This is a genomic window from Pasteuria penetrans (assembly GCF_900538055.1).
In the GTDB taxonomy this organism is placed as follows: Bacteria; Bacillota; Bacilli; order Thermoactinomycetales; family Thermoactinomycetaceae; genus Pasteuria; species Pasteuria penetrans.
This window is the reverse complement of the sequence record NZ_UZAC03000001.1, coordinates 1787808-2186542: the sequence shown is the minus strand read 5'-3', so window position 1 is coordinate 2186542 and position 398735 is coordinate 1787808. Positions and strand designations below refer to the sequence as shown.

Genomic DNA, 398735 nt, shown 5'->3' with positions numbered 1-398735 from the left:
GGTGCTGGTGCTGGAATTAAAAGTCAGTTGATTTGGTTTTTTCCGATATTAATTATATTTCAAAATGATATATATTGATTGCTAACAGTTAATGAATTACTTCTGTATAATATGTATGGATAATTTGTAATGTAAATAAAAAATTGAATAGTATGAATGTTTTGGTCTAGATATGTGTGAAACGTAACGATTATGGTTGGATTTCTACTATAACCATGGAAACTCGGTTTTTGAACCCATGAGCGCGGAAATGAATGCCTTATTCCGCACATCTTGGCACGCCAAATAGACCGGCCTATAGTTCCAATTATTTTATGAATTTTTTAAATTATTAGATATGCTCATCACGATATGGCTTCTCTCCTTATTATTCTTATAAATTTTACTATATATTCGGAGACTTGAGATGTGTTATACGCTACACACTTTGCGAACATTGTCAACCTAGCTCTTCGTTCACCACGCACCTTAAGTCGGCGAGCTCCGTAAGCATTTTTTAGTGCGGAGCAAACGCCCTCAATGGCCGCACGACTGTTCCCTGCTTCCCTATATTTTGTCTCCTCCAATTGATCTCTTTGCTCCGCCGCCGAGTACGTTCGGTCGGTTAATCTTATGGTTCTTCCCCCTGTTTTGTTGAGTTTGCCAATGCACTGATCCGCAAAGGGGCACTTCTTGCAATCCTCCCTGTTGAAATAAGTCACACTGGTCCCGCTCCCTGGTTTTCTCCCTGGTTTGTACTGGCTGTTCTCGGGTTCCTTGTTTGCCACGCATCGTGTAATTTCCTTTGTTCTTTTGTCTCGCACAAACGTGCTTGCCCTCAATTTATCGGGGTTCTCCCTTCGGCCCGTCATATTGGTGAAGCATAGCGAAATACCCTTTGATTGGGCAAGTTCGCTTATCTCATGGCTGTAGTACCCCCCCATCGGCACACAACCGCATTCCATCATGGGGAACCCATGTTTCTATGTACTCCTTCGCAAAGGCCGTATCTGGATGAAGGGAACCTTTCATATCAAAGAAGGAAATTAGGCTTACTCCCTTCTCTCCATCACGATCCTCTACGATTTGTCCGGAATATCCCCCTGTTTGTTCTTCTTCCTGTACTGAGCATCAGGATCATAAGGGCTTTGTAGACTACCAGAACGCACCTTGGAGAGCATCCTGAGATTTCCTTGTTCATCCTCCTCAGTTTGTTCCCAGATCACCCTTTCCAGCAATGCATACTCCTTGGTTGATCTGATGTTGTCATAGTGGGAGACCTGTTCCCTTACAGCCAGCAAACCCCAATTAGCTCTGCAGTCCTATGATCCCTTGTTGTTGCCCCTTTTTTGGGGGGAAGGGGAGGCTTGATAGCCCAATGATTGCCGACTATCGATGTCTGTTAGTTTACACCCTTCTCCAGAAAAACCCCCCACTCCGCGGGGAGGGGAATCAGGAGTTCAGCCGAGATACAAACCACATTTTCGCCACCAGATAGATCACGTCATACGGGTCCAATTTCCCTTATGTTGCTGTTGGATTAGCGGTGCTATCCATTCTACGGCAGGTGGATGTCATACCTACTATTGACTTTTGGAAGGTGGTAAAGTGCTGAAAGGAGTCCCGTGTAACATTGCATTTTGTTTTCCTCCTCGTATGCCAACAACCGTTTTCTGCCCTTCGTATAATGTTCTCCTACCTATAAGGGGCTTTCCTTTTTTGCCCCCCAGAGCTTCAAAGAACACTCCTTCCCGTGGAATACGTTCGATCAATTCCCTGTCTGTCCACCCAAAGGTTTCTTTAATGGACTCCAGGATTATGGTAAAAAGGATATCCTTGCAGGGTTGACCGATAGTATTATGATAATCGGCATATGTTTCCTTGTACCATGAAGCATGTTTCTCATAATACTCGCAAAGGGTTGCAAGTTTAATTTCTTCCTTGGTGGAACACCAGCGCCACTTATCCGCGAAGCATTCAATCCATTCCTCTACCCCTTCCAAGTTCGACTGTTCTATGGTACAATACCCTGAGACCATCTGTTATCAACCTCCCTTTATAGTGGGTATAAAGAGGATTGTATAGGAATAACAGATGGTCTTCAAGTTTCTTTGGGGGGTATTTTTCAGGCAGTACATATAAAGTTGTTTCGAATATACGTGAGGAAGATAGGTTCATGTCCTATTTTGTCTATATATTCTGAATATTATTATAATATCGGTAGTCCAACCATAATTATGAAACCGAGCTTCTATAGATAGTATGATTTCATAAAAGTTTATGTAGTTATTTTTTATGAATCCACAAAGGCCCACTTTCTATTTTTATTCGAACCTCAGGAAACAATTGTGAACATTTTTAACAGCACTAGCACCATAGATAAAAAATTATTTTCTTGCCCCTCCCGCGATAACACGGCAGCATATTATTGTGGGTGTGAACCTCTGAACAAGGTTTTTAGAGGGTATTTTCCTCACTGCCTCAGAATTATTAGTCAGGTATTTAGGCTGCTCATATGACACAAGGTCCCTTGGTTCCTCCATTGACAATCGTTATGGGAAGTTTGGTTTATTACATATCCAGTATCCATGAATGCCAATTCTGGCCTCCTTCCGCCGCATCCTCGGCCGATATCCAACAAGAGGAAAGCGGATAGCTGTTTTTTCTGAACGGGCTCTCCAAGATATTGAAAAATTGCAGGAGCAGGTGTGTTTGTCCTAGTTATGGATGGGGGCAGTTTTTCATTAAAGGGAGTTGATTATGGGGAAACCCTGGATTCTAATCGGTTTGGTGTGGCCCGCGGGAGCGGATTGTGTACAATCTATGACCGTCCAAATCATTCCGGGTCGTGAACAGGGGATCCGTATCTTTTCAGCCCAGGGAATATGAGAGAATTGCGGCTCTTTTGAGAGGCGAGGGGGACATTGATTACCAAATTTCAAGGTTTTGATAAGGGGAAACAGAAGCCATTCTGTAGGGATATGATGTCAAGGCGGGGCTGTGCTTATAAGTTAGGCTTTCGGGCTCAGAAAACTATGGAAGCGGCTGTATGAAGGTGTTGGGACGGGTAAGGTGGAATCACAGGTGTTTGATTTTCTTATGCGAACTGATTTCTCTCGCATTTTTGGGGTAGTCCAAGAAGAAGCCACAGTGACTATGTTGTTGCTAAGGGGGGACACGCCCCCACCCAGTCCCTGGGGTGGTAGGTAAACGCGTCGGGATCCGGAATGCGTACGAGGAGGTATTTACATAATTGATAGAATGTGCTATACTTACATAGAAGTATGGTTCTTATGAATTTATGTATATATATTTACTATAACTTCTAAGGTGTGTGCTATTTTACTATGAAAATAAGAGTAAAGTACATTTGTAGGTCGTTATTGTTACCGTTGGGGGGACTTTTTTCTGTAATGTCCCTGCTTTCTCCCGTTCAGGCGTCGCACTATATTGGGGAAAGTGTATTTCGTGACACCTACTGGGTGTTATTACCATTCTGGTAGATGGATTCATCCTGATGGCGACATAGTTGATTTATCGAGGAGACATTGTAGTGGGAATTGGGTGGGATACGCCTGGCCGGAGGGTCCCCGTACAAAGTGGAATTCATACCCATCCTGGCAGTATAATCAGTACCCATCCTGGCGGTATAATCAGTACCCATCCTGGCAGTATAATCAGTACCCATCCTGGCAGTATAATCAGTACCCATCCTGGCAGTATAATCAGTACCCATCCTGGCAGTATAATCAGTACCCATCCTGGTAGTATAATTAGTACCCATCCTGGCTGATATAGTCATACTTGGAACGGGTATACAATGTCCATATACTATCTTTCCAGCAGCATTCGAACGGGTAATGTACATTCCCCCCGAAGGAATTTTTGGCCCTCCGGGGGAATATTCCCCCACCCTGATTAGGAATCCGGATAGGCCCCTGCGGATTCGGGGGCCCCGCTAGGGGCTTTTTTGACCCGACACCCTATGAGAGGGTTGGCTGAGATGCCATCCCTACTCGACGTGAGAGACTTGGCTGAAATGCCGGGTCTACTCGACAAGGTAAGATCCCTTATATTCTTGATGATGTGAAAGCAAACAAACAAACAAGCGCGTTGGGGAATCCCGATAGAGCAAACTTAGTATAGGTAGGGGCTCGGTCCATGACAATAACTGCTGGATCAAATTCCTATAGGTGGTGATTTTACCTCTGGTAGTCCGTAAGTTCCTCATATTTTCGGCCCTTTGTCACAGCCAATACGGACCCAAGTTTTGTATCATAGGTATAGCTTGCGTGGTTCTTACCTTTCCTTGTCGATGTATCATCTATACCGATGGTCAAACAACGTCCCTGTTCCCTGGCCTGCCTAATGGCCTTTTCCTCAAGTTCTTTTCTCTTTCTAGGAAGAAATTCATCAAAAAATAGGGTATAACCTGTTCTCACCGGTATTCCATGTAATCTTGCTGCTTTCGCTGCTGAAGATAGTATTTGCCGTTGACGAAAGCATTTCCTTACAAAAGTCTGCATATTTTTTCCCTTTCCCAACAAATACATACACATGGTTGAATTTGTCTTCGCAGTAGTACATTTCCATCGTTGGGGGTTCATAACAGATTCAATTTCCCATAAGCCAAGGATGCCGTGTTTTATTTTTCGTTTCTTATCGAATCCCGCTCTCACCAATTTTTATCCCAAGTTTCCCGAATCTTCACAGGAATACCTGATTCCCGGGGATGGACGGTTGGCAATGGACTTCAGGATATAACGAATTATCATTTTATCTGATCTTGTGGGTCCTAATTTCTCTATTTTCATGATTTTCACCTCGTTCGAAAAGAGGGGCCTTGGGAAATCCGGTTTTCATCCCGATAACCCCTTATTTCCTGATAGAGGGTGGGTTGCCTATGATTATAACATATAAAACTTAAATTTTATAAAAATAACGTATATGTCCTACTGTGTTCCCGCAAGAATACCTTGGAATACAGTGGGAGGGAATCCAGATCTAAGCAGATATAAACACAGAAACCTACCACGATGCATTCGATCTATCGAACCATGGTTCAACCCTCACTCCTGCTGGGATCGAACCCCCAGGTCCGATGATATACGGCCAAGATCCAAAGTGTTTTACATAAAAGGAAACTCAGCGAATGGGACCTGAAAAATTTGCTCAGGAATTCATATCCACAACAGGATGTTGCCCAGAATACGTGTGAGACTCTGTTTACATAACTGATAAAATATGTTATATTGAGAGAGTAGCTTGGTTCTTAATGAATTCATGTTTATTAATTAAGTAGGGGGTACTATTTTTACTATGAAAATAAGAGTAAAATTCAATTATAGATCGTTATTGTTACCGTTAGGAGGATTGTTTTCCGTAATGTCCCTGCTTCCCCCCGCCCATGCGATGACCCATATCGAGAAGGATACACCTCGTGATACATCTGGGTGTTATTACCACGATGGCAAATGGAACCATCCTGACAACGATATGGTTGGTTCACCGAAGAAACCTTGTAGTGGAAACAGGGTGGGTGCTTCTGTTCAGGCGTTGCACGACATCCGGGAAGATAGTAGTACATCTCCTGGTGTTACAATGGGTAAGGATCATGAAGGGGATACCTCTTCAAAGTCCCTACTAGATTCCATTTGGGGAGATAACCTACTAGGGTCCTTACGAAAGTCCCTTTCTGAATCAAACCAGAAACCAGAGGATAAGAATCATGGGGAAGATAATTTTTGGGGGTTCCTACTAGGATCAGGTTCGAATTCTGAATCAGGTTCGAAATCAGAGAGTGGGAATCATACTCAGCAGCTACAACCTCAGCAGTTACACCCTAACTTCCCACCAATACAGCAGCAAGCACACCCTAACAATACAGCAGCAAGCACACCCTAAGAAGGTACTCCTGCGGATCAACAACATGCTATACTGAAGTAAGTAATCTAAGTGAAATCGGTTCAATCCCCGGTTTTTTGGCTTTCACCACGGTCTGATATTTCATGATTCCCCTTATGGGGATACAAGGGAAAGCATCCAAACGGGTGGGTGCATTCCCCCTGTATTTTTAATTATAATTTTTTATTATCTTTATAGACAGAAAATTCCTTCTATTTTTCGTTCTCTCTTATCGAAATTTTAAATAAAATTATGTTCCTTCCCTATCCCGGTGTTTTCCACGCTAAATACCAAAGTAACGGTCGAGTTATATTTGTAATCCTGTCGTCCTGTCAGGGTTCTTGTGAAGAGGAGAAGAAGGAGTTGGGTATGATCACCCATATAGAACACCCAAGGGGCCTTTCATTCCGATAAGGGTTTGAGATTCGATTCTATATCCAACCATGCACCGGTTAGAGTATAATATTCCAGAAAAAAGTAATTTTTAACTACAAATTACCTATATTGATAATGCTTACATATATTTTTTCATTATTACTAAATATTATAATAATTTTTATATTTTTTGAAGAAGCACCGAAGGAGAACAATGCGTACAATTTAAAAATAAATTGATTTATTATAATTTGGGAATCATGCTAGAGGCTTTGGACCCTATGTCCCTGTACAAGATGAATCATAGGGCTATTTTTCCATGGCAAGGTAAAAACAAAAGGTTTGCCCTGATCCCATTACCCCAACATGTGTTACAATAGGCGGGGAAGGTATGTTTGATTATGCCTTAAGCTCAAAGTGGACATGAAAAATATTCAGAAAGGGCAGACGAAAATGTTGAAACTAGAAAACGATAAAAATTATAAGGTTATCCTATATTATCATTACACAAAAATAAGGAATCCAGAGGATTTTGCTGCAATCCAACGCGAATTCTGTATGGCCCACAACCTACGTGGTCGTATTTGGGTCGCCGAGGAGGGAATCAATGGAACCGTATCGGGAACGACCGAAGCAATTATGGAGTATGAGGTTTTTTTGAAGCGGCAACCGGGAATGGGAAGCATTCACGTAAAGAGCGATCACTGCGCGGGGCACGTGTTTCCGAAGTTGAAGGTGCGGGTAAGGAAGGAAATCGTTTGCTGGCGGTTGGATCGAGATCTCAATCCGTCCGAAAAGACGGGGAACTATGTAACTGCCCAACAATTCAAAAAGGCCATGCAAGAAAGAGACACTATCATCCTTGACGGACGAAATGGCTATGAGTATGATCTCGGCCATTTCAGGGGTGCTATCCGTGCTGACATAAGAACCACACGTGAATTTCCCGGTTGGTTGCGGAAGCACTTTCGCTTTCCCCCCCATCAGCGTGTTGTCACCTATTGTACGGGGGGCATACGATGCGAAAAATTAACCGCCTGGTTACGGGAAGAGGGATACACCAACGTAGCACAACTGCAGGGGGGCATCATTACCTACAGCCAAGATGAGGATACACAGGGAGAAAATTTTATGGGCCTCTGTTATACCTTTGATGAACGAAAGGCTATCCCCGTCAACCGGAAGGAACCCCATGTCATTGTGGGGCGTTGTTGGCATTGCAAAGCACCTGCTGAGACGTACATTGATTGCGCCTATGACTTTTGTCATCTTCAGCATATCGTCTGTCCCACCTGTTGGAAGGAAAAACAGGGATTTTGTACCCCAACGTGCGCGCAAAAACAGGGAACTTCCCTCCCTCGTCCATCATGAAAATCCACGATACAAAAAGGAGGGTCTTTCCCACTATAGATAAGCGCATCGCCTCTTTTCCCGAGGGTGTGCAAGCCTACATTGGGGCCATGCAGGACGCGGACCGATCTCCCCAAACGATCAATGGTTATGTGTACGATTTTTCCCTGTTTTTTTCTTTCTTGGCACGTGAACAGCTCGTACTGGAGGAGGTTACTGAAAATGTTCTCCACAAATTTTTTCAGGAAATGGGGGGGGGATACCAACGAATCCTAGACGTTCCTGTAACCAAACGAAATGCCCAATTGATCAACCAAGTTACCGAAGATGTGCAAAAAACGTACCAGCGTGCAAACGCGCGAAGTGGCAAACAACGGAAACAGTCCTCGTTGCGCTCTCTGTTTTGTTATCTGGTGCGTACAAAGAGACTACCCAACAATCCTATGGAGGCCTATGATCGAACAGCTCTGCAGACCAAGAGAAAAAAAACGCTGCCCACCTTTCTCAGCCGAGAAGAGGCTGTTAGATTGGTAGCTGCCGTAGATTCCTTTCAAACCCCACAAACGAAGGGTTGGCACAGGATGCGCAATCGGGCCATCTTGATGATGCTGTTGGGAACCGGAATACGGGTATCAGAACTAGTCCAATTACGTTTTTTGCATATACACAAGGTGGAAGAGGAGGGGGTTTACAAACTCCTCATTATTGGGAAAGGTGAGGGGGAACGTTGGCTGACCCTACATAAGCGGGCAAGCGAGGCCCTAGACCATTATCTTGTCGTTCGACCTATCGCCAATCCCCTTCTTCCCCCTTCTCAGGCAGACATAATTTTTCTCAACAAAAATAAAGGGCCCATGAGTCGCCGTAGCATTGGGAGCATAGTGAAGAAATATGCGCTGGAGGCAAACTTGCCTGTAAGGGCTTCCGAACTCACACCCCATAAACTGCGACATACACTAGCTACATTTCTACTCTCCCAGGGGGAGAATTTGCGGATCGTTCAGGAGATACTGGGTCACTCCTGCGTGAAGACAACGCAAATTTATACTCATGTGGTGGATTCAGAAAAGGAAGAAGCCCTGAGGAAGTTGGATAAGATTTGGTGAAATACCCCCCATGATTTCCACTATTGGGTAATTTTCATGAAATATTTAACTATTTTACGGTTAGGTTTTATATTCCCTATTCTATGTCTATTCTTACGTTTATTCTGTGTCCAGAGGAAGGGGATTGGTTCTGAATTATGGATCGTGGGTTGTCTCCGAAGGAACTAGCAGTACTAGGCTACATACACAAGACTGTACAAACAAGGGGCTATCCCCCTTCTGTCCGTGAAATCGGAAAAGCTGTTGGATTGAGTTCCAGTTCCACTGTGCATACCTATCTTTTACGCCTTGAAAAACATGGCTGCATACACCGTGATCCCTCCAAACCACGGGCGATTGAGGTACTATGGACCCCCACACCCATTCATGGGGGGAGAGATATCAGGGAGGTGCCCCTCGTAGGGAAAGTTACGGCAGGGACACCTATTACAGCTGTTGGGGATTCCGTCATGGACTTTTATCCCCTGCCGGGGGAATGGGTTGGCCCGGGTCCGTGCTTCATGTTGACTGTTGAGGGCAACAGTATGATCAATGCGGGCATTCATCACGGAGACAAGGTCATCGTGCGTGAGCAAAAAACCGCTAGAGACGGTGATATTGTTGTAGCGATGACTTCAGACCATGAAGCCACCATCAAACGATTTTTTTATGAGGGTTCAATGAAAAGGTTCCGCCTTCAGCCCGAAAACGATCATTTCGAACCCATATACCTGAAGAAGGTGCAAATCCTGGGTTTAATCATCGGCTTAATTCGTATCCCCTTGTCCCCACAGTAGGAAATGTCACTAGATTTTCGGGGAGCAAGGAATGGGAAGGAACTAGTATTTAAATATTTTTTCATGTAATTTTTTTTAATTATGTGTGTATGTGTCATATAATCTGACCTTTGTCCCCATTGTAGATGCATTCCATATTTTAAAAATTAAATATTTTATTTTAATAAAAGATGATGTATCCTTCTTAAGAACATGAAACTAATACTATTCGCCTTTATTTTATGAGGATATTCATGAAAACTATTTTCAGAGGGAGTATCCCTCCATTTGCGTTTGGTTTTAGGTATTACGATTCTCAATTTTTTTATCGTTATTTATATATAAAAAACACAATATCTTGTTGTGATGAACATTATAATCTACAATCGGAATACTCTTATGGAAAAAATATCCAGATAAAATGGTGTTTTAAGGAACGATCCGACAGTTTCCGTTCAGAACATCTGTTCTCAGAATTGTGTTCTTTCTTTGTTCTCACATAAAATTCAATAAATATAGTAAGTTCATTGGATAATGCTTTCCTCACCCGGATAAGAAACACAGCAGAGGAAGGTACGAAGAACATGACACTAGACTGGGGGTTCTGAATGGTCAAAATCCTATGGGACCATGGGAGTCACATAATGCGAGAGTGGTACGTGTGGTTCGTCCGAGAGGGCTGGTTGAGATGCCAGGCCCTACTCGATGTGAGGGACTCGGCTGAAATACCGGGTCTACTCGACATTATATGGAGAAACAATCCATATGAATAAAAATGGAATCGGGACCCTCTCTAATTCCGTAACCATAAAGTTCAAGGATTTGGACAGGTGACTCAAAGTGTGGCTGCACAGTTGTCGTGTTTGAATGCGGAATCAGTGTGATTTCCTTTTTTTACCTGTTCATCGGAACTATATTTTTATATTTTTGAATATTTATTTAATTATTTTTCCGACAGATCTGGATCAGAATATTTTCCCCGTGGATAATTGGTGATGATATATCGACGGGGAGACTATCCATAATGAGGGGGTCCGCCTCGCTGATATCTCGCCGGTTGTTGATAGGGTACTGATCCTCCTCCACCCTGTGGGGGATACCCTTGCTGATGTGTGTGTCTACCCTGGTGATGACGCAGCGGTCGGGAACCACGTTGACGCACGTTGCCCCCCAACGGTCTCTGTTGCTGCTGTGGGGCGGGATGATGAGAAACGGGTGGTGGCGGTTGGACCGGTGTTTGTCCCGACATACGTGGCGGCGGCGGTTGTGGGGGGGGTGACAACTGTTGCTGTGTAAAGGGGGGGGAAGGGGCAAATTGTTGTATTTGCCTCACGGTATTTTGTAAAGAGGAGTGGGCCTGATCGATTTGGTGCCGGAGTTGGTAATTTTCCTCTCGGAGCCGTTGTAGATCTTGGAAAATTCTGTCCAAAAATTGCATAATGTTTTCATTGGGGGAACCCTCCTGTTGATCTGGTTCTTGCTGTTTATTTCTTTCAAAGTCAATATAATCCTTTATTATAACGTCAAGAAAATCATTGACTTCATTAATGTTGTAGCCACGCAATCCAACCTTGAATTCCTTATTGTGGATGTCCTGGGCTGTAAGTCGAACCATCCTCCCATCCCCCCCGCATCCGTATAACCCCCTGAGGAACGGTTCCCGGGGCCGACGCTCGTAGATAAGGCTTGTTTTATAATATTTTTTCTCTATTTATATACTAATTCTTCATTACTCAATTGAATGTACTAATTCCTCTTTTTATACGGGGTCTCCAGGAAATGGATGGGGATCTGATCTTGAAACGGATGGTTGTGGAAAACAATGTAGGGAAAGTGGATACTGTTGCTACCGTATTATAATGTACATATAAACTTGACACGTGATGGACATGTGTATTCATATAAATAAATATACATTTTGAGAATGTTTTCAAAAAATCCCATTGTTACTGGGCTCTCGTTGTGGCATCGCATTTGCATTGTGAACGCGGTATACTTTAAGTTGGGAAAGGGATTAGCAGGGATTGAATTACAGAGGAAAGAGGGGCCCAGTAGTGACCACAACAACGCCCAGTATGGAGGATTATCTAGAATATATCTGTAAATTGATTGATACAAAAGGATACGCCCGTGTTTCCGACATTGCGGCTGTTCTCAATGTGCATCCTTCCTCTGTGACGAAGATGGTTCAGAAACTGGCCCAAAATCAATATCTTGTTTACGAAAGGTATCGGGGGCTCATTCTTACACCACAGGGGGAAAAGATTGCCAAGCATTTGGTGTGGAGACATGCTCTGCTGGAACGTTTCCTATTGCAGATTGGTGTTCCAAAGGCTATTGTTCATCGTGAGGTGGAGGGAGTAGAACACCATCTTAGTTGTGAAACATTGCAACGCATTGAGGTTCTGATGGGGTATCTGGCGGGGAAAGAGGATTGGCTACTGTTGTGTAACGAAAAAGGTGATGGATCTAAATTCCGGTCGGACGAGTAGCAGTGGTATTGTTAGGCTCTCCTGCGGGTCAGGATTCATTCATGCTTAGAGTCCATTTTTGCGGAGTTCGGTAAATATCATAGGGGAGAGGGGGGGTTATTCGTGAAAGCAGATGCAATCTTTGAGGGTGGAGGTATCAAAGTTGTTGGTTTGGTAGGGGCGTTTTCGGTAGCGGAGAAGCGCGGTTACCGTTTTCACTCCCTAGCAGGTACTTCTGCGGGTGCGCTTTTAGCATCCTTACTTGCGGCAGGTTATACAGCGGATGAGCTCCGTGATATTGTTATGGGTAAAGATTTTTCCACCTTTCTAGCCTCTTCCTGGTATGATCGCATCCCCTACGTGGGTTCCCATACATTTCGCTTCATCCGTATGTGTTGCCGGAAGGGGTTTTATTCGGGTAATCGATTCGAGAAATGGTTACAGGATTTATTGGCAGCGAAGAAAATTTATACCTTTTCCGATCTACCCCCCGATATTTCCCTATCTATTGTTGCTTCCGACATAACACGGGGTAGATTGTTGTTGTTGCCCGAGGGGGTAAAAGAATATGGTGGTTTCCCCGAGAAAATGAGCGTTGCTCGCGCGGTTCGAATGAGTTGTAGTATCCCGTTCCTATTCGATCCGGTGCGTTTGACTCATTATCCCACTTCAACAACGAGCTATGTAGTAGACGGCGGTATTTTGAGTAATTTTCCGGTCTGGATTTTTGATCGTAATCCACCCCGTTGGCCGACATTTGGTTTCCGTTTTGTTTCGGGACAACGGAGATCGGTACAGGTGGTGCGTGGACCCTTAGCTTTGTTGCGTTCTGTGGTCTACACCATGATCAATGCACACGATGATCGTTGTGTAGATGAACAGGAACTCTTACGTACTATTGAGGTTCCTAGTATGGACATTAAGGTGACCGATTTTAGTCTATCCCCATCGCGTAAACATGATCTCTATCAGGCGGGTGTGGAGGCTGCAGAAAATTTTTTCAAAAACTGGAGCTTTGTGAATTACATAACGGTTATGCGTAGAAGGACATCCCTAAGGGGATGTATTCGTGGGAAAAATTATCAAGGAGTGATGAAGAAATGGATCTAGGAGTATAGGTCCTGTTCATTTGAATGAATTTTATATTATATTTTGGTACAACATGTTTTTTCTATTAAAATTGGTTGTTTATGTATATATAAAATATGAATTTGTATTGGTCTCCATGTTCATTATTATAAAATATATACAATATAAAATAAATATAAAATTTGTATTATTATCCTATGCATACGTATGCATAGGATGGTTCCCTTCTTAAGCATACAGCGGGTCTAGATGGATATATACCAATATCATATTTATTTAGTAATTTATGGTAATTATTTAATATATGATGATTATATGACTTTATAGAGTTATTCAGAATAATAATAGAACGAACACAAGCATGGACCTAGGCTAGGAGGTTTTATCAGCGTATTCTCTAGAGGGGCTTCCTAATACAATAATCTAAAATTTTAAAAAAACATGAAATTTTTTTATTCCGTCTGCACTATTATGGTACCATTTTATGCAATCGAGGAAGAAAAATAGGGCTATTTTGCCATGATGGGACAAAAATAAGGGATGGATCCGCGGGCAACATGGGGTGTACAGACAGGAAGAATCTAATCTAGGCACTTATAAGGAACCTGAGAGAGGTCGCGCTCCAAGCTAGGTGCAGGGGAGATGAAGATATGCCCTTGGGAATCGGTCGATAACGCATCGAAACGAGCCATTCATGTCGAAACCAAGGGGTAAAGATTCTCTACCCCGGGACCAAGTTGGGGAAGAAAATCTATCCACTGTCTTAATGGCATGCGGTGTACAGGTGGGATGAACTCAACATAGATTTTACCGTGCAACTCAGGAACCTATCATGCGGATGCCCAGCGGCTGATCGTCGCTAGGCCGTAAAAGCCAATAGATATCGAGGAGGCGGCTCTGTACACAGGGGCGGGTTGATTTGTGCAGGATGGGGAGGGACGGATCATGCAGGAGTGTGTTGGATTCGGTCCTATGAGAGGATCGGTTGAAATACCGGTTCTACTCGATGGTGCACAGACGTATGACCGTTGCCGAGCGTAATAAGAGCTAAAGATAATGGGGGCTTCCGTACAACTTTCTTAGAATGGAGCCATGCACAATCTGGAATGAAGAAATGATCGTGAGTGGGACCGGACCACATCGGATCGAAATCGGAACCGGACATGGAAGAGAGAGGTATGGAGAACATGACATCAGATTGGTGCTGAATGGGCAAAATCCTATGGAACCCTAAGAGCCGCATAATGCGAGTGTAGTATGTGATGAATGATGCATACACCCGTTCGGATTCTGCCCCGCAAATTCTTGGGGGTTTGCTTGAGGCTAGGAATTCGCCTGGATGAGAATGGGGACGGGGGATGTGGGATGGATCCGGGTATCATAGCTGCGTTGTTGGTGTGGTCGACGTTGATTTTATGGTGGACAGGCTGGTTTACCCATTTGGGTTCCGTTCTCCCGATCCGGTCGTGTAATTTAGGAATCCTCTGGGGCGCGCTATCCTTCTCTTATCTTTATCCAGCTATACCCATCACGACCCATTGGCTCCTTCACCCTTCCTATATTGTTTATTTCATACTCACTGTTATTTTACTAAGAAAATCTATAGTAGGACGGAGATTCTATCTGGCAAACGGGGTTCTCCTGCTAGGAACAATCCCCCTAGGGGAGTTGTTCCTATTGGGGGAACGGGTAGGTATAGGGGACGAATGGGTTCATTTCGTGGTTTCCGGCAGTATGTTGTTGGGGGGGATTCTAATGAGTAGAAACCCCGGGGGACAGATGTTTCTACTATTGGGTAGCTGGTTGATTTGGAATCTTTGGCGTTGGTTCTGGATGCAGGATCGTTGGATACCCGTTACCCTGGGGGATGGACAGTTTCGTTTAGGAGCCGTTTTGATTCTCATCCTGAGTTGCCTATGGTTTTTCTGGACACAGCGATCTTCGCGGAGGTCCTCCTCTATATGGGAGTGAAGGGTATGGACAGTGGAGGTATATTAGAATCCATCCATTGGTCGGTATCTACATGGGCCGTGGTAATAGGGATCATTACTGGTTTTTTTGTTAGAATATGTATTTTAAAAATTGATTTTAGACAATATCCTAGCTATCCCTATGGATGCATTGTACATCTCTCCCTAGGTCTCATCGCCTCAGCATTGGGGGCTGTTGCCGTACCGGCCCTACTCGCACGCAACTATATCGCTGTCACTTTTCTAGCCCTGGCTGCGCAACAATTCCGGGAGGTTCGTAGAATGGAGCGGGAAACACTAACCCGCCTAGATATAACAGAGTTGGTTCCACGTGGCACCAACTATATAGAGGGTATGGCTATGGTATTTGAGGGAAGGAATTATGTAGTAATTGCGGCCTCCCTCCTGAGTTCTTCCCTTGTTATGTTTACTGGGGATATACACTGGGGCCTCCTAGGGGGTCTTCTCCTGGTTTTAGGAAGCCGATTTTTGCTCAAAAATTGCCGGGTGGGGGATATTGCTGAGGTAAGCGAGGCAGAAATTACCTTTTACGGTGCCAATGTTTATGTGGATCATAGTTATCTCACCAACATGGGGATCGATCGGAATAGAAAAGTCGTTCGTGAAAAGGGAAAAGGATTTGTTATTCAACCGAGGCATGTTAAATATGAAGTTGCATTGAGTAATTTGGGACAACGACAGGCTATTCTCCATGATGCATCCTCGATTCTGGGTGTGTATCGCGATAGGAATAGGCCATCCCTCGTTCCTATGGCTAAGAGAGATCTAACTCGGGGACGACTAGTGGTTCTATTGCTACCTCTCTTTGAAGACCCATATGCCGTTCCTCCAAGAACGGGGAGGGAGGTAATCCAGGGAACCCTTGTGTTGGAAAATTCCGTTCGTTCTCCCCTTGGATTGGCTCGACTTCGTTGGCTGCTGGGGAGGAGGTGAACATCGTCGCAATGAATGGGGGGAATAGGGGTCCCAACCTGGTTGCCGTGGTGACCACGCAACCGGAACTCGTCAGGGGTAATAGTGTTGTCTTTGTAGTTGAAGATGAAACCATGCTCCATCATTGTGCTGCCCAATTGGAGATCTTTCTAGGCGCGCGTTCCTATGCCCTCTATTCAACAACGATCCTTATGGTTCAACAACAATCCGGTTGATCCCAAACAGCCCTGTTCATCAGTACAACCATCGGAATGGTTGTTTCGTTGCTTTACTCCCAATTTTTATGCAGTTTCTATGATAAAATGGAGAACGGTATTGGGTATCTATCGTGTGATGCATTGGTAGAAGGAAGGGAGTTCCATTAACGAATGTTCCCCTGCTTGTAGCTATCCCCCGGGGGGATTCTTACGGAAGAAAAACGTAACACCAGCGGGACCGTAAGGGTTGCATAATGTGGGAACAGTGCGTGTAGTTCCGTGGGGGAGGGTTGGCTGCTGAGATACCGGCCCTACTCGACGAGTGCGCACACCCTCGGCCTTTGGGAACAAGCCGGATGTTCTTATTGCTCCTTGGCTAAGGGAATAGAAGTCCCAGCAACCTGACTTCACCATCACTGTGCTCGCCCCATCGAGGCTATGGGTCCTTTTGTCCTAACAGCAGTACCTATGATTCAACAAAAGTTTTGATGATGATCCCAAACGGACCCGTTCATCGGCAGGATTTCCGTGGTGGTTGCTTGGTTCCTTTGCTTGGTTCCCAATTTCTACGATAGAATGAAAACAGTGCTGGGTATTCATCGTGTGGTACACTGATGGGGGGAACGGGGAGGTTGTACACTATGGAAGTACCTATGGTTGCCGTTGTTGGGCGACCCAATGTCGGTAAGTCAACATTATTCAATCGATTGCTTGGTCGTGTGTTAGCCATTGTCGAAGATCGGCCTGGTGTGACGAGGGATCGTTTGATGGCACCTTGTACTTGGAACGGACACACCTTTCAGCTCGTGGATACCGGTGGCCTTCTAGGTGACCGGACCGATCCGTTTCTAGCATCCGTCACACAACAAGCGGAGGCTGCTATTGCTGCCGCTGATGTTATACTTTTCCTGTTGGATGTCAAACAGGGTGTCACGTCCCCCGATGAGGAAGTAACTGCAAAGTTACGACGGGTAAAAAAACCTGTGGTTCTGGTGGTTAATAAGGTGGACAATCAAAAACAGCGGATGATGGCCTATGATGCCTATCGGTTGGGGTTGACCCATGTACATATGATTTCCGCCCTTCATGGCATAGGGACTGGTGACTTGCTCGATCAATTGGTTGAACTACTTCCTAGGGGGGAGGAATCCCCTGCAGAAAAACCAGAAACCCCCGATCAAGAGGGAAAGGGGAGGGTTGTGCGGATTGCAATCGTAGGGCGTCCCAACGTAGGGAAATCCTCCCTGTACAATGCTCTCCTGGGGGAGGAGCGCGTCATTGTAGATGAAACGGCGGGCACTACCCGGGATGCTATTGATACGTCGCTATCCTATCAGGGAAAGGACTATATTCTTATTGATACCGCAGGAATGCGGCGGCGTAGCCGTATCGATGAACGTACCGAGTACGTCAGCGTTCTCTATGCTATCCGTGCCCTAGAACGAGCCGATGTGGTTTGCATGGTCTGGGATGCTAGCCAAGAAGTCTCAGCGCAGGACCTACGCATTGCCGATTTGGTGCAACAAACAGGCAAGCCCTTGCTTTGTGTGGTCAATAAATGGGATATTGTGCGTTCTGGTGGAAGCATGGGTGCCTGGAAAAAAGCCCTCATCCAGCGCATCCCCGCCTGGGACCACGTTCCCGTGCGTTTCGTATCAGCTCTTACAGGTTGGCATATCGGGGAACTGTTGCCTTATATGCGTCATTTGGATGAATTACAGAGGCAAAATTTCCCTACTCCCATGCTGAACTCACTATTGCAAGCAGCCCAACAGCGGACACCCCCTCCTCCACGACGAGGTAAAGTTTTTCGGATTTACTATGCTACCCAGACAGGAACTTGCCCCCCCCGTATCCTGCTCTTCGTAAATGAACCGGGTCGGGCCCACTGGAGCTACCTTCGCCATCTCGAAAATTGTTTGCGCACAGCACTTCCCCTAGAAGGTATTCCCTTGCGTATGCATTTGCGTAAGCGGGAGCAAGGTACCGCTAAAAATAACGAAGGATTACAAAGAAAATAATGTCAATTATTATATTCTGCTGTTTTATTGCCTACCTACTTGGTACTTTTAATCCTGCCTATGGTTTAACACGTGTTTGCAAGGGATACGATATCCGCGAAATGGGGAGTGGAAACGCAGGTGCTACCAATGCATCGCGGATGTTGGGAAAAAGTTTGGGTTTCGTTGTTCTCTTCCTTGATATGGGTAAGGGCATGATTGCTGCCTTGTTGCCCTCCTGGTGGGGGTATGGGCACCAACCCCTCCTTTCTGTACTTGTAGGTAGTTGTGCAGTATTGGGGCATATGTTTCCCATATTTCTTTCGTTTCGCGGAGGCAAGGGTATTGCGACGATTTTAGGGGTAGCTTTCGTTACGGATCCCCTTATCGGTTTATGGATGTCGGCAATAGGACTGGGCATCATTATCATCACCCGGTATGTATCCCTGGGTTGTCTTGTTATGTTGCTCTTCTTTCCCTTTTTGTTATGGGTACGTAATTATCATTCATGGGTGATTATATTCGCTTCCTTCATTGTTTTTCTCAGTTGGTTACGTCATCGTCGCAACATTGCCAATCTGCTCCATGGGAAGGAGCGTCGTTTTCTATGGAAGTCGTGAAGGGGACAAGGGAAATTCGCAAGATAGCTGTTCTGGGTGCAGGCAGTTGGGGAACTGCCTTAGCGTCTGTACTCTCTCGCCCACCCGTTAGGGATACGCCCTTCCTTTCCCCTATGCGGGTTGTTCTATGGGCACGTCGCAAATCCTGTGCGGACGAGATTGCAAAACAACATATGAACTCACAGTATCTTGGTCGCGTTCAGCTTCCAAACTCGTTGTGGGCTACCAGTGACCTACAGGCGGCTGTGCAAGATGCGGATGTTCTTCTATTCGCTGTGCCTGCGGTTGCCATGCGTATGGTAGCAAAAATGGCTCTACCGTGGATTTGCCCGGATGTTTGTGTGGTTCACGCGGCCAAGGGTTTTGAACCAGGGACTCGCAAACGGATGTCAGAGGTGTTGAAGGAAACATTGCCTGTTTGTCATCGCCTGGATCCCGTGGCATTAGCGGGGCCCAGCCATGCGGAAGAAGTGGTCCGCAGTTTGCCAGTGGCCACTGTAGCGGCGTCCCCCTCACTAACCCATGCGCAAATTCTACAGGCATTGCTTTCCCGTCCCCATTTCCGAGTTTATACCAACACAGATATCATTGGTGTGGAAATAGCAGGGGCTCTAAAAAACATTGTTGCCTTAGCCTCCGGTTTGGCCGACGGTCTCCAATTGGGGGATAATGCCAAGGCTGCTCTATTGACCCGTGGTTTGGCGGAGATCTGTCGTTTTGGACAGTTGCAGGGTGCACGTATGGATACCTTCCTTGGCTTGGCCGGTGTGGGTGATTTGGTGGTCACCTGCAATAGTCAGCATAGTCGTAATTTACGTGCGGGTAGGCTCTTCAGCCAAGGCATGGATCTGGAACATGTTCTCCGGGAATTGGGGATGGTGGTAGAGGGTATAGAAACCACCCGTTCCGTACATAGAATGGCACAACAACTAGGGGTCACCATGCCTATTACGGCTGCCCTTTATGAGGTTCTGTTTTCCCAGGGGGATCCTCGACAAATAGTACAACAGTTGATGCAAAGGCAGTATGGACGGGAATATTCCCCAGGTACAATGAAAAATTCTCGTTGATTCATGGGATACAGAGGCGTTTATGATGACACCTCTGGGGGATATTTTCGTAGAATGGAGACATGCCTGGTTGGGGGCATACTAGCCAGAAGTAAAAAATACTCGAGGAAAATGATGAGGAAATTAGGTTCGCCAGGGATGGGTAGAAATGCCCCCAACACTAGGATAAAGAGGAAGAGAAAAGGTAATGACCGTTGTTAGGTCATTACCTTTTTCCCTTGGAAAGCCATTGCGAAATCCATTTCTGCACTATGGGGGACTGAAGCATTCCCATGATTGTTTTAGGATCGGGAAGTGAACCCCCTTCGTTGTTATCGCTATTGTCGCCTGGTGGATAGCCGTTACGGGCGGATTGTTGGGTTCCTGGATTTCTCCCCATACCCTGGTGGTTCCCCATGCCTTGATTCCCCATACCTGATGGACCCGAAGGGGGGTCCAAATCAAGGTTGGGGGATAGTAGTCCCCCTGGATGGCCAGGGTTTTGTTGGGATTCAAAATTGGGTTCATGGGAAAAAGGAGGGTCATTTCCTTTGGGTTTTAGGGGTAATTTTGGGAATAAATTCCCCCCCGCCCCCTTTTTGCCCCATATATTTCCTGCCATACCTAGAAGTTGATGGGCTGAGTCCATCATTTTTTCTATCCTCTGTAAGGATTGATTGAGGGTCTTGACGGAGGTTCGAATGGTTAGGAATCCGTTCCATATCTTAGGCCATTGGGCTGATGTGATCAACTGGGATAGAGTTTCTAGACCCCCCTTTCCTTTTCCCCCCATCGAATTAGGTTTAGCCACGATGGGAAAACCGGATGGGGGGCCAGGTGGGGTGGTGGGCGGTGGATTCGTAAACAGGCGTTGGCGTTGGATGAGGGACCTCCTGCGGCGGTTTCTCCTGTTTCTTCCTCTCATTTGGACAACCTTCTTTTTTATGAATCAATTTCAGAGATGGCGTGACTCCACAGGGACGTTCCTTTCCACGGCATATCCTCCTCATTCTATGAAGATGGGGAATGACTTGGACGGGTGTTTGCCTTTTTTTCCCCATTTCCCTGCCACAGGCCCATTGCTCCCCCGGTTCCTCTATGGTGTGTTCCAATCAGCAAAAACCATGGTACGGAGGGGTATGGAGGTTCCTGGGCAGGCATAGAGTAGGTAGTGTCGTGAGGATAGCCAAGCGGGGAATTTTTATGCTTTGCAACCGCAAACCATCCGGGAGTGTATGGGGATGGGGAGACGCCGACGAGGAGGCTGGTTTGGGTATGGAGAAGGTGGATGTCCTTAAGGACATTGCGGAACAAACAGGTGGGGATATCTATCTGGGTGTAGTGGGCGCAGTACGAACGGGAAAATCAACCTTCATCAAGCGCTTCATGGAGCAAGTAGTCATTCCTAACATTTGTGAGGAATCCGATCGCGCTCGCGCTACCGACGAACTCCCCCACAGTGGTGCTGGAAAAACCATTACAACTATTGAACCAAAGTTTGTCCCTAATCAGGCGATATCCATTCATGTAGGGGAAGGTTTGGATGTCAATATTCGACTTGTGGATTGTGTGGGATATGCCATTCCGGGTGCGAAGGGTTATGAGGATGACCAAGGACCACGTATGATCAATACTCCGTGGTTTGATGATCCCATCCCCTTTCAGGAAGCAGCTGAAGTAGGTACAAGAAAGGTAATTCAGGATCATTCTACGTTGGGGATTGTATTGACGACAGATGGCTCAATCGCCGATATACCCCGTATGTCCTACGAAGCTGTAGAGGAACGGGTGGTTAGCGAGCTTAAGGAAGTGGGTAAACCCTTCATTCTGTTACTAAATACAGCCAATCCTCATAGTGAGACCACAGAGCAGCTTAGGCATCATTTATCGGAAAAGTATGATATACCTGTCATTGCTTTGAGTGTTGTTTCTATGAGTGAGGACGATATCCTACGGGTTATGCGTGAGGTTCTATATGAATTTCCTGTTCATGAGGTGAATGTCAATTTGCCCAGTTGGGTAATGGTTTTAGATGAGGAGCACTGGTTGCGAAAAGAGTTCGAGCAGGCAGTCCGGGATACAGTACAGGACATACGAAGGTTGCGTGACGTAGACCGAGTGGTGGGCCACTTTACGCAATTCAGTTGCATTGAACGGGCTACTCTGTCAGGCTTGCACATGGGGCGTGGCAGTGCTGGTATTGATTTATATGCCCCTGATGAATTATACTCCGAGATCCTAACGGATGTGGTGGGTGTTACGATCCAAGGTCGTGATCACCTTTTGGAGCTCATGCAAGAATTTACAACGGCGAAGGCAGAATATGATAAGGTGGCAGAGGCTCTTAAGGAGGTTCATGCGACGGGTTACGGCGTAGCGGCACCTTCTAAAGCGGAGATGGCTCTGGAACCGCCCGAATTGATTCGACAAGGAACGCGTTTCGGAGTACGATTGAGGGCAATGGCCCCCTCGATTCATATGATTCGCGTTAACGTGGAATCGGAATTTGCACCGATCATTGGGTCGGAAAAGCAGAGTCAAGAATTAGTGAATTATCTTATGAGTCACTTTGAGTCAGACCCACTCAAGATTTGGGAATCCGATATCTTTGGACGTTCCCTGAATCAAGTTGTACGGGAGAGTATTCAGGCCAAATTGTCTATGATGCCGGAAAACGCCCGTTATAAGCTACAGGAAACCCTGGAGAGAATTATCAATGAGGGCTCCGGGGGACTCATTGCAATTATCCTGTGAGAAAATGGGGGCGACGGGGGGATGAGTTGCTCACATATAGGTTACTGTAGAGGGGCATCGTAAGTTCTAATCACAAAATCGATGGGCACGAATATGGGGTGCTTGTCCTAGCGCGGGAGGTCCACTAGAAAATATCTTGTGCTTTTCAGGAAACATGGTAGACTGAACCCAGGAGGTGAAACCTGCTGTCCACACCTACCCTTATTTGGCTGGCCTGGTACTTCTCTGGAATCCACCCTGGGTGGATTTTTGGTATCAGGAATTTGCTTAGGTTTTGGGCCGAGCAGGTAAAGGAACTATGAATAAGACAGAATTGATCGATCAGGTAGCCAAAGTCACAGACCTGAAAAAAAAAGAAGTCACGCAAGTTGTTGATGTACTCCTCGCCACAATCAAGGAGGCTTTGCGTGCCCAAGAAAAGGTACAGTTGGTTGGCTTTGGGAACTTTGAGGTGCGTAGCCGACCGGCCCGTAAGGGTCGTAATCCCCAGACCGGGGAAACCATCCAGATAGCTGCTTCCCTTGTACCCTCGTTCCGTGCTGGGAAGCAGCTCAAGGAAGAGGTAAACCAGGCAGCTATGGCGAACACGGAAATGGCTGCGTCCGATCAAGACCCAGCACCGGAGGAGGACTAGAAGGGTCCAGACGGACAACCCGTCGTTTCGCTATTAGGGGTGCAGTGGGTGGGTTACATAAGGGCTTCAGTTCCTAACAACGAAAAGGGTATTTTGTTAGGTGCGGCATGAATCGCCTTTTTGTGTCCCAGGGATTCCCCCGGGCATTCATCGTAAAAAGAGGGGGAGTACCGTTTTCCCGTTTTCGCGGATAGAAAAGGGGTTGCCTACATTGGATGTTGATCAGGCGAAGGTGCATACCATAGTATCCATGTTGTGCTGGAGGGCAATTGGGGGAGAAAAAATCTCCAATGGGGGGATTGCGGAGAACTCCAGCACATGTAGAATGCACGTATAGTGATTTTGAAGTGGGATTTTTAGTGGTTTGGACAAGCGATCCTATTGCCATTTCAACGCAATATTTACAGTTTTTCCCGTTCGTGTACGGACACTGCTATGGTGGTTATGATGGGGACGGGGTATTTTTTTATGTATCCGTGCGAACGTTTGCGAACCGGGTACAATAACGGTTTGCGGTGGTTTTATTCCGAAAGAAATGGGACAGATAGGGAGGGATCGTACGATTGCTGGCAGTAATATTCTGAGGTAGATGGAGGGTTCCGGAGTGTTGGTCCCCCCAGGGAACTCACCTTTGTTTGCCTTGGGGGCAAGGTTCTTCGGTTACTCTGAATTCTTGTTACCCATAATACATATTTAGGAATACGTACGAGGTGTACGAGTGATGGTTCACAATGGACAGGTCCATGTTGTTTTGTTGGGGGGTGTAAGAGATAAGGGGCCTCTACCTAGTAGTATGGGGATAAAAGAGGGTGTGCTGGGATGGCTAGGGGAGGGATGTATCCCTAACCGGACTCCCCCCCCCCCTGGGGCTGTGGTCCCGTTTTTTTTGTGTTGGGAAATCTTGTGGGCACCCTCTCAGTCAGGAACATTGAGATTTATCTCTTCTCAGGGGCAGGTTCTAACTAACGTTGCAGGGGGGTCCTCCTCTGATATGGAATCACGGGACCGTGCAATTTCTTGTGGGGAATGCCTTATCTATGAATCTAGTCTCACCTTTTCGTAAAGCAATTGAGTAACATAATAACATTTTGTCATGAAACTGTTCCTGTTTTTGTATCCCCGGTGATTTGCCTTATTTAATATATTTTTATAAAATTTTTACTGTCGAGTAGGGTTGGCATCTCAGCTAACCCTCTCACAGGGTGTCGGGTCAAAAGTATGGATGGCACTGATTGGCCATTTAGGCACTCCATGCCTTACTTTTCGTTTTTGCTTCTGTGTCATCGTAACATTCTATTTATTAATAAATTAATGCTATATGTAAGACTTTGTTCAATCTTTCTTTTGATTTATTTTCAAAGTCTTACCATTCAAATATAATTGCGCTCGGGTAGGGGCCATCTCTATCGTTCCCAATCTAAATCCTGTATGAATAGTATTATATGAACCTGTCCTCACCACAGGGACCGTGCAATTTCTTGTGGGGAATGCCCTATCTATGAATCTAGCCTCACCTTTTCGTAAAGCAATTGAGTAACATAATAACATTTTGTTATGACACTGTTCCTGTTTTTGTATCCCAGGGGTATTTATCTTATATTTATAAGGTGTTTCCTTTAATCGATAATTTATTGTAAATTCAGAAAATAATGGGCTGGACAGGCCGTTGCGAGATTTAGGGGTATAATGGATATTGAGATGGGCGGCGGATACCCAGTCTGATGCTGGAAGGAAGGAATATGGTACCTCCGTTCCGTGGAAGAACTCGTCGGATGGAGGGAGTTTCCCGGGGAAAAACCGTCGTGGCGCCTTAGACGGTTTTTCCCCAAAAGGTGCTAGCTAGAAATCAAGGGTATGGACATCGTCCATACAACCCCGCTCTTATTCCGTGCATAAGAGGGGATGAAAGTCATAAGCCATGCCATATGGTGGGGAGGGGTTCCCCGTTCAAAATTTCGGACTCGTAGTCAGCGGGGATCGAAAGAAGATCCTCGACAGGCAATGGGTTGGGGTTTTCTTTTTGTTTCCCCACCCAATAGAAAGTGGTAAGCATCAATTCGGGGACGGTCAGATCTTTCTGTACGGAACCTCCATACGTCAAAAAAACCGCTCCAGTAAGGAGAAGGGTTTTATTTGTTTAAAAATGTTAATCGGGAATCCAACCCGAATCCTTGTATCTATCTTTCTCTATACCTTTCAGGCCTCATTGGGTATGATTTAATATATATTCATAAATGCATTTATATTGTTATTTTTATTTGATAATTATGAATATGATACAAGGATTGCCCCTATCGTGTCAGATTCAGATGATGATGATCCCCATAATGTGTACTTGTGAGGCCTGTAAAACCTTGTTGGGGGGTTCCCAAAGGCCCGGTAACACTTGCACACTTGCATTGCAGTGTTAGGAATTCCGTCCCTTCCATTAGACCCAGGGGATTGGGAAGTTCCACTGGCACCCATATCATACCCCGGTGGTGTATCAGACCTTGTGGAACCTAGGGAGAGACCAGCGGGAAATCGCTAACAGCTGCGGTATCCGGATCAGGACTGGGCCTAAATTGTACAGACCCTTGCGCGGGGAATCCGAAACCCAGGGAGGCAGTGGCACCTGTTTTCGGAGATCCTTGTATACTCATGGGACCTTGATAAACCGGGGGACCAACAGGGGTACCCACAGTGACGCCCCCGGAATCTAATCGAACCTACATTCAGGAATTCCGTACATCACCTACGGGATCCCCTAGATTCTTCCCCCGAGGGGATCAGGAATGTGGGCTAAGAGGACACCGGGGAATCTGGTACGGTGGTAAGCCGGATACCACCAGGACGTATCAAACCATTGTAGCCATTTTCTATAACAAAAGCTGATTATGCCGTATCCATAATATCCCATTGCAACATTCAATAGTTTGTTTTGCCAACGAGGCAAGGATGTTCCCCAATTCTTGGCAATCTCCTTTCCATCCCTTTATACATATCTCCATAAGACTCCGACAGTTTTTCTCGACACGCCCTATTCTAAACTCAAAACATTTTTCCTTATCAGAAATTTCTTCATCAAGGATTAGATCCCCTTCCTTGGACAAAGCGATCTGATCAACAAATAGGGCACGATCGCACGATCTGCAGTGAAAAAGAATGAAGCGTTATTATGTAAAAAGGGGATGACTCATGCCCCCTACCTCTGATAGAATATTGATCACCAACAAACAATAAACTCAGAGGAGGGAAAACATGAGCGTCCACACCTATAATACAACATTATCAGGAAAAATCAATATCCAAAAAGAAGAGTCATGGATAGCTAGAAATTCGATGAAGATAGGCGACCGGTCCATTGACTCCCCGTATTGTGGAAAAACACTGAAAAGTACGTGTCCCTTCTGTCATAGCCATAATGTCTTAATAGATGAGAAACTGATTCTAACCGATAGGACCATAATGGCAATGGCAAACGAGAAGCTGGCCCTAGCCAACGAGACAATGGCAATGGCAAACGAGAAAGCTGGCCCTAGCCAACAAGGCAACGGCAATGGCAGCAGGGAATAAGGACACAAAATGGTCTGCGGTAGCCGGTGAGATTGGAAAATTACATAGTACGAATCCGTCCCCTGCCCCCCAAGAAACGGAACCCAATCCACTGATCGAGGATTCTCCATCCATAACTTTGCGTGACGGAAAAGATAAAGGTCCGGGAAATGCACGATCCGAAGGGGATGGATATCATCAATTGCACGATCCAAAAACTCGGGATCGATTCTTACGTGCTCAACGTTTTTTCGATGATCTCAAGGAGGGAATTACCTCATGGGGTCCCAAGGAGTGGGAGGAATCTAGGCATCTGATTGAGAAACTGCTATTATTGTGTTGCCCATCGAATCACAAGGAAAAAACGAAGGATTCCCTTCTCCTGAATGACGTTACTAGCCTTATGTTCCATCACGACGGTGGTAGTATTTTGGTGCGGGCGCTGATTGGATTGTTGAAAAACGCATGGATCCCAGAGATAGACCCTCTAACCGACCCAAAGACTTGGAAACCCGTTGTCGAGGACCTATGTAACTTACGCATGCGTGTAGATCGAACCCTCCATTGTCTGAAATATCCCCAGGATGAGGGGAAATGGGGTCTATCATCGCGGATACAGCACACTGTTTGGGGAACTAGATCTAGAGGTTCCTAGGACAAGATGGGAATTTTCACCGTACTTGTTACCACGTTATCAGAGTGCAAAGAATACCCTCAAAGATTTCATTTATGGTGCTGGTGCTGGAATTAAAAGTCAGTTGATTTGGTTTTTTCCGATATTAATTATATTTCAAAATGATATATATTGATTGCTATTAGTTAATGAATTACTTCTGTATAATATGTATGGATAATTTGTAATGTAAATAAAAAAATGAATAGTATGAATGTTTTGGTCTAGATATGTGTGAAACGTAACGATTATGGTTGTATTTCTACTATAACCATGGAAACTCGGTTTTTGAACCCATGAGCGCGGAAATGAATGCCTTATTCCGCACATCTTGGCACGCCAAATAGACCGGCCTATAGTTCCAATTATTTTATGAATTTTTTAAATTATTAGATATGCTCATCACGATATGGCTTCTCTCCTTATTATTCTTATAAATTTTACTATATATTCGGAGACTTGAGATGTGTTATACGCTACACACTTTGCGAACATTGTCAACCTAGCTCTTCGTTCACCACGCACCTTAAGTCGGCGAGCTCCGTAAGCATTTTTTAGTGCGGAGCAAACGCCCTCAATGGCCGCACGACTGTTCCCTGCTTCCCTATATTTTGTCTCCTCCAATTGATCTCTTTGCTCCGCCGCAGAGTACGTTCGGTCGGTTAATCTTATGGTTCTTCCCCCTGTTTTGTTGAGTTTGCCAATGCACTGATCCGCAAAGGGGCACTTCTTGCAATCCTCCCCGTTGAAATAAGCCACACTGGTCCCGCTCCCTGGTTTTCTCCCTGGTTTGTACTGGCTGTTCTCGGGTTCCTTGTTTGCCACGCACCGTGTAATTTCCTTTGTTCTTTTGTCTCGCACAAACGTGCTTGCCCTCAATTTATCGGGGTTCTCCCTTCGGCCCGTCATATTGGTGAAGCATAGCGAAATACCCTTTGATTGGGCAAGTTCGCTTATCTCATGGCTGTAGTACCCCCCATCGGCACACAACCGCATTCCATCATGGGGAACCCATGTTTCTATGTACTCCTTCGCAAAGGCCGTATCTGGATGAAGGGAACCTTTCATATCAAAGAAGGAAATTAGGCTTACTCCCTTCTCTCCATCACGATCCTCTACGATTTGTCCGGAATATCCCCCTGTTTGTTCTTCTTCCTGTACTGAGCATCAGGATCATAAGGGCTTTGTAGACTACCAGAACGCACCTTGGAGAGCATCCTGAGATTTCCTTGTTCATCCTCCTCAGTTTGTTCCCAGATCACCCTTTCCAGCAATGCATACTCCTTGGTTGATCTGATGTTGTCATATTCGGAGGTGTAGTTCCTTATAGCCAAGCAAACTCCAACTAGCTCCGCAGTCCTATGATCCCTTGCTGTTACTCCTTTTTGGGGGAGGAGAGGAGGCTGATGGCCCAATGATTGCTGACAATCGATGTCTGTTTGTTTGCATCCCTTTTCCAAAAAGACCCCCCACCCCGCGGGGAGGGGAATTTGAAGTTCAGCCGAGATACAAACCACATTTTTTGCCACCAGATCGATCACTTCATTACGGGTTAATTTCCTTATGTTACTGTTGATTAGTGTGCTATCCATTCTACGGCAGGTGGATATCATACCTACTATTGACTTTTGGAAGGTGGTGAAGTGCTGAAAGGAACCCTGTGTAACATTGCATCTTACTTTCTCCTCGTATGCCAACAACCGTTTCCTACCGTCATATAATGTCCTTCTACCTATAAGGGGCTTTCCTTTTTTCCCCCCCAGAGCTTCAAAAAATAGTCCCTCCCGTGGGAGACGTTCGATCAATTCCCTGTCGGTCCACCCGAAGGTCTCTTTAACGAACTCCATGGTTAGGGTAAAAAGGATATCCTTACACGGTTGACCAATCGTATTATGATAATCGGCATATGTTTGCCTGTACCATGAAGCATGTTGCCTGTAATACTCGCAAAGGATTGCAAGTTTAATTTCTTCTTTGGTGGAACACCAGTGCCACTGATTCGCAAAGCATTCCATCCATTCCTCTACCTCTTTCAAATTCGACTGTTCCATGGTACAACGCCCTGGAATCATCTGTTATCAACCTCCTTTTTTATAGTATAAAGAGGATTGTATAGAAATAACAGATGGTTCTCAAGTTTCTTTGGCAGTAATTTTCAGGTGAAACATAAAAGTTGTTTCGAATGTACATGGGAGAAAGGGGTCACATCTTGTTTTGTGTATATATTTCAGAATATTATTATAAATATCGATGGCCCGGCCGTAATTTAGAAACCGAACTGCTATGGATAATATGATTTCTTAAAAGTATATATAATTATTTTTATGAATCCGCAAAGGATCATTCTCCATTTTTATTGGAACCTCAAGAAACAATTGTGAACCTTGTTAACCGCGCCAGCACCAAAAATAAAAAGACATATTTTGTTTATCGTTAATCTATATTTTTAACATAATAAAGACGTTATATAATGAAATTATTATTTATTTAACTCGTTCTCGCCATTATTTCCCCCCTCTATTCATTATCTCCCCACATACTAACGGCTTCGGGTGGTATCAACTTGTTGATAACCACGCGAGGCAGTTGACTGCGTCTGAGAATGGATGGTAGAGATGGTGGGATGCACGGTAAAGAAGACACAGGGACGAAACAATCCCTTGAACCGTTCTCCGGTATTCCTAAATGGGTTTTCCCATGGGTATTGTTGTAGCCGCCTACACCCCGCGGGCGCGGGGGGAGATTGTGACATCGGTTGATGAATTGGGAGGCAGTGGGAAAGGGATGATCACGGGCCTAAGGGGACGAACAAGTTATGAATGATAAATAAGGAGTTACTATATAAAAAATGGGGATTGATCCTGCTCCGTACCCCCACAGGGAAGATGTTGAACTATTGGACCGTGGTGGATCCAAAACCGGGGGTTGAACCGGTTGATTGTTTGGGATATGTAGTAATAAACTGGTGCATTCGAACAGCCATGTCGTTATCCCCTAAACAAATTTTAGCGGCTTTTGCCAGGTGGGAAGCTATCTCACGTTCCTCCTTAGACACTGTTATGTCGTCTGATCCGTAGATTGCATCTGTAGATAATATCCTTAAGAGCTTTTGGTCTCTCTTCCAGATTACCGCTGCTCTCTCCCCCTGGGCTTTGGATCCCCCCTTCTTAGCGTTGTTTTCCTCCTTTTGTTCTTTCAATGACTCATTGTTGGGCTTTGGACACCATTTTTCAGCAATAGGGTCCTCCCCCTCTTTCGACTGTTGCTGTTCAAAATCCTGTTTACGATCATTGGGCCGGGAGGGGGGTGCTCCCTCACGTTCGAATTCCTCTGACAACGCGCAGAGGGATTCTCTTACTTTCCTAACCCTATCCCTTTGTTCAACAGGAGTAAGCGGGGAATTCTCTATTTCTCTTGCCTCTTCAACAATATATTTCAATTGCGTTGGATCCCCGCTGGCTATGAAGTCCCCATAGCTGTACTGCAGAGGTGAAACATGAAAAAGGGGCTGGCTTGACGGGTTGTCTTTTCGGGAAATTGTGGTACAATGACGTGGAGTGCTCATTTCTTCCTCCCCTTTCGAAAGTATGTTTAGACTTTGGTGGGTTTGAATATCTTAGACAATAGGGTGTGAAGTATTTGGGCACTCTTTTGTGTGCGGTTTCTTGCGAACCATGTTTTTTCCCATTCCCTTTACCATCATTTCGGTAATAATAGCGAGCATTTGCTACAATATACACTGTAAGATTATATTTTGCAAGACGTATTTCTATATGAATTTGGCCTCACGGATAATTGCAAAGATCTACCTTGACAAGGGTTGAATATTATGGTTTTCGTAATTCGATGTTATTTATACAAAAAAAATTCTGAACTTTTACAACAAACAATATCATCGTTTAATATAGATATAAAATTACTATAAACAGGTCCTGAATAGATAGATACAGGATTCGGGTTGGATTTCCAATTAACATTTTTAAACAAATAAAACCCTGCTCCTTACTGGGAGCAGGGTTTTTGACGTATAGAGGTTCCGTACAGAAAGATCTGACCGTCCCCAAAAGCAGAATCTCTGCCCCCAGAATCGGATTGAGGTGGCAGAGTGCTGGATGGAGAAAGGGTATTCACAGAATAAAACCCTAGACATTGTTTGCGTGTCGAAGTCTGTTTACTGGAGACAGAGGAGGAATCAGGGAGCCGCCACTCCGCAGGATAAGGGAATTTTTAGGGACCACAGACTACCCGCTCTTGAATCTTATTATTATTTACATTAAAAATTATCTATACATATTATACAGAATCAATTAATTTACTATTAGCAATCAATACATACTATTTTTAAATACAATTAATATCATAAAAAACCAAATCATCTGATTTTTAATTCGTGCACCAGCACCATATATAAATTTGTAAAGGAAACCCCGGAGATAGGATAGGAAATTCCATATAAAAACATCGTTCAGGAATTCACACCCTCAACGTGATGCTGTCTGGAATGATATGGTTCCCACTTATTAAATTTGGAGTCGTAGTACCAACTGGGATGATATGGTTCCCACTTATTAAATTTGGAGTCGTAGTACCAAGAATTCATTAGGTCTAGCTTACCGTCCCTGAGATGAATGTCAGCTAAGTCTCCATTCGATAACTTATAACGCTCTATTACATAATGTTTGTCTTTCATATCAGTTTGGTTTCTCGGTGATCCCCAACTGAATGGTTCCCACCTATGGGATTCAGAATTATAGTACAATGAATCTGAATTTAATACCTTATTTTCATCCCCCTTACCCTCCAAATATTTTGTTGTATTTGTGCTATTATTTGTATGATTTGGGAGAAGGTATTGGGATCCCTTGTTTTCTATTGATTTCTCTGTTGATTTATTTAGGTCCTGTTCTATTTCTATTTTATCTTCTATTTTCGGGATCATAAAATCCAATAATTTTTTAAGATTTTCGTACTTCTCTAAAACGTCCTTAGGATTGGATGAATCTGTCTCATCGACCCCATTCTCTCTTAGCTTCAGTATCGCTGTGTCTACCCAAGAGGACTTCTTGCGAAGAAATTTCAATTTATTCTGCACATGCTGCAGCTGGGTATCTTCGGTACCGATTTCCCTCTGATTCATGAATATTATCATTGATAGGGATTTTTTAACACGTTCCACCTCCGCAGCTATTATATTATATTTGGAATCGTATTGTATCACTTCGTCCGGGGTCAAGGCCCGTAAGGACACGCCCTGTATCAGTCCTGTCGATAGGATAGCATATACGCCGACCGTTATAATTTTTGCTCTTATCCCCTTACGACCCACCGAGAACATCCTGTATACCCCCTGACACTTTATTTTTTATAATTAATTTAATAATGTATTACAACCTTATTTTAATATATAATTTTTTATTTTTCAACTTACATCGCATAGTAATAATTTTCAGTTGCGGAAGATAGGAAAAAACTATCTGAGGTACCTCGAACTGATCAATAGATGGGAAGGAAGTGGTTAGCATAATGCATTCTAGGAAGATAAAAGAAAGGGGAAAATTTCCAGGATATGCCCTGGATAAGCAGGGGAGAAAGATAAGTGATGAAAAAATCATGGATATTGTGTTAGCACAAATAACGGAAAATAAATTTGATGCTTGTGGTTATCGAAAAACCGCATACAAACTTAGGAAAAAAGAGGGTATAATCGACTCTGTAAGGAGTCAGGAATCCTTCGCTTTTTATTATATTTTATAATGTTAGTATACGGTGTCTTTAATTGCGTTTAAAAATCCCGATTTCAGGCCAATTTCATCTATTTTTTATAATTTACCTACTTAATTTTAGGTAATAAATGTTAATGAGATTTGTTTTATTATTTACGATTTGTTTTTTACAACAGATAATAAATGGGGTCATTGGTTTCGATCAAAAATTAGTGGTTGAATGAGGGACCGTGCAATTTCTTGTGGGGAATGCCCTATCTATGAATCTAGTCTCACCTTTTCGTAAAGCAATTGAGTAACATAATAACATTTTGTTATGACACTGTTCCTGTTTTGATATCCACGGCGGATTTATCTTATTTCATATGAATTTTTATAAAATTTTTACTAGGTCCTTGCGCGGAAGACGAACATTGTGTTGTAGTAAGATCCATCCTGTTTATGGTACGTACAAAAACAACAAAAAATCCGTAATGTTGTCAACATTACGGATAAGATGGAACAAGGTTCCATTACCATGGACAAAGCGATCTGATCAACAAATAGGGCACGATCGCACGATCTGCAGTGAAAAAGAATGAAGCGTTATTATGTAAAAAGGGGATGACTCATGCCCCCTACCTCTGATAGAATATTGATCATCAACAAACAATAAACTCAGAGGAGGGAAAACATGAGCATCCACACCCATAATACAACATTATCAGGAAAAATCAATATCCAAAAAGAAGAGTCATGGATAGCTAGAAATTCGATGAAGATAGGCGACCGGTCCATGGACTCCCCGTATTGTGGAAAAACACTGAAAAGTACGTGTCCCTTCTGTCATAGCCATAATGTCTTAATAGATGAGAAACTGATTCTAACCGATAGGACCATAATGGCAATAGCAAACGAAAAGCTGGCCCTAGCCAACGAGACAATGGCAATGGCAAACGAGAAGCTGGCCCTAGCCAACGAGACAATGGCAATGGCAAACGAGAAGCTGGCCCTAGCCAACAAGGCAACGGCAATGGCAGCAGGGAATAAGGACACAAAATGGTCTGCGGTAGCCGGTGAGATTGGGAAATTACATAGTATGAATCCGTCCCCTGCCCCCCAAGAAACGGAACACAACCCACTGATCGAGGATTCTCCATCCATAACTTTGCGTGACGGAAAAGATAAAGGTCCGGGGAATGCACGATCCGAAGGGGATGGATATCATCAATTGCACGATCCAAAAACTCGGGATCGATTCTTACGTGCTCAACGTTTTTTCGATGATCTCAAGGAGGGAATTACCTCATGGGGTCCCAAGGAGTGGGAGGAATCTAGGCATCTGATTGAGAAACTGCTATTATTGTGTTGTCCATCGAACCACAAGGAAAAGACGAAGGATTCCCTTCCCCTGGACGATATTACTAGCCTCATGTTCCATCACGACGGTGGTAGTATTTTGGTGCGGGCGCTGATTGGATTGTTAAAAAACGCATGGATCCCAGAGATAGACCCTCTAACCGACCCAAAGAATTGGAAACCCGTTGTCGAGGACCTATGTAACTTACGCATGCGTGTAGATCGAACCCTCCATTGTCTGAAATATCCCCAGGATGAGGGGAATGGGGTCTATCATCGCGGATATAGCACACTGTTTGGGGAACTAGATCTAGAGGTTCCTAGGACAAGATGGGAATTTTCACCGTACTCGTTACCACGTTATCAGAGTGCAAAGAATACCCTCAAAGATTTCGTTTATCGTCTTTATCTTCCGGGCCTCTCCTTGCGAAAAATTAGTAAACTATTGGAGGAAGGATTCAACCTTCGGACGCCCCCGGAAACGCTTTCGCAGTGGTTGCAACCTTATTACAACGATGCTATACAATATTTCGAAAGGGATCTGAGCACGACAGTATATACAGCCATAGGTATGGATACCCTCTTTGTTCCCATTCGGGAGGAGGGTCGTTATGTTTCGAAGGCGATCGCAGTCAGCACGGGTATCACGGCGGAGGGGAGGCGGGATATAATAGGGATCACCCCCTCGCCTGATGAGAATGTTGAATCCTATGATCAGCATATAGGGAAACTAAAGGAACGGGGCCTGAATGTCAACGATATACGTATCGTTACCACAGATGGGCATAGGGCTTTTCCCTTAGTTGTACGCAAGCATTTTCCTCACCATACGGTTCACCAACGATGTTACGTTCACGCGATTCGTAACATCATGAATGCAGCTCCTAAAAGTATGAAGAAGGAAATGGCTAAGGACGCTTCTTACGTCTTACGGTCTGGGGATATGGGACAGGCACTAGAACGGTGGTCCGAGTGTGCAGGGAAGTATCGGTTTGGAAATAAGGCGACATGCGAAGCATGGGAAAGGCTCAGTCCTAAAAAAATCTCCTTGAGTTTGCAAGCGGCATCCATAACCCAAAACCCCATACTTCTGCCCTATATACTGTCCACGAACTACACGGAATCGCTGAATGCTTTGTTTCGTGAGAGAACGAATAGCAAAAAAGGTGGATTCGTTGGTCTTGAGGTAGCGATGAAGGAATTGATGCTTACCGCTTTCTATTGGGTGGGGAAACAAAAAGAAAACCCCAACCCATTGCCTGTCGAGGATCTTCTTTCGATCCCTGCTGACTACGAGTCCGAAATTTCGAACGGAGAACCTCTTCCCACCACGGCTTATGACTTTCATCCCCTCTTATGCACGGAACAAGGGCAGGGTTGTATGGACGATGTCCATACCCTTGATTTCTAGCTAGCACCTTTCGGGGAAAATCCGTCTAAGGCGCCACGACGGTTTTTCCCCGGGAAACTCCCTCCATCCGACGAGTTCTTCCACGGAACGGAGGTACCATATTCCTTCTCAAGAATCCCACCGCCTAGTTCTGGGGGTAACCTATGTGGTACAATCCTTCCAGCATCAGACTGGGTATCCGCCGCCCATCTCAATATCCATTATACCCCTAAATCTCGCAACGGTCTGTCCAGCCCATTATTTTCTGAATTTACAATAAATTAGTGATTAAAGGAAACACCTTATAAATATAAGATAAATCCGCCGTGGATATCAAAACAGGAACAGTGTCATAACAAAATGTTATTATGTTACTCAATTGCTTTACGAAAAGGTGAGACTAGATTCATAGATAGGGCATTCCCCACAAGAAATTGCACGGTCCCGAATGATAATCCATAAATACAAGTCTGTTTCGTTCCGAAATAGGCTGCTTTTCCCAGCGGGGCCGAGGGATGTCCGTTAGGGCATCCCAGGTGAAGGCCCCCCGGGCTTACCTAGCACCTACCCTTTGGATCGCTTTTTTCGGTTTTGGGTGTATCGAAAAGTTGGCTCGGGATGCACTATAAATTACATTTTGCCCACGGTTTCGGGGGCAATTTCCTACTTTGGATTACTTTCAGAAAACCGGACCTGATGAGAACGAATGGAGCTAGAGTCGGGGGTTATTATGAAGCAATATCATAAAAAGGGTTTATAAATTCGGGAATCATTACGAAGAAAATGGGGCATCGGCTTGCTTTGTGTCGCACAAGACGGATGGTAGGGCTATTTTGCCATGGTGGGTTGAAAATAGGGGGTTGACCCGGCCAATTTGTTCCTGCACTATGCCCTAGATCGATGGTTACAGGAACATCATCCAGATATTGAGTTTGAAAGATATGTGGATGACGTGATTCTTCATTGTGAAAATCAAGCCCAAGCTGAAAATCTTCTGGGAGAATTGCAACAGAGAATGGCTCAGTGTGGTCTGGAACTACATCCGAGGAAAACCAAAATCTTCTACTGCAAGGACGGCTGGAAGACGGGGAAGCACAAAGGAACATCCTTTGACTTCCTGGGGTTCACGTTTTGCCCGCGTCAGGCCGTAACCCGCGTGGGGAGAAGAAGGTTTCTGGGATACAATCCAGCCATCAGCCGAAAATCGAGGAAGAAGATAGCGAAACGGGGGAAGGAAATAAGAAAACACGTGAGGCCAGACATGGAATTGCATGAGGTGGCGGAAATGTCCAATCCCATATTGAGGGGCTGGGTGAACTACTATGGCGCCTTTTATCCCTCACATCTGAGGAAAGCTTTAGTACGGAGCTTCGATAACAACGTTTTGGCCTGGTGGGCCGTGTGTCAAGAAGTCGTTCAAGAGATGAAGGTTGCTCGGCCCTTCGTAACCGGCTGATAGGTAGCAGGTTACAAACCGCCTAGTGCTGCTGGTGTGGAAACACCCCGGTGGTGAGCGATCTAGGAAAAGGCAGGGCATGACCCTGTCAGGTGGGAATCGGGGAGATCAGCGAAAGCGAACCGTTCGAAGACGCATCGAAAAGGCTAGTTCATGTCAAAACCGATGTGGGGTTCTAACGTCGGGATGAACCGTGGGGGATGACCTATCTACTGCCCAGGTGGCATGCGGTGTATAGGCGGGATGTGTGTCAAGAAGTCGTTCAAGAGATGAAGGTTGCTCGGCCCTTCGTAACCGGCTGATAGGTAGCAGGTTACAAACCGCCTAGTGCTGCTGGTGTGGAAACACCCCGGTGGTGAGCGATCTAGGAAAAGGCAGGGCATGACCCTGTCAGGTGGGAATCGGGGAGATCAGCGAAAGCGAACCAGCCGAAGACGCATCGAAAGGTATAGTCCATGTCAAAACCGATGTGGGTCCCGAACGTCGGGATGAACCGTGGGGGATGACCTATCTACTGCCCCGGTGGCATGCGGTGTTCAGGCGGGATGAACCCGATGTAGGCTCTTGATCGGAACTTGAGAGATCGTCGTACGGCGTCTGGCTGTCGCCAGATGTATAAAGACCGAGGACAAACCGAGGTTCCGTGCACGAAGTCGGATCAGCTCATAGTAGTGAGGAAGCTTCTGTAATGGAAGTGGAGCGAAGGGGATGACTCATCCTGCGGAGGACAGTTAGATGAGAACTTTAGCGGGAGATCCGCTGGAGGAGATCAAACGACAACTTTAGTGGAGATCCACTATAGGAGGTCACTGGAACCTCGGAGCAACATCCCCATAATCGAAGTAGGACCTAAAGGGTCTGAAGATTGGGATGGGATGAGAAGAGCCGGATGATGCGAGAGTATCATGTCCGGATCTGTGAGGGACTCGGCTGAAATGCCGGGTCTACTCGACACTTATTGGAACTTCTTAAGTGAAGAAGATCGCAAGGTTATGTTGTCAGAAATAGAGGAAGAATATCTTTTTTGGATCAAGTTATTATGCCGATAAGCAGACGGGCACAAGGTACTACCGCCGAGCAGGGCTGATATTTCGGCCTTGCTCGGATTTATTTTACATATCCCCTATTAGTATGCTATTATGCATATTGCTGTCTTGTATAGCATATATGGGTTGCTTAGAAATTCCCCCCTGAAATTCTATCTGGTGAAGACCACCTCAACCCAGTGGGTATCTGCTAAAATTAATTATTGTATGGAGGCTCAAGGAATTGATAAAGAAGATGATACAGTCCACTCGATGGTTTACCCCTATCATTTTTACCGTAGCGGTTGTTCCCGTATCAGCAGAGAATGTTCAGGAGAATGGGACCAATCTTGTTCGCGAGATGGAGGATAATAACAGTGCCAATTCGGATAAAGGGGGTTTCTCCCCTTATCGTCCAAATCGTCCAATCGATAGGGAGAAATGGATTTACAATACCCTATACGACGAGGTGGATACCCTCCGTAATGAAAATAACGAGGTGAAGTGGACCCCGGAGGAAAAGCAAAAGAATATAGAGGCAATGGGTATTATGGTGGGAGATTTAGATAGGGAAATCAGTCAATACAGGGAGGAAAGAGAGGGGAAGCGAAAACCACCTGAAAAACCCTCTGAATGGAGGGACATGGCCGAGTATTATGTGGATAGGCCTGAGGGTTACAAGATACTTAGGGAGAATATGTTGAAAACTGGGACCTCAACATATGTTAAAATTAATGCTTCCTGTGGTCTACGCTCTGAATTGATTACCCCGGAAGATGGGAAGAGCGAAGTCTACAGTATGCTACGGCGGTTGGTGCATTTTGAAGTGAAACACTGTGGAAGTAAGGGATTAACGTACGATCAACACGATAGACTTAGGAATTTAGAGCCCGCCTCCGGATCCCTTAATCTAAAAATGTTGTACCAACAAACTAAAAGAGGGTGGCTAACGAAAGGGATATACATTTTTATTTAAATAAAGTTTATATAGTATTTTATTATATCATTCTATTTTTATTCATATTGATTGTTTCTTTATATATGCAATATGAATTTATATGTCAAGAATGTTGCTCTCTCCGGCCCCACAGTTGGCGTAAACGAATTGGGGGCCTTTTTCCCATGAAACTAAATAGTACTAATTTTCAGTTATGGAAAATGCAAAAAATCCCTCTTGAGGTATCTCCCCGAGCGGATCGCTGTGTCCATTATTGTAAAATATATGTAATATAATAAATTTTTACTTATTACCCTATACATACGATTACTCTTTTGTTATAATTTGAAAAAATATATCTATGAAAATAAGGGAGTAGATATAGATGTCCTATCCCATAGACGATATAAGTAATTTTCCAGATCTTCATGGGAAATTAGAAAGCAAAAAGAGAAGAGAACAGGTGAGGAAAAAGAAACCCAATCTTTCAGAACAGCCTTGGGAAGATCATGAGGGCATAGGGGCAGAAGAAAAAAGCCGACTGCTTATGCTGCAGACATTAGCTACCACGGTCTACGGTTTCCCGAATGAGGAGAAGTCAAGCCGTACCCGTGTGATCGATCACCATGTGTCGATATTGTGCTGTTTCGTTATGGCTATTTGGAATTTACAAAGTGAAAGGGAATTAATAAATATTATAAATGGAAATAAAATGATAAGAGATATTATAGGGATTACGAAAGGGTTTAGTCGATCATTATATGATAAAAACATTAAAAAATGTATTGCAAGAAACGGAGAAACAATAATTTTTAACCTATTAGAACTTCTTAGTGAAGAAGATCAGAAGGTTATATTGTCGGAAATAAAGGAAAAATATCTTTTCTTGGATCAAGTGATTGTGTCGACAAGCAGACGGGCGAAAGATACGGCCACCCTTCGGAACTATAAGGGCTTTCACAGGGGAATAGGAGTAACCGTGGTGGCAACCATGGACGGCAGAATACCGTTGGTATTGGCCATGGGCCCCGCAAATTTAGGCGAGGTTGAAGCGTCCTGTTTACTGATCCCCGAGATATCAACCTTAGGATGTAGGGGCCTAGTAGCAGACAGTGCTTACGACGTACATGATCTGTTCGAATTATGTAAACAACACGGTTTGAAATTACTGGCTGGATATAATAAGAGAAGAGCCAAAACACCGAACTCCATCACCAGTCCACTGCGAAAGGAGAATTTTTATCGACTACAAACAAAGGGATGTAAGGAGTTAATGAAAAAACGTTCATCAGGAGAGCATTGTTTCACAATACTAAAGCATACAATGGGGCTAGATAAACATAGACCAACGTCATATAATCAGGCATTCATGCTAATTGTCTCATATATGATGACTATATGTTTTGATAGTATGATTCAGAAAAAGAATAACATAAACATAAGAAAGTCCCCGGGTAGACGTTTTTACCAGCAGATTTCCTGAAGGGGGCACCGATCTAATAATTTAAAATTTTCAAAAAACTATCAGAACATCCCGGTACGCACTATGATGGTAATATTTTACATAATAAGGAAGAAAAACCCTGGGATGAACTGGATAATTCCAATGAGCAGCAATTTCCAATTACATTGACGGTTGTACCAAGAAGGTACCTTGATTTTAGATTGTTATGTTCATCTTAATAAACTATATGTATATTTTATTTCTATAAATATTATTACAAAATATCGATATCAATAAACATTTTTTTGGGTAGTAATACTTATAGACGTAAATAGGAGGGGGCTGTTCGCACCCCTCTAAAAGAGAAAGCTATGGATCTGGGGAGTAATAGCGCCCCATGGCTTCCCTTTATGGGTGGGTAGTGTCCGAACGATTGTATACATTCCTCCAGGGGGGATTTTTAGTTCCGCCCCTGGGACCCCCTTGGGGGAACATCAATTTAGAAGCAATTCTCAATCAACCAGGGAACCTTGGCTGCAAATACATACATATTCTCTCGGGGATTCAACGGGGGACAGGGTCCTTCCCGTTTCCATTCTATACGGGTGCTTTAGGTCCCTTATTCTTTTTGCATTCTTCCACAAATATAGAGAAGAGTTTCCGATCCGATTCCCCTTCCCCTGGGAATGTCCATTCAGGGTGCCACTGTACACCAACCATGAAATGGGAGGAATCTTTTCCCTCTACGGCTTCTACCACCCCGTCTTGGGCGGTGGCGGTTACCACAAGTGGTTCGGCGAGCTTTCGAATGGCTTGGTGATGATCAGAATTGACGGATTGCCTGGGTGGTTGATAACAACGTGACAATAGGGTTCCCGTTTTTATTGTTATATGGTGCCACAGATATCTAGGAGAAGAGGTTTGGCGATGTTGCAAAGCACCCTCATACTGCCTCGGGATGTCCTGATAGATGTCACCACCTAATGCTATATTTAGCATTTGACAGCCACGGCACAACGCTAGAATCGGTTTCTTTTTTTCTACAAAAGCCCGTATTAGGAGAATTTCAGTTTCATCCCTCTCAGGGACCACGTCTGATATGGGGTAACGTGGTTCCTCGTTCCAACAAGCAGGGGATGGATCACCGCCACCCGTCAACATGAGACCATCGCAATATTCCACAATCGTATGCAGGTGGGACTCATTGTTCTGGAGATAGGGGAGCAACCAGGGGAGGGCCCCTTGGGCCATCAAAGCTCTAGAATAATTTTGTCGCAGGGAAAGGGTGGCCCTCCTTTCCTCGCCTGTTGAATTCATGGTACAACCAATGATAACCATTACCATCGCCCCCCTTGGCCTAACGCTTATTCTGTGTGGAAAGGGACTTATTGGGGAACGAATCGTTCCTTGTTCAAGATCCCTGTCCCTATATTCCCTATCAAACGTTAAAAATAAGCAGAACCCCCTTATTGTGACTGTACCATGAGAAGGAAATATTCCGCAAGTGGATAGAATATACAGGTAATTTCATAATATATTTTAAAAAAATAATAATTTTAAACTTCCACTGTTTTTACTATGATCTGGATTGATAACGTGCAAAAACCCATGGGAAATGGATCTGGGATTCGTGGTGTGGACAGGTTCATCCTTGGAAATCGATCGTCTTTCAACCGTCTTGTGGATTCTCCCTAAAAACCAGGACCAAAACATAACCCTTCCATGGAACGACGGGTTGAGGAATTCAGGGGGGGTGATTCCTGAATGGAAAACTGAAACAGATTGAGGGTACTTTGTCTTGCTATCAAAAAATGGAGATTCTTGGGTTTTATTTCCATGTGCCAGAAAAGGAGAGCCCCCTCTTGAATCCAAAATTTCTAACCCAAATAGTTATTTTAAAAAAATTTTTTAATGAGTTTTTAATGAGTATTAGGGAATAAAAAATGACGTGATGGAGATGGTAATTGCTGACTTCACCGTCATTTTTTTTCGTAAAACACCATACCCTATTTTCTGACCTATTTTCTTATTTCCACAACCGCAGTCACCGATGGATTTCCAGGAGGGATTTCGATGTTCCAAGGATTCAACCTAAGATGAATGGTTTTCCAACGGATGAAATTTCCCCCATTCTACCCTTTTGTCCTAGCACATCCTTGACATCGATTTGTCCTTTTGTTTAAAATGTAGGGACAGTTCCGGGCTATGGCGCAGCTTGGTAGCGCGCTTGCATGGGGTGCAAGAGGTCGTCAGTTCGAATCTGGCTAGCCCGATTGGTTGTAGAAGATGAACCCCTGGTTCCCCGCATAGGCGGGGCTAGCCTGGGGTTTTCTGTGTTTTTTTGTCTCTCTCAAAAATTGCATTCCTTGGCATGGTAAGGCTACAATATAAGCATGATGTGGCCAGACGCAGGGAATGCCTGGCTCATAATGAATGGAATATATTTCATAAGGGGTGCGGATTGTGATGACATGGGAGAGGGTAGCCGAGGATGTGCAGGCTTCCCTACGATATCCTGTTTTGATGTCGATAGTGGCCAAGCTACCCGTACCCGTCTCTTTCTTGCGGTGTTTGTGGCTCATTCTCCGGGAGCAAAATTGGCCCTCGGCGGAAGGTCGAGTCATTGCTCGGGCGGCCACCCTTTTGCAAATGGGACTCGACATTCATGATCGTGTGAAGGAATTGCCGGTATCACAGCGGTCTGCCTGGGTTTTGACAGGGGATTATTGTAGTGCACTCTTTTATCGAATTCTTGTGCAGTATGATGCCCTGGATGCCCTTTCCCTACTGTCGGAAGCCGTGTGCCAGGTCAATGAAGCAAAGGCCCTGCATAAGTCCCGTCTGATCGATTCGAAAGCCTCCGTGATTCAAATCCAAGCGGGTTTGTTGTGCCCCCTCTTATCGCATCTGTGCAGTTCTGCTTCCCGTCGAGTGGTTTGGAGAGAAGTCACGGAACAAACCATGCTTGGGTTGTATCTCCGGTCTGCTGATGCACGTCAAGCTGCCCTTGCGGCGGCTCGTTCGTTACCCGAGTGGGTACAGCAGGAGTTGCGTTCTGTGCTTTCGCAGCCCCCTACATCGCTGGAGTGGGTGGCCACGCCGGGATGATGAATAGGGGGATATAATGGTATGGAACAACGTGATACCGGTAGGATTTGTGATCTTTTTGATAGGATCGCGCCCTATTATGATTCCATGAACGACGCGTTGAGCCTCGGAATGCATCGTCATTGGAGGCGTGAGGCTACGCGTAGGCTGGAAATTCACCCACAGCATCGCATACTGGATCTTTGTTGTGGGACGGGAATGTGGACCCTTGCCTCTGCTCAACTGGCGACGCAAGGTCATGTTGTGGGGATGGATATCAGCCCACGGATGTTGGAACGGGGCAGATTGAGATTGCAGAAGTCGGGAGTAGCGGAGCGAACACGGTTGATGTTGGGCGACGTACATCGGTTGCCTTTTCTCGATCGTACCTTTCATCGTGTCACCGTAGGTTTTGGATTGCGGAATGTGAAGGACCCCATCCAGGTAGTTCGCGAGATGATACGCGTTGCCTGCCCCGGGGGGAGGATAGCTATATTGGAGTTGCATAATATAGCCACCACCGTGGGATGGCGGTGGCTTTGTGACCCCTACCTCCGCTTGATTCCATCCCTGGGGGGGAGACTGATTGGACAGTCATCCCCCTACACATGGCTCTCACGTTCCATGCAATCCTTTCCCTCGGCTCATCAATTTGCAAAGAGATTGACCCGCGATACCTGCTTAGTAGGTCTGCAAACACGAATCTGGTTGGGAGGAGTTGCTGCCCTCTTTATCGGAAGAAGACCCGGGGGGACACATTCACATGAATGTACGGAACAGGGCAATTCTACGGACTGTGGCCTGGACGAAGTTGCGAGTCGTACTACGTATGATCCGGTTTAGTCACACCGTGTTTGCCTTGCCCTTCGCTTATTTGGGAACCATACTGGGTTGTTATACAGCAACAGGACAGCTGCCCTCGTGGTCGATCCTCGCCTGGGTCACCCTGGCGATGGTGGGAGCGAGGAGTGGATCTATGGCCGTGAACCGGCTGGTGGATCGTTCAATCGACGCAACGAATCCGCGCACGCAAAATCGTGAGTTGCCAACTGGGAAGGTGAGTGTCCGGTTTGTGCGCACGTTTTCCATCCTGATGCTCGTACTCTTTGTACTTGCAACGTTGGCGCTCCCTTCCTTGGCAGCTTTCCTGTGTCCCTTAGCCATCTTGTTTCTAGTTGGTTATGCCTACACGAAGCGCTTCACCTGGTGGTGTCACTTCTTCCTCGGGATTACATTGGGCATGGCCCCCTTGGGTGGATGGATAGCCTCTACAGGAACCCTTAGCTGGACAGCCTATGGATTGGCCCTCCTAGTCATGTTGTGGGTGGCCGGGTTCGATATCCTATATGCCTGCACGGACGCAGAGTTTGATCGGTCGGCCTGCTTGCATGCTCTACCGGCCCGTTTTGGTATCCCCAATGCAGTGGTAACCGCTGGGGTATTGCATGTAGGGGTATTTTTGGGTTGGTTGGTTCTGAGTTGGTGGTCGGGTTTTCTACGTCCCATATTTTTGTCCGGAATGGTAATCATCCTGTTCTTAATGGGTTGGATGTATCGTTGGATACGGCGTGGGCCATTGACAGCATGGCCTACGGTCATTTTTCCCTGCAACGGTGGGGTGAGTATTGTGTTGTTTCTGAGCATCTCCCTGGATATCATTTTAGGAACATCCTTGTGGGGACCTATGTCCCTACCCCACGGTGTCGGACAGCAATCCTACTAAGGATGGTTGTCATGGTACGCCATATGGTTTCCTTGATCTGATGGAACGGTTTTCTGTTTTTAACATTCTTGCTTGGGAATGATGATCATTTTGTTTTTTATGTACAAGGTATCTAATTTGATATGGTGTGGGTTGGTGTCGGACAGGGTTGTTCCCACGGGTATTGAATCGGGCCTATCATGGTAAAACATCATTTCGTCCTTGGACTCACAGGTGCTAGTGGAATGCCCTACGCCTGGCGGGTGTTGGAATTTCTTTTGCGGCAGGCTCATCATACGGTACATATTATTGTCACCGATCCAGGATGGGCCGTGCTGCGTTGGGAACACGACTGGGTAGTAACGGATCGTGCCGGAGTGTGGCAAAATCGGTATGGACATTGTCCTGGTGAGGTGGTCTACCATCCTATTCGTTCCATCGGTGCTAGTATAGCCTCAGGTTCCTTCGTTTGCGCAGGGATGGCCGTTGTACCCTGCTCCATGGGAACCCTGGCGAGGATTGCACATGGGCTATCCACGAATCTCATAGATCGTGTAGCTGATGTTATGTTGAAGGAAAAACGTAGGCTGGTGATTGTCCCTCGTGAAACACCATTACATTCTATTCATCTAGAAAACCTACTCAAATTATCACAATTGGGGGTTGTTGTAGTGCCGGCCATACCTGCCTTTTACCAGAAACCACGAAATATAGACGATATGGTGAATTTTGTGGCTGGGAAGGTATTGGAATCTATGGGCTTAGAACATGATTTATATCCACAATGGAAAGGGACGTGATGGGCAAGATTCGTTGCGGAGCCATGGCATTTGCCAACTCCTTACCGCTCCTAGATCGCCTCCCTCATGATCCTGTTTGCCGTGATTTGGAATGGGAGTGGTCGATAAAAACCCCTGCCCAGCTCAATGCGTGTTTGGCGGCTGGGAATCTCGACGTTAGTATGATTTCCTCCTGGGCCTATGCAGAACAATTTTCCTCCCTCTATTTGATCCCCCAGGTAGCCATCGCCTCCCGTGGTTTTGTGGGTTCCGTGGGTTTTTTTCTTTCTGTGGATTATCGTTCGCTTGTGGACTTGCCAACCCGACCCCGTGTGATGTTGTCGGAGATGTCCTCTACCTCTGCGGTCCTGACAAGGATTGCCTTAGAGGTCTTCTATGATCGATCCCCTACCTACAGGGTAGAGGAAAATCCTATCCGGTCCGTGGCAAACGGAGAGGCGGATGTGGCAATGATGATTGGTGATAGGGCCCTCATCGTTCGTAAACGTAGGATGCTGTTTTCCTATGTAGATTTGGGGGAACTATGGCAACAACGGATAGGGTTGCCGATGGTGTATGGATTGGTGGCAATGCGGCGTAATTTCTTTGAGCGGGACCCCCGAATAGCGCAGCAGGTAGCAGGGTGTTGGCAGCGGGCTGTTCCGCCGCCTGGTGATCCAGAGGAGGGCATAATCGAAAGCGTGATACGGACGGGGGATTTCGGAATGAGTCGCTCTGAGTGGATGGACTATTATAGGGGATTGCATTTTGGATGGTCTATCGATACCCTGGATGGGTTGTTAGCCTTTTATCGTTTAGCACAATCTATTGGTTATGGGGAAAAGATACCACCATGGTGGTTTGTACCTGTGGGAGAAAATTTGTGAAACAGTGGAAAAGTATACAGCATCCCGTTGCGGATGCTATACAGATAGTGGAGCGGGAGCTGATGGAGGTTGTGGCCTCTGCACCTGCCCTGGGCCCCCCTTTGCGGCGTTTGGTCCCCGGTGGAAAACGGTTGCGCCCCTCGCTTGTTTTGCTGTCCGCTTCTTTTGCCTCTGAAGAAGGAGAGTTGTGGCGTGTGTGCCGGTTGGCAACCGTTATGGAGTTGATCCATATTGCTACCCTGGCCCATGATGATATCGTAGATGGTTCCGTTACAAGAAGAGGTCGATGGAGTGTGCAAGCCGTTTTCGGTCCTGATACGGCTCTGCAGTCGGGGGATTTTTTGTTTGGCAAAGCTATAGCGTTGCTTCGCACCCTCGATTGTCCCTATGTAGAGAGAATGGTATCAAAGACAAGCCAACAGATGTGCGAGGGGGAGTTGGTGCAGTGGGCCACGCGGTTTTCCCTACCCGTGGGTCTGCGTTCTTATTTGGCGCAGATACGAAGAAAAACTGCGCTTCTGTTGGCATGTAGTTGTTGGTCGGGAGCCAGGATTGTGCAGTCATCGGAGGAGCAAATCCGGGTCCTTGGTCGCTATGGGCGTTTGTTGGGTATGGCTTTTCAGTTAGCGGATGATGCCCTCGATTGGCGAGGTAACGAGGTTGAGTTGGGAAAACCTGCCCTGCAGGATTTACAACGGGGGTATGTCACTATGCCCGTTCTGTGTGCTTGGCAGGCAGCCGATACAAAAATGAGGGAATCGATTGAAAAATACTTGCAGAGTGGGGGACCCCTCCCCCCTATGGAGCAACTGTTGGATATCATTCATCAGAAAGATGGGGTGGGGCATACGATAGCTTTGGCCCATCGGTATGCGCATAGGGCCTGTCAAGCATTGAGTCCCTTGCCCCGTGTGCCCGCATATGATGCACTCCGAGCGCTCGCACAGCAAGTTGTGTTGAGAACCTGTTGAGACTGTAATCAAAAAGGGAGGGATGAACGATTATGAAAGAACGTACTTTTGTGATGGTCAAGCCAGATGGGGTGAAGCGTCAACTCGTGGGGGAGATCATCCGCAGATTAGAGCAACGCGGTTTTATTCTGTTGGATATCAGGATGTTTGTGCCTACGGAGTCACTGGCAAGACAACATTATAGGGTTCATTGTGAGAAACACTTTTTTCCCAATCTCATTCGTTTCATTACCTCTGGGCCCGTCGTCGCCATGGCCTGGGAGGGATCCGAAATAGTGGCTGCCGTTCGTAGGATGTTGGGACCCACCAATCCTGTAGAGGCGCCCCCAGGGACCCTTCGTGGTGACTTTGCGACCCATATGGACCATAACATTGCCCATGCTTCAGATTCAGTAGGGACAGCGCAGGAGGAATTAGCATTATGGTTTTCGTGTTCCTCACCCTCTGGTTGAATGTGGGGTGAGAAATTGCGTTATTTGACAGCAGGGGAATCGCATGGCCCGCAACTGATGGTCATCGTAGATGGTGTCCCCAGTCACCTGGCCTTGTCGACGGCCATGATCAATGCACAGTTGCAACGTAGACAGGCTGGATATGGTCGTAGTCGACGTATGCAGATTGAAAAGGACCAGGTACAATTTTTAGGGGGCGTACAGGACGGTTTTACGACGGGAGCCCCCGTTGGTATGACGATTGCCAATCGTGATTACTGGCGGAAGATATGGAATGTTGATCAGGGTAGTGAGCCAATAGGGGGGGGGAGTTTTCCGGCGCCATTTCCCCCGCAACCTGGGCACGAGGAAGGAAACGGATATCCCCAATCCAGACATGGGATAAAGCGAAAGGTCTCCTGCCCCAGACCTGGACATGCGGATTTAGTGGGGGGAATGAAATATAACCACCGCAATCTACGCCATGTTCTAGAGCGGTCCAGTGCTCGTGAAACAGCAGTACGGGTGGCTGCGGGGGCGATCGCCCGTGTGTTATTGGCGTACTGCGGAATCGAATCTGTTGGTCATGTAGTACAAATTGGGACCGTTGTTGCCCCTGTGTGCAAGTTGGATTCCTCAGAGATTTTTTCCCGATCGGAAGCCTCGCCTGTCCGGTGTGTTGATGATGTTACGAGTGATCGAATGATGGAGGCCATTGACACAGCAAGGTGTTCTCGCGATACGTTGGGGGGGGTACTTGAAATTCGTGTGGATGGAATTCCCGTGGGGTTAGGGAGTTGTATGCAATGGGATCGTAAATTGGAGGGCAGGCTTGCGCAGGCTGTTCTCAGTGTGCAAGCCATTAAGGGAGTCGAATTCGGCTTGGGTTTTGCCCTAGGGGGTTTGTCTGGTTCCGTTGTGCATGATGAGATTCTTTGGTCCGCGGGGCAAGGGTTTCATCGTGTTGGTAACCATGCTGGTGGGTTAGAAGGGGGAATGACGACGGGGGAACCCCTCGTTTTGCGTGCGGTTATGAAACCCTTGCCTACACTATACCAGCCGCTACGGAGTGTGAACGTGGAGACAAAAAAATCCACCCGAGCTACTTTGGAACGAAGCGATATTTGTGCCGTGCCTGCGGCCTGTGTAGTTGTGGAGCACGTGGTTCTTTGGGAGGTAGCGTGTGCCCTACTGAATAAATTCCCTGCTGATACCATGTATGAGTTAAGGGATCAGGTAGAGCGTTATCGTTCAAGGACTCGTGTGTGGTGAAGAAGTGGTGAAGAATATGAGGACAGGGGAGATAGTCAAAGGGGTGGGGGATGTGAACCGGTTAGAATGGGATGGTTATTGTGGTGCTTCGCGTGTTTTGTTGGGACAAGGAATACGAGAAAATTTGCATCGCTATATGGTGGAGACGGGATGCTCTTCCTCGCGTCGTTGTCTGGCCATTATTGACCCAGCGGTGGCCAATATCTGGCGGACACGTGTCGCATCCTGGTTGGATGGATGGGAGATAGAGATATGGATAATGCCTTGCGGGGAGGAGGGAAAGAATCTTGAGAATCTAACTGTTGCTGCACAGGTGGCCGCGGGTATACCGTTGGATCCCACCTGTTGTATTGTTGCTGTTGGTGGGGGAAGGGTGAGTGATTTTGCTGGTTTTCTAGCATCCATTTATTTACGAGGTATTCCCTGGGTGTGCGTACCGACCACCTTGTTAGCCCATGATAGTTGTTTGGGCGGGAAGGTGGCAGTCAATCATGAAAATAACAAAAACATGCTTGGTGCGTTTCACAGCCCCAAGTTAGTGGTCTTCGATACGGTTTGGTTAGCAACGCTACCGCGACCGGTTTTCTGTTCCGGTTATGCCGAGATGATCAAGCATGCCTTATTGGTAGAACCGACCTTTCTCAATTGGTTGTGGGCCCACAGGCTCTCCCTCCTCGATCCCCAGGATGATCTGGTTCCTAAAGCAATTGTGCGAAGTATGCAAATTAAGCGACGTTATATCGAGAGGGATGTTCAGGAAACCCGAGGGCAACGGGTTCTTCTACATCTAGGGCATACTTTTTCCCATGCGTTGGAAGTAACCTCTGGGTATCGTTATATGCATGGCGATGCTTTATCCCTAGGTCTGCAAATGGAACTTGTTCTTAGTCAGCGGGTGTTGAATATGTCTGCGGCTGAGGTACAACGTGTTAAGGAAATATTGATCGGGTTTGAGTTGCCTGTTTCCCTGCTCTATCCCGTCGATGAAGAGGCTATGCTAGCTGCCCTTCGTCGTGATCGTAAGACTCGCGATGGATCCTATACTTTTGTAGGTTTGCAAAGTTTGAATTCCCCCGCCATGCTGGTGAAGAATGTGCCAGAGGAAGATGTTCGGATTGCTTTCGCATCCGTACCCGGGGTTGATCATGAGAGGAAAGATGAAATTATAGAAAAACTGGGAGGAGAAGGAAAGGGATCCTCCGTGAATCGGGAGCATGGTTCGTCGATTGTGCTACCCATAACCGCTGCTATAGGGGATGATGGGTTGTGAGGATGGGTTCCGTTTTTTATTTATAATTTTTATTAATAATTTTAATATTTTTTATTTCTAGTATAATATGATTAGTGGATTGTCTTGTATACTTCACCATTTTGGATGTTGCGGTATCCTCAGGGAAGAGGGTGATTTCTTCGATTCCCGCAGTGATGGTATGAGGTCCTCCGACAACGCTTCGGATTGTACGTCGGCTGGTCCCCAGGTAGACCATTCAACCCCTTCGCTCCACCCCCATTACAAGGGTTTCTTCACTACTATGAGTTGATCCGACTCCGTTCACGGAAGCCCTTTCTTGATCGGTATACTCTTAGCCCTTTACACCTGGCCCTAAGCCAGGTGTAAAGGGCTAAGAGTCTCTCGTGGTTCTCCATGAGGGCCTACATCAGATTTATTCCATCTGTGCACCGGATGTCGCCAGGACAGTAGGGGTAGGTGGTTCGTCCTCCATGACTTCGTTCTAAGGATAGGATCCGGACGCACAATTGCGATAAGGAGATGATCACAAGTTGGACCAGGCAACATGGGATCGAAACCCGTATAGAACGCAGCAGAGGAAGGTACGAAGAACGTGACACCAGAATGGTGTTTTTTAAATGGGGAAAATCCTATGGGATCATCATAAGAGCCACATAATGCGAGAGTAGTACGTGTGGTTCTGTGAGAGGGTTGGCTGAGATGCCAGCCCTATGATTTTCTAGGTTACACATTGTTTCAGACAATGGAATTAGCAGCACGGGGGAATTAGCAGCACGGGTTGTTTTCCATTTAAAATAAGGATATAATTGGCGGGTAGATATATCAATTAAGGATATAAAGGGTCAATCAATCCTTCATCACACACGCTGCCGAACACAGAGTGCTCTGTCTCCCTTTCATATTTGAACTTTTATATTTAGATAGATTTTAAAATATGGAGGCAATAAATGAATAAAATAAATAAGAGATATGCGTTCGCAATATTTTTTATCGTTCCTACCTTATGGGGCCCTTACCATAAATCTGCAGCTTCCCCGCCAGAGAAGCTAGCCGGGCCCGATATCCAGAATCTGTCATCCCCGTATTCGTTGCCTCCACATGGGAATAGTACGGATGTGGAACAACCTTCCCCAACATCCTCTGTCCCCCAGCAGCAACATAAGGAAAACGATCTTGAACATGGTAGACTTAGGGAAAAAAGGTCTCCTATGAAAAGGAAAGGTGGATCAACAAATACGATAAATACCAATGATAATATCAATACCATTATAGATGGTGTAGGGGGTAGTTCAGGGAGGGAAAAGACCGCACGTACTGGATCTGGATATAGTAGATATAGTGAGGAACATAAAAAAGAATTTTTAAAAAATTTTTCTGAGAAACGAAAAAATGGCGAAGCGACCAATGTGCGTCAGTTTGCTAACGAAAGTAACACAGATCCTGATATAGCCGCTGGGTGGGTTCAGGAAGACCAAGAGCAAAAACTACTAAGTAAATACTCTGATGACCTAGAAAATGGCAAAGATATCCCTCCTATGGATCTTCTTAACTTTGCTGTCGAAAGTGGCATAACTACTAGTACGGCCCATCAGTGGTTGCAGAAACAAAAAGAGCAAAGACAAAAAGAGCAAAAGTCACCACCCACTGATCAACCATCTACATCGGGTATACAACAGGCCTTGCAAAAAGCCGATTTTTTAAAAAATCTACCAAAAGAGTTATCTGAAAGTGGGGGAAAGATCGATCTGAATGATCTTGCTAGAAAAAAGGGCATAGGTGTTGAGTTGGCCAAGGGGTGGTGGCAGGAATACCTAGACAAATCGGGGTTACTACCACCCACCGCAACAACAACGTCGGGTATACAACAACAAAACCAGAACAACTTGAACCCCCCGAGCCCCATAAGTTGGCCCAAGTGGATAGATGATGGTATACAACAACAAAACCAGAACAGCTTGAACCCCCCGAGCCCCATAAGTTGGCCCAAGTGGATAGATGATGGGCAACAACAACCCACCCCGGATATACAACAGGGGAATAGTTCGGCTTCGAAGCCATCCACATCGGATACATCACAACCAACGTCGGATACATCACAACCATCAACTTCGTCGAAGCAGCCACAGAATGCATCAACACGTAAGAAAGAGAAGGAAGAACGTACCAAAGAGAGGGAAGAATTTTTAGAAAAATTATTAGAAAAATTACATGATGCCCAAAAAAATAACAAAGAGTCCTTCTCTGTGCATGAGTTTGCTCGCGAAAAGGGCAAAGATCCTTCTAAGGCCTCTACGTGGTGGTCGCGGCGGAATACAGAACAAGTAAAAAAAGTGAAGGGACAAATAGAACAACTGCGAGAACAACTGCAGAAACCACTGAAGGAACAAATAAAAACACTGGAGGACCAGATGAAACAGCAGTATACAGAACTGGGGGAACAGCAGTACCAAGAGCAGAAAGAAAAGCAGAAAGAGCTGGGGGTAGTACCACTGCCGAAACAGCAGAAGGAACGCCTGGAGCAATCGTGGAAACAGCAGAAGGAACACCTGGGGCAACAGCAGCAACACCTGCAGCAACAGAAGCAAGAACTGCAGCAAAAACTGCAGCAACTGCAGCAACAACTGAGGGAACACCCAGAGTTGCAACAACTGCAGCAACAACTGGAACAACTGGAGAAATTAAGAAAATTAACTAAGGCAGCAACATAGTTTTGATAGTACTTGCTCTTTTGCATCCCAGATGCATCCCAAATTGCATCCCAAATTCGGTGTCGGGGCCCCGTAGTAGGGGTCCTTTTTTTGTCCTCGTTGCAATGCAACAAAGGTAACAAAATTTCCGTTTTGTTACCTTACGGTACTACCAGGCAAACCCTTCACCTCTTGCGGCAAGTCAATTTTTTCTAATAATTACGTAGGTAGCAGGTTACAAACCGCGGTTACGGTGACCTTCCTCCGGGCGATGATAACGGTGACCTTGACCTCGGGGAATCGCTAGCGATTCCCCCCCTTGCGGTTGTTGAAGCATTCCAGTTTGTTTTTTCTCACTCCACACCCAATCGTTGAAAGTATTACGCTTGATACCCTTTTGAGCAGCAAAACCTCTCTGGCTGATCTTGTTGCCATTTTTGTTGGCATCAAGGAACTCATTTACAAGTGCTTTTCTCTCTTCCTCAGTATATCCAGCAGGTTTTATTAGAGGCATTCCAGCTTGTTCTTTCTCACTCCGCACCCAATTTTTGACAGTATTATGATTGATGCCCTTTTGAGCAGCAAAACCTCTCTGGCTGATCTTGTTGCCATTTTTGTTGGCATCAAGGAACTCATTTACAAGTTCTTTTCTCCATTCCTCAGTAATACGTCCAGCAGGTTTTATTAGAGGCATTCCAGTTTGTTTTTTCTCACTCCACACCCAACCGTTGAAAGTACCAGGCTTGATACCCTTTTGAGCAGCAAAATCTCTCCGGCTGATCTTGTTGCCATTTTTGTTGGCATCATGGTACTCATTTATAAGTGCTTTTCTCTCTTCCTTAGTAATACGTCCAGCAGGTTTTAGCTGATGTTGTAGCTGCTGTGGGTAATTATAGGTTGGTGGCTGCTGATGTTGTAGCTGCTGTGGATAATTAGAAGTTGATGGCTGCTGATGTTGTAGCTGCTGTGGGTAATTATAGGTTGGTGGCTGCTGATGTTGTAGCTGCTGTGGGTAATTATAGGTTGGTGGCTGCTGATGTTGTAGCTGCTGTGGATAATTAGAAGTTGATGGCTGCTGATATTGTAGCTGCTGTTGTGGATAATTATAGTTTGGTGGTTGTTGCTGTGTATAGCTAGGAGCTGATGGCTGCTGATCTAAAAGATAGGTTCTCATAAATTCATCATTATTTAAGTCCCACTGCTGTTGTTGATGATTATTAGGATTATCCATCGCCGTTGCCACGTCAGTGATGAACATACCAGTTAATAAAAATGATGATATTATAAATATTGATATTCTTTTGTGGTTACCGTTCACTACATACAAACCTCCCTAAATTGTCTATCACTTATTACTGTTACAAATTCATTATAACAGATACATGAATAAGATAATAATATATTTTAATGAAAACAGCATGAAAAATATAGTGACTTCATTCGGCATAACTGTGGAGACTAGGGATCACAATATTTACAAAATGAAAGATTAAATAGAGGACAACCACAAGCACGGTATCTCCAGCGATAGACCTACTCCTTGGGGGGATCCCCAACAGTACCATTTTTAATCAAATGCTATTTTAAACTCAACAACCCATTAGAATAGAATAGAATCCTGTCCTAGTACCCGGATCTCCGGTACCAGATCTCTCCCAAATTTCTCAGCCACAACCCCTTGAACATGATCCACCAACGCTAGCATATCAGCGGCAGTGGCCGAACCACGATTGAGAAAAAAATTACCATGCAGGGGGGAAACCTGTGCATCACCAATCTGGTGTCCCTTCAACCCAGCAGCCTCGATCAACCTACCTGCGTAGTCGCCCGGCGGATTACGGAACACGCTACCACTACAGGGATCAGAGATAGGTTGTGTCCGCAGCCGATATTCCTTATAGGCAGCAATACGAGCCAAACAATGCCCAGCCTCGGCGGGCTGCAACTGAAAATCAGCACTCACCACTATATACTGCTGAACGCCCTCCTGTAAACAGGAGAAACGGTAGCGAAAAGTAAGTTGTTCTCTAGTAAATGCCATCATTTCACCCTGGGGATTTACGACCCTTGCATGGATCAAAACATCAGCAATCTCACTACCGTGTGCCCCTGCATTCATAAAAACAGCACCACCCACATTTCCCGGAATTCCCGCCGCGAATTCCAGGCCCGTCCAACCTTGTCGGGCCGTGGTCAAAGCCAAACGAACGAGGGAACAGCCAGCACCTACCCTTATATGGGATCCGTCCACGGAAATTTTAGCGAGGTGGGCACCCAACTGGATTACAACACCACGCCACCCACCATCACGTATGAGTACATTAGAACCGCGGCCCAAAACGAACCACGGTATTCCATACTGAGTAAGGGTAGGTACTATTTCCATCAACTGCTCCTCAGACTCGACGACAATCAGAGCATCAGCCGGCCCACCGATTTTCCATGATGTATAGGAAGCCAAGGGTTCCTGGTAAAGAATCTTGAGACCCCACTTCCTATGAAAAGCCTCACAACAACCCTTTAGATCATATTCATGGGCGGCCATTAGTACCCTCTTTTCTGTTCTTCAACAACGTTTCTAGGAGGTCCATAACGGCAATAGCCGCATAGGGATGCCCCAAAGCCTTAGATGCCTGACGCATAGCCTTTTGACGTGCCGGTTCCCCTAAAACCTCTTCCATCAGTGTCCATAAACGATCTGCTGTACATTCGGCGTCAGGTACTACAAGGGCAGCACCCCCTCTTTCCAACAGACGAGCGTTTGTCATCTGATGATCGTTGGCTGCTATCGGGGAGGGAATTAGAATAGAGGGCAAACCCAGGGAGGTTACCTCTGCCAGTGTCGTGGCTCCAGCCCTCGCAACTACGAGGGAGGTCGCCGCCAGGAGGTCAGGCATATGGTGCACATAAGGAACAACCGCTATATTGGATGGACTACCCACCTCCTCCCAACATCGTTTGGCTTTCTCATGGTAACGGTCCCCTGTAATGTAAACAAAATTAACCCCAAAACGCTCCTTGCAACGCGGTAAAAGGGACTGCACAGACTGATTGATCCGTAGCGATCCCTGGCTTCCCCCCACAAAAACCACCAAAGGAGATGCGGAACCAGGCAAACGCAACTTTCGCCGCCCTTCCGCTGCATTAGCATCGATTACCTCGGTAGCCCTTGGGTTACCTGTCAATACTACTTTCCGAACCCTAGGAAAAAAACGCCTTGTCTCCTCCCAACTGATTGCCACTGCCTGGGCGTAGCGGGAGAGAAGACGAATCGTCAAACCTGGATGGGTATTCTGCTCATGCAACAGAACAGGAATCTGCAATGCATGGGCGGCATAAATTGCTGGTGCACTTACATAACCTCCTGTTCCAATGAGCACCTCGGGCTCCCAGGCCGCTAAATGCTTCTTAGCAACCTGGGTGGCCAGAACAAACTTCCAAATGGCCAGCACATTGTGACCAATACTAGGAATGATCCTCCCCATACCTCTGGGGCGACTCAACCCGCAGATTTCTAAGGTGCGCAACTCGAGCGGCAAGTCAATTTTTTCTAATAATTTTGTCTCCAAACCCCTTTGTGCACCAAGATACAAAACCTGTACGTCGGAATATCGTTGATACAATGAACGTGCCAAAGCCAAGGCGGGATAAATATGTCCCCCTGTGCCGCCCCCAGTCAAAGCAATACGACGCATCGTCGTTCTCTTCCTTTCCACCCTTTAGGGTCCGTCGGAAACGTCTCTCCCCTTGTAGAACCGCATGCCCATCTTTCGTACCCATCGTAACGAACCAGCGGGGTTGACAGGAGAGGCTGAGCAAAATACCCACCGCCAACAATGTCAACGTCAATGAGGAACCGCCATAACTCAAAAAAGAAAGTGTGACCCCTGTAACCGGAAACATACCTGTCACTACACCGATATTGAGCAGTGACTGTAGTAGAATCATGATTGTAATTCCTGCAGCTAATAAACTACCGAACAATGTATTTTGTCGCAGGGCAATCCTCAATCCACGCCAAACGAAGAGGCCTAGGAGTATCAGGATAACAGAACCCCCCACGAAACCTGTTTCTTCTGCCAATATGGAAAATATAAAATCCGTATGTGGTTCGGGCAAATAAAGATGCTTTTGCCGACTCATACCCAGACCTAAACCCAACAATCCACCAGGACCAATGGCAAAGAGGGATTGGATCAGATGATATCCGGCCCCTAGGGGATCCTGCCATGGATCTAAAAAGGCAGCAATGCGCTGAATTCGATAAGGTGCTGCCAGAACAAGCCCTATAAAACCCATAAGACCCAACAGAATACAACTCCCTAGATGCATCCACCGCGCCCCTGCGGCCAACAAAAGTACAAAACCTGTACCTGCCAGGACGGTGCCCGTTCCCAAGTCAGGTTGCAACATAATCAAACCAAAAATAAACGAAATCAATCCTAGCGAGGGGAGAAAGCCGCGCCAGAAGGAGTAAAGACGGCCCCTATCTACTGATACATAGTGGGCCAAAAAATTGATCAGGGCCAATTTAGCAAACTCCGCCGGCTGGATGCTAAATGATCCCACACCGAGCCAACTGCGTGCACCATTGCGAAAGATCCCCACCCCAGGAATCCAAACCACCGATAGGAGTACTACACAGCCCAATAAGATGGGCCAGGCAAGGCGATAAAAATACTGAGGATGTAGATTAGCCACGCAAAACATCCCGATGACACCGATGAATGCAAAGAGGGCTTGCCGTTTGGCAAAATAGAAGGCATCTCCATATTTATGCAAACCCAACGCAGCACTGGCACTGTACACCATCACTACACCAATCAGTAACAATGCAATGATAACGCCTACCAACAACATGTCAAAACCCGTACGTCCGCGCACCTGCAAAGACATTCACCCCGGGATCCGCACCACAAGAACCTTCCTGCCCTTCATTCCCACAAAGGGCAATAGCGCGACAAGCTACCAGAATGTATGTGTCAACGAGACAATCGATGCACAGCTTGCTGGAAAACCCTGCCACGTTCCTCAAAGGAGGTATAACGGTCCCAACTTGCACAGCCTGGGGAAAGCAAAACAACATCACCATCCTGTGCCAAACTATGAGCCCGAACCACTGCCTCCTGGACATCTATTACAGCATAGGCCGTGCAACCGATCTTTTCCGCTCGTCTTAACAAAACAGATTGGGCCTGACCATAGGCCAGCATACAACGCAATCGTCTGTTCAACAGCGAACCGAGAGATGCAAAATCCTCCCCTCGGTCCACGCCACCTGCAATCCAAAGAATGGGACCCTGAAGAGCCCGTATAGCGTTCCGTACTGCTGTCACATTGGTAGCCTTGGAATCATCATAGTAGCGGACGCCCTGAATCGTTGCAACATGCATCAACCGGTGGGGAACACCCTTGAAGGTGGCCAGGGATTTCATAATCGCCCCTGTAGAACAACCTGCTGCATGAGCGATTACAGTAGCCGCTTGGGCGTTATAGATATTGAAATCACCTTGCAAACGAATTTTCTCTCGCTCGATCAGCCGCTCCTCTTTGCCCGACTGATGTCGTAACCATAGGGTACCCGCACGCGTAAAGGCACCTGGACCCTCCACATCCGCACCAAACCAAGCAACCTTAGCAGGAACCCGGGCTGCCAAATCAGGAAGTAACTCACAGAGTTGCGGCAATGCAGGCAAAACAGCTGTATCCTCTTTCGTTTGGTTCATGAAGATGCTTTCCTTGCTTTTGCTGTAATCAGCCATTGTACCATGGTAATCAAGATGGGCAGGAAAAACATTCAGCAGAGCCGCCACCTTGGGATGAAAACCCCGTGTTCCCTTGAGCTGAAAACTACTCACTTCCAATACGACAGCATCCGGAACATCCTTCCCTTCGGAAAAAACCCGATGGACCACATCTACCAAAGGACATCCTACATTACCAGCTACTACAATATCCCAACTCTCATTTTCCAGCATATGATGAACCCATGTGGCCGTGGTGGTCTTTCCATTACTCCCCGTTACCGCCAGAAGGGGAACCTGCAGGAGTGAAGATGCCACCTCGATCTCGGTGAGCATGGGTAAACCACGTCGCAAAATCTCTCGTACGAGGGGTAATCGATAGGGGACACCCGGATTTTTAATCACAACGTCCATACCTTCTAGAACGGAAAGCGGATGTCCACCACAGAGAATTTCGACATCGCATGATGCCTGCAGGGATCTTGCCTCTGGACAAGCCAATAGGGGACGCTGCTCCGTCACTCGCACTTGGGCACCCAGGAAAGTTAGCAATCTAGCACTAGCCGTACCACTTTGGGATAGACCAATAACCAGCGCTCGACGGTTCTTCCATAGCTCTATAGCCCGGGCTAACATTGCAGTAACTTCTTTCCCAGCGTGATCGCGGTCCTCTCCATGTTTCACGTTGATTCCACCTTCACTAAAACACCTTAACTAGGACACCCAATACAGCTAGTAAAAAGGAAATGATCCAAAATGTAACCACTACACGCCACTCACTCCAACCAACCAACTCAAAATGGTGATGAAGGGGTGCCATACGAAAAACCCGTTTTCCACGGAAGCGAAAGGAGACTACCTGAACCAACACGGATAAGGCCTCGGCTATGAATACGCCACCGATAATAAGCAGGGATGACAACTCTGTACGTGTAATCACGGCCAATGCAGCAATTCCAGCACCCACAGCCATTGAGCCTGTATCCCCCATAAAGATCTTGGCGGGGTGGGTATTGAATACTAAAAACCCCAGTAGGGCACCCACCATTGCTAATGATAGAATCACGACCGTAGGATTGTGGTCTATTGCACCAATCACAGCATAGGCACCATAGGAGCAGGCAGCCGTGCCCGATAACAAACCGTCTAGCCCATCCGTTAGGTTGGTAGCATTGGCCGTACCAATTATGGCGGGTAAAAGAAGAATAAGATAGGAAAAATTCAAATCCACTGGTTCGGAAAGAATAGGAGGAATCGCTGGCAAACGATAAATGGGTTGACCAGACCCCCCCGAACGAACCTCTAATAACACAATGAAAAGAATCAACCCTATGAACAATTGGCCAATAATTTTTTGCAGTACAGTAAGACCCAGGTTGCGATGCCTAGCTATCTTAATATAATCATCCGCAAGACCCAACAGGCCATAACTCAGGATGGCAAACATCAAAAAGGATAAATCCCCCATGGCCAATACCTGACCACGGTAAAACCACAAATAACCGCTAAAAAAAAGCACGGTAATTATGAATACCAATATGATAAGCACACCACCCATAGTCGGCGTGCCCGCTTTCTGATGATGCCTCTGAGGCCCCTCCTGCAAAATATTTTGCCCCACCCGCAGCCGACGGAGAATAGGAATGAATAGGGGCCCCAACAAAACAAGCAGCGAAAATGCAACTACCAAAGGTATCCAGGATATCTTGATATCAAAACCGCCCATCATCACCTATCCTTCCCTCCGGATGCCGGATTGGCACGCAAGGATGAAACCACCCGTTCTAAACCCACACAACGTGACCCCTTAATAAGAACAACTACCTTGGTTTGTAAACGTGTGGAAATCTCCTCCCCTGCTTCCCCCGCTTCAGCGAAGGCAAAACCCTCCCCTCCCACTGGCGCCATCCTTCGATAGGCACAAATCGTGGTCTGAGCATGTTGACCCACCGCAAAGAGACGTACGACTCCCAGCTGAGCGGCATATTGTCCCAACGCGGCATGGGAAGCCGAAACATCCCCCGCTAACTCAGCCATATCGCCCAGGACAGCCCAAGCGATGGCAGGGGGCTGACAGAATGAACATAGGGTATCCAATGCCGCACGCATGGAAATAGGACTCGCATTGTAGGAGTCGTCTAGGATTAAGGATTTCTGTTTTCCAGCTATGGGAAAGAGACGCCCAGGTGTGTGGGAAACTGTGGCCAACCTTTTTCGCATAACCGCCGTGGAGATACCCAACCATCGACCCACCCCAAGCGCAAAGAGTGCATTCTTCATATTGTGCCTACCCAGCAAGGGAGAATGGAACCATGCACCCGTCTGCGCGGTTTGGAAATCCATGCCCTGCTGTTGAAGACTGCGCCAAGCCAGAATATAATCGTCTCCCTCTTCCAACCCCACCGATTGTTTCTTCCAGGCGGACGAGCGTAGGGCCTTCTCGAGGGGTGGATATTCGGCATCGTACAATAGGTAGCCATTGGGATCCAGACCCCGGGTAATTTCCAATTTAGCTTCTAGAATATGCCTTCTATCCCCCAGCCTCCCCCCATGCGCATCCCCGATGGAAGTAATCACTGCTACAGTGGGACGTGCTAGAGAAGAGAGGGGGGCAATTTCGCCACGCCGTCGCATACCCATTTCTACCACGGCGATTTGGAAATTCTCTGGCCAAGAAAGGAGGGTAAGGGGTACCCCTAATTCATTGTTATGGTTGGCCACCGTTTTATGTACCTTTTGGATGCCCCCCAATACCGCAGCCAGTAGTTCCTTACAGGTGGTCTTGCCATGACTACCCGTAACGGCAATGACCTGGCCACCGTGCTCCTGTCGGTACGCCTTCGCCATGTCCCAAAGGGCGCATCGTGTGTCAGGTACGACGATCAAAGCACCCGGGAGAGGCAAAGGGGGCAGAGGATGGTCGGATTGCCAAAGAAGGGAGGCACCCCGTGCAATAGCTTGGTCCGCAAAATCATGGCCATCCCGCCGGGCTATCAAGGGGACAAAAAGTTGATCTGTGTGCAGTGTCCTTGTGTCTATGCTCACACCCCCCCGGAGGAGACGGGGCGCTCCATAATGCTTACCCCCTGTGATGTTGGCTACCCAGGTACTACTGCGTTGCATACGGCCACCCCTTCTTTTCCAGAGCAGCCAATTGCTGTTGCGCAACCACCCGATCCGAGAAAGGCAATCGCTCACCAGCGATCTCCTGATACTCCTCGTGGCCTTTACCAGCCAGTACCACACCATCCCCGGGTCGTGCCGCCTGTAACACCCAATGAATTGCTTCACGCCGATCAGCAATCCACTCGCAACGATCCGCATAGCCCCCATCGATACCCATCCGCATGTCTTCGAGTATGGACAGGGGATTCTCGAAACGCGGGTTATCACTAGTAAATACCACATGATCACTTTCCTGCACGGCGGCCTGTGCCATGGCAGCTCTCTTACCCCTGTCTCGATCACCACCGCAACCCACCATGCAGAAAAGACGACCCGAAAGCTGGGACCGCAACGTTTGCAGCACCTGTATCAAACCATCGGGCGTATGGGCGTAATCCAGCCAAACGGGAAAGGGATCCTGTGATCGATCCACCCTCTCCAAACGTCCTTGTACTGCTCGTAGGTCGGGGAGAATGGTGGTTAGGAGCGAGAAGGGAACACCAAGGACCAGGGCCGTAGTTACTGCTGCAAGGATATTTTCAATATAGAAACGCCCTACACCGGGTACCTGCACTTCGGCCTCCTCGGCCCAGGTACGCAAACGGAAACGGGTAATACCACGATTACAGTCGCTCTGAAGATCTAGAGCTTGCACATCTGCAGAACTATCCACCGCATAGGTAAGTACGGCAGCGGCCGTGGCCTCCACGAAGGAGGAGGAGGCAATAGCGGTGGCGTTGATCACAGCAACAGGACGTTGGACGGGAGACCTCGCATAGGCACTACCCAACTGGGAAAATAAGGACTGCTTTGCCGCTATGTAACGTTCCATGGTTTGGTGATAATCCAAGTGATCCCGACTGATATTCGTCAACACTGCTACACAAAACCGGCAACCCCATGTCCGGCCCATGGCCAAGCCAATGGAAGAAACTTCAACTGCGGCGTGTGTGCAACCTTCATCCCGCAATTGAGCTAGAAATTTCTGCATCTGCAGGGCACCCGGGGTAGTGTTAGGAAGAGCCACTGTTTGGGAACCATATTGTAATCCTAAGGTACCTATCGTTCCCGTAACCTTACCCGCCGCGACGAGAATTTGCCGCAAAAATTGTACCGTGGATGTCTTACCATTAGTACCTGTGACACCAATCACTGAAAGGGACTCGGAAGGATAATCGTAAAAACAAGCAGACAACTGAGCAAGAACCCGTCGTGTATCCCTTACGTAAAAAACGGGTACCTCTAGTTGTTCGATCACCTCTTGCTCTGTGGACTCTTCGTCGACGACTACTGCCACTGCACCCCGCGTTACTGCAGCCTGGAGGAAACAGTGTCCATCCACACGCGTACCACACTGTGCTACGAAGAGGTCCCCTGGTTTTACCGCAGAGGAATGAATTTGAATACTGCGCACGGTCCCTGTCAGCTGTCCCTTCTGCCGATAAGCGGGCAGGGATGTCATCAACTTGGCGACCGATATGCCCCTTTCACTTCCTTGCGACAACATCAACTCTTAACCTCCCTTTCGCCATTGTAGCCTTCCTTATCCCAGGTCGCAACGCATATTTCACCCTGGAACCCGGGAAAAAGTTACACGAGGTTCCCCCTCGTACCTCACAACCTTTGTCCATCTGGTAAAAAATATCCTTGAACCACCTGAATGAATACGTCGGAGATAGTTCTAGAATATGTTCCATTCGATTGAACTCAGGCCCTCATTATTACCGCTAGAAAACAGCAACGTACCTCAACAACTCCATCGTTCTACATAGTGGATCTGCGGTCAATTTATGCCTATGGGGGCTTGGCTATGCCTAATAGAAAAAGGACAATTCCCATGTTCCATCGAATCCCCCTGCACACGGTGCTACTATGGATAGTACCGGCTGATTGCCTGGATATGTCCACCCTATTTTTTATATCTGCTATCATAGTAATTATGGGTATTATTAGTTGTTAAATATATTTTATTTAATAACTAGGATAAACCCCCAAAGATTTTGAAAGTCCTTCTGGCTACTTTGAACGTTTGTTCTTTACCCAAAACCTAGTTTCTAGTTTAAGGTTGTTCGGAAAGATTAGTCTTCTCCCCTATCTGTTCTCCACCATTGATTTTACTATTAGGAACAAACAACGAAGAAAACACTGGGATGAACAATATAAACTAAATCACCATGATCTGTAGTACAAAACGCAGAAGAAACGGTACCCATAGCAAATTTCCATGGTTCCTTCATGAACTGTTTTTCGGTTAGGGGCCCTTCAAACTTTCCCCAGGATTCTCTCTGAGGAAAAGTTTCGTTCCGTTACAGAGGGGTATGATTCCGCTCTGGGATCGCCTTCTGTAAGTTTCAGGTCCAATGGCTAAGCAAATAAAGGTACCAAGGTGAAATCATGAATAAAAATCTGAAATGGGCCATCAGAAGGGATTTGGGATGCACAACCCAGTATTGGGGATGCAACCCAGTTCCAGTGGTCCCCCTGACCACTCCCCCATTCTGACGGGAATGTAGCTCCATCCTTTTCAAGAATCGTTGCTCACTACCCCCCTAACACATGTACAAAAAAAGGACGATCCCCAATCGTATGTTGGATCCAATTTCTCCAATGAGGATTTCATCCCCTACTCCGGGGATGAGGAATCATCAGACGATTGGGAATCCCTAGGAAAGGGTGGAGAATCAGAACCCAAGTAAATTCGTATAGTCGAATCCTCTTTTACCCGCGTACCTGCCTTGGGGGCTTGTTTGATCACCCGATCCCCTTTTCCCGTCATGTAAATCTTGAGGTTTATCGCGTGCAAGTTCGATCGCATTTGTTCCAAGGTCAATCCCAGTAGATCAGGTACCTCCTCATAGGGTTTGGAGGGTGCAGAATCCTCGGGAGGAATTTGTTGTGTGCGATAGGGGATACGGAGATAATGTAGTGTTTCCGATAGAATCCTCCCAGCAAGGGGGGCAGCAACAACGCCACCAAATTGAATTCCTTTTGGATTGTCCACAGCCACGTATACAATCAACTGTGGATGATCCGCAGGCGCCAAGCCGAGGAAGGAAACAATGTGGTTGTTTTGTAGGTAGTGTCCCCCTGGTCCCACTTTCTGTGCTGTTCCCGTTTTCCCACCGACTCGATAACCATCAACAAAGGCACGTCTCCCCGTACCGCGGGCTACCACACTTTCTAGCGCTAAACAAACCTGTTGGGAGGTATTCTTAGACACCACTCGTTCTGGCGGATCCATTCGTGTAGGAAAAATCCGATAGGCACCCGTTTTAGAGTTCTGCCATCCCAAAGCCAGGTGAGGTGTCACTTTCCAACCACCGTTGACAATACCGGCCACAGCCGCCACCTGTTGCAGAGGGGTAACCGCCACCCCTTGACCAAACGCGGTAGTTGCTAATTCCACAGGCCCTACACGTGATAAAGGGAAGAGAATTCCACCCGCCTCACCAGGCAAATCGATTCCCGTTTTTTTCCCAAATCCTAACTTATAAAGATAATGAAATAATTTTTCCTTTCCCAATCGTTGTCCCAATTCTACAAAGCCCGGGTTACAAGAATTCTCAACAACCTCGCGAAATGTTTGCTTACCATGACCACCTGCTTTCCAACAACGCAACCGTGATTTACCGACATACACTGCACCCGGATCGAAGAAACTCTCTGTCAGTTCTACCTTCTCTTCCTCCAGGGCGGCCGCCAACGTCGCTATCTTAAAGGTAGAACCGGGTTCATAGGTCTTCCAAATGGGCAGGTTACGAAACAGGACATCCCCATCTGCTTCCCGATACCGATAGGGATCAAAGGTAGGACGATTCCCCATAGCTAAAACGTCCCCATTGCGGGGATCCATAACCATAGCCCAAACCGCATCGGGTTGATATTGTACCATGGCCTGATTGAGAATTCTCTCGAGGATTCTCTGAATCGTGAGATCAAGTGTTGTCACCAAATCTTCTCCATCACGGGGGGGATAGAATCGATCCCCCCCGCTGCCAGGTAGGGTTTCCCCCCGCGCATTGGCGGCAAACTGGATGGAACCTGATTCACCCCGCAAATTCTGTTCGTAGGTACGTTCCAAACCAGCCAAGCCCTGGTTGTCATTTCCTGTAAATCCGAGTACATGGGCAGCTAGAGTTTTATGGGGATAGATGCGTTTAGTATCGTCCATGAGGGAAATCCCTGGCAACCGAAGTTCGCGCAATCTTTGTTCTTGCTCAGGGCTAATACGACGTCCCCAAGGATTCAATTTGACAAGAAACTGTCGCTTGGTAAGTTGCTGTTCAATTTTTTGCACGGGTGCATTCAGAATATCCGCCAGTGCGCGTGCTGTGACTCCCGGGTGATCTACTTGGACAGGTACGGCCACAACGCTAGGAGAACTCACATTATCCACCAGGGTTCTTCCCAATCGATCTAGGATACGACCCCGTTTGGCAGCGAAGGGAATTTCGCGGTTCCAAAGTTCTTGAGCGTCTTTGGATAGGGAATCACCCTGTAAAATTTGCACAAAAAATAGACGACCCAATAAAATCAATAAGAGAATCATGAAGGAAAATAATAGAGTGAGTATACGTCGCCTTACCAGTCGTGTCAGTCGTTGCAAAAGGATACCCCCCGCTTAGCCTGAGGCCGGGTCCATCCCCCCTTGGATTGGAGGAGGGTAGTTCAGTCTGCAACCAGCCTATGCCTACGGGGGCTTGACTATGTCTTTGCCAAAAATGGGGAACCCACTGTGCAGACGCTTAGCAGTTAATCGTTGGCCAGGCCGTGAAAGAAAGAAATATCGAGGGGCCCCCACGCACAAGACATGTGGGGTAGGAAGAGCCGGATCATACGAGAGTGTTGGGTTCGGTTGGGTTCTGAAGAGCCGGATCATATGAGAGTGTTGGGTTCTGTAGTGAACCCGGTTGAAATACCGGGTTTTGTATTCTATAAACAAGTAAAAAACCTGTCCCCCCAGGGACAAGTCTTTGGGGGGTTATCCGTAAAAATAGGGGATGTTTTTGCTGCTATATGGATCCAGATGAATGAATCCTAAGACCTACTACTCCCTATAGGGACAGATTTTTTCTTATGAACATAAACCTATGAAGGGGACAGATTGGTTTTGGGGGCTACCCCACGTAATGGTAAGATTTGACGAACCATCTCGGCCGTAGTGGAGGCTGCTTCTTTTTCAATTTCCGGTTCATCAAAAGCAACGAGAATGGCAATATCGGGTTGTTTTGCCGGCGCCCAACCCGTGAAGGTAACCAAGGATTTTCCCTGCATATAACCACCATGCACGGGATCCGCCTTTTGCCCCGTTCCTGTTTTTCCAGCAATTTCATACTCCGGGATGTTGGCTTTTTGCCCTGTTCCGTTCTTTACCACCCCTTCGAGAAGGGAACGAATCTGCATAGCAGTACTCTCTGGAATTACCCTTCTACCCTCCGTGGTATACGTATGGGTAACAGGACATACTTTGGGCCATGAACACTGTTGGGCATCGCGAACTTCCTTGAGCAGATGGGGTTTGTAGAGTATTCCTCCCTGGGCAATCGCTGCAACTGCACTTGCTTGCTGCAAAAGTGTAATGGCTATACTCTGACCAAAAGAGGTTGTAGCTAGATGACCGCTGGTAAGCGGTACTGGGGGCATCAGTGCAGCGACTTCACCCAGTAAATCTATTCCTGTTCGAAAACCCTGTCCCGTTAACAAATCCCCGATACCAAAATTTCGCACATAAACAGCATAGCGATCCGCCGTCATTTGTAAAATTTTACGGACGAAAAAGGTATTACTGGATTGCTCTATAGCCTTACGATTGGTAATCGTTCCAAATCCCCCTCTATTCCATTCGTGGATCGTTTGATTACCAATCGTAACGGGTTGGGACAAAAAGGAACCATCAGGATCAAGGCCTAGTTCTTCGATAATCGCCGCCAGTGAAATGGTTTTGAAAACAGAACCCGGCTCATAAATGGAATGAATCAAATGATTTCGCTGGTTTACTTCATCTAGCGTCGTCGCATAAGATTCGCTCGAGAAGGTAGGCATGCTGGCCAGTGCTAGGATCTCCCCGTTGTGGGGATCAATGACAACGGCTGCTCCCCCCTTGGCTCTTCTCTTTTCCATACCCTCCTTGAGGATCCGCTCAACCTCCCTCTGTATCGATACATCCAGTGTAAGGACGAGATGGGAACCGGGTACGGTGTTTTTCTCAGCCTGGGGTGCATCAGCAATCATTACACCCTGTCTCGTTTGGGTATAATGGCGCCAACCATCCTTACCCTGCAAAAATTTCTGATAATAAGCCTCCACACCACCACGCGGATCCCCATTTCCATCGATAAACCCCAGTACATGCGATGCATAAGGACCATAACGACGCCGTACACCCATAGTAATCGATAGCGCAGGCCACTGTTTTGCTTCCTTTTGTCGTAACAGAGGATCCACCACGTCGGCAGAAAAATAAGTACTTCCTGAACTTCGCAGTAGAATATGGCGGGATTTCTTTTGTAACTGTTCCCTAAGAATACCAGCATCCATGGACAGCCAGGGCGCCAAATGTTCAGCGAATGCGTCGACTTTCTCCCCCGTGGGAAGAAGATCCTTGTCAACGGTGAGCTGGTAGGCTTCCTCCCCATAGGCAAAACGGTGCTGCAGATGCCGATCGAAAATCGTTCCCCGTCTCGCGGGCAGCCATTGTTGTTGGATAGACATCTGTGCTACCTGTTCTGCTCTGGGTTGCCCAGTAAAACCTTGCCATAGCAAACGAAACCAAACGATCAAGAAGACTACGAGCAGAACCATACAAAACCAGAGGATGCGAAAACGATGTTGTCTGCCTACCTGCATCATCACAAAGATCCCTTCTAAGATTTTACAAAGTCCAGAGGTTTTACGAAGTTCATAGGGTTCTCGGATGGGAATCACGAATGAACCCTCTTCCGACCGCCTCCTTCTCCACGACACTCGGATCCTCCAATCCCTGCAATTTTGTTTCGAGAATCTGAACGTCACGTTGGGCCTGCTGGATGCGTTTTTCTAAATCATTCGATTTATGGCTCACTTCACTGAGCTGAACTGTCTGTAGAAGAGCAAACATAACAAGAAGGGTGGCCAATACCACACTACCTAGGTAGAGGATCTTCTCCGTCGTGGTTAGGGAGTAGGAACGGGGAGATGGTGAGGAACGGGGTGGCGATGAAGACCGTGTGGATAACGGTGGTTGCGGGGAATCCACTGGATGTTGAGGTAATATATGTGCAACCGATACATTGCCAAATTTTCCGCTCATGTCACGCAATACCTCCCTTGTTTGGGTGGGATAGCTCCTGATCACCCTTATAAGGGAATCCAGAACCTAAAGACGACTCGCGATTCGCAGCAAGGCGGAACGGGCACGGGGGTTAGCCCTTATCTCCGTATCCGGGGCCCGGAGGGGGCGAGGGGTGAGAATATGAACAGTAGGCTTATGATGGCAAGTACAAACAGGAAATTTTGGTGGGCAAATGCATCTGCGTGCTTCATTGGCAAAGAATTTTTTAACGATACGGTCCTCCAATGAGTGAAAGGCGAGGGATACCAAACGTCCCCCAAAACGGAGATGGCCTAGGGCAGCCCGTAGAGCACTGTGCACGGAGGACATCTCTTCATTGACGGCGATCCGCAACGCCTGGAAGGTTCGTCGAGCGGGGTGACCAGCCGAACGATAGGGGACTGCTTGACGTATCACCTCTGCCAGTTCCTCCGCCGTGTTCAGAGGACGGGCCTTGAGAATTGTACGCACGATACTTCGGGCCCAACGGTACTCCTCCCCATAGGAACGTAGGATATCCAACAACGAATCCGCTTCCCACGTGTTGACAATAGAGGCGGCTGTCAATGCCTGGGACGGATCCATGCGCATATCCAGTGGTTCCGCTCGTCGATAGGAAAAACCCCGCCCTGAATGTTCTAGTTGCCAACTAGATATACCCCAGTCAAAAGCACAACCATCGATTTGTGTCTGACCCAGGGTTGACAAGACGTTTGCAAGATTGGCAGCATTAGCCTGTACAAGAAAAACACGGCAAGCCACCCCCGCCAAACGCTCCCTTGCGATCTCAATCGCACAGGGATCGCGATCCAATCCGATGAACGTGCCTTGTTCATTCAAACGTGATGCGATAGCCAAGCTGTGTCCCCCCATGCCCACGGTACCATCTACATAAACACCGGGAGGCTGTATTTTCAAACCATCTACTAGCAAACGCTCACAAACCGGCGTATGCCACTTCCCTGGCTCCCTCATCTTGATCACCCCAGATTGCTTGAAAGAAAGAAAAATAGTAATTCGTAAAATATTCGAAATGAATGATTGAACAAAAATAACGAAATGTTCTCTCAATTCCATAGAAATCACCCGTCTGCCCCTCTTCGGGAACGATCCCCCCAGCTTGACGTGGCAAAAACTACAAACAATCCCGGGTAAAAGATGGTCCCTATTGCGTTCCAAGGGGTACAGGATAGAACCACGCGAGACCAAGCCACGTTTCTCGACCAAAACGCAATGCTCACATTATCCCTATGGGAAGCATTGTATCATTCCCTATTGGAACAGCATTCCCCCAGGAAACTGAATAAATCCTATCATGAAATCCACAGACAAGCAAATATTTCACCTGATAAATGATAAGTTGTATCCATATAAATATTCCCTTTGCATACCCGTTAATTCGTCCATCTCTACACCCAGGGTCTTCAGACATTGATAGGCCACTCGCCGATCTAAATCCTCCGGCATAGGCACCACCCGACACGATAAATGAGACCGATTTTCCAATAAGTGGAGCACACCCAAAACCAGCAGGGAATAGGTTACATCCATAGTTTCGGTGGGATGACCGTCCCCCCCTGCCAGATTAACCAGGCGACCCCTGGAAAGCAAATGAATGCGGCGTCCTGTGGTCAACGTGTACGTAGTAATCTGCGAACGAATCCTCTCCTCCCGCAACGCCATCCTCTTTAGAGCAACCTCGTCAATCTCAACATCGAAGTGCCCCGCATTAGCCAAAATAACACCATCGCGCATCCGTTCGAAATGTTCTGCACCAATGGTTGTATAGTTTCCTGTGACGCTGACAAAAACGTGCCCACAACTTGCTGCCTCCTGCATGGGTAATATAGTAAAACCTTCCATGTGGGCTTCCAGAGCGCGGATAGGATCCACTTCACAGACGACCACCCTGGCTCCCAAACCTTGCGCACGTCGTGCTACTCCCTTACCACACCAACCATAACCTACAATTACCACTGTTTTACCTGCAATGACAAGATTCGTAATTTGGTTGATATTGTCCCAAACAGCCTGTCCCGTACCATGTTGGTTATCAAATAGGTGCTTACTTTCCGCATCGTTAATGGAAATTGATGGAAAAAGAAGACCTTTCCCCTTTTCCAGAGCGCGTAAACGGGTTACACCTGTAGCTGTCTCTTCGCAACAACCTATCACTTGTCCTGCCAGGGATCGATGGGATCGGTGAAGGAGACTTGTTAGGGATGCACCATTGTCAATCAACAAATGGGGCCGTGTCTCGAGGATTTGAACACAATGTCGTTGATAAAGACCCTTGGATGAATTATGGTGGGCGTAAACGGTAATCCCACCCTCTGCCAATGCAGCACAGATATCATCCTGCGTGGAAAAGGGATTGCAGCCCACGATGTAGACCTCCGCCCCTGCTTCACGGAGCAATTCCGCCAAACAAGCCGTTTTGGCTTCGAGATGTAAACAACAACCGATACGGTACCCCATCAGGGGACGATTTTCCTGGCACTGTGCACGAAGCTGTGCTAGCACGGGCATATGCTCACGGGCCCATATCATTTTGCGACGCCCCCCCGGTGCCAACCGGGGATTTACGATGTCACCCTTTTCTATCACCCTCATAAGAGTTCACCTCGATCTCCCAATACATACTTCTCCTATGACTCCCCCATTATAAGGGACGATATTCCCGTGAGGAAAGCAAACGACTATAGTAATGGACATGGAGAAATTGCCACTCGTTACTGTCCTTCCTTTCCATTCCATTTTGTATAGGGTGTTCGAAGGACCTTGGCGATATTCCCTGTTGCAGGTATGAATTTCTGATTTCCAGAGAGGGTTTCCCCCGTCTTTAGGGGGATTCCTTCCATGCAAAGAAATGCCCCGGAGGGCCAGAAAGTAAAGCTGAAAATCCCCCCCGCTGTTCCCTTGTTGAGAACATCTCAAAATACGGTTTACAATGGAACCACTATAAGAATCGATAGGGGGCGATCTTATTGTTAGGAGATGGGGGAATCTCGCAATTATGGGTTGGCTTCATACTAGGCATTGTGGAGGGGCTTACGGAATTTATCCCTGTTTCCTCCACAGGGCATATGATTTTAGTATCCGAAAAAATCCTCCACTTTAAGGGGGAACAGGCTAAAACCTTCGAGGTTGTCATACAAATAGGGGCTGGTCTAGCGGTGGTCCTCGCCTATCGCAATCGATTTTTTCACTTAGCTAGATCGGTCTGGAAACAATCCATAAAAACAACGAAGGACCCCGTATCCAAGGGTGATCGCAATCTGAGCATTGGGCACCTAATCATTGCCTGCCTTCCAGCTGCTCTGATCGGACTCTTCCTTCATAGCCAAATCAAAGAGCTTTTCACCTCCCGAGTGGTAGCTGTGGGTGTCCTCCTTGGAGCCATCCTCATGTTAGGGGCGGAATTTCCGTTCCGCAAGCAAGCAACATCCACACAATCTCTAGATGCCATTACCTATTCGCAGGCCCTATGGGTGGGACTCTTTCAGTGTCTTTCTCTTTGGCCAGGGTTTTCGCGCTCCGGGTCTACAATTGCAGGTGGTCTGCTCACTGGCATGAATCACAAAACAGCGGCGTCCTTTTCATTCCTAGTTTCCGTGCCTATTCTGACTGGGGCTAGTATTCTAGACTTCTATAAAAGCTGGGATACCCTCCATTGGGACGATTGGCCCCTTTTTGCCGCTGGATTTATAACATCTTTTGTTGTAGCCATAGCGGTCATAAATTTTTTTCTGCGTCTATTGCCGAAAACAAAACTATGGCCCTTTGTCCTTTACCGCTTCGTATTGTTTGTTGTCATCCTCCTCTTCATGAGTTAGATAGGTAAATATCGGGAAAAGCCGGGGAAAAAAGGATCGCTTCCCCTCTTGGCTTTTCGCAATGCCATCGACATCCGAACGAGTGGGCATTGGGTCCAAGGTAGGGATCATTGTAAACCCTTGGGAAAGGTCCCCAGGTTTCCATGGATAGGTGGACTCAATCCCCTATGTTTTGGGGAAAGCCTAAGAAAAACCCCAGATTCGCCTACGCTAACCGTGGGGCTGGTGATCATAATATTCCTGATACATAGGTGCATATTGCTTGTATATAAAAACAATTAATATGCATAGGATTAACATGTATAAAAATATCAGACAAACTTCATTACAAAACTTCCATCACAATAAAAACGCATTCCCACGTCCTCAACTGCTCTCGTTCCCGGAATCATCCTTCCATGCAGGGTAGTAGCCCCTGCCTCAACGCGAAAAGGGATATTGATTAGGGGTTTGGGCATAGGAGGCAGACGGTTGTTGTGACGGGGATGGGGCGGCTTGCCTCTGTGGCGGTACCGCATAAGCTTGCACTTGCGAGGGTGGACCCTCTTGAGGAGGAGAATAACCTGCAGACTGAACTTGCTGCTGCACACCCACTGCCGTTTCCAATTCTTCCATACCAAACTCCTCGAAAATGCGTCGACAGAGCTTTAGTTCATAGCTAATCATATCGTCGTGATTTTCGGATTCCAGTAGTAATTTCTGATACTGCAACAGGGACTCTTCCACCAAATCCAATTCCGCCTTGGTCAGGTTGATCGTAATTTTCATGATATAACCCCTTGTCCCTTTTGACCATGACACTTCACTAGGCCTACCCCCCACATGGACGTACCACGATTTACTCCCACAGCAAATATGTAAAAATTGAGCGGCAAAGCACTCTTTTCCCCCCACGTGCTCTTCTACATGCTGTCTTCACTTTCCCATGGGGAAACATTTTCTTCATCCGTGGGAGGCTACACCCTATTCTAGCACCTTACAAAATATTGATACAAGGCTGTGGAAGAAGATTGTTGCGTGGAGACTGAATTCGAGAATGTTACAACGGGGAGATGTATACCCTTTCATCCCGATGGGGGAAATTGATCCCCCATCACAGAGAGTTGATTCATAATGGAACGAAATAGGAGAACAGCACGTGGATCATGGGCTGAGTAAGTGTATCGAACCAAAATAGCAACCGCATAACGCGGTTTTGATAAGGGACCGAAACCTATCATCCATTGGTGATATCGGGAATATTGGTCTGCAATGGCTGTACCCATCCTACCTGCTAAGGGCCAGGGGGACGAGATAAGCCAAGGGGCTTCCCTACCACGGACTACCGCATTACGCATCAACGATTGAACCGTCTGCACAGTCCTGGCGGATAATTTTTTTGAAGCCATCTTCTTCTGGGGAATCGAGGTAACAATACCCCCCTGCTGGTCCCATATGGCTTGCACAAGGCGAGGCCTAGGTGGTACCCCCCGATGATGCAAAGCCGTAACTAGCTGTACAGCCTGCAAAGGGGTTACAAGAATACTCTGACCAGGGGAATTCGACAACAAGGGGGGGGATTCCCGTTCATTGCCTAATTTTACAGAAACAACCCCCGCTTCTTCCTCCCCCACTTGGCAGGGAACCGTGTATCCAGCACCTGTGATCCCATAGGAGAGTAAGGTCTGCCCTAAACCCAATTGGTAACTATCGTTCACCAACTGTTCTTCTCCCATGCGTATAGCTAGATTTGAGAAAGTTGACTCACAAGAACGAAGATAAGCATCGGCGAATGTAGTCCTATCCCCATCCCATAAACCACCCTTCTTTTGCGGAACCTCAGTTGAACACTCCACAAGAGTGTCCGGAACCAACCATCCCCCTTGCAGAGCTGATAGGGTAAGAATCGTATGATAGAGGGAACCTAAAGGAGTTGCCATCAGGGATCGATGTCCCGGCTTTTCATAGGGGGCACGGCTGGCTACCGCCAACAGATCACCAGTCTCAATATCCTGTACCACTAGGGCGCCGTCCTCCACCTGCAGCGTCAATAAGGTTTGCTCAGCCATTCGCTGGATGGAACCATCCAAAGTTGTCAGAACATGATACCCGGGACCATAGGAAACCTTTTCCCTCACTCTCGTAGTTCCATTGAGGGGGCGTCCACGTACATCGGAAGTGTACTCCAACCAACGCTCATAACGACCCCGCAACAGGGAGTCAAAAGACCTCTCCAATCCTGATTCCCCACCTGCATGATTCTCCCCCCCCTTGTTCCAACGTTGGATATGCCCCAATAGGGTTTGATTGGGGGTAGATGGACGATCTTCAAACCACAACACACGTACACCGGGTATACCCAATTGTGTAATTTTGGACCGTAAGAGGGGCGGAACCTTCCATGTTGTCACACCATCATGGGTCTTCAATAGGGCAGGACGTGAAAGGGTTGACAAACGCCTACGTAAGTCAGTTGGTGATATACCCGTCCAAGCGGCCAACTGATCCAATTGTTTTGCATAGTGCTCAAGGTGGGCCGATGATTGTGGAAAAACCAAAACATGGGGCCATCTCTCACCCGACAACGTACGTCCCCTTCGATCCAGGATTTTTCCGCGATCGCTTTCAAGACGCACGAAATACTTTCTAGATAACCCATTACCAGTTAATGAATGAGAGAAAATTTCGATTTCATGAGGATAAAGCTGCAGGAAAAACAAACGGACTACCATGAAAACGAGAACAACCCCCATCATACAAGTCCATATCCGCACACGTGGAACTAATGATTGCAAACCCCCAGCCCCCTCCTCTCCTCCCCAGCTTGGACAGGGAAAAAGGGCTTTATACAGGGGTAGGGACTACCTTTTCCATAGAGGAATGATAACCGTTTGTGATGACAATGAGGAGGTCAAACGACATGGGAAGGGGGTGGGTAGTTCATCCAATGGAGCAGCTGTTCCCTATGTACATCCTTGTGCCTGATCTTTTAGCGACGACCTCTCTCGTAGTTGCAAGGACCGGGGCAACACAACATGGGCAGGGGTAACTCCCTGGGTTTGGCGCTCGTATCGCTTGCTTATGGGTCCTCCAGATTTAAATGGGTAAGGGGCGGGAAGGGCCTAATCTTTAAATATTTTTTATGTAATTTTTGTTATTTGATACGTATACATAACATAGTCTAACGCTTGCCTCACCCAAGGAACAATCCTACAATTACCGCCCAGGACATTAGTTTCCAAAATTTGGTTCCCTCCCCGACCCATAATAAAATTCAATAAATATAGTATTTGATGGTACCTACTCTTTCCTTCAATACCTCTTCAGGAAATAGATCAGCACGATATTTCATAATATAAACATACTTAGATTATTATGTATTAAACCAATTACAATTACATATTTTCTGTTAAAAATACAGTAAGGGCTAATGGAAAAGCCATCGATCCTTGTTGTATAATCCTCCTTATCAATCACAAAAAATATAAGGAGATGAGAGGACCGGTGGTTACCACAATACCATTGGAAGGCCATGCATACATATACTTATACTATTGATTTTCGACATAATCAGGGAGTTTTTACGATGTAGCGACCGTATACTGATCATTCAAATCTGGTTCCTGTTTATCGTTTGAAACCCATATTTTTCACTGGTGGTGGAGGACTGGGGCTATGAGGACGGATCTGCTGTTGCGTCCCACTTCTTGCAGATGACGACATTCCCGCCGCAGATGACGATATCCCCGGCATAAAGGATGAAGAAGGTGTTCCCTCCATGGATGAAGATGATGACGTAGAAGCGGGGGAGAATTGGATGGGGCGACGTTCTATGAGTTGGCGCCGGGCCTGTTCTATTTCCGCAGGCTCCTGTTCTATTATTGCAGTCCCGTTTGGGACCGTGCAATTTCTTGTGGGGAATACCCTATCTATGAATCTAGTCTCACCTTTTCGTAAAGCAATTGAGTAACATAATAACATTTTGTTATGACACTGTTCCTGTTTTGGTATCCCAGGGGTATTTATCTTATTTCATATGAATTTTTATAAAATTTTTACTAGGTCCTTGCGCGGAAGACGAACATTGTGTTGTAGTAAGATCCATCCTGTTTATGGTACGTACAAAAACAACAAAAAATCCGTAATGTTGTCAACATTACGGATAAGATGGAACAAAGTTCCATTACCATAGGAACGGGGCCTGAATGTCAACGATATACGTATCGTTACCACAGATGGGCATAGGGCTTTTCCCTTAGTTGTACGCAAGCATTTTCCTCACCATACGGTTCACCAACGATGTTACGTTCACGCGATTCGTAACATCATGAATGCAGCTCCTAAAAGTATGAAGAAGGAAATGGCTAAGGACGCTTCTTACGTCTTACGGTCTGGGGATATGGGACAGGCACTAGAACGGTGGTCTGAGTGTGCAGGGAAGTATCGGTTTGGAAATAAGGCGACGTGCGAAGCATGGGAAAGGCTCAGTCCTAAAAAAATCTCCCTGAGCTTACAAGCGGCATCCATAACCCAAAACCCCATACTTCTGCCCTATATACTGTCCACGAACTACACGGAATCGCTGAATGCTTTGTTTCGTGAGAGAACGAATAGCAAAAAAGGAGGATCTTCTTTCGATCCCTGCTGACTACGAGTCCGAAATTTCGAACGGAGAACCTCTCCCCACCACGGCTTATGACTTTCATCCCCTCTTATTGCACGGAACAAGGGCAGGGTTGTATGGACGATGTCCATACCCTTGATTTCTAGCTAGCACCTTTCGGGGAAAATCCGTCTAAGGCGCCACGACGGTTTTTCCCCGGGAAACTCCCTCCATCCGACGAGTTCTTCCACGGAACGGAGGTACCATATTCCTTCTCAAGAATCCCACCACCTAGTTCCGGGGGTAACTTATGTGGTACAATCCTTCCAGCATCAGACTGGGTATCCGCCGCCCATCTCAATATCCATTATACCCCTAAATCTCGCAACGGCCTGTCCAGCCCATTATTTTCTGAATTTACAATAAATTAGTGATTAAAGGAAACATCTTATAAATATAAGATAAATACCCCTGGGATACCAAAACAGGAACAGTGTCATAACAAAATGTTATTATGTTACTCAATTGCTTTACCAAAAGGTGAGACTAGATTCATAGATAGGGCATTCCCCACAAGAAATTGCACGGTCCCATTTTTTGTAAAATATTGGACTATTCTTCTCCCATGAAGTGAATGTCGAGTAGACCCGACATTTCAATCGATTCCCTCACGTTGAATAGGGTTGGCATCTCAGCTAACCTTCTCACAGAATATCAACATCCGCATATATAAAACGAATTACATTACCAATTGTTTACCCATTCCTTGATACTGTTCTTAATATTATTCTTGATAATATTAACTTTATCAATTCCACTATTCCATAGATACAATGGACCATTGTCCCATAGGTACGTAGGTCTGGACCTTATATAATTCCATGTTTCATCCTTACTGCGTCCCCAGGATCCTACAACAGATTTCAATGAAGGTTCTCCTTGAACCCCCTCTCCTACCCCGCTCTGGAAATTCTCCAAACTTGCGTTTACATGCATTGGCATAACAACTCTATCCTTCTGTTGTGATGAAAATTGACTTTCTGTCTGTTCACTTGCAAATACGATAGCCTCACTAGGTAGAAACATATGAGATGACAATGTTTGCAGAAGAACGAACCCACCAAGGAAAAATAGTAATTTTAGGGAACCCTTCCCTCGAGACCTTTCAACTTCTTTTCCTTCTCTGTACCATTCATATCCCATAATCTCTACTCCTTAAATTTAATTTATCTATTGTTTATAAATGAGGAATTGATTAGTTTAATTCCTCATTTATTTTCCTAATATGTATAATTAAAACATGAATCTCATTGTACGTCAATATGTTTATTATATGTTTAAATTATCAAGATTGGTTATAGTACAAGGTAAATAATCATGATTTTGAAATTTAAATAAAATAATATAAAATTTGTATTCCTTCGGGAAGATTTTTAACCCTAATTTTTGGCTCCTCCAGAAACCTTCCTTTGCATTTTTACATAATATTTTTTATCTTGTTCTTTCTCCTTCTTCTGTTGGGATTTCTCAAAACAGAAGAGTATCCCTGGCAGTATCCCGCAAATTTCCAATTGCTTGACACACCACTCCCATAAAAATCTTTTATTTAGGGTGGCGCCGAGAAAACAAAATAGAAACCAGCTACTATTTTGCACATTAACCGGGTATTACTAAAAAAACAGTTCAATTACTCACCAATGAATAACTTTTATATATTTAAATAAAGAGAGGAAAGAAAAGAATTGGCCAGGCGGCAATGGGAAAGGAATCATGGAACCAACCCCCCCAATTCCACATGGGGGGATCTTCTCTCGCTGATTCCCCTCATTTTTGCCTCTTTTGCACACCCAACATAAATCAACATAAAGTCGATTTATGTTTTCATTGATATTTTTTTTATATTAAACTCTGTTGCGAGTAGATCCGGCATTTTGGCCGAGTCCCTCATGTTGAGCGAGGCTAGCATCTCAGCCAACCCTCTCACAGAACCACACATACTACTTTCGCATTATGTGGCTCTTAGGGTTCCATAATGGTTCCATATAGGATTTTGCCCATTCAGAATCCCAGTCTGGTGTCACGTTCCTCGTACCTTCCTCTACTGTGTTCTATCCGGATTTCGATCCGATGTTGCCTGGTCCAACTGCGATCATCTCCTTGTCTCAGATTGTGCATCCAGTTAGACCCATCGGGTCTAACCCACGATCCTCTCCTTGCTGCAGACCATTCAACCTCTTCGCTCCACCCTCATTACAAGGGTTTCTCCACTACTATGAGTTGATCCGACTTCGTGCACGGAACCTTGGTTTGTCCTCGGTCTTTATACATCTGGCGACAGCCAGACGCCGTACGACGATCTCTCAAGTTCCGATCAAGAGCCTACATCGGGTTCGTCGAGTAGACCCGGCATTTCAGCCGAGTCCCTCACAGATCCGGACATGATACTCTCGCATCATCCGGCTCTTCTCATCCCATCCCAATCTTCAGACCCTTTAGGTCCTACTTCGATTATGGGGATGTTGCTCCGAGGTTCCAGTGACCTCCTATAGTGGATCTCCACTAAAGTTGTCGTTTGATCTCCTCCAGCGGATCTCCCGCTAAAGTTCTCATCTAACTGTCCTCCGCAGGATGAGTCAGCCCCTTCGCTCCACTTCCATTACAGAAGCTTCCTCACTACTATGAGCTGATCCGACTTCGTGCACGGAACCTCGGTTTGTCCTCGGTCTTTATACATCTGGCGACAGCCAGACGCCGTACGACGATCTCTCAAGTTCCGATCAAGAGCCTACATCGGGTTCGAGTAGACCCGGCATTTCAGCCGAGTCCCTCACAGATCCGGACATGATACTCTCGCATCATCCGGCTCTTCTCATCCCATCCCAATCTTCAGACCCTTTAGGTCCTACTTCGATTATGGGGATGTTGCTCCGAGGTTCCAGTGACCTCCTATAGTGGATCTCCACTAAAGTTGTCGTTTGATCTCCTCCAGCGGATCTCCCGCTAAAGTTCTCATCTAACTGTCCTCCGCAGGATGAGTCAGCCCCTTCGCTCCACTTCCATTACAGAAGCTTCCTCACTACTATGAGCTGATCCGACTTCGTGCACGGAACCTCGGTTTGTCCTCGGTCTTTATACATCTGGCGACAGCCAGACGCCGTACGACGATCTCTCAAGTTCCGATCAAGAGCCTAAATCGGGTTCATCCCGCCTGAACACCGCATGCCACCGGGGCAGTAGATAGGTCATCCCCCACGGTTCATCCCGACGTTCGGGACCCACATCGGTTTTGACATGGACTATACCTTTCGATGCGTCTTCGGCTGGTTCGCTTTCGCTGATCTCCCCGATTCCCACCTGACAGGGTCATGCCCTGCCTTTTCCTAGATCGCTCACCACCGGGGTGTTTCCACACCAGCAGCACTAGGCGGTTTGTAACCTGCTACCTATCAGCCGGTTACGAAGGGCCGAGCAACCTTCATCTCTTGAACGACTTCTTGACACACATCCCGCCTGAACACCGCATGCCACCGGGGCAGAAGAAATGAATTCCCCCCCTTCCATTTCTTCGAGGTGAACAGACAGATCTTCTACACAATAGCTCCTCCCTGATACGCCTTTGAGCATCTGGGCCTAAGCTCGACTTTGCGGCCTACTTACCAACCAGAACTGAATCCCCAGGTTCGATATTTGGCCCGATATCCTATCCCTTTTGTCCATTTCCAACCCAATCCCTCAACGAAAAGGAAAGATAGACACATCCCATCCCCCTCGCATCTATTCCAACGGTGGCAAGGGCAACGGAAGGGGAGGATCCCCTATAGGACGACGAATAAGATAATCATGATAAAGGCCCAGATCCCGACGAAAACGGGACATGTTCTGCCAACCCAAGCCTAATCCCTCTCTACGTTCCGAATGGATCATATGTTGACGCACGCGTTGGTCTACCCAATGGGCAATATAATGAAAACATCGACTGGAATTACCTGCCCGGAAATAGGAAACAAAATCCTGTAGAATAGGGTTGATCTGCCCGATGACCCTTGCAATAGGTTGATTGCGATGCTGACGGAACACTGTTCCTAATCGATCCAGCAAGCGGGAACGCGCTGCCTGAGAGGGGGTTCGATAGGAAATATAGGAATTTTTCTTCACCAAACAGCGCAACTGAGAATCAGCAAAGATACAACAGCTCCCTGGACATTCAAGATTACATTGCTGGATAGGGAAGGTGGATAGAGCCAATGGGGAATCTAGAATCCCCCATATCTTTTTCTGCACCTCGGCCATGAGGCCCCTCCAACGGGGATGACCATCCACAAGAACGGCTATCTCTGTACCGCAGCGGGCGTACTGTAAACGATTGTGGGGGTGTTCACATACTGAACACCGCATAGCTTCCAATGCAGCATCCAACGGGCTCAATAAAATATTGACCACAAAAGGAAAGAGATTACCCCTACCCGATATACCCTTCCCTTCCTGGAAATGTCTTTGCAACAATTGTTTTATTAGTCGTATAATTCTCACGTCATTGATCCGTTGTCGCAAACAGGCAAGGATATAGTCATGGGGTAAACAGTTCAACCAGGGGTGAACATCCAAAATCCATACCTTTGTTTTTCGCCTCGTAATTGCCCTAGCTAATATCTCCACCGCTTGCGGTGGCCAATAGCCGGGACGATCCTGATAAGAACCGGGGGGAAAGGTGGCTTCCCAAATAGGCTCCAGAATCAATCGAAGGGAAGTTTGCACCACTCGGTCACAGAAGGGTGGCATACGCCTAGGTTCCATCATTTGGGATAGCGTTCTCTCCCGTTTGGAAGAAGGGATATGATGAAAGGAATGGGGGCGGTAGCGGTCTGTCAACAAGCGACGCTGTAACTCTATAACTCTCTCTGTACCCCGCTGTTTCCATTGTCTGCCAGTTACTCCATCCGATCCTGGTAAGGAGCAATCCCTCTCCACCCATTGGAAAGCCGCCCAAAGAACCTCGCGATGGGCTACCATAGGTAAGAGATCTGATGCACGCCATTGGGGATCTCGCTTTGCCTGTCTGTATAACCAACTCCTCCATGTTGATAACGATGAAAGATCGTCCTTCTTGACGGTTTTACTCATCCTCATCTCCATTCCATAGACCAGGATAGTCTGAAAAAACCAACAATGACATAAATATATGATGATAAAAACACCAGGATAACCCTGAAAATCAGATTCCGATGGGTAGAGGATGGCTTAATCCTCGATATATATGCGATATGAATTTATACGTCAAAATGGTTCTCTCTCTGGTTCCGTAGTTGGCATAAGTGAATTGGGATCCTTTTCCACATAGAACTAAATAGTACTAATTTTCAGTTATGGAAAATGTGAAAAATCCCCCTCTAGGTATCCCCCTGAGCTGATCACTATGCTCATCATTGTAAAATATATGTAATATAATAAATTTTTCATTATTACCCTATACATACGTTGCTCCTCTGTTACAATCAAGAAAAACTATATATTATCGAAACTATATATTTTGATAGTATGATTTGGGAGAAGAATAACACAAACATAGGAAAAGCCCTGGATAGACGATTCCACCAGCGGATTTCCTTACACTGTTATGATATCCCTTAATGTGAATAGAAATAGTATTATTTATAAAAATATACAATGTGCAACAAATTTTTCAATTTATTTTTGGAAAAGAACAACAGAAGACACGTGCTCCCTGGGCAGGCTCCCCGGATCACACTACAAAATCAAACCAAAGAATACCCTTCTCATAGAGACAAAGGTCCTATGAGGAGGGTAAAATGCTATTAAAAACAGATCGATCCAAGCGAAGAATGATCTCCCTCAACAAGGCTACTGCTGCTTCTACATCAGAACGGTCAACGACGGAACCATGGGAATGAATATAACGACCTGCCACACCAAGCGTAGAGGCGGGAGAACCAACACCCACGCGATGTGCCATCCCCGCATCCGTAGCCCCGGACGAATAAAACACCTGGTGTGGAATACCCACTTCCTCCGCCGTTGTGAGCAAAAAGTCCCGTAGACGCGGTGGTGTAATGGTGGCCCGATCAAACAACCGGATGACAGCTCCCTTACCAAGCTCCCCCAATTTCTGACCACGATCTTGGGAAGACGGTGTGTCTCCAGCTGGTCCCACATCGATAGCAAGAACGAGATCCGGACGGACAAGCTGTGTCATCACATAGGCACCCCGCAAACCCACTTCCTCTTGTACTGTAGCACCTACATACAATTCATTAGGGTGGTGTCCATTGGGGAGGGAGGACGCCAACTCCAGAACCAAACCACAACCTAGACGATTATCCCATGCCTTGGCCACGAATCTTGATCCTTTACCCAATAAAGCACAGGAGGAATCAGGGACTGCAACATCACCTATTCCTATTCCCCAAACCGCCACCTCAGCGGCAGAAGCAGCACCCACGTCGAGGAACAAATCGGTTAGGAGAGGAACACTGGAACCTGTCGACAAATGGGGGGGCACTGATCCTATCACAGCCAACAACGGATCCCCACCCTTGCGAGGTTTTACCACAAAACGTTGCGCCTGCAAAACCGAAGAATCCCAACCACCCAGGGTTTGGAATTTCAAAAAACCCTCATGGGTAACACCTGTGATAAGGAGGGCTACTTCATCAAGATGACTGATCACTAGAATCCTAGGTCCTCTACTATATCCATCCTTTTTATTCCTTCCCGCCTTGAGTCCAACGATTCCACCCAGACGATCAGTCCACACCTGTTCTACATGAGGCTCCAAAGCCTCACGAAATCTCATACGTACATCCTCTTCAGAACCCGGCGCCCCTAACAACTCCGTCAGTGAAACAATCCTATTCCAATCCAGTACAATCCCACCTTTACACAAACAGATACCTTCCGGGGGAAGAGATTTTATCGACTGCGAATCTATAATCGTAGTCTACTAGAAAAAACACCCAAATCCTCTTCCCAATCAGGCTAGAAATCATATTCCGCTGTCAGCATCCGTTGACTGTTCAATATAGCATACTAGTTGGTGGCATGATTAGGAACCCTTAAAGCAGGGTGCCGTCAACAGGTTGACAATCTGGCTGGTCCATTATGATGCACGAGTAAGAAATAACCAATCCCATTCGCTACCACCACTAAACCAAATTTTCTCCGTAGGCATGTCTGTGTTCCCATTCCAAAGTACCAGGCCACGAAATACTAACAACTCTGTAGTCCATAAAATCCCCTTGTTTTTACAACAGGAGAAAGGATCAGGACAAAGATAGGGAACCCCAAATTTCGCCTAGATGCCCAACACCCCTCTTCTCCACCAAAAACGCAGCTTGTACCCAATGTTGTATACAGTTGTATACATAGTACCATTTTATGTAACACACACCTTCCAGCGCTACGTGCGACGGCCACATCAACCTGATGGGTCCCTGCAGAGGTTGTGTTCACATAAATTCGCGCCGGGCAAAATAGGGTTTTCTGACCTAGCCAAAGTTTATGATTACTGCTCACCATGTATACTGGCCTGGGACTGGGATCGGGCAAACACAGCATCCTCCTCGTCCGCCTTAGCACGGGAGATTCGTACCCAACGATAAAACAAATGACCCAAAGTAGTTATGTAAGCGGCTTCCTGGAAAATTTTCATGACCACCCCGCCCATACGTACATCATCCAGAGCAGAAAGATAAGGCCAAAGGGGCGGATCGTGGACATAGGTGGTGTACAACAGTTGATCGGTGAAAGCAATGAGGGAACAGACGGGAAGGAAACAAATACTGTAGGCCACTAAAAGACCCATGCGAAGGAAAACTGTAGCGGAACGACCATCCTCCTTCCAGGGAGACAACATGGTAAAGAAGGAACAAAAGGCCGTCAACAAAAGGAGAATATGGGACACATTGTGCCAGAAATGAGAGGTCATGATGCGGTCAAACACCACGGGTAAATGATAGATCGACATCAAACCGCTGAAGAGTAGAAGAGCGACCAAAGGATTTGCCAATCCCCGCCATACCCATAACAAGGGGACTATGGCTATCCTTCTTAACCAAGGAAAAACACGACTTCCCTTGAGAAGCACAAAAGGTCGACATTGTCGTGAGTCAACGTACCAGGGATGACGAAAGATCCCCAGCCATACCAGGGGGGGTACCACAAAGTAGTGCAGACTCATTTGCAACATATGAATGCTGAAAGACTGGTGAACCCAATCTGCCAAGGGACCCCAGGTGGAGAAAACGTAGACGAGGATCCCCAATACCAAATAGATGTGCCGGCGGTAGTACAACAGAGCCAAACCCAAAACAAGGACCCATGGGAGTACCTGAATCCAACCGATATCCATACCGGTACCATATAAATCAGCATTATGGTCATAAGCACCGGAGTCATGGGTATGAGAATGGGAATGCCAATTCGCTGCGTGTACCAACACAATCCCTCCCCCGCAATCCATTTCTTATTAACATAGAATAAAAATTAATAAAAATAAAAAATAAAATCCTAGGCCGAAAACTAGCTACCTCTCCCTCCATGCAGCATATGATGTACAACGTTTGCATGAAAGAGCATACAACCTTTGTCCTCCAAACCCACTCCTAATCTGCTGAACGGGGAGGATGGAAATACTGAGAAACCTCACATACCCCCAAATGTTACAAATCATATCAGGAAAATCCCTCCGAAAACCCAGCGCCTTCCACAGCCGGAACAAACTCAACTACGGACAGTCGAAAGTTCTATCCCGCCATCACACATACTTTATAGACAAGAGACGCTCTCTGGAAAAACAATTGGCCGACATTCGGCGTGTTCGTCCCCATACGATAATTATCCCTTCCGAATGGTCCCCCCGCCTTCTGTCCGCCCTTCCTTTCGATAGTGGTGTCATCGCCGTTCCCCACCCCTACCGAGCTTTTTTTCAGCTGGCAAAATGGAGTTACCAACACTATAATCCCTATGTATTTGGGATCTCAGGTAGTGCTGGAAAATCAACGACCACGGCCATGATCACAGGCATGTTAGCGAATAGGGCACCATTGATAAGAACAATCGACAATCTGAACACACTATACTATCTACCCTGGTATATCAGTAGGGTTGGTTCCCAACATCGCTACCTCGTACTCGAAATGGGCATGAAATCGAGGGGAAATATCCGGGCCCAGTGTAAAATTACGAAACCTCACGTAGCCGCCATTACTAATGTAGGCGAAGCACACGCGGGCGCATTGGGTGGTATACAACAAATCACACTTGCAAAACAGGAGCTGTTGGAGGGCATACGCAAAAACGGAATCATCTTTCTCAATGCGGACGATCCTGGTACAAGACGTTTATCCATCAAACAATGCCCAGGGAAAATCTACACCTTTGGCATTAAAAACCCCGCAACCATAAGGGCAAAGAATGTCCACTATACAACCACAGGAATGATTTTTTCAGTTATCTTTGAAGGACAAACCTATCCATTTCGTTTGTCCGTTTATGGCTTACACAATGTCTACAATGCCCTTGCTGCCATTGGAATGGGTTTTGTTGCCCACGTCAACGTGAAGAAAATGCAGCACACTCTAGCCAACTTCCGCTCCCCGCGCATGCGGCTACAATTTTTGTTGGGTCGACGGGGCGAGCTACTCATCAACGATGCATGGAATGCGAACCCCCCCGCCCTACTAGCAGGCCTAGATGTATTAGCCAATGTGGGGGGAAAACGTTTCAAAATTGCCGTCCTAGGCGATATGCTGGAATTGGGCACATTGACACAAATCGGACACGCACGGGCAGGGGCAAAGGTAGCTAAGTTGTCCATCGACTATCTAATTGCTGTAGGCCGCTACGGACCTATCATAGCACGAAGCGCTATACAAAATGGTTTTCCTATTTCGCGCGTTCTTGTAGTCCGCAACGGCCAAGCGATCGTGAATAAAATTCGGCAACTACCCTCCCACTCCATCATCTACTTCAAAGCGTCACGCGCCCTTCACTTCGAGAACATCGTTCGCCAACTCCGAAAGCCTTCATAGATCGTTCACCCCTTCCCCGTATCTACGGAGGATTGCAACCAATTGCATGCCGGTGATTCCCGTAACCCGGGGGCGGATATGGGCAGAGAATCAGAACCGGCAGAGGGAACACGTCGACGGCGATACCGCTCGGCAAATGACGCGGCCTCTTCAGGTGTCGCGATCTTTTGTTGTTTCCAAATGTAGAGGATTCGGTCTATATAACGTATGCTGAATACGTCACAAAAAATAGCCTCCCGTAGGGCTGCCACAACTAGTGCCTCAGAATGACCTTCCTCCATCCATCGTCCAACGGTTTCCAACTCCAGCGGCGACAGGGCCCTACCGAATCCTTCTTCTATCCTATGTAATAGGGTACTAGATGCTGTCCAGGTACAAGCAACTGTTTCCTCCATCTTGCCTACTAGCTTTCTCCACAGAGGGCGAAAGGTATAACATTCACCACGCGGTTGGCGTTCCCTCTGTACAAAACCATTCCTCAACAATTTTTTCAGTATAGATCTTACCTGCTCTAGGGGCAAACCTGCGTAGAAGGATACATCCTCTGCAGAGGGAAGGAGTTTACCCTCCTTTTCTTGTAAACATTGCAACTGCAACAGCACCAACAATTCCTGTGCCTGTAGACCTATCTCCCCATATTTTCGTAACAAGACCACAGGCACCGCGATACTGCCCATTTCCCAATGCAAACTCTCCCCCATTGTTAGTTTGTCTCTCTTCATAACTTTTTTACTCCCACCCCATCCTAATGACGGGAAGAATCGCTCGTGATAGAATTGCCATGCAGAGTCCTAGGAGGAGAATACGGATCCTTCGCTCACGGACATGAGCCACCCACATCGTAACGCAAAACCCATAACAAATGCAAAGACGTTCTGCCGTTTTCCCATGCCCTACGTACGTTTGAAAAATCTTCTGTCTCTACTGGGACCGTTATTTCGTATCATTGTTTATGATCAGCCTTTTTCGGGAGGGTTGTCGTGTCCATGAAGCGTAGCGCATTGATCCTAGGCCTATCCACCCTATGTGTGGGTTGTATGGGGGGACTCAGCGGTTGCGACAGTGTAAAAGAAAGCTTATGGCAGCAAGCACAGGAGGATGATGACGATGACGGTTTCAAAATAAAGAAAAAAAAGTGGAAAAAGATCAAATACCCCAACAGGAGAAGCAGCAAAAAAAGCAGCAGCGGGGGCCGAGGCCGCAGATAAAAAAAAGTAAGACCCACGGTGGTGGCGTGGTACAATAACCCCTGCCAACATAACCATGGGTCTTCTATTTCGTTGGGGTCTAAATATCAACGCGGGGGGATACGAAAGGGAACGGTATGTTCGGAGTGGAGAACGTACTGTTCATGTCGACCATCCCTCACATGGAGACAATGATCAAGCTGAATCCATCCAATCCAACTTTCATTGACTTCCGCTGATAGGGGCATCGCCTCAGTCACCAGGTGTTGATAAATACTCAGTTCCAGGGGATTTTCAATGGATTGATGGCGCAAATACTGTACAAAAAGTTGCGAAAAATCGACAGTGTGAAAGAGATCATGACTGGTTCTTAACAGGGCTGCCAATGTCGCATACAAGGGATTTTCCTTTGCCATCTCTTTTATACCCCTTGGGTTACTGATTTTAACAGGGTGAAATATTGTCTTGATCTCCTCAGACGTTCCCCAGAGACCCCTATGGGGAAGACATACAAAATTTATGTCATACCCTGTTCTTGTACGAAATCCCCTTCTCCCATGGATACCCTTGCTCATCATATGCAGAACGGAGAACCATGCCGATAGGCCAGTACCGTTTTTGGGGAAAAATAACATACATACCCTTGGGAGAAATCCCCCCTAGCGACTTCCAAATAAGAGAGGGGAGAACGCCGGGATCAGCCCCCGTGTTCCCCCCGTTCCTTCCCATACCAACCGTATCATTGCTATTTGGAAGAACCGCCTAGTAACGTATCGACAGAAGTACCAATCACCTCTAGCACTTCCCCAATTTTTTGGACTGCCGAATGACCGACTTTCGAAGACTCCCGCCCCCACGTACCCTTAGGGGAACCCCCCTTTTCCCCATCCGAGGTGTTCTGAGATCCCTGGACAGAGGGAGGGGTGTTCTGGGATCCCTGGACAGGAGGGTTCCTTTGAAACCCCGAGGAGGGAGGGGTGTTCTGAGATCCCTGGACAGGAGGGTTCCTTTGAAACCCCGAGGGGGGAATGGAACTCTGGACCTGAACCGGTGCCGATTTTGACTTCGTCCCATGGACAGAATTAGACGGCGCACTATAATACGGGAGGGTGCCTATATCGGCCTCTTTTCGGTCCTCCACCCTAGGTTCGAATCGGGAGGGATTCACCTGTCTCCCAGGGGACAACGAGGAAGCCCCATCTCCAGAACGGGGGTAATTCATCTCCGCATTGGGGGAGGCAGAGGAAACAGGACGAGAGAACCCCCCCGTCCCATTCGCGTTGGAGGGAAAAGCCATGGCCCCAGAGTAATCAGGGGAGGAAACCTGTGCATGGGAAGAGGGAATCCCCACTATCATTGAGAAAAAAAACAGACCAAGCGAGGGTATCATAGAAGATATCCCTCTACGATTACGCCCATGAACTTGTACATGCGAGCATCGTTTCGACATCATCAACTCCCTCACCTCTTGAGCGGAATTTGGAATTCCTAATAATTCATTTCTTAATTTTTTTATTCCTATATACAATAACTATAACATAAATATCATAGATCATGAATACATTTATTCTAGAAATACCTACGACGCAGGAACGTAACAGGCCGCGCGCCACACTCAAATATAGAACACTTCATAATAACATAATATCATATATTATCAACACTATACTATCTCTCTTTGATCGAATTGAATTCAAAAATCATTTACATCATCACATTTCACCCTATCCACCAACCACGCATACCTACATGCTACAGCAAGGTAAGTAATCATGACAAGCCGAAAAATGAACAAAAGCAGTGGCATTGTGGGACCTCGAATGGGAATTATTGCCCTAACTGGATACCCCCGCCCCTTGGTTCCATAATAACATGTGCCTATTTACCGATGATACAAAAACGGAATCGCCTCTCCCAACCCATTTCTTATTTAACATAAGTTTTTATTTTTAAACATTTTTTGATGGATACTAGGGAGTAGAAAAATGACATTGGGGAGGCAGTGACTGTTGTTGTCACTATTATTTATGTTCATAGTCCCTATTATACTAACATAACAATGTAATATAATTAAATATAATAATTCAATTGAATAGGTGTAGATTATGTTTTATATTTCAACTACATAGAGGGATAAAGGAAATTCGCATTCCATGTAAATAATTCCGGGAAAAATGGGAAAGTACCTAAAAATAATCACTGAGAACCTATACGGGATCCCCTACAACTTCCCTTTCAGAAAAACAGCTCGCCGCACCCTTCGGTGAATCGATGCAACAGGGGGTTTTTTTGTTTTCAAGCATCCTCTCTTTGTACGCAAACGACGCTTTACAACAGGGGGAGATCCTTTCTTCCTTTCTCGCATGGTGGATTTTACAGAAGAACTACCCCCCACCTCCGGGCGACCACAATCGCCCAGAGGTGGGGGGAAACCTATACAATCCCTACATTTACTATCACGGGTTCCAAAAGGACAAACGGGACAACCCATACAAAAGGGAGCTGAACAATTTGGATGCTTATCCAAAGAATCATCCTCCTCATGAAATAATAATAAGTTAAAAACATAAAAAAATATCAGTACCCTTCATTCTTTCTATAACATCACCAAGAGGCCATTCGTGCCACCAAGGACAACATATGATTATGGTCTATCCAACGAAACGGCTAAAACAAACAACCGCGATACAATACAGGATGTTTCTCGGGGGCCTACTTTTTCCTATACATCCTAATGCTTCCCCCCTAGCATATAGTTTAGAATACACTATAGCATCATAAATAATAGATGAATTTATTATGTAAGGAATTCTTTCCCGTCTCAATGAGGGAGGGCTGTTCGCATCTCCCATGTACGAACGCAAAAAACCATCAGACCCCAGAAAGGGATCCAATGGTCCTATCACTTCCGATGAGGATGGACTATACCTGCCGCACTTCCTTAATTTCAGGGATATCCTCTTTCAAAGCATTTTCAATGCCGGCCTTCAGAGTGATGGTCGAACTAGGACAACTCCCGCAAACCCCTAATAGGATTACTTCCACAATGCCCTCTTCCAAGCACACATTGACGAGCTTCACATCCCCCCCATGACTTTGGATATAGGGACGCAGCTTATCAATGCACTTCTCTACACGATCCTCAATCGTTTCTTCTCCTCCTGGCTCCACGTCACAGGTCCCCGTATTCATATTGCAGGTTTCCCTCTCGTTATCCCTGGTCACTTATAAATCCCTCCCGTAATGGTCCAACAGGGGACCTCTATCCCAACCATACGCCACAATTCTCCCTCCATTGTAGACCCTTTCCTGAAAAATCGCAACGGGCAGGAGCCTTTCCCCACTCAGGATGAAAGAACCAAATAGGGGCGAAATTGAAGAACATCACAGGACACCAACTTTAAATGAACATGACCCACCCTTCCCTCGATTGCTGTTTCGGCCGTTTTTCCATGCAAATGACCATAAACACAGGTATGTACATTATAATCCTGTAGGAGATCAAAAAAACCAGATGAGGAAACATGGGTCGTTAAGGGGGGATAATGGAGCATGGCAATGATAGGAAGCCCAGGATGATTCCTACTCGCCATCTGTAGGGCCAGACGCAAACGCCCCACCTGACGATCATAAATTCCTCGGTCCACTCCCTCCCGGAAATAAGGATCCCCTGGCAAATTCCAACCCCTTGTTGCTACAATAACCTGTCCTTCCACCAGTGTTCCATCAGCATCCAGCCATTTCATACAAAGAGGCATCGCTGCACGTATTTGTTTCTTGCTGCGATAATAGTAGCAATGATTTCCAGGAGACAAAATCTTACGCCCTGGTAACTGAGCAATCCAGTCCAAATCATGAACCGCCTCACATAGGCGCATAGCCCAACTAATGTCCCCAGGAATCAATACCGTATCCTCCGTGCGTACAGTAGCCAACCAATGGTCACGAATCTGTTCCTCGTGGTTATGCCAACCAAATGTGTCCATGGGCTTGGTACGATCACGTTGTGCATCCCAACCATCTAATGATACAGGATGGCGAAAGGAAAGATGCAGATCACTAATAGCATAAATACTCACTCTAACTCCAGCGATCCATAAGAACATCTCGTTCTACACCTATGCAATAAGGACGACTATAACCTTCCGTATACCAGAAACCCTGTACATTAGACTCAGCTGAAAGGTTATTATCCGTGGAAAGTCCCCTGTTTCGCACTACCACTACAGAGGCCATCCCGGTATGTACTACTACAGACTGGGTATTGTAATTTCCATGAACAACCACAGCCGGCACAGGGGTTTGTCTGGCCCCATTCCCCCGCCCTGGCGGGGTGATGATACCCATAAAAATTTTTTTCATCACTCTCAATCCTCCCCTTGCCATCATGATCTCCATTATTTTATAGTATGCATCCACCCCACATTATGGTGGAATAAAATCATACTCAATCTCGTATGAGGACCTGGAATGGATCCCCACTCACTACGGGAATAGAACCAGATCAACTGAAGAATCCCCCCAAGGTAGAGGATAGGGTACTGGGCCAAGATCTTCACCCAGTCACTGACCTCTCGGCCCCCATGGGATTATTGGTATAAAGAACTTTTAGGTCCAGTGCATCGCCAAGATTCACGATAACCAGAATAGGCCCAAGCGGGAGGATATCTACGCACAGTCCCTTTAGTATGAGTTTAAAAAGGTCCCTGAGAAATAACAGGTGTTCAAAGGAACGGTCGTATTCTGGGGTGAATGAATACCATAGGGTAATTGTAGTAAATTTAATTTTTATTGTATATTAATGTGAAATAATTTATCAAAAATAGACCCCGAAACGGGTCATCCGATAACACAGAAGGGACAAAAAAGGGGACCCTGTAAAGATGACACTAGCTTTGGCCATAATCCCATCCACCCGACCATTTTCGGGGAAATCATAAAAAATTGCATGGTTCCCGATTCATCAAGCACCCCATAGAGCAGTGGGGACTATTCACTCCCTGTGGAAAGAGAGTCAACCTCATTGTAAGGGACTACACAGATGAATTGATCAGCCTCACTCCAACAATGCATGCGCCGTAGAGGGTGGGAGAAGGATCGGTTGTAGGGGGCATCCATGATTACAGTTGGTATTTTATAATGAACCAGGTTTTGCAGATGAATTGGGTCATCCTCAAAAAATATTTCTATCCCTAGATCCTCGGACAGTTTCCCTTTTTCTATGGAGTTCATATACAGGTTTTTCCCCGTGAAAGGAAACAAGTACTTTCGCAACCAGGCCTCTGTTACCTCCCGTACTGGGAGCGTATCAGGGCGGGCCGTGATAAAATAGATCTCGTGTTCTTTTTGGAAATTCTGCAAAGTCGAAACCGCATGTTCAAAGGGATGACTATTCTTATAAATGTTATTCTCCCACTGATGCCATAATCGAGTGATTTCCTCTATCCCTACCCCATAGGCTAGATCAAGGCGAAGAGAATCAAAGTTGAAATCGTTCAGTGATAACTCCCGCTTAAACCATTGATTGAACATGGTCACGGCCGTTGCAAAAGTGTTTTTTACCGTCCCATCAAGATCAACACCAATACGCATCCAAAAACCACCCCCTATCCAAATATTCCTATCAGCGACTGTATAAAAAAAACGCTCCAACCCAGCGGATGGAACATTCATCGGGGTTCCCCTTACCACACCAAACACATCAACAAAGCATCCCTAAGGGGGGAGATCCATAAGGGTAGTAGTTTAAGGGAATGAGCGAGAACCTTGTCCACCTATATTCCTATTTCAATAAAAACATAACTCGGCAAAAATCTACCCTAAAGGAAGGGAAACACTGGGTATAAGCCCGATTGCCTCATCCCAGCAATGCATCCGTTGCTGCAGAGGACAGGAGAACGACCGATTATAGGGAGAATCTACTATTATTACATAAATTCCATGATCTGCTAAATTTTGGAGGTGAAGGGGATCATCTTCGAAAAACACTCCTATCCCCAGTTGCGCGGATAACTCACCCTTTTTTAAGGAATTCATATGTAAATTCTCTTCCGTAAAAGGAAATTGATGTCTCTTCAGCCATGCTCTTGTGGCTCCACGAACAACGGGAGTATCGGGGCGGGCTGTAATAAAGTGAATTTCATGATCGATGTGAATTTTTTGTAAAGCAGCCGCTGCATGTTCAAAGGGGCGACCGTTCTCATAAAAATAGGCCTGCCACTGGGTCCAGAGACGTTGGGCCTCCTCCTCCCCCATATCATAAACAGCACCAATGTGAATCCCACCCCCACCACAAAGCTCGAAATCAAAATCACTCGATGACATTGTGCGTCCAAACAATTGATTGTACACCCCTATAGCCATCGCAGACGTATCCTCCACCGTCCCATCAAGATCCACGCCGATACGCATAGCGGGATTACTACACCCCCATGTACCTAGTAAATCATGCCCCATACAAAGACAAATGAAGAGGGGGCCCGCCATGCCGTGAATCCCGGGCTCTAAACCTGCCCTCCACAGGTGGGTGCCCGCGGTCAACGATGTTGCGATTCCCCCATAGGGGGTTGCCACGCACGTTGAATCATGTAGGGCTCCCCAAAAACACGCATGTTAGGTTTCAAAACACAACGGGAATGCACGTACACAGCAGAACCTCCCCAGTCCCCATGGTATCAAAGTTTCTCTGTTCTTGCAATTGGTTTGTATATCAAAATAAAATCCACAATAAAATTATAAAATTGTGATGGTTTCGTTTCAATCTTCTTTGGGACCCACGGGAACACACACTCCCAACCGCACTCATCATCCTGCCCACGGATCCGTTTACGCCCCAACTTTAGGATATGTTTTGTCTCAATCCTAAAAGTAGCCTCATTTCTCTTTCCCCCTATCCCACTGCGGGGTAAGACAGCGTAGTGAGAGTACTTCCAACTGCTCTTTTGTCACAGGGGCAGGGGACCCCATCAACGGACACATGCCCGCCGCATTTTTAGGGAAAGCAATACAATCCCGCAAACTACCCTTCCCGGTGAGTAACAACAACAGACGATCGATCCCCAAACCAAATCCAAGATGGGGGGGGGCACCGTGGGATAAGGCATGCAGTAGAAAACCAAATTCCGTTTCTATTTCCTCCGCGGCCCAGCCCATTGCCTGCAGCACGCGTCGTTGGAGGGCAGGATCATGAATCCTACAGCCGCCACTTCCTATCTCATAGCCATTGACGACCAAATCAAAAGCCTTTGCACGAATTTGCTCAGGATTCGTGTCCCAATACACCATATCTTCCTCTACAGGATGGGTAAAGGGATGATGCAAGGGATCCAATTGGTCCTTTAGCACATTACGTTCCCAGAGCGGAAAGTCCACTATCCATACAGGAACATAGCCAGAAAACACGCACCCCATATCCCTAGCAACATGCAGACGTATCGCCCCCGCAATAGGCAAAACTTTCTCCGTATCGCCCGCTAACAGGAGAATTGCATCCCCCTCCGTCGCCCCTGTCAGGGTTCGAAGGGCTGTCAGCTCGTGTTCATGACAACGTTTTACCAAGGGTCCCTTGATATCTTCCTGATGGAGAAGGAACCACATCAGACCCCCCGCGCCAAGACTACGTGCCTTTTTTTCCCACTCCCCGAGCTTTTTTCTACTAATTCCAGAGGCTTCAGGTACACAAAGGGCTTGTACACTCCCCCCCTCCTGCAACACTTTTGCAATCACGTCCACCTCGGTAGCAGGAAAGGCAGGAGAAACGTCGGTGATAGGGGGTAGGTTGATCCGCAAATCTGGTTTATCTGTACCATACTTCGCCATAGCTTCTGCGTAGGTGATTTTGGGAAAAGACCCTTGCAACTGTTTTCCCGTTGCGACATGTATAGCAGTGAGCAATAGATTTTCCAACAGATGTTGCAACTCGCCCATGGTAGCAAAGGAAAGCTCTATATCCAACTGGGTAAACTCCGGCTGTCGATCCGCTCGCAGATCCTCATCACGGAAACAGCGAGCAAATTGGTAGTATCGTTCTGTACCTGCAACCATTAGCAATTGCTTGAAGAGTTGTGGTGACTGTGGCAAAGCATAAAACTCCCCCGGTCGAACACGGCTGGGAACAAGGTAATCCCGCGCTCCCTCAGGGGTACTCCTCGTGAGTAAGGGAGTCTCAACCTCACAAAAGTGTTGTTGATCCAATACCTGGCGCAGGGACTGACAAACCCGATGACGCAAACGTAAACGTTCCTGCCAGGAAGGGCGTCGTAGATCCAAATAACGATGGCGTAGACGGACCTGTTCATCCACATCCCCTTCCTCTACCACCGAAAAGGGCAAGGGCGTTGCCGCGTTCAGACAATGGAGTTCGCTAGCATAAATCTCGATGGTACCCGTGGGCAGGGTGGGATGGACCGTATCCTCCGAACGTTTTACCACCTCCCCACGAACAGCAATGACTGATTCAATCGGTATCTGCGCGGCAAGAGAACGCACTTGCTGCGCCCCTGCCGGACATAAAATCTGTACTACTCCGGACCGATCACGTAATTCCAAAAAAATGAGACCGCCTAAATCCCTCCGCCTTTGCAGCCAACCGTTGAGAACCACCTCTTGTCCTAGGTATTGAGGTGTTTCTTCTACCCAATGTTCCCGTTGCCATTCCATTTCCCTACCTCTTTTCAAAATCTCTCCTGTCCCATCCACTACCCTAAAAAAGGAGGAGGTATCATTCCTAAGAGTATAAATTATCGTAATTGGGTTGTTCTACCATTCATTCAAGCAAACATCGTTTGAGGATATCATTTTGATGATTGGATATTATGACAAAAAAACAACCAGTTGGGAAGAATCTGGTCCTTGATCCCCTTTAGGCCCCCCTACATATCCCTTTCCAGATGAGCTCGCAAATGGATCACTATTTCCTCCTCAGATACGGTGACTTGTTCCCCCGAAGACATGTTCTTAAGAAGTACCTGTCCCTTCGCGTATTCTTGTCCGCCCAATAGGAGAACAAATCTTGCCCCACGCCGGTGAGCCGTACGCAACTGCGACTTGAGACTACGAAGTCCATACAGACGGTCACAGTAAATCCCCGCTTGGCGAAGACGAGCCACGACACGGCTTGCCCTATGTAAAGCAATATCCTCCCAAACCAAAACGATCACATCCGGAACCCCCTCCCTCTGCGGCAGGGCACCGAGTGATCGCAAAACTAGCAACAACCGTTCCATACCGAAAGCAAAGCCTATGCCAGGAAGTTCTGGCCCCCCTAGTTGTCGGACCAACTGATCATATCGCCCCCCCCCCTCCCAATGTACCTGCTTGTGTATGGGAAGAAGGGGTCACCCATTCAAACACCGTATGGGTGTAGTAATCAAGACCACGAACAAGTCGTGGCTCAATATGGTACGATAGGTTCAAGGTGTTCAAGATGGCACACACATGGTTCCAATGTTGTTCAGCTATCGGCGTCAGACAATCAATCAACTTGGGCGCTTCCAACAACAGCTGCTGGGTGATTCCCTCCTTGCTATCCAAAACACGGAGGGGACTGGTTGACAAACGCTCTTGATCCACCATGGGTAACTCAGATTCATAGTTCCGTAAGTATTCCACTAGCTGTTGACGATAACGAGCACGTGTCTCCGTATCCCCCACTGTGTGAATGAGCAACGTTGTGTCCTCGATCCCCCATGCTCGTAGACAATCGAAACCCATAGCCATTACGTCCACGTCCAATGCGGGGTCCTGCTCTCCCCATGCCTCCACCCCTATCTGATGGAACTGGCGATACCGTCCTGCCTGGGGTTTTTCATAACGAAACATGGGACCCATATAGTACCAGCGAATAGGAAATGGTTGCTCCCCATAGGCCTTGCTTTGAATCAAAGCACGAACAGCACCCGCCGTCCCCTCTGGACGAAGGGCCAAGGGACGGCGACTACGATCCTCGAAGCAATACATTTCTTTGTTTACAATATCCGTTGCAGTACCTGCGCTCTCGCTGAAAAGCCCCGCCTCCTCAAAAATAGGCGTCCTTACCTCTTGAAAACCATACCGAGCCATCACAGAACGAGCACGTTCCTCCAGCCAATGCCACTGTTCCGCCCCTGGCGGTATGATATCTGCGGTACCACGTGGTGAACGATAGGGCATCCATCCACTACCCCCTCTCCCCCTAAAAATTCAGGAAACCCTCCATCTTCCCTTCCAATCTTGGGTCATTCTACCACGTGAGTCCTTATCACACAACCGGCAAGCCAGGCCCCTAAGGGAATCCATCCAACGGATTTGCACTTGATGAATCGTTGACAAAACCAACGCGACTGAACGTACTCAGTGGTTGAACAACCTTATGACCTTGCTCGGTTGGATCCGGAATTCTTACGACCCTCCGGAGCAAGCACCGGATCTAAACGCACCGGAGATTCAACAACATGGGGGGGAGGGTTGTTGAATCAATCCCAAGGGGGGAGCTTCATGACAAGACCAAAATCCATCTTCTTAAGTATAGGTGCCAGTCTGTTGGCGCTAGGCGTGGCATGCAGAGCCTTTGGTGCACATTTCCTGGGCCAGTACCTTTCTACCATCTCAATGCAATCATGGACGACCGCATCCTTTTATCAGATTATCCATGGTCTTGGCCTTCTCTTTATAGGGATTTTACTCGCAATGAAGAAGAGCCCACTGAACAGGGCCCTTTCCACAAGCGGTTGGTTACTCACAGCAGGAACTGTTATTTTCTCCGGTAGTTTGTATCTCTTGGCGCTCACGGATTACAAAATACTAGGTGCCGTCACGCCCATCGGAGGGGGATGTTTTATTCTCGGTTGGTTCTGGATAGCCATAGCCACCTGGAAAAATCCCTATCGCGAGGAAAATTACCGTCATGGGCAGGAATGAAAGATCACGTACCAACACAAGGTGTTCCACCCTGAGGACCTATCCCACCACAGTTTCCATCCCGTCCCCCCCTGTGGTAATGCCATAACCACCCGATGAGGGCAATAGCCAAAATAGCAACAACAATCCAACCCCAACTGTGATGATGATGAAACGATCCTGGATTTTCATGACAGTCTGGACCACAATACGAATCCACGGGGTTTTCCCCCCTTCCTGAAACTCGATACATTCAACGGTTTTGGCAGATGCCCACAGGGTTTTGCTTCTATACTATGCAATTTTGTACCAACGACCCGTGAAAAAAACCCATTTGTAACCGTAATGTCTTACAACCCATGTTATGCCCCTTCCCCTCCCCGACGGAGGGAAAGAAAAAGACAAAATAAAATCAACAAAAAAGATGTAAGCCCCAGAAAGGCCGCATTTTCTTGTGGTGATCGGTAGAGGTAGATAACAGAACTGCAAATTCCCATAGCAACTAGAGGAACACAGTACCTAATGACGGGACGATAATCGTCCAAAACAGCTTTTCCCAGAATGAAGACCAAGGGCACCATACAAATCCTTTGCAACCAATATACATTGGTAGTGTCCCCCGTGGGGAGGAATTCCAAAATTTCACTCTGGTAGAGACTGGCAAACATACTCACTAAGGAAAGGATCCAAGCTAAGTAGAAACCATACTCATATCCCCATTTTCGCCACGAACTTCCTATCTCATTACCCCCTTGTCTGAACCCCCCTACCCCCTGGTTCTATACCATCAGAGGGTGTGGGGGTCATGTCTACAAAAGATCATCAATTTCTTTTTTGACTGAGGGCCAATCCTGAAATTTTTTAATATCCTTTAAAGTATCATCCCCTTCTTTCCTAATCAATAATTTGGGGACTTGATCGATTTTTTGACTCCCTACCTGGTTCGTTCTTGTCTCCACTACCTTGCGGGCTTTCTCTATCAGAGACTGCTGTTGTGGATCATCAGATGGACTTACTATTCCATTTACTATTCCATTGATCTCCTTTGCTTTATCGGTTTGCGTACTCCCTTCCACCAACTTTTGCACAAGAGCTAAACGGCTCTTAATTCCATCAAATGCTGTTTTTTCGATCTTACTCTTTAATTCTGATAATTTACTTTGTTCTTCTTTGGTAAGCTCTTCCTCCTTCTTGTTCCCACTAATGGTTTTCATTTCCTCCATCATTTTCCTCAATGTTTCCTTTTCTTCCCTCGGAAAGATATCCTTATGATTTTGGAATACCAGTTCGCAGAATTTATCATAGCCCTCCGGATCGCGTTCCAGTAATAACTGACCTGCTATGTTCGGAACTGCGGAAAAGAAACCACTCTTATCTATGAAATTTACATTTATAAGATGAAATTTAAGTTTACCCTTATCAATGTATTCCTGCTTTATTTTAGGATAAACATTAAGAATAAAATCTCTGCAATGAACGCACTCGAAATCGAAAACCTCGAATGCTTCTAAAGGGGCTTCTTTTTTCCCTTGGTAGGGAAGATCTCGAAATGCGGCTGCCGAAATGGCCCCTGGATCTTTTCGTTCCTTGAATAGAACGAAAACGCCCACACCCAGAATGGACCCCAATAGAGTTGCCATGGCTAATGTTTTAAAACGTTGACGCCGTTTGATTTTGTTTTCCTCCAAATCAAAATTCACCCCAGATTCTCTTCTATGGTAAGAATTGCAGTTGTTTCATTCTAAAGCTGTGATCTCCGTAAAAATTTAAGTACTAAATTCTACAGTACCATTGCAGATTTACCATACTATTGTAGCACAACAGAATATACTCAACAATACCTACAGGGACATACCTAACACGGATCCCTAACTCAGTACCTAAAAAACCCCCCTTATTTGCTCCCCAATAACCTATATGCTTACGTCACTCCTCTGGATTGCGATAGATTCTACACTAAGAAACCCAATCAATCTACCCATGATGGGATTCTACGGTAGGAGGACCCCCATCCCCTGGCTGGATTCCTTATCTCAATGAGGAACGCGCCCCTCAAAAAGACCACCGCAGTACGTCGAGTAGGGCTGTGACGTCTCAACCAACCCTCTCACGTCGAATAGGGCTGTGGTATCTCAGAGGTACTCCTTACAACCTCCCCCTTATTAAGAGAGATCTCGGAATGCAGTTGCCGAAATGATCCGAATCCTTTCTACCCCTTGATAGTACATTGCGAGGAAGAACAACCACAGAGCTCCCCCGGCGCGGTCCCCCCCACCAAGACCCCAAAAAATGACTCGCGAATCATTCTCTAGTTTCTTGAGCAGTACATAGCGGAACAGTACGACGTAAGAGTGCACAACCAATCTGATCCACAGCACGAAGAACCCCCCGTATACGGATCCCAAGCTAACCAACGGGCATAGCAGTCCCCTTGCAAAATCCCCAACGAGGCTTCGCAGCATGACATCCAACACGGTCCCCAGCACGGGTCTAATAGCATGTTGCGCGGCACACTTCACAGCACACGACCCCTAATTAGGATTAGGGCTATTGCCGAAATGACGCCTGATCCTTTTGTCTCTTGGGCAGGACGACACATCGTACCGCAAACATTAAGGCTATCAGCGCAATCGCCGCCAGATGGATCCACATCTCATCCCCCCCAAGTGTGGACACCAGTACGGTATGCACTGAGAGCCCTAGCATACCCCCCAGTACGCCCCCCAGTACGCCCACTAACACGGCCCACACAAAGCCCCGAATCCTTCCATTTGGACGGGACAGTACATCGAGAAGAAGATAAATCACTAGGAACCCAAACACGAACCCCAGCTTACCCCCCAGCGCGAACCCCAGTAGAGCCGTTAGCATGAACTCCACTGAGATCCCCAAAATGACCCACGGATCATCCTCCCGTTCAAAAATGGGCCGCCGATCAAAAATGGGCCACCGATCATTCCCTACTTTTTTGAGCGGTGCATCGCAGAACGGTACGTCGTAAAAGCGCACAACCAGATTGATCCACAGTCCATAGTACGACATGAGTCCCGTTGCAAAGAGTGGGAACGGCACGGTTAACAATAGGGCCACCAACATGATGATCCAAGACACGGTGCTCCCCAGCATAGTCCACAGTGCCATCTCCCATAGGGTCGCCATGGCAAATGTTTTGAAACGTCGATTCTGTTTGATTTGGACCTCTTTCAAATCAAAGTTCACCTCCAGATTCCCTTCTATACTTTTATTTTAATAGAGGAATTATTTCAAATCAAATAAACCATTTTAACACAATAGTATATATTCAACAATACCTACATGGACAGATCCAACACAGACCTCTAATTTCAAGTACCTAAAAATCCCCCCCTATTCACTCCCAAAACAACCCATTCCCACTTTATAATTCTTTATTTCAGTAGGATTCTATACTAAGAAAAGATGATCAATCTACCCATGGTGGGTACCCATCCCCTGGGTATCTTTTGTAGCTTAATGGGGAATACCCCCACACGACTTCACATAATATTATTCTCTTCTCGATAACGTGGATGGGCTAACCCTAGGCATACCAGGAGGAAAACAAAACACAGGCATGTAAGCAGAGGTATACTCAACCACGGGATCCCAGACAATCGAATCAGTTTGTCTTCGACACAAGAAACCCCCACCTTACAACCCATCTCTTGTAGGGAGGGTACATGCAACTTGAGAACATGGAAAAAAGAAATACCAACCCCCGCCCCAGCGAGCAGCATTCCATACCCTACAAACTGGCGGTCGTTGGTTCCTGCTGCCCATCCTAGCAGGAAAGCAAGGGGAAACATAATAGATCTTTGGAACCAACAAAGATTACAAGGTTCCCAATGGGCCATTTCACTCATGTACAGACTGACCATCGATGCGAAAAAGGCAAGAACCCCGGCTGTCTGAAGTCCATACTTGTAACTCAGTCTTCGTAATCGATTCAGCATCGATCTCCCCCGTTCCCGTGTACTATATTGACCTAGGAGCCCAGACTACCATTTGACTTTAATTTTACCATTTTAGAAATAGCCCCATCCACCTCGGCCCATCGTAGTGGGTGCTTTACAGGTACCCCTTCTACATAGAGCATCGGTACCGAATTGAAATCCTGACGATCCCAGAAACCTTCAACATCCTCGATTTCCTTCGTAAGAGCTTGAAATACCTGTTGAATCTCCTCCGAACCGAACATTTCGACATGGGTATTAGAGGGATCCCCTTGGGCCTTCTTAGATGCTTTACCAATCATATCTAAGAGTCCATAGGCTTTTCGCAAAATATCTACATTCGTTGTACTCTGCTGGACAATATCCCACAGGATCCCGATTTCTTCCCTGGTATGGATTAAGCTTCGAGTGCTGATTTCATTCTCCAAAGTCTGTTTCCTTTGTGGGTTCGCTTCCCTCTTGCTCCTAAGTTGCAACTCCTCAATAGCTTCCACTTCTTCATCGGATCCCATCAGGGCATCCTGTTGTTGGTAGGCTAATTCACAATATTTGGCATAGGAAGCAGAATCATGATCGGCAAGCAACTTCCCTACCAACTGGACCCGGATAGAGGCATCCCCCAGGGCCCGGTAAGCCACAAAATAAAAACGTACCTTGCCGGTGTTTACGTACTTCCCCATAATCTGTGGCACAACCCGCTCGTTGTGGAATGTCTTACAAATGGGGCAAAAAAAATCCCCCACAGCCACCACCCGCACGGGGGCACCCGCCGAACCAATATAGGGCATGCTACCGTAGTCGATATCATAGACGGGGGATGCCTTCGTCCCCCCCATGGGGTGACGATAGAAAACGAAATCGCCCGCAATGAGAAGACACACGAGAGGAACAACAATAAGTAGAATTCTCCTTAGTGACCTATGACCGAATTCCCTCAAGAAAACGTCCCCCCAACCCGCCGCCTAGGCGTTTTCATGGACAAAAAGGGCTAGGAAAGCGCAACCCAGGGGAAAAAATACCCCATGGGAACACAGCAAAACAACTTTTGCCATCCTCGACCCTGTTTTGGGGTAGTGTACCCTTACACAGAAATATCCATGCTCTATTATTTAATATTGAATTGAAAATATATTTTTTTGTCTGTATAATGATTCCTAAACGAAGTCCCCTTTCTAAACGGGTTCCCCCGGAATATTTATCGTTTTTTATAAATTATGAAAATTTATAATGATGGGGGATAAAAACTATGACGAAAATGTAGGACCTTCGTATCCATTGCCTCACTATCGATCATTCCTATCCTTCACTGTACCATGGCCCCTGCCCAGACCATTGAGGATACATTCCTCCCACTTTGGAAAGATCAGCAGAAGATCAATCGACGGGAATCAAAATGTATATGATATAAAGAACAGGAATGTTGTTGGACTACGGGTACCGCTGATACATCCAACGGGGAAAGGCAGAACTACGAAGGCTATATCTATGATACAAAACTTGGGTTCATATGGGATGCTACAAAGAGACGAAAATACATTGTAGAAATATAGTGTCGATGCAAATAGGGGATGGCGACCACAGGTACCACCCGGTTGCATAACTGTTGGCCCTCCTGGTATCTACAATGAAAAGTATTTAAAAGATAAAACATTAATAAGTAAATATAGATAGGGATGATAGTTTTGTTTTTACGCCAACGTCGGTAAATACCTCTATCTGGGAACACAAAGGAGGGCAAGGGGAAATGGTATTCAAAATCATGAAAAATCCCAATAGCACACCATGGTTACTCATTAGAATTTTTATGGGAATTTCTATTACTGTTTTTTTATACTTCACTATAAAAGATACGGCTTTGTACAATAGGATGTACACCACCATTTCCAGTTTTATAACTGGGGAGCCCCCCTCTCCCTGTGCATTACCATCATATAAATTCGTCCGTGAATAGGGTCCAAACCTCGATTTCCATTTCCCAAACACCTATAGGAGGGTGGCTAACGACAGGGGGATACATCTTTATTTAAATAAAGTTTATACATTATTTTATACATTATTATATTTATAGTTATACTTTTTATATATACATGCAATATGAATTTGTATGTCAAGTTATATGTTAAGAGTGGCGCTTCCTCCAGCCTCGCGACTGGCATAAGCGGAATAGTGAAGGTGGTACCAGGAAAGTACCCTGATTTGGGATGGTTATGTTCATGTCTAATGAAACCTATGTATATTTTATTTCTATGAGTATAACTTCGCAATGTCAATATAAGTAAACAGATTTCGGGGTAGTAACAATTATGGATATAAATGGAAGGGGCTGTTTGGCTACCCCTCATATCAAAAACCACTCCTCAGAGGGGTAGTTTTCATCGACCAACCCAATCAACCCAATCGACCAAGTACCTGTCTCATCCATCCCCTTCTATGGCACGCATTCCCCCATCACTCCCGCGCCGCCTGAACAGCCAATTCCGCTCCCCTGTCTATAGAGGTAGCTATAGTAATAGGCAATTGGGTGGCTTGCAGAATCTTGAGACCCTCCCTAGCATAGGTCCCTTCTAAACGGACAACAAGGGGACAAGGGTGCACCATCTTAGACGTTGCCTGTATGAGACCCTCTGCTAATCGATCACAACGAACCATACCACCAAAGATATTGATGAATATCACCCGTACCTGCGGATCAAGCGCCAAAATTTTGAAGGCATCTGCAATGCGTTCTGTGGTCGCGTTACCCCCTATATCAAGGAAATTGGCGGGTCTTCCCCCCAATTGATGCAAGATATCAAGTGTTGCCATAGCCAAACCAGCTCCATTGACCATACAACCGATATCCCCCAGGAGAGCCACATAACTGAGCCCCCGTTCCCGCGCCTCGCGCTCGCGTCCGTCTTCTTGGCACGAGGATTGCATTTTCAACAAATCCGAGCGGGAAAGGAGAAGATCCTCATTCAGAACAACCCCATGGTATTGATCCAACACCTCCTGTAGCCTATGTGCCTCTCGGGACAGGGTTGAAATGCATTGCCCTGCCTCCCGCCAGCAACGTATCCGCTGTAAGGGATACGGAAAGGAACGATTGTACGGAGCGTCCTTGATGACGGTTGGGATGTTGTTACGGATGAGGTCTTGTATGTCCACGGGATTATCCTCAAAGAATAGATCTATTCCCAGCTGCTTGGATACCTCAACTTTTCTACCGCAGGTCATGTGCAGATTCCTACCCGTAAAAGGAAAGAGATGCTTCCTTAGCCACGTCTCCGTTACCTCCCGTAATGCTGGTAGATCCGTACAGGAGGTAATGAAATGGACCTCATGATCTTTCTGAAGTTCCTGTAAAACCCTGGATGCGTGATCAAAGGGATACCCACTCCGATAGAAATGGGCTCCCCACTGATTCCATAGATGGCGAGCCTTCCCGATATCAACCCCATCCCCCCCACTTGGCAAACTCGTGTAAAAGGGTTCGAAGGCAAAATAGCCTGATGCTCCTAGCGAATAATCTTTGGACCCCGTTCCTGGATTAAAAATTCTGTCATACACTGCCCCGGCGGACGGTGGGGTATCCTTCACCGTTCCGTGGAGATCGACACCAATTCGCACGTAGAATCACACTCTCCCCCGCACATCCAAGGCTGTGCAAAATCCTTCCTTCATGTCCAAATAGCCACTCAATAGGAAGTAAGCCCACGATACCAGAATCCTAAAGTTCCATCCATTCACAGACAGAGAAAATAGACAACTCACGATAGAAAATCATAATAAAATCAAACATGCATGAGCCAAAGATGACCATCCCCTGACCCAACAGGATATCACAGTTTTCCATTCTTTACAACCAATACATATTGGCTAAACTTCGAACTTAAGATATCAATCGGGTGTGTATCCAATAGGTTATGTAGATAGCAGGCCCCAAACCACACTCAGCCCTACTCGATGGATGCCCTTCTTCGGGGAATCCGCTGGTAAAAACGTCTACCCAGGGCCTTTTTTGTGTTTGTGGTATTCCTTTTCTGAATGATCTAATTCAAAACATATAGTATTCGATCCAAACATATTTTTAAAGTTTTATTTAAATAAAATATTTTATATATGAATCCAAGGAGAAAATCCTCCCATTGGGAGGAAATCCCCCTTGAAAACCTTGTTCAGAAATTCACATCCACAAGGGTATGCTGCTTCTCCTGATCTTGTAACCATTGGGGTTGGGGGGACCCAGCAAAAGCACCTGATCCTATTCCGAGCTCAAGGGTTGGCCAAGAGACCATTCCATCGGCACATAGACGACGTACTATAGGGGGATCCTACGTAACACAGATAAAATTGGACCCAAAAGTAAAGCTTCTAGATAATCAGACGAGGATGAGGTAAGCTAGGGGCATAGGAGAACCATTCCTATATGCCCAGAGATTACCGATTTCATCACATTCTATCGGAAAGGAATTGATGGATACAATGGAAAAAAACATGGACGAAAATGCCAAAAGGAAACTTCTGGAAGGCCTCCAAAAGGATTTACGTGCTGAGATGACAGCCATTCACTACTACCTCTATTGCTCCGTTGTCCTACATGGCCTGGCTCGCACCACCTTAAAACCCCTATTTCTCAAAGAGGCAAAGGATGAGTTGAATCATGCCGAATACCTAGCGGAAAAAATATGCTTCCTGGGTGGAGAGCCAGTCATGGACGTGGACCCCATCTCCCCAACCCGTGACCCTCGAGTTATGCTGGAAACAATGAAGAAGGCTGAAGAAAATACGATCCAATCCTATGTGGAACGCATCGAACAGGCAGAAAATCTAGGATTATGGGAGCTTAAAATCCAGTTGGAGGACATGATCAAGGAAGAAACCCAACACTTGGAAGAAACGTCCCGTTTGTTAGCGGACCCTAACCTATAAATCCCTGATCGATCCCTACCGGAAATGCTATCCTTAAACCCACATTCTATAGACTCATGAAAACCATGCACTAATCAACAAAAAGAGGATTCCGATCGGAATCCTTTTTTTGTAGTACTCTATATTCCCAACAGGTGAAAAGAAGGCGTCCATCAACACAATAACAATTGTAATTGTATGTAAATTTTTATAAATTTGAAATCATTCTTGCATCCTTGCAACCACCCATTTCTTTACACCTGCCCTACCCTAGAATGTCTTATATCCTCTAACTGTAACTGGTAAGTTCGTTTACCCCGCCAGAGGTTGACCACCCATTGCGCTAGCAAGTCCACCTCGGGGGCCCTCTGGGCCTGATCTAGCCAATCACTACAACGAAAAGCAATAGCTTGTTTGATGACATCCCTCTGTTGAAAAACCATCCGTGCGTGCTGTCCGTGATCACCGAGCACTTGACAATCGACAATTCTAGCTCCCTGTACTACAATCCGCGGAGGTGGATTCCCCTGACCACAGGGACCCAGAAATTGTAAATCTTGCCAGAAAACTTCATCTAATTCCCTAAGTTCTACCACAGCATCTACCAATATCTCCGGTTTTTTGGGGAGAGTAGGCAAAACCTCCAAAAAGGAGCATTGCAGTGATTGACGCAACTCGGGTATCCTTCTCATAGGCAACGTCATCCCAGCAGCCTGTGCATGTCCACCCCAGCGGGACAATAATTCATCCGCTTTTTTGAGCTCAGCATACAAATTGAAACCCTGTATACTACGTGCCGAACCTTTTGCTTCCCCCGTCTGTGGATCAACGGTCAGGACGATCGCTGGACAACCATATTTCTCCACCAGTTGGGACGCTACGATACCCACCACACCAATATGGAAGGCAGGGTTTTCCAGAACAATCCCGTATTGATATAACGACCGATTTTGTTCTATTTCCCGCACAGCCTCTTTCACCATGCCATCCACTGCCCACTGCCGTTGCTGATTCCACCTATCCAGTTCCTTCGCCAATGCTTTCGCTTGTCGATCCTCCTCCGCCAACAATAAATCGAGTGCAGGCTGGGCATGATCCAGACGACCCGCCGCGTTCAATCGAGGACCCAGGCTAAAGCCAACGTGCTCTGCGGTGACTGGATGATCTGCTGCTAGCTTAGCTACCCTCAAAAGGGCAGCTAGGCCAGGACGTTGACGAAAACAGCCTAGGCCATGTGCAACCAGAACACGATTCTCATCCTGCAGAGGAACAACGTCCGCCACCGTAGCCAAGGCCACTAGATCGAGGAGATCTGTGGGCAGATGTCCCAGCCAGGCTGTCACTAATTTGAAGGCGATCCCAGCACCACAAAGTTCCTTAAAGGGATAGGCGCAATCCGGACGCTTGGGATTGAGAACTGCATGGGCGATCGGCACAATGGCCGTGCAACAGTGATGGTCTGTGATAATCAAATCTAGCCCCATAGCGGCCGCCTCTGCGGCCACAGCGTGATTGGCAATCCCAGTGTCTACCGTGATTACAAGGGAGATACCACGTTGGGCAGCTTGTCGTAGGGGCTTGATATGCAACCCATACCCCTCCTTCGTGCGATGGGGTATGTACGTATCCACCTCCAATCCCTGTCGACGACAAGCGAGGACAAGGATCGCCACGCTAGCCACACCATCAACATCGTAATCGCCGTACACTAAAACTTTTTCACCTCGCTCCTTCGCCAACTGTAATCTCTGTACGGCCACTTCCATATCCTTCATGAGAAAAGGGTCGTGCAGATCCCTCAGAGTGGGCTGAAGAAAACGCCGGACCCCTTGTCCTACTAGTCCCCGTTGTGCTAGTACGCGTGCAGCACGAATCGATGTTTGTGTAGCTCCTGATAGCTGCACAATTTTCTCGTGCTCCACGGGTGCACGAAGAACCCACTGATGACGTGAATGCAACATCCTATGATTTCACCTCGTTCGTCGCTATCTGCGCTTTTTTCATGGAATGCCATTTCCAGCCCACCCAGACCTGACTTGCTAAAAAAATGGAAGTGAAGGTCCCGGTGGTGATCCCTATCAAAAGGGCCAGGGCAAAGTTTCCGATGCTCTCACCAGCAAAAATATAGAGAGAAACCCCGGCAAATAGGACGGTCAAAACGGTATTGATAGAACGAACCAGCGTCTGATGAATACTTGAATTAACCAAATGGAAGAGATCCGACCTCGTACGCGGGGGATTTCGATCCAAATTTTCGCGAATCCGATCAAAGATAACAATCGAATCATTCATATCATAACCAATGACTGTCAGAATCGCTACCACGAATAGGAGATCTACCTCAATCCCGAACCAAGAGAACACACCAGTGGTAAACAGGGCATTGTAAAAAAGTGACAGAATCGTTGCAATAGAAAACCGATATTCAAAGCGGAATGCAATGTAAATGATGATCGCTAACGAGGCAAATAGGAGCGCCTTCAGCGTGTTACGTACAATTTCCCTCCCCACGGTAGGACTAACGACAGAAGACTCCGACTTAATATTCTGTTGGAAAACTTTTTCAAAACGGACACGGATTGCTTCCACCTCGGTTGGGTTCAGATCCTGACCAAGGCGGACCGCGAGCCTCCCCCCCCCATTGGGATTTCCAGCGGTGGATTGTTGAACACTTGGCCGTTCATAACCCATATTTTCCAGCAACTGAGCTGCTTTATCGGTACCGATAGGTCCTGAGGTATAGAGTTCTACGCGTGTCCCGCTTTTGAAATCAATGCTCAGATTGAGCTGCTTGAAGGAGAGGGAGAGAACGGAAAGAACGGCTACTACAGCAAACAGGGCAAAATAGTAGCGACGCTTGTTGACAAAATCAAATCGATAACGCTCCAAACCTTACACCCCCCATCCGCCCCCTATCTATCCTTGCACCAATCCCTGGGAAAAACAGGGATTGGCCATCAAAGCGGTTGTATTTCATCACGTTGTACCCCCAACCATTTAGAGTTACGAAAAGCCCGGGAACGAACCAACAATGTCATCATAATGCGTGACATGGCCACAGCTGTTAGAAAACTCACTAAAATACCTGTGATGAGGGAAACTGCGAACCCCTTCACCATAGATTGCCCAACTGAGAAGAGAACCCCACCACAAATGAGAGTGGTAACGTGGGCATCAAAAATGGTCAAAAACGAGCGCTTAGAACCAGCCCGGACAGCTAAAGGAAGGGGTTTCCCCAAGCGAAGCTCTTCCTTGATCCTCTCACTCATGATGATATTCGCATCCACCGCGATACCAATGCCTAGAATATAGGCGGCGATACCGGGCATCGTAAGATGTACCCCCAACAGGTAGAAACACAGCAATACAAGATAGGAGTAGGCGATCAGGGTAACGACGGCAATAAAACCGGGCAGGCGATAATATCCCAACATAAACACGAAGATAGCCACGATCGCGTAAATACCCGCCATAACGCCCTTTTGGAGTACCGTAGAACCGAGGGTAGCATCCACCGTTTGACTCTGGATCTCCTTCAATGCGACAGGTAGAGCACCCCCATTGATAAGATCCCGTAGGTTTTTCGCTTCTTCCTTCGATTCCAACCCCGTGATCTCGACCTCCCCCCCCGAGATGGGTTCCCTGACCATAGGACTACTAGGGCAGGCTTCGTCCATACAAATAAACAAGGGCTGACCCACCATCTCCGTTGTCACCTTTTCAAACTTTTTGGGATCCTCCATATTCATATAGACCTTAGGATTACCTATCTCATCCCTACCCACCTTGGCGGATCCCGCTTTGACATCCGATCCCTGCAGGAGGATAGTCCCGTCCTGCTTCCGAAAAGTGAGATTGGCTGATGTACCTAAAAATTTACGTGCTTCCTCAGAATTTTTAACGCCTGCCAACTGCAGCCGAATACGGCGATCCTGACCCTCCCCCTCGGGATCCACCTTGGGTTCACTGACACCCAATTTATCGATCCGCCTCTCCAAAACCCTTACGGTTCCGTTTACGGTTTCATCATCGATTTTCTGTCCTGGTACAGGCTGCATCTGATAAAGAACCTCAAATCCTCCTCTCAAATCAAGCCCTAAACGGATGTTCCCGATTATGTATGGGGCAGTAGAACCCACGATACCGAGTGTCAACAAAACAATCAACCCAAAAAGAGCCAACTTTCCCTTATGCACAGATGGTATAGTCATCATGTCCCCCCCGAATCTAGGATTTCGTTGATCCCGATCCCCCGAACAGGTCGGAGGATACCGGACTCTTGCCCTTATAAACGGAGAGCATCAGCCAGTTCATGAATCGATTAGCCTTTAAGGACAAAATGTCGTTGACCAATCGATGAAGACGCGGCCGGCCATGCTTATAATCAGCCGAGACACAAGTCCATATCTGTCCAGCCGTTACGTCCTGATATCCGTAGCGATGAAACTCGGATACTTTGCTATAACACAGAGAAGCAATCACACGGCGCAATTCTCCCTCTGACATGCTCGATTCCTGATTTTCCCCCCATGTATACCGTTGTGGTACAACAAGTCTTTTCTTCCGCATTCGATTCATAGCAGCTTTCCCCCTTGATCGTGAATATCATCCGTCTGCGATCTTTTCCGGCAAGGAATGCAAAAAACGTACTTCCTAACTTTACCTGTTCTTTACCAGAGAATCTATCCCCCCCATGAATCAAGTTTCTCGTGAATCTTCTACAGTATGTGTGGAAGGGGTAAGAAATAAGTATCAATCCCCCCGCCATGGACCATAAGAATTTAGAGGTAATGGGTACAAGCCCCTTCCCTTATCAAAGTCCCTTATTCCGGAAAATGAAGGAGCAATTCCAATATGGCAACTAACAATCATTTCCTGCGGGGTGCAGTCCTACTTACATGGTCTGGACTCGCGGTGAAAACGCTCGGTTACATCCTTGTCTTCCTCATCATGCCCCGCCTCATAGGTATGGAAGGTGTTGGTCTATATCTAAAGGCCTCCCCGTTTTTCCTAACTGCAATTGCTATAGCAGGCGGGGGGATTCCCTTTGCCATTCCCCAACTTGTCGCTGCTGCACAGGCAAGAGGGAAAAGCAAGGATCCTAAGGCAATACCCTCCATCCTAATAGCGGCTAGGATTATGGGCCTGTTAGGCAGTCTGGGATTGGTACTACTGGGGATTTTCGTCTTACCCACCCTAACCCCCCTACTGTCGAAGGACGAACGCATTCTTCACGCCCTTTATGCCGTTCTCCCTGCCCTACCCATTATTTCTCTAGCTTATGTCTACCGTGGCTACTTTCAGGGCTGTCAGGATATGCGCACCCATGCTGTCGCACAAACAATCGAGCAATTGACTCGCGTTCTCTCAACCGTTTTCCTGACCCTCATCCTACTCCCCTATGGCCTTCCATGGGTCGTGGCGGGAGCTATGTTGGGTATAACCTGTGGTGAACTAGTAGGGCTATTATTCCTACATCGATCCTTCCGACATGCTCCTTCCAGGCCTCATTGGAAATGGAGGGATATCCCCGTTTCCGAGATCACGACCTCTTTCAAAAAATTGTGGAAAATAGCCTTCCCCATTACGATCCGAAACTCAACAAGAATGCTTTTTTATCTATTCGAAATGACCCTAATCAGTTTGATTCTGGTGGATTATATGGGAGTAGAAAAGGGTAATGCAACAGCATTATATGGAATCATGAGAACGACCACCCTATTACTAATGGCACTCTCCTTTATCACCACCGCGCTCTCCACCGCCTTACTCCCGGCTATTAGCGAGGCTGTTGCCAAAGGACACCACAGATCCATCGTTCATCGTTCCCGCCAAGCCATCCGACTTGCCTTATTGATTGGGATACCCTTTTTCATACTCCTGTTGGCCTTGGCTAAACCTATAGCACTCCTCCTCTATCCAAGGAGTGCGGAGATCATCGCCCACTTCCTCTGCATTCTAGCCCTACCCTTTGGGTTAGCCTACCATCTTCAAGTACCTTTAGACATCATTCTGCAAGCCCTAGGGGGTGCAAAACGAACACTGTATTGTACATTCGGGGGACTCACGTTGAAAACACTACTACTCCCCATTCTCATGATCTATGGAAACCTAGGCAACCAGGGAATGGATGGGGTGGTGCTTGCTATCTCTCTCGGCACCACGACTACACTTGTGTTATATTTTTGCAGTTTAATGAAAATTTTTCCCAATCTTATCCCTTCCTACCGACGCCTTCTCCCCCTCCTAGGGCTGACTCTGGCTACATACGGGTCCGCTGCCGGTTTATGGCATCTCTGGGCTCCTGAATCGACTTCGACCTGGGGGATACTCCCTCCCCTGCTTGGCAGTATAGTGGGGAGTCTATCCCTGTATGGAATCCTGGTTTGGAAGCTAAAACTGGTTCGTAGAAGAGACATTCGCATCCTATTCAATCGGTCCACTCCATTATCCCGTGCAACAAAATTTACCGCATAGAATCCCTACGAGGACCCCATAAATAAGATGACTGCTGTCCTCCGTTTGGCCCTCCTGTTTTCCAACCACGGACCCGCAATCCCCCTGCAAAATCTAAATCCGCACTGGCTATTTCATGAAATCCCCTGTATCCACAACGCTGAATGGCACGCTTCAACCAAAACCGATTCAACTCCAACCGCTGCAGATTTCGATCCTGTACTTTACCCGCAACAATGATTGGAATCGGGGTGTGGAGTGGGGGATGAGCCCACTCGGGAATCCTGATCGACCCCTCCCTCGTTAGAAGAGGAACGGGAATACCCCCCCTTTGCGATTCCCTCTGTCGAAACACAGGGGAGGAGGATTCCCATTCTTCCCTAGGGGTTGCCGGTAAGCAGCGACCCTCCGCCCGTAACTGTCGACACAGGCACCATCGTCCCATGAGGAAAAATACCCCTCCGACTCCGCACAAAAATGCAATAGCTATCCATGGCAACTGGTCCATGATCAATACCAATTCTATCAATAAAACAAGGGCGCATACAAAGAGTAAAACACACCCCGCAGTCATCCACCCTCCCATCTTCATAATTCCTCCCCCAGGTCTGCCGAACCCTTTTGGCTTCCCTAGTGTATAACAGATGCTATGGGGTTTATGCTCTGATCCTAGCCCCAAAAGTGGCATGTCTTACTACCCCAAAAAACCTAAGGGGGTGCTTTCCTAGTGTTGAATCGCCTCTTTGCACCTATATTTTCCCGACAGTTTCTTTTGAGTCGTTTACTCTCCCAAATTATGATATGGGCCATTTTTTTGTTAGGAACTTTGAGCATAGCTACCCTACTTCAACAAAATTACCTCTCTCCCCATCACATTACTCCAGCGTGCATTCTTCTCCAAGGTTTTGCCCTCCTATGCGGAGGATTTTCTGTGGGCTACCAACACGGAGGAGGAATGCCCTGGTATGGGATAGAACAGGGTTTACTTTATAATGGTATTCTTTTTCTTTTCGTCATGCCCTGGCTCATTCCTTCCTGGTCCTATCCTGTTCCCTCGTTCCTTCCCACTCTTATCGGTTCCATTTGTATAAGCAGCATGGGTAGTTTTCTAGGGGCCCGTTACCCCCGAAAGAATGGGAGGAACTAGGGACAAAATCCCGCAAATGCGAAGAGAAAAGGATATACAAAAAACACCGCCCCATTGGCGGTGTTTTAAACCCTATCCCGGGAAATCACTGTAGGAAATTCACTGACGCATTCGCACGCGGTGAGTGGGGAGCCTGTACAAAGGCATTCGTCATGCCCTGCATGGTCTGGGGACCCATTTGTGGAACCGCATATTGTCCTCGGTGGTTGAGATATAGGTACAATTCATAAGCCATTTCAATGTTGTTAGGCAAACTATCCGAGATCACCCTACGTATAACTGGGTGAATAATTTCACAAACGGCCGCCGCCTTCTGGGCCACCAAGCTTTTCAACATACCCAACGAGTAAATTGCAATATGGGGCCCAGATACAGCATTCTCGGAAGCAATCGGGCGACGGATTGCCATTCCCATCGGTTGCTGATGAAATGAGGTCTGATTGTTCACCCTCATCATGTAACGACCTGTACGATGCTCGGGGTCCTGTCCGGTGGAAAAACATTGTACCATCATATTATACTCGTCACAGAGGAATGCATATTGACGATCCAGCATGGCGGATAATTCCTGGCAACAGGAACGAGGACGGAGTAGTAGATACTGATCCAACACATTCAGCGTGGTATGCAACACCTCGTGCACAGCAAAAAGCTCGTGCGCACTGTGATTCTGACTCGCGGGTATACCACCGATTTGTCTCTCTGGTGGCTTGGGAACTCCTGTTTGTGGATCGACAAGAATTTGTTGGGGATTGCGAAGATTTATGGCATCATAGGGAGGATCAGCGTGAAACGACATTGCATCCCGGGAGAACTCATTCCCCCACGCCTGACTCTGCTGGGAGGGGGACCCCGGCTGGGATTGTGGGTGGGGTCCAGATTGCAATCCACCAGACTGCTGTTGTGAAAATGGGTGAGATTGTATATCCCCCCCGGGCCGCTGGGGGGACGATGGGCCGGGAGATGTAACCCCACCAGGCTGCGGGGGGGGTGATAGTGATGGGTTAGAAGATGCTGCCCCAGGCTGCGAAGGGGGTGATGAACTAGGCGATGCACTCCCAGATTGCGGGGAAAAGGACGCCCTCCCGGACTGCGGGGGGGATGACGAGCCAAGAGACCCCTCTCCAGATTGTGTAAATGAATTAGGGGAAGAACTCCATTCTCCGGGCTGTTGTGATGATGGGGAATTCGAAAACGCATTAGAACTAGATCCACCATGGGTTTTTTGTTGTGACGACGGGGATGATGCGCGGGGATGGGATCCAGTCGATGGCGACGTTCCCTTTTCCGAATGGCGTGGTGTTTCTGGACGCTCTTCCATTATCGGGGTTCCTCCTTCAATGACAAAAATTCACGAAGCTCAACTATTGATAGTAGCCCTACTTACTACAATTCCCGGTTTGACCCTGTTCCACTCCTGTTTTCCCCGGTAATCCCTCGTCATAGATGAAATTTTCTTTGGAATACCTAAGGACATACGCGGGTTATCCTATATTTTGTTCGCATTACATTATCTTTATTTGCGGAAAAGAGGAATGTATACATGGAAAAAGTTAGAATAGAAATACGTGACCATGGACCGCTAATTGTTCGTAATGGTGACAATGTCCAACTTGTTGATAGCCAGAATAATGAAATCCCACACAAATCCCTTTTCTCCCTCTGCCGCTGTGGGTTATCGGATAAGAAACCCTTCTGCGACGGTCAACATAGGGCAAAGGGATTTGAAAGTTGCGTTCGTGCTGATAACCTCTGATCCCTGCGGGAAACACATGGACCGCCGACATCCTTTGGAGTGTCGGTGGGGACCCCCTTCTCAACAAATTCCCTGCCTGTTGTCCACCCACCGTGAAGAACAAATAGTGGCAAAAGTGAAAATAAAAATTTCATGACTATCCCCCTTCCTATGTACGTAACTTGAAGATGAAACAAATCCCCCCATACCCCTAGGAAGTGATGAATTTTGCGATCTTGGAAGACAATTCTTTGGGGAATTACGGTCAGCAGCATAGCATTAGTGGTTACCATGATCCTACTCCCTCATCTGATACCCCTACCCGAGGTTCTCCCCCCTACGACAACCGCCACCATACCCTCCAATAGACTAGAACTGCAAAATCAACAAGGATGGGAGTTCGTTGGTAGAGAAATTGTCGCGGTTCAGGAGGATGATTGCGTTCTGGATTCCCTCCCCCAATGGGAGGTAGAACACTATCGGGCCTACTCCTATGCCTATGACGACCGGGGCCTATTGCATGTGAAACAACCCTTACCGGAGAAAATCCATCTCCGCTATTGGAGAGAGAATCCCCCCTAAGATAGGAAAAAGATAGGAAAACCCGATATAGGGGACGTATTCCACTTGTGAGTAAAACCACATTTCGACCTTATAAAGAAATTACGGACAAAAGTGGGACCCCAATTTGTTTCCGGCGGAACAGCAAGGAATGGGCAGATTACTGAAATACAGTTTAGTGTCTTAGTAGTTTATTTTTTGTAAGTACTACTGTTTCAAAACGGGATAATATTCCCTAGTATCAGACGTGGAGTCAAAAATGCGGGTGACTTTGATCACCCACCTGAACCTATATCATTCACCTGGATAGAAATGGGGGACAAAAACGAATTTATTGATACAAACTAACCAAAAAATATCCTTAAAAATACGAAGGAATGTTTCCCGAGGGGTCAGAAGCTATTAGGCCCCCTGATACAATTGACCCTGATCGGTACAATAGGGGTACTTTCCCGTGGGGGGAACCAGGGTTCGATAGATCGAATGCATCGTGGTAGGTTTCTGTGTTTATGCCTAAATTCAGATTCTCTCCCACTGTATTCCAAGGTATTCTTGTGGGAACACAGTAGTACACATACGTTATTTTTATAAAATTTAAGTTTTATATGTTACAATAATTGATAACTCACCTTCTATCAGGGAATAAGGGGTTGTCGAGATGAAAACAGAACTAGATTTCCCAAGGTCCCATCTTTTCGGACGAAGTGAAAATCGTGAAAATAGAGAAATTAGGACCCACAAGATCAGATAAAATGAGAATTCGTTATATCCTAAAGTCCATTGCCAACCGTCCATTCCCGGGAATCAGGTGTTCTTGTGAGGATTCGGAAAACTTGGGACAAAGGTTTGTGAAAGCAGGATTCGACAAGAAACGGAAAATAAAACACGGCATCCCTGGCCTATGGGAGTTATGAAACCCCAACGATGGAAATGTACCTACTGCGAGGACAAATTCAACCATGTGTATGTATTTGTTGGGAAAGGGAAAAAATATGCAGATTTTTGTAGGAAAATGCGTTCTTTATAACCGTCCTCCACCACATCTCTGAATAGCCGATCTATAGCCGCTGTAAATTTCCTTTTGCTCAAGGGCTTGTCGTAGGGGGGGATGAAGGGCGTGATCCCTTATATTTTGAATGATGGGGAAGCGATCGAAGACGGGGGTCGCCGTTCTAACATACCTTCTGCACGATATTTTTGTATGCCGGGGCGCGATCTGTGGACACCGCCTCTATCCTTGATGTCAATGCAAGCAACCTAGGATAATTCTCCTTTAGACCCTCTTCTACTTCTTTTTGACTCCTACTACCTTCGATAACAGCCAATACGACCCTTGAATCCTGATCGTAGATGATTGTGAAATACCTCTACCCCTTACGGGTTGATACATCATCCATACCAATACGTATAGGCCCGTTCCGTGATTCTGCATCCTCTAGGGCCCGATTCTCCAATCCCCTTTTCCTATCAGGAAAATGTATTTTAAAGTAATACCTGGTCCAAAGCACCGTCCCTTGGCACACAATAATGATCAGCAGCTTGAGCTGCTGTGAAAATTTCTGCCGTATATCCAAACTCATCTTCGAACTCCTTCGTGTGTTTTTTTCCTTCGTCCGATGATGGAATAAACGTGGGAGATTTTCCTTTCACGGTACTCACATTTCCACCGTTGCGGTTCTAGCTTTGACTCCTGAATCCATGGACCGCATCTTGGGTGAAGAAAAGGTCCGGGAGCTACCAAAATCTATGCTGACGAACTTTTGCCCTTGTTCGCGGAATTTTTCACAGGAACACCGGGTTTCGGATGAGGGTTTTTCGACCACTGATTTGAGTACAGATCGAATGGTTCTCATACCTCCATACTCGGATTTTATTTCCTCCAGGCTTATCAGTTCCACTTCATTGGTTAGAGGAGGGCGTGGTACATTCCTGGGTCCTCCTGATTCTGTAACCATTAGAGTTTGGAGACCCGATGTGTGGGATATTTTGTTTACGATTTGGGTACCATCCTGACTACAACGGCATGTAGCGGTATTTGTGTGGCCGTTATTGGCGGTGGCTGCCTATTATCAACGTCTGAATATATGCGCGACCCCTGATGTGACTGATTGGCTTCGGGTACCCCCTTTCCTTAGGGGCCAAGGATCTTCCCCGAGTACAGAAAAAATCGTTAACTGCCATAATGCCCCTCCATTGGCGGTGATAGCATAGGTACCTTATGCATTCGCATTGATCAAATTTTATATAAATAAAAAAATTGTTTGTGAGTGAATGTGTGAATGTGGAGGAATCAATGATAAAAAAGAGACATAGTAATCGATGAGTTGTCAAAGTTATTTAATAAAATTATGAAATTATTAAATAATTAAGCTTTTTGTGCGATAGTTAAGATTTAGCCTACTGGTTTTTGTACTCCAAACTATTTTATTATTTCACTCTAGACTCTATAGTTTGTCTATAGAGAGACCTGGATAAAGCTCCCTACAGACAGAAGTTTTTAAAGAAATATTTTTATTGATATTAGTATATTATTTTGTATTCTTTCTATTATTTTCTCTACTCTATGGATGGGAAGGTCTTAAATCCCATCTATGGTATGTAGGTAAACAGTTTTTACACTTACGCTCTCGCCAGCGTGGACTTATCCCCAACATTGTAGAGAGGTGAACAAATCAGTACAAGAGGAAGAGGTATCTCTGAACACGTGTTACGGACCGTTTTGCGCGCGTAGTAGCAGGAAAAATCTTATCATATAATTACATGTAATTAAATATATTTCGGGATGGAATATGTCTCTTTATACTAAATATAGAAAAGGAATTCTACATACCTGAGGAGTGATTCGTGGATCATGACATGATAAGAAGCCTAAAATTACCTTCTTGGAGTGTGATACCGTGTCTGGGACACAAACCCTCATACAAAAAATTTTCAATAAACTAAAAATATACAAGAAACCCCGTGGGAAACCACGGGGTTTCTTTGGTGTACTAATCAATACGTGATTGAACTTTCCAATTTTACGTTATAATCTTTTTTGTCCAAGTAGGAAAGTTGGGAATACACCTTTTATATAAAAACTGTATATTTTTGTCAAGAATATGGCAAATCTTTCTGCATATGTGGAGCCATTGACAGGGTCATGCATAAAGGAGACAAAATCGACGGTGACATTGGGATTTTGTTCCATGATTTTCATAGCAAGGGCAAGTTGTAGTCGTCTATCGTCGTACGACATATTATAAATTCTACCCGCACCCCTACCCAATTGGAAACGTTCTAGTGCGAATCCAGGATCCATATGCGAATAGAATGTAGGAATGGAATAGGGACGATAGGGAGAAGGAATTCTGTACGGGGAAATGTTTCCAGGTTGTGAAGTGGTATGGGGTGAATAGGGGTTATGCATGGAGGATTCCCTGTGATAGGGGTGATAAGATATCTCTGGATGATCACCAATGAAGGAATCTCGGGGCATAGAAAACAGGGAGCTAGCGCTAGCAACGCTGAGGGGTAGGAAGGAGCCCATGGTTGCCGCGGTTACCAAGCATATATTTTTAATATTATAATTTATTTTTATATTAATAATATTTTTCTCCCTAAAACTTATTCTATACCAATCGAATACCCAATCCCTAATCATCGGATCATCCAAATACAAGGGAACATGGGGGGCATGACCTGAATGGGGAAGGGAAAAGTAAAATGTTTCTCAACCTGACCTCCCTCCTAAGGGTATCTACCCGGAAGAAATCCCAGGCCCATACTATTATAACTTAGATTGATAGTATTCGACAACCCGAAATAGGATATAGAATGATTTGCTAATATGAATGTAAATAGGGAGTAAGTGTATAATAAATTGAATAATATAAAAGAAAAACCCCCTATTTGGGGATTCACTGGGACAATTCTCAGTAATAAATTTTCCATAACAGAATTCCCAAAAGTTATATACGGATACGAATATTTTCCAATTTTTCTGTTCTGTATAACTGAAGATAAAATAATAAGTTCACTGGTTTATAACATTCCTATAGAATTTAGGGTGTAGCCAGTTTCTAGACAGTTCCTCAATCATCATTCCTTGTGGACCCGATCACAATCTCCCCCTCACACACTTAGTGACAAATACTCCCATGTATGGGTTCTTTGGCATATGGGGAATATTTTACAGCCGCAGTATTTTTAGTTGGGTCCTTTGTAGCAGTATTTTTAGCTGAATACCTTGTGGCAGTATTTTTATCTGAATACCTTGTGGCAGTATTTTTATCTGAATACCTTGTAGCGGTATTTTGGGCTGGATCCTTTGCGGCATCATTCGTAGTATTTTTAGCCGGATCTTTTGTAGCATCATTCGTAGTATTTTTAGCCGGATCTTTTGTAGCATCATTCGTAGTATTTTTAGCCGAATCCTTTGCGGCATCATTCGTAGTATTTTTATCTGGATCCTTTGTGGCATCATTCGTAGTATTTTTAGCCGAATCCTTTGTAATATCCCCTGTGGATTTATTTTTTGGGTCTGTATCTCCTACACCCTTGAAAGACTCCCATTGATTGGACCCAGATGCCATCTTCATGGCTCGGTCCGCTTTCAACTGATTATCTTGGAAAGGTACGTTCACAGTTCCCCCGTCACTCAATTCCGTCCGGACATCCACGTACTTCCCGTCCTCGTTTACGTATGCTACTTTGAATTTTCCTCCTGAAAATTTCTCCGCTTCTTCTTTTATTTTTGAATCTATTTCCTGGGTCTGTTTCCAGGAACCTTGTCCTTGCTTATCTGCCGGTTTATCTGCTGATTTGTCTGCTGATTTATCTTCTGATTTGTCTGCTAATTTATCTGCTGGTTTATCTGCTGGTTTATCTGCTGGTTTATCTGCTGGTTTTAGTGGTTCTGTTTCTTTTGAATTATTTTTTTGCGGTTGATTTGATAATTGCGATTCTGAATTATTCTTCGAATTACTTTCCTCGGCTCCTGCCGGAGAAAAAGAGAAAAGAGAGAGCGAAAAGAGACTTGTTACAAGAGTAGAATAAAAGATTCTGTTATGATTTTTTTTCATAGCGGTGTTCCTCCTTTTATTTTTGTAATATTCTTAATTAAATATCAAGATATATATATCCTTCAACTTTGCCTGTCTTTATCTCCCCATAGATTGGAGCGGGGTGATATCTGATCTACATTTATTATATTATTATTTTTAAAATTTATAAACTATAAATTTATGGTTTTTGAAAGGATGATCCACGATAGGTCCTATTCCACTTCGCGTGTAGGGATTCAAAAGCAGACAGCATCCCGTTGTGGATGTGAATTCCTGAACAAGATTCCCAAAGATTTTCCCCCATCTTTGGAACCCCCCTCACAAGTTCATATGTAGAATATTTTTAAAATATTTTTATTGTAGTAAAAAAACGTATATTGGGGCTCCGATCCTATCTTCTTCTTTTTCCCAATTTACTAACTATTTTTCCTATCTTGATCCATTGAAAGTATGCGAGGTCGTTTACGCCCACCATGAAACAGGAGGAAGCAACATTCCCCATATATAAATTCATATTTAATGTATACAGAAACAATATATATAAATAAAAATAAACTATTTATAGTATTATATAAAATTTATTACAATGAAAACGTACCCCCTATTGTGAGCCACCTTCCAAGGATGACCAAGGCCTCGTGCACGAGGTTAGATCAACCCATAGTGGGCCAATGCAATCCTTGTAATAAAGACAAAACAAAGAAGCCGACTCATTTTGACGAGGACAGCAGAAGAAAAACTTTAATAGGAAACACTCACCACTTGGGGGGATTACTGAAATCCCAGAACGATACCCCCATAGTAGACGTATGAATTGGTAACACTATAGATATAAATGAGGAGGGGTTGTTTGCTCCCCCCCTCAGCACCCCAAAACACACGAATACGAAGTCTTATCCGCGTATACCAGTATGGCCAAACCCACCCGCCCCCCGCTTCGTTGGAGAAAGATTTTTTGTTTCCTCCCATTCGACCCTGGGAACGGACTGTATGACAAGCTGCGCAATCCTGTCCCCACGCTGAATCGTGTGGGGTTTTTCCCCGAAGTTGATCAATAGGACGGCGATCTCCCCCCGATAGTCTGCATCAATCGTTCCTGGTGTATTGAGGATCGTGATCCCGTAACGATACGCTAAGCCGCTACGTGGTCTAACCTGAGCCTCATAACCTGGAGGAATGGCTAGAGCAAAACCCGTAGCAATTCGTATTGATTTCTGTGGCTCCAGCGTATAGGGATGGGTTAAAGCCGCCGGTAAATCGAAACCACTAGCCTGTGCTGACATACGACATGGCATGGATAAATCCTCATTACCCTTCAGACGAATGATCTGTACCGTAATTTCCTCCAACGCTCATTCCTCCCTGCTCCCATTGTTAAGGGAAGCAACCCTGCTACATCCTCGCTCATTTTTCCAAGGGCGAATTGCTAGGAAAATATTGTATCAGGCAGCCCACCACCAGACTGCAGGCTGCAGAAAACAGGATTGCATCCCAAATGCAGCGTTACTCCCAAAAATTTTGATAATTTGTAGATTCTCTCCATTGCTTGCAATACTGTCCCCTGGGCATTTTCTGACTGATAATACTATTCACAACGAGACACCCAAGGGTATAATGGTCGGGATGATGATTTGATCAGGATGTTTTCTATTCATCGATCCCTGTTCTTTTCAATTCATAAATTTTCTATTTACTTTATGTTCCTCCAATCACATTCCAGCATACCTCGAACCAGGGAAATATAGGAATTACAGGCCCGTCTAGTAACCTCCACAACTTCAGTATGTTCTAGCGGTGGTGAACCGGGTTCCAACGCCGGATTACAAATACAGGAAATAGCGAATACACGCATTCCCACATGCCGAGCTGTAATCACCTCGGGTATGACCGACATACCAACGGCATCTGCCCCCATTATCCTGAACATTCGTACTTCCGCAGGTGTTTCATAATCAGGTCCTAAGCGTCCCGCATAAACCCCTTCCTCAAGATGGATCCCCCGTTCCTTGGCTACCTTACGCGCCAATTTTCTGATACTGGAATCATATGCAGCCGTCATATCCAGGAAACGCTCACCGAGCGAGGGGTCATGGGGCCCTACGAGGGGATTTTGCCCTATGAAATTGATATGGTCCGAAATCATCATCAATTGTCCGGCCCGAAATTTTTCATTTACCCCCCCCGTTGCATTGGTTACGAAGAGATACTGTGCTCCCAGTCTTTGTAGGGCTCGGATAGGTAGGGTAATGGTTGCCTGCGGATAGCCCTCATAGGTATGAAGACGACCTGCCAACACAGCCACATGTCGTCCTGCCAACTCTCCGAACAATAGGCGACCCGAATGACCTATAACCTGAGTGTTAGGGAAATGGGGTATGTCAGTATAGGGTATATCTACAACATTCTCTATGATTTGATCTAAGGAATTGAATCCGGAGCCCAAAATGAACACTACCTCTGGGGTAGAGCTAATTCTTTTCCGAATTGATTCTTCTATTTCCAATGTCTGTTGAGATATGCTCATAGGGAAAAACACCCTTTCTTTATCATCAGACACCCCTTCCATTCCCCACCAATGGTTGAAAGGGAGCGAGAGATGAATGGGTATAACAAAAAATATCGCAATTGAAGAATTCAAAGAAAATGAAAGACCCTATTGGGGCCAAACCAACCCAATCCTCGGAAACCATGATCCCCCAAAAGATTACGTAGGTTCCCGATTTTACCAAAACCTATCCCCAGGGTCAAGGAAGGTTAGTCACCAATTCAGGAATCTAAGAACAATCCCCGGTGGTTGCATCCCAAATTTGGTGTCCCCTGAAAAAGGTGATTTTAGGTTCCTTATCATTGCTCGCGCATCGCTCCCCTGGAGGTATTTTTTAACCAATAATATTTTTTTATGAATAATATAAATGGTAAAATACATGCTACAATAATACCCATGGGGAAACCTATTGGGAAATACCGAAGGACGGTTCAAGGGATTGTCTCGTCCCTATCTTCTCTTACCGTGCCCCCGACCCCATTCCGCATACCAAATCCGGGGGGATGGAAAAGATGAGATGGTGGCTTACTCCAATACGGAATATCTACCAGATGTCCAAGCTGCTGAACCTTTATTGCGCACCAGAGGGGGGCGCCCGGACTAAGCATTACTCTTAAAGGCCATTTTGGCCTGAAAGGAAAAAAGAACGGGAGAATCAGGTTATAGGAGATATAGAGTCCCGGGACAAACCTACACGTATTGGTCATGGATGATGTATGGTGCTGGTGCGCGAATTAAAAATCAGTTGATTTGGTTTTTTCTGGTATTAATTGTATTTAAAAATAGTATGTATTGATTGCTAATAGTAAATTAATTGATTCTGTATAATATGTATAGACGATTTTTAATGTAAATAATAAATTGAATAGTATGAATGATTTGGGCCGGATACAATGAAACGTAACGCTTATGGTTAGATTTCTACTATAACCATGGGAACTTGGTTTTTGAATCCATATTTGTGGAAAGGAATGCCCTATTGGGACCGTGCAATTTCTTGTGGGGAATGCCCTATCTATGAATCTAGTCTCACCTTTTCGTAAAGCAATTGAGTAACATAATAACATTTTGTTATGACACTGTTCCTGTTTTTGTATCCCAGGGGTATTTATCTTATTTCATATGAATTTTTATAAAATTTTTACTGTAGAGTAGGGCTGGCATCTCAGCCAACCCTCCCAAGGATAGGACCCGATACCCTTGTTTCGACATCGACTACGCCTTTCGATGCTTTCCTCCAATGGTTCGCTTTACTAATCTCCCTGATTCACACCTGACAGGATTCTTTCGTCCTGCCTTTTCCCAGAATGCTCACCACCATTGCTCTTTACAACAGCAGCACTGGGTGGTTTGAAACCTGCATACCACCTTGCCGGTTTCGGGGGGCCCCTCCCCCATCCCTCATAGAGCACGACACGACACACGGGTCCTTGCGCGGAAGACGAGCATTGTGTTGTAGTAAGATCCATCCTGTTTATGGTACGTACAAAAACAACAAAAAATCCGTAATGTTGACAACATTACGGATAAGACAGAACCTTGTTCCATTACCATGGACAAAGCGATCCGATCAACAAATAGGGCACGATCGCACACGATCTGCAGTGAAAAGGAATGAAGCATTATTATGTAAAAAGGGGATGACTCATGCCCCCTATCTCTGGTAGAATATTGATCACCCAAAGACAATAAACCCAGAGGAGGGAAAACATGGTGATATCCCTTTTTCGGTTGTAATCTCCCCCTGGTTGACTTTCTTGGGTTCCCCATCCTTCGGAAATCATATCATCGTAATGAATTATAACCATTGACATACATAATAAAAGTTAAAATTACACAATAATTTAAAAATTATGGTAAAACATAAAAAATTACTGTAAATGGCAACTATGTAAAAAAATGGAAGCCATACCCATACTCAGGGTAGTTTGGTTTTCCTGAAAATAAATGTAAGAATATTCTTTTTTTAGTGTGAAGATAGGGGATACATGGCAGGGATAGCGAATTCTCCCAGCCCCCATGCGGACACAGAGTGATTATCCATCCCACTAAGTTTCTTTGCCTGCTCTAAGTTGAAATTTTTATACACGGAATCAATCACCCTTTGGAATGAATCAAGGGTAGGATAACAGCTCACTCCATTCGTATAATGTCTGGCCTCTCTGTGATTTCTCTCTAAGGAACCCGTTGTACGATTCTGAACAGCATCCGCTAGGTCGTAATCGAGATACGTTGTCACATCATCAAAGGAAGCCCATAGACCTTCAACGAGCTTGGGCAACTTGGATTGATAGTCATCACTAAAGCGTATTAAGCCATGAAGGGCCTCTTTTTTGTCAAGAACATGAAAAATGTCTTGATAAATCCGGCTTCGGATGGGTTCCCACTTCACTTCTTTTTTTCTCGGTCTATCCTTTCTGAAGGCCTGGTAAAGATTCACCATTTTGTGGAATTGACACCCTTGAAAACCTGCTTCGGGATATACTTGGCTCAGCGGGCAGCATCCGGACGGGTGTGTGCATTTTTCGGAGGGGATTTTTAGTCCCACTTTTTTGCTTCCTTGGGTGACCTTTTCCTGTATTTTTTAAGAATAATTATATTATTAATTTGTATAGATAGAAAATTCGTTCCCGTCTTCCGACCTTCTTTGGGTCTCCGCTGTTCATAGCGGGTGGATGAACAGCGGAGACCCGCATTATGGTTGGGTGATTTATTAGGTATTCGTTCGTGATGGATTTCTTCCGCCCCAACGAAACCATAGAATTCATGACTAATGAATTGGGAACCATTATCTGTTCGTATTACAGGCTTGTTCTCCCCTTTTCCAACATATTTGTTTAGAGCCATCTGAACCCCTTTCACTACATTCCTTGATTTACAGGACAGATAGCTATCAGAGAAGACAATACTTCTGTCAAAAACATCTATGATGCTAAAAACTTGAACCATGGTATGATCCGCAAGTCGTTTATACTGAATATCCATCTCCCAAAGTTGGTTGGAAGCCGTTATTTTCCGTTCATAAGCTCTGTTGGCTGGTAGGGAGGATCGACGCTTTTTTCCCCGGTAGCGAAGGATTCCTGATTCCTTACAGAGTCGATGCATTTTCTTGTGATTGACAATTATACCCTCTTTTTTCCTAAGTTTGTATGCGGTTTTTCGATAACCACAAGCATCAAATTTATTTTCCGTTATTTGTGCTAACACAATATCCATGATTTTTTCATCACTTATCTTTCTCCCCTGCTTATCCAGGGCATATCCTGGAAATTTCCCCCTTTCTTTTATCTTCCTAGAATGCATTATACTAACCACTTCCTTCCCATTATCCTGCGGAGTGGCGGCTCTCTGATTCCTCCTCTGTCTCCAATAAACAGACTTCGACACGCAAACAATGTCTAGGGTTTTATTCTGTGAATACCCTTTCCCCATACAGCACTCTGCCACCTCAATCCGATTCTGGGGGCAGAGATTCTGCCTTTTTTACAAGGTCCTCCAGAATATTGATTCTGAGCTGATCCTCCTCCTTTTGTTTCTTCAACTGTTTCTTTAGCTGGTAGATCTGTTCCCTTAATTCGAGAACGGTTTTATGAGAAACATCCTGTTCACTCAGGGACACCTTCTTTGCATCATTCTCAGTTCTTTCCCAGAGATCCCCCTTCACCCCGTACTGCTTCACCCAACTCCTGACCGTTCTGGGGATGAGTCCGTGTTTACGGGCAATCTCGGACACGTTACCGTCATGTAAAGCTTCTCTAACTATTTTCTTCTTTAATTCCATGTTATAGCTATTTTTCTTCATTTTCCCCCCATCCTTTCCTTCAACCGACTGATTTCCAGTTCCTTACTACCTAAGAGTCTCTTTACATCATCAATCCCCTTCTGCAGAGACCGAAGGGATGGCGAATCCATCTGGCGGTGACCCCTCGGCGAAGAAAACGAACCAATCAACACGCCCTCTCTTTCCTCTTTAACTTTACCCCCATGGGGAACATGCCCCCGTTATGCCGCTCCAGGTCTATTATACCAGGGGGCCTAATAGGTTCCGGCAGTGGACGATAATATCATCCACATACCTCGCAAAACGTATATCGGGATGCTTTGCTTCTATCCATTGATCGAAAGCGTAGTGCAGGAACAGATTGGCCAGGAGGGGACTTATGACTCCACCTTGCGGCGTGCTCTTACTCCTTTTCTGGCTTGTCCCATCAGGTAATAGTACCGGTGCCTTGAGCCACCTCTTGCAATAGAGTAACGTTACTTTATCCGCCCCAACGTGCCAAGGGCCTTCAAAATGAGGTGATGCGGAATGTTGTCAAAGAAGAGCCCACTAGCCCACTATATCGAGGTCTATTTCCCAGTCGTACTCCCAACAGCGCTCCCGGGTTACGCGTGATGCCTGATGCGCTGATCTTTTGGGGCGCGACACCCATAGGAATCTCCATGAAAGTGGGGCTCTAGGAGAGGCTCAAGCCGATTCTTTATCACCGTCTGGGCTACCCGGTCTGCCACCACACCCTTGAAAACCTGCTTCGGGATATACTTGGCTCAGCGCCTTTCTGATTCCCTTATGACCATCAGCAATAAAAAGGGTATCAGGACCCATCCGTAAACCACGGTCGTAAACATTTTGGAAGGCTTCATACCAAGTTTCAGCTGTTTCGGGGGGACTTACCAAACTTGATAAAACCTCATCTGTTTTTACCCCTGATGTATTTTTCCTACTCGCTTTTATGACATAGACAGCTACTTTCCCGAATCCACGAACGGGTTTGTAGTAAGCATCCACCTTTACGGTCCTAATTTCATGCGGGTTTCTTATGGGTTCCTCATTGAATCCTCTATTCTCTTCCTTTAGATGTCCCATAAGTAATCTTGACACAGTGGAGCGTGAGATTTTTGATCGCAGAATGTCATTCGACAATTCGGATATTTTTTTTACGGACATACCAGCCTTACGCAAGGAGGAAAGAATATCTATACACGACTTCGTATATTTTTTGTAGGGTTTAGTAACCGCAGATCGGAAATGCCCTTTTCTTGGCTGGGGGTCATAGTAAACCACAATTCCTTTGCTGGTGCGTTTTTTACGTTTTTTATAACCATTTCGGGCTACTTCTGGGAAATCGGGACCCCTTTGGTGTTTCTCCCGGCCACCTAAAATTTGTTTTTTAAACTGATAATTGGCTATAAAAGTATAAGCCCTCCCCATGGAACAAGGATCCCATTCAGAATCTTCCTCGATCTCTTCCACTACATGGGGGATGGATTCCTGTAGCGATAATCCCTCCTGTTCGTAATGTTGTATACGTTCTTCCATCCTTTTTTCCATTCTGTCTATATCCAAGTCAATTGGAATCATAAAACCAACCTTTCCTATATTAAGTTTTTCATTTCAGAAACCAAACGGTTGTCCTCTATACATTTCCCCACTCTTGTCTTGTATTTCCCTTTTCTATCCCACCTAACCCCGTTGATCACCATGCATATCGGGGAGGATCCGGAAGGGATCATGGAACAGAGCTTTTGTCGAGTAGACCCGGCATCTCAGCCGAGTCCCTCACAGAACTACGTTTATAAATTTTCGTAATCACAAAAATATTCACACCTTTGATGAATAAAATATAAATCCTAGAATCATCAGAACTAAATATTATAATTAAAATTTTATATTATTTTCTATATGAGTACCATGCTTAAGACCATTTGCTTCCCCGTCTTAGACCTTTCTGACCCGTGATGGTTGGGGGGAAGGATTGTTGAGCGGGAGATCCTGGGAGGAGTCTTCTAATGACAGAAATTTTCTCCCAAAAGTTTTATACGCATTTTCTATGACCATAAAAGCCGAGGGATCTTCCCTTTCCACAAGAGTACGAAGGGCTGCCAATCCACTGGTTGGAACTACTGTGTAGAGGATGTCTTGTTTTTGATGGGTGTAGGATCCTTGCCCCTCTAGTAAGGTAGCGCTTATGGGGAGTTTACTGGCGTGTATCTTCTTTATGATGGAATGTGTTTGGGGTGAGATGATGGTTATAATGCGTGCAGAATCAAAATTCTCTAGAACCATTTTGATGACAAGGGTGTAAACGAACATGTAGGTGAGGGTATGGAGAAAATTCTTTATGCCTAGATAGTATAGGGTGCAAGAAAGAACAGAAGCGTCGAAAGCGAGGAGTGTCCAGTTCAGTGGGATACCTGTAAAGTGTTTTACAATTAGGGCTACGAGATCGGATCCCCCAGTATTGCCACCAATATGCAACACAATGCCTACACCGAGTCCCATTAGGGTGCCACCAAATAACACGGAAACCCATGGATCGTGAACATGCCATGCGGTGGCAAGTGTTAGGGGTTTCGTAAGGGCTAGTGCAAAGGAGAGGATACCGACACCAAGTGAGGTGTGGAAGATGAGTCGATACCCTAGAAAAGGAATCCCGATGATTACCAGTGGGATATTGAGCCAGATTACGACGTCATCCAGATTGATGTTGGACATGTATTTCAACAGAACCGCGATTCCCGTGAAGCCGCCGTCACCAAAATGGGAAGGTATGACGAAAAAATTGAGGGTTGCGGCTATAACCAAACATCCAAGAAAAACGATGGATACATGAGAGAGGATTTTCGGCCAGGTTTGTGGTTGGAGCAGCTGTTGGAGGTCGTTGTTGAGGATTTTCCATTCTTTGGTTATATACCGTTTTATGGTTGGTTCGGATGTATTTCCAGCCATGGATTCCCGACCTTCTTCCTCCGAATGTATGTTTGTATAGTAACGAGAGGGGGTAGGTCATTACAATAGGATGGTTACTTAATGTCTAGTATAAATGCTGGCGATTTTTATATCAATACTTATAATTAGTATCATTTTAAAAATAGCAAGTACGCATTCCTTGCATTGGATAGTAATATTTGTATACATGGTGCTGGTGCGCGAATTAAAAATCAGTTGATTTGGTTTTTTCTGATATTAATTGTATTTAAAAATAGTATGCATTGATTGCTAATAGTAAATTAATTGATTCTGTATAATATGTATAGATAATTTTTTAAGAATGGACGAGAGGAGGTCGGAAGACGGGAACGGATTTTCTATCTATACAAATTAATAAGATAATTATGCTTAAAAAAATACAGGAAAAGGTCACCCAAGGAGGCAAAAAAGTGGGACTAAAAATCCCCTCCGAAAAATGCACACACCCGTCCGGATGCTGCCCATGACCCCTGCCCAATAAGATCTCATTCAAGGAGTGCAAACAAACTCCCCACAATACCCCTGTACTAAAGGAATAAGACATTGGGGATCAAAAAAATGAATCCCAACAACAATAGGGGGACCCAAATCCCCTCAGGAATCCCCCATGGTTCCGACTGAACAGGGAATCAATCACAATGATTATTTTTATTTATTCAGAAAAAGCAATCACCCATACAAGAAAAAACCTACCCGCTTCTTACCTATTCACCCAAGGCCGTTCGTAGAAAACTGGTTCCGTAGGGAGCCTTCACCCCCAGGGTCTCTGCCACTGTTGCTCCTATATCGGCTAAGGTTGTACGCGTGCCCAAATCATATCCCTGTGGATGAGCAGGTAAGTAGCACAGGACGGGAGCATATTCCCGTGTATGATCCGTTCCCTTGTAGGTGGGATCATTTCCATGATCTGCTGTAATCAGCAACAAATCTTGTGACCCCAATTGCTCCAGTATATTGGGTAGAAAATGATCAAATTCTTCCAAAGCAGCACCGTAACCCTTGGGATTACGCCTGTGGCCATAACGGGAATCAAAGTCAACCAAATTGATGAACAGAAGTCCCCCAGGTTCTTCTCGTAACAAAGTCAGGAGTTTTTCCATCCCATCTTGATTAGAACTTGTATGACAAATCCGGTCCAGACCCCGATTGCCATAAATATCGCCAATCTTACCTATTCCCACCACACGTATACCCTCCGTGTGCAATACATCTAGTACCGTGGGATCTGGGGGCATCAGGGAGAAATCGTGTCGTCTAGACGTTCTCACAAAGGAACCCGGGGTACCCACAAAGGGGCGGGCAATTACCCTTGCCACTGCATGGGGGCCTGTACGCGTTAGTTCACGTGCTACTTTACAAACCGCATAGAGCTCCTCCGGAGGGATAATTTCCTCGTGAGCCGCAATTTGCATACTACTCACGGCGGAGGTATAAAGGATGAGCTTGCCCGTACGCATATGCTCCTCCCCAAGTTCCTTCAAAATCGTCGTACCTGAGGCAGGGCGATTGCTGGAACGCAAAATGTACTTACCGGTCCTCTTCTCCAGTAGTTGGAGCATCTCCTCCGGAAATCCCTGGGGGTAGGTGGGAAATACATTCCGTGTCACCACACCCATCATCTCCCAGTGCCCCACCATGGTATCTGTATCCTTAGACTGAGTCGCCAAACGGCCGTAGGAGGCCCGCGGATGAACTACCCCCCCCACACCCGGAAAGGATGCGATACAACCCAACCCTAACTCTTCCAATGTCGGCAGAACCAAACCCTTGCAATACTCCGCCGTATGTAAGAGAGTGTGCGAACCTGCACTGTTGTGTAAATGTGCATCAGGTAGCTCCCCTATCCCTACGCTGTCTAATACAATGACAACTACTCTTTTCCAACCCATAGGTGATCCTATCCTCTCCCAATACCATTTATTGTACTTATGGTTATGCATTCATTCTACCATAAAAACACACCTATTGATGGAGCCATGACCTATTGTATCCATATAAGTATTATTCGCTACAGATAGGAGAGGGAAACTCATTATGATTCATGTACGCGCATGGTGTATTCCATAGAGAATGGAAACATCCATATATCATACGGGCAGGGCTGGTTCATTGAGATCTCAGCGTATCCCAATTGCTTACATCACGAAATCCGTCTACAAAAATATACCAGAACCATAAAAATACAGGACCTACTATACCCACCATCCTAAGGGGTATTCCCCCCATTCCTACAACCCCCCCCTTCCCTCCGTGATGCTACGGTAATACGTGAAGAACCTCGGCCCCCCTTAGGTCCCACAATGGGTAAGGGAAGGAGGGTATTCCGTGACGGTGCAGCGGATTCTTCCAGAATACCCCCTGTGGATGACAAATCCCCGCGATCTGACTCTGTGATCCCCTTCCCCTGACACGTGCTGCAAAATCCATGGAATGTCAACTGATGATCTACAATTTTAAAAAAATATGACTTTTCTATGTACTCCTCCACTGGACCGAGGAGATCATCCATAATTTCATCGACGCATCCACACTGAAGGCAGAGAAGGTGATGATGATGGTGTTCCGCATTTTCATCTTGAAATTCGTAACGTGTTACACCATCACCAAAATTGATTTTGTGGAGGATTTTCAGATCACTGAGCAATTCCAACGTACGATAAACGGTAGCCAAACCAATCTCCGGAGTTTTCTTTTTGACGAGCAGGTACACATCTTCTGCACTCAGATGTTCCTGTTGATTTTCTAACAATACCTGAACTGTTGCCTCACGTTGTGTAGTTAATTTGTAACGGTGTGCAGCAAGCCGCTGCTGAATCTTTTCCATCTGCTGCCCCATGCGACCTCCCCCCTGTTCACGCCCTCATTATAGGCGAGCAGGAAAATGAAAGTCAAACAAAATACCGTCCACCGCAATATATGATTTCTTAGACTGTAAATAGAAGCGACAACATCCATTCTATCAAATAGGGTGATAGAAAAACTTCCAAAGCCGCTGAACCCACCAGGACAACACTAAGAGCGAGGACAAACAATACAAAAATCATAAATTGAGGATAGAGATGGTTCCTCCGTTGTGACCACCATCGATACCGGAGAAAGTGTAGAGAGAAGGTCATACCTGCCGCTGTAATTAGTAACCATACCGGTGTACTCAGTAGGTTATGCGGAATCACGGACACAAGAGTTAAACCCAATCCATGCCATCCCAGTTGGTGCATTAAAAAACTCATGGTAAATCCTAAAGCCAATCCTTGTAAAAAGAGTATACCCAATAGAAAAGGAACACCCATGATGGATAAGCTGAGTAAACCCATGAGTCCCAGTTGCTGCCACCGTTCCACAACCACATGCTGAAAGATCGCTCCAGAATCTTGTATAGAGTTTCGTTTTATATCAGTAAAGAAATTAGATAAATAAGAAAATAATGTTTCCTGTCGATCCTCCTCCAGGGCAGAAACCAATACAATCCCAAAAACCAATCCTGTAAAAAACAATATGGTTACAAAAGGGTACAGAGACGTTTGCTGACGAAATGACTCATGCAAACGTATCCGCCAACGATCCCAAGCCAACTTGGCCCTCACAGGAGGTTTGATTACCAGTCCGGACCGCCGTTTGTGATCTCTACGCCATGTCCTTACCGTAACGATAAACTTATCCCCCTTCTCCTTCTCCTATGGGTTTCCTAGAGAATCTTATGGGTTGTACATTCCCCCCTCCTGTCCTGTATATATTAAGATATGATATGACCATAATTTATATATATATGAGTATTGACCCTATGGAGTATATTGTCGCCGGGGAAAGGAAAATCAAAACTGAATCAGTTTCGAGGGACAGGGGACAGGTTGAAAAGAAGCCCCTGGGGGTAACGAATTGCACGATGGTGCCGGCGATACAAAGGTTATGCAAACCCATGAACAAATAGCCCCCACAACATGATGGGGACCGAGGAAGATGGAAATCCTAATCTAATATACGAGATATTGTATAAAGAAAATAAAATAGATCCCAAATAATCCAAACTTACCGGTTACATCCCAAATTTGATGTTCCCCCCAAAAAGACGCCCCCAACGCGACGAAGTGACAGACACACCCTCCCCTCGTAGCGCGCGGTTCTTCGGCGGTCCCCCCCCGGTTTTGGGTTCACCACGGTCCAATATTCCAACGTCTTCCCTGTGGAGGTGCAAAGCAAGATCAATCCCCATTTTTTATATAGTAACTCCCACATTTTTCGGTGATATCCCTTTTTCGGTTGTAATTTCCCCCTGGTTGATTTTCTTGGGTCCACATCCTTCGGAAATCATATCATCGTAGTGAATTACAACCACTGACATACATAATAAGTTAAAATTACACAATGATTTAAAAATTATAATAAAACATAAAAAATTACTGTAAATGGTAATCATATAAAAAAGTGGACTGTATGTATAAGGAACTCAAAAATGGGAAGTATCTGTGCAGGATGAAAGGGTTCGTAAAAGACGCCCTGAAGAAAAAACACAGAGGGTTACTTCCCGAATCCAAGAGGCTACTCCTGGAAAAAATATTTCATCTTGCAGATTGGCATAAACTTGGGGAAGCCTACGAGTTTATAAAGGATGTTGGAAAATGGTATGACACCGATGATCCCACTTTTACCGAGGCTTACAATAATCTGCACGCCCTCATCGGGGGAGGATTACAGCACGACCACAAGAACATTAGAAAAGGTGCAGAGAGCCTACAGATAGGGCAACAGTCCATTACAAATTACCATCGGGGAGACAAGGCTACCCATGCTCTTATAGAGGGAAAGAAATGCGCCACCAAGCTTGACTTTCGCCAACGTTTTGGGGTTCGGATTTGGGGGAACTATGAGAACCTTGCTATCGTATGTCGCAATAGCCACCTAGAAAACGATCAGGGGGTAAATTACCGGAATGTTTCATAATATTAATATAGTGTTTAATACACATAAAATAAAAATTCATTCAATTATTTTATATACATAATAGAAAAAAGCGCATACTTTTGTTTCTATTTGTTTTATAAATTAATAGAGACAAATGTTCTTTGGCATGGGCTCGTGTACAACAAACAAAATAAACAAACTAATTATGGGGAAAAGTGGGCCCCACCTAATTCATCCTTGCAATCCAGAATTAGGCAAAAACCGCCCAAGGATATTCCAGGTCCGAAGTTTGGCCAAGATCCGAGTTTAGAAAGAAGCGCCCCCTTCCAAAAGCAGGGGCGTTTCTTTCTTTCCTGGATCAGTTGGTATCTCCTTTTGAATGAACCTCTGGCAATTCTTTCTCAGTGCTGATGGCTTCTAGCAAATAGTATCATACTTTGTATAAACGAAAAAACAATGGCAATAGCGCGGTACTCCAACTCATCCAGGCGATTAGGAGATAAGGGGAACGTAACCACCGCTCGCGAGGCTCATAGTAAAACCGACAATTACCATAGCAATGGACCAAACAATGGACCACCTTCGCGTGAAAGGAACCCGCGAGAAAGGAAAATGAATACCATTAAAATGAAACAATGAAGACAAAAAACCATATGAAAAAAATAAAAACGAAGCCAATCTCCAAACTTCCTCAGCATCCCAATCCCAACCCCCCCATTCCAACAGATCCTTTTTTGCCCATATTATTATGCCTCCTGCTACTATAGCTCCTATCATGGCCCCTGTTGCCGAGCGCTTTCTCCTAGTATCCAACGAAAAAACACATCTTTTAAAAACACAAACGAAAGAAAACAAGAATATAGTCAGTGTTCAAACCGTCCAAACCACAGTATCATGCCCCCTGCTATTATACAGCGATCACCCAGCATAACTATGAAGACCAGGAATCACAAGATTCACAAACAGGAGATTGAACAAAACAATACTGAGACCGGCAATGGACAACCATGCCGAACGAGTACCGTGCCACCCTCGCGAGAGACGGAAATGAAGATAGACACTATAAAACCCAAACGTAACCGCTGCCCAAACTTCCTTAGCATCCCAGCCCCAGAATCTACCCCAGGCCTGTTCTGCCCATATGGATGCAAAAAAAAGCGCACCTAGAGCGAAAATAGGAAGACCCATAACAATAGCACGGTACTCCAACTCATCTAGGCGATCTGGGGACAAATATTGAACACGGGAACGCAACACCAAGGATAGGGGCTTGCGTGCTACGAAACGAAGGATACCATATAGCACACCCCCGACTAACAAAGCCCATACAAAAGTATTGGCTTGGGAAACCCTATCTGCACCCCAAAAGCTAGGAACCTCAATCCAGATCCCGTGCCAGAAATCAGCAGAGGCATCTGTCAGTCCCCCTGAAGGTCCTAATAAGGCAGGGAACCTATAGGTGATGTCCTGCGCCTGACCATCCTCAGCTATGTATTCAAAATGGGCCTGATAACCTAATACTTTACCCACATAGAACATAAGAACAGATCCTATCCATGACAGACAACTCCACCAAAAAACCTCTAGATACCTAACCTTACGGGAACTAGACTGGGCGGGATCCAATGTACGCAACAAATACAAAACCCCAGCCATTGATCCCACAATAAAAGCTGCTGAACCCACACAGGCACTAGGAACATGAATCCAACGCCAATAGCTTTGCAACGCGGGAGGAAGGGGCATAATATCACGGGGCAGGGTAACAACGGCATAAGCCATAAAAGCTGTTACCAAAGCCATGACAATAGACCCCAGGGAAGCAGCTGCGGCAGGATAAACGCGTAAAAGGAACAACAGCAATAGGGTGATAGTCAAGCATAAAAATGAGAAAAATTCAAAAAGATTACTAATAGGAAAAGTTTCATTGACAATCCATCGGATTACCCAACTAGATATGTGTAAAAGCAGTCCAATGGAAAGGGAAACCACAGCCCAACGTTGCCAGGGTCTACGTTCTTCGTTCTTGTTTCCATTCGGACGAGGAGTCGCTGCACTTGATGTCGCCGCCGCAAAAAACATAATGGAAGTTGCCAGATAGAAAAAAAAAGCCGCCAATAACAGATTATCCATCCATTGTTCCATAGGGAATTTTCCCCCCTAATTTTCCCCACAGTGGTCCCCTGGCCTACTGAAAAAACCACCGTCCCGAACCACTATGATCCTTACCCAAACTCTAACTAAAAGAACGAACACCAATTTCCGTGACAATCACCTGCTTGCCTACCTATATAGCCCTACTCTCCCCCTTTCTCCACTTTTTTCCTTGTGATAGACCCACCCACTTTTAGAGGCAAGGCATTCAACTCCCGCTCCAATCCTATACCAAACTTGTTGGTATAGGCACCAAGGTACAACGTATCCCCCTTCAGCCGCAACCAGACCCGACGATGTTGGCCATAGGATCCCACAAAGAGACCTATCACACAAATCAACCCGCCCCCAAAAATAACGGGTAAGGACCGATCTATGTGAGCCACTATCGTAGAATTTCCCCAGTACCATTCTATACCATCAAAACGTAACTCATAGTTCCTCGGGGCACCAGGAAACAAATGCTCATTCAATTGTTGTGTATTCAAATTGAAACGGTATGCCAAACGTTCCCCCTCCCCAGCCTTGTGACCGGGTGCTAGCACCTCCCCTACAATACCGTTCGAATCAAGGAGGGACTGCAGGATCCTGAAACGAAACCCATCGTTCATGGGGTATTCCACCCCTGCCTTCACCTCACCTCCCTGAGATAGAGGAAAGGTACCCAAAACTGATCCATCCGATCGATTCCTCACCTGTAGACGTAAATCAGGAACTTTTCCTTGGTTTGGTTGAAGGAATAGTTTCAATTCCTTATACCGAAAGGGCTCATTAACCTCTATGTTCCCTTCCTTCAACGGACGGGAATCCAGCTGTGATGTTTCCGGATGAAAGGAGTACAGTACGAGACTTGTACGTATTCTCTTCGGGTTTCTTCCATCCCCATGATACTCCACGCGGAAATTTCCACCACTACCGATTGCATAGCGGGTACCGGGAATAGGAATGATTTCCCTTCCCCCCCTCGTAGGAAGAGAGATTGACTCATCCAAATACCAACCTGGCAATACGTGTAGGGCTACACCAAAAAAAAAGAGAATCAGACCCACATGATTGATATAAGGACCCCACCGACTCCAACGTCCTTTTTCTGCTAATAAGGCCCCCCCTTCGCGGCGAACACGATACCGCAAACGTCGCAAAGCCTCCCCCAAGGTCGCCAATCTTGTTTCCCCATCGGTTACTACCTCACAATGGGTATACTTTTGCAACTGTAAAAATAGAACACTCTTGCTGACGCTCTGCTTATGTAGGGCCCGGTAAAGGGGTACCACCCTGTCCAGACTGCAAACGATCAACGACAAACAGATCAACGACAAAAGAACGAGAAACCACCACTGAACGTATACGTCCGTTAATCCTAACTTGTAAAACAAACGACCTATAAAACCATATTCACTGCTGTAGGCAGCGAACTTCATTTTCTCCCTCACTGCCTCAGAGGAGATAGGTATAGAAAAAGAATCCTCCCTCGGCAAGAAGGAACCCAGCCCCGCTGCTAACGCCGTAACCGAAATCAAAAGAATAGCCGTCCGTACAGAGGAAAGCCAGGACCAGATCCTATCCACCCAAGAGCAAGAAAAGGATTGGGAACGACGTGATACACCCTCGTAACGCATGGCGGCAGAAAATTTGTGCAATTCTTCGGTCTCGGCGCTCAGAGGATGACCACAGGACTCACACAAAAGGGTTCCCGGTGGGTTTGCGTGTCCACAACTACATTTAGCCCATTCTCGCAAAATAGTAACACCCCCACCACAATCACCCATCCCTCTCTTCCATTGTAGCATATCTATGAACTCAGTCCAGTAAACCCTTCAACCAACGGATTTCTAGGTCCGTCAATTCTCGATATCGACCCACACCCAAGCCTCTAGCCCGTAGAAAACCGATTTGAACCCGCATGAGTTTGAGTACAGGATGCCCAATGGCCGTACACATACGCCGAATCTGTCGTTTACGACCCTCATAGAGGGTTAGTCTGAGGCAAATCCCTGTAGAATCCACAGAGTGAACAAAAACATCAGCCGGTGCCGTTTTCCCGTCCTCCAGCCAAATTCCCTGGGCAAGACGACGCAGAGCAGCCCTCGCGGGCGGGTGGGATACGGTTACATGATAGACTTTGGGACAGCGATAACGGGGATGCAAAATTCGTTGTGTTAGCGCCCCATCGTTGCTCATCAACAAAAGACCTTCCGTGTCCACATCTAGACGTCCGACCGGGTACAATCGTTCCTGGAGGGAGGAAAAAAAATCAGCCACCGTTGGCCTACCCTGAGGATCGTGTAGGGTGGTAATGACTCCCTTGGGTTTATAAAATAGTAGGGTACGAAGACCCTGGGGCTCTATCCTCTTTCCCCGCACCGTAATCACGTCACGAAGGGAATCGGCACACATACCCTGTTGACAAACCACCCGTCCATTGACTTTCACACAACCTGTAGCAATCAAATGTTCACAAGTACGACGTGATCCGCAACCACATCGCGCCATGATCTTTTGTAGTCTCCCCTTCATGGAGAAATCCACCTTCGATCCCTATGAGTCTGGCAACCGTCACAGTATATCGTAAACGTTAGTGTAAAAACAAAACTACGCCTCCCATCCATATCTACTGGACTCATGTCTGTGGGAGTAAAAAATGACGTGGCTGGAACAGTGGCTTTGGCCGTCATCCTTACCCTGCACCAGCATCATCACAGAATAAAATAAAGGAAGACGTACCTTAGATTCCTTGATGTCCGAAATATCTAAATCCTAACAGGGTGGATAGCTCTATCCCGCCATCTGCAAACTAAAATGGGGGGTTTCTTTCCGTACACCATTCTCCTACATGATACACACCCAGTAGTCCTTCGAAAAGCCCTGATGCAAATTCCCACCCATCGAAAAATCCCCTTGCCCCTTTTCCACTACCACTGGGCTCATTGATTACCGTACTACGGTATACTGGAGTGGAGCAATCCTTACCATCCCAATGATCGCACACACCCAGACTGCTCCTCTCACAATCCTAATCCCGCCCGGGTATAGATAACATTGAGTAACCCTCTGGATCTACAAGCGGGAAATTAGAAGGAAGAAAGGAAACCCCATCCTTTCGAATCAACCTTGGGGGGAGAAAAAATCGGGCTGCTTACACTTTGGGAGGATCTACAACTCCATCATAGTATAGTAAATGACACAGTATATGTACATTCTATTTATACAAATATATTGTACAACATGTGAACTTCAACAAACCCATATTTTGTATAGCGACACCTATGGACGTAATGGACGTATAATGAGAAGGGGATGTTTGCACCCCTCGTCATATACATCCCCATTCATAGCACCATCGTTTGGGGGAAATGAGATATCGGATCATCGAAGGGTTGGGGAACTATGGAATCTAGATTCCTGTGCTCCTTCGTTTCTTCCCCCAAGGGGGTAAGGAGAAGATAAAATGGGGGAAACCCCATGGGGAGATTAGAAATGGATCGAGAAACTGGGAATTCTAGCCCTGCGGGAACAATGGGAATCTTTTCCCGAGTACCCCCCATCAGTCTTCTATGGTGGTATATCCCATAGGATAGGAAAGGGAAAATAGTAAGTTTCTCACCGTCATAACCCCAAATATTATAATATGAAAACTACGTCCAACGTTTCTTGGGAAATTCTGCACGGTAAATGGTAGATTGCCGGGGCGGATCAACCTGAGGGGATGACTGTGAGGGGGGTTCTTCATGAAAAGATGAACCCTTGGGAAAGGACTGTGAGGGCATAATAGGTTTTACAAAAGAGGTCATCATCTTCTTGGGAGTATCCTTTTGAGAAGTATTCCCTTCTCTTATGGCATCCTCCGATACCGTCGGGGACGGGGAAACGGATGAGGGTGTAGATGAGGAAGAGGACCCCGCTGGTGTTTTCATACTTTCCTTGAGTTCATTGACCTCATCTTGCAGATTCCGCATTTCCTGATTCAATCTCTCATAATCGTCCCGCAAAACCTTAACGGTTGCTACCATGGTATTGGAAATACCCCTACTATGGGGAGCGATTCGATTATGAAGAGTGGCTTCCTTTTTCCAACGATATAATAGCTGTACGGGTAGATTATTCTCACGGGCCACCTGTGCAACATTTCCTACACGCAATGTTTCCTTAATAATTCGCTGCTTGAGCTCTGTTGAATATTGTTTCCTTTTCAAGTAAGTATCCTCCATGAATTATAATTAGTGATACGTCTGTTGAAAAAAATTTATATTCCTAACTGGGTTAACAGTAACTTAATAGGAATAAAAACCCTCATATGATGATTTTAAACCTTATAAACAAAAACGTCTATACTTATAGTCACATTTTCGCATTTATATAATATTTTGAATTATTAACTAATTATTAAGCTAAATATTTTTACTTAGTTAAAAATATTTAATGAATTATCAAGTACAACCTGGTGCTAATCATGACTTGCATTGGGTTCTCTCTAGCAACAGGGTATACAAATAGAGTAGGATAGAATATCCTCGTCGATGCGAGGCGGTGGCAACATGGGTGGGATCAATTGACTGCTTCCACAGAGGAAGGACCACAAAGCCGGCCATCTTTTCCTGCCAACGGAAGAAAACATGAAACCAATGGGATAATTCCTCCCCCAAGGATACATTGGTACTCAATACCTGATGAGGAATAGGTACTCTATTCCGGGAAAAGGATAGAACCACACTTTGCAACCCTGTTTCCCATTCTCCCATATTTTGTACCCTACATATTCCATTGCAAGAGTGCCAAAACTGGGGGTGCTTCCCAGCATATTGCATCATCCGTTGTACAACAGGTTCCTCATGGGATCGTTGAACAATGAATTTTTGTCCACTGTTTTGTAGAAACATGCGATTTTCTTCGCTGCCTAACCTATGATTACCTACCCATATGCATTGTTTCAACCATGTCAATCCAGACCCATCCCCCCGACTTTCATAAAGATCCCTCCAGACCCTCTGGCCGCGAAGGGCAACATTCTTGATCCAGGTATTGGGTTGATCCACCGCTTCCTGCGTTTCACCGTACCACAATCCATCTTGATGGCAAATCCAGGTATGATATAGGGATATACCATCCCTACGTTTAGGCCGTACGGTAGCCCAGCGTACCTTTTCCCCTACACTCGTACGCTTTTTTCCTTTTTGGCCCCAACGCTTGGAAGAAGAATGTTGGGGGGGACGCCATGCATTCGATGTATTCCATTGTAACAACATATGTTGCTGATGAAGTACATAAAGAAAAGGTGATAAGGGAGGGGAGGACTTCAGGGCTAAACTGATACTGGCTATTTTCCTATATAATGAGGTATTATTGATATTCCCTATGTCCCTGATATAGGGGTGGGCATCGCTATACCAGTCCCCGCTCCTTTCTTGCATTATTTCTGTGAGGGAAACAAGGGAATCAATAGTAGAAAGAGGGTCGTCCCTGATACCATCCTCTCCTCCTATGGGGGAATCCTGAAAAAACAAATTCAACCAATAAGCAAGTGCTCCCCAGGATTGGGGGTGTTCCCTCTCGAAACACCTCAACAGCAGGCTGGAGAAAATTCCTGTCTTCCCTTGCACCCACAATCCCCTCCTTAATTTTCATGCCCCTGTTCAGAACGAATCAATCAGCGGGATTTTCCCCGACACGGGTTTCTGAATACCCCCCTTGCACACAGGAAATTGACTATTGGGATTCTTGTATAGGACAGGTAAAATAAAGGAAACGAGGATGACCAGAGTTGTCATCTGAAAATTTCATAAAGTGAGGAATTACTTCATGTTAGCGATAAACAGGATAGCTTCGGCTGCTACAGAGGCGACCCATGGTGCAACTGGGGTCCTCGGGGAACAGGGTTCCCCCTTTTTGATGGTCGGCGCTATTGTCATTTTTTTGGTTACTTACGCAGTAATGATCACGGAAAAATTTGATCGGGCCATGTTAGCCCTCGCAGGGGCCTCCTGTATGGTACTTACAGGCATTCTAGACTTCGATAAGGCCCTATCTCAATTCATTGACTGGAAAACCATTGTTCTCATTATTGGTATGATGATCCTCGTTCGTATCACACAAAAAAGCGGTGTATTCGAGTCCATTGCGTGGTCCCTGGCACGATATGCCAAGGGAGAACCGCGCTACTTATTGGTTTTATTAGGTTTTTTCACAGCCGTTGCTTCCGCCTTTTTGGATAATGTCACCACAGTTTTGCTCGTTGTACCCGTAACCCTTTCACTGACGAAAATGCTTCGTATTTCCCCCATACCCTTTCTTCTCACAGAAATCATCACCTCTAACATCGGGGGAACCGCTACCCTCATCGGGGATCCCCCTAATATTATGATTGGTCAGAATAATGCCCATCTCACTTTTAACTCCTTTCTTTTCCATCTGGGGCCCATTGCCCTACTCATATTGTGTGTGATCATGGGACTCCTCTATTTCCTTTACCGCAAAAAATTGCAGGTGGAACCAGAGAGACGGCAAGAGATCATGAAATTGCAACCTAAGGATGCCATCCGTAATTCTAAGTTGTTGTTCCGATCCCTAACCATACTGATACTAACCCTCTTAGGTTTCTTTTCCCACACCGTTACCCACATCGATCCTGCCGTATTTGCCATCACGGGTGCAACCATTTTAATGCTTTGGACCGTGGAACCCCACAGAAGAACGGAAAAGATTCTAGCAGATATCGAATGGGGTACTGTTTTCTTTTTTGTGGGTTTATTCTCACTTGTGGGCGGGTTACAAGAAATGGGAATTATCAAAGATCTAGCCAGATATGCTCTTGATTTCACGGGCGGGGATACAGCCCTCACAGCGTCCCTTTTACTGTGGATCTCGGGTATTACATCAGCCACCATTGATAATATCCCTTTCGTTAGCACCCTCATACCACTCATAAAGGAGATAGCCGGTCACCTCCATATTTCACCATCCGATCCAGTTTTTGATCGTGTCTGGTGGTCCCTCGCCCTGGGGGCCTGTTTAGGGGGAAATGGTTCCCTCATTGGGGCCTCCGCCAATGTCATTGTGGCCCAGATGGCGGAAAGAGAAGGTCATAAAGTCAGTTACATGAAGTTCCTATGGATAGGGCTACCCGTCACGGTGTTGTCACTCCTATTAGCACACATCTACCTATATCTACGATATATCCTATAAATTTTTCCATACGAAAACACACCTCCGTTTTCCTCTCCACGTTCCGGAATAACGAGGTGTGTTTTTGATTGTTGATTACGGAATCCCTGTATGGAATCCCTGTAATGAAGGAAAACTGGGACGTCATTGGCTCGCAGCGGCAGGGGGACAGGGTTGGTTCTGACGAACCAAACGATCATGTTCCGCTAATGTGGAGCCAAAGCTATGCAGACCCGAGGAATCACAACGCAATACATAGAACAGAAAATTGTGTTCCTCTGGTGATAGGGCACTCTGGACGGCCTGGATCTCAGGATTACCAATGGGCCCGGGAGGCAGACCCGCTCTTTTATAGGTGTTATAGGGATCGTCGGAATTTTTTTCGCGAGATCGCATAGCTGTGATGAATTCACCACGAACCCGAAAGGGATAAAGATTGGCGGCGTCAATGGATAGATATCTATATTTCCCAGCCTGTCGAAGCCGATTGAGGATAACCCCAGCAATCCTAGGATATTCAGCAATGATTTTACCCTCCCCTTGAACCAGGGAGGCAATGGTGATCAGTTCATTCAAATCAAAATTATTATTATTGGATGAGGAATATAGATATTCCTTAAGATGGAGACCTTCCCAGTATTCCACTTGGAACTTCTTCAACATATCGTCTACCAATTGTGTTTCCGAGGAGGGGGTCCTTGGGAAGGATAATGGATAGGTGGCGGGCACCAAAAACCCCTCGAGTTGGTATTTTTTTCCCTTTACATAGCCGATATAGGACTCGAATTCATAGAAAGGCCGACGATCCCGTAGGGCCCTCAGGAATTGTTTGGGATCATAGCCATGCCTCTCCAAACTCATAGCAATATCCATCACATTGGAACCCTCAGGAACAATAAGCTTGTGCACCGAAGTTCTCCCTTTTTCCAGCTTGTCCATAACATCCCACAATTGCTCATCCGGCCAAATAGCATAGGTACCAGCCTGGATAGAAACCCGTTTTCGGTCCACTATCTGATCGGGGAGCAGACGGAGAAAGGCAACGTAGGAATAGAAAGCAAACCTATCCCGTATCACACCGACGTCTTCTAATATCTCACCCACTTTTTTCGTTGACGTCTTAGGGAGAATTTGTAAGTATACGATCCGAGAACGCGTATCCGATCCTAATCCGTAATAGAAAAAAAAACTTCCCAACAGTAACCAACTCACGAGAAGGGCCATGATCCACCTAGTACGACGGGTAGTGTGTTTCCTCCTGTACATATTGCCCTACCTCACTCCTATGCATAATTCCCCCATTTCCCCCTTTTTGAAGGATCGTTCATGTGGTCTTTGGGTTACCGTAACAACTATCCTATGTATCTATCATCCTATAGAAGAAAAACTTTTTTGGCTTGTCCATGTTCTACCCCTTTTCCCTATCCAGATTCCCCGCCCCCCTGGACATATTCTGAGGGGTTAGGAGTGGTTCTGTTGCAAAAACAATTGAAACATTTCCTCAATAATATCCCACTCCTTGGTGTCTTCGATAAAAAAGAGCACCAAACGATCCCCTTCCTCACGATAACGAAAGGCATAGACATCTTGCTCGTCGGACTCCTTTTCTTCAGCAGTTGGTTCCAAAGGGGAAACCATCATATATCTGTTTCCCGTGTCTTCCTGCACAAAAGCAAATAGTACCTCAAATCCCTCCTCCTTACCTTCCCGATTAGGAATGAGCACATGATCACCTATCGCTTCCTCATCAACCCTATTGTTTTTCATCTCGCCCACCCCCACTGTTTTGATTTGCATGCCCCCTCTGGGCATCGAGATATCCTTGTAGAAACCACACGGCAGCTAAACGATCCGTAAGTCCACGGCGATCACGACGACTTACATTACCTTGAATTAAAACGCGTTCCACCGCCCGTGTCGAACATCGTTCATCCCACAAATCAACCGGACATTGATATCGGATTGCCAAACGCTGTGCTAGACGGCGGTAGGATCTTGCTCTGTCTCCCTCGGAGCCATCCAATTGAATAGGCAAGCCTACAATAATTTTTTCCACTTCCCCCTGATATGCCTGCATAATCTTGTCTAACTTCTCATACCATCCTGCTACCCGGGAAAGAGTGGTGATCGCCTGGGCTGTTAGACGGAGGGAATCACTCATGGCCACACCAATTCTCTGATCCCCCAGATCTAACCCCATAACGCGGGAGGTCTTTTCGATTTGCAAATGGTCACCCCTTGGTTGAATCGCTGCCATTTTCTGACTTCCTTGATGTAAGACCTGTACTGGTATTGACAATTCCCGGATAATACTGCAATAACTCCTCCAACAATTTATCCCGTTCTACTTTGCTAATCCAGGCGCGTGCATCATTCTTCCGAGGAATGTAGGCTAATTCACCGGTCAACAAATAACCCACCATTTGCGTCATGGCATCATAGTTGCTATCCTCTTCCAGCACCTGATACACATGGCGTAATACCTCCCCAGGACTCACTTCCCTCTCTCCGAAAAATCGAAAACGTTTGGTTTCATCCATGGTGCTCCTCCCTTCTCTATTGCTATGCCTTCCCTGCAAAAGGAATCACCCCCTATGAATCCTTTCTACTTTTTGTTCCCCCCTAACATAAAATGACAATACAGAGGGATAGAAGCTATTCCCTCCCCTCATTTCCACGGTACTTCTCCAACCAGAAAGCTACGTAATTCAAGGCATCCGGCAAACGATCAACACTCTTTCCACCACCACGTGCCATATGGGGTTTACCCCCTCCACGACCGTCACACCGTTGTGCTACATCCCGCAACAGGTGATCCGCACGAATACCCCTCTCAACCCATTCTTCGGACACAGAGGCCAGTAACTGTACACGATGACCCGTAACATTACCTAGCACGATCACACCCGAAACATGTTCGCGTAAACGGTCCAGGAGAAAGAGGAATTGTTCTTCATCTACCTGTTTTTCTAACTGCACGGCGAGTAGAGGTAAATCACCGAGGAAACGTGTTTTTTTCAATACACGGGGAATAACCTGATATTCTAGCTGCTCCTTTTTCATACGTCGGACCTGAATTTCCAATTGCCCCATGCGCTCTTTCCAGGCGAGCAGTTGTTGTTCCGCTCCCCCTGGACAGGTCTGCAAATGCTTCTCCAGAGAACGTAATTCCCGCCGGGCGCGGAACAGTTGCAGCCGGGCCTCGTGTCCCGTCACGGCCTCTATACGTCGTATGCCAGCACCAATTCCAGCCTCCCCCACCAGTAGGAAGGAACCTAAGGAAGCGGTTCTCCCCACATGTGTACCACCACAGAGTTCCAGATTATCCGTTCCGATCTGAACAACACGCACCTTTTTCCCATAGGTTTCGCCAAAGAGGGCCATTGCACCATGGCGTTTGGCTTCCTCTAGGGTGTCTGTAAAGGTTTGCACAGGTAAATCCGCATCAATCACTGCATTGATATGATCCTCAATCCGTTGCTGTTCTTCCCTGGTGAGCGGACCCGGATGGGGGAAATCAAATCGCAACCGATCAGGATTCACATCAGAACCAGCCTGTGTGGCATGGGGGCCTAAAATTTCCCGCAAGGCACGATGAAGAAGGTGGGTGGCTGTGTGGTTACGAGAAACGTCACGACGTCGTGTGGCATCCACTGTGGCCTGGACGGATCCCCCTTCCCGTAAACAACCCTTCTGCACTTGTACGTGGTGCTGATATTCCCCTTGTTCACCCTTTAGCACCCGCACCACACGTGCCTTACCCTTCGTTCCGATCAACCAACCCTGATCAAAGACTTGCCCTCCCCCCTGTGCATAAAGGGGCGTAGCGTCCAAAACAACCACACCCTCCTCCATAATGGAGAGTTGTGATACAGGTTCCCCCCCCTTCCAAAGGGCCAGGATCCGCGACGTGTAGTTCATACTAGTATAACCTACAAAACGACTAGCTGGTATACCCCCCTTAGGGTTAGAAATCTTCTGAACCTGGATACCTGATGGGGTTTGCCCCCGAGCCGTACGCGCTCGCTCCTGCTGTTTTGCCATGGCTTTGGAAAAACCCTCTTCATCCACACGCAAACCATGTTCTCGTAGGACATCAACAGTGACATCCAGTGGAAGGCCATAAGTGTCGTAGAGGCAGAAAGCATCCTCTCCCGATAACGTATGCTGACCACGCTTGCGCAGTGTCTCTATCAAAAGGGTAAGCCGCCCCAAACTTTCTCTCAATGTGTTGTGAAACCTTTCCTCTTCACCCGTAATGATATCACCAATCCAGGATTCCCTTTCCGTAAGCATGGGATAGGAAGTTCGTAAGGTAGCAATCACAACAGGAACCAAATCACGCAAAAAAGCACGCTCTACCCCTAGGGAACGACCGTAACGAACTGCGCGACGCAGCAAACGGCGGAGCACATAACCACGGCCTTCGGCAGAGGGTAGAACTCCATCGGCCATGGCCACAGTCAGGGTACGGATGTGGTCGGAAATGACGCGAATCGAACGGTTCACAGATTCCTCCTCACCGTACCGCACCCGTGCGATTGTAGCCATGGCCGTTATGATGGGGGTAAAACGGTCCGTTTCGTACGTTGTTTTCACCCCCTGTACTATGGCAGCCATACGCTCCAATCCCATTCCCGTATCAATATTCTTACGAGGCAATGGTATGTAACTACCATCCTGAAGGTGATTATATTGGGAAAACACCAAATTCCATACTTCAAGAAAACGATCGCCATCCGTATCTGGCCCCTCTTGATCCCCCCATTCAGGACCACGGTCATAGAAAATTTCTGTATTAGGACCACTTGGACCCACGCCTAAATCCCAAAAATTTTCCTTAACGCGATAAATCCTCTTACTGGCCACACCTACCCCTTTCCAAAATTCATAAGCCTCGTGATCCTCTGGATGAACAGTTACATGGAGTCTTTCCTTTGGTAAATCCAATCCATGCTGCGTTGATGTGAGAAAATCCCAAGCCCACTCGATTGCTTCCTTTTTGAAGTAATCCCCAATGGAAAAATTGCCCATCATTTCAAAAAAAGTATGATGTCGAGCAGTAAAACCCACATTTTCAATATCATTGGTACGGAGGGACTTCTGCACACCGACTATACGTGGATGGGGAGGCGTTTCCCTCCCATCAAAGTAAGGCTTCAAGGCGGCCACGCCACTGTTGATCCAGAGTAAACTGGCATCATCCTTCGGTACAAGGGATGCGCTGGGGTGTATTCGATGATCACGCTCTGAGAAAAACCTTAGAAAACGTCGACAAAGAACATCCGTTTGCAAAACCCGACCCCCCCATCTCTTGATTCCCCTACCGGCACTCTTCAGTGACTGCCACAGAGAAAACACACGGAAAAGGAGCTCCCTCAAACCAACATAGGGGAACCCACAAAAAACAACGCGGAGTGCCCATCCTAATCCACCCACCCCTACTATAAACACAGACCAAGTCCATCCTAGGCATTCATTATAAGCCGGATCTTTCCATCAATGCAATAATAAGACATCAGCCCTCGGAATCTATTATGCCTCAAAAGGGGGTGAGGTAGGCACACGCCTATTGCGGGCGCGATGGTGGATCAAATGGCCTACGATCACTTTACTCATGGCGGTAAAGGGGATAGCTAGGAGCAAACCCATAATCCCCGCGATCTCCCCGCCTAAGAGGAGAACGAAAATGACTGTGAGGGGGTGCAAATCTAGGGTTCGTCCTATGATATGGGGCGATAGGAGATTACCTTCCACAACCTGGATCAACAAATTAACGATGCAAACGGGAACCAACAATTGAGGAGCCAGCAACAGGGAAACAATGAGGGCAGGTAATGCCCCAATGAAGGGCCCAAAGTAGGGAATGACATTCGTAATGCCTACAAGGGCGGAAAGCAGGAGTGGGTAGGGAAGACCGATCAGAACGTAACCAAGATAGGTGGCAATGAAAACGAGCATACAAATGAGAAACTGGCCCCGTATGTACTGACCTAGCACACAATCAAGGTCTCGGAGAATCTGTAGGCCCGTCCTACGCCAATCTACAGGCAGGGCACGTAAAAAATACCGCTGGATCAAACGAGCATCTTTGAGCATGTAGAAGGAAAGAAAAGGGATAATGAGGACCATGAACAACTTATCCACTACATCGGTTATGCGATTGATCATACCCTCTACCCAGCGGGTGAGGGATGTCTGCATGTGACCATTGAAATTATTGATGCCATCCCAAACCACACGGGGAAGGATTTTTTTGCCATGGTTTTGAAAGGATTGTAAAAAATCCTGTAAACGGAGATTCCAATTGGGGAATTGTCGCAGAAGTTCCTCAAGTTGGAATTCCAGTGTAGGTAACGTGAGCATAAAAAGCACAACAAGAAAGCAAATCAGGCATGCATACACAGTTAGAATGGCCATTGTGTGGGGTATGCCCCACCCACGAAACCACGCGATAGCCGGATGCAAAAAATAAGCAACGAGGGCTGCAAGGAGAAAGGGTTTTAGCACGGTTCGACTGATCGACCAAATACCATAGAGATAAGGGGTCAGTTGGGACCAACAAATGATGAGTAGGGAGAATAAAAGGGCCCCTGCAGAGAGGCGAAACATTTTCGAATGGAGCCACTGCACCGTTATCACCCTTTCTTCACCATTCGGCCTTCCCCGGGTTGACGCACGAAGATTTGTACTTAGGGTACGAGGGGGGAATGGTTTTTATGCTCGTACACCCTGGTACGGGGAATAGGGGGGATAGTTGCAGAAAAGGGGATTCCAATATTCGGAAACATGAATCCATTGCAGCAGGAAGCTTGCCTTGGGATGGGAGTGAGGGGTATATGGATAACTACCACCTTCACGAGATGGACAGATGAGAAAATAATACAAAATGATCTTCAGATATGGGATTTGAAAAACCTGCGTACCCGGGTAATTGTCCCTAAATGGCAGAAAAGTAATTTCCTCACGGGTTCTCTGCAGGTAAATCTAATGCTATCATGGTCCTAGTATCTGTTAAAAATAATTATTTTATATATAATTAAAATGTATACTATAAAATTGCAATCAATCGAGTGTTGCGTCTGTTTTGCGGCTACTCATATTAAATTTTTATAATAAACAAAATTATAAGAGGTTCTGAAAATCTTGGTGGGTTACCTACCAAGGACCCCCGTTCGGAACCAAAATGAATTTCCTTAGCGATAAGGATCAGAATCAGGATCAACGGATCCAACATCCGACACCACTAGAATAGGAACGGCTGCATCTTAGATAGGAGAATGATAAAAATGGTAAAAGGCAGCGGGGAAGAACCGCTGCCTTTTAGGTATCCCAAGTTTTTGCCTTCCAACCCTCATTGATCTTCTCAATCGTCTTCAATATTTATAATTTTTTTATCGTATGAAACGGCATCTATCGTATGAAACGGCAAAGGTTTTTGGTAAAACCACAACCCCTGGATCCTCTATTACAGCATGCCCTGGCAAAATTAATCCACCACTGTTTAGATCCGAGATCATAACTCCCACCTTTACACCGCGACCAAATCATACGGGAAGCTATAATGGAAACCAGCCCACCTAAAACCCAGGTGAGCATATTTTTTCTTGTCCAACCCCCCATTGCACTATGGTTTGTGATCCCATTCGTTCTCCCGCTCGTCACACTGTTGGTCATGTTGTTCATTTTCCTCATCCCCCTGGTGATTCGAATGGGCCCAGAACGTTCATCTACTGTCATTTCCATAGAACAGCACCAACATGATGGGTTTCCCACCACTCTGCTGGGAATGTTTCGGTTTTGGACCGTGTTTTGGACCGTGTTTTGGTTTGAAATCGCAACCTTTACCCTTGTTACTCTTACCACATCGCGACCAGAGCATACGAACAGCCGCAACGGAAGCCAACCCGCCCAGAACCCAGGTGAACAAGTTTAATTTCCCCACGTTGCCCAGTGCATTGCCGTTGGCTATACCACTCAACATGTTGTTTGTCGTGATCTTCATTTTTCCATCCCCTTGAGGGTTCGGGTGGTCTGGAAGGATACTGTTTACAAAGATCCAGGGCACATAATTTTTGCAATACAAGGGACAACAACACGGGATCCAAAGGAATGAAATTCATCCACCCTAACCCATCACAAATGGGTAGAATCGCCTCCCACCGCACTCTCTGGGAATAGGTCATTGAGCAAACTAAGACTACCGTCTTCTTCCACTTGATAAACAGAGGAAATTCGATCATTTTCAGTAGTCATTTCGATAAAGCAGTGCCAACAGTACAACTGATTGGTTCCTACCTTGCCAAGATCGTGTGAATTACAATTAGGACAACGCAACACATTCCTTCCCTTCCTCCAGCGTGCACCATTGGAAGTGGAGCCTGAAACGGCGCAGGGGTATCCGTTCTTACCCCGACCCAGTTGTCCATTGAACCCCCAGGCCTGCCGATTATGAGATCCCGGGTACACGCATCGAAATATCCACCTCCCCGTCACCACTAGTATGGGGAAGCACGGATTGCACATACAAAAAACCTCTTACCACATGGATGCTATGATCTGCTGCGCTAATCGATCATAACGAATTACATTTTCTTGCCGATTTATTCCTGTCCTAAAGGCAGACAATTCTCCGCATATTACTAATGTATTCTTACTTCTTGTAATCCCCGTGTACAGAAGATTGCGTTGCAACATACAACCATGAAACGCCAGCACAGGAAGAATGACTACTGAGAATTCCGAACCCTGCGCTTTATGTACAGAGCAGGCGTAAGCCAGAGTCAACTGGTTCAACTCGTTTCGCAAGTAGGGAACCTGCAAACCATCCTCAAAGGTGATCTGCACAACCGGTTCGTCCCGCACGGCCTCCTCATCCACATAACTAACGAAACCCATTTCCCCGTTACAAACGGGATGTTTGTTATGATTGACAAGTTGCAGTACCTTGTCCTTTCGGCGTAACACCAAACCTTCGGATACCGTAATTTCGCCCTTATCAGCGTCCTTCGGGTTCAAAGCAGCCTGGAGATCACGGTTCAGATGATCAATTCCGGCGATCCCCTTGTACATAGGGGCCAATACTTGAACATCGTGTAGTGTGTGTCCTTTACGAATGGCACGGGTTACCACACGAACCACCAACTCGGCCACCTGATTGCCACTACAGGGGAAAAAATAACAATCACTTTGCCCCGTCAATGCATTGAGGTTGAGCTTGCCCTTTTGCATATCAGCAGCCAATTGAACAATGGAGGATCCCTCTTGCTGACGGAAAATGGTTTCCAAGGTCACTCGGGGAATGGTGGCAATTTGTATCAGCTGTTGCAATACATTTCCCGGACCCACAGGCGGTAATTGGTGGGAATCGCCTACCAGAAGCACCCTCATCCCCTCAGGGATACTGACAAAGAGACGATATGCAAGGCTAATATCCAACATGGAAACTTCATCAACGATGAGAAAGTCTCCCTCTAGTGGCTTCTCAGCACTATATTGGAAAGTTTGCCCGCCCCGCCAACCAAGTAAACTATGGATAGTTGTTGTCTTCATTCCAGTGGATTCCTGTAGACGCTTAGCAGCCCGTCCTGTGGGGGCTGCTAACAGAATGCGAACATCTTTGCTTCCCGTGTGTTTAGGTAGTATGGTGGTTAAAAGATGACAAACAGAACGCAGCACGGTGGTTTTTCCGGTCCCTGGTCCCCCTAACAGGAGGGATAAAGGTTCCACACAGGCCATCCGTAGGGACTCCCTCTGCGCAGGGGCATAGGAAATTCCACTTTCCCCCTCAGCCTCTTCCAGAAGGGAATTCCATAGTTCCTTGGGGGGAAGATCTTCTGATGGTTCGCGCGTCAGCATAACCTGGATACGGGTGGCTAATTCCAAGCTGGCACGATAGAGATGGGGCAAATGATATCGCTTCCCCTCCACAATCACGCGACGCTGACTCCATAGGCCGGACAGGAGCGAAAAACGAACATCCGGGGGAAAATATTGTCGAAAGGAAGAACTCCCTAGGATTTGTTGGACAGATACGAGTAAATCCTCCTCTGGTAAAAAAACGTGCCCTTGTTCCTGCGATTTTCTCTTTAAGGACCATAGAACGGCTGCTTCAAATCGAAAGGGTGAATGTGGCGGGATCCCGCATTGGGAGGCAATATCGTCCGCCTTTACAAAACCAATTCCCTCGACATCCTCTATGAGACGATAGGGATTATTTCGAATGAGATTTTCTGCTTCCTCCCCATATTTTTCAAATATCTTCGCAACAAAGAGCGAGCTAAGGCCAAGGCCATGTAAAAAAAGAAGTATGTTTTGTTGAGAGTGTTCCTTTTCCAATACTGTGACCAATTGTTCAGCCCGGATCCGTGGTAAGCTGGGTATCTTTTCTAGGACCTTGGGATCCTGTAGAATCAGTTCCAGGGCCTGGTTTCCCAACTCCTCCACAATACGCGATGCCGTTCGCAAACCAATTCCCGGGAAGCGTGGACTACATAAATACTCGATCACAGCCTGTTGCGTTTGAGGCAGGGAGCGTAAAATTTTATTAGCATGGTAACGAACACCATAACGCGGATGCTCCGTTAGCATACCATAGCAGATGTAAACTTGTTCACGTTCCGGTCGCACCAAACTACCCACGACCACAATACGATTTTGGTCGATGACAGGTTTTGCCTCTTCTACGAAGAGTTTAAATACACTATAGTGAGTCGCTTCGTCATGGTAAAGAACAGCAACCAGTGTACCACGGATGAAATCCTCTGATGTATTTCCATGGGTGGTTGATCTGGTCATTCCCCCCTCCCCCCCATTACTACTCCCACTGTAAAACAACCGTAGCCACGTATCCAGAATCCCTATGGGGATGCGGAATGATATACACGAACCACCTTTTGTGCCGCAACCGATACCTCCTGTAATGTCGTTGATGGGCCAAAGCTAAACCGAAGAGCAGAAGAAATACGTTCCGCGGGTAAATCCATCGCTGTGAGTACATGGGATGGTTTCCATGCCCCCGCTGAACAGGCGGATCCCGTCGAACAGGAAACTCCCTCCAAATCTAAACGGATGAAGAATGAAGGTGCAGATTGATTGGCCAGGCTGAGGTTGAGAATATGGGGAAGTGTAAGATCAGGGTCACCATTTTCTTGAAAGGACACCCCTCCCTCACGTAATAGAGCCAAAAATCTTTCCCTCAGGGCTATCAAATGCCTCCGATGGACCGTTCTACGGGTGACGGCGTATTGGAGGGCATGGGCGAGACCAACAATACCTGATGTGTTTTCTGTGCCTGCTCGTTTTCCCTGTTCCTGATGCCCACCAAGAAGCTGCGGGGAGGCCGTGAGGGTAGGGGGAAGAAGTAGGGCCCCTGTTCCAGCCGGTCCCCCTATCTTATGACCCGCTAGCGTAAAAATGGTATTGGGATAATGGGAGGCTACTATAGGGACCAATCCCACAGCCTGAACAGCGTCTGTATGCAACCCTATGTCCCTCTTCTGTAGGAGGTTAGCAATCTCCCTCAGCGGTTGCAGAACCCCCGTCTCGTTATTGACGTAATGGAGGGAAACAAAACCTGTAGTGGGCAACAGTGCCTCTTCCAGGACCTTCAGGGAAATCTCCCCCCGCGGGGATAACGACAATCGGGTGACAGAGAGTCCCTGAGTTTCTAGCTTCTCCATAAGTCTAAGAACGGAGACATGTTCTGCACGGGAAACGATACAATGGTTCCTCTCCATTTGCTTCGCCATAGTAGCCAGACTTAGCAGGGCAAGATGATTAGCCTCCGTACCGCTACTCACAAAAGTTACTGCCTCTGGCTGTGTCCCCATGGCCTTTGCCAGGGAGAAACGGGCTTGTTCCAGAGCATTACGCATCTTTCTCCCAAAATGATGTGGACTGGAAGGATTACCCCAGGTTGTTGTAAGATAGGGTAACATTGCCTCAAGGACCCCTGGTGCTAAGGATGTCCCCGCTGCATGATCCAAGTAAATGGGGTGATTCGTAAACGGTGGCCCTTTCTTCCCTGGACCCTGGGTAGTGATTTCTAAGTTCACTAGTACCTTCCCCTTATTGTAATTGGTTCGCCTTCTCCCACCACACCATCTCCCTGAATCACCCATCCTGGGGTCATTGTAATCATCCTGTCCCCAAAAGCGCAATGAAAAATTTGGATGTGGCCCGCGTTCACAAAAAAATCATAAATTATAAATATTGCAAATAAAAATAATATTTTGGTATTTTGACTATTGAATATGATTTTATATCATATTTTCAACATCGCGTACCAGAAATTACACTATTTTCTGTTTTTTTGACCCCACCTCGCGTCCATCCTTGCCCCGTAGGAACCGGTGGGGTTCAATGAATCCAGGTCTACGAAATTTCAACGGGTACAGAACCAGAAGACCCTAGAGGGGGTCCTATTTTTATGATTAATAATAATATACTTATCCTAATTATTAATGATAGTATCCCGTTGTAGGTACAAATTCTTTGGATAAGATTTTCAGATAAAGGATCTCCCCTGTCTCTAGGACTTCTATCGTGTATTGATATTTGAAATATTTTTATTTTATTAAAATAAAAATATATATTTGGGACCTGACCCTGTGTTCCCAGTGTTCCCATTTTTTACATAATTACTAAACTATGGATCCTAATCTCGATTGGGTCAAAAAGGGAATGAACCGGCTTCCAATATGGGACTCCTTCCTATTATAACTCTGGGTTGGGGGGCTTCTGTACGTTCTCTGTTGTTCTATGAAAGTCACTGTCCTTTGCATTCTCCGTTGCTCGCACATCATTATCGTTCGTATTGCCCCTCCCTGCCGGGGTTGGTGCATGCTCGTCGCCGTACGCACTATCTTCTACAGGTCCCTCTGTGCTTGCGTTAGATTGGCCAATGAGCTCTCTATTTCCGGTGGGGAGGGGGACGCCACCCGAACAACCCGCAACTGGACCCTCTAATAAACAATAGAAATAGGAGGGGTTCCCCAGCCATTCCAACAATCTCCATGATGGTGCCCAAGGGTTATTCCGACCAGACGTTAGATCTCCTGATACCCATCCGGGTGGTTGCGGTAATGCCCCATGTCCTGGGGAGCTGGTTCCCACGTTTGAAGGATGAACCGGACCAGATATCGTATTCCCTGGTATCCATCCGGGTAGTTGTGGTGATGCTCCATATCCTAGAGAACTCGTTCTCATATTTATCTGTTTCTCCCGTTCTGCAAATTGCTCCAAGAGATTCCTATTCTCCAAGAAATTCCTATTCTCTTCATCCATATGTTCTGGCTGCTGTTGCCCTCGTTGCTGATTCCCCTGTTGTGTTCCAGAAGTCGATGGATTGGGATCCAATTCCAGATGACCACTATGCCCTGCTGGTTGTTGTTGGGACCAGCTGTATGGTTGTATACCGGAGGTCGATGGATTGGGATCCAATCCCCGTTGAGCACCGTGCCCCCCCGGCTGTTGTTGTGGTCGTCCTTTCACACTATTCCATTGAAAAATATCCTCCATAAGACGCCCTATACCTCTATAATTATCCGGATCCCATACCCATGACCTTCTTAAGTCCCGTCCCACCAGTTCACCTAGCTGTCCCCGTTCCTCTGATGAAAGCAATCTTAAATACCCTTCCCGAATATCCTTAGATAGAAATTCCAAAAAATCATGCCGCGCGGAAACCGATAACCTAAGCAGAAACTCTCTCCTTTCCCCACGCGATAGTCCACTTGCAAACTCCTTTATCCAACGCGCATACTCCCTCAGTTTCTGCCCTTGCTGCTGCCCCCCTGATCCTGATGATTGTGATGTCCATCCATATCCTTGGGAACTCGTTCCTGCTTGGGTACTATGTAACCCATCACCTTGCTGCTGCCCCCCTGATCCTGATGATTGTGATGTCCATCCATGTCCCTGGGAACTCGTTCCTGCTTGGGTACTATGTAACCCATCACCTTGCTGCTCCCCTTGATAAGCCTCAGCCCTAGCAATTTGCTCTCTCTGAATGGCCTGAGCCATCTGATCCCGTTCATTGGCCTCTCCCTGCCTCTCTTGCTCATTGGAAGCAACAACCAAAGAAGATGCCATGAACAACAAACTCCCATACACCATGGGAATGCTGCAACCCATCCATAAGCGAAATAGGACCAATTTCCTAGCCATTCCCTTTTCTGTTCTAAACATGTTCATTCTGAAAATCTCCTTTCAAACCCTCTCCTGCAGAACCACATGGAATACTCTCGCATTATTAGGTCCCTATACCTTCCTTCTATATACCGGATATATACCGGATCCATCTGTAGTCCCTTTGCATGCCATTGATGGAGCTCCTTGTACTTCTTTTCAGCCCACCAAAACAAAACATCTGTATAAAGCTTTTCTCAGTTGCGAGGGATCAAAAAGGCGCTATAGTAATCCATCCAGCCTCTCCATATGAAATTGGACCTTTTTGTCACCTCGGACAGTTCCCTATCTGGACTCACGTGTCTCCCTATTTCCTTCCCCTACTTAGCAATCTTCTTCCTTTAGTACACACGCCCCCATGAGTTTTAATTTTTGTATTCTTCATGAGTATTGATTAGAAAATACCCCCGGGGAATGATTCACGGGCAGGAATAAAGAACCTACACTTGCCTATTTTGGGGATGATACCGCATGGGGAATGCAACCGTGGGCCCGTGTACCATCAACTGAATAAACAAACTAAATTATTTAGGAAGAAAAGTAGACTCAATTATCCCTGAAGCAAGGGCTACCCAACGACATTCCCAACCCGGAGTTGGGCTAAAAGCCAGCTTTTGCATAGAATTCATTTCCAAAAATATCATTCTAACATATCTCGCAAACCTATACGGGTAACCCAAATATTATCAATCAAACGTGTGTTACCTACCCATAGGGCCGCCAAACAAACTAAAGGACGTACAAATAAATCCCTGGGTATCTCCAATCCTGGATAAGTACGTAGAGCCACGTATTCCACAGTAAACGAGGGTAATTCCTTCAGACTAGAATTCATCAGCACGAACCGACAGAAATCCTCCACATCCTTCACAGTATGCGAATCAGAACGCGCTAGAAATCCCCCCTTATCGAAAACATTCACCATCGCCCATTTCAAAGAACGATAAAAACAGAAAACCAACCTCCTCTCTTCCGTGGTGAGATAACGGTTTCGTGAACTAAGAGCTAAACCGTCCTTCATTCGTACCGTCGGAATCCCCCTCACACGAAGAGGCAAATGAAGATCCTCCACCATTTGTTCTATCACAGCCATCTGCTGTGCATCCTTTCGTCCCAGATAAAGGGAATGGGGCTGAACCAGTTGACACAACATAAAAACCACAGTGGCCACCCCATCAAAATGACCGGGACGACTGTCACCACATAAACCCTCTGAAATGCGATCCACAACAACACGTGTGGCATGGGAATCCCTGTACAATTCCTCAGCTGAGGGGGCGAAGAAGAGATCCACATCCTCTGCACGAGCCTGTTCCTGATCCCTAACCAAATTCCGCGGATAACGATCAAAATCTTCATTCTCACCAAACTGCAAGGGATTGACAAACACAGATAAAACAACACGATCGTTTTCACGACGAGCTTGATTCAACAGAAACCGGTGACCTCGATGTAGCGCACCCATAGTAGGAACAAAACCCACCTTCACGCCCTTGGCCCAAGATCGTCTACATGTATGAAAATCAGAAACAGAAGTACACACTTTCACTAGGACAACCCTCCACAATAACATGGGTACACCTTCGGGAAAGGGACCACTGGAATCAAGCCGAACCCTTAGGGGAAGCAACCGTAGATCGATTCCCCTCCCCTATGTAAAGTTGAAACCCACCCCCATTTCATCCTGCCCCCTCACCATTTCCTAAGTTCCATCCTTGTCTGTGGCAGCAGAGGCCTCCCGGGTAACAGTAATAGGAAAGGTATGCTTCGCTGCAGGAAAACGGCCCGCCTTCACATCTTCCACATACAAACGAATACCTTCCTCCATAGCTTGACCGATATGGGCATAGGTCCTCACAAAGGAGGGGACACACCCCATTGTCATTCCTAACAAGTCATGCAAAACAAGGACTTGGCCATGACAATAGCGGCCCGAACCAATTCCTATCACTGGAATTGGGCTTTGCTCCGCAATCCGCTTTGCTAAGGATTCTGGAACACACTCAAGCACAAGAGCAAATACCCCGGCCTTCGCTAGGGAGGATGCCTCCTTCAACAAACGATCGGCGGAATCCTCCTCCCTCCCCACAACACAATAGCCCCCCAGGCAATGAACTGTTTGCGGTAACAGACCAATGTGCCCCATTGTAGGAATACCCGCCTTCACAATACACGAAATCTTATGAACAATCTCTGAACTCCCTCCCTCAATCTTAACAGCCACTGCACCAGCATCCTGCAATAGGGGACCTATACAGTCAAGAAGCCTGTCCAATGAAAAATGGGCGACCAAAAAGGGAACATCCGCCACTACCAAGGCCCGCCGGCTCCCACGTACAACCGCCCTCGTGTGGTGGAGAATCATTTCTATAGTTACGGGGACCGTTGTCTCATAACCCAATACGACAGACCCCACGCTATCCCCTACGAGGAGAATATCAACCCCTGCCCTCTCCGCCCAGTACGCTGTAGGCGCATCATAGGCAGTAACCATCGCTAACGGTTCCCGCCGTTCATACATACGTGTCAAAGTACGCACCGTTATCCTACCTGCTGAAACCTCAACCATAACTTTCCCCCCCCGCGAGGGAATACAGATCCCTCTCCAAATTGGACAGGAGTTGCAAGAAGAGTACCCGACGAGAACAACCTTTCCCGTTCATCTCGGACAAAGAGGTTGCCCGCGTGGACAAGGGCGAAGGAAAATCTTTCTCAGGTGTATTTACATTGATCCCAATCCCTACAATCGCCCACTGATCCCTGACTTCCACCAAGATGCCTGCCACCTTTTTTCCCGCTAGGGTAACATCATTGGGAAATACCACATCCGGGGATTTCCCTATACAGGTTCCAATCGTCGCAGAAACTATACGGGACACCCGATAGGGAAGGGGTTGTGCCCCGGTCGTCAGGCACCCCCGGGGTAAACAAAAGCTGAAGGAAAGGGAAGTTTGCGGAAACGTATGCCATATTCTACCATGTTGCCCCCTCCCAGAAATCTGGCGATCCGCTGTTACAACAAGCCCCTCCCCCTGTCCCCGTTTCGCCCGCCGGAAAACTTCATCTTGCGTGGAGGTAGTTACACTGTAATGGAAATAATTCCTACCCAACCAACGGGTTGAGAGACGGGACAAAACAGCGAACCCTGCAAGATCCCTATCCTCATCAGATGGAATGATCACGAGACAAACGCTCCCCTTTCCAAAATAGACGTTCCGGGTCATTAGGTAAATGTCCAAGGGCCACCTCTTCAAAGAGTTGTTGCAAAACGGATCGAACCCAGGGTCCCGGCTCCTTCCCGATTCTCTGAAGTAGCTCCCCCCCAGTCACACGGAGTTGGCGGATCGTATGAATATGAAGTTCATCCCACCAGAGGGGAACCCGACGCACATCCTCCCGTGTAAGTCTACCTAAATGATAAGCAAACAAGGCTACACGCTGTACCGACTCCAACCCCTCTTTGAGCAACCACATCTTCACATGAACGGGTTCCCAGGGCTGTACCCGTTCGGAGAGATGATAACAAGTACCAATTCGGGCACGCTTGATATTGGATAGTTTCAGTGCGCGTAAACGGGAAGCCACCTGCTCCGCCGTGGTACAAAAACAGGCCAACAAAATGCACCAGCGCACATCAACATCTTGCACCCTATCCAGCAGGGGAATGAGATCCACATCCGTCTCCGGCCAATGGGCAAAAGGAAGAAGGGCCGAGGTAAGACCACACCGAAAGAGGATTCTAACCCCCCCTGCCGGCCTGGTAGCTTTCCACATCTTTTCTATTTCGGCTACCGTACGCTCTACCGCCAGATGACGGCAAAGATTACGCAAAGCCAGCATCGCCTGTTCCGCCACAGGGTCCACTGTCACACCCAGCTGGGTCACGAATCGGGCTGCTCGGACCATCCGCAGGGCGTCTTCGCGGAAACGATCACTAGCTGGGCCCACGGTACGCAACCGCAAACGCCGCAAGTCCTCCTGTCCACCAAAATAATCATAGAGGTTACCGCGCCTGTCCATAGCCATAGCATTGATGGTAAAATCGCGCCGCGAGAGATCATCTGCGAGGGAGGTAACAAAAGTGACCTGACTGGGGCGTCGACGATCCAAATACTTTGCTTCCGTACGAAAGGTTGTCACTTCAATGAAGGTATCATCTACGCACACAGTTACTGTACCATGTTGGATACCTGTAGGGATACTGTGAGGGAAACAGGAGAGGACCTCATTCGGTAAAGCAGAGGTGGCAATGTCATAATCCAGTGGGACCTTATGACTCAGTATATCACGTACACATCCACCTACCAGATACGCCAAAAACGACCGTTTTTCCAGAACGGCCAGAACTTGAAAGGCAGCGGCCCGCCTTCTATCCATTGGCTCAACCACCCCGCCCCCTGTATCATTTTTTATATCCCCCTCCGTCCTATCTGCCCATAATTACGTACGATGAAACGTTGAAAATCAATTAGGTAAAATCCAATAGGTTTTCCAATCCGTAGACCATCCCCTGTATCCTCATCACCTTCAAAACAGCCAGGCGAATACCAGGCATGAAAGCCTCCCGGTTCCAACAGTCATGGCGAATGGTCATCATCTCCCCTGATCGGGCAAAAAGACATTTCTGATGAGCTACCAGGGATGGCAAACGAACACTATGTAAACGGAAATTTTGATAAGCTGCTCCACGCACGGATGCCCACTTCCCCCGTTGTTCCCCTCCCCCCTGTTGTGTGGAAATCTCAGGACGATGATGGAGAATCAATTCTGATGTTTTGATAGCCGTTCCAGAGGGCGCATCTCGTTTACGATCATGATGGGATTCGATGATTTCTATATGAGGCATATATTGTGCAATGTGGGCAGAAAAAATCATCATGAGAACAGCACCTATGGAAAAATTAGGTGCAACAATACAACCCACCCTATGAAGAAGACAAAGCTTTCGCAGCTCCGTCAGGACCTTTTGATCCAATCCTGTTGTCCCCACAACAGGTCTGACTCTGGCCCTGAGGGCCAGTTCGATATGCCTTTGGACAACCTGAGGAGAGGTAAAATCGATGAGAACATCACAAGCGGTTGCCTGTAAAGTCTTCTCTACGCTATCAAGAAAAATAAGACCAGAGGAAGGCCCCGCAACATCATCAATCACAGAGCCCAGGGTACAACCCGCCTTTGTACGGGATACAACGGCCACCAATTTCCACATAGGCTCACGATCTACCAAATGAACTACCTTGCGACCCATCTGACCACTAGCACCCGCTATGGCTATCCTTATAACGATTCCTATCACCCCCGCTATATCCCACACCTGCCCCGAAGAAACAAAGAAACCCGCCCGCTTGAAAATCCCCTTACGAGGATCATCGACGCGGACCATGAAATTCTGTTAGGGGGAGAACAATAATTTTTCTAACCCATACACCATGTTCTTCAAGTGAACCACTTTCTCCACTGCCAACTTAACACCAGGCATGAAAGCCTCACGATTCAACGCATCGTGACGAATGGTTAGCAATTGTCCTGCCCCTGAACAAAGAACCTCATGATGGCTGAAGAGACCGGGTAAACGCACGCTATGAATACGAAAACCATGTGTGGAACCACCACGGGCACCTGGAAGAATTTCCTTCTCCTCTGGATGGCCCTGCTCTAGAGCCGGTCGGCGGCTGGCGATCATTTCGGATGTCTTAATCGCTGTGCCTGAGGGAGCATCCAACTTTTGATCATGGTGTGCCTCAATGATTTCCACGTGGGGGAGATAACGGGAGGCCTGCGCAGCAAAATTCATCATCAGAACGGCACCAATCGCAAAATTGGGGGCGATGACACAACCTACTCGACGCTGCTCACAATAGTCAGCCCACCGGTCTGCAAGGGCTTCATTCAAACCGGATGTCCCAATCACCGGCCTTACACCGGCCTCAAGGGCCAGTTCGATATGCTTCTGCACCACCCCAGGATGGGTAAAATCAACCAGGACATCGGCAGAGGATAATGCATCCTGTACACTTGCGACGAAAACCATCGATGGGGGACCAGCACCTATCGTCCTATGAACCAATTGGCCTGCCTGCGAAGGGGATACCGCTGCGACTAACTCAAAATTGGGCTCGCGGTCGATGAGACGCACCACCTCACGCCCCATCCAACCATGGGCACCTGCCACGGCAATTCGGATTGTCATAACAATCACCACCCTGTTTCTATTGTGAAGAACGCTCTATTTTATGTGATTGTCAGCAAATTATTTTTTATAACTACAAAAATTGCGCCTAGGGTAGCTCACTGGTACGGCGTGTCCAACGCTGCGAGTCGCGAACACGGTATTTTGTCATGACCTCTCGATAAGCTTGTTCCAGGTCCACTCCCAGGACGTTAGCAAAACAAATCACAACGAAAAGAATATCTGCTAGCTCTTCGGCAGGGGATCCTACTGGCTCTTCAGGCTTTTTCTTTTTGGGACCAAACTGGTGATTGATCTCACGCGCAAATTCCCCTACTTCCTCGGTCAGCCGTGCTAGCAGAGCCAGGGGAGGGAAGTATCCCTCCTTATACTGCTGTAGAAACTGATCTACTTCCCTTTGGAAGGAAGATAATGTGGATGTTGATGAATCCTTCACAGTTGAATCCATATTTTCTCTCCTAGTTGAATCAAAATTGATAATCAGGGAACACCCCGAAAATTTTCCTCATCCCTTACGATAGATTCCCTCCATCGTAACGAATTCCTGCAAACAGAGCAAACGGGGACGGTCAGATCTTTCTGTACGGAACCTCCATACGTCAAAAAACCCGCTCCAGTAAGGAGAAGGGTTTTATTTGTTTAAAAATGTTAATTGGGAATCCAACCCGAACCCTTGTATCTATCTTTCTCTATACCTTTCAGGCCTCATTGGGTATGATTTAATATATATTCATAGATGCATTTATATTGTTATTTTTATTTGATAATTATGAATATGATACAAGGATTGCCCCTATCGTGTCAGATTCAGATGATGATGATCCCCATAATGTGTACTTGTGAGGCCTGTAAAATCTTGTTGGGGGTTCCCAAAGGCCTGGTAACACTTGCACACTTGCATTGCAGTGTTAGGGATTCCGTCCCTTCCATTAGACCCAGGGGATTGGGAAGTTCCACTGGCACCCATATCATACCCCGGTGGTGTGTATCAGACCTTGTGGAACCTAGGGAGAGACCAGCGGGAAATCGCTAACAGCTGCGGTATCCGGATCAGGACTGGGCCTAAATTGTACAGACCCTTGCGCGGGGAATCCGAAACCCAGGGAGGCAGTGGCACCTGTTTTCGGAGATCCTTGTATACTCATGGGACCTTGATAAACCGGGGGACCAACAGGGGTACCCACAGTGACGCCCCCAGAATCTAATCGAACCTACATTCAGGAATTCCGTACATCACCTACGGGATCCCCTAGATTCTTCCCCCGAGGGGATCAGGAATGTGGGCTAAGAGGACACCGGGGAATCTGGTACGGTGGTAAGCCGGATACCACCAGGACGTATCAAACCATTGTAGCCATTTTCTATAACAAAAGCTGATTATGCCGTATCCATAATAGCCCATTGCAACATTCAATAGTTTGTTTTGCCAACGAGGCAAGGATGTTCCCCAATTCTTGGCAATCTCCTTTCCATCCCTTTATACATATCTCCATAAGACTCCGACAGTTTTTCTCGACACGCCCTATTCTAAACTCAAAACATTTTTCCTTATCAGAAATTTCTTCATCAAGGATTAGATCCCCTTCCTTGAATGGGAAAATAAGGGGGGATTTTTCCATCCTCAGTCCAGCTATGTGGGCTGCTCTCTCTTGTTCCTCTGTGCTGCGAAATCCACCTTTCCAATCAGCCCAGCGGCTTATGAGCCTATTCATACTCTCAATCCTATTAGTATTCAATAAAACCCTAATAATTTCTGGATTACTAAAAAACTTGACAACATTCGTATGTGATTCTATATTTACACATAAGTATTCTATAGAGTCTTTCATTTCACCACCGTAGGTGGACTCGAGGGCGGACTTGAGAAGCCCAAATCTTTCCCAAACCTCTTCCTTGGTGGTGCCTTTTAAGACCCAGTAAGCTGCCTTCAAAAACACCGATCCCAATGGTCCTTTCAAACATTTCGGGATCTTTTTTCCTAGGTTACGAGTGAGGTGGACACCGCAGTAATGCAGCTCGGCTTGCGGAAATATCTTATCTCGTAAACCGGCGAACGACCGATGACGGTCGCTCAACATTAACTCCACATTCTTTGTAGAGAAACCCCGCTTCACCAGTTCCCCAACAAGCAGGGCATAATTGTCGGTAGATTCACTGTCCACGCTCTTACAACCCAAATATACCAGCTTGATGCCCTCGTCATCTATGAAGATCCCGAGGGCTGTAAGTACGGGTTTTCCCCGTTTACGCTTCTTTTTCCTCTTACCCTTATGGGTGATGATGTCAGTGTGATCATAGGAGGCATCCAACATGATGCCAAAACATTTGTAACCGCTCAAATCCTGGTTACCAAAAGAATCTAGCCTGTTATAAAGAGGTTGGATATGGGATTTTAGAGTGGATGGCGAGATCTCGATACCCCTTGCCTCATACAAGAGTTCGGATATACTCTGAAATGATATGCCTCTTATCCAAGAACCTTCCACTAATTTGAGATCACGATATCCCAAAATACCCGAATCGCCAATCATTTGAGTGGTAACGGCCTCACGCAATTGAGGAATGCGTATTTTCAACCCGTTTCGTTCACGAATGGTGAACCCATTACGAGAGTTTCCAGGTATCATTCCATGGTTATACCATTGCTCAAAGCACAAACCTAGCTCTATAGCGTGCTTTAAACCGTTTGTACAAAACTCCTCTTCAATATCATCCACCCTATGATTCGTTAGTGGGGTTCTGATGAACGTAGAGAGAAACATCCTTGTGGATTGTTTGGGATATGTAGTAATAAACTGGTGCATTCGAACAGCCATGTCGTTATCCCCTAAACAAATTTTAGCGGCTTTTGCCAGGTGGGAAGCTATCTCACGTTCCTCCTTAGACACTGTTATGTCGTCTGATCCGTAGATTGCATCTGTAGATAATATCCTTAAGAGCTTTTGGTCTCTCTTCCAGATTACCGCTGCTCTCTCCCCCTGGGCTTTGGATCCCCCCCTCTTAGCGTTGTTTTCCTCCTTTTGTTCTTTCAATGACTCATTGTTGGGCTTTGGACACCATTTTTCAGCAATAGGGTCCTCCCCCTCTTTCGACTGTTGCTGTTCAAAACCCTGTTTACGATCATTGGGCCGGGAGGGGGGTGCTTCCTCACGTTCGAATTCCTCTGACAACGCGCAGAGGGATTCTCTTACTTTCCTAACCCTATCCCTTTGTTCAACAGGAGTAAGCGGGGAATTCTCTATTTCTCTTGCCTCTTCAACAATATATTTCAATTGCGTTGGATCCCCGCTGGCTATGAAGTCCCCATAGCTGTACTGCAGAGGTGAAACATGAAAAAGGGGCTGGCTTGACGGGTTGTCTTTTCGGGAAATTGTGGTACAATGACGTGGAGTGCTCATTTCTTCCTCCCCTTTCGAAAGTATGTTTAGACTTTGGTGGGTTTGAATATCTTAGACAATAGGGTGTGAAGTATTTGGGCACTCTTTTGTGTGCGATTTCTTGCGAACCATGTTTTTTCCCATTCCCTTTACCATCATTTCGGTAATAACAGCGAACATTTGCTACAATATACACTGTGAGATTATATTTTGCAAGACGTATTTCTATATGAATTTGGCCTCACGGACAATTGCAAAGATCTACCTTGACAAGGGTTGAATATTATGGTTTTCGTAATTCGATGTTATTTGTACAAAAAAATTCTGAACTTTTACAACAAACAAACAATATCATCGTTTAATATAGATATAAAATTACTATAAACAGGTCCTGAATAGATAGATACAGGATTCGGGTTGGATTCCCAATTAACATTTTTAAACAAATAAAACCCTGCTCCTTGCTGGAGCAGGGTTTTTTACGTACAGAGGTTCCGTACAGAAAGATCTGACCGTCCCCCTTCTGCCCTATATACTGTCCACGAACTACAGAGAACGAATGGCAAAAAAGGTGGATTCGTTGGTCTTGAGGTAGCGATGAAGGAATTGATGCTTGCCGCTTTCTATTGGGTGGGGAAACAAAAAGAAAACCCCGACCCATTGCCTGTAGAGGATCTTCTTTCGATCCCTGCTGACTACGAGTCCGAAATTTCGAACGGAGAACCTCTCCCCACCACGGCTTATGACTTTCATCCCCTCTTATGCACGGAACAAGGGCAGGGTTGTATGGACGATGTCCATACCCTTGATTTCTAGTTAGCACCTTTCGGGGAAAATCCGTCTAAGGCGCCACGACGGTTTTTCCCCGGGAAACTCCCTCCATCCGACGAGTTCTTCCACGGAACGGAGGTACCATATTCCTTCTCAAGAATCCCACCGCCTAGTTCTGGGGGTAACCTATGTGGTACAATTCTTCCAGCATCAGACTGGGTATCCGCCGCCCATCTCAATATCCATTATACCCCTAAATCTCGCAACGGCCTATCCAGCCCATTATTTTCTGAATTTACAATAAATTAGCGATTAAAGGAAACACCTTATAAATATAAGATAAATCCGCCGTGGATACCAAAACAGGAACAGTGTCATAACAAAATGTTATTATGTTACTCAATTGCTTTACGAAAAGGTGAGACTAGATTCATAGATAGGGCATTCCCCACAAGAAACTGCACGGTCCCATACCTTCCAGAGGAGCGATTCATGAGCAAGGATAAGGAACCTGAAATCATCTTTTTGGGGGGTGACACCAAATTTGGGATGCAACCTTCTTAACATCAGCAGCGTTGGGGCAGTTTGAAATTCACCACCTACCGGTCGATTCCTAGGGGCCCGCCCTTATCTCTTATGCACCTAGCTTGGCGCACATATCTAAGATATATTGAAAATATTAAAAACATATTGAAAGTAATACTTAACTTCACTCACGACCTCTCTACCGATTTTCCCTGCCTTTATCCCCATCTCTTGAAAAAATTCAGAGGGACCTGATGCGACCATAGCACCGTCTGTACTCGCTTTCATTGGCCTGCCTCCGTTGCAAACAATGCCTGTCGTACCCATGCAAGAATTCAACACCCCATGGGTATTGACGGTCCCCGTTACTTGATAACCCCTTGCCCCCGTTAGACCACACCCATTATGAGTGGCTCGAACCGCGCAGGAATTAGGCACCTCTTGGGTACTAACGGTCCTCGTCCATTTCCTTACTGCTGAACTTGGTTTGGCATTTTCAATTATAGTATATTTTTTTTCAATATTATTACCTTTATCTATAATAATTCTAATAATTTTATCTTTTTCTGTAATTTCATCCCTCAGCCTAACCAAAATAGCTTCTTTTTTGAATATCTTATCCCTGATGATTTCAATCTCTATCATCAGATTTTTTATTTGTTCTGCTACATCATCTGAACCTACTCCATTATTTTTTTCCTTCAACTTCCTGAGTAATTTCATCTTATCTCGCAATTTATTCGTACTATCCTCCACTTCCTTTTCTTTATCGGATAATTTTTTTTGCATCTCATCCTTTATTTTCTCCAGCTCTACCCTCCTCGATTCCAACTCTTTTAACATATTTCTGGATGAATCCCCTGATAATTTTCCTTCATAAAAATGATCCCGAGCTTCCTCGGATTCTGGTTTTAATACCTTCATCCTATTCCGGGGAGCATCACCTTTGGATCCCCCTTCATCCACAGATACTGCTGCCGTATCACTTTGCACCCCTTCCACAGATGATGGTAGGGGAAATTCCTGAGGTATTTTTAATGAGGATGAATCACCCGACATGGATGAAAATGACTTCGATAGCGATGAATTTGATGATGCCCTAGACACATCCATCATTCCTGATAAAAATATGTTGAATGTAAAAATACTGCCAGTGAAAAGAACGAAATAGTGTTTGACAGTAAGCCTGTAAATACAGAAAATTACCTTCATAATTCAATGATCGGCCCTTCTGAATGTATGTTATAAATTATCATAATTTAAAAATTGATCATCGATGTACTCATTCCCATATATGGCTATGAATCTAAAAAAACCATTCTCACGGTTTCTTACTTTACTATTTTTAATTATATAACTTAATTTTTACTTATTATAATCACATGCATTTACTGTTTAATATGATCATATTAAATAGTAGGTGAAAGCATAAAAACGAGGTTCTGTCCTCAAGCCCATGGAAAAATGACGATAAAATTAGCCAAACAGGTATTCCGTCCGATGAGTATGAACCCCCTGTTTGGCTAATTGTTGGCATCATGTTCATGGCATTGACTATTTCCGCAGCAATCCTTATGCGCTAATACCCCCCCCCCCCCCCGGGGGGGGGGGGGGGGGGTATTCCGCGCTAAATCCCTTGTGGATAAACGACCCTGCGTTGTATTGCTGAAAATGCCGCAATTTGAATCAACGCCATCAACTTCCTGCTAAATTCCTGCGAGTATTTTGTCAGCTTCCGTTTTTGCATTTCTATCGAGTTCTGCCTTCCTTTGTGCACTTATTCCATGATGAAGGTTCCACTTACCAGGATCATTCTCATGGTTATTATGAATACCCCGTAAAAAATCATCCGCTTCACGATACATTTCACGATATTTATTCACTGCCTCTTCCTCCGATTTACCATTAATTTCTACTTTATTTCTTTTTATTTTATCAATGCTATCTTGGATATCATCCGCTGTTTCTTGAAGGATTTTATTAACTTGATCTCTGGTATAAATTTTTTCCTGTATTCTACTAATTTTGGTTATCAATTTTTTCACATTCGCGAGCTTAGCAAGATCTGGATTTTGTTCCTTTAATTCAGCCAATTCCTTTTTCAATTGTTTAATACTTTCTTTTTTCTCTTTCGTTGTTAGCTTCTTATCATTTAAAATCTTCAAAGATTTTTCATGTATTCCTTTCAACTTATTTTCAAAAACTTGGAAGCTATCAACTATTTGTTTTTTTGTAAGTGTTCCTTCAGGTGGTCTACTCGTATCTTCAGGTGGTCTACTCGTATCTTCAGGTGGTCTACTCGTATCTTCAGGTGGTCTACTCGTATCTTCAGGTGGTCTACTCGTATCTTCAGGTGGTCTACTCGTATCTTCAGGTGGTCTACTCGTATCTTCAGGTGGTCTACTCGTATCATCTGCACTTACAAACGACAATGGCAAAGAATAAGCTGCGAACATACTTCCGGCAGCGAGGAGGGCAGCCAGTTTAGCTATCGATTTTTTTGAATTTTTAGAAAAATTATTCACTATATATAACATCTCCTATTTTTATTGTATATATTGTGGGATGATCCTGAAATTAACTCCCACACCAAAATAATAACATGTTTATAAAGAATAAACAAGTGTTTTTAAACAAATACGGGACCGTGCAGTTTCTGGATCTTGGCCGCATATCGGACCTGGGGGTTCAGTCTCGGGAGTGGGGATAGGCAACTCACCCCCTATCAGGTAATAACTATTAGGCCCCCTGGTATAATAGACCTGAAGCGGCATAACGGGAGCATATTCCCGGGACCGTGCAGTTTCTTGTGGGGAATGCCCTATCTATGAATCTAGTCTCACCTTTTCGTAAAGCAATTGAGTAACATAATAACATTTTGTTATGACACTGTTCCTGTTTTGGTATCCCAGGGGTATTTATCTTATTTCATATGAATTTTTATAAAATTTTCACTGTAGAGTAGGGCTGGCATCTCAGCTAACCCTCTCACGTCGAGTAGGGCTGGCATCTCAGCCAACCCTCTCACAGAACCACACGTAATACTCTCGCATTATGCGGCTCTTATTGCCCCATCTTTGCTTCTAATACGTGCCAGTGGGCGAACAGGTCCCCGTACTTTCCTCGTATATACTGGATCCACCTTCGAGCTTTTCGCCTGCTACCGAGCTTCTTGTACTTCTTTCTGGCCCACCAGGCCAAAACGTTGTCATCGAAGCTCCGTACTAAAGCTTTCCTCAGATGTGAGGGATAAAAGGCACCATAGTAGTTCACCTAGCCCCTCAATATGGGATTGGACATTTCCGCCACCTCATGCAATTCCATGTCTGGCCTCACGTGTTTTCTTATTTCCTTCCCCCGTTTCGCTATCTTCTTCCTCGATTTTCGGCTGATGGCTGGATTGTATCCCAGAAACCTTCTTCTCCCCACGCGGGTTACGGCCTGACGCGGGCAAAACGTGAACCCCAGGAAGTCAAAGGATGTTCCTTTGTGCTTCCCCGTCTTCCAGCCGTCCTTGCAGTAGAAGATTTTGGTTTTTCTCGGATGCAGCTCCAAACCACACTGAGCCATTCTCTGTTGCAATTCTTTCAGAAGATTTTCAGCTTGGGCTTGATTTTCACAATGAAGGATCACGTCATCCACATATCTTTCAAACTCAATATCTGGATGATGTTCCTGCAACCATCGATCTAGGGCATAGTGCAGGAACAAATTGGCCAGTAGGGGACTTATTACACCCCCTTGTGGTGTGCCCTTAGTCCTTTCTTCGATAGTTCCATCGGGTAGTTGCACCGGGGCTTTTAGCCATCTCTCACAATAACGGAGCATTCTTTTATCAATGCCACAATGCTCCAATGCTCTGATGAGCAGGTCATGCGGTATATTGTCAAAGAATCCCTTTATGTCAAGATCAATCCCCCAGGCATATTTCCAGCAGCGTCTCCTATTCTTATCTACCGCCTCCAAGGCAGATTTCCCCGGGCGACATCCGTAAGAATCGGAAACAAAGCGTGGTTCCAGAAGGGGTTCGAGTCGGTTCCTAACTACCGTCTGGGCTATCCTATCTCCTATTGTGGGTATTCCGAGAGGTCTCTTCCCACCGTCTGGCTTCGGGATTTCCACCCTTCGGACCTTGGGCGGGAAATAAGACCCTGCATTCATTCGGTTCCATATCTTGTATAGGTTTTGCTTTATCTTGGTTTCAAATTTGGCAATAGATACCTTATCTATCCCATATGTTCCACCATTGTGCTTAACCTGGAACCATGCATCTAGTACCTCCTGCTTTTTGATATCGCCCCTGGACGGGTTACGATCTGATGTTGCCTGATCCAACTTCCGATCGGTTCAACCCCCGGTTTTGGGTCCACCACGGTCCAATAGTTCAACATCTTCCCTGTGGGGGTACGGAGCAGGATCAATCCCCATTTTTTATATAGTAACTCCTTAATTTATCATTCATAACTTGTTCGTCCCCTTAGGCCCGTGATCATCCCTTTCCCACTGCCTCCCAATTCATCAACCGATGTCACAATCTCCCCCCGCGCCCGCGGGGTGTAGGCGGCTACAACAATACCCATGGGAAAACCCATTTAGGAATACCGGAGAACGGTTCAAGGGATTGTTTCGTCCCTGTGTCTTCTTTACCGTGCATCCCACCATCTCTACCATCCTTTCTCAGACGCAGTCAACTGCCTCGCGTGGTTATCAACAAGTTGATACCACCCGAAGCCGTTAGTATGTGGGGGGATAATGAATAGAGGGGGGAAATAATGGCGAGAACGAGTTAAATAAATAATAATTTCATTATATAACGTCTTTATTATGTTAAACATATATGTTAATGATAAAAAAATATGTCTTTTTATTTTTATATTAAATAGAAAGTTTAATATTGTATTTAGATCACTTTTACAACTCTAGATCGTTCCCCAGATGGGACTTGTTTCATAATTTTTCTGTACTCGTGGGGTGTCAAATTTCCCAAACTCCCATGACAATATTCCTCATTGTAATGTTTTACGAATGCAGCATGTTCCTTATGAAACTCTTTGAAATCACAGAACTCAAACCTCTCAAAAAAATTGACCCTCACAAGGCTATGATAGGATTCGATGTGTGCATTGTGGTTGGGTGATTGAACAGGTATTCGTTCGTGATAGATTCCTTCTGCTTCGATAAATCCATGAAACTCATGACTGATGAATTGCGAACCATTGTCTGTCCGTAGTACGGGCTTATCCTCTCCATTTTCAGCATATTGATCCAGGGCCGTTTGAACTGCCTTCACTACATCCCTTGATTTACAGGATAGGTAGCTGTCAGAGAAGACAACAACCCTATCAAAAACATCGAGGATGCTCAGAACGAAAACTGGAGTACCATTGGGAAGTCGCTCATGCTGGATGTCCATCTCCCAAAGCTGGTTAGAAGCCGTTATGTGCCGTTCGTAGGCTCTGTGGGCAGGCGGGGAGGAACGACGCCTCCTCCCCCGATAACGGAGAAGTCCCTCCTCCTTACAGAGGCGATACGTGTGTCAAGAAGTCGGTCAAGAGATGAAGGTTGCTCGGCCCTTCGTAACCGGCTGATAGGTAGCAGGTTACAAACCGCCTAGTGCTGCTGGGGTTAAATGCCTTGGTTGTGAGCGATCTAGGAAAAGGCAGGGCATGACCCTGTCAGGTGGGAATCGGGGAGATCAGCGAAAGCGAACCGTTCGAAGACGCATCGAAAAATGTAGTCCATGTCAAAACCGAGGTGGGTATCGGACGTCGGGATGAACCGTGGGGGGCGACCTATCTTCTGCCCCGGTGGCATGCGGTGTATAGGCGGGATGAACCCGATTTAGGCTCTTGATCGGAACTTGAGAGATCGTCGTACGGCGTCTGGCTGTCGCCAGATGTAAAGACCGAGGGCTAACCGAGGTTCCGTGCACGAAGTCGGATCAACCCATAGTAGTGTAGAAGCTTCTGTATAGGACGTGGATGGAAGGGTATGGGGGAAATCTTTTATGTTGGATACGGGCCCCCAGAACATCCGGACGCCTAGGGGATCAGGTTTGGAGGAACCTTCCGCTTACAGGGTCGCAGAACCCTTTGATTCCTCCGATCGTGTTACCAACGCCCATCACGGCCCTAGGATGGCCATTCTCAATGAAGGACCGTATCCGGTGAATGGGATGGTCATCCTCCTATAGCCTGCTTCCTTAGGAATCTACGGGATGCCAACAGGGAAGAACCCCCTTCCCCCTGAAAATTGCTTTTGGGGGGATCGCACAGGAGGGTTCCAGGAACCCTCCGATCCGGAAACAACATAAGCGTTTGATATGGAGATCTGCGGGTAGGATATTTTCTATTACAAAGCGATTGCCCTGAAAACTATAAAAGACACTAAGGAGTACCATGCGAGAGTAGTACCATTCATCTTAGACACACCCCTCTTCCCTATCGGGAAGCCGGATCTATGTATTCACATGGGTTTGCCCCCATAAGCGGGATTGTCCGTTAGATTACGGCCCTTTTCTGTCTCCGTTATCACCAGAAGAAGTAAGGGAGAGTGGAACCGATGAACCCGTGTATAAAAAATATTATATAATAATTAAATATGTATATAATATTATTTTCCTTTAATTCTATATTTAGAATACTTTTACAGGAATCTTCATTATAACCCATTTTTTATTTAGATAATACTAGTAGTATGATGATTTATAATAAAAATTTAAATTACAATACAATTGAATAGAATGGGCATTCATTGGAGAATCACAATCCTTGACCTTCTTCAACCTTATGCAATAGAAGTGATGATTGCAAAAGAAAAGCAACCTATTTTTATAATACAAAAGGTGTATACATAATAATGATATGATTTCTTACATAAATCATGATTAATTTTGTAAATTATAACCTGTTGTATACTATTCTCGCCCATGTTTTAATAGGTTCATCGAATAAAACTTTATTAAATTTATTTAGGACATATCATAATAAAAAACTTCATACCCTCATGTAATATATAAACTTCTATATATGTACTACTACTTACTCATAATAAAAGGAGGCCTTCCTAATGTCCCAAACGAAAAAATCAGCCAACAAATGCCCTCTTCAAAAAATATCAGCGGGTGTAGCAATCGCATGTATGCTGGGTAGTAGTTTCCTCTGCTCCCCCACATCGCTTGCTCTCCCATTGGGTCATCCCGGCACAAGTAACCCCAATACAAGTAATCCCAACGTGGGTAACTACAGCATGGGTAATCCCAGCAATGGAGGGGCAATTGGGAACGGGAATGGTCCTAGCAATTCCCTTACTATGTCAACTACGATCCAAAATCCACCCGGGGGACCTAGTGGTATGGAACGACAAGAATTGATGAACCACGGGGATATCACCAATTATGGAGCAATGAACGGTAAAGGAGACGACAGGATTTCCAACAGCAGCATAGATAAAAAGGAAGTCATAAACAACATCAACAGATTGAACTCCCAAATCAACAACAATCATGCGGGGATCATGGACCACAACAACCCCACGAATCCCTCTGATGATAGGGATACCCACCCGGGAATTACCTCCTCTATCCAACAGGAGATCAACAACAAGGATAACCATAGCAACCACATCAACTCTACCGGTGTCAACAAGGTAGGTAACGTAGAAGGAAACCATAACAACTACAATGCCACGGATAACAGTATCAACATCACCAATCAAGGTGTCCTAAACAGGAATCATGGCATAATAAACAATATAAATAATTATAATAACTACAATGGTAACAATGGAATTTACAATTCCTATGGATCTCATGGACACGGAATCTATCCCTACGGATTTCATGGATATGGGGACAATTTCCATGGACCCTATGGATACTGGAATAACTCCTATGGAAATGGATACTGGGATCCCACCTATGGACCCTATGAATACTGGAATAACTCCTATGGAAATGGATACTGGAATAACTCCTATGGATCCTATGAATACGGGTATAACACGTACGATCTCCATGGAAACAGTTTTCTCCCCATAGCTACCTACGGACCCAATTTTATCAACACTATGGGGAACGGTAGTATACGTTTCAACCGTTTCGCCCTGGACAATATTGCCAACCTTCCCCTCAATATAGGAAACAGATACTATACCATTCTCCCCAATAGCACAGCATTCAACAGGATTCAAAATTGGGTAGAAAGCCGTGGTCTTTCCTTGCTGGGCCAAACGTACTACGGACCCGACCAGCGTTTCTGGGGGCGGCCTATCTGGTATGCCCTACAGAATTCGACCCTGCCCTTCCAGATTCCCTTTGGCCGCTCCTTTATCAATATAACCGGTACGACTGCTGTAGCTAGGCAGCAATGCTTTATGAAGGCCATACTTCGTCAACCTCTCTTCTCGGTAGCCCAATCCATCTATAATGGTCTCTACAGAGATAGTGTCCGGGTTTATAACAGGATCGACGAATTAGGACCCTCGGCCTATCGAAGAATCATCCACATGAATCAGCCCTGGGGGCCTGGAAGGGCCGTTGGGGGGGAAAGACCCGCAATAATGAACACAGGGGGAGGGGGGTACCCCCCTATGGGAAAACGTATACCCGCAGAAAATGTACCCATCATGGACAATCCCAAGGGGTTGGCTGATACGGCTACTGATTATCCACAAATCATTGGGCTAGCAACCGCAACAGCTCTCATAAGTGGAGCCGCCCTATTCTACCTCCGTAAACGTAGAACGGCCTCAAAGAAATAAGACTACCACTTTGGAAGGGACCGTTTCAACGGTCCCTTATTTCCTATATTTTCGCAGAAAATATCATGCAAACATTGAACCATACCCCAAAAGGAATATCTAAAAGAACTTATGCAAGCGATCGAACGCAACCCCAAAATTCACACCCACCAACAACGTAATGTTATCACTATTTTTTCACAGCAGCACTAAATACATCCTTTACATTACGGGACCGTGCAATTTCTTGTGGGGAATGCCCTATCTATGAATCTAGTCTCACCTTTTCGTAAAGCAATTGAGTAACATAATAACATTTTGTTATGACACTGTTCCTGTTTTGGTATCCACGGCGGATTTATCTTATATTTATAAGGTGTTTCCTTTAATCGCTAATTTATTGTAAATTCAGAAAATAATGGGCTGGATAGGCCGTTGCGAGATTTAGGGGTATAATGGATATTGAGATGGGCGGCGGATACCCAGTCTGATGCTGGAAGAATTGTACCACATAGGTTACCCCCAGAACTAGGCGGTGGGATTCTTGAGAAGGAATATGGTACTTCCGTTCCGTGGAAGAACTCGTCGGATGGAGGGAGTTTCCCGGGGAAAAACCGTCGTGGCGCCTTAGACGGATTTTCCCCGAAAGGTGCTAGCTAGAAATCAAGGGTATGGACATCGTCCATACAACCCTGCCCTTGTTCCGTGCATAAGAGGGGATGAAAGTCATAAGCCGTGGTGGGGAGAGGTTCTCCGTTCGAAATTTCGGACTCGTAGTCAGCAGGGATCGAAAGAAGATCCTCGACAGGCAATGGGTTGGGGTTTTCTTTTTGTTTCCCCACCCAATAGAAAGCGGTAAGCATCAATTCCTTCATCGCTACCTCAAGACCAACGAATCCACCTTTTTTGCTATTCGTTCTCTCACGAAACAAAGCATTCAGCGATTCCGTGTAGTTCGTGGACAGTATATAGGGCAGAAGTATGGGGTTTTGGGTTATGGATGCCGCTTGTAAGCTCAGGGAGATTTTTTTAGGACTGAGCCTTTCCCATGCTTCGCACGTCGCCTTATTTCCAAACCGATACTTCCCTGCACACTCAGACCACCGTTCTAGTGCCTGTCCCATATCCCCAGACCGTAAGACGTAAGAAGCGTCCTTAGCCATTTCCTTCTTCATACTCTTAGGAGCTGCATTCATGATGTTACGAATCGCGTGAACGTAACATCGTTGGTGAACCGTATGGTGAGGAAAATGCTTGCGTACAACTAAGGGAAAAACCCTATGCCCATCTGTGGTAACGATACGTATATCGTTGACATTCAGGCCCCGTTCCTTTAGTTTCCCTATATGAGGGGTGCGAACAGCCCCCTCCTATTTACGTCTATAAGTATTACTACCCAAAAAAATGTTTATTGATATCGATATTGTGTAATAATATTTATAGAAATAAAATATACATATAGTTTATTAAGATGAACATAACAATCTAAAATCAAGGTACCTTCTTGGTACAACCGTCAATGTAATTGGAAATTGCTGCTCATTGGAATTATCCAGTTCATCCCAGGGTTTTTCTTCCTTATTATGTAAAATATTACCATCATAGTGCGTACCGGGATGTTCTGATAGTTTTTTGAAAATTTTAAATTATTAGATCGGTGCCCCCTTCAGGAAATCTGCTGGTAAAAACGTCTACCCGGGGACTTTCTTATGTTTATGTTATTCTTTTTCTGAATCATACTATCAAAACATATAGTCATCATATATGAGACAATTAGCATGAATGCCTGATTATATGACGTTGGTCTATGTTTATCTAGCCCCATTGTATGCTTTAGTATTGTGAAACAATGCTCTCCTGATGAACGTTTTTTCATTAACTCCTTACATCCCTTTGTTTGTAGTCGATAAAAATTCTCCTTTCGCAGTGGACTGGTGATGGAGTTCGGTGTTTTGGCTCTTCTCTTATTATATCCAGCCAGTAATTTCAAACCGTGTTGTTTACATAATTCGAACAGATCATGTACGTCGTAAGCACTGTCTGCTACTAGGCCCCTACATCCTAAGGTTGATATCTCGGGGATCAGTAAACAGGACGCTTCAACCTCGCCTAAATTTGCGGGGCCCATGGCCAATACCAACGGTATTCTGCCGTCCATGGTTGCCACCACGGTTACTCCTATTCCCCTGTGAAAGCCCTTATAGTTCCGAAGGGTGGCCGTATCTTTCGCCCGTCTGCTTGTCGACACAATCACTTGATCCAAGAAAAGATATTTTTCCTTTATTTCCGACAATATAACCTTCTGATCTTCTTCACTAAGAAGTTCTAATAGGTTAAAAATTATTGTTTCTCCGTTTTTTGCAATACATTTTTTAATGTTTTTATCATATAATGATCGACTAAACCCTTTCGTAATCCCTATAATATCTCTTATCATTTTATTTCCATTTATAATATTTATTAATTCCCTTTCACTTTGTAAATTCCAGATAGCCATAACGAAACAGCACAATATCGACACATGGTGATCGATCACACGGGTACGGCTTGACTTCTCCTCATTCGGGAAACCGTAGACCGTGGTAGCTAATGTCTGCAGCATAAGCAGTCGGCTTTTTTCTTCTGCCCCTATGCCCTCATGATCTTCCCAAGGCTGTTCTGAAAGATTGGGTTTCTTTTTCCTCACCTGTTCTCTTCTCTTTTTTCTTTCTAATTTCCCATGAAGATCTGGAAAATTACTTGTCGAGTAGGGCTGGCATTTCAGCCAACCCTCTCACAGAACCGTACTTAATAGTCTCCCATTATACGGCTCTTATTGCCCCATTAGGATCTTGTCCTATTCAGATGCCAGTGTACAAACAGCCTTCGGTACTTTCCCCGTATATATCGAACCCATCTCAGGGCCTTTTTCCAATTGTTCAGCTTTTTGTATTTCTTCGTGGCCCATCGAGCCAGAACTTGGTCGATGTGGTCACGCAAGAAACTCCTAATGGCCGAAGGGTAGAAGGCGCCATAATAGGTAAGCCATCCCATGAGTTTGGCATGGAGAAGGTTTGCTATCTCCTCCAGATCTATGCCCACTCTACTTGGGATGCCCAGCTTCCCAACTTGCCTAGCTATCTTGCTTTTAGATTTTTGGCTTATGGCTGGTACGAAACCCACAAATCTCACCCCTGTACGACGACTTCTGACCTCACGGGCCTTGAATGCGTACCCTAGAAAATCAAAGGCAACAACATCATGATTCCCGTTCCGCCTATCATCTTCACAGTAGAAGATTTTGGTCTTCTCCGGATGCAGTTCCAGCCCGCACTCTGCCAATCTTTGCCGAATTTCTGAAAGAAGATGTTCAGCTTGCGCTTTGTTCCGGCAGTGGACGATAATATCATCTACATACCTCGCAAAACGTATATCGGGGTGCTCCGTTTCTATCCATTGATCAAAAGCGTAGTGCAGGAACAGATTGGCCAGGAGGGGACTTACGACTCCACCTTGCGGCGTGCCCTTAACCCTTTCCTCGCTCGTCCCATCAGGTAATAATACCGGTGCCTTAAGCCACCTCTTGCAATAGAGTAACGTTACTTTATCCGCCCCAACGTGCTCAAGGGCCCTCAAAATGAGGTGATGCGGAATGTTGTCAAAGAAGCCCACTATGTCGAGGTCGATTCCCCAGTCGTACTCCCAACAGCGCTCACGGGTTACACGTAACGCCTGATGCGCTGATCTCTTGGGGCGACATCCATAGGAATCTCCATGAAAGTGGGTCTCTAGGAGAGGCTCAAGCCGATTCTTTATTACCGTCTGGGCTACCCGGTCTGCTACCGTGGGTATGCCAAGTGGCCTTTTTCCACCGCATGACTTGGGAATCCACACACGCCTAACCTTGGAGGGGAAGTAGGATCCTGCGCAGAGTTGATTCCATATCACATACAAATTACTTCTCAGATCGTATGCGAATGCGGTAATCGTCTGCTGATCCACTCCAGGACCTCCATCGTTAGACATTACCTGATGCCACGCCTTCAGTACCTCTTTCTGCTGTATATTGTATCTGTCTGGATTTTGGTCCGATGTTGCTTGCTTCATACCAGTCTCCTCTTCCGGTAATTTCCATCCAAGTTGCTGTACTTCTCTGAAACATGCAGGCAATTCAACCCCTTCGCTCCACTTCCATTACAGAAGCTTCTACACTACTATGGGTTGATCCGACTTCGTGCACGGAACCTCGGTTAGCCCTCGGTCTTTACATCTGGCGACAGCCAGACGCCGTACGACGATCTCTCAAGTTCCGATCAAGAGCCTAAATCGGGTTCATCCCGCCTATACACCGCATGCCACCGGGGCAGAAGATAGGTCGCCCCCCACGGTTCATCCCGACGTCCGATACCCACATCGGTTTTGACATGGACTACATTTTTCGATGCGTCTTCGAACGGTTCGCTTTCGCTGATCTCCCCGATTCCCACCTGACAGGGTCATGCCCTGCCTTTTCCTAGATCGCTCACAACCAAGGCATTTAACCCCAGCAGCACTAGGCGGTTTGTAACCTGCTACCTATCAGCCGGTTACGAAGGGCCGAGCAACCTTCATCTCTTGACCGACTTCTTGACACACATATCGTCTATGGGATAGGACATCTATGTCTACTCCCTTATTTTCATAGATATATTTTTTCAAATTATAACAAAAGAGTAATCGTATGTATAGGGTAATAAGCAAAAATTTATTATATTACATATATTTTACAATAATGGACACAGCGATCCGCTCGGGGAGATACCTCAAGAGGGATTTTTTGCATTTTCCATAACTGAAAATTAGTACTATTTAGTTTCATGGGAAAAAGGCCCCCAATTCGTTTACGCCAACTGTGGGGCCGGAGAGAGCAACATTCTTGACATATAAATTCATATTGCATATATAAAGAAACAATCAATATGAATAAAAATAGAATGATATAATAAAATACTATATAAACTTTATTTAAATAAAAATGTATATCCCTTTCGTTAGCCACCCTCTATATGCTAATCATAGGATTCCACATTCTCATCAGGCGAGGGGGTGATCCCTATTATATCCCGCCTCCCCTCTGCCGTGATACCCGTGCTGACTGCGATCGCCTTCGAAACATAACGACCCTCCTCCCGAATGGGAACAAAGAGGGTATCCATACCTATGGCTGTATATACTGTCGTGCTAAGATCCCTTTCGAAATATTGTATAGCATCGTTGTAATAGGGTTGCAGCCACTGCGAAAGCGTTTCCGGGGGCGTCTGAAGGTTGAACCTTTCCTTCAGGAGTTTGCTACTATTTCGCAAGGAGAAGCCTGGAAGATAAAGACAATAAATGAAATCTTTGAGGGTATTCTTTGCACTCTGATAACGTGGTAACAAGTACGGTGAAAATTCCCATCTTGTCCTAGGAACCTCTAGATCTAGTTCCCCAAACAGTGTGCTGTATCCGCGATGATAGACCCCATTCCCCTCATCCTGGGGATATTTCAGACAATGGAGGGTTCGATCTACACGCATGCGTAAGTTACATAGGTCCTCGACAACGGGTTTCCAAGTCTTTGGGTCGGTTAGAGGGTCTATCTCTGGGATCCATGCGTTTTTCAACAATCCAATCAGCGCCCGCACCAAAATACTACCACCGTCGTGATGGAACATAAGGCTAGTAACGTCATTCAGGAGAAGGGAATCCTTCGTTTTTTCCTTGTGATTCGATGGGCAACACAATAATAGCAGTTTCTCAATCAGATGCCTAGATTCCTCCCACTCCTTGGGACCCCATGAGGTAATTCCCTCCTTGAGATCATCGAAAAAACGTTGAGCACGTAAGAATCGATCCCGAGTTTTTGGATCGTGCAATTGATGATATCCATCCCCTTCGGATCGTGCATTCCCCGGACCTTTATCTTTTCCGTCACGCAAAGTTATGGATGGAGAATCCTCGATCAGTGGATTGGGTTCCGTTTCTTGGGGGGCAGGGGACGGATTCGTACTATGTAATTTTCCAATCTCACCGGCTACCGCAGACCATTTTGTGTCCTTATTCCCTGCTGCCATTGCCGTTGCCTTGTTAGCTAGGGCCAGCTTCTCGTTTGCCATTGCCATTGTCTCGTTGGCTAGGGCCAGCTTTTCGTTTGCCATTGCCATTATGGTCCTATCGGTTAGAATCAGTTTCTCATCTATTAAGACATTATGGCTATGACAGAAGGGACACGTACTTTTCAGTGTTTTTCCACAATACGGGGAGTCAATGGACCGATCGCCTATCTTCATCGAATTTCTAGCTATCCATGACTCTTCTTTTTGGATATTGATTTTTCCTGATAATGTTGTATTATGGGTGTGGATGCTCATGTTTTCCCTCCTCTGAGTTTATTGTTTGTTGGTGATCAATATTCTATCAGAGATAGGGGGCATGAGTCATCCCCTTTTTACATAATAACGCTTCATTCTTTTTCACTGCAGATCGTGCGATCGTGCCCTATTTGTTGATCAGATTGCTTTGTCCATGGTAATGGAACCTTGTTCCATCTTATCCGTAATGTTGACAACATTACGGATTTTTTGTTGTTTTGTACGTACCATAAACAGGATGGATCTTACTACAACACAATGTTCGTCTTCCGCGCAAGGACCTGTGTGTCGTGTCGTGCTCTATGAGGGAGGGGGGAGGGGCCCCCCGAAACCGGCAGGTGGTAGGCAGATTTCAAACCGACCAGTGCTGCTGTTGTAAAGAGCAATGGTGGTGAGCGTTCTGGGAAAAGGCAGGACGAAAGAATCCTGTCAGGTGTGAATCAGGGAGATTAGTAAAGCAAACCATTGGAGGAAAGCATCGAAAGGCGTAGTCGATGTCGAAACAAGGGTATCGGGTCCTATCCTTGGAACGAAGCCATGGAGGGCGGAACCACCTACTGTCCTGGCAGCATCCGGTGCACAGATGGAATGAACCTGATTTAGGCCCTCATAGGGAACCACGAGAGACTGTCGCACGGACACCTGGCCTTAGCCAGGTGTAAAGGGCTAAGGGTATACCAAGGCCTCCGTGAACAGAGTCGGATCAACTCATAGTAGTGGAGAAACCCTTGTAATGAGGGTGGAGCGAAGGGGTTGAATGGTTTGCCTGGACCAGCCAACGTACAATCCGAAGCAAAGAGATGATCGTGGGTTAGACCCGATGGGTCTAACTGGACGCACAATCTGAGACAAGGAGATGATCGCAGTTGGACCAAGGCAACATCGGATCGAAATCCGGATAGAACACAGCAGAGGGAAGTACGGAGAACGTAACACCAGACTGGGATTCTGAATGGACAAAATCCTATGGGACCATAAGAGCCACATAATGCGAGAGTATTACGTGTGGTTCTGTGCGTCGTGTCGTGCTCTATGAGGGATGGGGGAGGGGCCCCCCGAAATCGGCTGGTGGTAGGCAGGTTTCAAACCACCCAGTGCTGCTGTTGTAAAGAGCAACGGTGGTGAGCGTTCTGGGAAAAGGCAGGACGAAAGAATCCTGTCAGGTGTGAATCAGGGAGATTAGTAAAGCGAACCATTGGGGGAAAGCACCGAAAGGCGCAGTCGATGTCGAAACAAGGGTATCGGAACCTATCCTTGGAACGAAGCCATGGAGGGCGAACCACCTACTGTCCTGGCGGCATCCGGTGCACAGATGGAATGAACCTGATTTAGGCCCTCATAGGGAACCACGAGAGACTGTCGCACGGACACCTGGCCTTAGCCAGGTGTAAAGGGCTAAGGATATACCAAGGCCTCCGTGAACAGAGTCGGATCAACTCATAGTAGTGAAGAAACCCTTGTAATGAGGGTGGAGCGAAGGGGTTGAATTGTCCAGCCTGAACCAGCCAACGCACAATCTGGAATAAGGAGATGATCGGAAGTTGGATCAGGCAACATCAGATCGTAACCCGTCCAGGGGCGATATCAAAAAGCAGGAGGTACTAGATGCATGGTTCCAGGTTAAGCACAATGGTGGAACATATGGGATAGATAAGGTATCTATTGCCAAATTTGAAACCAAGATAAAGCAAAACCTATACAAGATATGGAACCGAATGAATGCAGGGTCTTATTTCCCGCCCAAGGTCCGAAGGGTGGAAATCCCGAAGCCAGACGGTGGGAAGAGACCTCTCGGAATACCCACAATAGGAGATAGGATAGCCCAGACGGTAGTTAGGAACCGACTCGAACCCCTTCTGGAACCACGCTTTGTTTCCGATTCTTACGGATGTCGCCCGGGGAAATCTGCCTTGGAGGCGGTAGATAAGAATAGGAGACGCTGCTGGAAATATGCCTGGGGGATTGATCTTGACATAAAGGGATTCTTTGACAATATACCGCATGACCTGCTCATCAGAGCATTGGAGCATTGTGGCATTGATAAAAGAATGCTCCGTTATTGTGAGAGATGGCTAAAAGCCCCGGTGCAACTACCCGATGGAACTATCGAAGAAAGGACTAAGGGCACACCACAAGGGGGTGTAATAAGTCCCCTACTGGCCAATTTGTTCCTGCACTATGCCCTAGATCGATGGTTGCAGGAACATCATCCAGATATTGAGTTTGAAAGATATGTGGATGACGTGATCCTTCATTGTGAAAATCAAGCCCAAGCTGAAAATCTTCTGAAAGAATTGCAACAGAGAATGGCTCAGTGTGGTTTGGAGCTGCATCCGAGAAAAACCAAAATCTTCTACTGCAAGGACGGCTGGAAGACGGGGAAGCACAAAGGAACATCCTTTGACTTCCTGGGGTTCACGTTTTGCCCGCGTCAGGCCGTAACCCGCGTGGGGAGAAGAAGGTTTCTGGGATACAATCCAGCCATCAGCCGAAAATCGAGGAAGAAGATAGCGAAACGGGGGAAGGAAATAAGAAAACACGTGAGGCCAGACATGGAATTGCATGAGGTGGCGGAAATGTCCAATCCCATATTGAGGGGCTGGGTGAACTACTATGGTGCCTTTTATCCCTCACATCTGAGGAAAGCTTTAGTACGTAGCTTCGATGACAACGTTTTGGCCTGGTGGGCCAGAAAGAAGTACAAGAAGCTCGGTAGCAGGCGAAAGGCTCGAAGGTGGATCCAGTATATACGAGGAAAGTACGGGGACCTGTTCGCCCACTGGCACGTATTAGAAGCAAAGATGGGGCAATAAGAGCCGCATAATGCGAGAGTATTACGTGTGGTTCTGTGAGAGGGTTGGCTGAGATGCCAGCCCTACTCGACGTGAGAGGGTTAGCTGAGATGCCAGCCCTACTCCACAGTGAAAATTTTATAAAAATTCATATGAAATAAGATAAATACCCCTGGGATACCAAAACAGGAACAGTGTCATAACAAAATGTTATTATGTTACTCAATTGCTTTACGAAAAGGTGAGACTAGATTCATAGATAGGGCATTCCCCACAAGAAACTGCACGGTCCCCGTACAGAGGTTCCGTACAGAAAGATCTGACCGTCCCCAAAATCACCATACAGGGATATGGGTATATGATGGAGTCAGACTGTGAAATCGCAAGGAAAAAAACACTATGAAAAGAAAGCGGGGTACTGATCATGTGGCTTGATGGTCATATCGATGTGTTATGGCGTTTATGGCAAACCGAGAAGGAGAGCAAAGATCTCGTCGAGGCAGAGCGAAGCCTGGAAGCTTCACTGGCCAAACAACGTAGGGGGGGGGTCAAAGCCGCTGTTTATCCCCTCTTTTTTGATCCCCAAAAGGTACCGTTCTCGGAGAGACGATCGGTTCTACGCAACCAACTAAGATTGTTTCGGACGCAACTCACCGCCCAAGGGGTCATAAAATTACAAAAAGGATCGGATTTTCATACATTACTCCAATCCAGGGCCCCGGGGGGATTACTTGCTATCGAGGGCGTTGAGGGCCTCCAGGGTGACCTTAACTCTCTGGCATGGCTTCATGAGGCAGGTGTACGCCAAATTGGTCTGACTTGGAACCTTGAAAATGAAGCTGCTTGCGGTTGCCACGTTGCTAACGACACCGGTTTAAAACCATGGGGGAGAGAATTGTTAACCTCCATGGCAAACCACCAGGGCCCCTGGATTTTAGACCTAGCCCACGCAGGTCCCAAAACCTTCCGAGACGTCCTGAATTTCGCCGATCCTACCCTACCTATCCTTGTTTCCCACTCCGCAAGCAGGCATGTCTTTGATCACCCCCGCAACTTGACAGATGAACAACTACGACAACTTTTCAGGCGCAAAGGCCTATTCGGACTCGCGCTCTACCCACCTATATTGGGAAAAAACCCCAAAAAGAGTACCTATGATACGGTCCGAAAACACATTGAACATATTCTTGAACTGGGTGGTGAAGATTACCTTTTCTTTGGATCTGACTTTGACGGCATGGGATCCAATGAACCGAGAGTAAAGGGATTGAAGAATGCCGGGATGTACCCTGAATTTACAAAATTTTTAGAAAACAATTTTGGTTATATCCAGACAGAAAAATGGACCTGGAGTAACTCATTTAAGTTCTACAAAAAGTCTCTGGAAAAGTTGATGGTCCATGTTATGGCGCAGGCTAAATCCTCATAAACTCCCTTATTCCGAGTAAAAAATCAACGCCCACACACACATCCCCCACGTTCGACCTAGATCCCTCGGTAGCATCAATCCTTCCTAACTCCCCCCCTTCATCCTCCAATTGCCCTATACTAATGGGTGGGAATCAGTAACCGTCCCCCCATATAATCCCACATACACCACACGTATCAGGAACTGGTCCGTCAACCCTTCCGTCCTGTAGGAAGCGCATACCATAAATTCACCCCATCATCCCCTTTTCGAAAAATAGGGGTTCTGTTATTATAGAAAATAATTACTAAATGAACAAAAATCCTATCATCCTGATCCTAGTGAGTTTTTGGAAACACAACCGTTATGAAGCAATGGGATGAAATTGGAAGAAATAAGAAAATGTTAGTCTTTGAGGCATAAAAAAACCGTTTTTTTACCACGCCTCAACCAAAAAATAGTGAAAATACCGTAAAACCACCCCATCTTCCGATTGAGAATACTATACAAAGTCGTTATAATGGGGAAAAGGATACTTCGAATTCTGAACCCGCCCATAGAAAATGCTCCAGTTTTGAGATCCTATTCCGTCCGTAGTGGGCCATTCTAAATAGGAAATTAGCAGCCCGTGAAGCCATCCATCTACCACCATTGTGCCACCGTTGGTACCATGCATTTTCGGATTTTACTATCCTTAGGCCAACAGGACCAACGAGACAGTAGAAGCCATAAACATGAAAAAGGACGCAGTTGAGATGACGATTGTTTCCGTCACTGTAATTTGTGCCAATACCGTAAATTTCTAAAAATAAGGAATCAAGGCATTGGACCAATTCTTCACAAACGGGGTGGATAGATCAACAACTTCACAAAGTGGGTGGATATCAATGACTTCATCGGACATTGGTGCAGAAAAGATGCGTATGGGAAAAAGGCTATCGATTGAAATACATGGCCTGTGGGAAGATATTCTTCAATTTCGTAACCCAAAGGCTTGGATGGACCTGTTTCGTTATCTATTGATCCTCTTCTTATGTTGCACGCTCATGAGTTTCGCTGTATATTTGTTCTTCAAGCCTGCCACCTTAGGCACAAGTGGTTTCTCCGGTATAGCCCTCCTTCTCGATTATGTGTTCCACACCAATATCTCCGATGTCTATTTCTATATGAATGTTCCCTTCGTTATCTGGGGTTTTTTCCTTCTAGGAAGGAGGTTCGTCCTGCATTCAGCGGCTGGGATCTCTGTATTCTACCTCTGTCTAAAAATATTGGAACCCCTCCAAAATCTCCACCAATATCACGTCCAAAATGAGTGGATTTCCATTTTATTTGGCGGTTTCCTGTTCGGTCTAGGCGCCGGATTTGCTCTCAAAATGGGGGGAAATACCGGGGGTGTGGATCTCGTAGCACTCATCAACCGTTACTTTACCGGGATCAAGCTCAACTACACGATTTGGGCCTTCGATTCCTCTGTAATCCTATTCGCCTGGTATAAACTAGGCACTGGAACCGTTCTTTACACACTCGCCAACATCCTCGTTTACACCACCACCATGCGAATTGTCCTCGAAGGATTCCATCGTTCCCGCACCGTAGTGTAACCAGCATTTCTCAGCAAACCCTCTTCTATCCTCCGTTCCATCCACGGAGGAGGTGGGTCCTGATGACATTCACGATCGTACAAAAGAAAATCAATAGAATCCCCTCCCCCAGAACGATTTTCAGCAGACAACCCTAAATGGATATCCGCCACAATATAGTATGTTATATTCACAGAACCACGGACAAAAATGCCGTGTGATCATTCCGATCCTTTTCCTTGATCATAAACAAGGCTTTTGCATCATTCTAAAGTTTACTGCATACTCCTACCCAAACTAGAAAAACGACAGAAAAAAATCCTGAAGGATGGCCCAAACAAGGAGGACCCAACTGCATGGGTGGTATCTCAACCCCTGGGAATCATCACTAGATTGGATTTCCTGCGAACACGGGGGAACACCCAAAATATCTTCAGAATTTTCTTTCATAAATATAAATTACTATACATTTCATCCGCACATGCCTATACAAAGTATCACATATAGAATTATCCATTCTGGCCCTAATCCACGCAATCGGCTGTGAACCCCAACTTCCACCCTCGTCCTTGGCCCCTAGTGAGTGACAAATGATTCCGACTTTTATGGGAGGGGTTGACAAGCCGTACAAAAACGGTGTCTACTCCTATAACAAGATAAAACCCTCCATCCTACTTCCTCCCCCTCCTGGGACGGAATTCCGGAGGTCGAGATAGAAAGGATATGATGGTACAATGACTGCAAATGCAGAGAAAAAGCCCCTCCTGCCCATGCTAAAGGCGGAATGGCGAGGTTTGGTTGATGATGTCAAAAAACTATCTGAAGCCAGGACTTGGTTATACCTCATCCGCCACTTTACCATCCTCTCTTTCGCTCTCCTCCTGGTTGGTATCGCCGTCAACTTTTTCTTCAAGCCCGCCAAAATAGCCAGCGGTGGTTTTACCGGCATCGCTATGCTCGTCAACTACGTATGGCCCAATGGATTGAGCATCGCCAAAATTACCACCCTTCTTAACGTCCCCTTTCTCCTCATAGGATTACCGCTCCTGGGTCGTCGTTTTATTCTCCACTCTCTCACCGGTATCGCTGCATTGTATGCAGCAGTAGAATGGACCTCCTTCCTGAGAGACCTCCATCAATACCATGTCAGCGACCCGTGGCTTGCTGTTGTCTTTGGTGGGGGTTTCCTCGGTCTAGGGGTCGGAATCGCTTTTAAGATCGGTGGTAATACCGCCGGGGTCGATTTGGTGGCCCTCATCAACCGTTACTTCACAAACATGAAACTGGGGTACACACTCCTCTTTGTCGACTCCTCCGTTGTCCTCGCCTCTTTTTACATCCTCTACAAACAATATGGATCCCTGCATAATGGTTTCTACACCTTAGTTGAGATTTTCATTTACTCCACCGTGGCACGTTTGGTTCTAGAGGGCGTCAGCGTATCCCAAACAGTGACCATTATCTCCCGACAAGCCCACCTAATCACGACCCAGGTCCAAAAAGAAATGGGGCGTGGTGTAACTATACTGAATGGACGCGGGGCTTATACAGGCGACGAAAGGGAAGTTCTATACGTGGCCCTGTCCCCACGTGAGCTGCCACTGCTGCAAAAGATTGTCAACCAAGCAGACCCACAGGCCTTCATGGTAGTGCAAAATGTCCGCGATATCTCGGGCAAAGGGTTCACAATGGAAGAACCGAAGGCACCGGCACCGCCCTCTAAACCCCACAAACAGTCAGCATAGACTACTACAAATTCGATAGGACCAGAAGGCGGGGACAACATCTAAATCCCCGCCTTCCATTCCATTATGGAATAGGATTCACAACACGGGAATGTATCCAATCTATGGTGTGGGAATAAAATCCTACAATACACGACAGAGCGAGAGAACGGAGATGAGAGAGGCCCATGGCCAGAAGGATGCCCCAAACTACTATGAAACAATATATGGCCAGGGAGTGGGAGGTTTTTACCAAGGATCTCCGACAATTGCGGAAGCCACAAACGTGGCCAAACATTCTCCTCCATGTATCCACCGTTTTCTTGGGCTGCCTACTCATAGCCGCAACCGTCAATTTCTTCGTTGTACCCGCCCGTTTTGGTGACGGTGGTTTTACAGGGATTGCTATATTAATCAACTACATGAATGGAATAGACATAGAATATGTGGTTCCGTGGTTGAATATCCCCCTGGTGCTTTTCGGCATCCCCTTCCTCGGATATCGGCTCATTTTCCATACCGTGCTCGGTGTCACCCTTATCTCCCTTGCATTTCACCTCACTAGTCCCCTAAAATCTTTTACATCCTGGCATGTCCATGACCCCTGGATTACGGTTCTATTCGGTGGTGCTATGATGGGACTGGGTCTGGGCACGGTGTTGCGCGTTGGTGGTAATACCGGGGGAACCGACTTGGTAGCCCTCATGGTAAAGCGTTTTGCCGGTGTTCCATTGAATTGGACGCTTTTTGCCTGTGATGCCTCCGTACTTTCCTTCGCCCTGTACTACCTGGGCCTAAAGAAATTTCTCCATACCCTAGCCTATATGCTAGTTTATACCTTGGTCATTAAGGTGATCCTAGAAAATCTTGATTCCTCGCGCGCAGTAACCATCATCTCATCCCAGGCACGCGTGATCATACAAGAAATAAAAAACGGAAAACTCAATCATGGCGCCACCGTATTGAAAGGACAAGGCTCCTATACCCATCAGCAACGTGATATTATCTATACGGTAGTACCCACCCATGAGCTAAAAACCCTCCGTACTCTCGTGGGGGATACCGATCCCACAGCTCTTGTTATAGTGGGAAGCGTACGTAAGGTTTTGGGTATAAAATTTCCCCCACTGAAAAATCATAGCCCCCAGGAAACCCCTCCAGAAACCACGTCCACCCCAGACCCATCCGTACGCTCCACCCTTTCTTAGAAAATATGCAACTGTTTCCCAAAAGTTTGTTCCATAACAAAACAATGAAAGAAAACCCTCTTCACCCTTTCAGAGGAGGGTCAAAGATTCATGATAATTCTGCACAATGACTACCCATTGGATAAAAAGAGGAAAAAATATGCGACAAGCCATCCAGGTCACCTATATACGAGACTTGATCGTTATTATGATCGGAACCACGGCGATGGCGCTTGCTATACACGCTTTTTCTATTCCCTCCAACCTAGCAGAGGGAGGTTTTACAGGTTTAGGATTACTCATCCATTATCAAACCGGATGGCCCCTCGGTTACCTCCTCTTCTTCTTGAACATTCTCCCTTTGGGTTTAGGATACAAAATACTTGGAAAGAAATCCTTTCTCTACTCTGTATTCGGTATCATTTGCATGGCATCCTCCTTAGAAGTTATCTCCTATTTGGGAGATAACCCTTTCGGTTTACAAGATTCCCCTATCCTCTCAGCCCTCTATGCTGGTATTCTCATTGGTATAGGTTGTGGACTGGTCTTCCAAACCGGTGGTACCATCGGAGGCTGGGGTATCATAGCGCAAATCATACACCGACGGACACGCCTATCCCTCGGGACAGTCATCCTTCTATGGGATACTTTTATCCTCCTGATTTCCGCCTATACACTCACCCTCGAACGAGCCCTGTATACACTCATCGAAATAGTAATCATTGTCTGTGTCGTTGATTTTATCCTTAGGGGAGGACTGCAACCCTGTCGTACCGCTACCATCATTTCCCGTTCCGCTCCCCTCCTCCAACATGAGCTTATAAGGAAAATGAATCTGGGTGTCACAATCCTAAGCGGCAAGGGAGCTTACACGGGAAAGCCCCAGGAGGTTGTATATACTGTTCTTTTCGAACATGAATTGGCAAAACTTTATCATCTTGTGACATCCATAGATCCCGAGAGTCTGATCACCGTTCACCGTGCTCATATGGTAAAAGGGGGAAGATTCTCGAAGTATGTCAAAAAAATATCCTTTCCCAACCTGTTCGAGTGACTCTAATTTTGCATTACAATATTATTTTTATATATTTTCAATAAAAATAATATTGTAGAGATAGGATGATCCTGGAAAATTTCGATTCCCCACATATAGTAACCATCATCTCGTCCCAGACACGCGCAATCCCACAAAAAATAAAAAACGGAATGCTCCTATACCCGCCAACAACGTGATATCATTTATCATGATAGTGCCTACCCACGGTCTAAAAACCCCTCGTACCTTCGTGGGGGATACCGATCCCACAGCTCTTGTTACGGTGGGAAACGTACGTGAGGTCTTTTGTGTATGTCGTGTCCCTATTTATGAGGGATGGGGGGATGGGCCCCCCGAAATCGGTAGGGGGTAGGCAGGTTTCAAACCGCCCAGGGCTGCTGTTGTAAGGAACAAGGGTGGTGATCGTTCTAGGAAAGGGTAAGGACGAAAGATTCCTCCCCGATGTAAATCAGGGGGATTCGTAGGGCGAACCACGGAACGAAGCATGGGGGACGAACCAATCTACGGTTCCTGGGGGCATATCCGGTGCGCAGAAAGGAAGGGACCTTGATTTAGGGCCCCCCTCCTAAGGAACCACAAGAGACTATTGCACAGAGGACACCTGGACGCCCCTAGCCAGGTTGAAGGGTCCGGCCTGAACCAGCCAACGTACAATCCGAAACAAGGAAGTGATCGTAGGTTAGACACGATGAATCTAAACTAGACACACAATCTGAGATGAGGAGATGATCGTGGGTTGGACCAGGCAACATCAAATCAAAACCCGGATAGAACACAGCAGGGGACTGTGGTTCTGAATGAGCCAAACCCTATGGAACCATAGGAAGATGAGACCATAAAAGAGCTATATGATGCGAAAGTAGCACGTGTGGTTCTGTGGGAGGGTTGGCTGAGATACCGCCCCCCTACCCGACGACAGAAAATACCCCCACTATGTAGAGAACCATAATCCATGGGAAGAAACACCTACAGAAAACACGTCATTTATACCCGGGCCTCGTCGATGCACCCCACAACCCCTACTTAGAAAAATATATGCCCTGTTTTCGAAAAGTTTGTTCCATGCAAAACGATAAAAAAAAACCTCTTCACCCTTTCAAAATAGGGTCAAAAATTAACGGTAATTTTTTACAATCACTACCTATTGGATAAAAAGAGGAAAAAAAATGCGACAAGTCATCCAAATCACCTATGTACGGGACTTGATCGGTATTATGATCGGAACCATGGCAATGGCGCTTGGTATACACGCCTTTTCTATTCCCTCCAACCTGGCAGAGGGGGGCTTTGCAGGTTTGGGATTACTCATCCATTATCGAACCGGATGGCCCCTCAGCTACCTCCTCTTCCTCTTGAACATTCTCCCCCTAGGTTTAGGATACAAAATACTTGGGAAGAAATCCTTTCTCTACTCTGTATTCGGCATCATTTGCATGGCATTTTCATTAGAAATTATCTCCTACCTAGGGGATAACCCTTTCGGCCTACAGGATTCCCCTGTCCTCTCATCCCTCCATGCTGGTGTTCTCATCGGTATAGGTTGTGGGCTCGTTTTCCAAGCCGGTGGTACCACCGGGGGATGGGATATCATAGCACAAATTATACACCGTCGGACACGTCTATCACTTGGGAAAGTCATCCTCCTATGGGATATTCTTATCCTCTTGATTTCCGCCTATACACTCACCCTCGAACGCGCCATGTATACACTTATCGAAATGGTAATCGTTGCCCGTGTCATCGATTTTATTCTTGGGGGCGGACTGCAACCCTGTCGTACCGCTACCATCATTTCCCGTTCCGCTCCCCTCCTCCAACATGAGCTTATAGAGAAAATGAACCTGGGCGCCACAATCCTAAGCGGTAAAGGGGCTTACACAGGAAACCCCCAGGAGGTTCTATATACTGTTCTTTTTGAGCATGAACTGGCAAAACTTTATCGTCTTGTGACATCCTTAGACCCCGAGAGTTTGATCATCGTCCACCGTGCTCATATGGTAGAAGGGGGGGGGTCCTCGAAGTATCTCAAAAAAATATCCCTTCCCCATCTGTTCGAATGACCTCTGAATACTGGTGTATGATATTTTTGATAAAAATTAGTATACACAGATCATGAATGGGTGGATTTATTGTAAAAAATAACACCGCTAATAGATACTAAAAATAAAAATGGTGCGGTGGGAACGATAACCGCTGCTGTCACCATTATGGACACAAACACCATAATCAAGCAGGATTCAATTCATTCTACAAAACTATCCGTTGAAATAGTATAATATAAAAGGGGGGAATGTCTTCCCGAACTATACACGTTGTATGTCCTAAGCACATCTTCCTCTAAATCAACATGGAACAATATTTTCTGTACATTTATAAAATAAATATAACATATACAATTGAAATTACTATTGGGTAACGACTATACTAAAACAATAGGGTATAGGTGTGATGAAATCACAAAACTGAGTTTCTATTATAGAAAATCAGTTTCCCACCCCAAAATTACCTTAACCTGCGTATGAAGAAGCCCCCCTCCCCCCCAACAATGTTCCAAAAATAGGAGGTAGAGAGGACGATCGTGAATGACTAAAAGCATGGAAGAAAAAAACCTCCTGCTGATGTTAAAGGAGGAGGGAAAGGGTTTAGTTTGTGATATCAAGAAACTAGCGAAACTGAAGACTTGGTTGTATCTCATACGACATCTTAGCATCCTCTTCTTTGCCTCCCTATTGATCGGTGTTGCCGTTTACTTCTTTCTCAAACCTGCCAAATTCGCTGCCGGTGGTTTCACGGGCATTGCTATACTCATCAACTATGTTTGGCACAAATGGGACGAGGGCACCCTCGTTCTTCTTCTCAATATCCCTTTCCTACTCCTAGGGTTTCCGCTCCTAGGACGCCACTTTGTTCTCCATTCTATAACGGGTATCTTTATGTTGAAAATAGGCCTACGATGCACATCTATTCTACAAAATATGCACAATTATCACATCAAGGACCCATGGCTAACCGTTCTCTTTGGGGGTGCACTCCTTGGCTTAGGGCTAGGAATCACCTTTAAAACAGGTGGAAACACCGCCGGAGGCGATTTGATAGCCCTTATCAACCGCCACTTTACGAACATGAAATTAGGCCACACGCTCCTTATCCTCGATTTTATCGTAATTCTCTCTTCCTTCTATATCCTCTATAAGCAAAATGGATCCCTCCATAATGGTTTTTATACCCTGGCGGAGATCCCCGTTTATTCCACTGTAATACGGTGGATCCTAGAGGGTTTCAATAGTTCTCATACGATAACCATCGTATCCCGACGAGCTCCCTCTATGATCGCCCAGATCCAAAAAGAAATAGGACGCGGTGTAACCATATTGAATGGAAAGGGGGCCTACACAGGGGATAGAAAAAGAGTGCTGTATATCGCCCTATCCCCACGGGAATTGCCCTTGTTACAAAAAATCGTCAGCCGTGAGGATCCACAGGCCTTCATGGTGGTACAAAATGCTCGTGATGTCTCGGGTAGAGGATTTACATTAGAAACCCATGCTGTACCCCCAGGGTTACATCCATCCCAGGAAACTACCAATCCGGGTAAGTTCCCATCCACACGTTTCCGGTTCCGCAAGGATTACCACATAATCCACCAGAAATGCTTGTAAATCCATTGTGTTCCCTATTTCCGCATAGATTCCCCGAGATCCATCTGTACCCGATTCAGACGAAATTCTCGCGAGGGGCCCTCCACCCCCTCAACGGTAATGCTAGGGAAAAGTATACAAAAATGGACGCCCTCTGGGCGTTTTTTTATGAAGAAACAATTTATCATAATAATAAGGAAATACTCATCCTCATTCCTCTCCTCCGAGGGGAGGAATTTTTGTCCGGGGAATCGGAAGAAAAAATAAAAAAGATCCTTCCGGAGTCAAAACACCAAATTTTTGGAGTACAGTCCAATCCATTCTGATCCACTCGCATCATTTATTTCGTATCAATGAAAATAAAAAAATATCCTTGGGACCATTGTCAGGGTATCGATCCGCGTGGTACACTGCCGGTGGATATTGTCCGTTCCGATATCTGTTCCTCAACGTTATTTTGTGGACGGGGTCATAATTGCATTCCATCACGCATGTAAATTCTCTGAGGAAGTCTCACCATGTATTTTTAGGAGGTCCCGCCCTACCCCAAGGGCCCTCTTTGAATCTGAAGTACCAAGATATATTTGTGGTTCTCCTTCGGGAGATAATGTCAAACTTATTACAATATTTCGGTGGATTAAAATATATTATGAACAGGTAGATTTCCCACTAAAGTTATCGTTCTACTATCCTCGCCGGGATCATTAGCCCCTTCGCTCCACCTTCATTACAAGGGTTTCGTCAGCTACTATGGGCTCATCCGATCTTCATACACATGAAGCTCACCAAATGATAAGTGATAGGTTGGACAAAGCAAAATTATGTAAAATAGATGTAAAAAGAGGTAATATACATGATGGATTAAAGGAAGTATTAAGGGTCCCCCTTCCTGGATTTTTTGTTTCCTACCCAATACTACACAAGAAAACAGGTGAACATCTTGGGTACATTATGCGTCTTTGGGCCAAAAATGTACCCACCCCCACAATAGCTGTGACCTCAGAAAATAACAAAGAGTCTGTTTACTTTTTCAGCGAAAATAATGTGGAATCCACCCATCTCGATGAGAATAGGAATTTGTTAAATGACGAGGGTGAAATCATCCGAAAAAATTTCAACGAAGATTCCTTGAGATACGAGGTAAGGGGACATGATAGAAGCAAACGCTTTTTCCATTCGGGAGCATGTGCCATAATTGCACCGCAATAGTAGACGGTCTCTCCGATCTCTCTGGTTATGGATGTCTCTATGCATGTGGAAGATTAGGCTTTTTTTGGGGACGTGTACCCATAGGCATACTCCTTATAGCTTTGGGTTGTTGGGGAGCCTGTAAGTATGTTAGAACTTATGGAGCCAGTTATGCCCACCGTCATCTCTGTGGGGGAGTTTGTTGATTTTTTCTAGATCCATTACGTCCATTGTACCCCCGCATAAACAGCTTTCAAAGTACAATCTACCCAAAATTTAGACTGCATCTTCCGACGTTCCGCAAGGAAATTTCGTTGAACAGATACGTTATCCCGCATCACAGGAATTGTTATCCTTTGAATTCCTCAGTTTGTCCGCATAACCCCATACATACGGGAAGGGGGGACAAAAAGGGGTGCAATAGACACCCCCCTCAATTCGTCCCATAAAAGGTGATCCTTATGAGAAAATCATTTTTATTTATATTATATTTTGTTATTCATAAAATCCTATTCTGTTTACCTGTCATTATATGGATGGAATCAGATTCCTTTGTTCACGGTTATGATTTACCTGGTTATATCCCATCTCCCGGTATTTTCTCCTTCTATGTCGGATTATTCATACTTTCCATTTTTCTTCCCATTAGTAAAATAATAATACCCAATGATGATGTTGCATCCAAAAGAAGGGAAATTACCATAACATCAATAGGTATAATCTTAGGAATATGTATCATATTATTTAAAATAATGTTTAAAGAATACAATTTATTTTTCTTATTGATGTTTTCTCTTTTCACCACCATTTTAGCAATAGTATGGATATATTCGAGAATCTTAGGAAGAAAATATCGGGTGCTAGAACATTGCCTGTCTCAGTGGCACGAGGAATGGAAAAACAGCGAAATCCTTATAAATAAATATAATAATAAAAAAAATTATAAAAAATATCCATTGATTATTTCCATTACCCTCCTAACAGTATATTTTGTATCGATATCCTATATGTATATACATATGGGAAAGACATGGCAGGTAATAGCAGGTTTTCTATTGAGTTATGGTAGTTTGATAGCCTTAATACAGCGGTTGGGTTCTGGTTTGGGTCCTTCGCATCCATGGTATCCCCCATACTGGCGTAGTTCATTAGTGATAGGCACGGTCATTACCATAACCTTCGGGTACTGGTTCACCCATCAGACTCATTTGCCCTTCCTCCAAGAATATCTATGGAGGAATTTTCCTTATCTTTTCACGGACTGGCCCCCCATCCTGAGTCAAATATTCGCAGTTCCCATCATCCTGCCTCTTTCCTATGTTTGGCCTGGGTTTGCCCACGTTTTGACAAAAAAATCATAGCGAGATGAAAACTGAATTGGGAAACAAATAAAAGGGACCTCTGCCCAAACGGGGGGTCCCCTTTATCATGGGGAAAGAGGGATCCGTGCAATTTCCTATGGAGAATACTCCCCTATATAAATAAAAATTCGCTGTCATCCGACCTTGGGTGCTCTTCATCCAACGGCGGAATTTTGCGTCCTAAAACACAGCAGAAAGCAACGAGAAAAAACTACTCTCGCCGCCCAAAACATGGTTGCGTAGGGCTGGCATGTCACGGCCAACTCTTCCCACAAGACCACACATACTACTCCCGCATTATGAGGACCTCATGGCCGATAACCAATGAGCAAACTATGTTCCCGTACCTTCCTCCTATGTACTGGATCCACCTGCGGACCTTTCGCATGCTATTGGGCTTCCTGTACACCCCCCACCAACAAGTTAAAACATTGTGTCATTGAAGCTGCGTAGAGCTTTTCCCAGAGGGATCAAAGGCACCATAGTAGCTGACCTACTCCCTACACAAGCAACGCCTGACGTGGGTGAAACGTAAACCCCATAGGGAATCAAACCCCTTGTACTTTCCTTGTCCATAAAAAATTTTGGTTTTCCTAGGATGCAGTTCCAGACCACAATGGGCTATTCTCTGCTGCAATTCCTCCAGAAGATACTCAGCTCGGGCCTGATTCTCACAATGAGGGATTGCATTCTCTACATACCTCCCAAACCCAACATACCATACCTTATCCGTACTCTCGGATGACTGTTTACCCATGTTTATAAAGTTCCCCTTACTTTTTCAACCATATGAGGGATGCAAACATCATTACATATGTATACAAATATTACTATCCAATGCAAGGAATGCGTACCTACTATTTTTAAAATAATACTAATTATGAGTATTGATATAAAAATCACCAGCATTTATACTAGACATTAAGTAACCATCCTATTGTAATGACCTACCCCCTCTCGTTACTATACAAACATACATTCGGAGGAAGAAGGTCGGGAATCCATGGCTGGAAATACATCCGAACCAACCATAAAACGGTATATAACCAAAGAATGGAAAATCCTCAACAACGACCTCCAACAGCTGCTCCAACCACAAACCTGGCCGAAAATCCTCTCTCATGTATCCATCGTTTTTCTTGGATGTTTGGTTATAGCCGCAACCCTCAATTTTTTCGTCATACCTTCCCATTTTGGTGACGGCGGCTTCACGGGAATCGCGGTTCTGTTGAAATACATGTCCAACATCAATCTGGATGACGTCGTAATCTGGCTCAATATCCCACTGGTAATCATCGGGATTCCTTTTCTAGGGTATCGACTCATCTTCCACACCTCACTTGGTGTCGGTATCCTCTCCTTTGCACTAGCCCTCACGAAACCCCTAACACTTGCCACCGCATGGCACGTTCACGATCCATGGGTTTCCGTGTTATTTGGTGGCACCCTAATGGGACTCGGTGTAGGCATTGTGTTGCATATTGGTGGCAATACTGGGGGATCCGATCTCGTAGCCCTAATTGTAAAACACTTTACAGGTATCCCACTGAACTGGACACTCCTCGCTTTCGACGCTTCTGTTCTTTCTTGCACCCTATATTATCTAGGCATAAAGAATTTTCTCCATACCCTCACCTACATGTTCGTTTACACCCTTGTCATCAAAATGGTTCTAGAGAATTTTGATTCTGCACGCATTATAACCATCATCTCACCCCAAACACATTCCATCATAAAGAAGATACACGCCAGTAAACTCCCCATAAGCGCTACCTTACTAGAGGGGCAAGGATCCTACACCCATCAAAAACAAGACATCCTCTACACAGTAGTTCCAACCAGTGGATTGGCAGCCCTCCGTACTCTTGTGGAAAGGGAAGATCCCTCGGCTTTTATGGTCATAGAAAATGCGTATAAAACCTTTGGGAGAAAATTTCTGTCATTAGAAAACTCCTCCCAGGATCTCCCGTTCAACGATCCTTCTCCCCAACCATCACGGGTCAGAAAGGTCTAAGACGGGGAAGCAAATGGTCTTAAGCATGGTACTCATATAGAAAATAATATAAAATTTTAATTATAATATTTAGTTCTGATGATTCTAGGATTTATATTTTATTCATCAAAGGTGTGAATATTTTTGTGATTACGAAAATTTATAAACGTAGTTCTATTTCGATCATTCTTGCGGGTGTTTCTTTGCTTTTTATGACGGTATTTCCGCCCCTACTAGCCCAGAATTCCCATCTCCATGGATCGGTCCCCCACAGCGGCAAAATACCGGAGAAAGGGGAAGAGGTAGGGTCTAACGATTATTCTATGGGTAAGGACCATAGGGAAGATCAGGATCATAAGCAACCGGAGAAATGGACAAAGCTCCCCATTGAGTTGCTCGATCCGGTCTTCGAACATCATATTAAAAAGTGGGTATCCCAGGAGGAAGGCCATGGGTATTATAAAATTTCGGAATTATTTATAAACTATGCTGAAAATAGTTCTAAAGTTATGCTTGACGTTTATATTCAATTTCCGGATCAATCCTTTCGTCGATTTAGATTTTTGGAGAATGGGAAGTTAGTAGGGATTTGGAAGGGGAATCCTGACTATCGAGAGTGGACCCAGCTCCCGATAAGGGACAGCGAGAATGGAGAGAAAATCGACGATAAGATAAGTGATAAAATTTCTGGAAAAGAGGATGGAAAGAATCAACACGGCAGAGACGGAAGCATATCACACTCAACAGAACCGGATGCATTGCCAAAGAAGGCTCATCCACGGTCTATTCGTATTGCCGTGTATGCCGACCCTTCCTACCGTGTGGGACACCCAGAGTGGAGAGAAGACATACGCATGTTTATTCATGAAATGAATGATCGTTTCTATGGGGAACTAGGGATAGGAATAGAAATCGCCCATGTTCATAAGCTGTTTAAGACTTTATACCCTAACAGTGATAATTTATATGATTTTATGAGTACTCCCCTACCCACCCCTGCGCATTCTGCGCATATTAAGGTTCTTTTCACACAAAGTCATGATCCACGGGAACCCCACCACAGACTGGGAATAGCTGAAGTAGGGAAACTAGGGCGACTAGGGGGAGAATCAAGAAAACCCCTTGCTACGATTGTCAGGGCAGGTCACCCCTCAAGGATGAAAACGGGTAGGAGGTATACTAGTTGGAGTTACGATGTTCATATCCTACAACATGAACTTACTCATAACCTTGGGGAGAGGCACGTTGCTGAATCTGAATGCGGACCTGGTTCATACGCTAATTTGATGTGCCCCTACTTGAAGTGGAAGAAGCGCTACCTCCATTGGTCGTCAGATCAAATTCAACGAATGAAAGTGATGGCAGAGGAATGGCTGACTAAGCCACTAACCCTTACCCAAAATTCGGACTCGGAACAGGATCGGAGAAATGTAGAAATCAGCGAGCTGTCAACTAATTCCAGGTTCTATCGTGGAAAGTAACGATCCGACAACTCCCGCCTAGAACATCGTCGAGTAGGGCTGGAACATCTCGCCAACTCCCCCACGAAACCAAAACACGTACTACTTTCCCTCGACCCTAATACAGTAGTGCAGGAATCTATGGACCCGTAAGGAATCTTAGGGACATCCCCCCTCGCGGTGTGTGCCCTTGATCCTTTTCTCGATCATTCCATTGAGTCGTTGTACCAAGGCTTTTAGCCATTTCCCACAATAAAGAAACCTCCTTTGGTCCATACCACAATGACTTCAGTTTCTTTAAGAATCTGCGGGATGCCACCAGGGAAGACCCCGAAGATATCTTTTCAAAAGATTGCACAAGGAGGTTCTGAAATCCCCCGATCTGGAAACAGCCTACGCGACTGGCTCGGAAATCCGCAAAGATTATGAAATAATAGCCTCGGAAACTACAAAAATAATGCAGGGGGGTCTATGCAAGATCACCACCCATACGACCTTGCCCGTCGGAATTGGTGTTGAATACCCTGATAAAACAGGAATCTACTTCATTACCAATCTCCATATTATTTATACTAAAAATGGATGGCAGGAAGATGAAGGACAAAACAGAATTTTCTATATATACAAATTAAAAAATAATTTTAAAAATACATGGGAAAGTTTCCCTGGGCGGCCGGAAATTGGGACTAAAAATCCCCTCCGGAAGGATGTATATACCCATTTCAGATACTGTCGTAATGAACGATTCGTATCACCTTAATAAAACCGAGAATAAAACCAAGGGCGCTGATCCAAAGGATTGGCGTCTTTTTCCATTTTCCCAAACGGAAAATAATGAAAAGACCCTATTCATAAGATAAAAAACTACCATTTATGGCAATTTATACATGGTAAACCCGACGCTCCTTTCATTGTACAACCAACTTAATAAAATTATGAATGTAGAACCATTCAATGAATCAAACTAAATGTAGGAAAACCATATCAAAAGAAAGCACGCGGAGGTCATCATGCCATGTTTTTTCCCCACGTCCGCAATCTCATCCTCATCACTATAGGAACCTCACTCATATCCCTCGGATTGACCCTATTCCTCCTACCGGTTGGTCTAGCCGAAGGGGGTATGACAGGCCTCGGACTCCTCCTATATTACCAAACCCACTGGCCCCTAAGCTACATCCTCCTCATCCTGAATACCCTCCCTATCATCATATTTTATAGAATCCTTGGAAAAAAAAACCTATTCTACTCATTATTCGGAACCCTCTCCCTATGGATAGCCCTACAAATCATGACAAACATAAAAATACCCAATTTAGATATAACTAACGATCCCCTGTTAGCTGCCCTTTATGCAGGATTCACCATCGGAACGGGTTGCGGTATCATTTTCCGTACGGGTGGGGGAACAGGGGGACTAGATACCATCGCGCAAGTTCTGTACAAATACAGGGGCATTTCGATCGGCCATACCTTGTTCTGTTGGGATTCTCTCCTACTCATCTCCTCCATGTATATCATCACGCCCCGGAGAACCATGTACACCCTGATAGAAACCCTTATTGTGGCACGCGTGATCAACTTCATCATCGAAGGAAGCTTCCGGACCTGTCGAACTGTTACCATCATATCCAGTCACGCACCAGAACTGAAAAGGAAGCTCAATGAAAAAATAGGACGTGGTATCACCGTTTGGAAGGGTGAAGGGGCATACACAGGTGAACATAAAGAAATTCTCTACATTGTTGTTGCCAATCGTGAACTCCACAAACTAAAAAATAGGGTTAGGGACCTAGATCCCAAAGCTTTTATGATCATCCACAACGCACGTGATGTACTGGGGGAAGGATTTTCCTTCCATAAAAATCATCATGCACAAATAAAAAAATCACAGGGATTTGGAAAATCCCCGTGATTACATACGAACAACCAGACAGCCCATCCCTAAAACTATTTTTGCTTGGATAGAAAATCAACCAACCACAGCAGATCCAGGAGCAAACCGGACTCCCGCTCACTCAGTCCCAGTTCCTTTACTCCTTGTGCAAACTGATTCGGATCACCCAATCCTCGCTCTAGCAATTCCCGCTTCCTTCTCCCCCCTTTCAAATAACCACATCCGGGATGCTGGTTAGCAGGCATCCCTACACCAGGATTTTCCCTAGACAAATTTCTACCATTGCATATGGTGTACATAATCTCCCTTTTGGAAAGCCTTCTACCCACACTAGCTAGATTAGGCCCAGCGATACCCTTGAGATCAGAACCATGGCAACCGATGCACGTACCCCTTTTGAAAACCTTATAACCGGGGTGATCGGGATTCTGCACCTGAAAACTATCGGGTACGGGTGGCGGTACATCAGATCTCTTGTGTTCCACAAGAGCTGCCCACGTAAGAGACGCACTCAAACCCACCGCAAGCAACATAATGAGACTGGTGCCCGGCCTTTGAAAGGGACGACGCTCGGGACGACGATCTAGCCAGGGAACCAACAAAAGGGACCCGAAGGTAATACCGGGCAGTACAACCGAGGCAATGGGCTTATAAATCCCCGCCGCCCACGGATACTTTAGCAATTGGTACAAAAAAAGGAAATACCAATCCGGGAAAGGAATATAACCACGACTACTGGTAGGATCAGCCACCTCCCCCACCTCAACAGGTTTGTACATCACCAACAGCAAAAAAGCCACCAAAAAGACAACCGCAGTCATCCACTCCCTGAGCAAAAAATCAGGGAAAAAGGCCTCCGTTTTACCGGGAAAATCAGCATAACTGGGAGCAAAAGACTTCCGCTTCCGAACTCGCACCCGCGAATCACCCACATAGTGAACAGGCTCAGGGGATAAGGACGGGGACGAATGATCGGATCGTTGCGAACCACCTCCCATAACTGCACCCCACTTCCCTCTTCATAGGAATATCCCGAAAAAATATAGGCTAAAAATCAACAAAAAAACAACAAAAGAAAATTTTCATTCATCCACTCACAGGGGCCCCGAAATTCCCTGCCGCCGGATCAAAATGAAATGAGCAGCGATCAGACCTAGCAGAATCGCCGGCAAAAAGAACACATGCAGAGCATAGAAACGGGGCAAAGTCCCCGGATTGAGATTCATATCGGGAGAGGCACTCAGAAAACTGGCAACCTGATCACCGATAAGAGGTACCGATCGGGCAATTTCTATCCCAACCTCAGTAGCAAAGTAGGCCTTATCATCCCACGGCAACAAATAGCCCGTAAACCCAAGCCCCAACATAATAAAAAAGATAAGCACACCTACAACCCAGTTGAATTCACGCGGATGTTTGTACGAACCGGTAAAAAAGACTCGCAATGTATGCAAGAGCAACATTACAATCGAGACACTAGCCCCCCAATGGTGCATTCCGCGCACGATGGTACCCATGGCTATCTCACTCTGCAGATATTTCAAACTAGGCGCCGCATTGACAATATCAGGTACATAACTCATTGCCAAAAACATTCCTGATAAAATTTGGCAAACCACAACGAAAAACGTCAGTCCACCAAAACAATAGATGAACGCTGCAAAATGATGAGCAGGGTTCACATGCTCAGGAACCTCGTGGTCTGCCACATCACGCCACACCGGTGTAATATCAAGCCTCTCATCCACCCATCGATACATGGCGCGTAGCATTGTCGGTCGAATCCTCCCCTCCCCATATTCCCGAAGTCACCACATCAAGGGACCGTCCCTAACCGACAGGGGTAGCCGCCTTCTCATGGCGCTCCTTGCTCTTTGGTTTGACATGGAGCATGCCATTCACTGTTTTGTTGGGATATTCATCAAGGGGCCTGGTCGGAGGTGTACCCCTTATGTTAATGCCACTCGCTGTATACCGACCCATGTGACACGGGCAGAGAAACCCCCCTGTCGCGGAATCGGAATTCACCTGACAGCCTAAATGGGTGCATCGGGGGGAAAGACACAAAATCCTCCCCTGATAGAGCAGAACAAACATAGCCAGGGATGCACCTTCATTATAGTACCAAGCCTCCCGATGGGGATGACGAACCTGGATCTTCGTGGGCTTATCCGTGATTTCCGACACACGCATACCCGTATCAATATACTGATCGGCCCCCGATCCCTTCCTTACCATTGCATCCACAGCAAAACGGAGCATAGGGGCTATCATACCTGTACCCATAAAGGCACCCGCCGCTCCGAGCATATAGGTCAGAAAACGCCGACGCGAAATGTACTCTGTCCTTCGCCCAGATCCCCTTATCATCCGTATCCTCACCTCCGTACCCCACCATAGAATGCAACCATCGAACAACCTAATCGTATGTAGCAAATGAAAAACCTGACCCAGGAACATCTACAGGAACATTGTAACGAAAATACCAAATGAAATGCAATGGTCCATAGGACACCCAACCCCATCGAAACCTCCTGGAAAGCACGACCCCCCTATCACAATCCCTCTCATCCCCATGACCGCAGGATGTCAAAAAAACCAGGAAAGGAAACAGCTGCTGCTTCAATCCCCCGTATCGTAATCCCTCGCTGGGAAGAACAACCCGCCACGGCCCAAGCCATTGCCAAACGATGATCCCCCCAGCTCTCCGCACAACCGTATAAGGGTGTTGGTCCACAAATGACCCAACCATCACGCCTTTCCTCCACCTCAGCACCCAATGAACGAAGGGTCCTAGTGGTCGCTGCCAACCGGTCCGTCTCCTTGCCTCGCAACGCCCATGCCCCAGCAACCGATGTCACACCCTCCGCCTGGGTAGCTAGGACTGCTAGCAGGGGCAACTCATCGAGTAGAGTGGAAACCTGTGTAGCCTCAATGTCCACACCCACCAGGGAACTGGAGGAGATCGTTATACTCCCCCACGGTTCCCCTGCCTCTATTCCCTCCACAGTAACATGCAAACGAGCCCCCATACGCAGAAGAGCCCTGAGAAAGCCTGTCCGATAGGGATTGAGACCCACACGATTCACACGCAAATGCCCCCCCTTAGTGAGGAGTGCCGTCGCCAGCAAAAAAGCTGCACTCGAAATGTCACCAGGAACCCATAGGGTGGCTGGTGATAGAACTTGTCCACCCGGAACCACATACCAGTCCCCCTCGCGCCCACACAAACCACCAAAGGTGGGAAGCATGCGTTCCGTATGATCCCTCGTGGGCAAACCCTCTCGGAAACGAGTGACTCCTTCCGCATGCAAACCCGCTAATAACAAGCATCCCTTTGTTTGCGCACTCGCCTGTGGAATCGTAGTTGTAATCCCTTGCAAAGAACCACCACGAAGGGAAAGAGGTAAATACTCCCCTGCCCCTCTCCCCTCAATACGGGCTCCCATACGCCGTAGGGGTCGAACCACAGCCGCCAGGGAACGACGGACCAGCGATGCATCCCCTGTCCAAACAGTGGTAAAAGGCAATCGCGCTGAGGCACCCATTAACAATCGCACCGTGGTCCCTGAATTACCTGCATTCAACACTGTCAGGGGCTCACGCCAGGCAGACGGACTCGATCCATCCACCTCCCATTCGCCATTCCCCCCCGCAATCCCACGGACATAAACGGGAACACCTAACTGTCGTAAACACGTTATGGTGGAACACACGTCCTGCCCCATGGGCAGGTTTTGGATACGTGTTCTTGATCCTGCCAACGCACCCAAGAGGAGCGTACGATGAGCGATTGACTTATCCCCCGGGACCGTACATACTGCGCGAAAGGGCCGCAAACGAGATAAGGTGATTTTTTTCATGCGCAAATCCCCTCCGCTACCTACCATTGATCATAGCATGCGTGGGAATCATAAGCGAATTCGCCCACGGTACGCCCCTTTTTAGATCACAACGGATCGAATTGAATTATCTACCACAGCAACCCCCACGTCGTGTACCGTCCTGGTAGGAGAAACTAGGAGGATTGATGACCCGACCCCTGAAAGGACTCGTAACCGATGTCAATACAGGATTATCAAAAATCGGAGCCCCCATCGGTTTACGCCCATGTCGCGAAGGATGGTGAGTAGGGGGGCGAACAACCACACTATGAAGTTGACCTGCCGGTTTGGTCTTTTCCTTTTTCTGTGCTCCCTTACGGACGGGCTGGGAGTCGGGGTAGTTCATAAAAATTTCATCTCCCCATTCGATGCTTATAAGACGAATGTAGTCGACAAAAGGGCATCCCCCGCAGTGAACTTTGGCCTGTGGTGAACTTGGATGGCGATAAAGAAGGATGACCACTCAGTAAAGAATCCAGTAGGGAACGGAGGGCTTTACAGGAATTGCATCCCACTTCACCTCTGTCCATAAAATCCCCCCCACAACACCAGAACCCCTATCAACCGGTGGAAACCGCCACCGATAGACCATTTCCTTTCGAAAGAACTAGAAACCATGACAATAAAAACACACAGGACGAAGGGAGCAGGATAGGACGGATAAGGGAACCCAATCCCCCATCGGGCCCTCTGTGATTCCATCATCCCTATCACTCCCACCACGAAACAACCATCACATGTATGAAACTAAGATCAAGACCTACCCCCCGTATGGGCATCGCGAGAAAACCACCGTAAGATATTGCCCTTGGAGACCACAGAATCCTTATGATCGGGATATACCTTCGTATGAAGTACAGATGTATCATGATCCCTAATATAGGAAAAAGCATCCCCAGTGGGCCGTGGGGAACCCTGCCTCATTTTATAGAGTTCATGATAAGGCAAACTATGTGAGCGTAAATAAGGATTGTTCCTCTTCCTCTTGTTCACAGGCACCATAGCTATCCCCCGTTGTTGATGGTACTCCGGACTCTTGAACCTATCCGGACTCTTGAGCATACGACAGGAATTCAACATTCTATTAGAAAAATCCCTATGAATAGGTACTCGATGGGAGGGAGGAATTACGATTCTTTGTCCGAAGGATGGGCAAGAAGGGATAGAGGCGGACGGGGGGAGGGAATTCTTAGCGGAACCTACATCCATCCCCTTATTCTGTACTGAAACAGCAACCTCCCTTTCTCCACCCCCCCCTCCTAACCTATTCTGCCCTGGGGATGATACCCCTGCATCAGAAGCAACAACTTGGGGGGGATCAAGATCCCCCCCTGCCACGTCCGTAGACACCTTCGATGGAGATCGCTTCGCTGTTTCCCATCCCTCCCCCTTGGTATCCATATCCCCAGTATACGGGGAGGAACTTGTCAACCGCCGCCCGCTCACCCCTTTACCCTTCGGTATTAATGTCCCCCCCTTCTGCTTCATAACCCCGTGTGTACCGGGTCGGCGCAACATAACTTTTTCCCGCGGGGACGCTTCCTTTGCTCTTGTACCACACAAATCCTTAGGCGATTTCTGGGAGGGGGGGATCACGACTTTTTTCTGAAACGATGGCCCGGAATTCGATGCAGAAGAATCCGTTGAAACAGGAGGACTCCCTATGGGATTTACGGATTTCTCTGCTCCCTCCCCCTGCAACCGAACATCGGCCCCTTCCTTCCGCACCAACATGGCCTTCTGTTCATGAGACGATTCTTCGGAATCCGAAACAACGGATGGGAACGGATCCCTACACCCCCCAAGCACGGGGGCGGATGGTGTACTCGTCGTGAATGCATTTCCCATCTTGCATGCCGCTTCCTCCCCGACATCGATATCCTCGATACGGGCAGAAGAACCACAGAACCACCGGGCGATCGCTATCCTACTCCTAAATAATATTTCCTTCCATCTACAAAATCGTTCCCTTGATGGCCTCTGTTTCTGCATCGTCCTCTAACCCCCCCTTTTCTGTCACCATTCGATCATAATGACATACTAACAGAATAAATTCCATTATTTTCATTGTAAAATGATTCTGGAAAATAAACCATAGGACCAATGATAGCATTCATCTAGTCCCATGGGTAACGACCACGACCAGGAAATCGCGAACAAGGATCATTCCCAAATAATACAAAGAAAAGCGGGGAGTACAATATAAATACTATGAAAATTGTCGACAAGGACGTACCTCGAGATTCATACCCGGGACCGTTGCAGCCACAGCAAAAAGCGTGTTCATCGTATCACCAATCAAGAGAATATAAAGATCCCGCGTCACGGGGGATGGTATCGCTGGGCAGGCATTTTGTACGAGCAGGAGCACATAGGATGCTAAGGGTGCAGAACCTATAATAGGGGACAACGCACCGTGACCTTGCGCGGCTAGGGCAATAGATCCAGGATTGATCGTGAAACCTGGGATGGGGAAGAGTGCTGGGGGTAGTCCTAGGGAGGCAATGAAAGCATCGATTTCTGATATGGAGCTAAAACAACCTAATGCTTCCAACAACTGGGATTCGAATACAAAACTTTGCGCATTATTACACGAAGAATCGGCTGTGAAGCGGAAGAAAATATTTGTGGAAACAGGATTGCAATTGCTGCAGATCTCAGCGTTGATACAGGCCGATCCCGAACCCGTCGATTTATCCGGCAATTGAATATTGACACCCTCATCGGAAGAATTAACCGCACCCTGACAACTAGCATCCGGACGAGGAAAAATATCAGGACACTGTTTTGGGAATTCCATTTCGGGCAAACAGGAACAACGGGGTGTGAACTCAGGGATTATGGGTGGACGTGGATGGCAAAAACGACCCATGACCTCTAATTTGACATCCGCCTCAACCTGTATTTCCTTACAAAGTTGTACACTAAGCTCCACCAATCCGTCGAAAATGACACCGGAAGGGCAAATTGACAACTCTATAACACGACAACGGATATTGCTTTCATCCAATGGTTTTGGGAGGCAGAGTATTATATCATCATCCAATTGAGTGGATGCTTCAAAACGACAGATTTCCGCATCTGTGTCCTCCCTTGTCAAAACGATCGTCGCATTGACCACGAACAGGAACCGTACCAGGGCTACATCAATCGGCCTACCATTTACGGGACTAGCGATCTGAATATGGCGAATGGGGGGTATAACGGAACAACTTATATTGGCCTGCACCGCGGGGGGACCGCAGGAAATGGGGAACTTGGGAGGTATGGGAGGTTGAATGACATCAACACGAATGGGTACCCCCTCCACCAATAGACTCTCAATCTCCCCACGACAGGGATCAGGTATAAGTACTTTGTTGCGATCATCATTGGGAACAACGACCCAATCGTATACCTTAGGAACACAAATACATTCTTCCTGTACATCGTTACCACGCAAATGGATCACCGGTACAGGAGGGCACAAACAGTTGTCAACTTTACGATGATCCCGATGATCATGACGATCATGATGATCATCATGGTGTGGGGGGCAAGGAGGGCAAGGAAAACAATCTGGCGACGAGGACGAGTGTCGTTTCGACACACGAACAGACTTCATAATGCGGCCCCTTTCATTCCTTTGCATCCTGAGGTGACCTTTGTCCTCAGTTCTCGGTATTTTATGACATAGGGTCCCAATGAGTTCAACGTTTACAAGCCATGGAAACGCCCATTCTTCACAACAACCTATGTATGCTATTCATAAAAAAAATAATCATTTGTTAATAACCTATAAGTATACATAAAAAGAAGGGGGGCGTGGGTTGGCAAATCCGTACACCAACGAAAACATGAAGGTAAAATGGTAAGCGATGTTTTCCAATGGTATGTACGAATGATACCTTGCAACAACCTCAAGGAATGACATGCCCTATGCTGTATACCGTAACCAACGCCGTTGTGGTTTCGCACCAGTAAACCTCTTGCCCTTTCTGTTTCATTGGCTAAAACAAAGTGGTTTTGAACCGCGTTGGGATCCCGTACAACGTGCCTTGTACTTCAATACCCAAACCACCCTATTCATTCATCTTTGGCCCAGTTTCTGTAGAAAAGAAAAAATTTTCGAAAAATGCATCCGTTCCTTCCTGCAAGACTCCCCTTGCCAATTGCTCCTCTACCACGAAAATGCCCAGGAAAACACCTGCTCTGTTCGCTTGCACATTCAGGAAGATTCCTTCCTCTCGTCACCACAACTCATGCTCCGATACCGAGGCGATGGGTCCCGCTTGGCAGAATCACTGTTTCACACCTTCACAGAATCCGACCTTGCGATCCAAAAGGAAACCTGTGAAGAGGGAGCTATGTTGCAATTGTATGCAGTGGTCCCTAGTTTGCCCAATGCAATTTTAGAAACACCCATTTCATCTATTCCCCATGCAAAGGAAAACATCCCCCCCGTGGAAACCATTGCACTCCTGTTCTCCGTTGGTCTCCTCCGTTCCTTGCCCGCCCCATGTAATCCCTTGGCCCAGTGGTTTGAACTCCCCGTCCCTTTATGGCCCATCCCCTGTACCACCACACCCGGTCCCCGGGATCCACTCACGGAACCAGTGTCCGAATCCCTACGTCCCATTACACTCCAACCCAACCGTACACACCCACCCGCAACGGTGGGACAGGGAGGAAACCCCTTACCTGCTACAGAACAGGAACGCGTTGTCATCAAATCATCCCTACAGTCACTACCCGCCTCCCCAGATACAAAGGTGCAATATGTAGTGGGGCATATAGTAGTAAAAAATTTGACAAATCAAACCCTACTCCAATATAAATTAGGATTGTTCTGTCCATCAGCCCTCTCGATGCAGATTGCAGGCCCTTTCCTTTCCCGGGAACATCCCTCTTCTGCATTAAGAAATAAACAAGAAGGTGCCACCTGGGAAAAAATACCAAAGGAAGTCATTGATGATTCACTACCGGGACCGGGTATCTGGCTACAGTCACGTGTAGATACCTCGATTACACCAGGACAAAGTTGCGTCACCCCTTTGTTACAATTACGAATCACCCGAACGACATCCCGCGTACAAAATATAACGACACCAGGGGAAACCATGGAAAAGGAGGAGGGAAAACCTATGAGAGAAAAGAAACCGGACAAGAAAGAGAAAAGTCTGGATATTCATGTATATGCGAATTTTTCCAATCACCCCCCGAGGATGATTGTGGCCCAGTTAGCCCCCATCACGGGGGGGCTATAGTTCTATGCATTTGTTCTCTAACTGTATAAATTTTATAAATATTATAAATATATTCATATGGGTAGGCGCCACCTTCAGGCTTACACATTTGATTGTCTTCGACACAATCACAGAACCATTCCGAAATCTCTTCTTCAAGGTGATTACTGTAAAGGATCCAGATACAGGTCAATCCACATCGCGCATCGAGATCATCGGAAAAAATAGCATACGGCGTATGCTAGGGAAATTGCTCAGTTGTCACTGGTGTACAGGTTTCTGGGTTGCTAATGGGATCGTTCTGTCCTCCCTGTACTTCCCCCCTATACAACTATTATGGTTGATTTTTGCTGTGGCCGGTATAGCCGGGTGGATCGAGAATCGCCTTTACGGATGAGAGGGATGGCTAACGAAAAAACCCCCGCCATCCTTCGTCCGTACCTTTCCGTACCAGCGTCCGATCCACAAGGAACACGAACATACACTGGATATCGGAAAAAATCCCCCAATCTTCCTGCCATCGAAATTTCCAGGATGCCTATGAGACAAACAACATTCCAGGTCTGAAAAGGGATTACACCCATATGGAATTCATATGTGAGGAGTAATTTACCCAATTCGGCATACACCGATCGACATATTCGCCCACTCTCCTATAGGAGGACTGTCATACTGTGGATCCAAGATATCCAATTTCAAACCCTATCCATAACCCCCAAGACTCCAAATCGGGAAAAACGGATACGAGAAAACTCACCTGTAGTGTTAACGTTGCACAAAATCTAACGATACACAAAATTTTTATGGTTCTAAACAATAAGTCAACTGGACTCAAATTTCCCTGTTAGGATGGTGGGAAACTGGTTTCAGTAAAAGGTCGATCCCCGGAAAAACTATGCAAAAAAAATAAACACAACAGACCTCCATCATGAAAAACAGGAATAAATAGCGATTACCGCTATTTCCGACGCTGAATTAGTGCTAATGTCTATCCCAAACGACAGGATAACGCATATAATGATTCGGAAAACAGTTCGCAATGAACTGTTCCACAATGGATGTATATAAAAAAATTACAGTAAAAGCTCTTCACTATCAAAGAATATAATATGAATTGCAAACTTCACTTATGAATGAATCATAATAAGCCCATTTCATCAAGAGAGGACTGTAAAAAAAACCTATGTATCATAATGATTACCAGGGAAAAATGAGTGATTATTATAAAGAATACTATGATTTCTATTATGATTACTACAAAAATATAGAAAATAACGATTGTAAACACAGAGGGGATAAAAATTATTATAATTACCATCAGCAACAACCCCACCATGAGCAGCAATGTTGTCCGCCTCCTCAGGAGTGCTGCCCCATTGTAGGACCACCAGGACCACCAGGACCACCAGGACCACCAGGATCAAGGGGTTGCCCAGGACCACAGGGTTGCCCAGGACCACAGGGCTGCCCAGGAAAACAGGGACCGCCAGGACCACAGGGTTGCCCAGGACCACAGGGTTGCCCAGGAAAACAGGGACCACCAGGACCACAGGGCTGCCCAGGAAAACAGGGACCACCAGGACCACAGGGTTGCCCAGGACCACAGGGACCACCAGGACCACCAGGACCACCAGGACCACCAGCCCCACCATGCCCTCCACCATGCCCTCCACCTCCTCCACCATGCCCCCCACCATGTCCTCCACCTCCCCCACCATGTCCTCCGCCATGTCCTCCACCATGTCCTCCACCATGCCCTCCACCACCATATCCCCACAGGGAATACTAATTTTCTATTTAGATAGAATTTTGTGATATCAATACGAATAGAACCCGTTTTCAATTTATGAAAACGGGTTTTTAAATGAACCAGTCTCCCGTAGTACTCCCATACAATAGAGCCGGGTCCAAAGCATACATAGTACTACTGATACGTTCCTTAGATACATCCACCCCAGGTTTTTTGTTTGCTATTATGAAATCATAATATATTTAAAAATTATTTATTAATTTTCTTTTTAAATTGTTATTCATGCCATTATATACATAGATAGAGAAATGAATGAAAACGTCTTTACAGCTTCCCATTGGGGTCGAATGAATTTAGCATACACAGTTAGGTAGGTTCCCTCATAAAACTGGATGGATACCCTCTATAGGACTCAGCCACCACAACATCACGCAAATTCTCGATTCCAAAGAAGAAAAACGTGGAATACTGTGCCCATTACGATCCATTTTTCTAAATTCAGAAATATGATCCAATAGCTTTGGCCCCCACCAACCCAATGCCTCATTTTCAGGAGATTTCTCCTTGTCCTCCTCTGTCCGATTCGATGTGGGATTGAAAAAAAAAGTAAATTCATAAATATAGGTTAAAGATTACCCTAAATACAAATTAAGAAAAAATATATTAATGCAATGTTATTGTATTTTTAATCATTTTACCCAAAGGAAGGAATAGGTACATAGGGAGGGCACTGTGAGGGGGTGCAAATCTAGGGTTCGTCCTGTGATATGGGGCGATAGGAGATTACCTTCCACAACCTGAATCAACAAATTAACGATGCAAACAGGAACCAACAATTGAGGAGCCAGCAACAGGGAAACAATGAGGGCGGGTAATGCCCCAATGAAGGGCCCAAAGTAGGGAATGACATTCGTAATGCCTACAAGGGCGGAAAGCAGGAGTGGGTAGGGAAGACCGATCAGAACGTAACCAAGATAGGTGGCAATGAAAACAAGCATACAAATGAGAAACTGGCCCCGTATGTACTGACCTAGCACACAATCAAGGTCTCGGAGAATCTGTAGGCCCGTCCTACGCCAATCTACAGACAAGGCACGTAAAACCGCTGGATTAAACAAGCATCTTTGAGCATGCAGAAGGAAAGAAAAGGGATAATGAGGACCATAAACAACTTATCCACTACATCGGTTATGCGATTGATCATACCCTCTACCCAGCGGATGAGGGATGTCTGCATGTGACCATTGAAATTATTGATGCCATCTCAAACCACACGGGGAAGGATTTTTTACCATGGTTTTGAAAGGATTGTAAAAAATCCTGTAAACGGAGATTCCAATTGGGGAATTGTCGCAGAAGTTCCTTAAGTTGGAATTCCAGTGTAGGTAACGTGAGCATAAAAAGCACAACAAGAAAACAAATCAGGCATGCATACACAGTTAGAATGGCCATTGTGTGGGGTATGCCCCACACACAAAACCACGCGATAGCCGGATGCAAAAAATAAGCAACGAGGGCTGCAAGGAGAAAGGATTTTAGCACGGTTCGACTGATCGACCAAATACCATAGAGATAAGGGGTCAGTTGGGACCAACAAATGATGAGTAGGGAGAATAAAAGGGCCCCTGCAGAGAGGCGAAACATTTTCGAATGGAGGGCCACTGCACCGTTATCACCCTTTCTTCACCATTCAGCCTTCCCCGGGTTGACACGCGAAGATTTGTACTTAGGGTACGAGGGGGGAATGGTTTTTATGCTCGTACACCTTGGTACGGGGAATAGGGGGATAGTTGTAGAAAAGGGGATTCCAATATTCGGAAACGTGAATCCATTACAGCAGGAAGCTTGCTTTGGGATGGGAGTGAGGGGTATATGGATATGGCTAACTATCACCTTCACGGGATGGACAGATGGGAAAATAATACAAAATGATCTTCAGGTATGGGATTTAAAAAACTTGCGTACCCGGGTAATTGTCCCCAAATAGCAGAAAAGTAATTTCCTCACGGGTTCTCTGCAGATAAATCTAATGCTATAATGGTCCTATAAAATTGAAATAAATTGAGTGTTGCGTCTGTTTTGCATCTACTCATATTAAATTTTTATAATAAATAAAATTATTAATAAGTTCTGAAAATCCTGGTGGGTTACCTACTATTGCATTCCCTCAAGAAATTGCATAGTCCCTCCCAAACGAACGCGCCTGGTTTGTATACCCCGTGAGAATGAATCGGTCCTGGTGATGGGAATACATTCTTTTACAAAAATTTTGTATCCGTAGTTCATTGATCTGCGAATAGTAAAATGGTGGTTTTAAAATATAATTTTTTATAAATATCCTGTGAATCCATCAATTCCGTATGGGAGGTTCATAATGCAGGAAAACTTTTTACCCACTCTTATCATTATTTTTATGTCATTAGGATTAATACTATTGCTCGTATCTTACTTTACCACATGGGCCTTTGTTAAGTTTGACCATGCCTACTATCAACACACGGTTGTAATGGAGCACAGTCCACGTCAGAGATCGCTGCAGAACTGGGGCAAGACAGTCAATATGTTATTCGCATTGTTTTATTTCATCTTCACAGCGCTCCAATTCCTATACCCCCCCTCTCCCCATCCTTTCGACGGAGGAATTGTTGAAATTGCATGCAATTCATCCGCCCTACTCATCTATTTGTTTATAGGGATTTTCTTTTTACTACCTTCAGTAAGAGACCGGGTTATGATCACTCTGGGACTGAATACACAGCGCTATCTCCATAGAATTCTCATTGCATGGCTCGCACACCATATTGCCGTCTTGGTTACCATGTTCCCTAAAATCCCCCTACAAGGGTACGATTTCTGTGGATCCATCGTAGGAGGGATGATGGGGGCCGATAATGTCCAAATAGTACAAAAATACCTTTCCATCGGTATCCCATGCATCAACTCCCTCCTCTCCACCCTATGGGCCTCACTGGGCGCGGGATGGCCAACCACGCGCACCTTGAAAGAAACAACGGTCCGCTTGGGTCTCCACAAAAAACCAACAGGGAAGGCTTGGAGTATAGTTACCCTCCTTACCCTTAGTTCCCTAGGAATTTGGTTCCTAGGAGATACCCTCCTCTATTGGATGCAGGAGGCATTGAATATTCCCCCATCGGAGGCCGTCTTCCCTCTGCGAGTGGATTGGATCGGCGCCTTCCTATTGATTCTATTTTCCGCACTAGGGGAAGAACTGCTATACCGGGGTGCTATACAACCCCGATTGGGAATTGTATGGACCAGCGTAATCTCCACCATGGGGTCCACCATTTTACAAATGCAAATGATAGGAAACGGTGGCGGTAGCTGGCAGAGCTTATTCTGGATCTTTCTCGCCTCTTTAGGACTAGGTTGGCTAGCCGATCGCTACCACCTATGGGCTTCTATATGGGCCCACATCCTCCTAAAAACTTACATTGTTCTTTATATTATGGAATGGGCCTAGTACACAGATCTTGGCTGAATGACAAACAACCCCCTTCTATTTACATCCGTAAGCATTACCACCCAAATCAAACAGTACCCTGATAGCCACCCAGACGCGTGGAACCTCTGTTCCCTACAGAATCAGTCTTCCGCCCTTTAGGACGATGCTACCTATCGTAAGATCCGTGGGGGCAAAGGGAGAAAAATGGATCTTGGCCAAACTTCGGACCTGGAAGTTCAGTCCCGGGGATGGGGGCTGAACCACTGTTCGATAGATCGAGTCTCCGCTGTTCATAGCGGGTAGATGAACCGCGACTCCTTAGCATGAACTTTTTTATAGGAATCGGGTGGGCAAATGTGTTTATGGGGTGACGTATTAGAAAACGAATAGGATGCTTGCTAGAGAAAACCTATCTGATGACTGTAAAATTAAGGATCATAGTCCCATGATTTGATAGTTATCAAAAAAACGACAAAAAAATTAGGTCATTAGCCCCTATGGAAAAGCAGGTGTTAGAGCTAATGACCTAGCCTCACTTTACCACAAAGCCTCTTGGCAGTACAGACAGCGTAATAGCTTATGTTGAAGTTGGTTTATCGGACGTACCCAAACATTATGGACGCATTTTCCGGAGTAGGGTCCAGGATCTTTCCGAGGTTCTTCTGAACATAAACCCAAACCAAGATTTGAGACCTCGGGTCCGTCCTAAGAAGCATTCAGTTTTTGGCTGCCCACAAAAATCAATTACAACCCACCCATTGGGCCAAAGATTTTATAACCACGACGATGTTGCTTGAAGCGGTGATCGGGAAATTACGGAACCTTGGCTTCAGTGATATAGATATTTTTGGCTCTTGGCCAAACTTCGGACCTGGGGGTTCAGTCTCAGGAGTGAGGGCTGAACCATGGTTCGATAGATCAAATGCATCGTGGTAGGTTTCTGTGTTTATATCTGCCTAGATTCGGATTCCCTCCCCCTGTATTCCAAAGTATTCTTGTAGGAACACAGTAGGACATATACGTTGTTTTTATAAAATTTAAGTTTTATATGTTATGGTGCTGGTGCTGGAATTAAAAGTCAGTTGATTTGGTTTTTTTCGATATTAATTATATTTCAAAATGATATATATTGATTGCTATTAGTTAATGAATTACTTCTGTATAATATGTATGGATAATTTGTAATGTAAATAAAAAATTGAATAGTATGAATGTTTTGGTCTAGATATGTGTGAAACGTAACGATTATGGTTGTATTTCTACTATAACCATGGAAACTCGGTTTTTGAACCCATGATCGCGGAAATGAATGCCCTATTCCGCACACCTTGGCACGCCAAATAGACCGGCCTATAGTTCCGATTATTTTATGAATTTTTTAGATTATTAGATATGCTTATCACGATATGGCTTCTCTCCTTCTTATTCTTATAAATTTTACTATATATTCGGAGACTTGAGATGTGTTATACGCTACACACTTTGCGAACATTGTCAACCTAGCTCTTCGTTCACCACGCACCTTAAGTCGGCGAGCTCCGTAAGCATTTTTTAGTGCGGAGCAAACGCCCTCAATGGCCGCACGACTGTTCCCTGCTTTCCTATATTTTGTCTCCTCCAATTGATCTCTTTGCTCCGCCGCCGAGTACGTTCGGTCGGTTAATCTTATGGTTCTTCCCCCTGTTTTGTTGAGTTTGCCAATGCACTGATCCGCAAAGGGGCACTTCTTGCAATCCTCCCCGTTGAAATAAGCCACACTGGTCCCGCTCCCTGGTTTTCTCCCTGGTTTGTACTGGCTGTTCTCGGGTTCCTTGTTTGCCACGCACCGTGTAATTTCCTTTGTTCTTTTGTCTCGCACAAACGTGCTTGCCCTCAATTTATCGGGGTTCTCCCTTCGGCCCGTCATATTGGTGAAGCATAGCGAAATACCCTTTGATTGAGCAAGTTCGCTTATCTCATGGCTGTAGTACCCCCCATCGGCACACAACCGCATTCCATCATGGGGAACCCATGTTTCTATGTACTCCTTCGCAAAGGCCGTATCTGGATGCAGGGAACCTTTCAGACCAAAGAAGGAAATTAGGCTTACTCCCTTCTCTCCATCACGATCCTCTACGATTTGTCCGGAATATCCCCCTGTTTGTTCTTCTTCCTGTACTGAGCATCAGGATCATAAGGGCTTTGTAGACTACCAGAACGCACCTTGGAGAGCATCCTGAGATTTCCTTGTTCATCCTCCTCAGTTTGTTCCCAGATCACCCTTTCCAGCAATGCATACTCCTTGGTTGATCTGATGTTGTCATAGTGGGAGACCTGTTCCCTTACAGCCAAGCAAACCCCAATTAGCTCTGCAGTCCTATGATCCCTTGCTGTTGCCCCTTTTTTGGGGGGAAGGGGAGGCTGATAGCCCAATGATTGCCGACTATCGATGTCTGTTAGTTTACACCCCTTCTCCAGAAAAACCCCCCACTCCGCGGGGAGGGGAATCAGGAGTTCAGCCGAGATACAAACCACATTTTTCGCCACCAGATAGATCACGTCATTACGGGTCAATTTCCTTATGTTGCTGTTGATTAGCGTGCTATCCATTCTACGGCAGGTGGATGTCATACCTACTATTGACTTTTGGAAGGTGGTGAAGTGCTGAAAGGAGTCCCGTGTAACATTGCATTTTGTTTTCTCCTCGTATGCCAACAACCGTTTTCTGCCTTCGTATAATGTTCTCCTACCTATAAGGGGCTTTCCTTTTTTGCCCCCCAGAGCTTCAAAGAACACTCCTTCCCGTGGAATACGTTCGATCAATTCCCTGTCTGTCCACCCAAAGGTTTCTTTAATGGACTCCAGGATTATGGTAAAAAGGATATCCTTGCAGGGTTGACCGATAGTATTATGATAATCGGCATATGTTTCCTTGTACCATGAAGCATGTTTCTCATAATACTCGCAAAGGGTTGCAAGTTTAATTTCTTCCTTGGTGGAACACCAGCGCCACTTATCCGCGAAGCATTCAATCCATTCCTCTATCCCTTCCAAGTTCGACTGTTCTATGGTACAATACCCTGAGACCATCTGTTATCAACCTCCCTTTATAGTGGGTATAAAGAGGATTGTATAGGAATAACAGATGGTCTTCAAGTTTCTTTGAGGGTGTTTTTCAGGTAATACATATAAAGTTGTTTCGAATGTACGTAAGGAAGGTAGGGTCATATCCTATTTTGACTATATATTCGGAATATTATTATAATATCGGTAACCTAATCATAATTAGGGAACCGAGCTTCTATAGATAGTATGATTTCATAAAAGTTTATGTAGTTATTTTTATGAATCCGCAAAAGCCCACTTTCCATTTTTATTCGAACCTCAGGAAACAATTGTGAACCTTTTTAACGGCACCAGCACCATGTATGAAAAACTAAAATCGTGAAAAAGGACAGCTGTGCCTATCCTTAAGGAATGTAGGATGGAAATGCTAGCATATAATTAAAGGAGACTCTGGTGTGGATCATCTGGGTCCACTAGATTTCCAGACCCAGGATCCTTTTCTGTTTTTTTATTGTGAATGTGTGGAAGAAAATGTTGATCCACAACTGTTCAACAAAAAGCTCTTATATGCACACTGAAAAAGGTTGTGGTCTATCGTTATGCTGGGTAGAATACCCCTCAGAATGACTCCCCCCGCCTTTGTATTAGTCCTCTCTCTCACATTTCCTGTTGATATCCAGGCTGCGGCTGAACCCGATCACAAAAGATCGTCAGAGATAGTTATACCCCCCTCCGCGAATGAGGCTGGATCAGAAATGAATTGGCTGGATCGACTTCCTATATCCAAGGTTTGCAAGAAAGAGTTGTTACTAGGTACTGTATTTGGCGCCCTGGGGGGGGCTGTATTTTTCGGTCGTAGGAAGGGTAGTAGGGGGATCCTCGTGGGTGCTCCTGTGGGAGCCGCCACTGGTGCAGCTGTGATTACTGTGGTGAGATGCGTTATTTTTGATATATTGTGGCCGGATTTATTTCCTATATCCGCTGGTTGTAAGGATGGATTGTTATCAGGTATTATGGGTGGCTCTCTAGTGGGGGCTATTCTTAAGGTTAGCTTTAGCAGCAGGTGGCCTATCCTTAGTGCAGCCGTCGTTTACACATTTTCTGTGGGCATTGTTTGGCATTGCTTGGTTCGTGGTATATTGTTGCCGTATCTATTTCCTAATGTTTTTGATTAGTTTCCTGGTGGGGTCCCTGGTACCTAATGGCTATGGCCGGATCTCCAGAGGTCCGACAGGCCCAAAGTTCCTGTCAATCCCATTTCTATAGAGGGGTGCGGACATCATTTCTCAAGAGTGAGGGAAGAGGGTTCCCCAGTGAGTGTATGAGAGGAACCGAAATACCATCTTCCATAATTTTATGAAATCATGGAAAGGGGTTCTGCCCTCGGTCCCATAAACGTGTCCTGAATAGATAGATACAGGATTCGGGTTGGATTCCCAATTAACATTTTAAAACAAATAAAACCCTGTTCCTTGCTGGAGCAGGGTTTTTGACGTACGGAGGTCCCGTACAAAAAGATCTGACCGTTCCCCTTTCCTTGAAGGGGGTGTAGTGGGGATAGCCCGCTTCTTTGGCAACGGTATTCCTATACCGCTTTCCACATACCTCCCTTCTGCTAGGTTTCAGGATAGTCTCCCTATACCGTTCCGAATTCTATACTAATGCTAAGATAGGAAAAAAATTTTCTTCTGTGGTGATCTCTACTAGAATAACATATAAAATAAGGGTTAATATCCATTTTGTATAGGTCCCGGGAATTGAGCGAGATGGATAGGGGACAACGGATGGAAAATTCGTTTATCAACCCCCTGTTTCATTAAAAAAATATTTTAAAAAGTTATGAAAGGGTTTCCATACAGGAAAAATGAAATGACGTCAGAAGGATGTCCCTAGGAATTTTCATTAGTAAATAACTATATTCTCAGGAATACGTTATAGATCATCGTGGATTTGGGGGCCTCGCTAGGAACTTACTTTGGGCCCCGACGTACTACGGATCAGCAAAATCGCGTATGTAAGCTATAAGGTCGCCCAAAGGGGTCAAAAAGGTAGGACTAAAAATCTCCTCGGAACATGCACACATCCATTCGGATGCTACCGGTGTACCCCTTTCGTTAGCCACCCTTTCAGAAATTTATTGAATATTTTGCGATGATCCATAGTAAAAAGGTAAGCAAATAAGAAAGATAAAATCTCATTTCAGTTATTGTTTTATAGCAGGGTTTACTTCGATTTCATCATAAAATCCAAAATATACCTCCCATCTTTCCCTATTTATGGGTGGGTCTACCGTCGGAAGAAAATGAACCAGGGTGGACCGACCCAACAACCTACGGAGTAACGGGTCCAATAATAGACCGTAAATGAGCAGGAAACATAAAGTAATAAGGAACCATAGACAACGGAAGAAGTTATAGTACAAACCGATCCATGAATTTCGTTTACCCAAAAACACATGGAAGAGGGAGGGAAAGAAAAGTAGCCAACACCACAAATAGAAAAGGAATAGGAGACAATCCCGTACTTCCTCAGAGAGAAGATGTCCCCAAAGGTTGCTGTCCCCGTGTAGGAAAATGAGATAAGTGACAAGGGATAGTACCAGTTCCCTATCTTGGGGATCATGATCGTGAATTCTCGGCATCAACTCCCCACACCAAACCTTTTCCCCCTGTATTTGCCACCAAAGAGCAATGATCCAGCCGGTGAGTCCGATGGTCAACAAATATACAGAGGGTAGAGCCACTTCAAAGAGTACTATGGAAAATATAAACATTGTGAATCCTAGCCACAGGGGTATGTACCAGCGCCATCGGGAAATACCCTTCCGCTGGGCTAGTTGCAAATATTGTTTTCTCTGTGTGAGTAGTTCAGCGAACAAGGTACCTGTGTGATGCCAATGTGTTTTGAAATCTCTTGGCCCAAGGAGGAAGAATCGGAATATAAATATTAATAAAATAAATATTAAAATGTCTATTATAAACGTTCCCGGATAATTCAATGGCAATTTTATATACCATATCGACTTATTTAGGAAATTATTTACGTAATTTGAATGTATATAGTATAGACTAATGTGTAACGACATAACAAGGTGAAAGAGGAGGAGAAGAATCAATAACGTCGCAGCATGCACAGTGGCGGATGACTTTTTTTCTATGCATTTTTTTCGACAAATATTTTTTTATATAAAATATTTTTATACCCCCGTCTCTGTTAGGTGGGTGGGAATCGAAGAAATCAGCGGAAGTGAACTGTTTTGAGCTTCCACAAAAGGGAGGCATCACGATAGGGAACCACGTGGAACTGTTCCCTTATGGTGAGAAATGGCTAAAAGACCCGGTGCCATTACTCTTATCCATTGGAACGATCGAAGAAAGGCACCACAACGAGGCGATCATAAAATAAGCCCTCCACTGGACCATTGGTTTCTGGTCCGTATCCTAGATCGATGGTTGCAGGAATACCATCTGGATGTCAAGGTTGAAAAATATGTGGATGACGTAATCCTCCATTGTGGAAATCAGGCCCAAGCTGGGTATCCCTGGGAGGAATTAGAACAAAAAATGGCCCAGTGTGGTTTGGAACTGCAACCCAAAGACCAAAATCCCTACTATAGGAACAGTCGTAGGACGCAAGAAAGTACAAGGCAACCTCCCTTGGTCCCCCTTGGGTTTACGTTTCCCCGCGCCAATGGATGGAAATAAAGAAAAGGGTCCGCCTCATCGGTACTAGTAAGTGTACAAAAAAATCAAATGAAAACGAGGAATCACAATTCAGCAAACAAAATTGCATATAGGTCTAACCCCATACTTGCAACCAAAGAGCATCATTCCCGCACAAAGACTACCGCATCCAACAAGAGCCCCCGGGTGCCAGACCAAACGAAGGTAACGGGAACACCTAGACATACAACGCTTCCCTATCTCACCAATGGATAGAGGGATCCAAAAAAAATCAGGGTCCATATTGAGCAAAGGGCGTGTTCAGGGAAGGTTGTGGGTGAAGTAAACGCAACCTACCGTGACTGACTTTACCCCATGCGTAGGGGAACCCCATCGAGGTCAAAAGCCATAGGCCTGTGGGCTGAACCGTTTCTATCCAACCCTTCCTACCTATGTTGATCGTTTCTTCGGGAGAGAGAGCCAATGTGGGAAAGGAGGAAGGGCCCCGCCGGATCGATTGCACCCTGGCAAGGGCATGGGAAGGGACGAATGTACGTCCCTTTTGTTTACCTAAAAGCAAGCCTGGTCTCAGGTAGCGCAACCTCTCTACATAAGGAAAATCGGGGGGCATTGCATAGAGGGTACCCCCCTTTGCAACGGGGGTATAGTCATCGATCTGGGGCTGAATACCGACAGACCGGGACCAATCCGTCCAACATTTCCATAAAGTACTTGATGGTCGGGGCCAACGATGTCTACGGTGGCGTTGTGTAGTGGATGAGGGTTCCTCCTTCGTTAACAAGGCCAAGAAATGACCCTCTCCTCTCAAAAGATGGGGCCACAATCGCGCGCAGTGCTTAACCTCGGGGCACGGAGGGGTCGTCCATGTAGGTTCACCAGAGGAAAAATTAGCATGAAGGGAAATGGGAAGAAGAGTAACGTGTGGATGGGAGGATAAAATAGAAGCAACGACCGATTCATTCTCCATGGGGTTGAACGTACAGGTGGAGTAAAGCAAACGACCGCCCGGCCGAAGCATGGTAAGTGCGGAGGTGAGAAGTTGACGTTGCAGACCCGCACAACGTTTGGAGTGTGTCGGATTGCAATGAATTCCCCTTTCTCTGTACTTCCTAAACATACCCTCCCCTGAGCAGGGTGCATCGACTAGAATGGCATCAAAAGTGTTGGGCCAGTGGGCGGCTAGGCGCTCAGGGTGTTCCCCCATCACTATAGCGTGGGTCATACCCCAACGTTCCATATTGTCAAAAAGTGCTGTTCGTCGATCCGCATTGATCTCATTAAGGACAAGAAGACCCTTTCCCGACAATTTTGTGGCAATCTGCGTACCCTTACCCCCTGGTGAAGCACATAGATCCAATACCCAGTCCCCTGGACATGGTTGGAGTATTTCCACGGCAGAGAGGGCGCTAGGTTCTTGTATGTAATAAAGTCCCAGGGTATGTTCCAACCGATATCCAGGCTTTTCCTCCCTAGGTAAATAGATAGCCGAGGAACACCAAGGTACGGGATCGAAGGGGTAGGACAACTGTGATAACAAGTCGGGGAGGGGAATCTTTCCTGTATGAACCCGTAAACCCCGTTCCGCCCTTCCCTTCACCAAGGCATTTCGTAGGGCAGGCCAGGAAGATCCCATGTGAAAACGCATACGCTCAACGAATGGGGTCGGTAGCATGGTAAATGACATCATCCCTTCTCCCCCGGACTTGTAGTATGTAGTAAGAGGGATCGGATTCCATATTCATGCATGGACCATGGGAACAGGGCCTGTGATTCAGCAACAATCCCCAAAGTATTGCCCGCTAGGGAAGCAAATGGTATCCTGCAGGTGGGGGGCTGTGTTTTTGCCATATATTGCTCTAGGTTCCTACTATACATACCACCGCGCAAGATCGCATTCATATTGAGAGTGTGTTGGGTGGAATGTGTTCAGTGGACAAAATTGAGGTGTTATGGGCAGGAACAGTGTTTCTTGATATTCATTCGGGTAAAGAAAATACCTAGGCGTGGAATCATTATTCTGCAGGAAATCAACCTTTAAGTGAGGGATTGTTCAGTCCCATGATCAGGGGGGAGCGCGAGTATGGCAATTCGGGAGACTACGGATACAAAGTTTTCTAAAGAAGTGGAGAGTGCGGATGCAGGAACGGTGTTGGTGGATTTTTGGGCACCATGGTGTGGACCCTGCAAAAGGTTAAATCCCGTATTAGAAGAGGTGAATAAGGCAATAGGTAGTAAGGTTTCTATCATTAAGCTCAATGTGGATGAGAATCCCCAATCTGCAGAGAATCATGGTGTCATGGGGATCCCTGCACTCATTTTATTCCAAAATGGGAAAGTGAGAGCCAAATCCACAGGCTTACAGTCCAAAGAGCAGTTGGTAAATTGGATCAATGAAAATCTGTAGTTGAATCTTGTTATATGAGAATAAGAATGGAATCAGCCCCATCTGGTGGCTGGGATCATTCTTTTTTTCTGTGGCCAAACCCATTCTTGTCCTCCTGCAGGATGGACGAAAGGAAGTTGGCAGATGATTTCATTTCAAATAAGAGAAAAACTACCAACATTACCTACGCAACCCGGTTGCTACCTGATGACCAATGATCGAGGTGTGGTTATCTATGTGGGAAAGGCCACCAACCTTCGTCAACGTGTTCGTTCCTATTTTACAGGACAAGTGGAAGGAAAAACAATCCATCTCGTCCGCGAGATAGACGATTTAGAATATATTGTAACGGATACGGTTCAGGAGGCCCTATTATTGGAATGTGGTCTCATCAAACATCACCGACCACGTTATAATGTGTTATTGAAGGATGATAAAACTTATCCTTATATACGCCTGAGTAAAGAGAGACATCCGAGACTGTCCATCACCCGCCGTGTCCGGAAAGATGGTGCTCGTTATTTTGGTCCCTACCCCAATGCGCGGGCCGCCCAGCAAACCAAGAGGCTATTGGACCGTCTCTTTCCCCTGCGAAAATGCCGAAATATCCCTAAACAACCCTGCCTCTACTACCACATGAAACAATGCCTAGCCCCCTGTATCCAGAAGGTGGCATCCGAACAGTACCAAGAACTTACAAGGGAAATTGTATCCCTCTTGCAGGGTAAAAATGATACTAAAATAAAAGAATTACATATGGATATGGAAAAATTTGCCGAAAATCTGGAATTTGAAAAAGCACGGGAGGTACGGGATCTCCTGCGCGATGTAGCCGCTATTGTTGAGAAACAGAGTGTTGTGCTGCCCGATCTATTGGATAGGGATGTATTTGGATGGATAGAGGAAGATGGTTGGTTGGCTATTCAAGTATTCTTTGTCCGACAGGGGAAACTCATCGAACGGGATGGGCATGCAATGGAACACTACCACAGTCTGGAGGAAGATCTCTTATCTTATCTGGCACAATTCTATCGTCACAATCCGGCCATACCGTCGGAAATTCTATTGTACGGGGGGGAAATACAGGAAAGCCTACAGGCTATGATCCCGCAAAGCCAGATTTTGGTTCCTAAAAGGGGCGCCAAGCAACGGCTCGTTGCAATGGCAACCCGGAATGCGGGCCTGGTTCTCAAAGAACAAAAGGAAATCCTTGTGCATCATCGAAATCAGTACAGTTTAGCTTTACAGGAACTGGGTCGTTCCCTCCGAATCCCCTTTCCACACAGAATTGAAATGGTGGATCAAGCCCATTGGCAAGGGAAAGCCATGGTAGCGGCCGTTGTTGTTTTTATCGATGGTGTAGCAAATAAATCGGCCTATCGCCGTTTTAACATCAAAACAGCAGGGGATAAGGATGACTATGCTGCTCTGCGTGAGGTGGTTAGGCGTCGTTATACACGCCTGATAAGGGAAGGGGAGGACCTTCCTGATCTACTCCTAGTAGATGGCGGTAAGGGTCATGTCCGAGCAGCCATGGATGTTTTGGAAGGGGAATTGGGGGTATCCATTCCCATTGCAGGCCTACGAAAAGACAACCGTCATCAAACGGCGGGATTGGTATCCGGAGAACCGCCATTGGATCTGGAATTGACCGAGAAACCGCAACTGGCCCCCCTATTGCAGACCATACAGGCCGAGGTGCATAGGTTTGCTATTGTTCATCATCGAAAGTTGCGGCATAAGAATATGCATCGCTCCATTCTAGATGATATTCCAGGTGTAGGTCCCAAGAGAAGACAACAACTATTGCAATATTTTGGTTCCATTGCTGCTATCAAACAAGCCTCCCTACAGGATTACCGATCCGCAGGTATTCATGAAGCATTAGCTAAACGTATCCAGGAGACCCTACACGCAAAGGAAACAGAATCAGAATCATCGTCATTGTCATAGAGGAAGAAGACCACAACATACAATCCGTACAAATGAAGTAACCCCCTGTCTGATTGGCAACGTTGTATACCCATTGAGCCCTGAATCTACGAAGGGCGGCCCTAGAGCAGGATCATCTTCCTATCGCGGAATGGGGATCCCTCCCAGAAAGAATTCGCGGGGAGGCTTGGGAGGCTTCTAACTGGGAAATAACCCATAGGACGACCATAGGAAACCTACCATGAATACCGCTCTTCCGCACCTCTCTCGTACCATGAGGATGTTTCGAAAGAACCCAATACGATTTCCACCCCCGCCATGATGGGAATGATCGCATAACTCATCGTACCACCAACATCACGAAACGATGGAATAGGAAAATCAAGAGCATTTCACTAAAAAGGTTCGCTATCATCCCGACCTTGGGTGTTCTTCATCCAACGGTGGGTCTTTGCGTCCTAAAACCCAGCAGAAAGCAATGGAAGAAAACCATGCAAATAACAGGATGATTATATTTTATTAATAGTAATTATATATAATGTTTATACTATTGATTTTATATAATAATATTTTATCAAAAGAACCCAAAATCACCTATTTTTGAGGATGACACCATATTGGGAATGCAACCCAAAAAGGGCCCATATACACGAGGGGCCCTCTTCTCATACACACATTATATATACACACAGGTCCTATGAAGCATTCGATTTACTGCTACTATGCCCATCATCTCTCGAAAGACCCCCACGAGCCGCCCTGACCAGTTCTGCAAAGGCTTTCCCGTCGCGTACCGCGATGTCAGCCAGCATTTTCCTGTTCATAGTTACACCGGCCTTACGTAAGCCATGCATAAACTGCCCATAGGGGAGCCCCTGCTGACGAACAGCAGCGTTGATCCTCATAATCCACAATCTACGAAAGTCCCGCTTACGCCTCCTGCGATCCCGATAGGCATATACCAGGGACTTCATAACCTGCTGCTTGGCCGCCTTGAAAGAACGACTACGAGCCCCGTAGTATCCTTTAGCCAAACGTAAAATCTTCTTACGACGCTTGCGCGCCAAATTACCGATCTTCACGCGTGCCATGGAACAACACCCCTATTTTCATCCTTAACCCGGCAACATTTTTTTCAATCGACCCTCGTCAGACTTGGAAACCATTCCACCAGCCCGTAAATGCATCTTCTGTTTTGAAGTCTTGTGCCCCATCAGATGACTCGTGTTCGCACACGAACGCTTATAGCGACCCGACCCGGTCCTCTTGAAACGCTTGGCGGCCGACTTACGGGTCTTCAACTTTGCCACATCCACTCAGCCTTCCTTCTGCTGTTTTTCCACGATGGCCAATTGCTGCTGGGTCTTTGGTGACAGAATCATGATCATCTGTCGGCCTTCCAAACGTGGCGGGCGCTCCACCTCGGAAATATTTCGCACTTCCCCAGCCACACGCTCTAAAATACGGCGTCCTATATCCTGGTGCGCCATTTCCCTACCCCGAAAACGGATGGATAATTTCACCTTATCCCCTTGACCCAAGAAACGAATCACATTACGCAACTTCGTTCGAATATCGTGATCATCAATGGATGGACTAAGACGTACCTCCTTCATCCGCATTACCTGTTGATTCCGACGCGCCTCCTTCTCCCGCCTTCTTTGTTCATAACAAAACTTCCCGTAATCCATAATACGGCAAACAGGGGGCTTGGCTTGTGGAGCAACGTTCACCAGATCCATATTGGCTTCATGGGCTAACTGGAGCGCTTCACGAAAGGGGCGCACCCCGAGCTGCTCACCATCCTTTGCGATCAGACGCACCTCGCTTGCACGTATCGCCTCATTGAGCTGGTGCTGTTGTTCCTTGCTAATAACCTTCCACCTCCGAGAATAATTTCCCATGCGGGGCCTTAACCAACCATAAAACCCAGCTCTATTCTCCCAAATTCCACAAACATTATGATTTTCAGCACCTTCTTCTGGGTCCCAGGGTTGGCTAAAACCAGGTTCATACAACAAAAATGCACGGGCCCATCCTAACACAATAACCCCTTTTACAGAGGCTCCCCAAATCCTCGCCCGGGAACACCCACCACCGGGTCATTTTACCACGTTGACCCTGAATCTTCAACGCACCATCCCAATCCTTGATGCCTGGGAACAACCGCAAGAGCACACCATCCTCACTCAAAAAATTCCTTTGTCCATTTCAACACCCGATCCTCGGACAGAACACGGAAACCCTCCATCAAGTGCTCCAAAGAACAAGCCCACTGCTGACGGGACTGTCGTTGGCGAACATTCACGACTTTTCGAGCTACCTCATTCTCACCTACCACCAACAGGAAGGGAACCTTCTGCTGTTCACCCTCACGAATCTTGTAACCCAACTTCTCCTCACGTACATCGGCAACCACACGGAACCCAGCCGCTTGTAAATGATGGGTCACCTCACGTGCATAATCCATAAAGGGGGCCGCCACAGACAACACCTTTGCCTGCACGGGTGCCATCCAAAAAGGAAACTCACCCCCAAAGTGCTCAATGAGTATAGCGAGAAAACGATCCAGTGAACCGCAAATGGCACGGTGGATGACAACAGGGCGGTGTAACTTATTATCCTCACCTACGTACGCAAGATCAAACTGAATGGGCAACTGAAAATCCAACTGGATCGTGGCACATTGATGACGACGACGCAGAGCATCCCGAACATGAATATCGATTTTGGGGCCATAGAAAGCACCTTCGCCATCCCGTATCTGATAGGGAACCCCGCCCCTCTTCATTGACCGGAGGAGGGCACACTCCGCCCTTTCCCACAAAGAACTTTCACCCATAGAAGAATCTGGACGCGTGGAAAGTTCGATCTCATAGGAAAAACCGAACACCCCGTACACTTTGTCTACCAAGGAGAGAACGGCCCTTACCTCATCCTCGATCTGCTCTTCCCGGACAAAAATATGCGCATCATCCTGCGTAAAAGTACGAACACGGAGCAACCCCCCTAATGCCCCCGATAACTCGTTCCGATGTACCTGACCAAACTCAGAAATACGCAGAGGTAAATCTCTATAGGAACGCAACTGGTGTTTAAAAATCAGCATGTGTGCCGGGCAATTCATTGGCTTCAGGACATAAGGAACACCATCCGACTCTGTGAAATACATGTCGTCATGATAGTGCTTCATATGCCCCGATCTCTCCCACAGACTCTGATGCATCAATGTCGGTGTCCGTACCTCCTGGTACCCCATCCCAACCTGAAAACTACGAACCATCTGTTCCAGCTCTGCACGAATCGCTAGCCCCTTAGGCAAATAAATAGGCATACCAGGAGCCTCATGCACGAACAAAAACAACTGGAGAGAACGCCCTAATTTGCGATGATCACGCCGCTGGGCCTCTTCACGAAAATGTAAGTAATCTTCCAATTCCCTCTTCTTCGCAAAGGCAACCCCGTACACCCTTTGTAGCATAGGTCGACTGGTATCCCCACGCCAATACGCGCCCGCCACATGCAACAATTGGAAGGCGCGCAAACAACCCGTAGTCGGTAAATGAGGACCGCGACAAAGATCGGTAAACTCCCCCTGCGTGTAGAGGGACAGAACGGAATCAGCGGGCAAATCACGAATCAACTCTATCTTGAGGGGATCATCCGCAAAGAACTCCATAGCCTCTTCACGTGTTACCTCTCTTCGTACAATGGGAAAATCCTCACGAACAATATCATCCATGATCTCCTGCACCCGGGGTAGATCCTCCGACCGTAGAGAGTAGGACAAATCCACATCATAATAAAAACCATCCTCAATAACAGGCCCTATCCCCAACTTGACATCGGGGTAGAGACGCCGCAAAGCCTGGGCCAGAACATGGGCCGCCGTGTGCCGATATATATGCAAACCCTCGACGTCTGCTAATGTAACAACACGCACGGTAGAACCCTCCGACACACGCGATGCTAGATCCACTAACCGATCATCCACGGAACCGGCAAGCGCCTTCCGGGCCAACGATGGACTTATCGACTCGGCGACCTCCCTCACGGAAGGAGCCATCGGATATGTACGTATAGTGCCATTAGGTAGACGGATAGAAGTACCCATACACCCTCCTCTCCCTAAACCCTGCTCCACAATCCCCCAGTTCTAAGGAGCCCCCTTTATGAACCGTACGGTAGGAAAGGATAGCAACATTTCCTCAAGGATGAGCTTCATTGTAACGAATCATCCGGGGGAGCGTCAAGAACTTGTGCAGGCAGCACCACAAACAGACCCCATCTCCCCCAAAGAAAAATCCTTCTCTGGTTCCTCACCTACAGGGAAGCACCTTAGATCCTCATAGCGTGTGTTACGTTGGACGGGTAAAAATCCTGCCTCACGGATTAAGCGTACAGCATCCCGGGCATTCATTGGGTATGTCGTACCCGCAGCCGATACCACGTTCTCCTCCATCATGGTGCTACCAAAGTCATCGCAACCGTAGTACAACGACTGCTTACCAATCTCGGGTCCCATCGTAACCCAAGAGGACTGAAAATGGGGAATATTGTCAAGAACCAAACGGGCGACAGCAACCGCTTGCAAATAATCAGCATCGGAGAGCCTGGGGAGGGACAATTGGGAATTACCCGGTTGGAAGGTCCAAACAATGAAAGCCAAAAACCCCCTCGTAGAATCTTGCGCATCACGCAAACGCAAGAGATGTTGCACACGTTGTTCGGAATTCTCACCCAATCCGATGACCATGGTGGCTGTGGTGTGGAGACCCACGCGATGAGCAGCCTGCATGACGCGCATCCAACGACGCCAGGACCCCTTAACGGGACTCACCTTACGACGCACGCTGTCATCCAAAATTTCCGCACCCCCACCCGGTATGGAATCGAGACCCGCTTCCTTCAGTTGCCTGAGCACCTCCATAAGGGGCAATCCCGATACCTCCATCATCTTTTCAATTTCAATAGCCGTAAAAGCATGCATGTGTAGGGATGGTGCATGCTTCTTAAATATCCGCAGAAGCTCCTTGTAATAGGAAAAAGGCAAATCAGGATGAGTACCCCCTTGCAACAGAATTTCCGTACCACCCGCCGCCACGGTAGCCCGAATCTTCTCTACCAATTGTCCCTCCGAAAGTACATACCCCCCCTCTTTTCCAGGAGCACGGTAAAAGGCACAAAAACGACAGTAAGTATCGCAAACGTTGGTGTAATTAATATTACGACCCACCACAAAAGTAACCCGATCAGGGGAATTCTTTCGTAAACGAATCTGGTGAGCAATCCGTCCCAATTTCTCAATATCCTTGCATTCCCAGAGGAGCAAAGCATCTTCCTCATTGAGCCGTTGACCACACAACGCCTTTTCCAACACACGATCCACGTTCCTCACCATATCATGCATCCCCCTCCTAACAAAACCCCACATGCTTTTCATCTTTATCCTATCACAAGAGGACTGTAATAGGGGATTTTGGAATCCATAATTCATGGTGTTGGTGCAAATGGTAGGAACGGCAACAGTCACCATCCCAATCACGTCATTATTTTATTCTCTAAATATCCATGTAAACAAATTTTTAAAAATAAAATAATTTATTGAGTAGGCATGGTATGAATCGTGGGATTGCTTCTGCACGGACACCATCTATGTGGTCCATAAAAAACAATATTATATATATATTTAAATATTAAAAAATATGCTGTTTTCACAAAGGAAATCCATTCCCAATGCCACCCCCATACTCCATGATGATCCTGGGGGGACCGGTGGATCCCACACAACGAACCGGTTTGTCCCCCAAAAAGCCAGGACCCATTTTACTATATAAAAAAGTTATGATCTGAGTAGAGTAAATATTCAATCTCCCTGTACAATATGCACGATTATGGAACCATGATCCCGGTCCAACCCCTGGGGTTGGGTCCACTATGGTCCCATATTTCAATATCTGGTGCTGGTGCTGTTAACAAGGTTCACAATTGTTTCTTGAGGTTCCAATAAAAATGGGAAATGATCCTTTGTGGATTCATAAAAATAACTGCATATACTTTTACGAAATCATATTATCCATAGCAGTTCGGTTTCCAAATTACGGCCGGGCCATCGATATTTATAATAATATTCTGAAATATATACACAAAACAAGATGTGCCCCCTTCCTCCCATGTACATTCGAAACAACTTTTATGTTTCACCTGAAAATTACTGCCAAAGAAACTTAAGGACCATCCGTTATTTCTATACAATCCTATTTATACTATAAAAAAGGAGGTTGATAACAGATGATCCCATGGCGTTGTACCATGGAACAGTCGAATTTGAAAGAGGTAGAGGAATGGATGGAATGCTTTGCGGATCGCGGATATAGGAAATAAATCCGGCCACAATATATCAAAAATAACACATCTCACCACAATGATCACAGCTGCACCGGTGACGGCTCCCACAGAAGCACCCACGAGGATCCCCCTACTACCCTTCCTACGACCGAAAAATACAGCCCCCCCAAGGCGCCAAATATGGTACCTAGTAACAACTCTTTCTTGCAAACCTTGGATATAGGAAGTCGATCCAGCCAATTCATTTCTGATCCAGCCTCATCCGTAGGGGGGGGCATAACTATCTCTGACGATCTTTTGTGGTCGGGTTCAGCCGCAACCTGGATATCAATAGGAAATGTGAGAGAGAGGACCAATACAAAGGCGGGAAGAGTCATTCTGAGGAGTATTCTACCTAGCATAACAATAGACCACAACCTTTTTCAATGTGCATATAAGAGCCTTTTGTTGAACAGTTGTGGATCAACATTTTCCTCCACACATTCACAATAAAAAAACCGAAAAGGGTCCTGGGCCTGAAAATCTAATTGACCCAGATGATCCACACCAGAGTCTCCTTTAATTATATACTAGCATTTCCATCCTACATTCCTTAAGAACAGGCACAACTGTCCTTTTTCACGATTTTTTATCATACATACACACAGCAGCCTCCGCACCAATGAGTATGAGGGAATCCCCTGGGAAGAGCTTAGCAGCCATCTTAAGTGTTGCTTTTTTGGCGGCTTTTTTAGTAACCCTCTCGGTATGATAGTAAAGCGCCGAACTACCAGCGCCGCCAGTGCCCCCAGGAACAAGCGCTTCCAGTAAACAATCCCCCACATCTTCCCAGCTCACGCCTCTCTTAGCTCGGCTTGAGCATGTACCCGCTCCACCCTCGAAGGAAGGAGACATAACATAAAGGACGTCCATACCATTTTCGTTATGCTTTACGAAAGCTATTGGAGAAGAAAGTGGCCCGTCAATTGTGGAAACCAAGGCACCTACTTTTTGCCCACTTTCCTTGTCCACAATCGCATGCCCTATAACATAGGCAGACAGAGGGGAATCCTTCAAAGCATTCCTTATTTCTTCGGGAGTGTCCGTTGTTGGAACCAGTTTGGACAATCGGGCACTTTGAATATCCACTTTCATACCTTTTTCGTTCAATTTTTCTGATAATTTTTCCTTGAGTGGTTGTTTCATGTGTTTCCTTATAGGTTCGGACACATCACGGGGAAGTTCTTATTCCGTTACCTCAATCATCCTTACTCCTGATTCAGGGTCTATCCATCCATTCAGAGGATAGTATGTCATGCATTGCGTTTTCTGATAAGGTAAGTTGCTCCCCACCGAGGGATGCTTGAACTGAGTTGGCTGTTGAAATCAAGGGGGTAGTACTAAACAAGGAAACGACAGACACAATCGCAAGCTTTTTCATGGGATACTTTTTCAAAAAAACATCTCCAATCTATATGTTCAGTTATTTTCGATCATTCGAACAGATTCCCTCATCAACATCGCATTGACACCCACACAATATGGGGACCGTGCAATTTTTTGTGGGGAATGCCCTATCTATGAATCTAGTCTCATCTTTTGGTAAAGCAATTGAGTAACATAATAACATTTTTTTATGACACTGTTCCTGTTTTTGTATCCCCGTGGTATTTATCTTATTTCATATGAATTTTTATAAAATTTTTACTAGGTTCTTGCGCGGAAGACGAACATTGTGTTGTAGTAAGATCCATTCTGTTTATGGTACGTACAAAAACAACAAAAAATCCGGGCTCTTGGCCAAACTTCGGACCTCAGAATATCCTTGAGCGTTTTTTTCCTAATTCTGGATTGTAAGGATGAATTAGGTGGGTGCCCCAGGTTTCCCGAATTCTCGCGGGAACACCAGGAACCTTTATAAATATAAGGCAAATCCCCCGGGGATACAAAAACAGGAACAGTGTCATAAAAAAATGTTATTATGTTACTCAATTGCTTTACCAGGAGGTGAGACTAGATTCATAGATGGGGCATTCCCCACAAGAAATTACACGGGCAGATACTCCTCTCATAAAATTATATTCTCTGAAAATAAAAAGGCACAAAAAAAACAGCCCCACAACCCCAGATGGGGCCGCCCAGCTGCTTATAAGATCCGCTTACTTTAACCTGCGCAATTCAGGATACATGTCCCCGAGTGTCACATTGAGATTGGAGCGATTTCCGCTGTCCTGTTCATCAGGGAATTCATCACGATCCCCCGTACCACGTTTACCATGACCTCTGTCATGGTCATCACGAATAGTGCAAGAGGATGGTTCACCCCCGTCCTCGCAATAGGACAACGATGATCCCAAATCATTAGGTACACCCCGCATTGTGAGACTGATGCGACGATCCGCTACGTTAACACTCAGGATCTTAACATTAACATTCTGACCCTCAGTAAGCACAGCGGATGGGGATACCACGTGGGAATCGGACATTTCTGAGATATGCACAAGCCCTTCCACACCCGGACACACCTCCACAAAAGCACCAAAGGAAACAAGACGCTTGACACTACCCGAAACGACATCGCCCTCACGAAGCTTTCTCGAGGCTTCGTCCCAGGGACCCTCCTGTGTCTCCTTAATGCTAAGACTGATCCGCTCCCTCTCTGGATCAATTTTCAGGACTTTACATTTCACCTGATCGCCGACCTTGAGCACAGCAGACGGGTGCTCAACCCTAGACCAACAAATCTCGGAGATATGACAAAGCCCATCCACACAGTCCTCCAGGCAAATGAATGCACCGAAATCAACCAGACGCTGCACCGTACCTTCCACCACATCGCCTGCCTTGAGGGTCTCAAATACCTCCTTGCGTTTACGGGTAGCCTCTTCCTCCTGAACTGCTTTTGCGGACAAAATAAGCTTATTATTCTGTGGATCGATCTCAATGATCTTAAGGGTTAGCTCACGTCCCTTATAATCGGAAAAATCCTCCACAAAATGACGTTCTACTAGGGACGCAGGAATAAAGCCACGCACACCCAGATCGACCACCAAGCCGCCCTTTACAACCTCCGCAACCCTCACCTTGATGAATTCACCATTCTCATACTGAGCCATCAAACGATCCCAGGCCTCTTCCGCATCCAACATCCGCTTGGAGAGAATCAACTTTCCCTCTTCCTTGTCCCAACGCAGAACCTTGGCCTTGATCTCACTGCCCTCCGATAACACATCGCCCACTTCATCTACATGTAGACTCGACAATTCTGAAATAGGCAGAATGGCACCCACTTCGCATCCTTCCACATCAATCAACGCCTGATTCTTTTCAATTCTGGAAACCGTCCCCGTGACGATTTCCCCCTCCTCGATAGAAAAGGAGCATATATCTGACATACCTTCCTTCATTTCGTCCACCATACGATCCATCCTCCTCACCATATTAACATACCATTATACATGAAACCACAAGCCCATACCTTTTCCATTACAAATACTTTTACGATCCCAGGGAGCGCATACACCCCAACAATTCCTCCATCAACCGATGCTCTGCTTGCCGTTGCGAAATCCCCTCTACAGGAACAATGGGCCTGCCAAAGGAAACACGCAACGGACACCACAACCGGTAAGAACCCTGAATCTTGACGGGTACCACAGGAACCCGGGCACGCACGGCGAGAAATGCAATCCCCCGCCGCCAAGCGGAACCACCTGACTCGCTATCCCCCCCCCCCCGGCGTGTACCACCAGGAAAAAGGAGCACCACTTTGCTCTGCTGTAGAAGATGCAGGGAAAAACGAATCGCAGCCTTGTCGACTGCACCCCTCCGTATAGGGAAGGCTCCCCAGTGCCGCATCATAAACCGCAAGGGCTGCCTGCGAAACAATTCCGCCTTAGCCATGAAAAAAACTTTCCGGGGCAGAACGGCACCCAACAAAAAGGGGTCAAAATTGCTCTTATGATTAGAACATACCAAAACAGGACCCTCTCGCGGCATATGATGAACATCTACAATTTTAAACCCAAAAAATATCTTAAAGAGAAAAAAACTCAACCATTTGGAAAAAAGATAAAACAAAATCATCGAGACAACCAACGAACCGAGGAACAAAGTTCCACTATTTCATCCACCAGCGTCTCCACCGTCCGATCCGTCGTATCGAGTACCACAGCATCAGCGGCCGGGAAAAGCGGAGCAACCTCGCGCAAGGTATCCCGCTCATCGCGATTACGAATATCCTCCTGCAATTCCTCCTGCGAGGGAACAGAAACGCCCTGTTTTACCAACTCACGCCGGCGCCTACAGGCACGCTCCTCGAGCGAGGCGGTAAGAAAAACTTTCACCTGTGCGTTGGGAAGAACTACGGTACCAACGTCCCGCCCATCCATAACCAAACTCCGCTGCGCAGCCAAGGACTGCTGTACACCCACAAGGGCTTTCCTTACCATCGGGATACAAGCGATACGCGATGTCACATCCGATACCTCGAGTGTACGGATCGAAGGGTCGAGGGGAGCACCATTGAAAAGGAGAGTGGAACCCTCAAGAGAAAAATGAAAACCCCGCAATGCCTGCTTCACGGAACACTCTAAGGGGGCACCGGACTGCTTCAAACAAGCCCAAGCCACCGCCCGATACATCGCACCTGTATCAAGATATCCAATCGACAAACGCCGCGCTATCATTCTCGCAATCGTACTCTTCCCGGCCGCCGCCGGCCCATCCACCGCCACCCAAAAATATTTCACACCTTCCTCACCACCCACTCCGGACCTACATTATATGCCCACTTTACACCCCATGACCCCCAAAAATAGATCGAGCAGGTAGAAGATATCTCCCGCTCGATCTGGGTTCATCGTATTCGACTGGACCCCATCCACCATACCCTGCCCACCACGGTAAACACCTACCGGCCTCTGTAGGGGAAGGAAAAACACGCGGAAAATATGTACTCCTGCATCCCACTGCAACCCACACGCTTAGTCCATTTCCTCTCAACCGATTCTCCAATACCTAAAACCCTACCAGCACCATGGTACCATAATGATTCAACCGTTACAATGAAAAAAAACCTCCCCCGTACGCGAACCCAATCCGACACCCCTTCCGGGGAATCAGAAATTCTTGGAATGTTTGGATGCAGATCAAAAACAACGACACGCCCTATTCACAACTCACGGTACTTCTTTATATTCACCTGACCCCATTGCTACCACAATCCAAATGGAGAAAAAATAAAAATTCTTTGGGAATTGAATAGGTTGGAGCCAACAGAACAACCAACACATTGAACAAAAAAGGAACGGAAATAACCCCATCAAGGGAACAAATTCAACGGAATACACGATACCGGAGCAAAAACAAAATTACCCCCCGATTCATACATCCTCTTAACTAAATTATTTTATTTTCAAAAAACGTTTAAAAGTAAAAAATAACACGTCATTTTGTTAGGGCCAGGGTTCAGGGGAAATTCCCTTTATTCCTGACATAAAACAACGACCATACCCCCCACATACACAATACCCCTTCCGTTGAATCAGGAGGATCACAACCCAAAGTGGGCTTATTGGAGGTGAATCATCCCATATTTCCCTATAAATACACCCCGTCCCACAACCCCCCCCCATAGGTATTTCTATCCTTCCCCCAAGCCTCCTTTTTCCTCATAACCCAAGCAACAGGAAAAAAGCAAATTCATCGAAGCCTTGCCCTACCCTAAAACAGAAAAAATCACACACAAATGATGTTTTTCAGTATTTTTTACCATGAAAAGGGGAATTCAAATCCACATTTCCTATTCAGAATAAACAATATTTCCTATGTATACTAAAATTATAAACTAAGAACAATGATCCAAAACCCCCATCCGGGATACTGACCCATTACCGCCAAGAAGTCCACAACCGTCTACATTGATGAGGTCCACAATCGAAATATCCCGGGGGCATTGTGAACCCAACCAATTTCACCCCACACTAACTATAGTCCAACGGGGAGGGGACACCACCACGTAGCTCCAAAATCCTGACCATCGGGGAACCGGGGAGCAGGTTCCTACATGCGAAATGGGAAAAATTTCCAATCCACGAAGCACTCGTCCACCCCCCAGAAATAATGCCCATAAAGGAGACGAGGTTCTCAGACATATAAGAATACCGTAATAAAGGAAGTGGACTCCATTTCAGGTACCCCACCTACCGCTATGATATCTTTAGGGGGTTATCCAAGGAAGCATCCATCTCACACCCAGCCGCGGAAACGGGCCGCCTCGGCCATCTTACGAACGCCAACCATATAAGCAGCTAAACGCATATCTATATCCCTGGCTTTCGCCGTATCATAAACATTCGAAAAGCTCTTGACCATGATGGACTCCAATTTCTTTTCTATCACATCCTCTGTCCAGTAGTACCCTTGGTTATTCTGTACCCATTCGAAATAGGACACCGTTACCCCGCCAGCACTGGCTAAAACATCCGGAACCAATAAAACCCCACGGGATGTTAAAATCCTTGTAGCCTCCAACGTTGTAGGACCATTTGCTGCCTCTACCACAATTTTGGCCTGAATATTCCCCGCATTCTGGGCCGTAATCTGGTTTCCAATGGCGGCAGGAACGAGAATATCGCAAGGGAACTCCAATAATTCCCTGTTCGTCATTGTATTAGGAAACAACCGAGTAACCGTACCAAATGAATCCCTGCGATCTAACAGGTTATCGATATCCAGACCCTTCGAATCATACAATGCCCCATGGACATCCGAAATCCCAACAACCTTAGCACCCGCATCGTGCATGAACTTGGCCAAGAAGCTCCCCGCATTACCAAACCCCTGTACGGCAACCCGAGCCCCTTCCAAGGACAATCCACACTGCTTAACTGCCTCGCGGATCATGATAGTAACACCCCGCGCGGTCGCCGTCTCACGCCCGCGTGACCCGCCCAACACCAGGGGCTTTCCCGTGATGAAGCCCGGGGAATCAAACTCCCTTATCCGGCTATACTCATCCATCATCCAAGCCATGATCTGCGAATTGGTGAAAACGTCCGGGGCAGGTATATCCTTCGTCGGTCCTACCAACTGACTAATGGCACGCACATAACCACGCGAAAGACCCTCTAACTCGCGGAACGACATATGCCGCGGATCACAAATGATCCCCCCCTTACCGCCGCCGTAGGGGAGATCAACAATACCCGCCTTGAGACTCATCCAAATGGAGAGAGCCTTCACCTCCGCCTCTGTGACGTCAGGATGAAAACGCACCCCACCCTTGGTAGGACCTACGGCATCATTATGCTGCGCCCGAAAACCTGTAAAAACACTAATAGATCCATCATCCATACGAATGGGTATTCGAACCGTCAATACGCGCAACGGCTCCTTAAGAAGTTCATAGACCTGGGAGGGATACCCCAACTTATCCAGAGCCCGTTTGACTTCTGTTTGCGTAGAGGACAAAATGTCAAGCTCCTCCCACTCCGCTAAACCATCCCCAACTTCCCATTGTTCCATGCCCACCACCCCAAATGTCTCCTATGCAATCTGAAATTTTTAGACCCCCGCCCAGAAAAAAACAATGGTAAGGACCTATTGGGACATGGAAAAAACCAACCCCTGCGGGGATCATCACCGGGGGGCCACTCCCATCCTCCATCCTTACCACTCCCTTGCATCATCCAAAATGATGAACAATCTCAGAAATAGAGTCCTTGGACCAAACGGTCTTTCCATATTCGGAAAGAAAAGCCTTGGCTAATGTGGAGGCTTCCCCAAATTCCGAGAGAACCGCCACCACCGCATCGAGACGATCAGAAATAAGCTCACGGTTGAAAACAAGATAATAATTCCCATTGTACGCATACACTTGACCGCCCTGTTCGACATGAGGATGCAAACGAACCGCAGCCTGAACGAGGTACTCGAAGTCGGAAAAGCGAAACAAAACGTCCTCCGCCTCCTCCATCGTAACCTCTAACTCATACATATCCTCCGACCGATCGAAATCCTCATTTTCCGGAACAGTGGGACGCCCACGCGTTACCACAACCACCATGCCCTGTGTAGGTAAAGCGAATACTTCCACCGCAATCGGCCCCGCTACCTCAAAACCTAGCTCTTGGTAAGCGTGCTCCATCATGTCGTTGAAAAGCTCGTGTACCTTTGGGATATCCCGCCACATGTCCTCTCTTTCAATCCCACGATCCACCAAATCGTCCAAGGTCAAAAAGAAACGTATCTTATCACCCCCTAGACGTTCGACACGCATGGTTCACCCTCCCTCGTTGGAGACCTTCCATTCCACAGTGTATGACCCATAAACCCATCTCGTTACCTTGTCCCGTTCTTCCGTACCAACAGAAATTTAAGTACTGTGCAGGCACCCTATTTCGGACACCGACGACCCAATCGTACCATTCTTGTCACAACCAATCCGTAATAACACAGGGACGGGGAAAGCGTACAACCATAATACACGAACGAACTACAAAATGCATCCTGCAAACAAAAGGCTGCGTACTTGTGGTAACCTGATCATTGGGCCGTGGGTTACAGGGAAAACAGGACCAAGGAGCCCACAGATCGGAAATTTCCACACACCCACATGAAACGGAGGCATCCCACACGGTGTGTTCATAATCCGCAGGATCATGGCAAATGAGAGAAAAACCATCCACCCCTCTAGAACCATTCTTAGGGAGGAAACGCACCGTGAAAATTCAATTCGATACCCCTCATCAATACCTCTTCGTACACGAGGAACTTCATCACCTACTCGTATTGTGGCGCAAAGAACAAAAACGTTCCCTTTACCTGATAAGGGAAGAAAACGAAACCCTTCATCTCACCTATCCTGGACAAACTTATACCGACGCCGTACTCCAGCTACTGGAACCCATCTTCTTCCAGAGACTAGAAACCCCTCATCATAAAATCATCCCTGCCATTCTTGGGGCTACCTTTCCCCACGAAAACCACCTACACGTCATGTACTACCATCGTGAAAAGCCACGTACACACGCTTATTTCTTTCGACTAGAAGAAGAAAAGCTAGTTGAAATCCCCGACGCAATCTATGAAAAGGTGATAGATTCGTTCCGTAAAACTTGCCGAGAATATATACAAACCACAGAAGATTAGTCGTAATAAGTAGAAAACACACGAATATTGTGAAGCACCTGTACAAACTTACCTTATCATTTATACTATTTACAATCAATAGACTTATCCATGCTGCCCTACGAAATAAGGCACAAAACTACCCAATCATAACCCACTTTGCCATCACCACAAAGCAATACCATGAACCCGGACCATCTCCACCAGCCCACCCGTTCACTCCAGCAACGAACACCGCCTACCACCAGCCCTATTAGAGCCTTATGTACGATATTCCCAAAAGGTTCCAATAAAACAAACGACGTCAAATGAAATCACGGGAACCGGCCCCAAAAACCACAAGGGGCGAAAAATGGGCGAACGGATCTTAGTTTTCCCCCTGTCTCCACCAATAATCCCAGTTTAGACGAACTCCACCCAACTTTTTCCGTCCACGGCTGCTACGAACCCCCCGAACTTGCACCATGGGGCCCCCTGTAGGATGGTGGAACAAGGGATTCATAACGAGCACACAAAAAATACCCCGGACGGAAAAATATAAAATCAAAAGGAGACCCCAGGAAAAACCCATCTATAACGAGGGAACCACGCCACAATCCTCCACATGGTTCGAAATAAAGTCATCATCCTAGAACCCCACAAAAAAGTAGCAAGGTCCCTCATATCCCCCTCTAATCATCTATCCCAATTGGGGGGATCCCACCCACATTCATCAAAATCCCCACATCACCCATTACCATCGGTCCATAGAGGAACAAAAACTACTCATTCAAGAAAAATCATTTACTAGACCCGTAAATTCATCCTGCGATAGTTTTAGATCGTCCGCTGATTGGACTGCCAGGGGTTGTTTCCGGAAACCGGCCACGAGGTCCTCATAAGGCAACCGTTCCTTATCCTGATAAATGATCCCCGTTAGCCAACCTTGATTCTCAATCAAGCGCCGCAGCGCCAGCATCCGATCCGATGGATCATAGGACTCATCCCCATCCAGGGAGACTAAGGTCTTCTTGAACCACTGATACGTATTGATTTTATTGTACGTAACACAGGGGCTAAAGATATTAATGAAGGAAAAACCCTTGTGTTGCAAACCCGCTTCCAAAACGCGAATCACCTGCTTCAAGTCACTGGAAACAGCTTGGGCCACGAAGGTAGCCCCTACGGTCAGGGCCGTTTCCATAGGACTCAATGCAACTTCAACGGCACCATGCGGTGTGGACTTGGTTTTGAAACCCTCTCCACTACGGGGCGACGTTTGCCCCTTGGTCAAACCGTACACCTGATTGTCCATGACAATATACGTAAGATCGATATTTCTGCGGATCGCATGCACTGTATGCCCCATGCCAATAGCAAAGGCATCACCATCCCCCCCTGCTACCACCACCTTCAGGTCACGATTGGCTAACTTGATCCCTTGTGCTAGGGGAAGGGCACGGCCATGGGTACCATGAACACCAAATCCATGCAGGTATCCAGAAATACGCCCCGAGCAACCGATACCGCCAACAACGACCACCTCAGAAGGGTCATACTGTAGATTGGCAAAGGCCTTCTGCATGGCATTCAAAACAGAAAAATCCCCACAAGCCGGACACCAATTGGGCTTCAACTTACTACCAAAGTCTTTAAAGGTTACCATAGTCCAAAATCCCCTTTACACGTCGGTGCAACTCGACGGGGAGAAAAGGATTGCCGTCATATTGCGTAACCGAGATCATTTTGTTGGCAAATCCATCTACATGCGAACGTATATGTCGCAAAAGTTGCCCAGTGGCATTGTTTTCCACAACCATAATGCGCGCACATTTTTGGACCGCCGCCTCTACCAGGTTCGCGGGGAAAGGATGCAACAGCCGAACATGAAGACGATGCACCTTCCAACCATCCTCACGCAATCGTTCCGCAACCTCCTGGATGACACCATATGTGGAACTAAAACCGCACAACAACAGGTCCGCTTCCTCATGGGTCTCCTCCACCCGTATGGGATGAGGGAAGGAAGGAACACCCTTTGCCAGCTTCCTCATCCTTTTCTCCATCATGGTTTGACGATTCTTTGCTTGCTCTGAGGGACGCCCCCTGGGATCGTGCTCCACACCCGTCACATGGTGCAGACCACCCGGATTACCGGGCAAAGGACGCTGCGAAATACCGTCCTCCGTCAACGCATAACGCGGAAAAAGCTCCCCTGGTTCCAGTGGGGCCATAGCCTCGTTACAGGAAATCATCTTTCCACGATCGATGGCGACACAATCGTAATCGAGAGGCTCCACGGTCTGCTTCCCAAGGGAGAGAGCGAGATCGGACATGACAATAACAGGGCACTGGTATTGGTCCGCAAGATTGAAGGCCTCCACAATATCGTAAAAACATTCCTCCACGGTGCTCGGTGCCATTACAATCTTGGGAATTTCACCGTGGGTACTATAAAGCATGGAAAGCAAATCGCTCTGTTCCTGCTTTGTCGGCAAGCCCGTACTAGGACCCCCTCGTTGCGTATTGACAATCACAACGGGTGTTTCTGTCATGCCTGCCAAACCAATCGACTCTGTCATCAGGGAAAGGCCCGGGCCCGCTGAAGCAGTAAAAGCACGTACACCTGCATAGTTGGCACCTATGGCCATCATCACCGCAGAAATTTCATCCTCCGTCTGAACCACGGTCCCGCCAAAATCTGGTAATTTTCGGATGAGATACTCCATGATTTCAGATGAGGGCGTAATAGGATAAGCAGCCATAATCCGGACCCCAGCAGCCAGGGCACCCAAGGCAAGCGCCTCGTTACCAATCATATAGAGACGTCGTTTCCCATCCGACTCTGCTAAACGGAGATCGGGCAACGGACGATTTTCTTCTATGAACTCCTTCCCTCGCTGGATAGCCTGCATGTTACGATCAACGATATCGCTACCCTTACGACCAAAACGATCGTGCAACACACTGGAAAAAGCATCCAATGGTATCCCCATCAGGGCAGCACTTGCACCTACGGCTACCATGTTTTTCATCTGGGCCAAACCCACCGAAGTAGCGATTTCCGTCATCGGCACAGATATCAGCTGCGCCTTGATCCCCTCGGGAGCCTTGTTATCAAATTTACTATCCGCTAAAATCACACCGGTATCCTTCAACTCGTGTGCGTTGAAATCGATGGTCTCCTGATCGAAAGCAACTAATATATCAGCATGATCTGAAAGGGCGTGTACAGGCCGGACACCAATACGAAGCTTCGTATTCGAATGCCCACCCTTGATACGGGATGAAAAATGCCGATAAGCGTAGAGAAAATAACCACGCCGACTAAGCGCCGTAGAGAGAATCTCGCCAGCACTATCGATTCCTTCCCCCTGCTGCCCCCCCACTTTCCACGAAAGCTGATTGATTACCACGCGTTCATCTCCTTTGGCGCCGCGAGGCACTCGCAAGCAGCCGAGAATATTCATAAAAAATAAACCCCGTGCCGGCATTTCCGCACCCCATCCATCGGGAGGCGCTGGGGCCAATAACCACTCTTTCTGACGTTTTTCACAACAACGGCCCACCTCAATCGGGGGACGACCCCAAGGGGAATCCCCGGCCATAACCCCACAAAAAACCGGGATTACCCAACACTATGGCCACCATTCTAGTCCTCTTATTTAGCAAAAGCAAGTTTCTTCCCCCCATCAGGAAAAACACCCCAGAAAGCAACGAACGAGACAACGCGGACTCCGTCGATTTCTGGGTTCCATTGCGGATATTATACTACTTTATCATAATAAGACATCTGTAATAGATGAATATATATTTAAAATAAACAGGAAAAAATATTATAAAAATCCCAACATTTTTTGTACCGCCCCTTGACAAAATCCCGGTTCCCGTGGCAAAATCCGCTCTATGGTAGAAATCCCCCAAATCCCCTGGCAAAAAAGATGCCTACTCTCACAAAACATCCAAAACAGGCTGATGCATTCCCCTTACCCTTTGTGGTAAGCTGCTTCCTGCCCATCACCTGCAAAGGACAACCCTCCTTTCATGGCAACCACGAGTAAGCAAACTAACAAGAACATGGAAACAGGAGGATCCCAAAACCGCCGTGACCCATTGTTTCCCCACTCGCAAGCTTACACACCTCACGTCCCGTGGGCACTAAGGAAGAAAAAATACCGGATAGATGTACGGTTCCCCCGCATCCGTCATTCTTACCAAAGGTGGGGATTAGGAATATCCAAATCAAAAAGGTAATAGCCCTAGGGCCCGGTCCAGTCATAGGGGGTGGTCCCCCCGCGGCCACAAAATTACCAAATAATTGCAAAAATACCCATACCCATTCGAAAAAGCAAATCGAGCAAATCCGACAATCCCTGAAGAGATCGTGGAACACGACCACCCCTACTATTTCGGTCCTGCAGGGGACACCCGTAGGAGCATCCATAAAACAAATTCTAGCCTCCGAACCCCCTTCGCGATCATCATTCTCAACCCTATTCCGCGTGTAAGACCCCCTCGCGGGGAAACTTCCCCAAATCAGACAACGCACCTGCAGAGTAGAATCGGACCCCACCAACCCGACCTGTGGAGGATTCCTCAGCTGGAAGCAGGTTCTCATACCCCGACGCACTGTGTCCATTTTGATCAGATTCCCCCCCTAAAACGGGGGATCCTAGTAAAATTTAGAAAAAAACTCCTGAAGAATCCCCCTCGGGACGGGAGGAAGGATTGGAATATTTATGTATACAGAAGAGCTGAAAATCGTTACCCCTTATCGAGATCTTAAACATAAATCACAGCATCCGCCAAGGGGGAGCAGCCTATGATCCAGAAAATAGCACCAAATTTAGCAAAACAACCCTGGTTGACCATACCCGGTTTGAGTAGGAGGGAAAAGGAAAGGCTAACCACCCTGCAAACATGGAGCCGCCCCCTTCTGCCCATACGACCACTATCCCCCCTCCGGCGTGGACGCACAAGGATCCTCGATTTCCCTCTACTGTTGCGATTGGGACTCACAACGATCCTATGGGATCTAGCCACAATGAAACAGTTGATTGATTTTTTGCAAGGATGTCCATGGGTTTGTGAGATTCTTGGCATTCAGGGGGAACTCCCCTACGCCACACTCTACTTACGGGTACGGGAATACCAACAAAATTTACAGGTCATCTACCCACGAAAAAATGACAACAATCGGCCTATCCTCGTTTTTACCGCCCCCCCTACTTGGGTAAAGAAGATCTTGCCCCGCACACACATCCGCCAGTTCCTTCTCAGTAACCATACCATAAATGCTGCATTCCAACCACAGGAACATACAAAGACCACCGTGCTACGATCTTATCATTACAAATACCAGTTACACCTCCTAACCACCCTTGATGGAGGTGTAACCCTTGGATTCACCCTTTCCCTCACAACCAACAATAAGGACAACGCACCAATAAGTCGAAAGCTTGTTGCACTGGCCGCACAAACCAACTGTAGACGCCTATGGGGGGACGGTAAATTAGCAAAACTTACCCCCACAGCGCAAGAATTTGGCCTTACCATCGCACCCCTCCCCCCCATCCAACGGAGGATTCTACAGACACTACCTATTTCCAGTACATTCGCCCGCGCCTGCGACACGATGTGCATCCATGGAAATCATCGTCCCTAATAATCCGCAAAAATATACAAAAATAATCAATACATAAATTATAAAAAATACACAATAAAAAATAATCAGATACGTCGAAGTAGATACCATAGTAAATCATAGAGGGGGAAACAAACGATCGGAGAAGTCGTAATCCCCCATGGTATATAGATTGTATATCCTCCCCTATCCACACTAAACCCAACATTCGGAAACGACCATTAGGGGAACATCTGGATCATAATTCCTATTTTGAACAAGGGATTCCGTTATCTTTACCTTCGATTCTCATATATTATTCAATGATTTTAGAACCAAGACGAAATGAACCTCATGATGATTAGGAACGATCCCTCCTGAAAATAAAATAATAAAATTATACTTATTATTTATTACGATCACTCTAGACTATGGTAGAGTGATCAAGGGCGCTATCTCTGTAGATCTCGGGTATCCCTTTACCCAGCATCTATCCCAACATTATGTATGACAATGATAAAAATCACTTTAGTACAAACTATACCATCGTCGATATATCCTTAGTTATTCATACTAAAATAACCAAAAACACATATTTCTATAATAGTACAGTGTACTTCTGTCTATTATTTATCGTACCATATGATGATAAATAAAATATTTCAAATCGGTATATTCCCCCTTTTCAGTAAAAATTGCAAACACCTTTGGTATACCCAGGAGGGTACATTCCGCCAGCCCATAGTCTATCCCCGAGGGGGAAGAGACCCGGATGAAAAAATGAAGAATAGACGAACGATTACAGGGAATACCGGCAACATCCGGATGGGTATGTGCATTCCCCCCATATTTTTTTGATTTTTTTATCCATTTATATGTACCATTCCTATATACCGTTCTCTGATCCATTTCTCCCCACTGTTTTGGGTATGACCAAAGCAGAAAAAAACCGCTATTCGATAAGCAGCCTTATCATCAGGATCACAGCGGGCTTGGTCTGTACTGTGCTTCCCATTTCCTTTTGGGTTTTCCAGGACATTCGTACCCCGGTTCAACTTCCTATGGGCAAAGTCGGATGGACAGTACGATCGCGTAGTCCTTTTCGTACTATTTTCACCGTTTTCAGATCCATTGTTTCATAATCCTTGCAGATCCCTAAGCCAGTTGAATGGACTATCTTCGAGAAGTTCCCAACCCTTCCCTGTGCAATCTCTCAAAGGGCATCCCGCGGGTTCTTAAAGAAATGGGTCCCGTTTGCCCATCAGATGCGGGATCATAGATACGAATGGCCATCCTGAGACCAGAGGGGGCATCGATAACGATCAAGGAAGTCAATGCTGTAAGCGAAGGACTTTTGAAAACCTGGTCCTCAGGTGCCCAACAACATTGGGGAGAGATCCTCAATCCAACTATAGAGAACCTTCCAGATACCATCCCATCTGTGTCCTATCACTATGTAGAAGGTTACTTTTTCTTCTTTTCCGCTACGAATCCCCAGGCAACTAGGCATTGTCTTGAAGCGCGGAGTATCAACTCTGCGGGGGTATGCGTCCAAACAGGCCATCCCACTGGAACATAAGACGTTGGGAAAAGGGGGGATCCTCTTGCCGAGGTCCACTTCGTTTGCCTTGCAGGGTCCCCCCCACGATATATCGTGTCAGGAAGAGGTTCTAGTAGGAGTAAAAATCGAACAAAATTAGCATTCCATAACCGTGGAATCAGGAAGGTAACAGGGACCCTATGGGGTATCTAGGGTAGATTTCTATAGCCATTCCTTATGATTTTGCAGCCATCCTCCCCCATCGTTCCCCTTACTGCTTTCCCGCCGCGGATATTCATCTCTTTCCTAGCTGACCAATCACATCCAGACCCTTTCCGCATTAGAATTTCCCCAGCTTTTATCATACAGGATTTAGATACCTAGCGGTTGGAACAACCTGCTCGTAAGTAGCTAGTGGATATGTAAAGAAAGGGAAAACAAGATCAGGACCCAAACATACATTTTATGTTATAATTTAGTAAAAATATTTTACATCGAACACCTACACTTCAGCAGCCCTCTATTTGCCGTGTCTACCTCGTTGCACGGACCAAGTTCTTTTGCAAATGCCGACGGAATAAAACCACCATAAATTGGGCCCAACAAGGGACCCCTATAGGGAAAAACCCACAACCCTGGAGCTGGCACAAAGACAAAACCGCCTCTCCTATTTCCTATCTAGTTGACATGGTGCTCCTGTATTCAAATGGTTCGTTCCTTAGAACCCAAATACAGGGACCCAAAAACGATGTTTGGAAAGGGAGATAGGAAGGCAGAGAACCCATCCATATTGACGGTGATGGGTTCCCTACACTTGCCATATCAAACGACAGGGCGGGATATTGTTGAATCTAAAAAATCAGCACAAAAAACTAGCGAAAGAGGCGGAGATAGGGATCTGGTCTGTGACGATTCATTTCCAGGAGGGTATGTAACAGTTGCCGCATGGGTATGATTTTAGTGTCATCATACTCTTCAAACTCGAATTCGATCTGGTGGTGGGGGTCAATTTTGTCCATATGATCTTGTAATTGTTTCTTCCCCCGTCTGAGATCAACTCGTATCGATGTTCCAACGAGATCAAGCGAGGGATGTACAATTCTGAGAAGGGCCCCAATTCCAGTGGCATGGTGCACATCAATGGGTGTTACTGCTAGTCCCAGTGTCACACTGCCGCTCAAATCGGTTAGGAGGTGTAATTTGCATTGTACGTGGTAATTTTCATCACCCCGTGTTTTTCCCCGTTTATGACATTTTAGGCGGGTATCAATGTGGGTGCTATGGAAGCAAAGGTTTTCAGGAATCTCATGATGGTTGGACCCGAGGTGGATAGTATTTACAACGATAGTAGGTTGACTCTCCATACTCTTAGCTACATGTAAGTCATAGTCTTCAAAATCAGACTGCATAATAACAAAGGAGAAATCCCCTCCAACGCCGAGGATCTCGCGAGCCCACTGGTTTCCCTGCAGGAAGACGCATAATTCCCTTTTACCCGTGATGCCCCATAGGAGCATAACAAATACGAAACGTACCATAAGAGCAAACTCTGGCTCCTCAGATTCCTTTTTTCGCACCCTGATCCCATTATCAGAAAAAAAGGAACACCATCTCTGCAGCGTGGTCAGACGACTTTTTTCCCGATTACAGATTTGCGGTAAGGACAACCAGGGTTTTGATGTGATGTTAGGCGCGGTGTTAAGAAGAGTGGTTCGACTCATCATAGGGGCATATCCTCTCTTTAAAGATAGTTTTCTACCACTCATTGTAGGGGAAAAGAAACAAAATTTGCAATGTAGATGAGCAGATCATCGTAATAATTGATGATGGCATGGTAGGGTGGTGTAGGGTGGCAGTAAATAGCGAATTTCATAATACATACATGAAGAGCAAAACCGATATGGTAGCAAAGCCACTTCACTCTGAAATAGAATTGGGTATAGTTAGACAACCTTCCTACAGAATCACACGCAACACCCCACTACATTACATGGGACCTTCTTCACTGTCCCATCCATATCGCCCCTTCGCGGGTTACGATTCGATGTCATTCGGTCTAAACTTACGATCATCTCCTTATCTCAGATTGCACGTTTCCCTCTTCACAGAGGGGATAGAATAGAATATATGGGATAGATCGTCGGTAGTAACACCCCTTACCCACATTTTCCTACAGCTATATGGAACAGTATACAGCGGATTTGATAACCTGTCATTATCTTTTTTGATAATTTTTTATTTATATAAAAAATAAAAATAGTATGTAAAAAGGCAACATCCGAACAGATGTGTTCCCCTGAGGAGGGATCTTCAACCCCACTCTGAAGCCCCCCAGGGTGAACATTTCCACGCATTATTTTTAAAATACTTTTTTATAAATTTTATTAATTTTTATAGTATATATAAAAAATTTGCTCTTGTTCTCCATCCTTCCCCCATAAGTTTCCCATATCAATACAGTATGAGAATAGGGAAGAAGGGGATTTCTACTTGATCCCGGTACCCAACACCGTCGGGTAAGGACGGCATCCCGGCCAACCCTCCCCCATAGAACCCACACACGTACTACTCCCCGCATTATGCAGCCCCTATGGCCCCATTGTAGCGTCTGGTGGATACTAACGAGCGAGAAATGGGTCCCCCCCCGTACTCTCCATCGTATATACTGAATCCACCTACGGACTTTTCGCATGCTATTGGGCTTCTTGTATTTCTTTTTATCGAGTAGACCCGGCATTTCAGCCGAGTCCCTCACAGAACTGGACGTGATACTCTCGCATCATCCAACTCTTCTCATCCCATCCCAATCTTCAGACCCTTTAGGTCATACTTCGATTATAGGGATGTTGCTCCGAGGTTCCAGTGATCTCCTCTAGCGGATCTCCCACTAGAGTTTCATTTTACTGTCCTCCTCAGGATGAGTCAGCCCCTTCGCTCCACTTCCATTACAGAAGCTTCCTCACTACTATGAGCTGATCCGACTTCGTGCACGGAACCTCAGTTGTCCTCGGTCTTTCCATCTGGCGGCAGCCAGACGCCGTACGACGATCTCTCAAGTTCCGATCAAGAGCCTACATCGGGTTCGTCGAGTAGACCCGGCATTTCAGCCGAGTCCCTCACAGATCCGGACATGATACTCTCGCATCATCCGGCTCTTCTCATCCCATCCCAATCTTCAGACCCTTTAGGTCCTACTTCGATTATGGGGATGTTGCTCCGAGGTTCCAGTGACCTCCTATAGTGGATCTCCACTAAAGTTGTCGTTTGATCTCCTCCAGCGGATCTCCCGCTAAAGTTCTCATCTAACTGTCCTCCGCAGGATGAGTCAGCCCCTTCGCTCCACTTCCATTACAGAAGCTTCCTCACTACTATGAGCTGATCCGACTTCGTGCACGGGACCTCGGTTTGTCCTCGGTCTTTATACATCTGGCGACAGCCAGACGCCGTACGACGATCTCTCAAGTTCCGATCAAGAGCCTAAATCGGGTTCATCCCGCCTGAACACCGCATGCCACCGGGGCAGTAGATAGGTCATCCCCCACGGTTCATCCCGACGTTCGGGACCCACATCGGTTTTGACATGGACTATTCCTTTCGATGCGTCTTCGGCTGGTTCGCTTTCGCTGATCTCCCCGATTCCCACCTGACAGGGTCATGCCCTGCCTTTTCCTAGATCGCTCACCACCGGGGTGTTTCCACACCAGCAGCACTAGGCGGTTTGTAACCTGCTACCTATCAGCCGGTTACGAAGGGCCGAGCAACCTTCATCTCTTGAACGACTTCTTGACACACATCCCGCCTGAACACCGCATGCCACCGGGGCAGTAGATAGGTCATCCCCCACGGTTCATCCCGACGTTCGGGACCCACATCGGTTTTGACATGGACTATTCCTTTCGATGCGTCTTCGGCTGGTTCGCTTTCGCTGATCTCCCCGATTCCCACCTGACAGGGTCATGCCCTGCCTTTTCCTAGATCGCTCACCACCGGGGTGTTTCCACACCAGCAGCACTAGGCGGTTTGTAACCTGCTACCTATCAGCCGGTTACGAAGGGCCGAGCAACCTTCATCTCTTGAACGACTTCTTGACACACATCCCGCCTGAACACCGCATGCCACCGGGGCAGTAGATAGGTCATCCCCCACGGTTCATCCCGACGTTCGGGACCCACATCGGTTTTGACATGGACTATACCTTTCGATGCGTCTTCGAACGGTTCGCTTTCGCTGATCTCCCCGTTTCCCACCTGACAGGGTCATGCCCTGCCTTTTCCTAGATCGCTCACCACCGGGGTGTTTCCACACCAGCAGCACTAGGCGGTTTGTAACCTGCTACCTATCAGCCGGTTACGAAGGGCCGAGCAACCTTCATCTCTTGAACGACTTCTTGACACACGGCCCCCCAGGCCAAAACATTGTCGTCAAAGCTGCGTAAAGCTTTTCCCAGGTATGAGGGATCAAAAGCGCTATAGTAGTTCACCCAGTCCCTCCACCCTATAGGATTAGGATTGGACCCTTCCGCCACCTCGTGCAGTTCCATACCTGGCCTCACATGCCTCCTTATTTGCCCTTCCCCCGCTTAACTTCTTCTTCCCCAATTTCCGGCTGATGGCTTGGATTGTGACCCGGAAACCCTCCCTTCCCTACACGGGTTACGGCCTGGCACAGGCAAAACGTAAACCCCAGGAAGTCAAAGGATATTCCCTTGTGCTTTCCCGTCCTACGATCGTCCCTACAGTAGAAAATTTGATTCTTCTTAATAAAAAAATATTTATATGTATGTATTTGTTGTTAAATAGAATAAATATATATTCTGTAAGGAAACGTCCTTATTAACGATATCGTTAGGAACAGGTTGTATCCTAACTCTTTGATGGATTTCTTTCTAAAAGAGGAGGAATGTGAATAGATCTCTCCTATTTGCATCAACATATATTTTATTGGAATGAACATAACCATCCAAAACCGGGGTACTCCTTTAGTGCAATCTTCAACATTGGCTTACGCCAACCACGGAACCGGAAAAAGCAGCATTCCCAACATGTAAATTCATACTTGCATGCATACAGAAACAAGCAATATGAATAAAAATAGGACGATTTACAAAATATTATATAAAAACGTCTTTGGGTTCGGATGGGGGGAAACTAGGAAGACTTTACCCCTTGTATGTCGCAACAGCCACCTAGAAAAGAATCAGGAGGAAAACCATCATAATGTTTCATAAATGAATACAGTTATTATATACATAAAAATAAAATTAAAAAATAATACATAATAGGAAGAACGCACATGCTTTTTCTTTTATTCTGATCCATCCTTAAAATCCAGGATTTAGAAAAAAGCCACCCAATGTATTCCAAATCCAAGGTTAGGTCAGAAACCAAAAATATAAGCCTTGGTCCTACCCATCACCCCGCATATGTGAATTCCCCCCCAGGGAATGGTGAGCCCCAAAGGACCTCCATTGTATTCAAAACAACGCACAGACCGAGGGGCAAAATTTTCTTTATCCCATCACAAAAACTACACGTTGTAACTCTCTGACTAACTAACTGACGAACCGGTAAAAAAAGAAAAAACCTGCTCAGCAAAGCAACAGGTTTCCTCCCTTATGGAAAATAATACGAAAAATCTGCAATTTTGCAAAAATCACATCACTTTGTCACCAACCCCCTACCGGGGCTCAATGATCAATTTAATAGCCGTCCGTTCCTCCCCATCAATCGTTATATCCGTAAATGCCGGAATCGCGATCAGATCCATCCCAGTAGGAGCTACAAACCCTCGTGCAATAGCAACCGCCTTAATGGCCTGATTAATGGCTCCAGCCCCTATACATTGAATTTCTGCTTGACCACGCTCTCGTACCACACCTGCTACTGCGCCTGCTACACAATTAGCCTTAGATGTAGATGAAACCCTTAATGCCTCTCCATGCGTATGAGTTACCATGCAAGTACCTCCTCGACGGTTGGGGTGGATCTACTTTTAGTTATATTCGATAAACTCAGAAATATTCCTCTTCTTTTCCGGAACTTATGAAACAAAGGTCAGTCATAGAAGTAATCTAATTCTTTTCCATACTTATACAACAAGCCTACGGGAAAGTTTATTCAACAATCAAACAATTCTCTCTACAAACAAGCTCCCAACCAAACACCTCCCCAACGACCTAACCTGACCCCTCATCCTACCTATAACCAGCATCACCCCCCCCTCTTGACAAAAAAACTATATGTACCCTCTTCCATAAACCCCCCAATGCGAGAACGAACAAGGTAGGGAACGAAAACCCCCCTCTATACAAACCCCCTGGTCAGTTCCCCCACTGGAGGATCTTCAACGAGCATACTCCACAGCCCTCGTTTCGCGGACAACCGTTACCTTAATGGAACCTGGATAATCCAACTGATTCTTAATATGACGACTAATTTCCCTTGCCAAACGATAGGACTCCGCATCATCTACCTCTTCAGGCTTGACAATGATCCGGCACTCCCGCCCTGCCTGAATGGCATAGGACTTAGCAACCCCACTAAAGGACTCACATATCCCCTCCAATTTCTCCAAACGTTTGATGTAAGCCTCCAACGTCTCACGCCGTGCCCCTGGTCGTGCTGCCGAGAGTGTATCAGCGGCACGTACAAGAACAGCGATGACACTAGCAGCATCCACGTCACCATGGTGAGAGGCAATACTGTTGATAACTACCGGATGCTCGCCGTACTTCTTTGCAAGCTCCAATCCGATGTCTACATGAGAACCCTCGACTTCATGATCGATTGACTTCCCTATATCATGCAGGAGACCAGACCGCTTAGCCAAGCGGACATCCTCCCCCAACTCGGCCGCTAGTAAACCTGTCAAATGAGCAACCTCTAACGAATGGCGTAACACATTCTGACCATAACTCGTTCGAAAACGGAGACGTCCAATAATTTTAATGAGATCAGGGTGAAGACCATGCACACCCACCTCAAATACAGCTTGCTCCCCGTAATCCCGGATCTTCTCATCCACCAAGCGACGCGATTTCTCCACAATCTCCTCAATACGGGCAGGATGAATCCTCCCATCGGCCACGAGCCGCTCTAAAGCGATGCGGGCAATCTCGCGCCGAATCGGATCAAAACCAGACAAAATCACCGCTTCAGGGGTATCATCAATGATCAAATCAACACCTGTTAGAGTCTCAAGGGTCCGGATATTCCTCCCTTCACGACCAATGATTCGTCCCTTCATCTCGTCATTGGGCAACGTAACCACAGAGACCGTTGTCTCGGCCACATGGTCTGCCGCCAGACGTTGGATAGCCAAGGAAATGATCCGCCGGGCCTTCTTATTACTCTCCTCCAAAGCCCTCTGTTCTGCTGAACGCATCATCTGCGTAACCTCGCGCTGCATATCCTCTTCTGCCCTTTGCATCAACAGTTTCCTGGCTTCTTCCGCCGACATACCCGTCACACGTTCCACTTCGAGTAACTGTTCCTGGTAGAGACTTTCCGTTTTCTCCTTCTGAACAGCTAACTCCTTTTCCATTCCCGCCAAAGACACCTCACGCTCTGCACAAAGGTCCTGTTTCCTTTCCAGGGTTTCCTCTTTTTGTAGAAGGCGACGCTCCAACCGTTGCAACTCGGAACGCTGTTCTCGTATCTCCAACTCCGCCTCCATACGCATGGCATGCACAACCTCTTTGGCCTCCAGAAGCCTTTCCTTACTGGCGGCCTCCGCTTCCTGCCGGGCCACCGCAACCAAACGATCTGCCTCCTGTCGGGCACCATCCAGGCGGGCTTGTTCCAACAAACGCCGCGTACCAATATAACCCACTGCCAAACCCAGGAAGAGCAAAAAAACACCGCCGATGACATAAACGACAAAACTCTCCATCCCGCATCCACCCCCTTCGGCGCACGGGACCACCTTTTCCCTCGCACCCACCCGATGGCTTACATTCGCAAGATGGATACCTTATCCAACGGAGAGAAACCATAGGGTAACACGCACCCGTGGACGGGAATTACACAGGAACGCACGGGACACTCTACCCCGACTCACTCTCCCCACAACCTTTCTCTTATCACCCACAAGCCCCCTACTACCTACCGGAGGAAAAACCGCATCGACCATAAAAACAAGGGACCAAAGAGTCAGATATACAGCATCTACAACCCCAACGCCCCACCTAATTCTTAATAATCTTTTGCAGGGCCTGAAAATTCGACCCATCCGACGAACCTCAGCTATCAGCCAACTTCCACCTCTCTTCATTGTAGAGGGTGTGTGGAAAAGGTGTCAAGCTAGGAAATAGTAAAACATGACACCTTTTCGCCATACCCCCCTCATGACGGGGCAACGGACGACGTAGCATCCACATGGGAAACACCTGCATGTTGGCGAACGGCATAGGCGCGATCGGCGGCAACAATCAACTCCGGATTATGGGAAACAACGATAATCTGGCGCTCATACAAGGTGCTGACAGAAGTCAAAAAAGTCACCAGAGGAGCCACATACTCCACACTCATGTGTTTCCCAGGTTCGTCCAACAGTAGGGGTCCTACCGGACACGGACGCAATGTCTCTAACAAAGCAATTCGTAATGCCAACGAAAGGGCATCCACAATCCCCCCCCCACGTGCCTCATGGGGACGGTTACGAACTTCATGTTCCTTTCCCCCCGTTACACAATACACCTCCGCGGAGGGTTGTCCCCCCTTATCTGTCATCACAATCTCGCAACGGAAATCAGGACCAAAGATGTACCGCAATGCCTTCGTTGCCAAATCCTGCAGAAGCAAACAAGCCTGTTCTCGCGCCCGTTCGGATGCCAACTGCAACAGAACCTGGACACGATCCAACAAATCGGCCCGAGATTGACAAGCCCTTTGGGACTCTTGGGCTTCCCTTCGCCGCTCCTCCCACAGTTTATAGGCCACCTGACGCTCGCTCACCTGCTGTTGAATATCCGATAATTGGGCTCTCTGTCGGACGATCTCCCCTTCCCAGGATGCTAGGAGTTGCTCATTCATGAAGACTCCACCTGGGAATCAGCAGATGCCTCGCACAAACAAACCTGCGCCGTATCCAAGCAATCTCTAATTTGCTTCTGTAAATCTTGTAACTCCTTGTCCATTTCTTCGGGCGAAATTCCTAATGCACGCACCTCCTCCCACAACTCGGCCTCCTGCTGTTTTAAACTCTCCAGCCGTGCTTCCGCTCGGACCGCATCATTTTGTGCCTTCTCTAAACGTCGCCTTACCTCCTGCATTTCCGCTTCCAGATCCTTATCCTGCACATCCATCGATTGGGGAGCAGCAGCATAACGAGTAGAATTCTTCATCCGTACCCTCACCCTCTCCTCTTGCTATCCTTGCGCAATTGCATCAACGACTGCCCACAGGTAGGACACTCTGGAAAATGATGCAACAACTCTTGCCATTTTGCCTCTAGGGCACAAGTAGTATCACGACAGCGTGCCAAGAAAACAGCCCCCCGTTGTTGCCGTTCTCTTACATCATGTAAACGGTGTTGTAGACGCCGAAAAAGTACCAATTTTTCGGAAAATACATTCAACTGACCCAATACCCTCTGGATGGCCCCTAATCCCCGTACCCGACGTGATTCCAAACGCTTCCGCCGAAAATGAAGGGTCCATTGTCCATACAACCTAGATACCAACAGGTAACGGGCCCGATACCTCTGCCACTCTTTCCATTGGGTCTCAGCGGCCTCCAAATGAGGTTTCCGGCGGAGTATGGTTTCCTGCATCCTACACTCCCTTTCCACGAAGTGGAGACGCTGGTGTAAGCGCCGCAAAAGGGAGAACCTCTCCCAACCCAACTGCGCTGTCCGCCATGCCCTCTGCGCCGCCTCCACATGATGCATCCGCGCCAACTGGTGCTCAACAATCCGTTGCTGCTCCTGGATCACTTGCCATTTGACATGTAGGGGATGCAATCGTTGTGCCCTCTGAAACGCCCCCTGACTTCTCTGGCAGGCCTCCCGTGCTAATTCCAGCCGCTTCTCCTGCAAGGGCAAATCGGAAAAGGCGAGCAAAGCCTCCTCAGCACGTTCCCACTGCTGTGTCCAAGTTTTACCCTCCTGGAGTGCAGCCAACCTCTCCTGGCGTGCACGGCGCATGGCCCGATCAAAACCCTGTGTATTTCCAATTTTACCCAATACTTTAGCTTTGAAACGTTCTGACTCTACGAGCAGGAAGGGGGGATCCAACTGGCCGCTCCACTGCAAATGACATTCGCGCTGATCAACGGAAAAAGAACGCATACCGTGACAAGCAATGATCTCCTCCGGAACGTGACTACCGAAACCCTCAAAAACCTTCTCAGGCTGACCCGGCTGCTGAAGCAGGTATCTGTTGAGGGAGGGCGTGCGCAAACGGACAATCGATCTCCCATCGGCGAGGGTCAAGGTTACCGTACACGCCTGTGTACCCATACGAATGAAATCGTCCCCCCGTGGTATATTCCATAAAACCCAACGTAGAGCACGAAGAATGGCACTTTTACCACTATCCGAGGGACCAATCAATACGTTATACCCCGGGGAAAATTCGATCGTAGTATCCTCATGGGATTGAAAATTTTCTAACCGCAGTGAATGAAAGACCGTCATTCCCGATCGCCTTCCTCCATGGTCGCATCTTGCAAAAATTGCAGGGCCAACTCCTGCACCGAGGATTCAATCTGATGCGCAGCCGCGAGTTCAGCAATTAAGGCCATTGAATCAATGGTTTCCAACGCGGCGGCGGAACGGACTTGTTGCGCGAAGGAAGCGAGTTGCTCTTGACGATATGCACTGGCCATCAGGACACTTCGGTCCAACACCTCCGCACCCGGGGGTGCCGTTCGCAGAGGTAAAAATTCCACATCAATCTGGCCCGGTGAAGGAAAGGTCAACAAAACTACCTGGGGATGACGTTCCCATTCCGACTGCCTCCCCGACAGACGTGCAATGGCGCCCGGGTTGATCGCATATTTCCCCTCCCTGCAACGCACGGGGAAACCAGCATGGTCGTGCCCTGTCAATAACACATCAGCTCGTGTTACAGCCAATGCATCAGCCACGCGGGTTGAGGGAACCCCCTCCGGCATCGATCGCTCACACAACATACCATGAACCATATGAATACAGTGGGTAGCCCGCTCAGAGAGAACGGGAATATCATAGTCGACCTTGGCGGGTTGCCGGTCTAGTTCAGGATGAAAGGAACAACCTGTCAACTGAATGCATATATCATTTTTTTCCAGATAAATGGGCTCCTCATTGACCAGAACACGAACAACCCCGAGTATATCTAGCAATCCCAACATAGTACGCGGGAGCGTAGCAGGATTGTGGCCATACAGATCATGATTACCGGCCACAGCATAGATAGGCACACCCATGGTAGAAAAACAGCGCGCAAAGGCGCCTACGACCGCTGGTGACAAGGAGGGACGGTCAAACACATCCCCACCATGTAACAGGGCGTCCACGTGATACTGTTGAACGAATTGTTGCACTTCTTCCATTTTTTTCAACAACACGGAGGGAAAATCATCCCGGCGGGCCTGGGGCGTGGTACCACGGATGTGGGTATCCGTGAGGTAAAGTAAACGAAGCATAGATCTTTTCCTTCCGTTACCGCCTCGTCACCTATCTCAGGGACTCTTTTTAGCTACCGGTACGGTGGCGGACAATAGGTCGGGTCCTTTTTCCAACTTTTCCTTTCCTTTTCCCTTGGGTGCCTCCCCTATGGATGGTTTCCCCTCATCCTTAGGAACCTCTAACTGGGACAGATTATGGTGTTTTCGTACCCGATTCTCAATCATTAGAAAAACCTCTGGATGGTCTCGTAGGAATTGTTTGGCATTTTCACGACCCTGTCCCATTCGTTCACCCTCATAAGCGTACCAAACGCCACTTTTGGTAACAATATCCAATTCGACTGCCATGTCCAACATGCTACCCTCGCGGGAAATCCCCTGACCATAGAGCATGTCGAGTTCAATCTGCCGAAAAGGAGGGGCCATTTTGTTTTTCACAACCTTGACACGAACTCGGTTCCCGATGATCTCTGTCCCCTGTTTCAGATTCTCTGCACGACGGACCTCGAGGCGTACGCTGGCATAAAATTTGAGGGCCCGTCCACCGGGTGTAACCTCGGGGTTCCCAAACATAACACCGATCTTTTCACGGACCTGATTGATAAAAATAGCCACTGTACGGGATTTACTAATGGCACCCGACAACTTCCGCAGAGCCTGGGACATCAGGCGAGCTTGCAGACCAACATGGGAATCCCCCATTTCGCCCTCGATTTCCGCCCTAGGCACTAAAGCAGCCACGGAGTCGACAACCAAAATATCAATAGCTCCGCTTCGAACCAACGCCTCCGCAATTTCTAGCGCCTGTTCCCCCGTATCCGGTTGAGAGACAAGAAGATTGCTGATCTTTACACCGAGATTGCGCGCATAAATGGGATCAAGTGCATGCTCCGCGTCGACAAAGGCGGCCTCCCCACCCTGCCGCTGGGCTTCTGCAATGGCATGCAGAGCCACTGTTGTCTTTCCGGAGGATTCCGGTCCGTAGATTTCGATGATACGCCCACGCGGGAAACCACCTACCCCTAGTATTACATCTAATCCCACGGAGCCTGTGGAAATGGTAGATACAGGTACACATCCCCCCGCCCCTAACCGCATGACAGCCCCTTTGCCAAATTGTTTCTCAATTTGGCGCAGCGCCATATCCAACGCCTGCTGGCGGTCTGATGACATAGTTCCCCTCCTTCTCCCCTACCTCCCCAATAATACCGCACTTTATACAAGTCTGCCAATGGATTCAAGTATGTGGGGACCCCCTGAGGGGACATGAATCTTGGCTATGGATGATGCCAGTGCAGTGGACAAGATTCACAATGGTCTCTATATAAGATTACATGGAAACAAGTGGAGTTTCTTACATATGCAGCCCCATGGGTGCCGGGCTCAAAAATTATGGATAGTATTGGCTGGTTATCTAGGAACGACCACCCTAGTTTTCCTGTTTGCTATCACACAAGAAAAAATATAAAAAAATATATTTAATAATAAATACATGTGAATATACTTTATATATACATATTCATTATATTAAATTAAATATTTGCATGTATCCCACTGGGGTACCCTTGACCCAGAAGCACTCCCTTATTTGGCGTACAAATAAAAGGATAAGCCAAAAACTGGTTACCATGATCCTCCCGAATTGCATTCCCCGCGGAAGCTTCCCAATGAAAATACAGTTTCCCTTCCATGACCCCCTTCATCGCACCCTCTTGGTTGCTTTTTTGGGGTATGTCATGAATGAAAACACTCTCCGCCACTATGAACCACTTCCTGTGGATCCCTCTCCATCCATTCCCCTGATAGTACCGCTCCCCCCGTTTTTTTGAGGGGGGAGACTGCCTGCTCATCTGCAGCAAATTTAGCAAAATGCAGCCCCAGAAGTTCTTCTGTTTCTACGGCTCTTTCAACCTCCTATGACATAATATATATCCCTAGACTGTTACCATGATCATCCACTGTCAAGCGTCTAAAACACGGTTGCATCCCAGTAAACTGTTTTTATAATCATTTGAATGTAATTTTATAAAAATATTATAAATAAGGTTGATATCATTTTCCGTAATAGCATTACTACTTTCCTTACCAAAATATGGAAACGTTTCTATATAAAAATTTCATAATATATTTCCTTTTCCAACGAATATATACACATGGTTGAATTTGTTTCTGCAGTAGGTACATCTCTATCGTTGGGTTTTCACAACGAATTCAATTTCCCATAAGCCGGGAATGCCGTGTTTTATTTCTCGTTCCCTGTCTAATCCTGCTTTCACTAATTTTTGTTCCAGGTTTCGCGAATCCCCCGGGAACATCTGTTCCCGGGGATAGACAGTTGGTAACTCTAAGACATAATAAATTCCCGTTTCATCTGATTTTGTAGTTCCCAATTTCTCCATTTTCCACGATTTTCACTCCGTATGAAGAAGGAAGACTTGGGAAATTTAGTTCCGTTTTCATCTCAACAACCCCTTATTCCCTGGTAAGGAGCGATCCGCCAACTATTATAACATAAAACATAAATTTTATAAAATAATGTATTTTTACTAATATCCCACAGAACACCTGTAAAATACAGTGGAATATCATTCAAACCTAGGCAAATATAAACACAAAACCCTATCACGAAACACTCGATCTATCGAACAATGATTCAACCCCCAGGTACGATAGACGGCCAAGATCCTTCTTCTCCATGCGTCATCGAACGGTTCACTTTCGCTAGGCTCTCCCCCCAAACCCCACCTTTTCCTAAATCGCTCACTACTGGGGTATTCCCACACCAGCAGCGGTAGGTGGCTTGAAAAGCCCCCCACCTACCGGAATACGCGGCGCCAGGGAGCCTAGTTACAACCCCTATCGTTACAGCTTATTCGACACACCCCCGGGAGAATTTACGCACGCGATCGAACGCAATCCGTGGATCCTTCTGATTCCGTAACCATTAAGGTCTAGGAGCCTTCCCGTAGTGTTGGTAACATTACGGATTTTTTGCTATTTTTTATTTCCAAGAAACCGTATGAATACTATACAGTAGAACACAATGCCCATTTCCCTTTTAGTGATTATTAAAAATTTAATAAAAATTATATTATATAGGCAACAGACCCCCAAAGGCGCAAACCAGAAAAAGTTTCAAAAAGAAATGTTATTATCCTACCAATCACTTCACCGTCCGGAGGTGGTACTAAATTCATAGAACGGGCATTCCCCTTAGAAAATTACACGGTCCCCCATATTTTAGACTCGATACCCCAGAAATAAACTGAGGGAATCACAATCGAAAAAGCAATAGGACCCCAAAATAGGATAATATATTAACTATTAACATTTTTGGATTTAAAAAATAAAAAAACTATTATTTTAAATATAATTTCATTTAATTTCGTTTATAGTAAAACTAATAACTAAAAATATTACTTATATTCATACTTTTATATTCCACTTGCGTTGATTTAGAGAGAAACTGATAGGGACCTTCCCGGAAAAAAACGGGGGCTGGATTTCAACATAAAAACTATGAAAGGCAGAGGGCTTTTAATGAAAGCAAATTGTCAAATGAGAGTATTGCACGGTTCCAAATCCCCTAAGTCCGCTTTATAGGTTGGTTGTTAGGTTGGTTGTATTGAAATTTAATTTTTAATAAAAAATACTCTTTTGAAATGGATAACTATATATGAAATATACAAGAACAACCTTAATAGGAATAAAGCTATTTTTTACCATATGCCTATTGTTTTTGATCAATCAAGGAACAGGATTTGCAATGAAATATGGGACAAAAAGGGAATCTAACAACCTATCACAGGAACAAAAGGACCTCATAATAAAATACAACAACCTACCAAAGGAACAAAAGGACCTCATACAGGAACTGGCTCATCTAATACCCGATAGTGTAGAAATGGGTAGCATAAAGGACATGGAGGATCTTCGTGAGAAAATGGCCTTTAAAATGGCCTCTATGGGAAAACTACCTAAGGATAGAGCGATGATGAAGGTGGCAGCTACGGCCATAGGCCAATATAAAGACGATAATCATGTGGAAACTGAATACATTAAGAGATGGAGTATTCCTTTCCCTGGAAATAACCCATATACTATTTTTTTATCAAGGGGGGATGACAAGGCAGGATTGAGTCATATCTTGCAGCGTCATGTACTGCTACACGCTACAGAAAAAAATATACGGAAAAATGGTGTATCCACCTCGGCTCTATCTACGAACGGGGATCCTGATACCCTTTTTAAGCTAGACTCTACAATTGATGATGTCATTGAACTTTTAAAAAATGCTTTATTAAATGATGAGAACAAAAAAATTTAGGAAATATAACCAGTAATAGACTCAGTACAACACTGAAAGTAAAAGGAGAAGAATTCTGTATCGTTTTGGGTAGAACAAGTAGAACAGGATGTAAACATCCTAATAAACAAGAATTTGATATTATCACGTTTTTTACTATGAAAGGACATTATTTTCATGATGTGAGAAAAATTTTTCAGTATGTTAGTGAAAAAAAACGTACCCAACCTCATCAGGGAGTAGTGGTACGATTCCTGGAAAAACACATGGGCAGTCCTCATCACAGCGGCCCATGCTACCACTACTATGGTCACAAGTAGCAGAGCACCAGAACCCACCACCAGTAGTAGTGCAACCCACCAGATCATACGCAGACATGGCAAGAGAGAGAGGACGATAGAAAGGGAGCTGAATTGGTATAGGAAACTCTCGCGAGGGATTGAGTAGTCCCCCTTGGTATGATAGATCCATGTGGATATAAGAACAGCGTGTTCCCTATTGGGGGGCAAACACAAAAATGGCACGGGAAAAATTTTCATTGGAATTCAAGCAAAGGACAATTGAACAGATCGGGGATGGGCACCATGTTGTCCAGGTATCTAGACAGCACGACATTGCTGTTAGTACGACGAACTGTTGGATCAAGGGGGAACCACAAGGAGAAGGGCATAGTATTAGCCAGCTCATTCTCCCCCCTCGGAGGATCGTTGTCTGATGGATTCCCTATCCCCGGTTTTTGCAGAAGGAAATCGATGATGTAAAAAGACTCCTGGGCAGTAAAGGATTGGAAATGAGTTGATGGGGGGGAGGATGAGTGGGAGATTATGGAACCGGTTGACGAATTGGGATGCAGAGGGAAAAGAATCATCACAAACCCAAAGGAATGAACGGGAGGATTATGAACCAACCATAATAAATGATAAACCATTCGGATTTTTTTCCCCCACCTCGCCCGTCCCACCGACGGCCCAGGTAAGAACTACCCCTACAACAAAAAACGGTAAAAATCGCTTAGAAAGCTTATGTGATTTTTCTTCTGAATTCCCTACAGATACACCAGTAAAAGGATATTCAGCCACTACACTAATCCCAACCAGCGCTTCATCCTCGCCACCATACCGTTATCTTCCCCCCACAAACGCAGGGGAACCGTCTCCCCTAGCATACGTTTGACAATATCGTGATAGGCTCGCCCCGCTTGGTTGGTAGGCGTTAGGGCAATAGGCTCCCCCCGATTCCCCGCACGTATGACCTGTTCGTCATCGGGTACCACCCCCAACAACTCAAGGGCAAGTATACTCACTACCTCATCCACATCCATCATACCGCCATCGCGCACCATATGACGTCGTATTCGATTCACAATGAGCTTGGGAGAGGACAGATTAGACTTTTCCAACATGCCCACGACGCGATCCGCATCCCGCATGGAGGCACTCTCCGGCGTTGTCACCACAATCGCCCTGTCGGCACCAGCGATAGCATTCCTAAACCCGCTCTCGATACCCGCAGGACAATCAATAATCACATAATCAAAATGCTCCTTCACCTCCGCCACCAATCCGCGCAGAGCATCCGCCGAAACGGACGTCTTGTCCTTCGTTTGTGCAGCGGGCAATAGATATAAATTATTGCAACGCTTGTCCCTGATGAGGGCCTGCTCCATCCGACAATTCCCCTCAACCACATCGATAAGATCGTACACAATGCGATTTTCCAGGCCCATCAGCACATCCAGGTTACGCAAACCAATATCGGTATCCAGCAAACAAACCCGTTTCCCCAACAGGGCGAGGACCGTACCCAAATTAGCTGATGTTGTAGACTTACCAACCCCCCCCTTTCCCGAAGTGATGACCAAGCTCTCACCCACGTAGCACGCCCCCTCTCTCGAAATTTTCACTTTGTAACATTCTCCACCAAACATACCCCGGCCGAATACGATCGAGATAGCATGCCTTCTCCACTACAATTCGTTTCTCAACCACGTGGGCAAATCGAACACCCTCCCCCAATGTTTCCCAATCCTCGGGGGGGCGAGAGAGGATACCTGCGATCCGTAACTGTGTAGGTAAAAAGGAGGATGCAACGATAATAGATTTTGTATCCCCCCGATTGCCCGCGTGGGCTATCCCCCGTAGGGATCCGATAACGTAAATGCTACCTGAGCAATGAATCGCCCCACCTGGATTGATATCCCCTAAAAAGAGGACATCCCCTCGGTAGTCGAGTACCTGCCCCGAACGTATCGTACCAGACAATAACCGTATCGCTTCGATAGAAGATGAATCCTCCGTAGGCCCAACATGGTCGCCCTCAAAAGACTGAATCACCAAATTTTCACGGACTGAAAAGAGGTCCCTCACAGCCTTCTCTTCAGGGGGGGTGATACAACGCCGACCTAATTTGATCCTCACATTCATTCGGGGCCCATTCCATATCTGCGATTCCTCAGGGTATCCACCCAATTTTTGCTGTAATTCCGCGAGAAGATCGGCAAAGGGACAGTTGTCGTCTAACAAAAACACCAAACCTTCGCGGGTTCCCTTGATTGTTATACCAGCTTTATGCCCCTTTTTCATAAACTTCTCCCACCCACCCTCCAGCTCTTGAAATCATATGGTTCCCCCCACCCTAAGGAACGACGGACTCTACCTCAGCCAGTAGGTTTCGCTCACGGAAGCTGACATACCTACAGTCACCAATAACAATATGGTCGAATAAGGGAATGCCCATCAGCTCCCCGGCCTCCTGCAGACGACAGGTAAGCAAAAAATCCGCCTCACTCGGTTCGGGATCACCACTTGGATGATTATGTACACAAACAACCAAAGTCGCATTACATCGCACCGCTTCACGAAAAATATCACGTGGATGTACTAAAGTTGCATCCACGCTGCCCCTGAACAAGCAACGCTTCGACAGAAGACGATAACGTGTATTGAGAAAGAGACAGAGAAAATTCTCCTGCTTGGCAAAACGTAACTCTTCCATGACAAGCTGAACAATAGCTTCTGCAGAGGAAAGCGAAGGTTGTTGGTCTGGTAGGGAACGGGCAACGCGCCTGCCAAGTTCACATGCAGCAACTAGATGCAGGGCCTTGGCATGACCAATCCCATCGATTTTGACAAAATCCTCCCAGCCGCAACGCGCTATCCCCAACAGGCCCCCTTTATCCACTAACAACCGTTGGGCCAGAGAAAGTACAGAGGTACCCAAACAACCCGTCCGTAAAAGAATCGCCAAGAGTTCCGCATTGGTTACGCACTGTGGACCCTGAATCATCATTCTTTCCCGCGGCCTTTCGTCCGGGGGCAAATGGCGCAAGGGTGATGGAAAAGGCATGATTCATCCTCTCCGAAACTTGTATACTACGATCACAGGATGAAAATATTAAATTTTTAAATAATCATTGCCGCACGGGGTACACCTTTGCATATTATGAAAGAGAAAAATAGGGTCATCCCCTCCCCCCGAGGAATTACAAAAATACACAATCATACATAAAACACCCTGTTATACGTGGTAATAACCCTTAGAAATAAGACACCACTTCCCCAAAAAAGGAGATAAACAAAGAGAAATGATATCATAAAAAATAAAATTATAAATACAAATAAAGAAATAATATAAAAAAGGGGAAACCCAAAACCATACTACCCAATTACCACTAAAATTTGAATATTCTAACCATACCAAGGACGGGAAACACCCTGATACCACCCACTGGCATAATCCCCCAAGATAAGTTCTTCATTCAAGGACATTGAAGGGTTCTAGCGTAATCCCCATCGATCGACATAGATCCGACAGAACATCAAGAGAGAGGCCACTGCCATTACCCATATCCCCCTCTACCCTCCGAATCAATGTACTACCTAAACCCTGTAGGGCATACCCCCCCGCCTTACCCCGCCATTCCCCGGTACGAACATACCAAGCCTGCCATGCAGACGAAAGCGACCGAAAAACAACCGTGGTGACCCGTTGGCAAACCCGACTTGCTGCCAAACGACCCGCTTTAAAGTACAAGCAGGCATAACCCGTCACAATATCGTGGCGTTGACCCTGCAAAGAAGACAAGATCTTAGCCGCCTCCACCGCATCGATGGGCTTCCCCAACATTGTACCACGATGCACAACCATGGTGTCCATACCCAATACACAAGCTTCCCCCTGTTCCAGGGCAAGGCACACCACCGCCTCAGCCTTGGCCCGGGCCAAAGTTTGTACACGACGCGCCGGGACCTCGCCTATTCCCATAGTCTGCTCCGCAATTCTCGCATCGACACTACGAAAAGGAAGGCCTATTTGTTGAAGAATTTTTCTCCGATAAGGGCTAGACGATGCTAAAATCCAGAAGATGTTCCCATCCACCATACTCACCTCATTATAACCTCTGATACAATGAACCACGATCGGGAGACAACCCCTTACACACCTCTTCAGTCTGAGGAATGATGGGCAACCTTACCCAACGGGGGTTGGGCCAGTAGTTCGATTAGCTTGCTGTAAGCCATAGTGTAATCCAAAACTGCCGCTTGAATTTCCCATAAGAGAGACAACTGTGGAAATTGTTGGGTCTTACGGGCCGCGTATACCCCCTTCTGTAGGGCTTGACCCATAGCATGTAGGGCCTCACGGACCGGTGATTTCCCTCCCATGACAGGAAAATAGTTCTGTAATCCCTGGATCATTTTCGAGAAATTTTGGGGTTGAGACAAAAAGGGCTCTGGGATGGAAAAGGAACCCAGGCGATTCCCATGGACAGGGATCGACTGCGCCGTTGTGGTGGCCAAATAATCCATAACATGGTGCACCTGTTGTAGAACATCAACCATAATTTTCGCCTTATCCTCAGGCAATCGCATAATTTTCCTTCCGCCCATCCTCACTCTCTTGAACCCGGCCCTACGATACGATGGCTGCCCAAGGCCCCCAATTCTAAGTGCCTGTTCACGGGTGAGACCAACACCCAAACCAAGACGATAGGGCTTGCCGGGAAGCACGACCACGGCGGCTCTCCCCCCTCGTCTATCCTTATTGGCCTCTGCGATTGCCTCCTGTTCCGTAGAAAAAGACTGATCTGATATTACCATCGTCCATTCCAACATAGGGAAAATTGGTGATACAATAGAATTGAAACTACCAGCAGCGGGAAGGGATTTTTTCTCAATCGAAAAAAAATGCAGAAAGGATAACCCCATGATGATACCCAATGAGACAGCACCAGATATAGAAAAAAACCAATGTCTCCAAGTAAAAATACGACGCTTAGATTGTGAACGTCCTTGTGGAGGGAAAGCGGGCCTGCAATAACGCGATCGATCATCCCATGTCCCCCCTAAAATAATTCTCGGTCGCACAGCGGGCCGGGAGAGGACCACTGGATTCTGGGGGGATACAGGAGTTCGCGCCGCTGATGGGAATGACATCGTACGGGGTGGTTGAAGCGGGGGAATTTTCCCCCTCGCGCGAAGGACTACCCGTGGTCCCATATCATGGCCCCGTGACCCGCTGGAAGATTTTCCCGAGAGGATGCGAAAATCCATACCACCTTTCACTCCCTTTTTCTCCGTCTTATTTCCCCCCACTGGATGTAGAATTTGGAAAGAAATAGAGGGTACCAACTCAATAGAAAAACCACTAAATGTATCCTACAATCCTAGGGGGATACCCTCATCAGATAGGGGTGGACACCCCTATTGACGCGAGACCCTACCCATACCCTCACAAGGCCTGCCATAGAAGAGAGGGCGTCATCCCCCAAGGGGGCACATGTGTGTAGCTAGCCATAAAATATGCCCTACTTAGATACTACAGAACGGTTAGTGATAACCCACTTTGCAAGAAATAGGCAACGAAACCCCCGATGGACAAGGAAGGCACAAAGGGAAAAGGACGCAAGGGATGCCAGGGCTTACCCATCCAAATCCGCAGGACGAAGAACCACAGTGTGCCGTAGACCGCCAACAACAGAGCCAGAAAGAAACCCTCCACCCCCACCATCCAACCCAATGCAATCGATAACTTTACATCCCCCCAGCCCATAGAACCACTGAGAGCCAATAGCGTCGTAGTGGAGCCCGCTACTATTGCAGCAATAAAATAATGGCTGAAGGGATCGACATGAACAAAGAATCTCAATATACCAAACAACACTATTCCACTATAGGTAAATAAATCTGGAACCCAATAACAACAAAGATCGGTGATAGATAAAAAAATAAGAAAATAAAGAAGAAGTAAACCCCCTAGGATCTCCCCACCCGTAACCGACACAAACAAAGCCACTACACCGAGGGCACAAAGGGGAATGCTCCACCAATATCGGGAAATGGAAATAGCAAAACCCTGCCTGTCCATCCACCAGCAAATGATCCTGACCCAAATAGAAGCCAGAATGATACCCAAGAAACCCATAGGCAACAGAATCGACAAAGGAAATACTGGTACCCCCTCCACCATGAAAAACTAAATTCCCCCCCTCGGTTCCCCTTGCTCGAAAGTCTGCATCCCGTGAACTGCCCCCATTTGAAGCATAGATTCGATCTGATGAAGTTTGTTAGAGCGAATCAAATGGGAAATGGCCGGTGTGTTGATCAATACCTCGAAAATAGCCCTCCTCCCCCGCGGTGTAGAAACCAAACGTTGCGTAACAATACCCAATAGAACCTCAGCCAGCTGATGCAAAACAAAACTACAGCGCTGAGGTGGAAAGGCAGCGAGAAAACGGTAAATAGCTTGGACAGCCCTTCCTGTATGCAAGGTACTGAAAACCTGATGACCTGTTTCGGCAGCCTGCAAACATGCTTCCATAGTGGGGAGATCCCGTAGCTCACCAATGAAAATCACATCCGGATCAGCACGCAGGGCAGATCGTACCCCCGATGAAAAGGAGGAAAGATCCTGTCCCAATTGGCGTTGAACGACATGGGCACGGGATGGAAAAAAACGCTGCTCAATGGGATCTTCCAGGGTAAGGATTCGAATAGGCTGACGACCCAGCTGATGTTGAATGAGGGAGGCCAACGTTGTCGATTTGCCACTCCCTGTACAACCTGTAACGAGAAACAAACCCTTCCCCTGTGCTAGAACAGCCTGTACACTAGGCGGTATACGCAATTGAGCAGGGGTAGGAACGGGATGGGGAAGAATTCGAATAGCCAGGCTCGTCCTACCCTGTGTACGAAACATATGGACGCGAGCACGCCACGGCTCCTGTCCAGCCCAAACGGCATCCCATTCATTAGGAAATTCATCAGGAAAATGAAACCGACAACCCGGCAATGAAATGAGAAAAGTATGAATTTTTTCCTCAGAAAAGACACATCGCCCTCCCCCCATACAACGCAATGCCCCTTGGCAACGAAACCAGGACACCTCATCACTCGTAATGTGAAGATCAGATATCCCTTGCTGAGCCGCATAAACGATCCATTGTTCAATTTCCACGATGGGTACCTATCCCCCCTGTAACCATACCCCCCACTACTCCTGGCTGATCATCATACTACAACATGGTGCCCGGGGGAAGGGGTAAACCAATATATATGGGAAGATGAGGTGGGTAGATAACAACAAGAGTATAAATCTTTGTTGTAATAAGTTTTATATAATTTTTATAATATATCAACCTATACTATAGTTACCTTTTATATACAATCCATGCGCAATGATAGGTCATCCCCCACGGTTCATCCCGACGTTCGGGACCCACATCGGTTTTGACATGGACTATACCTTTCGATGCGTCTTCGGCTGGTTCGCTTTCGCTGATCTCCCCGATTCCCACCTGACAGGGTCATGCCCTGCCTTTTCCTAGATCGCTCACCACCGGGGTGTTTCCACACCAGCAGCACTAGGCGGTTTGTAACCTGCTACCTATCAGCCGGTTACGAAGGGCCGAGCAACCTTCATCTCTTGAACGACTTCTTGACACACATCCCGCCTGTACACCGCATGCCACCGGGGCAGAAGATAGGTCATCCCCCACGGTTCATCCCGACGTTAGCACCCCGCCTCAGTTTTGACATGGACTACGCTTTTCGATGCGTCTTCGAACGGTTCGCTTTCGCTGATCTCCCCGATTCCCACCTGACAGGGTCATGCCCTGCCTTTTCCTAGATCGCTCACAACCAGGGCATTTGACCCCAGCAGCACTAAGCGGTTTGTAACCTGCTACCTACCAGCCGGTTACGAAGGGCTGAGCAACCTTCATCTCTTGAACGACTTCTTGACACACGGTGCTGGTGCGGTTAAAAAGGTTCACAATGGTTTCCTGAAGTTCGAATAAAAATGGAAAGTGGGCTTTTGCGGATTCATAAAAATAACTACATATAATTTTATGAAATCATACTATCTATAGAAGCTCGGTCCCCCAACTATGGTCAGGCTACCCATATTTATGATAATATTCTGAACATATAAAGCAAAGTAGAATGTGACCCTCTCTTGCTATGTACATCCGAAACAACTTTTATGTATTACCTGAAAAATACTCCCCCAAAACTTAAAGACCATCTGTTATTCCTATACAATCCTTTTTATACACCACATATAAAAAAGGAGGTTGATAACAGATGGTACCAAGACATTGTACCATTCAGCACTTCACAACCTTCCAAAAGTCAATAGTAGGTATGATATCCACCTTCCGTAGAATGGATAGCACACTAATCAACAGCAACATAAGGAAATGAACCCGTAATGAAGTGATCGATCTAGTGGCAAAAAATGTGGTTTGTATCTCGGCTGAACTTCTAATCCCCCTCCCCGCGGAGTGGGGGTCTTTCTGGAAAAGGGATGCAAAGTAACAGACATCGATAGTCGACAATCATTGGGCCATCAGCCCCCTCTTCTCCCCCAAAAAGGAGCAACAGCAAGGAATCATAGGACTGCAGAGCTAATTGGGGTTTGCTTGGCTGTAAGGAAACAGGTCTCCCAATAGGACAAAATCAGATCAACCAAGGAGTATGCATTGCTGGAAAGGGTGACCTGGGAACAGACTGAAGAGGATGAACAGGGAAATCTCAGGATGCTCTCCAAGGTGCGTTCTGGTAGTCTACAAAGCCCTTATGATCCTGATGCTCAGTACAGGAAGAAGAACAAACAGGAATGTTGGGGATATTCCGGACAGATCGTAGAGGATCACGATGGAGAGAAGGGAATAAGCCTAATTTCCTTCTTTGATCTGAGAGGTTCCCTGCATCCAGATACGACCTTTGCGAAGGAGTACACAGGAACATGGATTCCCCATGATGGAACGCGGTTGTATGCCGATGGGGGGTACTACAGCTATGAGAGTCCCTAGAAATCCTCCGTACCATTTACTACGATCATACGGTTTCTGGGGACTCCAGAGAATAAACCGGGGAAAGGATTATAGTAGAAATATATATAAATATAATTTCCCATGATTATCATGATGGGAAATTATAATTCAATATTTTACAAATATTGAAAAAAATAATTATACTATATAGGAAAAATAAATGTTATAATGAGTTAGGATCCAGTAGATAATATATAAAACCTTAATTTATAATAGATTAGGATGATCATGATGGACGGAGTACCGCCATATGTGGCGAGGGGGATATCGGGAAAAGCTTCCTTCGCAGCAACTCCCCCGCCTGGAACTACCACCCCACAGTCACAACGGTTCTGGTGGACAAAACAGCAACAGATGAAAACAGCCTGCGAAGTCCGAAGCTGTGCTTTATCTGTTGGGATCAGAGATTGGGTATAGGATTTATTTATTTTACATGAAATATCATATGAAATAATATTGTAATATTTGAAATAGTAGTACCGATCATATTATATAAATCTAAATAATATCAACTATTAATGATTGGGGTCGTTGTATGTTTCTTACTAAAAATACACCATTGGTGTTGTGTTCCACAGTAATCATGGGTCTCGGGATCGGAATACAGAATCCCGCCTCAGCCCAGATGACTCCACGCAACCATAGCGAGAACACTCCCCCTCCCTACCAAAGATCAGCATCGTACCCTCCTATGTCTAAGGAAAGCAGCCACAATGAACACACTCCCCCCTTTCACCGAGGACCAGCATCGAGCCCTTCTATTATGTTTAATGAAACAATCGGCACATCATTCCCCTTGCCAACGTTTAGGAATATTGATGAAGCGCACGAGGCCCTCCATCATTGGAGAGTACCCCGCCCAGAGGGGCACCCTTCCTCCCTCCTCCCAACGCAAAGAAATGTCTCTGAGCTGGAAAGAGCCTATCAAGGGTGGGCCCATCTATCACGCATCTCAAAATGATATTATGCATTACGCAAGGGAAAATGATATGGAAAACGAAATAGCTACCCGTGGGGTAATGAATTCGGTAAGGGGTGGTCTCTTTTCCTATCTCCCAAGTAGTACGGCAATGAGGCACCCTGAGGCTTTGGCAAGATACTGGGATGAACTACTACCAGACGCCAGAACCTACACCAGCATATCAGGAGAGACAACACAATTCCCCTACGCAGGAGGGCCGCAATGGGTGCGCTCTTCCCCACCATCCTATAGGTCGGTATCCTCCCCACACCGACAACCGCCATCGTATACTGCCGGAGCACGCTACTATGACCAACGACCGCCACGTGTAAACGACACAGCCCCGCCCCCGTATACGGAAGCACGCCCCACACATGATACCCCCTCAGGTTTCAATGGGCCCTCCCCTTCCCAACCTCCGTCCACATCGGGATCACCCCGCCAGGGCGGGAAATCAATGTGAGGCACAAGACTGAAAATAAATATGGATCACACCCATTCCCTTTCCCCTTGCCCGTACGACAGTCAGGAGTGTTGTAATAATCCCAGGGAGAACACCACTTGTAAGCCAATGGCAAAGGTACCTGTATATATAGTAAATGATCATTCAATATTTTGCAAATATTGAAAAAAATAATTATACTATATAGGAAAAATAAATGTTATAATGAGTTGGGATCCAGTAGATGATATATAAAACTTTAATTTATAATAGATTAAGATGATCATAACGGACGGAGTACCACCGCATGTGGCGAGGGGGGTTATCGGGGAGGCTTTCTTCGCGGTAACTCCCTCGCCTGGAACTGCTACCCCACAGCCACAACGGTTCTCGTGGACAAATCTGGTAGAGGAAGAACAAATACTATGGTGGAAGCCCTGTCGAGTTCAAGTTCAGAACCCAAAATAGGAAGCGTCTGATATTCTCCTCAGATTCAGCGAAATATACAACTGCAGCGGGGTCCGGGGAAATGTTATCATCATGAGAATCTCCGACGGCAACAGCCGGTTCATCAGTTTGCATGGAGCAAGGAGAATGTCGGGGAAAAAGCTTCGCCCATGGTAACTCCACAATCGCAGATGGAGAAATGGATGGCGGGAAAAAGTATCCGGAACCAATGCAACAAACAGCAGAGCAGCAACAGATGGAGTATCTACAACAGATACGGAATATCCGTAGCCGCTCTATCTGTTGGAATCAGAGCCAGAGGATAATATGGATCAATTGTAATGATATTGAAATGAGATTTTTTATAGTATTATTAAAAAAATATACAAGGTAAAATTATTATTAAAATAATTTTACTAAATTTTAAAAATAAATAATTGGATTCATTATATGTTTATTCATAAAAATATCCCATTGGTATTATGTTCTACAGTAATCCTAGGCCTGGGGATCGGAATACAGAATTCCGCTTCAGCCCAGATGATTCCACGCAGCCACAGTGAGAACACCCTACACAGCCACAGTAGAAACACTCCCTCCCCTAGCAGTGAGGATGAAAAGAAGGAGGCCCTCCTCCATTGGAGATTATTCCCCGACGGGGAGGAGCCCCCCCGCGAAGAAACCTCTCTGAACTGGAAAGAGCATATCAAGGGTGGGAATTATATCACAAGCTCCAAATTATTATCCGGAATAGTATCAGGAATCGTGATCAAGGGATGGCAAAATATAGCCATGAGTTAAGTAATTCGATAAGGGGTGGTCTCTTTTCCTATCTCCCAGTTAGTACGGCAATGAGGCATCCTGAGGCTTTGGCAAGATATTGGGACGGACTACCATCAGACACCAGAACCTACACCAGCATATCAGGAAGGGAAACACGATTCCCCTTCGCAGGGGGGCCGCAATGGGCACCTACTTCCCCACCATCTTACAGGTCGGTATCCTATGACCCACACCGACAACCGCCGTCGTATACTGCTGGGGCACGCTACTATGATCGACAACCGCCGCGTGTAGACAACACAGCCCCGCCCCCGTATACTGCCGCAGTCCCCCCCACATGATACCCCTTCAAGTTCAAAGAGTGGGGGATAAATTCGGTAAGGGGTAGTGCCCATCCCTCGGGTAAAGAGTGATACGGAAATGGGGCATAGGGGAGGCCTGTAATGGGATATTGGAGAGAACTACCACTGAGGATATCAATCCTAACACCGCGACCTACAAAAGAAATAAAATTCCTTGGTAGACGGTGGTTCAGGGCTCGGTTCAATCCATATGAATTACACCCACTCTCTTTCCCCTTGCTGTATGATCGTCAGAAGTGTCGTAATGATCTCGGGAAGAACACCGCTTATACGCCAATAGTAGAGGTACTTGTATATAGTTTTAGGGGCAACCGTTCTCGCCCCTACGATCCTTCGCGTGTCACACTCCCACTTCACATCCCGTTCTCTGAGTTTTGGCCCACGTGTTATTACATGATAGATAATCTCCAAAATTAGATAAACATTGGTTCCTCGGGGACGACCCACAGGGCTGCCCTCCTTTCGGTCCGAAGGCAGAACAAGGAGACCCTTCAGTTGTTTAGGAAACGTTTCCCTAAGAATTTCTGCTGTCAGTAATTCCCTTCTTCTATAGTTTGGAAACCTCGTCTCTTTAGGGGGGATTCGCTTGAAATACTGGAGGGCCCTAATACGATCCCTCGGAACCACAAGACCTCTTTTACGCAATTCAGTTACGAGAAACCTAGCACCTTCCCTGTAGAAATCCGGATTCGACCACCATTCCCTATGAATTTTTCTGAATTTTTCTTCATGACCCCAAATTGCAGCAGTTGCCCGATAGGAAACAGAACCGAGGTACACACATAAGAATACAGAGAATGCATTTCTCCCTAAAGATTCGCTTCTTTCATTACTGGATTCAAATCCTACTACCTTCAAAAATCCCTCACTAAGAGAACCGAACCTTTCGAAAAAAACTGACTGTATGGTCAAACCATCCCAATGATCCCGATCCTCGGATCCCAGAATATTCCCGATAACATTCACAACATTATCGGGATCCTTCTTCTCAAGAATCTCCCTTTGTCTCCTATACTCCCTTATATCCTTTTGATTGATAATTCCTAGTTCCTTTTCCCTCTGTTCATAAGTATCTTTGAAATGGATAATTTCCTCTACCCCATTTTCGGGTACCGCAATCTCTGGTGACGGGCTGGCAACAGCCACCCTACCTCTCGTCGTTTTTTCCATACCTGCCCTCACCTCGTTTGTTAAATAACTGGTAAGTTAAAAACGATTACAATACATTGACGATAGATATAGCATCCACTCATTGAACTATAACCCAAAAAAAAAGGATTTTCCACTACCCTTTGTAATTATACAAAAGAACACACAAATCAGAAAATAACTATAAGGACTGAAACAAACTCCTACCTCCAAAAGGATAGATCTCCTCCCATCTCTGCCAAAAACACAATACAAAAATCCCCTGGGAATCGAACTCATCCCAGGGGATTTCCTACCATCATCCATTTGCAGACTATCCATCTACTTTCCCCACGACGAAAAAAAGGGTAGATCATACCTGGTCTCCCTTTCCCGTTTTACTTAGGTATACCCTTATGAATTCAAACCAAATATTTTTGTCAAAACAAAAAGGACTAACCCTCACAATGGAGCCTTCCGCCGACCGCTATCCCCCGATCTCTTGCGAATCCCTCCCTTGGAAGGAGAGGAGGGTCCCTTTCCCGTTTCCAAAACTGCCTTCCTCGACAGATTAATCCGACCTTGCTCGTCCACCCCTGTAACCTTAACCATGAACTCATCGCCTACAGAAACTAGATCACTTACCTTATCTACACGCTTCACATCCAACTGCGATGTATGCACCAAACCCTCTTTCCCAGGGAAAATCTCCACAAAAACTCCATACTTTTCAACCCTCTTGACAATTCCGGTGTAAATCCTACCGATTTCCACATCGCGAACGAGATCCTCAATAATCTTACGGGCACGCTCATTCTTATGGGGATCGGGTGAAGCAATGAAAACCCTACCATCCTGCTCAATATCAATCTTAACACCTGTCTCCTCAATGATCCTATGAATAATCCTACCACTGGGACCAATCACATCACGAATTTTATCCGGGTGAATACGTAACGTCAAAATCTTAGGCGCATAGGGAGAGAGCTTCTGATTGGGCTCAAAAATTACCTTCTCCATACTATCTAAAATATGAATCCGTGCTTCCTTAGCCTGTTGCAGAGACTCTCGAAGGATCCCGCTATCAATCCCAGCAATCTTAATATCCATCTGTAACGCTGTAATTCCCACACGCGTCCCCGCTACCTTAAAGTCCATATCCCCCGTATGATCTTCCAGACCTTGGATATCCGTAAGCACACGAACGACATCCCCTTCCTTAACCAGACCCATCGCAACACCCGCAACGTGGGACCGGATGGGTACACCCCCATTCATGAGCGCTAAACTAGCAGCACAAACGCTCGCCTGGGAAGAGGAACCATTCGATTCCAGAACCTCGGAAACGACACGGATGGTATAAGGAAAATCCTCCTCTGAAGGAACAACCGGCTCTAACGCCTTCTCAACCAAAGCACCGTGTCCGATCTCGCGCCTTCCTGGTGCACGTAACGACCGTGCCTCACCCACACTAAAGGGAGGGAAATTGTAATGATGCATAAAGCGCTTTGATTCCTCTAGGTCGAGCCCATCCAAAATCTGCACATCCCGCAGGGCACCTAAGGTACATACGCTCATTACCTGGGTTTGACCGCGACGGAAGGTGCCTGAACCGTGGGTACGAGGTAAAATTCCAACGGAACTTTGAAGGGGACGCACAGCATCCAGATCCCTCCCATCTGGCCTCTTACCTTCCTCCACTATCATACGCCGTACAGCTTCCTTGATGATTTCCTCTTTCGCAGCAACAAGTTCATCCCAACGTTCTCGAAGAACTTCCCCGCCCCATTCGGATTCAAAGTACTCCTTCATTGTGACGCGAATTTGCTCCATACGGGCATGCCGCTTACGCCTCTCCACCGTCCGGATCGCTCCCAGTAGATCTTGCGATACCAAGTCACGTACCTGCTGCAAAAGTACCCCATCCAGCACCCTGGGCTGAAAATCCATCTTTTTCAGGCCCACAACGCCTACAATTTCCTCCTGAAAGGAGACCAATTCCTTAATTACCTCATAGCCAAAATCAATCGCCTCCAGCACCACTTCCTCTGGTACCTCTTGGGCCGCCGCTTCCACCATGTTGACACCACGCGCTGTACCTGCCAATACCACCTGTAGGTCACTATCCTCCATCTGACCCACCGTAGGATTGATCACAAACTTACCCCCAACGCGACCAACAATAACCCCAGCCAAGGGACCCATGAAGGGAATATCCGACAAGGAAAGCGCCATGGAGGCCCCAAATAGGGCAGACATTTCGGATGAACAATCTTGATCCACAGACAAAACCATAGTAACCACCTGTACTTCATGACGAAAACTTTCAAAGAAGAGCGGCCGCAATGGACGATCGATCAAACGACTCGCCAGCGTAGCCTTCTCACTGGGACGCCCCTCCCTCTTGATAAAACCACCCGGAATTTTACCTACAGCATACAAACGTTCCTCATAATTAGTAGTCAAAGGAAAAAAATCTGCATCCCTGGGCAATGCAGAGGCTACAGCTGTAGCTAATACCACAGTCTCACCATAGCGAATCAATGCGGACCCGTTGGCGGAACCCGCAAAGGTACCTAACTCCACTCGGAGGGGACGCCCCCCCCACTGGGTTTCATAGACTTCAGGCGCTGCCTTTTCCACGATTCCTTCCTCCCCTAAGCCCACTGACAACAAACAGGGCGCAAAACCCTATTATCCCGCCCCCCTTATCGGCGCAAACCAAGCTTTTGAATGGTCTCTATATAACGCGAACGATCCACTTTCTTAAGATAATTCAGCAGGCGCCGCCTCTGTCCCACCTGTTTCAAAAGCCCCCTCCGCGAGTGATGATCCTTTTTATGGATCCGAAGATGCTCGTTCAGTCCGTTGATAGAGGACGTCAAAATAGCCACCTGGACCTCTGGCGACCCAGTATCCGTACCGTGGATACGATGCCTCTCAATGATTTCCTTTTTGTCAGCGCTCGCAATAACCATAGATCTCTAACCACCCTTCCCAAATATTATCCCTAAAAAAACGTGTCCCCACCACTATACTACCCCCGGCAAGAACCACGATCATCGCTGATTCTTCCGATGCCCCGCACGCCGATCATCACACGCTGCAGCCATTGTACGATACTCCGTCGGCAGATGCAAACCAGGGAAACGACCCAAAATCGACCTGGTACACCGTATATCCTCTTCAATTTGCTGCATCAAATCACTTGATGAAGGAAAGGTATGAATAGGCCGTAAAAAGCCAACGAATTCCACCCGTAGTCTCTCACCGTATAAATTACCGGAAAACCCTACTATGTGAACCTCCAAACGCCTCTGCGAACCAGAAAATGTCGGTTGTGGACCACAGTGCAGCACCCCGGGCCAGCGCCCCCCCCTATAACCAACAAGAACAGCATAAACCCCATGGGCTGGCCATTGAAAGGGCAGTTCCATCTCCAAATTAGCAGTGGGAAAACCCAACAAACGACCACGTTGCTCCCCACGCACAACGAGACCCTCCAGGACATAGAAACGCCCTAGCAATCGTCTCGCCGCAGCCACCCTCCCCTGGGATAACAAACAACGAAGTCGCGTGCTGCTCGTAACATAACCCTGTTGACAAACAGGGGGCACTATAGTTACAGGTACCTTCCCCGCCAATCCCTTCACCAGATCCCCTACCCCACCCGATCGTTTTCGACCAAAACTAAAATTAAAACCTACCGCAACCCCAGTCAGGGGAAAACGCAAGAGAACATCCCGGATGAAATCCTTAGGTTCCAAGGAAGCAAGAAATCGATCAAAACGGAAGGCATACACACGGTTCACTCCGTGGTCCAGCAGCCGATGAACTTTTTCCGGCAGGGGGGTCAAAAAATGGGGATCCCTCCCTGATTGTAAAATGGACCAAGGTGGGGGCTCAAAGGTCAAGGCAACAGGAAGGGAACCTGGGAAACGATGACTTAAGGCAACGGAAGCCTGAAGAACACCCACATGCCCACGATGAACACCATCGAACGTCCCGAGTGCCAAACTCATGGGTGGCAGGCCTTCTATCCTTTGTTCCTCTACGGGATAGGACCAATGACTCAGCATGACGCAAAAACCTTCTCCGGCAAAGCAAAACCATCAGCACCTGCTCGATACAAAGCACAGAAATCGCCATCCTCCGTATATACGCGTACTGGAGTCGCCAACAGATCCCCCTCCCAAACTAGTGGCCACCCCGCCAGAAGCCTAGCTTTATCTTCCGAGGCAATTTTCACACTAGGAAAAAAAGTCAATACCTGACCCAAGGGAAAAATAATTTCCGCCCAATTCCCCTCAGCAGATACCCTTTCCAGTGTATGCAGGGTATGAGCATCCGCCAGAGAAAACCAGCCACTCCGCGTACGACGAAGGAAGGAAACATGGGCCGGAACCCCAAGTTTCCCCCCCATATCCCTGGCTAGACTACGAATATAAGTCCCTGGGCCACAAGTAATCCCCATCCGCGCCTCAGGAAAAAGTCCTGTATGAAATCTTTGCAGGGTTAGGGAGAAAATATGTACCTTACGAGTCGGCGGGGTAGTTGATTTGTCCCCTTGTCGTGCCAACATATGCAGGCGCTTCCCACCTACGCGAACAGCAGAATAATGGGGTACCTGTTGTTCGATCTCCCCCTGAAAGTGGGACAATACGTCCTCCACAGCAGCAGAATTCACATAGGGACAGACATGCCAATCCACTATTTTTCCAACGGCATCATCCGTATCGGTACCCACACCGAAACGAAAGACACTCTCATACTCCTTTTCCCCCATCTGCAGATAGGTAACCAACCGCGTAGCCTGTCCAACGCATAGAACCAACAACCCTTCCGCATCTGGATCAAGCGTACCTGTATGTCCAATCCTCGTCTCACCCAGCAAACGACGTACTCGCGCCACCATATCATGTGAGGTGCATCCCCGAGGCTTAGATAGCAACAAAACGCCATGGTACCCGGAGGACCGTCCCCTCCTCATTCGCACGCCCCCCCCTGCAGGGCATCCTGTGCAGCATTCAGTACCGCTGACCTGATCTCCTCAAGGGAACCCGTACATTGAAAACCTGAGGCACGATCATGTCCACCGCCACCCCAACGGACTGCCAACTGACCCACATGGACATGGGAACGGGAACGGAAATGGACGTGTATTTTCTTTTCAATTTCTACATGGAATAATATAGACAATTCCACTCCAACCAGGTTGCGCAATCTCGCAACAATTCCCTCTACGTCATCCACCCCGGCCCGACAATCCTTCCGATCAAGGGGCAAGATCTGTACCCAGGCAATGCGACCACCACAGGCAAGCTGAAAGGTAGACAATGCACGACCCAGTAATCGTAACTGGGGTTCCGTAACAGCATCCAACAGAGCCTCTGACAATCGGGCGGTTGACACACCCAGCTCACGAAGTTCCGCAGCCAAACGGAATGCCGAGGGGGTCGCATTGGGATACCGTAATCCTCCCGTATCCGTGATCAATCCCGCGTAAAGAGCCGCTAAAAAATCCGGTTCCCACAACTCCTTGCTCCCACTACCCCGCTGCTGACAACGCAGGTAGCGCCACCATTCTGCCAGCAAAAACGTGGTAGAGGGCGCCGTTGAATCTACTAAATCAAAGGTGCCAAAACGGGTATTGGTGGGGTGATGATCAATGTTGACAATAACCGGATGGGGAGACAACAGACGCGCACAGTCCCCAATACGTTCCACGTCTGCACAGTCCACCAAAACAGCGGCAGAAAACTTTGTATCAGGGGATAAATCATCTATATGATCAATGGAATGGGTACCCGGAATTGCCATCATAAGCCGTTTGGGTAGGACCGAGGCACTGACAAGTACCACATCGCAACACAACCAACGCAACAAATAACCTGCCGCTAATAGGGACCCAACCGCATCACCATCAGGGCGAACATGAGAAACAACCAAAATGGGGCCAGAAGACCATTGCCGAGCCCATAGTGTCAACTTCTCCCACAATGGGGCATATGCCTCTGAATCCAACAGAATTCTCTCCCCTTTAGTCCGGCCCTGCCCCGGAGAGGAGGGTAACAAATCCATCATCATGACTCTTCTTTGGACGCCATGGACGACGGGGAGGTGGATTCAATATCAGCCAACAATGTTCCGATGTGTTCACTGTATGACAACGATACATCGAGGACAAACTCCAGCTCCGGCGTGTAGCGTACCGAAAGACGCCGGCCTACCTCCGTACGCAGAAAACCCTTGGCCTTAACCAAACCGGCCAATGCCTCAGCCTGTTTCTCTGCTGATCCCATCACACTCACATAAACCTTGGCAATCTGCAGATCACCACTCATTTCAACGGCTGTGACCGTTACAAAACCAATTCTAGGATCCTTGACAGAACGATGCAACAAATGACCCAGTTCCTTTTTGATCAGTTCACCCAAGCGTTGCCCACGCACCTGCGCCGCCATTGTAACACTCCTATCTAGCCCATCGAACTAAGTACGCGGTACTTCTTCAATCACAAAGGCCTCGATAATGTCACCCTCCTGTACGTCCTGGTAACCCTCAACTGACAACCCACATTCGTGCCCCTTGAAGGCCTCCTTTACATCGTCCTTATAACGACGAAGGGTACCCACATGACCCTCATAAACGACAACCCCATCACGAACAATCCGTACCCGGCTTCCGCGGGAAATTTTCCCTTCCAATACATAGGACCCCGCTATGGTACCCAACTTAGGAATACGAAAGATCTTTCGTACGGACAAGGTGCCCAAAACTTGCTCCCTAAATTCAGGCCCCAACATACCCCGCATCGCCTGTTCAATCTCGGCGACAGCATCATAAATCACACGATGTAAACGAAGATCCACTCGTTCACGCCCTGCTATGGCGGATGCGTTTGATTCTGGACGGACATTAAAACCCATAACGATGGCGTTGGAAGCAGAAGCCAACAGAATATCGGATTCTGTAATCGCACCTACCCCCGCATGGATGACACGCACACTCACACCCTCTACCACCAATTTCGAGAGGGCCTCCTGCATAGCCTCCGTCGATCCCTTTACATCCGCCTTAATGATAACGGCCAATTCCTTGATCTCGCCCTCCTGAATTCGTTCAAAAAGATCATCCAACGTTACCCGTGAACGGGTGGAACGGGAGGCTTCACGTTGTCTCAGGAGACGTTTGGCAGCTAAAATGCGCCCCCTTTTCTCGTCCGCAAACACAAGGAAGGGATCCCCCGCACCGGGAACATCCGGTATACCGAGGATTTCCACAGGTGTAGAAGGCAAAGCAGAATGAACACGTTGACCACAGTCATTGATCATAGCGCGAATCTTGCCAAAGTAACTTCCTACGACAACCCCATCCCCTATCCTCAGGGTACCACTCTGAACAAGAACGGTGGCTACCGGCCCCCGGCCCCTTTCCAATTTGGCATCGATAACAACACCACTCGCCGCCTTTCCAGGATCAACCTTCAATTCCTGCATCTCGGAGAGTAATAAAATCATCTCTAATAATTCGTCGATGCCCAATTTCTTTTTAGCAGAAACGGGAACAAAGATCGTATCCCCACCCCACGCCTCAGAAACAAGACCATGCTCAGCCAGCTGCCGTTGAATCTGATCAGGTTTGGCCTCGGGTTTATCAATCTTGTTGACAGCCACAATGATGGGAACATTGGCCGCCCTTGCGTGGTTGATGGCCTCCACTGTCTGAGGCATCACACCATCATCAGCAGCTACTACCAACACCGTAATATCAGTTACCTTGGACCCACGGGCCCTCATTGTCGTGAAAGCAGCATGACCTGGCGTATCGAGGAAGGTAATTTTCTTATCGCGAAATTCTACCTGGTAGGCCCCGATATGCTGTGTAATACCGCCTGATTCCAATTCAGCCACCCTCGTGTGCCGTATGCAGTCCAGTAGTGTAGTCTTACCATGATCCACGTGACCCATAATGGTTACTACAGGTGGTCGCGATACCACTCTGTCAGGATCGTCCGGCGTCTCCAATGCCCCGAGGTCCGTCTCATCGACAGCAGGCTGATGAACCAATTCAACCTGGAAACTATCGGCAATGACGGCCATAGTCTCCACATCGATTTCCTGGTTGATCGTAGCCATGATCCCCGCCTCAAGCAGATGCTTGATTACCTCCGCAGCTTCCCGTCGCAAAAGTTTAGCAAAGTTTCCCGCAGTCAGGGGCCCGGATACAACGAGTCTCTTTGGCAATACGGGGGGTTGTTTATGAGCCAGGTGGCTCTTATAACCGCGCGCAGCACGTCCTCGATGACCACCCCGTGACCTGCCACCTCCACGTGTGGGGTGCCCCCCGCCGGACCGCCTCCCGTGCGATCCACCTACATGACCGGAACGTCTATTAGCATGGGAACCAGCTGACATAGAGGAACCACTGAAACGTCCCCCCCCTGAATTAGGATGACTAGATGAATTTACCAATCGGGCATTCTCCTCTCCCACGCGGAAAAAACGAACATTTTCAAGACACCACTTCCTCCGCATTCACTACTCAAATGATCCATATAAATCCAAATCCCCATCCTCTACACTGGGAAGGAGACATCTTTAAACTATAATTTAACCTTTTCCACAACGTACGTAACTTGAATTCAAGAAAATTCGTGTAAAATTATCCCCCATCACGAGCCTGTAGAGGGACCCATGATTTTACCTATGGCCACCGCAAAACCGGAATCCGTAATAGCTATCACAGACCGTGGTGAACCCCCAACCGCCTTCCCTAGGGCTTCCTTACTTCCCCATGAATACCAAGATATCCCCCGCCGCTCGCAAGCTGAAACAAGCCGCTGCACATTTCCACGGGACGCATCCCCTGCCAAAATCACAAGGTAAATTTGCTGCCGAGTCCCCGATGATGAAAGAACCCGTAAAACAGCATCATAACCCTCTACCAACTGTCCCGCTCGCCTAACCAGCCCAATCCATTGATACAGCCTATCCCCCACCCCTACTATAGTAACACTTTTCCTCATCACACACCGGACCCCCGTTTCATACAAACGGGGTCCCCGAATGGTGGATAGGATCGCAGGGGAGAAGACGCAGACCCCATCACTGTTTCACCTGTGAACGCAGTTCAGCATAAACCGCAGCGGGCACCGAAACACGCAGAGCCCTTTCCAAGGCACGCCGCTTCTCCGCACGATCAATACAATCCAAAGTCGGGCACACGTAGGCACCACGACCCGGTGCTTTTCCTGTAGGATCCCAATAGACCTTACGTGCCGGAGTGCGCACCACCCGCAATAACTCCCCCCTAGTGAGAAAATCACGTGTAGCCACGCAGCAACGCAACCCTATTTTTTGGGGGGGAGATTTCACGACTCCCCCCTCCCCTTTGAACGTGACGCGAGGGAAAAGGCCACAGGGGGTGTTAGAGAGGGCTTATGATTGGAAGAATCCCACTTGTCCCCCTTCAAACCCACGCTAGGGAAGGAATCATCCCCCCCGTCATCCAACGACTCTGGTGAATGGCTACTACAGGAAAAAGCCACGGATGACTGCCCCTCGTCTCCCTCACGGGGGACATCCACCACAATTGCGGATGTGTCAGGACTGTTTTCGGCCTTGATGTCGATTCTCCAGTTGGTCAACTTGGCCGCCAACCGGGCATTCTGCCCCTCTTTTCCAATAGCCAAGGAAAGTTGGTGATCAGGAACAAGAACACGGGCCGTACGGGCCCCCTCCGAAATCTCCACGGAAACCGTCTCCGCCGGACTCAACGCATTGGAAATCCAGGTATTCAAATCCTCCGACCAACGCACAATGTCAATCTTTTCTCCATGTAGTTCGTTGACAATAGTTCGGACACGCGCCCCACCCTGTCCTACACAAGCACCCACGGGATCCACATCGGAACAGAGGGAATGTACAGCCACCTTGGAACGATGCCCTGGTTCACGTACCACCGAACGAACCGTTACCAACCCCTCAGCAATCTCCGGAACCTCTAGCTCGAATAAACGCCGCAGAAGTCCGGGATGGGTACGCGATAAGAATATTTGTGGCCCCTTGGTGGACTTTTCCACACGAGTTACAAAAACTTTTACCCTCTCACCGTGGCGAAACCGTTCACCAGGTATCATCTCAGAATGGGGGAGGAGAGCTTCAATTCGTCCCAAATCGGTATAGTAGTAACGGGGATCCACGCGCTGGATCACGCCGGTGACAACATCATCAACCCTCCCCGCAAAATCCTGATAAATGAGGCTACGCTCCGCCTCCCGCAACCGCTGGGTAACCACTTGCTTGGCCGTTTGTGCCGCTATACGACCAAAATCAGCTGGAGTAACCTCAACCTCCACGGTATCACCCAACTGTAAGTCACCATCTGTCTTCCGGGCCTGCTCCAGGGTCATCTCCAACTGGGGATCACACAGGGAACCTTCCTCCACAACGTCCTTGCAGGCCAAAACACGCACCCTACCCGTTCTGCGATCGATATCCACCCTGACGTTTTGTGCAGAGTGAAAATTACGCTTGTATCCCGAAATCAGGGCAGCCTCAATGGCATCGATCAGTACATCTTTGCTGATCCCCTTTTCCCTTTCTAACTGGAGTAACGCTTCCATAAATTCTGCATTCAACCGTTCCATTCCTCCTCAATTTTTACGAAACACGGTCCCCAACATTTGGTGACATTTCACAAGACATGACCCCATGTCCATATCCCTCATTTTCTATCGGAATCCCTTTCCATCCGCCGCCCAAAGTACGGATACCCACCAGGCATCCAACTCGAAACCGTATGAGCAACCCAACCGACTCTCCTAGGCCTTCCCCCACTCATTACGCACCCCAATACCCCCTGTGACCCATAAACATGGCGCCCAAGGGAAATACCAGGAAAAGCAAAGAGTGGGCATCGGCCCACTCCCTGGCTAGCAACGGAAAAATTGTTCCCTCATGAACCCTGATCGCACACAGGACTACGTAAGGGGGCACCACCACCGCACACTACACGATATCGAGTCTATTTTATCACCTGCCAAAATCAGTACGCAAGCCATTTTTATCCCGCAAAGAAAATTGCGAAGTAGGGCGGGAAATCCCGGGAATCATTTTCCCCAAATCAAGGGGATATCCCCCTGATTACGATATGGTGATTCGCATCATAATTTTCCCGTAGCCAAAAAATATCATCCAAGCACCATAAACCCTCCCCTCCGATCTTTCCATCCCATAACTCTAATCGACTCCCCAGCGGACAATACTGGGTGTGGTATCCAAAGTTTCCAGCAAAACTCCTGAATCTACGGGAACCTATTCGAATTTTTCAATCGAGTGTATCTATGTTTATAACCAATAATATCTATCATGTATATTGGTTAGCAAAGTAAGTACGTTGTTATTGTATGATGGTAAGCATAAAGCTAAGGGTAGGGCGTGTCTAGATAACCACTGCCAGGATGCTATCCATACCTCTGACCGGACACCCATGAAATGCACCACGCTACCCAATCAAAGGGAGAAGAATTGATTTCTAACCTTTATATTCATAAAATAATAAATATATTATAGTAATTCATATTCAAGGAGAATCATAGTTATAGCTTGGTATATCTTTTGTAAAATCCTCAGGGAGGGCCCCCGAGGATTTTGCGTATACTACGGACTATAAATTGTAAAAATTACTAAAATTACACGAAGGGGAACAAGTATATTCCCGGAACAACAAGGGAGCCTATATATAAAATTAATTAAATGTTAAAATAAATTATCAAAAATTACGTATCATTTACTATCATCAACTCAATTTCACTACACTTATATCAATGCTGAACAGGGTAATAGAGGCCATACTACTGTTAATAGCACAAAAAACCTGTGAGGCCTCCCCTGGGCATGAGGACGTATTCACGATCAACGAGCTAGTTATGAGATCCGTCTTACCCGGAGCAGTTGAACTAACAAGGCTCCCTGGTACTAAGACCTCATTCAATTGATAGGTCAGGGTGAGTAAATCGTGAGGCTGGGGGGTCCCCTTTAACTCCGTAATGACAAGATACTGTTGACAGGATTGCAAGTAAATGCAAGGAGGTACAAGACTTATAGATGTTCCATGCATGGAAATTACAATGTTAATGGGAATTGTTGAAGCGGGTGGAATGGATAGCCCTCCGCAGAAGAGACTTTCAAATTGGGCATTATCACGAGTAGTTGTAGGACCCGTTGCCCCTGTCGTTCCCACTGACCCTGTGGAACCCGTTGCCCCTCGTTCTCCAGTTGGTCCCGTGGACCCCTGTGGTCCTGTTGTCCCTGTTGCCCCTGTTGGACCTGTTGCTCCTGTTGCCCCCGTTGCCCCTATGGGACCCGGGGGCCCGCCGGAAGGACCTGTTGGACCCTGTGGCCCTGTGGAACCCGTAACACCGGAACCTGTTGCCCCTGTTGCCCCTGTTGCCCCTGTTGCCCCTGTTGCTCCTGTGAGAGCCGTGGTACCCAGGACACAACAACAACAGCAACAAACTGGCCCCTGAGGACCTGTCGGCCCTTGTGGACCCGTGGCACCTGTAGTACCTGTGACCCCTGTGTTACCCGTGGTACCAAGACCCGTTGCCCCTGTTGGACCTGTGGCACCCGTGACACCAAGACCCGTTGCTCCTGTTGGACCTGTGGCACCCGTGACACCAAGACCCGTTGCCCCTGTGGGACCTGTGGAACCCGTGACACCAAGACCCGTTGCCCCTGTGGGACCTGTGGCACCCGTGACACCAAGACCCGTTGCTCCTGTTGGACCTGTGGCACCCGTGACACCAAGACCCGTTGCTCCTGTGGGACCTGTGGCACCCGTGACACCAAGACCCGTTGCTCCTGTTGGACCTGTGGAACCCGTGACACCAAGACCCGTTGCCCCTGTGGGACCTGTGGCACCCGTGACACCAAGACCCGTTGCCCCTGTGGGACCTGTGGCACCCGTAACACCAAGACCCGTTGCTCCTGTGGGACCTGTGGCACCCGTGACACCAAGACCCGTTGCTCCTGTGGGACCTGTGGCACCCGTGACACCAAGACCCGTTGCTCCTGTTGGACCTGTGGCACCCGTGGCACCCGTGGCACCCGTGGCACCCGTGGCACCCGTGGCACCCGTGGCACCCGTGGCACCCGTGGCACCAAAACCTGTTGCTCCTGTTGGACCTGTGGCACCCGTGACACCAAGACCCGTTGCCCCTGTGGGACCTGTGGCACCCGTAACACCAAGACCCGTTGCCCCTGTTGGACCTGTGGCACCCGTGACACCAAGACCCGTTGCCCCTGTGGGACCTGTGGCACCAAAACCTGTTGCTCCTGTGGGACCTGTGTTACCCGTGACACCAAAACCCGTTGCTCCTGTGGGACCTGTGGCACCCGTAACACCAAGACCCGTTGCCCCTGTTGGACCTGTGGCACCCGTGACACCAAGACCCGTTGCCCCTGTGGGACCTGTGGCACCAAAACCTGTTGCTCCTGTGGGACCTGTGTTACCCGTGACACCAAAACCCGTTGCTCCTGTGGGACCTGTGGCACCCGTGACACCAAGACCCGTTGCTCCTGTGAGACCTGTGGCACCCGTGACACCAAGACCCGTTGCTCCTGTGGGACCTGTGGCACCCGTGACACCAAGACCCGTTACTCCCGTGGCACCAAGACCCGTTGCTCCTGTGGGACCTGTGGCACCCGTGGCACCCGTGGCACCCGTGGCACCAAAACCCGTTGCTCCTGTGGGACCTGTGGCACCCGTGGCACCAAGACCCGTTGCTCCTGTGGGACCTGTGGCACCCGTGGTACCAAGACCCGTTGCTCCTGTGGGACCTGTGGCACCCGTGACACCAAGACCCGTTGCTCCTGTGGGACCTGTGGCACCCGTGACACCAAGACCCGTTACTCCCGTGGCACCAAGACCCGTTGCTCCTGTGGGACCTGTGGCACCCGTAGCACCCGTGGCACCCGTGGCACCAAAACCCGTTGCTCCTGTGGGACCTGTGGCACCCGTGGCACCCGTGGCACCAAAACCCGTTGCTCCTGTGGGACCTGTGGCACCCGTGGCACCCGTGGCACCCGTGGCACCCGTGGCACCCGTGGCACCCGTGGCACCCGTGGCACCAAAACCCGTTGCTCCCGTGGGACCTGTGGCACCCGTGACACCAAAACCTGTTGCTCCTGTGGGACCTGTGTTACCCGTGACACCAAGACCCGTTGCTCCCGTGGGACCCGTGGCACCCGTGGCACCAAAACCCGTTGCTCCTGTGGGACCTGTGGCACCCGTGGCACCCGTGACACCAAAACCCGTTGCTCCTGTGGGACCTGTGGCACCCGTGACACCAAGACCCGTTGCTCCTGTGGGACCTGTGGAACCCGTGGTACCAGGACCCGTTGCTCCTGTGAGACCTGTAGGACCTGTAGGACCTGTAGAACCTGTAGGGCCCGGGATACAGCAACAACAACAGCAACCAGCCGGACCTTGAGGTCCCGTTGGTCCCTGTGGCCCCGTAGCACCAAAACCCGTTGCCCCCGTGGGGCCCGTGGCACCAAAACCCGTTGCCCCTGTAGGGCCCGTAGAACCCGTGTTAGAACTCGCAGGTCCTGTGGGACCTGTAGGACCCGTACGACCTGTGGAACCTGTAGGACCCGTGCGACCTGTAGGACCCGTACGACCTGTGGAACCTGTAGAACCCGTACGACCTGTGGAACCTGTAGAACCCGTACGACCTGTGGAACCTGTAGGACCCGTACGACCCGTGGAACCCGTAGAACCCGTACGACCTGTGGAACCTGTAGGACCCGTACGACCTGTGGAACCTGTAGAACCCGTACGACCTGTAAAACCCGTACGACCTGTAGGACCTGTAGGACCTGTAGGACCTGTAGGACCTGTAGGACCCGTACGACCTGTAGAACCCGTACGACCTGTAGGACCTGTAGGACCCGTACGACCTGTAGAACCCGTACGACCTGTAGGACCTGTAGGACCTGTAGGACCGGTTACCCTACATTTGCAACGGTTACATAGACAACAATCGCAACAATGGTTATTGTCAAATTCTTCACAATGGTCATTGTCAAATTCTTCATATTGGTTATTGTCGCATTTTTCACAATTGCGATATAAAGTGGTTCGGCTAGAATTATGGTGATTGTGTTGATCTCTGTAATCACTATTTATATAAACTGATTTTCTACCAATCCAATGTTTTACGAAACGATTGCCCTCCGATCTTCTGGGGGAGGGAGTATGGGTGATTGTATTTCGTATTTTTCCATTGTTTTTATAGTGGATACAACCCGAATTCCTACCGATCCAATGTTTCATAAAATGATTATCCTCCAATCCTCCAAGAGAAAATGTATGGAAGATTATGTTCTGTTTTTTTCTATTATTCATATGATTATATGAGTGTATATTGTTTATGGACCCCATCTGATGCCCATAGGAGTTAGAAATTGGGTCCGAATGGGAGACAAATGGCAACATCTCGTTGTGGGTATGAATTCTTGAATGAAATTTTCAGAGGGATTTTCCTCCATCTTGGAACTTCCCTAATGGATTCATATGTAAAATATTTTTATCTTATTAAAAAATATAAGAATGCTTGGACTCTAACCCTTTTTTCTTTTTTTATGTATTTATACTAACTATTGATTCTACCCTGATTTGTCTAAAATGAAAAAAATTCCTGTTATTTTCCCCATATCCCCCTCTTTTCTCTTTATCCATAAAATATAAAAATTCACGGGTATAGAGGGGGATATGAACTCATGCCCCGCAATACCCGTGTCGCTTCACCAGCTCTTATTTGCGAAAAAAATGGGGAACTACCCTCTAGAGCGTTTACCATAGTTGCAAAAATTAGGAATATCAATCGAGCAAGCTGTCCAAATCATTGTATATATAGTCCTGTACGATACGATAAAAACTTCTTCAGGGGGTTTGAATGTGAATTGGCTAGCTAGGGAAAAGATGAATAAGGGGTGGAAAAGCTGATCAAAGAAACAATGGGGGACCCCACAAAATCATCAGGAATGGCTACAAAAAAATGTACACTAGATACCCATAGGGGACAACATCCAAACGGGTGTGCGCATTTCCCAAAGGGATTCTTGCTTTATTCCAGTATTCAGCACGAAATCAGCAAATAACAGTCAAGTAGGGCCTACCCTCTCAGCTAACCCCCTCATAGAACCACACATGTACTACTCTCGCATCATACGGTCCTTATGACCCATAAGATCAAGATTCATCCGACTGAACGCCAATGTGCAAACACCCCCCTCTGCTAGCTTTTCCCCATCCCCTTCCGAGTCCCTTATACTTTCGTTTCGCCCATTTCCTCCGTCTGTTGTCTACTAGGTATTGTGGGGCTCTTACAACCCTAAACAAACGGATGAAAGACGCCATACAATTTCCCGGTCTATTCCATTCGTGTCCGTATGACGGGGCTTGGAAAGTGGGCTCCCAATAGGGTCGTCTATTCTTGACGACGTTCTAAGCAATTTTAACTATACTACGGTAGGAATTCCGAGTGGTCTTTTGCTTGCTCTCAGGCTTTGGAATATCCACTCATTTGACCTCAGGGAGGGAGAAACCTGCACACATTTGATTCCCGATTGTTCTTTTAGATTGTCTTGCCATTCTGCCATCATCAGCCTATTCATCTCCGCCCCTCCGCTCTTTTTTTGGACCTAGCGCTACACTAGCAATACCTCTATTTTCTGTATACTGTGCCCGGCGGGAGTGGTTGCATCCCAAATTTGAAATGCAACCACCAAAGAATGAGTAAAAAAGGACAAGAATTTGTTACCATTTTTGAAAAATCAGGATAGAATCAATAGTTAGTAAATACATAAAAAAGGGGGGAAATAGGATCAGGACCCCAACATACTTTTTTATATTTTAATAAAATAAAATATTGTATATGGGTAATATTCCCGCGAAGGGACGAAGATTAGAACTAAAAACCCCCCCGGGAGAATGCACATACACCCGTTCGAATGCTGCCTAGAACCCGTTCCGCCATTGCACCGTTGGATTTTGATCTCAACAATAAATGTACACTAGTGAAAGGGACATGTAAAAAAAGCCAATCCCCACTTTATAGAGGGAAATAGTATAAGTACCGATTGTCGAGAACGGTCTTGTAAATTCCTATAAACCGATGTGTCGATCCTTCAATATCTTTAAGTTTCCCTGATCGTATATTGATATTTTCGTTGTATATTTACGATATGAGGTTTTAATTTCCTCCTTTCGCTCCTTTTAAATTATATAATTTTATGTTACTGTTTAACATAATATCATAAAAGGGTTCTGAATACGCGGTTGTCACATATCTCCCCTCATACCCCTCGGATTCTCTCTCCATCGAACCATTGGATTGATTGTTCCATTCCCTAATGCACCCTTATTCTCTGTATGGTGCCCAAATTTAATTCATAGAAGAGAGGGGGAACAACCCCGTGAACAGAACCAATTGGATATTGAGCGCATTATTCACTTTTGGTTCCCTGGTGGGGGGGTTTTACCTCCATCAGAATTCCAGCATAAGGCAACCAGTGCAAGAAACAATCCATAACATGCCCGATCTACAAATTAAGGATTTGAGTATATCCCCACGGGAATTGAAGATATCATTATATACGGGATCGGGGTTCTCCCTATGGTCCGACTATCCTTCATTAGAATCCCGACTTCAGGAGATAGCTAGAGAACGTAAAATTAGAATTCAGTTGCTAGATCTTCATTCGACCCGATCGTTACAAACTGCGTGGGAAAGTCTAAAATTTCCCCTGTATGGGGCTATAGAGCAACATCAATGGGCCGATCTACCCAAACTCGTCCAACAGTATGCCTATGATCTCGGATCTCGATGCGAAGTAAGATTGATGGGAGACAAATTATTAGTAGCCCTACGAGAACCCAATGGGAATCATTCCATCTATCGTGAAATTCATTTGTATAAAAAGCACGATAACTAGGTTGGGTGGATACCCCCCCCCCCCTCAGTAGGGGAAGCCAGGAACCGTGGAAAGGGGTGGTAGAATATGTTCCTGATTGAGCTGATTATGGCATTCCGTAGTATAATAGCCGGGGCGGTGATCGCAACTTTGGGCTTTGTTGGTTTTTGGACGGATACCTCCTGGCCCCTCGTGATTGCTGGCGCTGGGGTTATCTGGCTGTTATTGGTTTCCTCCACCAGGGAATCGGGACCTTCTGGGTCCCGGGAAATAGGGAACATTGTGGAGGGGTCAAAGAATATAGAAATCCCCTCCGTTTCCTTTGATGATATTGCGGGTCACAGGAGGGCTAAACAAGAACTACAGGAAGCAGTGGAATTTCTATCGCCACAGTCTTCTTTAGAGGAATATGGTATCCGCCCACTTAAAGGTATCCTACTCACCGGTCCCCCCGGTACGGGCAAAACAATGTTGGCCAGGGCGGTGGCCCATAGAACCCGCTCCTACTTCCTATCCATGAGTGGTAGCCAGTTCGTAGAGAAATATGCGGGCATTGGAGCCGGACGAGTGCGCCAGCTTTTTCAAAGAGCAAGGTCACTGGCCAGGAAGAAAAACAGGGGTGCGGTTATTTTCATTGACGAGATTGACGCCATAGGTGGTAAGCGTAGCAGTGGCGAAAGTCGAGAGTATGATCAAACCCTTAACCAATTGCTAACGGAAATGGATGGCGTTACAGGGGATCAAAATGCTAAAATTCTCATAGTAGCCGCCACGAACTACAGGGAGATTCTAGATGAGGCATTGTTACGCCCTGGCCGTTTCGATCGTCAAGTGGCTGTTCAATTACCAGATCAGAGGGCCCGCGAGGAGATCCTACGACTGCATATGCGTGGCAAACCCATTCATTCCGGGGTAGATGTACCATCTTTAGCACGAGGTACCTTCGGTTTTTCGGGGGCGCAGCTGGAGAGTTTGGCGAACGAAGCCGCTGTTTATGCCATGCGGGGAGAGACAGAACATATTGAGCAGCAACATTTTGCTATGGCTCTCGATAAAGTGATGATGGGTGAGCGTACAGATCGAAAAGTAACCCTAGAGGAAAAGCGCCGTGTAGCCGTTCATGAGTTAGGGCACGCTCTGATGTCGGAAACCATTTCGCCGGGGTCGGTTGCACATATATCCCTGCAATCAAGGGATCGTGCGTTGGGATATGTACATCGGAAACAGGCCTCACAAGATTGTTGTCTATTAACGGAGCAAAAGTTACGGGAAAATCTAGAGGTTATTATGGCGGGTCCCGGGGCGGAAGAATTGGTATTTGGACAAACCAGTACGGGTACCAAGGGCGATTATGAGCAGGCCTGTGAAATAGCACGGGAGATTATCATGGCAGGCTGGTCGGGGTTGGGTGTCGTGGATCCGAGTCTGGTAACCAAGGAAGAACTGCACACCGAGGTTCAGGGGATATTGGAAAAAACCTCCATGACCGTTGCTCGTAAACTTGCTCCTATGCAGCCCTGTTTAGAACATTGTCTACCCCATTTGCTGCAGGAGGAAAGTGTAGATGGAAAAACTTTTCGCCGTCACCTGTTGAAATATACAGCTTCCTGAGGTGGGTGGATCCTTGGTTGTGCTTTTATCTGTTTTGCAAAAGGGATGGATGGAGTGTGATAGAGAGTGGTGCAATTATCACAACGGGCTTTACAGTTGATGCCGTCGCCCACCCTGGCCATTTCGGCACAGGCCAAGGAAATGCGTATGAGAGGGGAGGATGTTATCAACATGGGGGCCGGGGAGCTAGATCTGTCCCCCCCCTCCCATGTTGCAGAAGCTGTGCAGCAAGCCCTAGCAACGGGGCATACCACCTATACGTCTGCGGCTGGTATTCTCCCCCTACGAGAAGCTGTTATGGCCGATTTGAAGCAGGGATGGCAAGTAGAGTACAGTTTCGATGAAATTGCGGTTATGGTGGGTGCCAAGCAGGCATTATACAATGTCTTTCAGGTTTTATTGGATCTGGGAGACGAAGTAGTGGTTCCAGCTCCCTATTGGGTTAGCTATGTAGAACAAATCAAACTAGCAGGCGGTGTACCCATTATCCTCTCCACTAAGATAGAGGACCGTTTTCTACTGGATCCCGATGATTTGCAACAATGCATCACCCCCCGCACCAAGGTCCTAGTACTCAACACGCCAGGCAATCCCACGGGTGTTGTTTACCCTCAGAAACGACTGGCCGCCCTAACAGAAATATGTTTGAAACATGGAATATGGATAATATCCGATGAAATTTATTCTAGACTCATACATGCCAGCGGTGTAAAACATACAAGCCCCCTGCATATGGATAGGGAAGTAGCGGATCGAACCATTTGGATTCATGGGGTTTCCAAAACATATGCAATGACGGGTTATCGAATTGGATTTGCCGCCGGTAACAGGGACGTCATTCAGGCTATGGTTCGCCTATCAAGCCAGAGTACTTCCAATCCTACCTCGATTGCCCAATATGCCGCTCTGGCAGCCCTTACCGGACCCCAGGATAGTGTAGTAAAGACAAAAAAGATACTGGCAGATCGTTGTCAACGTGTACAAGCATCCTTGACAGATCTTCCTCATATTTCCTCTCTTCATCCGGATGGGGCTTTTTATGTTTTTCTCAATGTAGCATCTTGTTTGCACCCGGGTGAAGATGACTTCGATTTTGCAAAACGATTACTCTTTACCGAAAAAATTGCTGCGGTCCCTGGCACGGCCTTCGGTAAGCCCGGGTATCTCCGTCTCTCGTATGCATTGGATGATCGTTCGTTGCAAAAAGCCCTGGCCCGCCTACGACATGCTCTGAAATTATCAGTTCATTGATTTTAGAATCCTTTTTCTCAGGAACAAATTTTCAAGATCGTTCTGATTTTTCTACAACCCTCGGAACAACAACAACAACGTTGAATACCTGTCCCCTTCAGGGACAGGTATTTTCATTTATTTATAAAAATTTTGTGTACCCCGGTTGCCCCCTTCCATTGCCCCCCCAAAAAGGGGGATATAGGGCCAAGACCTCAACATACATTTATATTATAATATAATTATTTTAAATATAAATACAGAGGTAGATCTCCAAATTCGCTGACAATAAACACAGGATCAGCAACATTCTTGACATATAATTCAAATTGAATATATATAAAAACAAGCAACATGAATGAGATATAATTATTAATAAAATACTATATAAACTTTATTTCAATAAAAATGTACCCCTTTGTCCTTAGCCACCCTCCCACGCTAGGAAACCCCATAATGGTATTTTTTACCATTATGGGGCATAGCGATACCTTCCGATGGCCTTATGGACATACGGTAGTTACCCATCATTTTGTACAATTCTGGATAAGGCCTCCCTCGCCGAGGGGGAAGGGCAAGGTTTGATAATGGCTTCATACAAGGATTCTGCTCCCTGAACCTGGTTCATATTCTTTTCATGAAATCCCATCTTATGATTCAAATCTATATACAAATGCCCATTCATCCCAAAAACCCTACATACCTCCCGTAATAGTATCCCATGCAACCATTTCTTTTCATCACACATCCCCTTCAAACGATCCCCAATTTCGCGCAGGATACGAATAAAATCACCGACAAATTCCTCATCCGTGGAAAACCAATCATCGTGAAGTATCACGACCTCCGTACCATGACGCTCACAAAAACCATGAAACCAGGAAAATCCATATCGCAAAGCCCGGTCACGATGGACCAATATGAGTCGACACACCTCCCCCCTTTCGATTGCCAACATCAAATCTCCAAAAAGGGGTCGTTTCCAATCCATTGCACTCCCAAACTCGGAGATCCAATCATGGATCCACCACCCTCTCATTGCACAGAACGAACGAATTCTCTCTTTCTGTGCCTGTAACTCCAACACGCCCTTGCGATGGGCCACACGGAGATAAGCTATCGTTTTTCCTTCTCCCGGTCTTGTAGCCGCACCCGTATATTGTAGATACTGTTGGTGCGTATAATAACGGCGATTGGTAGGCGATCGGTGGGCCTTCAAAACACCGCTGCGATCCCAACGCTGCAGGGTGGCCACCGAAACACCCAATAGCTTGGCCATTCTGGCCGGCGTATAATGTGTTCCCATGGAATTACTTTAACACAACTTCATTAAATATTTAACAAATTTTACCAAAAACAAGGGAATACCCAGCAATCCAGGGAAATGGTGCCAGGTACCCACTTGAATTCCCCTATATCAGCGGCGAAAAATTTGTGAATAACGGCGTTGAGAACGCTGTACTGCCTTTCGAATCCTCGAATCTCTCTCCCTCGGATAACGGTTTTTCCTATTCTTTCCATTGGAGGGGGAGAGACCCCCATCAGATATGGGAACCTCGGAAACTGGTTTCCCTATCCCAGCAAACACAGCCTCTAGCATGGCAATCGTCGAACTCTCAGTACTTCCCCCATCGATATCCCTTGGTAAGGGAGCGGAGGAGACTGGCATAAAGAACCAGCCTCTACTCACACAAAAACGGTACCTCTCCCCCGCCTCCCAATTGGATTCCTTCATCATAGAAGCGGGCATCCGCAACACAATATCATTACTTTCATGACACTCCACACGTACGACCACATCGCCCCATTTCCCCGATGTTTCATGCTCCCCCCTCTTTGAACTTCCTTGACGTTTCCTTCTCTCTCGCCCCAATTCTCCTTGCCCCCTGTCCATGAACCCATTCCTCCTATACTATGTACATTCATCCAATATAACCACTAAAATTTTCCTAGCCAGTCATCCAAAGGGCGTTTCCCCTTTCTTTCCATACGGGCCGCCACACGAGAGGGGGTACGTGATCTAGTACCAGAACCGCGGGGCCCCTTTATCACATCCCGGATTGTTGCACTATCAGCAGAAAATCCATCATTCCTTTGCAAGGACGACTCCCCCAACTCATCCCGAAACGACAACCCCTCTGTCTCCTCACTCTCAACCGGACGGTGATGTTCAGACTGAAACCCCTCCCCCTTCTCATGCCCCCGAATGGACCGTTCTCCCTCCTCCCCCACGGGGCGTTTCGATCCGTATTTTTGCCAACGATGGCGATGCATCCAATGTAAATGAAATATAATATAGGCCCAAAAACATGCATCAATAAAAAGAACAATGGAATTAATTTTTTCCATTCCCTTGAAGCTATACCATAAAAAAACTGCAGCGATCGGGACACTCATATAGGCCCCCCATGTAAGGGAGAAGATAAGAACACGGAATACCCTCCGGAGATATTCACGCAGGGAAAAAGGTGTGTCGCTTGCAACCTCACGTACTAGAATCCAGAGTAACCCCAACATCCACAACACAAGGGAAAATAGAAAAATCTTGGCGAATCCAGCGACTACATAATCCGCACCCATAGAAATCTTTTTCCAGAGATCTGAAAACACCGAAATCCCTCCCCCCACTCTCTATGTGAGTATACAGGGCACTGACCCCATCCTACCATGCCGCAGTAAATTCGTATACATCTTGTATAAGAAAGGACGACAAAGTGTATCCTTGCAACAAAACAAAGTTCATTGAAACCGAGGAGGTTCTGTTCATCATGCATTTTCTCAATGCTATGCCCAATCCTACCGACCCCCCCTCTGTGGGGGATCCGCGTCCTCACGGAAAATCCGTCCATTCCACCGCAGATGCCTATGATGCCGCGATGACGGAGGCGAACGAAAAACCAAGAAAAAGGGGGAAGAAGGGGGAGGATGAAAGAGAAAACCAGGAAGTTAGAAAATCCATCCAGAAAACCTTCCAGCAGACGGGTAAACCCACAATGGACAAAACCCATCCCCAACAAGATATGGATTGGGATCAAGATCCGGATCACCGGAGGTTATTCTAGCTCCCATAGCCAGAGATTCCCCATCACAACAAGCAATGGTAGGTTATGCCATGTTGATCCAACCCGTCCTGTTCCCGCCTTTGGCAGGAAGCCAATAGGATCTGATGGTTCAATGCACATTCTCCTAACAGCGTCAAAACCCTCTGCAGGCGCCATTCATCATAATGTGCCAAGGAATCATCCAGAAATAGAGGTAGGGAGATCCCCATCCTATCCCTCCAAAAACACAGGAAGGCAAAACGTAAGGACAACCAAACTTGGTCCAGGGTACCCACACTCAGAAGTTCCTCCGGAACCCAACGCCCTGTGGATTGCAAACGAACCTGACTAGCAAACCCCCTTTGGGCGTCCATCCTCCACCCCGTATAACGTTGTGAAGTAATCTTTCCCAACCATTCTCTCGCATAAGGAACCAACGACTGTGCTACGTCAGGTTGTTCCCTCTTAGCCACATCTTGCAGGGTTTCGAGCGCAATTTGTAAAGCCCGGTGCTCCCGTAGCAATGCCTGTAGATGATCCCTGGCCCTAGACCACTCTGCAAACACCTGCGGCAAAGCCTCCGTTGTTTGTATTCGTACGGATAAATCACCCTCTAACCGGGCCCCCTGCCAAACCCAATACCGCTCCTTAGCCTTCGCCATAGACAGGAGATTACGTACTATAGACTCCCGCATTGGGGAGGGGGGATCCATTCCTATGCACGATAATGGCAAGGAGTTACCCCTTCCCCCCCTCTCGGGTTCTTGCTGTTCCCAATGGATTGCCTGAGTACGGAGATCCTGCCAAACATGAGGATCCTCACCGTATGAAGCGGTTAAAGTTCGTAATTCCAACTCAGCTTCCTGCTTCTGATACAATGCCTGATCCAAAGCCACACTGAAGTAATGCCATTCCTCTGCTAAATTATGCAGTTGTACATTGTCCTCTATCCCCCAACGCTGCACAAAAACTTTTTCCTCCGTCCTCAACTGTTCCTGCCCCTGTTGACACACCAATAATTCCTCACGATAGCGGCGCAAGGACCTTCGCAAACCCACCATTCCACCTAAGAGGAGAAGCAGGATGGGAAACACACGAACCCAGTAGGATGATGCAGGACCAGAGGATGGGAACTCGAGAAAGAACAATATCGTACCGCATATGGCCAGAAAAAATAACCCGAAAAGCCAACGGTTTCTCACCCCCCTCCTAACTTCCTCCCAATGGTTTTTCCTTTCCTGGAATTCACATCGAGCTTGACGGATATGATCCCAACGTATCCTATCCTCATGAAGCATGCGCGTCCTGGTTGTCCATTGTTCCCGTTCGTTTTCCTGCAACGTGCCCGAGAACACACGGGGAAAGGGGCAGGTGGATAGAATCTCCTGAATCCGTTGCTCCGCCTGTAGAAACTGACGGCGTTTTTCCTGTAAATTACAATACAATGATTCATCCAGGAAGGGATCTGGTTTGTCAGCCAACCACCGCACCCGTTGCTCCTTTTCCGTCCTAATCCCCCTTGCCTTCTGGGCAAAAAACTCGATTTTCTCTTCCATTTTTTTTCGCTGAAAGGTAGCAGCCTGACAGGCACTCTTCACCTGTGCTAGTTCTTTCTGCCTTACGATCCAACCATGTCGGCTCCCCTGTAACGCCTCCAACCGATCCCGTATGTCCTTTTCCTGTGCATACGCATGCCCCAGAGGTTTTTTGGGGGATGCTACCGTTCCTAAAGCCTGATAACTCGACTTTAGCTTCTGCAGAACAGATTCGACATTTTCCGTGCCCAACAATTGGGAAAATTGCTGAATCAACGACAAACTACCCTGCGCGTACCATCTGCGCTGGGTTGTGGATCCCCGTCCCCCCCGTGAATCCATACTAGTGGTCCAAAGGGCCATATTAGCAAAGGCTTCGGGGGAGAGACCAATCTGTTCATCCAGTACGTAGCGTACCGTGCGGGCGCGCTTCGAAAACTGCTGCGTAATTTCCGTACCCGTGGTAGAATCCTCAACCTGTACTGTACCCAATGCCAGATCCCTTGTAATTCGATATCTATGACCGCGAACACAATAGGCAACAGAGCCGCCATACTGGCTAGCAGACTGCCACGGTTGATCCCCCTCTAACCAGAACATCCTACTGGACCGTTTAGCCCCTGTGCCCAACCACTGACCACCATACAGAAGGGTGAACAAGGCACGAAACAGGGTTGATTTACCGGCCTCGTTGGGGAGAACAAGAAGGTTGATACCTGGCTTCAAATCCCATCTCCGATCAATCCAGGTGCCAAAACCGCACAAATCGATATGTTCAATCCGCACAGGCCCCACCCCATTCCTTTATGTAGGGGGAAAGAATGCACGCAGCCCAACCTGAAGGGCTTGTTCTAAACAATTCTTCTCCTCCTCATTGGACGCCATCTGCAATTTCCTTTGTATTTCGATTACAAATTGCGCCGCGGGGCCCCCTCGACCTACCACTGTCTGAGGATCTATTACCGGTTGCGTACCGTCCTCTATTCTTACGCGTGCCCATCCCCTCGCCCGCAGGGTATTCAATCCACCCTCTATATCCAACGGGATCTGTATGGGGCCCACGAGACGCAGCAAATGATAATCCATTGGATCCATACATTCCAGGACTTCTATCATCTTCTGTTCCAGCTCCCCATGGGTTACAGGACCTGTCCAATCAATAGTGTGCTGATGGTGTGAACATCTGGAAACAACCGGATAGGTCAACCGTAAACCTAGGGGGCTCAGGTGACCCAAGGTTACCGTACGCTGACCTGTTTCGCTATATGTGTGTCCCTCGGGCGATCCCGGATAACGGAGGATGGTCCCCGCAGGGTTGGTTAATTCCCGTTGCCATGGCCGATGAACATGCCCTAGAGCCACATAATGAAAGGAAGAGGTCGCTAGCTCTCCAAGGGAGAGGGGAAAATATACACTGCCTGCATTGGATGACGTTATGTCCGCATGAACCAGGAGGAAACGCCATTTCGCTCCCCCAGCCTCACCGTCCCCTATTCGTGGGGGCAGGGGGGCTATGGGTTCATGGATATCTGAAAATCCCCGACCATAAATGATCAGATCATGACTAGCAAAATAACGATAGTCCCAATCAGAGCCAAAAATATGAACATTAGCAGGCCATATCACCTGCCGGTATGGGCTATCGGGAAGCAAGGGATCATGGTTGCCAGGAGAGATCAAAACCTGGGCAGACAACGAACCCAACCGGTCTACCAACCAATGCAAATCCCGCGCCGGTAAGCAACCGTGTTCGATGATATCCCCAGCCAATAAAAGCCAATCGATAGATTCCCTTTCTACCATGTCCAGGATGTACGCTTGTGTTTGCCTGTGTTCCTTATAACGTTGATCCACAACATCCGCATCCCCCAAAGCTTGGGAGGGAAGTCGACCCATGTGCCAGTCAGCCGTATGTAGAAATTTTCCACTCATACTACCACCCACAATGCCCCCTTCTGAACCTCTGGCCAATTCGTAGTACACAATGAATTTCAATATTCAAACAATTACCTCCAGGATCTCCGGGACAAGGGCGCTCTACACAATCCAGAAGATGCACCGTTTTTCTGTGATGTAGAGCAACAAACTTTTTCGGTAGAAACTCTCAATAGGGTAGCAGGGACCCTAATCTAAAATGAGTGGAAAAAGGCTAACCTTTAAAAACTATGCAGGGATAATCGATACTAAAGTAAAAATATCCTTTATATAACAAATCCCCTCATAGGAATGGGAATGTAATCCCCTACCTGCCCTCCCACCCAGAAACGCTGAATCCCATGGGCAGAATCCCTCTCCATCATCCTTTTATCCTGGAGAATTGTGCAGCACCGGTTGCATGGATACGATATCGACAACATCGTAAATTCATGTTTCAAACTACGACAGGAATAGACAACCAGTGTTGGTACAAATGGGTACAAACGATGAGGACGGCGATCGCCGCTGTCCCCACCACGTCATCTTTTACTCCCCGATATCCATCAAACCAACTTTCAAGCCAACTTTTTGTTTTTAAAATGGAATATAAAGACACAAGTCGGGAAACGCTTTTTTACACCATCGCCCTATCTGTCTTTTCACAACAGGCACCATACTAGACTGTAACCTTTTTCTTCTCCTGTTTGATGTTGATATGGAAATGTTGCATCAACACGAATATCTACCCAATCCACAGACAACCCTAACCAAGCCTCAGATTCCAGCTAGGCAGAAAATCGACGGATGCCGAAACCATCCCACGCAGTGCACTGCTATCCTGTACGGTCAGAAGATGAAATTCGCACTAAACGTGATCGTTTTCGTTACCCCATGTCCTGCCACATTCGTGGGCCCCTCCCCAGATATTGATCGAGGGTATTCAAGACTGAGGGAACATTTAAGTGGCTCTGACGCACTCTCTCTAGAAAACCCAACGTTGTAGCTCAACAGGAGGGCTTCACCCACCATCGGGGAAAGGAGACACGAGCCACGATCAGGGTATTATGGGATAATAATAGAACCCCTACGATTTTTCATCGGACAACGCATCCTTATCCAGCAACCCCCTCGCCTGTAAGAACATTATAATGGTGTTACTGTAGGAAGTAAATATGGGAAGAAAGTTCGAGAGGAAATGCGGGAGAAATGTAGGCTCCTGTTATAATAAGTCCGAATAGCATAGAAGTGTTGGGTTCGGTTCTGTGTGTCTGTTGTGTTCTATGAGAGATGAAAGGCATTCGGAAATCGGCAGGTGGTACGTGTGTCAAGAAGTCGTTCAAGGGATGGAGGTTGCTCGGCCCTTCGTAACCGGCTGATAGGTAGCAGGTTACAAACCGCCTAGTTACTGCTTGTGAGCGATCCAGGAAAAGGGGGCCTCCGTACTTTAATGGTTACGGAACCAGGAGGACCTAGGACGATCCTATTTTTTATAGTTCATAATAAAAAAGACAACGGAAAGAATTGAATCAGCATACCCATACCGCAATAGTTTTGTTCAGTATAAATGAACTTAAAATTGAATATGTTCCATTCTGAATATGGACCTGGGGTTTTCATTGTACTTTTCGGGAAAAACGAATAGTGTGTAAACACAACGTTGAAATTTGTATAAGAATACCCTACTATGGATATGCTCAATATTTCTGTGGGAGGGACACTCATGATAACCAAAAAAGATAAGGAGATTGATCCTAATGTACCATGCCCCCCCTCTAACCAAATGAAGTGGAACTGATAAGCCTGGGGGAAATAGAATCCGAGCATGAAGGTATGAGAATCATCCGATCTGTACTCAAATCAGTGGTCGAAAAACCCTCATCCGAAACCCAGTGTTCCTGTAAAAAATCCCGCGAAAAAGAGCAAAAGTTCGTCAAAATAGGTTTTGGTAGCTCCCAAACCTTTCTTCATCCAAGATGCGATCCATGGTTTCAGGAGTCAAAAATGGAACCGCAACGCTGGAAATGCGAGTACTGTAGGAGAAAAATACCCCAACGTTGATTCCATCATCGAACGAAGGAAAAAACACACGAAGGAATTCGAGGATGAGTTTGGATATACAGCAGAAATTTCCACGGCAGCCCAGGCCCAGGAAATTCACAGCGGCTATAGACCGGCTATTCGGGGATGTGGTGGAGAACGATGATAAGGAACGTCTTACCTGCGAGAATAAGCTAGTATTTTTAGAAATAATGGGACACAGCGAAGAACTGATGGAACAGTATCGTAAGATTATCGTTGTGCGATCCTCGTACAAAGAAGGGGATTCGCGGGAATTACATAGGAGAAAACTTTGAAATTTGTACAATGATATCATCCTAATTAACATAAAACTTCTATGGGATAAGCGCCATCTATCAAAAATAAAGAAATCAGTGAACTCCTCCTTATCCGTTCGGTACAGAGAAGGGTTGGATGAACGATCGAAATTACGCAAACCTCTTGTTTGTACGATGCAATCGGCATCTTTGCAAACGAGGTAGGAGGAAGCGTAAGATTTCATACATAATGAACGAATGCCACCACAGGTAGTCCTAGATTGATTTTGTTTTATTAATTTTATTATTTATTTAATAATATAGAAATTTTACATATTTAGTTCTTACAATTCAAAAGCTATAAACATCACCTGTGGTGGAAAAACAATAAAATATTTTTACTAAATAAATTTTCTTCATAAACTCCCCATCGGGGTAGATCCGATATTTCAACCGAGCCCCTTACAGAACCGAACCTTCTCGCGTCCTACGACTCTTCCCAACCCCACATAGTTTTGATCTTTCTAGAACCAATCCGATGAGCTGGCCCCTTTGCTCCATCTCCCCCCATGATCTCTTGGTTTTTACGACCTGAAGACGATCAGACCTCTCACACATAAAATTATTTTTATTAATATATTTGTAAAATAAAGGATTCGCTTGGGATACAACATCTTATCTAGATATCAATATATTTAAAAATAAAATACAGAATGCATTTCACAATGGGAGGGGCAAACGTTAGACTACGTATCAAATAACAAAAATTACATAAAAAAATATCTAAAGATTAGGTCCTTTCCACCCCTTGCCCATTAAAATTCCGAAGACCCCGAAAAATTATGTTACAATACCGATAAATAATCTTAGTCTACCTAATATTTTTTATACTGAAAAAAAGATTCTACAACAATTACAGATGTCTTTTCCATTACTTCTTACCATTTTTTAACCAATAAGATGTAATTGCCATGGATTGATACATAATAATGAGTAATAATATTCATAAACGCATATAGGGGGCTTTTTGCCCCCTATATGCGTTACAAAAACATCCGCATATCCAAAACTATCCGATCTTAAGAACTTTAAAGGAAAGCATTCCAGCAGGAGCTGCCACATTGATAATCTCCTCCGGTCTCCTACCCAACAATTCCGCACCTAGAGGGGACTCATTGGAAATGCGACCTGCGTCCGGATCTGATTCTGCACTTCCCACGATAGTGTACGTTTCCTCTCCCCCATCTGGCAACTCCTGGATGGTTACCTTAGAACCCAAATCCACCGAATTACGATCCCCCTTTTTGGGATCAATCATCTTGGCATTACGGATCATGCTCTCCAAAACACCAACACGCGCCTCTATGAAGGCCTGCTCCTCCTTAGCAGCATCATACTCAGCATTTTCACTCAAGTCCCCCTGCGCAATTGCCTCCTTCAACCGTTCCGCGACCTCGCGTCGTTTGCGAGTCTTAATGTCTTCCAGTTCCTCTTTGATCTCCCGTAGGCCCTCTTGTGTCAGTAAAACTTCCTTTTGATTCGATAGTTTACTCACGAATCGTAATCACCCCTCCTAATCATGCAAACTTGAGGGCCCCAAAAACGATAGAAGCAGGCCACAAAACACTTGTACGCATAAATTTCCATCACTCATCATTTCCATAGCTTCCTTCTTAGCCAGCGTCGTATAGCATGGACCCCCTGTACGAGTCTACCACAGGGGAACAACATCCTCCCACCGATCTTGTTGTCCCCCCGGATCATCTGTCCTTGATTCTTTATTCGATCTATAAGACACTGCAGAAATCGCCAGGCTTGACGACCCCCCTGCTTACACCATTGAGGATGCCGCCGATACCATAGTATCAGAATAACACCGAAAACCAGGGCAATTCTCCAACCAAGCCAGCCTGAGGGCTCGGGATCAAAAAAATAAAGCTTCCCCGCCGATAACCATAAAGCCCGCCGTGCCCATTTTCGGACTACCACGTCATGTTGTCTGAAAAAGTTCACCCACGCCAACAGAAACATCAAAACGGATGAAACAGAAACACGGGCCCAGGTAACAGAAAGACCCAACAAACGTGCCAAATTATAAACATCCACAGAAACAGCAGCAGAAAAAAAGCCTATACCTGTAAAGAGAAGGAAGCACAGTACCATGGGATGATATCTGCGCATGAATTTCCATCCCACCCACAGATAGCCCATAATGGCCAATGTGATCCACAAACGTATCAAAAATCCCCCATTCAAAAAAGGGACATAGGGGTAACCAGTAGCCTCACCGGAAAAAATCATTCGAGACACTGAATAGAGAATGATAATCAACAACAAACCAAAGCCAGCCCAATGTAAACTGCGCGAAGCAAAACGACTCGCAATCGCCTCCGATACGACACACCACACCGACCAAACTACACAGAAAATACCCAAATAGTCCAAACTATGGACCAACAAAGACGGCAGGGACGGCCACGGCCTGACAACATCCGTCCATACAAACTGAAGGGACCGGATCAAGAGGGAGACCATAGCAACCATTGTCCAGGCCGGAAAGGTTGGAAAGGCCTTTCGCCACCAAGCATGACCCTCAACCCGTACCGTGTGCCATCGTAACACCAGACCCACGAAAAACAACAACACCAATTGTAACAATAGCCCCCAGTACGGTGATAAATCGATAAAAAAGGTAATTCCTGCTCGTGTACTCAGAAATAACTCTAAAAGTGCTACAACCAGAATCGACCATCCAGAGAAAACAAGTGCAACCCTTTTGCTACGCGATCCAATCCACGCAATCATAACACTCAAAACAATCCATAGGAAACCAGAAAATACATCCCCGTACCGATTATCCATCAGGGGGCGCTGGTGGTCCCCCCCCATCACCCGCCAGTAATCAAGAACAAGGCTCGTTTCCGTTGTCAGGTAAAAGCTAAGCAGTGAAACCCAACCAAAATGCAGCAAAAAGGATAGAAGCATCCCCGTGGGAATTCTTCCCTTGGAGGCCGCCCACCGCCACTTGGCACTCCAAAACGCCAAGATACCCCAGATAGCAATCAGAGCGGAGCAAAGAGCAGAACGGGCATTAAAGAGGGGCAAAAAATTCTCACTTAGAACCGTTTTTTCCACCCAAAAGACAAGCCTCAGAGAGGCCACACAGAGCAAACACAAACCACCGTAAGCCAGCCCTCTCCGTGCCAATCGCTGCCCGAGAATCAAAGCGAGCCCTCCCAGTGTACCCCAGTAGCAAGTAGTAAGGCTGGGGTCCATAGGGAAGGGAAGTACAACAAGTGCGAGAAGGAAGAGGAGGACGGGGAGGTAACGACCTCCCCTCTCCCGGATCCAAGGACCGACTGATCGTGAAGAGAACCCCTGATAGGTATCCTCCTCCATGGATAGATCCATACCCATTTTGAGTCCCACGGGAGGGGGGGGTGCCCCACGATGCTCGGTAGACAATGCCATATCCCCCGAGGAAGAATTTCCTTTTCCCCCTATGGACCAAGCATTGAACCATGCGCGTACTATTCCTTTATAAATGATATCTCTCCATAAGAACATGAGGATAAATCCAAAAACAGAATAACTCAAAAAAAACATTTCTAACGATGACAAACGGAATCAACCCCCCCTCCTATTCTTAAGGATTCGGCCACGAAACTATACCAAATAAAATAAACGGATTACTGGCGAAATGAACCCATTTATGAACATCTCATCGAATTATACATCCGGATCCCCACAATTGCAACAAGATTACAACACTGTTAAGAAAAAAAACCCATGATTTCTTCCCTTTTATCCCCCTATCCTCCTTAATAAAATAATAACCCTAATTTCTTACTATACTTTCTTGACATATGTAGAATAGGGGGATATGATCCCCCTTGGCCCGGCTCATGAACGAACAAAAACCAGGCCACGTACGGTATTGAGCCAACGCAATGGGATATCATTTCCCCTATCCCCAAGATCGCAATTGTCTCCATACAGGCCATAAAGTTGCTATTAGGGGAACACGCACCATTACAACCATCCATGACCAATTTTCCCTATAATCATATTATAAATACAATAGTTATTGTTCCTTCTCCCTTCCCTTCCCCCTCTCCCTGTACGGTTTGCCCTCATCCTGACTCCGTGGCGGGGATGAATCATCCCACGTAGTCTCTTCAGATGCCTCCACCCCTAAGAGGGCATTGCGATGAAATGGGAATGACGGAATGCGTTGTTGTGGGGTAGTGACTCTCCTGAGTAAAGGACGCATAATCCACCACACACCAAGCTGGACAAAACTCATACAAATGATGAACCACCGCGCACGATCTATCCCTACGTCACCCTTTGCTCCATCCGCCACCCAATAGAGAAAAAATAACATCCCCAAGATCCGTCCTATACCAATAGACAATTCACGCATTACAACGTGTTCTACACGCAGTGCCTGTACAGAAACTCGCATTTCCATCATATCGAAAACTGCAGAAATAAGAGGGGCAACATAAAAGGGATAGAAAATAGAAAGCAGAACACCAAACAATAGAAGATGGAACGAATCAAGCTGACGCAGTAGGGGGAGAACAGCTAAGAACATACCCAGGGTACCAACGAAAAAACCCAGGTTTCGGTTCGTGGGTGTCAATATACGGCTGACGAGTGCAAAGGCAACCATAGATAAAAAAGAACCCAAGGTAAAGAAACAACCTAGTTCCAACTCATCGTGAAAAACACTATATGCGAAGACACTGATGACATATACAAGAACCCCCTCACGAAAACCATACAATACCTTGGCACAGCAAATACGACACCAATCGCGCGTGGACGGATGGGTCAGTGTGACCATCAAGGGTAATAGGGAAAACCGGCCCGGGGTGGGAACACGGCGGATGGCCAATGTGATTACAACAATAATAAGCAACAAACAGAAGGAGCTGATAAATATAACACGATAACCTAAAAACGATGGCATAAAATCAATGATCCAACCCGCCACCAAGGGTCCTATCATTCCGGCCAGGGACGCGGTGAAACCCTGTAAACCATTATAACAATCCCGATTTTTAGGTCCCGTAATCTCAAAATAGAGCACGTTGTAGGCAATCCAGAAGTATCCGGAACCCAAACCGAGTAAAACTCCCAGAAAATAGATATAATGGATCGCCTGATTACCCACCATGAGAATAATGATATGAAAGAGTGCCAGAAAAACAGCACCAAAGCGCAGGGTTGCAATTCGGTCAAAACGTTTACAAAACCAGCCTGCTGTCACAAAGGATAGGGTAGAAACGACACAATACGTGAGATTGAAAAGGGTAATGATTGTATAACTAGGATTGATTTTCCATAGGTATATATTAGTAAACATCCCCGATAGGGTGTTGACCAGGGCAAATAACCCACTAATAATTAATAGCAACCACGCTCTTTGATCCAAAATTTTTGTTGCTCGCATAGGACTCACCAGGTATAGCATAACCCAATAGGCTAAACCTTATTTCCCAGGGGGCCCCATCGACCCATTCCGATCAATGAGAAGAGCGGGGTGGACGACAATAAGCCATAGATTGTCCCATTTGAATACCCATTCCCCGTTCCAGTGGGCGGATCCATGGCCCAAATTTTGCGGGTAAACATAGTACCACTGTAGATCCCATTTCAAAATGACCTAACTCTTCCCCTTTATGTAGAGGTATGGAGCATTTTTCCACACGAATACCCTGTGATTTTTGATTAGTTACCAAAGTGGGGAAGGGAGCAAGCCGAATGGATCCCACATTCATAGCACCCACAAAAACCAATACCACAGGACCAAACGCCGTTTTGAGAACCACTACAACCCGCTCGTTATAAACTAACGTGCGTGGGAACCTCTCCACACGCCAGGTACGAACAGGCCGCAAGGCACCAGGAATATGTATAACGCACCGCAAGGTCCCATGCAAAGGAACATGCACGCGATGATAATCCTTAGGACTGAGATAAAGAACCACAAACTTTCCACCGAGAAATTGTCCAACCAAATTTTCTTGCTGATCCCCAGCAACAAGTTCAGAAAAGGTATAAGTACCCCGTTTGGCAACAATTTTCCCTTCCTCTGTGATGATTCCCCCCATGGTAATCGTACCATCCACCGGACAAATCAGGATATTTTCATCAGGACAAATGGGCCTCGCTGTTGGCCTGAGTGTGCGTGTAAAAAATGCAAGCATATGTTCAAATTCATTAAGGGATCGCTGCACAGGATCAACATCGACCCCATAGGTACGAATGTACAATGGAATGAATCTCCTACTAGCAGGATGACGCATACACCGTCCAACAAGGCGAGATAAACTCCTGGTAGGTACAAAAAACCAGAACATTATTTTACCATTTCTCCCTTCATAATATAAAATTCGACCACCACATAAGGAAAATAGTGAAAGCGTATTTTTTCGTTTCCCCGGGTACTCTAGCTAGCAGGAGGTGAGCAGCACAAATGGAACTTGACAATAACAGAACAAAACAGCCTGGGCAACAACCACAAAAAACCCCGGGACAGCAACAGGGACAACAGGGACAACAAGGGCAAAGGGGTCAACAACCAAACCGTATGACTGGTCGCAACCAATACGAATTTGGTTCTGAAACGGGAAATAGCCCTTCTCAACAAAATCCCAACAAATCACCATCGTCCCCCAACAGGCAACAACAACAACAACAACAGCCATAGTGGACGAAATGAGAGACTGGAAATCAACAGAACAAGGCATCCATCTTAGCCCCCATGGGCGGGATGGATGCTTTTTACATGTATAAGGAGGGCTTTTTAAGCACTCCCCTTCCAAGTATTGTAGGATCTCCTTTTCCCCAGCTGAAGTGCATTGTAGGCATTGAGTGCACGGCTACCCGGTAGGGGGGTAGTAGCACTCCGCAATAGATCCCGAACATGTTCAATATGAAATGAACCAAACCGACGTAAGAGGAGTGCAACGGTACCTGTTACGTGGGGAACGGCCATTGAAGTACCGCTCATTTCCCGTCTCCCAGACCGAATCCATGAGGAAACAATCCGCTCACCGGGGGCAGCCAAATCAATCCCCTTCCCCATGTTGCTGAAATGGGATAGCTTCCCATTGATGGAGAAGGACGTGACAGCAATTGTTTCCTCGCAACGGGCCGGATAATCAATTCGATCCTTGGCACCCTCATTCCCCGTTGCTGCTACCATGATAGAACCATGTTTATAAACCGTAGCTATAGCCTGCAACAGAGCCGTGCTCTTAGTTTCCATACCAAAACTCATATTAATAACCTGCATACGATTTTCGATGCACCAATTGAGTGCGGATAGAAGATCAGAAAGTTTAGCACTACCACCCCGATTGAAGGCCTTGACCGCATAAACGATAGCCCGTGGGGCCACACCAAGCAAACCTTTCTCCGTTGCCCGTCCAGCGACAATCCCCGCGACATGCGTGCCATGGCCATTGTAATCCATCGGGGGGGCATGAGGGGATAGGATATTGATACCACCACCATAATTATCAGCAATAGCCTCATGCCCGCGTTCAATACCGGTATCAATGATAGCTACCCGTACACCACGCCCGCGAGAGGAACCCCACGCGCGCGGCGCCTCGATACGTTTTATTCCCCATGCAAGGGTGGGAACCGCCTGAAGGACTGCCCTTCGGGACCCTTCCGGTTCCGTAAGCGTAATCCGTAGATCGGGCTCCATATGTTCCGCCCGCAAATTCATATTTCCATCACAGAAGTACGTTTCCCCAATAATGATCCCAAGATGGACGAGGCACCGAAGGGGACGTATTCCCCTTTCATGCATGCAACGAAGACAATGGTGCATGTTTCCCTCACTGCCGAACAAAAATATACTCCGTGGCTGTTCCCGTGCTTCCCCATACCATGATGATGAACCCATATTGGCGTCCTTCCCCTCTCCCCCGCAGCCCCGGGTACATGTGTAAGATGAACTGAGCCTGTTCCATCTTATGAGGAAGAACGAGATAGGGATACACTAGATAGGGAAAGCACAGCACAAATCAAGAGGAGCAATCCCTGCAAGGACGAAACAGAGACGGACAACCACCGGTAAACCAACCGGTCTCGGCCCCTAAGTCCTCCACCATTTCGTAAAAACCCGCTGCATATTCTAGAAAATTCAATGTGGGATGCTGTGGTGCTACAAAATACGGTACGGCACACTGCCGGCAATGGAGATAAAAGGTGCGGTACAAATGTTTGTTCCCCCTGGGATCCTCTACATCAAAAGCCACTTCCTGGGAAAAATGTAGATCATACAGGGGATTGGAAATAGTTCGGGTTATGGGTTCTTGCAGAAGGCGAACAGAGAGAGAATCACAAAGACCCGTTGTTGCCAAGGTAAGAATCTCCCCATACACGTCTATGCGGGGTTTCCCCATATCGATGGTGCCAAGTATCAGGACGGGAGAAGTGGCCTGTAAACCCAATAAACGATGAAAGAGCATGGGCAGGGAAATCTCACGGACAATGACATCCCCCTGAATCAAACAAGTATGAACAAGTCCACAGGTATCCTTATCCATAGGGAAAATCCACTCCAAATACGATAATCATTCTAACAAAACAAGGAAACTACAACATAATTTCCTGGGGAAAATGGGCTCCCCACGGACCTACAAAGAGCATACCGGAGAGTGAACAGCTCTTGCAAGGTAAATATTCCCCCACACAAACAAAAAAGGCAAACGTCGTTTTAAAAACAACGTTTGCCCCCTGGGTATTCCTAAATCCGCCTGAAACCATGATATATTGGTATATAGAATAGATATATTATGATATAGAATATTTTGGAAGTAAAATATTTACGAGGGCGGGAAGAAACTACTACTTGATTTGTTACCCGAATTGCTGTCATTGATTTGCTGCTGAGCCAGGGCTACCAATCGCCTAGTAATCTCCCCACCTACGGAACCATTGGAACGGGAGGATTGTTCAGGACCCAATTGAACCCCAAATTCTTGCGCAATCTCGTTCTTCATTTGATCAATGGCTTGTGCGGCACCTGGAACCACGAGATTGTTGGAATTGTTACGACGAGAATCCTCCTGCTGTTGGTTCGTTGATGATTGGAACATTTTTATGTCACACCTCCTTGACACTAAGTAGCCTGCTCCGTCGACCCCCACAACATACCTAACCATGGTGAGCAACTCTCTGGGAAGTGGATGGTCCCTCACGCAGTTCTGCCAGGCGCATACGATGCAACCAACGTCCCACTTGGGGAGAATGGGTAGCGAAGGCATGGAGACGCTTTGCATCAAGGGTTGTCCAAAGTTTCGTACCGGAGGTGATGAGATCCCCTCTCATGCGTATGTAATCGTAACGCATGAGACGATGTAGCAAAAACCAACATACGGACTCGGAAACAAAATAAGCAGGCAACTGCTTCACCAGACGCGTTACCGTCAATTGAGGGGGAAGCTGCTTGCGTAGGGCTGGAACAAGGCGTGGATATACCAACAGAACCCACAACACCACAAGCGCATTCCGCAGAGAAACAGACCATCGTGCAGGAACAGAAGAGGAACAAGCGGGAGACCGTGCCGAAACCCATTGACTCAGTTCCTGATCACTTTGCATTGTCTCAACAAGCATACTACCATTACCCCCTAAAAACAAAGCCGAATACGGTTTCCATTCACTCCATTTGTTACCGACCAGAAGGTAATACATACTTACCCCCTTTGAACTTTTTGATGTACCCCCTGAAGAGGGAATCCCACATGCGATAGGAGTAGAAAACAAAGGTGCAGACATATACCATGATGCACCACACCATAAACCGACGATGGACATAGAGGGAATAGCCCCGTCGGCAATCAAAAATACACCTACCATCTGATGACCATGTACAAAAATAGGCACCCGACGCCCCACAACCCTATACGACAATATTCCGTTACAGTTATAAATTTCTTGACAAGGTTTTCAGATAAAAATTCTCTCTATTTTTAGAAACTCCCCCTCTGGGTAAATTGAATAAACATGCTATTATAGCATGTAAACATTCACCATGTTTTTATAATTTATCGTTTCTGAATTTAGAAGTCATCATATAGATCCACCCCCGACGCGAACGCTATTCGCTGCCGGTGGGACGTTGTTGGTACCATGGCACCAGTGGCCGGGGCGGAAAAAGGGTGGGGCTGTTTTGTTGGTACAGAAGTCCCGATGGCGATGGTGATACTATAACGATTCGGATCACCCCCCCATTTTTATCCCACTGTGCAAAATAGCCCTATCACTCGCTTTGTGCGAAATAAAATAGGTCCACTCCTCATTTTTATTAATAATTAAAATTTTAATTCATTTTTTCAATTTACTTCTTCATATCCATCAATCTCAGTACGATCCGTCATAGCCAATTCTGTCTATGCGTGGGTCCCCCGGGACGGACCCCGCCGCCGGTTTTATGTCCTACGCTCGTTGGATCCTGCAGTCCTCGGGGGCAATCCGAATAAGAAATTGCCTACCAAAATTGTAAGAAAAATGCATTCCTAATCTATAAGCACCGCCCCAAGCCAACCCTTTTCGGTATTACATAAAGGAAAAAAATATCCAAGGGGATGGGGTGCCCGGTGGAGAGTGAATCGGTTGGGTGAAACGGCTTTCCCTTGGATATCCCGTAGGGCATCTCTAGGCTCTCCACTAAAGAAGGCAAAACCTTCAGAAGCGAATAGATCCCATATTCGAAGGTAATTAATAATAAATAAGTGATTGAATAATGAAAAATAAACCAATAGAATCCAGAATTAGCATTTTGAAACATAATCAAGAACATCCCACTACTACTATCATAAAATTATAACAAAATAGTGCCTTCCTATTCCCATGATTTAGGGTAGGGTGCTTATATGACCTCAACGATCCTAGATTGGATCCAGTGTTCAAGGGTTTCTCATGACCCCCCTACATTTCTATATAGTGCCAACCATCTCTAAACCCCCCATAGCAACATTCCACGTTGAAATGCCTTACCAATGGGGCGTGTTCCTTACGGAATTCCCCAAAACTACGGAACCCAAACAATCGCTCTTCACAATATTATGATGAAACTCAATATGTACGTTATGGTTGGGTGATGGATTAGGTATCCATTCGTGATCAATCCCAACGATTTTCATGAATTCATGGAATTCATAACCGATCCATTGTAAACCACGATCTGTTCAGATCGTGGGATTCCCCACCTCTTTTCTCATGTATTTTTTCATATCTTTTTGAACCTCTTTCACAACATCTCTATATTTACAGAAAAAGTAACCATGGGAAAAACAGTAATCCTGTTCAAAACATCGATCATGATCAAAATTTGAACCATGGTATGGCCCGCAAGTTGTTCCTAAACAGTCCATTTTCCAGAGCTAGTTTTATTAGGCACCCCGGTATAAATGGATCCTGATCGGTACAACAGGAGTACTTTCCCGTGGGGGTCACCATGAAAACAGTTCGAAAAAAATTTTCGTTGGAATTCAAACAAAGGGCGGTTGAAAAAGTCAAGAATGGACACCATATTGCCCAGATATCTAGACAGTATGACATTGCTGTTAGCACGATCAACCGTTGGGTAAAGGAGGACAGAAAGGGCTTGCTGGCTATTTCATTTTCCCCAGGAATAGCCCTTTGGATTCGGGAAGTAACCCCCCGTATTTTTTCTTTAGGGCGTCCCTTACGAACCCTTTGATCCTGGACAAGTATTTCCCATTTTTGGGTTCTTCACGCACGCATACAATCGACCCATTCCCAGTGCAGAGAACAAGACAAAGACCAGCGGAAGACGAAGAAATCACGGGGGAAAATCGAGGGAGAAGAACTTCTCCTTTTTCCTATAAAACACTAATAAATATGTAATATATTCATTCTTATTATTTAATTTTTTGAAACAATAAGTAATTCATTAATAATATTCTCCTTTCGATCGGAGGGTTCCCCCCAATCATTTTTCCAAGCAGGGCGGGGAACAATTCCTTGATAATGGAAGCGAATCGCTTATCCCTAAGAGCGACTTTCAGAAGAGGGTGTAGGATCTCTTATATTCTTGATGATGTGAAAGCGGTCCGTCGAGTAGACCCGGCATTTCAGCCGAGTCCCTCACAGAACTGGACGTGATACTCTCGCATCATCCAGCTCTTCTCATCCCATCCCAATCTTCAGACCCTTTAGGTCATACTTCGATTATAGGGATGTTGCTCCGAGGTTCCAGTGATCTCCTCTAGCGGATCTCCCACTAGAGTTTCATTTTACTGTCCTCCTCAGGATGAGTCAGACCCTTCGCTCCACTTCCATTACAGAAGCTTCCTCACTACTATGAGCTGATCCGACTTCGTGCACGGAACCTTGGTTTATCCTCGGTCTTTTCATCTGGCGACAGCCAGACGCCGTACGACGATCTCTCAAGTTCCGACCAAGAGCCTAAATCGGGTTCGTCGAGTAGACCCGGCATTTCAGCCGAGTCCCTCACAGATCCGGACATGATACTCTCGCATCATCCGGCTCTTCTCATCCCATCCCAATCTTCAGACCCTTTAGGTCCTACTTCGATTATGGGGATGTTGCTCCGAGGTTCCAGTGACCTCCTATAGTGGATCTCCACTAAAGTTGTCGTTTGATCTCCTCCAGCGGATCTCCCGCTAAAGTTCTCATCTAACTGTCCTCCGCAGGATGAGTCAGCCCCTTCGCTCCACTTCCATTACAGAAGCTTCCTCACTACTATGAGCTGATCCGACTTCGTGCACGGAACCTCGGTTTGTCCTCGGTCTTTATACATCTGGCGACAGCCAGACGCCGTACGACGATCTCTCAAGTTCCGATCAAGAGCCTACATCGGGTTCATCCCGCCTGAACACCGCATGCCACCGGGGCAGTAGATAGGTCATCCCCCACGGTTCATCCCGACGTTCGGGACCCACATCGGTTTTGACATGGACTATACCTTTCGATGCGTCTTCGGCTGGTTCGCTTTCGCTGATCTCCCCGATTCCCACCTGACAGGGTCATGCCCTGCCTTTTCCCAGATCGCTCACCACCGGGGTGTTTCCACACCAGCGTCGAGTAGACCCGGCATTTCAGCCGAGTCCCTCACAGAACTGGACGTGATACTCTCGCATCATCCAGCTCTTCTCATCCCATCCCAATCTTCAGACCCTTTAGGTCATACTTCGATTATAGGGATGTTGCTCCGAGGTTCCAGTGATCTCCTCCAGCGGATCTCCCACTAAAGTTTCATTTTACTGTCCTCCTCAGGATGAGTCAGCCCCTTCGCTCCACTCCCATTACAGAAGCTTCCACACTACTATGAGCTGATCCGACTTCGTGCACGGAACCTCGGTTTATCCTCGGTCTTTCCATCTGGCGACAGCCGGACGCCGTACGACGATCTCTCAAGTTCCGACCAAGAGCCTAAATCGGGTTCATCCCGCCTGTACACCGCATGCCACCGGGGCAGAAGATAGGTCGTCCCCCACGGTTTATCCCGACGTTAGTGCCCCACCTCGGTTTTGACATGGACTACGCCTTTCGATGCGTCTTCGAACGGTTCGCTTTCGCTGATCTCCCCGATTCCCACCTGACAGGGTCATGCCCTGCCTTTTCCTAGATCGCTCACAACCAGGGCACTTTACCCCAGCAGCACTAGGCAGTTTGTAACCTGCTACCTACCAGCCGGTTACGAAGGGCCGAGCAACCTTCATCTCTTGAACGACTTCTTGACACACAGCACTAGGCGGTTTGTAACCTGCTACCTATCAGCCGGTTACGAAGGGCCGAGCAACCTTCATCTCTTGAACGACTTCTTGACACACGTCGAGTAGACCCGGCATTTCAGCCGAGTCCCTCACAGATCCGGACATGATACTCTCGCATCATCCGGCTCTTCTCATCCCATCCCAATCTTCAGACCCTTTAGGTCCTACTTCGATTATGGGGATGTTGCTCCGAGGTTCCAGTGACCTCCTATAGTGGATCTCCACTAAAGTTGTCGTTTGATCTCCTCCAGCGGATCTCCCGCTAAAGTTCTCATCTAACTGTCCTCCGCAGGATGAGTCAGCCCCTTCGCTCCACTTCCATTACAGAAGCTTCCTCACTACTATGAGCTGATCCGACTTCGTGCACGGAACCTCGGTTTGTCCTCGGTCTTTATACATCTGGCGACAGCCAGACGCCGTACGACGATCTCTCAAGTTCCGATCAAGAGCCTAAATCGGGTTCGTCGAGTAGACCCGGCATTTCAGCCGAGTCCCTCACAGATCCGGACATGATACTCTCGCATCATCCGGCTCTTCTCATCCCATCCCAATCTTCAGACCCTTTAGGCCCTACTTCGATTATGGGGATGTTGCTCCGAGGTTCCAGTGACCTCCTATAGTGGATCTCCACTAAAGTTGTCGTTTGATCTCCTCCAGCGGATCTCCCGCTAAAGTTCTCATCTAACTGTCCTCCGCAGGATGAGTCAGCCCCTTCGCTCCACTTCCATTACAGAAGCTTCCTCACTACTATGAGCTGATCCGACTTCGTGCACGGGACCTCGGTTGTCCTCGGTCTTTCCATCTGGCGGCAGCCAGACGCCGTACGACGATCTCTCAAGTTCCGATCAAGAGCCTAAATCGGGTTCATCCCGCCTGAACACCGCATGCCACCGGGGCAGTAGATAGGTCATCCCCCACGGTTCATCCCGACGTTCGGGACCCACATCGGTTTTGACATGGACTATTCCTTTCGATGCGTCTTCGGCTGGTTCGCTTTCGCTGATCTCCCCGATTCCCACCTGACAGGGTCATGCCCTGCCTTTTCCTAGATCGCTCACCACCGGGGTGTTTCCACACCAGCGTCGAGTAGACCCGGCATTTCAGCCGAGTCCCTCACAGAACTGGACGTGATACTCTCGCATCATCCAGCTCTTCTCATCCCATCCCAATCTTCAGACCCTTTAGGTCATACTTCGATTATAGGGATGTTGCTCCGAGGTTCCAGTGATCTCCTCCAGCGGATCTCCCACTAAAGTTTCATTTTACTGTCCTCCTCAGGATGAGTCAGCCCCTTCGCTCCACTCCCATTACAGAAGCTTCCACACTACTATGAGCTGATCCGACTTCGTGCACGGAACCTCGGTTTATCCTCGGTCTTTCCATCTGGCGACAGCCGGACGCCGTACGACGATCTCTCAAGTTCCGACCAAGAGCCTAAATCGGGTTCATCCCGCCTGTACACCGCATGCCACCGGGGCAGAAGATAGGTCGTCCCCCACGGTTTATCCCGACGTTAGTGCCCCACCTCGGTTTTGACATGGACTACGCCTTTCGATGCGTCTTCGAACGGTTCGCTTTCGCTGATCTCCCCGATTCCCACCTGACAGGGTCATGCCCTGCCTTTTCCTAGATCGCTCACAACCAGGGCACTTTACCCCAGCAGCACTAGGCAGTTTGTAACCTGCTACCTACCAGCCGGTTACGAAGGGCCGAGCAACCTTCATCTCTTGAACGACTTCTTGACACACGTCGAGTAGACCCGGCATTTCAGCCGAGTCCCTCACAGAACTGGACGTGATACTCTCGCATCATCCAGCTCTTCTCATCCCATCCCAATCTTCAGACCCTTTAGGTCATACTTCGATTATAGGGATGTTGCTCCGAGGTTCCAGTGATCTCCTCCAGCGGATCTCCCACTAAAGTTTCATTTTACTGTCCTCCTCAGGATGAGTCAGCCCCTTCGCTCCACTCCCATTACAGAAGCTTCCACACTACTATGAGCTGATCCGACTTCGTGCACGGAACCTCGGTTTATCCTCGGTCTTTCCATCTGGCGACAGCCGGACGCCGTACGACGATCTCTCAAGTTCCGACCAAGAGCCTAAATCGGGTTCATCCCGCCTGTACACCGCATGCCACCGGGGCAGAAGATAGGTCGTCCCCCACGGTTTATCCCGACGTTAGTGCCCCACCTCGGTTTTGACATGGACTACGCCTTTCGATGCGTCTTCGAACGGTTCGCTTTCGCTGATCTCCCCGATTCCCACCTGACAGGGTCATGCCCTGCCTTTTCCTAGATCGCTCACAACCAGGGCACTTTACCCCAGCAGCACTAGGCAGTTTGTAACCTGCTACCTACCAGCCGGTTACGAAGGGCCGAGCAACCTTCATCTCTTGAACGACTTCTTGACACACAGCACTAGGCGGTTTGTAACCTGCTACCTATCAGCCGGTTACGAAGGGCCGAGCAACCTTCATCTCTTGAACGACTTCTTGACACACATCCCGCCTGAACACCGCATGCCACCGGGGCAGTAGATAGGTCATCCCCCACGGTTCATCCCGACGTTCGGGACCCACATCGGTTTTGACATGGACTATACCTTTCGATGCGTCTTCGGCTGGTTCGCTTTCGCTGATCTCCCCGATTCCCACCTGACAGGGTCATGCCCTGCCTTTTCCTAGATCGCTCACCACCGGGGTGTTTCCACACCAGCGTCGAGTAGACCCGGCATTTCAGCCGAGTCCCTCACAGAACTGGACGTGATACTCTCGCATCATCCAGCTCTTCTCATCCCATCCCAATCTTCAGACCCTTTAGGTCATACTTCGATTATAGGGATGTTGCTCCGAGGTTCCAGTGATCTCCTCCAGCGGATCTCCCACTAAAGTTTCATTTTACTGTCCTCCTCAGGATGAGTCAGCCCCTTCGCTCCACTCCCATTACAGAAGCTTCCACACTACTATGAGCTGATCCGACTTCGTGCACGGAACCTCGGTTTATCCTCGGTCTTTCCATCTGGCGACAGCCGGACGCCGTACGACGATCTCTCAAGTTCCGACCAAGAGCCTAAATCGGGTTCATCCCGCCTGTACACCGCATGCCACCGGGGCAGAAGATAGGTCGTCCCCCACGGTTTATCCCGACGTTAGTGCCCCACCTCGGTTTTGACATGGACTACGCCTTTCGATGCGTCTTCGAACGGTTCGCTTTCGCTGATCTCCCCGATTCCCACCTGACAGGGTCATGCCCTGCCTTTTCCTAGATCGCTCACAACCAGGGCACTTTACCCCAGCAGCACTAGGCAGTTTGTAACCTGCTACCTACCAGCCGGTTACGAAGGGCCGAGCAACCTTCATCTCTTGAACGACTTCTTGACACACGTCGAGTAGACCCGGCATTTCAGCCGAGTCCCTCACAGAACTGGACGTGATACTCTCGCATCATCCAGCTCTTCTCATCCCATCCCAATCTTCAGACCCTTTAGGTCATACTTCGATTATAGGGATGTTGCTCCGAGGTTCCAGTGATCTCCTCCAGCGGATCTCCCACTAAAGTTTCATTTTACTGTCCTCCTCAGGATGAGTCAGCCCCTTCGCTCCACTCCCATTACAGAAGCTTCCACACTACTATGAGCTGATCCGACTTCGTGCACGGAACCTCGGTTTATCCTCGGTCTTTCCATCTGGCGACAGCCGGACGCCGTACGACGATCTCTCAAGTTCCGACCAAGAGCCTAAATCGGGTTCATCCCGCCTGTACACCGCATGCCACCGGGGCAGAAGATAGGTCGTCCCCCACGGTTTATCCCGACGTTAGTGCCCCACCTCGGTTTTGACATGGACTACGCCTTTCGATGCGTCTTCGAACGGTTCGCTTTCGCTGATCTCCCCGATTCCCACCTGACAGGGTCATGCCCTGCCTTTTCCTAGATCGCTCACAACCAGGGCACTTTACCCCAGCAGCACTAGGCAGTTTGTAACCTGCTACCTACCAGCCGGTTACGAAGGGCCGAGCAACCTTCATCTCTTGAACGACTTCTTGACACACGTCGAGTAGACCCGGCATTTCAGCCGAGTCCCTCACAGAACTGGACGTGATACTCTCGCATCATCCAGCTCTTCTCATCCCATCCCAATCTTCAGACCCTTTAGGTCATACTTCGATTATAGGGATGTTGCTCCGAGGTTCCAGTGATCTCCTCCAGCGGATCTCCCACTAAAGTTTCATTTTACTGTCCTCCTCAGGATGAGTCAGCCCCTTCGCTCCACTCCCATTACAGAAGCTTCCACACTACTATGAGCTGATCCGACTTCGTGCACGGAACCTCGGTTTATCCTCGGTCTTTCCATCTGGCGACAGCCGGACGCCGTACGACGATCTCTCAAGTTCCGACCAAGAGCCTAAATCGGGTTCATCCCGCCTGTACACCGCATGCCACCGGGGCAGAAGATAGGTCGTCCCCCACGGTTTATCCCGACGTTAGTGCCCCACCTCGGTTTTGACATGGACTACGCCTTTCGATGCGTCTTCGAACGGTTCGCTTTCGCTGATCTCCCCGATTCCCACCTGACAGGGTCATGCCCTGCCTTTTCCTAGATCGCTCACAACCAGGGCACTTTACCCCAGCAGCACTAGGCAGTTTGTAACCTGCTACCTACCAGCCGGTTACGAAGGGCCGAGCAACCTTCATCTCTTGAACGACTTCTTGACACACAGCACTAGGCGGTTTGTAACCTGCTACCTATCAGCCGGTTACGAAGGGCCGAGCAACCTTCATCTCTTGAACGACTTCTTGACACACATCCCGCCTGTACACCGCATGCCACCAGGGCAGAAGATAGGTCGTCCCTCACGGTTTATCCCGACGTTAGTGCCCCACCTCGGTTTTGACATGGACTACGCCTTTCGATGCGTCTTCGAACGGTTCGCTTTCGCTGATTTCCCCGATTCCCACCTGACAGGGTCATGCCCTGCCTTTTCCTAGATCGCTCACAACCAGGGCACTTTACCCCAGCAGCACTAGGCAGTTTGTAACCTGCTACCTATCAGCCGGTTACGAAGGGCCGAGCAACCTTCATCTCTTGAACGACTTCTTGACACACAACACAACAAGCGCATTGGGGAATTCCGATAGAGCAAACTTGGCATAAGTTTGGGCTCGGACCATAGCAATAACCGACGAATCAAGTTCCTAATAGTTTCGGCCCTTTATCACAGCCAATACGGACCCCAGTTTTATATCATACGATATAGCTTGCGCAGTCCTTACCTCCCCTCGTCGATGTATCATCCATACCGATAGTCCACAACGTCCCTGTTCCTTGGCTTTCCTGATAGCCTTTTCCTCGGGATCTTCTCTCTTTTTAGAAAGAAATTCATCAAAAATAGGATATAACCTGTTCTCACCGATATTCCATGTAACCTTTCTGCTTTCGCTGCTGACTAGTACTGCCGTTAATGAAAACATTTACATACAAAGATATGTATATTTATTTACTTTTACAAAAAATACATGCACATAGTTGAATTTGTTCCTGCAGTAGATACATTTCCATCGTTGGGTTTTCATAACGGATTCAACTTCCCCTAAACCAAAGATGCCGTGTTTTATTTTTCGTTCCTTAGTCTAATCCTGCTTTCACCAATTTTTGTCCCAGGTTTCCCGAATCCTCACAGAAACACATGATTCCCGGGGATGAACGGTTGGCAATGGACTCTAGGAATATAACTCATTCCATCTGATTTTGTGGTTCCTAATTTTTCTTTTATGATGTTCACTTCGTCCGAAAAAGTGGGCCTTGGAAAATTTAGTCCTGTTTTCATCTCGACAGCCCCTTAGTCCCCCCGATAAAGGGTGAGTTGCCCATGATTATAACATATAAAACTTAAATTTTATAAAAATAATGTATGTGTCCTACTATATATTCCCTCCAGAATACCTTGGAATACAGTGGGATAGAATTCAAATCTAGGCAGATGTAAACATGGTTCAACCCCCCACTCCCGAGACTGAATCCCCAGGTCCAATATGCGGCCAAGATCCACAAAAAACATGCCCCCGCGGCCTGTGGTAGACCTACGGGGACATTCCTACGAACCCATCCAACTGAGTGTAACAGTACCTTCTATGAAAAGTTTTCCCTACAGCGACCTCACTGTCAACCAAGCATTCATAGCCCCAGAGTCGGAAGTCAATTGTAGGGTCTCGCCCGTGTTGCGAACCTCAACAGTTGCATTCTGGGAATCTTTTACCTCTATGACAGCTTCCCCATAAACGGTATTCCCCGACTCCAGAGAACTTCTCTCCATCACAAGAGTATTCCCATCCCTGTAAAGAGCTGATTTCATCGGTACGCCCACAAGTAGGGAGTTCATATCAGGACCAATAGTCCAACTCACCAGATAATAACCCGATTTTTTGATTTTAATTTTATGGGGCGCTATGAATTCCGCATCCCCTTTAGAAAACACGACTTCATTGAATGCAATACCATGACCTGATGCAACGTTTTGATCGAGTTTGGAACCCACCTGAATGGCAATCGTCAATGGTAATGGACCCGTAGGACCTGTAGCACCTGTGGCACCTGTAACACCCGTGGGACCTGTGGGACCCGCTGGACCCGCTACACCCGCTGGACCTTGTACTCCAGCTGGACCCGCTACACCTGCTGGACCCTGTACCCCTGCCGGGCCCGCTACACCCGCTACACCTGCTGGGCCTTGCACTCCTGCTGGACCTGCTACACCTGCTGGGCCTTGTACCCCTGCTGGACCTGCTACACCTGCTGGGCCTTGCACTCCTGCTGGGCCTTGCACTCCTGCTGGGCCTTGCGCTCCTGCTGGACCTCGTACTCCAGTCGGACCCTGTGGACCCACTGGACCTGTTGGCCCTGTGTTACCTACGGGTCCGGCTGGTCCTGTGTCACCCACTGGCCCTGTGTCACCTACGGGTCCGGCTGGTCCTGTGTCACCCACTGGCCCTGTTGGCCCTGTGTCACCTACGGGTCCGGCTGGCCCTGTGTCACCTACGGATCCGGTTGGCCCTGTGTCACCCACTGGCCCTGTGTCACCTACTGGTCCTGTGTCACCTACGGGTCCGGTTGGCCCTGTGTCACCTACGGATCCGGTTGGTCCTGTGTCACCTACGGATCCGGTTGGCCCTGTGTCACCTACGGGTCCGGTTGGTCCTGTGTCACCTACGGGTCCGGTTGGCCCTGTGTCACCTACGGATCCGGTCGGTCCTGTGTCACCTACGGGTCCGGCTGGTCCTGTGTCACCTACTGGCCCTGTGTCACCTACGGGTCCGGTTGGCCCTGTGTCACCTACGGGTCCGGTTGGTCCTGTGTCACCTACGGGTCCGGCTGGCCCTGTGTCACCTACGGGTCCGGTTGGTCCTGTGTCACCTACGGGTCCGGCTGGCCCTGTGTCACCTACGGGTCCGGTTGGTCCTGTGTCACCTACGGGTCCGGTTGGCCCTGTGTCACCTACGGGTCCGGTCGGTCCTGTGTCACCTACGGGTCCGGCTGGTCCTGTGTCACCTACTGGCCCTGTGTCACCTACTGGTCCTGTGTCACCTACTGGCCCTACTGGCCCTGTGTCACCTACTGGTCCTGTGTCACCTACGGGTCCGGTTGGCCCTGTGTCACCTACGGATCCGGTTGGTCCTGTGTCACCTACGGATCCGGTTGGCCCTGTGTCACCTACGGGTCCGGTTGGTCCTGTGTCACCTACGGGTCCGGTTGGCCCTGTGTCACCTACGGATCCGGTCGGTCCTGTGTCACCTACGGGTCCGGCTGGTCCTGTGTCACCTACTGGCCCTGTGTCACCTACTGGTCCTGTGTCACCTACTGGCCCTACTGGCCCTGTGTCACCTACTGGTCCTGTGTCACCTACGGGTCCGGTTGGCCCTGTGTCACCTACGGATCCGGTTGGTCCTGTGTCACCTACGGGTCCGGCTGGTCCTGTGTCACCTACGGATCCGGTTGGCCCTGTGTCACCTACGGATCCGGTTGGCCCTGTGTCACCTACGGGTCCGGCTGGTCCTGTGTCACCTACTGGCCCTGTGTCACCTACTGGCCCTGTGTCACCTACGGGTCCGGCTGGTCCTGTGTCACCTACTGGCCCTGTGTCACCTACGGGTCCGGCTGGTCCTGTGTCACCTACTGGACCTACTGGCCCTGTGTCACCTACGGACCCGGTTGGCCCTGTGTCACCCACTGGCCCTGTGTCACCTACGGGTCCGGCTAGTCCTGTGTCACCCACTGGTCCGGCTGGTCCTGTGTCACCTACGGGTCCAGCTGGTCCTGTGTCACCTACGGGTCCGGCTGGTCCTGTGTCACCTACGGATCCGGTTGGCCCTGTGTCACCTACGGGTCCAGCTGGTCCTGTGTCACCTACGGGTCCGGTTGGCCCTGTGTCACCTACGGGTCCGGCTGGTCCTGTGTCACCTACGGATCCGGTTGGCCCTGTGTCACCTACGGGTCCAGCTGGTCCTGTGTCACCTACGGGTCCGGCTGGCCCTGTGTCACCTACGGGTCCGGCTGGTCCTGTGTCACCTACGGATCCGGTTGGCCCTGTGTCACCTACGGGTCCGGTTGGTCCTGTGTCACCTACGGATCCGGTTGGCCCTGTGTCACCTACGGGTCCAGCTGGTCCTGTGTCACCTACGGGTCCGGCTGGCCCTGTGTCACCTACGGGTCCGGTTGGTCCTGTGTCACCTACGGGTCCAGCTGGTCCTGTGTCACCTACTGGACCTACTGGCCCCGTGTCACCTACGGGTCCGGCTGGTCCTGTGTCACCTACTGGACCTACTGGCCCTGTGTCACCTACGGACCCGGTTGGCCCTGTGTCACCCACTGGCCCTGTGTCACCTACGGGTCCGGCTGGTCCTGTGTCACCTACGGACCCGGTTGGCCCTGTGTCACCCACTGGCCCTGTGTCACCTACGGGTCCGGCTGGTCCTGTGTCACCCACTGGTCCGGCTGGTCCTGTGTCACCTACGGGTCCAGCTGGTCCTGTGTCACCTACGGGTCCGGCTGGTCCTGTGTCACCTACGGATCCGGTTGGCCCTGTGTCACCTACGGGTCCAGCTGGTCCTGTGTCACCTACGGGTCCGGTTGGCCCTGTGTCACCTACGGGTCCGGCTGGTCCTGTGTCACCTACGGATCCGGTTGGCCCTGTGTCACCTACGGGTCCAGCTGGTCCTGTGTCACCTACAGGTCCGGCTGGCCCTGTGTCACCTACGGGTCCGGCTGGTCCTGTGTCACCTACGGATCCGGTTGGCCCTGTGTCACCTACGGGTCCGGTTGGTCCTGTGTCACCTACGGATCCGGTTGGCCCTGTGTCACCTACGGGTCCAGCTGGTCCTGTGTCACCTACGGGTCCGGCTGGCCCTGTGTCACCTACGGGTCCGGTTGGTCCTGTGTCACCTACGGGTCCAGCTGGTCCTGTGTCACCTACGGGTCCGGCTGGTCCTGTGTCACCTACGGGTCCAGCTGGTCCTGTGTCACCTACGGGTCCGGCTGGTCCTGTGTCACCTACGGGTCCGGCTGGTCCTGTGTCACCTACGGGTCCGGTTGGCCCTGTGTCACCTGTTGGACCGGTTGGTCCTGTGTCACCTACGGGTCCGGTTGGTCCTGTTATTTGGAAAGAGTCCAATTCCTTTACCCCTGCGACAAACATTTCACATAGGCAAGCATCTACATCCTGGTCGTTTTTATCGGAAACAAGCCGAGCAAAATCCTCTGCATTCTCGCTTCCCGGATTCTCCTTGATAAATTTTGAAATTAGTTTATCCATGAACTTTCTCTTATCACTGTGACTTACTTTTTTATTTAAATTGAGTTTTTCCAACCATTTGCTAACATTATTCCTTAAATTTTCTATTTTGTACCTTAATAATTTATTTGATTTACTAATAATACTATCGTTTTCTCCATACAAGGAATTCAAGGCAAGGTCATCTCCCATTAATATTTTATTTAATAGTCAATTACTATATGTTATATGAGTTAATTACTTATTATTATACTTATATCTTATATATTTAAAAATTCAAATTATTAATAAATTGAAATTGTAGTATAAAATACAGCGGAAGGGTCGGGAGGTGATAAACCTCTTTCGCATAATATAGAGACATCAATCGGATGGATACCGGGCAGAAATCATGATGAACTTAGGGAATATTTGAAACCATAGTATGGCAAAACCATAAGAACGTGACGGAAAATAAAAAATAATATTATAATAAAAATAAATAGATTAATTTTGCGAATAAGTATAAATAGTTATCTATTCATATCCTTATCCCCTCTGTGCCCACTGTATCCCCCTAAAGGATCCCATTCATTCGATAGGCACCCGAACATCCAGAATAATCCGTAAAATAAGTAAATCCTATAATAATGAGACATTCCGTTCTATATAAAACATATATTTTTTATTTTTTTATTTATATATAAAAAAACGGAAGTTAAATGTAAAATTAAGAATGATTGCAATATCATGTTACCTATATTAATAATATATTATAAAATAGCTAAATTTATTAATTATTACTGAAATAATATTAAAATCCATGCTTATACATCACAAAATTAGTTATCTACAAACCAATACTAATCAATTTCACCCGGATGTTTCCCCAGATAAAAAATCATCATCCCCATCCCCGATCGGTGGTTTCCCCATATATGTCAACGCCATTTTGTTAAAATTTATAAAAAATACATAATTTTTGTAGTATGGGTTTGAAACATTCTTGTTCAAACATAGAATGTCTAAAATAATTAAATTTTTTATATAATATAAAAAAATTCACAATATATGTGTGAATCACAACAAACATTAAAATGGTGACAATAGCAACCATCATTCCAGACATGTCATCTTTTACCCTATGATATCATTTATTGTCTAATATAAATTAAAAATTTAGGAATTAAATAGTTTACACATAAGATATGAACCATAGGATAATTTTCTAGCACCATTGTCCTTCATAAAAAACTAGAGGAACTAAATCTCTAGTTCCTCTAAACGAATCAACTCCACCACAGCCTGCGAACGACCCTTCACATTTAACTTTTGCATTACGTTTGAAATGTGATTACGGACGGTTTTTTCACTGATAAACAACTTTTGAGCTATTTCCTTTGTTGTCTTATCCTGAACGAGAAGCTCAAACACTTCGCGCTCCCGATTCGTCAACAACGGCTTGCCTCTATGATTGCTCAAAAAAATGCACCCTTCCTTACTCGAGCGCATGGAGCATTGAGGATCAGGGACCAGTTAACCCTATAATATGATGGAATCAGGACAAGGTGCTGGAAATCCAAAAAGAAAAAAGCCTATTTTACAGTGGTACCTTGTGAGGAATCGTCATATATATAATTTATAAAAAGTATAAAATATAATGAATAAATTAATAATAAAAATAAAAATTTGTGTATAAAAATAAACACATAAAAAATCCTCATCCATCCTATCGCCCACTGTCTGGAAAACCCCATAAACAAAGGAGGGGGCCTATGGGGACAAACTGGTCCATAACGGTCCCATACAGATTCCCACACCGTATTACCCATATTCATATGGGGGTTTATAAAAAATGAAGCGAAAAAAACAGAACAGGGAGACCCATATTTCCTAACCATCCGTGCATTCTCTGGACAGACCACCCTTTTCCCTATCCTTGGCGAGAACATACCACACCATCAAATCCCCTGCAGTTGCAGAGAAAAACAAGGGGAATTCCACCTTAGCAGAGAAAAAGAGTGTAACAAATTCAACCCATACATTTGTCCTCATGGGGATCAATTCGTTCTCCCTTCAACCACCAGGGGTCGCGCTTCATTTTACCCCAGAACAATCCGCGCACCGTCACGAGCACGTATTTTCCTACTACGCATTTCCAAACCACTTCCAAAACCAACATTGCACCCCGGAATATCCACGCCATGGTAACAACCGCATGATCACCCGCAAAGTTGATTCCCCTCGGGTTGTCAATCTGCGCATAGGAGTCCCCCCACTTTCCCCAGAAGAAACCTCACCAATTGTATAAACCACGAGAAAAGGGAAACGGAGCTAACGGATGAAAAAAGACGACCACAAAAAGCCTGACGACCTTCAACTACACAAAATAAACCTAACCCAAGTATGGCCTTCCCTCCCCCCTGACCTCCTGTACAGGATGGAGATAGAACAAGATCCCGCCCACCATCTGCTGACACCAGAGAAAATCGAGGGTTGTGTTGAACACTCTATACAATTTGGCCAAATGGTGGCCAAGAAGCAAAATCCCATTCGCTCCCCCAAAGACCTACTCAACAAGCTATTGCATCATCGTATCCAGATCGTTCTCATCCCATCATCCACCTATGACTCGTCCACTCCCCCCGAATCTGCATCCATGATACGTGCACAATACATCAACCGTCCCCCCACCATCCATGTCCATAATTCTTCTATTCAACAATGTTGCAATTTTTTTAAAATCGATTCCCTGCCTGTACGAAAAGAGGAAATTCTGTCATTACATCTCTGTCATGAATGGTTCCATTATCTAGAATCAAGACACTATGGTCATACCTCCCAACATATCCCAAAAGCAACGGTGCGCCGCTTGGGACCCATCTCCCGCCAACGACCTATCCAACGAGGACGCGAAATCGCCGCGCACGTTTTCACGCAACACATGCTCAGTCTCCCTTGGACCCCTCTCCTCCTTGATCATTTACTAACTTTGCATTCCATGGGATGGAAGAAGGGTACCATTCGGGAACACTTTGCCCACTTGAAAAAGTCCAAGACACCCATCATGTATCCTAAATCAGCCACTATAAATCCATGATCCAAAGACCCTGGGAAAGCATACGCCCAACCAAGTACAGAAAAGGATAGAAAAAACGACCGATGGGTGATATAGGTTCCAAACCACCCCAACGCGGACAATAATGAGAACATAGGTTGTAAGCAGCTAAGAAAAAAAACGAAACATGCATCCATTGGGGAGGTATCAAGGGAATTGACCCGAGCGAACCATTCAAGGACACATCAAAATAAGGCAGTTTATGTCCAAACCAAAGGATACGAATCCACCCTCTGGACTAGGCTACAGGGGGGGTACCTATCTACTGATCCAGCGGCATAACCGTGGACGAAAGAAACTCAACACAGGATTTTCCGTACAACTTGGAAATCCGCCGTGCAAACCCGCCTAGTAGGACCCATTATTGCCAATCTGCAAACACCGAGAAAGAACAGGAAACCCCTGCACGCAAAAGCAAACGATATGCTTCGCAGGCTGTATGAACGATGAGCAGGAACCTCGATCGTGTTGAACCCATCGGAATCCACGGACAGGGAAGGATTCTAAACCACCCCGTGCCGCCGGTATAGAGGCTATCGGTAATGAGTGGTCAAGGGAAGAAATACCCGTTGGGTGTGTACGTAGGTCTAGAAAAAATGAACACAATCTGATCGTCCCTATGAACCGGAGGGGACCCTATCATGCGACAGATAGCTGAACGCCATCGATTAGGATCAAGGTTAGAGGCAGGGGATCATAGAAAAAACTAGGACCTTGGACTACCCGTGCACACAAAGTGATGGATGATTTAGGGCATTTTACTGAGGGGAACGGTCCAAGGCAGAGACCACACATTGAAAACATGGTACTTGCGCTACGCACGAAGGCGGATGGGTTCATAGTGGCGAGGAAGTGAAACTGAACATATCCCCCCTGGGAATCCATTACTGATTCGTTTTTCCTAACCCCTATTCATGATACAATTCATAGTACATTCACAAAAAGGGTTCCAGATTCCCTGGATCCATGATTCCTGCATGATTTTTCTAGAATTAACCATGTTTCCGACCCAGACAATACCACGAACTCATCCAATGGATGGGAAATCTATTCCACCGTTATGGGTATACCCCAGATCTAGACCATACAAACTCTGTACCAGCTGCCACCCATTTCTATAGGCGGTCGGATGATCCCAAAGATCCCTGCATCCATATCCATCACTGCACAGATGGTAGCGAATTCCCCCTAGGTATTGGAACCCAACCCCTTATGGGACCCAACCACTGACATAAACCAGTAGATCCAAAAAAGTCCCCATAGGGACAATGATCGATATGGGGTTCCCCATAAAACAACAAAGGATGAATGTAAACGATGAAGGAATTCCCATCTTCCATGTTATCCTTAATCACAGAAACCTCTATCCGATTGCCCAATGACGTGCTACATGTGTTTCAAAAGGCCCGTCAACGGGAGGAGCAAGGGACCCGGTCTGCACTAGCCCTCTCTACCCTCAACACCAACATTCTACAGGCAGAACAGACACAGGGTCCCCTCTGTCAGGATACGGGCATGCCCACCTTTTTCATCCATTTTCCTTATGGGTTCAACACGAAGGAAATCGTTCCATATATCGAGGAATCCATCTCCTTGGCCACCCAACAAGGGAAATTACGACCCAACAGTGTAAATCCACTCACTGGAAAAAATAGCGGCAACAATCTGGGGGAAGGCATGCCCGTGATCCACTGGGAACCTTGGGCCCGAGACTACATTGAGATTCGTCTGCTTCTGAAGGGGGGGGGATGCGAAAATAAAAACATCCAATACAGTCTCCCCTGCACCCTAGAGGGACTGGGAAGAGCCAGCCGTGATTTGGATGGGGTTAGGAAATGTATCCTGCATAGCGTGTATCAGGCCCAGGGACAGGGGTGTAGCTCGGGCTTCCTAGGCGTTTGCATTGGCGGTGATCGCGCATCAGGCTATGAATGCGCCAAGGAACAACTATTCAGAGAAATGGAGGATTGCAACCCCGATCCCCAGTTGGCCACCTTGGAAAACTACATCCTAGAAAAGGCCAATACACTGGGAATTGGCACCATGGGTTTCGGCGGAGAGGTTACCTTGCTTGGCTGCAAAATTGGTACACGCCACCGGATACCGGCAAGCTTCTTTGTTTCCGTAGCCTATAATTGTTGGGCCTTTCGTCGGCAGGGGGTCCGAATCAATCCTGAAACAGGGGAAATTCTTGAGTGGCTCTACCGGAATACGACTACCCTATCAAAACCTGACAATGGACCTACATCCCCATCCCCACTGAAATGGGATTTGCATGAACAGGGGAAGGTCGTCCATCTCCGCCCACCCCTACGAGAAGAGGAAATTCGTTCCCTGAAGGTGGGCGATGTAGTCATTCTATCGGGATCACTCCATACGGGCCGTGATGCACTCCATAAATACCTAATGAACCACTCCTCTCCCCACGACCTTCGGGGGGGCGTTCTTTACCATTGCGGTCCCGTGGCGCTAAAAGACCGCAAAACCAACACATGGAAAATACAAGGGGCCGGCCCAACAACAAGTATCCGGGAAGAACCCTACCAAGCGGATATCATTGCCAAATTGGGTCTACGTGCTGTCATAGGTAAGGGTGGAATGGGTCAAAAAACACTCCGATCCCTGCAGGAATGCGGGGCAATTTACCTCAACGCCATCGGTGGAGCAGCACAGTTTTACTCCACCTGTATTGAAAAAGTGGTGGGTGTGGATTTTTTAGAGTGGGGTGTACCAGAAGCTATGTGGCATCTAAAAGTAAAAGATTTTCCGGCCATTGTTACCATGGATGCAAACGGAAATAGTTTGCACGAGGAAGTGGACAAATCTTCCCTGGAAAAGCTGCGACAATTGGCTGATCCCGTGTTTACGTAATCAACGCACGATAGCCGGTAGGGACCCCCACCTGGGGATACTAGGACCCAGCCCCAGATCAGCCCAAATCAATCCCACGCCGGTACTCATTAGGGGAGGAAAACATCCTTGTCTATTCAAAAGAAAAATGAATTCAATCCATGGAATTTCTGGATACGATCCCTTCTGATCCTTTTTATCAGTCTCGCCCTCCCCTCCCTCTTCTTTCCTGTTCGCACACAGGGGAATTGGTCCCCCCTTGCCTATGCGGATACGGAAGACGAAATCATCATTGTACTGGGTGAAGATCAGACACCCCCCGAAAGGGAACAGGAACTCCTCAAATACAACACAGTTACGGACTCATCGGGAAAAAGGAAGGATAGTAAAACAGGTAAAAACGTCCGGTTGGTTTTAGTTGCCAACTCCGATGAAAAGGAACTACTGGGAAGTAACTTCGCCTCCCTCATTGGCGAACGGGCCCTATCCGATGCAAAAATCGAAATAGGGGTAGGAAAAAACGAGGTCATGGTTGGCCAAAACATTACTAAAATACCAGCCCCTGCATATGCTTCAGCCCTCGTAACGGCCGGTGTCCGGGATGCCAGGGTTTGGGTGGATGCACCACGCCCTGTCTCAGGAACAGGTGCTCTAGCAGGAATTATCAAGGCCTTTGAAACCGCCAGGGGGAAACAATTGGACCCAGCCCGTAAAAAGACGGCTGCGGAGGAAATGTCACTCATCTCGCAAATCAGCGAAAAAAATAATCCCAACAAAACAATCGAATTCATCACCCTCATCAAGCAGGGTATAATAGAAGGGAAACCGGAATCCTATGAAGATTATAAAAATATCATTGTAACTGTGGCTGAGAAGCTCGACATAGCGCTAACCCCCCAATTGCTTGACTCAATAACTCGTTTCGCGCAGAGCTTTGCCAGCCTTGATCTCAGTTGGACCGATCTATTGGGGCAATTTGGAAATATGGGTGGTAATCTAAAAGATATCTTCGATATAAAAAATTTACAAAAAGTAACAGGAATTACATTCGATCAATCACTCCTAGATAAAGTAATTTCTTTATTCAAAAATATAATTGTATCTCTGTTAGAATCCGTGCGCGATATTATCAACAGTATATTGAAAAGTATATTGGGATAGATGTTCAAATGGCGTTCTGATACAGGTACCTAGACTGCTGATGAATGAGGGACCGGCATTTCAGCCGATCCTTCTTTCCCACATTCTATATCGAGTTAAGACTGGCATGGTCCTCTAAGAATGTATTGATTAAAAAATATATTATCCAATATAAATATAAATATATTATAAAATATTATATGATTCTATTACAGATAGGGGGCTGGAATTTAGGAGCAAATACCCTGAAATGGAACCATCGAATTACCTTTACCGCAACAGCATCTAAATACTTTTCCCCACCCATTTCGCTGCTTTCCACAACCATACCCAGGGATTCGTCGGATCGGATGTCATATCCCCTAATCTCCATCCCGATAATTGTGGCGATGATCCATATCCCACGGATCTTGTCCTCTCGTTCACACAGCGTTCTATTTCTTTGAATTGCTCCAGGAGATCCCTATTCCCAGGAATATCCTCCTGGTTATCGTAGGTTTGGACTTCTTTCCCCCATGGTAATGGCCATCCATCCCTTGAGGAGCCCGTTTCTTGGGAACTCGTTTCTTGGGAACTCGTTTCTTGGGAACTCGTTTCTTGGGAACTCGTTTCCTGGGAGCTCGTCGTTCCCTGGGAACTCGTTCCTGCATAACTATCACGTATCCTGTAATTTTTCTGCTCTTTCCGACGGTTCCTATCCTCGGCAGCAACGGCCTGGAGTAACTGATAACGTACCGCATTACGTTCCCTGTCCTGTTGCTTCCACCGCTTTCGCTGCTCCCTCTGCCGAGCCTCCTTAGCCCTCTGGATGGCAACTCCTTCCCTCTGGATGGCCTGAGCCAACAACTGGTCCTCTGTATTGACATTTACCAGCCCTTGTTGTCTATTACATCCCCTATACTGCCCCCCCCTGCAAGCTCCTTCCCCGGTACTACTACTTTCTCCGTACCATTCCTCACACTGCTGTCGCTGCTCCCTCTGCCAAGCCTCCGCCCTGGCAACCTTTTCCCTCTGGATGGCCTGATCCAACGGCGCCTGTGGTCCATCTGTGGAAGCAACAACCGAAGAGGATACCATGAGTGATAAACTCCCATACATCACAGGGGTGCCGCAACCAACCAATAAGCGAAATAGGACAGACCCCTTACGCATTTCTTCTACTATACTAAGCATTTATTTATAATCACCCTTTCAATATAATTATGGAGATGCAAATATCCTTCAGCCCACCGTTGTATATTGAGTACACATGTCACGCCGATACTATCCCTTCCGGACCGTAGTAGTGGCTACGGAACCAGAAGGACCTGGGATAAAATATCATTTTTTTATGATGAATGTCAAAGGCCTGGGGACAAACCCCCATTCCCCCATTCCCATCGGTCCTGTTTTCTCCCATCATGGACCATTGGGATCGCGCCTAATCAGGATCGTGATTAGGTAACTTATTTTCCCCCTACCTGTTCCGGTTTTTTCCTTGACCCCACGATAGGCCTTTTCCACTCAAGCCTAGCTAGTTTTTCTGTCCTACGATCCCTTTAGGAGTCTTGGATCTTAACCATCAATCAAACCTAGGTTATTTCCGGTAATTTCCACGAACTAGGTGGAAAAGAATGGGGCCATTAAGATTGTCTCCCTCTGATAATACTTTCGCCATTTGGATTTAGAATAAATACAGGAATTTTGCTATGAACTGGTGCTGGTGCTGTTAAAAAGGTTCACAATTGTTTCCTAAGGTTCGAATAAAAATGGAAAGTGGGCTTTTGCGAATTCATAAAAATAACGGCTCTTGGCCAAACTTCGGACCCGGAATATCCTTGGGCGGTTTTTTTTTACTCTGAATTTTAAGGATGAATTAGGTGGGGCCCACTTTTCCCCATAATTAGTTTGTTTATTCAGTTTATTGTACACGAGCCCATGCCGAAGAGCATCTATCTCTATTAATTTATAAAATAAATAGAAACAAAAGTATGTGCTTTTTTCTATTATGTATACAAAATTATTGAATGAATTTTTATCTTATTTTATGTTTATTAAACACTATATTAATCTTATGAAACATTCCGGAAATTTACCTCCTGATCGTTTTCCAGGTGGCTATTGCGACATACGATAGCAAGGTTTTCATAGTTCCTCCAAATCCTAACCCCAAAACGTTGGCGAAAGTCAAGCTTGGTGGCACAGTTCTTTCCGGATCTTGGCCAAACTTCGGACCTGAAATATCCTTGGGTGGTTTTTTCCTAATTCTGGATTGTAAGGATGAGTTAGGTGAGGGTCCCAGGTTTCCCGAATCCTCACAGGAATACCTGATCCCCGGGAATGGACAGTTGGCAATGGACTCTAGGATATAACTCATTTTATATCTAATTCTGTGGTTCCTAATTTCTCTATTTTCATGATTTTCACTTCGTCCGAAAAAGGGGGCCTCGGGAAATTTAGTTTTGTTTTCATATCGACAACCCCTTATTCACTGATAGAGGGTGAGTTGCCCATCCCCACTCCCTAGACTGAACCCTCAGGTCCGATATGCGGCCAAGATCCCACATCCGTTCGGATGCCGCCGAAAAGACCCCTGAGAACCTTGTTCGGGGATTCACCACCCTACAACAGGATGCTGCTATTTGGAGTCCTATTGGACAATTTTCATTACTTAATCACTTATTTATAAATAAATAATTATCTTATTTATTCTTAACTACCACTTTGCCATGGTGGAACAAAAGTAGGGGGATGACTTGGTCCCCCTGCCCCAAGGAATGATCCATGCCGAGGGAAACGACAGGGGGAAGGGATACACAGGATAACTAGGGACAATTTATATTTTATTGCGCATCAAAGTGAAACCACTAATAAAAGAATACATCTTGAAATGAACCATAAGGTCCCACAAAAGGGACAAGAAAGGGTTCCGTGAGGAAGCAACGCTAGATTCAGAATACAACCGAGCCCTCCCCCGAAAACCGCCTTGTCCAAAAATTCACATCTACAACGGGACGCTCCCCTTACATCCCGCCTATTTGCCTCTGGATGATCTCAAGCTAATGAACGAGAACCGCAGTCATCTTCCAACACTCTCACCAGGGTACCCGTACTACAGACAGCATCCGCCCGATCGATTCGGACACGACAAAGCCGACCCACTAATTCAGAATGAGCTGGGAAATCCACCTGCAAATAGGTATCGGTATAACCCATCAGATGCTCACCCTTACGTCGCTGTTCAGGAATTACCGTATGTACCTCACCAACACAACGTTTCGCATAGGTTAGGGATAATTCCTGCGAGAGTTCTAATAGCGCCTGCACACGTTCCCTCTTCACCATACTATCCACTTGCTGATCCATGCGAGCCGCGGGCGTTTTCTGACGCATAGAATAGGGGAAAACATGCAAACGCGTAAAAGATAAATCCTTCAATAAACGGTACGTATCCTCAAAGTGCTCATCCGTTTCCCCTGGAAAACCGACAATGACATCTGTTGTCAGGGCCAGTCCGGGAATCGCCACATACAAATCCTCTATCTTCTTCCGATAAGCGGTCACTGTATACCGACGACGCATCCTTCGCAGGATATCATCATGACCCGACTGGACAGGAATATGCAAATGCCGGCAAAAGATGCGGTTCCCCTTCAACATATCGATAATCCGGGGGGTAACCTGATTCATCTCAATCGAACTAACCCGCAGACGGGCCAACCCCCGCAACGCGGATAAATCCCGTAATAGATCGAACAGGCCGTAATCCTGCAAATCATCCCCATATCCCCCTGTATGAATACCTGTCAACACAATTTCCCGATACCCCTGATCCACCAATTCTCGGGCCTCCGCCACCACCCTTTCTGGTGCTTGGCTACGCGAGGGTCCCTTTGCCCAAGGGATAATGCAATACGTACAACACAAATCACAACCGTCTTGGATTTTCAGAAAGGCCCGCGTCTTTCCAGAAAAAGTGGGCACAGGCAAGGCCTCTAGGGAACGCTGCTTACGAATATTCCCCACCTCTACAATTTGCCCGCGCGTCCCACGTACTTTCTCCACTAACTCCACCAACCGCTCACGACCCTGCGTACCCACTACAATGTCAACACCGGGAATAGCAGCTACTTCCTGCGGCGATGTTTGCGAATAACAACCCGTTACCGCCACAACGGCCGCTGGATTGGTGCGGATGGCCTTACGAATCGACTGTCGGCTCTTTTGATCACCCATATTGGTAACCGTGCAAGTTTGAATAACGTAAACATCGGCCAACTCCGAAAAAGGCACACGCTGGTAACCTTTTTTAGCAAACAAGGACCAAATCGCCTCTGTTTCGTAAGAATTCACCTTGCAACCCAGTGTATGAAAGGCTATCTTGAGCACCCGTCATCTCCCCCAACTAACCCTTACTATACATAACCAGGGTAAGCAATACCAATGCTGCTATCTCCGCACACAAAACACGGGACCCTATAGTTGCAATCCGACCCTCATCCATATTTGTGAAACCATCCGAATTCCCACGCTCCGTAAATCCCCCCTCTGGACCCCCAGTAAGACCCCCTCTCGAGGGGATTTTCTTGATTCCTTTTGTAAGGAACCCCCCCGCCAACAGTATATGGGCCAATAACATCCTACGGATCCTAATTCGTCCGCCCGGGAAAGTAAATCCCCCACGGGGACACCCCTCCGCATGAAACATAGAAAAAGCAGACGACCCCAGATCGGTCCCCTTCTGTAGAATCCATTCCACTTTACCTGCTTCGTCAACCAGGTCATTCCACCCCGACCTAAACCCCTCGAGCTCAGAACACAGCCCAATCCTCTTAGCTTTTATGGGATGCTGGTCCATGACCACAATCCCCGCGCCACATAAAAAAACTGTACCGCTGCTTCCATCCCCCCCTCCCAAGGGCACAAAAGCAAACGGTCCCCCAAACACCCACGTAACACCGTGCCTATGTGATGGAGCCGACGAGCCCCATCAATCAGGACATAACCATTCTGTACCGGACAGGGAGCAACAAAACACTGCACTTTCCTCCCTACTCCCCCCGAAAAGCGCGACGCACACGGTCGAAGAAATTAGCGTGCTGCTCCTGAACTTCTTCGCCACACAATTGATGAAAAGTACGCAACGCCTGTTTCTGTTCTTCGGTTAACTTCAAGGGTACCACAACATGCATTTTAACCCGCATATCCCCGGAACCCGAACCATGCAATCTAGGAACGCCTTTGCCTACCAAACGTAACTCCGTTCCAGGCTGGGTACCAGGAGGGACACGCAACTTTGCTTTCCCGTCCAGCGTAGGGACCGTCACCTCATCCCCCAAAGCAGCTTGCGAGAATGAAATGGGTAATTCACAAACAATATCATCCCCATCCCTTTGGAAATAGGGATCGGGAAGAACCTCTACTGAAATATACAGATCCCCGGGGGGACCCCCATTACCCCCAGCTTCTCCCTCCCTGGAAATCCGCAACTGTGCCCGCTCGTGGATACCTGCCGGAATCTTTACATTGATTTTTTTACGACGCCGCACGATCTTATCACCGCGACAAGTGGGGCAGGGTTTAGTGATCATCTTCCCGGACCCGCCACAAGTATGACAAACACGTCGATTGACAATACGACCAAAGGGCGTATTATGGACACTCTCCGCCTGTCCTGTGCCCTCACATACCTTACAAACCAAAGGGCTTGAACCGGGAGCTGAACCTGAACCTTTGCAGGTAGTACAAGTCTCCGAACGCGGAATCAAAATATCGACAGATTTCCCAAAAACCGCATCCCGAAAATCGATCTTCAAACGATATTCCAAATCATTTCCCTTGTGGGGAGCCTGGGAGGCGCCACGCCGTCCACCAGCACCCCCGAAGAAAATGTCGAAAATGTCACCAAAACCAAAATCCTGCTGATGCTGTCCAAAACCGGAGAACCCAGAGGAACCACCACCAGCAGCATGACCCGTTGTGCGTCCATGCTGGTCATAATATGCCTTCTTTTGCGGATCATTCAAAACTTCATAAGCTTCTTGAATTTCCTTGAACTTCTCTTCCGCCTGTGAATCTGAACTGACATCGGGATGGTGGCGACGAGCCAATTCGCGGTAAGCCTTACGGATCTCTGCCCCTGAGGCGCCACGTCCGACGCCTAAAATTTCATAATAGTCACGTTGCTGGCCCAACTCGCCTCACTCTCCCCCCTACTACTTGCGGGACCTCTCCTCCAACTATAATATTCCCCAAAAAGAAAAGGGAAAGGGTATGCGTAGGCATAAACACACCCACTCCTTCCCATCCCTCTTCCTTTTATTAAGAACCTTTTTCATCCTTGACTTCCTCGTAATCAGCATCAACAACCTTCTTACCATCCTTCCCCTCTTCTCCCGAGACCGTCCCTCCAGCGTCCCCCGTTTTCTCCCCTTGTTTCGCCGCTTCCTGGTACAACCTAGTAGAAAACTCCTGAATCACCTTATCCAGAACCGCCCTCTTATCCCTGATATCCTGCAGATCGGACCCCTTCAGGGCATTACGCAAACCAACCTGGGCCTCTTCTACCTTTTTCTTTTCCTCTTCCTGCACCTTATCGCCAAGATCCTCCAACGTCTTCTCGGACATAAACAGCAACTGATCCGCATTGTTACGGAGCTCTACGGCCTCATGTCGCTTCCGATCCTCCTCCGAATGGGCCTCAGCTTCCTTCACCATACGCTCAATTTCTTCCTTGCCCAAACCACCCGAGGATTGAATGGTAATCTTCTGACTCCTCCCCGTTGCCTGATCCTTCGCCGAAACATTCACAATACCATTCCGATCGATACTGAATGTAACCTCGATCTGTGGTATACCCCGCGGGGCCGGCGGTATCTCGTGCAACTGGAATCTCCCTAGCGTTTTATTATCAGAAGCCATGGGACGCTCCCCCTGCAGGACATGAATATCCACGGTAGTCTGATTATTTGCTGCTGTGGAGAAAATCTGGGACTTGTCCGTCGGGATTGCCGTATTTCGTTCAATAATCTTCGTAAATACACCACCCAATGTTTCAATCCCCAAGGAAAGGGGCGTAACATCAACCAGAACAACATCCTTCACATCCCCAGCCAGAATGCCCCCCTGAATCGCTGCTCCTGTAGCCACTACCTCATCAGGATTGACACCCTTACAGGGATCCTTACCGATCAGATCTTGAATTGCCTTTTGAACTGCGGGTATGCGGGTGGAACCACCTACAAGTAACACCTTGTCGATATCGGAAGCATTCGTCCCAGCATCCTGTAACGCCTGACGGGTAGGACCCAGGGTCCGTTCTACCAGCTTACTGGATAATTCCTCGAACTTCGCACGTGTTAGATTCATCTCCAGGTGCTTAGGACTACCACTACTATCCGCTGTCAGGAAGGGCAATGAGATCGTCGTAGACACAACACCCGAAAGATCCTTCTTCGCTTTTTCCGCTGCGTCCTTGAGACGTTGCATCGCCATTTTATCACGGGATAGATCAATACCATGTTCCTTGCGAAACTCTGCTATAAGATAATCAATGATAACCTGATCAAAATCATCCCCACCGAGAAGATTGTCACCGCTCGTTGCCTTTACCTGAAAAAAACCCTCGTCCATTTCGAGAATGGATACATCAAACGTTCCCCCACCCAGGTCAAACACAAGGATCGTCTGATCCTCCGATTTATCAAAACCATAGGCCAAGGCAGCCGCCGTCGGCTCGTTGATGATCCGCAAAACCTCGAGATCAGCAATTTTCCCGGCATCCTTGGTGGCTTGACGCTGCGCATCATTGAAATAAGCAGGCACAGTAATGACCGCCTGCGTTACCTTCTCACCCAGATAGGCCTCAGCATCCTCTTTCAACCTCCGTAGAATCATCGCGGATATTTCCTGGGGTGTAAAATCCTTCCCATCAATAGTGACCTTATAATTCGTGCCCATATGCCTCTTGATAGAGGATACTGTTTTATCAGGGTAAGTGATGGCCTGCCGCTTCGCTGCCTCTCCTACCAGACGCTCACCTGTCTTGGAAAAACCCACCACAGAAGCCGTCGTTCGCCCACCCTCTTTGTTAGCTAGGACCGTGGCCTCGCCACCCTCCATACACGCCATGCAGGAGTTGGTTGTTCCCAAATCAATACCGATTACTCTACCCATAACTCTGGTTCCTGCCGCCCAACAAACCCGCGGTCAAGAACCCCACCTCCCTATTTCTTTGTGTGTACATCTACCCAATACTTCTATGCACGGGACGCCCACACGTAACATCCAACCCTTTCACCAAGGAAAAATCTATGAATGATAGCTCAATCCTCCTCGGCGTGGAGATACACTGTGGATGGCCGTAAGACCCGCCCACGAAATTCATAGCCTCGCTGCATCTCACGTGCTACGGTACCAGGCTCTCCCGAGCCATCCTTCACATGACCTATGGCATTATGCTTATGGGGATCAAAAGCGGTGCCCACCTGCGTACGAATAGATTCTAAACCCGCCCGCTCCAACATATCCAAAAATTGTCGTTGTACCATAGCCACCCCTTCACGCAGTCCCTTGTCTCCCCGCGTACCTAAAGCGAGATCAAAACTATCGAGAATGGGCAACATGTTCGAGATGATTTCCTGCTGAGCAATCCGGACCGCTTCCTCATTGTCACGCCGGGCACGACGCCGAACATTTTCCATATCCGCGAGAACACGCGCATAACGATCATGCCACCTCTCCGACTCCTCGCGGAAACGTTCCACCAGCGCCACGAGATCCTCCGCCGATTCTTTCCCCTCCCCACCTTCCCCAGATTCAATATCCTCGGATGAGGAAGATCCCTGTTCCCCCTCACCACATACTTCACCCTCGTACCGGGAACGGCCCTCGTACCGGGAACGGGGATCCTTCTCCCGCCCACTTGCATCTCTCTGTAACATTTCTAAATCCTTTGTATGATTACGCTCCCGCAAAACCTTCCCCCCTACTCATAAAAGCGATGCAACCAGTGGGAAACACCCTTGGCCCAAAAATCCAATAACCCTATCACGCGACCGTAATCCATCCGCATCGGACCGATCACACCGATCACCCCCATCGGTTCACCGCCAACCTGGTAGGAAGCGGTAATCACGCTCAGATTCTGCACACCCTCCCACTCATTTTCATAGCCAATCCGAACGTGAACACCCTGCTGTGGGGGAGCCAACAATTTCGCAACCCGCCGGTCCTCCTCCATGAGATCCAACAGGGCGCGCACCTGCTCTCTATCGCGAAATTCTGGCTGCATCAACACCTGAGTGGTTCCGCTGGCGTACAAATGATCCCCGTCCATATCCACCAGCCTAAGAATCTTCTCCATCCACTCAGCAACAGGACCCATCGGGGCCGCCTTGTGTGTAAACTCCTCACCCAACCTCTGCACAGCCGTAGGGCAGAGCGAATCCAATGATACACCGCGAAGGCGATCGTTGAGAAAATCAACTAACTTCTCAAGCATCGGCAAACCAACATCCTCAGAAACCATAACCTGCTGCCGATAAACATGACCCCGATCTGTAACAAGAATTGCAAGGACCCCCTGCTCCGATAAAGGAATCAACTGAAGATGCAACAGGCGGCTCTCACGGTAACCGGGTCCCAGAAGAACCGTAACACACTGCGTCAACCGGGAAAGGATGGAAGTCGCGTGCTTAAAAACGGTCTCCATAGGGTGCGAAGAAGCAAAACATTCCTCCCGTAGGGCACAAATATCACGTCGCGTCCAACACCGGGACCGTGGTAAATGATCTACGTAGAATCGATATCCCTTCTGGGAGGGAATACGCCCCGCCGACGCATGGGGTTGTTTCAAAAAACCCTTGGTTTCTAAATCGGCCATCTCATTACGTACCGTAGCTGCGCTTACGCCCACGTCCGGATGCTCCGCTATCACGCGCGAACCCACAGGCTCAGCGGATGCCACATAGGCATCCACAACAGACCACAGGATACGCCTCTGCCGATCTGCTAACATCCGCCTCACCCCACATCCGTTGGCACTCATCCATCGAGAGTGCTAAACAACTCCCCTATAATGCTACCAGAGCCTTTTGCATACTGTCAATATTCACCTCACCCCCAGGAAACCAGAAAACACAGTATTTCCCTGTAATAAACCCTTCTCCGTAAGCTGCCACCGATCCCCCTCTACCGTAAGCAAACCTTGCCCCACGAGTCGCTGCCGCAAACCGGAAAAAACCTCGTCCGGATCCCGACCATAGCGACGGAAAAAATCAGCAATACTCACACCTCGTGCTAGGCGTAGACCCATAATAAAAAAATTTTCCATGGTCTCCTGAAGGGGCTCCTGGCGTTCCTCTACGAGGGGACGAGCACCCTTTGCCACCTTTTCGATATAGGTACGTAACTGGCCCGTATTCATGGTTCTTTTCCCTCCCACGTAACCAGCAGCACCCGTTCCTAGTGCATAATATTCCCGATTTTCCCAATAAGTGACATTGTGCCGGCACTCATATCCCGGCAGACAAAAATTACTAACCTCATAGTGTATGTATCCCTGGTCCGATAACTGTCTCCTCACGAACTGATACATCTCATAAATATCATCATCGTCCGGCAGGGACAAACAACCCTGTTGTTGCAGATGATGAAAGCGCGTCCCCTTTTCCACACCCAGATGATAACAGGAGAAATGCTTAGGTTCCAGGGACAGAGCCTGACGGAGAGTGTCCTTCCACTGGTCACAAGTCTGTCCCGGCAAACCAAACATGAGATCCAGGGAAAAATTATGGAAACCCGCACGACAAACCCCCTCCACCGCCCGTAAAATGGTTTCCACCCCGTGAATGCGTCCCAACTTCTTCAACAATGAATCTGTAAAAGCCTGTGCCCCCAGACTGATACGATTCACACCTAGGGAACGCAAAATCCGTAAACGTTCCCCCCCTTCCGCCGTAACAAGCGTCTCAGGATTCCCCTCCACCGTCCATTCCGAATCTCCCCCTGAGAGGGGAAAGAAACCCAATAAACCCTCCCCCAAACGCAAAAGCTGTTTAGGTGTCAATAGGGTTGGCGTTCCACCCCCGAAGAAGAGGGTTTTCAGAGGTCGGGGGGGACAAATCTGGCGTACGAGGGCTGCCTCCCGCAAGAGTGCCTCTACGTAATCCTCCTGATCTAAACCCGAGTGTGGACGGAAAGCAACAAAATCGCAATAATGACATTTTTTAGGACAGAAAGGTATGTGGACATAGAGGGCCGTGGGCGTCGGTATAGAAACTGGCACGAAAAACACTCCCCCAACCCTTGTATCCAAAACAATCCTCGACCTGAATTCCCAAACGGGTAGAATGGGGATCATGGAACATCGTACGCACGGATGGAAAAATATCCTAGACAAGGGACAAAAGGAAACTACATGAGGGTTCAAGCCCCGTTACCGTGAACACCCCTCCGTACTACTACATACAGCAAATCCACATACCAGACCAACGAAAAACAACCCCCACATCCCTAGATCAAGGGGAATAGACAATACGTTCACGCCCCATACCCGTCCCCTCTTCATAAATATCCCTAAGTCCCCGGAAAAAACCCAAATCATTCTACAAAGGGAGCCCTCTAATCACTCATCCTCCCCACGACGCAAAACTGCCATAAAGGCATCCTGTGGTATTTCAATACTACCGATGGCCTTCATTCGTTTCTTGCCTTCCTTTTGCTTTTCCAATAACTTCCTTTTCCTACTAACATCCCCACCATAACACTTGGCCAAAACATTTTTACGCATAGCACGAATTGTTTCACGTGCTATAACGCGTCCCCCTAAGGCAGCCTGAACAGGAACTTCGAACATTTGTCGGGGAATCAATTGGGCCAGTCGCTCCACGAGAACCTTACCACGGGCATAGGCACGATCTCTGTGCACAATGGAGGACAGGGCATCCACCGACTCGCCATTGAGCAAAATATCAAGCTTGACAAGCTGCGAGGAACGATAACCCGCGGGTTCATAGTCAAAAACAGCAAACCCCCGTGTATGAGATTTGAGCCGATCAAAGAAATCGTAAACAATTTCCGCCAACGGCAATTCATAAACGATTCGTACCCGGTCACGTTCGAGATAAACGATATCCTTGTAAACACCGCGCCGCGATTCACACAATTCTAGCACGGGTCCGATCCCCCCTTGGGGCACTCGTATGAAGGCAGTTACGTAGGGCTCCTCGATCCGATCCACCTTCTGCATGGGTGGAAGGGCAGTTGGGTTGGCTACAGAAAATTCCTCCCCATCCTTCAGAACCACCTTATATACAACACTAGGAGCTGTGGCAATTAGGGGGACCTTATATTCCCTCTCGACACGTTCTTGTACGATTTCCATATGCAAAAGACCCAAAAAACCGCAGCGAAAACCAAAGCCCAAGGCAACCGATGTCTCAGGTTCATAGGTGAGGGCGGAATCATTCAACTCCAATTTTTCCAACGCCTCACGCAGTAGCTCGTAAGAATCCGTATCAGTGGGATAAAAACCACAAAACACCATGGGAGGCATACGACGGTATCCCGGTAGGGCCTCCCTCGCCGGGTTTTCCTCCCCCGTGATCGTATCACCCACGCGGATATCCTTGACACGCTTGATATTGGCGATCAGAAAACCCACCTCACCCGTACCCAACCGGGACAAGGAAACCGCATGGGGTGTCTGTACCCCCACCTCCGTTACTGTGAACACCTTTTGCGCAGCCATACAACGAATTTGCATACCCGGATGTATGTAACCATCGATGACACGCACAGAAACAATGACGCCCTTGTAGGTATCGTAACGAGAATCGAAGACCAAGGCGCGGAGCGGCGCCCCCGGATCCCCCTCCGGGGGGGGAATCTGATGAACGATATTCTCTAGTACATCCCGAATACCAACGCCCTCCTTAGCGGATATACGGAGGGGGGTCATGGGGGATAAACCAGCAATCTCCTCGATTTCCGACTGCACACGCTCGGGATCAGCATTGGGAAGATCAATTTTATTGATAATGGATATAACTGCCAACTCACTACCCAATGCCAGATCCACATTTGCCAGAGTTTGAGCCTCCACACCCTGGGCGGCATCCACTACCAACAACGCTCCCTCACAAGCCTGCAAACTACGTGAGACCTCGTAACTAAAATCCACATGGCCCGGGGTATCAATCAAATGCAAAGTATAAGTTTTCCCATCCCGCGCCTTGTAGAGGAGCCGCACACTCTGTAGTTTGATCGTAATACCCCGTTCACGCTCTAGGTCCATTGTATCCAACAACTGATCCTGCTTTTCGCGGTCCGTAATGGCACCGGTGGACTCCAAGATTCGATCGGCCAATGTAGACTTTCCATGATCGATATGTGCAATGATCGAAAAATTTCGGATCAACGATAAAGACTTCTCATCCTTCACGCAATGCCTCCCTCCACCAACTATCACGGGCCATAACATTCCCAAACCCGTTCCTCAGATACAGGGCCGTCTGGCGCAATTGTAGACTTTCCTGGCACCGGGTTCAACCCCCACGATCTCTACAGAGGGAACCATCTGTAGAGATCCATTCCCTAATCTACTCCCCAAACACTAATATTGGCGATGGACCCCACCCATTGGAGCAGGGTCGAAGACCCCCAAACTGTTGATACGCAGGGTAGCTCCCTCTTGTCCGTGCTGTAATGCTTCAGTGCCCTCTGAGGGGAGGGTGGCCAACGACAGGAAGATCAATTTTTATTAGAATAAATTTTTAATATTTATTTTATATATTTATATTGTTTGTTTCGCTTGATACATGAAATATGAATTCATATACCAAGGATGTTGCTTTCCCCGATCCTGTGATTAGCATGAGCGGATATGGAAGATTTTGTTAGGGAAGTACCCTGGTTTTGGATGGTTATGTTCCTTTCAATAAAATATATGTATATTTTATTTTTATAAATATTATCATTAAATATAAATATCAGTGAACAGCGGTTAGGATAGTAATGCTTGGTACTACCATCGAAAAGAAGCGATTCGACAATTACCGATCGAAATATTGGTTCCCCCCTGACCCATAATAAAATTTAATGAATATAGTAGTGTTATTTGATCGATCGTACTTGCTCTTTCATCCCATGCCCCTTTAGTCAATAGATCAGCACGATATTTTGCAATAAATAGTTTATTCATGATTATTATGTATAAACTAAATTGTACTCACATTTCGTTGGTTAAAAAACCGGTAAAAAACACTAGAAAAGCCATCTGCTTCCCTATTGTAGATGAAAAATATAAGGAGATTAGAGGACAGGTGGTCCCCCAGCATTGTAACACAATACCGAATACCTACGGAACAAGGAAGATAGAAAAAATAATTTTTTCTTCTTAAAATCCTTTGTTATCCGCAGTAGGTCCTGACAACCCTTTCGATGCAGGATTGGCCTACACCCTTCTCGGTCTGTTTTTCGCTGAATATGAACCCCTGTATAATGGAGAGATATGATAATGACCGCAATACCATAGGGGGGCCATGCAAATATATACCTGTCCCATTGATTATGGACATGATTAGGGAGTTTCTAAAATGTAGCAATCCCCATGCCGATTGATCAACTTCCCTGTGAGGGCCCTTTTTTGATGCATGGGGTGGTAAAAAAGGTAAACCAATCATAGGCGAAAGAACACCATATAAAACCCCCTTGATCCAAAACCGCCCAAGATCGAGGGTGAGACATTGTGTGAAGGGTATGTTGATAACCTTGTCGGGGCCCGTGATGAGGGGAAGGGATTGGATAGGATCACCCACATAAGTACCCAAGGAGCATTTCATTCCGATAAGGATTTCGGGGTCCACTATAGATCCAACCATGCACTAGAGAACGACAAAACCTTATACTTCTATGGAGGGTACAACGATCATGAGGTAAAGGAGACGGCTAAGGAACGTACTATCGACACCCAACGAATAGAACAGAGAGAACGGAAAATCCCAACAAGAAAGGGTAAGCTGGTGTAAGAGGGGAGGGGGTGGAACGATCCATCGATGCCCTGGTGGCAAAACAAGACCTCCGACTCATCCATCACGTACCAACCCGAGGGGAATGGCAAGAGTAAGACTCCATTGTGTTCCATCCGGGTTTCGATCCGATATTGCTTAGTCCAGCTTACGATCATCTCCTTGTTTCAGATTATGCGTTGGCTGATCCAGGATGGACCCTTCAACCCCTTCGCTCCACCCTCATTACAAGGGTTTCAAGTAGACCCAACCCCCTGTTCACGGAAGCCTTGGTATATCCTTAGCCCTTTTTTACACCTGGCGCTAAGGACCGGTATCCGTACGGACAATCCTCTCGTGGTTCCCTACGAGGGGCCTACATCAGGGTCCTTCCCTCTGTGCGCCGGATGCTGCCAGGACCATAGGTGGGTTCACCCCCCATAGCTTCGTTCCAAGGATAGATCCCCCGTTTCGACATCAACTGCGCCTTTCGATGCTTTCCTCCCATGGTTCGCCTTACGAATCTCCCTGATTCACACCGGACAGGAATTCTTTGTCCTGCTTTTCCCCGGAACGCACCATCCCTGCCCTCTACAACAGTAGCCCTGGGTGGTTTGAAACCTTCTTACCACCTGCCGGTTTCAGGGGAGCCCTCCCCTATTACTCATAGGACACGGCACAGATCCATAAGCAAACTTGAATATATTAAACCTTAAATTAATTTATAGTAAGAAAAATATTGCAATACGTGTATGCTGATTCGATCCCCTTCATACTCTTTGTTATTACTGATCATAAAAAACTATGAATCATAAAAAATCAGGGACCTCCCAAGTCCTCCTGATTCCATAACTATATAAAATTCGAATATACGTAAGGAAGATAGGGTCATATCCTATTTTGTATATATATTCCAAATATTATTATAAATATTGGTGGCCTAACCATAACTGGAGAACCGATCTTCTATGGATAGTATGATTTCATAAAGTTTTATGTAGTTATTTTTATGAATCCGCAAAATCCCACTTTCCATTTTTATTTGAACCTCAAGAAACAATTGTGAACCTTGTCAACCGCACTAACACCAGCTATAAATCACTGACGTGGTCGACCCGTTCGAGTAAATTCCCCTAGAGCACACCCCCTTACCAACCACCTACCAGGGAGTCCGCTTATTCTGACCCATAGGACGTAAAAATGCAAAAAACCAAGGGTTCACAGAACCATCCCACCCTTGACTGTGCCATGACATTATTGTTACACTGATAGCCGGATCGGTTGCGGATCTATCTTGATTACAATCATATTTTTTTGCAAAAAATCATCATGATTTTATGAGAGTCAGGGGTTTATGATCTTGAAAACAAATGGGAGGAGCACTTTTCCACGCGAGATGGCAACGTCCCCAACAACCCAACGTCCTATGAACCGAAGAGAGGATATTGTTCGCATGGCTGCCCAATTGTTCAGTGAGCGTGGATACCACGGTACCAAGGTCCGGGACATCGCCGCTGCCTGCGATCTGTTGTCAGGGAGCCTGTACACGCACATTCGTAGCAAAGAGGAGTTATTGTTTTCCATTTGCGTTCAAGGTGCCCAAGTCTTTCTGAACAGGGCTGATCCTATCGTTCAATCTTGTGTCCATCCCATCAAGAAACTTCGGCTCCTCCTACGGACCCATGTCACAACCGTGGCCGAAGAACGCGAAACTGCCACTGTTTTCTTTCACGAGTGGCGTGCGCTACGTAACGATCATTTGCAAATCGTACGCGAATATCGTAATCGCTATGAGGGAATTTGGAAGTCCATACTGAGGGAGGGCGTCTCCCAAGGGATCTTTTTGCCTACCAATAACTCTATAGTCTGTAAGATATGGCTCTCCGTGGGAAATTGGACGTACCAGTGGTATCGTGCGGACGGACCTCTAAATCCAGCACAACTGGCAGATCTCCTAGCGGATCTTCTACTGCAGGGAATGATCGTTCGCAGGGATCAAAATTCTGATTCGCAAAATGGGAATCATTTAGAAGTGTCAAAAAAGGATCGATGAATTCTATCCTCCTATGTCCCTGTACAACCCACCTATGGTGCTGTTATGGAGGGAAATAATCTGACAATCCCCCCCCTCAGAGTATTCGTTTTTGGAACCTTATCCTCATCTTGATTGAGTAAAAAAAATAATAGATATATCCATTTTTACAGTGCTTAGGGTGTCGGATCAAAAAAGTATAAATAGTGCTGATCCGTTACCTAGGTACGGCTCACTTGTGTCTTTGATTTTTCCATTGTAAAGTTGCAATATTAAATTTTTATAAATAAAATCATAATACATTGTATAAATAACCCCCTATACAGTCATAGGGGAAACCGTGCAATTTCTAGTTGCATCCCAATCGCATACGTAAATTCTCCGGAAGGATCTACCTAGGGATTTTTTGAGGGGTTTACCCCTATACATATTTTTGCTTATTTCTGCTTCTGTAAGGCAATATCCGAATGGGTGTGTGCATCTTTCGAGGGGATTTTTAGTCCTGGTGCTACCGCGAAAAAAGATATCAAACTTATTAGAATATTTTTGTATATTAAATGATGTATTTAGGAAATGTTTATATTGTTAATGAGTATAGAAATAGTCTGTTCGAGTATTTCCGGCGTAAGTGCTTTGGGGTGGAAAGGTACCCCTTTCTGGGGGATTACACCTGAAAATTTCGTACGATCGGTTATTTTTTGTTGAACTACCGAAATCACCGTGGGATCATAGGAACCGGTTCCTATCTCGTCCCTTTTGCGCACACCAAAGAAACCGACATGAAGTCGAATTTTTTTATCTAAATAGTATTATATATTAAATTCTATGTAGTTATGGGTGATCTTATCCTTCTCTTCCTGATCTTCTTTTGAAAATAACGAACGGCCTGGGATAAATTATAAGCAGATCCTTTTGCCATCATGGCCCGTGCCACCCTCGTCTTACCACGCACCTTCATTTTGGCCGCCTGAAAACGATTCTTCATAGAAGAACAAACCCCTTCCACAGCTGCACGATGATTCCCCTTCTCTTTGTATCCCGGTTGCTCCATTTTGTCTCGTTGTTCCGCCGTTGAATAATAGGACTGATCTGTGGTGCGCAGGACCCTTCCCCCCCTCTTCAGAGGTTTGGCGGCGCATTGATCGGCAAATTTACATCCCCCGCAGGTTCCCTCATGGAAGCGGGCCACTATCTTACCCTTGCCCTTCTCTCCGGGTTGGTACGTGGATGAGTCGGGGGTCTTGCCACCAGGACACCGATGGATCTTTCCATCCTTCCCCCTCTTGAACCCACTTACCCTCTTTTTACTGGGATTTTCCTTTCTTCCCAACATATCGGTTGGGTGTATATTGATAGTACGTTCTTTAGCCGCCCCCCTTACCTCGTGGCAGTTGTACCCTCCGTCAAAATACAAGGTCTTGTTGTCCTCTGGTGCATGGTTGGATATATAGTCAACTCCAAAATCCTTATCGGAATGAAGTGCCCCTTGGGTATTTACATGGGCGACTAAACTCACTCCCTTCTCCTCATCACGGGCCTCGACAAGGTTACAAACATATTCCTCTACACAATTTGCTTACCCTTGATACGACATTGGGCGTCTGGATCAAAGGGGCTTTGCAGACTGAGGGTGGCTAACGAAAGGGGTATTGTTGTAGCCGCTTACACCCCGCGGGCGCAGGAGATTGTGACATCGGTTGATGAATTGGGAGGCAGTGGGAAAGGGATAATCACGGGCCTAAGGGGACGAACAAGTTATGAATGATAAATATAGGAGTTACTATATAAAAAATGGGGATTGATCCTGCTCCGCACCCCCACAGGGAAGATGTTTAACTATCAGACCGTGGTGGACCAAAAACCGGGGGATGAACCACCGCTCCCCCACGGTTCATCCCGACGTTAGCACCCCACCTCGGTTTTGACATGGACTACGCTTTTCGATGCGTCTTCGAACGGTATCTCCCCGATTCCCACCTGACAGGGTCAAATACCCTGCCTTTTCCTAGATCGCTCACAGCCAGGGCATTTGACCCCAGCGTCGAGTAGACCCGGCATTTCAGCCGAGTCCCTCACAGAACTGGACGTGATACTCTCGCATCATCCAGCTCTTCTCATCCCATCCCAATCTTCAGACCCTTTAGGTCCTACTTCGATTATAGGGATGTTGCTCCGAGGTTCCAGTGATCTCCTCTAGCGGATCTCCCACTAAAGTTTCATTTTACTGTCCTCCTCAGGATGAGTCAGCCCCTTCGCTCCACTTCCATTACAGAAGCTTCCACACTACTATGAGCTGATCCGACTTCGTGCACGGAACCAACAGAACTAGATTTCCCAAGGCCCCCCTTTTCGGACGAAGTGAAAATCATGAAAATAGAGAAATTAGGACCCACAGGATCAGATAAAATGAGAATTCGTTATATCCTAAAGTCCATTGTCAACCGTCCATCCCCGGGAATCAGGTGTTCCTGTGAGGATTCGGGAAATTTGGGACAAAAATTTGTGAGAGCGGGATTCGACAAGAAACGGAAAATAAAACACGGCATCCTTGGCTTATGGGAAATTGAATCCGTTATGAAACCCCAACGATGGAGATGTACCTACTGCGAGAACAAATTCAACCATGTGTATGCATTTGTTGAGAAATGGAAAAAATATGCAGATTTTTGTAGGGAAATGTTCTCGTCAACGGCAGTTATATCTTCAGCAGCGAAGGCAACAAGGTTACATGGAATACCGGTGAGAACAGGTTATACCCTATTTTTTGATGAATTTCTTCCTAGAAAGAGAAAAGAACTCGAGGAAAAGGCCATTAGGCAGGCCAGGGAACAGGGACGCTGTTTGACCATCGATATAGATGATACATCGACAAGGAAAGGTAAGAACTACGCAAGCTATATCTATGATACAAAACTTGGGTCTGTATTGGCTGTGATAAAAGGCCGAAAATATGAGGAACTTATGGACTACCAGAGGCAAAATCACCACCTATATGAACTTGATCCAGCGGTTATTGCCATGGACCGAGCCCCTACCTATACTAAGTTTGCTCTATCGGAATTCCCCAACGCGCTTATTGTGTTTGACCGCTTTCACATCATCAAGAATATAAGGGATCTTACCTTACACCCTCCTCTGAAAGTCACTCTTAGGGATAAGCGATTTGCCTCCACCATAAAGGAATTGTTACTTGACCTACTATGGAAAAATTATCGAGAAGAACTTTCCGATCAAGAGAGGAATATTCTTAATGAATTACCTAGTTGTTCAGAAAAATTAAAGAATAAGTATGAATATATTACAGATTTGTTAGCATTTTACAAGAAAAAGGAGAAATTCTTCCCCCGTGATTTCTTTGTTTTCCGCTGGCATTTGTCTTGTCATCTGCACCGGGAATGGGTGGACTGTATGTATAAGGAACTCGAAAATTGGAAATATCTGTCCAGGATCAAAGGGTTCGTAAAGGACGCCCTGAAGAAAAAACACAGAGGATTACTTCCCGAATCCAAGAGGCTACTCCTGGAAAAAATATTTCATCTTGCAGATTGGCATAAACTTGGGGAAGCCTACGAATTTATAGAGGATGTTGGAAAATGGTATGACACCGATTATCCCACTTTTACCGAGGCTTACAATAATCTGCACGCTCTCATCGGGGTAGGATTACAGCACGACCACAAGAACATTAGAAAAGGTGCAGAGAGCTTACAGAGGGGGCAACAGTCCATTGCAAATTACCATCGAGGAGACAAGGCTACCAACGCTCTTATAGAGGGAAAGAACTGTGCCACCAAGCTTGACTTTCGCCAACGTTTTGGGGTTCGGATTTGGAGGAACTATGAGAACCTTGCTATCGTATGTCGCAATAGCCACTTGGAAAACGATCAGGGGGTAAATTGCCGGAATGTTTCATAATATTAATATAGTGTTTAATAAACATAAAATAAAATAAAAATGCATTCAATAATTTTGGATACATAATAGAAAAAAGCACATACTTTTATTTTTATTTATTTTATAAATTAATAGAGACAGATGCTCTTCGGCATGGGCTCGTGTACAATAAACTGAATAAACAAACTAATTATGGGGAAGAGTGGGCCCCATCTAATTCATCCTTGCAATCCAGAATTAGAAAAAAACCGCCCAAGGATATTCCGGGTCCGAAGTTTGGCCAAGAGCCCCAGCCGGTTACGAAGGGCCGAGCAACCTTCATCTCTTGAACGACTTCTTGACACACAGCACTAGGCGGTTTGTAACCTGCTACCTACCAGCCGGTTACGAAGGGCCGAGCAACCTTCATTTCTGAACGACTTCTTGACACACGGCGCCTTAGACGGATTTTCCTCGAAAGGTGCCAGCTAGAACTAGAATTTGGTTCTGGGGAGGGGCATGGGTTTTTTCTGTGCGGTAGGGAGGGAAGGATGTAACTCACTGTGGGAAAGAAGATCGGGGGAAGGGGGTATGGGTTTTCCCGGTGCGGTAGAGAATTTGGTTCTGGGGAGAGGCATGGGTTTTTTCGATGCGGTAGGGAGGAAAGAATGTAACTCACTGTGGGAAAGAAGATCGGGGGAAGGGGGTATGGGTTTTCCCGGTGCGGTAGAGAATTTGGTTCTGGGGAGAGGCATGGGTTTTTTCGATGCGGTAGGGAGGGAAGAATGTAACTCACTGTGGGAAAGAAGATCGGGGGAAGGGGGTATGGGTTTTCCCGGTGCGGTAGAGAATTTGGTTCTGGGGAGAGGCATGGGTTTTTTCGATGCGGTAGGGAGGGAAGAATGTAACTCACTGTGGGAAAGAAGATCGGGGGAAGGGGGTATGGGTACGGCAGGGGAAGAAGGGAAGGAAGGGGAGGAAGAATGTGACTCACTGTGGGAAGGAAGATCGGGGAAAGTAGGTGGTATGTCAGATTGACTGAATCGTTTTTTGAGTTGGAAATCGCGTGCAGCGGTGTAGACAGATCTATTAGGTTTATCGGGATGGGGAAAATCTACAAAAAAAGTGGATCTTCCTTCTGAATAGGGTTCTGCCTGCGCCTCTTCCCTCCTTCTTATACCTTCTGCCTGTACTAGCCATCCAAGACGGTCTTGTAAAGTATGGAAATCGTAAGGAGTAGATCTGAATTCCCCTGTTCCACCGTGGGTTGTATTCTCTCGCATAGCGTGGGTGGGGGTTCCCGTGGAAAAAATCCCCAGCAGTCCTAATAGCGATAAGGTTATGATTCTTTTTTCTTTTTTCATTGCGTAGATCATCCTTTTAATTTATTAAATTTTATATAATATTGGTGTTAGTGTACGTGGTAGGGGTGATCATGGGCACTGTTCGTGATGTTGGGTTAAAAATATGGATAGTACTAGTTGTTCATTCAGGCATCCCTATCCTAGTTTTTGTGGTTGCTATCATAATGATGATGACATAATGTTTACTGATATTTTTTTGGATACCTTTTTCATTTAATATAAATATTAAATGAAAAATTTTTAGTATATTTCCAGGAAATTAGAAACCTTGCTGGGTACTCCGAATCCTATACCCTCCTCAACATATCATTTCTTTATTTTTCCAATGGATACATTAATAATTGTACCATATTACTTTATATAATGAAAAGATACAATATTGTGTCGAGTAGGGCTGACTATTTCAGCCAACCCTTCCATAGAACTGTCATACGAACTTTCTCATTCGATCCCAATTTTCAGACCATTTATGGGGTCCTACCTCGTGGGGGGACGGTCAGATCTTTCTGTACGGAACCTCCATACGTCAAAAAACCCGCTCCAGTAAGGAGAAGGGTTTTATTTGTTTAAAAATGTTAATTGGGAATCCAACCCGAACCCTTGTATCTATCTTTCTCTATACCTTTCAGGCCTCATTGGGTATGATTTAATATATATTCATAGATGCATTTATATTATTATTTTTATTTGATAATTATGAATATGATACAAGGATTGCCCCTATCGTGTCAGATTCAGATGATGATGATCCCCATAATGTGTACTTGTGAGGCCTGTAAAACCTTATTGGGGGGTTCCCAAAGGCCCGGTAACACTTGCACACTTGCATTGCAGTGTTAGGAATTCCGTCCCTTCCATTAGACCCAGGGGATTGGGAAGTTCCACTGGCACCCATATCATACCCCGGTGGTGTATCAGACCTTGTGGAACCTAGGGAGAGACCAGCGGGAAATCGCTAACAGCTGCGGTATCCGGATCAGGACTGGGCCTAAATTGTACAGACCCTTGCGCGGGGAATCCGAAACCCAGGGAGGCAGTGGCACCTGTTTTCGGAGATCCTTGTATACTCATGGGACCTTGATAAACCGGGGGACCAACAGGGGTACCCACAGTGACGCCCCCGGAATCTAATCGAACCTACATTCAGGAATTCCGTACATCACCTACGGGATCCCCTAGATTCTTCCCCCGAGGGGATCAGGAATGTGGGCTAAGAGGACACCGGGGAATCTGGTACGGTGGTAAGCCGGATACCACCAGGACGTATCAAACCATTGTAGCCATTTTCTATAACAAAAGCTGATTATGCCGTATCCATAATAAACCATTGCAACATTCAATAGTTTGTTTTGCCAACGAGGCAAGGATGTTCCCCAATTCTTGGCAATCTCCTTTCCATCCCTTTATACATATCTCCATAAGACTCCGACAGTTTTTCTCGACACGCCCTATTCTAAACCCAAAACATTTTTCCTTATCAGAAATTTCTTCATCAAGGATTAGATACCCTTCCTTGAATGGGAAAATAAGGGGGGATTTTTCCATCCTCAGTCCAGCTATGTGGGCTGCTCTCTCTTGTTCCTCTGTGCTGCGAAATCCACCTTTCCAATCAGCCCAGCGGCTTATGAGCCTATTCATACTCTCAATCCTATTAGTATTCAATAAAACCCTAATAATTTCTGGATTACTAAAAAACTTGACAACATTCGTATGTGATTCTATATTTACACATAAGTATTCTATAGCGTCTTTCATTTCACCACCGTAGGTGGACTCGAGGGCGGACTTGAGAAGCCCAAATCTTTCCCAAACCTCTTCCTTGGTGGTGCCTTTTAAGACCCAGTAAGCTGCCTTCAAAAACACCGATCCCAATGGTCCTTTCAAACATTTCGGGATCTTTTTTCCTAGGTTACGAGTGAGGTGGACACCGCAGTAATGCAGCTCGGCTTGCGGAAATATCTTATCTCGTAAACCGGCGAACGACCGATGACGGTCGCTCAACATTAACTCCACATTCTTTGTAGAGAAACCCCGCTTCACCAGTTCCCCAACAAGCAGGGCATAATTGTCGGTAGATTCACTGTCCACGCTCTTACAACCCAAATATACCAGCTTGATGCCCTCGTCATCTATGAAGATCCCGAGGGCTGTAAGTACGGGTTTTCCCCGTTTACGCTTCTTTTTCCTCTTACCCTTATGGGTGATGATGTCAGTGTGATCATAGGAGGCATCCAACATGATGCCAAAACATTTGTAACCGCTCAAATCCTGGTTACCAAAAGAATCTAGCCTGTTATAAAGAGGTTGGATATGGGATTTTAGAGTGGATGGCGAGATCTCGATACCCCTTGCCTCATACAAGAGTTCGGATATACTCTGAAATGATATGCCTCTTATCCAAGAACCTTCCACTAATTTGAGATCACGATATCCCAAAATACCCGAATCGCCAATCATTTGAGTGGTAACGGCCTCACGCAATTGAGGAATGCGTATTTTCAACCCGTTTCGTTCACGAAGGGTGAACCCATTACGAGAGTTTCCGGGCATCATTCCATGGTTATACCATTGCTCAAAGCACAAACCTACTATTAGGCCCCCTGGTATAATAGGTCCAGGTGGGTATAATGGGAGCTGGTCCCCGTAAGGGGTGAACACGGAAATGGCACGGAGAAAATTTTCGTTAGAATTCAAGCAGAGGGCAATTGAACAGGTCAGGGGTGGGCAACATGTTGTCCAGGTATCTAGACAGCACGATCTTGCTGTTAGCACGATTAACCGTTGGATAAAGGAGGACAGGGAGGGTGTATTAGCCAGCTCATTCTCCTCCTCAAAAGGTCATCGTACGATGGATTCTTCGTCCCTCCGGTCTCTGCAGAAGGAGATTGATGATTTAAAGAGACTCCTGGGCAGTAAAGAATTGGAAATTAGTCGATGGAGGGAGAGAATGGGAGGGAAATGAAGAAAAAACGCTATGATATGAAACTAAAGAAGAAAATAGTCGAGGAAGCTCTACGTAGCGATAATATGTCTGAGATTGCTCGCAAACACGGACTCGCCCCTAGAACCGTTCGGGGTTGGGTAAAGCAGTACGAGGTGAAGGAGGATCTATGGAAAAAAACCAGGGATAGTGCAAAAAGGGTTTCCGCGAACGAACAAGATGTTTCATATAAAACAATTATGAAATTGAGGGAGAAAATTTACCAATTGGAGAAAGAGATGAAAAAACAAAAAGAGGGGGATCAACTTAGGATTGCGATCTTAGAGGACCTTATAAAAAAGCTGGATCTCTGCCCCCAGGATCGGATTGAGGTGGCAGAGTGCTGGATGAGACAGGGGTATTCTCAAAACAGGACCTTAGATATTGTCCATATATCGAAGTCCGTTTATCAAAAATATAGGAGGAATAAGAAAACGATTCCGAAAAACGATGGGAAAAAAATAGTTCGTATGCATCATAAAAGAGAAAAGAAGAAAGGAAACATCCCTGGATATGCCTTGGATGGGCAGGGGAAAAAAATAAGTGATCAACAAGTCATGGATATTGTAGTAACCCATCTGGAGGAAAATAAGTTTGATGCCTATGGTTATCGAAAACTCGCATACAAACTGAGAAAAAAGGAGGACATTATTGTCAATCACAAGAAGATGTCGAGTAGGGCTGGCATTTCAGCCAACCCTCTCACAGAACCGTACTTAATAGTCTCCCATTATACGGCTCTTATTGCCCCATTAGGATCTTGTCCTATTCAGATGCCAGTGTACAAACAGCCTTCGGTACTTTCCCCGTATATATCGAACCCATCTCAGGGCCTTTTTCCAATTGTTCAGCTTTTTGTATTTCTTCGTGGCCCATCGAGCCAGAACTTGGTCGATGTGGTCACGCAAGAAACTCCTAATGGCCGAAGGGTAGAAGGCGCCATAATAGGTAAGCCATCCCATGAGTTTGGCATGGAGAAGGTTTGCTATCTCCTCCAGATCTATGCCCACTCTACTTGGGATGCCCAGCTTCCCAACTTGCCTAGCTATCTTGCTTTTAGATTTTTGGCTTATGGCTGGTACGAAACCCACAAATCTCACCCCTGTACGACGACTTCTGACCTCACGGGCCTTGAATGCGTACCCTAGAAAATCAAAGGCAACAACATCATGATTCCCGTTCCGCCTATCATCTTCACAGTAGAAGATTTTGGTCTTCTCCGGATGCAGTTCCAGCCCGCACTCTGCCAATCTTTGCCGAATTTCTGAAAGAAGATGTTCAGCTTGCGCTTTGTTCCGGCAGTGGACGATAATATCATCTACATACCTCGCAAAACGTATATCGGGGTGCTCCGTTTCTATCCATTGATCAAAAGCGTAGTGCAGGAACAGATTGGCCAGGAGGGGACTTACGACTCCACCTTGCGGCGTGCCCTTAACCCTTTCCTCGCTCGTCCCATCAGGTAATAATACCGGTGCCTTAAGCCACCTCTTGCAATAGAGTAACGTTACTTTATCCGCCCCAACGTGCTCAAGGGCCCTCAAAATGAGGTGATGCGGAATGTTGTCAAAGAAGCCCACTATGTCGAGGTCGATTCCCCAGTCGTACTCCCAACAGCGCTCACGGGTTACACGTAACGCCTGATGCGCTGATCTCTTGGGGCGACATCCATAGGAATCTCCATGAAAGTGGGTCTCTAGGAGAGGCTCAAGCCGATTCTTTATTACCGTCTGGGCTACCCGGTCTGCTACCGTGGGTATGCCAAGTGGCCTTTTTCCACCGCATGACTTGGGAATCCACACACGCCTAACCTTGGAGGGGAAGTAGGATCCTGCGCAGAGTTGATTCCATATCACATACAAATTACTTCTCAGATCGTATGCGAATGCGGTAATCGTCTGCTGATCCACTCCAGGACCTCCATCGTTAGACATTACCTGATGCCACGCCTTCAGTACCTCTTTCTGCTGTATATTGTATCTGTCTGGATTTTGGTCCGATGTTGCTTGCTTCATACCAGTCTCCTCTTCCGGTAATTTCCATCCAAGTTGCTGTACTTCTCTGAAACATGCAGGCAATTCAACCCCTTCGCTCCACTTCCATTACAGAAGCTTCTACACTACTATGGGTTGATCCGACTTCGTGCACGGAACCTCGGTTAGCCCTCGGTCTTTACATCTGGCGACAGCCAGACGCCGTACGACGATCTCTCAAGTTCCGATCAAGAGCCTAAATCGGGTTCATCCCGCCTATACACCGCATGCCACCGGGGCAGAAGATAGGTCGCCCCCCACGGTTCATCCCGACGTCCGATACCCACATCGGTTTTGACATGGACTACATTTTTCGATGCGTCTTCGAACGGTTCGCTTTCGCTGATCTCCCCGATTCCCACCTGACAGGGTCATGCCCTGCCTTTTCCTAGATCGCTCACAACCAAGGCATTTAACCCCAGCAGCACTAGGCGGTTTGTAACCTGCTACCTATCAGCCGGTTACGAAGGGCCGAGCAACCTTCATCTCTTGACCGACTTCTTGACACACGTATCGCCTCTGTAAGGAGGAGGGACTTCTCCGTTATCGGGGGAGGAGGCGTCGTTCCTCCCCGCCTGCCCACAGAGCCTACGAACGACACATAACGGCTTCTAACCAGCTTTGGGAGATGGACATCCGGGTCAACCCCCTATTTTCAACCCACCACGGCAAAATAGCCCTACCATCCGTCTTGTGCGACACAAAGCAAGCCGATGCCCCGTTTTCTTCGTAATGATTCCCGAATTTATAAACCATTTTTATGATATTGCTTCATATAACCCCCGACTCTAGCTCCATTCGTTCTCATCAGGTCCGGTTTTCTGAAAGTAATCCAAAGTAGGAAATTGCCCCCGAAACCGTGGGCAAAATGTAATTTATAGTGCATCCCGAGCCAACTTTTCGATACACCCAAAACCGAAAAAAGCGATCCAAAGGGTAGGTGCTAGGTAAGCCCGGGGGGGTCCTTCACCTGGGATGCCCTAACGGACATCCCTCGGCCCCGCTGGGAAAAGCAGCCTATTTCGGAGCGAAACAGACTTGTATTTATGGATTATCATTCAACCACTAATTTTTGATCGAAACCAATGACCCCATTTATTACCTGTTGTAAAAAACAAATTGTAAATAATAAAACAAATCTCATTAACATTTATTACCTAAAATTAAGTAGGTAAATTATAAAAAATAGATGAAATTGGCCTGAAATCGGGATTTTTAAACGCAATTAAAGACACCGTATACTAACATTATAAAATATAATAAAAAATGTATTATTATATTTATCAAAATTCGATCTTATTAGGGTAGATTATGCAATTGGAGTGATAAATTTATATAACCTTAACAGCCCCGATTAGACCCTGGTTTCGGGGGTCCTTTATGATTTTCCTGTATTCGTGTGGTGTCAAATACCCCAAGCTTCCATGACAGTACTCCTCGTTGTAATGCCTTACGAACGCAACATGTTCCTTATGGAATTCCTCAAAATTGCGAAACTCAAACCTGTCATAGAGATCACTTTTTACAATACTATGGTAGGATTCAATATGCGCATTATGGTTGGGTGATTTATTAGGTATTCGTTCATGATGGATTTCTTCCGCCCCAACGAAACCATAGAATTCATGACTAATGAATTGGGAACCATTATCTGTTCGTATTACAGGCTTGTTCTCCCCTTTTCCAACATATTTGTTTAGAGCCATCTGAACCCCTTTCACTACATTCCTTGATTTACAGGACAGATAGCTATCAGAGAAGACAATACTTCTGTCAAAAACATCTATGATGCTAAAAACTTGAACCATGGTATGATCCGCAAGTCGTTTATACTGAATATCCATCTCCCAAAGTTGGTTGGAAGCCGTTATTTTCCGTTCATAAGCTCTGTTGGCTGGTAGGGAGGATCGACGCTTTTTTCCCCGGTAGCGAAGGATTCCTGACTCCTTACAGAGTCGATGCATTTTCTTGTGATTGACAATTATACCCTCTTTTTTCCTAAGTTTGTATGCGGTTTTTCGATAACCACAAGCATCAAATTTATTTTCCGTTATTTGTGCTAACACAATATCCATGATTTTTTCATCACTTATCTTTCTCCCCTGCTTATCCAGGGCATATCCTGGAAATTTCCCCCTTTCTTTTATCTTCCTAGAATGCATTATGCTAACCACTTCCTTCCCATTATCCTGCGGAGTGGCGGCTCCCTGATTCCTCCTCTGTCTCCAGTAAACAGACTTCGACACGCAAACAATGTCTAGGGTTTTATTCTGTGAATACCCTTTCTCCATCCAGCACTCTGCCACCTCAATCCGATTCTGGGGGCAGAGATTCTGCTTTTTTACAAGGTCCTCCAGAATATTGATTCTGAGCTGATCCTCCTCCTTTTGTTTCTTCAACTGTTTCTTTAGCTGGTAGATCTGTTCCCTTAATTCGAGAACGGTTTTATGAGAAACATCCTGTTCACTCAGGGACACCTTCTTTGCATCATTCTCAGTTCTTTCCCAGAGATCCCCCTTCACCCCGTACTGCTTCACCCAACTCCTGACCGTTCTGGGGATGAGTCCGTGTTTACGGGCAATCTCGGACACGTTACCGTTATGTAAAGCTTCTCTAACTATTTTCTTCTTTAATTACATGTTATAGCTATTTTTCTTCATTTCCCCCCCATCCTTTCCTTCAACCGACTGATTTCCAATTCTTTACTACCTAAGAGTCTCTTTAAATCATCAATCTCCTTCTGCAGAGACCGAAGGGATGGCGAATCCATCTGGCGGTGACCCCTCGGCGAAGAAAACGAACCAACCAACACGCCCTCTCTTTCCTCTTTAACCCACCTGTTGATTGTACTGATAGCAACGTCGCATTGTCTAGACACTTGGGCAATATGTTGTCCACTTTTGACCTGATCAACCGCCTTTTGCTTGAATTCTAACGAGAACTTTTTTCGAGCTGCTTTCATGTTTACCCCCATGGGGAACATGCTCCCGTTATGCCGCTCCAGGTCTATTATACCAGGGGGCCTAATAGCATCCAGCATGAGCGACTTCCCAATGGTACTCCAGTTTTCGTTCTGAGCATCCTCGATGTTTTTGATAGGGTTGTTGTCTTCTCTGAAAGCTACCTATCCTGTAAATCAAGGGATGTAGTGAAGGCAGTTCAAACGGCCCTGGATCAATATGCTGAAAATGGAGAGGATAAGCCCGTACTACGGACAGACAATGGTTCGCAATTCATCAGTCATGAGTTTCATGGATTTATCGAAGCAGAAGGAATCTATCACGAACGAATACCTGTTCAATCACCCAACCACAATGCACACATCGAATCCTATCATAGCCTTGTGAGGGTCAATTTTTTTGAGAGGTTTGAGTTCTGTGATTTCAAAGAGTTTCATAAGGAACATGCTGCATTCGTAAAACATTACAATGAGGAATATTGTCATGGGAGTCTGGGAAATCTGACACCCCACGAGTACAGAAAAATTATGAAACAAGTCCCATCTGGGGAACGATCTAGAGTTGTAAAAGTGATCTAAATACAATATTAAACTTTATATTTAATATAAAAATAAAAAGACATATTTTTTTATCATTAATATATATGTTTAACATAATAAAGACATTATATAATGAAATTATTATTTATTTAACTCATTCTCGCCATTATTTCCCCCCTCTATTCATTATCCCCCCACATACTAACGGCTTCGGGTGGTATCAACTTGTTGATAACCACGCGAGGCAGTTGACTGCGTCTGAGAATGGATGGTAGAGATGGTGGGATGCACGGTAGAGAAGACACAGGGACGAAACAATCCCTTGAACCGTTCTCCGGTATTCCCAAATGGGTTTTCCCATGGGTATTGTTGTAGCCGCTTACACCCCGCGAGCGCGGGAAATTGTGACATCGGTTGATGAATTTGGAGGCAGTGGGAAAGGGATGATCACGAGCCTAAGGGAACGAACAAGTTATGAATGATAAATATAGGAGTTACTATATAAAAAATGGGGATTGATCCTGTTCCGCACCCCCACTGGGAAGATGTTGAACTATTGGACCGTGGTGGACCAAAAACCGGGGGTTGAACCGCCTAGCTCTATAGCGTGCTTTAAACCGTTTGTACAAAACTCCTCTTCAATATCATCCACCCTATGATTCGTTAGTGGGGTTCTGATGAACGTAGAGAGAAACATCCTTGTTGATTGTTTGGGATATGTAGTAATAAACTGGTGCATTCGAACAGCCATGTCGTTATCCCCTAAACAAGTTTTAGCGGCTTTTGCCAGGTGGGAAGCTATCTCACGTTCCTCCTTAGACACTGTTATGTCGTCTGATCCGTAGATTGCATCTGTAGATAATATCCTTAAGAGCTTTTGGTCTCTCTTCCAGATTACCGCTGCTCTCTCCCCCTGGGCTTTGGATCCCCCCTTCTTAGCGTTGTTTTCCTCCTTTTGTTCTTTCAATGACTCATTGTTGGGCTTTGGACACCATTTTTCAGCAATAGGGTCCTCCCCCTCTTTCGACTGTTGCTGTTCAAAACCCTGTTTACGATCATTGGGCCGGGAGGGGGGTGCTCCCTCACGTTCGAATTCCTCTGACAACGCGCAGAGGGATTCTCTTACTTTCCTAACCCTATCCCTTTGTTCAACAGGAGTAAGCGGGGAATTCTCTATTTCTCTTGCCTCTTCAACAATATATTTCAATTGCGTTGGATCCCCGCTGGCTATGAAGTCCCCATAGCTGTACTGCAGAGGTGAAACATGAAAAAGGGGCTGGCTTGACGGGTTGTCTTTTCGGGAAATTGTGGTACAATGACGTGGAGTGCTCATTTCTTCCTCCCCTTTCGAAAGTATGTTTAGACTTTGGTGGGTTTGAATATCTTAGACAATAGGGTGTGAAGTATTTGGGCACTCTTTTGTGTGCGATTTCTTGCGAACCATGTTTTTTCCCATTCCCTTTACCATCATTTCGGTAATAACAGCGAACATTTTCTACAATATACACTGTAAGATTATATTTTGCAAGACGTATTTCTATATGAATTTGGCCTCACGGATAATTGCAAAGATCTACCTTGACAAGGGTTGAATATTATGGTTTTCGTAATTCGATGTTATTTATACAAAAAAATTATGAACTTTTACAACAAACAAACAATATCATCGTTTAATATAGATATAAAATTACTATAAACAGGTCCTGAATAGATAGATACAGGATTCGGGTTGGATTCCCAATTAACATTTTTAAACAAATAAAACCCTGCTCCTTGCTGGAGCAGGGTTTTTGACGTACAGAGGTTCCGTACAGAAAGATCTGACCGTCCCCGAGCCGAGCAACCTTCATCTCTTGAACGACTTCTTGACACACAGCACTAGGCGGTTTGTAACCTGCTACCTACCAGCCGGTTACGAAGGGCCGAGCAACCTTCATTTCTTGAACGACTTCTTGACACACGGCGCCTTAGACGGATTTTCCTCGAAAGGTGCCAGCTAGAACTAGAATTTGGTTCTGGGGAGGGGCATGGGTTTTTTCTGTGCGGTAGGGAGGGAAGGATGTAACTCACTGTGGGAAAGAAGATCGGGGGAAGGGGGTATGGGTTTTCCCGGTGCGGTAGAGAATTTGGTTCTGGGGAGAGGCATGGGTTTTTTCGATGCGGTAGGGAGGGAAGAATGTAACTCACTGTGGGAAAGAAGATCGGGGGAAGGGGGTATGGGTACGGCAGGGGAAGAAGGGAAGGAAGGGAAGGAAGAATGTAACTCACTGTGGGAAGGAAGATCGGGGGAAGGGGATATGGGTTTTCCCGGTGCGGTAGGGAATTTGGTTCTGGGGAGAGGCATGGGTTTTTTCGATGCGGTAGGGTGTAACTCACTGTGGGAAAGAAGATCGGGGAAAGTAGGTGGTATGTCAGATTGACTGAATCGTTTTTTGAGTTGGGAATCGCGTACAGCGGTGTAAACAGATCTATTAGGGTTATCGGGAGTAGAGCTATTAGGATTATCGGGAGTAGAGCTATTAGGATTATCGGGAGTAGAGCTATTAGGGTTATCGGGATGGGGATGATCTACAAAAAAAAGGGATCTTCCCACAGATTCTCCTTTTAATTGTTTGTGCATCTTTTTCATCTCTTCCTCCTTTTCTTTCTCCTTTCTTATATTTTCTTCTTTTTCCGCCTTTTTTATATTATCTGCTTCTTCCCCCCTTCCTATACCTTCTGCCTGTACTAGCCATCCAAGACGGTCTCGTAGACTGTCTTGTAAAGTATGGAAATCGTAAGGAGTAGATCTGAATTCCCCTGTTCCACCGTGGGTTGTATTCTCTCGCATAGCGTGGGTGGGGGTTCCCGTGGAAAAAATCCCCAGCAGTCCTAATAGCGATAAGGTTATGATTCTTTTTTCTTTTTTCATTGCGTAGATCATCCTTTTAATTTATTAAATTTTATATAATATTGGTGTTAGTGTACGTGGTAGGGGTGATCATGGGCACTGTTCGTGATGTTGGGTTAAAAATATGGATAGTACTAGTTGTTCATTCAGGCATCCCTATCCTAGTTTTTGTGGTTGCTATCATAATGATGATGACAATGATGATTACATAATGTTTACTAATATTTTTTATGGATACCTTTTTTATTTAATATAAATATTAAATAAAAAATTTTTAGTATATTTCCGGGGAATTAGAAACCTTGCTGGGTACTTCCGAATCCTATACTCTCCTCAACATGTCATTTTTTATTTTACCAATGAATACATTAATAATAATACCATATTATTTAGATAATAAAAAGATACAATATTGGGCAGCATCCGGACGGGTGTGTGCATTTTTCGGAGGGGATTTTTAGTCCCACTTTTTTGCCTCCTTGGGTGACCTTTTCTTGTATTTTTTTAGCATAATTATCTTATTAATTTGTATAGATAAAAAATTCGTTCCTGTCTTCCAACCTCCTCTCGTCCATTCTTATTATGAATCCTATAGGGATTGGAAAAAAAGGCGATTCTTACTTTATCAAATTTTCAATCTAAATCGCAAAAAACACATGATTCCATACTATTTCTGCTTTCTTCCCAATCCCTATGATTCATGCTATCCTCTGGTCCGTTGTTTCCTGCCGTTTTTGGTGATCACGGAGACAGAAGAGGGTGGATATCCGATAAGCAGCCCTGTCATCAGGATAGCAGCGAGCTTTGTTCGTAATGCGTTTTAAATTCCCGTTTAAATTCTCCAGGATGTTGGTACTCCGATTCGACTTCTGATGAGTAAGGTCGTGTCCGAGGTGGATGGTGATATCTCGCAGGCCCTTTCGCAATACTTTTACCGTTTTCGGGGCCACGTCTTTATAATCCTCGCATATCCTCATGCCAACTGCATAGGCCGTTTCACAATCCGGGGATTCCAGAACCTCTTTGCGCATCCTATCAAAGAGTATCTCTGGGGGAAAAGAGTCCTCCTCAGCGGCATCCCGCAGGTTTCTAAAGAAATGGGCAATACATCGTTGCCAATCCGATGCGGGGTAATGGACACGAACAGCCGTTTTGAGGCCAGGATGAGCGCCGGTAACGATCAAAGGAACCGATGATAAGCCCCGCGAGCGGAGATTTTTGAAAACCTGGTTCCAGGTGTCCAACGTTTCAGGTGGACCGTATCCAACGTAAAGAATTTCCCATACACCGTCCCACCTACGTCCCATTACTATGTAAATGGCTATTTTTTTCCCTTTGCCCCCCCGGATCCTGAGATAAGTAGCATCGGCCTGAAGAGCGGAATACTGGTTCTGTAGGGAACGGAGATTCCACGCGTCTAGGTGGCTATCATACTGGGAAATAAGACGTTGGGAGAGGGTGGAACGGGGAATCCTCTTGCCGAAGATCCACTTTGTTTGCCCCGCGATGACCCCCAGGGACATACCGCTGATTCGAAGGGAAACGATCTTTTCCAGCAAGTAGGGATCATAACGGAAATAGGGATCGGCTAGAACGGACTGGAACTTGACGTCTCGTAATCGTGGAATGAAAAAAGTAATGGGACCCCTATGGGTATCTAAAACACGTTTTCTATATCCATTTCTGATGATTGTACAGCGTCCTCCGTTGTCTCTTTGATACTTTCTTCGCCCCAGATATTGATCTCTTTCATAGTTGGCCAACCATGTCCAAGCTTTTCCAATGGTGGAATTTCCCCAGTTTTTATCATGCAGAATAGAATGCCCGACAGTTTGAACGGCTTTCTCGTATGATAATCCTGATTTTTGCAAATATTGTACCCGCTCTAGGAGATCGTTCTCCATTTTTTTATCACAAATAGGGGCCGGTAAGGCGGTATAAGTAGTGTGGTTCATCAATCTATATCCCCCTCTATTCCATAAAATTTTCAATTTTTACGGAACAGTATAACAGAAAGATAAACAAAAAGAAAATGGAAATTAATTACCATTTTTAACGAATTAGGATGGGTCAAGTACTATAGTGACATAGGTAAAAAAGGGGGGAAAGAGCTAGAAAACCAAAATATACGTTTTATATTTTAATATAGTAAATTTATTTTATATAGTAGTCCATGGGAGAAGCACCTCAAATGGGGGGAAATCCTCCCCCAAAAGCCCTGTTCAGAAATTCACACCCCCAACGGGATGCTGCCAGGGATGCAAAAAAACCGGCCCTAGGACAATCATTCGTAATTATTTATACTGAAAATTGACTAAGAAAAATGAGTAAAAAACGAGTTTTCTATCTTTACAAATCAACAAAAAATTATACCCAAAAATGCGAGTGATGATTCCCCCAGAGAACCAAAAATTAGGGTTAGAAATTTCCACAGGAGGTTGTATTCTATAACACCTGTCCGTACCAAATAATTTTTGAACAAGTTCCCCTGCCCATAAATATAAAAAATTATTTTTTTATTGTTTTTCTATAATAAAAAAGAATTTGCAGCGAATAGGGAGGCCCGCATGGGGGCCCTTTTTGCACATCTAAAAAGGTCAGAGCTATAGGCACGGGTCCAACTCCAGAATACTCACAAACCCCCCCCTCGACAAACTCATACGATGGAGGAACAAGTTATCCCCTTAAACGCCTGAAAACCCGAGCAACGGAGGCGGAAAATACAACTATGAACAAACCCCTCGCCAGTAAATTGTACAAAACAAACCTACTAGCTAAAGAACCCTCCCTGCAGGCCTTTCTTCCTGTCTTGCACCCATTCCATAATACACAGGCCCTATCCATTTTGAATACCTATTCCACCGCATATGTAAAACCGGAATACGGTACGGGAGGAAAGAACATTCTCAAAATCACCCGACAACAGAAAAATACCCAAACGAATCCCACCTACCGTGTGGATTATGCCCGCCATAAGAGTAAGATTTTTCCCAACCATCATCATCTGTTCACCTGGATAAAGAGCTATTTCACACAGGGAAAACGCTACGTAATACAACAAGGCATTCCCCTACTCCACCATAAAGGTCGGCCTTTCGATAGCCGTTTCATGGTACAGTGTAACCCTATAGGCCACATGGACATTACCGGTTGGGTGGGTCGCGTCGCTGCCGACGGGCGGATCGTCACTAACAAGACCAGGGGCGGAAGCCTACATCCCATAGAAAACCTATTCCTGACCAGGGGCGTAACCGCAAAAAGATACGAAAAAATCCTCCAATCCACCAAAAAAATCGTACAATTGGCATCAAATACCTTCCATAAGTATCATCCTCGGGTCAGAGAACTGGGCTTCGATATAGGTTGGGATGGGCACTATCATCCATGGATCCTAGAAGTAAACACACGTCCCCATATATCCCCGTTTGGTGAGTTCGACAAAGGTATGTTGAACCGATTCTATCACTATCGGAAAAACTATCCTACCCCTATCCTAATTGCCAAACGGGGTGCCAAAATCCCCAAACCATCCACCCGGAACATCCATTCCTCACCCGGTTCTACAAAAAACGTTGCCCATCGTACCCCAAGCGCATCCCCTATATTGGCCTGACGAGCCCCCCAGGCGGATGTACGAACCGGTTGCAGGGAATCCAAACAGAGGAACAAATCATTCTGCCCAGAGGTTACCTCCCTGCCCTGAACGGAAACTTCCCACGCGAGTGTGGGGGGAAGAGAGGAATCCGTAGTCAACCACGGACCCAAGCAAAGATGATCCGGAGAATGTTCTGTCCGTAGCGACGCCCAAAGTGTATACCCCCCTAGCGTTGATACCGGTGAGGAGGATCCTGCCTTAGCTACGGCGGCCGCCATTCCCAGATCCACCTGTATCTTCGTATCCACCGTTGATAGGGGGAGATCAGCATAGCAACCTACCAACACAGGATGAGGAAGAACAGAATTCAACGGTTCTCCCTCCGTCCCCTCCTGCTCATCACGATGCCAACTTATCGTACGCAACGGCCAAGGTGGCAACAGATCCACTTCCTCCAGGTGGAGGGCTAATGGCTCCCCCTCCACCTCGTCCCCGTACTCATGGTGGGTAAGGAATTCCCCTAGGAAACACAACCAGGTAGAACGAATGAAGGGGGGCAAACACAGGTACTGCCCCAATGTGGCTGGCCAGATGGGCTTGCTAGGTCGTAGAATTTCCGCCCACTTCTCCCTGAATCCCGGTAGGTTCCATACCAACTCTGCATCAACAATCCTCTCCCCAACCACCCATCCCAAACGACCGGGTGGTTGTGGCATGGTGGAAACGCGCAAGAATTTGGACCGCACTATGTAGGTTGCCAAACGCATCCTTACCCCTCCTTGGATGGGGCCAACCCAAGTTTCATCCCAATAACCACAGGCAGCTATTCCACATTTTCTGATTATTTTTTATAATTCAGAAACAGTATACAGTTTATTATTTATTTATGATAAATTCATGAGATCATACAATATTTGTGGAACGCTCATGCTTGCCCCCTACCTCTCCCACAGCCAACAAAAAAGGGTACCCCACAATCGCTGTGGGAAACCCTATCCCGTACACAACTACCTTCACACCCCATCAGGCTAGAGATCCGCTGCGTACCCTAGAATAACGACTCTCTACCTCTGGCCAGTACACAATGTTCCAAAAGGCTTCTATATAAGCAGGACGCTTGTTTTGGTAACGCAAATAGTAGGAATGCTCCCAGACATCCAAACCCATGATGGGGGACAATCCTTGCATCAGAGGACTGTCCTGATTAGGGGTACTGAGCACCTGTAAGGCCTTACCGTCCCAAACCAACCAGGTCCAGCCGCTACCAAAGCGCTTGGTAGCCGCCTCCGTAAAATTCTTCTTGAAAGCATCGAAACTACCGAAAGTCTTGTCAATATCCTTAGCAAGATCACCCCCGGGTTGCCCACCGCCCTCAGGACTAAGAATCTGCCAAAATAATGAGTGATTGGCATGCCCACCGCCGTTGTTTCGCACAGCGGTCCTGACTTTTTCAGGCAACGTATCTAGGGAACCCAATAATTCCTCAATCGACTTACCCTCCACGTCGACTTTTTCCAAAGCAGCGTTCAAGTTACCCACATACATGGCATGATGACGACCATGATGGATCTCCATTGTCAATGCATCGATATGCGGCTCCAAAGCCCTTAAATCGTAGGGCAAAGGTGGCAACTCATACTTTGTGACCCCTTTGATCAACCTTCCGTCCCCTCCCACCAGCTCGTCTCAATGAAAGACAATTTTTTGCGAAATTCTACGAATACGAAACAAACCTCGATCTCCCATCACAAACGCCAAGAAAAACTCCCCCGAAACCCAACGTCCAATCATTATACACGATCAACCAACCTGTTTCAAATCGTTGAACCATCCAAGATGGCTTCCCTTATCGCTTTTTCTAACTCCTCCCCGGTGCGGGCTGTCACCACCTCCCCCTCCAATAACACGAACGGAGCAGCAGCACACAATCCACAATTCCCCAAACAGGGGTATTCCACTATATCCCATTCCCCTTCTTCCTCCAAACGTTTTCTCATCCTCTGAACATCAGGACACAGATTATTGACACAAAATTCCAGTAAAGGCCGCATAGGAATCACCTTTTCTTTTATGATCCCCCTATATGCCTAATGGGGATCAGATTTCCATCCCTCATCAACAAGAAGAACACCCTCGTTCGATCCCATCGTCCCCCCATATTTTCCCTCAGGCCCCCAAAACCCTAAAAATATAGAAAAACGCAAGGGTAACTTGGGTGTGGATCGATCATTAAGAACAGCAACAGTCACCGTCTCATTTCTTACTCTCTAGAGTATCCATTAAAAATTTTTAAAAAATAAAATGATACAATTAAATATGGATCGGGGGGATTCCGTCTTTGCGCCGACGCCAGGAATGTACCCCACAATTCCCCCACCCTACGGATCAGACATAGTAGTAGTCCTACCAACCCCCTTGTTTTCCCCATCATTCCATTACGATGTCCACGGGGAGGAATCCACCGGGCCTACCACTCCATTCCATTATACCATTTACATAAAAAATGATATGCATATCCTAAGGGATGGGTTCCTAAAAATACCGGGGGAACAACATTGGCTTCCCCTTACCCTTGTAAATCACTTTCAAAAATGGGTACCCATCGATCATAGTAACCATAGGGAACAAGGTAAAAATAATTTTTTTAATTCTAACTACACAGAAGAAACCAAACTTCGCAATGCGGGATCCGAATCCCCCAGGTTCTAGTGCCCCGATGGAATTAAGGCTGACCGATAATACCAACATATTCCCTTTTTCCACTATCGGCACAATAGCCTAATGAAGGACCCAGCTCTACTCGCCCACGGAATTGGGATTCCGTCATCCCAAAAACCTCCTCCAAAAGAATATCAGGGGGAGATTCCGTTCAAGAGATAGTAAGGATGACCCAGCCCCCAAAGGACGCATCCTCACCGGAACGGGGGGCAATCCCCCTTCAAGAAACCCAGGGCCAGCGGGAAAATCATGGTAAAACAATCCAAGATAATAGAAAAGGATAAGCGATGCCAGTTCCATAAAAGGAAGAAGAACATCGCATCCTATCGAAAATCGACCCTCCCCCTACATGTACTCCCCTCTTCCTAATCGCTCCAAAAGGACAGTAAAAACCCCAGCCACTTCACAGCAAAGGAGAGGGGGGAAATGGCAAGCCCACATAGCCTCTACGGAGAGGGTAGCATAGTCCTGCACCAACCGACGCCGCGCTCCCAATTGATGAACCAACTGCCCAGCCAAGGCTTCGGGGAGAAAACCACCCTCCGCCAAGATATCAATAACATCTCGATAACATCCGGGATCACGTAAGCATAATGCATCAATCAATCGAACACCTATGTCAATGATGCATTCCATAGCAATATGACTCGCCCGGGCTACAGCAAAGGATGACAACAAATCCCGCGAAAATGTGGGGGCACTAGTATGTTCCAGAACCTCCGCGCAGAGATGCAACATTTGCAATTGATCTTGAACAGCTTGCTTATCGATTCGATACACGAAAGGTTCCACCATCCTACACGCATACGGGAACGATCCCTTGCACAGGGTAACAGGTGGGTGACGTTAGAGTTTTCCTTGCAACTCAAAACCCCATACCCCCCTATTGTAGACCCGCACACGCAGGTCCATAAATAATCCTAGAAGACTCAAACACAATTCCCCTTTGGGAGAAGGGAGTTTTTCCATGCGACTTTCACAAAAAGACTTGCTCTATCTGGGCGATGAAGCACACTGGGAACTCCTAGCAGCAAAAAAAAGTTACCAGTACGCCCACAACACAACACAACCCGAGGTAATCCAATTGCTGCATCAAATTGGGCAAATGCACCAACAACACTGCGAACAGATCTTACACATCCTACAAAATTCCGCTCCCAATACCATGCCGGCCCCCCCTTCTCCTGGAAACAATGGTATTCTAAACTAAAAACTCCCTTCAAAGCGAGGTTGTGACCATGCAATCCTACTTTCCCCCTCCTCCTACAGGACGAAGCTATCCGAAACCCTCCATGCCGTACCCACAACCCAATCCACCTCCCTTCCCCCACGATGCCCCCCCAAAAAAACAATCAGAACTCCCCCATCATTTGCATTCCCCCCAGGTCAGTTCGGCGGGTACACAAACCGCATCACCACCCACCCTCACGGAACATGATTGTTTGCATGATCTTTTACTTACAGAGAAAAATCTGGGACATGGGTATACCATTGCATCTATGGAAGCCAGCAATGTGGAACTAGCAAGGATGGCTACCAGAAATCTCCATGATACACAACAGGCCCAACAACGTTTATTCCAGTGTCTTCACAAGGAAGGGCAATACCCTGTTGAGGGGGCCCCCCCCCACCAGGTCCGCCAAAAAGCACAACAGTTATCCAAAATGAAACAGGAATTCCCTTATCCCCACTGAATTCCCCCCACCCAGGGGTACCATAGGGTGATGATGGCATCCCCCATATCCATCCGCTGGGGATGCCTATCCCCATAGAAAATATCAATTTTACTATGATATGACATTTTCCCATGATAACAACATATTGAATGTGGGGAACAGGACATTTCCCCAGGGTCCTTCATTTCAACATCCCCCACGATCCCCAGGATCCATCCGATACCCTGAAAACGACTCGGCCCACCGGATACCCCTGTCCCTATAGTATAATTTTTGGGGGATTGTGTCCCATTCCCCCCTATGGGGACGGTCCCTCTTTTCGCAAGAAACCCCCAAATTAGCCCAAAATTAGCCATTGATAAAATTCATGAAATAGAACTAAAATTGATGGGGAGGTTTCCCCAACCGGGGAATTCAAGAAGGAAGAGCATCCCTATCCCCCGTCGCCAGGGGCATTTGCAATTTTTCTATGTTGTTTATTATAGTAATTTTACTATATATTCATACCATCACTAACCCTATGTTTCCCACCATTTCCACTTCCTATGACTCAGGATCATCCCGAACAGGGACAATCAATCACTCCTATTGTACTTGATCCGCCAAGGACTATGGGGGTTCATATCCCCCTTATATATGGGGGAAGAGAAAACCGGCCGTACGGCGTTGAATGCATAAGGAGGGGATATAAGGCTATGAGGAGGACCCAACAATGACCGGTCGGATAAAGGAAACGACAAGAATTGAAAAAGTCTATGAGGATCTTGACAAAAAATTGCGTGCTAAGGGTTTCTTCCCCATTGGTACTGCAGCACGCGCCTTGGGAGAGGATCCCCGTACCGTACGTATATGGGTGGAAGCATTCTTTACCTACGTGGACGCCTACTGGGATGATCACGCCCGCCTCTGGTTGCAGGAAACCAGTATGGACCCCTTGCGTAACATCCAATACCACCTAAGAAAATCCCACTCCCCCCCTACACTTCGTGAATTGCGTGCCCTGCTTGTTTGGGAGGGGAAAATTGCACACGAAGCACGCACCGTGGCCCAAAGGAAAACGGCCCCATCGCCAACAGAAGCAAAACAGGACGCGGTGAATATACGGGAAATGCAACATTTCATGCAATCCACACAGAAATATATGGAGAATATTCACAATCGTTTGGATAAAACAGAGGAACATATGGTGAAAATATGTGATACAATAGAGGAACTCAGTTCCCATCTCACCGCACACCGTCGGGATGAAAGGGTCATAAAGAGATTACAAAAGTTTTTTGATGAGGTACGTAAGTGGCAAACACAAATGCGCACCGAGATCAAAGATATTCATTTCAAACAGCAATTTGCATCCTCCCTTCCTCTACCCTCCCCGCGTCGTCAACAACGTAATAGGCCTAAATTTTTAGGAATATTCTAAATATATAAACGTCCATTCGCCTCCCCTATCTCGGAACATCTTTACGATATTAGGAAGCGGGGTACTACACCGTTATGGATCATTTTCTATACGATGATACGGAAACAACACGCACCCGTTTCATTGGTTTTGCGGGGGAAACCCAGAGATTTGATTTAGCTGTGATTACAACCCAGAGATTCTATGGAAAATTCCTTGTTCTTGATATGCAATCAAACCAGTTAGCGATCCTAGGACCCGATGATTTGAAAAAAAACGGATATTTGGAAGAAGCATATGGTTTGGACAAAGAAGGTGGCCAGGAATTGAGAAATTTTTTGGAACTGATTATCATATGAAGATAAAAAAATAAGCTTACTGGGTAAGCTTATTTTTTATCGATCCTGGCTGAATATCAAACCTAGGGATTCAGTACCGAGAACGAACGCTATTGTAAATGTGGATTTGTGGATAGAGTAGGAGGATTTCCCCCATTTTCAGGACTTATTTCGTTGATTTAAAATTTTTATTTTATTTTTTAAAAAAACATATATGTTCATTCCAATCCTATTCTCTCGTCCCCCACACACCTACTAAACTACCCAATCCCATTTCAATTTGTCAAAAATATCCACAAATTCCCTTTTCACTTATCTATCTATTATAATATTCCGTAAAGAAAAAATATGATGTGGGGAAGGATATAGTAAGACCATGAAGGACAAACCACGTATTGCCCCCGGGCGGTATCCAGTACACAGATAGAATGACCCTAATTTAGACCCCTATAGAGAACCACGGAAAGCGTCTCTCCCTAATACAATAGGTACAGATAAGGTTATTTTAATGATCCATCATGTTTTTGAGGAACAGGAAAAGTTTCCATGGCAACGAGAGTATCATGGGGGAAATAGGTTTTCCATCGATCGGTGACCTGTCGTTCCGTTGTTTCGTCTACCACGACCTCATCTGGATAAAAGGGTTTGTGACGAGCATCGATAAGAATAGGCAGGCGGTAACGAAGACGGTGCCGTTTGATCGTGTAATGGGCATGTATATCAAGATCGGGATCGAAGCGGGTGAACACACTCCAGAGAAAACTGGTAGGGTCCCGGGTTATTCGGGTGGAATCCGCTAGTATGAGGAGAGGCCAAGAGGAACAAATATCACCATAGTTCTCTAAGAAACGTTGGGCCTGTTGGGGATCCTTTGTGTAGGAACAACCCTCCAGAACCAAAACCCCAGGACAGAAGGCCGCGATATGGCTAATGCCTATCATATCCGGTAGGGAAGGATCGGAGGGCAAAACGCGACAAGGTTCCCTTCCCAAGCCCATCAGAATCATCTTGCTCCCTCTATTGAATTTTTTTCCTGTGTAATCCAGTGTATCAGCAGAGGTTTGGGGTAAAACGATGAGATCCTCCTCAGGTTGAAATCTCTCCAAAATGGTTGTCAAACAGTGATAAATATTTCGTAAATCTATCCATTGGTCCGTTATAAGTAGGCACTTGGTTAGGGAAAGCTGACCCTCCCCTAAAATTCGCAAGGCATGAACAAGTGACTCGCGTGTGTAACGTTCCTCTACGATAGCAGCGGCTAAGGAGTGAAATCCACTCTCCCCATAGGTCCACAAGTTACGCACACCGGGCATAATATAGGGAAAAAGGGGAGAAAACAGATTCTGCAAAAAATCGCCAAGATAAAAGTCCTCCTGGGGTGGTTTCCCAACAACCGTTGCTGGGTATATGGCATCCCGTCGATGATGAACAGACTGAACGCGAAAAACGGGAAAGGAATGGGCCAGGGAGTAAAAACCGTAATGGTCCCCAAATGGACCTTCTACACGACGTTCAAGGGGTTTCACAACTCCCTGGAGGAGAAACTCCGCCTCTGCAGGACAATGATTCTGCGTTACAGGTAACCTCTTTCCGAGCAAAAAGGAGGCGAGCAATAATTCAGGAAATAATTCCGGTAGGGGGGCGACAGCCGCCGCCAGAAGGGCGGGGGGGCCACCGAGGAAAACTTGTACAGGCAAGTCCTGCCGTTGTTTCTCCGCTGCATCATAATGGAATCCCCCCCCTTTTTGGATCTGAAAATGCATACCCGTGGTACCAGAATCATAACGTTGCATACGATACATACCCAAGTTATGACTCCCCCCCCCTGGGGGTTCAGTGTAGACCATGGGCAAGGTAAAAAAAGGGCCGCTGTCTCCAGGCCAACTGGTGAGCACAGGCAGAGCATTCAGGTCAACGGGATCCATGGTTTCCTCCAACACAGATGCCTTATGATGAGGTACCCTTTGTAAACCTATCCTCAGGAGAGGAAAAAGCAGAGAACGTTTCTGCCAAAACATTCCCAAACGGGGGGGGAGGAGATGCTCGATCATTCCTACGAGTTGACGAACTATCCGTTCAGGACGAGGACCAAATGCCAGGTCCATCCGCCGTGTCGTGCCTAGTAGATTGGTGACAACTGGAAATCTACTCCCCTGTACATTGGCAAAGAATAAGGCCGGCCCTTCTTCCCTTATTACGCGACGGTGGATTTCTGCTATTTCGAGATGGGGATTCACTGGGGTTTCTATAATGGTCAGTTCTTTTTCCCTTACCAACACCTCTAGCCATGCACGCAGGTTGTGATGCATCCCTGGTACCCCCTCTCAGTAGGGTGGGCGATTCGCAACAGCCTCCACCTTTCTCCTATGATAGCATGGGCAGGCAGAAAGCAGCCAGATTTTCCCGACCCCCTACCATTGATATACCACGGTAACCACCCTATTCTGGGGAGAATTAGGGAACCGAATGGAATGTAACTGTACATGATAATCGCCCTTGCATAGAATTCATCTATTTTCATGATGTTCTTTGGGTAGATCATCCGAAGGGGCTTCGGTCCATGGGTTTTCCGGAAAACACCTGTACTTATGATTGATGATACAATCATTCGGGATTTCCCATCGAAGTCCATTCCGGCAGCCTGGCAACAGAAACGGCTTTGAATTTTTTCTTTTTCCTTCTCGTATCACGTTCCTGTCGTTGCAGTTTCTGTAGAAAGGACAACGGGTTGACAGCATAATTTTTCTTCTCACTGGAATGGTATAACCCATAATGGAGATGGGCAGGGAATTTGCCCAGAGTACCCAGGGAACCATATCCCGATGAACCTACTGTGCCTATTTTCTCCCCTGGTGACACGATATCACCCAAAGACATCCCCTGTCGAAAACCAGACAAATGGGCCAAATAATGATAGCGGTTCTTGCCATCACGAATCCCCAATCTCCAACCGCCAAAGGAATTCCAACCCATTTGTTCTATATAGCCGTAACAAGGAGCTACAACTGTGGCACCGTGGGGGGCAAATAGGTCAATACCTTCATGAAAGCGTAGTGTCTTCTTTCCTTTCCTCCCCCATCTACGTAGTTGTTGCCAGTTATCCTTAATGATGGACGGGTCACTCTCTGTGGGTAAGGGAAAACGATAGGTGTTTAGTTGATCCGTACCCATTACCTGGTAAATACGTGCAATATGGATTACCTGGGCGGTAATCTGTCCATCGTAATAATAGTTCCACAACTGTTCATGGAGTTGATCCGGTTGTGTACCTTTTTGGGCGAGAAAATGGGCGATACTATAAAGCACATCGACAGGATCTTCTGGATCGGCTCTACCATCGCCATTGGCATCCTGCCCCATACCACCAAAGATATGCACGGCTAGAGGGTTTGTTTTTCCCGGCTCAGGATGCATCCAGCCGCCCCAAACGTGTTGGGGAACACGAAGGGTCAACCAGGGTTTTTCATCCTTCCATTTCTGCCAATAGGTGAAGCCCCCTTCCACCTGATTCATGGCAGCAAGATAGGTCCACGGTATACCCACTGCATGACCTACAGTTTTCCAGAAGATCATGGGATCAGGATGATTGGACGATTCTGGAAGAGGGGGGTGGTACGTGGAGGGCAATAGAATGGGAGGGGGTTCGCTGCTACTACCATACCCCCACAGGAGGAGGCCCGCCAGTGCAAGCGAGAAAACTCCGCTCATGGTGTTGCATGTACCTCCTTTGATTGCCCTTTGACGGCCTGTTGATGGATGAGGGTTTGTGATAAGATGGCAGGGAATCCGTTGATGGATGGGAGAAATAGGGGGGAACATGAATGGTCGAGGAGATGGTGCCGGGTAGCCGTAAACCAGAGTGGTTGAAGGTACGGCTCTCCACAAATGCTGACTTCCGCGAATTGAAGGCAATGATGCGAAACAAAAAGCTCAATACCGTTTGTGAGGAAGCTCGTTGTCCCAATATTCATGCATGCTGGTCCCAGCGTACGGCCACTTTCATGATCCTGGGGAGTGTCTGTACACGAGCCTGCCGGTTCTGTGCCGTGCATACGGGCATGCCCACAGAATTGGACGGGGAAGAACCAGAACGCGTCGCTGAAGCCGTGGAACAAATGGGGGTTCGTTATGCAGTCGTAACATCGGTGGCCCGTGATGACCTGCAGGACGGGGGAGCCAGCCTATTTGCTGCGACGATTCATGCGATACGCGCCCGCAATCCACAAACGCGTGTGGAGGTTTTGATACCTGATTTCGGGGGTTCACAGAAATCCTTGCAAACGGTATTGGATGCCCACCCCGATGTGCTCAACCACAATATTGAAACAGTGCGTCGTCTGACACCCCGTGTGAGGGCCAAGGCAACCTACGATCGTACTCTGATGCTTTTACAGCTCTCTAAGCGTTTAGCATCCGGGATTCCTACAAAATCCAGCATCATGCTCGGTGTAGGGGAAACAATGGGAGAAGTGCTAACCACGCTGCGCGATCTGCGTGATCATGATGTGGACATTGTGACATTGGGTCAATATCTCCAGCCCACCACATCGCACCTGCCGATTGCCCGTTATGTGACTCCAGCAGAATTTGATCAACTGCGTACGTTGGGAATGAACATGGGTTTCTCACACATCGAGTCGGGTCCCCTCGTGCGCAGTTCTTACCAAGCACACGCGCAGGCCGACGCAGCACTGGAAACCTTAGCAAAACGGGAGGAGGCAGGTGCCCTAGAGTCCGAAACAAACAAGGCAAAATCAGGGTGACTCTTGTGGTTTCAGGGTGATTCCGTGGGATCGAGACCCCCAGGCGGGGTGGGATCCCCAAGTTCACGTATAATTTTCCCTAAGGTGCCCTGCCGATTGGTAACCCCATCAGACCCAACATTGCGCAGATCCGCACTGTTGACTTTATCGCGCAAATACCCCTCATCGAGAATTTTTACTTTGTAATATCCGGGCGTGATGCTTTCTATCATTTGGACTGCCTCTTGAATGAATTCCCCATGTGTGTAATCCCGTGTACGGGTACCACCCGTAGGGTCGTCAGCATCTTCTCCATTGTTGTTGCTCTTGTCCCTGTTCTGGATATCATCGTCGCGTGTATCTTCCCCGGTATTCTTGGCTAAGTTGGGAATTCCCACAAAAACTATATCATCGGTTACCAATAACGTATGACTAGGACAAAAGGTAAAATTTTTCCCCAACATGTATCCTAGCCCTCTGGCCAGCAAAGGTCGATCAATGGTAATCAGGGCCGTGGTATCGCCCTCCTCACTACCGTAGCTGGCGTAACTGGAACTACGACTCGCGGATTCCCAGCCCCCCCGTGCAATGCCGGAGGAAAGGCTTATTTTACTCAGATCCTTGAGATCCAGTTTGGCTTGTAGTTGCTTCTCCGATAAGATTTCTATTTGATAACTACGAGGGGTTATGCTTTTTGCCATAGTGAGGAGTTGCTGATGCAAGTCATTGCCCAATTCCTGTCGTTTATCCTTTGGTGTAACACCAATGAGTATGCTTTGGTTATGCACGACTACTGTGCTGTGGTTGATGCTGTCCAATTTTCCTACGAGACAGCTTAGCCCCTTAGCTAAGGCCTCGTTGTCCACAAAGAGTGTGGGCTGTTGTTCCAATTGGTCCCTCTCGGGATGGGACAGGGCCTCGTATGTGAAAAAACCGATATCATTTTGGCCGGGATCCCTTTCCCTACTAGGAACTCCGGCAGGGGTGCTGTTAGGACCGAAACGTGATTGGTTATCGTCTGATATTCTATAGAGTGAGAAGACGGAGGGATTTATAGAGGATCTTGCGAGCTCCTCGCTCCTCTGTTCGACACCTCTGCCACATCCTGTCACCCCAATCCCAAATGTAGACAGGCCCAGCAGGGATAAAAAAATCCGTTGTGATGTGGAATTCACCTTTCTCCCTCCCCCATGATGGTAGTTTCCCCGGATTGAATCCCGATCTGATTGTTTGGGTTTCATTAAATTAATGGAAAAAAGGATGATGTCAGGAAAATGTTACCCTTCCCTTGTCTCCGCGTGGAGAATGGTTGATGGGTTGCCCGTGAATAGTATGGTCTATTTATGGCATTCGTCATGGGCTGTCGGTCCGGATATCCTATGGTAATTCATCAATGGATGGAGTACCCTCTGATACAGAAATCGATCCCCAATCGTAGGGCCGACAAGTCCTTCGACAGGATTAGGGAGCCTGAGTGGATGATGTTCCCGAGCAACATACACACGAGCGACATTCATAAGAATAGGGCATGGAGTTTCAGATAAGGTCCTGGTTCGTTCTTGAGTACGGTCCGAACAACTCTATCGGCTACGGTAGGAAATTCCGATCGGTTTTTTACTGCCACCAGGCTTCATACTATCCACTCGTTGGACCCATTCGATTCCCAATGACGTACCCATGGTTCTTCCGATTGCTTTCAAATTCTGCCAACCGTCGGTCCATCGATCCCTAGCCCCCCACCACCAATCCCCTTGGACCTATCGCCATGATGACAGTGCCTCTGTTTTCTTGTGCTATTATGCTCCCCCAGCAGGGTTTGGATCTTGATGTCCTCTCTTGATGTCCCCTGATGCCCTCTCCTATTTGAATCTACTTTTTACCGTTCCCATCCCTGTTTCGGACAATGAACCTCCTTCACTTCATCTTCATTACAAAGACTCCACAGCTACTATGGGCTAATCCAACTTTACGCACGAGGTCTCCGTTGTCTTTGGCTTTTTATTTCGCACCTAGCAATGGCCAGGACGCCGTGCGAGAGTATGGGGGACCCTTGAGTAGGTCCATACCCAAATCCGTAGTAGAAAAGCACTCATTTGAAACCAAGTATTCCTATGGGGAATCCCGCAAAAAAGAAAAAATTCGTTAGGGGGGTGTGAACGAGCCCTCCTCTACCTGTATCTATGAGTACTACTGCCCCCAAACTTTGTTTATTTATATTGCATAGTAGTATTTATAAAAGTAAAATATACATATATTTTATTGAGATGAATATAACCATCTCAAACCAGGATTCCTCTCTGATACAATCCCCCATATTCCCATTCCCTCATGCGAACCACGGGACCGGAGAAGGCAATATCCCCTGCATATAAATTCATATTTAATTTATATGGAAAAGGGAAATATGAATAAAAATAAAATTATTAATGATTTACAAAATTTATGCAAATTTTATTTGAATAAAATTTACCCTTTTGTCGTTAGCCACCCCCGTAGAACTATTTTGCTATGGTGGGACAAACATAGGGGGTACCCCGAAACCGCTCCATGCTACTGGTGTGAAAATACTTCGATGGTAAGCGGTTTATAGAAAAAGGCGGAGCCAGAATCCCTGCCCGGTGGGAATTAGAAAGCTCAACGGGAGTGAACCATTCGATAATGCATCAAACAGTTCATGTCAAAACCGAGGTGGAGCCTGAAACGTTGGGAGAAATCATGGAGGACAGACACCTACTTATGATCCGGGCGGCCATGCGATGTTACAAGACGGGAGGAACCTAATCTAGGCACCCGGACGCCCATCTCAGTATGAGACTTGAGGGACCATCGCACGGATGCCTTACTGTATACCAGGCGTGATAAAAAAGCCAAAAATACCTAGAAGACCCCGTACACGAAATCGAATCAGTCTACAGTAGCGATGAACCCCCTTTCCTTGTAATGAAGACAGAGCAAAGGAACTGACTCCCCCGATGGGAACAGTAAAACAATAACTTTAATGGAAAAACCACTTGGGAAGGTCACTGAAACTCTGGAACCACATCCCCATAATCGAGGTAAAATCTGAACGGTCTGAAGATTGGGACAGAAGGAAGAGAAACCGTATGCTGGGAGACTACTAAGCACAGTTCTATATGTTGTGTCGTGTCCTATGAGAGAGGGGGCCCCCTTCAAAATCGGCAAGGGATGCAAAGGTTCCAAACTGCCCAGAGCCGCTGTGTAGAGAGCAAGGGTGGTAAGCATAGAAAGACTCAGTCGATGCCGGAACAGGGATATCGGAATCTATCCTTGGAACGAAACCACGGGGGGGAAACCACCTACGATCCTGGTAGCATACGGTACATAGATGGAATGGACCCTAACTTAGTTAGGCCCCCATAGGGAATCACGAGGAACTGTCGCACGAACACCTGTCCTTGGCCAGGTTGAGTGATATACCAGAGCTTCTGTGGACAGAGTCGAATCAACCTCATAGTGATGGGGAAACCCTTGTAATGAAGGCGGAGCGAAGGGATTGGCTAGGATACTAGCCCTACTCAACGTGACGGGAAAATCCCGGGGAATTTACACACGCAATCGGACGCAATCCATCTGAAAGCAAGGTGAACCTTTCTTCAGAAATATCATTTCCAGAAAATAATATACACAAAAACCATTTTATATACTATATATTAG

338 protein-coding genes, 1 tRNA gene, 1 other RNA gene and 11 pseudogenes are annotated in these 398735 nt (G+C 46.7%); 113 read left to right on the top strand and 238 right to left on the bottom strand.

Going from position 1 to position 398735, the window contains the following annotated elements:
• Positions 1–344: 344 nt before the first annotated feature.
• From PPRES148_RS08915 to PPRES148_RS08905, 3 genes are all read right to left on the bottom strand, one after another.
• Complete coding sequence (locus tag PPRES148_RS08915) at positions 345–947, bottom strand: transposase (protein WP_149454153.1); 603 nt, start codon at positions 945–947, stop codon at positions 345–347.
• A 111-nt stretch (positions 948–1058) separates the two neighbouring features.
• Positions 1059–1280 (bottom strand): hypothetical protein, encoded by a 222-nt coding sequence (locus PPRES148_RS08910; protein ID WP_149454152.1) that lies wholly within the window; start codon positions 1278–1280, stop codon positions 1059–1061.
• A 282-nt stretch (positions 1281–1562) separates the two neighbouring features.
• Entirely contained in the window at positions 1563–2018 is a 456-nt protein-coding gene (locus PPRES148_RS08905; protein ID WP_149454151.1) for a hypothetical protein, read from the bottom strand.
• Between the two features lie 721 nt (positions 2019–2739).
• On the opposite strand from PPRES148_RS08905, the gene PPRES148_RS13065 reads away from it, so the two are divergent.
• Positions 2740–2868: a hypothetical protein gene (locus PPRES148_RS13065; RefSeq protein WP_281289962.1), complete on the top strand. Its 129-nt coding sequence runs from the start codon at positions 2740–2742 to the stop codon at positions 2866–2868.
• 1313 nt (positions 2869–4181) lie between these two features.
• Here the strand turns inward: PPRES148_RS13065 and PPRES148_RS08900 are convergent.
• A complete protein-coding gene (locus tag PPRES148_RS08900; protein ID WP_149454150.1) occupies positions 4182–4658 on the bottom strand; it encodes a hypothetical protein in 477 nt (158 codons plus the stop codon).
• A gap of 640 nt (positions 4659–5298) precedes the next feature.
• Here PPRES148_RS08900 and PPRES148_RS08895 point away from each other — a divergent pair.
• From PPRES148_RS08895 to PPRES148_RS13060, 5 genes are all read left to right on the top strand, one after another.
• Positions 5299–5883, top strand: a complete 585-nt coding sequence (locus PPRES148_RS08895) for a hypothetical protein (protein ID WP_149454149.1) — start codon at positions 5299–5301, stop codon at positions 5881–5883.
• 828 nt (positions 5884–6711) lie between these two features.
• Positions 6712–7629: an oxygen-dependent tRNA uridine(34) hydroxylase TrhO gene (gene trhO / locus PPRES148_RS08890; protein ID WP_149454148.1), complete on the top strand. Its 918-nt coding sequence runs from the start codon at positions 6712–6714 to the stop codon at positions 7627–7629.
• A 68-nt stretch (positions 7630–7697) separates the two neighbouring features.
• Positions 7698–8714, top strand: coding sequence for a tyrosine-type recombinase/integrase (locus tag PPRES148_RS08885; RefSeq protein ID WP_223128019.1), 1017 nt, complete (start codon positions 7698–7700; stop codon positions 8712–8714).
• A 137-nt stretch (positions 8715–8851) separates the two neighbouring features.
• Positions 8852–9490 (top strand): transcriptional repressor LexA, encoded by a 639-nt coding sequence (gene lexA / locus PPRES148_RS08880; protein WP_149454146.1) that lies wholly within the window; start codon positions 8852–8854, stop codon positions 9488–9490.
• Positions 9491–10113: 623 nt separating this feature from the next.
• Positions 10114–10242, top strand: a complete 129-nt coding sequence (locus PPRES148_RS13060; protein WP_281289961.1) for a hypothetical protein — start codon at positions 10114–10116, stop codon at positions 10240–10242.
• 721 nt (positions 10243–10963) lie between these two features.
• On the opposite strand, the pseudogene PPRES148_RS13380 reads toward PPRES148_RS13060, so the two are convergent.
• Positions 10964–11084: pseudogene (locus PPRES148_RS13380) on the bottom strand (DivIVA domain-containing protein); the annotation flags it as partial.
• Positions 11085–11544: 460 nt separating this feature from the next.
• On the opposite strand from PPRES148_RS13380, the gene mntR reads away from it, so the two are divergent.
• From mntR to PPRES148_RS08835, 8 genes are all read left to right on the top strand, one after another.
• On the top strand, positions 11545–11961 hold the full coding sequence (mntR, locus tag PPRES148_RS08870) for a transcriptional regulator MntR (RefSeq protein WP_149454309.1): 417 nt from the start codon (positions 11545–11547) through the stop codon (positions 11959–11961).
• Positions 11962–12063: 102 nt separating this feature from the next.
• Positions 12064–13050 carry a patatin-like phospholipase family protein gene (locus PPRES148_RS08865; RefSeq protein ID WP_187820891.1) on the top strand — a complete coding sequence of 329 codons (987 nt, stop codon included), beginning with the start codon at positions 12064–12066 and terminating at the stop codon, positions 13048–13050.
• A 1296-nt stretch (positions 13051–14346) separates the two neighbouring features.
• Positions 14347–15000, top strand: a complete 654-nt coding sequence (locus PPRES148_RS08860; protein WP_149454143.1) for a hypothetical protein — start codon at positions 14347–14349, stop codon at positions 14998–15000.
• A gap of 5 nt (positions 15001–15005) precedes the next feature.
• A complete protein-coding gene (locus tag PPRES148_RS08855) occupies positions 15006–15953 on the top strand; it encodes a YIEGIA domain-containing protein (protein ID WP_149454142.1) in 948 nt (315 codons plus the stop codon).
• Entirely contained in the window at positions 15950–16168 is a 219-nt protein-coding gene (locus tag PPRES148_RS08850; RefSeq protein ID WP_149454141.1) for a capping complex subunit for YIEGIA, read from the top strand. Before PPRES148_RS08855 ends, PPRES148_RS08850 begins: the two co-directional genes overlap by 4 nt.
• Positions 16169–16791: 623 nt before the next feature.
• The gene (der, locus tag PPRES148_RS08845; protein ID WP_149454308.1) at positions 16792–18171 is read left to right on the top strand and encodes a ribosome biogenesis GTPase Der; all 1380 of its coding nucleotides are present in this window, start codon (positions 16792–16794) and stop codon (positions 18169–18171) included.
• Positions 18171–18770 carry a glycerol-3-phosphate 1-O-acyltransferase PlsY gene (gene plsY / locus PPRES148_RS08840; RefSeq protein ID WP_149454140.1) on the top strand — a complete coding sequence of 200 codons (600 nt, stop codon included), beginning with the start codon at positions 18171–18173 and terminating at the stop codon, positions 18768–18770. The genes der and plsY overlap by 1 nt, the downstream gene beginning before the upstream one ends.
• A complete protein-coding gene (locus PPRES148_RS08835; RefSeq protein WP_246142937.1) occupies positions 18758–19840 on the top strand; it encodes an NAD(P)H-dependent glycerol-3-phosphate dehydrogenase in 1083 nt (360 codons plus the stop codon). The genes plsY and PPRES148_RS08835 overlap by 13 nt, the downstream gene beginning before the upstream one ends.
• Before the next feature lie 205 nt (positions 19841–20045).
• Here PPRES148_RS08835 and PPRES148_RS08830 read toward each other — a convergent pair whose 3' ends face one another.
• Positions 20046–20471: a hypothetical protein gene (locus tag PPRES148_RS08830; RefSeq protein ID WP_149454139.1), complete on the bottom strand. Its 426-nt coding sequence runs from the start codon at positions 20469–20471 to the stop codon at positions 20046–20048.
• A 190-nt stretch (positions 20472–20661) separates the two neighbouring features.
• Here PPRES148_RS08830 and PPRES148_RS08825 point away from each other — a divergent pair, with 190 nt between their 5' ends.
• From PPRES148_RS08825 to PPRES148_RS11890, 4 genes and pseudogenes are all read left to right on the top strand, one after another.
• A complete protein-coding gene (locus PPRES148_RS08825; RefSeq protein ID WP_223128017.1) occupies positions 20662–20982 on the top strand; it encodes a hypothetical protein in 321 nt (106 codons plus the stop codon).
• Positions 20983–21094: 112 nt separating this feature from the next.
• Positions 21095–22573, top strand: coding sequence for a stage IV sporulation protein A (gene spoIVA / locus PPRES148_RS08820; protein ID WP_149454306.1), 1479 nt, complete (start codon positions 21095–21097; stop codon positions 22571–22573).
• A gap of 298 nt (positions 22574–22871) precedes the next feature.
• Positions 22872–23138 (top strand): annotated as a pseudogene (locus PPRES148_RS08815) (HU family DNA-binding protein); the annotation flags it as partial.
• A 1762-nt stretch (positions 23139–24900) separates the two neighbouring features.
• On the top strand, positions 24901–25050 hold the full coding sequence (locus tag PPRES148_RS11890) for a hypothetical protein (RefSeq protein ID WP_187820252.1): 150 nt from the start codon (positions 24901–24903) through the stop codon (positions 25048–25050).
• Between the two features lie 66 nt (positions 25051–25116).
• Here the strand turns inward: PPRES148_RS11890 and PPRES148_RS08810 are convergent, their stop codons facing one another.
• Together PPRES148_RS08810 and PPRES148_RS08805 are read right to left on the bottom strand one after the other, a co-directional pair.
• Entirely contained in the window at positions 25117–25308 is a 192-nt protein-coding gene (locus PPRES148_RS08810) for a hypothetical protein (RefSeq protein ID WP_149454136.1), read from the bottom strand.
• 757 nt (positions 25309–26065) lie between these two features.
• Complete coding sequence (locus tag PPRES148_RS08805; protein ID WP_149454135.1) at positions 26066–26299, bottom strand: hypothetical protein; 234 nt, start codon at positions 26297–26299, stop codon at positions 26066–26068.
• A 148-nt stretch (positions 26300–26447) separates the two neighbouring features.
• Here PPRES148_RS08805 and PPRES148_RS08800 point away from each other — a divergent pair, with 148 nt between their 5' ends.
• Both PPRES148_RS08800 and PPRES148_RS13375 read left to right on the top strand, forming a co-directional pair.
• Complete coding sequence (locus tag PPRES148_RS08800) at positions 26448–26762, top strand: hypothetical protein (protein WP_149454134.1); 315 nt, start codon at positions 26448–26450, stop codon at positions 26760–26762.
• 250 nt (positions 26763–27012) lie between these two features.
• Positions 27013–27472: pseudogene (locus PPRES148_RS13375) on the top strand (transposase); the annotation flags it as partial.
• Between the two features lie 344 nt (positions 27473–27816).
• Here PPRES148_RS13375 and PPRES148_RS08785 read toward each other — a convergent pair.
• Together PPRES148_RS08785 and PPRES148_RS08780 are read right to left on the bottom strand one after the other, a co-directional pair.
• A complete protein-coding gene (locus PPRES148_RS08785; protein ID WP_149454131.1) occupies positions 27817–28482 on the bottom strand; it encodes a transposase in 666 nt (221 codons plus the stop codon).
• Positions 28483–28529: 47 nt separating this feature from the next.
• Complete coding sequence (locus PPRES148_RS08780; protein ID WP_149454130.1) at positions 28530–29486, bottom strand: hypothetical protein; 957 nt, start codon at positions 29484–29486, stop codon at positions 28530–28532.
• Between the two features lie 625 nt (positions 29487–30111).
• On the opposite strand from PPRES148_RS08780, the gene PPRES148_RS13050 reads away from it, so the two are divergent.
• Entirely contained in the window at positions 30112–30237 is a 126-nt protein-coding gene (locus PPRES148_RS13050) for a hypothetical protein (RefSeq protein WP_281289954.1), read from the top strand.
• A 70-nt stretch (positions 30238–30307) separates the two neighbouring features.
• On the opposite strand, the gene PPRES148_RS08775 is transcribed toward PPRES148_RS13050, so the two are convergent.
• Both PPRES148_RS08775 and PPRES148_RS08770 read right to left on the bottom strand, forming a co-directional pair.
• Entirely contained in the window at positions 30308–30979 is a 672-nt protein-coding gene (locus PPRES148_RS08775; RefSeq protein WP_149454129.1) for a hypothetical protein, read from the bottom strand.
• 900 nt (positions 30980–31879) lie between these two features.
• The gene (locus PPRES148_RS08770; RefSeq protein WP_149454128.1) at positions 31880–32749 is read right to left on the bottom strand and encodes a hypothetical protein; all 870 of its coding nucleotides are present in this window, start codon (positions 32747–32749) and stop codon (positions 31880–31882) included.
• 188 nt (positions 32750–32937) lie between these two features.
• Here PPRES148_RS08770 and PPRES148_RS08765 point away from each other — a divergent pair, with 188 nt between their 5' ends.
• Positions 32938–33168, top strand: coding sequence for a hypothetical protein (locus PPRES148_RS08765; RefSeq protein ID WP_187820889.1), 231 nt, complete (start codon positions 32938–32940; stop codon positions 33166–33168).
• Positions 33169–33810: 642 nt separating this feature from the next.
• Positions 33811–35886, top strand: coding sequence for an IS256 family transposase (locus PPRES148_RS08760; protein ID WP_149454126.1), 2076 nt, complete (start codon positions 33811–33813; stop codon positions 35884–35886).
• Here PPRES148_RS08760 and PPRES148_RS08755 read toward each other — a convergent pair.
• Positions 35883–36080 carry a hypothetical protein gene (locus tag PPRES148_RS08755; RefSeq protein ID WP_149452698.1) on the bottom strand — a complete coding sequence of 66 codons (198 nt, stop codon included), beginning with the start codon at positions 36078–36080 and terminating at the stop codon, positions 35883–35885. The genes PPRES148_RS08760 and PPRES148_RS08755 overlap by 4 nt on opposite strands.
• Before the next feature lie 659 nt (positions 36081–36739).
• On the opposite strand from PPRES148_RS08755, the gene PPRES148_RS08750 reads away from it, so the two are divergent.
• The 5 genes from PPRES148_RS08750 (at position 36740) to PPRES148_RS08740 (ending at position 40766) form a co-directional block, all read left to right on the top strand.
• Positions 36740–37321, top strand: coding sequence for a reverse transcriptase domain-containing protein (locus PPRES148_RS08750; protein ID WP_149454125.1), 582 nt, complete (start codon positions 36740–36742; stop codon positions 37319–37321).
• A gap of 394 nt (positions 37322–37715) precedes the next feature.
• Positions 37716–37889 carry a hypothetical protein gene (locus PPRES148_RS11880; RefSeq protein WP_187820525.1) on the top strand — a complete coding sequence of 58 codons (174 nt, stop codon included), beginning with the start codon at positions 37716–37718 and terminating at the stop codon, positions 37887–37889.
• Between the two features lie 349 nt (positions 37890–38238).
• Positions 38239–38370, top strand: a complete 132-nt coding sequence (locus PPRES148_RS13045) for a hypothetical protein (RefSeq protein WP_281289960.1) — start codon at positions 38239–38241, stop codon at positions 38368–38370.
• A 220-nt stretch (positions 38371–38590) separates the two neighbouring features.
• Positions 38591–39322: a hypothetical protein gene (locus PPRES148_RS08745; RefSeq protein ID WP_149454124.1), complete on the top strand. Its 732-nt coding sequence runs from the start codon at positions 38591–38593 to the stop codon at positions 39320–39322.
• A gap of 346 nt (positions 39323–39668) precedes the next feature.
• Positions 39669–40766 carry a transposase gene (locus PPRES148_RS08740; protein WP_149452658.1) on the top strand — a complete coding sequence of 366 codons (1098 nt, stop codon included), beginning with the start codon at positions 39669–39671 and terminating at the stop codon, positions 40764–40766.
• 558 nt (positions 40767–41324) lie between these two features.
• Here PPRES148_RS08740 and PPRES148_RS08735 read toward each other — a convergent pair.
• Positions 41325–42065, bottom strand: coding sequence for a gamma-glutamyl-gamma-aminobutyrate hydrolase family protein (locus PPRES148_RS08735; RefSeq protein ID WP_223128016.1), 741 nt, complete (start codon positions 42063–42065; stop codon positions 41325–41327).
• A gap of 861 nt (positions 42066–42926) precedes the next feature.
• Here PPRES148_RS08735 and PPRES148_RS08730 point away from each other — a divergent pair.
• The 11 genes from PPRES148_RS08730 to PPRES148_RS08680 all read left to right on the top strand — a co-directional run bounded on the left by PPRES148_RS08730 (position 42927) and on the right by PPRES148_RS08680 (position 53816).
• Positions 42927–43000, top strand: a tRNA-Pro gene (locus PPRES148_RS08730).
• Between the two features lie 193 nt (positions 43001–43193).
• Positions 43194–43835 carry a heptaprenyl diphosphate synthase component 1 gene (locus PPRES148_RS08725; protein ID WP_246142976.1) on the top strand — a complete coding sequence of 214 codons (642 nt, stop codon included), beginning with the start codon at positions 43194–43196 and terminating at the stop codon, positions 43833–43835.
• Positions 43836–43856: 21 nt separating this feature from the next.
• Entirely contained in the window at positions 43857–44657 is an 801-nt protein-coding gene (locus tag PPRES148_RS08720) for a ubiquinone/menaquinone biosynthesis methyltransferase (protein WP_149454121.1), read from the top strand.
• A complete protein-coding gene (locus tag PPRES148_RS08715) occupies positions 44578–45537 on the top strand; it encodes a UbiA-like polyprenyltransferase (protein ID WP_149454120.1) in 960 nt (319 codons plus the stop codon). Before PPRES148_RS08720 ends, PPRES148_RS08715 begins: the two co-directional genes overlap by 80 nt.
• A 179-nt stretch (positions 45538–45716) precedes the next feature.
• Entirely contained in the window at positions 45717–46316 is a 600-nt protein-coding gene (locus PPRES148_RS08710; RefSeq protein ID WP_149454119.1) for a UbiX family flavin prenyltransferase, read from the top strand.
• Positions 46316–47182: a menaquinone biosynthetic enzyme MqnA/MqnD family protein gene (locus PPRES148_RS08705; protein WP_223128015.1), complete on the top strand. Its 867-nt coding sequence runs from the start codon at positions 46316–46318 to the stop codon at positions 47180–47182. Before PPRES148_RS08710 ends, PPRES148_RS08705 begins: the two co-directional genes overlap by 1 nt.
• On the top strand, positions 47179–48153 hold the full coding sequence (locus PPRES148_RS08700; protein WP_187820887.1) for a polyprenyl synthetase family protein: 975 nt from the start codon (positions 47179–47181) through the stop codon (positions 48151–48153). The genes PPRES148_RS08705 and PPRES148_RS08700 overlap by 4 nt, the downstream gene beginning before the upstream one ends.
• A gap of 32 nt (positions 48154–48185) precedes the next feature.
• Positions 48186–48605 (top strand): nucleoside-diphosphate kinase, encoded by a 420-nt coding sequence (gene ndk, locus PPRES148_RS08695; RefSeq protein WP_149454116.1) that lies wholly within the window; start codon positions 48186–48188, stop codon positions 48603–48605.
• Positions 48606–48620: 15 nt separating this feature from the next.
• Complete coding sequence (gene aroC, locus PPRES148_RS08690; RefSeq protein ID WP_149454115.1) at positions 48621–49856, top strand: chorismate synthase; 1236 nt, start codon at positions 48621–48623, stop codon at positions 49854–49856.
• 43 nt (positions 49857–49899) lie between these two features.
• Positions 49900–51126, top strand: a complete 1227-nt coding sequence (locus tag PPRES148_RS08685; protein ID WP_187820886.1) for a 3-dehydroquinate synthase family protein — start codon at positions 49900–49902, stop codon at positions 51124–51126.
• A 929-nt stretch (positions 51127–52055) separates the two neighbouring features.
• Complete coding sequence (locus PPRES148_RS08680; protein WP_149454113.1) at positions 52056–53816, top strand: hypothetical protein; 1761 nt, start codon at positions 52056–52058, stop codon at positions 53814–53816.
• Positions 53817–54030: 214 nt separating this feature from the next.
• Here the strand turns inward: PPRES148_RS08680 and PPRES148_RS08675 are convergent, their stop codons facing one another.
• From PPRES148_RS08675 to PPRES148_RS08610, 14 genes and pseudogenes are all read right to left on the bottom strand, one after another.
• Positions 54031–55113, bottom strand: coding sequence for a hypothetical protein (locus PPRES148_RS08675; protein ID WP_149454112.1), 1083 nt, complete (start codon positions 55111–55113; stop codon positions 54031–54033).
• A gap of 282 nt (positions 55114–55395) precedes the next feature.
• Positions 55396–56340, bottom strand: coding sequence for a UDP-N-acetylmuramate dehydrogenase (murB, locus tag PPRES148_RS08670; protein ID WP_149454111.1), 945 nt, complete (start codon positions 56338–56340; stop codon positions 55396–55398).
• A complete protein-coding gene (gene murG, locus PPRES148_RS08665; RefSeq protein ID WP_149454110.1) occupies positions 56327–57490 on the bottom strand; it encodes an undecaprenyldiphospho-muramoylpentapeptide beta-N-acetylglucosaminyltransferase in 1164 nt (387 codons plus the stop codon). Before murG ends, murB begins: the two co-directional genes overlap by 14 nt.
• 109 nt (positions 57491–57599) lie before the next feature.
• Positions 57600–58691: pseudogene (gene ftsW, locus PPRES148_RS08660) on the bottom strand (putative lipid II flippase FtsW); the annotation flags it as partial.
• 86 nt (positions 58692–58777) lie between these two features.
• Positions 58778–60223: a UDP-N-acetylmuramoyl-L-alanine--D-glutamate ligase gene (murD, locus tag PPRES148_RS08655; protein ID WP_149454109.1), complete on the bottom strand. Its 1446-nt coding sequence runs from the start codon at positions 60221–60223 to the stop codon at positions 58778–58780.
• Between the two features lie 16 nt (positions 60224–60239).
• Complete coding sequence (gene mraY / locus PPRES148_RS08650; RefSeq protein ID WP_149454305.1) at positions 60240–61265, bottom strand: phospho-N-acetylmuramoyl-pentapeptide-transferase; 1026 nt, start codon at positions 61263–61265, stop codon at positions 60240–60242.
• A 2-nt stretch (positions 61266–61267) separates the two neighbouring features.
• A complete protein-coding gene (locus PPRES148_RS08645; protein WP_187820885.1) occupies positions 61268–62662 on the bottom strand; it encodes a UDP-N-acetylmuramoyl-tripeptide--D-alanyl-D-alanine ligase in 1395 nt (464 codons plus the stop codon).
• Positions 62649–64211 (bottom strand): UDP-N-acetylmuramoyl-L-alanyl-D-glutamate--2,6-diaminopimelate ligase, encoded by a 1563-nt coding sequence (locus tag PPRES148_RS08640; RefSeq protein WP_246142975.1) that lies wholly within the window; start codon positions 64209–64211, stop codon positions 62649–62651. The genes PPRES148_RS08645 and PPRES148_RS08640 overlap by 14 nt, the downstream gene beginning before the upstream one ends.
• Positions 64212–65327: 1116 nt before the next feature.
• Entirely contained in the window at positions 65328–67310 is a 1983-nt protein-coding gene (locus PPRES148_RS08635) for a stage V sporulation protein D (protein ID WP_281289959.1), read from the bottom strand.
• A 482-nt stretch (positions 67311–67792) separates the two neighbouring features.
• Positions 67793–69553 carry a peptidoglycan D,D-transpeptidase FtsI family protein gene (locus PPRES148_RS08630; protein WP_246142974.1) on the bottom strand — a complete coding sequence of 587 codons (1761 nt, stop codon included), beginning with the start codon at positions 69551–69553 and terminating at the stop codon, positions 67793–67795.
• A gap of 49 nt (positions 69554–69602) precedes the next feature.
• Positions 69603–69992, bottom strand: a complete 390-nt coding sequence (locus PPRES148_RS08625; protein WP_149454105.1) for a hypothetical protein — start codon at positions 69990–69992, stop codon at positions 69603–69605.
• 66 nt (positions 69993–70058) lie between these two features.
• Positions 70059–70988 (bottom strand): 16S rRNA (cytosine(1402)-N(4))-methyltransferase RsmH, encoded by a 930-nt coding sequence (gene rsmH / locus PPRES148_RS08620; RefSeq protein ID WP_149454104.1) that lies wholly within the window; start codon positions 70986–70988, stop codon positions 70059–70061.
• Positions 70951–71145: a hypothetical protein gene (locus PPRES148_RS08615; protein ID WP_149454103.1), complete on the bottom strand. Its 195-nt coding sequence runs from the start codon at positions 71143–71145 to the stop codon at positions 70951–70953. The genes rsmH and PPRES148_RS08615 overlap by 38 nt, the downstream gene beginning before the upstream one ends.
• Before the next feature lie 209 nt (positions 71146–71354).
• Positions 71355–72626, bottom strand: coding sequence for an adenosylhomocysteinase (locus PPRES148_RS08610; RefSeq protein ID WP_149454102.1), 1272 nt, complete (start codon positions 72624–72626; stop codon positions 71355–71357).
• Between the two features lie 374 nt (positions 72627–73000).
• Here PPRES148_RS08610 and PPRES148_RS08605 point away from each other — a divergent pair, with 374 nt between their 5' ends.
• Positions 73001–73849: an undecaprenyl-diphosphate phosphatase gene (locus tag PPRES148_RS08605; protein ID WP_281289958.1), complete on the top strand. Its 849-nt coding sequence runs from the start codon at positions 73001–73003 to the stop codon at positions 73847–73849.
• A gap of 420 nt (positions 73850–74269) precedes the next feature.
• On the opposite strand, the gene PPRES148_RS08600 is transcribed toward PPRES148_RS08605, so the two are convergent.
• Both PPRES148_RS08600 and PPRES148_RS08595 read right to left on the bottom strand, forming a co-directional pair.
• Positions 74270–74650: a hypothetical protein gene (locus PPRES148_RS08600; protein ID WP_149454101.1), complete on the bottom strand. Its 381-nt coding sequence runs from the start codon at positions 74648–74650 to the stop codon at positions 74270–74272.
• A gap of 263 nt (positions 74651–74913) precedes the next feature.
• Positions 74914–76623, bottom strand: a complete 1710-nt coding sequence (locus PPRES148_RS08595) for a penicillin-binding transpeptidase domain-containing protein (RefSeq protein ID WP_149454100.1) — start codon at positions 76621–76623, stop codon at positions 74914–74916.
• 125 nt (positions 76624–76748) lie between these two features.
• On the opposite strand from PPRES148_RS08595, the gene PPRES148_RS13040 reads away from it, so the two are divergent.
• From PPRES148_RS13040 to PPRES148_RS08585, 3 genes and pseudogenes are all read left to right on the top strand, one after another.
• Complete coding sequence (locus tag PPRES148_RS13040; RefSeq protein ID WP_281289957.1) at positions 76749–76877, top strand: hypothetical protein; 129 nt, start codon at positions 76749–76751, stop codon at positions 76875–76877.
• A gap of 729 nt (positions 76878–77606) precedes the next feature.
• Positions 77607–77798 (top strand): hypothetical protein, encoded by a 192-nt coding sequence (locus PPRES148_RS08590; protein ID WP_149454099.1) that lies wholly within the window; start codon positions 77607–77609, stop codon positions 77796–77798.
• Between the two features lie 222 nt (positions 77799–78020).
• A pseudogene (locus tag PPRES148_RS08585) lies at positions 78021–78476 on the top strand (transposase); the annotation flags it as partial.
• A 118-nt stretch (positions 78477–78594) separates the two neighbouring features.
• Here the strand turns inward: PPRES148_RS08585 and PPRES148_RS08580 are convergent.
• The 7 genes from PPRES148_RS08580 to PPRES148_RS08555 form a co-directional block, all read right to left on the bottom strand.
• On the bottom strand, positions 78595–78792 hold the full coding sequence (locus PPRES148_RS08580) for a hypothetical protein (RefSeq protein WP_149454097.1): 198 nt from the start codon (positions 78790–78792) through the stop codon (positions 78595–78597).
• A 383-nt stretch (positions 78793–79175) separates the two neighbouring features.
• A complete protein-coding gene (locus PPRES148_RS08575; RefSeq protein ID WP_149454096.1) occupies positions 79176–79634 on the bottom strand; it encodes a hypothetical protein in 459 nt (152 codons plus the stop codon).
• A gap of 1977 nt (positions 79635–81611) precedes the next feature.
• Positions 81612–81785 carry a hypothetical protein gene (locus PPRES148_RS11870; RefSeq protein WP_187820365.1) on the bottom strand — a complete coding sequence of 58 codons (174 nt, stop codon included), beginning with the start codon at positions 81783–81785 and terminating at the stop codon, positions 81612–81614.
• Between the two features lie 66 nt (positions 81786–81851).
• Positions 81852–82055 (bottom strand): hypothetical protein, encoded by a 204-nt coding sequence (locus tag PPRES148_RS08570; RefSeq protein WP_149454095.1) that lies wholly within the window; start codon positions 82053–82055, stop codon positions 81852–81854.
• Positions 82056–82205: 150 nt separating this feature from the next.
• Entirely contained in the window at positions 82206–83552 is a 1347-nt protein-coding gene (locus tag PPRES148_RS08565) for a group II intron maturase-specific domain-containing protein (protein WP_187820883.1), read from the bottom strand.
• Positions 83553–84222: 670 nt separating this feature from the next.
• Positions 84223–85332, bottom strand: coding sequence for a M42 family metallopeptidase (locus PPRES148_RS08560; protein WP_149454093.1), 1110 nt, complete (start codon positions 85330–85332; stop codon positions 84223–84225).
• Between the two features lie 618 nt (positions 85333–85950).
• A complete protein-coding gene (locus PPRES148_RS08555; RefSeq protein ID WP_187820882.1) occupies positions 85951–86886 on the bottom strand; it encodes a cytochrome c oxidase assembly protein in 936 nt (311 codons plus the stop codon).
• A 184-nt stretch (positions 86887–87070) separates the two neighbouring features.
• Between PPRES148_RS08555 and PPRES148_RS08550 the strand changes: the two genes are divergently transcribed.
• On the top strand, positions 87071–88477 hold the full coding sequence (locus PPRES148_RS08550) for a UDP-N-acetylmuramoyl-tripeptide--D-alanyl-D-alanine ligase (protein WP_149454091.1): 1407 nt from the start codon (positions 87071–87073) through the stop codon (positions 88475–88477).
• Between the two features lie 5 nt (positions 88478–88482).
• Here PPRES148_RS08550 and PPRES148_RS08545 read toward each other — a convergent pair whose 3' ends face one another.
• On the bottom strand, positions 88483–89199 hold the full coding sequence (locus PPRES148_RS08545; protein WP_149454090.1) for a DnaD domain-containing protein: 717 nt from the start codon (positions 89197–89199) through the stop codon (positions 88483–88485).
• A 258-nt stretch (positions 89200–89457) separates the two neighbouring features.
• On the opposite strand from PPRES148_RS08545, the gene PPRES148_RS08540 reads away from it, so the two are divergent.
• Entirely contained in the window at positions 89458–89685 is a 228-nt protein-coding gene (locus PPRES148_RS08540) for a hypothetical protein (RefSeq protein ID WP_149454089.1), read from the top strand.
• Between the two features lie 86 nt (positions 89686–89771).
• Here the strand turns inward: PPRES148_RS08540 and PPRES148_RS08535 are convergent, their stop codons facing one another.
• The 11 genes from PPRES148_RS08535 to hisS all read right to left on the bottom strand — a co-directional run bounded on the left by PPRES148_RS08535 (position 89772) and on the right by hisS (position 99813).
• Positions 89772–90080 carry a hypothetical protein gene (locus PPRES148_RS08535; RefSeq protein WP_149454088.1) on the bottom strand — a complete coding sequence of 103 codons (309 nt, stop codon included), beginning with the start codon at positions 90078–90080 and terminating at the stop codon, positions 89772–89774.
• A 1805-nt stretch (positions 90081–91885) separates the two neighbouring features.
• Positions 91886–92191 carry a hypothetical protein gene (locus PPRES148_RS08530; protein ID WP_149454087.1) on the bottom strand — a complete coding sequence of 102 codons (306 nt, stop codon included), beginning with the start codon at positions 92189–92191 and terminating at the stop codon, positions 91886–91888.
• 395 nt (positions 92192–92586) lie between these two features.
• Positions 92587–92856 carry a NifU family protein gene (locus PPRES148_RS08525; RefSeq protein WP_149454302.1) on the bottom strand — a complete coding sequence of 90 codons (270 nt, stop codon included), beginning with the start codon at positions 92854–92856 and terminating at the stop codon, positions 92587–92589.
• A 152-nt stretch (positions 92857–93008) separates the two neighbouring features.
• Positions 93009–93770 (bottom strand): metallophosphoesterase, encoded by a 762-nt coding sequence (locus PPRES148_RS08520; protein WP_149454086.1) that lies wholly within the window; start codon positions 93768–93770, stop codon positions 93009–93011.
• Positions 93745–94026, bottom strand: a complete 282-nt coding sequence (locus PPRES148_RS08515) for a hypothetical protein (protein ID WP_149454085.1) — start codon at positions 94024–94026, stop codon at positions 93745–93747. The genes PPRES148_RS08520 and PPRES148_RS08515 overlap by 26 nt, the downstream gene beginning before the upstream one ends.
• Before the next feature lie 627 nt (positions 94027–94653).
• On the bottom strand, positions 94654–95337 hold the full coding sequence (locus tag PPRES148_RS08510; protein WP_149454084.1) for a 5' nucleotidase, NT5C type: 684 nt from the start codon (positions 95335–95337) through the stop codon (positions 94654–94656).
• A 141-nt stretch (positions 95338–95478) separates the two neighbouring features.
• Positions 95479–96075, bottom strand: a complete 597-nt coding sequence (locus tag PPRES148_RS08505; protein WP_187820878.1) for a 5' nucleotidase, NT5C type — start codon at positions 96073–96075, stop codon at positions 95479–95481.
• A 61-nt stretch (positions 96076–96136) separates the two neighbouring features.
• Positions 96137–96322, bottom strand: a non-coding RNA gene (gene ssrS / locus PPRES148_RS08500) — 6S RNA.
• A 215-nt stretch (positions 96323–96537) separates the two neighbouring features.
• Positions 96538–98322: an aspartate--tRNA ligase gene (aspS, locus tag PPRES148_RS08495; RefSeq protein WP_149454082.1), complete on the bottom strand. Its 1785-nt coding sequence runs from the start codon at positions 98320–98322 to the stop codon at positions 96538–96540.
• A gap of 212 nt (positions 98323–98534) precedes the next feature.
• A complete protein-coding gene (locus tag PPRES148_RS08490) occupies positions 98535–98942 on the bottom strand; it encodes a His/Gly/Thr/Pro-type tRNA ligase C-terminal domain-containing protein (protein ID WP_149454081.1) in 408 nt (135 codons plus the stop codon).
• Positions 98943–98946: 4 nt separating this feature from the next.
• Positions 98947–99813, bottom strand: a complete 867-nt coding sequence (gene hisS, locus PPRES148_RS08485; protein WP_149454080.1) for a histidine--tRNA ligase — start codon at positions 99811–99813, stop codon at positions 98947–98949.
• A gap of 324 nt (positions 99814–100137) precedes the next feature.
• Between hisS and PPRES148_RS08480 the strand changes: the two genes are divergently transcribed.
• Positions 100138–100560 (top strand): DUF423 domain-containing protein, encoded by a 423-nt coding sequence (locus PPRES148_RS08480; protein WP_149454079.1) that lies wholly within the window; start codon positions 100138–100140, stop codon positions 100558–100560.
• 4 nt (positions 100561–100564) lie between these two features.
• Here PPRES148_RS08480 and PPRES148_RS12420 read toward each other — a convergent pair whose 3' ends face one another.
• From PPRES148_RS12420 to PPRES148_RS08440, 8 genes are all read right to left on the bottom strand, one after another.
• On the bottom strand, positions 100565–100759 hold the full coding sequence (locus PPRES148_RS12420; RefSeq protein WP_149454078.1) for a hypothetical protein: 195 nt from the start codon (positions 100757–100759) through the stop codon (positions 100565–100567).
• A gap of 142 nt (positions 100760–100901) precedes the next feature.
• A complete protein-coding gene (locus PPRES148_RS08470) occupies positions 100902–101213 on the bottom strand; it encodes a disulfide oxidoreductase (RefSeq protein WP_149454077.1) in 312 nt (103 codons plus the stop codon).
• Between the two features lie 135 nt (positions 101214–101348).
• Positions 101349–102239 (bottom strand): DsbA family protein, encoded by an 891-nt coding sequence (locus PPRES148_RS08465; protein WP_149454076.1) that lies wholly within the window; start codon positions 102237–102239, stop codon positions 101349–101351.
• A gap of 462 nt (positions 102240–102701) precedes the next feature.
• Complete coding sequence (locus tag PPRES148_RS08460; protein WP_149454075.1) at positions 102702–103058, bottom strand: hypothetical protein; 357 nt, start codon at positions 103056–103058, stop codon at positions 102702–102704.
• A gap of 28 nt (positions 103059–103086) precedes the next feature.
• Entirely contained in the window at positions 103087–103758 is a 672-nt protein-coding gene (locus PPRES148_RS08455; protein ID WP_149454074.1) for a hypothetical protein, read from the bottom strand.
• Between the two features lie 296 nt (positions 103759–104054).
• Positions 104055–104510, bottom strand: coding sequence for a disulfide bond formation protein B (locus PPRES148_RS08450; protein ID WP_149454073.1), 456 nt, complete (start codon positions 104508–104510; stop codon positions 104055–104057).
• Between the two features lie 32 nt (positions 104511–104542).
• A complete protein-coding gene (locus tag PPRES148_RS08445; RefSeq protein ID WP_149454072.1) occupies positions 104543–105448 on the bottom strand; it encodes a thioredoxin domain-containing protein in 906 nt (301 codons plus the stop codon).
• A 1510-nt stretch (positions 105449–106958) separates the two neighbouring features.
• Positions 106959–108119 carry a 5' nucleotidase, NT5C type gene (locus tag PPRES148_RS08440; protein ID WP_149454071.1) on the bottom strand — a complete coding sequence of 387 codons (1161 nt, stop codon included), beginning with the start codon at positions 108117–108119 and terminating at the stop codon, positions 106959–106961.
• Between the two features lie 846 nt (positions 108120–108965).
• Here PPRES148_RS08440 and PPRES148_RS08435 point away from each other — a divergent pair.
• Positions 108966–109421, top strand: coding sequence for a ferritin-like domain-containing protein (locus tag PPRES148_RS08435; protein WP_246142936.1), 456 nt, complete (start codon positions 108966–108968; stop codon positions 109419–109421).
• A 233-nt stretch (positions 109422–109654) separates the two neighbouring features.
• Here the strand turns inward: PPRES148_RS08435 and recJ are convergent, their stop codons facing one another.
• The 4 genes from recJ to PPRES148_RS08415 all read right to left on the bottom strand — a co-directional run bounded on the left by recJ (position 109655) and on the right by PPRES148_RS08415 (position 113978).
• Positions 109655–111361, bottom strand: coding sequence for a single-stranded-DNA-specific exonuclease RecJ (gene recJ, locus PPRES148_RS08430; RefSeq protein ID WP_149454070.1), 1707 nt, complete (start codon positions 111359–111361; stop codon positions 109655–109657).
• A 1-nt stretch (position 111362) separates the two neighbouring features.
• Positions 111363–112289: a protein translocase subunit SecF gene (gene secF, locus PPRES148_RS08425; RefSeq protein WP_149454069.1), complete on the bottom strand. Its 927-nt coding sequence runs from the start codon at positions 112287–112289 to the stop codon at positions 111363–111365.
• A gap of 68 nt (positions 112290–112357) precedes the next feature.
• A complete protein-coding gene (gene secD, locus PPRES148_RS08420) occupies positions 112358–113614 on the bottom strand; it encodes a protein translocase subunit SecD (RefSeq protein ID WP_149454068.1) in 1257 nt (418 codons plus the stop codon).
• Between the two features lie 13 nt (positions 113615–113627).
• Entirely contained in the window at positions 113628–113978 is a 351-nt protein-coding gene (locus tag PPRES148_RS08415) for a post-transcriptional regulator (protein ID WP_342779844.1), read from the bottom strand.
• 276 nt (positions 113979–114254) lie between these two features.
• On the opposite strand from PPRES148_RS08415, the gene PPRES148_RS08410 reads away from it, so the two are divergent.
• Positions 114255–115877: an oligosaccharide flippase family protein gene (locus PPRES148_RS08410; protein ID WP_149454067.1), complete on the top strand. Its 1623-nt coding sequence runs from the start codon at positions 114255–114257 to the stop codon at positions 115875–115877.
• Here the strand turns inward: PPRES148_RS08410 and PPRES148_RS08405 are convergent.
• Entirely contained in the window at positions 115867–116442 is a 576-nt protein-coding gene (locus PPRES148_RS08405) for a DUF421 domain-containing protein (protein WP_149454066.1), read from the bottom strand. The genes PPRES148_RS08410 and PPRES148_RS08405 overlap by 11 nt on opposite strands.
• A gap of 141 nt (positions 116443–116583) precedes the next feature.
• Between PPRES148_RS08405 and PPRES148_RS08400 the strand changes: the two genes are divergently transcribed.
• Positions 116584–117003, top strand: a complete 420-nt coding sequence (locus PPRES148_RS08400) for a hypothetical protein (protein ID WP_149454065.1) — start codon at positions 116584–116586, stop codon at positions 117001–117003.
• 85 nt (positions 117004–117088) lie between these two features.
• Here PPRES148_RS08400 and PPRES148_RS08395 read toward each other — a convergent pair whose 3' ends face one another.
• Complete coding sequence (locus PPRES148_RS08395; protein ID WP_149454064.1) at positions 117089–118324, bottom strand: spore coat protein; 1236 nt, start codon at positions 118322–118324, stop codon at positions 117089–117091.
• Positions 118325–118546: 222 nt separating this feature from the next.
• Here PPRES148_RS08395 and PPRES148_RS08390 point away from each other — a divergent pair, with 222 nt between their 5' ends.
• Together PPRES148_RS08390 and PPRES148_RS08385 are read left to right on the top strand one after the other, a co-directional pair.
• Positions 118547–118759, top strand: coding sequence for a CDGSH iron-sulfur domain-containing protein (locus tag PPRES148_RS08390; protein WP_149454063.1), 213 nt, complete (start codon positions 118547–118549; stop codon positions 118757–118759).
• A gap of 207 nt (positions 118760–118966) precedes the next feature.
• Positions 118967–119320 (top strand): hypothetical protein, encoded by a 354-nt coding sequence (locus PPRES148_RS08385; protein ID WP_149454062.1) that lies wholly within the window; start codon positions 118967–118969, stop codon positions 119318–119320.
• Positions 119321–120471: 1151 nt separating this feature from the next.
• On the opposite strand, the gene PPRES148_RS08380 is transcribed toward PPRES148_RS08385, so the two are convergent.
• The 15 genes and pseudogenes from PPRES148_RS08380 to spoIIM all read right to left on the bottom strand — a co-directional run bounded on the left by PPRES148_RS08380 (position 120472) and on the right by spoIIM (position 137212).
• Positions 120472–120624, bottom strand: a complete 153-nt coding sequence (locus PPRES148_RS08380; protein ID WP_149454061.1) for a transposase — start codon at positions 120622–120624, stop codon at positions 120472–120474.
• Between the two features lie 42 nt (positions 120625–120666).
• Positions 120667–120879: a hypothetical protein gene (locus PPRES148_RS08375; RefSeq protein ID WP_149454060.1), complete on the bottom strand. Its 213-nt coding sequence runs from the start codon at positions 120877–120879 to the stop codon at positions 120667–120669.
• Between the two features lie 2541 nt (positions 120880–123420).
• On the bottom strand, positions 123421–124362 hold the full coding sequence (locus tag PPRES148_RS12415) for a hypothetical protein (RefSeq protein WP_223128014.1): 942 nt from the start codon (positions 124360–124362) through the stop codon (positions 123421–123423).
• A gap of 875 nt (positions 124363–125237) precedes the next feature.
• Positions 125238–125693: a dUTP diphosphatase gene (dut, locus tag PPRES148_RS08365; protein WP_281289956.1), complete on the bottom strand. Its 456-nt coding sequence runs from the start codon at positions 125691–125693 to the stop codon at positions 125238–125240.
• Positions 125694–126034: 341 nt separating this feature from the next.
• Entirely contained in the window at positions 126035–126868 is an 834-nt protein-coding gene (locus tag PPRES148_RS08360; RefSeq protein WP_149454059.1) for a purine-nucleoside phosphorylase, read from the bottom strand.
• A 1422-nt stretch (positions 126869–128290) separates the two neighbouring features.
• Positions 128291–128572 (bottom strand): hypothetical protein, encoded by a 282-nt coding sequence (locus PPRES148_RS08355; protein ID WP_149454058.1) that lies wholly within the window; start codon positions 128570–128572, stop codon positions 128291–128293.
• Positions 128573–128855: 283 nt separating this feature from the next.
• A complete protein-coding gene (locus PPRES148_RS08350; RefSeq protein ID WP_187820874.1) occupies positions 128856–129437 on the bottom strand; it encodes a transposase in 582 nt (193 codons plus the stop codon).
• Entirely contained in the window at positions 129428–130321 is an 894-nt protein-coding gene (locus PPRES148_RS08345; RefSeq protein WP_149454056.1) for a DDE-type integrase/transposase/recombinase, read from the bottom strand. Before PPRES148_RS08345 ends, PPRES148_RS08350 begins: the two co-directional genes overlap by 10 nt.
• A 16-nt stretch (positions 130322–130337) precedes the next feature.
• Positions 130338–130691, bottom strand: a complete 354-nt coding sequence (locus PPRES148_RS08340) for a helix-turn-helix domain-containing protein (RefSeq protein ID WP_149454055.1) — start codon at positions 130689–130691, stop codon at positions 130338–130340.
• A 219-nt stretch (positions 130692–130910) separates the two neighbouring features.
• Positions 130911–131126: pseudogene (locus tag PPRES148_RS13370) on the bottom strand (reverse transcriptase domain-containing protein); the annotation flags it as partial.
• A gap of 231 nt (positions 131127–131357) precedes the next feature.
• Positions 131358–132251 (bottom strand): transposase, encoded by an 894-nt coding sequence (locus tag PPRES148_RS08330; RefSeq protein WP_149454054.1) that lies wholly within the window; start codon positions 132249–132251, stop codon positions 131358–131360.
• A 357-nt stretch (positions 132252–132608) separates the two neighbouring features.
• Positions 132609–133619: a YitT family protein gene (locus PPRES148_RS08325; protein ID WP_149454053.1), complete on the bottom strand. Its 1011-nt coding sequence runs from the start codon at positions 133617–133619 to the stop codon at positions 132609–132611.
• Between the two features lie 725 nt (positions 133620–134344).
• Positions 134345–135529, bottom strand: a complete 1185-nt coding sequence (locus tag PPRES148_RS08320; protein WP_149454052.1) for a phosphopentomutase — start codon at positions 135527–135529, stop codon at positions 134345–134347.
• A 509-nt stretch (positions 135530–136038) separates the two neighbouring features.
• Positions 136039–136476 (bottom strand): annotated as a pseudogene (gene fur, locus PPRES148_RS08315) (ferric iron uptake transcriptional regulator); the annotation flags it as partial.
• An 88-nt stretch (positions 136477–136564) separates the two neighbouring features.
• A complete protein-coding gene (gene spoIIM / locus PPRES148_RS08310) occupies positions 136565–137212 on the bottom strand; it encodes a stage II sporulation protein M (RefSeq protein WP_223128013.1) in 648 nt (215 codons plus the stop codon).
• An 898-nt stretch (positions 137213–138110) separates the two neighbouring features.
• Between spoIIM and PPRES148_RS08305 the strand changes: the two genes are divergently transcribed.
• Complete coding sequence (locus tag PPRES148_RS08305; RefSeq protein ID WP_149454049.1) at positions 138111–138578, top strand: hypothetical protein; 468 nt, start codon at positions 138111–138113, stop codon at positions 138576–138578.
• 453 nt (positions 138579–139031) lie between these two features.
• On the opposite strand, the gene PPRES148_RS08300 is transcribed toward PPRES148_RS08305, so the two are convergent.
• The 6 genes from PPRES148_RS08300 to PPRES148_RS08270 all read right to left on the bottom strand — a co-directional run bounded on the left by PPRES148_RS08300 (position 139032) and on the right by PPRES148_RS08270 (position 146200).
• A complete protein-coding gene (locus tag PPRES148_RS08300; RefSeq protein ID WP_149454048.1) occupies positions 139032–139352 on the bottom strand; it encodes a hypothetical protein in 321 nt (106 codons plus the stop codon).
• 105 nt (positions 139353–139457) lie between these two features.
• A complete protein-coding gene (gene ccsB / locus PPRES148_RS08295) occupies positions 139458–140684 on the bottom strand; it encodes a c-type cytochrome biogenesis protein CcsB (RefSeq protein ID WP_149454047.1) in 1227 nt (408 codons plus the stop codon).
• 152 nt (positions 140685–140836) lie between these two features.
• On the bottom strand, positions 140837–142432 hold the full coding sequence (locus PPRES148_RS08290) for a cytochrome c biogenesis ResB family protein (RefSeq protein ID WP_187820871.1): 1596 nt from the start codon (positions 142430–142432) through the stop codon (positions 140837–140839).
• A gap of 61 nt (positions 142433–142493) precedes the next feature.
• Positions 142494–143210, bottom strand: a complete 717-nt coding sequence (locus PPRES148_RS08285; RefSeq protein WP_149454045.1) for a pseudouridine synthase — start codon at positions 143208–143210, stop codon at positions 142494–142496.
• A 1118-nt stretch (positions 143211–144328) separates the two neighbouring features.
• Positions 144329–144886 carry a transposase gene (locus PPRES148_RS08275; RefSeq protein WP_187820870.1) on the bottom strand — a complete coding sequence of 186 codons (558 nt, stop codon included), beginning with the start codon at positions 144884–144886 and terminating at the stop codon, positions 144329–144331.
• 255 nt (positions 144887–145141) lie between these two features.
• Positions 145142–146200, bottom strand: a complete 1059-nt coding sequence (locus PPRES148_RS08270; RefSeq protein ID WP_149454042.1) for a hypothetical protein — start codon at positions 146198–146200, stop codon at positions 145142–145144.
• 379 nt (positions 146201–146579) lie between these two features.
• Here PPRES148_RS08270 and PPRES148_RS08265 point away from each other — a divergent pair, with 379 nt between their 5' ends.
• Positions 146580–147872 carry an ArsB/NhaD family transporter gene (locus tag PPRES148_RS08265; protein WP_149454298.1) on the top strand — a complete coding sequence of 431 codons (1293 nt, stop codon included), beginning with the start codon at positions 146580–146582 and terminating at the stop codon, positions 147870–147872.
• A 123-nt stretch (positions 147873–147995) separates the two neighbouring features.
• Here the strand turns inward: PPRES148_RS08265 and mltG are convergent, their stop codons facing one another.
• The 6 genes from mltG to PPRES148_RS08235 form a co-directional block, all read right to left on the bottom strand.
• A complete protein-coding gene (gene mltG / locus PPRES148_RS08260) occupies positions 147996–149075 on the bottom strand; it encodes an endolytic transglycosylase MltG (protein WP_223128012.1) in 1080 nt (359 codons plus the stop codon).
• A gap of 237 nt (positions 149076–149312) precedes the next feature.
• Positions 149313–149618: a DUF1292 domain-containing protein gene (locus PPRES148_RS08255; protein WP_149454040.1), complete on the bottom strand. Its 306-nt coding sequence runs from the start codon at positions 149616–149618 to the stop codon at positions 149313–149315.
• Complete coding sequence (gene ruvX, locus PPRES148_RS08250; RefSeq protein WP_246142935.1) at positions 149605–150078, bottom strand: Holliday junction resolvase RuvX; 474 nt, start codon at positions 150076–150078, stop codon at positions 149605–149607. The genes PPRES148_RS08255 and ruvX overlap by 14 nt, the downstream gene beginning before the upstream one ends.
• 4 nt (positions 150079–150082) lie before the next feature.
• Positions 150083–150391: an IreB family regulatory phosphoprotein gene (locus tag PPRES148_RS08245; RefSeq protein ID WP_149454297.1), complete on the bottom strand. Its 309-nt coding sequence runs from the start codon at positions 150389–150391 to the stop codon at positions 150083–150085.
• A 115-nt stretch (positions 150392–150506) separates the two neighbouring features.
• The gene (gene alaS, locus PPRES148_RS08240; RefSeq protein ID WP_149454296.1) at positions 150507–153146 is read right to left on the bottom strand and encodes an alanine--tRNA ligase; all 2640 of its coding nucleotides are present in this window, start codon (positions 153144–153146) and stop codon (positions 150507–150509) included.
• Between the two features lie 240 nt (positions 153147–153386).
• Positions 153387–154484: an AI-2E family transporter gene (locus PPRES148_RS08235; protein ID WP_149454038.1), complete on the bottom strand. Its 1098-nt coding sequence runs from the start codon at positions 154482–154484 to the stop codon at positions 153387–153389.
• Between the two features lie 86 nt (positions 154485–154570).
• Here PPRES148_RS08235 and PPRES148_RS12405 point away from each other — a divergent pair, with 86 nt between their 5' ends.
• A complete protein-coding gene (locus tag PPRES148_RS12405) occupies positions 154571–154726 on the top strand; it encodes a hypothetical protein (RefSeq protein WP_223128011.1) in 156 nt (51 codons plus the stop codon).
• Between the two features lie 851 nt (positions 154727–155577).
• Here PPRES148_RS12405 and PPRES148_RS12400 read toward each other — a convergent pair.
• From PPRES148_RS12400 to PPRES148_RS08165, 13 genes are all read right to left on the bottom strand, one after another.
• Positions 155578–155856, bottom strand: a complete 279-nt coding sequence (locus tag PPRES148_RS12400) for a hypothetical protein (protein ID WP_149454037.1) — start codon at positions 155854–155856, stop codon at positions 155578–155580.
• A gap of 131 nt (positions 155857–155987) precedes the next feature.
• Positions 155988–156191 carry a hypothetical protein gene (locus PPRES148_RS08225; RefSeq protein WP_425468261.1) on the bottom strand — a complete coding sequence of 68 codons (204 nt, stop codon included), beginning with the start codon at positions 156189–156191 and terminating at the stop codon, positions 155988–155990.
• Between the two features lie 198 nt (positions 156192–156389).
• Positions 156390–158648: an SF1B family DNA helicase RecD2 gene (gene recD2, locus PPRES148_RS08220; protein WP_149454036.1), complete on the bottom strand. Its 2259-nt coding sequence runs from the start codon at positions 158646–158648 to the stop codon at positions 156390–156392.
• Between the two features lie 62 nt (positions 158649–158710).
• Entirely contained in the window at positions 158711–159907 is a 1197-nt protein-coding gene (locus PPRES148_RS08215; protein ID WP_223128010.1) for a cysteine desulfurase family protein, read from the bottom strand.
• Positions 159908–160568: 661 nt separating this feature from the next.
• Positions 160569–162047 (bottom strand): hypothetical protein, encoded by a 1479-nt coding sequence (locus PPRES148_RS08210; protein ID WP_149454034.1) that lies wholly within the window; start codon positions 162045–162047, stop codon positions 160569–160571.
• Between the two features lie 634 nt (positions 162048–162681).
• Positions 162682–163671: a pantoate--beta-alanine ligase gene (gene panC, locus PPRES148_RS08200; RefSeq protein ID WP_149454033.1), complete on the bottom strand. Its 990-nt coding sequence runs from the start codon at positions 163669–163671 to the stop codon at positions 162682–162684.
• A 72-nt stretch (positions 163672–163743) separates the two neighbouring features.
• Positions 163744–164610, bottom strand: a complete 867-nt coding sequence (panB, locus tag PPRES148_RS08195; protein WP_149454032.1) for a 3-methyl-2-oxobutanoate hydroxymethyltransferase — start codon at positions 164608–164610, stop codon at positions 163744–163746.
• Positions 164603–165223 (bottom strand): biotin--[acetyl-CoA-carboxylase] ligase, encoded by a 621-nt coding sequence (locus PPRES148_RS08190; protein WP_187820866.1) that lies wholly within the window; start codon positions 165221–165223, stop codon positions 164603–164605. Before PPRES148_RS08190 ends, panB begins: the two co-directional genes overlap by 8 nt.
• Positions 165207–166430 carry a CCA tRNA nucleotidyltransferase gene (locus PPRES148_RS08185; RefSeq protein ID WP_149454030.1) on the bottom strand — a complete coding sequence of 408 codons (1224 nt, stop codon included), beginning with the start codon at positions 166428–166430 and terminating at the stop codon, positions 165207–165209. Before PPRES148_RS08185 ends, PPRES148_RS08190 begins: the two co-directional genes overlap by 17 nt.
• A gap of 79 nt (positions 166431–166509) precedes the next feature.
• Positions 166510–167424: a 4-hydroxy-tetrahydrodipicolinate reductase gene (gene dapB, locus PPRES148_RS08180; RefSeq protein WP_149454029.1), complete on the bottom strand. Its 915-nt coding sequence runs from the start codon at positions 167422–167424 to the stop codon at positions 166510–166512.
• Positions 167425–167433: 9 nt separating this feature from the next.
• Positions 167434–168231, bottom strand: a complete 798-nt coding sequence (gene dapB, locus PPRES148_RS08175; RefSeq protein WP_187820865.1) for a 4-hydroxy-tetrahydrodipicolinate reductase — start codon at positions 168229–168231, stop codon at positions 167434–167436.
• An 88-nt stretch (positions 168232–168319) separates the two neighbouring features.
• Positions 168320–168679 carry a nucleotide pyrophosphohydrolase gene (locus PPRES148_RS08170; protein WP_149454028.1) on the bottom strand — a complete coding sequence of 120 codons (360 nt, stop codon included), beginning with the start codon at positions 168677–168679 and terminating at the stop codon, positions 168320–168322.
• Positions 168680–169592: 913 nt separating this feature from the next.
• Positions 169593–171629 (bottom strand): transposase, encoded by a 2037-nt coding sequence (locus tag PPRES148_RS08165; RefSeq protein WP_149454027.1) that lies wholly within the window; start codon positions 171627–171629, stop codon positions 169593–169595.
• A 585-nt stretch (positions 171630–172214) separates the two neighbouring features.
• Here PPRES148_RS08165 and PPRES148_RS08160 point away from each other — a divergent pair.
• Entirely contained in the window at positions 172215–172424 is a 210-nt protein-coding gene (locus tag PPRES148_RS08160) for a hypothetical protein (RefSeq protein ID WP_223128009.1), read from the top strand.
• Here PPRES148_RS08160 and PPRES148_RS08155 read toward each other — a convergent pair.
• The 7 genes from PPRES148_RS08155 to PPRES148_RS08130 form a co-directional block, all read right to left on the bottom strand.
• Positions 172421–172618 (bottom strand): hypothetical protein, encoded by a 198-nt coding sequence (locus tag PPRES148_RS08155; RefSeq protein ID WP_149454025.1) that lies wholly within the window; start codon positions 172616–172618, stop codon positions 172421–172423. The two genes, PPRES148_RS08160 and PPRES148_RS08155, sit on opposite strands and share 4 nt — an antisense overlap.
• 421 nt (positions 172619–173039) lie before the next feature.
• The gene (locus PPRES148_RS08150; protein WP_149454024.1) at positions 173040–174011 is read right to left on the bottom strand and encodes a coiled-coil domain-containing protein; all 972 of its coding nucleotides are present in this window, start codon (positions 174009–174011) and stop codon (positions 173040–173042) included.
• Between the two features lie 599 nt (positions 174012–174610).
• Entirely contained in the window at positions 174611–175429 is an 819-nt protein-coding gene (locus PPRES148_RS08145; RefSeq protein WP_149454023.1) for a hypothetical protein, read from the bottom strand.
• Between the two features lie 538 nt (positions 175430–175967).
• Positions 175968–176177, bottom strand: a complete 210-nt coding sequence (locus PPRES148_RS08140; RefSeq protein WP_149454022.1) for a hypothetical protein — start codon at positions 176175–176177, stop codon at positions 175968–175970.
• Positions 176178–177239 (bottom strand): group II intron reverse transcriptase/maturase, encoded by a 1062-nt coding sequence (ltrA, locus tag PPRES148_RS08135; protein ID WP_149454021.1) that lies wholly within the window; start codon positions 177237–177239, stop codon positions 176178–176180.
• A gap of 119 nt (positions 177240–177358) precedes the next feature.
• The gene (locus tag PPRES148_RS13035; RefSeq protein ID WP_281289954.1) at positions 177359–177484 is read right to left on the bottom strand and encodes a hypothetical protein; all 126 of its coding nucleotides are present in this window, start codon (positions 177482–177484) and stop codon (positions 177359–177361) included.
• Between the two features lie 320 nt (positions 177485–177804).
• Positions 177805–178317: an integrase core domain-containing protein gene (locus PPRES148_RS08130; protein WP_149454020.1), complete on the bottom strand. Its 513-nt coding sequence runs from the start codon at positions 178315–178317 to the stop codon at positions 177805–177807.
• On the opposite strand from PPRES148_RS08130, the gene PPRES148_RS08125 reads away from it, so the two are divergent.
• From PPRES148_RS08125 to PPRES148_RS08120, 3 genes are all read left to right on the top strand, one after another.
• A complete protein-coding gene (locus tag PPRES148_RS08125) occupies positions 178303–178518 on the top strand; it encodes a hypothetical protein (RefSeq protein WP_149454019.1) in 216 nt (71 codons plus the stop codon). The two genes, PPRES148_RS08130 and PPRES148_RS08125, sit on opposite strands and share 15 nt — an antisense overlap.
• 65 nt (positions 178519–178583) lie before the next feature.
• Positions 178584–178757, top strand: a complete 174-nt coding sequence (locus PPRES148_RS11840; protein WP_187820863.1) for a hypothetical protein — start codon at positions 178584–178586, stop codon at positions 178755–178757.
• 154 nt (positions 178758–178911) lie between these two features.
• On the top strand, positions 178912–179097 hold the full coding sequence (locus tag PPRES148_RS08120) for a hypothetical protein (RefSeq protein ID WP_149454018.1): 186 nt from the start codon (positions 178912–178914) through the stop codon (positions 179095–179097).
• A gap of 1121 nt (positions 179098–180218) precedes the next feature.
• Here the strand turns inward: PPRES148_RS08120 and PPRES148_RS08115 are convergent.
• Together PPRES148_RS08115 and PPRES148_RS08110 are read right to left on the bottom strand one after the other, a co-directional pair.
• Positions 180219–180575 (bottom strand): hypothetical protein, encoded by a 357-nt coding sequence (locus tag PPRES148_RS08115; protein ID WP_187820860.1) that lies wholly within the window; start codon positions 180573–180575, stop codon positions 180219–180221.
• Between the two features lie 51 nt (positions 180576–180626).
• Complete coding sequence (locus tag PPRES148_RS08110; RefSeq protein WP_149454016.1) at positions 180627–181133, bottom strand: hypothetical protein; 507 nt, start codon at positions 181131–181133, stop codon at positions 180627–180629.
• On the opposite strand from PPRES148_RS08110, the gene PPRES148_RS08105 reads away from it, so the two are divergent.
• Both PPRES148_RS08105 and PPRES148_RS08100 read left to right on the top strand, forming a co-directional pair.
• Positions 181122–181664 carry a hypothetical protein gene (locus PPRES148_RS08105; protein WP_149454015.1) on the top strand — a complete coding sequence of 181 codons (543 nt, stop codon included), beginning with the start codon at positions 181122–181124 and terminating at the stop codon, positions 181662–181664. The genes PPRES148_RS08110 and PPRES148_RS08105 overlap by 12 nt on opposite strands.
• A 441-nt stretch (positions 181665–182105) precedes the next feature.
• Positions 182106–182303: a hypothetical protein gene (locus tag PPRES148_RS08100; protein WP_149452698.1), complete on the top strand. Its 198-nt coding sequence runs from the start codon at positions 182106–182108 to the stop codon at positions 182301–182303.
• On the opposite strand, the gene PPRES148_RS13365 is transcribed toward PPRES148_RS08100, so the two are convergent.
• The 7 genes and pseudogenes from PPRES148_RS13365 to PPRES148_RS08075 all read right to left on the bottom strand — a co-directional run bounded on the left by PPRES148_RS13365 (position 182300) and on the right by PPRES148_RS08075 (position 188653).
• The gene (locus PPRES148_RS13365; protein ID WP_149452685.1) at positions 182300–182518 is read right to left on the bottom strand and encodes a hypothetical protein; all 219 of its coding nucleotides are present in this window, start codon (positions 182516–182518) and stop codon (positions 182300–182302) included. The two genes, PPRES148_RS08100 and PPRES148_RS13365, sit on opposite strands and share 4 nt — an antisense overlap.
• A 2-nt stretch (positions 182519–182520) precedes the next feature.
• Positions 182521–182992 (bottom strand): annotated as a pseudogene (locus PPRES148_RS08095) (transposase); the annotation flags it as partial.
• 317 nt (positions 182993–183309) lie between these two features.
• Positions 183310–184329, bottom strand: a complete 1020-nt coding sequence (locus PPRES148_RS08090) for a transposase (protein ID WP_149454013.1) — start codon at positions 184327–184329, stop codon at positions 183310–183312.
• Positions 184330–184466: 137 nt separating this feature from the next.
• The gene (gene ltrA / locus PPRES148_RS08085; protein ID WP_223127930.1) at positions 184467–185792 is read right to left on the bottom strand and encodes a group II intron reverse transcriptase/maturase; all 1326 of its coding nucleotides are present in this window, start codon (positions 185790–185792) and stop codon (positions 184467–184469) included.
• A gap of 143 nt (positions 185793–185935) precedes the next feature.
• Positions 185936–186109 carry a hypothetical protein gene (locus tag PPRES148_RS11825; protein ID WP_187820451.1) on the bottom strand — a complete coding sequence of 58 codons (174 nt, stop codon included), beginning with the start codon at positions 186107–186109 and terminating at the stop codon, positions 185936–185938.
• Positions 186110–186673: 564 nt separating this feature from the next.
• Positions 186674–187447: pseudogene (locus tag PPRES148_RS13360) on the bottom strand (transposase); the annotation flags it as partial.
• 993 nt (positions 187448–188440) lie between these two features.
• Complete coding sequence (locus PPRES148_RS08075) at positions 188441–188653, bottom strand: hypothetical protein (RefSeq protein ID WP_149454011.1); 213 nt, start codon at positions 188651–188653, stop codon at positions 188441–188443.
• An 899-nt stretch (positions 188654–189552) separates the two neighbouring features.
• On the opposite strand from PPRES148_RS08075, the gene ltrA (PPRES148_RS08070) reads away from it, so the two are divergent.
• Positions 189553–190824, top strand: coding sequence for a group II intron reverse transcriptase/maturase (gene ltrA, locus PPRES148_RS08070; RefSeq protein ID WP_223128008.1), 1272 nt, complete (start codon positions 189553–189555; stop codon positions 190822–190824).
• A gap of 403 nt (positions 190825–191227) precedes the next feature.
• Positions 191228–192232: a dipeptidase gene (locus tag PPRES148_RS08065; protein WP_149454010.1), complete on the top strand. Its 1005-nt coding sequence runs from the start codon at positions 191228–191230 to the stop codon at positions 192230–192232.
• A 494-nt stretch (positions 192233–192726) separates the two neighbouring features.
• Here the strand turns inward: PPRES148_RS08065 and PPRES148_RS08060 are convergent, their stop codons facing one another.
• The gene (locus tag PPRES148_RS08060; RefSeq protein ID WP_149454009.1) at positions 192727–193044 is read right to left on the bottom strand and encodes a hypothetical protein; all 318 of its coding nucleotides are present in this window, start codon (positions 193042–193044) and stop codon (positions 192727–192729) included.
• A 54-nt stretch (positions 193045–193098) separates the two neighbouring features.
• On the opposite strand from PPRES148_RS08060, the gene PPRES148_RS08055 reads away from it, so the two are divergent.
• The 7 genes from PPRES148_RS08055 to PPRES148_RS08020 all read left to right on the top strand — a co-directional run bounded on the left by PPRES148_RS08055 (position 193099) and on the right by PPRES148_RS08020 (position 203946).
• On the top strand, positions 193099–193812 hold the full coding sequence (locus tag PPRES148_RS08055) for a YitT family protein (RefSeq protein ID WP_149454008.1): 714 nt from the start codon (positions 193099–193101) through the stop codon (positions 193810–193812).
• Between the two features lie 713 nt (positions 193813–194525).
• Complete coding sequence (locus tag PPRES148_RS08050) at positions 194526–195536, top strand: YitT family protein (protein ID WP_149454007.1); 1011 nt, start codon at positions 194526–194528, stop codon at positions 195534–195536.
• 194 nt (positions 195537–195730) lie between these two features.
• Entirely contained in the window at positions 195731–196723 is a 993-nt protein-coding gene (locus PPRES148_RS08045) for a YitT family protein (RefSeq protein WP_187820859.1), read from the top strand.
• 139 nt (positions 196724–196862) lie between these two features.
• Positions 196863–197756 carry a YitT family protein gene (locus tag PPRES148_RS08040; RefSeq protein ID WP_223128007.1) on the top strand — a complete coding sequence of 298 codons (894 nt, stop codon included), beginning with the start codon at positions 196863–196865 and terminating at the stop codon, positions 197754–197756.
• Between the two features lie 1169 nt (positions 197757–198925).
• Positions 198926–199819, top strand: a complete 894-nt coding sequence (locus tag PPRES148_RS08030; protein WP_149454003.1) for a YitT family protein — start codon at positions 198926–198928, stop codon at positions 199817–199819.
• Between the two features lie 522 nt (positions 199820–200341).
• Positions 200342–201418 (top strand): YitT family protein, encoded by a 1077-nt coding sequence (locus tag PPRES148_RS08025; protein WP_149454002.1) that lies wholly within the window; start codon positions 200342–200344, stop codon positions 201416–201418.
• Between the two features lie 1628 nt (positions 201419–203046).
• Complete coding sequence (locus tag PPRES148_RS08020; protein WP_149454001.1) at positions 203047–203946, top strand: hypothetical protein; 900 nt, start codon at positions 203047–203049, stop codon at positions 203944–203946.
• A 493-nt stretch (positions 203947–204439) separates the two neighbouring features.
• Here the strand turns inward: PPRES148_RS08020 and PPRES148_RS08015 are convergent, their stop codons facing one another.
• Entirely contained in the window at positions 204440–204703 is a 264-nt protein-coding gene (locus PPRES148_RS08015; RefSeq protein WP_149454000.1) for an RNA-dependent RNA polymerase family protein, read from the bottom strand.
• A gap of 246 nt (positions 204704–204949) precedes the next feature.
• Between PPRES148_RS08015 and PPRES148_RS08010 the strand changes: the two genes are divergently transcribed.
• From PPRES148_RS08010 to PPRES148_RS08000, 3 genes are all read left to right on the top strand, one after another.
• Entirely contained in the window at positions 204950–205960 is a 1011-nt protein-coding gene (locus PPRES148_RS08010) for a YitT family protein (protein ID WP_149453999.1), read from the top strand.
• 125 nt (positions 205961–206085) lie between these two features.
• Complete coding sequence (locus tag PPRES148_RS08005; protein ID WP_149453998.1) at positions 206086–207420, top strand: M12 family metallo-peptidase; 1335 nt, start codon at positions 206086–206088, stop codon at positions 207418–207420.
• 994 nt (positions 207421–208414) lie between these two features.
• On the top strand, positions 208415–209314 hold the full coding sequence (locus PPRES148_RS08000; protein WP_149453997.1) for a YitT family protein: 900 nt from the start codon (positions 208415–208417) through the stop codon (positions 209312–209314).
• Positions 209315–209349: 35 nt separating this feature from the next.
• Here the strand turns inward: PPRES148_RS08000 and PPRES148_RS07995 are convergent, their stop codons facing one another.
• From PPRES148_RS07995 to PPRES148_RS07965, 8 genes are all read right to left on the bottom strand, one after another.
• Positions 209350–210294: a menaquinol-cytochrome c reductase cytochrome b/c subunit gene (locus PPRES148_RS07995; RefSeq protein ID WP_149453996.1), complete on the bottom strand. Its 945-nt coding sequence runs from the start codon at positions 210292–210294 to the stop codon at positions 209350–209352.
• Positions 210295–210390: 96 nt separating this feature from the next.
• Positions 210391–211068: a menaquinol-cytochrome c reductase cytochrome b subunit gene (gene qcrB / locus PPRES148_RS07990; protein ID WP_149453995.1), complete on the bottom strand. Its 678-nt coding sequence runs from the start codon at positions 211066–211068 to the stop codon at positions 210391–210393.
• Between the two features lie 58 nt (positions 211069–211126).
• Complete coding sequence (locus tag PPRES148_RS07985) at positions 211127–211756, bottom strand: QcrA and Rieske domain-containing protein (RefSeq protein WP_149453994.1); 630 nt, start codon at positions 211754–211756, stop codon at positions 211127–211129.
• A gap of 107 nt (positions 211757–211863) precedes the next feature.
• Entirely contained in the window at positions 211864–213159 is a 1296-nt protein-coding gene (aroA, locus tag PPRES148_RS07980; protein WP_187820856.1) for a 3-phosphoshikimate 1-carboxyvinyltransferase, read from the bottom strand.
• A gap of 106 nt (positions 213160–213265) precedes the next feature.
• Positions 213266–213526 (bottom strand): hypothetical protein, encoded by a 261-nt coding sequence (locus tag PPRES148_RS07975; protein ID WP_149453992.1) that lies wholly within the window; start codon positions 213524–213526, stop codon positions 213266–213268.
• A 7-nt stretch (positions 213527–213533) separates the two neighbouring features.
• On the bottom strand, positions 213534–213710 hold the full coding sequence (locus PPRES148_RS11820; RefSeq protein WP_187820855.1) for a hypothetical protein: 177 nt from the start codon (positions 213708–213710) through the stop codon (positions 213534–213536).
• Between the two features lie 223 nt (positions 213711–213933).
• On the bottom strand, positions 213934–215172 hold the full coding sequence (locus PPRES148_RS07970) for a hypothetical protein (RefSeq protein WP_149453991.1): 1239 nt from the start codon (positions 215170–215172) through the stop codon (positions 213934–213936).
• Between the two features lie 217 nt (positions 215173–215389).
• Positions 215390–216784, bottom strand: coding sequence for a BMQ_0737 family morphogenetic spore coat protein (locus tag PPRES148_RS07965; protein ID WP_149453990.1), 1395 nt, complete (start codon positions 216782–216784; stop codon positions 215390–215392).
• Positions 216785–217091: 307 nt separating this feature from the next.
• Between PPRES148_RS07965 and PPRES148_RS07960 the strand changes: the two genes are divergently transcribed.
• Together PPRES148_RS07960 and PPRES148_RS07955 are read left to right on the top strand one after the other, a co-directional pair.
• A complete protein-coding gene (locus PPRES148_RS07960; protein WP_149453989.1) occupies positions 217092–218426 on the top strand; it encodes a hypothetical protein in 1335 nt (444 codons plus the stop codon).
• A 4-nt stretch (positions 218427–218430) separates the two neighbouring features.
• Positions 218431–218802: a DUF1360 domain-containing protein gene (locus PPRES148_RS07955; protein WP_149453988.1), complete on the top strand. Its 372-nt coding sequence runs from the start codon at positions 218431–218433 to the stop codon at positions 218800–218802.
• A gap of 784 nt (positions 218803–219586) precedes the next feature.
• Here the strand turns inward: PPRES148_RS07955 and PPRES148_RS12395 are convergent.
• The 3 genes from PPRES148_RS12395 to PPRES148_RS13025 form a co-directional block, all read right to left on the bottom strand.
• Complete coding sequence (locus PPRES148_RS12395) at positions 219587–220168, bottom strand: hypothetical protein (RefSeq protein ID WP_223128006.1); 582 nt, start codon at positions 220166–220168, stop codon at positions 219587–219589.
• Between the two features lie 676 nt (positions 220169–220844).
• A complete protein-coding gene (locus PPRES148_RS13030) occupies positions 220845–221291 on the bottom strand; it encodes an AI-2E family transporter (RefSeq protein WP_149453986.1) in 447 nt (148 codons plus the stop codon).
• Positions 221292–221364: 73 nt separating this feature from the next.
• Positions 221365–221817 carry an AI-2E family transporter gene (locus PPRES148_RS13025; RefSeq protein WP_149453985.1) on the bottom strand — a complete coding sequence of 151 codons (453 nt, stop codon included), beginning with the start codon at positions 221815–221817 and terminating at the stop codon, positions 221365–221367.
• Positions 221818–222529: 712 nt separating this feature from the next.
• Between PPRES148_RS13025 and PPRES148_RS07935 the strand changes: the two genes are divergently transcribed.
• The gene (locus PPRES148_RS07935; RefSeq protein ID WP_149453984.1) at positions 222530–223636 is read left to right on the top strand and encodes a CPBP family intramembrane glutamic endopeptidase; all 1107 of its coding nucleotides are present in this window, start codon (positions 222530–222532) and stop codon (positions 223634–223636) included.
• A gap of 1381 nt (positions 223637–225017) precedes the next feature.
• Here PPRES148_RS07935 and PPRES148_RS07930 read toward each other — a convergent pair.
• Positions 225018–225611, bottom strand: a complete 594-nt coding sequence (locus tag PPRES148_RS07930) for a transposase (protein WP_149453983.1) — start codon at positions 225609–225611, stop codon at positions 225018–225020.
• Positions 225612–225730: 119 nt separating this feature from the next.
• Positions 225731–226687: a hypothetical protein gene (locus tag PPRES148_RS07925; protein ID WP_149453982.1), complete on the bottom strand. Its 957-nt coding sequence runs from the start codon at positions 226685–226687 to the stop codon at positions 225731–225733.
• Between the two features lie 575 nt (positions 226688–227262).
• Between PPRES148_RS07925 and PPRES148_RS07920 the strand changes: the two genes are divergently transcribed.
• Complete coding sequence (locus tag PPRES148_RS07920; protein ID WP_149453981.1) at positions 227263–227838, top strand: hypothetical protein; 576 nt, start codon at positions 227263–227265, stop codon at positions 227836–227838.
• 1028 nt (positions 227839–228866) lie between these two features.
• Here PPRES148_RS07920 and PPRES148_RS07915 read toward each other — a convergent pair.
• Complete coding sequence (locus PPRES148_RS07915; RefSeq protein ID WP_223128005.1) at positions 228867–229505, bottom strand: hypothetical protein; 639 nt, start codon at positions 229503–229505, stop codon at positions 228867–228869.
• A gap of 481 nt (positions 229506–229986) precedes the next feature.
• Here PPRES148_RS07915 and PPRES148_RS07910 point away from each other — a divergent pair, with 481 nt between their 5' ends.
• The gene (locus tag PPRES148_RS07910; protein ID WP_149453979.1) at positions 229987–230367 is read left to right on the top strand and encodes an RNA-dependent RNA polymerase family protein; all 381 of its coding nucleotides are present in this window, start codon (positions 229987–229989) and stop codon (positions 230365–230367) included.
• 250 nt (positions 230368–230617) lie between these two features.
• Here PPRES148_RS07910 and PPRES148_RS07905 read toward each other — a convergent pair whose 3' ends face one another.
• A complete protein-coding gene (locus tag PPRES148_RS07905; RefSeq protein WP_149453978.1) occupies positions 230618–232033 on the bottom strand; it encodes an RsmF rRNA methyltransferase first C-terminal domain-containing protein in 1416 nt (471 codons plus the stop codon).
• Between the two features lie 393 nt (positions 232034–232426).
• Between PPRES148_RS07905 and trxA the strand changes: the two genes are divergently transcribed.
• Together trxA and uvrC are read left to right on the top strand one after the other, a co-directional pair.
• A complete protein-coding gene (gene trxA / locus PPRES148_RS07900) occupies positions 232427–232750 on the top strand; it encodes a thioredoxin (RefSeq protein ID WP_149453977.1) in 324 nt (107 codons plus the stop codon).
• A 123-nt stretch (positions 232751–232873) separates the two neighbouring features.
• A complete protein-coding gene (gene uvrC, locus PPRES148_RS07895) occupies positions 232874–234682 on the top strand; it encodes an excinuclease ABC subunit UvrC (protein WP_425468250.1) in 1809 nt (602 codons plus the stop codon).
• Positions 234683–235356: 674 nt separating this feature from the next.
• Here uvrC and rplT read toward each other — a convergent pair.
• The 14 genes from rplT to PPRES148_RS07830 all read right to left on the bottom strand — a co-directional run bounded on the left by rplT (position 235357) and on the right by PPRES148_RS07830 (position 249678).
• The gene (rplT, locus tag PPRES148_RS07890; protein ID WP_149453976.1) at positions 235357–235752 is read right to left on the bottom strand and encodes a 50S ribosomal protein L20; all 396 of its coding nucleotides are present in this window, start codon (positions 235750–235752) and stop codon (positions 235357–235359) included.
• A 24-nt stretch (positions 235753–235776) separates the two neighbouring features.
• Positions 235777–235971 carry a 50S ribosomal protein L35 gene (gene rpmI / locus PPRES148_RS07885; protein WP_149454290.1) on the bottom strand — a complete coding sequence of 65 codons (195 nt, stop codon included), beginning with the start codon at positions 235969–235971 and terminating at the stop codon, positions 235777–235779.
• 6 nt (positions 235972–235977) lie between these two features.
• Positions 235978–236565, bottom strand: a complete 588-nt coding sequence (infC, locus tag PPRES148_RS07880; protein WP_149454289.1) for a translation initiation factor IF-3 — start codon at positions 236563–236565, stop codon at positions 235978–235980.
• Between the two features lie 281 nt (positions 236566–236846).
• Complete coding sequence (gene thrS / locus PPRES148_RS07875) at positions 236847–238775, bottom strand: threonine--tRNA ligase (RefSeq protein ID WP_149453975.1); 1929 nt, start codon at positions 238773–238775, stop codon at positions 236847–236849.
• Between the two features lie 135 nt (positions 238776–238910).
• The gene (gene mqnC, locus PPRES148_RS07870; protein ID WP_425468249.1) at positions 238911–240062 is read right to left on the bottom strand and encodes a cyclic dehypoxanthinyl futalosine synthase; all 1152 of its coding nucleotides are present in this window, start codon (positions 240060–240062) and stop codon (positions 238911–238913) included.
• Between the two features lie 1027 nt (positions 240063–241089).
• Positions 241090–241410, bottom strand: a complete 321-nt coding sequence (locus PPRES148_RS07865; protein WP_149453974.1) for a hypothetical protein — start codon at positions 241408–241410, stop codon at positions 241090–241092.
• A gap of 217 nt (positions 241411–241627) precedes the next feature.
• Entirely contained in the window at positions 241628–242194 is a 567-nt protein-coding gene (locus tag PPRES148_RS07860) for a hypothetical protein (protein ID WP_149453973.1), read from the bottom strand.
• A gap of 73 nt (positions 242195–242267) precedes the next feature.
• Positions 242268–242429: a hypothetical protein gene (locus tag PPRES148_RS11805; protein ID WP_187820849.1), complete on the bottom strand. Its 162-nt coding sequence runs from the start codon at positions 242427–242429 to the stop codon at positions 242268–242270.
• A 718-nt stretch (positions 242430–243147) separates the two neighbouring features.
• Positions 243148–244407, bottom strand: a complete 1260-nt coding sequence (gene rpsA / locus PPRES148_RS07855; RefSeq protein WP_149454287.1) for a 30S ribosomal protein S1 — start codon at positions 244405–244407, stop codon at positions 243148–243150.
• Between the two features lie 79 nt (positions 244408–244486).
• Entirely contained in the window at positions 244487–245074 is a 588-nt protein-coding gene (locus PPRES148_RS07850) for a lysophospholipid acyltransferase family protein (RefSeq protein WP_342779851.1), read from the bottom strand.
• Positions 245071–245739 carry a (d)CMP kinase gene (gene cmk / locus PPRES148_RS07845; RefSeq protein WP_149453971.1) on the bottom strand — a complete coding sequence of 223 codons (669 nt, stop codon included), beginning with the start codon at positions 245737–245739 and terminating at the stop codon, positions 245071–245073. Before cmk ends, PPRES148_RS07850 begins: the two co-directional genes overlap by 4 nt.
• Positions 245740–247237: 1498 nt before the next feature.
• Complete coding sequence (locus PPRES148_RS07840; protein ID WP_149453970.1) at positions 247238–248515, bottom strand: Glu/Leu/Phe/Val family dehydrogenase; 1278 nt, start codon at positions 248513–248515, stop codon at positions 247238–247240.
• Positions 248516–248675: 160 nt separating this feature from the next.
• Entirely contained in the window at positions 248676–249269 is a 594-nt protein-coding gene (locus PPRES148_RS07835) for a genetic competence negative regulator (RefSeq protein WP_149453969.1), read from the bottom strand.
• Positions 249270–249423: 154 nt separating this feature from the next.
• Positions 249424–249678, bottom strand: coding sequence for a hypothetical protein (locus PPRES148_RS07830; RefSeq protein ID WP_149453968.1), 255 nt, complete (start codon positions 249676–249678; stop codon positions 249424–249426).
• Positions 249679–249712: 34 nt separating this feature from the next.
• Between PPRES148_RS07830 and PPRES148_RS07825 the strand changes: the two genes are divergently transcribed.
• Complete coding sequence (locus tag PPRES148_RS07825) at positions 249713–250141, top strand: hypothetical protein (RefSeq protein WP_149453967.1); 429 nt, start codon at positions 249713–249715, stop codon at positions 250139–250141.
• A gap of 748 nt (positions 250142–250889) precedes the next feature.
• On the opposite strand, the gene PPRES148_RS07820 is transcribed toward PPRES148_RS07825, so the two are convergent.
• The 3 genes from PPRES148_RS07820 to PPRES148_RS07810 form a co-directional block, all read right to left on the bottom strand.
• The gene (locus PPRES148_RS07820; RefSeq protein ID WP_149453966.1) at positions 250890–251765 is read right to left on the bottom strand and encodes a 2-oxoacid:ferredoxin oxidoreductase subunit beta; all 876 of its coding nucleotides are present in this window, start codon (positions 251763–251765) and stop codon (positions 250890–250892) included.
• Positions 251752–253569: a 2-oxoacid:acceptor oxidoreductase subunit alpha gene (locus PPRES148_RS07815; protein WP_149454286.1), complete on the bottom strand. Its 1818-nt coding sequence runs from the start codon at positions 253567–253569 to the stop codon at positions 251752–251754. Before PPRES148_RS07815 ends, PPRES148_RS07820 begins: the two co-directional genes overlap by 14 nt.
• A gap of 596 nt (positions 253570–254165) precedes the next feature.
• Positions 254166–254738: a hypothetical protein gene (locus tag PPRES148_RS07810; RefSeq protein WP_149453965.1), complete on the bottom strand. Its 573-nt coding sequence runs from the start codon at positions 254736–254738 to the stop codon at positions 254166–254168.
• A 183-nt stretch (positions 254739–254921) separates the two neighbouring features.
• Between PPRES148_RS07810 and PPRES148_RS07805 the strand changes: the two genes are divergently transcribed.
• Complete coding sequence (locus tag PPRES148_RS07805; protein WP_149453964.1) at positions 254922–255764, top strand: hypothetical protein; 843 nt, start codon at positions 254922–254924, stop codon at positions 255762–255764.
• 1243 nt (positions 255765–257007) lie between these two features.
• A complete protein-coding gene (locus PPRES148_RS12390; protein WP_149453963.1) occupies positions 257008–257301 on the top strand; it encodes a hypothetical protein in 294 nt (97 codons plus the stop codon).
• An 833-nt stretch (positions 257302–258134) separates the two neighbouring features.
• Here PPRES148_RS12390 and PPRES148_RS07795 read toward each other — a convergent pair.
• From PPRES148_RS07795 to recA, 12 genes are all read right to left on the bottom strand, one after another.
• Complete coding sequence (locus PPRES148_RS07795) at positions 258135–258986, bottom strand: transposase (protein ID WP_149453962.1); 852 nt, start codon at positions 258984–258986, stop codon at positions 258135–258137.
• A 1745-nt stretch (positions 258987–260731) separates the two neighbouring features.
• Positions 260732–260905, bottom strand: a complete 174-nt coding sequence (locus PPRES148_RS11775) for a hypothetical protein (RefSeq protein ID WP_187820365.1) — start codon at positions 260903–260905, stop codon at positions 260732–260734.
• A gap of 92 nt (positions 260906–260997) precedes the next feature.
• On the bottom strand, positions 260998–261207 hold the full coding sequence (locus PPRES148_RS07790) for a hypothetical protein (RefSeq protein WP_149453091.1): 210 nt from the start codon (positions 261205–261207) through the stop codon (positions 260998–261000).
• Between the two features lie 92 nt (positions 261208–261299).
• A complete protein-coding gene (locus tag PPRES148_RS07785) occupies positions 261300–261509 on the bottom strand; it encodes a hypothetical protein (protein WP_149453961.1) in 210 nt (69 codons plus the stop codon).
• 92 nt (positions 261510–261601) lie between these two features.
• A complete protein-coding gene (locus PPRES148_RS07780) occupies positions 261602–261814 on the bottom strand; it encodes a hypothetical protein (RefSeq protein WP_149453960.1) in 213 nt (70 codons plus the stop codon).
• Positions 261815–262938: 1124 nt separating this feature from the next.
• Complete coding sequence (locus PPRES148_RS07775) at positions 262939–263217, bottom strand: stage V sporulation protein S (RefSeq protein WP_149453959.1); 279 nt, start codon at positions 263215–263217, stop codon at positions 262939–262941.
• 387 nt (positions 263218–263604) lie between these two features.
• Positions 263605–265152, bottom strand: a complete 1548-nt coding sequence (rny, locus tag PPRES148_RS07770) for a ribonuclease Y (protein WP_149453958.1) — start codon at positions 265150–265152, stop codon at positions 263605–263607.
• Between the two features lie 452 nt (positions 265153–265604).
• Positions 265605–266294 (bottom strand): P-loop NTPase family protein, encoded by a 690-nt coding sequence (locus tag PPRES148_RS07765; RefSeq protein WP_149453957.1) that lies wholly within the window; start codon positions 266292–266294, stop codon positions 265605–265607.
• A complete protein-coding gene (locus PPRES148_RS07760) occupies positions 266291–266605 on the bottom strand; it encodes a hypothetical protein (protein WP_149453956.1) in 315 nt (104 codons plus the stop codon). The genes PPRES148_RS07765 and PPRES148_RS07760 overlap by 4 nt, the downstream gene beginning before the upstream one ends.
• 8 nt (positions 266606–266613) lie before the next feature.
• Entirely contained in the window at positions 266614–267897 is a 1284-nt protein-coding gene (locus PPRES148_RS07755; RefSeq protein ID WP_149453955.1) for an AAA family ATPase, read from the bottom strand.
• On the bottom strand, positions 267894–268889 hold the full coding sequence (locus tag PPRES148_RS07750) for a metallophosphoesterase family protein (RefSeq protein ID WP_149453954.1): 996 nt from the start codon (positions 268887–268889) through the stop codon (positions 267894–267896). The genes PPRES148_RS07755 and PPRES148_RS07750 overlap by 4 nt, the downstream gene beginning before the upstream one ends.
• A gap of 36 nt (positions 268890–268925) precedes the next feature.
• A complete protein-coding gene (gene recA / locus PPRES148_RS07745; RefSeq protein WP_149453953.1) occupies positions 268926–270044 on the bottom strand; it encodes a recombinase RecA in 1119 nt (372 codons plus the stop codon).
• A gap of 100 nt (positions 270045–270144) precedes the next feature.
• On the opposite strand from recA, the gene PPRES148_RS07740 reads away from it, so the two are divergent.
• From PPRES148_RS07740 to PPRES148_RS07730, 3 genes are all read left to right on the top strand, one after another.
• The gene (locus PPRES148_RS07740; RefSeq protein ID WP_149453952.1) at positions 270145–270339 is read left to right on the top strand and encodes a hypothetical protein; all 195 of its coding nucleotides are present in this window, start codon (positions 270145–270147) and stop codon (positions 270337–270339) included.
• 2208 nt (positions 270340–272547) lie between these two features.
• Positions 272548–273198 carry a hypothetical protein gene (locus PPRES148_RS07735; RefSeq protein ID WP_149453951.1) on the top strand — a complete coding sequence of 217 codons (651 nt, stop codon included), beginning with the start codon at positions 272548–272550 and terminating at the stop codon, positions 273196–273198.
• A gap of 496 nt (positions 273199–273694) precedes the next feature.
• Positions 273695–273892: a transposase gene (locus PPRES148_RS07730; protein ID WP_149453950.1), complete on the top strand. Its 198-nt coding sequence runs from the start codon at positions 273695–273697 to the stop codon at positions 273890–273892.
• Positions 273893–274255: 363 nt separating this feature from the next.
• On the opposite strand, the gene minD is transcribed toward PPRES148_RS07730, so the two are convergent.
• The 8 genes from minD to PPRES148_RS11755 all read right to left on the bottom strand — a co-directional run bounded on the left by minD (position 274256) and on the right by PPRES148_RS11755 (position 280972).
• Positions 274256–275050, bottom strand: coding sequence for a septum site-determining protein MinD (gene minD, locus PPRES148_RS07725; RefSeq protein ID WP_149453949.1), 795 nt, complete (start codon positions 275048–275050; stop codon positions 274256–274258).
• A complete protein-coding gene (locus PPRES148_RS07720; protein ID WP_149453948.1) occupies positions 275043–275759 on the bottom strand; it encodes a septum site-determining protein MinC in 717 nt (238 codons plus the stop codon). The genes minD and PPRES148_RS07720 overlap by 8 nt, the downstream gene beginning before the upstream one ends.
• 52 nt (positions 275760–275811) lie before the next feature.
• Entirely contained in the window at positions 275812–276522 is a 711-nt protein-coding gene (radC, locus tag PPRES148_RS07715; protein WP_149453947.1) for a RadC family protein, read from the bottom strand.
• Positions 276523–276930: 408 nt separating this feature from the next.
• Entirely contained in the window at positions 276931–277593 is a 663-nt protein-coding gene (locus PPRES148_RS07710) for a Maf family protein (RefSeq protein WP_149453946.1), read from the bottom strand.
• A 29-nt stretch (positions 277594–277622) separates the two neighbouring features.
• Entirely contained in the window at positions 277623–278729 is a 1107-nt protein-coding gene (locus tag PPRES148_RS07705) for a hypothetical protein (RefSeq protein WP_149453945.1), read from the bottom strand.
• Positions 278730–278994: 265 nt separating this feature from the next.
• Positions 278995–279645, bottom strand: coding sequence for a prepilin peptidase (locus tag PPRES148_RS07700; RefSeq protein WP_149453944.1), 651 nt, complete (start codon positions 279643–279645; stop codon positions 278995–278997).
• Between the two features lie 6 nt (positions 279646–279651).
• A complete protein-coding gene (locus PPRES148_RS07695; protein WP_149453943.1) occupies positions 279652–280632 on the bottom strand; it encodes a type IV pilus twitching motility protein PilT in 981 nt (326 codons plus the stop codon).
• Between the two features lie 193 nt (positions 280633–280825).
• The gene (locus PPRES148_RS11755) at positions 280826–280972 is read right to left on the bottom strand and encodes a hypothetical protein (RefSeq protein WP_187820838.1); all 147 of its coding nucleotides are present in this window, start codon (positions 280970–280972) and stop codon (positions 280826–280828) included.
• 1185 nt (positions 280973–282157) lie between these two features.
• Here PPRES148_RS11755 and PPRES148_RS07690 point away from each other — a divergent pair.
• Positions 282158–282490, top strand: coding sequence for a hypothetical protein (locus tag PPRES148_RS07690; protein ID WP_149453942.1), 333 nt, complete (start codon positions 282158–282160; stop codon positions 282488–282490).
• Between the two features lie 1026 nt (positions 282491–283516).
• On the opposite strand, the gene PPRES148_RS07685 is transcribed toward PPRES148_RS07690, so the two are convergent.
• The 14 genes from PPRES148_RS07685 to PPRES148_RS13020 all read right to left on the bottom strand — a co-directional run bounded on the left by PPRES148_RS07685 (position 283517) and on the right by PPRES148_RS13020 (position 301976).
• Positions 283517–283846, bottom strand: coding sequence for a hypothetical protein (locus PPRES148_RS07685; RefSeq protein WP_149453941.1), 330 nt, complete (start codon positions 283844–283846; stop codon positions 283517–283519).
• 1487 nt (positions 283847–285333) lie between these two features.
• Complete coding sequence (locus PPRES148_RS11740) at positions 285334–285483, bottom strand: hypothetical protein (RefSeq protein ID WP_187820835.1); 150 nt, start codon at positions 285481–285483, stop codon at positions 285334–285336.
• Positions 285484–285701: 218 nt separating this feature from the next.
• The gene (locus tag PPRES148_RS07680; RefSeq protein ID WP_149453940.1) at positions 285702–286676 is read right to left on the bottom strand and encodes a hypothetical protein; all 975 of its coding nucleotides are present in this window, start codon (positions 286674–286676) and stop codon (positions 285702–285704) included.
• A 420-nt stretch (positions 286677–287096) separates the two neighbouring features.
• Positions 287097–289277 (bottom strand): polyribonucleotide nucleotidyltransferase, encoded by a 2181-nt coding sequence (locus PPRES148_RS07675; RefSeq protein ID WP_149453939.1) that lies wholly within the window; start codon positions 289275–289277, stop codon positions 287097–287099.
• Between the two features lie 65 nt (positions 289278–289342).
• The gene (rpsO, locus tag PPRES148_RS07670; protein ID WP_149453938.1) at positions 289343–289612 is read right to left on the bottom strand and encodes a 30S ribosomal protein S15; all 270 of its coding nucleotides are present in this window, start codon (positions 289610–289612) and stop codon (positions 289343–289345) included.
• 81 nt (positions 289613–289693) lie between these two features.
• On the bottom strand, positions 289694–290713 hold the full coding sequence (gene ribF, locus PPRES148_RS07665; protein ID WP_149453937.1) for a riboflavin biosynthesis protein RibF: 1020 nt from the start codon (positions 290711–290713) through the stop codon (positions 289694–289696).
• Positions 290707–291624 carry a tRNA pseudouridine(55) synthase TruB gene (gene truB / locus PPRES148_RS07660; protein WP_149453936.1) on the bottom strand — a complete coding sequence of 306 codons (918 nt, stop codon included), beginning with the start codon at positions 291622–291624 and terminating at the stop codon, positions 290707–290709. The genes ribF and truB overlap by 7 nt, the downstream gene beginning before the upstream one ends.
• Positions 291621–292658 (bottom strand): DHH family phosphoesterase, encoded by a 1038-nt coding sequence (locus PPRES148_RS07655; RefSeq protein WP_187820833.1) that lies wholly within the window; start codon positions 292656–292658, stop codon positions 291621–291623. The genes truB and PPRES148_RS07655 overlap by 4 nt, the downstream gene beginning before the upstream one ends.
• A 59-nt stretch (positions 292659–292717) precedes the next feature.
• Positions 292718–293098 (bottom strand): 30S ribosome-binding factor RbfA, encoded by a 381-nt coding sequence (gene rbfA, locus PPRES148_RS07650; RefSeq protein WP_149453934.1) that lies wholly within the window; start codon positions 293096–293098, stop codon positions 292718–292720.
• Between the two features lie 27 nt (positions 293099–293125).
• The gene (gene infB / locus PPRES148_RS07645) at positions 293126–295171 is read right to left on the bottom strand and encodes a translation initiation factor IF-2 (RefSeq protein WP_149453933.1); all 2046 of its coding nucleotides are present in this window, start codon (positions 295169–295171) and stop codon (positions 293126–293128) included.
• Positions 295172–295308: 137 nt separating this feature from the next.
• On the bottom strand, positions 295309–295662 hold the full coding sequence (locus PPRES148_RS07640) for a L7Ae/L30e/S12e/Gadd45 family ribosomal protein (protein ID WP_246142970.1): 354 nt from the start codon (positions 295660–295662) through the stop codon (positions 295309–295311).
• A 79-nt stretch (positions 295663–295741) separates the two neighbouring features.
• Positions 295742–296011, bottom strand: coding sequence for an RNase P modulator RnpM (gene rnpM, locus PPRES148_RS07635; RefSeq protein ID WP_149453931.1), 270 nt, complete (start codon positions 296009–296011; stop codon positions 295742–295744).
• Positions 296008–297276: a transcription termination factor NusA gene (nusA, locus tag PPRES148_RS07630; protein WP_149453930.1), complete on the bottom strand. Its 1269-nt coding sequence runs from the start codon at positions 297274–297276 to the stop codon at positions 296008–296010. The genes rnpM and nusA overlap by 4 nt, the downstream gene beginning before the upstream one ends.
• Before the next feature lie 1160 nt (positions 297277–298436).
• Positions 298437–301976 (bottom strand): beta strand repeat-containing protein, encoded by a 3540-nt coding sequence (locus tag PPRES148_RS13020; protein ID WP_149453929.1) that lies wholly within the window; start codon positions 301974–301976, stop codon positions 298437–298439.
• Between the two features lie 2144 nt (positions 301977–304120).
• Between PPRES148_RS13020 and PPRES148_RS07620 the strand changes: the two genes are divergently transcribed.
• The 3 genes from PPRES148_RS07620 to PPRES148_RS07610 all read left to right on the top strand — a co-directional run bounded on the left by PPRES148_RS07620 (position 304121) and on the right by PPRES148_RS07610 (position 307480).
• Positions 304121–304639 (top strand): hypothetical protein, encoded by a 519-nt coding sequence (locus tag PPRES148_RS07620; RefSeq protein WP_149453928.1) that lies wholly within the window; start codon positions 304121–304123, stop codon positions 304637–304639.
• A 66-nt stretch (positions 304640–304705) separates the two neighbouring features.
• The gene (locus PPRES148_RS07615) at positions 304706–306229 is read left to right on the top strand and encodes an AAA family ATPase (RefSeq protein ID WP_223128003.1); all 1524 of its coding nucleotides are present in this window, start codon (positions 304706–304708) and stop codon (positions 306227–306229) included.
• Positions 306230–306295: 66 nt separating this feature from the next.
• Complete coding sequence (locus PPRES148_RS07610) at positions 306296–307480, top strand: pyridoxal phosphate-dependent aminotransferase (RefSeq protein WP_149453927.1); 1185 nt, start codon at positions 306296–306298, stop codon at positions 307478–307480.
• A 499-nt stretch (positions 307481–307979) separates the two neighbouring features.
• Here the strand turns inward: PPRES148_RS07610 and PPRES148_RS07605 are convergent, their stop codons facing one another.
• From PPRES148_RS07605 to PPRES148_RS07595, 3 genes are all read right to left on the bottom strand, one after another.
• Positions 307980–308765, bottom strand: a complete 786-nt coding sequence (locus tag PPRES148_RS07605; protein WP_149453926.1) for an IS607 family transposase — start codon at positions 308763–308765, stop codon at positions 307980–307982.
• A 111-nt stretch (positions 308766–308876) separates the two neighbouring features.
• The gene (locus PPRES148_RS07600) at positions 308877–309353 is read right to left on the bottom strand and encodes a hypothetical protein (RefSeq protein ID WP_149453925.1); all 477 of its coding nucleotides are present in this window, start codon (positions 309351–309353) and stop codon (positions 308877–308879) included.
• 44 nt (positions 309354–309397) lie between these two features.
• Entirely contained in the window at positions 309398–310069 is a 672-nt protein-coding gene (locus tag PPRES148_RS07595; protein ID WP_149453924.1) for a hypothetical protein, read from the bottom strand.
• Positions 310070–310227: 158 nt separating this feature from the next.
• Between PPRES148_RS07595 and PPRES148_RS07590 the strand changes: the two genes are divergently transcribed.
• On the top strand, positions 310228–310521 hold the full coding sequence (locus PPRES148_RS07590) for a hypothetical protein (RefSeq protein WP_149453923.1): 294 nt from the start codon (positions 310228–310230) through the stop codon (positions 310519–310521).
• 23 nt (positions 310522–310544) lie between these two features.
• Here PPRES148_RS07590 and PPRES148_RS07585 read toward each other — a convergent pair whose 3' ends face one another.
• Entirely contained in the window at positions 310545–312821 is a 2277-nt protein-coding gene (locus PPRES148_RS07585) for an ATP-binding protein (protein WP_187820830.1), read from the bottom strand.
• 18 nt (positions 312822–312839) lie between these two features.
• Positions 312840–314030, bottom strand: a complete 1191-nt coding sequence (locus PPRES148_RS07580; RefSeq protein WP_149453921.1) for a metallophosphoesterase family protein — start codon at positions 314028–314030, stop codon at positions 312840–312842.
• Between the two features lie 1976 nt (positions 314031–316006).
• Between PPRES148_RS07580 and PPRES148_RS07575 the strand changes: the two genes are divergently transcribed.
• A complete protein-coding gene (locus tag PPRES148_RS07575; RefSeq protein WP_149453920.1) occupies positions 316007–316306 on the top strand; it encodes a hypothetical protein in 300 nt (99 codons plus the stop codon).
• A 1030-nt stretch (positions 316307–317336) separates the two neighbouring features.
• Here PPRES148_RS07575 and greA read toward each other — a convergent pair.
• The 4 genes from greA to asd form a co-directional block, all read right to left on the bottom strand.
• A complete protein-coding gene (gene greA, locus PPRES148_RS07570; RefSeq protein WP_149453919.1) occupies positions 317337–317822 on the bottom strand; it encodes a transcription elongation factor GreA in 486 nt (161 codons plus the stop codon).
• A gap of 98 nt (positions 317823–317920) precedes the next feature.
• The gene (locus PPRES148_RS07565; protein WP_149453918.1) at positions 317921–319888 is read right to left on the bottom strand and encodes a hypothetical protein; all 1968 of its coding nucleotides are present in this window, start codon (positions 319886–319888) and stop codon (positions 317921–317923) included.
• 463 nt (positions 319889–320351) lie between these two features.
• On the bottom strand, positions 320352–321728 hold the full coding sequence (locus tag PPRES148_RS07560) for an MFS transporter (protein ID WP_281289983.1): 1377 nt from the start codon (positions 321726–321728) through the stop codon (positions 320352–320354).
• Between the two features lie 73 nt (positions 321729–321801).
• On the bottom strand, positions 321802–322638 hold the full coding sequence (gene asd / locus PPRES148_RS07555) for an archaetidylserine decarboxylase (RefSeq protein WP_149453916.1): 837 nt from the start codon (positions 322636–322638) through the stop codon (positions 321802–321804).
• Positions 322639–322754: 116 nt separating this feature from the next.
• Here asd and PPRES148_RS07550 point away from each other — a divergent pair, with 116 nt between their 5' ends.
• The gene (locus PPRES148_RS07550; protein WP_149453915.1) at positions 322755–322988 is read left to right on the top strand and encodes a hypothetical protein; all 234 of its coding nucleotides are present in this window, start codon (positions 322755–322757) and stop codon (positions 322986–322988) included.
• Between the two features lie 96 nt (positions 322989–323084).
• On the opposite strand, the gene PPRES148_RS07545 is transcribed toward PPRES148_RS07550, so the two are convergent.
• The 5 genes from PPRES148_RS07545 to PPRES148_RS13015 form a co-directional block, all read right to left on the bottom strand.
• Positions 323085–324197 (bottom strand): S8 family peptidase, encoded by a 1113-nt coding sequence (locus PPRES148_RS07545; protein WP_149453914.1) that lies wholly within the window; start codon positions 324195–324197, stop codon positions 323085–323087.
• A 121-nt stretch (positions 324198–324318) separates the two neighbouring features.
• Positions 324319–324843 carry a hypothetical protein gene (locus PPRES148_RS07540; RefSeq protein ID WP_149453913.1) on the bottom strand — a complete coding sequence of 175 codons (525 nt, stop codon included), beginning with the start codon at positions 324841–324843 and terminating at the stop codon, positions 324319–324321.
• Between the two features lie 279 nt (positions 324844–325122).
• The gene (locus PPRES148_RS07535) at positions 325123–325395 is read right to left on the bottom strand and encodes an alpha/beta-type small acid-soluble spore protein (RefSeq protein WP_149453912.1); all 273 of its coding nucleotides are present in this window, start codon (positions 325393–325395) and stop codon (positions 325123–325125) included.
• Positions 325396–325453: 58 nt separating this feature from the next.
• The gene (locus PPRES148_RS07530) at positions 325454–325915 is read right to left on the bottom strand and encodes a hypothetical protein (RefSeq protein ID WP_149453911.1); all 462 of its coding nucleotides are present in this window, start codon (positions 325913–325915) and stop codon (positions 325454–325456) included.
• A 484-nt stretch (positions 325916–326399) separates the two neighbouring features.
• Positions 326400–326525, bottom strand: coding sequence for a hypothetical protein (locus PPRES148_RS13015; RefSeq protein WP_281289953.1), 126 nt, complete (start codon positions 326523–326525; stop codon positions 326400–326402).
• Between the two features lie 1233 nt (positions 326526–327758).
• Between PPRES148_RS13015 and PPRES148_RS07525 the strand changes: the two genes are divergently transcribed.
• Positions 327759–328004 (top strand): transposase, encoded by a 246-nt coding sequence (locus tag PPRES148_RS07525; protein ID WP_149453910.1) that lies wholly within the window; start codon positions 327759–327761, stop codon positions 328002–328004.
• A 621-nt stretch (positions 328005–328625) separates the two neighbouring features.
• On the opposite strand, the gene PPRES148_RS12380 is transcribed toward PPRES148_RS07525, so the two are convergent.
• From PPRES148_RS12380 to PPRES148_RS12375, 7 genes are all read right to left on the bottom strand, one after another.
• Positions 328626–328781, bottom strand: a complete 156-nt coding sequence (locus PPRES148_RS12380; protein ID WP_223128001.1) for a hypothetical protein — start codon at positions 328779–328781, stop codon at positions 328626–328628.
• Between the two features lie 349 nt (positions 328782–329130).
• The gene (locus PPRES148_RS11725; protein WP_187820525.1) at positions 329131–329304 is read right to left on the bottom strand and encodes a hypothetical protein; all 174 of its coding nucleotides are present in this window, start codon (positions 329302–329304) and stop codon (positions 329131–329133) included.
• Between the two features lie 1604 nt (positions 329305–330908).
• On the bottom strand, positions 330909–331082 hold the full coding sequence (locus PPRES148_RS11720; RefSeq protein ID WP_187820365.1) for a hypothetical protein: 174 nt from the start codon (positions 331080–331082) through the stop codon (positions 330909–330911).
• A gap of 1426 nt (positions 331083–332508) precedes the next feature.
• Entirely contained in the window at positions 332509–332718 is a 210-nt protein-coding gene (locus PPRES148_RS07520; RefSeq protein WP_149453091.1) for a hypothetical protein, read from the bottom strand.
• Between the two features lie 2067 nt (positions 332719–334785).
• Positions 334786–334920, bottom strand: coding sequence for a hypothetical protein (locus tag PPRES148_RS13010; protein WP_281289952.1), 135 nt, complete (start codon positions 334918–334920; stop codon positions 334786–334788).
• 166 nt (positions 334921–335086) lie between these two features.
• Positions 335087–335254 carry a hypothetical protein gene (locus PPRES148_RS11715; RefSeq protein ID WP_187820824.1) on the bottom strand — a complete coding sequence of 56 codons (168 nt, stop codon included), beginning with the start codon at positions 335252–335254 and terminating at the stop codon, positions 335087–335089.
• A gap of 954 nt (positions 335255–336208) precedes the next feature.
• Entirely contained in the window at positions 336209–337000 is a 792-nt protein-coding gene (locus PPRES148_RS12375) for a collagen-like domain-containing protein (protein ID WP_223128025.1), read from the bottom strand.
• Between PPRES148_RS12375 and PPRES148_RS13005 the strand changes: the two genes are divergently transcribed.
• The gene (locus PPRES148_RS13005) at positions 336963–339890 is read left to right on the top strand and encodes a mucin 17-like protein (protein ID WP_281289951.1); all 2928 of its coding nucleotides are present in this window, start codon (positions 336963–336965) and stop codon (positions 339888–339890) included. The two genes, PPRES148_RS12375 and PPRES148_RS13005, sit on opposite strands and share 38 nt — an antisense overlap.
• A 1199-nt stretch (positions 339891–341089) precedes the next feature.
• Here the strand turns inward: PPRES148_RS13005 and PPRES148_RS07510 are convergent.
• Both PPRES148_RS07510 and PPRES148_RS11705 read right to left on the bottom strand, forming a co-directional pair.
• Positions 341090–341308, bottom strand: coding sequence for a helix-turn-helix domain-containing protein (locus PPRES148_RS07510; RefSeq protein ID WP_425468247.1), 219 nt, complete (start codon positions 341306–341308; stop codon positions 341090–341092).
• A gap of 411 nt (positions 341309–341719) precedes the next feature.
• Positions 341720–341881 (bottom strand): hypothetical protein, encoded by a 162-nt coding sequence (locus PPRES148_RS11705; protein WP_187820822.1) that lies wholly within the window; start codon positions 341879–341881, stop codon positions 341720–341722.
• A 286-nt stretch (positions 341882–342167) separates the two neighbouring features.
• On the opposite strand from PPRES148_RS11705, the gene PPRES148_RS07505 reads away from it, so the two are divergent.
• The 3 genes from PPRES148_RS07505 (at position 342168) to PPRES148_RS07495 (ending at position 346955) form a co-directional block, all read left to right on the top strand.
• Positions 342168–342926: a hypothetical protein gene (locus tag PPRES148_RS07505; RefSeq protein ID WP_149453908.1), complete on the top strand. Its 759-nt coding sequence runs from the start codon at positions 342168–342170 to the stop codon at positions 342924–342926.
• A 1335-nt stretch (positions 342927–344261) separates the two neighbouring features.
• Positions 344262–345815, top strand: coding sequence for a FumA C-terminus/TtdB family hydratase beta subunit (locus PPRES148_RS07500; RefSeq protein WP_149453907.1), 1554 nt, complete (start codon positions 344262–344264; stop codon positions 345813–345815).
• Positions 345816–345923: 108 nt separating this feature from the next.
• Positions 345924–346955, top strand: a complete 1032-nt coding sequence (locus tag PPRES148_RS07495) for a DUF1002 domain-containing protein (protein ID WP_149453906.1) — start codon at positions 345924–345926, stop codon at positions 346953–346955.
• Between the two features lie 264 nt (positions 346956–347219).
• On the opposite strand, the gene PPRES148_RS07490 is transcribed toward PPRES148_RS07495, so the two are convergent.
• The 10 genes from PPRES148_RS07490 to lepA all read right to left on the bottom strand — a co-directional run bounded on the left by PPRES148_RS07490 (position 347220) and on the right by lepA (position 360357).
• The gene (locus PPRES148_RS07490) at positions 347220–348107 is read right to left on the bottom strand and encodes a hypothetical protein (protein WP_149453905.1); all 888 of its coding nucleotides are present in this window, start codon (positions 348105–348107) and stop codon (positions 347220–347222) included.
• Positions 348108–349967: 1860 nt separating this feature from the next.
• Positions 349968–351302, bottom strand: coding sequence for a tRNA (N(6)-L-threonylcarbamoyladenosine(37)-C(2))-methylthiotransferase MtaB (gene mtaB / locus PPRES148_RS07485; protein WP_149453904.1), 1335 nt, complete (start codon positions 351300–351302; stop codon positions 349968–349970).
• Between the two features lie 16 nt (positions 351303–351318).
• Complete coding sequence (locus tag PPRES148_RS07480) at positions 351319–351771, bottom strand: hypothetical protein (RefSeq protein WP_149453903.1); 453 nt, start codon at positions 351769–351771, stop codon at positions 351319–351321.
• Positions 351753–351956, bottom strand: a complete 204-nt coding sequence (locus PPRES148_RS07475) for a hypothetical protein (protein ID WP_149453902.1) — start codon at positions 351954–351956, stop codon at positions 351753–351755. The genes PPRES148_RS07480 and PPRES148_RS07475 overlap by 19 nt, the downstream gene beginning before the upstream one ends.
• 8 nt (positions 351957–351964) lie before the next feature.
• Entirely contained in the window at positions 351965–353107 is a 1143-nt protein-coding gene (gene dnaJ / locus PPRES148_RS07470; protein WP_149453901.1) for a molecular chaperone DnaJ, read from the bottom strand.
• Between the two features lie 127 nt (positions 353108–353234).
• Complete coding sequence (gene dnaK / locus PPRES148_RS07465) at positions 353235–355088, bottom strand: molecular chaperone DnaK (RefSeq protein WP_149453900.1); 1854 nt, start codon at positions 355086–355088, stop codon at positions 353235–353237.
• A 149-nt stretch (positions 355089–355237) separates the two neighbouring features.
• On the bottom strand, positions 355238–355888 hold the full coding sequence (locus PPRES148_RS07460; protein ID WP_149453899.1) for a nucleotide exchange factor GrpE: 651 nt from the start codon (positions 355886–355888) through the stop codon (positions 355238–355240).
• Between the two features lie 11 nt (positions 355889–355899).
• Complete coding sequence (gene hrcA / locus PPRES148_RS07455) at positions 355900–356931, bottom strand: heat-inducible transcriptional repressor HrcA (protein WP_223128000.1); 1032 nt, start codon at positions 356929–356931, stop codon at positions 355900–355902.
• 93 nt (positions 356932–357024) lie between these two features.
• Positions 357025–358200, bottom strand: coding sequence for a radical SAM family heme chaperone HemW (hemW, locus tag PPRES148_RS07450; protein WP_223127999.1), 1176 nt, complete (start codon positions 358198–358200; stop codon positions 357025–357027).
• Between the two features lie 339 nt (positions 358201–358539).
• Positions 358540–360357 carry a translation elongation factor 4 gene (lepA, locus tag PPRES148_RS07445; RefSeq protein WP_281289950.1) on the bottom strand — a complete coding sequence of 606 codons (1818 nt, stop codon included), beginning with the start codon at positions 360355–360357 and terminating at the stop codon, positions 358540–358542.
• Between the two features lie 1303 nt (positions 360358–361660).
• Between lepA and PPRES148_RS07440 the strand changes: the two genes are divergently transcribed.
• Together PPRES148_RS07440 and PPRES148_RS07435 are read left to right on the top strand one after the other, a co-directional pair.
• The gene (locus PPRES148_RS07440) at positions 361661–361942 is read left to right on the top strand and encodes a hypothetical protein (RefSeq protein ID WP_149453895.1); all 282 of its coding nucleotides are present in this window, start codon (positions 361661–361663) and stop codon (positions 361940–361942) included.
• Positions 361943–363281: 1339 nt separating this feature from the next.
• The gene (locus PPRES148_RS07435; protein ID WP_223127998.1) at positions 363282–363974 is read left to right on the top strand and encodes a TetR/AcrR family transcriptional regulator; all 693 of its coding nucleotides are present in this window, start codon (positions 363282–363284) and stop codon (positions 363972–363974) included.
• Positions 363975–364776: 802 nt separating this feature from the next.
• On the opposite strand, the gene PPRES148_RS07430 is transcribed toward PPRES148_RS07435, so the two are convergent.
• On the bottom strand, positions 364777–365469 hold the full coding sequence (locus PPRES148_RS07430) for a transposase (RefSeq protein WP_149453893.1): 693 nt from the start codon (positions 365467–365469) through the stop codon (positions 364777–364779).
• 114 nt (positions 365470–365583) lie between these two features.
• Here PPRES148_RS07430 and PPRES148_RS13000 point away from each other — a divergent pair, with 114 nt between their 5' ends.
• The 3 genes from PPRES148_RS13000 to PPRES148_RS07420 all read left to right on the top strand — a co-directional run bounded on the left by PPRES148_RS13000 (position 365584) and on the right by PPRES148_RS07420 (position 368864).
• Positions 365584–365718, top strand: coding sequence for a hypothetical protein (locus tag PPRES148_RS13000; protein ID WP_281289949.1), 135 nt, complete (start codon positions 365584–365586; stop codon positions 365716–365718).
• Positions 365719–366320: 602 nt separating this feature from the next.
• The gene (locus PPRES148_RS07425; RefSeq protein ID WP_149453892.1) at positions 366321–367868 is read left to right on the top strand and encodes a transposase; all 1548 of its coding nucleotides are present in this window, start codon (positions 366321–366323) and stop codon (positions 367866–367868) included.
• 477 nt (positions 367869–368345) lie between these two features.
• Positions 368346–368864 (top strand): hypothetical protein, encoded by a 519-nt coding sequence (locus PPRES148_RS07420; protein ID WP_149453891.1) that lies wholly within the window; start codon positions 368346–368348, stop codon positions 368862–368864.
• Positions 368865–370477: 1613 nt separating this feature from the next.
• On the opposite strand, the gene PPRES148_RS07415 is transcribed toward PPRES148_RS07420, so the two are convergent.
• Positions 370478–371773: a transposase gene (locus tag PPRES148_RS07415; protein ID WP_149453890.1), complete on the bottom strand. Its 1296-nt coding sequence runs from the start codon at positions 371771–371773 to the stop codon at positions 370478–370480.
• A 79-nt stretch (positions 371774–371852) separates the two neighbouring features.
• Between PPRES148_RS07415 and PPRES148_RS07410 the strand changes: the two genes are divergently transcribed.
• Both PPRES148_RS07410 and PPRES148_RS13355 read left to right on the top strand, forming a co-directional pair.
• The gene (locus PPRES148_RS07410) at positions 371853–372152 is read left to right on the top strand and encodes a transposase (protein WP_149452652.1); all 300 of its coding nucleotides are present in this window, start codon (positions 371853–371855) and stop codon (positions 372150–372152) included.
• Positions 372125–372352 (top strand): annotated as a pseudogene (locus tag PPRES148_RS13355) (helix-turn-helix domain-containing protein); the annotation flags it as partial. The gene PPRES148_RS07410 and the pseudogene PPRES148_RS13355, both read left to right, overlap by 28 nt.
• Before the next feature lie 570 nt (positions 372353–372922).
• Here PPRES148_RS13355 and ltrA (PPRES148_RS07400) read toward each other — a convergent pair.
• From ltrA (PPRES148_RS07400) to PPRES148_RS07390, 5 genes are all read right to left on the bottom strand, one after another.
• Positions 372923–374248, bottom strand: coding sequence for a group II intron reverse transcriptase/maturase (gene ltrA / locus PPRES148_RS07400; protein WP_223127930.1), 1326 nt, complete (start codon positions 374246–374248; stop codon positions 372923–372925).
• A 143-nt stretch (positions 374249–374391) separates the two neighbouring features.
• On the bottom strand, positions 374392–374565 hold the full coding sequence (locus PPRES148_RS11680) for a hypothetical protein (protein WP_187820451.1): 174 nt from the start codon (positions 374563–374565) through the stop codon (positions 374392–374394).
• 65 nt (positions 374566–374630) lie between these two features.
• Positions 374631–374804: a hypothetical protein gene (locus PPRES148_RS11675; protein ID WP_223127997.1), complete on the bottom strand. Its 174-nt coding sequence runs from the start codon at positions 374802–374804 to the stop codon at positions 374631–374633.
• 730 nt (positions 374805–375534) lie between these two features.
• Complete coding sequence (locus tag PPRES148_RS07395; RefSeq protein ID WP_149453888.1) at positions 375535–376824, bottom strand: IS3 family transposase; 1290 nt, start codon at positions 376822–376824, stop codon at positions 375535–375537.
• Positions 376825–376859: 35 nt separating this feature from the next.
• The gene (locus PPRES148_RS07390) at positions 376860–377165 is read right to left on the bottom strand and encodes a transposase (RefSeq protein WP_187820810.1); all 306 of its coding nucleotides are present in this window, start codon (positions 377163–377165) and stop codon (positions 376860–376862) included.
• 30 nt (positions 377166–377195) lie between these two features.
• On the opposite strand from PPRES148_RS07390, the gene PPRES148_RS07385 reads away from it, so the two are divergent.
• Together PPRES148_RS07385 and PPRES148_RS12995 are read left to right on the top strand one after the other, a co-directional pair.
• Positions 377196–377741 carry an integrase core domain-containing protein gene (locus tag PPRES148_RS07385; protein WP_149453886.1) on the top strand — a complete coding sequence of 182 codons (546 nt, stop codon included), beginning with the start codon at positions 377196–377198 and terminating at the stop codon, positions 377739–377741.
• Positions 377742–378061: 320 nt separating this feature from the next.
• On the top strand, positions 378062–378184 hold the full coding sequence (locus PPRES148_RS12995; RefSeq protein ID WP_281289924.1) for a hypothetical protein: 123 nt from the start codon (positions 378062–378064) through the stop codon (positions 378182–378184).
• Positions 378185–378255: 71 nt separating this feature from the next.
• On the opposite strand, the gene PPRES148_RS07380 is transcribed toward PPRES148_RS12995, so the two are convergent.
• Complete coding sequence (locus tag PPRES148_RS07380) at positions 378256–379035, bottom strand: hypothetical protein (protein ID WP_149453885.1); 780 nt, start codon at positions 379033–379035, stop codon at positions 378256–378258.
• Between the two features lie 694 nt (positions 379036–379729).
• On the opposite strand from PPRES148_RS07380, the gene PPRES148_RS07375 reads away from it, so the two are divergent.
• Positions 379730–380122: a hypothetical protein gene (locus PPRES148_RS07375; RefSeq protein WP_149453884.1), complete on the top strand. Its 393-nt coding sequence runs from the start codon at positions 379730–379732 to the stop codon at positions 380120–380122.
• Positions 380123–381290: 1168 nt separating this feature from the next.
• Here the strand turns inward: PPRES148_RS07375 and PPRES148_RS07370 are convergent.
• Positions 381291–382547 (bottom strand): IS256 family transposase, encoded by a 1257-nt coding sequence (locus PPRES148_RS07370; RefSeq protein ID WP_246142968.1) that lies wholly within the window; start codon positions 382545–382547, stop codon positions 381291–381293.
• Positions 382548–383320: 773 nt separating this feature from the next.
• Here PPRES148_RS07370 and PPRES148_RS13350 point away from each other — a divergent pair.
• Positions 383321–384019, top strand: a pseudogene (locus PPRES148_RS13350) (YheC/YheD family protein); the annotation flags it as partial.
• Between the two features lie 50 nt (positions 384020–384069).
• Here PPRES148_RS13350 and PPRES148_RS12590 read toward each other — a convergent pair.
• The 4 genes from PPRES148_RS12590 to PPRES148_RS07350 form a co-directional block, all read right to left on the bottom strand.
• On the bottom strand, positions 384070–384954 hold the full coding sequence (locus tag PPRES148_RS12590) for a hypothetical protein (protein WP_246142932.1): 885 nt from the start codon (positions 384952–384954) through the stop codon (positions 384070–384072).
• Positions 384955–385210: 256 nt separating this feature from the next.
• Positions 385211–385843 carry a superoxide dismutase gene (locus PPRES148_RS07360; RefSeq protein ID WP_246142967.1) on the bottom strand — a complete coding sequence of 211 codons (633 nt, stop codon included), beginning with the start codon at positions 385841–385843 and terminating at the stop codon, positions 385211–385213.
• A 158-nt stretch (positions 385844–386001) separates the two neighbouring features.
• Entirely contained in the window at positions 386002–386238 is a 237-nt protein-coding gene (locus tag PPRES148_RS07355) for a DUF1450 domain-containing protein (protein ID WP_149454283.1), read from the bottom strand.
• 1012 nt (positions 386239–387250) lie between these two features.
• Positions 387251–387685, bottom strand: coding sequence for a DUF86 domain-containing protein (locus PPRES148_RS07350; RefSeq protein ID WP_223127996.1), 435 nt, complete (start codon positions 387683–387685; stop codon positions 387251–387253).
• Positions 387686–387872: 187 nt separating this feature from the next.
• On the opposite strand from PPRES148_RS07350, the gene PPRES148_RS07345 reads away from it, so the two are divergent.
• From PPRES148_RS07345 to PPRES148_RS07330, 4 genes are all read left to right on the top strand, one after another.
• Entirely contained in the window at positions 387873–388115 is a 243-nt protein-coding gene (locus PPRES148_RS07345; RefSeq protein WP_149453880.1) for a hypothetical protein, read from the top strand.
• 28 nt (positions 388116–388143) lie between these two features.
• Positions 388144–388599 (top strand): spore coat protein, encoded by a 456-nt coding sequence (locus PPRES148_RS07340; protein ID WP_149453879.1) that lies wholly within the window; start codon positions 388144–388146, stop codon positions 388597–388599.
• A gap of 694 nt (positions 388600–389293) precedes the next feature.
• Positions 389294–390001: a hypothetical protein gene (locus tag PPRES148_RS07335; RefSeq protein ID WP_149453878.1), complete on the top strand. Its 708-nt coding sequence runs from the start codon at positions 389294–389296 to the stop codon at positions 389999–390001.
• 74 nt (positions 390002–390075) lie between these two features.
• Positions 390076–390339: a DUF3055 domain-containing protein gene (locus PPRES148_RS07330; RefSeq protein WP_149453877.1), complete on the top strand. Its 264-nt coding sequence runs from the start codon at positions 390076–390078 to the stop codon at positions 390337–390339.
• Between the two features lie 479 nt (positions 390340–390818).
• Here PPRES148_RS07330 and PPRES148_RS07325 read toward each other — a convergent pair whose 3' ends face one another.
• The gene (locus PPRES148_RS07325) at positions 390819–392627 is read right to left on the bottom strand and encodes a UbiD family decarboxylase (RefSeq protein ID WP_149453876.1); all 1809 of its coding nucleotides are present in this window, start codon (positions 392625–392627) and stop codon (positions 390819–390821) included.
• A 295-nt stretch (positions 392628–392922) separates the two neighbouring features.
• Complete coding sequence (locus tag PPRES148_RS07320) at positions 392923–394026, bottom strand: M23 family metallopeptidase (protein WP_187820807.1); 1104 nt, start codon at positions 394024–394026, stop codon at positions 392923–392925.
• A 113-nt stretch (positions 394027–394139) separates the two neighbouring features.
• Here PPRES148_RS07320 and lipA point away from each other — a divergent pair, with 113 nt between their 5' ends.
• Positions 394140–395081 carry a lipoyl synthase gene (gene lipA, locus PPRES148_RS07315; RefSeq protein ID WP_246142931.1) on the top strand — a complete coding sequence of 314 codons (942 nt, stop codon included), beginning with the start codon at positions 394140–394142 and terminating at the stop codon, positions 395079–395081.
• Between the two features lie 11 nt (positions 395082–395092).
• On the opposite strand, the gene PPRES148_RS07310 is transcribed toward lipA, so the two are convergent.
• The 3 genes from PPRES148_RS07310 to PPRES148_RS12365 all read right to left on the bottom strand — a co-directional run bounded on the left by PPRES148_RS07310 (position 395093) and on the right by PPRES148_RS12365 (position 398600).
• The gene (locus tag PPRES148_RS07310; protein WP_187820806.1) at positions 395093–396235 is read right to left on the bottom strand and encodes a YhcN/YlaJ family sporulation lipoprotein; all 1143 of its coding nucleotides are present in this window, start codon (positions 396233–396235) and stop codon (positions 395093–395095) included.
• A gap of 1729 nt (positions 396236–397964) precedes the next feature.
• On the bottom strand, positions 397965–398303 hold the full coding sequence (locus PPRES148_RS07305) for a hypothetical protein (RefSeq protein WP_149453873.1): 339 nt from the start codon (positions 398301–398303) through the stop codon (positions 397965–397967).
• A gap of 120 nt (positions 398304–398423) precedes the next feature.
• Positions 398424–398600 (bottom strand): hypothetical protein, encoded by a 177-nt coding sequence (locus tag PPRES148_RS12365; RefSeq protein WP_223127995.1) that lies wholly within the window; start codon positions 398598–398600, stop codon positions 398424–398426.
• Positions 398601–398735: the final 135 nt, after the last annotated feature.

Coding starts and splice junctions, on each gene's coding strand:
- infC (WP_149454289.1), bottom strand. CDS start 236,565: ATGGGAAATTATTCTCGGAGGTGGAAGGTTATTAGCAAGGAACAACAG.
- PPRES148_RS07640 (WP_246142970.1), bottom strand. CDS start 295,662: ATGAGGAAAAGTGTTACTATAGTAGGGGTGGGGGATAGGCTGTATCAA.
- PPRES148_RS08030 (WP_149454003.1), top strand. CDS start 198,926: ATGCGACAAGTCATCCAAATCACCTATGTACGGGACTTGATCGGTATT.
- PPRES148_RS07860 (WP_149453973.1), bottom strand. CDS start 242,194: ATGAAACAACCACTCAAGGAAAAATTATCAGAAAAATTGAACGAAAAA.
- PPRES148_RS08570 (WP_149454095.1), bottom strand. CDS start 82,055: ATGCTCAAAGGCGTATCAGGGAGGAGCTATTGTGTAGAAGATCTGTCT.
- PPRES148_RS07550 (WP_149453915.1), top strand. CDS start 322,755: ATGGAACTTGACAATAACAGAACAAAACAGCCTGGGCAACAACCACAA.
- ribF (WP_149453937.1), bottom strand. CDS start 290,713: ATGCTGAGTCATTGGTCCTATCCCGTAGAGGAACAAAGGATAGAAGGC.
- PPRES148_RS07760 (WP_149453956.1), bottom strand. CDS start 266,605: ATGAAGAATTCTACTCGTTATGCTGCTGCTCCCCAATCGATGGATGTG.
- PPRES148_RS11740 (WP_187820835.1), bottom strand. CDS start 285,483: ATGTGGGGGGGACTGCGGCAGTATACGGGGGCGGGGCTGTGTTGTCTA.
- PPRES148_RS08040 (WP_223128007.1), top strand. CDS start 196,863: ATGCGACAAGCCATCCAGGTCACCTATATACGAGACTTGATCGTTATT.
- PPRES148_RS12995 (WP_281289924.1), top strand. CDS start 378,062: ATGGGTATTGTTGTAGCCGCTTACACCCCGCGAGCGCGGGAAATTGTG.
- PPRES148_RS08520 (WP_149454086.1), bottom strand. CDS start 93,770: ATGTTCTTATGGATCGCTGGAGTTAGAGTGAGTATTTATGCTATTAGT.
- trhO (WP_149454148.1), top strand. CDS start 6,712: ATGTTGAAACTAGAAAACGATAAAAATTATAAGGTTATCCTATATTAT.
- PPRES148_RS07840 (WP_149453970.1), bottom strand. CDS start 248,515: ATGGAACAATGGGAAGTTGGGGATGGTTTAGCGGAGTGGGAGGAGCTT.
- PPRES148_RS08505 (WP_187820878.1), bottom strand. CDS start 96,075: ATGCGTATCGGCGTGGATCTTGATGGGACGGTGGAGGATACGTCTGCG.
- PPRES148_RS08330 (WP_149454054.1), bottom strand. CDS start 132,251: ATGATTCCAATTGACTTGGATATAGACAGAATGGAAAAAAGGATGGAA.
- secD (WP_149454068.1), bottom strand. CDS start 113,614: ATGATGACTATACCATCTGTGCATAAGGGAAAGTTGGCTCTTTTTGGG.
- PPRES148_RS07935 (WP_149453984.1), top strand. CDS start 222,530: ATGCAGGAAAACTTTTTACCCACTCTTATCATTATTTTTATGTCATTA.
- PPRES148_RS08410 (WP_149454067.1), top strand. CDS start 114,255: ATGGCAACTAACAATCATTTCCTGCGGGGTGCAGTCCTACTTACATGG.
- PPRES148_RS08775 (WP_149454129.1), bottom strand. CDS start 30,979: ATGAGCACTCCACGTCATTGTACCACAATTTCCCGAAAAGACAACCCG.
- PPRES148_RS08405 (WP_149454066.1), bottom strand. CDS start 116,442: ATGGGAGGGTGGATGACTGCGGGGTGTGTTTTACTCTTTGTATGCGCC.
- mqnC (WP_425468249.1), bottom strand. CDS start 240,062: ATGGTGAGGAACGTGGATCGTGTGTTGGAAAAGGCGTTGTGTGGTCAA.
- PPRES148_RS08435 (WP_246142936.1), top strand. CDS start 108,966: ATGGATACAATGGAAAAAAACATGGACGAAAATGCCAAAAGGAAACTT.
- hisS (WP_149454080.1), bottom strand. CDS start 99,813: ATGCCCTATCGTTCACCACGTGGTACCGCAGATATCATACCGCCAGGG.
- recJ (WP_149454070.1), bottom strand. CDS start 111,361: ATGTTGCATTCACGTCATCAGTGGGTTCTTCGTGCACCCGTGGAGCAC.
- PPRES148_RS08720 (WP_149454121.1), top strand. CDS start 43,857: ATGGAACAACGTGATACCGGTAGGATTTGTGATCTTTTTGATAGGATC.
- PPRES148_RS08130 (WP_149454020.1), bottom strand. CDS start 178,317: ATGGACATCCAGCATGAGCGACTTCCCAATGGTACTCCAGTTTTCGTT.
- PPRES148_RS08025 (WP_149454002.1), top strand. CDS start 200,342: ATGACTAAAAGCATGGAAGAAAAAAACCTCCTGCTGATGTTAAAGGAG.
- PPRES148_RS08835 (WP_246142937.1), top strand. CDS start 18,758: ATGGAAGTCGTGAAGGGGACAAGGGAAATTCGCAAGATAGCTGTTCTG.
- PPRES148_RS08740 (WP_149452658.1), top strand. CDS start 39,669: ATGTCCTATCCCATAGACGATATAAGTAATTTTCCAGATCTTCATGGG.
- PPRES148_RS12400 (WP_149454037.1), bottom strand. CDS start 155,856: ATGAAGATCACGACAAACAACATGTTGAGTGGTATAGCCAACGGCAAT.
- PPRES148_RS08010 (WP_149453999.1), top strand. CDS start 204,950: ATGGCTGGAAATACATCCGAACCAACCATAAAACGGTATATAACCAAA.
- PPRES148_RS07500 (WP_149453907.1), top strand. CDS start 344,262: ATGAAGGAATTCCCATCTTCCATGTTATCCTTAATCACAGAAACCTCT.
- PPRES148_RS08115 (WP_187820860.1), bottom strand. CDS start 180,575: ATGGTTTCCTTCTACGTTACCTACCTTGTTGACACCGGTAGAGTTGAT.
- mntR (WP_149454309.1), top strand. CDS start 11,545: ATGGAGGATTATCTAGAATATATCTGTAAATTGATTGATACAAAAGGA.
- PPRES148_RS07340 (WP_149453879.1), top strand. CDS start 388,144: ATGCAATCCTACTTTCCCCCTCCTCCTACAGGACGAAGCTATCCGAAA.
- PPRES148_RS08785 (WP_149454131.1), bottom strand. CDS start 28,482: ATGAAAGGTTCCCTTCATCCAGATACGGCCTTTGCGAAGGAGTACATA.
- PPRES148_RS08780 (WP_149454130.1), bottom strand. CDS start 29,486: ATGATTCCAGGGCGTTGTACCATGGAACAGTCGAATTTGAAAGAGGTA.
- PPRES148_RS07960 (WP_149453989.1), top strand. CDS start 217,092: ATGCCCTATGCTGTATACCGTAACCAACGCCGTTGTGGTTTCGCACCA.
- PPRES148_RS08760 (WP_149454126.1), top strand. CDS start 33,811: ATGAGCATCCACACCCATAATACAACATTATCAGGAAAAATCAATATC.
- PPRES148_RS07385 (WP_149453886.1), top strand. CDS start 377,196: ATGCCGCTCCAGGTCTATTATACCAGGGGGCCTAATAGCATCCAGCAT.
- PPRES148_RS07560 (WP_281289983.1), bottom strand. CDS start 321,728: ATGCGAGCAACAAAAATTTTGGATCAAAGAGCGTGGTTGCTATTAATT.
- PPRES148_RS07965 (WP_149453990.1), bottom strand. CDS start 216,784: ATGAAGTCTGTTCGTGTGTCGAAACGACACTCGTCCTCGTCGCCAGAT.
- PPRES148_RS07345 (WP_149453880.1), top strand. CDS start 387,873: ATGCGACTTTCACAAAAAGACTTGCTCTATCTGGGCGATGAAGCACAC.
- PPRES148_RS07820 (WP_149453966.1), bottom strand. CDS start 251,765: ATGGTAACCTTTAAAGACTTTGGTAGTAAGTTGAAGCCCAATTGGTGT.
- PPRES148_RS08915 (WP_149454153.1), bottom strand. CDS start 947: ATGATGGAATGCGGTTGTGTGCCGATGGGGGGGTACTACAGCCATGAG.
- PPRES148_RS07975 (WP_149453992.1), bottom strand. CDS start 213,526: ATGAACTACCCCGACTCCCAGCCCGTCCGTAAGGGAGCACAGAAAAAG.
- PPRES148_RS07700 (WP_149453944.1), bottom strand. CDS start 279,645: ATGGTGGAGGGGGTACCAGTATTTCCTTTGTCGATTCTGTTGCCTATG.
- dapB (WP_149454029.1), bottom strand. CDS start 167,424: ATGGTCCGCGTCGATGATCCTCGTAAGGGGATTTTCAAGCGGGCGGGT.
- PPRES148_RS08575 (WP_149454096.1), bottom strand. CDS start 79,634: ATGGGATATGAATGGTACAGAGAAGGAAAAGAAGTTGAAAGGTCTCGA.
- PPRES148_RS07750 (WP_149453954.1), bottom strand. CDS start 268,889: ATGCTTCGTTTACTTTACCTCACGGATACCCACATCCGTGGTACCACG.
- PPRES148_RS08050 (WP_149454007.1), top strand. CDS start 194,526: ATGACTGCAAATGCAGAGAAAAAGCCCCTCCTGCCCATGCTAAAGGCG.
- PPRES148_RS07420 (WP_149453891.1), top strand. CDS start 368,346: ATGGGTTTTTTCTGTGCGGTAGGGAGGGAAGGATGTAACTCACTGTGG.
- uvrC (WP_425468250.1), top strand. CDS start 232,874: ATGATTTCATTTCAAATAAGAGAAAAACTACCAACATTACCTACGCAA.
- PPRES148_RS08415 (WP_342779844.1), bottom strand. CDS start 113,978: ATGAATCGAATGCGGAAGAAAAGACTTGTTGTACCACAACGGTATACA.
- asd (WP_149453916.1), bottom strand. CDS start 322,638: ATGTTCTGGTTTTTTGTACCTACCAGGAGTTTATCTCGCCTTGTTGGA.
- PPRES148_RS08340 (WP_149454055.1), bottom strand. CDS start 130,691: ATGAAGAAAAATAGCTATAACATGGAATTAAAGAAGAAAATAGTTAGA.
- rny (WP_149453958.1), bottom strand. CDS start 265,152: ATGGAGAGTTTTGTCGTTTATGTCATCGGCGGTGTTTTTTTGCTCTTC.
- PPRES148_RS07720 (WP_149453948.1), bottom strand. CDS start 275,759: ATGAAAAAGGGGCATAAAGCTGGTATAACAATCAAGGGAACCCGCGAA.
- PPRES148_RS07540 (WP_149453913.1), bottom strand. CDS start 324,843: ATGGATAAGGATACCTGTGGACTTGTTCATACTTGTTTGATTCAGGGG.
- PPRES148_RS08305 (WP_149454049.1), top strand. CDS start 138,111: ATGAAAGGGTTCGTAAAAGACGCCCTGAAGAAAAAACACAGAGGGTTA.
- PPRES148_RS08065 (WP_149454010.1), top strand. CDS start 191,228: ATGTGGCTTGATGGTCATATCGATGTGTTATGGCGTTTATGGCAAACC.
- PPRES148_RS08705 (WP_223128015.1), top strand. CDS start 46,316: ATGGGCAAGATTCGTTGCGGAGCCATGGCATTTGCCAACTCCTTACCG.
- PPRES148_RS07865 (WP_149453974.1), bottom strand. CDS start 241,410: ATGCTAGGTAGAATACTCCTCAGAATGACTCTTCCCGCCTTTGTATTG.
- lipA (WP_246142931.1), top strand. CDS start 394,140: ATGGTCGAGGAGATGGTGCCGGGTAGCCGTAAACCAGAGTGGTTGAAG.
- PPRES148_RS07795 (WP_149453962.1), bottom strand. CDS start 258,986: ATGATGAGTCGAACCACTCTTCTTAACACCGCGCCTAACATCACATCA.
- PPRES148_RS13065 (WP_281289962.1), top strand. CDS start 2,740: ATGGGGAAACCCTGGATTCTAATCGGTTTGGTGTGGCCCGCGGGAGCG.
- PPRES148_RS08245 (WP_149454297.1), bottom strand. CDS start 150,391: ATGGATGAAACCAAACGTTTTCGATTTTTCGGAGAGAGGGAAGTGAGT.
- der (WP_149454308.1), top strand. CDS start 16,792: ATGGAAGTACCTATGGTTGCCGTTGTTGGGCGACCCAATGTCGGTAAG.
- murB (WP_149454111.1), bottom strand. CDS start 56,340: ATGGCCGCCCATGAATATGATCTAAAGGGTTGTTGTGAGGCTTTTCAT.
- PPRES148_RS07920 (WP_149453981.1), top strand. CDS start 227,263: ATGCTGGGTAGAATACCCCTCAGAATGACTCCCCCCGCCTTTGTATTA.
- plsY (WP_149454140.1), top strand. CDS start 18,171: ATGTCAATTATTATATTCTGCTGTTTTATTGCCTACCTACTTGGTACT.
- PPRES148_RS08770 (WP_149454128.1), bottom strand. CDS start 32,749: ATGTTCTCGGTGGGTCGTAAGGGGATAAGAGCAAAAATTATAACGGTC.
- rbfA (WP_149453934.1), bottom strand. CDS start 293,098: ATGGCGGCGCAGGTGCGTGGGCAACGCTTGGGTGAACTGATCAAAAAG.
- PPRES148_RS08625 (WP_149454105.1), bottom strand. CDS start 69,992: ATGAGCGGAAAATTTGGCAATGTATCGGTTGCACATATATTACCTCAA.
- PPRES148_RS13020 (WP_149453929.1), bottom strand. CDS start 301,976: ATGAAACATTGGATCGGTAGGAATTCGGGTTGTATCCACTATAAAAAC.
- PPRES148_RS08550 (WP_149454091.1), top strand. CDS start 87,071: ATGGAAATACTGAGAAACCTCACATACCCCCAAATGTTACAAATCATA.
- PPRES148_RS08895 (WP_149454149.1), top strand. CDS start 5,299: ATGAAAATAAGAGTAAAATTCAATTATAGATCGTTATTGTTACCGTTA.
- PPRES148_RS07955 (WP_149453988.1), top strand. CDS start 218,431: ATGCATTTGTTCTCTAACTGTATAAATTTTATAAATATTATAAATATA.
- PPRES148_RS08045 (WP_187820859.1), top strand. CDS start 195,731: ATGAAACAATATATGGCCAGGGAGTGGGAGGTTTTTACCAAGGATCTC.
- lexA (WP_149454146.1), top strand. CDS start 8,852: ATGGATCGTGGGTTGTCTCCGAAGGAACTAGCAGTACTAGGCTACATA.
- rpsA (WP_149454287.1), bottom strand. CDS start 244,407: ATGGTGGACGAAATGAAGGAAGGTATGTCAGATATATGCTCCTTTTCT.
- PPRES148_RS13365 (WP_149452685.1), bottom strand. CDS start 182,518: ATGAAGGAATTGATGCTTACCGCTTTCTATTGGGTGGGGAAACAAAAA.
- PPRES148_RS08055 (WP_149454008.1), top strand. CDS start 193,099: ATGACTTCATCGGACATTGGTGCAGAAAAGATGCGTATGGGAAAAAGG.
- PPRES148_RS08000 (WP_149453997.1), top strand. CDS start 208,415: ATGTTTTTTCCCCACGTCCGCAATCTCATCCTCATCACTATAGGAACC.
- PPRES148_RS07375 (WP_149453884.1), top strand. CDS start 379,730: ATGGGTTTTTTCTGTGCGGTAGGGAGGGAAGGATGTAACTCACTGTGG.
- PPRES148_RS13035 (WP_281289954.1), bottom strand. CDS start 177,484: ATGGGTATTGTTGTAGCCGCCTACACCCCGCGGGCGCGGGGGGAGATT.
- PPRES148_RS08510 (WP_149454084.1), bottom strand. CDS start 95,337: ATGAATGTTCCATCCGCTGGGTTGGAGCGTTTTTTTTATACAGTCGCT.
- PPRES148_RS08395 (WP_149454064.1), bottom strand. CDS start 118,324: ATGGAAGAGCGTCCAGAAACACCACGCCATTCGGAAAAGGGAACGTCG.
- PPRES148_RS07775 (WP_149453959.1), bottom strand. CDS start 263,217: ATGGTAACTCATACGCATGGAGAGGCATTAAGGGTTTCATCTACATCT.
- PPRES148_RS08590 (WP_149454099.1), top strand. CDS start 77,607: ATGGATGAAGATGATGACGTAGAAGCGGGGGAGAATTGGATGGGGCGA.
- PPRES148_RS08610 (WP_149454102.1), bottom strand. CDS start 72,626: ATGAGGGTGATAGAAAAGGGTGACATCGTAAATCCCCGGTTGGCACCG.
- PPRES148_RS07390 (WP_187820810.1), bottom strand. CDS start 377,165: ATGAAAGCAGCTCGAAAAAAGTTCTCGTTAGAATTCAAGCAAAAGGCG.
- PPRES148_RS07600 (WP_149453925.1), bottom strand. CDS start 309,353: ATGGACAGGGGGCAAGGAGAATTGGGGCGAGAGAGAAGGAAACGTCAA.
- PPRES148_RS07970 (WP_149453991.1), bottom strand. CDS start 215,172: ATGCAGAAACAGAGGCCATCAAGGGAACGATTTTGTAGATGGAAGGAA.
- PPRES148_RS07810 (WP_149453965.1), bottom strand. CDS start 254,738: ATGGACACAGTGCGTCGGGGTATGAGAACCTGCTTCCAGCTGAGGAAT.
- rplT (WP_149453976.1), bottom strand. CDS start 235,752: ATGGCACGCGTGAAGATCGGTAATTTGGCGCGCAAGCGTCGTAAGAAG.
- PPRES148_RS07530 (WP_149453911.1), bottom strand. CDS start 325,915: ATGCTTGTTGAGACAATGCAAAGTGATCAGGAACTGAGTCAATGGGTT.
- PPRES148_RS08375 (WP_149454060.1), bottom strand. CDS start 120,879: ATGAGTTTGGATATACGGCAGAAATTTTCACAGCAGCTCAAGCTGCTG.
- infB (WP_149453933.1), bottom strand. CDS start 295,171: ATGCGGAGGAAGTGGTGTCTTGAAAATGTTCGTTTTTTCCGCGTGGGA.
- PPRES148_RS07325 (WP_149453876.1), bottom strand. CDS start 392,627: ATGCATCACAACCTGCGTGCATGGCTAGAGGTGTTGGTAAGGGAAAAA.
- PPRES148_RS07755 (WP_149453955.1), bottom strand. CDS start 267,897: ATGACGGTCTTTCATTCACTGCGGTTAGAAAATTTTCAATCCCATGAG.
- PPRES148_RS08170 (WP_149454028.1), bottom strand. CDS start 168,679: ATGGATTCAACTGTGAAGGATTCATCAACATCCACATTATCTTCCTTC.
- PPRES148_RS08645 (WP_187820885.1), bottom strand. CDS start 62,662: ATGCAACGCAGTAGTACCTGGGTAGCCAACATCACAGGGGGTAAGCAT.
- murG (WP_149454110.1), bottom strand. CDS start 57,490: ATGCGTCGTATTGCTTTGACTGGGGGCGGCACAGGGGGACATATTTAT.
- PPRES148_RS08165 (WP_149454027.1), bottom strand. CDS start 171,629: ATGAGCACTCCACGTCATTGTACCACAATTTCCCGAAAAGACAACCCG.
- PPRES148_RS08515 (WP_149454085.1), bottom strand. CDS start 94,026: ATGAAAAAAATTTTTATGGGTATCATCACCCCGCCAGGGCGGGGGAAT.
- PPRES148_RS07410 (WP_149452652.1), top strand. CDS start 371,853: ATGGCACGGAGAAAATTTTCGTTAGAATTCAAGCAGAGGGCAATTGAA.
- PPRES148_RS13040 (WP_281289957.1), top strand. CDS start 76,749: ATGGGAAGGGGGTGGGTAGTTCATCCAATGGAGCAGCTGTTCCCTATG.
- PPRES148_RS07330 (WP_149453877.1), top strand. CDS start 390,076: ATGGATCATTTTCTATACGATGATACGGAAACAACACGCACCCGTTTC.
- hrcA (WP_223128000.1), bottom strand. CDS start 356,931: ATGTTAGCAGATCGGCAGAGGCGTATCCTGTGGTCTGTTGTGGATGCC.
- PPRES148_RS07815 (WP_149454286.1), bottom strand. CDS start 253,569: ATGAATATTCTCGGCTGCTTGCGAGTGCCTCGCGGCGCCAAAGGAGAT.
- PPRES148_RS08345 (WP_149454056.1), bottom strand. CDS start 130,321: ATGGGGAAAGGGTATTCACAGAATAAAACCCTAGACATTGTTTGCGTG.
- aroA (WP_187820856.1), bottom strand. CDS start 213,159: ATGAAAAAAATCACCTTATCTCGTTTGCGGCCCTTTCGCGCAGTATGT.
- mraY (WP_149454305.1), bottom strand. CDS start 61,265: ATGGGCGGTTTTGATATCAAGATATCCTGGATACCTTTGGTAGTTGCA.
- PPRES148_RS08360 (WP_149454059.1), bottom strand. CDS start 126,868: ATGAGCATATCTCAACAGACATTGGAAATAGAAGAATCAATTCGGAAA.
- PPRES148_RS07425 (WP_149453892.1), top strand. CDS start 366,321: ATGAAAATAGAGAAATTAGGACCCACAGGATCAGATAAAATGAGAATT.
- PPRES148_RS08525 (WP_149454302.1), bottom strand. CDS start 92,856: ATGAATACGGGGACCTGTGACGTGGAGCCAGGAGGAGAAGAAACGATT.
- PPRES148_RS08855 (WP_149454142.1), top strand. CDS start 15,006: ATGGACAGTGGAGGTATATTAGAATCCATCCATTGGTCGGTATCTACA.
- PPRES148_RS07705 (WP_149453945.1), bottom strand. CDS start 278,729: ATGGATTTTCGCATCCTCTCGGGAAAATCTTCCAGCGGGTCACGGGGC.
- PPRES148_RS07305 (WP_149453873.1), bottom strand. CDS start 398,303: ATGCTTACCACCCTTGCTCTCTACACAGCGGCTCTGGGCAGTTTGGAA.
- PPRES148_RS07615 (WP_223128003.1), top strand. CDS start 304,706: ATGTTCCTGATTGAGCTGATTATGGCATTCCGTAGTATAATAGCCGGG.
- PPRES148_RS07370 (WP_246142968.1), bottom strand. CDS start 382,547: ATGAACCACACTACTTATACCGCCTTACCGGCCCCTATTTGTGATAAA.
- rsmH (WP_149454104.1), bottom strand. CDS start 70,988: ATGAGGGAGCCAGGGAAGTGGCATACGCCGGTTTGTGAGCGTTTGCTA.
- thrS (WP_149453975.1), bottom strand. CDS start 238,775: ATGGGTACTTCTATCCGTCTACCTAATGGCACTATACGTACATATCCG.
- PPRES148_RS07355 (WP_149454283.1), bottom strand. CDS start 386,238: ATGCGGCCTTTACTGGAATTTTGTGTCAATAATCTGTGTCCTGATGTT.
- radC (WP_149453947.1), bottom strand. CDS start 276,522: ATGCCTTTTCCATCACCCTTGCGCCATTTGCCCCCGGACGAAAGGCCG.
- PPRES148_RS08285 (WP_149454045.1), bottom strand. CDS start 143,210: ATGAAGGGGAGACTACAAAAGATCATGGCGCGATGTGGTTGCGGATCA.
- panB (WP_149454032.1), bottom strand. CDS start 164,610: ATGGTTGAGGTTTCAGCAGGTAGGATAACGGTGCGTACTTTGACACGT.
- PPRES148_RS08565 (WP_187820883.1), bottom strand. CDS start 83,552: ATGAGTAAAACCGTCAAGAAGGACGATCTTTCATCGTTATCAACATGG.
- PPRES148_RS07590 (WP_149453923.1), top strand. CDS start 310,228: ATGCATTTTCTCAATGCTATGCCCAATCCTACCGACCCCCCCTCTGTG.
- PPRES148_RS08210 (WP_149454034.1), bottom strand. CDS start 162,047: ATGAACATGTTTAGAACAGAAAAGGGAATGGCTAGGAAATTGGTCCTA.
- ccsB (WP_149454047.1), bottom strand. CDS start 140,684: ATGGAACAATGGATGGATAATCTGTTATTGGCGGCTTTTTTTTTCTAT.
- PPRES148_RS11705 (WP_187820822.1), bottom strand. CDS start 341,881: ATGAGGACAAATGTATGGGTTGAATTTGTTACACTCTTTTTCTCTGCT.
- PPRES148_RS08630 (WP_246142974.1), bottom strand. CDS start 69,553: ATGATGCAGGTAGGCAGACAACATCGTTTTCGCATCCTCTGGTTTTGT.
- PPRES148_RS07835 (WP_149453969.1), bottom strand. CDS start 249,269: ATGCGTGTCGAACGTCTAGGGGGTGATAAGATACGTTTCTTTTTGACC.
- recD2 (WP_149454036.1), bottom strand. CDS start 158,648: ATGACCAGATCAACCACCCATGGAAATACATCAGAGGATTTCATCCGT.
- PPRES148_RS08255 (WP_149454040.1), bottom strand. CDS start 149,618: ATGAAAAACAATAGGGTTGATGAGGAAGCGATAGGTGATCATGTGCTC.
- PPRES148_RS08680 (WP_149454113.1), top strand. CDS start 52,056: ATGAATAAAATAAATAAGAGATATGCGTTCGCAATATTTTTTATCGTT.
- PPRES148_RS13060 (WP_281289961.1), top strand. CDS start 10,114: ATGCGAGAGTGGTACGTGTGGTTCGTCCGAGAGGGCTGGTTGAGATGC.
- PPRES148_RS08015 (WP_149454000.1), bottom strand. CDS start 204,703: ATGGGTAAACAGTCATCCGAGAGTACGGATAAGGTATGGTATGTTGGG.
- PPRES148_RS08765 (WP_187820889.1), top strand. CDS start 32,938: ATGCATTCTAGGAAGATAAAAGAAAGGGGAAAATTTCCAGGATATGCC.
- PPRES148_RS08640 (WP_246142975.1), bottom strand. CDS start 64,211: ATGTTGTCGCAAGGAAGTGAAAGGGGCATATCGGTCGCCAAGTTGATG.
- PPRES148_RS08265 (WP_149454298.1), top strand. CDS start 146,580: ATGGTCGGCGCTATTGTCATTTTTTTGGTTACTTACGCAGTAATGATC.
- PPRES148_RS07380 (WP_149453885.1), bottom strand. CDS start 379,035: ATGAGCACTCCACGTCATTGTACCACAATTTCCCGAAAAGACAACCCG.
- PPRES148_RS07765 (WP_149453957.1), bottom strand. CDS start 266,294: ATGAATGAGCAACTCCTAGCATCCTGGGAAGGGGAGATCGTCCGACAG.
- recA (WP_149453953.1), bottom strand. CDS start 270,044: ATGTCATCAGACCGCCAGCAGGCGTTGGATATGGCGCTGCGCCAAATT.
- spoIVA (WP_149454306.1), top strand. CDS start 21,095: ATGGAGAAGGTGGATGTCCTTAAGGACATTGCGGAACAAACAGGTGGG.
- PPRES148_RS08830 (WP_149454139.1), bottom strand. CDS start 20,471: ATGATGGACTCAGCCCATCAACTTCTAGGTATGGCAGGAAATATATGG.
- PPRES148_RS08725 (WP_246142976.1), top strand. CDS start 43,194: ATGACATGGGAGAGGGTAGCCGAGGATGTGCAGGCTTCCCTACGATAT.
- PPRES148_RS08020 (WP_149454001.1), top strand. CDS start 203,047: ATGAGAAAATCATTTTTATTTATATTATATTTTGTTATTCATAAAATC.
- PPRES148_RS08125 (WP_149454019.1), top strand. CDS start 178,303: ATGCTGGATGTCCATCTCCCAAAGCTGGTTAGAAGCCGTTATGTGCCG.
- PPRES148_RS07320 (WP_187820807.1), bottom strand. CDS start 394,026: ATGAGCGGAGTTTTCTCGCTTGCACTGGCGGGCCTCCTCCTGTGGGGG.
- trxA (WP_149453977.1), top strand. CDS start 232,427: ATGGCAATTCGGGAGACTACGGATACAAAGTTTTCTAAAGAAGTGGAG.
- PPRES148_RS08905 (WP_149454151.1), bottom strand. CDS start 2,018: ATGGTCTCAGGGTATTGTACCATAGAACAGTCGAACTTGGAAGGGGTA.
- PPRES148_RS08710 (WP_149454119.1), top strand. CDS start 45,717: ATGGTAAAACATCATTTCGTCCTTGGACTCACAGGTGCTAGTGGAATG.
- PPRES148_RS07850 (WP_342779851.1), bottom strand. CDS start 245,074: ATGATTTTGTTTTATCTTTTTTCCAAATGGTTGAGTTTTTTTCTCTTT.
- PPRES148_RS07730 (WP_149453950.1), top strand. CDS start 273,695: ATGGCACGGGAAAAATTTTCATTGGAATTCAAGCAAAGGACAATTGAA.
- PPRES148_RS12390 (WP_149453963.1), top strand. CDS start 257,008: ATGGCCATCCTGAGACCAGAGGGGGCATCGATAACGATCAAGGAAGTC.
- PPRES148_RS08800 (WP_149454134.1), top strand. CDS start 26,448: ATGAGCGTCCACACCTATAATACAACATTATCAGGAAAAATCAATATC.
- PPRES148_RS11820 (WP_187820855.1), bottom strand. CDS start 213,710: ATGGACAGAGGTGAAGTGGGATGCAATTCCTGTAAAGCCCTCCGTTCC.
- PPRES148_RS07535 (WP_149453912.1), bottom strand. CDS start 325,395: ATGTTCCAATCATCAACGAACCAACAGCAGGAGGATTCTCGTCGTAAC.
- PPRES148_RS13050 (WP_281289954.1), top strand. CDS start 30,112: ATGGGTATTGTTGTAGCCGCCTACACCCCGCGGGCGCGGGGGGAGATT.
- dapB (WP_187820865.1), bottom strand. CDS start 168,231: ATGACAATCCGAATTGCCGTGGCAGGTGCCCATGGTTGGATGGGGCGT.
- PPRES148_RS07910 (WP_149453979.1), top strand. CDS start 229,987: ATGGCTAAAAGACCCGGTGCCATTACTCTTATCCATTGGAACGATCGA.
- PPRES148_RS12590 (WP_246142932.1), bottom strand. CDS start 384,954: ATGCGTTTGGCAACCTACATAGTGCGGTCCAAATTCTTGCGCGTTTCC.
- qcrB (WP_149453995.1), bottom strand. CDS start 211,068: ATGCTACGCGCCATGTATCGATGGGTGGATGAGAGGCTTGATATTACA.
- PPRES148_RS07995 (WP_149453996.1), bottom strand. CDS start 210,294: ATGGGAGGTGGTTCGCAACGATCCGATCATTCGTCCCCGTCCTTATCC.
- PPRES148_RS08390 (WP_149454063.1), top strand. CDS start 118,547: ATGGAAAAAGTTAGAATAGAAATACGTGACCATGGACCGCTAATTGTT.
- rpsO (WP_149453938.1), bottom strand. CDS start 289,612: ATGGTTATTGCGAGCGCTGACAAAAAGGAAATCATTGAGAGGCATCGT.
- PPRES148_RS07525 (WP_149453910.1), top strand. CDS start 327,759: ATGAAAACAGTTCGAAAAAAATTTTCGTTGGAATTCAAACAAAGGGCG.
- PPRES148_RS07680 (WP_149453940.1), bottom strand. CDS start 286,676: ATGGAAAAAACGACGAGAGGTAGGGTGGCTGTTGCCAGCCCGTCACCA.
- PPRES148_RS08715 (WP_149454120.1), top strand. CDS start 44,578: ATGAATGTACGGAACAGGGCAATTCTACGGACTGTGGCCTGGACGAAG.
- PPRES148_RS08120 (WP_149454018.1), top strand. CDS start 178,912: ATGTTGGATACGGGCCCCCAGAACATCCGGACGCCTAGGGGATCAGGT.
- PPRES148_RS08545 (WP_149454090.1), bottom strand. CDS start 89,199: ATGAAGAGAGACAAACTAACAATGGGGGAGAGTTTGCATTGGGAAATG.
- PPRES148_RS11805 (WP_187820849.1), bottom strand. CDS start 242,429: ATGAAAAAGCTTGCGATTGTGTCTGTCGTTTCCTTGTTTAGTACTACC.
- PPRES148_RS07925 (WP_149453982.1), bottom strand. CDS start 226,687: ATGGTCTCAGGGTATTGTACCATAGAACAGTCGAACTTGGAAGGGATA.
- ndk (WP_149454116.1), top strand. CDS start 48,186: ATGAAAGAACGTACTTTTGTGATGGTCAAGCCAGATGGGGTGAAGCGT.
- PPRES148_RS08480 (WP_149454079.1), top strand. CDS start 100,138: ATGACAAGACCAAAATCCATCTTCTTAAGTATAGGTGCCAGTCTGTTG.
- PPRES148_RS07490 (WP_149453905.1), bottom strand. CDS start 348,107: ATGCTTAGTATAGTAGAAGAAATGCGTAAGGGGTCTGTCCTATTTCGC.
- PPRES148_RS07930 (WP_149453983.1), bottom strand. CDS start 225,611: ATGCGGTTGTGTGCCGATGGGGGGTACTACAGCCATGAGATAAGCGAA.
- PPRES148_RS08325 (WP_149454053.1), bottom strand. CDS start 133,619: ATGGCTGGAAATACATCCGAACCAACCATAAAACGGTATATAACCAAA.
- PPRES148_RS07545 (WP_149453914.1), bottom strand. CDS start 324,197: ATGGGTTCATCATCATGGTATGGGGAAGCACGGGAACAGCCACGGAGT.
- PPRES148_RS12405 (WP_223128011.1), top strand. CDS start 154,571: ATGCTCGTACACCCTGGTACGGGGAATAGGGGGGATAGTTGCAGAAAA.
- PPRES148_RS08450 (WP_149454073.1), bottom strand. CDS start 104,510: ATGCTGAATCGATTACGAAGACTGAGTTACAAGTATGGACTTCAGACA.
- PPRES148_RS07505 (WP_149453908.1), top strand. CDS start 342,168: ATGAAAAAAGACGACCACAAAAAGCCTGACGACCTTCAACTACACAAA.
- PPRES148_RS07335 (WP_149453878.1), top strand. CDS start 389,294: ATGACCGGTCGGATAAAGGAAACGACAAGAATTGAAAAAGTCTATGAG.
- PPRES148_RS08535 (WP_149454088.1), bottom strand. CDS start 90,080: ATGGCAAAGGAAAATCCCTTGTATGCGACATTGGCAGCCCTGTTAAGA.
- PPRES148_RS07480 (WP_149453903.1), bottom strand. CDS start 351,771: ATGGACCAGCATCCCATAAAAGCTAAGAGGATTGGGCTGTGTTCTGAG.
- PPRES148_RS07735 (WP_149453951.1), top strand. CDS start 272,548: ATGAAATATACAAGAACAACCTTAATAGGAATAAAGCTATTTTTTACC.
- PPRES148_RS12415 (WP_223128014.1), bottom strand. CDS start 124,362: ATGAAAAAAAATCATAACAGAATCTTTTATTCTACTCTTGTAACAAGT.
- truB (WP_149453936.1), bottom strand. CDS start 291,624: ATGAGGAGGGGACGGTCCTCCGGGTACCATGGCGTTTTGTTGCTATCT.
- PPRES148_RS08320 (WP_149454052.1), bottom strand. CDS start 135,529: ATGGGTTGGAAAAGAGTAGTTGTCATTGTATTAGACAGCGTAGGGATA.
- PPRES148_RS08735 (WP_223128016.1), bottom strand. CDS start 42,065: ATGGTTATCATTGGTTGTACCATGAATTCAACAGGCGAGGAAAGGAGG.
- aspS (WP_149454082.1), bottom strand. CDS start 98,322: ATGGAATGGCAACGGGAACATTGGGTAGAAGAAACACCTCAATACCTA.
- PPRES148_RS07805 (WP_149453964.1), top strand. CDS start 254,922: ATGATCCAGAAAATAGCACCAAATTTAGCAAAACAACCCTGGTTGACC.
- PPRES148_RS07905 (WP_149453978.1), bottom strand. CDS start 232,033: ATGATGTCATTTACCATGCTACCGACCCCATTCGTTGAGCGTATGCGT.
- PPRES148_RS07985 (WP_149453994.1), bottom strand. CDS start 211,756: ATGTTCCTGGGTCAGGTTTTTCATTTGCTACATACGATTAGGTTGTTC.
- mltG (WP_223128012.1), bottom strand. CDS start 149,075: ATGGCCCTTCTCGTGAGTTGGTTACTGTTGGGAAGTTTTTTTTTCTAT.
- dnaK (WP_149453900.1), bottom strand. CDS start 355,088: ATGGGTAGAGTAATCGGTATTGATTTGGGAACAACCAACTCCTGCATG.
- PPRES148_RS07605 (WP_149453926.1), bottom strand. CDS start 308,765: ATGGGAACACATTATACGCCGGCCAGAATGGCCAAGCTATTGGGTGTT.